Source organism: Deltaproteobacteria bacterium (genome assembly GCA_026129095.1).
Taxonomy (GTDB): Bacteria; JAGRBM01; JAGRBM01; order JAGRBM01; family JAHCIT01; genus JAHCIT01.
Map to the genome: position 1 here is coordinate 1 of JAHCIT010000001.1, position 461,373 is coordinate 461,373.

The window sequence follows — 461,373 nt, forward strand, 5'->3', positions numbered from 1 at the left end:
ACCGACCTGGGCGATCTCCTTCTTGTCCTTGATCGGCTTCGAGAGCTTCTTGATCTCTTGCACGACAGTTTCGAGGGCCTGCTCGATGCCGCGTTTCAGTTCCATCGGATCATGACCGGCGGTGACGAGCTTGACACCCTCGCGGTAGATCGCCTGCGCCAGCACGGTGGCGGTCGTGGTGCCGTCACCGGCCGTGTCGGAAGTCTTGGAGGCGACTTCACGCACCATCTGGGCGCCCATGTTCTCGAACTTGTCCTCGAGTTCGATCTCCTTGGCCACCGTCACGCCGTCCTTGGTCACGGTAGGGGAACCGAAGGTCTTTTCAATAATGACGTTGCGGCCCTTGGGACCGAGAGTGACCTTGACGGTGTTCGCCAGGCGGTTCACGCCTTCCAGGATTTTCGCACGTGCGCTGGTGTCATAAATGATCTGTTTTGCCATGTTGGTATGTCCTTAAGGGGTTAGAGGTGAAAATCCGGCTGGCTGCACCGGCGGGAACCCCTCCCGCCCGGTGCTTCGCCACATCAGCTTTCGATGATAGCCAGCACATCCTCTTCGCGGAGGATCAGGTGCTCGACGCCTTCAATGTTGATTTCGGTCCCGGCATATTTGCCGAACAGCACGATATCGCCCTTCTTCACGTCGAGGGGCTCGGTCTTGCCGCTTTCCAGCACGCGGCCCTTGCCGGCTGCCACAACCTTGCCCCTGGAAGGCTTTTCCTTGGCGGCATCGGGGATGATGAGCCCGCCCTTGGTCTTTTCTTCTTCGTCCTCGCGTTTGACGAGAATCCGGTCGCCTAGCGGTCGTACGGCCATGTGGTCTATCCTCACTTCTTCTTTCATTCAGGGTTTGGTTTCTGGTGCTTCCGGGGTTCCGGCGAGAGCCGGTGCTGCCCAGCCTAACTGCCGGAAACAGGAGTGTTTTACCGTATTTCCGCCATTTTCATCGTGGCGGGCCGCCCCCAGAAGTCGCCCATCGGCCGACGGCTCTTAGCACTCCAAAGCGGGGACTGCCAATGACCTCGGCGGGTCGAATGTAAATACGGGTGTGAAAACGGCAAGGGGGACAGAAAAGTTTGAGGCGTGGTGAGCCGTGGCAGAGGGGCTGCACGGCCCGATATGCCGGGGGAAGATTAAAATCCAGGGGGCAAACTCCCCCTCTTGACGCGATACGGCAGGGTGGATATCCTCCCGACTGGTTGGACCACCCGGCCAACGAGCCAGGAGCCATACCCGGTCCCGCCGGACAAAGCACACGGCCAGCCATTATATATTAAGGAAGCAGCCCGGAACCCCTATGAACTTCCAGCCGGTCAAGAAGGAAAACCTCACCGACGCCATCGTGGGCCAGGTGCGGACGGAGATCCTCAAGGGCACCTACAAGGCTGGCGACCGGCTGCCCTCGGAGCGCGAACTCGCCCTCATGTTCGCCGTGAACCGCACCACCGTGCGCGAGGCGATGGCCGAACTGGAGCACCTCGGCCTCGTGGAGCGCCGCCAGGGCGAGGGGTGCATCGTCCTCGACTACCACGAGACGGGCTCCATTGATCTCCTCCGCCACATGCTCACCCGGCCCGACATGGCCGGCCGGTTCGACCTCAAGGCCATCGAATCGGTCTGCGAGACGGCGGGGATCATCTACAGCGGCGCCGCCGAGATGGCCGCCCGGCAGATATCCCCCGGCGAGATCAAGGCGCTCCGCGAACTCTGCCGCTCGATGGACGAGGCCATCGACGCCCGCGATGTGGACCAGGCGATGGACCTGGACCGCCGGTTCCACCGCGCCGTCTTCGCCGCCACCCGGTCGATCGCGCTGGAACTGCTTTCCAACACCTTCTTCGAGATCATCCGGACCTACGAGCCCTACATCCGCATCCTCATGCAGGGGGAGATCGACCGCCACCCGGACCGGATGCGTACCTTCTATCATCACCTTCTGGATGCCCTGCACGGCCGCGACGCCGTGCGTGCGGCGTCCCTTGTCCGCCGGATGGTCACCCCGTCCGACCCGGATCTATGGAAACAGGTCACAGGCCAGGCGGGCCACCGGAGCTGACGCGCTCCCCCGCAGGCGAAAACCCCCGGAACCCGAAAAGGAGGCCCCCATGCCGATGCAGCTCAACAAGGAGTTCAGCCCCTACCGCCCCGAGAACCTTGTCTCGGTGGACAGTTTCCCCAAGCTCGCCTCCTCGGTGGCCGGCTCCAAGAAGGTGTTCTGGGACGACGAGAAGGTGTTCGAGGAAATCCTGTCCCGCAACGGCGGGAAGATCGACCTCACGGCCGAGGAGAAGAAGGCCATCGCCGGCCTCATGTCGATCATCTACTACGGCGAGATCGTCGCCATGCACACCTCGGCCCAGCTCGTGGGGCTGGTGCCCGACCTCGCCGCCCAGTTCGTGCTCTCCTTCCAGACGATGGAGGAGACCAAGCACGTGATGATGATGGGCCGGTACCTGAAGGCCCTCGACATCCCGATCCCCGAGATCAACCCGTGGGCGAAAAAGCTGCTCGACAGCATCCTCGCCGTGGACGACCCGGTGCTGAAGCTCCTCGGCATGAACCTGATCGTCGAGAACGTCGCCCACAGCATCTTCACGATGATCCAGGACAACTTCGACGAGCCGGTGCTGCGCGACTGCCTGCACTACATTGACTTGGACGAGGTGAAGCATGTGGCGCTGGCCAAGAACTACCTGCCCGAACTGCTCCGCAAGACGGGCCGGGTCCGGGCCATGCGGTTCGTCGGCTACCAGATCCTGTGGAACTACTACATGATACGGGCGCAAACCCGGATCATGGAGGACGCAAAGCCCCTCAACATCAACTGGAACAAGCAGGCCAAGCGCGACACGATCGACTGGATCAACCTGTTCAAGGAGATCCCTGAGGATGCCCGGCGCGGCCTCATCACCCCGCCCTCGCGCAAGCAGGCCGAATGGCTCATTGACTGGCTGATGCCGCCGGAAAAATTCGCCCACATCGAGGAAAAGCGCCTGCGCATGAACGCCGAACGCCGTGCCCGGATGCAGCCGAAGATCACCGCCCCGCACGAGGGAATGAACTAGGGGGCCGATTACCGGACCCGGACAGCATACCTCAAGGCAGTCTTCAATCTGGTTGCAGGTCTTCCCTTTTCAAGGAGGGCCTGGCCCGTCCATGCTGGGACAGTCGCAGTCCATGAAGAAAAGACGGGTGGTTTGATGGCTGGTTCGTCACCGCAGGGCGCCCCGACGTCCCTTTTCGACCGCTTTCTTGACCGTTACGAACGGGTCGTAGGCTGGCCCACAGGCCGGAAGGTCTTTCTCCTGACGAGCCTGGCGCTGGCTGTACATCTGCTCGCCTCCACCGGACTGAGAACAGCCGTTTCCCATAGCAGCCGTGTGGGAGGATTTTTCGACCCGGCCCCCCTGATCTTCATCCGCCGCGCCTGGTTTGCCTGGCTCGTCCCGTTCTTCCTCGTTTGCCTCTGGCGTATGCGCTCGAAGGGCGAGGAGCGCTGGCTCGCCCACGTTCTCATCTGGCTCTATGCCTTCACCGTCATGCTCCTGTTTCATGCGTGGGGGCAGATCACAACGGCGTACTTCTTCATCGCGCCGATGCTCACCCTGTTCGCCGCCATCGCCTTCGATACCCGCATCGGATGGTGGACCTATTTCCTGGCGACCCTGCTCACCTGCGTAATGGCGGCCGTCGATACGCTGGGGCTGATGCCTTATGCCCGCGCATTCCTCGAACGGACCCTCGATTCGCATACCCGTGCGATCTACTACGTGCCGGTTCTCTGTGTGAGCTGGGCGGGGTTCTCGCTGGTGTTCCTGCTGGTTCAGGCGACAACTGCCAGCAGGGCCCGGCTACGAGAGGCCATCGGGAAAACCTATGGAGAGCTGGCTCGCGCAAAGGATTCACTGGCGCGGTCGAAGGCGCTCTCCATCATCGCCGGGGCGGGTGCCGCAGCCGCTCATGAACTCGGGAACCCGCTGGCCTCCAGCGGGGCGCTCCTCCAGCTCCTGCGCGAGGATCTCCCCGCTTCCATCCGCGACAGGGCCCTACCGCTCATCGAGAGGATACTGGCACGCGAAAAGCGGATTTCCGAGGTGGTCCACCGGCTGCAGAAGGAGACCGACGACGTGATGCGGCACGAGGCGATCGGTCCCGTCCCTCCCGGATACGAAGCCGAAAGTCTGCCGGATGCGGTCCGTGGCCCGGCTTCGCTCCGCTCCACGCTCGCCGAGCGCTATGAAACCTCCACCGATTGGCCGCTGGCGCGGAAAGCGTTCTTCATGAACCTGGTTTTGCTTCCGCTCGCCCTCTTCATGAGCACAGGCGTGAGCTATGCCTGGAAGGCAGGAATCGCGGATAACCTGCTTGACCTGAACCCCCTCGTCTGGCTGCTCTGGGGATACGTCCTGTGGCTCGGACTGTCAGTGGCTGCGGCACGCTTCTTCATCGTGCGGAATGAAAACTCCCGCCTGCCGGCCTATCTGTCGCTGATCGGGGTATTCCTGCTCTCCTTCGGCCTGTTGCGTCTCTTCGGAACGGTCAGCAGCGCCGTGTTCGCAATCCTTCCGGGGCTCCTCATCTGTCACCTGGTCTTTCTGGATACGCGAATTGGATGGGCAGGATGGGCTGGTGGCACCGCCACCATCCTGCTCCTAGCCTGGGGGGATATCTCGGGTGCGTGGCACTATGCGCCACTTTTCCGGCTACGGCAGATTGACGATCAGCTGGCGCCGGTCTTCTATCTGACACTTCTGGCGACAGTATGGACCAGCTTCACGTGGGCATTCGTGCAGGTACAGCTCGCCGAGCGGCTTCGCATCTCGGAACAGCAAAAGATCGAGGAAGCCACCAGACGGCTGGCTACCGCCAAAGAAGATCTGGCACAGGCTGAAGGACGGGCCGCGGCGGGGAGCATCGTGATGGAGCTGATCCCGAAACTGCTTGGTCCGTTGCAGGAAAACGAACCCGATCTCAGGGCCTTGGAACGGGAACTGGCGGCCGTTCCGGGTGGTGCGGCCAGGGGAGAGCTGGATGTGCTGGCGAGGATCCTGAAGGCGGAAGCCAGGGCCGCCACCATGGCCGGACAACTGGAGAAACTGTCCGTGCCCGTGGCCGGCGCTCCGGCCTGAAACCGCGCCTTTTACTCCTCACTACTCGAACCCAAGGCCCGCGTAGCCGACGACGGCAGTGAGGTCGCCGCTCACGTCGCCGCTGGTGGCGTAGTCCAGAAGCTCGGCGCGGGTCGCGCCGAGGCGGCGGACCGCCTCCAGCATGGCGGTAATCGGCTGGTAGCCGCAGACGGAGAGGTCTTTCTCCTCGACCGTCCGGAACAGCTTTTCGGGGTCCAGCTCCAGCATGGCGTCAATGGCCAGCCGGTCGAGCTGCCGGGTGAGGGCGTCAGGGAGGTAATGGTTCATGTCGCTGGAGACGACGATGAGGATCTGCCGTCCGGCCGCCTCGCGGGCGCGGGCGATGCTCCGGGCAATATCGGCGCCGGCGGCGCGGAGTTCCTGCAAGGAGAGACCCCCAAGGGTGATGGGGACGATCTTCAGCCGGGGGTTTCGTTCCAGAAGGAACGGAAGCTGGACTTCAAGGGCATGCTCACGCACGTGGGCCATGACGTCGGGGCGCAGGATAGCCGATCCAGTTACCAGCTCCCGGGCCAACTCTTCGTCGACCGGCACGTCGCCCAGCGGCGTTCGCCAGGCCCCTGAAGTCCACACTGCCGCCCGGGCCCCGAGCCCGGTGTGGTTCGGTCCGATGAGCACCGCCGTGTCCGGCACATTGGCCGACGCGGCTACTGCTCCCGCCACGGAACCCGAGTACACGTAGCCCGCATGGGGCATGACGATCGCCAGAAAGTTTCGGGGGGATTTATTCCGGCGGAGATACTCGCGGACCGTGGCGTCCAGTTCCACTCTTCGCGCCGGATAGAATCTACCGGCGACTGCGGGCTCACGTATGTTCGTGTCCTTCATTGAAGCAGATGGGAACCGGAACCGGGTAGAAGAAGCGCACTAGCGCTTCTTCGCTTTCTTCGCGGGCTTCTTCTTGGCCGTCTTCTTAGCTGCTTTCTTCTTTGCTGCCACCGCCTGGTTACCTCCTTTCGACAGATTTCGGCGAATGAATGAATTGTAAGGATATCGGGCACCCAATTGCAATAAGAATCGACAGGTTCCGGCGGTCTGTCGCGCCCCGGCCGGCGGCTCCCTTGCGGGCATGTCAGCAGGGACGGTATGCTTTTCTCCGCGTGCACCGATGAGTGATCCCGTTTCACAGCGTCCCGCGTCCGGGCTCTCGCCGATACTCGGCGACGAGATCGACGCGCTCCGCCGCCGCGCGGAGATCGACCTCGACGTGCTGATGCGCGAGCACAAGTACGAACTCGACCAGATCCTGCAGCAGCAGAAGTCGGCGCTTCGCGCCGTGATGCTTCTGGCGCTCACCGTTGTCTTTCTTGCCGCCGGTGCCGTTTTCTGGCTCCGGTCCGCCGACCTTGAGAGTCTGGACCGCCAGCGCACGGAACTGTCGCTCCTGTCGGCAGAGCTTCGCCGCAAGAACGAGGAGGCGCAGGCCCTGGTGGAATCGTTCCGCGAGATCGAGCGGGCCTGGAAGCGGCGGCTTCTGGACGCCTCGGGACTCCGCCACCAGGAGGATGCCGCCCTGCCCCTGCTGGAAAGCGCCCCGGCGGCCGGACCGGCCGCGCCCCCCCCTGCCGCCCCCTAGAACCCCGGTGCCGCGCCCTGCATGGACACCTACCCCGATTTCTGGTATCTCTTAACGAAAGCCGCAGGTTATGGCCGCCGCCCCGGACGGGGACAGCCGCCAGGAGAGTTGGACGATAGATGGATGCCAACCGGAAGAAGATAGTCGTTGTCGGCGGGGCCCTCGTGGTCGCGCTCGTGCTGGTCCTGTTTGTGGTCCTGTTCTTCCTGGGCGGGGAGCCCGAGCCCCGGCCGGTCGCCGTGACGCCTCCCCCGCCGGTCGAGGCTCCGCCGCCAAAGGCCGAGGAACCCAAGCCCGAAGCCAAGCCGCAGCGGCTGGCGAGCTATACGGTCAAGAAGGGCGCCACGATGGAGGACATCGCTGCCCGCCCGGACATCTACGGCAAGGGCGACGACTGGTGGGTCTTGTGGCAGGCGAACCCCGACGCCGTTTCCCATGCCTTCCAGACCGAGGGCGGGAAATGGGTGGCCATCGTCCGCGCCGGCAAGACGCTGAAGGTGCCAGAACCCAAGGCCCTCTCCCAGATGGACAAGAATTCGCTCACGGCTGCCGTCCAGCCTTATGCCGTCCAGTTCGCCTCGTTCCCCAGCGCGGGCGAGGCAAACCGCCTGCTGGCATCGCTCTCGGCCAGCGGCGCGGCGGATTTCTACGTCACGCCCCGCTATGTGGATGGGGTCAACTACCACCGCGTTCGCGCCGGGTTCTTCAGGAACTGGAACGAGGCCGAGCGGTTCGGCGCCACTTTCACCCAGTCGAACAGCGCGGCCGATGACTACTACGTGACCGAGCCGCGCCCGGAAGAGGTCCGCGACCAGAACGCCGCGCTCCTCCGGAAATACAAGGGTGGCGAGTAGCTACTTCCCCCGGATCCGGTCCCTCGTCTGGTAAGCGTAGCGGTCGGTCATGCCGGCCACGTAGTCGCACACGCACCGGTGCAGCCCCTTCTTGCCGATCCTCGACCGGTAGGTATCGGGCAGCTCGTCCGGGCGTTCCGCGAAATAGAGAAACACCTCGCTCACCACGCTGTCGCTTTCCCGGTGATGGGCCTCCACCCTGGGATGCTGGTAGAGGTTCCGGTAGAGATGGGCCTTGAGCTGGCGGCGGAGGACGTCGGTCCCCTCCGGCAGGGCGGTGAGCCAGCCGCCGCGGCTGCGGATATCGTCGGCCGTGGCGACACGGGCCGCCTCCACCCGGCGGGAGGTTTCCCCCGCCAGTTCGCCGATCAGGTGGCCGATGAGCCACCGGATCGCTGTCAGGCGCAACACCTTCTCGCGCATCTTCGGGGTCCGGGTGGCGGGCGTCTCGCCCGAATCCCTCAGGCGGCGGCGGGCCTCCTCCAGTGCCATCGCCCACAGTTCGACCTTTGCCAGCGCGTCCGCGTCCAGAAGACCCGACTCCAGCCCGTCGTCTATGTCGTGGTTGAGGTAGGCGATCTCGTCGGCGAGGTCGATGAGCTGCGCCTCCAGCGAGGGCGGCCTTGAAGGGTCGAGCCGTTCGATCCGTTTGCAGCTTCTGAATGGCTTTCCGGGCGAATGCTTGAGGATTCCCTCCCGCGTCACCCAGGTGAGGTTGATTCCCGGGAAGCCGGGATAGCGGGTTTCCAGTTCCTCGACGATCCTGAGCGACTGGAGGTTGTGTTCGAACCCGCCGTGTTCCCGCATCAGGCCGTTCAGGACGGCCTCCCCCGAGTGGCCGAACGGCGGATGCCCCAGGTCATGCGACAGCGCGAGCGCCTCGGCGAGATCCTCGTTCAGGCGGAGGCGGCGGGCGATGGCGCGGCTCACCTGGGCGACCTCGATCGAATGGGTGAGGCGCGTGCGGTAGTAGTCGCCCTCGTGGTTGACGAACACCTGGGTCTTGTATTCGAGCCGCCGGAACGCTCCCGTGTGAATGATCCGGTCCCGGTCCCGCTCAAAGTCCGGGCGGCCGTCATTGTGGGTTTCCGGGTAGCGCCGCCCCCTGACGTCCGGGTGCCGTTCGGCCCACGGGGCCAAGGGGATGTTTTCGGCGGCGGTCATCGCTGGCGGCAGGAGGCCTTTCAGTACCGCTTCAGTGTTTCCACGAGTTCCCTGATGGATGGTGCATCCGCCGAACGGGGAGCCAGCTCCAGGTATTTCTCGAAATGGGCGCGGGCCTGCGGGTAGTCGTTGCGCTCGTAGAAGTCGTAGCCAAGGTTGTAGTAGGCCGGCGCGAACGAGGGATCCGTGCGGATCGCCTGCCTGAGATATTCGAGATACAGGGCCCGGTCGGTGGTTTCGAGCTTGAGTCCCTCGTTGAACCAGCGGGCCGCCTTCCAGTCCTTCTGTTCGGCCGACGGCTGGAAACCGGACGGTTCCGGCTGAACGGGTGCAGGGACCGGCGTCACCACCGGAGCCGCCGGTTCGGGCTCGCCCAGATGGCGCCGGAGTTCGGCGATCACGGTCCTGACCCCGAACGATTCCGGGGCGTCAGGCTTCATCTTCAGGAACCTTTCAAACTCGCCGAGCGCGTCCCGGTACTGCTTGCGCTGGTAGAAAAGCTCGCCGAGCGCGTAGTGCGGCTCCGCAAACTGGGGATCCAGGGCGGAAGCCTTGAGATAGTAGTCGCGCTCGCGGTCGGAATAGTCGCCAAGACGGACTCCCAGGTTGAACAGTTCCCTTGCCTGCCGGACCGGATCGGCCTTCCTCACCGGCGCGGCGGGAGCCGGCTGTGTCGAGGCCTGTGGAGAAGCGGCCGGTTTGGCCGCCGGCGCAGCGGCGGGGGGCTCAGGGGCCGGAGCCGAGAGCGTCACCGCCTTCGCCGGGGCAGAGGCCGTCTGCTGGACGATCTTCTTCGCCTCGGCCGAGAGGTCGTCCTGGACCCCGAACAGGTCGCTCCGGGTGGAACGGAGCTTTTTCACCGTCTCGGTGCTGGTGTCGCCGACAACCATGTTGAACCGGTACACCTCGCCCGACTGCTGGTAGCTGCCCCAGATGATGAAGCGGGCCCCCGCCGAACGGGCCAGATCGAACGCCTCGTCGAAACCGGGTTCCGTTGAGGCCGAAATGCCCTTCTCGCGGCGCAGACGTTCCATCTCGCTGCGGGGGATGGTTTCCACCGCTCCGGGGGAGGCGATTTCGTATTCAATGGCGCTGGCGACCCCTTCAGCTTCGGCCGGGGCGGCGGCCCCGCCCACTTTCACCGGCGGGATCACCAGAACGCGGACCGGCTCCCGGCCCCACAGGGAGGACGACAGCACCAGCACCAGGAGTCCGCTGAACTTCCATAAACGGGAAACAGGGTATGAACCGGCCAATTTGATCTTTCCTTCCGGGGCCTTCATAAATATACACGTAGGACGCATCCGGCCTTCCTTATGTATCAGGAAGGAGAGGATAGCGTCCCGGACCCCCGGTTGAAATGGGGGCCGGGCACGGACCGGGACCCGTGCCCATGCCGATAATAGTGGTGGACCGGAAGGACAAGTCAGGGCCCGTGCCCAGCATCTTCCAGCACATTCGCGAAGACATCCGCAATGTATTTGAACGGGATCCGGCCGCACGCAGCACGGCCGAGGTGCTCCTCTGCTATCCGGGGCTCCATGCCCTGTGGATGCACCGGGCGGCCCACGGCCTGTGGAACCGGAACCTCAAGCTCTCGGCCCGGATGCTCAGCCACTTCTCGCGCTTCGCCACCGGCATCGAGATCCACCCCGGTGCCTCCATCGGGCGGCGGGTATTCATCGATCACGGCATGGGCGTGGTGATCGGCGAGACGGCGGAGATCGGGGACGACGTGCTGATGTACCACGGCGTCACCCTTGGCGGCACGAGCCTCGAAAAGGGCAAGCGTCATCCCACGATCGGCGATCATGTGGTGATCGGAAACGGCGCCCGGATCATCGGCCCGGTCCAGATCGGCCACCACACCAAGATCGGGGCCGGTTCGGTTGTCGTGAAGGAGATCCCCCCGCACTCGGTTGTGGTCGGCATCCCCGGCCGGATCGTCCATACCGACACTCCGGAGAACCGGGCCGACGAGGAGCGGATGCTCCAGGACCAGAGCGTCATGCCCGACCCCGACGAGGCACGGATCGAGGCACTTCAGGCCCGCAATGCCGAACTGGAGAGCGCCCTCGACAAGCTCCAGCAGGAACTGGACCGGCTGCAGGGCCAGTTCGACCGGGCCCGCGGCGGCGGCGACCTGCTCGCCACCGTGGACCAGATTCGCGGTCCCCGCCGGCTGGGTACCAAGTAAGACGTCTCCCCGCTTGTGACCCGTACCTATCTCGACTGGAACGCCACCGCCCCCGTCCGCCCGGAGGCGCGGGAGGCCGCCCTGAAGGCCCTGGACCTTTCCGGCAATCCGTCCAGCATCCACCAGGAGGGGCGTGAGGCCCGTCGAGTGCGCGAATTGGCCCGCGAAGCAGCCGCCCGCTGGCTCGGAACCAGTCCCGAAGCCATCATCTTTACCAGCGGCGGCACTGAATCGAATGCTGCCGCCATCTACGGCCTGTTCCGGACGGCCAGCGGCAGCCACCGGATCCTTGTGTCAGCCACCGAGCACCCGAGCGTGCTCGAAAACGCCCGCCTCACCGCGGCCCGCTTCGGCGGCGAACTGGTCTTGCTGCCGGTGGACCGGAGTGGGGTTCTTCCTCCCGGCCCGCTGGAGCGGGAACTGGCCAAGGGCGCGACGCTGGTGTCGGTCCACGCCGCCAACAACGAGACCGGAGTGCTGTTTCCCGTGGACGAAATTGTCCATCAGGCCCGCGCCGCCGGGGTTCCGGTCCATGTGGATGCGACCCAGTGGCCGGGGCGGCTCCCCCTGCCCTCTGGCCTGTGGGGCGCCGACCTCCTCACCTTTTCCGGTCACAAGCTGGGGGCGCTGAAAGGCGCAGGGATTCTGGTGAATCCCGGACGCAGGCCGCTGGAACCGCTCATCACTGGCGGCCCCCAGGAGCGGGGACGGCGGGCCGGGACGGAAAACCTTGCTGCCATTGCATCCCTTGGCGCGGCCACTGAGGCGATCCGGACTACCGGAGAAGCCGAGTTCGCCCATCTGGCCGCACTTGACCGGTGGATGACTGGCCGGCTTGCCGGGTCACCGTGGAAGCCCGTCACGGACGATGCCCCCCGCCTGCCGAACACATGGAATCTCACCCTGGACCAGGATGCGGAGCCGGTCATACAGGCGCTCGATCTGGAAGGGTTCGCCGTCTCGTCAGGGTCGGCCTGCTCGTCCGGATCGGTAGAACCCAGCCACGTGCTGCTGGCCATGGGCCTTTCCCCAGCCGAAGCACGCCGCTCGCTCCGCATCAGCGCCGGGCGGCTCACCACGACAGAAGATCTGGAAAACGTCCTGAAAGCCCTGGAACGGGTCTGCCGGAGATAACCTCCCCCCGCCCCGCCTGCTGGCGGGACGGGAGGCCGGAACACCGCGGTCAGGAGATCAGGCCTGTTTCCGGCGCCGCCGGATACGTCCTGCCGCTCCCGCGAGCGCCATCACAAGGCCAATCGCCGCGCCGGGATCCGTGGCACCGGCCGCGCAGCCGCCACCCTTCTTGGTGGGGTTTCCGGGCGTTCCGCCGCCACCACTGCCGCCGCTGCCGGCCGCCAGCACGTTGATGAAGAACGGACCGATCGTGGTCGAGCTGGTGCCGTCGGAAACAATGTAGAAGATGTTGTTGTAGAGGCGGATATCCGTCGCTTCCGGCGTTCCGGACAGAACCCCTGTCGAGCTGTTCAGCGTGAGCCAGTCAGGCTTGTTCAGCATCGTGATCGTCAGGGTGTCGGTTTCCGGATCAGAGATGGTCGGACTGAAGGAGTACAGCTGGCCCACCACTGCCGCGGAGGCCGGTGTGCCCGTCACGACCGGCGGCTGGTTTATCTCGATATCAAACGAGGGGAGCGCCACCGGGGCGTTCACGCCGTCCGATATCCAGATGATGATGTTCGTGTACGGGCTGTTCGCCAGATGGGCGGGAACCGAGGACAGCGGTGAGCCGCCTAGCGATCCATTGCCCGTCAGGTTGAACGTGCTGCCGTCGCAGGGAGCGCCGGTATCGCCCGCGAAGACTGCCCAAGCCGGCAGGTTCTCGATGCAGAACCGCAGGTCGTCGTAAGCCTCCGCATTCACGACCGTCGGCGTGAAGCTGTAGGTCCGGTCAAGACCGGCGCGGGGCGCCGGTACGCCGGAAATCACCGGGATCCCGTTCACGATGATGGTCAGCGGGTTGACGTAGTAAACCGGATCGAAGTTGCCGTCGGTCACGCCCACCCTGATCTCGTAGGAACCGACATCGGCCGAAGTCAGGCCGCCCGGGGCGACCGATACCGTTCCGTCGGCCGAGTTGAACACCAGCCAGTCGGGCTGGCCCTGGATCACGAACAGCAGGTTGGCGTTCTCGCCCGGATCGTCATCATTGGCCGTCCACTGGATGTTCGCCAGCTCGTCGGTCGTGAGGTCTTCGGCCACAACATAAGACGCCTGGACCATGCCGGTGAAGTTGATCGTCGGCCGCGAATTCACGATGATCGTGAAGGCCGGGAGCAGCACCGGCTGGTTTACGCCGTCGCTCACCCAGATCCGGATGTCCACGTACGAACCCTGGTCGCCGTCCACCGGGACCCCGCTGATATTGCCGCTCGTCGCCGGGAGGAAGGCCGGGTAGACGCCAGCGTCGCAGGTGGCCCAGTACGGACAGTTCTCGACGGCGAACTCCAGTGCGTCGCCGTCCAGATCATAGACGTCGGGCGTGAATCCGGCCGGCGAGTGGTAATCGCTATTGATCGCCACCATCGTTGCGGGGCCGCCGGAGATCACCGGCGGGCTGTTTACGACGATATCGAAGGCTGGCAGGGAGACCGGCGGGTTGATGCCGTCCGTCACCGAGATGACGATGTTCTGGTACGGGCTGTTGGTGCTGTCGGCACGGATCGGCGTGCCCCACAGGCGGCCCGTTGAAGGGTCGAAGAAGGCCCATGCCGGCTTGTTCGCAATGCTGTAGACAAGCGTGTCGTCATCCGGATCGGTCGCCACCGGATCAAACGAGTACAGGATGCCCGGATTGGCGACGGTACCCGGCGTGGCCGGGTCGAATACCGGCGGCAGGTTCGGCCGGATCACAACGACCTCGAAGGCCGCCGAGGCCACCGCCAAGTTCAGCGGATCCTTCACCGAGATCACGATTCCCGAATAGGTGCCGGCGTCGGCGATGCCGGGGGTTCCCGTCAGGACGCCGGTCGAGGGGTTGAAGCCTGCCCAGGGCGGCCGGTTCTGGATCGTGTAAACGAGCAGCGGTATGTCGCCGGCCTCGAAGGTGTCGGTTCCGCCCGGATTGCAGGTAAACAGGTTGCCGGCCAGCACGACGTCGTCGCCGCACGGCGTCGTAAAGCTCGGCGGGCCGTTCACGTACAGGCTCGGAATGACGAGCTGGACCGGATCGTTCACGCCATCGGTCACCTCGATGGTGACATTCAGGCTGGCCACGCCCGCATCCAGGATGCTGGGCGTTCCGCTGAGGACACCCGTGCTCGGGTCGATGCCCATCCAGCCCGGGTTGTTGATGACCGAGAAGGTAAGCACATCGCCCGCGTCAGGGTCGCTCGCGATCGGCGCGAACGTGTAGTCCACGCCTGTCGGTATGTTCGCCGGCGAGGTGCCGGAGATCGCCGGCGAACGGTTCACCAGTATGGAGAACGGAGCCAGCTCGACCGGTGCGAAGTTGCCATCGGTAACGGCGATGATGACGTTCTCGTACAGGCCGCCGTCGCTGGGCAGCGGACGTCCTGGCTGGTTGGTGAGCGCGCCGGTCGTCTGATTGAACTGGGCCCATGCGGGCAGGTTCTGGACCGACCAGATGAGGGTTTCGCCGTCCGCATCCACCGCCGAGACTGTCGTCGAGTAGGGAGTCAGCGGGCTCACCGGAACGACAGTCTGCGGGCTGCCAGGCTGAAATGACGGCACGGGCGGCGTGTTCACTATGATCGTGAACGGCCCGATCGACGAGGGGACATTCGGCAGCACCGCGTCGCGCACCCATATCCGGATGCCCGCATAGGCGCCGCGGTCCCCGGCCGCCGGGGTGCCGCTGATTTCACCGGTACCGGCGGCAAAGGCCGGGTAAACACCACCGTCGCAGGTGGCCCACGCCGGGCATTCCTCGATGGAGAACTGCATGGCATCGCCATTGGGATCGGTCGCCACCGGCGTGAAGCTGAAGGGCGAACCGACAGCCGCAAAGGCGGGCGGCACGCCGGAGATCACCGGCGGGCTGTTCACGACGATATCGAACGGCGCCAGCGAGGCCGACTGGAGCGTCATGGTATCCCGGATCGTGATGATGATGTTCGTATAGGGGCTGTTCGTCGCGTCAGCCACGATCGGCGTTCCGGACAGGGCTCCGGTCGCCGTATTGAACGTCGCCCAGGCCGGCTTGTTGGTGATCTCGTAGGCGACGGGATTGTTCACCGGGCTCGATCCCGTCGGCGTGAACGAGTAGGCCTGACCGGGGACCGCGAAGGTCGCCGGCGTTCCGCTGATAACCGGATCGCCCGTCACGGTGATCGTGAAGGCCGGGAGCGCGGTCGTCTGGAATCCGTCCGTGACGGAGATCGTGATATTCGTGTGGAAGCCCGCGTTGGCCGCCAGCGGCGTGCCGGTGAGCTGGCCCTGTGACGGACTGAACGACAGCCACGAGGGCCGGTTGGTGACCGAATAGGTGAGCGTGTCGCCGTCCCCGTCGGTCGCCGTCACAACGAGCCCGGCGGGGTATTCGTACGGCGTTCCGACCGGCACCGAGAGATCCGGCGTGAGGCCGGCGGCCGTGAACGCCGGACGGCTGTTCACCCGGATATTGAAGTTGAGCGTGTTCGACACGAGGGGGATGGGGTTGCTGGTCCCGTCGTCCGCCTCGATCTGGATGGCGTAGACGCCGGCGTCGGCATCGCTCGGGGTGCCGGTGATGGCTCCCGTATTCGGGTTGCACAGCGCCCAGGTGGGGCAGGTGCCCAGGAAGTCGAACACGAGCGTGTCGCCGTTCGGGTCGGTTGCGACCGGCGTGAAGCTGAACGCCGTGTCCGGCACCGCACGCGGGACCGTGCCCGCCGACAGGACCGGCGCACCGTTCACCTTGATGCTGAACGGGCTGGTGGAAACCACCGGGAACACGTTGTCGGTCACCGAGATCACGATGCCGGTGTAGAGGCCCACGTCCGCACCGGTCAGGTTGCCGTTCGAGGTGATCGAACCCGTGAGCTGGTCGAACGAGGCCCAGGCCGGGCGGTTCGTGATCGAGTACAGGACGACGCCGGGCGTGGGCGTGGGCGTGAAGGTATAGGGCGAGCCCACGTTCACCACATCGGGGTTGGCGGCCGGGGCATCCACCGTGGGCGGCGTGTGCACGATGATGGTGAACATCGGGTACGAGACGTACGTCGCGCCGCCGTCGTCGCTCACGCTCACCTCGACGAACTGGTAGGTGCCGCCGTCAGCCAGGACCGGGGTGCCGGTCATGTTGCCGGTGCCGGGCGCGCAGGCCGGGAAGTCGCCGCCGCCGAAGGTCAGCCACGCGGGGCGGTTCCGGATGCGCCAGCAGAAGGGTGCGGTGTCATCGAAGTCGAACACCGACGGGGTGTATCCACCCGCGCCGCCGTAGTTGCTTCCGACGGAAACCTGGGTCGGCGGAACCGGTGTGCCCAGCACGGGGAGCGAGTTCACGTCGATGCTGAATACGGGGAGCGCCACCGGCGGATTCAGGCCGTCGCTCACCTCGATCACGATGCCGCCATACACGGCCGAATCGAGCTGGCTCGGCGTTCCGCTGAGGCGGCCCGTCGTGGAGTCGAACAGCGCCCAGGGGGGCTGGTTCGTGATCGCGAAGGTGAGCACGTCGTTTTCAGGGTCGGTCGTCACGGGCTGGAAGACGTAAGGCTGGTTGGGCTGCGCACGCAGGGCAGGCGTTCCGGAGATCACCGGCGGCGCATTGACCGTGATCGTGAAGGCCGGGAGCGAAACCGCCGGGTTGTATGGGTCCGCAACGCTGATGACGATGCCGGTGTAGATGCCGCTGTCGGCAGGCGTGGGCGTTCCCGACAGATAACCCGTCGCCGCATTGAAGGTCATCCAGATCGGCCGGTTCACGATCGAGTAGGCGAGGAAATCGGCTTCCGGATCGGTCGCCAGCGGCAGCGCCACCGGGAACTCGAAGAAGTCGCCCGCGATGAGCTGCGTATCAGCGGGCGTGTCGTTGAACGCGGGCGGTCCGTTGACCTCGATCGTGTAGCTCACCGGAGCGGTTGTGACCGTTCCGTCAGACAATTCGATGTCGAAGGTGTACGAGCCCACGTCCGGAAGGCCCGGCTGGCCGCTGATCGTCCCGGTGGACGGGTTGCAAACCGCCCAGGACGGACACCCGGGGTTCGAGAAGATGAAGGTGAACGTCTCCGGATTGGCCGGGGGCTGGTGGTTCGGATCGGAGAACGTCGGCGTGAAGGAGTAGTTCACACCCGGCACGGCGATGGGCGGCGTCGTCGCCGTCAGGACCGGCGATCCGTTCACCTTGATCGTGAACGGCGGGAGCGAGGCCTCGCCGCCATTGCTGTCGTAAACGGTGATGACGATGTTCTCGTACCGGCCGATGTCGGCAACCGACGTGGAGCCCGACAGGGCGCCCGTCACGGTGTTGAACACGGCCCAGGGGGGCTGGTTGTCGATCCGGTACAGGAGGCCCTGCGGCACACCATCCGGATCGGAAGCGACCGGGGTAAACGTCGGGTAGGCGTTGCCCGCCTGAACGACCGTGGCCGGAATACCGGAGATGACCGGCGGCGTGTTGACGACGATGAGGAACCGGAGTTCCACCGGCGGCGAGAACCCGTCGTCCGCATAAAGGATGAACAGGTAGCTGCCGGTATCGGCCGTCGTGGGCGTGCCGTCGATCAGCACTTCGTACGGGTCGCCGGGGTCCACCGGCGGCGTGACGACCGGGGCGTTCAGCCAGCCCGACTGGTCATCCACGGTGATGACAAGGGCGTCGCCATCCAGGTCCACGGCGTTGGCAATGAACGTGTACAGGGCGCCCGGCGGAGCCTGGGTGACCGAGGTGGTCGAGATCACCGGCGGCGCATTGACGCGGATACTGAAGATGAGCGGCGCGGATGCGACGATACCGTCGTCCGCGGTGATCTCGATCCCGGCGTACAGCCCCGAATCGTCCACGATGGGAGATCCGGACAGCCTGCCGGTAGCCGTGTCGAAATCGGCCCAGGCGGGGCGGTTCACGATCGAGAAGGTGAGCACGTCTCCCGAGGAATCGACCGCCGTGGGAGTGAACTCGAATGGCTCGTTCGGACGGATAACTGCGGCGGGCGAACCAGACAGTATCGGCGGCGTGTTCACGCGGATCGAGAACGGATCCAGACAGACCGGCAGACTGTTGAAGTCGGTCACGCAGATAACGATATCGTTGTAATTGCCGCCATCTGCAAGGGCAGGAGTGCCGCTCAGGTTCCCGGTGATTGTGTCGAACACGGCCCAGGAGGGCTTGTTCGTGATCGAGAACCGGAGCGTGTCGAGCGCCGGGGACTCGGGATCGACCGCGACCGGCGTGAATCCGCCGCCACCGTTGTACGGATTACCCGCCGACACCAGCGTGTCGGGCGTGCCGCTGATCGTCGGCGGCGTATTCACGACAATGGTGAAGGGGTCGAGGTAGACCGTCTGGATGCCGTCGGTGACGCCGATCCGGATGCCCACGTAGGTGCCGCGATCGGCCACCAGCGGCGTGCCGGACAGTTCGCCCGTTACCGGGTTGATGCTCAGCCACGACGGGATATCCGTACCGACGAAGGTCAGCGTGTCGAGCGGATCAATGTCCCATCCGAAGAACGTGTACGAATAGGGAACGGCGATATTGGCGATGCCCGGCGGATCACCCTCGATATAGGGCAGCGTGTTCACGATGATGGAGAACGGCCCCAGCACATACGGCGCGTTGACGCCATCGGAAACCGAAATGGTGATGTTGCTTTCGACGCCATAGTCCACCGCGCCCGGCACGCCATACAGGCGGCCGGTCGTGTAGTCGAAGAAGGCCCAGCTCGGCTTGTTCACGATGTCATACGTGAAGGGCCGGTTCGGATTCTGCGGATGGGCGTTCGTATCCGGCAGGAACGAGTATTCCTCGTTCGTGTTGGCGATGGCCGGCGGGATGCCGCTCAGGGTTGGCGGCGTGCGGGTCAGGTCCACCGACAGCGCCGCGCTGATCTGGAACTGGTTCACGCCGTCCGTCACGGTCAGGATGTACCCGCCCGTTCCAAAGTGCCCGCCGCCCGGTTGACAGGTGATCGTATTGATCCCGGCGTTCAGCGTCACCATCTGCGGAAGCGAAACATTCTGGAAATCATGCGAGTAGCTCTGGCCGGTCACCGTCACGCCGTCGCCCTCAAGATCGTTAATGATATATGTGACGACCGTCGGCACATACCGGGGACAGGCGAGATCCGGCCACGGCGATGTGAAGGTGAGCTGGGGCGTTCCGTTCACGTATACGGAGAAGGGCGCGGATAGCGTCGTGTTGTAACCATCGGTCACCTGAATCTGGATGTTGCTATAGGTGTTACCGGCTTCCGAGGCGGGCGCATTGGACGCCACCAGGAAGTTGATGAACCCGCCGGACGTTTGCTGCACCAGCGGGGTCATGAACGTCGGAGCATTCACCAGCGACATCGTGAGCTGGCTGCGGGCATTATCCGGGTCATCGATGGTAACCGGGTATTGCCTTGGTTGCCCGTCGGTCGGAACCTGTGCCGGAGCAGCAAACGATACCGCCGGAGGAGCGTTCACCACCAGCCGGATCGGCGTGATTGGAACGACGAAGTTTCCGTCCGTCACGTTGATCTCGATCAGGTAGAGTCCGGTTTCGTCGATAAAGGCGTTCAGGACCGGAGTTCCGGAGATTTCGCCCGTCTCGGAGTTGATCGCGAGCCAGGTCACCGTGTCGTCCGAGAACAGGAGATCGGCCACTGGAGCGACGAGTGGATCCGTATAGGACGACCCGCCCCGAACTCCCGTGATCTCGCGGACCTGGAGCGAGAAAGCGAGGATGTCACCGTCCACATCGCCCGACGCCGGCGTGAAGCTGAACAGCACGTTCGGCGGGATAATCGGCACCGGAGCGCCGCTGATCGTCGGCGGCGAATTCACGATGATGAAGAACGGCGGGAGCGTCACGTTGTAGTTGCCGTCGGTGACGCCGATGACGATTCCTTCGTACTTGCCTTCGGGTGTTGCACCACCGCCGTCGTCCGTAATCTCGCCCGTGGCCGGGTTGAACAGCGCCCAGGACGGCAGGTTCTGCACGGTGAACACCAGCACATCGGCCGGATCCAGATCGAAGGCGGTGGGGGCGAACGAGTAGGGATCGCCCGTTGCCACCTGCGTGACGGGTGCCGGCGCTTCCAGGATCGGGGGCATGTTCACCCGGAGCGTGAATGGCGCCAGATTCACCGGACCTGCGACTCCGTCGGAGACCGAAATCTCGATCAGGTAGTCGCCGCGATCCGCAGCGATCGGCGTGCCGTAAAGCTGGCCGGTCGCCGTGTCGAAATTCGCCCATTCCGGACGGTCCACGATGGCGAAACTGTAGGCCGACGAATCGCCACCCGTCGCCGCCGGCTGGAAGCTGTAGAGCTGCCCCGGAACCGCCAGAAGGTCGGGGGTGCCGCTGATCTGGAGCGGTGCACGAACCGTCACAGTGAAGCTGGAAGTACAGACCGGCGCGCCAAACCCGTCGGAAACGCAGATCGCGAAGGTCGAGCTGGTGCCGCCAAATCCGGCTGGATCGCCGGAGAGGAGTCCCGTCGCCGGTACGAATGCCGCCCAGGCCGGCAGGGTGCCCGTGAAGGAATAGGTCAGGACATCCAGTTCCGGGTCGGTGGCATCGTTGGCCGGGAATAACACCGTCGCACCGGCGGCATCAGACAGGATGACGTTCACCGGGCTTGCGGTCGCAAACGACGGGGCGCCGTTCACCTCGATGTCGAACGGGGCAAGCGACACCCAGTTCGCGCCGCCATCATCGCTGACGCGGATTTCGACGTTGTTGTAGGTGCCGGTATCGGCCTGTGTCGGATTGCCGGTCAGCGCGCCGGTATTGACATCAAACGCGGCCCACGCCGGCAGGTTCAGGACGCTGAATACCAGCGCGTCGCCATTCGGATCGCTGGCAGTCGGCGTGAAGCTGTAGGCCGAGCCCGCACGGACGAACCCCGCCGGGGTGCCGCCAATAACGGGATCGCCGTCGATCTTGACGGTGAACGCACCAAGCGCAACGGCCGGATTGATACCATCCGAAACGCTGATGATGATGTTGGTGAAGTTGCCGATCTGGGCCGCCGGAGCCGGACCGCTGGTGAGCGCACCGGTCGTCGTGTCGAAGTTGGTCCATGAGGGCTGGTTCGCGATGGACCAGATCAGCGTGTCGCCATCCGGGTCGGTAGCGTTCACTGCCACCGCGAGGTTGTTGCCCGGATCAACCGAATAGACGGTATTCGGCTGGAGCGTGATGTCCGGCGGGTTGTTCAGGCTGACGGTGATGATGACCGTCGCGATGTCTGTTCCGTCGTCCAGGTCGAACTCGACGTTCCAGTCGGGACCAATATCCCAGTCAGCAAGCGTTGGCGTGCCGGAAATGGTGCCGGTCAGCATGTTGCAGACGGCCCACGGCGGGCAGTTGCGGAGATCATCAATGACGACCGTGTCCCCGTTCGGGTCACTGATCGCCGGCGTGAAGGTGAACAGGAACCCCGGCCGGGCCAGCGACGGCTGATTCGTGATGGTCGCCAGGCCGTTCACGATGATGGAGAAGGACGCCATCGTCACCGGGGCGTTGATGCCGTCGGTCACTGTGATCGTCACGTTCAGGTAGTTCCCGATTTCGGCTGCAGTTACCGGGGCGCTGGTGAGCGCGCCCGTCGTACCATTGAAACTGGACCAGGGCGGCTGGTTGGTGATGGTCCAGGTCAGGGTATCGCCATCCGTGTCGTTGGCCGTGGCGGTGAAGTTCAATGAATCGCCCACGGAGAGCGCAATCACGCCCGGCGACGGGACCGTGAACACCGGCGGATCGTTCACCAGGATATCGAAAGCGGGCAGGTCGACGGTCGTCACGCCGCCGTCGTCGCTCACGCTGATGATGATGTTGCTATAGGTTCCGGCATCGGCCAGCGAGGGTATGCCACGCAGTTCGCCGGTTGCCGCGTTGAAGGTCGCCCAGGGCGGCTGGTTCTGGATCGAGAACGTGAGCGTATCGTTGTTAACATCACTCGCCGTCGGCGTGAACGAATAGAGCGAGCCCGGAGTCACCAGCGTGGGCGGGTTGCCGGAGATCACCGGCAGGCCGTTCACCCTGATGTCCAGGGTTTTCGAAACCGATCCGCCATTGCCGTCGTTCGCCGTCACGACGACGCCGTTGTAGTTCCCGGCCACATTCGCAGTCGCTGTTCCCTGCGCGTAGATGAGCCCCAGCGACGAATCGAAGCTGGCCCAGGCCGGCAGATTCGCCACCGTGTAGACGAGCGGGTCTCCGTCGTCGTCCAGCGCGTAAGGCTCGGCAAGGTCAACTACGAAAGATTCGTAAGGATCGCCCGCCTGGATCGCCGTGATGTCCGTGTAGAAGGGGTTAAAATACGGCGCCGAGTTGACGATGATGGTGAACGGATTGAGGTAGACCGTGGGCGTGATGCCGTCCGAAATGGAAACCTGGATGGCGTAGGATCCGTTATCGGCACCACCGGCGTCCGGAGTGCCATCAATGGCGAACAGGTAAACCCCGCCCGGAGTCGGATTACCGGGGTAGGGATCCAGCATCGCCCATCCCGGCGTCGTCACCTGGACGTTCAGTGCATCGCCATCCGCATCGACTGCCGAAATAATGATCCATACCGGATCTCCCGGCGTGACCATGACCATGCCCGATACCAGCGGATGGGAGTCGGACAGTATATCCCCCGTCGGCTGCGAATTGACCGTCAATGTGAACACGAGCGGAGCCGAGGTCAGGCCGCCGCTGTCGGTGGCGGTGATCTCGATGCCCGCGTAGGTGCCGCCGTCATCCACGATGGGCGTTCCCGACAGGGTGCCGGTCGTCTCGTCGAAGAACGCCCATTCAGGTTTGTTCGTGATGGCGAAGGTAAGCGCATCGCCGTTGGGATCGTTCGCCACGGGAGTGAAGGTGAACGGCTGGTTCGGCCGCAGTTCGGTCACCGGCGTTCCGGTCAGCACCGGCGAGCCGTTCACGTGGATCGAGAACGGCGCCAGCGACACGGGCGCGAAGTTGCTGTCGGTCACCGAGATGATGATGTTGCCGTAAGTGCCGGCATCGCCCTCGCCCGGTGTTCCGGTCAGCGCGCCGGTGAACTCGTTGAAATCGGCCCAGGGCGGCTTGTTCTGGACCGAATAGAGGAGCGGTGTCAGGCCCGGTGCGTTCGTGTAGGCCGACACCCGGTAGACATCATCCGCCGTGAAGACGGCGCCGCCCGAGAGCGCCGGGTTCAGCGTGAGGTCCGTCGCCGCGATGCCGCCCGCGTCGATGACGCTGGAGGCGGACGGATCAACGCTCAGGTTCTCCACCAGGTCGCCGGCCGCGAGCACCGGCGAGAGCGCGGTGAAATCAATGCCGGTGTCTTCCAGCGTCGTGGCCGAGCCGCCCGTGGCAAGGCCGGAGAAGATGCCGTCCGGATCGTTCACGACCGGGACAAACAGCGGATACGGATCGCCCGCGTTGACCGAGGCGGCTGGTGCCAGCGGCGCGGTGATGACCGGCGGCTGGTTCACGATGATCGTGAACGGCGGGAGCGAGACGGTTTCCGGGCCCGCGCTGTCCTGGACCGACAGCACGATGTCAACAAAGCTGCCGCCCGACGTCGGCGCGATGTTGGTGACCGTTCCGGTGACGGGGTTCAGCGATGCCCACGGCGGCAGGTAGTTCACCGTCCAGGCGAGCACGTCGCCCTCCGGATCGAAGGCGGTCACGGTGCTGGAGTAGCCGCCGGCGAGGACGCCCTGCAGCACCGAGATCACCGGCATGCCCGCCGGGAACGATGGCACCGGCAGGCTGTTCACGCGGATATTGAACGCGCCAAGGCTGACCGGCGTGTTCGTTCCGTCGGTCACCGTGATGTTGATGCCGTTGTAGTCGCCCGCGTCGATCTGGAGCGGCGTGCCCGAGATGTTGCCGTTGCCGGGATCGAACAGGGCCCACGGCGGCAGGTTCACGACCGAGTAGGTGAGATCGTCAGCCTCCGGGTCGGTCACCGCCGGCGTGAAGGAGTACAGCACACCGGGATAGGCGCGGGTTTCCGGCGTGCCGCTGATTGCCGGCGGGCCATTGACCGAGATGCTGAACGGCGCGAGCGAGACGGGCGCATAGACGTTGTCGGTCACTGAAATGATGATGTTGGTGTAGGTGCCCGCGTCGGCGGCCGTGGCTGTACCGGTGATGGAGCCCGTCACGGTGTTGAAGGTCATCCACGGCGGCAGGTTCTGCACGGAGAACGAGAGCGGGTCGAGATCCGGATCGTTCGTCACCGGCGTGAAGGTGTAAAGCACACCCACTCCGGCGGTGGGATTCGGGATGCCGGAAATCGTGGGCGGACTGTTCACGGTGACCGTGAAAGCCGCCAGCGACACGGCCGGCCAGTACGGATCCTGGACCGTGATGATGACGTTCGCATAGGAGCCGGTCACCGTCACCGGGTTGCTGCACAGTTCCCCCGCGCCGCAGGGTGCGCCGTCGAAGGCCGCCCAGGCTGGTAGGTTGCTGATCGAATACACCACCGGGTCGCCGTCCGGGTCGAGCACGTCGGGCGTGAACGAGTACGGCTGGCCCGCGCCGATGAACAGCGTGGGGGCGCCGGAGATCGAAGGCGGCGAGTTGACGCGGATCGAGAAGGGCGCAAGCGAGACGGGCGAGTTATTCCCGTCGCTCACCGAAATGACGATACCGGCGTAGTTGCCCGAATCGGCCTGCGTCGGGTTGCCGGTGAGCGCGCCGGTGGCCGTGTCGAACGTGGCCCATGCCGGACGGTTCGTGATGGAGAACACCAGGACATCGGCATCCTGGTCGACGGCCGTGGGCCTGAACTCGTACGCATCGCCCGGCCGCACGAGCGTCGCGGGGGTGCCCGTCAGTGACGGCCGGTTGTTCTGGCCGATATAGAGGGCGCCGTCGCTCAGGCGCTGGTAGAGCTTGCGGGCCGCCGGCATCGTGATGTTGATGCCGCGGCTCACCTTGCCGGCCTGCACCGCCACCACGCCGGGGCGGGTAACATCGTTGTGGATGCTCCGGCTTGCGCCGGTGGTCACTCCGGCGGGGCACTCCGCGTCGGAGGCGATCCGGTAGTAGTCGCCGGCGGCGAACGACTGGCCGCCCGACAGGGCGCCCGAGAAGCTGATGACGTTCTGGGTGATTCCGGCAACGGCGATCGTCGAATCGCCCAGCACGGCCGTCGAACCGACCTTCTCGACCAGCATGCCGTCGGCAATTCCAGTCGTGGTGAAGTCGCGGCTCGTGTCGATGAGGGTCAGCGTCGAGCCTCCCGTGGCAATGCCGGTGATGCCGTCACAGGGCAGTTCCACGCGGTCCGGACTGCCAAGGTCAACCGTATCGACCCGCTCGAAAACGCCGCCCGGGCTGCCGCTGTACAGGTCGCCCGAATCAAGGCTGACCGCGCTGGAGTATCCGCGTCCGCTCACCTTCGCGAGATACGAACGGACCACCTGCGAGACGTCCCCGACACTGCCGTCGAGGTCCATCGCAAACACCAGGTATTTGGCCGTGCCCTTGCCGGGATTCACCGGGAGGCCCGAGATGAGGTAGCAGCCCGAACCGCCCGTCGAGGCAATCGTCGGATCCGGGTCGGAAAACTCATGTACGCCATCCGTACGGGTGGGGAACTCAAGATCGATTTCCAGCGGGTCGATGGCGAGCGTGCGGATCGCATGGCAGCGGGCCGCCACAGCGGGATCGGCCGGGTGACCGAAGTTCGTGCCGGATACCGCTTCCTTGTATTCGCGGCAGTAACGGTGAACGGCGCTGTCCGGGTCCACGGGCGCGCCGGTCAGCGAGCCCACCACGTCACGCTCGGCGAGCGGCTGGTATACCGAGTTCTCGTCGGAGTTGCGGCCGTCGATTTCGACCGCAACGATGCTGAGGCCGTGCACGGGATCGCCGTTGGCGTCCCGCACGCAACCGGCGATGGCGGCGGTTCCGCCGATGACTCCGTCCACGATCTCGTAGCTGTCACCATTGATGAACTGGTTGACCGTGCCGCCAACCAGCCCGTTCACGATGATCACGCTGCCGGACACGTATTCAACCGTGCCCCACGACCTGTCGGTCAGGTTGTGGACCGCATCGCCAGGCGCGACGCCGGCAAGGCCGAAGTCTTTTGACAGATCAAACAGGAACCGGGTGTTGGGGAACGAGGTGATGAACGGGGGAGTGTCGTCAATCACCGCATAGCGCTGCCCGCCCTGCCAGACGTTCGATGATCCGCCAGTGAGCGGTCCCGCCAGAGTCAGCCGGTCGCTGGCAATCACCGCGATGACGCCCGAGGAACCATCGGTGATATTGTACAGGCGGTCGCCGATGTTCAGCCCGGCAATGGAGGTGAAGTCCGACTGCGAATCGGCGATCATGACGGTCGTGCTCGCGCCACCCGGGAAATCGCCGGTAATTTCATACTGGTCGCCCGGCTGGAAGTTGATGACCGTCCCGCTGCAGCGGACATAGGACGTCCCAACCGCTGTCACGGTGCAGGAGAGCCCCTGCGTGACATTCCGGAGAGTGGCGCCCATCGGCACCCCCGACGCCGAGAAACTGGCCGCCGCATCCCACAGTTCGTTGGAGACGCCGCTCGTGGTGGTGATGTTGGGGCCAACCAAACGGAACTGGTTCAGCCGGTTCCAGACGTTCGATGTGCCTCCGGAAAGACCGGCGACCATCTGCACCGTGTTCCCGTATGCCGGAGCCGAAAGAACCGTGCCCGAGGAACCATCGGTCACGTTCTGGACGATATCCCCCGGACTGACGCCCACCGCGAAGAAGTTGACCGTGGTTGAGGTCAGGTCGCCGGTCGCACCGGGCCCGGAGATGTTGTTCCCGATAATCCGGTAGCTGTCGCCTGCCAGCCAGCCCGACGGCAGGTTCGTGTGGGTGATGGACGAAAAGGGCGTCAGCGGAGCAACCGTCACTGTCGCCTGCTCACCGGTGGTTTCGTTGATCACCAGGTCGCCCGCAGCAACGGAGCCGAACGGATTCAGAGGATCCACGAGCGAGGTCGCCGTGCTGGCAGCGTCCGCCAGTCCACGCATGTGGGGCAGATGAACCCCCGTCGACACGCCATCGGCCGTGCCGGCAATGATGCCGAGCGTCCGGCCCGTGATGCCGTTCCGGGCAGAGTTGGTGTTGCGCAACGTTCCGTAGATGCGGAAGCTGTCGCCCGCCACGAAGATGTCGGCCGTCAGCGTGAGCTGCGTTGCGGCGACCGCCGTAACGTCGGTCTGGGCGCCGGTGGTCTCGTTCACCACCACGTCGCCAACCCGGACGCCAACCCGCGTGAAATCCCACCCGAACACGTTGTATTCGAGTGCACTCGCCACCGTCGCCGTTGCATTCCCCTGCAGGTCGTTCAGGACCGTACCGGGATACATCATCAGCATGGCGGCCTCGTCGTCGGCTTCCAGTATCCGGATCAGGCTGTTCTGGTCGCGGGGAAAATCCTCCCGGATCGGGAACATGGAGGGCTGCATGAACTCGTTCTCGGCCGCGAAGATGGGCGAGTGGTCAAGCCCCATCGCCAGACCCATCGCCTGCGTCAGCAGTCCTTCCATTCCGGCCGAGAAACCCGAATCGATGGTGGAAAGCGCCGTCGCCGTGACCAGGATATCCGCGTCCCGGATCACGCCATGCGCCATGCCGCGGGCGCGGCCGGAAATGTTCCGGACGCCGTCCCTGTCCACCGCGGGGAGGACCACCATCATCACTCCGGACGGAAGGTTCAGCTCCTGGCCGATGGATCCCGTGGAATCGTCGTACACGATCTGGCTGATTCCGTCGGCCGGGTTCAGCGCGAAGCCGAGATCCACGTCGTGATGGTCGATGTCGTAAATACTGGTGCCACCCGCGCCGCCGATCACAAAGTAGTCGTCGGTTCCCCGCAGCGGGAGCCGTTCCCAGTAAAGGTCGGAGGGGTCAAACACCGTGATGTTGGGGGTCACCGCCGGATTGAAGTCGAACTGGCTGGCAGAACTGATCTGGCCGGCGAAATCGCCGTCGCACGGATGCATGTCCGCATGGGTGAACATGAAACCGACACGGGTGGGGCCGGCTGTCCCCAAGCTGCCGACACCGTTCGGGCTGTCGCCGCTCCGCTGGGTCTGGACTTCGTTCCAGGTGCTCATCGCCACCAGCGCGGCGCGAATCGGCCCGACAATGCTCGTTTCGGTCGTGGACCGGAGGATGATCCGGTACCCGCTGGACGAATTCAGCGGATCAATCGCCTGCTCGGTGATCGACAGTTCGGGGCAGCGGAACCCCGCGCTCTGGTTCGAGTCGATCACGTAGGTCACCACCGGGCCATCCACCTGCGACTGCCGCAGGTAGGAGCCACCGGGCGTGAGGACCGGAGCGGTCCGGCCATCGCGCCTCATGTAGGCGACCGGGTTGTGGAACTGGCTGGCAGGATCGTCGGGATCGAGCGGGAAGCCTTTGCCGTAAACCATCTCGAGGCCCTGGCCACCGGTGGCATTGCTGGCAGTCACCGGATAGATGCCCGGAGCCGACTGCCCCCGCACCGTGTCGGCGAGCCGGTCCCACCGCATCATGAGGATGCCGTCGGTATCCGGGTCGGCGTCGCAGCGGGTCGAGGCCGGATCGCAGAAGAATGCCTTCTGAACCCAGCCGGACGCCGGATCGGGGCGCGAGCCGACCGATACCAGCGCGACAGCCGCCGCCAGTGCAAGATACGCAGATATACGCTTCATCATGGCTAGTTCCTTCCTGGTTCAGGGGGACTTTCCATACCCCCTGGCAGGTCACTTCCTTTTCGGTTTCCCGGTATCCGTTTCCGGTTTGGCGGCTGCGGCCGCCGGCCTGGCAGCACCGGATTTCCCGGTGGCTGCGGTAATAAGACTGATCACTTCATCCAGCGTCAGGCCGGAGATATGCGGCTTGTCCTGCTGGCGAACCTGCCTGACCTCCTGGTCGTAGACCCGGACAATACCGGGGCTGGCGATGACGGTTTCCGGCTCGCGCGACGAGGGGCGCGTCACTTCCATCACGCCCTGCTTCCAGCCGACGGTGGTGCGGAACCCGTTCTCGAACTCCGGGGTCACAAACAGCAGGTATTTCTGTCCCTGCACGAACCGCGGAGCGCCCGGCACGGTGACATTCATCTCGCCGCGCTGGCCGCCCAGCACACGGATGGACAGATCCTCGAGGGGCGGCTCGCCCAGAATGTTCGTCTGCACATCGAAACGGCTGACCGTGAACACCCGTGCCCCGGTCGCATCCAGATGAGACGACTGGCCGACACAGGTTGCCACCACCACATGCTCGGATTCGTCGATCAGATCCCGGAGCGTGCGTTTTTCAACCAGAGCGCGAACAGGAAGCGCCGTGACGGCAGCCACAGCTACCGTCAAAAGACACAGGAACCGGAAGACCCTCCGGTCCTTCCATGTAAGAAGATTCATGGCCGTTTCATGATAAGGGTGCTGGCCAGAGGCCGTCAAGCATTCTCCCGTGTGTTTACGCGGACTTACCCCGAAAAAGTGTGGTTTATATTACAGTTCCAGAACGGATTACCGGTGCATTTATGTAAGCATTTGTACACCAGGGACAGAAACTGCCCGGATACCGGAATCATTAACGCCGGAAACGCCGTTTGCGGCTGTTCATGAAAGCCGCCCACCTCGCCTTTTTTCGAAACAGGTGTAACAACTACCGCAACCCGGACACCTATGGCTCCCATCATCGGCATTGACCTCGGCACCTCGAACACCTGTTTCGCCTTCCATGACGGCGGGAAGGTAACAGTGGTGCCCGCCGTTGACGGAAAGAACACCATGCCGTCGGTCGTCCACCGGACCACCGACGGCAAATGGATTACCGGCGCACCGGCGCTGAGATATCTCGGAACGGCGCCGGAGCGGACCTTCACGGCGGTGAAGCGGCTTGTCGGGCGGCGGTTCCTGCCGCAGGAACTGGCCGCTGTCCAGCCACAGTTCGGCTACCGGCTCGTCAGCGGTCCCGACCGGGAACCGCTGGCGGAAGTGAACGGCGAGCGGTTGCGCCTCGAGGAGATCCAGGCGGTGCTGCTCTCGGAGGTGAAGTCCCGGGCCTCGGATGTGGCCGGCGAGGAGGTCCGGGAAGCGGTCCTGACCGTGCCCGCCTTTTTCACCGAGAAACAGCGGGCCGCACTCAGGGATGCCGGCCGCATTGCGGGCCTGCTGGTCCGCAAGATCGTGAGCGAGCCGACGGCCGCCGCCGTGGCCTACGGCCTGGGGCGCGGCGCGAACAAGCGGGTGCTCGTCTTCGACCTGGGCGGTGGCACGTTCGACATCACGGTGATCGAGGCGAAGGAAGGCAACTTCACCGTCATCGCCACCGACGGCGACACGCAGCTGGGGGGCGAGGATTTCGACAACCGGCTGGTGGACTACCTCGCCGACCTGTTCCTGAAGAAATACCCCGGCATCGACCTCCGCAAGGATCCCGCGTCGAGGGCCCGCGTCAAGGAGGCCGCCGAGCGGGCCAAGTGCGAGCTCTCGACCGCCAAGCAGTCGGCCATCAACCTGCCGTTCATCACCGTCATCGATGGCCAGCCGGTGCACTTCGAGGGCGAGGTGACGCGAAGCCTGCTGGAAGGCACCACGGACATGCTGGTCCTGAGAGCCGTGAAGATCGTCGAGCGGGTGCTCGCCAACCAGAACCTGAAAAAGGAGAACCTGGACGAGATCCTCATGGTGGGCGGCATGACCCGGATGCCGAAGATCCTCGCCACGGCAGAGAAGGTTCTCGGGCGGCCGCCCTCCCGCGGCGTCAATCCGGACGAGGCGGTCGCCATCGGCGCGGCGACGATCGGCCAGTGGATCAGCGAGGCGGGGTCCAGGCACCGGCTGACCGATGTGGTGCCGCTTCCGCTCGGTCTCACCGCCGCCGGCAACAGGATGAGCGTGCTGATCGACCGGAACACGCCGACACCGGCCGAGGCGAAGAAGGTCTTCACCACCAGCCGGGACGGGCAGGACCGGATCAAGATTCACGTGCGGCAGGGCGAGCACCCCGAGGCCACCCAGAACGAACTGCTCGGCGCGTTCAATCTGATGCTGAGCGAGCCGGGCCCCAAGGGCACGGCAAAGATCGAGGTCGAGTTCAGGCTGGACGATTCGGGCATCCTCACCGTGGCGGCCCACGACACGGCCACCGGCTCGAAGCAGGAAGTGGTCATCGAGCCGGGCGGCGAGACGGACACCAGCGGCGTCGCCGACAACTTCGAGTCGGCCCGGAACCGCATGGCCCGTTTCGGGGCCATCCGGAAACAGCTTGAACAGGTGGAAGAGCTGATCCGCAGCTTCTCGCAGAACATCCAGAAGAAGGACCGCGACGATATCGAGGAAAAGCTCCGCCGGGCGCGGGCGGCCATCGTGCTGAACGACCTCGCCCGGGCCGAGACGCTGGTCAAGTCGGTCGGCGATGCGGCCATGAAGTTCTACGAGCGGCTCGATGCGGCCAGCAGCAGCGGCGCTCCCGCCTGACCGGCCCGCCGTTCGGAATCTGAACCGGAACCGCCGGACGGCCGCCACTTCTCCCTGATATCCCCCGTGATTCCTGCCGGATAGCGGTGCCGCACACGGGGCACCGGTTTTGCGCCCGTCCCCGTTGATGAAGGGCTGGTGGACACGCTGGCAACAGGACCGGGTGATCCCCCAGGGGAAGACCACCACCCTTGCCGCCTTCCGCCGGGCCATCTTCTGGTGGCTGGGCGATTCTGCCGCCACCGGGTTCAGTCCACGGAACCTGCTGCTCGCCGCCTTCATCGCCGGCACGGTACTCGGCTGGCACCAGCAGTTCGTTCTCTCCGCCGTTCTCGTCGCGGTGGGCGGCCTCGGATTCCACCATCATGCCCGGACGATCACAGCCGGTTTTGCCGCCGGTCTCCTCATTGGCCACGCGGCCCACCGGGAACCACCGCCGGTTTCGACAGCCACGGCCCTGCTCACGGTCGAGGTGGCGGGCCTTCCGGTCCGAATGGCCGGTGTCTGGTGGATCGACACGAAAGTGATCTCTGCCGGTCATGCAGAAGTTCCGGCAACACCGCTGGAACCCGGAGACCGGGTGCGTCTGGAACTGCGCGGGAATGGCAGCAGCGGTACAAACCCCTGGCGATGGGTGCGTACCGACCGGCTCACCACCAGGGCGCGGGTGTATCCGCTCGTCCCGAGCTTCAACCCCGGCGCCTTCGACCGGGACCGGTATCTCGCGCAGAAGGGATTCCGGGCGCGGGCCGTGGCTGATCTGCTTCCAGACGGCGACGGAGGCCCCGCCATTGTCCGCACGCCTTCGGCGCACTGGATTGCCGCGCTGGACCGCTTCCGGCTGGCGGCGGGACGGGAACTGAACCGGCACGGACCGGGCGGACGGCTCCTGGCGGCACTCGCGCTGGGACTCAGAAATGACGTCGACCCGGCCACCACACGGCAAATGAACCGGCTGGGACTCGCACACCTGCTCTCGATCAGCGGCGTCCATTTCACGATGTTTGCCATCTGGGTCATCCTGCTGATCGAACTGGTGCTGGGCCGGAGCCAGTCCATCACGCTGCGGCTCCCCGTACGGAGAATCGCCGTCGGGCTCGCCGTACCGGTGCTGTTTTCATACACGGTCCTCACCGGCGCGCAGACCGGAACCGTGCGGGCGTTCATCATGTTCCTCGCCGCCTCGGGCGCGGTGATTTCCGGACGGCGACATGCGATGGCCGACGCGCTGCTCCTCGCCGCGGCGCTCATGCTCCTTCACGATCCCTCGCAGGCAGGCGACCTGTCGTTCCAGCTCTCGTTCCTGTCGATGCTGGGGATCGCGCTCGTCCCTTCCGTTTCCACCGGAGCGGCGGAATCGGCCGCTGTTCACCCGCTCCGGAAACTCGTTACCGGATCGGTCGTCATGTCGGCAGCCGCGACGCTGCTGACCGCACCGCTCGTCATTTCCACCTTTCACCAGCTTCCGCTGTCGGGGCTCGCCGCCAACGCGGTCATCCTGCCGGTCATCGAAACGGCCCTGCTTCCGGCCGGTGTCATCGGGACACTCGCGGCGGGAATCCTGCCGGATACCCTGCGGCCCTACCTGCCGGGACTGCTGGGACCGATCTGTCAGGGACTCGACGGGCTGATCCGGACCGGAGACCGGTGGCTGCCCGGCCCCCTGCCGCTGGGGGCACCTCCGGCAACGGCGACGGCCGTCTTTTATTTGCTTGCCGCACTGTCGGCCCTGGCCCTGAGAAACGGACGCGCCCTGCCCGCCTTCCTGACGGTGATCCTTGCCACCACGGTTCTCGTTTTCGCCTGCCACCGGTCCGCCGCGCACGAGCGGATCACCGTTCTGGACGGCCCCCATTCCCCCGGACTGGTCTGGATGCGGCCGGGTACGCCTCCCCTGTGGCTTTACCCCGGAACCCGGCAGCCGCCGAATTCACTGCTCCGGACGGTCCACGAAACCCTTGCCCACCACGGCGTGCGGGAGGAGGTGATCTTCCTCGCGCCGCGCCTCCGCATGGCGGAACGCTCCCGGTTCCACTGGCGCGATCAGAGTTTCCGGCGGGCCGGACCCGAGGAAACCGCCGGCGGGATCGAGCCGGTCACGGTCTCCGGCGAAACGCTCGCCGTGATCCTCAATGCCGGAGGCCGCCGGGTGCTGGCAGACTTCACCGGTACCCGGTGGCGTCCGGCGCTCATCAGGCCGTGGGGACGCGTGGATGGCTGGGTGTGCCTCGCGGCCGGATGCAGCACACCCTCCGCGGCATCCCGCGAGGAAACGCCCATCGTCATGGCCGGGCCGAAGCCGGGACGCATGGACCGCCCCGCCCTGTGGACCCGCACGCACGGGCAAGTTGTACTGGAGCCTGCGCGAAACGGATTCGCCGTGCAGACCGCCCGGATGCGTCCGCGCACCGGACGGACTGGCAGGTCAGAACGCCAGCCGGATCACCCGGTCGTAGACCCAGTTGGGCATCAGCCGCACGATCCGCATGACCAGCGCCAGTAGGAAGGGAAAGTCCACCTGCGAGCGGCCGGCGAGAATACCGGTTGCCATGATCCGGGCCGCTTCGTCGGCTTCCATCAGGAACGGCATCGGGAACCGGTTCTTCTCGGTCATCGGCGTCCGGACAAAACCGGGATCAATGTTGACGGCTGCAATTCCCCTAGGCCGGAGCTGGACCCGGAGCGACTCCATGCAGGTCCGCATGGCGGCCTTCACCGCGGAATAGGTTCCGCCGAACGGAAGTCCCCGCCAGCCCGCAAGGGATGAAACAGCCACGATGGTCCCCTCGCTGCGAGCCTTCATGCCGGGCAGCACGGCATCGAAGGCGTGAAGCATCCCCATGAAGTTCAGTTCGAAGGTCCGGCGGGCAGCCGGGGCGAGCGGTTCGTCTGCTTTCGGTTCAAAGCTGCCGCCCGCATTGGCAACCATGATCGCGGCCGGGCCCAGTTCCGCTTCAAGCCGCTGCACCGCCACCTGAACCGAAGCCGCATCGGTCACGTCAACGGCCGCCCAGGCAGCCTTGCCCCCGGCACGGGCGATGGCGGCCGCCACCTCCGCCAGTTCCGGCTCCCGCCGGGCCAGCAGGCCCACAGGCCGGCCGCGGCGGCCGAACTCGATGGCCAGCGCCCGGCCGATGCCGCTCGAAGCGCCGGTGATGATGACTGCGTGCGCGGCAGAACCGGAAGGCATGACCTGTCAGTGGGTCCGTTCCACCACGTAGGTGGCCAGTGAGCGCAGGGGATCCGCTCGGCGGTCGAACTTCCGGAGCGAAAGCACGGCGCGGGCGGCCGTATCGCGGGCGGCCTTGCGCGAGCCGTCTATTCCCAGAAGCTGCGGGAAGGTCATCTTGTCCTCGGCGATATCACTCCTGGCCGTCTTGCCAAGCGTCTTTTCGTCGGCAGTGAGATCCAGCACGTCGTCGGTGATCTGGAACGCGAGTCCGATCAGCCGGCCGTAGTTGGAGAGGGCCTTGCGCTGGGCACTCGTGGCACCGGCGAGGATTGCGCCCCCCTCCACCGATGCCGCGATGAGCGCGCCGGTCTTGCACAGGTGCAGCCGCTCCAGTTCCGTACGGCTCAGCTTCTTTCCCTCAGCGGCGAGATCAAGCATCTGCCCGCGAATCATCCCCTTGTAGCCAGAAGCCTCGGCCAGCAGCCGCGAGAACTCCAGTACCCAAACCGGCGAGAGCCGGCGGCGGTGACTCGAATCCGAACAGATGGCGAATGCCTCCGTCAGCAGGCCGTCCCCGGCCAGTATCGCAGCAGCCTCGCCGAAAACCTTGTGGCTGGTTGGCCGTCCACGGCGAAGGTCGTCATCATCCATCGCCGGCAGGTCGTCGTGGATCAGCGAATAGGTATGAATGAGCTCGATCGCGCAGGCGAACGGAAGCGCCAGATCGGAGTTGCCTCCCACGGCCTCGGACGCCGCCAGCGTCAGCACCGGCCGCAGGCGCTTGCCGCCGGCGAACAGGCTGTACCGCATCGATTTCGCGATGCCGGCGTCCCCGGCCGACTCCCGCGGGGCGACACGCTTCAGCGCGATTTCCACGCGCCGGGCCTGTCTCTTGAGGTAGTTGGCGAATGTCTCTCCGCCCAGGAAACCGGCCGGCAGCGGCCGCCGCGATTCAGTTTTCCTCGACGTCGTCTTCGTCATCAAAATCCGGCCCCTCTTCTCCGTCATCATCCCCGATGCTGCCGCCTTCCAGCACATCCCCGGCATCCAGCTCGCGGCGCTCGGCCCCTGCCCGGCCCTTGCGGACCAGAAGCTCCACCCGCTTCTCCGCCGTTTCCAGCCGGTCGAGCAGTTCTTTCGACAGGTTCATGCCTTCCTCGAACAGGCCGATGGCCTCTTCGAGGCGCAGATCCTCGCCCTCCATCCGTTCGACCAGCAGTTCAAGCCGCTTGAGCTGGTCCTCGAATGAAGCGCCGGCATGACCGGCGGTCCCGGAATCCCGGGACTCCCGTTTGCGGCGTGAAGCAGTCAGGGGAGTTCTCCTTCTAAGGAGTAGTCGGCGCTTGAGCGCACATGAGCGGGGCGGACGCTATGCCCGGTCACTCGCCGGGTCAAGACAGAAATTGCGCGAACTGCGGCAAATTCGCGCGGGCGGGCAGGCCGCATTGCGGCATGAACAGAAATCCCCACTGGTTACAATAACTTGTTCGCAAGGTGGCGTTGCTGCTATTCTTCGCAATGACGCCATTAGAGATCTGAAGGCATTTTTCCGGCCTGCCAGGGGCCGGGTGCCACTTTCCAGATCAGGAGAACCCCCGACCCGTGCATCGCACCATTCTTACCCGGACCACCATTGTCCTCTGCTTCCTGCTTGCACCGGCCGCTTCCCGGCCTGCCCATGCCCTTAATGTCGAGTGGGACAACACTTTCGGAAGCCGCGGGCAGGCGGCCGGCCAGTTCAACATCCCCGCGGGCGGGGCCGTCGACGCGCAGGGCAACTACCACATCACGGACAACCGGGGCGGACGGGTCGTGGTGTTCGACAAGACGGGAAAGTTCCAGAGGGAATACGGGACCAACTCCACGCCGAAGCTCGCCCGGCCCTGGGGCATCGCGATCAGCCCCGCGACAGGAAAGATTTTCGTCGCTGACAACGACCAGCACCTTCTGTTCGTCTTCGCCCCTGACGGAAAACTGATCGAAACCCTTGGCGGCCGCGGCTCGAACCCCGGCTCGCTCCGGGATCCGCAGGGTGTGGCCATCCGCCACGGCGGGCGGGTTTATGTGGCAGACACCGGCAACGGCCGGATCTCCGTATTCGGCGAAGATGGCCTCTTCCTCGGCGTGTTCGGGCCGGAATCAAAGGGCACGGGCGCGACCCTCAAGAAGCCCGTAGATGTGGCGGTGGACCCGGAGGAAAACATCTACGTTGCCGACTCCGGTCTCAGGGAGGTCGTGATCTTCAACAGGGACTGGCGGCGGCTCACGAAGATCGGCCGGGACCGGGGTTTTAGCGAACCGGCCGCCGTCGCCACCGACGCCAACGGGACAGTGGCGATGCTGGACGCCGACAGCCAGCGCATTTTCCACTTCGCACCGGGACAGAAGCCCCTCCAGACGTTCGGATCTTCCGGAAGCGCACAGGCGCAGTTCCGGAGCGCACTCGGACTGGTATTCGACGACGTGAACGGACGGTTCGTTGTCGTGGACACCGGCAACCAGCGGGTCCAGACATTCCGCCACCGCGACCGCGAGGGGCAGACTCCGCGGCCAAATTACCGGCCCGAATACACGCTGGAATTCGTCCGGTCCATCACCGTCAAGGCCGACGACATCGATGTAGGCGACGGCAAGATATTCGCGCTGGATTCCAGAGGGAAAACCATCCGCGTACTCACCACCGAAGGCGCCGCAGTGAACAGCATTGCGCTCAAGTGGGAATCAAAGGATGCCGTGGAGGATCCCGCCAATATCCTCTACCACGCGGGAACGGTTTACGTGACCGACCGCGGAGCCCATGACGTCAAGATGTTCGATGCAGGCGGCACCTTCAAAGGCCGGATGGGGGCCAGGGGTTCGGCCCCCGGCCAGCTCCGCGACCCCAGGGGCATGTTCGCCAGCGACCGGTTTCTCTTCATTGTGGACCGGGGCAACGACCGCGTCTCGCTGTTCAGTCCGAATGGCGGCTTCGTCACGATCAACCAGTCGAAGGGATCGGGTGCTCTCAGCAAGCCTGTCGATCTCGTCGCGGATGCGGACGGCAACCTGTACGTGCTGGACGAGGGACCGAACCGGCTGATGAAATATTCCCAGAACAGCCAGTTCCTGAACGCACTCTGCCGGGACGGATACGGTCCCGGCTCGCTGGACCGGCCGGCCGCCATCGAGATGGACCGGATGGAGATGTTCTACATCCTCGACCGCAACGGTATCAGCATCGTTGACAAGGAGTGCAAACCGATGGCCGGGTTTGGCGGCGGCATCGATGGGAAGGGCAAGGGCCGCTACACGGCGACCGGTGGCCTCGCCGTGGACGATTCCAAGGGAACCTTCATCTACTTTTCCGATCCCGCCAATGACGCGATCCAGGTCGTGACGTTCAAGCAGACGCCATCGGCGGCGGTCGGTCTCACGCTGACGACGGGCCGCGAAGGCGCCACGCTCTCCTGGACCGGCACGGCGGAGGCGTTCCGGCAGGCCTGGGAAATCCAGGGAGCGGCCAAGCCCGAAGGGCCGTTCACGAAAATCGCCGACGCGAAGCAGCCGCCCTTCGAGCTCAAATACCCGGTCGAGAACGACCCCACCTGCTTCCGCGTGGTGGCCCGCAGTTTCTCCGGGGTCGAAAGCACCCCGTCGAACGTCGTCATCGACATTTTCCGGCAGGCGAACCTGCTGTTCGCCGCCCGGCAGTTCGACGTGGCGCTGGCCCGCGCAGACGAGCATCTCGCCGGTTATCCAGACCAGCCCGACGCCCTGTTCCTGAAGGCGCGGTCGCTGGTGGAACTGAAGCGTGCGCCCGAGGCAGCCGAAATCTTCCGAAAGCTGGCGCAGGTGGAGGGATACGGCGAAAGAGCGCTGGAAGAACTGGGGCGCATCTACCTCGCCGATGCGAAATACAAGGAGGCCGGGGACATTGCGACGCAGCTTCTCACGCTGAACGACCTGTCGGTAGCCGCCCACAAGATGCTGGCCACCGTGGCGCTCGAAACGGGCCAGCTTGACGATGCGATTGCCAAATCCTCCCGGGCGGCCGCCATCAACGCAAACGACACCGAGGCTCTCGATATCCAGGCCCGCGCCTACCTGAAGAAGGGGCTTCCCGGCGAAGCAATCAAGATCTATACGAACGCGCTCAAGATCAACAAGACCGATCCGGTCCTCTATATCGGCCTGTCATCGGCGCTAATTTCCATCGGACAGCCGGCCCAGGCCGTCCCGTATCTCCAGTGGGTCGTCAAGCAGCAGCCGGACAACATCCGGAGCCGCGAGCTTCTGGCCCGCGCCCTGCTCGCCGCCAAGCAGCCTTCGGCCGCGCTCGAACAGGCCGAGGCCGTCAAGCGGCTGGGCCCGGAACAGGCCGTGGGACATGAACTGGCGGGTTTTGCCGCACGCGACCTGAATGACATGCCGAAGGCAATCCTCGAACTGGAGCAGGCAGCCCGCAAGGAGCCCCAGAATCCGCGTTACCAGATCCAGCTCGGACTCCTGTACCGCGCGGCCAACCGGCCCGGAGACGCCAACCTCGCCTTCCAGAAGGCAATCGCACTGACCCCGAACACCGCTCCCGAACGCCGGGTGCTGGCCGACCAGCTTTTCCAGGCGCAGCTCTATCCGCTGGCGACCGTCGAATACGACAACGTCTTCCGGCTCGACCCCAAGCAGACGGATGCTGTGCTGCTGTCGGCCGAATCCTACTATCTGTCCAACCGGATGGAGCCCGCCCGCAATGCCTACCTGAAGGCGCTCGACGTGAACCCAAACGCGGGACTGGCCCACTACCGGCTTGGTTCCATGCACATGAGCGCCAAGGAGTACGAGCAGGCGGTGCCGAGATTCCTTCTGGCCTCGCGGATCGAGCCGGCGCAGCACGCCTACCACGCCATGCTGGGCGACGCCTACATGGGACTTGGCGACGCCAAATCCGCCACGGATGCCTACCGGACAGCCACCGAGATCGAGCCCGGCAACGCGACCTACCAGGCCAAGTACGGACAGGCCAAGGCGAAATACGACGCCGCCCCCTACGAACGGACCGGCCCGCTGGAGATCGTGAACCTGACCATTCCCGATCTCGTGCAGTCAGCCTTCGAGCAGTACCGGCAGTCAGGTGCGCTGGAGATGAGGTTCAGCAACCGCGCCGGCGAGGATCTCTACCAGGTGAAGGTGAAGTTCCAGGTTCCGGGGCTCACTGCCTATCCCTACGAGGACCAGCTCACCGTGCTGAAGCCGAAGGACACGCAAGCCCTGACGATCAAGCCACGGTTCAACCAGGCGGCGCTCGACCTGCCGGGTGACACCTTCGCCGTCGCCTCGTTCGAGATCAGCTACTATTTCCAGAAGCGCGTCAGGACGTTCAACATCTACCGCTCGCTGCTCATCCGGGCCGACCTGTCGAAACCGGCAGTCCCTCCGGGCGCTGTGCCCTCACCGGTTCCGGCGGCCACGCCGGGCTTCCGGTAAGACAGCATTCACGCCGCCGCCAGCGCCACCCGTATCACCCGGCCGGCCGGGCCCGCTTCCCAGCGGGCCACGATCTGACCGGCAGGACTGGTCGCGCAGAGGGCCTCGCCCGGCCTCAAAAGGTGCAGGGCCAGGATTTCCGCCTCGGCGAGCGTCCCTTGCAGGGGGAGAGGCTTTTCCCGGGGCGAGCCCTTCTGTATCAGGACGAAATTGAGGGTCTCGCCATCTGGCTGTTCCTGAGCTGCCATAGGTGCCTCCTCTCCTCACCGATAACGCATCGCGTCTATCGCAAGGGTAAGCACTATGACGCGATCAGTCAAGAAAAGAATTCATAACAGCATTTTCCGGATTTATATTTAATTTCAGGTAGTTATGTAGGATACCCAGCAACCAGAAAGTGCGGTTTTCGGGCACCATTTCTGACGCGGCGCGTATTGTGGGACCAGCCCAGTAGGCGGACAATGGCACTTACATAGCTAAAGGTGTGGCGGCCGGAGGGCCGCAATCTCCCCTCTGATGGGAGTGGCCCCCGGCAAGGTGACCGGGGGCCACGTAGTTCAGGGGGATCAGTTCAGTTCGCCACCGACGATGATCTCAGGGATCCGGATGGTGGGCTGGGCATCGGAGACGGGAACGGCCTGCCCGTTTTTGCCGCAGGTACCGATGCCGAAGCCCAGGTCCGTGCCCACCCTGTCGATCTCCCGCAGGATGCGGGGACCGTTGCCGGTGAGCGTGGCGCCGCGGACGGCTGGGCCCCGCTGGCCATTTTCGATGAGATACCCCTCGGATACCTCGAAAACGAAATCTCCGTTCACGGTGTTCACCTGTCCGCCTCCCATGCGGGTGACGAGCAGGCCCCGGTCCACCGACTTCACGATGGCGGCAGGATCATCCTCGCCGGAGGCGATATAGGTATTGGTCATGCGGACCATCGGCAGGTGCTCGTAACTCTGGCGGCGGCCATTGCCGGTGGACTGGGTGCCGTCCTTCATGGCCGACAGGCGCGAGGAGAGGTAACGCTTCAGGACTCCGTTCTCCACCAGCACGTTCCGGCCCGATTTCACTCCCTCGTCGTCGAACGAGAACGTGCCGCGCCGGTTCGGGATCGTGCCGTCATCGACCACGGTAATGAGATCGCTCGCCACCTTCTCGCCCAGCTTGCCGCCGTATACCGAGAGCCCCTCGTTGGCGAGATCGGCCTCCAGGCCGTGCCCGATCGCCTCGTGAATCATGGTGCCGCCGGCCTCGGCCGCCATGACCACGGCCATGCGGCCGCCCTGCATGGGCCGGGCGTCAAGGTTGCGGAGAACCCGTGCGGCAGCCGTTTTGGCCACCTCATCGGGCGGATGCTGGTCGAACAGCTCGAAACCGATCGTCCCACCTGCCGGCTCGTAGGCCGTCTGGAGCACACCGCCCTTTTCTCCGACCACCTGCACCGAAAAGAGGACGTGCGTACGGGTATCGGTGGCCCATTCGCCCGCCGAGTTGACGACCGTCACGTCCTGCACAAGATCGCGGAGCAGCACCCGGACCTGCCGGATGGCGGGTGACTGGCGTGCGGCCCGGTCGCCAGTCTCCAGCATGGATATCTTCCTGGCGAGCGCCACTGTCGAGGGTTTCCGGCCGATCTTGTTCAGGAATGCCGGACGCGATTTCTTGAAGTTGAACGTGCGTTTCTGGCCCGGTTCGCCACCGGCGCCCTCGGAGGCGACGAACGCGGCGATCTCGGCGAGGTTCTTTTCCGACAGATCGTTCGTATAGGCATAGACCTCGCGCCGGTTCCGGATCAGCCGGATGCCGCAGCCCGTATCCTGCCCGGAAAGCACATTGTCCAGCCGCCCGTCATCATAGGAGAGCGTCGAGGCTTTGCGGCTTTCGATGAATATGTCGGCAAACTCCCCGCCCCTGGCCAATGCCACGGCGAGCACCTTCTTGGCGGTGGTATCCTTGATCGTCATCCGGTTCTGTTTCGCCCTGCCTGGAGGTTTCGCATCCGCCAGCGGCCGGTTAAGGGTAATCCCCTGCCCCGCCCGGGCGGGCAGCTTGGAACCCTAGCACATCCTTCCGACAAGTGATGGAACCCCCCGAAAAGTTGCCCAAAAACCGGGGAAATGGCCCCGGAAGGCATTTCCAGGCCCTCTATATTACAGCTGGCCGGTTTGCTCCGGACAGCCGCCCGGACCTATAAAGCCCTCCGCGAAAGGTGGCCCGCATGGCTGACGACAAGAACTGCCTCTTCTGCAAGATTGCCCGCAAGGAGATCCCTGCAAAGATCCTCCACGAGGATGACCGGTGTGTCGCCTTCCATGACATCAACCCGCAGGCTCCGGTCCATTTCCTGGTGATCCCGAAACGGCATATCCCTGGCTTGAACGAAATCACCCCCGGAGATTCGGACGAAATCGGCCACATTTTACAGACGATCCGCGAACTGGCAAAAAAAACCGGCATCTCCGGCAACGGATATCGCGTCATCAATAACGTGGGCAGTTACGGCGGCCAGACCGTCTTCCACATCCACTTTCATGTGCTCGGCGGCAGGGCACTCGCCTGGCCTCCCGGCTGAAACCATTTGAACGGCCAGCTCCCGGGCTCTGCACCCGACTGGCGGGCGCTTCGTCCGACCGTCATCGCGCTGCTCGGCCTCATCCTGCCGATGATGCTGACCTTCGTGCTGCCCAAGCGGCTCGAGGATCTCGGCGCGCCACTGGACACCGTCGGACGCATCATGAGCATGTGGGGATGGGCGCCGATGCTCCTCATCCCCATCATCGGGCATTTCATGGACCGGTACGGGCGCAAGCCCTTTGCCCTGACGGGCGCGCTTCTCATGGCCATTTCCTCCATTGGCTTCGCCCTCGCCAGCACACCGGACTGGCCGGTCTATGCCTGCCGGGCGGTCCAGGGACTTGGATTCGTGATGGGCTACACCGCGATCACCGCCGCACAGGCCGATCTCTCGCCCGGCAGCGTGCTTCCGCGGGTGTACCTCGTCACCGGCATCTGGGCCCTCCTCATGCATGTCATCGGGCCGGTCGCGGGTGAACTGATCTACCGCCAATTCGGTTACGCCCCGGTGGCCTGGCTCGCCCTCGCGGCCTCGCTCGTTGCAGCCGGCATGATCCTGGTACTGCCCGAGAGCCGGACGGCAAATCCGGCAGGCACACCCCCGGAAGCCCCAAACGGGATCATCCGGTTCATGCGAGAGCGGGGAATCCTGCCCGTCCTGTTTTTCAATCTGGTGGAAGTTGCCGCCTACACGGCCACTGTCACCTTCATCATGACGTTCGCGCGTGCGCAGGGGCTTCCGTCCACGCGGCTCTTCTTCTTTGCCTACCCATTGATGGGGATAGCCCTGCGGCTCCTGTTCAGCCGCGCACCGGGCAGGTTCGGAACGCAGCGGGTGATCTACGCCACGATGATCTTCTATGTCGCGGGTATCGGATCGCTCGCCTGGCTGCAAACGCCTGCACATCTGTTCATCGCCGGACTCGCCGTGGGCGCCGGGATCACGTTCGTTAACCCGCTTCTCTCGGCCCTTGCTATCGAACGGGCCGGCGACCCGGCCTACACCGGACGGATCAGCGGATGGTTCGTGTTCGCCTGGTGTCTGGGCGGAACGCTCGCGCCGCTCCTGTTCGGTATCGTCGCCGGGAACGCGGGCTACCCGGCCATGTTCCTCTCCGTGGCGGCGATGCTGCTCGCGGGCAACCTCCTTTTCGCCTGGAGCGACTGGCGGCTGGCAAGGATAGTTTCCGCTCCCCTGTTTCCGCCCATGCGGGGAACGCCGCTCCGCTGATCCGCCCTTGGATCGCCGGATTCATCCGCCCATAATCGGCAGGTCATGGCCCGGAAAACCGTACCCCGTCTCCCCCGCAATCCGGTTGTACCCAAGGCGCACCGCTCGGGCGCAGGCGCCCACCGGTCCCCGCTCGACTACCGGCGGAGCGGCGCCCGCGCCGACATTGACGAGCAACTCGGCGAGGCACCCCCCATCATCTATCACCTGGTTCCCGAACCCTACTACCGGGGAATCGCGCCGGAAGAACCCTACGTGAGCGAACGCTACTATGACGAAGGGTTTATCCATTTCACCGCGCCCGTGGCCGAACTGGCCGCTGCCGGAAACCGCCACTACCGCAGCGACCCGAGGCCGTATCTCATGCTCGAAGTGGATGAGCTGATGCTCACCGCACCTGTCCGGTACGAAGACCCCGGCCGGATCTTCCCGCACCTCTATGGCCCCTTGAACCGGGATGCGATCACCACCGTCCGGCATTTCCGCCGGGCCGCGGACGGCACTTTCATCGGGCCAGGAGAACCGGCCGAGACATGACAGGCGGGCGGAGAGCTACCGGTCGAACAGGTCAACCTGCCTGAAATCGGCTGGCGGGCTGAATGCGCTTGAAGGTACCTGCGCCGAACCCGATTCCCGCAACTCCAGATGCACGCGAAGACTGGCGTTCGGTCCCCCGGAACCCGTAGACCGTTCCACAACGGCCGGCACGCCAAACTGCGAGAACGGGAAATCCAGTGGCCAGGGGAAGGTGCCGAATATCCCGATGATGCGCTGGCCGCCGGTGGCGGCTGCCACGGTTTCCTCCAGCTGGGCAAGCGCCTCGGCCGCCGGACCGGACAGCGCCGCATCGGCGCAAACCGACAGCTGGACCTCGCTGCCGATACGTCCATCCACGAACGCGCACTTGCTGGCGGCATCGCGGCCGCGGCGTGCGGTCGATATCCACCGGAGCGGATCAATTCCCTTGGCTCGCCGCTGCCGCTCGGCCAGTTCCCTCAGTGCGGGAGGAAACTGCGCCACCGCGTCGGCGGCGATCTGGTTCACGCTGCGCATGTGGTCCATATAGGCCCCAAGCTGGGCGTAGCCGAAGGTTTTTGCGGTCCGTTCGATATAGAGCAGTTCGCCTGACTTGACGTTGATCACGTGGATTTCCCGCGGCGAGACGGCCCGCACGCGATTGCCCCGGACCTCGACCGTGACCTGCTCGCCGGCTGGACGCTTCAGATCCGCCGAGGGTTCATATCCTTCGGCCCAGTACTCGTAAGTGAACCGGAAACCCTCATCCTGTGCCGCCGCAGGCCAGGCACAAAAAAACATTACCGCCAGCAGAACCTTCAGATGCTTTTCCATGCCGGAGATATTAACCGGGCCTGCGGACGTTTTCAGCCCCCGGAAGCAGACTCATGGCGACTCCACCCGACGACCCGCTTGGAACCACGACCGGTTGGATCGAGGTCGAACTGGCCCTCGATCCCCGCCTGGCCGACGAGGCCAGCGCGCTCCTGTTCGCGCATGGAGCCACCGGTGCCGAGGAGCTGCCGCCGGAAGAAGGCCGTGCCCGGCTCCGGGCGTGGTTTCCGGTTACCGTGGAGCCGCAGTCGTCCGAAATCTGGCTGTCGGACCTGTACCGTTCCGCCGCCCAGGTCCATACGGATTTGAAACCGGTACGGGTGCGGATCAGTTCAGTCGAGGAAAAGGACTGGGCCGAGAGCTGGAAATCCTGCTTCGCGCCACTCCGGGTCGGCCGGCTGCTCCGGATCCTGCCGTCGTGGCTCGATGCAGGCGATACCGGGCGCGACCCGTCGCTGTCGCCGGACGCACGCATCGTCCGCCTCGATCCCGGCATGGCGTTCGGAACCGGCACCCATCCTACCACGTTCATGTGCCTTGAGCATCTGGAACAGCTGGCCCGCGACCGGCGGTGCGAACTCGGAAGGATTTGGGACTGGGGAACCGGAAGCGGAATCCTCGCCATCGCAGCGGCGAAACTGGGCGGCGCGTCCGTGCTCGGAACCGACACATCGGCCCAAGCCATCCAGGCGGCCCAGGACAACGCCCGGCTGAATGATGCCGGGAACGCGACCGGGTTCGTCCACCGTCCGGTCTCCCGGATCGAGGGACCGTTCGACCTGATCCTGGCCAATCTGTATGCCGAAGTGCTGCTCAAGGACGGGCCCGAAGCGCTGAAGCGGCTCGCGCCGGGCGGCACGTTCATTGCCAGCGGGTTTGTGGCCGAGCGTGCCACCGAAATCGAGAAGATGCTCGCCAGTGCCGGGCTCCTGGAGGTTGCACGGGCCTCCAGACGCGATTCGGTGCAAACCGACACGGAGGAGTGGGTATCCCTCCGGTGGGTTCGACCCTAGCCGGTCCTGAAACAGCCGGCCCGCATCAATATCCGCGAATCCGCCGCACCAGAAGAAACCCGAGCACCACCGACGCCGCCAGCAGCACGGCCAGCCCCACCACAGCGCCCATGATCCAGGGGTGTTCGAGGTCGCTTACCGAAAATGCCTCCATCCGGACTGGACCGGAGAGGCTCTGCCAGCCCACCAGGACCTCCTGGGAAATGGGGTCATAATAGAAGTAGTCGCCGGTCCATCGAAGCATGGCCGTGCCGGACGGCCCCATGATGTACTGGACGTAGGCTGCAGGCGCCTTGTCATCAGAAGATCCGCGCACGAGGAACATCACGACAACGTGGCCTGACGGGATGATGACCGGCCCCATCGCATCCTCCCGCCGGAGCTTTTCAGGGGGATGCTCTTTCCCATAATCCTGTGCCAGTTGCAGCGCCGTCACCAGGGCCGAGAGCCGGCTCTTCGGCTTTTGCCCGGGCCATGTGCGAATCTGGACCTTCGCATCCGCGCTGCTAAAAAAGAACTCGCCGCCGGGACCGGTTCCCTGGCCCAGTTCGCGGAACTCCTCCTCTTTCCAGACGCCCCTGTCGGACGAGAACGCCCGGGGCAGCTCGAAGGAGGACTCCACGGTGGACAGGATCACCGCCCTTTTTCCGGGCGAGGCGACCCGCTCCGTCCCCGCCTCCTGCCCCGCCTCGGCCGTATCCGGCTCGCCCGTCCCGGACCTCAGCACGCGTGCCCCCCGGACCGTCGTCCGGCCCCGGTACTGTGGCGGCACCTTGGAGAACTCGTCGGTGAAGTGGTTGACTCCCTGGTCATCCACCCATTCGTAGTAGTCTTTGGCGGCAAGATGAGACGGCGCAGCCGCCGCCAGCATCGCTGCACCAATCATCAGGGCGCAAAATACGGCCCGGCTCTCTAGCCTCATGGTTGGTTCCCCTCCGGATAACCAGCGTAAAGTTCAGGTCTGACGTCCGGGTCATTTGTAACCGCCAGCCTGCCAACTGGCAAAATCCGGCATTTCGGCGGGTGACGGGACACCGCCTCGCGGCAGACTTGAACCCCTGTCCCCCCCATGCCCATATTCAGGCCGGAGGCACCGGACCCTATCTATGGAAGTCATCGTGGCAAAGAGCGGCGGATTCTGCTGGGGCGTTGAGCGGGCAATCGATATCGCCCGCAAGGTTGCCGAAGAGAATCCCCAGCTCAGGGTTTCGACCTATGGCCCGCTCGTCCACAACGAGGAGGCCCTGAAGCCCCTGCGCGACCTCGGTGTCACGGCAGTGAAAGCCGAACCCGATCCCAAGGTGGAAACCTGGCAGACCGACGCCGTCGTGCTCCGCGCCCACGGCATCACCCCGCACGAACGCAACCGGATCAAGTCGATCCGCACCGAGGGCCGCCAGGTGTTCGATGGTACCTGCCCGGATGTGGGCATCATCCACGCCACCGTGAAGAAACACATCAACAAGGGTTACAACGTCATCGTGGTGGGCGACGCCGGACATGCCGAGACGGACGGCATCATGGGCTATACGCCGGCCGGGCGCGGCATGATCGTGGAAAATCCCGAACAGGCTTCCAGTGTGAACTTCCCGGTGGACCAGCCGATCTGTGCCGTTTCGCAGTCGACGCAGGAGGCCGAGAACTTCTGGGCCATCGTGGACGCGCTCAAGGTACGATATCCGCATCTGGAACCGTTCAACACGATCTGCGAGGCAACCACCTCGCGGCAGACCGACCTCAAGGAACTGATCGAAACCTGCGATGCCGTGATTGTCATCGGCGCGCACCACTCCGCCAACACCTGCCGCCTCGCCCAGATGTCGAGGGACCGGGGCCGGGTGACCTACCACATCGAGAACGAGAGCGAACTCAATCTCGAGGAACTGCGCCAGTACCGGCGCATCGGTATCACCGCCGGGGCTTCCACTCCGCCGGCGGCCATGTACCGCGTGAAGGCCCTTCTGGATCCGCTCGAACCCCTGAACCGGGCCTCCTGAGCGGCTTCAGCCGGGGTTCCGCCCGGTCTTGCGCCGCAGTTTGCTGTTTCACTGGCCACCTTCGATAATCCCGCCGCTGTGCTGTCAGCCACCGACATCGAGCTCCGGCAGTTCGTGAACTCCCAATGGGCCCTGCGCGGCAGGATCGTGGGCTATATCGGCCTCGCCTTCAGCTTCTTCCTGCTCGCCTATGACTGGGCGCTCTATCCCGAAGTCTGGATGCAGACATCACTTGTCCGGGCCGTGCAGGCAGTGGCGATCATCGCCCTGCTCATCGCAAGCCTGAGAGAGGACTGGTGGCATCTAGCGGCCTATTACGTGACAACGGGAATTCTCGTCTTCATCGCGGGAGTCGATATCGTCCTGCATATCCAGGGCGCACAGGCCACCACTGACCGCGCCTTCGCCTACACCGCAACGACGTTCGTTATTTTCTACCTGCTGCCAGTTCAGCGGGCGGAGGGCGCGATCTACCTGGCCGCGACATACGCAAGCTATTTCCTGTGCGGGTATTTCTGGGGATACCCGCCGAACCTGTTCGCCGCCCCGTATCTCATCCAGGCCGGTATCGTCGTCAGTGTCGGCATCATCGGAAACAGGGTCTTTCTGAAAACCAAGCGCGAGGAGATCGAGGCAAACGCCCGCCTGCGGGAGCGCACCGATGAGCTGGCCCGCGCCAAGTCCGCGCTGGAAAAGACCTTGGAGGAACTCCGTGCGTCGCAGGCCGCGCTCTCCCGTGCCGAGGGGCTCGCCGCCGTCAGCGAGTTCGTCAACGGCGTCGCCCACGAGATCAACAATCCGATGGCCAGCGCCCGGAGCCTCATGGAAACCCTTGCCGAGGATATCGAAATCCTGCGCCGGGACGGACCCGCCGCCGTCCGGCAGGAAGACCTCGTCCGGTCCCTCGACGGGGCCCGCGCCGAAATCGACCGGGCCCGGACACTGATCCGCGAGGTCCGGACGCTCTCCCAGGAGGTCCGGAACTCGCCTGACAGCGTGGACCTGCGCCAGCTCCTGCGGGAAGTCATCAACGAGGTCAGGACCGGGAGCGCCGCCACGGCCAGCATCCAGATGGGCGGTCCGGGAGAACCTGGCCCGCTTGTGATCCGCGCCCACTACGCACGGCTCCGGCGCGTATTCCTCAACCTGCTCGACAATGCCATCGCCGCCGAGCAGAAGGCCGGTCACATTCCGGACATCAGCATCAGGCTGGAGCTGGCATCCGGCCGGGTAAACGTGACGGTGGCGGACCACGGGACGGGCATCCAGCCCGATATCCAGGAAAAGATTTTCCAGCCGTTCTTCACCACCCGGCGCACCGAGCACCGGCCCGGCCTCGGACTGTACATCGCCCATGAAATCGTACGCTCGCTGGGCGGCCGGATTACCGTCGTCTCGGCGGTCGGCGAAGGTTCAAGCTTCCAGGTGGACCTGCCGGTGGAACGGACGGCTGCCTGACGGCAGCCGGCAGCGGCCGTGAAGATTCTCCTTGTTGCCGATTCGCTCGCCGGAGAACATGGGCGTCCGTTCTACGTGAAAGGGCTGGCTGCCCAGCTCGCCGCCGCCGGACACACGGTATCGGTCTATTGCGAGGAAGCAGGAGATTCCGGCGCTCCACCCGGCACGGCGTTTCTCTCGCCGCAGGAGTTCATGGATGCGCTCCCCGGTTCCGGCGCCGTTCACCTGCATCTGCCGGTTTCACCGGCGACAGCCCTTTTGGCCGCCGGCCATCCCCGGCTTGTCATCCACCCCCATGACTACGGGTTCTGCTGTCCGGCCGGAACGCTGTACCTGCCGGGCTCGTCACGGCTCTGTCACCGGCAGACGGGGCTGCTCTGCTACCTGTGGGCAATCGAGGAAGGATGCACATCCGCGGCGCCGGGCCCGTTTGCCCGCCGTTACATGGATGCACGAAAACTCAAGTCCCTTGCCGGCCTGAACCGGGCCCGATGGATCGCCTCCACCCCACGCATGGCCCGCGCACTGGCCGACAGCGGGATTCCCGAAGACCGCATCCATGCGGCGGGCACTGCCGTTCCGGCCCCGCCGGAAGTCTCCGAGCCGCCGGCAAACGGCCCCGTCTTTTTTGCCGGCACGGTGGAGGAAAAGTCCGGCATCTTCGACCTGCTCGACATCGTGCTGGTCAACGACGTGGACCTCCATGTCGCCGGGGACGGTCCCGACCTGGAAAAATTCCGGCTGGCCGTGGAAAGAGCTGATCTCGGACGGAAGGTGCACCTGCTCGGCGACCCCGGATGGTCCGGACGGCAGGCCGAATATGCAAAGGCACGGTTCGTCGTGCTGCCCGACCGGTGGGACAACAGCCTGCCGTGGGCCGCCGCCGAGGCGGCCGCCAGTGGAAGGGCCATCGTGGGCTACCAGGTGGAAGGTGCGCCCGCGTGGTGCCGCCATCCGGAAACCGCGCTGCTCGCCGATCGTGCGTATGTCCATGAACTGTCCGGCGCGGCGAAGCTGATGATCGCCGAACCTGACCGGTGCCGCCGCATGGGTGAGGCCGCCCGGCGTCTTTACGACTCGGAACTGTCGTGGCCGGTCCACCTGAAAAGGATCATGGACGTATACGGCCGGCTCACGGCCTGACCTGTTTCAGGTCTTGAGTCCCCGGATGAACACGTCGGCGATCTGGCGGCCGCAATCAGCCAGGTCGAACCGCTTCCGCTTCGACTTGAGCCACAGGACCGTGACCTCGCTCAGCGAGCCGTACAGGGCCGTCTTGATTACCTCGGCCTCGATATCCTTGCGGAACACGCCCGAATTCTGTCCCTCGATGATCAGCTCCGACACCATGTCCAGGTAGGCGAAAAACTTCTTTGGCACGTATTCCTTCATGAACTTGCTCGACTGCCGGAGCTCGATTGTGATGACCTCGACGAGCTTGGGAAACTTCTCGACGGTCTCGAAGTGGTGGCGGATGAACAGCCGTATCTTGTCCTCCGGGCTGCCGCCGGAGGCGACCGCCGAACGGATGTTCTGGAGATGCCGCTCGACCATGTACTCGAAGATCTGGATCAGGATATCGTCCTTGTTCTTGAAGTAGAGATAGATCGTGCCGTCGGCCACTTCCGCCTGCCGGGCAATCTCGGAAATCTTGGCGTTGAAAAAACCCTTTTCGGCGAAAGTCCGCGTGGCGGCTTCCAGAATGCGTTCCCGCTTGTCCAGGGTCCGGTTACTCATGAAAACCTGTTCCTCCCGTGCCGGTTGAAGGCGGGCGGCCGGCGGGACTACCATGCGGCCAGTAACGGCGGGCGCAGCCGGCTGAATGAACGCTCATTCATACCGCTCCAGGCCCGCCCGGTCAAGGAGTCCGCCCCTTCAGCCGGAGCGGTGTCACGGGAATCCCGATGCAGGTAATCGTCAATGGAGAGCCGGTTGAACTGGACAAACCGGTCACGGTAGGCGAACTTCTCGGCCGCTATGGCCTTGTCCCGGCGCGTGTCGCCGTCGAGGTCAACCAGCGGATAGTTCCCAGGGCCGACTATGGCCGCACGGTTCTGGACGACGGAAACCAGATCGAGATCGTCCAGTTCGTCGGTGGCGGCTGATCCTGCATGAAACCCTGAAACGGCGGTAGACCTCACTTGGCATCCAACTCGTTCGGCACACTGTTCAGATACACCACATGGGGCGAGAGCCACGGGCCCGCCGTTGGCGTGGTGATCGATGGCGTGCCGTCCCGGGTGGAGCTGTCGGAAGCCGACATCCAGCAAGAGCTGGACCGGCGGCGCCCCGGACAGTCGAAGCTGGTCACCCAGCGGCAGGAAGCCGACCGGTGCGAGATTCTCTCCGGTGTGTTCCGGGGACTGACGACCGGCGCGCCGGTGTCGGTCATCGTCCGCAACACTGATGCCCAGTCCGCCAAGTACGACGAGATCGAGCATCTCTACCGCCCGGGCCACGCCGACTACGTTTATGATTTCAAGTACGGCCACCGGGACCACCGGGGCGGGGGACGGTCAAGCGCCCGGGAAACGGTGGGGCGGGTGGCGGCCGGGGCCATTGCCAGAAAGATTCTCGCGCCGCACGGCATCCGGTTCCATGCCGGTGTCATATCGGTCAGGGATATCGTCGCCGCCGAACGGCGCTGGGATACGGTGGAGCAGAACCCCGTCAGGTGCCCGGATCCGGAGGCGGCGGGCCGCATGGCCGAGGCGATCGATGCGGCGCGCAAGAGCCGTAACTCGCTGGGCGGCGTCGTTGAACTGGTGATATCGGGTCTTCCGGCCGGCATCGGCGAGCCTATTTACGACAAGCTGGACGCCCTGCTGGCCTATGGAATGATGACGCTGAACGCGGTGAAAGGCGTCGAGATCGGCGCCGGTTTCGCCAGCACGCGGATGACCGGTCTCGAAAACAACGACGAGATGGAAACCGTCAGCGGCAAGCCCGTGTTCCGCAGCAACCATGCCGGCGGGATCCTGGCGGGCATCTCCACCGGCCAGGACGTGATTGTTCGGGTTGCCATCAAGCCGACTGCTTCCATCGCCCAGGACCAGCACACCATCGACCGGAATGGCGAAAACGGCAAGATCCTGGTCGAAGGCCGCCACGACCCCTGCCTGTGTCCCCGGGCCGTTCCGGTCATAGAGGCCATCGCGGCGGTCGTCGTCTGCGACCTGTGGCTGAGGGTGCAGGGTTATCCGGTGGCCGGAGGCTTCCGTTGCCAGCCGTGAAACTGGTGGTATAACGTAGGGCCTTGAGACGCCCCTGAGAGGTAACGCGCTGCGCTATGGGAATTCCTCCCCCCAAACCCGTCCGAGGGATGATTCCGGGTTACAACCACAACATCCGGTTCGCCGACGAGATCTGGCACATCCAGACCGAGGATTCGGGCCGCAACAACCCGCACATCATCACCCTGCTCTACAAGGGCGGGAACATCATCGCCCGCAAGAAGGTGAGCTACGCCGACATACTGGAAAACCAGAATGTTGAGGACGTTGTCCGCAGCCTGATGCAGGAGCAGCACAAGGCGATGCTGCGGGATCTCAAAGGGGGCGTGTTTTCCGGCAAGGCCCCGGAAGCGGCCGCCCCGAAGGCTCCGGCAGCGGCCGTCCCAGCGGCTGCCCCTACGGCAGCAGCCCCGGTCCCCGAACATGTGCCGCCCGCCGAGACGCCGATGTTCGACCTGGATAATAGTGAAGTTGACTCCCCATTCGGCGCCGACCTTATTTCCAACAAGAGTCTGGACGAAGTCATCCTCGGCTATCTGGCGATGGAACTAAAAGAAGATAAGTGAGAGGTGTCACTGTAATAGTTTGACACATTGAATTTTTCCCGACTGGCCGCCGCCCCATTGAAAGAACAATTTAATATGTAACTATTGCCGTGTGCAGAATTACGGCGGATTTGATAACGTAATGTTTCAATTACGGGATTAATTTCGACTGTCATTCTGTGCAGCGACAGTTTCGAACTGGCGTAAAACAGGCGGGGGAACGGCAGGTCATCATGGCGAAACAGCTATCCATCGGGCTCCGCATCCGCGGGCTGCGCGAATCCAGGGGGCTCTCCCAGTCAGATGTGGCCGGGGGATCCGGGCTCAAGAAGGAATACATTTCCCGAATCGAAAATGAGCATATTATTCCGACCTTCAGCACGCTCGAATCCATCGCAAACGGACTCAAGGTTGATGTAATTGATATTGTCAAATACGGAAATAATACAGTTGTCATTCGCCCTTCCGATGAAGAAAAAAAATGGGCGAGACTGTTTCAGCATCTGATGAGGAAAAGAAACACGGCCGAACGCCGCCGGGTCATCAAAGCGGTGGAAAGACTGATCCTGTCCTGAGCAAAGCCGGGGAGCCCGCCGCTATTCGTCCAGGGCACCCGCTTCCGTAATCCGCTCGATGTAGAGTTCAAAAATCTCCCGGTCCTCGGTCTTGAGGTCGATGATTTCGAGTCCGAGTCCGGCGGGCCGGCCAGCCGCCCCGGCCTGCTCCTGATCCAGCACCCATGCCACCCGCCCGTGCAGGGTGATCTCGCGCTCCGTGTGGGGGAGACACAGCACCACCTCCACCGGATCCTCGCGGTCAAGCCGAAGGCCCGTCTGGACGAAAATGCCGCCCTTGGAAATGTTAATCGTATATTCCTGGGCGAACGCCCGCGGGGTACGGAATCGTACCTTCAACCGGGCCTTGTAGCGGCCCTGACGGCGCCTGTCCTGCTCGTTCTTCTTCAAAGGATATGCCGGCATACTGCGATACCTCGCCACCGGTCCGTTCTGCCCGCCACAGGAGATAACGCGCGGCGGCCATCTGGGTTACATTTTTATTCTCTCCGGAAATGCGGTCAACGACATTGATCATGCTTTTGCCACATGAACGCCGATTTATTCTGGAGGCGTACAATAATGAGCCTGTAGGGCCTAATTGGGCAGCCGGTAACGGGTAGCGAGCAGTGAAACCAGTTCGTTTTGAACCGCATCCTTGGTCATGCCGTCGGTATGGAGCTGGAACTCGGCCCGGCCGTAGTAGGGCATCCTGCGTTCCATGAGCTCGCGGGCCTTTCTGGCCGGATCGTCCCCTTCGAGGAGCGGACGGCGAACCCTGTGACTGGCGTTGGCCTGCCGGTAGACGGCCGTCTCGGGCTTCACCAGCAGGGCGATGACCGGCCCCAGCCGCCGGATGAGCGGCCAGTTTTCCTCCCGGCTGACCAGTCCCCCGCCCGTGCTGACAACATGGTGGCGGGGGCCGCTGTCCACGAACCGTTGCAGGGTTTCGGTCTCGATCCGCCGGAACGCCTCTTCGCCGTCCTGGGCGATAATATCTCCTGGCTTCCTGCCGGTCGTCCCGGCAATCAGCTCGTCCGTGTCCATGAGCCGCCAACCCCACCGTTTCGCAAACAGGCGAGCCTGAGTTGATTTCCCCGCGGTCGGGAAACCGATCAGGACGAGATTGTCGAAGGTATCCGGCATGAGCCCGTCAGCCCTGCTTGGCGCGGTCCCGGTTCTGGATATAGTAGGCGCCCGTGGCCCTGGCGAGGAGCTTGCCGTCAGAGCCAGTCACCTCGGCCTCGCCATAGGCCACCGTCCTCTGCCGTTCGACGATACGGGCCGTGACGGTAATCTTTCCGTCCTTCACCGTGCGGAAGTAGTGAATCGACAGGTTGAGCGTCGCGGGCAGCTCTCCGGCGGAGAGGTCCAGCAGGCCGAACAGGGCGGCACCGAGAGCCTGATCGCAGACGTAGAACATGACTCCGCCATGGAGCCGCCGGGCCGCGCTGTGCATGGCCGGCGTGCAGTCGAAACTGTATATGGCCTTTCCGGGCTCTATCTTGTCGGGCTTGTGGCCGATGATCCGGTCGAGTTCATTGAGCGGGCTGTCAATCATATGGCTGGTCCGGCCCGACTCTAGACGGATGCAAAGCGGCAGGTCCAACCACACCACTGCACAGCCAGAAGCCACTCGATGGCCATTGACCCCTGCGAGGACATCATGCTCGAATCGCGCCGCCGCCGGCTGACCGGGTGGCAGGCAAGGGAGACAGGTGCAAATGGCAGCGATCAAAGAGGGCCAGAAGGCCCCGGACTTCACCCTGGAGAGCGACAGCGGCGAGAAGGTCACCCTTTCCAGGCTCAAGGGACAGAAGGTCGTGCTGTTCTTCTACCCCAAGGACATGACGCCCGGTTGTACCATCGAGGCGTGCGACTTCCGGGACAACTATCCGAAGTTCAAGAAGAAGGGCGTGGCCGTGTTCGGCGTCTCCAAGCTGAACGCGAAGTCGAAGGCCAAATTCCGCGACAAGCACAAGCTGAACTATCCGCTGCTGGCTGACGAGGATCTCAAGGTGGTCACCAGCTGGGGCATCCTCAAGGACAAGGTGATGTACGGGAAAAAGGTCAAGGGAATCGAACGCACGACCGTCCTGATCGGCGAAGACGGCAAGATCGGGAAAATCTGGCCGAAAGTGCAGATCGAGGGGCACGTGGAAGAGGTTCTGAAGGCCCTCTAGGCAGGCGTTTCCCCGGCTCCAGCCCACCGGCTACACTCCGGTCCATATATGACCGCCCCGGCCGCCACCGAAACCCTGCCGATCCTTCCCGGCGAAGTCGATGCGGGAGCATCGCCAAAGGCCTGCCTGCTGACCGGACGGCTCACGGGGCGCCGCTACCAGCAACTGGTCAAGTCCGCTCCACAGGACATCCGGGAATCGATCGACACGGTTGAGCGCAACCGTGCGGTCCAGCTCCAGTATCTCCGCATCCTCGCCTACGCCGTCCCCAGCATCCCGTTTGCGCTGATCTATCACGAGCTGATGCAGCTCTTCATCATCGTGCCGCTCTGCATGATTTCCCTGAACGCGCTGTGCATTCCGCTCGTTCGCAGTGTGCCGTGGTTCCGGGGACTCAACGCAGCCCTCTTCGTGATGGACATAATCATTACCGAAGCGTTCGTCTGGCAGCTCGGGCTCGTCACCACGCACAGCATCTTCTTCCTGCCGCTCATCATCATGGCGATGGTGGTGTTCCTGCCTACCCGGACGGCGGGTGCCCTGACATTCGCCATGACCGCCACGCACCTGACACTCATTGTCCTTCAGGGGATGGGGCTGCTGCCGCTTGGGCCAATGCTGCGGCAGTCGGGGCTGGATGCCGGTATCATCAGGGAGATTGTCACGCAGAAGGATGTGCTGCTTTCCTCGTTTATCTTCTCGTCGGCACTCCTGCCCGGGACGTTCTTCGGCACCTACTGGCTGTTCAAGCTGCTTCGCCAGAGGGAATACGAGCTTGCGCGGTCCAATGCCCTGATCCGCCGCTATGTGCCCCACCAGCTTGCCGACCAGCTCGAGGCCGGAGAACTGCCAGACACCAGCGCGCATGAACGAAAGAAACTGGTCATTTTCTTTTCGGACATACAGGGCTTCACCCAGGCAGCCGACCAGCTTGAGGCCGAGGAGTTCTCCCGCATCCTGAACGAGTACCTGCAGGAGATGACCGCCATTGCCAGCGTGCACGGGGGCACGATCGACAAGTTCATCGGTGACGCCATCCTGATCTTCTTTGGCGCGCCCAAGGCGACCAGCGACCAGGACCATGCGCTGAGGTGCGTTCGCATGGCCGTCGACATGCAGAAGCGGGTCGGCGAACTGAACGACAAGTGGTTCAACGAGGGGATCCAGGTGCCCTTCCGCGTCCGGATGGGAATCAATGCCGGTGTCGCCACGGTCGGGAGTTTCGGTTCCACCGGCCGCATGGACTACACGGCCATCGGCAACCAGGTGAACCTCGCCTCCCGGCTCCAGACCCACTGCGAACCCGGGAAGATTCTCCTCAGCCATGCCGCCTGGGCCCTGGTCAAGGACCACCTTCCCTGCATCGAAAAGGGCGAAATACAGGTCAAGGGCATCCACTATCCGGTGCGGACCTACGAAGTCGCCGGGTGATCCTTCCGGCAGCCAGTCAGGCCATCCGGACACCGGCGCAACCGTATTGCATTCCCCACACCCCTTGGATACCTAACCCGCCCAATGAGGTATGTGCCGGGACGGGTTTCCCGGCCCTGATGCCGGACTTCCCGGCTGCCAGCGAATGAAGAAGGAAGGTTCAAGAGATGACACTGCAACTGGGCGCCAAGGTGCCTGATTTCGAAGCCAATACGACCCACGGCCCGATCAAGCTTTCCGGGTTCAAGGGAAAATGGATCGTCCTGTTTTCCCACCCGGCCGATTTCACTCCGGTCTGTTCGACCGAGTTCGCCGGTTTCGCCGAACGCTTCGAGGAGTTCGACAAGCGCGGTGTGCAGCTGATCGGCGTGTCGATCGACTCGGTCTACTCGCACATCGCCTGGGTCCGCGACATCGAGAAGAACTTCAAGGTCAAGGTGAAGTTCCCGGTCGTCGCCGACCTGGACCAGAAGGTCGCCCGCCTGTTCGGCATGGTACACGAACCGATGGCCGTGACGGCCGCCGTGCGGTGCGTGTTCTTCATTGATCCGGAAATGACCCTTCGTGCGATGATCTACTATCCGCTATCCACGGGCCGGAACATCGACGAGGTGGTTCGCGTGATCGACGCGCTCCAGCTCAACACCAAGGCGGGCGTCGCAACGCCGGCCAACTGGAAACCAGGCGATGACGTGATTGTCCCCGCGCCGGTCACCCAGCAGGCCGCCGAGGAGCGGGCCAAGGACAGCTCGCTCAAGGTGACGGAGTGGTATCTGTCGAGGAAGGCACAGCCCAGGTAATCCACCGTAACCATCCGGCGTTTTTCAAGCGCCGGTCCAACAGTCTGAACTTGCACATTGGCCCCCGAATCCGTCAGGGTTCGGGGGTCGATGCCTTCAGGGGCCGCGAGGCCCCGGAACGCTGCGGATCCGCTAACCGATGGACGATACCAAGCCTCCTGCCACAGAACCCCTGTTTCCGCCCGCCCTGGCGGAAGTACCCGATGAAATCCCCGCCGGCCTGCTCGAACCGGACGGAAGCTTCATGCCGGACTACGATCCGCCACCGCGTCCGTTCGGGGTGTGGGTGGCATCGGCCCTGGCGGCAGCGGCCGCATTCTACTCGGCTGGCCGCATGCTGTCGGCCGTCAGCGGAGCCGATATGGTCGGCTTCCTCATTAACGGCGGCGCGGCCTGGGCCTATGGCTTCTCGGCGCTCGGACTGTTCAGGGGCGACCCCCGCGGCCACACGACCTACATTGTCCTTCTGCTGGTGAATCTCGTTTTTTTCTCGGCCTTCACGGTCCTCTGCGCGCTGATCGCCAGCAACACCATGCCGCAGCTCCTGTCCCTGCTCGGCGACGATCCCGGCTGGCAGGAGTTTGTGCGGAACGCCGCCCTGGCGATGCTCGCCGCTTCGGCAGCGGTGCTCGGCGGCGTGGGACTGCTGCTCACCTGGCTGGAAAGCGACCGCGTCCGTGAGTGGGTTGGCAAGGATGCCGGCTGAGTCCAGAACCTATCCCCGCAGCCAGTTCGCCCGCACCGCCTGGGGTCTCCTGTTCATCATCGCACTGATCGTGACCGCCGCCGGCATCTTCGGCCTCGGCACGGGCATCAGTTCCATCGGCGAGTCGAAGGCGGCCACCATTTTCAGGTGGCTCGGCGTGAGCGTCCCTGTCACCGCCCTGGGGAGCTGGGGCCTGTGGAAGATCGCCTTCTGGACCAAGGGGGTCACGCTGCACGATAACCGGCTCACCCTGGAGCAGGCTGCCGCCGAGGAAGAACTGGCCTACGAGAATCTCGCACGAATCATCTGCATCCCCTACCGGGACCGCTGGCGCATCGCGCTCGTTGACCATGAAGGAACCGGCTACCGGTTCCAGTGGCCCGACCTCGACTGGGCCGAGGATCTCTCCCGCCGGACCGGGATACCCATCGAGGGGGGACGCGAGTTCGTCCAGACTCCGCCCCAGCCGGGCTGACTCCCCTCTTCCGGTCCCCGGACGATCCCTGTATGATGACGGCAATGGTTATCCGGATTTCCCTCATGTCTGCCGTCTTCACGGCGGTCCTGGTAGCTATAGTTTCCGCGGCAGCCGTCCCCGCACTGGCCAAGGAGCTCTACCAGTACCGCGACCGGTGGGGGATGCTCCACATCGTCGACTCCCTGCAGAAGGTTCCCCCGGAATACCAGGACAAGGCCGAACAGGTAGACGGGAAAACACCCCGGCGCGGATCGTTCACGGTGCAGGAGTCTCCGGTCGTCAACGAAAAGCCGGCGGCACCCGCCGCCCCAAAGCCGGTGCTCCGGCCCGACGGCAGGCAGGGCACGTTCGATGTCATGCGGTTCCGGATTGCTGGCGAGAAAGAGACGGCCTCACGCTGGGAGCCGAGCACGGGGGCCTTCCGCAAGGAGCCCTTTCATGTGGTCGTCGCTGCCTCCTGGTGCCCTCACTGCATCCGGCTGATCGACGAGATCAGCCGTAATCCCGCGCTGAAGGCAAAGGTGGACGGCATCCTGTTCTACGAGGACGAGGTTCTCTCCCGCGAGAAACGGCGCACTGGCGTGCCCAGGACCAGCATTGATACGGACAAGGAGTCCCGCCTCGTCTATCCGGCGGAGCTCGCCGCATACGGTTCACTCCCGATGTATTTCATCCGTCCGGGGACGTTCGGCCATCTCGTCAGGGGATTTCCCACCATCCTGCGTTGCGAGCGTTCGGGGTGCAGGCAGGCCAGCCGGAACAGCCTGCTGCCATGAAAAACGGCGGACGGGAACCCCCGTCCGCCGCCGGGCCGGCGAGTGCCGGCCTATGCCTGGGCAGGCTCACCAAGCGCCAGAAACCGCGATACGGCATCCAGCGCCTTCTGTTTGGCGGGGTCCAGCGCACGGTTGAGATACCCGCGCACCGGATCCTCGGTCCCGAACACTTCCTCTTCCAGCCGCTTCATTTCCACGTCACGGATCACCGTCTTGTCGAGGGTAAAATCCGTAAAACCGGGATAGCTGTCCCGGAGCACACCCTTGCGGTAGGCGTTGATCGCCAGGTTGTAGGCGCGCATGGCGTCCTTCCGGTTCAGGGTCGTATAGAAGCCGCTCCGTTCGGAGAGCCGGAACACCTTGTCAAGGCACTTCCCGCCAAACTCGTAGATGTCGATGCCGATCTCGCGGGCGTCGTCTTCCACCTCGAACAGGAGCCCGAAGAGCGGGACGAGCATCCAGCCCCGGCGGAGCTGCCGTATGGGGGAATGCCGCTCCAGGAACGACAGCGGCGCTTCCTTCGTGTAGCTCTGCGGGAAGCCCGAATGGCGCGATTCGTCGAGGTGAAACATTTTCAGGACGTTTTCCAATCCGGGAAAAGTCGCAAAGGTCGAAAAGAAGTTCATCGCGACCGATTCGACGACGACGTTCATTCCAAACAGCCGGTTGATGGGGCTGGCCTTGAGGACGCCTTCCAGAAGCTGGAAATCCCATGCGCTCTGCGGGTAGATGCGATCGATCCGCTTCACCAGTTCCCGCATGACGATGAAGTGCTTGGCCTCCTCCATCACCTGCATGGCCATGGCGAGCTTGGGCCCCGTGCCTTTCACCACTGGAAGCAGCGAGGCGCTGGTAAAGAGGGCATAGGCCTCGCCATGCAGGATGATCGAAAGGAGCCGGGCCAGGGCCTTGCGCTGGCCCGGCGTGTAGTGCCGGCGGATGGTCTCCTCGAACTTTTTCGAGGCGATCTCGGCCCGCATGCGGCTGATTTCCCGCAAGGTCGCCGCCGCCGGATCGGCATGGTCACGGAGTTCCTCGCCGGAGGCGTCATGGAAGCCGAGTTCGGGTGCAACCACTTCCGCCTTCCACAGGCGGCGGAGCGCCGTCTCGTAGTTGCGGTGGGTGATCCCTTCCATGTCGCCGCCGGTGAACGTCGCGGTCCTGTCGTCATAGGGAAGTGCCCGGCGCGGCAGCCGCACGGCCTTTTCCAGTACTGTCCCGAGCCTGTGAACCGCCGCCGGGACCGGATTGCTGCCCGCCCCTGCCGTCAGGCCCTGAACCGTCACCTTCCGCTGGGCGCTGGTACCCTTCGCCATGTGTGTTTCCTCCCTGACCGGCGGCTACGACAGCGCACCGTGTCATCCGCAATGATGACACTCGCGTCAGTCAGGGATTATGACGTGGATCAACCTCGCAAGAACTTATCCCGCCCGGCGGCCCTGGCCACCGCCACCGCCACCACCGCCGCCCGGACCACGGCCGCCACCACCACCCATTCCTCGCCCGCCACCGGAGCCACGGCCCATTCCCCCGCCACCACCGGAACCCGGTGAAGCGGGTGGTTCAGCCGGCGCAGGCGGCTCGACAGCCGCCGGTTCACTCGCCTCATCATCCGGTCCGGCTGGCTCCAGGCCGGCCGTCACCTTGAACCGGCGCAGCGACTTCATCACGCCGAAGCTCACGACCCCGCTCGCCGCGCCAAATCCCAGATGCACCAGCGCCAGGGGTGCAGCAATCGCATAGAAGGCATCCGGCGCACCAATCGCCACGGCGATGACCACGATGGTGGTAAAACGTCCGAACGCTGCGAGAAATCCCAGCACGCCGTAGGCCAGCGCACCGTTCACCTTGCGCGCCATGACCCGCGTCAGCGGAAGTAGCAGGTCAATGATGATGCCGGGGACAATATGCTTGAACACCTCGAAAATGCCGTACCGGCCGTCTCCCATGAGAAAGCTGATGATGCCCATGCTGGCACCGACGAGCGTCGCGCCCCAGCGTGTATGGGTCAGTTCGGCTGCCAGCAGGTACATCGGGAGCAGGAGCACCGTCTTGTGACCCGGAGCAAAGGGCAGGCCCGGCAGCACCTTCAGCCACTTGAGCGTGAGCATGGCCAGCGTCATGCCGGCGATGACACCGAGATCGGCCGAACGCTCCGCCGGGAGCCCCGGATGATGCGTACGCGTATAGTCGCGGGCCCGCTCCAGGTTCCGCAACATTCCGTCGGTCAGCACGCTGAGATCGCCCTTCATGATCTCTTTCAGGATGACCGTCGCCTTCTTGTTGCGTCCCCGGCCTCCCCCGCCGCCCATGCCGCGGCCGCCGCCATCTTCGAGTTTCTTCGCCTGTTCCGGCTCCAGCAGATGCAGGGTCGTGTCGAGCGCGAGCGCCAGCGAGTTCGGCAGGAAGATCCCCCTCAGGCCATCCACGAACTCGCCGGACCTGAGTCCCCGGCGGACCAGCATGCTGGTAAAGATGGCAATGTATATCCGCAGGCACATGAGCAGGCCGTCATGCAGGCCCGCTTCGGACAGTTCCAGTGTCCATCTGGTGACAGGGACAGTGAGCGAATACCAGTCTCCGTCTCCCCCTTCTTCCGGGAAAAAGACGAACATCAGCACGATGACCGAGAAGAAGAAGAACAGCCTCGAAAAGAGCCGGACGATCTCGCCAGGCGGGTTGCGCGTTGCGCCCCAGAGCACGAACTGGAAACCCAGAACGGCGATCACCCAGCGCAGGTCATGGAGGAAGAAGACGCCGACGGCGACCCCGATCAGGTAGAGGACGCGTGCGGTTGGCGGAATTCGCATAAATGGGGCTCCGGGCCGATGCCTGCCGGATTTCATGAACCCGGCAGCAGGGCCCGGAGCACCCTAGCCGGTCACATGACCGGCGGCGAGGAAATGCCTTTTTATGCCCGGACCAGCTTCCAGCTCCGGAGGAACGGAACGATGGTCTTCAGGTCGAAGTAGAGGATCCCGCTGCCCACGGTCTTGCCCGAACCCTTTTCGGTGATGTCCGTATACAGCGTCGTCATCCCCTTCTGGAAGTTGAGCCAGTTGCGGTGTTTCTCGCCGTGCAGGTGGTACGCCTTGCCGTCCGGGCCCGTGAAGTCGAGGTCATAGATCATCATGCCGCGGCTCCGGACGAGATTCATCTCGATCGCGCCGCTGGCGGGCAGGTCGCCCGGGATCCCCTCGATCCGGAGAGATCCTTCGAGTTGCGCGGTCCGGAACACGCCCTTGCCAGACGACTTCCGCAGGAAAGCGGCCAGATCCGGGGCGTGGGCACGCAGGTCGAACTCCACACGGGCGCTCCGTCCAGCGATGGGACCATCCGTGAAGGTGCAGTCGCCCGCCATGATCTCGTGAAACTCGAACCCACGGCCGGCCAGCAGGCCGCCCGGGGCTGAAACGGGGGAGTGGTGGGCTGTCGTTGCGGTTGCCATATGGTTTCTCCTTGCAGCTGAACCGGGGTTCGCTGTGCGTGTTATGTGTCAGGCAGCCTCGCGGCCGCTCAGGGTTTCCATGCTCCGGATGCGCTCGTCGATGAACTCGCTGGCCCGTTCGGACATGGCCATGATGGTGAGCTGCGGATTCACGCCGAGTGAACTGGGAACGCTCGATCCGTCACAGACAAAGAGGTTCCGGACATCGTGCGTCTCGTGGGTCGGCCTTACCACGGACGTGCGCGGGTCGTTGCCCATCAGGCAGGTGCCGAGCGGATGATAGGCGGAAATGTCAAAGTGGTGGGGAGCCAACCGCGACGGGCCTTCCTCCTCCAGCCGCCGGATCCGGTCCTCGGTGGAAAGGTCATCATAGATCTGGAGGCCGGGATATACGCCCTTCGCCCCGGCCGCGAGATAAACGCGGGCGAGAATAGCCTGCGCACGGATCATCTTCCGCTTGTCTTCCTCGTTCAGCCAGTAGGTAATGAGCGGCATGCCGCCAGGCCCCAAACGCACCTGCCCGCGGGACTCGTCCTCGACCATGAAGCCGAAGCAGGCAAGCCTGTCGTAGTTGTCGATGAGATTCGTCCACTTGCGGCCCACGAAACTGACCGCCGCGCCGCCCAGATCGAGCGGCGTGAACGCCCCCTCGAACCGGATGCCCTCGTCCTCGAACTCCTCGATGGCGTAGCCCTGCGGGATGCCATTCCAGCCCTGGATGGGCTCATCGAACAGTGCCCAGCTCTGGCTGGCCGGGTGTATCGAGAGGTTCTTGCCGACCATGCCGGAACTGTTGGCGAGCTTGTTCCTGAGCAGCAGGGCTGGCGTATACAGGGTTCCGCAGGAGAGCACGACCGTCCGGGCGCGCACGGTCAGCTTCAGCTTGCGGCCGTCGGGCGAGGTTCCACGAGCCACTACACCCACGGCCCGGCCGTTCCTGACCAGAATCTCCGTCACCTTCGCGCCGGTGTAGACTACTGCCCCCGCCTTCAGTGCCTCGGGCACGTAGGAAACATTCGTCGAACGCTTGGCGTCGGTGGGGCAGCCGAAACAGCACAGCCCCTGTCCGTCGCATTCGGGTGCGTTGCGCCGGAGCGGCTGGTGCCGGTACCCGAGGGCATCGCATCCGCGGGCGATCACCCGTGCGCAGCCGCCCAGGTATTTCCAGTCGGCCGGGGCGACGCCGATCATCTTTTCAACCCGGTCGTAGTAAGGCGACATCGTGTTGGGCGTGAACTCGGTGAGACCGAACTGGCCGCGCCACTTGGCAAGGATGCGCTCTGGAACCCGGTAACATGTGCCAGAGTTGATGGTGGTGCTGCCCCCGACGGTCATGCCGACCGGTATGGGAATCACCATGTTGCCCACCGATACCGTCGCTCCCTGGAGGCGGTACATCTTGCGCTGCATGTCGACGGCGTGGCCGTTGAAATCCATGCGCGTGTAGTGCTGGCCCTCCTCAAGCATCAGGACGGCGTGGCCCTTCGCCGCCAGTGCGCTCGCCACGGGAGCGCCGCCCGCCCCCGTACCGACGACGACGCAGTCAACCTCGATCTCCTCGTGTTCCTTTTCCTGCGAACCCAGCGGCACGATCTGGCTGTCCCACCGGTTTTTCTCCGCATGGGTGGGGAGTTCGACCCCGAACTTGCAGCCGACCGATTCGTGAATCTTCCGGTCATTGAGATAGGCCAGCTTCATCGGAGCCATCAGGCCGCGAAGCGCCCAGAAGGTCGTGCCGTTGGAGTAGAGTTTTTCCAGAATCTCCCCGCGCTCCTCGCGGGAGGGAATACGGGAGAAGGTAATGCCCTTTTCGGCGACCGGGGCCATCTCGATCATCCAGAGCAGGCTCCGGTAGAATCCCTTGCCGACCGTGCCCAGACGGCTGATGAAGTTCTCGATCTTGTCGGCGACGATCTCGTCCGGGGGCGGGAGCACCCGGCCCGGCGGAAAGGCGGCATCAGCCACCTGCATGAGAACCCGGCGCTCGGTCGCCGAAAGGAACCGGCTACGCCTTTTGCTGCCTGTCTGGGTTTCCGCCATGCCCGTCACCTCACCTGAGCCCACCCGTGTCGAGGCGTGGTGAGCCGTGGCCGCCACGGAATGCGCCGCGTCATGGCGCCCGCCCGGCCCTTAAATTAGACACCATCGTCTAGTTTGAAGCAAGTGAAAAATAGCCCTTGAAGACACCATTTTATGAACCCCATTCAAGGGCTTCCCCGCTACCGGCCCGCCAGATACCGGTCATACTGCCCGCCGTGAGCCACTACCTGCGTCCGGCCATCCCGGCACTCCTGGCATCCTTCATCATTGCTTCGGCCGCCTGCGCGGCCCCGCCCTACCCCCTATCCGACCACTACGACGGCAAGCGGTTCTTCAACCCCGAAACGGTACAGAAGCATACGTTCTGGACGTTTCTCAGGTGGCAGTTCACCCGGGAGCGCGCCCCCTGGCCCGCGTCCCTGCCGCCCGCGCCAAAGCCAGACCTTCGGCCCGTCGCCCCCGGCGAGGTGCAGATCACCTGGATCGGCCACTCGACCTGTCTCATCCGTTTCCACGGCTGGACCGTGATCGCCGATCCCGTTTTTTCGGAGCGGGCGAGCCCCGTCTCGTGGGCAGGCCCCAGGCGCGTGTGGCCGCCGGCCCTGGCCGCAGACGAACTACCGCCTGTCGATACAGTCATCGTCAGCCACAACCACTACGAGCATCTGGATCTTCCCTCGCTCCGCGAGCTTCACGCGCTCTATGGGCCGGAGTTCATCGTTCCGCTGGCCAACAAGACTCTCCTTGCAGGCGAGGGGATCACCCGCGTCACCGAACTGGACTGGTGGCAGCAGATGGAAAATCCAGGTGGATCATCCGGGGCCACGAAACGGGTCACGCTCACCCCGGCGCGCCACTGGTCGGCGCGGGGACTGTTCGACCGCTACGAGATGCTCTGGGGGAGTTTCATGCTCGAACACGACGGTATCCGCGTCTACTTCGCGGGCGACACGGGCTATGGCCGCCACTTCAGCGAGATCCGCGACAGGCTCGGCGCGCCGGACGTGAGCCTCATCCCGATCGGAACCTACGAGCCCCGGTGGTTCATGCGGGATCACCACACCAATCCGGACGACGCCGTGCGCGCCCATCTCGATCTCGGATCCCGCCTCAGCATGGGGATCCATTTCGGGACGTTCCAGCTTTCCGACGAGGCCATTGACGAGCCGCCCCGTGCGCTGGCCGCCGCCCTCGCCGAACGGTCCTTAAGCCCCGCCGAGTTCATCGCCCCGGAGCCCGGCCAGACGATCGTGTGGAAGCGGTACGGGGAGTAGGGGTTACCTCACCAGCAGTCCTTCGAGGCTGAAGCGGAGCAGTTCGCTGACGAGGGCGGGGACGGGCGGCCGCCTTTCGGGCGGCTGGATGCCCACCTGGAAGACCACCTGCCGGACGCCGCCCATGATGAACTGGGCGGTGATCTCCGGGTCGTGCCTGCGTAGGACGCCCAGCGACATCCCGCTGCCGAGGGCGCGGACGATCAGCCCGCTCACCGCGCCGTAGAACTCCATGAGCTTGCGGTCGAAGTCGGCGTCTATTCCCATGCCGGTGCGGGTCAGGATCTGGCTCGTGTGCGGGTCGCCGAGAAGCACCGAGAAAACATTTTGCAGGTTTTCGTTCAGCTGCTCCATGAAGGGCGGCGCGCCGGGGCCGGTCTCGATCCGCCTCATGCAGCCCTTGAGGTCAACGAACAGGGCGTCGAGGATCTCGTCGAAGATCGCCCGCTTGCTTTCGAAATACAGATAAAAGGTGCCGCGGGCGATACCGGCCGCCTCGATCACATCGCTCACGCTCGCGGCATGGTAGCCCTTCTCGCCAAAGAGCCGCCGGGCGGCGGCCAGCACCTGCTGGCGGCGCCCCTCGCGGAGCTGGCGCCCGCGCTCAATCCGGCCGTCCACTGCTTTGCCTCCGTTTCCCCCGGTGTTTTTCGGCCCGGTAAGGGCAGCAAAAACCATGACCCGAGCCCGGCCCTATCCATCTGTTATTGCTTGCAATTCCGCTCAAACGCCGTCTCTTTCCAAACATTAGCGATTTTTTCGTTGACACCCCCGGAGGATATTCCCTAAAACTGTTCCCCTGTAACCTTAACGCGAGGGAAACCGACCACAGCCTGTTGACCCTGTTGCGAGGTGGAAAGTCCACCGAGGCGTTTCTTGGGCCCAAAACTAGACTGACGTGTCAGTCTATCTTAGGTCCACCGGGAAGGGAAGCTCAAATGTCCGAGACCAGCGAAAACGATACCCAGGCCCTTGAGGACATCCTCACCAGCCAGATGGGCGAACCGGCGCTGGACTATGACGGCCCGCTGGTGCTGGGAATCGACGTGGGTTCCACCACCGTCAAGGCGGCGGCCATCAATCCCGAGACGAAGGAAATCCTCTGGAGCGACTACCAGCGGCACAATACCCGCCAGCCGGAGAAAGTCCTCGAATTCCTGATCCGCATCGGCAACGCCTTCCCGAAGGTGGACCGCAACCGTATCCGCTGCTTCATCACCGGGTCGGGCTCCGGCCCCATCGGGCCGCACATCGGCGCCAAGTTCGTGCAGGAAGTAAACGCCGTCACGATGGCAGTCGAGCACCTCTATCCTGACGCCGGCAGCGTCGTGGAACTGGGCGGCCAGGACGCCAAGATCGTCATCTTCAAGGAGAACGAGGAGACCGGCTCCAAGCAGGCCCAGACGTCGATGAATGACAAGTGCGCCTCCGGCACGGGGGCGACCATCGACAAGTGCATGATCAAGGTCGGCCTGCCGCAGGAGGAAGTCGGCAAGCTCACCTTCGACGATTCGAAGCTCCACCATGTCGCCGCCAAGTGCGGCGTCTTCGCCGAAACCGACATCGTGAACCTGGTGAAGACCGGTATCCCCGCCAGCGAGATCATGTGCTCGCTGGCCGATGCCATCGTGATGCAGAACCTGTCGGTGCTGACCCGCGGCAACACGCTCCGCCACAAGGTGCTGCTGCTTGGCGGGCCGAACACCTACCTGCCGTTCCTCCAGGAGTGCTGGCGCAAGCGGATCCCGGAGACCTGGGACGAGCGGGGCTACAACTATCCGAAGGACGTGCACATCAACGAACTGATCCTCGTCCCCAAGAACGCCGATCTTTACGCCGCGTTCGGTTCAGTGCTCTATGGCCTCCACGAGCCGGAGGAAGTGGGCCGCTACGCCGGGATCGAGGGCCTCAAGGAGTTCATCCGCAACGGCCGCAAGGCGAAGCTCGGCGAGGCCGCCGGACCGCCGCTCATCGTCGAGGACCGGGAACTGGAGAACTTCCGCGAGCAGTACAAGATTCCCCGCTTCCAGCCGGCCGCTTTCGAGCCGGGCACCCACGTCCGTGCCGTTATCGGGCTGGACGGCGGATCGACGTCATCCAAGTGCGTGCTGGTGGACGAGAGCGGGACGATCCTGAAGAAGGAGTACCAGCTCTCCAAGGGCAATCCGATCCAGGACACCAAGGAGATGCTCGCCCGCCTCAAGGCGTTCGTCGAGGACCAGGGCGCCACGCTGGAGATCATCGGCTTCGGGGCAACGGGCTACGCCGCCGACGTGCTGGAGAAGGGCCTCAAGGCGGACGTCAACATCGTCGAGACCGTCGCGCACATGCAGAGCGCTGTCCACTACTTCGGCAACGTGGATGTGATCTGCGACATCGGCGGCCAGGACATCAAGGTCCTGTTCATGCAGAACAAGGAACTGAGGAACTTCAAGCTGTCGAACCAGTGCAGCGCCGGCAACGGCATGCTGCTCCAGGCGATGGCCGACCAGTTCGGCGTGCCGGTGACCGACTTCGCCGACACGGCGTTCAAGGCGAAGCTTTCGCCCAAGTTCAGCTACGGGTGCGCGGTATTCCTCGATTCGGACCGTGTGAACTTCCAGAAAGAAGGCTACACCAAGGAAGAACTGATGGCCGGCCTGGCCATGGTGCTGCCCAAGAACGTCTGGCAGTACGTGGTGCAGATCCCGCGCATGGCCGAACTGGGCCGCACGTTCGTCCTCCAGGGCGGTACGCAGCACAACCTCGCGGCCGTCAAGGCCCAGGTGGACTACATCAGCGAGCGTGTGCCGGGGGCGGAAGTGCATGTCCATCCGCACACGGGCGAGGCGGGCGCCATCGGCGCGGCAATGGAAACCCTGCGCGTCGTCAGGCGCCGGGGCTACACGACCTTCGTTGGACTCGATCAGGCGATCGACATCGAATACACGACCAAGAACGACGAGGAGACCCGCTGCCGGTTCTGCCCGAACCTGTGCTCGCGGAGCTTCATTGACACCCGCACGCCGGACGGCGCCACCGCACGGTACATCTCCGGTTTCTCCTGCGAGAAGGGAACGGTCGAGGACGCCGAGGCGCTCAAGCAGCTCCAGAAGGAACGGCGCACGATCATGACCCGGTTCCCGAACCTCGTCACCTACGAGGCGCGGCGGACCTTCACCCACTGGTACGAGCCGGACCCCGCGCCAGCCGCCGGTACGCCGATCGAGTTCACCTACATCGAAAAGGGTTTCCTGGGCGGCATCAAGCGGAAGACCGTCAGGCGCGGCTTCGAGCGGTCCGGCGAGGCGGCCCAGTGGCGGCGCGACAGCATCCGGGTCGGCATCCCCAAGGTGCTGAACCTGTGGAGCACGGGGCCGTTCTGGCGGACCTACTTCGAATCGCTGGGCATCAAGTCCTCGAACGTCGTCTTCAGCGACGACACGAGCGAGGAGATGTGGCAGGAGGGCGGCAAGTACGGATCGGTCGATCCCTGCTATCCGAGCAAGGTGGCGCAGGCGCACATCCACAACCTGCTGTTCCACAAGCACACGGACGAAAAACCGCTGCACTACATCTTCTTCCCGTCGATCACGCATGTGCCGCCGGGACTGGAGCATGTGCAGGATTCGGCCGCCTGCCCGATCGTGGCCGGCACACCCAACGTCATGCGGGCGGCCTTCACCAAGGAAGTGGACTTCTTCGCCCAACGGGGCATCGAATACCTCGACAATGCGGCGACCTTCGTCGAGCCGAGCTACCTGAAGAAGCAGCTGTTCGAGGCCTGGGGCCCGCGGCTGCAGGTGACCGGGGACGAAAACGATTTCGCCGTCCAGCAGGCCTTCAAGGCGCTGGATGCCTTCTCGGCCGACCTCGAAACGCGGGGCCGGGAAATCCTGGAGCAGGTGGAGAAGGAAGGCCGGATGGCGCTGCTCCTCATCGGACGGCCCTACCACAACGACCCCGGCCTCAATCACGGAATCACCGAGGAGTTCCAGGCGATGGGATATCCGGTGATCTCGATACGCTCGATCCCCCGGGACAAGGCGTGGCTGGAGCGTTTCTTCCGGAAGGATCTCGAATCGAAGCGGATCGTCTCGCCGCTGGAAATCCGCGACGTATGGCCGGAGAACTACAGCGCCAACAGCGCCCAGAAAGTGTGGGCGGCCAAGTTCGCCGCCCATCATCCGAACCTGGCGGTGCTGGACCTCTCCAGCTTCAAGTGCGGCCACGACGCGCCGACCTATGGCATCATCGAGAGCATCATCAATACCTCGAACACGCCCTATTCGGCCCTGCACGACATCGACGCCAACAAGCCTTCCGGATCCATCAAGATCCGCGTGAAGACCTACGCCTACAGCCTGTCGCTCCGCGAGGAGGCGCTCCAGGACACGGCCCGCAAGAAGGCCGAACTGGAAGACCGGCTGCGGCTGAAGAAGATCGAGCTGCTCGAGCAGAAACAGATGCAGCTCCAGGAAACCCGCGGAACGCGCGACCCCGGCCTCGACCGGGAAATCGCCGTGCTTCGCGCCAGCCAGTCCCAGGAAAACCAGGCCCAGGCCGCCGCCCTCTAGGCAAAGCCGGGTATTACATAGAAGACACCAGACAGAAACAGGAATACACCAAGGGGATCACGACATGCAGACCACCAGCCACACCGGAGAGAAGCTCAACACGGCCACGGGACTCGATATCGACTCCGAACTGGCCCGTTTCGAGGCGGAAGAGCGCAAGCGCCTCGGCATCGAGGACACGCGCCAGCAGTGGCACGATGCCAATCCCAACCAGTTCACCCGCGCCCAGCGCGACAACACGACGATCCTCGTCTCGGGCCTGACGCACGCCCATGACGTGTTCGTGCGGTCGGCGCTGGCCTCCTGCGGCTACAAGGTGAAGGTTCTGGACTGCCCGGACAACGACGCGCTCCGCTATGGCAAGGAGTTCGGAAACCGGGGCCAGTGCAACCCCACCTACTTCACCGTCGGTAACCTGGTGAAGCACCTTGCGGAGCTGCGCGACGAGAAGGGCATGTCCAAGGAAGAGATCGTGGACAACTACCTGTTCCTGACAGCCGGGGCCTGCGGCCCCTGCCGGTTCGGCATGTATGTCACCGAATACCGGAAAGCCCTCCGCGACTCCGGCTTCGAGGGCTTCCGCGTGCTGCTCGTTTCGCAAGGCGGCGAGGTCCAGTCGGCCTCCGGCCGCGGGCTCGAGTTCACCAAGTTCGATGTCAGCTGGATGTTCCGCGCGATCATCCTGGGCGATGTCCTGAACGCCCTCATGTACCGCATCCGGCCCTACGAAGTGGAAGCCGGGGCCACCGACCGGGCGCTGGAAGAATGCCGCCAGGCGATCTGCACGGCGCTCGAAAAGCGCACGTCGCTGCTCGTGGCCGTCTACAAATGCCGCAAAATCCTCTCGAAGGTGAAGGTGGACCGCACCCTCGTCCGTCCCAAGGTCGCCATCATCGGCGAGTTCTGGGCGATGACGACCGAGGGTGACGGCAACTACAAGCTGCAGCGGTTCCTTGAATCCGAAGGCGCCGAGGTGGATATCCAGCTCGTCACGGCATGGCTCATGTACCTCCTCTGGGAGCGGCGCTGGGACATCGACCGCCGGACCGAGCAGCGCGGCGAGGACGCCGTCTACCGCGGGCTCCAGAACGTGAAGGTCCGCACCCGGCGCTACACCCTGCTGTTCGCCGAATACGCCGTGCGCGGCATCTTCTACCTCTATGCCTGGATCATGGGCCTCAAGGGCTACAAGCTGCCCGACATGCAGAAGGTCTATGAAGCTGCCGAGAAGCACTACAACTGCCATGTCCGGGGCGGCGAAGGCTTCATGGAGGTGGGCAAGCTCGTGCACAACGTCGTTCACAACAAGGTGAACATGACCCTGAGCGTGAAGCCGTTCGGTTGCATGCCCTCCAGCGGCGTTTCCGATGGCGTGCAGTCGATCGTGACGGAGCTGTACCCGCAGGCGATCTTCCTGCCGATCGAGACGAGCGGGGACGCCGCCGTGAACGTCTACAGCCGCGTCCAGATGCAACTGTTCAAGGCCCGGCAGGTGGCCCAGCGCGAGGTGTCGCAGGCGCTTGCCGAGTGCGGCCTCACCCGCGAGGAGCTCAACGCCTTCATTGCGAAAAATCCCGAATATGCCCACCCGCTGCACCGGAGCCCCCATGCAGCAGGCTGCACCACGGCCGATCTCATCTACGAGATCGCTGCCAGGATGGGCAGGAAGCGCCGGGAGCTTCCTCCGGTCCAGTCGGCGGAAAACCAGGCGGCAGCGGCGGCCTGACGGCTCCGGTCACGGAAAAGCCCCTCTCCACGGTCCGTGGAGCGGGGCTTTCCCTTTTCAGCTAGAGGAACTGGACGATCAGCCTGCCAAACAGGGGGCCGACCAGCTTCTGCATGAGAAACCGCTGCCAGGCGGGTATCAGCGCGGCCATGTCCCGGGCAAAATCGTCGATTGTGTGGTTCTGGAACTCCAGCGCCGCCTGCGAATCGCCGGTGTCGTACCAGTCGAGATAGCTGGGCGTGCGGCTGAACTTCCGGGCGGGCGGGCAGGGAAGCCCCGTCACACCCATGAGCCGCGCAATGAAGTCGTGATAGAGAAACTGCTGGGATCTGCCGCCGCCCAGGATATAGACCCGGTTCTTCACCTGCCCGAACCTCTCGGCAGCGTGAACCAGCGCCATGGCGACGTCCTCCAGGTGGACGAACTCGATCCGCGAATCGTGGGGAAACATGAACATCTCCCTCATCCGGGCAGGGCTCAGATCCAGATGCGGAGCGGCGGCGATACGGCAGATCACGTAGTCGATCCCCGCCCCGGCTACGATGCGTTCCCCCTCCACCTTGGACCGGGTGTAGTGATCCACCCCGTTCATGGGATTGCGGTCGGGGTGGAGCGGCGCCTTCGCCTCCGGCGTGGGGCCGAATACCGATACGGATGAGGTGAAAACCAGCGGTTTCCGGGCAGAGACGGCGGCCTGCACCACGTTCCGGGTACCCTCGACATTCACCCGCTGCGTCAGGTCCGGTTTCTGCTCGCTGAGGGGCGGTATGATGGCCGCCAGATGAAGGATGAGGTCCGTCCTCACCGCCTCCCGCCGGAGGGCTTCCGCGTCGCCTATATCGCCCCAGACGACGTCCACACCGGGCGGAAGTTCCGTCCGGCGGGCACGGTTTACGGGGTTATCCAGATCGAAAACGAGGATCTCGTGCCCGTTGTCCAGAAACGCCCGGCTGATGTTTAGCCCGAGCCCGCCCAGTCCACCCGTAATCATCACCTTCATGCTGCCGGAAACACTCCCCGAAAGGTTTGGAGCCGGTCATTCTTAACGAAAGCGCCCGCCGGGGGCAAAAGCCCCCTTCGCCCGGAGCCGCCGGTTGCGATATAGTGACAGTCTCAAGAGATACCTGACGGGAAGGGATCCTGTGACCGCATCCGGACGGCACAAAGCCGAGTTTCCGCTGGAACCAAGGGAGCGTATGCTCTCTTCGCTCCGCTGGCTGCTCGCCTTTTCCGGCATCGGGCCGGCGTTCTTCCTGCCGGTCCCGCTGGGACTCATTACGTTCGACGAAATCCACCCTGGACGTGCCGGTATCTCACTCCTGATACACGGGGTTCTGTGGGCCTTTACCGGCGCCATTTACCTGTGGGCCCGGCGGCTGCCCGAGGGAGCCGGGATCAGGGGCGCAAGCCTGGCAGGTGTCCTGGCCTGCTACGCCATGTCCATTCACGGAATGACCTCCTGGGGCATCGACGGCGTTCCGATGCAGGTACTGGTACCTGCCATCGCCGTCTTTACCCGGATCATGCTGGACCCCCGGGACGCCCGGCTGATGGTCGGCCTTCTGATCGCCCTTTTCCTCGGTTTCACTGCTGTCGTTGTCCTCCAGCTGCCCATCTGGGCATTCGTGTTCCGCGACGGCTACTCGCCCCCGGTGCTCCCCCTGTATCACCGGATGTTCTCGGTCATTTTCGTTCTCGGCATCACGATATTCGCCTATTACTGGACAGGCCGCCTGATCCGCTCGGTAACTGCCGAACAGGCCCGCTCGCGGGATCTGGTCACGACCATGCGGACCGTCTTCGACGCATCCCCCGACGCGATCTTCGTCCTCGACCGGAATGGACTCATCATCGATACCAACGCCGCCGCGCTCAGGCTCGCGGGAGCCACCCGGCGGCCGGAACTGGTCGGGATGTCCATGCTGCGGCTTGTCGCCCCCGATCAGCAGCCCAAGGTCTGGGATCCGGTCCATCACTGCCCGCGGGTCATGAACCGGTTCGAGCGGTTCCAGTTCGGCTCCCCGGGCGATGTGCCCGCCCAGGTCGAGATCCAGATCGTCTCCCTGAACCCCGCCGACCCGGAGACGGGATTTCTGGCGACGATCCGCGACCGACGGGACGAGGAAAAACTCCGCAGCCAGCTCCAGAAGGCGCAGCGGCTCGATTCCCTCGGGGCACTCGCCGGCGGGGTCGCCCACGACCTCAACAACGCGCTGAACCCGATCCTCGGCTTCGCCAACCTGGAGCTGGACACCCCGGGGCTGCCTGACGAAACGCGCCAGTCGTTTGAGCTGATCCGCGACTGCGCGAGCCGCGCCACGAGCCTTTCCAAGCAGCTCCTGTCCCTTTCCCGGGGCGGTGCCCCGGAAGTGCGGTGGATCGATGCGACCGAAATCTCCCTCAACCTGATCTCGGTGCTCGACCGGGCGACGCCTCCCGGCGTCAGCGTCACGTTCGACGGACCGGAGCGGCATATCGAGGTGGAGTTTTCCGCCTCCCAGTACGAGCAGGTGCTCCTGAATCTCCTGACCAACGGGGTCGAGGCCATCGGCGACAAGGGACTGCTGCGGCTGGAGCTGTCGCTGATCGAGGGCGACCGGCTCCGCGAGGAACTGATCGGATGGGAGAGCGATTCGGCGCTCCTGATCGAGGTGACCGATTCCGGGTGCGGCATACCGGCCGACCAGGTTCCCCGCATTTTCGATCCCTTTTTCACGACCAAGGAGTCCCGGCGCGGTACCGGTCTCGGGCTTTCGGTGGTGGATCGGATCGTGACCGACCGGCGGGGACTCGTACGTGTCGAGAGCCAGCCCGGCGTGGGGTCAGTGTTCCGGGTCTACCTGCCCGGCGCACGGATGGCCGAGCCGAAGTCCGGGCCGGTACAGGCGGCCGCCCCCGGCACCGCCAGCCGGCGCCTCAGCATCCTCGCCGTGGACGATGAACCCTCAAACCTCATGCTGATCCAGAAGATCGCGGAAAAGCTGGGCGACCGGGTGCGGACGGCCAACTCCTGCTCCGAAACGCGGGCCTATGCGGCGACGATGGGCGAGAACTTTGACCTCGTCCTGATGGACCTTCTGCTGCCGGACGGGAACGGCGCGGAACTCTACGCCGAGATCAAGCACAGCATCGGAAATCCGCGTGTGATTTTCCTGTCCGGCTATTCCCGCGAGGCCATACCCAAGCACGTGCTTGAATCGGCCGAGTTCGAGGCGTTCTTCCCCAAGCCCATCAACGTCAGCCACCTTACCGAGATGATTCACCAGTGCCGGGACCGGCGGACCCAGAGCTGAAAACAAAAGCGGCCCGGGATCGCCGGGCCGCTCCTGTTTTATCCGACCGGCCCCTTTTGGGAGCCGTTTCGTTCCGATAAGGTCAGTGGGCGGACGCGATGAACAGCGGTGCCAGCACCAGCGTCAGCGTGGCCAGCAGCTTGATCAGCACGTGGATCGACGGGCCCGCCGTATCCTTGAAGGGATCGCCCACGGTATCACCCACGACAGCCGCCTTGTGCTGGTCGGAGCCCTTGCCGCCGGTTCCCTTGCCCAGCTCGATGTACTTCTTGGCGTTGTCCCAGGCGCCGCCAGCATTGTTCAGGAACGTCGCCATGAGGATGCCGCTGATGGTGGCCGACATGAGGAAGCCAGCCACGGCCTTCGCACCGTATACCGGGTCACCTTCCGGAGCGAGAAACCGGAAGAACAGGCCCACCACGACCACCGAGCCCACAACGAACAGGCCCGGAGCGACCATCTTGCGGAGCGCGTCCTTGGTAACGATATCGACCACTGCGCCGTAGTCGGGATCCTGCGTGCCTTCCATGATGCCCGGCCGCTCCTTGAACTGGATGCGGACGGCGCTGATGACCGACTGCGCAGCGGTGCCCACGGCACGGATGCAGAGGGCGCTGAAGTAGAACACCACCATCGCGCCCAGCAGCGCGGCGATGAAGACGGCGGGGTTCACGAGGTCGATGGTCTCGTAACGGTCGGCGCCGGTGAAGTTCTTGATCTCGTCCAGGTAGGCCGAGAACAGCAGGAACGCGGCCAGCGCGGCCGAACCGATGGCGTAGCCCTTGGTGAGCGCCTTGGTGGTGTTGCCCACGGCATCCAGACGGTCCGTCTTGTGGCGGACATTGTCCGGCTGGTGGGACATCTCGACAATGCCGCCAGCGTTGTCGGTGATCGGCCCGAAGGTGTCCATCGCCAGCACGTAGCCGGCCGGCCCGAGCATGCCCATCGTGGCGACGGCAGTTCCGAACAGGCCAGCGGCCACCGGCTCAAGCTGCGGAAGGGCCTCCTGGCCGAGGTGGTAGCTCGACAGCACGGCGGCCGAAATCGCCAGCACCGACAGCAACGTGCATTCGAAACCGACGGCGATGCCCTGGATGATGTTCGTCGCCGGGCCGGTCATCGAGGCGTCCGCGATCGAAAGCACCGGACGGTATTTGTACTCCGTGTAGTACTGGGTGATGTAGAGGAATGCGACCGAGCAGAGAATTCCGATCATCGCGCAGCCCGAATAGTACAGCCAGGCCGAATTAAGGAACTCCCCTTCGGCCCGGAGAAGCCAGTAGGAGGTGAGCACAAAGCCCAGGAACGCCAGTATCGCGGTAACGTAGTAGCCCCGGTTCAGCGCGTCCATGGGGTCGGCGTCTTCCTCGGTCTTGACGATCATGATGCCGATGATCGAGGCGATGAGCCCCAGTGACCGCGCCACCAGCGGGAACATCACGCCGCCCACCCCGAAATAGGGGAACAGTGCGACGCCCAGGATCATTGCGCCGATGTTCTCGGCGGCGGTCGATTCGAACAGGTCCGCGCCACGGCCCGCGCAGTCGCCCACGTTGTCACCCACAAGGTCCGCGATCACGGCCGGGTTGCGGGGATCGTCCTCCGGAATACCTTTCTCGACCTTGCCCACGAGGTCGGCGCCCACGTCGGCAGCCTTGGTGTAGATGCCGCCGCCCACCTGGGCGAACAGCGCCACCAGCGATGCACCGAAGGCGAAGCCCGCGATGATGTACGGAATCTGTTTCACGAGCTGGTTGTACTCGGGCGAACCGGCTTCAAGACCGTGTGACTTCACGAGGTAGACCAGGAAGTAGAGGCCCGCCACGCCGACAAGGCTCATGGCCACGACGAACAGGCCCGATACGGCTCCGCCACGGAGCGCGATCTGCATCGCGCTGTTCAGCGAGGTGCGGGCGGCCGCAGCCGTACGGATATTGGCGCGGATTGAAATCCACATGCCGACATAGCCAGCCAGCACGGAGCAGGCCGCGCCGAGCAGGAAGGCGATCGTCGTCCAGACCGCCAGTTCCACGGCCGTTTCGGTCGGATCGAAATCATGGTGCCCGCGGACCAGCCAGTAGAGAACGAAGATGAGGACGCCCAGCGCGCCGGCGATCGTGATGATCGTCTTGTTCTGGCGCGACAGGAATGCCTCGGCTCCCGCCTTGATGGCGTTGGAAATCTTCTGCATCTCGTCGGGGCCGCAGTCCTTCGCCATGACCCACTTGAGGAGCCAAACGGCGAAGGCGAGTGCGCCGGCGCCAATGACAAGGACGCCCATCACCAGAATGCTGACGTTCTGGCTGGCATCGACCGCTGAGATACTGTTTTGAGCGAGATAATTGAGAATTGGGTGCATAATCCTTCCGTCCATCCCTCTAGGGCAAAGTTAAGCCGCGTTCGCGTATCACTTGGCCCGCAACGCGTCAAACGGCATTTAAGAATCGGTTTTTATATAATAATTCCAGCTAGTTATACTGGCATCGGGTCAGCGTATACCGGCCCTATCCGCCTTCAGGCATCCTCAAACTCGCGGCAAATCCCGTGAAGCCGGTAACCGCAGTCCCGGCACGGAAGGGGCGGATTTGACCGATTTCCCGCCCCATCCACCCCCCGGAACCGTCCGGCAAGGATATCCTCCGCGCAGCGTCCCAGAACGGCGGCAATCTCGCCGGGCCCCGGCACGGCCTCCACGGCAGTGATGATCCCCTCGTCAATCCACGCGATGGCGGCAGTTTTCACCGGGCGGCCGGTACTCTCCAGCGCCCATTTGTACAAACCCAGTTGCAGATCATACCGTTCGGAGCGGATCTTTTCCCTTGCGCCAGCCTCCCCCCCGGCCCGGCCGGACTTGTAGTCCATGATCTCCCAGCCGTTGCCTGTATCGAACGCAAGGTCGATCGCGCCCCGGATGTCGATATCGAGGTCGGACGAACCCGGCGGCTGGTAACGGACAAGAAACTCCCACTCGCGACGAACGTCCCGAGCTCCTTCGGTGCGCGGCCGGATGGCCGACCCGTAGAAGTCGAGAGCTCGGGCGGCGGAGGCGACGATCTCCGGCAAAGCATTCTCGCGCTCGAACTCGTCAAGCTGGGACAGCTTGTGCCGGACCCAGTCCAGGTAGTCATCACCCACCGACCCAAGCTCCAGCGCACGATGCAGGAGGGTTCCGCGCAGCATCCCGCCCAGTACGGCGGGGCTGCCATCGGTTTCCGCCGCGGACGATACCCGCGGCACGATAAACCACCGGTGCGGGGGAACCTCGAGGACATGGCGGTAGTAATATTTGAGCTCGCAGTCGAGGAATGTCCGGAGCGAGGAGTAGTCGAGCACCACCCGGCGGCGTCCGCCGGGCGGTGCCGGGAACAGTACCGCCGGGCTGGCGGCGGCCGCCCTGGCGAAACGGTCCTCGATGCCGGGGAAACGGTCGCTGACGGCTGCCGTGCCGGCGGCGGCATAGGCAGAGAGCGGACGAAGCTGCACGAGGCAGGTTTCCGTGCCAAAAGCGGCCTCGCGTGTTTCTTCCTCTCCGTCCGCTTCCGGGCCAAATGCGAACCGCAGATGCGCCGCCGGACCACCCGGCGCGCTCGACAGGAAGACGAGCGCCTTTCTGGCGCGGGTAGCCGCCACGTAGAAAATCCTCAGATCCTCGGCGGCTTCGCGGCCATCCTTCAAGGGACCAGCCGCCAGGAAATCCGCCGGTTTGAGCGGATTCTCGCCGGGGCCCGGCGGAACCCCGAATGCCGGAACCTCCCTCCTGTCACCTGCCGGATGCCAGCGGATGTCAATGCCTCCCTTGTTTCCCCCCAACTGCGTGCCACAAAACGGAAGCATCACCACATCAAACTCGAGCCCCTTGGCCCCATGAATGGTGATAAGCGCCACCCGGTCGTCGCCGTCGCCCCAGGCGGCCGACGGCTCGCTCACCGCATCACCCGCCTCCAGATGCCGGTTCAGTTCACGCAAAATCTGTACGGCGCCAAGGCCTTCGGCTTCCCGGGCCCGCACCCAGTCGAGAAACTTCTCCAGATTGGCCAGACGGGCAGGCCCTCCCAATCCGGCCCCGAAGGCCGCCCGGACGGCCAGTTTCCCGATGAGCAGCTCCAGCGCGCTCACGCAACCCGAAACCTGGAGCACCTGCCGGGCAGCCTTCATCGCGCCAGTCACCTGCCTGAGCTGGCTGGCCGCATTTCCCGGCGACCGGCGCTCGAGTTCCGACACGATATACTCCAGATCCCCGCCACCCTCTGATCGCATCCACCGGTCAAACCGGCGGGCCGGATCGAGCGAGGCGAAACGGTCGTCAGGGTTCTTCAGCACCGACATGGCGAAGATTGCGTCGAGCGGCAGCGCAGCTACCGGCGATATCCAGAAGGCAAGCAGGCTGGCTCCCGTGATGGGCGACACCAGGACCGAAAGGGCTGCACCCAGGTCGGCCACCTCCTGCGAGCCGAAGAAGCCACCCTCGGCCCGGCGATGGCAGGGGATCCCCGCCTCCAGAAGCCTGGCTTCCACCTTCGAGATCTGGGCATGGGACCGGCAGATGACAGCGCACTTGCTCCAGGGAACCGGATCGATTCCGCCGGAGCCCGAATGCAGTTCCTTCAGCCGCAAGGCAAGGGCCCGGAGCTCGGCCGCCTCCGCTCCACCCCGGTCAGCAAGGCCTGCCGGATCCGGGCAGCCGATCCACTCCACAAGACCGCCGGGTCCGGTATGACCGTCCACCGGGTCAAGCGGCTGGCGGCGGGCCTCGAAGGGCCGTGGATTCTCGCTGCCGTCCGGCATGGCAATGGAGAAAATGCGGTTAAGCGCCAGCAGTACGTTCCGCTGCGCACGAAAACTCTTGCAGAGGGTTGTCCGGGCATCCCCCTCCCCGGACTGATGACCCTTGTGGCTCACATTCAGCTCGCCCAAGCGGCCGATCGCCTCGGAAAAGACCGTCACGTCGGCCCGGCGGAAGGCATAGATCGACTGTTTTTCGTCGCCGACGAGGAACACGTCGGCGTCCTTATCCAGGTTTTCGATAATGAACGACAGGAACTGCCACTGGACCGGCGAGGTATCCTGAAACTCGTCAACGAGCAGGTGGCTGATGGACCGGGCGATACGCCTGCGGGCAGCGGCACTGTGGCGGAGGATCTTCCCGAACTCCACTTCGAGATCGTCAAAGTCGAGCGTGGAAATCCCGCGTCCCTGCCGCCGCCTCCAACGGTACCAGTCGCGGACAACGATACGGACATTGTCACGATCTTCTGCTTCGAGGCGGCTGACCGCAGCCTCGGGCGATTCATCCTCCCTCTTCAGAGCGGTGAGCGACTCCGGCCATTCTTTTTTCGTTTTTTTCGGGACAGCCGGGAACCACAGTTTGATTTCGTCCAGAAGCTGGACGACCTGCTGGTAGTCGGCCTCGTTCCGAAACCACTTCGTTTCTGCATTAATTACACCGCCACCTTCCAGGATCAGCCCGCACAGTGCTCCGAACGCCGCGTTCTGGTCCGGCCCCGGCCCGGCCCCGAAGAACCGGCCAAGTGCCGAGGCCAGTAGCGGCCCCGCCTTGCGTATCTTGGCGTTGCCTGTTGTTTTACATCGCTCCCTGTCCGCAACGATCGCTTTAAATGCGGCGGAGAGCCGGTTCACCCAGTCCCGGTACGGACCCGGCGTCGTGAGCGCCCGGTATAACCGGCCCTGCTGCTGTTCACGGACAAAGCTGGCCAGCGCTTCAACGCCGGGCTCCGTTGCGGATATCGCGCCATCTTCCGATATCCACGATCCCACGAGTTCACGCCGGAGATCGAGCGCGTCCATCAGCTTCGCCAGCCTCGGCGGCTCCCACCGGGCAAGCAGGTGCCGGGCCGCAGCGACCGCATCCTTATCCGTCTCCGGATGGCGGCGTTCGGGATCGAGCAGTTCAGCCAGATACGGGGCCGCGCCGGTAGTTTGCTCGTCGCGGAGCTTTTCCTCGACTGAAAAGCCGGGGTCTATGTCGCCGTCCAGCGCCAGCTGGCGGAGCATCCGTGCGGCGAGGCTGTGCAGTGTGGAAATGCGGGCATCCGGCAGGCGCTCAAGCAGAGCGAGCCATCCCGTCCGGTCTTCAGCGCCGGTGGAAGCCCTGAGCTTCCTGTATATCTCCCGGCGAATGCGGCTGCGGATCTCTCCGGCCGCCTCCTTGGTAAACGTGACGGCGACGATCCGGCCAAGGGCCTCCACCCGCCTTTCCGGCGGAGTCTGTTCCAGTATCCGCACGATCCGGCCAGTCAGCACGAGGGTTTTTCCCGAACCTGCCCCGGCACTCACCCCCAGGTGGCGGCCGGGAGTCATGGCCGTCTCCTGTTCCTCAATCGAGAACCGCCTGTCGCTGGCGTTCATGCATCATCTCCAGATGCGTCGCCCGCTGCGGCCGGCGCATCCCATGACGGCAGCACGCCGTATCGTTCCCGGTCCCCGTTACGAATTTCGCGCAACTGTTCATCGCGGTGGCAGGCCGCTTTCAGATGGCAGTAGCCGCACCTCGCCTCGGCCTCCTTGAGCGGCGTGGTCGTGAACGAGCCGGACTCCACCAGCCGGGCGATCTGCCGGGCCCTGTCGAGATAGCGCTGCTCAAGGGCAGGAAGATCCATGGCCAGCTTGCCAACACCCGTCCGCGAGCCCTCCCGGCCAAATACCATGCGGTCTTCCGCGCACATCAGGGGATCGGTCACCTTCGTTTCGGGCAGCCGGAGGCTGTAGTAACCGCCGCCCAGCCAGTTGCCGCCACCCGTTGCCTCTTCCCCCAGAAGCACACGGGCCGCTGCCGCATAGACCGGAAGCTGGAAGGCCAGCCCCCTGGTCAGCTCCTTTTCTCCGGCTCCGGCCCTGCCCGTCTTGTAGTCGAAGATGAAAAAACCGCGGCCGGGGACGGTATCCACCCGGTCGATGGCGCCGCTGAACCTGAGCCCCGCCCATTCAAACGGCCCGGAACCGGCCCTCCCGAACTCCAGTTCGACCGCTACGGGCCTCGAATAGGGTGCGATCTGCGACTCGTATACGAGGAAACGGTCCAGTATCCGGCGGGACCGGTCCTGCTCGATCTCCCATGCCTCGCCGTGAAAAGTGCGGGAGAGTCCCTCGGTTTTTGCCTTGAAAATCGCCATCAGCCGGGGGCGAACGGCATCAGCCCAGTCCGGGCTCCCACGGCGATCCAGCACTTCGGGATCACGATAGAACTCCTCAAGAACCTCATGGATCAGCGTGCCGCGCTCCATCGGCGTGGGCCCGGATGTCCGCTCCTGGCGTTCGCGGGCTCCAAGCCGCGTGACGGCAAGATAGAAAAACGGACACCGGGCATATTCGCCAAGCCGCGACGGCGACAGGGGACGGTCGCGGAGCATGGCGGCCAGTTCCTCCCGGAAAGCCCCGCTCACCCGGTGTGTGGCTGTCCTCTGAAGCGCGGCAGCGGGATCCAGCGATGGCTCGGCCACCAGCAACTGTTCCGGCCAGCGGGATGGCAGTTCAGGGAACAGGACGGCCCTTGCCGTTTCTGGCCAGTCCGGCCGGTTTCCGTATTCAGCCTCGAAACCCGACAGCCAGGCTGCCGACTGGCGGACCAGGCTGTTCCAGTGCGATATGGAAGGCAGCCCGGCACCCACCAGCCGCTCGCTGATGATCCAGACCGGAGAACTCATCACGGCCCTGCGGTCACTGTCCCGCCGCGGAGCGGAAAGATACACCGGACCCGCCGTTTCGATCAGTGCCAGTCCCAGCCGCGACCAGGCCAGATCTGCCCCGCTCGTCCCGGCGTCCAGGCCGAGACGGCGGCGGGCGTCAGGACTCCCCCACACGGGATCAGGTTCCCGGCCGGGAAAGGACTCTTCGGAAAGGCCGGTCCACTCCAGATGCCGGAGGCAGAGACCCGGTATGTCCCGGGGCGACAGCACCCGCACGGCCTTGGCAGAAGGAACATGCTCCGGCACGGCGGCCGTGTGAAGCAGCTCGTCCAGATCGGCGGCCCAGTCCCTTAAGGGGCGTTCCCCGATGGCGAGACGCTCGGAATCCGCGACCGCACCGGCCAGCGTATCGAACAGCCGGGTAAGCCCTGAAAAGGACCGGTGAAGCGCAGCGGCATCCTCCGGGCCATTCCCGGAGAGCTGCGCCAGCCGCCGGGATACGCGGGCGTTCCAGATCACCCGTTCAAGCCAGTACGCAAACCGGCGGGCCGTGACCGGTTCCTGCGGCCGTATGCCCAGACACCCCTGTTCCATGCGCCCGGCGGCCGAAAGCCCAGACAAGCCCATGAACAGGCGGCCAAGCGCCTCCGCCGCCCGGAGAATGGGCAGGTCGTTCCAGCCAGACCGGGCGCCGTTCTCTTTCGCCCGTGCCGCAGCGGCAAGCTGCTGCAACCGGGGCAACCACAGGTGCCAGCCGCCCTGCGCTCTCGCCTGGTCGAAGGCTTCGTCAAAATCCCTCAGAAGTGCCGGCCCAACCCGCCGGGGCTGGACCGCCGCCGCTTCATCAGCAGCCGTGGCGGTGCCTGCCAAATCCCAGTTCACCAGCGGGTGCGAAAGGAAATCCATGAGCGGCTCCGGCTCAAATCCCGAGCCGAGCGCTGCCAGAAACGACACCACCGCCCGGCCTGGTTCGGTTTCCGCCACTGTCCGGGCACGTGCGATCTCGACCGGGAACCCATACCGCCGGGCGATGCCTTCGACCTGTGCCGAAAGCGCATCGGGATTGGTCAGGACAATCCCTGCCTCCTGCGGATGGATTTCACCCGCATCCAGCCGCCGGCGTATCCGCTCGCAGGCTGCGTGCAGTTCATCGGCAGGTGTTCCCTCGGCCTGGCCGGCGAACACGGCCGCATTGCTGGCGGCGATCTCGCCTTCAGCCAGAGGATCCAGAAGTGCCTCGCGGTCCGGATTCCAGGCGCCTTCCGCGGCCGGAAGTTCCGTCCAGTGGCCAAACGCCCGGAACCGGTCGAGGATTCTGCCAGTCGCACGCCAGGCCGGGAGCCGGGCCAGTTCCGCCTTGCTGGCCTGCGACGGGAGCATGGGAATTTCCACCTGAACGCCGGAACCAGCGGTAGCGAGCGCATCCAGCAGTTCCACGAAACCAGGAGAGGTCTCCGCGCCCAGTTCCACCCGGACGGCCGTGAACGGAGCAGCCGCCTTCCCCTGCCTCACCCACCGGGACAGCCGCCATTCCAGCGCAGGTGCGAAGACCAGCCGGTGCCGCTCCAGTTCGCCGTACCATCCGGCAAGAACCGGCAGCCAGGTACGGTCATCCCCATGCGGATCCGCCAGGGCGGACTGTATGGCCGCTGGAGAATCGAACCCGGCTTCAGCCAGCTCGGCGAAAAATCTCAACAGCAGCCTGCGGGAACCCCCATGGGCCCGGAGGGACTTCAGGTGGGCCCCGGGCTCCGTGTCTGCAGCAAAAAGATTTTCCACCACCCGCTCCAGCGCGAGCCGGGCAGCGAACGGACCGGCGATCATCCAGTCCGGCGGCGCGACCGACTCGGCGAACTGACGCGGTGTGAACAGGCGCACCGGCAGCGCCCCATTACGGGCGAGAAAATATTCCTCCACCTGACGGCGGCGGTGGATCGTCGGGAAGACGAACGCCACCTGGCCGCCGGACAGGAGTTCCGGAGGAAACTCGCCGGACCAGATTCCAGGGGTATCGGTCCCCGGCGGGACGATGCGATAGGTGCCTTTGGGCATATAACCTTGACTGCCCTCCCTGTTTAATCCTTGCATGGGCATATGTCAGGACGTGACACAGCACTTGTGGCGGCAGTCCCAAAGTGGACATAAACGGCTGATATAACTCGTTTTTTTCAGACCAAATATCCGATTGACCGCCCCCATCAATATCATTAAATTGGCTCAAGCTCTTCGGAGGCTGACCCCGGAGTGCTTGCCGGAATGGCCAGCAGGCGTCTCCCGGCCCGGGTTCCCCAGCCAGAGGTTCATTCCACGGACATGTTTGAGAACATCTTCAAGGAGGAAGCGGCGCTTTCGCTGGTTCCGCTCATCCTCGCCAACAGTCTCATCATCGGTGCCTGCTGCGTTTACGCTATCAAGCGGTACGTCCTCAACCAGGAAAAGAAGTCCAACCGGATCGCCGCCAAGAACCGCAAGGAGAGCGCCATGCTGTCGAGCTTCTGGCGCGACTACTGGCACTGGTTGACCGAGCCGGTCGAGCGGTTCCTGATCCGTATCCATGCGACCCCGAACGGAATCACTACCTTCGGTGTCGTGCTGTCCCTCGGCGCAGCCGCCGCCTATTACCTTGGCCACGTGGGGACGGCAGGCTACCTCGTCATCTTCAGCGGCACCTGCGACATGTTTGACGGCCGGGTGGCCCGCGCCACGGGGCAGGAAACCAAGTCCGGCGCCTATTACGATTCGGTCATGGACCGGGTGGGCGAAGCCGTCGTGATGATCGGTATTGCCAGCTATTTCATGAACCACTGGATGTTCTGGGTGACGTCGGCCACGCTCATGGGCTCGCTGCTCGTCTCCTATACCAAGGCACGGGGTGAAGGGATGGGCGTGGACTGCAATGTCGGCATGATGCAGCGGCCTGAGCGAATCATGTATCTGGCCACGGCCTCACTGTTCGACCCGGTGTTCAAGGATCTCATCGCGCCACTGTTCGGCATGCGGACAGACGTCCACTACCTGCTGATCCTCATCGTCATCGTCATGGCGATCTTCACCAACATCTCGTGGATCGAGCGGATGGTCTATATCTACCGTGAGCTGGAATCCCGGCCCGGCAACAACATATCGGCTGCCCGTGCCGCCGCGACGGAAACCCCGCCGCCCGCTGCCGCCGAGCCGGTCCCCGCAGTGACTTCCAAGCAGGGCTGAAATGTCATGGCCGACAATGGACGGATACAGTCATTCGAGGAGTTCTGGCCCTACTACGTGGGCGAGCACCGGAATCCGGTCTGCCGGGGGCTGCACTACCTCGGTACCACGACCGCACTCGCCTGCTTCGCCACCGGCGTTGCCACCTGGAACCCCTGGCTCGTACTCGCTGCCCCGGTAGCCGGTTACGGGCCCGCCTGGATCGGCCACTTCCTGATCGAAAAGAACCGCCCGGCGACGTTCACCTATCCACGCTGGTCGCTGATCGCCGATTTCAAGATGCTGGGTCTCGCCCTGCAGGGACGGATGTCGGGCGAAGTGACCCGTCTTTATGGAAGTCCCAATCCGCCCCGGAACGCCCCGCTGCTGGCGACGCGCTGACACCCCGGAAACCGAAACGCCCGGCCCCTTTAAAGGGAACCGGGCGCCGGTTTCCTGCAACCTGCAGGCGGGCTATTCGGTCTTTTCCGCAGCCGCTTCCTTCTTGGTCGAAGGCTTCTTCGCCTTCGGGGCGGCCTTTTCCTTTGCCGCGCCGGTGGAACGGCGCTTGGGCGCCTTCTTCTTCGCGCCTCCAGCCACTTCGGCCGGCAGGAACTCAATCACCGACATGGCGGCATTGTCTCCTGCCCGGCGGCCGATCTTGATGATACGGGTATACCCGCCGGCTCGCTCCTTGAAACGGGGAGCCAGCGTGTCGAACAGCTTGCGAACGGTATCACGCGACCGGAGCCTGGCGAAGGCGCGCTCGCGCAGCGTGTAGAGCGTCGCCTTGTCGGCCCCAATCCCCTGCTTGCCGAGGGTGATGATCCGGTCCGCATGGCGGCGCAGTTCCTTGGCCTTGGCGTCCGTGGTGCGGATCTGCTCCAGATCAATGAGCGAATTGAGCTGGTTACGGAACATCGCCTTGCGGTGCTCCGTGCTCCGTCCGAACTTCTTTTCCTTGCGATGGTGGCGCATTTTTCAGGATCCTCACTGGATGCGCGCCTTCAAAGAGGCGCCGTCAGTAGCTGTTTTCCGTCCGGAAGCCTAGCCGCTCAGCCGAGCGTCCCGCCCGAACCACCGCCCATGGGCGGTGCCCAGCCGTCAATCTTCATGCCCAGGGCGAGGCCCATGCCTTCGAGCAGATCCTTGATCTCCTGAAGCGACTTGCGGCCGAAGTTCTTGGTCTTGAGCATCTCGGCCTCGGTCCGCTGTACCAGTTCGCCAATGTAGCGGATGTTGGCATTCTTGAGGCAGTTGGCCGACCGGACCGACAGCTCGAGCTCGTCCACCGACTTCGTCAGGTATTCGTTCAGCCGCGCTGCCTGCTCGGCCGTTCCCGCCGTCGTGCTTCCGGTAACAGCCGACACCGACTGCTGGACCGGCTCTTCTTCCTCGGCAAAGTTTATGAAAATCTGGAGCTGGCGCTTCAGGATGGAAGCGGCATAGGCCACGGCATCCGCCGGGCTGACAGCGCCGTTGGTCCATACTTCCAAGACCAGCTTGTCGTAATCGGTGATCTGGCCAACACGGGCAGAAGGAACCTGGAAGTTCACCTTCCGGATCGGCGAGAACATCGAATCGAGCGGGATCGTTCCGACCGGATCGCCTTCCTTGCGGTTTCGCTCGGCCGGGACATAGCCCTTGCCCAGGCTGACCACGGCTTCGATGTTGATCGAGCCGCCGGGCTGAAGTTCAGCGATGAAGAGGTCGGGGTTCAGTATCTCCAGGTCATGCGGCAGATCGAAGTTCCGCGCCGTCACGGTGCCAGGGCCCTGTGCCTTGAGCCGGATACTCACGGGGCCTTCGGTCTGGCTCCGGAAGATCACGTTCTTCAGGTTCAGGTTGATCTCCGTGACGTCCTGGACGATTCCGTTCAGCGTGGTGAACTCGTGCTTGACACCCTCGATCCGGACGTGGGTGATGGCCGCGCCCTGGAGCGACGACAGCAGGATCCGCCGGAGCGAATTGCCGATCGTTATGCCGAACCCGCGCTCCAGCGGCTCGGCAATGAACTTGCCGTAGGTCGCTGAGGTTTCTTCCACCATCAGCTTGTTTGGTGAAATCAGTTCCCGCCAGTTCCTGGAAATGAGCGACATCGACATGGTGTACCGTCCTTCGAGTGTTCCTTGCGCCTCTGATCGCCTCCGTTTGACGGGAGGCTCCTGCCCGATTCTTCCTGCCCTATGTGCGGCGCCGCTTGGGCGGCCGGCAGCCATTGTGAGGCAGCGGCGTCACGTCCTTGATCTGGGTGACCTTCAGGCCGGCCGCGTGCAGGCTGCGAACCGCCGCCTCGCGCCCCGGACCGGGCCCCTTGACCTGGACGGCCACCGACTTGACGCCGACCTGGATCGCCTTCTGGGCGGCCTTTTCGGCGGCGACGCTGGCCGCATAGGGTGTCGACTTGCGCGAGCCCCGGAAGCCCGATCCGCCCGCCGTTCCCCAGGAGATCACGTTCCCGGCCGTGTCCGCGATGGTCACGATCGTGTTCGTGTAGGTCGCCTGGATGTGCGCCACGCCGTGATCGACTCCGCGCATCTTGGTCTTCTTGACCTTGGCCGGGGCCTTGGCTTCCGCGCCCTGTTCCTGCTTTTCGTCCGCCATCTGGTTGTTGCCTCGCTGGCCCCGGCGGCCCCCGTCAAACGGAGGCCCGCCACCGGCCGGTTACTTGGTTTCCTTCTTCTTGCCTGCGATCGTCTTGCGCGGCCCCTTGCGGGTGCGTGCGTTGGTCCGGGTCCGCTGGCCGCGCACGGGGAGACCCTTGCGGTGCCGGAGGCCCCGGTAGCAGCCCAGATCCATGAGCCGCTTGATGCTGAGTGCCGAGTCCCGGCGGAGGTCGCCCTCCACCTTGTAGCTGACTTCCATGACACGGCGGATTTCGGCCACCTCGCCCTCAGTGAGCTGGTCGGCCTTGCGTGCGCCGTCAATCTTGGCGGCCGCGCAGATGGCCTTGGCCGTCTTCGATCCGACGCCGTAAATGTAGGTCAGCGCCACATCAATGCGCTTGTTCTTCGGTACGTCTACGCCTGCGATACGGGGCATGTAAATTCTCCTGGAAAGGGCTCAGCCCTGCCGCTGCTTGTGGCGCGGATTGGCCGGACAGATCACGCGAAGCACACCCTTGCGCTTCACGAGCTTGCACTTGGGACACAACTTCTTGACTGAGGCTCTGACTTTCATTTCTTCCTTGCGACTCCGCCGGCTTCCGGCATTCTCCCGGCTACTTGGCCCGGTAGGTAATCCGCCCCTTGGTCAGGTCGTAGGGCGACAGTTCCACTGTGACCTTGTCCCCCGGCAGAATGCGGATGTAGTGCATCCGCATCTTTCCGGAGATATAGGCGAGGATCTTGTGGCCGTTGTCCAGTTCCACCCGGAACATGGCGTTCGGGAGCGGCTCGACCACTTTCCCCTCGACTGTTATGGCATCTTCTTTTGACATGTTCCTCTGCTGTTCCAGCAGCCGGCCCCCTCACCCGGGGGGACTGTTCATAGGCCTTCAGGCGGCCTTCGGCAACTGGGTCAGTATTTCCGGTCCTTCCTCGGTTATGGCGATGCAATGCTCATAGTGCGCCGACGGCTTTCCGTCGGCCGTCACGATGGTCCACCCGTCGTCGAGCTTCCGGACTTCCCATGTGCCCATGTTGATCATCGGCTCGATGCACACGACCATGCCGGCCCGCAGCCGGACGCCGCCGCCTGGCTTGCCGTAGTTCGGGATCTGCGGGGCCTCATGCAGGTTCCGACCGATGCCATGCCCCACGAAATCCCGGACCACGCCATAACCCCTCGCCTCGCAGTGGGTCTGCACTGCAAAGCCGATATCGCCGATCCGGTTCCCGGCGCGGGCCTGCTCGATTCCCTTCAGGAGCCCCTCGCGGGTGGTGTCCATGAGCTGTTTCAGGCTGTCGTCGATCTCGCCCACGGAGAGCGTGGTCGCCGAATCGGAATAAAAGCCGTCCAGTATCACACCGAAATCGACACTCACGATGTCGCCCGCCTCGATCCGCCGCTTCGACGAGGGGATGCCGTGCACGACCTCCTCGTTTACCGATGTGCAGAGCGTTCCGGGAAAACCCTGATAACCCTTGAATGCCGGCTTGCAGCCAGCCTTGCGGGTCCACTCCTCGGCCATCCGGTCCAGGTCGAGGGTGCTCATGCCGGGCTGGATGGTCTCGGCCAGACGCGCGAGGACTTCGGCCACGACACGCCCTGCGGAGCGCATCGTCCGGATCTCCTCCCTTGTCTTGAGCTCGATGGCAGCCATGCTTCCTCGTAATTCCTTATGCCAGGGCCTTCATCAGGTCCGCGTTTACCTGTTCGACCACGCGGTTCCCGTTGATCCGCGTGAGCCGCTTGCGCTCCTCGTAGTAGGCACTGAGAGGGCGCGTCTGGTCGTGGTAGACCGTCAGGCGCTTGCGGATCACGTCCGGTTTGTCATCGGCCCGCTGTTCAAGCGTTCCAGCCTTGCCGCACTGGTCGCAAACATCCGGTTTTTTCGTGGGATTCGACTCCACGTGCCAGATGGCTCCGCAGTTCGAGCACACCCGCCGTCCCGATAGCCGCGCCACAACCACCTCATCCGGCACGTCGATCTCGATCACCCGGGGGAGCGCCCGCTTGCGTTCGGCCAGCATGTGATCGAGGGCATCCGCCTGAGCGATCGTCCGGGGGAAACCGTCCAGGATGTAGCCATGGGCGCAATCCTCGCTGGAGAGCCGTTCGGCCATGACACCGATAACGACCTCGTCCGGAACAAGCTTGCCGGAATCCATGTACTCCCTGGCCTTGAGCCCCACCGGCGTTCCGGCGGCCTTGGCCGCACGGAGCATGTCGCCCGTCGAAAGCTGGGGGATGCCCTTGCCCGACGAGGCCACCTTGGCCTGCGTGCCCTTTCCGGCACCTGGGGCACCAAGGAATATGATGGCCAGTTCGCTCATCTATGCAGCACTCCGCCGGCGGCCCTTGATCTTGCCGAGCGCCTTGCCTTCCAGGAGGGCGTCGTACTTGGTGTTTCGCAGGTGATCGGCGATATGCCGGAACGTGTCCAGGGCGACACCCACGCAGATCAGCACGCTCGTTCCGCCGAAGTAGAACGTCACTCCAGTGCCCCGTGACAGCGCATACGGAAGAATCGCGCAGATAATCACCAGATAGACGCCACCAATCAGCGTCAGGCGGTTCATGATCGGCCTGATGAAATTCGCGGTCATCGAGCCGGGCCGGATACCAGGAACGAAACCGCCATTGCGCTTGATGTTTTCGGCCATCTCGTCGGGATTGAAGATGATCGAGGTGTAGAAAAAGGCGAATGCGACGATCAGCACGCCGAACACCACCGAATACAGCCACTCGGACGGATTCAGCGCCTCACCCATCGGGCGCACGACATGGACGACCACGGACTCCCAGAACCGCTCGATGGCGCCGCCCTCGGGATTCACCGTAATGTCCTGGGTGAGGCCCGACACTGTGGGGAGAAACACCAGCAGCGAGCTGGCAAAAATCGGAGGAATCACGTTGGAAGGATTGAGCTTGAGCGGCAGGTGCGATTTCACGCCCTGCATCTGGCGACGGCCCATCATGCGGCCGGGGTACTGCACCGGAATCCGGCGCTCTGCCTGCTCGATAAAGACGATGCCTACCAGCGAACCCACGATGATGATCCCGATCATGATCGCACCGATCGGATTGATTGTTTCCTGATTGATCTGCTGGATGAATCCGCCAGCGGCGCCGGGGATCGATGTGACGATACCGGCGAAAATGATCAGCGAAATACCGTTACCAATGCCACTCCGCGTCACCTGCTCGCCCATCCACATCACAAAAATGGAGCCGGTCGTGAGCGACAGCACGGCGGTCGCCACGAACAGGATCCCCGGCTCGCGGACAACCGGGATGCCCCCCGGCGCCACGGCACCCTGGAGGCTGGATGCGATGACGGTTGCCTGGACCGCACAGAGCGCGACCGACAGGTAGCGCGTGTACTGGTTGTTCTTCTGGCGGCCCACTTCGCCTTCACGCTGGTTTTCCTTGATCTGGGGGACGATCTCGCCCATCAGCTGCATGATGATGGAAGCGGTCACGTAGGGCATGATGCCCAGCGCGAAGACCGAGAAACTCTCCAGCGCACCGCCCGAAAACAGGTTGAACAGGGTCACGATCGAACCCTGCGTGCCGAAAGTGAGCTCCAGGTAACCGCGCATGGCATCCGGATTGATCCCCGGCGTAGGCACAATCGTACCCAGCCGGTAAACGAGCAGAACGCCGACCGTAAACAGGATACGTGACTGAAGCTCGCCGAGCTTCTTCGGATTGAACGCTTGTGTAGGTTCAGCCATGCGTGAAAAAATCCCCCGGATCAGCCCTCGTTAAACCGTAATCCAAGCCTGCCCTCAGGCCTTGGCAGCCGCTCCGGTTTCGGCCTTGGGAGCGCGGGGGTGCGGCAGCACCTCCACGCTTCCACCGGCGCCTTCGATCTTCTTGCGCGCGCCGTCACTGAAACGGTGCGCCACAACCTTGAGCTTCGCCTTGATGTCCCCGTTGCCGAGGATCTTCACCGGCCCACCGGCCGACTGGATCAGGCCCACACTTGCCAGAATCTCCGGCGTCACATCGCCGTTCAGCTTCTCAAGCTGCGCGATGTTCACTATCTGCCAGCTCTGCCGGAAGATGTTGGTGAAACCAACCTTCGGCAGCCGGCGGTGCAGGGGGTTCTGGCCACCTTCGTAGCCGCGCTTCTTCTTGCTGCCGGTTCGGGAACCGTAGCCCTTGTGTCCACGGCCGGACGTCTTGCCCAGCCCGGAACCGATACCACGGCCCAGCCGCTTGACCGACTGTTTGGCCCCTGAGGGCGGACGGAGTTCGTTCAGCTTCATTTGGCGCCATCCTCCACGATCGCCACAAGATGGGAAACCTTGCGGATCATGCCGCGAACTGCCGGAGTGTCGCTCAGCATCACTTCGTGATGCCTGCGCCGGAGGCCAAGCCCCCGGACCGTCGCCCGCTGCCGTTCTGTACAGGTGATAAGTCCGCCCGTTTGCCGGACCTTTATCTTCTTTTTCTCACCCATATCGACAACCTCTCGCTTCGTTCATCTTTGTGGCAGACCGTACAACCGGTCCGCCACTTTCCGCGTGCCCGGCCTTTCAGGCCTGTGCCGGAGCAGCCTCGCCGGAGGCCGGAGCCGTCACCGGCTCCTTCGCCGGACCGGCACGGCGCTCGGCGATCATCCGCTCGTCATTCAGTTCTGCAAGCCCGGCAAACGTCGCCTTGACCACGTTGTGGGGATTGCTGCTGCCCAGGCTCTTGGTAAGCACGTTCTTGACGCCCAGCACCTCGAGCACGGCGCGGACAGGTCCGCCCGCAATGACGCCCGTTCCCGGCCGGGCCGGACGCATGAACACCTTGCCGGCGCCGAAATGCCCCGTCACTTCGTGAGGGATCGTTCCGTCAGTGACAGGGAATGACTTCATCGAGCGGCGGGCGCGGTCGATCGCCTTCTTGATCGCATCGGGCACTTCATTCGCCTTGCCCAGCCCCCAGCCGACCTTGCCGCGCTCGTCACCCACGACGATCAGCGCCGAGAAACTGAACCGGCGTCCGCCCTTGACGACTTTCGCCGAGCGGTTCACCGCCACGATCTTCTCGACGAGATTGTCGTCGCGTCCGCGATCACCGCGGTCGCGGCGTCCGCGGCCTTCGCCTGGTCTTGTATCCTTGCCATTCGCCATAACTCTAGAACTCCAGTCCGGCTTCACGCGCGGCATCAGCCAGCGCTTTCACCTGTCCGTGGTAGGCATACCCGCCACGGTCGAATACCACTTTCGTCACTTTGGCCGCCTTGGCCTTCTCGGCCACCAGCAGGCCCACCTGCTTGGCGGCATCCACGGTGCCTATCTTCGCCACCTTGCCCTTGAGGTCTTTCGACAGGGTCGAGGCGGCCACGAGGGTCCGTCCTCCCTGGTCGTCCACCACCTGGGCATAGATGTGCCGGTTGCTGCGGAACACCGCCAGCCGCGGGCGCTCCGGCGTCCCCTGAACCTTTTTCGTAATCCGCTGATGGCGCAGCGTGCGCCGGCCCTTGCGGTCTTCTGTCTTTGCCATATGATTCTTTCCTCTGGAGGCAACGGCCTTATTTCTTGGCCTTGCCCTCCTTGCGGCGGATCACTTCCCCGCTGTAACGGATGCCTTTGCCCTTGAACGGCTCCGGCGGGCGGACCGCCCTTACCGTGGCAGCGAACTGCCCCAGGACGGCCTTGTCGGGGCCCGACAGGGTGATCTGGGTCTGGTTCTTTTCCACTGCCGCCGTGACACCGGCCGGCAAGGGGAGTTCCACCTGGTGCGTGAAACCAATGTTCAGCACCAGCACGTTCTTGCCCTTCATCTCGGCGCGGAAACCGACCCCTTCCAGTTCGAGTACTCTCTGGAAACCGGCACCGGCACCGGTGATCAGGTTGCGGGCGAGTGCGAAGGTCGTTCCCCATACCGGAGACTGGGGGCCTTTGGGCCCCTTCCAGTTGACGTGGACGCCTTCCTTGTCCTGTACGATCTCGATCTCCCGCGGAATGGGCATCGACAGCGTACCCTTGGCGCCCTTGACCTCGAATCGTCCCGGCTTGATCTGTACCTGCGTACCCTGGGGCAGCGCGACCGGCTTTCGTGCGATCTTTGACATGACTTTAGACCTTTCCCGTTATCCTTCGGCTACCACACGCGGCAGAGAAGCTCTCCGCCCACGCTCTGCCGGCGCGCTTCCACGTCTGACATCACGCCGCGGGAGGTGGAGACAATCGCCATTCCCAGCCCGCTCTTGACCGAGGGGATGTCCTTCATCCCGAAGTAGACGCGGCGGCCAGGGCGGGAGATGCGCTCAATGCCCTGGATCACGCCGAACCGGCCGCGGGTGTATTTGATCCCGATACGGAGAAGCGGCCGCACCCCCTCGCCGGGGATTTTTTCGATAGCGCCCACGTATCCGTTATCCGACAGGATACGGGCGATGCTTTCCTTCATGCGCGAATACGGCACGTCGACATAGTCCTTGCGTGCCAGCGCGCCATTGCGGATGCGGGTCAGCAAATCGGAGATCGGATCGTTAACAACGTTGCTCATCTTGGTGACGCTCCCCTACCAGCTCGACTTCGTTACGCCCGGAAGCTGCCCGCGTAGGGCGAGCTCACGGAAACACAGGCGGCACATGTTGAAATCGCGCAGGTATGCCTTCGAACGGCCGCAGCGGGCGCACCGGTTGTGCTGGCGCACCTTGTATTTGGGCTTGGCCATTGCCTTCAGGCGCATGGATTTGGTTGCCATATCGTCGCTTTACCTCTTCAGCTTCAGACCCGGAACGGGACTCCGAGCGCGGCCAGCAGCGCACGGGCCTGCTCGTCCGTTTTCGCCGTCGTCACGATCGAAATGTTCATCCCCTTGACCTTGTCCGTGTTGTCGAAGTCGATTTCGGGGAAAATGATGTGTTCACGGACGCCCACTGTGTAGCAGCCGCGGCCGTCAAAGCTCTTGCTCGGCAGTCCCTTGAAGTCGCGCACCCGGGGGAGCGCGAAACTAATGAACCGGTCGACGAACTCCCACATGTTGTTCGCCCGGAGTGTCACGTACACTCCTACCGGCACGCCGGCGCGGAGCTTGAAGTTCGCGATGGACTTCTTCGACCGCGTCACGACGGGACGCTGACCGGTGATCGCCATGAGTTCGTTCACGCCGTTCTCGATGACCTTGAGGTTCGTGCCGGCATCCGAGATCTTGCCAAGACCCATGTTGATCACGACCTTCACCAGGCGCGGGACTTCCATCGGGTTCTTGTAGCCGAACTGCTCCATGAGCTTCGGAACCACTTCCTTGTGGTACTTGGTCCGCAGCCGGGGCTCGATGCCTTTTTCAGGGCCCTTGTCGCTCGTCTTGGCTGCAATTTCGCGGCGGCTTTTCTTCTTCTCGCCGCCGCCGCCCTGGGGCTTCGGACCCTTGCCTTCGGTTTTTTTCTCTTCAGTCGCCATCTGTCTTTCCTTGTCTGGCCGGTTTCGGAAATTCCCTTTCCGGTCTCCGGCCCAGTCCGGTAACTACACCTTATGCGTCAACGGTATTTCCCGAGCGGACCGACACGCGCACGCGCTTGCCGTTCTTCTCGCCGCTGCGGAGCCGTGTCGCTTCTTCCTTTGACGAATCCCAGTACATCACCTTGGACACCGGGATCGGGGCCTCGCGGCGAATGATGCCGCCTGCCTGGTTCTTCTGGTTCGGCTTCGTGTGGCGGCTTACCATCCGGACGCCCTTCACAACGACCTTGCCGTCCCTGGGGATCACACGGAGGACCTCGCCCTTCGTGCCCCGCTCGGCGCCGCTGATCACGACAACGGTGTCGCCCTTGCGGATACGCAGCTTGCTGGAGTTTGAAATCGCCATGTTCACAGCACCTCCGGTGCGAGCGATACGATCTTCATGAAGTTCCGGGCCCGGAGTTCCCTGGCCACGGGACCGAAAATACGGGTTCCGACCGGCTCGCCTTCCTTGTCCACGATAACGGCCGAGGCATTGTCGAACCGGATATAAGAGCCGTCCGTGCGGCGAATCGGCGCAGCCACCCGGACGATAACCGCCTTGACCACGTCGCCCTTCTTCACCTTGGAGGTCGGCATTGCCTCCTTGACCGAGCAGACAACGATGTCGCCGATATCCGCATAACGGCGCTGGGTACCCCCGAGCACCTTGATGCACATGACCTTCTTGGCGCCCGAATTGTCGGCGACGTCCATTACCGATTGCATCTGGATCATGGCTGTTTTGCTCCTTGCTCGTGCCGGCTGCTGAGCCTAAGGGCTCAGGCCTGCTTGCCCTTCACGACAATCCGGACGAGCTTCCACCGCTTCGTCCGCGACAGGGGGCGGGACTCGCAGATTTCCACCATGTCGCCCTGGTGCGATTCGTTCTTTTCGTCATGAACATGCACCCGCGTCCGGCGGCGGACGTACTTCTTGTACATCGGGTGCTGGACGAGCCGGGTGACTTCCACGGTGCGCGTCTTCTGCGCGCCGTCCCTGATGACCATCCCCATGCGGGTACGGGCCTGCTTGCGGGCTCCGGTGGTCTGTGCGGTGGTCTGCGTGTCGCTCATATGCTCTCCGTCAAATCCTTGCGGTCATTCCGGCCTTCCGTTCAGGAAGCCTTCTTCTGTGCTGCTCCGGCGGCCGCATCGCGGCGCTCCCTGAGAACGGTCATCATCCTGGCTATCATGCGCCGGACCTGACCGTATTCGGCGGTGTTTTCTGTCCGCTCGGTCACGGCCTTGAACCGGATCTCGCGCAGGCGGGCACGCGCCTCGCGCAGGCGGTTCTCGATGTCCTTGTCGGCCAGTTCCCGCACTTCAGCCGCTGTGTGAAGCATCTCCATTTAGACGAGTCCTTCCTCACGGTGGATAATCTTGGTGCGGAACGGCAGTTTGGCCTGCGCCAGCTGGAATGCTTCCAGGGCGATCTGGGGCGGCACGCCTTCCATCTCGAACAGCACCCGGCCCGGCTTGACTGGGGTGACCCAGTATTCCGGCGATCCCTTGCCCTTGCCCATGCGGGTTTCAACCGGCTTCTTGGAGATCGGCTTGTCGGGGAATACCCGGATCCAGAGCCTGCCCGCACGCTTCACCTTGCGGGTGATGGCGATACGGCCTGCCTCGATCTGGCGGGCGGTCAGGTTGCCCCGTTCGAGCGACTGGATCCCGATTTCACCAAAGGCGAGATCGGTTCCCCGTTTTGCTTTTCCCCAGTTGCGTCCGCGCTGGACCTTGCGGTAACGGGGTTTGGCCGGCATCAACATGACTGTGTATCTCCTGCTCTCTCAGACCGCGGGCTGCGGGACCGGTGCACTCTGCGTGCGGGCCCCCGGGCTCGGCCGGTCGCCGATGATATCGCCCTTGTAAATCCAGACCTTCACGCCGATGCACCCGTAGGTGGTCTCGGCGCGTGCGTAGCCGTAATCAATGTCGGCACGGAGCGTGTGCAACGGCACCCGGCCTTCCAGATACCACTCGTGACGGGCCATTTCGGCGCCGCCCAGACGGCCGCTGCATGCCACGCGGAACCCCTTGGCGCCGAGCCGCATGGTGGTCTGGACTGCTTTCTTCATCGCCCGGCGGAACGCCACGCGGCGCTGGAGCTGGAGAGCGATGTTCTCGGCCACAAGCTGCGCGTCGATTTCGGCGCGCCGCACCTCGATCGGGTGGATGTACAGCTCGCTCTTGGTCAGCTTCTGGAGCTCTGCCTTGAGCTGATCGAGCGACTGGCCGCGTTTGCCGATAATGAGTCCGGGCCGCGCCACATGGATATAGACCTTGGTTTCCTTCGGGTACCGCTCGATCTCGACCTTGCTGATGCCGGCATCGTACAGCCGCTTCTTGATCAGGTCGCGTATCTTGAGGTCCTCGTGGAGCTGCGTCGAGTATTTCTTGCCCTCGGCGAACCAGCGGCTTTCCCAGCCCCGGATAACGCCGACCCTGAACCCGACTGGATTGATTTTCTGACCCATAAAACCGGCTCTCTTTCCTGCAAACTTCCGTTCAGGCGTTGTCGTCCACGACGACGGTGATGTGGCTGGTGCGCTTCTTGATCGGCGATGCACGTCCCTGGGCTCGCGGCGTAAACCGCTTGAGGCGAGGACCCTCATCGACCAGCAGCGTGCGGACCCGCAGGCTGTCCACGTCAGCACCATGACGGTCGGCCGCATTGGCCGCCGCCGACTGGATCACCTTCGAGATCATCGCCGCACCCTTGCGGTGAGTGAGCCGCAGGCGAACCAGCGCCTCGTTAACCGGCTGGCCGCGGACCAGCCCGGCGATTTCGCGAAGTTTCCTCGGTGAAATCCGGCCGTATCTGAGCATCGCACGCGCTTCCATGACTTCCTTACCTCTCTGCCCGCCGGGCCTAGACCTTCTTGTCGCCTGAATGGCCGTTGAAGGTCCGGGTCGGCGCGAATTCACCCAGCTTGTGGCCCACCATGTTGTCGGTCACATAAACCGGAACGAACTTGCGGCCGTTGTGGACCAGGAACTGGACCCCGATGAAATCCGGCGTAATGACCGAACGGCGGGACCAGGTCTTGATTGCCTTCGAATCCCGGGCCCGCTGCGCGGCATCCACCTTCTTCTGGAGGTGGACGTCGATGAAAGGGCCCTTCTTGATGCTGCGCGACATGGATTAGCCTCTCTTGCCCGGCTGGCGGCGGGTGATGATGAACCGCTGCGTGCGCTTGTTGTTGCGGGTCTTGTAGCCTTTGGACGGCATTCCCCAGGGGGAAACCGGATGCGGATTGCCCTGCCCGGCCTTGCCTTCGCCACCACCGTGCGGGTGATCGCACGGGTTCATGGCGGCACCACGAACCGTGGGGCGAAGCCCCAGCCACCGCGAGCGGCCGGCCTTGCCTATGGTCACGTTTTCGTGTTCGGCGTTGCTCACTTGGCCGACCACGGCCCGGCAGTCCTGGTGCACCTTGCGGATTTCACTCGAAGGCAGGCGGATCGTGGCATAGTCGCCGTCGCGACCCAGAAGCTGCGCCCCGGAGCCGGCACTGCGGACGATCTGCCCGCCCTTGCCCTGCTTCAGCTCGATATTGTGGATCACGGTGCCGTCCGGGATGTTGCGGAGCGGCAGGCAGTTGCCCGGCAGGATGTCGGCCTTGGGGCCGCTTTCCACCGTGGCACCGGCCTTGAGGCCCACCGGAGCGACAATGTAGCGCTTCTCGCCGTCACGGTACTGGAGGAGCGCGATGCGGCTCGTGCGGTAGGGATCGTACTGGACCGACAGCACGGTCGCCGGCACGCCGTCCTTCTCGCGCCGGAAGTCTATCAGGCGGTAACGGCGCTTGTGGCCGCCGCCGATATGACGGGTCGTGATCCGGCCGCGGTTGTTCCGGCCGCCGGTACGCTTGGCCGCCTTGAGAAGCGACTTCTCGGGGCGCGCTCCGCGCGTGATCTCGTCGAAACCGGAAACGGTCATGTGCCGCCGTGCGGCGCTCGTCGGTTTGAAACTCTTGGTCGGCATGGCTTCCTCTGTTGTCCCTGGCGTCCGCTACCCGCGGCTGCTCACTTGGGCCCCAGTATCTCGTCGATCGTCTCGCCAGCGGCCAGCGTGACAATCGCCTTCTTGCGGAACGGCATCTGCACACGGACGCCGCCCCGGCGGTTCTTGAATTTTCCCCGCACCACCATCGTCCGGACGGAAACAGGCTTCTTGTCGTACAGTGCCTTCACGGCCTGCGCGATCTGCGCCTTGTTCGCCGCCAGCGGAACCTCGAACACATACTGGTTCCGCTCGCGGAGATCGGTAGCCCGCTCGGTAACCACCGGGCGGATCAGGATATCGTTCGGATCGGTCTGCACGTTCGAAACTCCCTTGCCTTACAGCGCAGCTCCGGCCTTTCAGGCCGCTGCCCGCTTCTCCACGCCTTCCAGCGCATCCTGCACAATGACCAGATGCTCGTACTTGAGCACGTCATAGGGGTTCAGGCCCGCCACCGGCAGCACCTTAACGCCCGGAATGTTCCGTGCCGCCAGCGTGAGCTTCCCGTCGAGCTCCGCCGTCACGAACAGCACCGTGCCAGCAAGCCCCAGTTCCCCGATCACCGCCTGCACATGCCGGGTCTTCACTTCCGGCAGGGGCACCGACTCGACGACAACGAGCTTTCCATCCTGCTGCTTGCTGGCGAGCACGCCCGCCAGAGCCAGCTTGGCCTCCTGGCGGTTGACCCGCTTCTCATAGCTGCGGGGCAGCGGACCGAAGGCCGCGCCGCCGCCCACCCATACGGGCGAGCGGGTCGAACCGGGACGGGCACGGCCCGTGCCCTTCTGCTTGTAGGGCTTGCGGCCACCGCCACGCACCTCTCCCCGCCGCTTGGTCTTGTGGGTTCCGCGACGCCTTGAGGCGAGCTGTGCCGTCACCACCTGGTGAATCACGCCCTTGCGGGGTTTTGCCGCGGCGATCTTCTCGCCGAGGCCCGCGCCCTTGACGGCCTTCACGCCGGCAGCCGGCTTCGCCTTCTTTGCTTTCTTTTCTGCCACGACAGTTTACTCCAGCCGCCGGACCCCATGAGTCCGGAAAGCGGTCAGTTGAGCTTGATCTCCACGTCCACACCGGCGGCGAGGTCGAGCTTCATCAGCGCGTCCACCGTCTGCGGGGTCGGCTCCAGGATGTCCAGAAGCCGCTTGTGCGTCCGGACCTCGAACTGGTCGCGGGATTTCTTGTCACCATGCGGCGAGCGAAGGACGGTGTACTTGTTGATGCGCGTGGGAAGCGGAATAGGCCCCGACACGCGGGCCCCCGTGCGGCGGGCCGTGTCGAGGATTTCCCGTGCCGACTGGTCGAGCAGTTTGTAGTCAAACGCTTTCAGCCGTATCCGGATCTTCTGCGAATTCATTTTCTCTGTCCTTCACTACCTGCTGCGGACTGCCCGCACGTCAGCTCTTCTCTTTCACCACTTACGCGAGGATCTTGGAGACGACGCCGGCGCCGACGGTGCGGCCGCCCTCGCGGATGGCGAAGCGAAGCCCCTCCTCCATCGCGATCGGCGCGATCAGCTTCACCGTCATCGTGATGTTGTCGCCCGGCATCACCATCTCCGACGCCCGACGGCAGCTCCAGCGACCCGGTCACGTCCGTGGTGCGGAAGTAGAACTGCGGACGGTAGCCGTTGAAGAACGGCGTGTGGCGCCCGCCCTCCTCCTTGGTCAGCACGTACACCTCGCACTCGAACTTCGTGTGCGGCGTGATCGAGCCCGGCTTGGCCAGCACCTGCCCGCGCTCGACCTCCTCGCGCTTGGTGCCGCGCAGCAGCACCCCGATGTTGTCGCCCGCCTGCCCCTGGTCCAGCAGCTTCCTGAACATCTCCACCCCCGTGCACACCGTCTTCACCGTCGCACGCAGGCCCACGATCTCGATCTCCTCGCCCACCCGGACGATCCCGCGCTCCACCCGGCCCGTGACCACCGTGCCGCGACCCGAAATGGAGAACACGTCCTCCACCGGCATCAGGAACGGCCCGTCCATCGCCCGCTCCGGCGTCGGGATGTAGCTGTCCAGCGCCTCGGCCAGCTTGAAGATCGCCTGCGTCCCCAGCTCGCCCTTGTCGCCCTCCAGCGCCTTCAGCGCCGAGCCGATCACGATCGGCGTCTTGTCCCCGGGAAACTTGTACTTCGACAGCAGCTCGCGGACCTCCATCTCGACCAGCTCCAGCAGCTCCTTGTCGTCGACCATGTCCGCCTTGTTCATGTACACGATGATGTAGGGCACCCCCACCTGGCGCGCCAGCAGGATGTGCTCGCGCGTCTGCGGCATCGGGCCGTCGGCGGCCGACACCACCAGGATCGCGCCGTCCATCTGCGCCGCCCCCGTGATCATGTTCTTCACGTAGTCGGCGTGGCCCGGGCAGTCCACGTGCGCGTAGTGGCGGTTGGCCGTCTCGTACTCCACGTGCGCCGTGTTGATCGTGATCCCGCGCGCCTTCTCCTCCGGCGCGTTGTCGATCTGGTCGTAGGCCTTCGCCTCGCCCCCGTACTTCTTCGAAAGCACCGAGGTGATCGCCGCCGTCAGCGTGGTCTTGCCGTGGTCCACGTGGCCGATCGTCCCCACGTTCACGTGCGGCTTCGTACGCTCAAACTTTTCCTTCGACATGGTCGTTCCCTTCTTTTCCTTATCTGGCAAAAGCCCCGGCTAGCGGGCCGCGGCCTGGGCGCCCTGCGCCTTGGCCACAATTTCCTTCTGTATGTTCGGCGGCACCGGCGCGTAGTGCGAGAACTGCATCGTGTAGCTGCCGCGTCCCTGGGTCGCCGATCGGAGATCCGTCGAGTAGCCGAACATCTCGCTCAGGGGCACGTCCGCCGTCACCACCTGCATGCCGCTGCGTGGCGTCGTCTGCTTGATCATCCCGCGGCGGCTGTTCAGGTCGCCGATCACGCCACCCATGTAGTCTTCTGGCACAATCACCTCGACGGCCATAATGGGTTCCAGGATTTGGGGACCGGCACTGGTGCCGGCTTCCTTGAACGCCATCGAGCCGGCGATGCGGAACGAGAGCTCGTCCGAATCGACGTCATGGTAGGAACCATCGAACAGCGTCACCTTGACGTCCACCACCGGATATCCGGCGATGATGCCGCGCGTGAGCGCCTCGGCAATGCCCTTGTCCACGGCCGGGATGTACTCGCGGGGAACGACACCACCCTTGATGTTGTCAATGAATTCGTAGCCCTTGCCCGGATCGTTGGGTTCCAGATTGATCCACACATGGCCATACTTGCCCCGGCCACCCGTCTGGCGGACGAACTTGCCTTCGGCCTCGGCGGCCTTGGTGATCGATTCGCGGTAGGCCACCTGGGGCTTGCCCACATTCGACTCGACCTTGAACTCGCGCCGGAGCCGGTCGACGATGATTTCGAGGTGCAGCTCGCCCATGCCGCCAATCAGGGTCTGGGCGGTTTCCTCATCCGTGCGGATACGGAACGAGGGATCCTCGGTGGCGAGCTTCTGGAGACCCACGCCCAGCTTCTCCTGGTCGGCCTTGGTCTTGGGCTCGATGGCGATCCAGATCACGGGCTCCGGGAAATCCATCGCCTCCAGGAGGACCGGCTTGTTCGCGTCGCAGATCGTGTGGCCGGTGATCGTGTCGCGCAGGCCCACGGCGGCCGCGATGTCACCGGCGTACACTTCCTTGATCTCCTCGCGCTTGTTGGCGTGCATCTTGAGGAGACGTCCGATACGCTGGGTCTGTCCGGTCTTGGAGTTCAGGATGGTGTCGCCGGAGTTCAGCTTCCCCGAATACACGCGGAAGAACGTGAGCTGGCCGACGTAGGGATCGTTGATGATCTTGAAGGCGAGCGCGGCGAATGGCTCGTTGTCGTCGGGTTTGCGCTCCAGCACGTTCTCCGGCTTCCCCGGCTCGGTGCCCTTGATCGGGGGAATGTCGAGCGGCGACGGCAGGTAGTCCACCACCGCATCCAGCATCGGCTGCACGCCCTTGTTCTTGAAGGCCGTCCCGCAGATCACGAGGAAGAGCTTCATCCCGATGCAAACACGCCGCAGGGCGGCCTTGAGCTCCGGAACCGTGACTTCCTTGCCCTCCAGGTACTTGTCCGCAATGACGTCATCGACGTCCGCGACGGCCTCGATCAGCTTGTCGCGCCATTCCTGGGCCTGGTCCTTGAGATTGTCCGGGATCGGGCCGACGATGTATTCGGCGCCCATCGTCTCGTCCTTGTAGGTAATGCTTCGCATCTCGACGAGATCGACGACGCCAATGAACTTGTCCTCGGCCCCGATCGGGATCTGGATCGCCGCTGGACGGGCGCCCAGCTTGGTCTTGATCTCGTCGACAACGTTGAAGAAGTCGGCTCCCACGCGGTCCATCTTGTTGACGAAGGCAATTCGGGGGACCCGGTATTTGTCGGCCTGCCGCCAGACGGTTTCCGACTGCGGCTGCACACCGGCAACAGCGCAAAACACGGCGCAGGCGCCGTCCAGCACTTTCAGCGACCGCTCGACCTCGATGGTAAAGTCCACGTGTCCGGGCGTGTCGATGATGTTGAGGCGGTGGTCCTTCCAGAAAGCGGTCGTCGCGGCCGAGGTGATCGTGATGCCGCGTTCCTGCTCCTGCTCCATGTAGTCCATAGTGGCCGTGCCTTCATGGACTTCGCCGATCTTGTAGTTGACGCCCGTGTAGAACAGCACACGCTCGGTCGCAGTAGTCTTGCCGGCATCAATGTGCGCCATGATGCCGAAGTTCCGGTAGCGTTCGAGCGGTGCGGTGCGTGCCAAGTGCTGACTCCTGATCGTTGGGAAGGAAGCGGGTATGCCCTAAATGGGCCGACTACCAGCGGTAATGGGAGAACGCCTTGTTGGCATCCGCCATCTTGTGTGTATCTTCGCGCTTCTTGACGGCGTTTCCGCGGTTGGCGGCCGCGTCCATGATCTCGGCGGCGAGTTTCTCGCGCATGGACCTGCCCGAACGGCTGCTCGCGTAATCGATGATCCAGCGCATCCCCAGCGATGTGCGGCGCTCGGGACGAACCTCCACCGGTACCTGGTAGGTTGAACCGCCAACACGGCGGCTCTTCACTTCCACGGCGGGGCGCACGTTATCGAGCGCCTTGCGGAACAGTTCCAGGGGATCCTGGCCGCTCTTCTGGCTGATCTGCTCGAAGCAGCCGTATACGATGGATTCGGCCACGGACTTCTTGCCGTCCACCATGATCGTGTTCACGAAGCGCGTGACGATCTGACTGTGATAAACCGGGTCCGCCAGGACCTCGCGCCGGGCGGCGCGTGCTTTCCTTGCCATGGTTACCTCGACTCAAGCGGCGGTCCGGCCGGCCACGTCCGGCTCAGTTCCGCCTCGCCTTTGTTTTCAGGGCCTGAAGTCCCGCTCTCCATGAGCCGGACCCGTGCCGTGAATGTCCTTTCCTCTAAGGGGCCTTACTTCGGCCGCTTCACTCCGTATTTCGACCGGCTCTGCTTGCGGTTGGCGACACCCGTCGTGTCCAGATGCCCCCGCACGATGTGGTACCGCACACCGGGGAGATCCTTCACACGGCCACCGCGGATCAGCACCACCGAGTGTTCCTGGAGATTGTGTCCTTCTCCCGGAATGTAGCTGGTCACCTCGTATCCGTTGGTGAGCCGCACGCGGGCCACCTTGCGGACGGCCGAGTTCGGCTTCTTGGGCGTCGTCGTGTAGACGCGTACACAAACCCCCCGGCGCTGCGGGCAGCGCGTGAGCGCGGGTGACTTGGTCCGGCTCACGATCTGACTGCGGGACTTGCGGACCAGCTGGTTGATCGTCGGCATCGCTCGTTATCCGTTCTCTGACATTCCGTTTATGGAGGTGTCCTTCCGGACACACATCCGGGGCCAGCCACCGGTTTTCCACCGGTCGGGCTACCCTCTCAACTCCCTGTAATTACAGGGATTTTCTGCCTGATAATCCCACCACCAAGGCGGATTCCCCACCAAGGGAGCCCCGCTTATAGCCGGAAGCCCCTACCCCGTCAAGAACCTTTCTGGAACTATGACGCGGAGCGGCCGGAATGCCCGCCGGAGTATGAAAAAACCGGCCCGCCGGGTCGTTCCGGCAGGCCGGTCAGGCAGTCCAGATCACACAAAATCAGGCAGTCGGGGCGGTAAGGGGAATATCGCCGCCAGCCCCTTCTTCCTGTTCGGAGAGAAGGTCGTAATCCACCGTCCGGTAGGCGTCGTTGCCCGTACCGGCAGGGATCAGGCGGCCCATGATGACGTTCTCCTTGAGCCCCCGGAGCAGGTCCACGCGCCCATTGATGGAGGCGTCGGTCAGCACACGGGTCGTCTCCTGGAACGAAGCCGCCGAAATGAAGCTCTCGGTCGCCAGGCTGGCCTTGGTGATGCCCAGAAGCAGCAGGTCGGCCGAAGCGGGCTTGCCACCCTTTTCGATCACCTGCTGGTTCACTTCCTGGAAGCGCCACTTCTCGACGCGGTCACCCTTCAGGAACGGCGTATCGCCCGGATCGTTCACCTCCACCTTGCGCATGATCTGGCGAACGATCGACTCGATGTGCTTGTCATTGATCTTCACGCCCTGCAGCCGGTAGACCTCCTGCACTCCATCGACAAGGAACTTCGCCAGCTCCTTCTCGCCCAGCACCGCCAGGATGTCGTGAGGGTTCGGGTTGCCGTCGGTGACCGCTTCGCCGGCGCGCACATAGTCGCCCTGCTGGACGGTAATGTGCTTGCCACGAGGGACCAGGTATTCCCTGGGCTCGCCGAGCTGGTTGCCGTCGCTATCCCGGGCAGTGACGATGAGCTTGCGCTTGCCCTTCGTGTCCTTCCCGAAAGTCACGTAGCCGTCGATCTCGCTGATGATGGCCAGTTCGCGGGGCTTGCGGGCCTCGAACAGCTCGGCCACACGGGGCAGGCCGCCCGTGATGTCCTTGGTCTTGGCCGACTCGCGGGGAATCTTGGCGATCGGATCGCCCGGCATCACCACGTCGCCTTCCTTGATGGTGAGAATCGAACCCACCGGCAGGAAGTAGCGTGCCTGCTGCGACGACCCCGGAATCGTGAGGGTCGCCCCGCCCGGATCCTTGATCGACACGCGCGGCCGGTGATCGGCCGAGGCGCGGGTTTCAATAATCTTGCGGGTTGTCATCGCCGTCTGCTCGTCGGTCGTCTCCGTCATGGTGACGCCATCGATGATGTCGCCGAACTTGACGATGCCGCCCACATCCGTGAGCAACGGAACCGCGAAGGCGTCCCAGTCGGCCAGCCGCGTGCCACGCTTGACCTCCTCACCCGGTCCCGCCAGCAGGCGGGAGCCGTAGGGGATTTTGTACCGCTCGCGCTCACGCCCGGTGGAGTCCTTCACCACCAGTTCGCCGTTACGGTTCATCATCACCCGGCCCTGCTTTTCATGCGTCACAAACGAAATGTTGTGGTACTCAAGCTTGCCGTCGCCACGTGCTTCCACATGGCTCTGTTCTGCACGCCGGGTCGCGGCGCCACCAAAGTGGAAGGTACGCATCGTGAGCTGCGTTCCCGGCTCGCCGATAGACTGGGCGGCAATGACGCCCACCGCCTCGCCAAGGTTGACTAGATGTCCGCGGGCAAGATCGCGGCCGTAGCAGAGCTGGCAGATGCCGTACTTGGCCTGGCAGGTGAGTACAGACCGGATCTTGACCGATTCGATGCCGGCTTCCTCTACCTGCTTGACCAGTGCCTCGGTGATCTCCGCGTTCGCCTGGACGATAAGCTTCCCGGACGCCGGATCCACGACGTCTTCCAGAGCCACACGGCCCAGAATGCGGTCGCCCAGCTGTTCGATCACCTCGCCACCTTCGGTAAGGGAGCGGGCCTCAATGCCATCCATTGTGAAACAGTCGTGCTCGGAGATGATCGAATCCTGCGCCACGTCCACCAGCCGGCGGGTCAGGTAGCCCGAGTTGGCGGTCTTGAGCGCCGTATCGGCCAGACCCTTGCGTGCGCCGTGCGTGGAAACGAAGTATTCGAGCACCGTCAGGCCCTCGCGGAAATTCGCCTCGATCGGGGTTTCGATGATCTCGCCTGATGGCTTGGCCATCAGGCCGCGCATGCCCGCAAGCTGCTTGATCTGGTCCTGCGAGCCACGGGCGCCCGAATCGGCCATGATGAAGATCGGGTTCAGCGACGGCACCTCGCGGAACTCACCCGGATTCTCCGGGTTCATGAGCCGCTCGGTCGAGATCCCCTTCATCATCTCTTCCTTGACCATTTCCGTGGCCCGGGAGCAGATGTCGACGACGTGGTTGCGGCGCTCGCCATCGGTAACGATACCTTCTTCATGGGACTGCTTCATCGCAAGCACCTGCTTGCGGGCGTCCTCCAGGATGGCGGGCTTGGCGGCCGGGATGCGCATGTCCTTGACGGCGATGGCGATACCGGCGCGCGTTGCATACGAATAGCCGAGGTTCTTCAGCCGGTCGGCCAGGATCACCGTGGCCTTGTCGCCGGCACTCCGGAACACCACGTCGATCAGGCTGGCCGTGGCCTTCTTGTCGAGTACCTTGTTGACCACCGAGAACGGTGTGCCCTGCGGGAGTATTTCCCACAGGACGACGCGCCCCACGGTCGTCTGGACGCGCTGGCCCGCCAGCCGCAGTCCGATAGCCGCCTGCAGGTCCACTTCACCCGCGTCATAGGCCATGCGAACTTCCTCGGGCGATGAGAACACGCGCCCCTCGCCACGGGCATAGGCACGCTCGCGGGTGAGGTAGTAGAGCCCCAGCACGATATCCTGCGTCGGCACGATGATCGGCTTGCCGGAGGCGGGCGAGAGGATGTTGTTGGTGCTCATCATCAGCACGCGGGCCTCGATCTGCGCCTCGATCGACAGCGGGACGTGGACGGCCATCTGGTCGCCGTCGAAGTCGGCATTGAACGCCGTGCAGACCAGCGGATGGAGCTGGATCGCCTTGCCCTCGATCAGGACCGGCTCGAATGCCTGGATACCGAGGCGGTGCAGCGTCGGTGCGCGGTTGAGCATCACCGGATGCTCCTTCACCACATCGTCCAGGATATCCCAGACGACCGATTCTTCGCGCTCGACCATCTTCTTGGCAGCCTTGATGGTGGCGGCGTGGCCCTGCTTTTCCAGCCGGTTGTACACAAACGGCTTGAACAGTTCGAGCGCCATACGCTTCGGAAGGCCGCACTGGTGAAGCTTCAGTTCGGGGCCGACGACAATCACCGACCGGCCCGAATAGTCCACGCGCTTTCCGAGCAGGTTCTGGCGGAACCGGCCCTGTTTGCCCTTCAGCATGTCCGAGAGCGACTTGAGCGGGCGCTTGTTGGCGCCCGTAATTGTCTTGCCGCGGCGGCCGTTGTCGAACAGCGCATCCACCGACTCCTGGAGCATGCGCTTCTCGTTGCGAATGATGATTTCCGGGGCGTTGAGCTGCATCAGGCGCAGCAGGCGGTTGTTCCGGTTGATGACACGCCGGTACAGGTCGTTCAGGTCGGAAGTGGCGAACCGGCCGCCTTCGAGCGGCACCAGGGGACGCAGTTCCGGCGGAAGCACCGGAACGCATTCCAGGATCATCCACTCCGGCCGGTTTCCGCTCGCCAGAAACGCCTCGACCACCTTGAGCCGTTTGGTGAGCTTCTGGGTCTTGGCGACCGAGGTCGATTCCTTCAGTTCCGCACGGAGCTGCTGGGAAAGCTCGGGCAGGTTGATCCGTGACAGCAGCAGGCGGACAGCCTCGGCTCCCATGCGGGCATCGAAAGCCCCGCCAAACTCGACGACGAGCTTGCGGTACTGGTCCTCGGTGAGAACCTTGCCTTCCTGCAGGCCCGTCTTCTGCGGATCGCCCGGATCCACGACGACGTAGTTCTCGAAATAGAGAACCCGCTCAAGCGACTTGGGCGAAATGTCCAGAATCGTGCCGATGCGGGACGGCACGCTCTTGACGAACCAGATGTGCGCGACCGGTGTCGCCAGCTCGATGTGGGCCAGCCGCTCGCGGCGGACCTTCGACTGGATCACCTCGACGCCGCACTTCTCGCATACAATGCCCCGGTGCTTGATCCGTTTGTACTTGCCGCACAGGCACTCGTAGTCCTTGATCGGCCCGAATATCTTGGCGCAGAACAGCCCGCCCCGCTCCGGCTTGAACGTCCGGTAGTTGATCGTCTCGGGCTTCTTCACCTCGCCGTGCGACCACTTCCGGACGGTTTCCGGAGAGGCCAGGCCGATCCGGATCTTGTTGAAGCTGAGCGGGTTCTTGGGCTTTTCAAACAGGTTGTAAAGGTCTTTCACCGGGTCTCTCCTGGGTTCGGGCAGTTACCGGATATCCGTATCCGCGGGTGCCGTGCCGTTCGTCTCTAAAATCAGAGGCCGCTTCCGTCGCTGGTCACCACGGGGGTGTCGTTTTCCATCGGCGTCACGTCGAGCGCGAGCGCCTGAAGTTCCTTCACGAGCACGTTGAACGATTCGGGCAGGCCCGGCTCGAACGTGTGCTCTCCCTTGACGATCGACTCGTACATCCGGTTCCGGCCCGCGATGTCATCCGACTTCACGGTGAGGAACTCCTGCAGCGTGTAGGCTGCGCCGTACGCTTCGAGCGCCCAGACTTCCATTTCGCCGAGCCGCTGGCCGCCGAACTGCGCCTTGCCGCCCAGCGGCTGTTGGGTGACGAGCGAGTACGGACCGATCGAGCGGGCGTGGATCTTCTCGTCCACGAGGTGATGGAGCTTGAGCATGTACATCGAGCCCACCGTCACCGGCTGGTCGAATGCCTCGCCCGTGCGGCCGTCGTAGAGCCGCATCTGGCCAGACCGGGGCAGCCCGGCCATTTCGAGCGCCGACCAGATGTCGTCCTCGGTGGCGCCGTCGAAAACCGGCGTCGCCAGCCGGATGCCACGCCGGAGCTTCCGGCAGGCATCGATAATCTCGTCATCGGCGGCGTTCTTGAACACCTGGTTGTACACGGCCTCGGTATACACTTCCTTCAGCTTGCGCCGGAGCTGCTGGACCATGCTCGCACGTGTGCGGTCGAGCAGCTCACCGATCTGCGTTCCCAGACCACGGGCCGCCCAGCCCAGGTGCGTTTCGAGCACCTGCCCCACGTTCATGCGCGAGGGGACGCCCAGCGGGTTCAGCACGATCTCCACCGGAGTGCCATCTTCCATGAACGGCATGTCCTCCTGCGGAAGGATGCGGCTTACCACGCCCTTGTTGCCGTGCCGGCCCGCCATCTTGTCACCCACCTGCAGCTTGCGCTTGATGGCGACATAGGTCTTCACCATCTTGATGACGCCGGGCTGAAGCTCGTCGCCCTTGCGCAGGCGCGAGATCTTGTCCTCGAACGCCTGGGTGATCAGGTCGATCTGGCTGTCCATGCGCGAGAGGATCGTCTTTACGTCCTCGTTCTTCTTGTCATCCTTGAGAGTGACATCGCGGTATTTCGAGCGCGGGATCTTCTCCACCGCATCAGCCGTCAGGACGCCGCCCTTGGAAACCAGCTTGTGCCCGTCGCCGTCCGAAACGTCGCTTGCCGCATGGCTTCCCTGGAAGATATCGCGGATCTTCTCGTAAGCCGTGTCGCGGATGACCTTGATGTTGTCCTTGCGGTCCTGCTCAAGGCGTGCGACCTCGATCTCCTCGATCTCACGCGCCCGGTCGTCTTTGTCGATACCCTTGCGCGAAAACACCTGCGCCCCGATGACCGTTCCGGTGACGCCAGGCGGAACGCGGAGCGAGGTGTCGCGGACATCGCCCGCCTTTTCGCCGAAGATGGCGCGGAGCAGCTTCTCTTCCGGAGAGAGCTGCGTCTCGCCCTTGGGCGTGATCTTGCCGACCAGAATGTCGCCTGACCGGACCTCGGCACCGATGCGGATAATGCCCGCCTCGTCCAGGTTCTTCAGGGCCTCATCGCCCACGTTCGGAATGTCCCGGGTGATCTCCTCCGGGCCGAGCTTGGTGTCACGGGCGACACATTCGAACACCTCGATATGTATCGAGGTGAAGCGGTCGTCCACCACCACCTTTTCGTTGATGAGGATCGAGTCCTCGAAGTTGTATCCCGACCATGGCATGAACGCGACCACAAGGTTCTGGCCCAGTGCCAGTTCGCCGTCGGAGGTGGCCGATCCGTCGGCGATCACCTGGTCGCGGCGCACCTTCTCGCCAATCCGGACGATGGGGCGCTGGTTCAGGCAGGTTGACTGGTTCGACCGCTGGAACTTGCTCATCGTGTAGATGTCGACGCCCACGTCGGTCAGCCGGTCGGAAATCTCCTCGGCCTTCACGACGATGCGGTTTGCATCCACATAGACGACCGCGCCGTCACGGCGAGCCGTTACCGTCGAGCCGGAGTCCCTGGCGACGACCTGCTCAAGGCCCGTTCCGACGAGCGGCGGCTCGGTCCGGAGCAGCGGAACAGCTTGCCGCTGCATGTTGGATCCCATGAGCGCACGGTTGGCGTCGTCATTCTGGAGGAACGGAATGAGCGAGGCCGCCACCGACACCAGCTGGTTCGGCGAGACGTCGATGTACTGGACCTCCTCGCGCCGTGCGAGCACGAATTCGCCATTGACCCGGGCCTGCAGGAACTCGTCCAGCAGTTCGTTGTTCGGTCCGATACGGACGTTCGCCTGGCAGATCGTGGCGCCTTCCTCGGCATTGGCGGTCAGGAACGACACCTCGTTCTGCACGACGCCGTTCACGACGCGGCGGTAGGGCGTCTCAATAAACCCGAAGTCGTTGACCCGGGCGTAGGTCGAGAGCGAGGAGATAAGACCGATGTTCGGCCCTTCCGGTGTTTCAATCGGGCAGATGCGGCCGTAGTGCGTGAAATGGACGTCGCGCACCTCGAAGCCGGCGCGCTCACGGGTAAGACCGCCCGGCCCGAGCGCCGACAGGCGCCGCTTGTGGGTGATTTCCGAGAGCGGGTTCGTCTGGTCCATGAACTGCGTGAGCTGTGATGAACCGAAGAACTCCTTGATAACCGACGACACCGGCTTGGTGTTAACCAGCTCGTCGGGTTTCAGTGTTTCGACTTCCTTGAAGCTCATCGTCTCTTTGACGCTTCGCTCCAGGCGGACAAGGCCGATTCGATACTGGTTCTCCAGCAGCTCGCCCACGGCGCGCACCCGGCGGTTGCCGAGGTTGTCAATGTCGTCAATCGAGCCCTCGCCGCCCTTGAGGCGAACCAGGTAGCCGACCACTTCCAGGATGTCGTAGCGGTCGAGCGTCGTCTGTTCGACGCTGCGGAGCGTCTGTGGAGCGAGCGACACCTCGCCGCCACGCACAAGCCCCTCGATGGCCGTCTTCTCGCTCACCTCGTCCTTCACGAACGCGGAAGCCACCGTGAGATACGACGCCTTGTGGCGTTCCACCGTATCGACCGGCGTCTGCTGCGATTTCGTCAGGTAGTGGTGCAGCATCAGGATGCCGTCCACCGAGGCCTTCTTGTCCAGCCCCTTGCAGCCGGCGCACAGTCCGACGGCGAACTTGACGCCAGCGAACTCGATCACGTCCTCGCGCTTCTGATCGCTGACGTAAACGCCCTCTTCCCCTGCCAGTTCGCGGGTCTTCCAGAAAACCTGGGGCGTCGAGCCGTCCGGTGGACAGTAGACGGCAAGCTGGATGCGGGAATGCGGGAGCCCCTCGGCTCCGCCCCGCTCGTTGCCTGCATCGGGCTTCGAATCGAATCCCGCCAGAATCCCGGCGCGGTTGACCGCGGCCATCTGGCGCAGTTCGCGAACCACCATCGAACTGCGGACCAGCTCCTCGATCTGGCCCTCATACTCCTTGCCGCGGCGCTTGGACTGCATGAGCGCATCCAGGCTCCGGCTGCCCTCCGACGTGAAGGAGCCCGCGGGGAGAACGACCAGCAGCGGCTTCCAGTTATCGGCGTTATCCGTCTCGCGACGGTCGAAATCGCGGACGAAGTCGACTGCGCGGTTGGCCACGCGGAGCATGTCCACATTCTTCCGGTAATCGGACTGGGAGCTATAGTGCGCGAGCACGCGCGCCACCGTCACGCCCTTGAAGCGGTGCGGGGACACGGTAATCCGGTAGTCGTGCAGACCGATCTTCTCGTTCAGCTTGACGCGGCCCACCGATGACAGGTCGTACCGCTCCCGGTCGAAGAAGAGCGAGTTGAAATGCTTGGCGGCAGCAGCCGGGCTTGCCGGATCTCCGGGCCGCAGGCGGCGGTAGATCTCGCTGAGGGCGTCCATCCGCTCGCGGATCTTGTCCACACCGAGCGTCGCATGAATCGCCGTCGGGACGATGTGTCCGTCCATGTGGAGCACTTCAAAAGACTGGATGCCGGCTTCGCGGATACGGGTGATCTGGTCCTCAGTGACGGTCTCGTTCGCCTCGGCAATCACCGCGCCGTTTTCCGGATTCACCACGTCGTAGGCGAATACCTGGCCGACAACCTCATCGGCCGTCACGGGCAGCCGCTCGATCTTGCGCGAGACGACGTCGCGCAGGTTGCGCTTGTTGATCTTCTGATTCTTCTGGATGACCACCTCGCCGCCGGCATCCTTGATGTCACGGGTGGCGCGCTGCCCGAGCAGCAGGCTGAAATCGAAACGCTTGAACAGTTCCTTCCCGTCAAACTCGATGGTTTCGGTCTTGTAGAACGTATTCAGGATGTCTTCATCGTTCAGGCCCATCGCCCGCAGCAGTACCGTGACATGCAGCTTGCGGCGCCGGTCGATACGGACATAGAGCAGGTCCTTGTGATCGAACTCGAAGTCGAGCCACGAACCGCGGTAGGGAATCACCCGTGCGGAATAGAGGAACTTGCCCGAACTGTGGTGCTTGCCCTTGTCGTGATTGAAAAACACGCCGGGCGACCGGTGGAGCTGGCTCACGACGACGCGCTCGGTCCCGTTGATGATGAACGTGCCGTGCTCGGTCATGATCGGGATATCCCCGAAATAGACCTCTTTCTCCTTGATGTCGCGGACCGACTGGGTGCGGCCGTCTTCGCTGGTATCCCAGATGACGAGACGGAGCGTGACGAGCAGCGGCCGGGCGAACGTCATGCCGCGCGAGAGGCATTCGTCCACTTCATACTTGGGCGGATCGAGCCGGTAACTGACGAATTCAAGCTGGCTCGTCTTGTTGAAGTCGCGGATCGGGAAGACACTCTTGAAGACACCCTGAAGGCCCGTGTCGTCGCGTTTTTCCGGCGGAATGTCGGCCTGGAGGAACTTGTCGAACGAGCGGGTCTGGATATCGATCAGGCTCGGTATCGGGATCACCTGGGGAACCCGCGCAAAATTCTTCCGGATACGGTAGGCCTCGATTCGCTGCTTCATCCGTGATGCTCCTGATCCGGTCCCGCCGCTCTTCTGCACGAGGGCGTCCGGTCACTTCTGGTTGTCGTTCGCGCTTCCCGCGGAGTTTCCAGGGGTTCGCTCCCGCATTGGGGCCGGGAGCCGGGTGAGTGCGAGACTTGCGGTCCGGTTTTCAGGCGGGGCCGCAAGCCCCATGCACCCGTTTCATCTGCTGAAGGACGTCCGTGAAACTACTTCAGTTCCACCTGAGCGCCTTCGGCCTCGAGCTTCTTCTTCATAGTTTCAGCCTCGTCCTTCTTCACGCCTTCTTTAACGGTCTTGGGCGCGCCATCGACGAGATCCTTGGCTTCCTTGAGACCGAGTTGCGTCAGTTCGCGGACGACCTTGATCACGTTGATCTTCTTGTCGCCTGCGGCCTTCAGGATCACGTCAAACGTGTCCTTCACCTCGGCTGCCGCGGCGCCTGCCGCCGGGGCACCCGCCGCAGCCACGGCCACCGGAGCCGCCGCCGAGACGCCGAACGCCTCCTCAATCTTCTTCACCAGGTCGGCCACTTCCATGAGCGGCTTGACCTTAAGAGCTTCCACGATCTGTTCATTACTGAGAGCTGACATGAGTTGTACTACCTTTTTTTATCTGTCTGGGCGCCGGATACCCGCGGGTTTCACGGCGCGAACCTTTGTTCATCCATGCTTCGTTCGATATGCGCTTTCCCGGAAGCCGCCCCGGCGAATCAACCGCCGGCGGCCGCCTTCTGGACGCGTACCTGTTCCATCGCCCGTACGAGCTGCCCGGCCACATCCTTCAGTGCGCAGGCGAGGTTGGTCGCCGGTGCATTGAGGGAGCCCAGCATCTTCGCGATGAGTTCTTCCTTGGGCGGCATCTTCGAGAGCGTTTCCACTTCAGCGATGCTGAGCAGACGCCCTTCGAACACACCGGCCACTATCTTCATCTTCACGCCTTCGGCCTTGGCGGCCTTTACGACGGCTTTCAGATGCGCCACCGGGTCGGTGCTCGAATACGAGATGCCCGTCGGTCCGGTAAGGCTGTCCGACAACGCTTCCATCGGCGTGCCCTTGATGGCCCGCCGCGCAAGCGTGTTCTTGACCACGCGGAATTTACCCGCGTTCTGCCGGATTTCCCGGCGGAGCACGGTTACTTCCGACACCGGCATACCCAGATTCTGGGTCACCACGGCCGACTGCACGTCTTTGAACTCCTGCACGAGTTCCTGGATCAGAGAGTCTTTGTCTGTCTTGTTCATATTCTTGCTGGCTTTCTCCTTTCTCCTCGCGGGACGAGGGGCATTTGGCGTCGTTTCCCGCCCGGTCCCGCGATCTCAGAACGCTGGAAGCCAGATCAAACGTCCATAAACACAGACGCCGCTGTGTCTTCGCATTTCTCGGCAGGCGAGGGGTTCTCTTCCCCCTCATTAGAGCGTGAGTCTCACGCCGCCTGCTGTCTTCGACACGCGAACACAAGCGGAAAATTACACATTCGCTCCGGCCTCAGCCGCTCAGGACTGCCGCCGGCGCTTTATGCTCTAGATTGTGCTGCCCTGTTCTCCTGTCATCAGTCCTAACGGGTTCATGGGGCCGCCCGGCCGGCAGGCCGGGCAAAAACTTGCCGCTTCAGGTCAGGCCGCTTCCGCAACGCCGCGGGCGAAGGCCGGATTCAGCCGGATCCCTGGCCCCATCGTCGTCGTGAGACTGACCGTTTTTACGTATATTCCCTTGGCGCTTGCCGGCTTCACCTTGTTCAGGAGATCGATGAGCGCCATGACGTTGTCATGAAGCTGCTCGACCGACATCGAGACCCGGCCCACCGAAAAGTGCACGATACCGGCCTTGTCGACCTTGTATTCGCGCTTGCCCGAACGCAGTTCGCTAACAGCACCCGCCACGTCCATCGTGACCGTGCCGAGCTTGGGATTCGGCATCAGACCCCGGGGACCGAGGATCTTTCCGATCCGGCCTACCTTGCCCATCATGTCTGGCGTAGCGACGGCGGCGTCGAACTCGAGCCAGCCTTCCGATATCTTCTTCACCAGTTCATCGTCGCCCGCGTCAACGGCGCCGGCCTTGGTGGCCTCAGCCGCTTTGTCGGGCTTTGCGAACACGACAACACGGACTTCCTTGCCGCCGCCATGGGGCAGCTTGATCATTCCGCGGATGTTCTGGTCAGCCTGCTTGGGGTCGACTCCCAGCCGGACGGCGATATCCACCGAAGCGTCGAACTTGCTGGGCGAGGTCGACTTGGCGAGCGCGACCGCCTCTTCCAGCGAGTACTGCTTCTCGCTATCGACCTTCTTCTGGAATTCCCGGTATTTCTTTCCGGCCATGAGTATCAGCTCTCCTTTGGCTTGGCGGTCCCAGCGCGGCGGCCTTCTGGCCGTTCCGCTCCCGCGGTTTTCCTGTTCCTGGCCCCGGTAACCGGAGACAGCAATCAACCCTCGACCGTGAGCCCCATGCTCCTGGCAGTACCCTCGATCGTGCGGGTCGCGGCCTCAATATCGGTCGTGTTGAGATCGGGCATCTTGCGCTCGGCAATCTCGCGGAGCTGCTTGCGCGTCACCGAGCCGACCTTGACCTTGTTGGGGGTAGCCGACCCTTTCGGGATCTTGGCCACCTTCATCAGCAGCGAGGCCGCCGGCGGGGTCTTCAGGATGAAAGTGAATGAGCGGTCCTGATAGATGGTGATGACAACCGGGATAATGATGTCTTCCTTCATCATCGCCTGGGTTGCCGCGTTGAACTGCTTGCAGAACTCCTGGATATTCACGCCGTGCTGGCCGAGTGCCGGCCCCACCGGCGGAGCCGGATTCGCCTTGCCGGCCGGAATCTGCAATTTGACCTGACCGGTGACCTTCTTCGCCATCGCCCAAAACCTCTAGTAATAACAGTAAGTTAACTATCCTGAGCCTGCGGGACCACCCCGCATAAGGAGCGCATCTCTATAAGGATGCTTGCGGGAAGTCAAGACCGGGGCATGCACTACCCCGCGGCCCGTCCCGTCAGGCCCGTTCCACCTGCATCAGATCGAGTTCGACCGGCGTTGCCCGGCCAAAAATCGATACCAGAACCTTGACCTTGCCGCGATCGGGACGGAACTCGTCGACGATACCGGTAAAGTTGGCGAAGGGGCCCTCGACCACGCGGATATTCTCGCCCTTTTCAAAGGACTTGAGCACCGTGGGCTTTTCGGCCGCCTCGGTCATCTGCGCCGTGAGCCGCTGGACCTCTTCCTCGGTCACAGCCGGAATGTCGAGCGGATTCTGCGGCGCGCCACCCACCCGGGCGGCTCCCACGAAACCGGTGATCTTGGGCGTGTCCATGACCAGATGCCAGGTCTGCTGGCTCATTTCCATCTGGACCAGAATATACCCCGGCAGGAACTTGCGGTGGGAGGTCTTCTTCTTGCCCGTGCCCTTGACGGTCTCGACCACCTTTTCCTGCGGGACCAGCACGTCTCCGAACTTGTCCTCTACATGGTATGCCTTGATACGCTCCAGAAGGGCTTTCTGGGCCTTCATTTCAAAGCCCGTGCTGGTATGTACGACGTACCACCGGAGATTGGGGTTCTTCGGCCGGGAGGTTTCTTCACTCATGATTGCACCTTGACTGGGGCCTGCCTTGCAGGCTTCCGGCCCCCTTCCCCTACCGGATCAGCCAGCCGAGGAGCCGGGAAAAAATGAAATCCGCAGTGCCCAGCAGCGTCGTGCAGATGGCGATAAAGACGACCACGACCCAGGTTGCCTGCTTCACGGTTTCCGCGGCAGGCCACTCAATGAGCTTTCGCTCCTCCCACGTATCCTCGAGGAATTCCACCAGCTCGGGGACCGTGCCCCGGCCTTCCTTCTGCTGTTCAGCACCTGCTGCCATGACTGTTCACCGTTCCTCGCCGCCCTGGCCAGCGGCCTCTTTGCCGCTCCGGGGACCTTAAATGCTGGCGGGCCAACCAGGACTCGAACCTGGAACCTTCGGATTTGGAATCCGCCGCTCTACCATTGGAGCTACTGGCCCACATGAAAGTTCCGGGCGATCCTGTCCCGCTTAGACGCCCCGTCCGGCGGGCGCACGCATCAGTTCTTCTGGTGCGTCTGGATCTTCACTTCCTTGTGGATCGTATGCTTGCGAAGATGCGGATTGTATTTCCGGATCTCCAGCTTCTCTTTCGTATTGTTGCGGTTCCGGGTGGACACATAGTTGATGTGCCCGGACTCGGTACAGCGCAATCCCACGTCCATTCTGTGATCAGATGCCATTGGTCTACTCCTTCTTCTCTTTCACCACTTACGCGAGGATATCGGCGACGACACCGGCGCCGACGGTCCTGCCGCCCTCGCGGATGGCGAACCGGAGCTGCTTGTCCATCGCGATCGGCGTGATCAGCTCCACCGTGATCGTCACGTTGTCGCCCGGCATCACCATCTCCGTCCCCGACGGCAGCGTCACCGAGCCCGTCACGTCCGTCGTCCGGAAGTAGAACTGCGGACGGTAGCCGTTGAAGAACGGCGTGTGGCGGCCGCCCTCCTCCTTCGTCAGCACATACACCTCGCCCGTGAACTTCGTGTGCGGCGTGATCGAGCCCGGCTTGGCCAGAACCTGCCCGCGCTCCACCTCTTCCTTCTTCGTTCCACGCAGCAGAACGCCCACGTTGTCGCCCGCCTGCCCCTGGTCCAGAAGCTTGCGGAACATCTCCACTCCCGTGCACGTCGTCTTCGTCGTCGGGCGAAGGCCCACGATCTCGATCTCGTCGCCGACCTTGACGATCCCGCGCTCCACACGGCCCGTCACCACCGTCCCGCGACCGGAGATCGAAAACACGTCCTCCACCGGCATCAGGAACGGCAGGTCCAGGGGACGCTCGGGCTGCGGGATGTAGCTGTCCACGGCCTCCATCAGCTTCGCGATCGCCTGGGAACCCAGTTCCCCCTCGTCGCCCTCCAGCCCCAGCTTCGCCGAGCCCTTCACGATCGGGATCTCGTCGCCCGGGAACTTGTACTGCTTCAGCAGTTCCCGCACTTCCAGCTCCACCAGGTCCAGCAGTTCCTTGTCCTCCACCATGTCCACCTTGTTCAGGAACACCACGATGTAGGGAACACCCACCTGACGCGCCAGAAGGATGTGCTCGCGCGTCTGCGGCATCGGGCCGTCGGCCGCGCTCACCACCAGGATCGCCCCGTCCATCTGCGCCGCTCCCGTGATCATGTTCTTCACGTAGTCGGCGTGGCCCGGGCAGTCGACGTGCGCGTAGTGGCGCTTGTCCGTCTCGTACTCCACGTGCGCCGTGTTGATCGTGATACCACGCGCCTTCTCCTCCGGAGCGTTGTCGATCTGGTCATACGCCTTCGCCTGCGCCTTGCCCTGCTTCGACAGAACCGTCGTGATCGCCGCCGTCAGCGTCGTCTTCCCGTGGTCCACATGGCCGATCGTTCCGATGTTGCAGTGCGGTTTCGTACGCTCAAACTTTTCCTTCGACATGGTCGTTCCCTTTTCTTAAGTTGGTGTGATCTCGCTGGAGCTAACGATGGGGATCGAACCCACGACCTCGTCCTTACCAAGGACGTGCTCTACCAACTGAGCTACGTTAGCAAAACCTCTTTCCGGGTCTTTCCGCCCGGCATATTCTGGAGCGGGTTACGGGGCTCGAACCCGTGACCTCCGACTTGGAAGGACGGCGCTCTACCAACTGAGCTAAACCCGCCCGCTTTCTGTCCTTTTTCTCACCGTCACCGGAACTGGTGGAAGCGGAAGGATTCGAACCTTCGTAGGGTACATTACCCGGCAGATTTACAGTCTGCTGCCATTAACCGCTCGGCCACGCTTCCGTGCGTAAACCGGTGACTTTCTTCAACAAACACCGCCTGAACTCGCTGGAGCTGGCGATAGGACTTGAACCTACAACCGGCGGTTTACAAAACCGCTGCTCTACCATTGAGCTACGCCAGCGAGACAAACAGCCCCTAATACCTCGTTGTCGGAGGCACTTTGGGGCCCCGCCCTTATGCTCGATTCGTCCGCTGGAATCAACAAGGAATTAACGCATCCGGCCATCCCTCCAGGATGCGGGTCCAGCCGGATTTCATTGCGCTGCCCCTGCAATTCCGATATACTTGAAAAGATTAAGGAATCGACTTCCCGAGAGAAGATTCGCTTAACGCTACATTAAAGGGTTCTACCGCCGTGGTTCAGGCCGCCAAAGGTCACGCCAAGCGGGGGCAGTCTGCCGAACAGACCCGGCAGGCAATCATTGATACTGCCGTCCGCCATTTCGCCCGGCACGGGTACCGCAGCACGTCTGTCGGCGCCATCGCCCAGGACGTGGGCATTTCCACGGCCGCAGTATTCTGGCATTTCGACACCAAAGAGGGGTTGCTTCAGGCCATCCTGGACGATTCGATCCGGCAGTTGCTGGCGATGGTTTCCGACAAGGAACTGGTGCTCTCCTCGCCTACAGACATTCTGGGCGTCCTTTCGGACGAGGATCTCGACATCATCTCCAAGCAGGGCGACCTGTTCCGCATGATGCTGGGACTGGTTCTGGAGGCCGATGACGCCTCGGAAAAAACCACGAACCTTCTGCGAACCCTCGTCCAAAACTACAAGGAACTGCTCGCTTCGCACTTTGTCCGCACGGGCAAGGATGGGAACCTCGACGCCGCCCGCATCCGCGCCACCCTGATGATCAGCACCATTACCGGCGCCCTGCTACTCGAAATCCTCGACGGCGAACATACCGATGTGAAAGCGATCCTGCGGCTTTCACAGAAGCTGATCGTATAGCTGGCAGAAACTACTCCACTACCATGCCGGTCTTCGGGGCTGGCAGGAACCTCATCCGGAGCAGGTGGACGAGATAACGGAATATCTCCTTCATGCCCATCTTGGAGGCCCCCGCCTTGCGTTCCAGGAACGTGTAGGGGACTTCCGCCATCCGCGCCGGGCGGCCGCGAATAATGGCCTCCAGCATGATCTTGTAGCCAATGGGGGACAGAACTTTGCCGCGCACCACTTCGCGGCGCATGCAGAACATCCCGCCCATCGGGTCGCCAAGGCCCTGAAGCCGAATGGGGAAAAGAACCTTCGCCATCATCGTTGCCACCCAGCTCACAAAGACGCGCCACAGGTTCCACTCGCCGGTAGAACCGCCCGACGATTTCCGGGTACCGGCCACGAGATCCACGTCACCGGCAGCCATGCGGTCAAAGATGCGGCGAATCGCCTCGGGGGGATGCTGTCCGTCCCCGTCAATCACGGCGAGATAACGGCCCTTTGCCGCCCGCCACCCCGCAATGACCGCCGTGGCAAGACCACGTTCGGTGGTCCGCCGGATAGCACGAACCCTCGGATGATCCGCCGAATACCGGTCGACCAGTTCCCAGGTCCGGTCAGGACTATCATCGTCCACGACGACTATCTCATAGTCGAGACCATTCAACGCCAGTCCGAGTTCGTCCAGAAGGCCGCGGATATTGGCGCTTTCATTGTAGGTAGGGACGACGAGCGAGAAGTCCAAGGGACGGCTTCCTTAAGTCAGGATTCAGGGACTATCCCGCCGGCGCCAGATGACGATCCGGCCCACCGGGTCCGCCTGCGTATAGCGACTCTCCACCCACGATGCCAGCGCGGGAGGCATCGGACAGCAACCCCAGCCGTGCAAGCCGCCGGGCGACAGATCGGCGATTTCGAGCGGGCGGCTTCTCTCCAGATCGGAGACGAGTTTCCCTAGTTCATCCGGATCAATGAATTGTGACCCGTCCAGTTCGCCCCGCCGCTGGGCATCCGAGCCGAACGCATAGCCCGAAACCTTCGTCACCGGGACGATATAACGCGAAGCCGGCATCCGGCCAGAAAGATAATAGGCCCCAGTGGCATAACCCCAGACGAACACTGTTCCCTGCCGGGGGATATCCCGTTTCCAGTGCTCTGACAGTCCCAGGACATCCTCGCCGATCCGCCGGTCGATGGAACCCGTAGCAAGATTTGACGAGTTGACGACGAGCGCGGCGAGCGCCGGCACGAGCGCCCCTGCCATTACCAGTGCCGGACGGCGGCCCGATGACCGGGGCGGGGTGAAAGAGTCACGGTTGAGGATGGTATTCGCGAATACAGCAGCGAGCGGCACCAGTGAAGGCAGGAACTGCAGAAAGTAATGGCCGCGCCAGCGGCCTCCGAAGGCGCACGGAACAATCGTGATCCAGGAGACGGCAGCAAGGAGCAGCCGGTCCGGCTGACGCACCGAATCGTGCCAGCGGCGCAGGATTTCCGCCGTTGACACCACAAGTGCCGCCCACAAAAGCGCCGCCGAGGCTACCCAGGGAAGGAGCGACGTGGCCATCCGGCGAAAACCGTCCAGCCCACGGTTCGACGTAGCTCCGATGTCGCCGCCCGACAGGAAGCTCCAGTAAAGAAACTCATGACCCGCTCCGGCCAGATGAAAACCGGCATAGCCCAATCCCAGCACACCGATGCCACCTGCCGCTGCTCCGGCCGAGCGGACAATAACAATCCGCAAGCGTCCTTCTCCGGCGAGCCCGGCTGCAACAAGCCAAACGCCAGCCACGGCCAGAGCCGCAAAAAGCGCGGTCGGACGGGCAAGAACGGCGAGCGCGAACAGCGCACCCACTGCAAGACCGTTTGCCGCCGCATCCTTCAGGCCATTTCGCTCACGCACCGCCAGCACGAGTGCTGCTGCCAGCGGCAGGTTCATGAACACTTCGGTATTTGCCGTCAGGAAGTGCCGGTCCAGCCACGCCGCTGAAAAGAGCAGATAGAAAACCGTCGCGAGACGCTTCAGTCCTGCTGCCGCTCCGGCCAGCATCTCACCCACGAGCAACGCCGTCAGCCAGGAAAACAGGCCCGCCAGGATTCTCCCGCCCGTCACGGAGCCACCCACAAGGGCAAAAAGAAACCATGTGAGCGGGGGCTTGTTGTCGATGAAATCCAGGTAAGGCACGCCGCCGGCGAGCAGTATTCTGGCGCCCACGGCTCGCACCGCCTCGTCGGAGTCCATCAGCGGAGCGAGCATTGACGGAAATCGCGTCGCCACAAGTATCAGCAGCGTCAGGCCGAGGAACTGGCCTTTCGGCATCATTCCCAGCCGCTCCACCAGGAGACTGTCCTCCATCCGGCTCATTTTTTACGGCACCTTTCCGGTTCTGGCGTTGCGTGGCATTCCAGAAACCGGAATGAGCGGGCCGCCTTTCCATCAGATGCCGCCTCGGTGCAGCTGGTTTCAACCCATTCGTTCAGTTCCGGATAGTGTTCGAAACCAAAGCCGCCAAAATAGTGGAAGTCGTAACGGCTGAAATCGACGATCATCGCGGGCGGGGTGCAACGCAGGTCATTCATGAACTGGGCCCAGCGTTCCGGCAAAACCAGCGCTTGCGGATTCATGCGGCTGGCGAAATCCTTTGCCCCGCCGAAGGAGTACCCCGTGACAGTCGTTGCAGGAGTGAGATGCCGGGTGGCAGGCCTCCGCCCCGATCGTTCGTAGAAATCCGGCCCATATCCCCAGACGAGCATCCGGTCGGTTTCCCGTGTGCGATCACGAACAAACCGGACCGCTTCAGCGACTTCGACGCGTGTTTCACGGGTGTTTTCGGCCAGATGAAGGCGCCAGAAACCCACACCGGTAAATACCAGCGCTCCTGCAGCCACGATAGCGGTGGCAACAGCACGAAGCCGCTCCTGTCCCGGTGCCAGCGCCGCCACAAGGACGAGTGGCGGAATAACCTGAAGATAGTAGTGCCCGAGCCAGCGGCCTCCGGCGGCGGCCGCTGCCAGCGAAAGCATGGCCGCTGCCAGCAGTGCAGCGCTGATCCAGCGGGCCTTCCCCTGCTGGCGGAGAATACTCGCCCCAGCCAGCGCCCACAGGGGGAGCGTGATTGCGAAGGCGGGCGCGACATTCGACAGGAACCGGCGGGCCGAAACGGCGGCCGACGGACCCACATCCACATAAAGCTGGTTCGCGGTCCATGACCAGAACACCATTTCACGCAAGGCACCGGCATCTCCCATCAGGGTCAGGAGTAAAACCAGTGCCACCGCACCACCTGATACAAAGAGGAGAAGGCGAACGGCCAGTGACCGTAACTCTCCGCAAACGACCAGCACTGCGGCCAGCGGCAGCCCCAGAACAGCCGCCGGAATCCGGGTGAACGGAATCAGGATGGCGAGTGCCCCCGCCAGTGCAAGCCGGAGATGTGCGCCGGGACCGGCGGTGGCAATCAACCACAAGGAACCCATGAATAGACACGCACACACGAGTTCTGTCGAAACAAACTGGGTTTGCCGCTCCATGCCGAGCGTCAGTCCCAGAAGTAGCAGTAGCCCTGCGGGAACTCCCGAAACCGGTCTGGCTGAAAGCAGGGCAACGATCCGGTCAGCCATTGAGGCCGACAGCACGAGCAGCAGGATGCAGAGCACACGCAGCGCCGGGATCGCCAGCTCGCCCATCCAGGCCGTGAGCGCGTAAAAGGCGAAAATGACCGGCGGCTTCGTATCCACGAAATCGAGGTAGGGAACACCCCCACCAGTCCAGATCCGGGCACCAGTCATCCAGACCGCTTCATCAATACTGATGACGGGAACAGCAACAAATAGCCCGCGTAGACAGAACGCTACCGCAGCGTACATGACCATACGTTTTGCCATCGTAGACCGGCCAACCGGCCGCGCTGCAGATACTGAAGCAGAAGCGGGCATAAACGGGCCGAACGTGGCATGAAAATACCGGCAAGTCGACTTCGATAACAGCTTGTTATTATTGCATTTTCCAGCTTCAAGAAGAGTCTTCTTGCCGCCTCTGACCGGTTGTGTTATGCGTTTGCCCCAAGAAGCGGCTTTCTTAAGGAAGGCGGGTTCCCCAACCCGCCTTCTTTATTGGGCCGCAACGGTGAGGACAGCGCATGGTTTCCCAGCGGGAACAGCTTCTGACGGAACGTCTTGAAGCACTGGCGCTGCCGATTCTGGAGTCAAAAGGTCTGGAACTGGTCGATCTGGAGTTTATCCCCCGCCGGAACGTATCCCAGGTCCGGGTCACCCTGGACCGGAAGAACCGGCAGGAGACGGGTCCGGTCACCTTGGAGGAAATCGGGCAGTTCTCACGGGCATTTTCGGCCGTGCTGGATGCCGAGGATCCGGTCGAGGGCGCTTACGAACTGGAATGTTCCTCGCCGGGACTGACCCGCGAACTTAAGCGTGAGCGTGATTTCCGGTGGGCCAGCGGGAGGCTGGTGTCGGTCGTGAGCAGGCCGCCGCATGAGCGGCCCGGAAAATACACCGGCCGCCTCGCGTCGGCAGATTCGGAAGGTGTGGAGCTGGCGATCCTGCCGCCTGCACCGAAAGGAAAAAAGGCGGCCGTAACGGCCGAGCCGGAGCGGCGGCGGTTCCGCTACGAGGAAATCGCGCGAGCGAACCTCGAACTGGAATGGAAAGACTGAAGACACGGGCGCACCGCCACAAGGCGCGCGCCCTGAAGAGGTAAGAAACCCATGCTGGACACCAACCTTGGACGGGTGATTGATGCTGTCGCCAAGGAAAAGGGCATCGAAAAGGAAATCGTCATCGAGGCCCTGAAGGAAGCGATGCTCGCTGCCGCCAAGAAGAAGCTTGGCATCAGTTCGCGTGAGGCACGGCCCGCCGCCGAAGGCGAGGAGATTACCGAGCCGCCCGAGCGCACCCGTGTCCTCGAAGCACAGTTCAACGAGGAGAGCGGCGAAATCGAGGTGTTCGAGTTCAAGGATGTCGCCGAAACGGTCGATAACCCGGAACTCCAGATTTCCCTGTCGGAAGCCCGCGAACTGGACCCCGAGGCCCAGCCCGGCGACAGCATGGGCATCAAGCTGGATACCTCCGAGCTTGGCCGCATTCCGGCCCAGGCAGCGCGGCAGATCCTGCTCCAGAAGGTACGGGACGCCGAGCGGGAGCTGATCTTCTCCGAATACAAGGACCGCAAGAGCGAAGTCGTCAGCGGCGTCGTCCGCCGGTTCGAAAAGGGCAATATCATCGTCGATCTGGGACGCACCGAAGCCGTGCTGGAGCACAAGCAGCAGGTCCCGCGGGAAACCTACCGCCCGGGCGACCGCATCCGCGCCTATATTCTTGACGTCAACAAGAACAACCGCGGACCGATCGTGGAACTCTCGCGGAGTTCGCCGGAGTTCGTCCGGAGGCTGTTCGAGAATGAGGTGCCGGAGATCGCCGAGGGTGCGGTCGAGGTCGTGGCCATCGCCCGAGAGCCCGGCGCCCGGACAAAAATCGCCGTCCGGTCCCGGGATTCCGACGTGGATCCGGTTGGCGCCTGCGTCGGCATGAAGGGCAGCCGCGTGCAGGCCGTTGTGCAGGAACTCCGCGGCGAGAAGATCGACATCGTGGTTTACGACGACGAAGTGCACCGTTTTGCCATCAACTCGCTGGCACCGGCCGAAGTCCTGAAGGTTATCGCCCGGCCGGAATCACAGACGCTCCAGATCCTCGTCGCTGACGATCAGCTCTCACTTGCCATCGGCAAGCGGGGCCAGAACGTCCGGCTCGCGTCGATGCTTCTGGGCTGGAAGATCGACATCAAGAGCGAGGCGGAGTTTGCCAAGCTCCAGGCAGCTGCCAAGGCCGAACTGCGGACCATCGAGGGTATCACCGACATGCAGTGCGAACTGCTCTACTCGGTGGGCTACCGGACGGTGGATGAAGTGGCCGATACCCCGATCGACGAGCTGGCCTCCATCGAGGGATTCGACGAGGAAATCGCCAAGCGGATCTGGGAAGGTGCCACCAAATCCGCGGATCTCAAGGCCGAGGGCAAGCTCGTCCTCGACCTGGACGACAAGCAGAGCGATGCCGAAGCAGCGCCGGACGGAAACGAAACGCCCGCCGGACAGCCCACCACCACCGAGGGTGGCGCGGCGTGAATCCGGTAACCCGTCAAGAAGTCTGGAGTGCAAGCATAGATGTCTTCATCCGCAAAAAAGACCCGCATCAGCGCCCTGGCCGAAAAGCTTGGGGTGGACCCCCAGGTTCTCAAGGCCAAGTTCCAGGAAATGGGAATTCAGGCCAAGACCACCCAGTACGGTGTCACTGACGAGGAGATCGAGCGGCTCAAAACCCGCAACCAGAAGCTTTTCCTGACAGCCGCCCCCACGCCTGAGGGTGGCCCCGCCAAGACTGTCGTTACCAAGACGACCAGCACATCGGTCGAAGAAGGCCAGCTGGTGCAGAAGACCACTGTCGAAGCGCGCCGGGGCGGTGTCATCCGCCGCCGGGCCACGACAGATGTCCGCGCCGCAACGCCTGAACAGATTGCCGCCGAAGCCGCACAGAAGGCCGAGGAAGCAGCCGCCGAGGCCGCTGCCCAGGAAAATGCCGAAATGGTCCAGGAACCAGCGGCCGAGGCCATCCCGCAGCCACCTGAAACCCGGGTGCTGAAAACATCCACCCTGCCCGTACCGGAAGCTCCGGTACTGCGGCGGCCGCCCGTCCGCGAAACTCCTGTGGCAGAGCCCGTGCCGGCAGCACCGGCCCCTTCAACGAGAGCCCGGGCCGTATTCCCGAAGAGTGAATCGCCCTTCCTCCAGCCACCGCCAGATGCCGGACATCTGCCTGAAAAGCGGATGCTCAAGACTTCGGCCCTGCCGGTCGTCGAGCGTATCAAGATCAAGACCACCACTCCCGTCGCACCGGCCGAACGGCCCGGAGCACGGCGGCCCGCCATGGCTCCGTCCGACCTGCCGGCGCAACCGCCTTCGCCGGGACGCACACGGGAATTCAGCCGTGAACCGGCACCCGTGAAGGAACGGCGCCCGCGGTCCGAACAGCTCCGCGAGATGGAGTGGCAGGAGACCAAGCGGATCCTTACGGCCCGCCGCGAGTTCATCGAGGCCGAAGTCCTCGCGCCCGGAAGCCGTTCAGCCGATACCGGCCGCGGCGGACGGCGGCGGCCCCAGCGCAAGCAGAAACGTACCAGCGAGCAGGGCCAGCAGCCCGTACAGAAACGGACCATCCGCGTGGATGAAAGCATTACCGTCGCCAATCTTGCCACCGAGATGGGCGTCAAGGCGGCAGAAATCATCAAGATGCTCATGGGTCTCGGCACCATGGTCACCATCAATTCGGCGATCGACCTGGAGACCGCCCAGCTCGTTGCATCCGAATTCGGCCATGAGATCGTGAAAAAGGGCTTCCAGGAAGACGAAGCCCTCAAGGAAGAGGCCGACCCGGCGGAACTGCTCGGACGGCGGCCACCGGTCGTCACCATCATGGGCCATGTCGATCATGGCAAGACATCACTTCTGGACGCCATCCGCGAAACCAATGTGGTCGCCGGCGAATCGGGTGGCATCACCCAGCACATCGGCGCCTATCGCGTCTCGACTCCACACGGGGACATCACCTTCCTCGACACGCCGGGCCACGAGGCGTTCACCACCATGCGCGCCCGCGGCGCGAAGGTGACGGATATCGTCGTTCTGGTCGTTGCCGCCGACGACGGCGTGAAGCCCCAGACGCGGGAAGCCGTCGATCATGCCCGCGCCGCCGGCGTGCCGATCATGGTAGCGGTCAACAAGATCGATAAACCGGGCGCCAATGCCGAACGCGTGCGCCAGCAGCTCTCCGAGCTGGACCTGCTCCCCGAGGAGTGGGGCGGGCAGACAATCTACGTCAATGTTTCGGCGAAGACCCGTGAAGGACTCGACAAGCTTCTGGAAATGCTCGCCCTCCAGGCCGAGGTCCTGGACCTCAAAGCCAACCCCGACAAGAAGGCCCGGGGCATCGTCGTCGAGGCCCATCTGGACAAGGGGCGCGGCCCCGTGGCAACGCTGCTGGTCCAGTCAGGAACGCTTCAGGTCGGCGATTCGTTCGTCACCGGCGCGGTTTACGGGCGGGTGCGCGCCATGTCGGACGAGCGCGGCAACCGGATACAGGTTGCCGGCCCCTCCACACCGGTGCAGGTCGTCGGACTGGAGAGCGTTCCGGCCGCAGGCGATCCGCTGATCGCCACCAAGGACGAGGCGACAGCCCGCGAAATCGTCGCCGACCGCTCGTCCCGGGCCAAGGTCGCAGCCATGTCCCGCACCGCCAAGATGACACTGGAAGACCTGTACAGCCGCATCCAGCTCGGCGCGAAGGAACTCCAGGTGGTTCTCAAGGGCGACATGCAGGGTTCGGTCGAGGCGATCCAGGAATCGCTGGCCAAGATCCCGAAAGACAAGTGCGTCATCAAGGTCATCCATTCAGGCGTGGGTGGAATCACCGAAAGCGATGTCATGCTGGCGGCCGCATCCAGCGCCGTCATTATCGGCTTCCACGTGCGACCGGACGCCAAGGCCGCCCAGGCAGCCGAGCGTGAGCGTGTCGAGATCAAGACGTTCGAGATCATCTACGACCTGATCGATGCGGTCCGGCAGGCGATGGAAGGGCTCCTGGAGCCCGACCGCCGGGAACGGATCATCGGCCGGGCCGAGGTGCGCGAGGTGTTCAACATCTCCAAGCTCGGCAACATCGCCGGCTGCTATGTGAAGGAAGGCAAGGTCACGCGGTCGGCCCAGGTCCGGCTGATCCGCGACGGAGTGGTCGTCTGCACAGGCAAGCTCTCCTCGCTCAAGCGGTTCAAGGACGATGCCCGCGAGGTTCTGGCCGGCTATGAGTGCGGCATCGGCATCGAAAACTACCCGGACGTGAAGGCCGGTGACGAGATCGAGGCGTTCGAGGTGGAAGACGTCAAGGTCCGGATCGAACTGCCTTCGGACAACCCCGGAGCTGGCTCACGGCCGAACGCCTGACGGCATTCCGTATCCGGCAGATGTTTCTTTCTGTTACAGCCGGAAGAAAACATCCGAAACAATTTTCTGTTGTGATTGCAGTCACTTCACTCTCCCCTGCCTCTAAAGTAAGTTCGCCCGGTCCAACGGGGTCTGAATTCGGCGCTACGCCGGGGGAAGGCGTCCGGGAGCAACACACACATCAAGCGGCCCGCGTGGCCACCAGGAGACAGAAACGAATGAAGACCCACAGCTTTTTCAACCAGACACTGCGCGGGCTTGCCGCGGGAATCATGATCGCGGGACTCGCCGCCTGCGGAAGCAGCGGAAGCGGCGGCTCCGGCACCGGTAACGGCTTTGCCGATTCGGTGCTCGGCAGCGCAATGGGCGCAGAGGCCGAAGGCGCACTGCTGTCGCTGGTCGATACCAGCAACTTTATAATGTCGGATCCATCCGTAGACGCCGCCGATGACTATGTCGCTACCCTGGGAGACTGTGCGAGCAGTGACGGCGCAGTTGTCACGATCGAGTTCCCCTGCGAAGACTATCTTCCGAACATCACGGGCGGCATTCTGGAAGTGACCTTTACCAACGGCTCGGTGACATTCGAAACCATCGAAACCCTGACCACCGAAGATGGCGTGGAACTGGAGATCAACAGCGCCGCCAACTACATGGGCGGAGATCTCTGGGAAGTTATCTCCGACACGGAAGTAACTTTCGGCGACGCGACCTCGACCACGGAAGGTGATTACGAGGTTGAGGTTGGAGACCCCTGCTCGACCATCAATGGCGACGTTCTGATCACGATGGACCTGCCAGAGCTGGACGACCTTCCGGTGGACCCTATATTCACCGGTGAATACACGGACTACGAGGTGTGCAACGACGGCGGCTGCCCGAACGGTACCTTCTCTATCGGTCTCGAAGGCGTTTACGAGATCGAGCTGGAGTTCGATGCCTCGGCTGGCGAAGCCACAATTACCATCAGTGCCGGTGGCACCGACACGGTAGTCGGCCCGGTCGCGCTTGAGTGCACTACCCGCGACTAAAGCGTTTCCAGGGTAAAACAGAACCCGAAGCGGGGTCCGGCCGGAAGGGCCGGGCCCCGCCTGTTTTTTGGGGTTTCAGCGCCAGAAATGCCCCGGTTCCAGCCGTCACCTTTCCGTCACTTCCCCGTCATTTGTTCCGCAACGCCGGGGCATATAGTCGGCCCGCCTACGGCACAAAGACAGAGGGCCGGGCAGGAGACCAGGAAGACATGAAAAACAGGAACGGTTTTTGGGGTAGTGCAGCGGGCGTTCTGGCGGCAGGCGCCCTGTCAACGGGAGTTGCCTTTGGCCTGGGTGCCTGTGGCGGCGCACGCAGTGCCGGCGGAGGGGCAAGCACGGGCATCATCAATGCCTCTCTCGCGGCGGCCCGTGGCGCGGAACTGGAAGGCGCCCTGATCGCCGTGATCAGCAACGCCGGGTTTGCCGATGCCACCGCAGCAGGTGCCGGATATGTATCCAGGATCGGCAGCGACTGCGCCGAGAACGATGCGGGCGTCGTGACGATCGAGCTTCCCTGCGAAGACAAGGCCGCATTCCCCGAGTTCACCGAGGGCGTCATCGAAGTCACTCTCTCCGGAACCGGGAACAGCATCGCAATTGAAACGCTGGAAACTGTCGTGTCGGAAGACGGAGTGGAAATCGATATCGTCAGTTCCGCCACGCACACCGGAACGACCGCCACGAACACATCCACCTGGAATGTGACCTCAAGTATCACTGCAGCGCTGGATGGTGCCACTGCCTCGTTCGAAACAGTGACGGACGGACATTTTACCCTCACCCGGAGCAGCAACTGCGGGACCTACGCCCTTCGCACCGATCCTGAAACCGCCAAGCCGCTGCCGCTGGATGTCAGCATGGACATTCCGGATGGCAACGATTTCGACGGACAGCTCTCTTACTCAAGCTTCAGCATGTGCTGGGCCGCGTCTACCTCGACCGGCTACTGCCCGAAAGGATCGATCACGGCCGGCATCAGCAGCACCTACCAGACCACTACCGCATTCACCTCGACAGTCCCCAACGCTGTCGTCACTCTGCTGGTGGGCGGCACCCCTTCGGGGGCTTACGGATTCCCTCTGGAATGCACCCCCCGCCCGTAATCCGGGAGCCTGAAACCCATGCAGCAATACGGGGTCCGGCCGGAAGGCCGGGCCCTTTGCTTTTTTGGGGTTATTCCGGCTTCGGAAGCCGCCGTCCGTCGCGGGAAAACCGTGGCGAATCTTTCAGCCCCCAGCGGTTCAGGCGAAACTCCATTGCCGTGCCCAGAACACCGAAGCCATACTTGACGGACCGGCGGAATGAGATCGACGACGCATCCTCGAAGTAGAGGGTCGGACAGGTGACTTCACAGATGTCGTATCCAAAGTAGATCGCCTGGGCGAGCATCTGGTTGTCGAAGACGAAATCGTCCGAGTTTTCTTCGAGAGGGAGATTTTCCAGCAGCTCGCGGCTGAAGGCCCGGTAGCCGGTGTGATATTCGGACAGCTTGTAACTGACGACAATGTTCTCGGAGAGAGTCAGCATCCGGTTGAAAACATACTTGTAGAACGGCATGCCGCCCCGGAGCGCACCAGTACCCAGAATCCGGGAGCCAAGCACGCAATGGTACAAATCGTATGCGATCGGAGCGGCCATGGCGGGAAGCAGTCTTGGCGTATACTGGTAGTCGGGGTGGACCATCACGACGATATCCGCGCCGCGCCTGAGTGCCTCGGTATAGCAGGTCTTCTGGTTGCCCCCGTATCCCCGGTTATGCGGGTGGCGGATGCAGACCAGCCCCAGTTCCCTCGCCCGCGACTCGGTCCGGTCGCTGGAATGGTCATCCACGACAATGATCTCGTCCACCACCTCGCGGGGAACCTCAGCCACTGTCCGTTCCAGTGTCTTTTCCGCATTGTAGGCGGGCATGACACAAATGACTTTCTTGCCGTTCATCATGGTGGAAGCCTGAATACCTAATGGCTATTCCTGCGGCAATCCTTCACTGGTCAGGTGACGTATGGTGCCCTGACTGCCGTCAATCTCCAGCAGGTCGCCTGTCTTGATAAAGCCAGTCGCACCCCGGACTCCGGTCACGGCGGGAATCCCGTATTCGCGGGCCAGAAGCGCACCGTGACTGAGCAGCCCGCCGGTTTCCGTGATCAGACCGGACAAAAGGGGGAAGACGCTCGTCCAGCCCGGATCGGTATTGCTGGCAACCAGTATCTCACCCGGCTCGACCTGCTCCACATGGGCCAGCTCGCGGACCACCCGCGCGCGGCCCCGGGCCACGCCGCGGGAAGCGCCTAGCCCCTGTCCGGCCCCCCGGTCCAGTGCACCAGCCGGGTCTCCCTCGGCGATTTCGCCTTCTGTTTCCACTTCGTCGAACAGGTAGGTCGCCGGGAGACGGTCCTTCCAGAGCAGGTATTCATTCACCCGCTCCTCGATACGTGCCTCCAGTTCCGGATCGGCAGCAGGATTGTCGATCAGGGCCCAGACCTCTTCCCGCTCCAGAAAGAACACCTCGAACACATCGCCCAGAATCCGCTGCTCGCGAAACCGGCGCCCCAGATCCAGCGTCAGGTTGCGGATATGGCAAAGCAGGTAATCGAGGTAGTAACGCTGGTTTTCACGGTACTGCGTATACGTCTGGGCCTGCCGGAGCAGCCAGGACAGCGCCCGGCGGCGGGCGAAACCGCCAATACCGCGATCTGCCCGGCGAAGCGCAATTTCCTCGGCCTGCTGGCGCCGCCGGATCGCCTCCTGCTCGGCACCGGCCGGGTCGCGGGCTCCGCTTCCATGAAGCTGTGCGCGCACGAAACCCAGCACCACGTCGGGCGTCTCCCGCCACCGGGGCTGCGCCACTTCCCGGGTCGCCGACCGGTGCCCGTGCAGCACCATGAACCGGTCGAACTCCTTCCAGAACGGAGCCTCCGGGAACTTCTCGCGTGCGACCTGGCAGGCAGCCCCGCCCAGCAGCGCCGACCGCAGGGCGGGATCTTCCCGGGCCACCATGCCGAGCCGCCATATATCCCGGTTGATCTCGACTGTCTTGGTTCCGGGCAGTCCGCTGATGCAGGCCCGGTACAGTTCCCCGTCGTCGTCATGGGCGAACGATTTCAGCGCAGACTGAAGCGCCGCATGCAGCGCCGGGTTGTAATAACCCATGCCCCAGCGGATCACGCGGAAGTGCTCGCGTCCCAGCTCATATGCCTCGGCAAACTGGCGGCGCCACTCCGGCATCGACAGCAGCCGGTAGTCCTGAAAAAGCTTGGGGCGAACCAGCCGCTCCACGTTCCGGCAATGCTCGGCCATGACCTGCGGATTGGCCGCAATCGGCGAACGCGGGTCTTTTGCCGGTGCCCGGAGCATTCCGGCAAGCCGCCAGGGCTCGAATGGCTCGGCCCTGGCCTGCTCCACCCAGAGCGGCGTGAACCACCCCATCGGATCGCGCGTCCTGAACCGGGGCGGAACGCCCCGGAGCATCCGGGCGATATAGGCACCGCTCATGTAGGCATAGCCGTGGTACCGGCGGATAGGGTCCAGTTCGGCCAGCTCAGTATTGCCGCTCAGCCGGGCCATGTCCTTCAGGTAATCCTCGCTGATCCACCGGGTCAGCACCGTATGGCCGAATGGCGTCATGTAATCGGCAAGGTATTCGTCGCCGAATTTCCGGCTCCAGATTTCCCGGGGCCGTTCCGGGGGTAGCCCGGTGATCGGCCGCTGCTGGAGCACATACAGCCGGCCGCCGTCATGGCCGTTTTCGATCGCCCACTCGATATCCTGCCGGGGACCTATCTTCCCGGTCACCTGCCGGGCCAGTTCCCACATCATGCGGATCTGGTCCGGCCCCAGTGAAAGCCGCTGGCGCCGGGCTGGACCCACTTCCAGCTCGGTGTGCCCGCGTCCTGCGACATAGCGGTATTCTATTTCCTTGGACCCGATGATGGTCTCCCGGATCGTGCCGGTTTCACGGTCCAGCACGATGTGGTCGGGATGGGCGATACCGGAAACCACCGCCTCTCCAAGACCCCATGAAGCATCAATCACGATCTCATGGGCGAACGGACGGCGAGGATTGGCAGTCAGCATCACCCCGGATACGTCAGAATTGACCATCCGCTGAAGCACCAGCGCAATACGCAGGTCCACCGGCTTGCCCTGTTTGGCCCGGTAATCCCGTGCACGGGCGGCATGGACAGCCTGCAGGCACTGACGAACCGATTCGATCAGCCGGCTGGCCGAATCGTTATCCAGGCGGGTCTGGTAAATGCCTGCGAAGGAGGCCTCATCCAGATCCTCGGCCACGGCCGAACTCCGGACCGCTAGCCGCGAATCCGGAAACTGCGTACGGAATGTCTCCCAGAACCCCTTCAGCTCCGCCTCGACAGCGGAAGGGAGCTCACCTTCTACGGCTGTGTCCGCCGGCAGGCACCATGCCTCCGGAACGTTCAGTCCAGCTGCCATGAGCCGCACCAGCCCGCATGCTTTTCCCCCGATCACGGACAGGCGTTGCGGGGTGCTCGCAGAAAGCTCGGTAATCACGGCAAAATCAGTTGCCCTGCCGCCTTAAGCAGTTCGCCGGAATAGCGGAGCGACTTCAACATACCGGCGTGCCAGGCGTGCTCAATGATGCCGACACCCATCCGCTCGGCACCGCCATTACGGATCAGCGTGAAGCTGGAATGCAGTTCCTCCAGCCATAGGCCGTTCTTCACCAGTGGAAACCGTGCGAGTGTCGAAACCGTCACCCGGTAGCTGGAACCGTCATGAGTTCCGAAGTCGAGCTCGGTACGGGCGGGGATATGCTCGCGTTCTCCCCAGTGAAATCGGACCGACAGCCTTTCAACGCCCGAGTTTTCACCGTCACGGAAGACAAAGCCGTTCACATATGGGCGGCCCCCGAAAAAGCCCTCCCAGACATTGAATGTAAGATCGTCACCAAACTGGGCGCTGATCCAGTTCCAGCCCTCGACCTTTGCCCAGTCACGCACACCCCATGACTTGTCGCGCTCACCGCGCCCGTTCACCTGCTTTTCCCGCCCCCGGAAGCGGGTCCAGCCAGTGACCCGGCCCGCCTGCTCGAAATGGTGCCCCGCCACGTTGGGTGGAAGTTCCGCTCCGCCACTGTGATAGTCGTAGGCAGGCGTAAAGGCCTCCCAGGTCAGCTCCATCGGGTTGCGACCGGCAAGTTCCAGCTTCCACTTCCGGAAAGGCTCCACCATGCGGTATGTGAGTCCACCGGTTTTCAGCCCGCTGGAAGCACGAATGTTACTCATGTTACTCACATCACCCCGAAGCGGGAGATTCACGGCCGGATAAATGAACTCCGGTTTCCCATCCCGGAGCGTCAGCACAAGACCATCCATCTGCCGTTGATTAAAGCGATAACCGATCCTGGAAAGCCCGAACGAACGCCCGTCAGACGCCGCCCAGTTGAAATACCAGCTCTCCTGCCAGTGGGTATCTGAGCCGACTGGATGAATTTCCTCGTCCTGTGGAGTGAACATGGGGTTTCACTCTAGTGGCCCGGCGGGCCGACGGCCACTGCCGGAAAACCCTCTGTTTCATACAGGTTAGCCCCATTCCCGGATACCGTAGGGGCACGAAAAGAGCCCCTTGAACGCGGACCCTGTTATGCTTATTTACAGGCTGGCCGGTACGGCAGTCCCGGCACATTCGCCTTCAGGAGACAGGTCCATGCCAGTAAACGTGAACCTCGAATTTACGCCCAATCCCGATACGCTCAAATATACAGTGAACCAGCAGTTGCTGGACCGCGGGGCGGAGAACTTCACCGAATCGGTCCAGGCCGAACGCTCGCCCCTGGCCAAGCGGCTTTTCAGCGTGGATGGGGTGAAGGCGGTCATGATTGGGCCGACTTTCGTCACGGTCACCGTCACCGGACAGGACAAGCTGATGCAGGTGAATACCTCCATGCTCCGCGAGATCAAGACACATCTGGAGGCAGGTGAGCCCGTCATCACCGGGCCGCGTATCCAGTCCGAGCACGGCGCCAGCAACTCGGAAGCAGCTCAGAAGATTATCGAGATTCTCGACCAGCAGATCCGTCCGGCCGTCGCGCAGGATGGTGGCGACATCGTGTTTCACAAGTTTGAAAACGGGACCGTCTACCTCCAGATGCGGGGATCGTGCTCAAGTTGTCCATCCTCGATCGCCACGCTCAAGCAGGGAATCGAAACCCGGCTCCGCGAACTGGTGCCTGAAGTGGTCGAAGTCGTTCAGATCTGAGCAGACGCCGGTCAGATCGACTCGGCGACGGGATCAGGCGGCAGTATTTCCGCAATCTCATAACTGACACCCTGAAGATTCCTGCAGGCTTCTGGCGTCAACCGGGTAACTCTCGCCGCATCACGGGCGACGACCGGTATCCGCATGAAATCATAGTGGGACTCCCCATGCAGCCGGGGCCGGTGATTGATCACCCGCTCGCGAACGACCATGCCGCGCCGGCAGGCAATCACCCCCAGAAAGCGGTGCCAGCCGGGCGGAATCCGCTGCCCGTGCCATGGTTCCCGGCGAATTACCTTCAGGTTGCAGCCGTGGTCGTGAAGTGGGACACCCGTCACCTCTGAAATAATCCTGCTCGCCGTGGCCGATATGGCCGAGCGAAGTTTCCCGTCCTTGCGATCCTTGCGCCAGCCGACAATCATGTCGGCCTCTTCGGCTTCCAGTTGCCGGAGCATCGGAAAGAAATCGCGCGGATCGTGCTGCAGGTCGGCATCCATGGGGAGGAGAAACCGCCCCCGGGCAGCCAGAAAACCAGCCTCCAGCGCCGCCGACTGCCCGAATCTGCGTTTGAAGATAATCACCCGGACGACTCCACCTGTCGAAGCCAACGCCCGGAGCAGATCCGCCGTTCCATCCTGGGAGCCATCGTCAACAAAAATGACCTCCCATGACTTGCCCGTTTCGCCCATCACCTGAGAAAGTTCACTGACAAGCTGCGGGATGCTTTCCGCCTCATTCAGGGCGGGAATGACGACTGAAAACTCCAGCGGATTCATGGAACGGCTCCAGATGCCGAATCAGCCGGCTGCATGTGGGCGCGCTGCCGGTTCCGCTCACGGCAGGCATCCTGGGCCCGAACAAGGCGCAAGTTCAGTTCCTTCACCTCTGCCTGACGGGTTTCCCACGGCGGACGGCCGAGATCTATCCCCTGAAGACCGGCCACGCGCCGGATCTCGGTCATGTCGATCTCATGGACATGGGCCGCCTCGAAAAATCTGGCCATCGATTTCGCACGCTGCATGCCTTCTTCCGGGTTCACCGGCTCTCCGCCGCAGAAACGCTCCAGAAAAGCGATGTCATCATCCGCGCGGACGAGAAATGCGCTGTAACTGGTAAGCGCAGACTGGTACTCGGTGCGAATATCCTCAACACTGGAAAACTCCCGCGGGCCGGATGAAAGACGGGCCACCGGATCCTGCGGGCTTCCAGCGCCGGAAGCCTGATCCCGCGTCCGAAGCGTCCGGACAAGCGGAAACAGGACCAGTCCGGCGGCAAGCAGGGCGACAACTCCTGCCGCCAGGATACGCTGCCACGGCAGGCGTCGCGGACCGGCAGTATCGGGATTCTCGACCGGCACTCGGTGTTCCTCTTGATCGACCGGCCCTCGGGTCACGTGCCCTATGGTGTCACGAGCAAGTGGTCCCCGCAAATGAAAAGGAAAACGGGCGGAGATCGCCCGGATCCCCACCCGCTTCTTTTCGGCCTTTTGTCAGTTCAGAAAGCCTCAAACAGGCCGGCCGCCCCCATGCCACCACCGATGCACATGGTAACGATGCCCCATTTTTTCTTGCGGCGGCGGAGTTCCATCAGAATCGAACCGGTCTGACGGGCACCGGTCATCCCGTACGGGTGGCCGATGGAAATCGCCCCGCCATTCACATTGAGCCGGGCGGGATCGATACCCAGCTTGTCACGGCAATAAACCACCTGAACGGCAAACGCCTCATTCAGCTCGATCAGATCGATGTCATCCAGCCTGAGGCCAAAGCGCTTGAGTAGGAGTGGCACGGCGAATACCGGGCCGATGCCCATTTCATCCGGCTCGCAACCGGCTACAGCAAGCCCGCGAAATGCGCCAAGTGGATTCAGATTTCGGCGTCTGGCTTCCTCATCGCTCATGACAACAACGGCGGCGGCACCGTCGGAAAGCTGCGACGAATTGCCCGCCGTCACGCTGCCCTGGGGATTGAATGCCGGCTTGAGTGAGCGGAGCCCCTCGATGGTCGTATCGGGACGGTTCCCTTCATCCTGCGCGAACAGGAACTCCTTTTTGGTAACTTCTCCCGTTTCCTTGTTCTTTTCGGTCATCGTTACCTGCATGGGAACGATCTCTTCGGCCAGCTTCCCCGTCTTCTGCGCTTCGGCCGTGCGCTGCTGGGAAAGCAGCGAGTAGTCGTCCTGGGATTCCCGGGACACCTTGTAACGGCTGGCTACGATTTCCGCCGTCTGCCCCATCGGGAAGTAGATACCGGGCTTTAGCTTCATGACTCCCGGATTGGCGGCGTCATTCATGTTGATGTTCTTCTGGACACGGGAGATGGACTCGACTCCCGCGCCGATCATCACTGGTACGCCGTCGACAATCACCCGCTGGGCAGCGATCGCCACCGCCTGCAACCCTGACGAGCAGAACCGGTTAACGGTCATGCCGCTCACAGTTACCGGACAGCCCGCCCGGATCGCGGCAATGCGTCCCACGTTGTTTCCGGTCGAACCTTCAGGAAGTCCGCACCCCATCACCACGTCTTCGATCTCCCCCGGATCGACCTTTGCCCGCTCCAGGGCTGACTTGATGGCATGGGCCGCCATATCCGCGCCGTGTGTGGAATTAAATGCTCCCTTGAATGCCTTGCCGATGGGGGTGCGTGCGCTGGCAACGATTACTGCCTGTTTCATGTGCGGGTTCCTCCTTACTCAAGGACCGTTGATGCCGGGCTGGGTCCGGCTGCCTGCGGGGATTGTGGACGGCTGTCGTCCTGGAAAGAAAACGCTGCGTTCTGAAGGAGCGGGTGGCTGCCTTGACGCCCGGCTCCAGCTATCAGCCATCGACAAACGTCTTGAGCCGCTTGGAGCGGCTCGGGTGACGGAGCTTGCGGAGCGCCTTGGCCTCGATCTGCCGGATACGCTCGCGGGTAACAGAGAAATCCTCTCCCACTTCCTCAAGCGTGTGATCGGTCTTCGCGCCGATGCCGAACCGCATGCGAAGAACCTTTTCCTCCCGGGGCGTCAGTGTCGCCAGCACCCGGCGGGTTTGCTCGCTCAGACTGACGTTGATGACCGTATCGGTAGGCGAAACAGTCGACGTGTCTTCAAGCATGTCCCCAAGATGCGAATCGTCATCTTCACCCACCGGGGTTTCAAGACTGACCGGTTCGCGGGCGATCTTCAGCACCTTTGATACCCGGTCGAGCGGCATGTCGAGCCGCTGCGCGATCTCCTCCGGCCCCGGTTCGCGGCCAAGTTCCTGAAGCATCTGCCGCTGGACGCGGGTGATCTTGTGGATGGTCTCGATCATGTGGACGGGTATCCGGATCGTTCGGGCCTGGTCGGCGATGGCACGGGTGATGGCCTGACGAATCCACCACGTCGCATAGGTGGAGAACTTGAATCCCCGCTGGTAGTCGAACTTGTCCACCGCCTTCATCAGGCCAATATTGCCTTCCTGAATGAGATCCAGGAACTGGAGCCCCTTGTTCGTGTACCGCTTCGCGATCGAAACCACCAGCCGGAGATTGGCCTCTACCAGTTCGGCCTTGGCCTGTGCGGCCTCCTGCTCGCCGCTGTCGATTGCTTTCACCAGCCGGCGGATTTCACGGGCCGGAAGCCGGGTCGTCGCCTCCAGGGTGGCGTGCAGCTTCTGCCGTTCTGTCTCTCCCTGTTCCAGGTGCATGATCTCATGAATGGACAAGCCTGTCTGCTTCGAGAGGGTTTCGGCATATTTCTTTGACCGGCGGACCTTGTGCAGTGCTTCCCGGAGGGCATCCGGACCGGCGCCGATCCGGCGGGCAGCCTCGACCAGTTCCCGGTCGATCATATCGACCTCGCGTACGAATTCCCGGACCCGGTCTACCAGCCGCTGAAGGTGGGTCTTGTGAAGCCGGATCTGGCGGATCAGCACCGTAATCTTGCGGGTATTGTCGGCGAGCGACTTCTCGGCAGACTTGACCGCGCGCGGGGAAGCATTTTTCGATGACCTGGTCTTGCGGAGTATCTTTTCACGGTCCCGCACCAGCGCCTTGATCTTGCGGAACGACTGAATCGTGAAATCGAGCGTCTGGCTCTCGGCGTCCGGGACAATCTCCTCGTCTTCGGGCAGCACTTCCGGTTCTTCCAGGAGGTCACGGAGCCGCATTTCGCCCCGCTCCAGCCGGTCGCCCAGAATCACCATGTCTTCCAAGACGGTTGGGCAGCAGTACGCCGCATGAAACATGGTAAAAAGGCCGCTTTCGATCCGCTTGGCCAGTATCACCTCGCCTTCCCGGTTCAGAAGGCTGACTGCCCCCATTTCCCGCAGATACATCCGTACCGGATCGACGCTCGGTGTTTCAGCCGGTTTTGTCTCCTCGGCATCCATCGCCGGCTCCGGTTCCTCGGCGATTTCCGGTTCGGAATCTTCTTCCTCATCGGTTTCCTCGTCGGGAACTTCGGCCGTATCTACTTCGTCTTCGGGCTCGGCCGCTTCCGCACTATCCACGACGGCAATCCCTGCCTGCGCGATCCGCTGGTAGATGTCGTCAAAGATATTCGCTTCCTTGGCCTCGTCCGGGAGCTGGTTATTGAGATCGTCCCACGTGAGAAAACCCTGCGCCCGTCCCTTCTGGACCAGTACATGAATCGGCTGATGGGCTGCTTCAGGTATGGATGCGGAGAGCCGTATGGCTGGCATTTCCGCTGCGGACAGAGTTCCAGATTTTGCGGGCGATTTGACAGGCGGTTTGCTGGCCTGACGGGTACCGGGACGACCGGCGCCTCTCCGGACGGCCCTGGGAACAGGGCGGGAAACCGGAACTGGAGTCTTTTTTGACCGGGCCGGGGATCCCGTCACGGCCTTGCGTGCGGCGGAAGTTTTCTTCCCCTTCTTGCTGGAACCGGCCATCCCGTTAATCCTCACCCGGAACCCTAGAACGGCTGCCCGCCGGACTCACCGGCATCCGGCACGTCTTCATCGCCGTAATAATCGTCGGCCGGATCATCTTCTGGTGCCGGCGTGGCGGTAGCCGGCGGCGCAAATCCGGTCTGGCTCTCCGTTACCGCGGATACCGCAAACGAACTGACGGCGACAGCAATAGTCTGTTTGATCCGGTGATCGAGGGCAATAAGTTCAAGGCTGATCCGGTCAATCTCGGCCGACGCCCCGCTTGATTTTTCCAGCTCCGCCAGTTTCGTCCGCAAAGCTGCACGTTCGGACTTCAGCCGCTCACGCTCAAACGCGGCGCCAATATCACGGAGCAACCGCTGGCAATCCTCCGCCTTCAGCTCCCTCAGTCTCGGCTCCTCGGATGCGATGCTCTGGACGGCTGCTCCCACGAGGCCGCTCTCGTCCAGCCGCCCGAACCACGCCTTCGGTTCGCAACCACCGGTTTCCTCCCAGAGTTTCACCAGGCTGTCGAACAGTTCCCGGTCCCTGCCTTTCAGATAACCTGCCATGCTGCTCTCGAGTATTGGCCGGCGGAGATCGGCATGATTCATGAATATCCACAGAATTGCCCGGACGGCTGATGGAACGGCGAGCTTCTTTTCCTCCGAAGCTGGCAGTTCCGGCGGCGGAACCGGCTGCCGGTAAATCCGGTGCCGGGCTGAAGCGCGGTTAACGGTCTCCTCAATCGCCTTTTCCGGGAAACCGAAGGCCAAAGCCGCATGACGGAGCATCTCCGAACGCAGGGTCGGATCCCTGACCAGGGTGAATACCGGCAGCAGTTGCCCAATCGCAGACTGGCGCTCGGCCAGATTGCTTCCGGCCCGTGCGGCGACACTGGAGATGAGCCGCTCCAGCATGGGCTCTGCCGTATCCAGAAGTCTCCGGAGCGCTTCAGGCCCCTCGGAGGCCAGAAGGTCATCCGGATCCTTCCCAGACGGGACTACAATCCGGAGCGGCGAAACGCCCAGCGGCAGCAGCACGTCCAAGGCACGCGCCGCGGCGCGTTCGCCCGCTTCGTCGGCGTCAAAGCACAGGTATATTTTCTGGGTCAGGCGGACCAGCTTCTGCGCCTGCTCGGCCGTGAGCGCCGTCCCGAGCGGCGCCACGACGTTTTTTATGCCTGCCCGCCAGAACGCGATGGCATCCATGTAGCCTTCAACAACCACTGCCCCGGCCGAAGCGTCAATGAACTCCTTCGCCCGGTGAAAATTGTAGAGGATAAGACTCTTCTGAAAGAGGTCGGTAGCAGGCGAATTCAGATACTTCGCCTGCGCGTCCCCGAGCGCCCGGCCGCCGAATCCCACCACCTTGCCACGGTCATCTTCGATAGTGAACATGAGCCGGTCGATAAAGCGGTCCCTGAGATGGTCCCACGACCAGTTTCCGTCGGCCGGTTCTTCGTCATCAACGGGAACAACGAGCCCCGCCCCCAGTGCGATTTTTGGATCGATCTTGAGGGACCGTAGCTGCGTAACAAGCGTCTGCCGGTTGCGCGGCGCAAAACCGACACGGAAGGTCTCGGCGATCTCGCCCGTGAGTCCACGCCGTTCCGCATAGGCGCGGGCGGCATCAGCGCGGGTATCCTTTAGCAGGAGATTCCGGTAGTAAACCGCCGTGCGTTCCAGGAGATTGCCCTGCTCCTGCCGCTCACTCGACCTCGCCTTCGAGGCGCCGGCGTCACCAGAATACTGCGGCAGCTCCACCCCGGCACGCTCGGCCAGCATTCGCATGGCCTCGGGGAAGGTCATCTTTTCCTTCTGCTGGACGAACGTGAAGACGTCGCCCGACGCCTTGCACCCGAAACAGTGGTAATAACCGCGTACCGGATCGACAGAAAAGCTGGGCGTCTTCTCGCCGTGAAACGGGCACAGGCCCTTCCACCGGTCGCGTCCAGCCTTCTTGAGCTGGGTATGCCGGGAGATGATCTCGACAAGGTCAACCCGGCCCCGGATCTCCTCCTTGGCGCGTTCCCAGTCCCGGTTCCGGTCGGCCATTTGTAAAAGTCCTCGGGCAGTCTGACGGGGCTGCACCAACGCGCAGCCTTCTATTAGTAGTTAAGCGCTAGCGAGCCGGGCTCAAGCGATCATTCCACCGGTGGCGGAGGATTCTGCCTGAGTGCCTCCATCCACTGGATGACCTGCTCGCTTGTTGCTGCTCCCAGCGTCTCCCGAACGGCCATTTCTTCTGCCTCCAGAGGATTGAGATTCTGCTGCCGGAGTTGCTGCAGACGGGCGTCCTTCTCCTCGCGGGAAAGGCTGGCCGTGGCAGGATCGGCCAGAAACGCATTGCGGGCGGCGTCATAACCGGCGTATCGCCCGGAGCGGGCCACAATTTCCTGATCGAGCCGTTCGAGCCGCTCCGTGGCCTCCGGACCGAAATGTTTCAGCCGCAGGTCACGTATCTTCTCGTTTTTCTCCTGCTCAGAAAGGCCTTCGAGATCCACCGCGATCTGCTGCTGTTCTTCAAGAAACTTCTGCCGCGGGTCCCTGTACAGGATGACCTCCCGGAGATGAGGCGGCAGGTCGCGGGCCAGCTCGTCCATCCGTTCTTTCCGGGTCTGGAAATCCAGCGTCCTGTCCTGCTGGAGTTCCCGAACACTCAGGGCGTAGTCCACACTCTTCTCTTCATCACGGAACAGGATATCCGCCAGTTCCTGGCCGAAGATCTCACGCCGCAGCCGCCGCATCTTTTCAGACTGGTCGCGCAGGCTGGCCGCGCCAGAAAAAAATCCCGGCGACTGCATCCGGTCAACGTAGTCCAGGTATTTCAGGAATATCTCGCGGATCCGCCTGGCTTCCGCTTCCGAATAGTTTCGCGCCAGCCATCGGTCGAAGTTACGGAGTAGCTCGGAACGCGGCTGCTGGTGATATTCAAAAAGGAACCGGTTAAACACGTCCAGGAACTCAGGGGAAAGCAGCTCCCGGTCATTTACGGTTTCAAACCGCGCCTTACCGATATCAACAGCCGGATCAATGCCCGACGTTATGGTGCTCGCCGGCGATTCGCCCCGGTTGGCAGCCGGGAGCAATTCCCCCGAAGTACCCGCCATGTGACCTGTGGCCGAGGGGTCATCCCGGAGCAGATGAAACAGCCCAACGCCAATCACCAGCAGGGCCACAACAGCCAGCGTAACAAGCAGATTCCGGTGCATGATCAGCCCCTCTTTCACACAGGAACGTCAGGGCGCAAGCGGCTGCGGAATATCAGCAGCCAACCGGGCCCCCGATACTGAAAACCCGGTGCGAACGGCATTCCCTCCCGTGCCGTCCGGCGCATGTCCCAGAAGTTCTGCCACGAACTCTCCGCCATACAGTGAGTCATCGTCAAGCCCGGTAACGAAACGTCCATCGGCATAGATGTCCGTGCGCCTTCCTTCATGCACGAACTCCATCTCCGGCATTCCGCCTCCTTCGGGTATCCGGGGGCGTTCACCCTGCGCGAGTTCCTGCGTCCGGCCCCTGGCATTACGCATGTCCAGGCTCCAGCCACGGCCGTCAATCGCAAACCGGTAACCCGTCTTCGGCTGACCGGCATTCCTGCCCGATCTCAGCCTTTCCGCGTTCCACCAGAACACTGCCTGCCGGACGCTGGCAGCCGTTCCGGTCCGTGCGATCCATGCGCTTTCCAGCGCCGGAATCTCCGCGACGCAGACAGTGCCGGACATGCAGGAACCGGCCGTGGACCCCTCCGCCACGCGAATCACGTGGCCCAGACCCGGCGTACTGTACACCGTCGCCGGGCGCTGCGCCGGCGGCCGGTCCATCACCATCTGGCCCCGTGCCAGTTCGATCCCCATGGCAACACGGTAGTCCACGGAGACGGCTGCACAGCCATCATCCAGCGCCTGTTCACGAACGATGAGACGGCCCATAAACCCTCCCCCGCCATACCACCAGAGCCGTTCACCGGCACGGGAAGCGGCTGCCTGGCTTCCCGGCAGACAAACTGTGCTGCCAGCAGCATCCAGAATGTTGCGGTACGGCAGCCGCAAGACGGCGTGATCTTTCAGATTCGACGCGACATTTGGAAGCTGCTGGGAACGGCTTTCGAACTCTCCCAGCCAGCGGTTGATCCGGCAATCCCACATCCTGAACGTGCCTTTGTACCTCCCATCCGTCCCCGGATCCGAGGCCGACACCAGAAGCAGGAGTTCCGTACGCGGCAGATCGGGACAGGCCGGATTTTCCGGGTTAAACACAAACTTTTCGGGGGCCGGGAGCAGAAGATACCGGTGGGTACGCCCGATCCGGTCGGCAAAAAGACCGGCCAGTTCGACAGAACGGGATCCATTTCCTGACACCACCATAACAGCCATCCGGGCAAGTAATGGAGACGGAGCCGTCAGCATCGCCGCCCATACGAGGGCCCAGGTGATGCTTTTCATTATCACCCACCCCTGCCCGGCCGCCCGGTTTCCTTCGGCTGGGCACCCATGCCGAGCCCGCCCAGGTACTGGGAGCCGCTTCCGGCCACCAGGGCCGGACTCCAGACTGTTACGCGATTCCGCCCCAGTCGCTTGGATTCATATAGCGCCGCATCGGCCTGTCGTATTGTCTCCCCCAGTTCCCGCCCGTGTTCCGGGCAACTGGCAATACCAGCCGACAGCATCACCGGAAACTGGCCCCCGCCGGGAAGCTCAACCGGCAACCGGCTGCACAGATCCCGAACCCGGCTGGCATACTTCGCCGCGCCTTCGGCGCCTGTTCCCCGCAGCCGGACGATGAACTCATCGCCGCCCAACCGGGCGCAGACATCACCCTCGCGGGCCGCAGCCCTGATCGCTTCGGCAGCATACCGTATCAGTTCGGTCCCCCGGTCATGGCCCCATGTATCGTTAACCTCTTTCAGGTGATCGGCATCGAAGACCACGATGGAGTAGGGCCGGTCGGCAGACCGGTCCGGCAGGGAGATGAAAAACCGGAACGTATAGAGCCCTGTCAGGTCATCACGGACAGTCTCGCGCAGCAGCCGGTCGCTCAACGAACGGGCAATATCCTCGAATGCACCGGACAGGTAGCTCGCAATCCAGAGAAACGAGACCGGCCAGATCAGCGCCGACCACGGGTGCTCGTCGGTCCTGTCTGAAATGATGAATGCTGCTGCGAGCAGCACTGTCGAGGCCGCCACCTTGGCAATAGCGACAATCCGGGACTGGGAGGGGGCCGCATTCAGGATCACAACGAGGTACAGGAACACAAAAGGGCTTGTCACTCCGCCTGTCAGCGAGACGGCGACCGTTATCCAGAGCAGGTCGATCCAGCCCTCGACCATGAGCTTTGTCCGGGATGACAGCACCCGCTCCGGCAGCAGGTAGTGAAACAGGACAGTCTGCAGGACGACGTAAAGCGGGAGAAGACGCTCGGTGGTAAACCACTTGGCCATGCCACCTGACGGCCGGACCAGATCAACCTGAATCTCGCCCGTAACTTCATAAAACCATACACTGGCAGGTTCGAGAAGATCATGCAGCATCAGCAGCACGGCCAGTAGGAAGTGAACTGCCCGGGATATCCGTGAATAGGCGCGAAACCGTTCGGTATCGATGGTTTGCTGTATGCCGGAAGCGTGAATGATCTGTTCACGTTCGGCATCGTCCAGCGGTGCGTCCACCGGCACAGGTGGCGGCCCCCCCGCATGTGCCGGATGTTCTGGAATCAGGGGGTCATCGTCCTTCATATGGCTCCGCAGATGAACCGGGCTCACGTGACCGCGAATCCGGTCTTGCCCATGCCAAACCAGCCGAACTAGCGTTGCCCCTGACCATTAATCCCAAGCGACCGAGGGGGCAAACTGACGCCATGGCCGACGCCACAAACACCGAACAGGAACTGATCAAGAAGATGCCGGTACGGTGCAACCTGACCGATTACGAACGGATGCGCCGGGAGTTCAACTGGGAAAACCTGCGGAGCGAGTTCAACGGATTTGCCGGCGATCGCGTTAACATGGCCTACGAGTGTATTGACCGGCACTGCGACACCGGGCGACGCAACAAGGTGGCGATGTACTGGGTGGGTGGTGATGCTCCCCACTTTGACATCAAGCTGTTCACCTTTAACGACATGCGAAAGCTGTCCAACCGTTTCGCCAATCTCCTGCACAACCTCGGAGTGAAACAGGGCGACCGGGTATTCTTCTTTCTTCCCCGGATTCCCACGCTGTATTACGGCATCCTCGGATCCTTCAAGGTGGGTGCCATCGCGGGCCCCCTGTTTGCGGCCTTCGGTCCGGAGGCGGTCCGCGACCGCCTGCAGGATTCGGGCGCGGTCATGCTCGTAACCACGCCAGAACTCTACAAGAAGGTGGAGTCCGTACGAAACGAGCTGAAAGACCTCAGGCATGTGGTGTTCGTTGGCGACAACGCCCCGTCAGGCGCGGGGAATCTCAAGCTCAACGATGAGCTGGACAAGTGTTCCGACGAGTTCCGGGTCCGTGAACTGGACTGGGAAGCCCCGATGCTGATGCACTATACGTCCGGAACCACAGGCAAGCCCAAGGGGATCGTCCATGTCCACAAGGCAATGTATGGGCATCTTGCAACCGGCCGCTGGGTGCTCGACCTGCGGGAGGAGGATGTTTACTGGTGCACCGCCGATCCAGGCTGGGTGACGGGCACCAGCTACGGTATTTTCGCGCCGTGGCTCAACGGCGCCTCGCAAGTGGTCTACGAGGGCCGGTTTGCGGCCGAGAACTGGTATTCGGTGATCGACCAGCTTGGCGTCACCATCTGGTACACGGCGCCGACGGCGCTCCGGATGCTAATGAAAGCGGGCGATGCGCTCGTGAAGCAGCACAAGTTCCGCGAGCTCCGGCACATACTGTCGGTCGGCGAACCGCTGAATGCCGAAGTGGTCCGCTGGGGCATGAAGGTGTATGGCCTGCCAATCCATGACACCTGGTGGATGACCGAGACGGGCGCGATGATGATCGTGAACTTCCCCTGCACTGCGGTGAAACCAGGATCGATGGGAAAGCCCATGCCGGGAGTCCATGCGGCGATTATCGACGGCGATGGCAACGAACTGCCGCCCGGCAAGGAGGGATTTCTCGCCCTGCGGCCACCGTGGCCGTCGATGATGCGGGAAATCTGGAAGAACAAGCCCAAGTTTGACGAATATTTCCGCATCAAGGGCTGGTACTTCTCCGGTGATACGGCGATGATGGACCAGGACGGATATTTCTGGTTTGTCGGCCGTGCCGACGACGTTATCAAGACGAGCGGCCACCGCGTGGGGCCGTTCGAGGTGGAATCCGCGCTCGTGGAGCACCCGGCTGTAGCCGAGGCAGGCGTCATCGGCCGGCCGGACCCCGAAGGCATCCGGGGAGACATCATCAAGGCGTTCGTGGCGCTTCGGGCCGGATTCCAGCCGAGCGACCAGCTGAAGAAGGATATCGCCGAGTTCGTCCGGAAAACGCTCGCCTCCCATGCGGTTCCGCGGGATATCGAGATCGTAACGTCGCTTCCCAAGACCCGGTCCGGCAAGATCATGCGCCGTGTGCTGAAAGCCCGGGAGCTTGGCCAGGATCCTGGTGACGTCAGCAGTCTGGAAGACTGAAAGCCTGCTGACCTGACCGCCCGGAACCGGTATACTTGCGAGTTCACGGTGAGGGGTTTGAATCCGGACAGAGACGTCCGGCGGGCGGCACTGCATGGTATCCTTTTTTGGCCGTTCAGGCGCCTGGCGGATATTTCCCCTGGCTGGCCTCTGCCTGCTGCTCGCGGCAGCTACTGTCTCTGGGCAAACGACAGCAAGCGCCGGCGGCAGCGGCATTGACCCTGATCAGGTGGCTGCACAGGCATTCCAGCACCTCAAGGCCCGCGACTACGCCCGCGCCGAACGGCTTTTCCTGTGGATCCGTGACAGCTTCCCGGAAAGTCCCCGTGTCGTCGAGGCACTTCTCGGACTGGCCGAGGTCGAGGCAGCGAAGGGACGCACCGAGCCGGCACGCGATCTCTTTTCGGCATTTCTCCTGAACTTTCCCGATCATCCACTGGCCCCCCGTGCGCGGTTCAAGCTCGGAAATATCGAGCGCGCCATGGAAGCAGCCACGGCTGAAAAAGCCCATTCCTCAAGACAGATTGAGCCGCTGATAGGTGCGCAGGTTCTCGTCGTTGGCGCCAGCCACCCGGACGAGGTGGACCGGATGTTCTCCGGACTGGCCGCGGCAGGCCTGAACACGATTCTGGTGCGCGTGTTTCACAACGCGGGTGACCGCTACCACGGCCTGGTTCCGGAGAAATGGCGCGACGGCCGGACCGGTGTCTATTTCCAGACCCGCCATGCTCCGGTAGTCACCGACCTGCTCCCTCTCTACTGCAAGCTGGCACACCGGAACGGTCTCAAGATTTATGCGTGGATGACAACACGCTATGCCGATTACGGGTTCAGCCCGGACGACTCCCGGTACGACCGGATATTTGATCTTGCCAGCCGCGAGTATGTTCGCGACAAGGGGCTCGATATCTGGAATCCGGCATCCGAACGTTATCTCGTAGCCCTTTTCCGTGACCTTGCGAAAAATCCCATTGACGGCATCCTGTTCCAGGATGACCTTGTCTCCCGGCACACCACCGGATTTGGTGCGTCGTCCCGCGAGCGGTACGAAACCGATTTCGGTGCGAAACTCGCTCCCGACCAGCTTTATCGCGGAATCTACGGGGCAGGTAATGGCCGACACTACGTGCGCGAGTACACGCCCGGGTTCTGGCAATGGGTGGACTGGAAAAACCGGCGCATCCTGGCGATTGCGTCCATGCTTTCGGCAACGGTCCGTCGTGAGCGGCCAGATGCACGAATCGCGCTTAATTTCTTTTACGAGGCCGCAACCTCTCCCCGGAATGCACTTGCCTGGGTTTCCCAGTCGATCGAGCGGGCCGAAGAAGGCCCCTTCGACTACTATGCCATCATGGCCTACCACCGGCAGATGGCCAGTGAGCTCTCCCTGGATGGGCCTAAAACGGCCGACCTGCTGGGCCGCATGACGGCGGGCCTCTACCGGCGCGTTGGTGACCAGTCACGGATCATGCTGAAACTCCAGGTGCGGGACTGGAACACACGTGAACGGATCCCGCCGGAGGAGTTCCGCCCCGTCCTTGATGCGGTCCTGAAAAATGCCGCTCCCGGCGCGGGGCCTCCGTCAATAGTCTTCGTTCCGGTAGACGGGGCCGAGGATCTCTCCGCCGCCGGCGGCATGCTCAAGAGTATCGTTTACAACTCGGGACAGTGACCGCCTCATACCGACTCGTCCCAAAGAACATCTCCCGTTCCCTTCCTGGAATTTTCATAGCGGGCCAGAACAAACAGCGCGTCTGACAGCCGGTTCAGGTATTTCACCACAAACGGCCCGATACGTTCCACACGCGAGAGTGAAATAGCCTCACGCTCCGCACGACGGCAGACACATCGGGCCACATGAAGCTGGCTTGCGGCAGCCGTTCCACCGGGGAGGATGAAGTTTTCGAGTGGCTTAAGCCCTTCACTCAGCCGGTCCATGAGTTCTTCCAGTGCATCCACGTGACGGGATTCGATACGTGGGATTTTCCAGTCCTTTTTGGCCGGATCGGCGGCCCAGGCGGCCTTGTCCTCTTCAGGGATACAGAGGTCCGAGCCCAGGTTGAACAGTTCGTGCTGGATGCGGGCAAGCGGCTTTTTCAGATCCCCGGCCACATCAAGCGCAATAGCCAGCCCGATCACCGAATTAAGCTCATCCACTGTCCCGTAGGCGGCGATACGGAGCGAATCCTTCGGAACCCGCCTGCCGGTTCCGAGCCCCGTGTCCCCGCCATCGCCTGTCCGCGTATAGACTTTCGTGATCCGCATGCGTCTGCGACTCCTTGTCCTGGCAAGGGTGACCGGACCGGCCGGAGCGGGGCAACCTGCCGCTACCGCACTGCTCCCCGCAAACGCTGGAGCCCAAGAGACGGGAGTTTCTCTTCCCATGCCCGGATCAGGTTGCTCTGGTCACGGGTCTGGGGCCCGCGCCGGTGTGAATGGACCAGTTCCATGGATTCGGTAAGTGTCCGGCCTTCGAGCGACTGGTGCAGGCAGGCCAGAACCGTTCCGGTCCGGCCGACGCCGGCCCAGCAGTGAACCACCACCGGTTCATCCTTCGCCTGGGCTTCCAGAACGAGATTATGTATGCGAACGATATGATCCAGTGCGGGCGCCCACATGTCACTTGTTGGGAAATGCCATTCGGAAAGCGGCAGCGGCGGATGATGGGCTCCTTCGGTCAGGTTCACCACATGACGGATTCCCCGGGATATCCAGAACTGGTGCCATGAACCGGCGACGCCGCCCGGATAAGGGCCTCCCGAACCGGCGAGCAACCCCGGAACATGCCACGAAAAGCGGAAGTCTGAATCGAGCATGGACGGCGGCTGGCTCATGGCGCCTTCAGAAGCAGCACCCGGGTCTCGGTCAGCTCGTCCATCGCCGCACGCACACCTTCTCTCCCCTCGCCCGAGTCCTTCACGCCGCCATAGGGGAAGTTGTCCACGCGCATCATCGGGAACTCGTTAATGACCACGCCCCCGACGTCCAGTTCCCTCCATGCGCGTAGGATGCGCCCGATGTCCCGGGTAAACAGCGATGCCTGAAGGCCGAAGCGCGATTCGTTTACCCGCGTCAGGACCTTCTCGAAATCACTGTACGGTTCCATCCAGACAACCGGACCGAACACCTCGTCGCAGGAAAGCCGTATGCCTGCAGGCATCTGGTCCATGATGGTGGGCTGGTACAGCTTTCCGTTCCGTGTTCCGCCATGATGGAGGCGCGCGCCCGCATGCCGGGCCTCATCCACCCAGGCCTCCACCCGTTTGGCTGACTCCTCGCTGATCAGCGGCCCCACGATGGTGGCCGGGTCAGCCGGGTCGCCGACGGGCAGTTTCTGCGTCGCCTCAACAAGCCTGGAAAGAAATGCGTCGTATACCTTTTCATCGACGAACAGGCGCTGGATGGAAATGCATATCTGGCCAGCATAGGCGAACGCTCCCTGCGCGCACCTGGAGGCGGCCCAGTCGAGGTCGGCATCTGCCGCTACGATAGCAGCCGCATCTCCGCCCAGTTCCAGCAGCGACCGTTTTTTCCCGGCGAGATTCTTGAGCTTCCAGCCGACCCGGTCGGACCCCGTAAACGAAAGCGTCCGTATGCGTTCATCGGTCACCAGCTTTTCAGCCAGATCATCGGTGCAATAGACCACGCTGAGCGCGCCTGCGGGCCACGACGTCTGTTCGATGATCTCCGCCAGCAGGTAGGCCGTTAGCGGCGTCTGCCGGGCAGGTTTCAGGATGATGGGCGTCCCGGTGGCAATGGCCGGGGCCACCTTGTGCGCAACCAGATTCAGGGGAAAGTTGAACGGCGTGATGGCGGTCATCGGCCCCCGGGGGTAACGGCTCGTCAGGCATGTAAATCCCTCGGCACGCGGCTCGATATCGACAGGAATGACTTCGCCGCCCATCCGCTTGGCTTCCTCGGCCGCGAGGATGAACGTTGTGACAGCCCGCTGGACCTCGGCGCGGGCAAACAGGACCGGTTTTCCCGCCTCCAGCATGATCATTTCGGAAAGCTCGTCGGCCCGCTCGCTGATTCCGGCGGCAACGTGGGCGAGGATATCTGCCCGGCGATGGCTGGGAAGGTTCCGCGTCTCGCGGAACGATGCGGCTGCCGCCGCCAGGGCCGCTTCCACATCGTCTGCCGTCGCCAGCGGCGCATGGCCTACCAGTCGGTCTGAATAGGGACTGCGGACACGGTAGATATCTGGCGAAGACCGCCACTCGCCGCCGATCCGGTTCTTGAACTTCTTGGCCACAGTGAACGTAAAACTAGAGCATCGGTCAGGGATTTGAAACCGTCAGGGCCTGCTGGTCCCGGCACGGCCGTACCGGTCTTCGTGCCGGACAACATCATCCAGTTCAGGGGTGGAAACCTCCAGAACGTCGGTATCCTCTATGGCCGTCAGCCGGTGGCGGGTGCCCGGAGCGAGATGCAGACACTCCCCTGGTCCCATTTCGAAGGTTTTCAGCGGTCCGTCGCCAGGTTCCCCAAGTTCAACACGCAGACGGCCAGAGAGGACATACTGCGTCTCTTCCTTCTTGCGGTGGTGCTGAAGAGAGAGTGCCTCCCCACGGTTTACATGAAGTATCTTGCCGGCGTAACGGGCCGTGCTCGCCCACAGGAGTTCATACCCCCACGGCTTGTCGGTTCGTATCGGTGTCGAGATCACGGGCCAAAGGGTGGCCGGTATGGGCGGCCCGCCGCAAGGCCGGACGTCCCGGTTTTGAAGATCCTCCGGAATCGGGACCAGCGTCTTGACCCGGCTGCCTTTTTGGGCCGAAATGGCCCCTCGGTGCATGGCCGGAGCGGCGGATTACCACATTCACTCCGGCGATCACCGCCCAGAACATCCTCACGGGAGTAACAGCAGCTATGGGTTTCATGGATAACCTTCGTTCGACAGTCCAGGATCTTCAGGGGACGCTCCGCGTGGCATCCCGCCTGCCCCAGCTTCTTCCTCAGGGAAGCTGGAACTCGGCACGCCTGCTTGAGGGTTACGCGAAGGATATTCCCCACCATCTGGCCATTGCCTATGAGCAGAAGCGCTACACCTGGCGCGAGGTGAACGAGCAGGCGAACCAGTATGCCGACTACTTCACCAAGTATGGCATCGGCCGTGGAGATGCGGTGGCCCTGGTCATGGACAACCGGCCCGAATTCCTTTTCATTATCTCCGGCCTGAACAAGATTCGCGCCATCGGTGCGCTCATCAATCACAACCTGACCGGCAAGGCGCTCACGCACGCCATCAACATCTCCAAGCCCAAGGCGGTGATCGTGGGTTCGGAGCACCTCCGCGCCACACTTGATGTGCTCCCGGACCTGGAGGGAGTATCGAAAGACCGCAATTTCTGGGTCCAGATGGACGAGGGCGGCGGGCGGGCCGATACAGATGGCCTGACCATCATAAACGAGGAGGTCGAACGATGCTCGCGCAGCCGTCCGCTCAACCTGAACCCTCCCAAGACTGCCGAGCCCATGTGCTATATCTATACATCCGGAACCACGGGACTTCCCAAGGCAGCAGTCATCACCAATCAGCGCTGGATCGTCGCGTCCACGCTGTTCGGCCGCGGCATGGCGGAGGCGACTCCCTCCGATGTGATCTACATGACCCTGCCGATGTACCATTCGACCGGCATGTTCGCCGGCTGGGGTACATCGCTCACGACCGGCGCTACCATGGCGCTACGCCGGAAGTTTTCAGCCTCGAACTTCTGGAAAGATGTCCGCGACTTTGACGCGACCGTTTTCGTCTATATCGGCGAGCTGTGCCGGTATCTTCTGAATATGCCCCCGCAGGAAGGCGAGCGGAACCACCGGCTCCGTCTCTGCATGGGTAATGGCCTCCGGCCTGACATCTGGGAGAAGTTCCAGAACCGGTTCGGGATTCCGCTCATCCGTGAATTTTATGGCGCCACCGAAGGCAATGCCCCGCTCGTCAACTTCGAGGGCCGCCCCGGCATGATCGGACGGCTCCGGCCAGGCCAGGTCGTGCTGAAGTGCGACCAGGCAACCGGTGAAGTAATTCGGAACGAAAAGGGGATGTGCACCCCCGTGGGTCCGGGCAACAAGGGGCTCCTTGTTGCCGGCATCAATGCCGTGATGAAATTCGACGGCTACGTTGACAAGCAGGCCACCGAAAAGAAGATCCTGCGCGACGTCCTGAAAAAGGGCGACATGTATTTCAACACCGGAGACCTGGTGGAACTGCATGAGGGCAAATGGGTTTCGTTTGCCGACCGCGTGGGCGATACTTTCCGGTGGAAGGGCGAGAACGTGTCCACCAACGAAGTCGCCGAAATCCTGAATGGCGCCCGTGGCGTCCTGGAATCGAATGTCTATGGTGTTCAGGTGCCAGGTACCGATGGCCGTGCCGGCATGGCGAGCCTGAACGTGAACGGCGAGTTCGATCTGGGAGCCTTCGCCCAGTATGTGAACAGCCAGCTTCCCAACTTCCAGCGTCCGTGGTTCATCCGCATCCAGCACGACATGCGGATCACCAGCACCTTCAAGCACCAGAAGGTGGACTACCGGGACGAGGGTTATGACCCCGCGAAGGTGAAAGACCCGCTCTACTACCTGGACGGCGAGAAATATGTTCCGATTGACGCCGCGCTGTACAAGCGGCTCGCTGCAGGGGAAATCGGGCCCAGATAAGGGACTGGAAACCCGTCGCCAGCTGCCGCAGGGAAAAACTGGCGCGCCCGGCGGGACTCGAACCCACAACCTACGGCTTAGAAGGCCGTTGCTCTATCCAGTTGAGCTACGGGCGCCCGGACCGGCCGTGGCCGCCCTTGACGGAACAGGGCCACCGACGCACCCTAGCCAACAGGAGTCCGCCGGGTCCACGGCTGGTCAACCATGCATGGAACCACCGCCGGGATGCCGCCGCAGCCAATGACAGGTTCTCCCCACATCGACATTATCCGGACCCGGCTGGAAAGCCGGGCGCCGCAAACCCTCGACGACCCCATCCTGATTCCCGCTTCTGTGCTTATTCCGGTATTTGACCTTGATGGCCGCACCCGGATTCTGTTCACCCGCCGGGCGCGGGGGCTTGCCAAGCATGCCGGCGAGGTGAGCTTTCCTGGGGGCCGCCAGGATCCCGGCGACCGGGGCCCGGTGGAAGCCGCCTTAAGGGAAACCCGCGAAGAGCTGGGCATTGACAGCGGAAAGGTTGTGGTGCTGGGCGCACTGGATCCGATCTCGACCGTTACAAATTACCGCGTGCAGCCGTTCGTGGGCGAGATTCCGTGGCCCGTGGAGTTTCAGATGTCGGAAGGTGAAGTCGGCAGTGTGTTCGACATCGCCGTGGAGGAACTTCTCGACCCCGGCATCTATACCCTGCACCGCGAGCACGTCTGGAAGGGCCGGCCCTATCCGGTGCATCAGTTCCGGGTGGCAGGAGAAAATATCTGGGGTGCGACGGGAAAGATCCTCGCGCAGTTTCTCCACGTCGTCTACGGATGGGGCGATGCCGAAACAGTCATGGCCGGAAGATCCTAGGGCTACTCGCGTTCGCGGCGTGCCCGTGCCTCGGTAAGTGCCGCAGCAAGATCGCCGAAGAGCCGCTCGGTCTTCACATAGGAATCGATCCGGGCAGCCATCTCCTCGCTCATCTCCCCGAACTTAACCCCGTAACCAAACCGTTTCTTGATCCGGCCATCCTCGACAGGGCTTCGCGTATAGACAACTTCCACCGGAACCTCGATCACTTCGGGTATGGCCTTGAGCCGGAACCCCAATACAACCGGCTCGGCAGGATCAAGCCGTTCGTCCGATTCGATGAGTGCACCGCCCCGCGAAAGCTCGCGCATCACTGCCTCGCTGGCGGCTCCGCCGCGAATGATCATCACAGGCACGTTCACCGGCGCCCGCTTGTGCGACCGGATCCGGAAGTTCCGTTTTACCATGCCAGTTCCCCCCTCAGTCCGGGTTCCATCGCGTGCCGTTTCGCTGCGCAAAACGGACAACGGCACGGACAAACTCCGCCGCCATTTCCAGATGTCCCTGGTGACCGGCCCCTTCAAGGATAACCCGTTCCGCGACCGGAATCCTCTCCGCCAGATACTGCTGGTATTTGGGCGGGGTGAGACGGTCATGGCTTCCGCCAATAACAAGCGCCGGGACCCCGATATCCTTTACGGCTTCCATCCGGTCGAACCGGTCAGCCGCCGCAAAATCCGAAAGTGCCGGACGGTTGTCCGGGTGGCGAGGCAGGGCGAGGTAGTGATCCAGAATCGCCTCCGTAACGCCCGGACCAAAGGAAAACCGCGCCGACTCGCGGCTGACGGTGTGGTAGTTATCCCGCAAATCAGTGAATATCTGCGGACTGACCCTGAGGCGTGCCCCCGTTGAGTAGAGCACAAGACCCGCCAGGGGCGCTTTCCCCCGGAGCGCCGTCTCAATCGCCACCGCCCCGCCCATCGAATGCCCCACCAGAATTACCGGCCGGGCAAGTACGGAAAGCGCCAGTTCCAGATTTTCGGCCATCTCAATGATGCTGGTCGGCAGGCTGCCCGGCTCGCTGCCGTGACCCGGCTGGTTCACCGCCAGCGCCGAAAGCCTGCCGTCTGTTCCGGCGCTCATCTGCCCGATCACCTGCCGGTAACTGGCCGCCTGGCCGCCCGCCCCATGATGGAAAACCACGACTGGCGCCCCGGATTCCGGCGCGAGTTCCGCCCCCCATGCGCCAAGCAGTCCGAGCCTGAAACGCCGCCAGCCGGGAGATTCAGTCATGGGCGTCACTCCTTAACAGGTCATCGGGTATGCTAGTGAATCTGGATGCTTTCACGGTCACAACGCAAATGGAATACGCCGTGTGCGGCCATGCTCATGGTTTTCATGCTCGCCGCTTGCGGTGAACGCACCGCACCTGCACCGCCGCCAATGGATGCACAGGCGGCACGTCTCGAACCGGTACGGCGGATGATGGCGCCTACCGATGTCCCGGATCTCAAGGATGCCCGCCGGCTCGATCCGGCGACGATCTTCCGCTCCGTCACCGCTACGAGTGTTCTTCCCGACCCCGCCTGGGGGCCGGATGGCTACGCCGCCTGGCGGCTCTTCGACGGCGATCCTGAACTGGGCTGGTGCGCCGGGCGCCGGGCGTTGGGCATCGGCGAGGAGATCGGGATCGAGTTCCTCCATCCGGTCAGCCTGAACGGACTCACACTTACCTACCCGGAGACTTTCTCCGGAACCGGCGGTCCAAAGGTGGCCGAAATTGAGATGGTGAATGATCAGAACGAGGCACGCCTCATCCAGTTTATTCCCGGCGAGACTGTATCAGAAGCGAAGTTCGTGCCGGTTTCCGGACGGAGGTTCCGGCTGGTCATTCGCAAAGTGGCTGCCAGAGGCGATGCAACGCTCTGCATCGGCGAGGCAGCCCTTACGGGCCGGTCGGATGTGCTTGCCGGGCATTTCCCGGCGGAATCGGAAGCAGTCGCACAGGCCGAGGTTCGCCAGATATTCGACGAACTGGAAAGTTACCGTCAGCCCCAGATCGCCCAGCCAAAACTCTCTCGCGCCCTTGCCGGCTATTTCAGCCGCTGGATTGGTCCAGGTGAACTGGCAGCCGCCCAGCTCCTGTTCGATCACGAGTTCCGTACCGTTACCGACATGAAGCTGTCTGGCGACAACCTGTGCGCCGTTGCCGTGCGCGCCGTGACTGAGACAAGCGGCATCGCCGAGCGGCTTTTCCGGCAGAGGTATCTGGCGGGCCGGAGCGTGAAACTCCTGGACAGTTGCGGAGGCAGTCCGGATCTCGCTTACTGGGTAATAAAGCAGAACCGGCTGGCTGTGCTGCTGTTCCATGCCCGTGGCGACCGGTTTGGCGCGCTGGAAGCGGGCGACCTCCGGGCACTCCCGAAACTCCTGGAAGCATACCGGACACAAACCATGATCGGCTGGTGGAGACAGCCTGTACGCGGATACGAGACGAGAGGCCGCAGCATGGAAGAGCTTGTCCGCCTGCTGCCACGGGAGCCGGTGCGCCGCGTGCTGGACGGCCTCATCCTGCTGGAAGAAGGCCATACACTCTATTCCGACGGACTGCGTGAACTCCGGCGGATGCTGGGCCCCTGACCGGATAGCCGCGGATGCGGATACTTGCCATCATTCACAACTTTCCCCCAGCTCACCGGGCCGGGTCGGAGACCTATGCGCTGCATCTGGCGACGGCACTCCGTGCGGAGTCCCCGGACATTGCTGTCAGCGTCATCTCAACCGATACCCGGCCGCATGAAGCGCCCTATGCCGTGCGGCGGTACGAACTTGATGGCATGGAAGTGTACGAGATCAACCAGCCCCAGGATCACATCCGGTTCTCGGACAGTTTTAGCGACCGGTTCATCGAGAGGCATGTCGCAACACGAATCGAGGTATTCAGGCCTGATGTGGTGCATATCCATCATCTGATGCACCTGTCGGCCGGTATCGTGGGAATCATTCCGCCAGATGCGGCACGGGTAATGCACCTGCATGATTACTGGCTCTCCTGCCCACGAGGGGGACTCCGCATGGATGCTTCCGGTGGCCTGTGCGGGCAGATTGATCCCCAAAAATGCGCCCGCTGTATTGCCGGGGAATATGCGGACATTTCCGCTCCCGGACGGCTGGCCGAGCGGTGGGAGAGCCTTGCCCCAATACCCGTCGAGGCTGCATCCCTCGCTGGCGGTGGTTCGGTACGCCGCCTGATACGCGCCGCCGTCACCCGGATGGGACCACCCGCCGGGCTTCCTCCCAAGTACAATCCGGAAGCCGTACGTTCGGACCTTGCTTTACGGCGTACAGCATTGACCGAAGCAGCGGCCGGTATCGACCGGTTCATCGCGCCATCCCGTTTCCTGCGCGATGAAATGATCCGCTGGGGTCTTCCGGAATCCCGCATCATCTATTCTGACTACGGGTTCCAGTCTCCCCGCGAGACCGTGGCACATTCCCGTGGCGGACCATTCACCATCGGATTCGCCGGCACCCTCGCTCCCCACAAAGGCGCGCATGTGCTCATCGAGGCATTCCGCAACCTGTTCGGCCGTACCCGGAGCCCTGTTGCACTCCGGATCTTCGGAAACCGCAGCCATTTCCCTTCCTATGTCCGGATGCTGGACAGCCTGGCGAGGGGGCTCCCGGTCGAATGGGCAGGTCCTTTCGATGACGCCGGGCGGGATGCAGCCTACCGGTCGCTAGACGTGCTGGTGGTTCCCAGCCTGTGGTGGGAGAACTCCCCGCTCACGATACACGAAGCCTGGCAGCGCGGGGTACCTGCGGTCGTGTCGGACCTGGGCGGAATGCGGGAACTGGTTACGGATGAAACCTTGCGGTTTCCGGCCGGGGATGCCACGGCACTGGCCGGACGGCTGGTACATCTGGCCGTGGACCGGCCGCTTGTGGACCGCCTTGCCAGATCCGCACCACCGGTCAAATCCATTATGGACGATGCCCGCTGGACTCTCGGCCTGTATGAAGAGCTGGTCTCGGCGCGGAGGAGATCGTGAAAGAACCGTTCCGGATATCGGTTGTGGTCCCGACGCTCGACGGCGCGGATACACTCCCCGCACTGATTCATGCCCTCGATGCCCAGCAGGGGGTTGAAATCACCGAGCGGATCGCCATCGACTCCGGTTCCATTGACCGGACACGGGACATTCTGGAACGCGGACGCTTTCGCATCATCCAGCGGCCCCGGGCACTGTTCAATCATGGCTTGACACGAAATGACCTGGTCGAACTGTCCACGTCGCCGCTCGTTGCCTTTTTTTCCCAGGATGCGGTCCCGGCCGGCCCCGAAACCCTCGCCGAACTGGCGCGTCCTTTCGATCTCTCGCCCAGGGTCATGGGCAGCTACGCACGGCAGATACCGGCACCTGGAGCATCCCGCCTGGACCAGCTTCGTATCCGGCGGTCGCGCGCCGGGCGACGAGAAGCCCGCCGGGCCTCCGGGGCTGATCTTGACCGCACCCCGGCCGGGGCCCTCCTGGATCTGTGCGATTTCCATAACGCAGCTTCGATGGTCCGGCGCGATGGCTTCATGCCGTTTCCGGAGACCGAACTGGCCGAAGACCTCCAGTGGGCACACCAGGTACTAAAACACGGCGGACAGATCGCCTTTGTCCCCACGGCCCGGGTTTATCATTCTGTCGAGCGGCCGCTGCGCGAAGAGTGGGAGCGGCTGAAATCCGAAGCACGGGTGCTTGCCCGTGAGTTCGGCTATCGTCCGGCGGGCATCGGCGGCCAGCCTGCGGCGCGCACTCTCATGCGCGGCCTGATGTGGGGTGCAGCCGATGCCGCCGCCGTGCTCACGGTACCAGGACGTGCGCCGGTCCGGAGCCTGGGCCGGGCACTGGCGCTTGGCCCCATGCGGGCGCTTTCCTTCTGGAAGGAATCGAGGTGACAAGCTCCGTGAGTCAGAGTCCGACACCCCTCCTGGACCGCATCGCCGCATGGACACCGCCGAAGAAGACAGCTGCCCTTGCTGCCGCGAGCGGACTCATGTATCCGCTGGCTGTACCGCCGTGGGGACTTGTATTCACCGGCTTTCTGCAAGTGGCCCTGCTCGTTGTGGCGCTGGCGGACCAGCCGTGGCGGCGTGTGTTTACGGCTGCCTGGCTGTCAGGGACGATCTGCCAGCTCTGCATCTACTGGTGGCTCATCGACACGGTGGTCATCTTCGGAAACCTCCCATGGGCGGTAGCCGCAATCGTGTACCTTTTGTACGGCATCGGACATGGTCTGTTCATGGCGTTATCGGCATTATCGGCCCACCTGCTGATGCGCCGGGGACTTTCCAGCGTCGAAGGATGGCCACTTGGCTATGTGGCCGTTCACCTGTTCATTCCGCAGCTTTTCCCGTTCTATCTGGGTGTCGAGTTTTATACGCTCGACAGCTGGCGGCCAGCACCCCCGGATGTACGGGTCATGGCTGCCATCGTGTGCCTTGCGGGCGCTGTCACAGGCGAACTGCTCCGGCTGCGCGGACGGCTGACGGCAGAGTTTCCTGTCCCAAGAATTGCCGGATGGGCCGTGGCATTTGCGCTTCTTATCCTCCTTTCGTGGCCGCGCACGGACGATCCGGATGCCAGGACCCTTCGCGTGGCCATTGCCCAGACGGACTTCGATCTCAAATACGCACTGAAGACGGGCGACACCCAGCGCCGTTTCGACAAGATCGTGGAGATGTACCAGAGCGCCGTCGATGACGGCGCCGAACTGGTGGTTTTTTCCGAAAGCACCCTGCCCTTCCCGTTCCTGATCGAGGGACAGAATGCGCCGGCTGACCGCATGTGGGGAGCGCGGATGACCCGCACCCTGTCGGGCATCATCCAGAAGACCGGTGTCCCGATGATCGCCAGTGGTGTTGGCGTCGAGGGCCAGCGGCTGACCAACCGTGCCTTCCTGATCGAGCCGGGACCGGATGGCCGCGTGAAGGTGCAGCATTATGACAAGCGGCGGCTCCTGTGGTTCGGAGAGTATGTCCCGCTGCGCAACTGGTGGCCCAAGGCCGACGTGCTGTTCCAGGGTGTGGCGCAGTTCGACAAGGGTCCGGGCCCGGTGATCTGGGACTGGAACGGACGCCGGATCATTCCGTCAATCTGCTACGAGGCGATACTGCCCGTTTTCACCCGGTCCATCATTCCGCCGGGCGGCGGGATAGACCTCTTTATCAATCTTACCAACGACAAATGGTTTGGCCTGACGCCGGAAAAGGAACAGCATCTCATGCTGGCCACCTGGCGTTCGGCCGAGACCGGCATCCCGATGATCCGCGCCACGCTGGATGGCACCTCCGCTGTCATCGACGGCAGGGGACGGATCATCTTCCGCTCGAAACCCGGCGAGGCGGGGGTTTATCTGGTGGATGTGCCCGTGCGCGCCCGATGAGGGGCCGAGGCCGTTGTCTATCAGCTACACTTCCCGGATGATGGCCAGCGAAACCACAGCCTTAGGCCCGCGCTCCCGCTGGCGGGTCTATATAAAGGCAGGACTGACGCTCATCGTGCTTCTGGCCGCTGCATCGTCGTTTCTGCCACAGACAGGGCGTCCACCTGAGCAATCGCCAGTCCCGGTAGCGTGGGAGAATCCTTTCGCCGCAGCGGCGCCGGCCTCCAAGCCAGATACCCGTACGACACCCGCTTCGGTGGAAGCCGAGAAGCCGGAGCCGCCACGCGAAGTGAAGGGCTATCTCGTTACCTCGTTCCCATTCCTCTCCAGCTTTGATTACCAGCCGCCGGACCCGGTGGGGGAGATGCTTGCCGGAGGAGCAATGTCCCGGAAGCCGGAAAGCCTCGCTCCGGAAAAGCCCGTTATCCCCAAAGAGATAATGGCGCTTTCCGGCCGGAAGATTGCCATCAAGGGCTTCATGATACCGATTGATCTCGACACCCGCGGAGTGAGGAGGTTTGCGCTCGTAAAGAACCAGCTCGCGTGCTGCTACGGCGTTATTCCCAATCCGAACGAGTGGATTTACGTGGTGATGGATGACCGGTCGAGGGCGGACTCGCTGCTCGACCAGATCATTACGGTTTACGGCACCCTGCGTATCAGCGAAACGCTGACCGAAGGCGGCATCAACAGTTTGTACCAGATGGAAGGCGAGCGGGTGACAGGGCCGGTTGATTAAGCCTGTCAGGCGGCGCTGGCACGGATGGCTTCGTCCACGAGACCTACGATCTCGTCAATCTTGAACGGCTTGTTGAAAAAGGCATACGCGCCGGCATCCTTGGCCTGGCCCGCCGTCACCTCGTTGCCGTGGGCAGTAATCATGATTACCGGGCATGCCGGTTTTTGCCCCTTGAACTCTCCCAGCAAGGTCAGCCCGTCCGTATCGGGCAGCTTGAGGTCGAGGATGATCGCGTCCATCCGCCCGCTTTCGATGGCGAACACCCGCCGTGCCGAACTGCCATCCTCCGCCTCGAATACGTGATAACCCTCCTGGGTGAGCCGCTCGCCAAGAGACCAGCGGATGAGCATCTCGTCATCAACGATCATCAGCGCCCGCTTTCCATCTATAGGCATGGGGATTTTTTCACGCTCGCTTGCTGGAATTTCCACGTCTTGGTCCGTTTTCAGGCCTTTGGCAGGCTTCCCAAAGGAATAGAGCAAATGGCGGGCCAACGGTCATGGCCACAACAGCCGTGCTTGTGTCCTTAATTCCTGATAGCACCAATGACGTTCAGTGTATTCCATACATCCGAAAAACCACCATCGCCGCGTTGCCCTGAAATGCGGCTATCGGTTCGAAAATGCGCTAGATTTTTCCGTCTGTGACTCTAATATGGACCAATCAAGGTGTTCATTCGGGTTTATGGCTCAAATGCACAAAGCCTCACTTCGGGCAGTATTCACGTACTTGGGAATAGGCACCCTCTGGATCCTGCTTTCCGATGAAATTACCAAACGTTTTTTTGATAGTTCACCGCAGGTTCAGCTTCTGAAAGGCTGGCTGTTTGTCTGCGCCACGGCGGGTCTTCTTTACTGGTTGATCCAGAAATACACCCGCCGGGCAGTCGAGGAAGCAGGGGCGGCTCTCAGCCAAGGCACTGCCGGCCCTGACAAGGCCGATGTCGCCAGCCGGGAACTTGAGCGTGCACGGGCCGCTCATGATTATGCCGCAGAGCGGCTCGCACAGTCGACACGCGAGCTTCAGGACATCAAGTATGCACTGGACCAGTCCACAATCCTGGCGATCACCGACCGGCGCGGTCTCATTACCTTCGTCAACGACCAGTTTTGTACCATTTCCAAATACAGCCGGGATGAGCTGGTTGGCAAAGACCACCGGATCATCAATTCCGGCCACCATTCCAGGGAGTTTATTGCCGATCTCTGGAGCACGATTCTTTCCGGAAGGGTCTGGCATGGCGAGATCAAGAACCGGGCAAAAGACGGCTCTTTTTACTGGGTGGACACGACCATCGTGCCGTTCATGGATGGCAGCGGCCATCCATACCAGTTCGTCGCGATCCGGCAGGACATCACCCAGCGAAAGCAGGCCCAGGACCGGCTCCGTGAGCAGGAAAGCCTCGCCCGGCTGGGGGAAATGGCAGCCGTGGTCGCCCACGAGGTAAAAAACCCGCTCGCCGGGATCTCCGGCGCCATTCAGATCATCGGAAGCCGGCTCGACCCAGACAGCCGCGAACGCAAGATCGTCGGTGAAATCATCGCCCGCATCGAGGCCCTGAACGGCCGGGTTCATGACATGCTCACCTTTGCACGACCTCGATCGCCGGTCTTGGCGCCGGTTCCAGTGCCGGAACTGGTCCAGGAAACTGTCCGCCTCGTCACGAAGGATCCGGTATTCGGCAAGGTATCAATGACCACCGCGCTCGCCGATCTCAAAGTGAAAGCCGATGCAGAACTGGCCCGTGAAGCGCTCCTCAACCTGCTTCTGAACGCCGCCCAGGCGATGCCCCAGGGTGGAAGCATCGATATCCGTTGTGAACCGGCCAGTGATATCTGCCGGTTGCATATAACCGATAACGGTCCCGGTATTCCCCCGGAACTGGCCTCGCGTGTTTTCGAGCCATTTATCACCACCAAGCACAAGGGAACCGGACTGGGGCTCGCCATCGCCCGCCGGACCATCCGGGAACAGGGGGGCGATATTGAGTGCCAGACCCGGCCCGGACAGGGAACGACCTTCATTCTCACGCTCCCTGTGGTCTAGGCCCTGTGGAAAGTTCCCCACCCCCAGCGGGAAATCTCCCGCGATTTTCACCAAACTGGGTGTTGCACCACAGGTCCAAGATGCTCTCTTCTGTCGAAAAGGGTTCCCGTTTTACCTTCTAACTCACTGAAAATCCTTGATGTTTGTCAGCGACCACAATGCCGATACCGGTTTTGTCCACGTTTTGGCCCGTGAGTTGCTCTACCTTGCTCCACGAAGTGCGGATGACGGCTTGAAAACAGACCATCAAGCCACATGCGAGGGGAAGGCGAGAAGTGAGCACCAGCAAGCACCTGTGGGCCCTGATACTGGCTGGAGGAGACGGCACCCGGCTCCAGTCCATGCAACTGACCCGCAACGGCCAGCCCGTCCCCAAGCAGTACTACCCCTTCGATGGCCGGGCACCGATGATCCAGTGGGCCCTCGACCGGGCTGGACGGCATGTGCCCGAAGACCGCACAGTCGCCGTCGTAGCCCGTCACCACAGCCGATGGTGGAAAACCGATCTTGACGCGCTCCCGCCGGAAAACGTCATCGCACAACCCAGGAACCGCGGCACGGCTCCGGGGCTTCTGCTCCCGGTGCTCGACATCCTCCGCCGGGATCCCGAGGCGACCCTGATGGTGCTCCCCTCCGATCATTATGTGGCCGATGAGGGTGTTGTCGAAGAATCGCTGGAGCTGGCAGCAGAAGAGGCTCGCGACGGCAGCCTCGTGCTCCTTGGCATCCAGCCAGAGCATGCCAACACGGAATATGGCTGGATCGTCCCGCGCCCGGCAGGTGCTTCAGCCCAGAAAACCGCCGAAGCAGTGGACTGTTTCGTGGAAAAGCCTGACGCCACCACCGCCGAAAGACTCTTCAATGGAGGCGCGGTCTGGAACAGTTTCATGTTCACCGTGCGGGCGGACTCCCTGCTCCATATCTATGCACAAGCGCTGCCCGGACTCCTCCAGTCAATGATGGTGGCCAGCCGTTACCGCCACGACGCAGATGGCCCGCGCATTGTGGATGGCATTTACGAACTCATTGGTGATGCCTGCTTCTCGAAGCAGGTGCTCCAGCGGGTGGTCAGCAGCCTGCGCGTAGTTCACGTCCCCTCTTGCGGATGGAGCGATCTGGGAACTCCGGACCGGCTCGCCGTCTGCTCATCCTTCGATTCGGCACAGCTTCAGGCTGCCGCATAGCAACAACAGAAAAAGTTCAAATCCCGAAGTTCACCAACAAAGGAAAGGTAACACCCTCATGCAGACCCAGACGATCACACACTCCAGTTCCCGCCCCAGCTATCTCCGGCCCGTCACGGCAACCGCCACACGGCCTGCAGCCGCTGCCAGCGACGAGTTCCTGAAGACCGTTCCCATCTTCCAGGGGTTGCCGGACAGCATCTTGCGCGCAGTGGCCTCGAGCCTGCGGACTGTAGGGTTTCGCCGCGGAGCACGTATCTTCACCGAGGGCCAGCAACCGGCAGCGTTTTATGTCGTCCGCCGTGGATGGGTTCGCACCGTTCGCGAGACGCTCACCGGCTACGGTGTCCTGTTCGAGATCCTCCGGCCCGGGGAAACCGTGGGCGCGGCCGCTTTCACCGACGGCGGAAACCACCTCGTGACAGCGATCGCCGGCAGTCAGACAGAACTGCTCGCCATGCCAGCAAGCACCTTCCAGGCCCTGCTCGCCCAGTCCCCGGAGCTTCAGAAGAACTTCCTGGCTGAACTGGGGCGCCGGATGCGCTCGACGAGCGAGTGGCAGCTGCAGTCCGGCCTTGGCGTGGATGGCCGGATCGCCCGCATGCTGCTCCGTCAGGCCGAATGGCACGGGGAGGCATCTCCCCGGGGGATTACGGTACCCAAGATATTCACCTGCCAGGAACTGGCCGACATGGTCGGTTGCGCCGTTGAAACCGGGATCCGCATGCTTTCGTCTTGGCGGAACGCCGGGTTCATCACCTCTGGCCGCAACCAGTTTGTGATCCACGATCTGGAAAAGCTGGCTGCCATCGCGGGGGCCGAGGTCAGTCCGAACCTGAAAGGCCGGCTTACGCAATCCGCACGCGGCGGACGCCCCCAGCTTCACAAGGCCTGCGCATGACCGTAAGTAGCTGAAGCGTCCATCTGTGCTGGCCGGGGGCCCCTCTCCCTCAGGGCGAGGGGCCTTGTCCTTCCGGAAAGCCAGTTTTTCCGGTCCGCCAAAGCGACTATGATGTGGGCGGGAGGGACTCTCATGAGTGAAGGCGGTGAATACCAGGTAGCCAAGCGATCAGTGCCGGTAATGGTTCGGCTTACCAATGGAAACGCCCATAAGGGAGATTTTCTTCTCGCGGCGCAGGCCGAACAGCACCACGGAGCCGAACGCGTCAAGGATCTGCTCAATGGGTCTGGCGAAATGGTCCCGCTGTTCAGCCATTTGCACAATACTCCGATCCTGCTGAACAAGCGTCATATCGAGATGGTGGAACTCACCGAGCCGGATCTCGCCAGCGATGCAGACCGCGATACCGATTTCGCCATTCACCGCCAGGCACTGCTCATCATGGACAGCGGTTCCAAACTTCGCGGAGATCTTGTCGTGACAATGCCCTCGGGTCATGACCGGACGCTCGACTTCCTGAATCGCGGCGAGCGTTTCGTCTATCTGGAATCCCGTGACGGAACCAAAATCATCAACCTCCTGCACGTGATTGCTGTCGAGGACGCGAAGGGACATTAGGGCCTCCGGCCCTGTCTAGCTCTCCTGCAGGTGGATGTTAATAATACCGGCTGAGGTGGAAGGTTCACGGCACCGCAGCTGTCATCGCATACTGTGGATTCTTCTTCAGGAAATCAGAGAGCTGCGGCATCATAATCGGCAGCGCGATCTGGCTCGGCGAGACGGATGGGAGCACTTCCTTTGCAACGTCCGTAACGATGCTGAGCGCCCGCATAAGCATGAGTTGATCCTGCGGCATCCTGAATGTCTCAAGCTCGTTTAGAAGATCTGCCATGGCACCGAACATCCGCATGGCATCGTTATCATTCGAGAAGTCATGATCAAAAATCATTGCACGCATCTTTTCGTCGGCGAATGTCCTCCTGGCGAAGGCTTCAAGCTTATCCCGGTCTGTTTCAGCCACGATACCCCGTTCAATAATGCTGTCGGCATAGAGCTTCGGATTATTGAAGAACCCGCCCAGTATCTCCTTGTACAAGCCGTCCCTTACGCGGTCCGGGAGCCGCTTCACCATGCCGAAGTCGAGCAGGCAGAGCTGGCCATCCCTGGTGCAGAGGACATTCGCCGGGTGGGGATCGGCGTGGAAGAACCCCCCTTCGAATGCCTGCCGCAGGAATGAGCGAAGGTAGTCGGTCATCAGCTTGCGCCGGTCTATATTCCACTCGTCCAGCCGGGCGAAATCATCGATCTTGCAGCCATCGATAAACTCGAGCGTGAGCATGCGGCGGGAAGTATAACGCCAGTAGACACGGGGAATCCTGATGCCGAGCGGCATCATCTCCTTCGCGATCTCTTCGGTCGCCCGCGCCTCGTGCTGCAGGTCCATCTCCTTACGGAGCGGGTCTTCCATCTCGACCATGAGCTGACGGAGATCGAACTTCTTGACGAACCGGGCGAGCGCATTGATGAGCATTCGCTGAAGCCCAAGGTCGATCTCGACGCTGCGCTCCAGCCCCGGGTGAAGTATTTTCACGGCGACTTTCTCTCCAGTCGCGAGCCGGGCAGCGTGAACCTGGCCCATGGAGGCTGCTGCAATCGGGACAGGATCGAACTCGGCGAACAGTTCCAACGGGCCGACACCGAATTCCCCCTGAATCTGGCTCGCAATGAGCGGATACGGCGTCGGCGTCACGGCATCGCGCATCGCCCGGAACTCCTCGATGAACTCCTTGGGCAGGATATGAGCCTGCATGCTGGCGATCTGGCCCATCTTGATGTTGACGCCCTTCAGACGGAACGCCGTCTCCTTGAACCGGAGTGCATTACGGCGATGTATTCGGGACATGGCCTCTGACGAAGGGCCGATGCCAATCTTCTTCCGGAACCAGACCAACAGATACGAGAAGACAATCCGGGCCTGCATCCAGCCTACGCCAGCAAGATGTCGGAACGCGCTCGCCTGGGCCTCCCGGCGCAGGATCTGGGCGAACTTCCGGTCGGATTCCGCGAGACGGCCCGACAGCGACTGGACAAACACCCAAAGAACCTTTTTCGCCAGCACCGTGTCAGTATCAAGTAACTGGCGGAATTTTTCCTTTGCGATGAACAGACAGATGATTTCGTCTTCCGCCCGGATCGATGCGCTTGTTGGCCGGTCAGTGAACAGGCTCATCTCGCCGAAGTGATCTCCCGGCTGGAGCTGGGAGAGCTTCGAAGCCGCCGAGCCGTGCCGCTTGAGGACCGCCGCTCGGCCAACAACCAGGCAGAACAGACCGGGACCGTGAACCGATTCCTCAAGGATTACCGTTCCCGCCGGGCCTGTACGGCGCTCACACAGGGAAGCCACTCGTGAAATCTCGGCATCTGTCAGATCGCGAAAAAGGGAAATATTGCGAAGTGCCTGCGAGGTTTCCACGTGTCCGCCCCATCCCGCAAAAGGAAATGACTCAGCGGTCATTCAAACACAGGCCGCCACGCCGGGCAATATCATAACGGATACAGACCGGTTCCGGTATGGCACCCCGGTTGACAATGCCCGTGCCCGGTCTATCTTGAGGGGGTCTACCGGGCGCGAGTAACTCAGTTGGTAGAGTGCAAGCTTCCCAAGCTTGATGTCGCGGGTTCGACCCCCGTCTCGCGCTCCATCCACAAACGGGAAAAGCCCCCATAGCAGCGGCGAAAACTCCGGCTGTCTTCATCCGGGTTTTGCCTACGTGTTTTCCCGTGCCGTAATCCGGTAGAGCACCGGCAAAACCACCAGCGTGAGCAAAGTCGAGCTGATAATCCCACCCACGACCACTGTGGCGATGGGCCTTTGTACTTCTGCGCCCGTACCGGTCGCAAGTGCCATAGGGACAAAACCAAAAGCAGCGACGAGGGCCGTCATCAAGACCGGTCTCAGCCGCGTCAGCGCGCCCTCCTCGACTGCCTCAGCCACGGATTTGCCCGCTTCCCGCAACTGATTGATGAACGTCACCATGACAAGGCCGTTGAGTACGGCGACTCCCGACAAGGCAATGAATCCCACTGCTGCCGAGATCGAAAACGGCATCCCCCGGAGCCAAAGGGAAGCCACACCGCCGGAAAGGGCGAATGGTACGGCCGAGAATACCAGGATCGCCTGCCCCGCCGACCCGAAGGTCGAATAAAGCAGAAGGAAAATCAGCGCAAAGCAGACCGGTACAACGATCAGCAGCCGCTCCTGTGCCTTTTGAAGGTTTTCAAACTGTCCACCCCAGTCCAGCCAGTAGCCGGAAGGTACAATCGCTCCGGCTTCAATCCGTTTTTGGGCCTCGGCGACGAACGAGGCTATGTCGCGGCCCCGGACATTGGCCTGGACCACCACACGGCGCTTGCCATTTTCCCGGCTGATCTGGTTCGGACCTTCGGCCAGATCCAGCGAGGCGACTTCCGACAAGGGAATGAACCCCGCCAATCCGTCCGGCCGTGCCAGCGGAAGGATTTTCAGCATTTCGGGATCGGTCCGGACAGCTTCCGGAAGCCGGACGACCAGATCAAACCGGCGGTCACCTTCAAAAAACACGCCAGCCGATTTGCCGCCAACGGCTACCGAGACATTTTCCTGGATATCAGCCACTGAAATGCCGTGCCGGGCAGCCCGCTCACGGTCTGGCCTGACCGTCAGCATCGGCAGCCCTGCTGTTTGTTCCACCTTCACATCCGCCGCACCCGGTATGTCGTGAAGAATCCTGGCAATCCGGCCAGCGGCTGCTGTCATTCGCTCAGGATCGTCTCCATATATCTTGACCGCCACATCGGCACGGATACCCGCGATGAGCTCGTTGAACCGCATCTGAATGGGCTGTGTAAATTCATAACTGTTGCCAGGAAGCTGCTCTAGGGCCCTCTCCATCCGTTCCCGGAGCTGTTCCTTGGTTTCGCCGGGGTCCGGCCATTCATGACGGTCTTTCAGAATCACAAAGGTATCAGACACATTCGGCGGCATCGGATCCCCTGCCATTTCCGCAGTCCCGGTCTTGGAAAAGACAAATGCGACTTCAGGAAAGCGGGAAAGCGTCCTTTCGACTTCCAGCTGCATCTGTGTCGACTGGGAGAGGCTGGTTGCCGGGATACGCATGGCATGTATGGCCATGTCCTTTTCGTCGAGCACCGGAACGAACTCCTGACCCAGCCGGCTAAATCCGAATACCGACAGCGCAAAAATCCCGGCCGCCAGCAGCAGGACGGGCCACCGGTGCTGCAGCGCCCACTGGAGCACTGGCTGGTAAATACGCCGCGCTGCAGCGGTAATACGGTTTTCCTTTTCCTCGACGTGACCGCGTACGATGAGCGCCACCATGGCAGGAACGAATGTGAGCGACAGGATAAACGCCGAAACCAGCGCGAAGATGACGGTAAGCGCCATCGGGTGAAACATTTTTCCCTCGACGCCGGTTAGCGCCAGCATCGGAAGGTACACAGTAATGATGATCGCCTCGCCGAATGCTGTTGCCGATCTAACCTGCCGGCTGGCGTCAAATACGGTCTCCAGCCGCTCTTCCAGAGTCAGGGGGCGTCCCAGTTCATGCTGGCGGAGCGCCAGTCGCCGCACGCAGTTCTCGACGATGATGACCGCACCATCCACGACGAGGCCAAAGTCGATGGCACCCAGGCTCATCAGGTTGCCGCTAATTCCAGCCCGGACCATGCCGGTTGCCGCCATCAGCATGGAGAGTGGTATGGCAAGCGCGCAGATGATCGCTGCCCGCAGGTTTCCGAGCATGACGAACAGGATTACAATGACAAGGATGGCGCCTTCGGTCAGATTGCCACGGACAGTTTTTATAGTGGCCTCGACGAGCCGCGTCCGGTTCAGGACAGTTCTGGCCTCGATGCCGGGCGGCAGCGATTTCCGGACCTCCTGCATCCTGAGGTCAACCGCCCGGGCGACCTCCCGGCTGTTGGCTCCAACCAGCATCAGTGCCGTGCCGACGACTGCTTCATGACCATTATCGCTGGCACTGCCAGTGCGAAGCTCCGTGCCCAAGACCGTTATGGCGACATCACGGATGCGGACAGGTATCCCGTTCCGGGTCTGCACGGGAATTTCACCAATTTCGTCAATATGCCCGATACGTCCCGAAGCCCGGACACTCCAGGCTTCTCCATGCCGTTCTATATAGCCGGCACCAGTGCTTACGTTGTTCCGTTCCAGTGCGCGCACGACATCTTCCAGTGAAAGCCCCAGAGCGGCCAACTTCACCGGATCCGGCTGAACGTGGTACTGCTTGACATACCCGCCGATCGAATCGACCCCGGCGACGCCTTCCACCATCCTGAGCTGTGGGGCGATGATCCAGTCCTGAACGGTCCTGAGGTAGGTGATCTGCTCGACCGGGGTCTTCAGATAGTCCCCTTCAGGAGATAAATAGCTGCCATCAGACTGCCAGCCGGGTTCTCCATCCCGGACCGTGGCCCCCTTTCCCCCTGGATGCGTAAAATCCACAGCCCACATGTAGATTTCGCCCAGTCCGGTTGATACCGGCCCCATGCGCGGCACGGCACCGGGAGGGAGCCGGTCCCGCGCCCAGATCAGCCGCTCAGCCGCCTGCTGCCGCGCGAAATAGACATCCACGTCATCCCGGAACACGGCCGTCACCTGGGAAAAGCCATTCCGTGACAGGGAACGGGTGCTTTCGAGTCCTGGTATGCCAGCAAGGGACATTTCCACGGGGAAAGTCACCTGTGATTCGATCTCAAGCACCGACAGATCCGGATAGATGGTATTGATCGTTACCTGGTTATTCGTGATGTCGGGCACCGCGTCGATCGGCAGATGATTGAGCGACCAGACGCCAATACCGGCTGCCGCCAGCGTCAGCACGACAACAAGCCTGCGTCGCCGGATAGAAAAGTCGAGAAGGGCTTTCAGCATCGCAATTCTTCTCCGGCTTCAGTGATCATGCTCGGCTTCACTCTTGAGAAGCTCGGCTTTCAGGATGAAGGTGCCGGTAGCGGCGTACCGTTCACCCACGAAAAGGCCGGAAATCACCTCGACCGCATCTGACGACCTGGCACCCAGCCGGACCAGGCGAAATTCAAGCCCGTCACTGACTCCGTCAGTAACGAAAAGACCGGTTTCGCCCGCCACCGTCTGCAGGGCGGTCACGGGGACACCTATGGCAGAATTGTGCAGCCCGGTCACAACCCGGCCAGTCACAAACATGCCGGGCTTCCACCTCATTCCAGAGTTGGGGAGTACGGTTCGTGCCGTGGCCGTTCGGCTGCTGCGAACCATTACTGGAGTTACGAAAACGATTTCGGCTGCGACGGGATCTCCTGTTCCCCAGGGTGCCACCGTTACTTTCTGTCCGGTCCTGACATCGCTCAGGGCATTTTGAAACACACTGAAGTCAGCCCAGACAGTGGTCAGGTCTGCAACAATAAACGCCTCGGCAGTGGTGTCCACCGTGTCTCCCGGTGAAACATGCCTTTCGATCACGCTTCCGCTAATCATTGCCTTCAGCGGATAGACAGTCAGTCCTTCGCTGCTTTCAACCGTGGCCAGTATATCGCCAGCCTGCACCTGGTCGCCCGGCCGGCGATTAACAGACTTCACGATTCCGGCATACCGTGGCCGGATACGGGCAAGCCTGTCCTCGTTCAGACGGATTTCACCGGCCAGCATGAGTTCATTCTGAATGACCAGAGGGCCGGCCTCGCGGATTTCGATTCCCTGTCGCTCCAGTTCGCCGGGCGCAAGCCTGACGATATGCTGATGTTCTCCGGAAGGGGCCGCCAAAGAAGCCCCCGGACCATGTCCATGCGGATCATCGTGCCGATGACATGCCGACAAGAAAATGGGAATCGCCAGAAAAGCAGCGGCGGTGCGAATGTTCATGGATGGGCGCTCCCTGCAGAAATACCACCCGTGAACGGCCGCTCAAGTGCGGCAATAGCCAGATGGCAGCTTGTCAGTGCATCAAGGTACCGGCTGTGGAGATCGAACCATGTCTGGTTCGTGTCGAGCAGTTCCATGTAGCTGCCCGCGCCGGTCTCGTACCTCCGGCGGCTTTCCTCCAGTGCCGATGCGACCTGCGGCAAGGCCTGGGCCCGGATCGTTTCCGCCTCACCGTGGGCGATGGTTGCCTCCGTCCACCAGCGCCTGAGCTCCTGAAGCAGGCTGATTCGCAGCGCGTTTCTGGCAGCCTCGGTCTGCAGGAGGGTTTCCCGAAGGGCCCTGATCGATTCCTGATTACGGTTCAGAACTGGCAGGGGAAAGGCTATTCCCCCGACCAGCGCCACGGCATTGGGTCCGTTCAGATGGCGGATGCCGATGCTGCCCGATGGAACCGGTTTCCACCGGACAGCTTCCAGTTCGATCTGCCCGCTGATGGCCGAACTCTCGGCATCTGCCCTCCGCAGTCCCGCAGTATTTTCAAGCTGGCCGGCAATCGCAGCAAAATCAGGCAATCTGGGGATCTCGGCAAACGTTCCTTCCGTACGGCTGAAGTCCGGTTCAGTTCCTCCCCACAGGAGTGCAAGGGACTGTCTCGTCCCATCCAGAGTCTTCCGGGCGCTCTCGAGGGCGATGCGGCTACCCGCCAGCGCGACCTGCAAGCGGAGCAGTTCCACCGGAGAACTCCGCCCGGCAGTCACCCGCCTGCTGGCCGCCTGCACCGACCTTTCGATGGCCTGCACCTGCTGCTCGACAAGTGCCAGCCGCTCCTCTGCGGCCGCCACACTGATAAACCCCCGCCGGGTGTCATACAGAAGTTCGGCAAGGCCGGCTTCGCGCTCCCTGCGAATGATTTCCGTTTCGAGAGCGGCGGCTCTGGTGCGCCTGTCCCGGCTGCCCCATATCTCCAGCGCCTGTGAATACTGGAATGTTGTTTCAGCCTCCCTGAGACGAGACATCGGGCTGCTGCCCAGCACATTCTCGACTTCGACCGAAACCTCGGGATTGGGCATCAGTGCAGCCTGACGCTCACGGGCTTCTGCTGCCCGGATCCCATGCTCGGCTGCCTCAATCGTCGGATGGTTTCGCAGAACCCGTTCCCATGCTGCTTCGAAAGAGAGTGGTGGAAGAGACTGGGCCCGGACTGCAGGCGGTAATGCAACAAGGAACTGTGCAGCCAGCAAGAGGGCTGACGGGACAAACTGGTTTTTCATGTGAAACTCCGCTGAACAGGATGCCAACAGCTGCAACCGTCATGCAGCCACGATTTCAGTTCACGGAAGATTTCAGACGAGAATAACTATGGTTCTCGAGAGGACATGGTTGCCTGGAGGCAATACGGATTCGGTCCGGGCCCCTTTGATATCCTGTAGTATGGGCAGATCCGTTAATCTGACCATCAGCCGGGGCATCACAGGTGCGGCCGGGAAACGATCCGCCATGTCATGGCTGACATGGCTGGAAAACGCTTCGGCCCGTTCCAAAAGGATATCTGTGCAATCGGCCGTTGACATGGCACCGTTGCATTTCACCATCCCGGTTGCGGTTACCTTCCCTGCTTCTGGTGAAACCGGAACACTCGCCAGTTCAAGATGGACATGTCCGTCTGCATGGACACAAACCATCAGCCCTGGCACAAACATTGGCAGGAAACCGACAAAAATGGCGAGCACAACGGCCAAGGCACCCTTGGCAATCCTCATGCGCCGGAATGTTTCGAGAAACCAAGCCACCGGGCGCAAATATAGCGGCAATAATGGAAGGCGGCAATGAGGAAGAACATTACTAACAGGAACTGCAAAAAGCGGCCGGTTTGTCTTGTCTGGTAGATCTTGCTGCTGTCGTGGGCTGAGAGCCCTGTCTCGCACTCCGATCTGCTTTCATCAGCACTTTCCGCCAGCTAGTTTGCTCCGCGCCCGTGCATTACGCGGCGGAGAATCAGCAATGGCAGTCCGAACCCAGCTCTGTGAGCTGCTTGGCATCGAACACCCGATCATCCTGGGCGGCATGATGGGAGTATCTGACGGTGTTCTGTCAGCAGCGGTATCCGAAGCAGGGGGACTGGGGACCATTTCTGCGGCCACTTTTGGTGCTGAAGGAACCAAGCGGGAAATCCTGAAACTGAAGGAGCGGACGCAGAAACCGTTTTCCGTCAACCTGCCCATCTTTCATCCAGAAGTTCCAAAAATCGTGGATGCGCTGCTGTCCACCGAGGTAAAAATTGTCACTACGGCAGCCGGAAGTCCTGAAAAGTTCACCAAGGCGCTGAAGGACAAGGGTATAACTGTTTTGCACGTGGTCTCTTCCGTAAGAACAGCCCTCAAGGCGGAAGCGGCTGGAGTTGATGTCGTCGTAGCTGAAGGAGTCGATTCTGGGGGAAAAGTCAGTCCGGATGAAATCCCCACGATTTCCCTGATCCCGCAGGTCGTGGATGCTGTTAAAATCCCAGTAGTTGCCGCCGGGGGACTTGCCGACGGGCGCGGGCTTCTGGCCGCCTTGGCGCTCGGAGCTGTTGGCGCACAGTTCGGAACGCTATTTATAGCGACCGATGAGGCGCCGGCTCATCCAAACTGGAAAAAAGTCCTTGTAGGTGCTGGCGATGCCGCAACAGGTGTTGCCTGCCGCAAGTCATCTCCTACCCGCCTGATCCGGAACGACTTTTTCATGGAACTGGATAGCCAGGATGCCCCCGGGAAGAAGCCGATGGATTTCATGATGATCCAGGGACAGGGAATGGCCCGGATTCCGTCAGACTCTGAAGGCACCAAGGGGAACTATACTGCGGGTGCCGGTGCCGGGCTGATTCATAAAATCTTGCCAACAGCCGAGATCATTCGCAGGCTTGTTGCCGATACCGAAACGGGGATAGAAAGACTCTCGGGTTTTCGGCGGCTTACCTGAACATCACGAACCGGCCAATTTATAAGGCTTTCGCAATCACGCAGATAGCGACACTTCAGTGTGCCGCGGTCTGCTCCCGCTTTCCTCTGGCCTCAAGAAGCCGCATCAGGATTCCTTCCCGGTACGCCGCCAGCGGATCCCGGCCCTCAAGCCCCTGAATACGGCGCTGGGCATCCACATATGCTGGTACATAACGCCACCCTTTGGGGGTCAGGGGATACAGTGTGCGAACGCCCGACATGAACGTGCGGAAAATCGTCCGGTCCGCCGCACTCCACCGGAATCCGAATTCGTCGCGGAACCGGGGCGGCAGAAGCCCGGCCGTCACGATCTTGTAGAGCCACATTGCCGGTGCAAGGGCCGGAACAGGCGGCGTCAGTGCCCAGGCGGCAATTTCACGGGCCGGTTTGCCGACCGCCAGTTCGTCAGACTCCCACATCCGGTGGCAGTATTCCATGAACTGCGTCCAGTCGGGCGGCAGCGTCGAGTCGGAAATGCCAAACATGTAGGCGAACAGCCTGCCTTCATCCCAGAACCGGTCTTTCTCGGCGAGCGTCAGCGTCCGGACCGTCTGCTCGAATACGAAAACTGCGCTCTCCCACAGTGTAGCATGCACCCACAGGAGGGCCGGTTCCACGTTGGCCTCATAGGCGTCACCCGGCCGGTAACGGCCGACAGCTTCGGTTATTTTCCCGGTGATCGTGTCATGAAGCGCATGTACCCGGCGGGATGCGCGAATGGCAGCGTCCAGATCTCCAAATACCACGGCAGCGATGTTCTGGTACGTCCGCTTGAACCGGCCGTGCGGATCGGCGGTGGTATTTGAGTGCTGGTCAACACCGTGAGCAACATACGGGTGTGCCGTCTGCAGGAGCAGTGCCCGGCCACCGGCCAGGATGTTGCTCACCTCGCAGTTGATCTCCCACACCATTGAGCCGGGCCCAAACAGCCCCACCCGGGGATCCCGCACCCTCGCGGAAACCCGCTCAATGTAATTTTCCAGATCGGCACTACTGACCGGCATTCCTGATCTCCATGCTCGGGCCCAGAGGCTGACATGTGCGTCATTCCGGTTCAAGCAGTCAGTCGCTGGGACGAGTCGCAACCCTGCGCTTTCCGCATGGCTCCGCATCCGGTAAGGTAGCCAGAACACTGATTCTGGAGCCTGCACCAAAGCGAGCCGTGCGCGAACGCCTGCACATCTGGATTTTCACCGGTATGGCGCTTGGAGCCATCCTGGGACTCTTGCTCTGGGGAGTTGACCGTGAGGCCGCCCTCTTCCGTCATACGGTCTGGACACTGGACCTGGTGGGGAAAACCCTTTTTATCGGTGCCCTCAAGATGCTTGTGCCCCCGCTCATCTTTGCCACCATCGTGGCGGGGGTGACGAGCCTGCCCTCCGCCCGCGATCTGGGCGATCTTGGATGGAAAACTTTCGCATACTACCTGGCGACGACCTCCATCGCCGTTTTCATCGGCATTGTGGCGGTTACCACGATTCAGCCGGGCAAGTGGGAAGCATCCCGGAAGATCACCGCAGCACGGCAGGCAGAACTGGCAGGGGAGGCTTCCGCAGCGGTCCACGATGCGGATACCGCAGCCCGTTATCACCGGATACAGGAACGGAAACGCACACCGGCCGGATTCGTGGGAGATATTCTCGACGAAATGATCCAGAACCCGTTCCGGGCTCTCGCCTCCGGATCGTCACTGGGTATCATCTTCTTCGCGCTGCTTCTGGGCGTGAGCTGTCTTGCCGTGGGTCGCGAGGCCGAACCGGCCGTGCAGTTCTTCCGTGCCCTGAATACCGTGGTCCTGAAACTCACCATCTGGATCATGGCCTTTTCACCTGTGGCGGTATTCGCGCTCATGGCCGGTCTGCTCGCACAGCAGGGGCCGGACGTGTTCCATTCACTCGCCGGCTACATCGTGACAGTGATCGGCGGCATCGGCGTGCATGTCATCATCCTGCTGCTCATCTGCAAATACGCAGGCCGGATGAGCCCCCTACGGCTTCTGAGGGGAATCCGGGAAGCATGGCTCATCGCTTTTTCCACCCGCTCATCGGCGGCAACACTGCCCGTAACGCTCCGGTGCGCCGAGGAAAACCTGGGCATATCGCGCAAGGTGACAGAATTCGTCCTGCCCGTCGGAGCGACACTCAACATGGACGGGACCGCACTCTATGAAGGTGTCGCCATCATCTTTCTCATCCAGATGTTCGGCGGCATGCCGGACGTGGGCATCACCCTGGAACCGCTTGCCCTCCTGCTCATCTTCCTGGCAGCGGTGCTGGCCAGCGTGGGAGCGGCCGCCGTTCCTGACGCAGGACTCATTACGATGGTACTTGTCGCCGGAGTAGTCGGCCTGCCCGAATACTATCTTGTCTACATCTTCGCCGTAGATGCCTTTCTGGACATGTTCCGCACCTCCACCAATGTCATGGGCGATACTGTGGGCGCGGTCGTCATGCAGCGGATTGAAGGCGGGCGGCTGAAGATCGCGGCTTAGTGCCCGAACCCGGTTCATTCCTGCCCATTGCCGTGCCTTCCGGCGGACCGCCCGGTGTGTCATCGTACCGGTGTCAACTTCTGTGAGGAGCTGTTCCCGTGGAGCTGAGTACCGGCAGCAATCTGGCTGTTTCTGCGGCGGCGGCGGCCTTATGCCTGATACTGACGGTGATGTTCGGCTTTCTCGCCTGGAGTGGCGTGAGGCGTGCGCCAAATGGCGCACTGGCATTATTAACCCTTGTCCTTGCTATCCAGATGGCGGGCTATGCCGGCATGCGAACGGCCAGCAACGATGCCTCACTCGCCAAATGGTCCCAGCTCGTTACTGCCTGCACGATTACCATTATTCCCCTGTGGCTCGGTCTTGTCCGGGCGGTGGTGGGACGTCCGGCGAGGCAGGCCCTCTACTGGGCATGGGGGGCCGCAGCGTTCCTGCTGGCTTTCGTTCCTTCCGCGCTGATGCTCGGCAACGAATCGGTTGAATGGAACCGGCTCGGTGTTCACCGACATCCGGTTCCGGGCCCGTTTTACTGGGTCCATTTCATCTATGCGGCGGCGGGCATTTCCATCGGCGCCAGTTACTGGTTAGTCGAGGCCCGCCGCCATCACGGACTGTTTCCCGGCGGCGTCGGACGGCTGAAACCGGTCGCATTTGCCGCCCTGCTGCCGGGCAGTCTCATGCTGGTGAATCTTCTGAATCTCGCCGGACTTGTCTCCTTCACCGCTCCGATGGAGCTGGTCGTTGCCGGGCTCATGCTGGCCGCCGCAACCGGCCTGTTCGAGGAGTTCGTCGCCACCCACCGGCTGCTGGAGGGCGAACTGGCCAACGTCAATCGCCTGAACGAGGAGATATTCCTGGGACGGGAACGGGAGCGGGAACTGGCCGAGGAAAACCAGCGGCTTCTGCGCGAGGAGATCCGCTCACTCCGGCATGAACTGGGCACCGGCACCCCCGTGTCGCGGATCGTGGGCACGTCGGCCGCCATCCAGGAACTGACCGCCCTGGTCGGCCGCGTGGCCGCCACGGAAACAACCGTGCTGATCACCGGCGAAACCGGCACCGGCAAGGAACTTATCGCCCAGGAACTCCACCGCCTGAGCCCGAGATCCGGGAAGCCGTTTCTCGCCGTCAATGTCGCGGCGCTTCCGGAACCTCTTCTGGAGAGCGAGCTGTTTGGCCACATCCGTGGCGCCTTCACTGGCGCCGACCGGGACCGGGCCGGGCTGTTTGAACTGTCTGGCGGCGGCACGCTGTTCCTTGACGAAATCGGCGAGGCAAGCCCTGCCCTTCAGGTCAAACTGCTGCGCGTGCTCCAGGAACGGACAATCCAGCGGGTAGGATCGGCAGAATCCATCAATGTGGATGTGCGCATCGTGGCAGCCACCCATCGTGATCTCGATAAACTCCAGCGCGAAGCAAGGTTCCGGCAGGATCTCTTTTTCCGGCTGAATGTGATCCGCATTGACGTTCCGCCCCTCCGCCAGCGGGCCGATGATATACCGCTGCTCGCCGGGCACTTCCTGCGCAAACACGCCGAGCGGCAGCGGAAACCCGTTCAGGGTATCTCACGTAAGGCCCTCACTGCCCTGACCGTCCATCCGTGGCCGGGAAACATCCGCGAACTCGAAAATGTAATCGAGCGGGCTGTCGCGCTGACTGAAACCGATCTCATTACTGCCGCTGACCTGCCGCCATCGATGAGTGCACCGGTTTCGGCCAGTGCGACGGCGGCTACGGAAGGCGGTGCAGCCGACCTGACCGATGCCCCGGTTCATCTCGTGACCGGACGGCCGGAACTGGCCGAACTGGAGCGCCGGTACCTTTACTACGTACTGGAGCAATGCGGCGGCGTCCGGGCTGAAGCGGCCCGGCAACTTGGTATCGACGTGACGACCCTCTACCGCCGTCTCAAGCAGTACGAACAGACCCAAGACCCCGACGCCAAAACCAGTAACGCCGGAAAGAGTAAATAACCCGTTGCGTCATCCTGAAACCGCCCATGGCGGACCGCCACGACTTGCATAAGTTCGGCATGGTAAAATGCCATAATCCCCTCTGTTCCGCCTCTTCAACTTATTAAACGCAAAATCTGGATAAACTATAACTGGCTGTTATTACTATATATTTTTGAAATATACGTTGTTGGCACAAAGCCTGTATTCCCCTTGGCGTTACCTAAACCAGCCCATCGAAAAGAGGTTCGCCATGAGTAACCGCCTGATCACCCTGTTTGTCCCTGTTTTTACCGCCCTGATGCTCGTCGGGCCGCTGGCGGCACCTGCTGTGGCCTCTCCGGAACTGCGTGCCGAGGGCCGCCACTTCAAGGCCGCCGACGGACGAACCGTGATACTCCGGGGCATCAACGTGGCGGGCAACTCCAAAGTGCCGCCGTTCGTTCCGTTTACCGACATGTCGAAGCTCGATCCGCTGAAGGCGTGGGGCTACAACGCCATCCGCCTGCTCTTCAACTGGGAAGCCTACGAACCGTTTCCTGGCCAGTACAACGACGAATACCTGGGCCTGCTGGTCCAGATCGCCAATGCAGCCTGGCAACGCGGCATCTACACCATCGTCGATTTCCACCAGGACGGGTTTTCCCGGTACAGCGTCTCCGGATGCGGTGACGGTTTCCCCGGATGGGCCCTGCCGCCGGAAGTGACTCCGGCCGCTCCCGACAACAGCGGCGGCGCCTGCCATAACTGGGGCGTGATGATGACCCTTGACCCCGGCATGCACACAAGCTGGTCGCACTTCTACGCCGACACTCATGGCGTCCGCACACGCTACCTGATGGTGTGGAACCGGATCGTCCCCGCTTTCGTCTCCAATCCCGGAGTGATTGGCTACGACCTGCTAAATGAGCCCTGGGGCTGGGAAGCGGCCGAACTGCTCCCGCTCTATGAAGATGCCGCCGCCATCATCCGCTCAATCGACCCCACGGCCATACTGTTTATCGAGGGCCACGTCACCACCAACGGCGGCCTGCAGACCACGCTTCCCAAGCCCTCGTTCGGAAACTTTGCCTACGCTCCGCACTTCTACGAAGGGCTCGCCCTCGTCAGCAACTACTGGAGCGGCATTACCTGGGCCGCCGACATGGGCTACTCAACCATGAACCAGAAGGCCCAGGAGTGGAACGTCCCGCTGTTCGTGGGCGAGTTTGGCATCGGAGCAAACGCCACGAACGGACTGGCCTATGTCGATCTCAACTACACGAAGCTGGACGATTACTTCGCTTCCGGTGCCTACTGGAACTACACGCCCGGCTGGGATCCGGCACTGAAAGACCGGTGGAATGGCGAAGACCTGTCTATCGTCACCAATACCGGAGCCACCCGTCCTACTTTCCGCCACCGGGCCTATGCCCAGAAGATTCCCGGCACGCCGCAGAAGCTCAAGACAACCTACGGCTCAAATCCCGAGATCGAGATCAAGTGGGCCCACAATCCATCGCTCGGCCGGATGGAAGCCTTTGTGCCGAAACAGCAGCTCTGGGGAAACGCCCAGCTCAAGATCACCGTGGAGGGAACCTCCACCGGATGCTGGTTCAACGATGCCAGCACCTTCATGTGCCAGAGCACCACGGCCACCACCAAAACCATCAAGGTGAGAAAGTGCGTGATGTTCCTGGGAGCCTGTTTATAGGAAACAGGACTGCACTGGGCAGTTTGGCGCCAGAAAGGTTACGGGAGAGCCCTGCGGTCAGTACTGCCGGACCTGCTTCTGGAGCATGCCCTTCTCGCTGAACCAGTTGATGGCCTTGAGGAAAAATACCTCAGGCGGACTGGGATCGGGCAGGCGCAGAACGCGGCGATCCCCGTCGCCCCCATTCACCGAACCCGGTTTTGCCTTGAGGTAACGCTCGGTGAACCAGCTGTAGCGCGGCGGCTTGCCGGAGAACTTCGCCCCCAGTTCGCCGAGGGCCGCGCAGGCTTTGGAAGCAAGAAGCGGAACAGGACGGCCAGAGACCGGCCGCTTGATGAGAAAGTCGATCATCTGGAAAATGTCCTGTGTCGAGAGGTATTCGGCCGACAGGATATATTCGTGGCCAGGGAGTCCGCGCTCCAGTGCCAGGACCGTGTGCTCGGCGCAGTCCTCCACGTCGATGACACCGGTTCCGCCACGCGGGTAGCGGGTGAGGTCGCCCTTTACATAGTCAATAATTGCCTGTCCCATCGGGGAAGGCTTGGCGTCGCGAGGACCAGCCATCACGGCCGGATGAACTGTTACCACATGCATGCCATGCTTAATGTTCTCGAAGGCGATCTCGGCGGCGCGCATCTTGGTACGCGACAGCTCGCCAGGTACCCCCCTTGGCACCGCCAGCGAGCCGACGTAAACGGCCCTTTTCACCCTGTGCTGCCGGGCGACCTGAAAGACATTGGCCGTACCAACGATATTTGTGAGGCGATGAACCTCAGGATCCGGGTACCAGCGGGCGGTGGTGCCTGCAGCGTGAAACAGCCAGTCGGCTCCCTCGGTCCCCTTGCGAAGAGCATCAATGGTGGAAAGATCACCCTCAATGACTTCGCACAGGGTTCCCTCCAGCGTCGAGCGGTCCGAACCCGGACGGACAAGCCCCTTCACCCGTACACCCCGGCGGTTCAGTGCCCTGACCAGAGCTGATCCCAGAAGCCCGTTTGCACCTGTCACAAAAGCCAGCATTTTCGCAAAGTTCCCCGTTTTTTGGGCGTTTCCGGTCCTGCTTCCCCTCTGGAGAGGCCCTGGCACCGGAACGACCCGCTTGTTTGAACCCCCCGGATACGTCCCGTCAAGAGACGCAAACCGGGAGGGAAAACCCCTCCTTGCGCCGGACTCCGGGGGTTTGCTATCTCCCACCGCGACCGGCGGTATCCATTGAATTGGGAATATCGCCCCCTCACCAGAGAAGGCATCCATGAGCATCCGTAACCAGGCCCTCGAATATCACTCCTCCGGACGCAAGGGGAAGATTGAAGTTGTCCCGACCAAGCCCTGCACCACCCAGAGAGATCTTTCCCTCGCCTACACACCGGGAGTGGCGCAGCCCTGCCTTGAAATCGAGGGAAACCCGGACCTCGCCTATGAATACACGGCCAAGGGAAATCTGGTAGCCGTGATCTCCAACGGGACCGCCGTGCTGGGTCTCGGCAATATCGGCCCGTTGGCCGGCAAGCCTGTGATGGAAGGCAAGGGCGTCCTCTTCAAGCGGTTCGCCGACGTGGACGTATTCGATATCGAGATCAAGGCCGACACCGTTGACGAGATGGTCAAGATCATCAGCGCGCTGGAACCGACCTTTGGCGGCATCAACCTGGAAGATATCAAGGCCCCGGAATGTTTCGAGGTGGAGCGGCAGCTCAGCGAGAAAATGAACATTCCGATCTTCCATGACGACCAGCATGGAACCGCGATCATCTCTGCCGCCGCATTCCTGAACGCACTGGAACTGACAGGCCGCGACATCAAGAATACCCGCGTCGTCTTCTCGGGAGCCGGAGCCGCCGCCATTGCCACGGCCCGGCTGTACCATTCGCTCGGTCTTCCCAAACAGAACGTGCTTCTGGTGGACACCAAGGGCGTGGTTTACCGGGGCCGCACGGATGGAATGAACCCCTACAAGGAGGAGTTCGCCGCCGACACGTCCAAGCGGACGCTCGCCGAGGCGATGGAGGGAGCCGACGCATTTATCGGCGTGTCAGTGAAGGATCTCGTCACCCAGGACATGGTCAGGGCGATGGCAAAGACTCCAATCGTGTTCGCCATGGCGAACCCTGATCCCGAAATCACCTATGAATCCGCCACCGCCGCCCGCAGCGACGTCATCATGGCTACGGGCCGGTCGGACTACCCGAACCAGGTAAACAACGTGCTGGGTTTCCCGTTCATCTTCCGCGGTGCGCTGGACGTCCGTGCCAAGGCAATCAACGTGGAAATGAAGCTGGCCGCCGTCCGGGCCCTCGCCGAACTGGCCAAGGAAGACGTACCGGACAGCGTGCTGGCTGCCTACAACGTGAAGCGTCTTTCGTTCGGCAAGGAATATCTCATTCCCAAGCCATTCGATCCGCGTGTGCTCACCTGGGTTGCTCCGGCGGTGGCGCAGGCAGCCACCGAAACGGGAGTTGCCCGGCTTCCACTGACTGATGTCGACGCCTATCGCGAGCAGCTCGCCCAGCGCGTGGACCGATCGCGCGTAATCCTGCGGCCGATCTTCAAGAAGGCCAAGTCCGAGCTCCGCAAGATTGTTTTCCCCGAGGGCGACCATCCTTCCATTCTCCGCGCCGCTGCCGCACTGGTCGAGGACAAGTTCTGCCGTCCGGTTCTCCTTGGACCGGAGAAGCTGATCGAGGCCGGCCTGGAACGGTACGAAGTCGATCCGGCGCAGGTGGACATCATCAACCCCGTGGTAAGCGAGGCCCACAACGCCTACACGAAGGAACTGTGGGAACTGCGCCAGCGGCGGGGCATGACCGAAGTGGAAGCAAGCCGCTGGGTGCGCCGCCGTCTTGTCTATGGCGCATTGATGGTGCGGACAGGCGATGCACATGGCATGGTGGCCGGTGTCACCCGGAACTACCCGGAAGTGATCGAAACGGCTATTGATCTCGTCGGGATCCGTGAACCGCACACCCTTACCGCAGGCGTCTACATGATGGTCCACAAGGGCCAGTCGATGCTGTTCTCCGACGCGCTGGTCAACATGGACCCGACACCCGAGCAGCTTGCCGAGATTACAGAGATCACGGTTAGCGTTGCGCCGATGCTGGGCATCGACCCGCCGCGCGTGGCAATGCTCTCGTTCTCGAACTTTGGCTCTGTCAACAATGCCATGAGCCAGAAGATGCAGCGGGCGGTTGAACTGGTGCGGGCCCGGTGCCCCAGCCTGATCGTGGACGGCGAACTCCAGCCCGACGTGGCACTCACGGCCGAAACGCTGCATGAATACTTCCCGTTCTCACGGCTCAAGGAACCGGCCAATGTTCTGATCTTCCCGTCGCTTTCGGCCGCGAACATTGCCTACAAGCTGGTGCACAAACTGGGTGCGGCCGATTCCATCGGTCCGATCCTGGTGGGCCTGAACCGTCCGGTGAACTGGATTCCGCGCATTGCTTCCCCAGAAGAGATCGTCAAGACGACGGCGATCACGGTCAATCAGAGCCACGAGGCAGAGCAGTTCCACCGCCGCCGCAAGGCGGTGTGAGCCATCATGCACCGGTCATTGAAACTGGTTACTGCCGCCGCACTGCTGCTGGCGGTGCTGGTGATTCCGCTCCATGCCGAGGAGATCCAGATCCGTACAACCGACGGGGTGCTTTTGCGCGGCACCTGGCGGGCCGCCGAAGGCGGCGGTGAACGTACGGCGCTTCTGCTGCACATGCTGGGCAGGACACGTGCGGATTTTGAACCGCTCGCGGCAGAGCTGCTGGCGCAGGGAATATCGTCGTTTGCCATCGACTTCCGGGGACACGGTGAATCGGTCAAGCAGGCGGGATCAGAAGCAGTCCTTAACTACCGGGAGTTTGATCACCTCACATGGCCCGGCATCCTCAAGGATGTCGCACCCGCAATCCAGTTCATCGAATCGAAGGGGGTCACGCGCAGCAGCATCACCTTTGTAGGCGGTTCGATCGGAGCCAACGCGGCAGTGATTGCCGCATCCGGTGACCGGCAGGTCCGGGCGGCGGTTTTGCTCTCGCCGGGCATGGATTACCGCGGCCTTAGGATCGGTGACGCACTGGATGGCTGGGGCAACCGCCCCCTGCTGGTGCTGGCCACAAGTGGCGACACCTACAGCCTGTCGACCGCCCAGAAAATCCGCGACCGGTTCGCCGGACAGAACCGGGTGAAAGTGGAAATCTATCCCGGCCAGACGGCCCACGGAACCGAACTGTTCACCGGCGTGCCGGGCGCAACAAAAAAGATCGCCGACTGGATAGTTGCCAACTAGCTGAACTGGCATCGCCCCGCCACATGGCTGAAAGTTACCGGTAACAGTAACTTGTTGAATTTATTTGGTTTTCCCGTGTGGCTGATGCGAAATGACAACACTCCGCCTGCCCCCTGAGGCTGTGCAGAAAGTGGACGCGGGGCTTCCGGCACGGTAGAAAGAGCCCGGCAGCTGTCCGCCGGATGGCAGTGCCGAAAAACTCCGAGATGAAACCCTACCAGCTTACCCACTTAAAGCAGCTCGAAGCCGAGAGCATACATATCATCCGCGAGGTTGCCGCCGAGTTCGACAACCCGGTGATGCTGTATTCGATTGGCAAGGATTCATCGGTGATGCTGCATCTGGCGCTGAAGGCGTTTCATCCGGGCAAACTCCCGTTTCCGCTGCTGCATGTCGATACCCGGTGGAAATTCCGAGACATGATCAGGTTCCGGGACGAGACGGCCAAACGGCTGGGACTCGATCTGCGTGTCCACATCAACCCCGAAGGAGTCGCCCAGAACATCAATCCGTTCGACCACGGCAGCCAGAAGCATACCCAGATCATGAAAACCGAGTCGCTGCTTCAGGCACTGAACGCCGGCGGATACAACGCGGCCTTCGGCGGTGCGCGCCGCGACGAGGAGAAATCCCGCGCCAAGGAGCGGGTCTATTCGTTTCGTGACCGGTTTCACCGGTGGGATCCCAAAAACCAGCGGCCGGAGCTGTGGAAACTTTACAACGGGAAGGTGAACAAGGGGGAGAGCATCCGCGTCTTCCCGCTTTCCAACTGGACCGAGCTGGACGTTTGGCAGTACGTGTACCTGGAAAATATACCGATCGTGCCGCTCTATTTTGCCGCCATGCGGCCGGTGGTCGAGCGCGAAGGCAACCTCATCATGGTGGATGATGACCGGTTCCGGTTCCTGCCGGGAGAAAAGCCGGTCATGAAGAAAGTCAGGTTCCGTACGTTGGGCTGCTATCCTCTCTCCGGTGCCATCGAGTCAGAGGCCGACACCCTGCCTGCCATCATCCAGGAAATGCTGCTGGCCAAGCAGTCCGAACGCCAGGGACGCATGATTGACTACGACGAGCAGGGCTCGATGGAGCAGAAGAAACGGGAGGGATATTTCTGATGTCCCACCAGTCAGAGCTCATCGAAAAGGACATTGAGGCGTATCTGGCCGAGCATGAGCGCAAGGAGCTCCTGCGCTTCCTCACCTGCGGGTCGGTGGATGACGGCAAGAGCACGCTGATCGGCCGCCTGCTTCACGACACACGGATGATCTACGAGGATCAGCTCCAGGCCATTCACCGGGATTCCCAGAAGGGCGGTTCAGCGGGCGGCGAACTGGACCTCTCGCTTCTGGTGGATGGGCTCAAGGCCGAGCGCGAACAGGGAATTACCATTGACGTCGCCTACCGGTATTTTTCCACCGCGAAACGCAAGTTCATCATTGCCGATACTCCGGGACACGAGCAGTACACCCGGAATATGGTGACGGGTGCCTCCACCTGCGATCTTGCCATCATCCTGATCGATGCCCGCAACGGCATCGCCACGCAGACGCTCCGGCACAGTTTCATCGCCGCGCTGCTGGGAATCCGCCACATCGCCGTCGCTATCAACAAGATGGATGCAGTGGAATATTCCCGAGAGATATTCGACAGAATCCGGGCGAACTATCTGGCCTTTTCCGGCAAACTGGGGATGAAGGACATCGCATTCCTTCCGCTGTCGGCACTCAAGGGCGATAACGTGGTCGAGCGGAGCCGGAATACTCCCTGGTACGACGGACCGGTGCTGATGGAGTATCTTGAAACGGTACCGGTTTCAGACAGTACCGACCTGAAGAACCTGCGCTTCCCGGTTCAGTATGTGATTCGTCCGAACCTCGACTTCCGCGGATTCGCGGGAACAATTGCGTCGGGTATCGTGAAGCCGGGTGACGACATCGTCGCCCTGCCTTCACGAAAGACCTCGCGGATCCGGGCGATCACGACCTATGACGGACCGCTTTCCGAGGCATTTGCAGGCCAGGCACCGGTCATCACTCTGGAGACGGAAATCGACGTGAGCCGTGGCGACATGCTCGCCCACCCCACAAGTATTCCGCATGCCGGACATGACGTCGATGCGATGCTCGTCTGGATGGCAGACGAACCGATGGTCCCCGGACGCCAGTATGCAGCCAAGCATACGACCCGGATTACCAATGCCATCATCAATACGCTCCATTACCGTGTAGATGTGAACACGATGGAACGGCAGCAGGGCTCCACCCTCTCGCTGAACGAGATTGGCCGGTGCGGCGTCACCTTCAGCGATCCCATTGCCTGGGATCCCTACGCAAAGAACCGCACAACTGGCGCCTTCATCATCATTGACCGGCTGACCAACGTTACCGTGGGGGCCGGAATGATCCTGGACCCGGAGATCGGCGATCCGTATTCGGGGGGCGCACGGCTCGACACTGGTCCCGACCGGGCACGGAGCGGCATCGTACCCGTGACGTCCGAAGAGCGGGCGGCCCGTTTCGGCCAGCAGCCGGTGACGGTCCTGCTTACCGGCTATGCCGGCTCGGGAAAGCGCAGCATCGCCAAAGCGCTCGAGCGGCGTCTGTTCGATATGGGCCGTGCCGTGCTGGCGATAGACGGCGACGGAAACTACTCAAACCTGGATCAGTCGCTGGCAGATTCAGCGAAGCTGGCCGCGGGACTCGGCCAGGCGGGGTTCATCACGCTGCTGGTGGCACTGGCACCCACCCGTGCCGGCCGTGAAAGCGCCAGAAGGATTGCCGGCGGCAACTTTATCGAGATATTCGTCTCAGCACCACTCGACATCTGCCGCAACCGCGATCAGCAGGGGCTGTACGTGAAGGCGCAGGTGGGTGATCTGAAAAACTTCCCCGGCGTCACCGGCACCTATGAGGAACCCTCTGCTCCCGATCTCACCATACCGACCTATGAACTGTCCGTAGACCAGTGCGTGACCCGTATTCTGGACTTGCTTCGGGAGCGCAGGCTCCTTGAGGCCAAGCCGGTCACAGCTGGCGGATTCGATATCTGAGACTGAAACCCGTTGCCTGGCTATCGGCAGCGGAACCATGCGCGCCCTTCAGTCTCGTTTGTTCCTGCAGATGACCCATACATCACGTGCCGCGACCTCCTGCCATCAGAAGGAGCGGTCGCTATGAGATCCATCATATGGATTGCTGTGCAGAGGGGATAATGGAGTAATCAGGGTTAGAAGGACTGTGAAACGGCCAGCAGAACCTTGGGTGCTCTTTGCTGATACGGCTGACGGCGTCTGGGCCAGCGGTGCAACGGGTCGAATTCTGTTCTGGAACCCGGCAGCGGAGCGTATCCTGGGATACTCCGCCCAGGAAACCATCGGCCGGCCATGCCGGGATATTTTCTGCGGACGTGACTATAACGGCAACAGGCTTTGCGGCTGGCCGTGCCCCATCAAGATGCAACTCGGCGAGGGAGAACCAGTTCAGCACTTCGACATGCTGACCCATACCAATACCGGAGAACCTGTCTGGCTTGATGTCAGCAGTCTCTCCCTCCCTCGAAAAGGGGGGCGGCCCACTGCAACTGTCCACTTTTTCCGGGACACCACGGTGGCTCACCAGATTGACGGGCTTGTTCGCAACGAACTGGTCCGCTCAAAGCTGTCGACCTCCGTGGTAATCCCGGCGCTGATCAGCAAGCTGACATCAAGGGAACTGCAGGTTCTTGAACTTCTGCGGGCCGGTGCAACAACAGGCGATATCTCCAGACAGTTCTCCATCAGCAGGGCTACGGCGAGAAACCACATCCAGAATATTTTCAGAAAACTCCGGGTCCATTCACGTATCGAGGCCGTTGCCTACGCCAACCGGCTCACCCGGCAAGAGCCCATCGCCGAGGTTCAGCCCTACGCATTGCAGTAATCCGGTCTCAGGCCCGAAGTCGACGTCGATGAGGGTGAATGGACGGTCTACAATGGGAGATGGGCTGCCCAGGAAGACCGGTCCTACGAACGATAGAATAGCCGCCTCAATACGGGCACCGTTCCATCAAACGAGATACTGACTGTCCTTCGCCAGTTTTGGTCTGCCCTCTACGCTAGCTCTGTTCTTCAAGCGTTGAGATGTCCCCTGGCGGAAGGCCCAGTTCCTGCGCTTTCAGGAGCCGCCGCATGATCTTGCCACTCCGGGTCTTGGGCAACCAGTCGCGGATCTCAATTTCGCGGGGAGCAACGGCCGGGCCGAGCCGCTTGCGGGCAAAGGCCATCAGATCGCGCTTCAGATTGTCGTTCGCAATAATTCCCTTCTTCAGCGTCACGAATGCCTTGATGACCTCCATCGCCACGGGATCGGGTTTACCGATGACACCTGCCTCTGCGACCGAGGGATGCTGCATCAGGGTACTTTCAACCTCGAACGGGCCGATGAGATGGCCCGCTGTTTTGATGACGTCGTCGGCCCGGCCCACGAACCAGTAGTATCCATCGGCATCGCGTAATGCGAGGTCTCCCGACAGGTACCATCCGTCGGCAAAACTCTTCCGGTAACGCTCCTCGTTATTCCAGTAACCCCGGAACATGGACGGCCAGCCAGGACGCAGCGCCAGTTCGCCCTGGACGCCGGGTTCGGTGATAATTTTGAGGCTGCCGTCTTCCTGCTTTGCGATCAGAGCCGCCTCGATGCCGGGTAACGGTCGGCCCATTGAGCCCGGGCGGATATCCATGCAGGCATAGTTCGCCACCATGATCCCCCCGGTCTCGGTCTGCCACCAGTTGTCATGGAAAGGCTTTCCAAGCACTCGCTCGCTCCAGACTACAGCCTCCGGATTGAGCGGCTCACCCACACTTCCCATAAACCGGACCCTGGATAGGTCATATTTTTTCACCGGCTCTTCGCCAGCCTTCATCAGCATCCGGATAGCCGTGGGAGCCGTATACCAGACGGTGACTTTTTGCTCCTGAAGAATGCCGTACCACCGGTCCACGGCGAAATCGGCTTCGTCGACAATGTTCGTCACACCGAGCGTAAGCGGCGCGATGATACCGTAAGAAGTGCCGGTCACCCAGCCAGGATCGGCCGTGCACCAGAATACATCGTCTGGATGGAGGTCCAGTGCAAACTTGCCCGTAAGCTGGTGGACCACAACCGCCTGATGGACATGGATAGCACCTTTCGGCGTACCGGTGGTGCCGCTCGTAAAATGGAGAATGGCGGGCATCTCAGGATCGGTCGGACCAATCTCGTAGGAATCCGAAGCGCCGGACATAAGAGTGGCGAAGTCGAGACAACCCGGCTCGCTGACCGCACCCCCTTCATCACTCACGAGAATCACATGCCGGAGCGCCGGAAGCTTTTCCCGAATCTGGGCGACTTTCTTCCGGTACAGGCTCTCGCTGGTGATCAGAACAGTCGCCCCGCTGATCGACACCCGGGTCTGAATTGGTTCCGGGCCGAAAGCCGAGAACATGGGGCAGAAAACGGCCCGGTGCTTCAGGATGCCTATGGCTGAAATATACAGTTCCGGGACGCGGCCCATCAGCACGCAAATCCGCTCTCCTGCCGCAACTCCAAGCGATGCCAAGACATTAGCGAAACGGTTCGACAGTGAGGACAGTTCGGCATAGGTGATATCACGATTCGTCCCGTGCTTCCCCAGCCAGCGGATCGCTGTGTGCCCGGCATTGGAACCGGTCGCATGCCGGTCGGCCGCTTCATATGCGATGTTGAGCCCCCCCCCTCCAGGCAGGCCAGTAACCAGCTTCTTTGCTTCGTCCCATGTGAAGGTCCGTCGGGTGCCATCGTAGTCTTTCAGATTGGCACCGGATCGGTCGCTTTCGGTCTTCCGGATTGGCTGGTAACCCTCAAGCATACCCGCACCTCTGCTAGCCGGCCCGCTTTGCCAGATAGACAATGCAGTTGTTGACGGTCAGGATCTTTTCATAATCAGCTTCGGGAACTTCCACGCCCAGCGCCTCCTTGAGCGCCACGACAAAATTGAGGAAATCCATCGAATCGATATCCAGTTCTTCCCGCATGTCACGATCCGGTCTGAGTGAACCCAGATCGGCATCAGGAGCGATATCGCCCAGGGCTTTCATGATAGCTTTCTGGATATCCTCATTCTTCATCTCAGCTTCTCCGGTTCCTGAAGTATCCGATCAATGGCAACCAGAAGCCGGGCGCCCTGGTGTCCGTCAGTTACCCGGTGATCGCCCGAAAGGGTCGCAGTAATCACCCGGCGTAAAGCTGTTTTTCCGTCTCTCACCCAAGGCCGTTCCATGGGTGCTCCAAACCCGACGATCGCCACTTGCGGCGGGTAAATGACACCAAACAGCGAATCCACTCCCTGATCGCCCAGGCTGGTGACGGTAATGGTGGGATCGGTCATTTCCGAACTTTTCAGCTTGCCGGCCCGGCCCCGTTTCACAAGATCACGGAACCGCTGCATCAGTTCGGCAAGATCAGCCTTGTCGGTGTCGTGCAGTGCCGGAGCGATAAGTCCGCCTCCGCGCAGGGAAATTGCCGCTCCCACATGGATATTTTCTTTCTGAACAGAACGGCCGTCCTCCCAAAGCGCATTGAGTTCCGGAACTTCACGCAGGGCGAGAGCCGTAGCCTTGAGCAGCAGGACAGCATGGATCATCCGTTTTTCCACCGGTAGCTTCCCGTTTTCCGACGTGACCCAGTCGAGAGCAGTAGTGAAATCAATGGCTTGCGAAAGATAATAGTGCGGAATCTCCCGCTTCGACCGGCTCATGGATGCCGCAATGGCCCGCCGCATCCGGACATGTGGCGTATCGGCTTCAATGGCTGGGATAACTGCGGAGCCGGTTCCGGACTGCTTGCTGGAAGCTGCTGCCGCGACATCACGGGCTGAAATGGCGCCGCCGGGGCCTGTTCCAGCCATGCCCTTGAGGCTTAGGCCGAGTTCTGCTGCGAGCCTTGCAGCATAGGGAGATATCCGTAACCGCGACTCTGCCGCGGTGATCTGCGGGCGGTAAGCAGTGGGCGCGGGTGCTGTCGGAGATATTGCTGGAGCTTTTACTGGAGCTGCGGGGGTAGGTTTTTCCGTAAGCATGGCCGCTGGTGCCGGCGGAACCGGAAGAGAGGACTCTTTTTCGGCAGCGGTGCGAATCAGGGCAAGGACCGTCCCGACCGGAACCTTCTGTCCGGGTTCGACAAGAAATCGCTCGATCACTCCATTAATATGGCATTCGACATCCACGGCTGCCTTGTCGGTTTCCACTTCGGCAATGATCTCACCCCGACGAATCGCGTCGCCTGGCTTTTTCCGCCAGGCAACAAGTTTCCCCTCGCCCATGTCGGCGCCAAGGCTCGGCATGACAAACTCAGCCATGACGGCCCAGAATCTCCTGTGCCGCGGCAACAATGTTAGCGGTCTGAGGCAGGGCGGCCGCTTCCATATGCTTGGCGTAGGGCATCGGCACCTCGGCGCTGCAGACCCGGACTACCGGTGCATCCAGATCGTAAAAGGCCTTCTCCATGATCAGGGCGCTGATCTCTCCGGCAAAACTGCCAGTACGCCACATTTCATCCACAACCACGACACGGTGGGTCCGGGATACGGATTCGAGAATTGTCGCCTCATCAAGCGGCCTCAGGACGCGAATATCCACCACTTCGGCACTGATTCCCGCGGTGGTGAGATCATCCGACGCCTGCAGCGCCTTCCCGAGAGAGCCCCCATAAGCGAAGATCGAGACATCCGTACCAGCCCGCCGGATGGTGGAACGACTGATATCAACAGGCTGGAAGGGATCATCCACTTCGCCTTCGACCGGATAGAGCGTGGCATGCTCGAAGATAAAGACTGGATCGGGATCCTCAATCGCGGCAACAAGCATGCCGCGGGCATCGTTTGGTGTGGCCGGAGCCAGCACCTTGATACCGGGCACATGGGCGTACCAGCCCTCAAGGCTGTGGGAGTGCTGGGCGGCGAGCTGGCGGCCGCCACCAGTCGCCATGCGCACGACAAGCGGCACGCTTATCTGGCCGCCCGACATGTGTCTGAGAGCGGCGGCAGAGTTCACGATCTGGTCCAGCGCGAGCATACTAAAATTGACGGTCATGATCTCCACGATGGGACGCATACCACCGATGGCAGCACCAATACCGGCGCCAGTGAAGGTGGACTCCGACAGGGGAGTGTCCCGGATCCGGTCGGGCCCGAATTCGGCGAGCAGCCCCTTGCTGACAGCGAAGGCCCCGCCGTAGCGGCCCACATCCTCACCCATGAGGAAAACCCGCGGATCGCTTTTCAGGACATGGCGGAGTCCCTCCCTGACCGCCTCCCGGTAGGTCATCTTCATGACCGGGCTCCTGCGGGCGTGTAGACATCACGTGTCAGGTCTTCCACCGCTTCCCACTCACCCGACTCGGCGAACCGGACCGCCTCATCGATTTCTGCAGCGACCGATTTCTCAAGTTTTTCCACGTCCACATCGCCAACAAGGCCGGCATTGCGGAGGAGTAGCAGGAACGAAGAAATGGGATCCCGGGTCATCCATTCCGAAACCTCCTCCTTGCTCCGGTAGAGAACCGGATCGGCCATGGAGTGCCCCCGAAACCGGTAAGTCAGGATTTCCAGAAATCTCGGCGTACCGTCCCGGCGAATCGCCTTTGCGTTGCGCTCGACGGCGGCTTCGACAGCCAGCACATCCATGCCATCAACCTGTTCGGCGTGAACCCCGTAGACACGGGCGTGGGCGGCGATGTCACGCACAGACTCATGCCGATCCAGAGCGGTTCCCATGGCGTAGAGGTTGTTCTCGCAGATGAAAAGAACAGGCAGCTTCCAGAGCGAGGCCATATTCATGGACTCATGAAACTCGCCTTCGTCGACGGCACCGTCTCCGAAGAAGCAGGCAGTGACATGCGGCTTCGATTCCATTTTGTCGGCAAGGGCCAGTCCCACTGCAAACGGGATCCCGGCACCTACGATCGCATGGCCCCCATAGAACTTCCGCGAGACGTCGAACAGGTGCATGGAGCCGCCGCGTCCCCGGCTGCACCCGTTTACTTTCCCGTACATCTCCGCCATGACAGTGCCGGGAGAAATGCCCCTTGAAATGGCATGCCCGTGTTCCCGGTAAGTCGCCACAACCGAATCGTCGGAGGTGAGACCGCGCATGGCGCCCACGCAAACCGCCTCTTCTCCAATATACAGGTGCAGAAACCCACGGATCTTGCCGAGGCTGTACAGCTCGTCGGCCTTCTCCTCAAACCGGCGAATCAGCATCATTTCCCGGACCAGCGACAGGGCATGGTCGCGAGAAGCAGGAACCCCCGGGCCCCTTTTGGGGGGCCGGGCGGAAGTCCTTTTCCGCTTTGCCGGCTTTCTCCGCTGGACAGCCATTCTGTTACCCCGTGTTTGTACGCTTCCTTCTTTGTAACCGGCAGTCTGGGGCTTCCTTATGATCGATGTCAGGCCAGTTTTCCGTGCTCGATAACAACAAAAGCAGCCGCAATACCGCCGTCATGGGTAATCGAAAGATGCACACGCAACATGCCAAGTTTCCGGAGTTCCGATCCGAGCCGCCGGGAAAAGACGAATTCGGGTGCTCTCCGGCCAGTCGAGCGGATCTCCAGGTCTTTCCAGCCAAAACGCCGTTGCAGTGGCCCCGCTGATTTGTAGAATGCTTCCTTTGCGGCCCAGATTCCGGCCACACGTCGCCACCGGGCGCTTTCAGTCAGCCGTAAAGCACTTCGATGCTCGCTGGCAGTGAATGCAGTATGCATAACTGCCGGCCGCCGCATGCAGGACCGGCGGAGCCGGCTCACATCGACAACATCAATTCCAATGCCCGAAATGGAAACATCTGGATACCCCATGATCTCAGCCAGCGACGACTATCCTGGCCTCGACCGCAACAGGGAAATTCACCGAGTTCATGATGAAACATTGCTGATGAGCCTTCTCATGCAGGGATAGTGCCCGGCTTTCGTCGTCGACGCTGGCGATAGTTACCCTCGGACGCAGGGTGGCATGGGTAAACTTCATGACTTCTCCAGACTTTTCGAGCGTACCGGATATTTCGTCTTCATAGGCCAGCACCCTCACCTTCGACAGGGAACAGATGGCCAGATAGGTAAGTGCATGGCAGGCGGCGAGGGACGCCATGAGAAGATCTTCGGGGTTGTGTTTTGACAGATCGCCCTTGTAGCCCGGCGCGGCGCTGGCGGTAATCGGTGCTTTGCCCTGCACTTCCAGCGCAAGATCGCGGGAGAAGCTACCATAGTCGAAAGCAGTACCGCTGGCACCTCCGGTCCATCTCAGCTTGCATCGGAACTCATGGGAAGCTGCTTCAGCCATTGGCTATTACCTCCAAACAAGACACTATCCCTGCCCCCGAGCAGTTCCAGAAGGACTTTTGTCACTGTCTGATGACGATGCCTTGCCGACCGGAAGCGGATGTCCGAACGGAATAAAGAATCTGGTGGAGGCGCCGGGAATTGAACCACCTGGGCGCTGCCACATAGATGAGCAATTTCGCGGTCTTGGCCAACTAACTGCAGAATTTTGCTTAGTAATTTTTCCGATCCAGTTTGCCCGATTCTGGAGCAGTCGGAACCCGTCGGACGGGCTGGCGGCACACTGACGGCACATCAACGGCGCACAACACACCGGCGTCGCATGCACGGCGCCGGGTTAGATACCCGGCGCCGTCGGATCTAGTTGGACGAGCTGGCGGCACACTGGCGGCTCCTGGTTGCCTGTTTTTGCGCGTACTAAAGAGCCGATTACCGCTCCACCGATGTATTTTGATTGCCCTCAACCGCCCGTTCTTCAAAGTAAAGGATCCTTTACTTTGCCGGATGCTTAGTAAAGGATCCTTTACTAGCGAAATCCGTTAGGAAAGGATCCTTTACCAAGCTGCCATGCGCACGTCCGGCCACAACGAGGAAACTGCTGTCGCAGGCGAGAAGGTCGGCGCGTTTGTTCCTTTACCCCTGCCCCCCAAGGATCCGCCTTTACGCATCGAAGGCGAACTGGCTACTGCACTTCAGCGGGCCGAACAGTCCCTTGCACGGCTTGAACTGGCTGGTGAAATGATCCCTTCAAAGGAGTGGTTCCTGTACGCTTTCATGCGAAAAGAGGCCGTTCTGTCGTCCCAGATCGAGGGTACGCAGGCGACTCTGATGGACCTCCTCAATTTCGAAGCCGGCGGATCGCTTTCCGGCGCAGACGAAACGGATATTCTGGAAGTCTGCAATTATCTGGATGCGCTCAAATACGCCCGGGCCGAGCTCGCCAAAGCGACAGGTTTACCTGTTTCTATGCGGCTGCTGAACGAAACCCACAAACGTCTTCTCAAAGGCGTGCGGGGCAGGAGTAAACAGCCCGGCGAAATCCGTCGAAGCCAGAACTGGATTGGCGGCAATCGGCCGGGAACTGCTGTATTTGTACCTCCGCCCCCACATCGGCTCGCCGGACTTCTCAGTAACCTGGAAAACTACATCCACAAGGACGATGCACTTCCTCCCCTCGTCCGGGCCGGACTCATCCATGTACAGTTTGAGACCATACATCCCTATCTCGACGGAAACGGACGTATCGGACGGCTCCTGATCACGCTTCTCCTCGAAGAATGGAAACTGCTTTCCGAACCGCTCCTTTATCTGAGTCTTTATTTCAAACGGAACCAACGTGACTATTATGACCGGCTGAACCGGGTGCGAACCCAAGGCGACTGGGAAAGCTGGCTGGGCTACTTCCTTACTGGAATTGCAGAAATTGCCGATGAAGCAGTGGACACTTCACGAGAACTGTTCGCAGTCGTCAGCCGCGACCGGGCGAAACTGCTGAAGGCAAAGGACAGCTCGGTAATGAGTATCCGCCTGTTTGAAGAACTCCCGCGCCGTCCGGTGGTCACGATGCCGGCCGTCGTGAGGGCTCTGCAAACGACCAAACCGACTGCGGCCAAGGCAATCAACGTCCTTGAGAGCATCGGTATTCTGATTGAAGAAACCGGCCGAGGACGCGACCGGACCTGGAGATACAAGCACTATCTGGACCGCCTGGGCCAGTAACATAGCCATGACGGTCCCTGCCCTTTGGCAGGAGATCTAAACCATCAGAACCGGTCGGGGAAAAGCCCCGGAAGCCACCGCGATGCCAGTCTGGCCGGAAACACAAGTCGTAGTGGCGAACGCGGGCTTTCGGATGACAGAACGCCGTTCTCCACCAGCGAGGAAACGATCCGGCGGCCGTGGCGGTCGCTGGCACCAACTACGGAGGCGATGTCGGAGCGAGGCAGCTCCCCCCGGTACAGAATCGCATCCAGAACGCTACCGGATTTAGGCGGAAGCCGTCCCAAGCGGATTTCTTCTTCCACCCACAGGCGGATTCGAACGCTCAGACGCTCCGGCTGCACCAGTTCCCCCATAAAGGCGACCTGATCACGGCAAACCTCCAGGAAGAACCGGGTAAAGTCCGCAAGCGCCTCCTCGCTCAGGTTTCCCCGTCCGTCGAGACTGTTCCGCCGCGGTAGATCGCAATTGGCCAGAAGACTCTTGTATTTCTCCACGCTCCGGGCGAGCCCGCGGGCGACCGACCAGACCCCGCCCGTGTCGAGCGTCTCCAGCAGCATTCCATGCGACATCAGCCGTGCGACACGTCCGTTTCCATCCAGGAATGGATGAACCCATAACAGGCGGTGATGGGCAGCAGCGGTCGAGACAATCAAATCGACTTTCCCAAGCCGCACATAGGCCTCTTCGAAATGGGTCATAAACCGGGGCAGTGAACCCGGACTCACCGGAATATGGCCGCCGACTTTCACGTCGTGCTTCCGGAATTCGCCCGGTTCGACCCTGTGACGCTCTCCCGTTTGCGGATCCTCCGCCCACAGGAGAGTCTCCGGCAATGCTTCGCAGAACCGGCGGTGGATGTCGCGTATGCCATCCACCTTCGCCACACGGCCCGAAAGCCCGCCTTCGTCGATCCACTTCTGAATGGCGATATGCGCCTTCGCTCCGAACTGGAGATCCCGCTTGCGGCTGTCGTCGCTGTAGTCGTTATTCAGCGCCCGCTCGATATCGACCGGGTGAGTATCGTGGCCTTCGATGAGATTGCTGAAGTAGCAGTTCATGGACCGGACGAGAGCTGCAAGCGCAGCCCGGACACCAGCCGGCAGGCTGCTCCGAAAGCCGGCTGACCGGGCCGCAAGTTGCAGTGCCATATCCGACAAATCGGCCCGGTGACGGGAACCGTCGCCGATCCGCATCGGCTCCATGAGCGAAGGGTTTTCACCCCGGTCTTCAGCGGCCCGAACAGGCCGTTTTATGTCCGCTTTCGTGCCCACGATAATTTCATTATTATCATATACTTATACTATTTCATAGATCATCCATGTCCGTTTATTTGGCCGCTATTAGAGCCTTACATTGAGGCCGGAAGAGGCCGGTCCGTCGGCCGGGGCTTCTACGACGAAATAACTTGGGCTGTCAGCGAACATAAGCGGGTATCGCCTGTGCCTGTCCTGCGAATAGTATGAGATAAGCTGATACCAAGACCCTGATCGCTCACTTACGAAACTCAACCTGTGGTTAAGTAATGTGTGACGTTCTCAAGATCCAAATCTCCCCCTCCCCCGAGACAGTTGAAACGGACCAGCACCGCGAATTATTCCGCCGGAATGACGGGGCCTTTTCTTCCCTATGACCGCATCCGCGAGCTGGCGGGCGACCCGAAGATGTTCGCCCGCGGGGAGAAATATTTTGCCGAAGGGCAGGTGACGAAACTGGAACTTTCGGGGAACCGCCTGGCCGCCAGAGTCGAAGGGACCGATACCTACCGGGTCTCCATCAGCCTCGACGGCCAAAAGGTTTCCCATTCCTGCACCTGCCCCGTCGGGGATGACGGCCTGTTCTGCAAGCATTGCGTCGCTGCCGCACTGGCGGCGATGTCGGAACCGGATAGCGGTCGCGCCACGCCGTCCGCTGAGCAGTGGCTTCAGTCCCGCTCCCGTGGGGAGCTGCTGGAGATCGTCCTGGCAGCCCGGCACCAGAACCCCGAATTCGCCGATTACATCGACCTTCTGACCGAAACGTCATCGGAGAGCGGTACGGCCATCCTGTTCGACAAGCTTGAGAAGGCGTTTCTGTCCGGCGGGAAGTTCGTGAACTGGGCGCGGGCGACTGGCTATAGCCGCAAGATTCACCAGATCGTCGACTCCCTGGCGGAAGTGTTGCGCCGCGTCCCTCAAGACGAAATCACCGTTGAGCGGCTGGAATCCGCGATCAAGGCTGCGGAGAAACGCCTGGATGGCATCGACGACAGCGACGGGCAATACCATCCAGTCATCGACAGGCTCGAAGAGCTTCATCTGGAAGCCTGCCGGAAGGCCCGGCCCGACCCGGTGAAACTTGCCGGAAGACTTTTCCGGATGGAACTCCAGAGCGGCTGGGAAACCTTTGACGGCGCCCTGGAAACCTACCGGGAGGTTCTCGGAACACGCAGACTCAAGGAATACCGCAAACTGGCGGAGGCCGAATGGAAAACCCTGAAACCCATCGGCCCCGGCGGCAAGGATCCCGAACAGTATGGGCGTCGCGCCCGCCTCGAACAGGTCATGCTGAAGCTCGCGGAACAGGAGAAAGACTGGCGGCGGAAGGTCCGGATCCTCTCCCTCGACCTGTCGATGCCTAACCGTTACCGGAAGATATTCGAGTTGTGCCTCGAAAACGGAGACCGGGATTCCGCCCTCGAATGGGCCCGGCGCGGCTGGGAGGATCTGCCCGAATATCGCGACCACGAATTCGCCGTTTTTCTCTGTCAGGAGTATTTCCGCCGCAAACAGGCCGGCGACGCACTTCCCATTGCCTGGCAGATGTTCGAGCGGCATCCCGGTCTGGAAAGCTACCGGTTCCTGAAAGTTCAGGCGGACCAGGCGAAGCGGTGGACGGAATGGCGCGAACGCACGTGGGATCATCTTCAGGGGAAGACCATGCAGCAGGAGGCCCAAAGATCCCGTGGTGGCCGGTCCGCAGAGGTCGAAATCCTGCTCTGGGAAGGTAAACCCGAAGAAGCCTGGACAATCGCCAACGCCGGCGGCTGCTATGACTATTTATGGCAGCAGCTTGCGGAAAACCGCGAGAAGCCCCATCCCGATGACGCGGTTCGTATCTATCAGACCCAGCTCGAAAAAACGCTCCGCATCACGGGCAACGACAGTTACAAGGAAGCGGTCAGACTCCTGCGCCGGATCCAGCACACCCTGAAACCGGCTAAACGCACAGACGATTTCATTCAGGTTCTCGCGTCCGTGAAAACCGCGCACAAGGCGAAGCGCAACCTGATGAAAATGATCGACGCGGAAAAGTGGGATTGAGGCCGCTTCACAGCCCTTCCTGATGGGCTTCCAGCCATCCGGCCCGGCGCCGGATCTCCAGAATGATCTTCCGGATGATTCCCTTGCTGGCTGGTAGTCCCAGCTGGCCGGCGGCATTTGGAGCCTCCGTCATTACGCGGGCCGCCAGTTCCGCGCTCCGCTTCTTCAGCAAGGACGGCATCACCTTCACATCGGCCGCGAACTTGCGCCAGTGCTTTTCATGCACCCACTCAGCCCGGTATTCGCCGCCAATGGACATGGCCATTTTGGGGTCCAGTTCCCGGTAGACGGCCGTACTCAGCAGATCATAGAACGGCGCCAGCCGCATACGGCCTCCCTCACCGGCCAGCAAGGCCAGGTTCTTTCCATGGGCGTCTGCATTTCCAATCAGGAAATTGAATATCACCCAGTCGATCACCTTGAGCTGATCCACGCCCGGTACTGTTGTGTGCTGGTTAATCAGGTCGAAGATGTCCTTGAAACCCGGCCCTCCGTCCCGCTGGTACTTCTGGTCCGGAAGGACTCCAGCGAGCTGGCAGAAGTCGAGCTGATGCAAGCGCCTGATCCGGTTTTTCTCTATGGTCCGGTCGTACCTGCGAATCACCAGCACGTCCGGCGGCAAACGGACTGTTTCGGCCCCAACCGCATTCAGGCCGGCCCTGGCAGCAAGTGCCAGACAAAACGCCTCGTTCTCGACCGACTCCGGGATATCCGAAACGGGCTGGATTGCCGGTTTGAGAATATGAGTAGACGCCGCGCCGTCTTTCGGTAACGAGAACTTGCCGCCATCCCATTTCACCGGGATCTTGTCCTGCGCACCCGCCAGCGACAGCCTGAGTTCGCCGTGCTGCGCAAGTAACGGGAGCCGTTTCCCGAGCCGTTCGATATCCGCCCGGATCATGGCCGGAGAATAAGGCGCATAAGACGCCTTTCGCGTCCGCTTCACGCCACCCGGTGTGATCGAAAAGGCGCCGGCTGCGTCCTCCCCCAGCGCTTCCAGCTGGGCGTACAAGTCACCAGCCGGAATCTGCTTGAGCTTAAGGATTGCGGAAAGAACCGGTCCTTCCGGAAGCAGATTGCTGAAGAACAGAGCGACCGGGTCGTTGTCGTAAGGCTCCGGCCGGAGCGGAAGGCGGGGGCTCAGCGGAAAGGCCGCATCCGCCTTCAGCCAGGCGGGATCGTACGTGAACTGGAGCCGCCGCTTGTCAGCGATGATCGTGCCGACCGGTTCGGTTTCATGCCAGACCTTCAGCACAGCTATTTCTCCAGCGCCCTGAGCCGGAGCCCGAGCGCCCGCATCACCCGGCCGGTATTTCCAAGCGAAACGCCCGGCTTTCCGTTTTCCAGCTGGATGATGAACTCCCGCCCTACGCCCGACACGAGCGCCAGTTCCTCCTGGGTCATTTCCGCGCGGACTCTGGACGCGCGGATGGTATCGCCCAGCTCCAGCAGCATGGGGTCGTCCCCCGTCGTCGCATGGCGACGACGCTTGGGCATAATGTCTTCTTTAACCGACTTTCTCATCATAACGACCGGCTTCGCCATAGAAGTCGGCTATAGGCAACTTATAAAGGATAGCGGCCCGCAAAGCAAAGAGGTGGGGTATAGGCGACTTTTCTGGAAGGTGGTGGAGGCGCAGCTGATCCGAGAAGTCGCCAAAAGCCCTACCGATCCAGCAACATTACGAGCCCATGCCATGACATTTTGGGTTGGCTGACCTGACCTGACCTTGACCTTCCCCCCATTAACACTCGAAGTGGCTCCGAAAAGCAGGGTTGGTCACGGGATTCCTCTTCGTCACGTCATCGCCTCAAGGTACGGCCGCATCACGTTCTGAACACGGCAGACGGCAGCATACCGCCACAGATCATCGGTCTTTCCCCGGTATTTGCGTAGATAGTCGCGCAGGGCTTCGAGGGCGACTTCAAGCCCGATCTTGTTCCGGTACTTGAAACAATCAGCCACGGTCTTGGCTGCCGAATATATCCTGACATCAATATTTTCGATCCGGTGGAGTTCCACACCCTCGGCGAGCGCATTACCCGAAAACCGGACGATCCGAAGCGGCGGGTGATCGACCCTCGGTCGCTGCGCCTTTACATCGACTGCAATCCACACCTCAAATGGCGCCTGAGTGGTCAGGCCATGGAAACGAAGCGCAGACAGAAGGCATACCGTACCTTTCGGCACTTTTTTGCCCGCTTCCGCCAGGGAATGGAACTCCGTCACCCGGAATTTCGGGAGGCTATATAGACCTCGCCCTGTCCGATCGAGCTTGCCCTGCCGCACAAGCCGCTGGAGGTAGACCGGTGCTATCCCGTACGCCGCAAGGTCACGGGGACGAAACGCCCCCGATTTCCGGGCATATTGCAGGATTTTTTCGGACGGAGAATACGCAGCCATTCCTTACGTTTATAATATAGAGGCATATATAAGTAAATACCGGTATTTAATAACAAACGCTGCACGAGCTTTTTCAGGAATTGAACCAGCCCGATGTCGAACAAAATGATGAGTATGATGCGGTCTTGGCCAAGAACAGCGAAACGCTCAGGCATTGCCGAAGGCCCGGTCAGGGTCTTTCCCTGATCGGGCTCAGGCACTCACCACACGCAAACAGACCCACGTCATCGGGTAGAGTTTCCCGCTTACAAGAATAAGAGCTAGGCCGACATCAGTGTATCTTTTCTGCGATTCTCGCCCCGCCATTCTTTGCCCCGTTCATCCGTCATGATCACGGTAAAAACCGATGGACCGAGATGGCCGCCAGGCGAGTCGGGCCACGGCAAGACAATATCGAAATCAGCAGTCAGAGCCGCCTTAACGACCTTGGCGGGCGGAAATAGCTGATGTACGCTGCTTAGCAGGCTCTCTTGGCACATCCAGGCGAGATTCCGGTTCCGGGGAATGTCGAACTCGGGCGGATCGATTGTCAGCGAAAGCAGATCGATGGTCACTCGCTGAACCCGGTGTTCCCATGCCAAATACGCATAATGCTCCGCCGAGGCGGAGAGCTTGTCCGCAATACCGCCCGCGAAGCTTTTCAGGTAGCGGCGGCCGAGCGGTCGGCTGGGTCCGAAATCCATGCCCAAGCATTGGATATTGCGGTGACATGATATGTCACCGGAGCAACGTGATGAGGTCATGCATAGTCAGCAGCCAATAAGCCTTCGAACAAGCTCTTTGCGCCCGACGCTTTCATTACCGCCTGACGAACATCGGCACGGGTCAGATCCAGCACACGCAACTTGCCGCCAACTTCAGCAACCGATTCGATACGACGGTAAAAGCTTGAGTGTTCCTGTGCATAGGCAGCCAGCCCCTGAAGCTTGGGCAGCGCATCAGCCAGATGCAGTCCATGCGGATCGACTAAATCCGCAACCACCTTGCCATCCTGCTCAGCAAAGAAAATGAAATCCGGGCGGACGATCTTGAACTGTTCATCTTCGACGTAGGCGATCCCCAGCGAGGATTGCCCCGGCTGCTGCGGATTGCGATACCAGAAACGGAAACCGGCGCGATTGGACTCGGTCTCAACAACGGTGCGCTCCCAATCATTCAACTCGGCTGGGTATTTGCCGTCCTTGTCGGCAAGCAGATGGCGCTGCCAGGTTGGGAGCGTAATTATCTGGTCGTTTTCACGTGCCTTGGTGGCCTCATAGCGAGATTCAGGCTTGGCCAAATCCACATTCTGCGGCTCGGTGCTCATCTCCACAATCTGCCGGTAGGATTCCTTGCGGTCGTCCGAAAGCTTCTTGATCTGCGGCCCATAAGTCCTCAGCCATGCCTTTGCAAGCTTGTCGGCTTCGGCATCGAAGTATGGTTGAATCTCGGTAACCAAACCTAAACCCGCGACAGTGACACGAGCCTCGGTGATGGCCTCAAGAAACTCTTCTGGATCATCGTCCACGTTAGCGATCTGTTTCGCCAAATGCTCGACGTAGGTACGTGCGATGTCCGGACTGAAAATTCGCGCCGCGCGCCTGAAGGCATCGTCAACCACTGCGACATCTGCATCCTCCCAGAATTCGTCGAAAGTTTTCGCCTTGCCTTTCATATCAGTGACGACCGTCTCGCCATCCACTGTCAACACTGACTTGCGCTTGGCCTCGATCTTTTCTTTCTGAGTCTCCTGAAATGCGTCTAGAGCCTTGTGCATCACCCCATGGGCCAGCTTGCCCGCATCAGCAAGGATACCGTCAGATGCCAACTCGTGAGCCAATGCCGTCAAGCGTTTTGCCGGTTTCGCGCCACGCTGCGGGCGGGTTTGCGATGGCAAGGATTCGAAAGCCTCCCAAACCACTGCTGACGCGTCCGGGTGGGGCTTCACCTCCACATATTCGATGAGAATGCGACCGGAAGGCGGGGCCGAATCATCACCCTTCATCAAGACATCGACAACTTCTTCGACCGCTTTGCGGTTGAATTTCGGCAGCAAACAATCCACTGCATTCAGTCGGTCGTTGCCTGGAATGCGGCGAGCCAACGGCGAGCGCACCATCCGCCCCAGCAATTGGGTGATGTGGGTCCGATCGCTGGCGGCGCGGAAGGACACCATCACTTCAGCGCGAGGGCAGTCCCAACCAGTGCTGATGGCATCCTTGGCGATCAACACACGCACCCAGATGGAGTCCTGAACGCGTTGCGGCTCGATGTAAGGTACGTCGCGAGTTCCGAATCGTTGCGTGCTGTGTTCGCCAAAAACGTGCGCCACGCTAGCAGCCGGCAATTCGGGATAGCGCTCGAAGATGGTTTCCAGTGCCCGCCCAATCTCGTTCGGGTCAGGTGTATTGGGAACTTGCAACACCATCAAAGGCACAACGACGCGCGCTTCTTCTTGCTGCTTGGCGTATTCGTACCAGGCGACAGTTGATTCCTTCAGCTTATCCGTAGCACGCCGCACCAGTACGGTATCGAAATCACCGGTCTCTGTGGGAATGTCCAGCAATATGGTGTCTTTGATAAGGCCGGATTCCTGCACTTTCACCGCATCCACTACCACGTTTGGCAGCTTGCTGTGCTTACCCGCGGACTCAATGGCCTTGTTGAAACGCTCCACCGTCGCCGAAATTCCCCATATCACCGGTATGCCGGTCACACTGCCAGAGCCGTTGATCAGGCGCTGTACGATGGTGTTTTTTTCCTTAATCGTCGCATTGCCCATGCCACGGTGCGCTTCGTCCAGCACCAGGTACAAGGTCAAATCCGGATCGTCGATGGTGTTCTGAATCGTGTCCCATATGGTGTAGGCACGAAGGTCGGGGCGGATCGCCGGTAGCAATGCCCCCGCCCTGGCCTCCAATTCCTCAAGATCATGGCCGCGTACCAGCAGACTATTCTTGCTTAACTTCTGGGTGTTGAGAAAATAGATTTTACCGGCCTCAAATCTAGGGCGATTAAAGGTATTTTCCACCACAACCATATCGGTGTATTTGATGCGGTCGCTGGCTTCCATCAGGCGGAAGCGGGTCTGCTCGTTCAATGACGGATCATCGCTGAACCAGATCACCACAGCGCTGGGGTCGGCCTCAAAATCGAATTCGTCGTCGCCGTAAAACAGCGCCTCGAACGCAGCGGCCGCCATCACGGTTTTACCCGCACCAGTGACCGCAGTCAGAGAAAATGCCGTCTTATCGGACTCGCCATGCCATCGGCTGCGTGCTTTTCGAAGATGATTGAGGACATCGCGCACGGCGTCGCGCTGATAATCCTTGAGGGTAAACTTCATGCTTTATTCCCCGTTCACGAAGCTGAAATTGGACAGGTAGGACTCATACAGGCGCACCGGTTCCACCCCCTCGGGCAAACGCTTGGCAATGGACTGGAAACGCCGGTCGTCGTCCGTGACAATGTAGGCGATGCGCAGGCCGCTGGATTGTTTCACCGCTTGAACGAACGGAGTGGCTTGATCGACCTCGCTCAACAGACCATAGGTGTCCACCACCGCCCAGCCCCCGGCAGGTAATTTGTCAATGCGTCGGCCTTGGGCACCAGCCCGCAGCCAAAGCATGGGCGCGATGCGCGCATACGCCAGATTGTGGTTAACAGCGTTCCGGGCCTCATAGGTCAGGGTGAAGAACTCGGCGTTTTCCTCAAAACCTTCAGCCATCGGGAATTCGTCGGTGAACTTATAATCGCTCTTGATTGGCTCACCACCCGGGGTCTTGCCCGTGATCGCCGCCGCGACACGCGGCTTGGTGATGTAGTCGCAGATGCCATATCTTTCCCATTCGGCATCACCGGGACGCAGGCCCTTCTCACGTAGTGCCCTCTGTTCGTCTGCGGCAACCTCGTTATTGGTGACGGAAATGCACTGCCTGTGACCGCCATCCTGGCGGTTCAGGCGCATCACAGCGTGGGCTGTGGTACCGGAGCCAGAGAAGAAGTCGAGGATGATAGCCTTGAGTTTCCCTCGAACGGAAAGGCGAAGCACGTCTTCAACCGCATAAAGCGATTTTGGATAAGGAAACTTGCGTCCAGGTAGCAGCGTTTTAAGTAGCCCAGAACCATGTTCACTTGCACTATGGCTTACGTTGTCCCACAGGGTTCGAGGAGCCGAAACTCGCCCTCCTTCCTCAGGATAGTATACTTGCAATACACCGTCTGACGTCTTTCCTCGTACTTCCAACTCGCCAGCTTCAATTGCTGAAAGCTGCTCGGACGTTAGGTAGAATATCGGGAACTGCCCTTCAGTAAAGTTTACTCTCCCAACTTTAACTGCCCCGATTTTGATCAACTCCCTCAATCTTTCGGGAATGACTGACCATCTCCCATCTTCACCATCAGGACGGGGTGTGGGCCACACGGCAATGAGCCCTTTTTGTGGGGCCACAGAGTTTACGTCTTGTTCTATTGGCAAAGCATCGCCAACTTCAACAATTTTGCCTGCTCTATTGAAGTAGATCGGATAGAAGGCACCCGGCGATTTACTTCGGACGCCGTTCGCGCCCGTTCTCGTCAAACCTCGCCACCGAACCTCTGTTCCACCACTTCCTTCTTTGATATCCCCTACAATTCTAGAGGAGCCAAACTGTGCAACGAAGATGTACTCGTCCACACGCGAAAATCCATCGCGTGGTACTCCTTTCGGGTTGATAACCGACGAAATCATTTGAATTCGTGCTTCCGGAAATATCTGCTCCAGCAGTAACCCCAAACGCAGATATTCCTTTTCGTCAATGGTCACTATCAGCACCGAATCCGCCGGATTCAGCAGCACCTTGGCAACCTCCAAACGTCGCTCCATCATCGCCAGCCATTTGCTGTGGCGGTACTGGTCATCGCCCTCGACGTAGTCGTTGTTGTATTTCCAGTCCTTCGCGCCGGTGTTGTAGGGCGGGTCAATGTAGATAGCGTCCACCTTGCCCGGGTGCGTGTAGGTCAGCGCCTTCAGTACGTGATAGTTCTCGCCATTGATGACGGTGTGGAACGGCTTGTCGCCGCCGCGCGTAACCTTGCCGGTGCTGACCAAACCGGGATAGATCGTGTCGCGGAATTCAGCCACCACGACCAGATCTTCCAGTGATACCGATTGTGTCTCGGTTTCTGTTGTGTCCAGCAATTCCAAGTCGGCCAGATTCTTGGCTTTATTGATGACCTTAACCTGCCACAGGCGTTTGTCGCCTTTTTTGACCGAGCCGCGCTCCGGCAGCACGCGCACTTTATCGCCCTTGCGAACCGGACGCAGCGGCAACTCGACGGCCTCCGGGCAGTGACGCTCAAAGTTCAGGCCAAATGGCAGCCGGGAGGAAAGCGCCTTGAACTCACGCTCCAAATCCGCACCCAGTTGTGCGTCCTTCGACTTGGCTCGGGCGAGTAGATCAGTGAGTCGAGACACGTGGTTCCCTGCTTGTCGTGGTGTGCGGCGTGATGAATAACGCAATCAGCGCTTACTTGTTCGGAAATTTTTTAGTAATAATGGCAATTCAGCGATCCAGCTCAGTGTCGGCATCGAAACTCCCGGAGTATAGCTCTCGCTCGCCCTTCGACAGGCTCAGGGTGAGCTCATCAGGTATACCCGCAATCTTTCCATTTCTCCAAAGGAGGGCAAGCGGCGGGCTCCCCCGGCCCTTTGGGCCACTCTCCCTGTGCACAGTGACCCATACCTTCCTTTCCGGTCCGTTATAGAATTGAAAGAAGCCGGCCTATGACCTCACCCACGGATACCTTTTCAGAAACTCCCACTTCGGCCATCCGGCCCAGTCGGCCAGAACCGTCAGGACCCAGGGGAAGTCGGTCCGCTCGCCGTAGGCGAGGATGAACTCCAGTTGCTTCCGCACTTCACGATCCGTGACAGGGCGGCGATTGTAGAGAGCGACGTCGCGCAGAATCGCCTGTAACAGCCGGCGCTCGCCGGATTTTTCGGCAGCAGAAGCTGACCGCTTCATGGCGGCCTTCCACGATCGGCTATGGATACCTTCCGTCGCCAGATGGCCGCATTCGTGGATCAGCGTCTCCCGCCGGGCGATTGATCCCAAGGATTGGGCTTTCGGAAACAGGCCAATGGTGAACGTCTGACGATCAATCGCTGCAATCATACCGGGTGCCGGATGCGACGTGAATAGGAGCTTTACTCGTTTGGCCTTAGGCCACCAGGAGAGTGAGGTCTGCCGGATGTGGTCAAGATCGGCCTGCCAGATATGCCTTAACTTCATCAAAGACTACTAAGAAGTGACTTTCCCTTCTTCTACCGCCCCTAAGGTCTTACCATCCTCAGTCTTCCAGTCAGCGCGACCATTTGAAACACGCCCGAGCATCACACCGGCTGCAGTTGATGGGGAACCAAACTCATAATCTTGTATCAACTCATATTTTTCACCCTTTTCAGCCAACACCCCCTGCAAAATCAACGATGCCCGAAGCTCTGACAAATACCCATGCAACGAATCCGTTTGAGTTTTTGCTGCGTATGATCCGCTTCGAACAACGAACCCTGCCGATGATACATACCCCTTTGCCTGGATACCTCGGCCATTAAGCACATAATCGGCCACAGAAGATCCTCCAGCCGATGGGATCTGGAAAAAACTGTATCCGAGTGCGGATAAACACAAGAGGGTATTTTCTAAGAATGCTTCTGCTTGAGCTTCATCAGGCTCCGAGAGTGATGGCCGCTGCGGAGAGTTACCATTGTCAATTACACATTTCTTAGCCTGCTTCGAAAGCTCAAGTAGCCGCGCCTCAAGATATTGAATATGTGCTTTGTTTAACCCTTGGCTCAAGCTTGTAAATACGACAGCGGTTGTCCAGAAGTCCTTTTCTTTGATATGTTTATTTAAACGCTCTCTGACTGGGTCTCCCTCGCCAACATAGATTTGCTGCATTTGTGAATCACTACTTGGTCCCACAAGCAAGTAAACACCTGGTGAGCTGCATTCCTTTCGACCACTAGCATTCGGATACAGCGGTCTAGGGATCAAAAGCCCGAGACCTGACCAATTAGATTTTTCTACCGTTTTTAGTCCATCCGGATCACCATCCGGCATAAACATACGCACCCAGAAACCCGAGTTTTTCATTTTCAAAACTCCATTGATATATATTGCGATAATACAACGAAATATAGTCGTGTTTTCTTACGGCAAGCGCATATCATTTTTCGGCCTCAATCGTACCGTCTTCACCAACCCTGAGCGTCAGCCACTCGTACCGTTCCTTTTCGACGGCCTGGGCAACGCTCTTCTGGGCTTGGCGCTGTTCGTCTGACGGGCGGGTCCGGCGGTCGAGCAAGATCAGCTTTTCGACTCTCTTGTCGGTCTTGCCATCAAACACGACGAAATCGATCGGGTGAAAGATCACCTTGGCGTCATCTGGGTTCAGGCGTTTGGGCCGGAATATCCGGTCCACTGCGCGGATTGCCTTTTCGGCCGCCTGGCGGCCTTTGATGCGGGCGGCTTCCTTGATCTTCTCCCGGTCGTTGTCGAGACGGTCCTGCGCCGCTTCCACTTTGGCCCCTTCCGCTTCAAAGCGGTCCAGCCAGTCGGCTTTCGGGCGGGACTTTATGTAGATCTGGCAATCACTCAGCCGGAAAATCTCTCCACTATTCGGGCAGACCCCGAAAATGCTTCGCTGCATTTCGAACAGCTTCAGGAAGGGGTTCATTACTTAGCCTCCGGGTCGTAAACGTCCCATTCGACCCGTTTCTGCCCGACCAGATCGCGGATCTCCTTCTGGGTGCTGCTTAGGCGCGCTTGGCCGGTCTTTACGTCCACAAAGAAAATCCGATCCACGCGGCCCTTCTCGGAGAGCCCTTCAAAGATCACGTAGTCGATGGGGTCGAACAGCGAGCGGCAATCGCCCGGGTTGAAACGGAACGACTTCATGGCAGGAGCCAGCCGTTCCAGAACAAATCCGATATTCGCCGTGTGAGCGGCGGTTTCAGAACGCTGCCTCAGCCGCTTACGGTCTTCCCGTACTTTGTCACGGCTTTCCTTGAGGGCTTCGAGCATCCCTTCGTAAACACCCCGCGCCTTGCTGGTGAACTGGTCCAGCCAGAACAGCCCGGCGTGCTTGAGGGAGATCTCCTCCTGGCAGCACGGGCAGACCGCAAAAAACTTCCCCGACGACAGCGAACGGATCAGCTCCGCCGCCTCTTTGGGTACGACACTTTTAGCCATCGGTCGATTTCTCCGGCTTCCCGTCAGTCAATTCGGCTCTGATGGGACTTCAGTGTATTGAGACTGCTACCGATCCACAACAACCGCTCGGCCAGCTCAAGAGCGTCCACGGGCCAGAATTCGCATGGACGCGGACGATGAATCCGGCTCAGTCCATCGATCGGCCTGCAAGTGAGGATCCGGTCACGCCACTGTGCGGGGACGGCCTCGCGGCCGTAGACCGCCCCAAGCAGCGCGCCGCAGATCGCGGCGTTGGTGTCGGTGTCGCCGCCCCGGCGGACGGTGTCGATCACACCCGCCTCGAACGACGGCGCGTGCAATAACTGGTAAAAGGCATTCTGCAGCGCGATCAGCACCCAGCCCTGCTGGTGCAGAAAGTCGTCCGGTGGTCCCTCGCTCGCGGCCTGGAGAGTGCGAATGATCTCCGGCGACAACTCCTGCTCAGCGGCGTACTGCCCGCACCGGTCGAACACGACGTTCGCCGCACTGCCCCGGATCGCCTCGCGGATCGCAAAGGCAAAGAGGCGGTTCGCGTGGACACAGACCGGATTCGGATGGGTTAATTCCGCGTCTTCGCCCGCCCACTTGAGCGGAGCATCGGTATCTGCCGCTGCCGCGACAACTCCCAGGGGACTGATCCGCATGAGCCCGCCATTCGCCTGCGAATGAGGGGTGGCCGACTGGAGCGCCTCCGCCTCAGGGTCGCCGCCGTCACGGAGCGCCCGTGCGGCCAGCGCCAGAGCCTTCGCCGTGGTATTACCGATATCGAACGGCTTGGTATTGTACCAGTGAGCATATGCACGCGCCGCTGTTGCCCGCGAATATGTCCCGCTCTCCACAATCGAGCGCGCCAGCATCAGCGCCATTTCTGAATCGTCCGTCGGCTGTCCCGCGAGCGTCACCCAGGTTCCGCCTTCAAGCAGCTCCCGGGGACCGTCCGGGTACAACTTCGTGATGCTTTCCGGCCCCTTGAACTCGACGAGACTTCCGAGCGCATCGCCGGCGAACTGACCAAGAAGGCAACCCTGAGCGCGGGCGAGCTGTACGGGAGCAGTCTCCCGGTACACTTTCCCTTTTTCAGGCCGGATCAGGGGATACACGTCGTTCAGTGCCGATGGTTTGGCAAATACCCGCTCCCACGGTTTGCCGGCCAGTTTCTGAAGGTATTTCTCCCCGCCGCCGAAACACCGGCCTCCGCAACTGCTGCCGCCTGTGACGGAATAGGTAACAGGCTTGCCGCCAGCATTGATCAGCTCGCCGCCTGCGGCACGAATAAGCGCGTGCCCCGCCGCGTAGTCCCATCCGACCGGCCCGTTGAGCGAAACCGCCGCGTCGCCCTCTCCGGCCGCAACCAGCGCCAGCCGGTAGGCGATTCCGGGGACTGTCCGGAACCGCGCCGGAGCGGCAACTTCCGCATTGGCCATCGAGTTCTTGTCGGCGTCCTGGGAAACAAGAATGGTCGACTCCCGGCTGAGTTCATCCGCCCACTGGCGGATCACCGGCTGGCCGTTCCGGCGCAGCGGCCCGAAGCCTTCCGCCCAGGCGAACAGGTCTCCCTGATCGTCCGGGGCACAGAATGCGTAGATGACGCCTAGCACCGGCTCGCCTGCCCGGAGCAGCGCGATCGATACCGCCGAGCCCCGGTGGTTCTTCAGAAAGGCGCTCGTGCCGTCGTTCGGGTCCACCAGCCAGCAGTGCTGCTTGTCGTCTGCGGGCGTTTTCTTTGCACCAAGCTCCTCGCCGGTGTAGCCGAACCCGTTATCAGCGTAATCGGAGAACAGGATGCCGTAGATACACTTCTCGGCCTCCTTATCGATCTCGGCGTGACCGCCGGAACCTCGCGGACCGCCCTTCCGGTAGAACTCGTTTCTGAGCATCTCCCCCGAACAGACCGCCGCCTTCACCGCCAGCGGAAGCAGGTGCTCGTAGGACCGAAGATAGGTTTCCAGACCAGGCATAGACCCTCCCTGAATAGAGGGATCTTGGCATGGGCCTGTGACAGGTAGTGTCACAGTTCCATAGCCACTTTAAAACCATCCTTTTGGCCAAAATAACGGCTCGTTAATCCGTGACACTGTCTGTCACAGAGCGCCGCTATCGTTGTCCAGCCGACCAGAGAGATCTGTCGGCCGGAGTGTGCAGGCGATGGAAACGGTTCTCCAGGGCGGCAACCTGTATTTCAAAACCGGCAGGGAACTCATCTCTTTCGGTGCCTGGCCGCATATCCGGTTCATGCGGAAAAACCTGTCCGGGCGCTGGGAGAAGCTGGCCGATAGCGACGCCGACCAGCACCGTCCATTGGAGAACCAGTGGCAGTTCATGGCATGGCTCGAAACCTTTCCGGCCGATGTGCGGGACATCGTAGTGGATTCACCTTTTGATCCGTTCAGGTTCCTACCCGTGCTGTGTGCTTCAGGAACAGCCGGACTGGATCTTTACCGGACCGGTGGCAGTTTCTGGATCTTCGCCATTGCCCATTCGGACGAACTTGGCACTCCGGTCGGGTCCTCGGAATACTCCGGTCTCGTCCTGGCGAAACGGACCCGGATCGCCGAACGCCTTGGATTTCCTCCGACGAAACAGATGGCGAAAATTGCCGCAAAAATCGTAATTCAGACTTTCCCAGGGCCTTGGTTTCTGCCCCAGGCAAGGTCCGTGCTCAGGAATCCGGCATCTCTTGCGCTTTTGTCGCACGTGGAAACGGTTAGCTATTCATCGCTGCACGTATTGGGTTGCGGTATTCCACAACATTATCTGACCAGTACCCTGCTGGATGAAATCGCGAGGGACCATGAGAGCGGGTATGCGTCGAACCGCCTGCTCCTTTTGTACCAGACCTGGTCGAGAGTGCTTCCGGAGACTCCATTCCCGGTAATCCGTTCGATGCATCAGGCAGAGACACTTGCGCAAAGGGTCGGAGTCTCCGCCATTGATGACAACCGGGAATTCCCGGAATCCCCGATCTCCGTACCGCAGGGGATAAGCTATCTGGATTGCGCAAATGCGCTGCGTAGGGAGGGCCATCATCGGAAAAACTGTGTGGCCATGTATGTCGAAGAAGCCGTTTTCGGCCAGTCTTATTTTTTCAGCCTGCGACAACCAGAGCCCGCGACGCTCAGGATTGCCAAAGATCGAGGCACAAACTGCTGGAAAATCGTCGAGATCAAGGCCCCCTGCAACCAGCCGGTTAAGCCGGAGACCGTCGAATACGTCACGACGTGGCTGGATGAAGCCAGTCGAGAAATTACATCCGGTCAGTCAGGAAACAGTAGCGGGACTTTCAGATCCCACACTTCGTAGTCGTCCTGGAGCCGGTCAAATATCCGGACCGATACCGGCCGGCGGTGGCGGATCAGCATCCCGAGAATCAGCGCTTCTTCCAGCGTCGGTGTTTCGTATACCTCATCGACGCAGGGGTCCATCAGGCTCCCCTGATCGATTTCGATGACGTACCGGTATTCAGCCTCATCCATGCCGTCTTCCTTTCATAAAAAGTATGGCAGATGCCGGTGTCAGGCTGTGTCACCGGTTCAGGGTCTACCAGCGATACCCCAAGTCCTGAAACGCGCCCGAAGACAAATACCCATGAGGCGCTGACCGCCCGCTGAGAGCAAACTTGCTGGGCGCGGGGTTCGGGTGCCGCCGTAATTCCTCGTAAGCGCGCTGAATAAGGTCAACCGTCGGGGACGGGATCAGGATTGACGGTGCCTCCCATGCCGTGAGTGCAGCCACAACCGCTTCCGAGTCCGGTTTCTCTGTAACCAGTCCGAAGAACTCAGGTATATTTTCCGGCTGCCAGGTCCCCCACACCAGCGTCACACGTCCATGTAGCGGCTTCGGTAGCGATGGAACCCGCCATAGGTCGGAGGCTTTGCCTGACACTCCGGGAAAAACGAATACACGGACAAGCGGACAGTGAGACAAGATCACCGGAAGATCGTCACGCAGGTAACCGAGCATATAGGGACTATCCGTGATTTCCATTTCGAGCCTCCTATGAAATCAAGGGTGCCGTGTCACCGGTTCTGGACTGTATCTCCGGCCAGCGGTCTTTCACCCCAAGCTCCATCAGCCACGTCTTGACCACCGAGAGGGCGTCATCCGGGCCGTCCACGTCAGCAGCGATCTGGTAGAACTCCCGCCACCAGAGGCCGCAATGCCGATAATGCGCCTGCACCACTCCGCACTTGTCCCGGAACCCGAACAGGCTGAACGAATCAAAAAGCCTGACGAGAGCGGCACGGCCCGCCCGTCTTCGTGCATCTCCGGAAAGCGACACACCACCGGTCAGATCCGACTTGGCTGCTTCAATTATAGGCTTCAGCTTATCCGTCGGTTGATGCAACCGATCGCCTTCCATATGGATCCGGCCGAGCCTGAGGCACAGATCGAGCAATGCCCGGGAATACGATTCCTGTATCAGGATGGAGGGCCACTGCATCGCTTCAAACATGCCCTGCGTCGGATCGGCGTATTTGAAGATCAACCAGTCCCGGTTTCCTTCAGCCGAATTCACCTGGTCGAGGAAGGCGTCTATGGGATCGCCTTCCAGAGGGCTGGCAATGTATGAATAGGTGTTGGGATCCCAACTGAATCGCACAACTGCCCCGTCAGCAGCGATATGCAGCGCGCCCGTCAAGGATTCAACCCGCCGCACATCGGCCCATATTTCTGGATACCACTTCTGCGACGCAAGGGTCCGGGCGAACGGTTCAGCCGCCTGCCGAACGAAAAGCACTACTGCCCTTGTACGCCCTCCTCGATTGCACGGCCATCCAGGACACTCCGAATAGGGCGGGATGCCGTTGCACCTGAAGTAACCCACCGGCGGAGTATTCTTGCGCATCCATAAATCGTCTGCGACCCAGCGTTCGAATGAATCACGATCTGCCGACACTTTGACATAGGGAACGACTATCCCGGTATCGATACCCTTGGCCTCATCCAAAAGTCTCTGGATGCTGGCTCGAAGAACGGTCTCTTTTGCCGCTTCGGGAACGTCGTCGAATATCACGGTGCAACTCCTTTTAGCTCCTGGAATTTCTCTCGCGCCCCAGGTGCAATCCGGAAGAACAAATCCCCGGCGCGTATGTGATTATTATGGACTGCCACGGTGACAGGACGTGTCACCGTATTGACCTTATCTGCCCTGTTCTTCCGCAAACCGTTCCAGATAACGGACCAGATCCTCGTCACGGATGTGAAAAGGATCCGTACCCGCCGGAATTGCAGCCGAAACAATCTGAAGCATCCGCCCCTCCGGCCATTTCTCGCGGATGTTGAGCAGCAGTTCGGCCACGCGGATCACCTGCTGGGGATCACGGGCCTGCTGCTTCCAGCCGCCGGAGGATTTCATCTGCTCCAAAACACGCCGTCCTGCTTCGATCTGCCGTCTGGTTTCTTCGCCAATAGTCATCACGAGTCTCCTCTATGCACTGCTCTGCTGCCTCCACTTCCACCGGTCCATAAATCCTACCGTCGTAGGTCTCGCAGAAGCAGACCCGGCTGTTTCCCTCGCCGCGCTCGAAGCCGTAGTCGTCTCCGCAAGCCCTGTCGCAGGGGCCTTCGTCGCCGCAGGATAGGCCTGTCACTGCCAAAACCACCGCGATACCCCTCCACAACTTTTCTGGAATCATGCGGCCCCCCCCCTGCACCTGATAACGATACCAATAATGGTGACAGGATATGTCACCGGTTTTCGTTGCCCGTTTTGGTGAAACCGCATAGATTTCTTCTATGACAAGAAGGAAAGCAGTCCCCCGGAAGGCATCCCGCGAGGACTATTTCGAGCGGATCTGGAACCTGCTCCGGCAGATGGACGAGGCGGGACTGAACGGCGCAACCGTCGAGGACCTCGCCGGACATATGGCGGCGGTCGATGAGCGGACTGTGCGCCGCTATGCCGAGGATTGCGTCAAGATCGGCATCGTCGAAATCGTCCCGCCAAAAGACAAGCGGGAGCGCCGCCGTTACCGGATCAATGACGATACCAAACGGATGTGGCGGCTCAAGTTCGATCCCGTGGAAGTCGGATCGATCATCCTGGGCGAAACGGTCCTGCGCCGGTCAGGGCACGACCTGTATGCAAACGCGCTGAAGCGAGTCCGAAGCCGCATCGAGGAAACGGCAGGCCCCCTGCTCAAGAAGCAGTTTGACGGGCTCGACCGCACACTGGTTCTCACCCAGCCGACGCGCCTCGAAAATCTTCTCGTGCTGGAAAACCTCCACCGGGCACTGGCCGAGAGCCGCATCGCAGTCATTCACTACGAGAAACCGGGGGCGAAAGTCCGCCCGCACGAAGTGAAGCCCGTGGCCCTCATCGCCGGGCCGAACATGGCGGGCGGGCGGCTCTACCTGCTCGCCGATCATGTCGCCAAGGGATACCGGCTGGAGTTCGCCCTGCCGCGTATCCGGGATGTTGTCGTAACCGGAACCGCCTTTACGCCGCCCGATCCGGCATCGCTGCAGAAGGAACTCAGCGCTTCGTTCGGCGTGTTTGTCGGCGGGAAGCCGGAGAAAGTCCGCATCCGGTTCACCGGCAGCGCCGCCGCCTACGCCCAGGAACACCAGTGGCACCCGTCGCAGAAATTCCGCAAGATCAATGATACCGAGGTGGAACTCGTCATGACCTGCACGGTCACCGATCAGCTTGTCGGCTGGGTGCTGTCGTTCGGTAGCTCGGCGAAGGTGGTGGGGCCGAGGCGGCTGGAAGTGATGGTGAGGAATGAGGCGGGGAAAGTCGTCTCTGGTTGGTAATGTATGGCAATCACCCAAACACTCATGGATGAAAGCGTCACGAAACTCTATACGGTCCGATCGGCGGCCACACCAAGATTCCATTTAGCACTTCTTGTATTTTTTCTGGAAGGCTACCGAAGCCAAGGCCGGTATGTTTCAATGAAAGCGGTCCCGACGGATTTTGCGTAATGCCGCCAATGATCGAAGCATTTGATCTCGAATTTTTGAATTTCAGGTCATATTCCGTTGAGAGCTTTAGCTCTTGGGCATATGCACGCCGAACTCCGTGCATGAGAATCGATTCAACTTCTTTCCGCTTTTCTATCCTATCTTCTTTCCCATCGGCTGATTTTAACAGACCAAAAGAAAATACGTGTGAATAAAGATAGTCCTCAAACATACGCCGACGGCGCTCATCAAAGAAACGATCTTTCAAACAACCTTGATAATCCTCAGGGGATCTAGGCTGATACAGAAACGTGGTATTACGATCGTACTCTTTGTTAATTATAAATTTTTCCCAAAAATATAGTGGGTCATCATGCAGACGTATATCGAAAGCATTGTATCCACCAGTCAACTGAGTGGCGATGTGATGAGTAAACCTCGGCAGGAACCTTTTCGCCTGTCCGATATAGGTTATTCGAGGGACGATTCCATTGAATATCCATAGATACACCCCGCCACTGTTTTTTAATTGCTTCGCACAATAATCCAAATCTTTAGGCTCATATCCCTTGGTCCACTCTATCGTTATAGTTTCAATATTCTGCTGATCGGTCATCACTCCTCCATCAATTTCTCGCGAAGCTTCACCATCGCCAGCGTGTCCTAGCCACAGCAATCGCGAAGAGGACTCGGAAACCAGTCCCTATAATCGCAAACTCGGCGTCTTTAGCCATCCGACTCAATCCACTCCTCAAATCTCCCCTTGCCGCCCTCAAACCGCATGACACATTCGCCAGCCGGACCGCTGACGTTCCTCAGGACGGAGATCTTCATCAGGTTGTTCAAATTCTTATTCTTGGCTTCTTCCACTGTAACAAACAGTTCCGGCCGGTGCAGAAGGATCACCTTGTCCGCCGCGTCGGCGATGACCGTCGGGTTCCAGAAGTTCCTGAACGTCGGCGCTCCCATCAGATCTTCATTTTGCCGGTGCCTCAACCGGGTTCCGGCAATCACCGCCCATCCGCTGGCCTCCGCCAGCCCGCGCAGTTCGGCGACTGCCTCCGCAATTCGCTCCTTCCGTTTCATCGTGGACGATTCATAGGCATTGAACGGGTAGTGGTCTTCGAGCCGGTCAACAAACAGGATTCCGGGCCGGGATCTACCCTCTGCATCGCTTTTCATCTGGTCCATCTGGCTTGCCAGACTCCATACATCCTGCGGCCTCCTGGGACTGAAAGCGATGGGATAACCGGATATCCGGCGGCGGGATTCATTCAGCGTCTCGGTATCCGCCCCGCGCAGTATCTGCATGGCTCCCAGTCCGCTGTCGATCGATAGCATCTGGAGCATCCACTTCTCCGGTATTTCGTCGGTGAGCGACACCAGCACCGGAGTAACCTCCGAGGGCGGGAGATTCCGGGCAATCAGGTTACGAATGATGCCGATCATGAAAGCGGTCGTGCCTGTTCCCGCAAATCCACCGACAACGGTCAACTCACCGGGGACGAGCCCCCCGATAATCCAGTCAAGCGAGTTAAAACCGGTCTGGATTTCCGCTGACCGGCCCTCGCACCTGTCCTGGATTCTGCCAAACAGACGTTCGAGCACGCCCGATGCGTCTGTCCGGCCTGTCAGGCGACTTGTTGCCGGTATTACGGTTTCTGCCGCTTCCATGCCGTCACCCCTCCATCAACTTTTCCCGCAGCTTCACCATCGCCAGGGTGTCCTGACCGCAGTAATCCCGCAACGCTTTCTCCAGCCGCTTCTTTTCCTTCGGATCGTCTACTGAGAGCATGGTCATGAAGGCGACGCCCGCCTCCATTCCGCCCGCTACATCCATCCCTTCGTAGGTCATCTCGGGCACCAGCGCGGGCAGCACAGACTTGATCGAGAACGATCCGTGGAACTCGGGATGGTAGATATGCTCGCGCAGGACCGGGAGCATGTCCCACAGCCGGTCCACCAGTTTCAGCAGTGGTTTCTCCAGCTTCGGCAGGTCCTTGGCAAGCTGGTTGATGACCCGGGCTTCAAAAGCGGAATAGGTGCAGATGACGCCTGTCCTTTCGACCGATTCGATCAGCTGCACCGCCAGTTCTTCGCGCGGGTCGTCACCGGTCGTCGCCAGAAACATCCGGTGGTCGTGCCCTTTCCTTCCCTTCTCCACATGGAGCGACCACTGGAACGGCACCGAGTCATAGGGGCGCGTTCCGGCGTAGCGCGGGATTGCCGGCATGAAGGTCTCGAAGTCGAGGTAGTGGACCGGGCCCGGCAGGTCCTTAAGCACCTTGCCCAGCTTGCCGGATTTCCAGGTTTTCCCCGACCGGACCACCGAAACGGCCCGGCGCTGCAGGGGGCTCAGGGGAAAATCGTCCGGCACCTCATGAATCTCCGCAACGCCCATCGCCCGGAGCTGTTCCTTTTTCGCTGCGTGAAGCGACGGGATGTGTTCCACCGGATGATCGGGATATATCATCCCCTTCGTGCAGTGGGCGTAGAAGGGGCACGGATAGGGAACCGTGCACTGATCACCCGGCCCGATCTTCGGAGGTTTCTTCTTCGCCAGCATCGCGTAAAGTCCGGCGACTTTGGCAGCGATCTCTTTCTGACGGCCTATGGCCAGACTAGTCCGGTCGTGCAGCGTGAAAAGGTTCTTGAGATCGAGCTTCCTGCCGTCGAATACGTAGTCGCGGCTCAGGAGCAGGACTCCGGCCGATTCGACCTTGAGGCCCGCGCCCTTCAGCACCCAGTACTGAAGCGCCACGTCTTCCTCGAACTGTTCTTTCACCTTCGTACTCGATTTCACCTCGATCAGGTTCCAGCGGTCCTTGCCAACGCGCTCGATGATGTCCGCCCGGACCAGCACGTTCTCGTGCATGAAGGCCGCTTCGTAAATGACGCTAACCTTCGGATCTTTCAGTAGCTTCGCCGTCTGCTTGAGCGCCTCATCCGTCTGCGTGTGATCGGCCTCGACCAGCACTCCCCCCGGATACCTCTGCTGCGCCAGGACGCCCACCTCGTGGCCGGTATCGAACACCGCCTGCTGGACCTCGTCGGCCTCCTCCGCCAGGTCAGGCTCATAGACGTGGTACCAGAGCCGGAGCGGGCATTGGAGCCCGTACATGTACCGGGATTTGGAGAGGCGGGGGGCCTGGGCTTTACTCATGGTTCCTCACCATACAATTTCGTTGTGTCAGGACATGACACGATTCATTCAATTGGCAACCAGTAGCTTACGGGACCGGTAATGCTCGTCATACAATATTTTGGTCCGCTTCACGGGAAGCGAGAAGTGCCGGATCACGCGATCACTGAACTTCTGGAGCTGTGGGTCCACGTATAGGAGATATATGCGGCTTTCCTCATCGTAAACGATCCGCCCGCGCGGCCAGTCGTCGTAATCCGTTTCGGCGAACAGCCCGCCCTTCTCCAGTGCCCAGTGTTCCCATTGTTCCAGGTGTCCCTCTGGATGATTCCTGAAACGGCCGTAACTTTCAGATTTCCCCAACGGCGTCTTGGCGGATACCAGCTTCACTCGTCCCTTTTCAATTCGGATGAACCAAAAGATGCCGAGTGAGGGTGCCATATCTCAATCCCATTGTTCTCCCATTCAAAACAATGGAACAAACATCTTCTGCCAATATAAACTTGGTTGACATATAGCACCTTGGATCAATCTGAGAATCACTGCTCTCCGCTACCATCTGCTTCCGTGGCTTCAGAAAATGACACCGTAAGATCGTTGCTGTCTACAATATTCCACATGCCATCTTTTTGTGTTTTTATCTTCCAGAAATTAGTTAGCTCAGTGCGAAGCTTTATCCAAAATGCTTCACCATCTTCTTTCCACATCCATTTAGCTCCATGAGTTTTATCTAATTTTTTAGTTGGTTTAGACGGCGATGTAAGAACGAGATGCGGAATTATTCGTAGGTTACTCACGTCCTTCTCACCCTCTGGGAAAAATAACGCTAATCGAGAAGTCTTAGAAGTAAATTGTTCATTACTCCATGACGTATCCGACTTTGCCTCCACAAATATTAGTCTTGTTACCAATTCTTTGTCTGTATTCCCTTCTTCATACGCAATAATCAAATCAATGTCTTCCTGGGTTCCCTTTATGGTCCCACGATTCTGTTCCTTCAATTTTGGATCAAGAACGGCCATCGCTCCCCAAATCCAATCTAAATGGTAGTCCATCGCGACAAAAGCTCTGTGTGGAATAGGAATATCTAGTTGACTCCTAAGCTGATAAATAAAGTCTGGGCATAAATTGAATGCATTCTGTGTGGAATGACATATCAAATGATACCTTTCTTTCCGGTTAAATTTCTTCAGATTCTCTATAAATTCATTCATTGCTTCACTCTCCCGTCAGATCCTCAAATACCTTATGTTCAATCGGCTGATCAAGTTCGTATTCGTCAGCCTGATAATTCGCATCGAAAACCTCATTCACCCGCTTTCCAACGTCGATCCGTCCCTCGATCTCCTGCCTGACCGATTTCCCGTTCCCCTCCGGGTCGCCATCAGATGCAACACACCAGCACCTGATCTGCTCCACCCAGAACGGATTCCACTCGGCGCTCATCGTCAGGATGTGCTCAGGCCCCCTCCGAAAATCGTGGGTAACGGCCATGGCCGTCACCTTTCGCTTGCGGAACCGGTTCGGGAACATCCGGAGCGGCTTCTCGCCCGGAACCGCATCCTGAACCCGGACTATTACCGGCCGTTCGAGCATCTCTTCCGTGACTTCTTCTGTGCGTTTCAAGTCTGGCATGGCGATCCTCATCCGGACAACGAGCGGTTGATCGAGTCGTATGAGGCAAGCAGGTCGGCAAGCTCCTCCGGATAATAAAGCCGGCAGAACGTGACGAGCCGCCACAAACCCTTTCCGGAGCCTTTGACCACGGGCCAGAGCCGCCCCACATCGGCAAGGTCTGTTTCCCTGCCGAGCCGGACCTTGGCAGCAGCAAGCCATTCAACCGGAACGATGCGTATTGTCTGCTTTTTGAACCGTAGCCGTGCCGCACGCTCCAGCGCATAGGCATCTGCCGGTCCGGCACCAAACACCAGATCCACGTCTAGTCCGGCCACGTGCCACGTCTCGCCGATCAGGTTCGAGACCCGGTCTTCCGGCGGGCAGAGTTTCCGGGCCGCCTGTGCGGTAGCTTCGGAGATCAGGATATCCAGGTCAGGTGAAATTTTCCGTTCCGCATAGCTGGCAACCGCTCCACCTCCGCAAAGGGCCCACCCGGCGGGAGGCAGCTTTTCCAGAAAAGCCAGCAAACTGGAGACAGACATGGGCGGATAGTCGGATTCCATTCTTTTCAAGGCCCGCTCCAGTAGCATTCCGTCCGGTTCAATCATTGGCCCATGCCTCCGGGATGTAATCCCCCGTTGCTCCACGCTGGTCGAGGAAGTCTCGTATGCGCGGCATTTCATGCGTCAGCAGTTCGTCTCGGCCGAGCCGCGATTCAACGATTTCTGCATGGCGGAATTCGCTATAGACCCATCCCTGATGACGGGCTTCACCTTCCCCAGACAGCAGCACGAGACAACCGGACCAGAGGACTTCCGAACCCGTGAATGACTCGGTTTCGGCCGCTGGAGGAACCGGATCGACGAGTATCTCCAGGCAACCACACCGGCTGGCGATCGCATGAGCCCAGAATGCCGCATCACCGATGCCCAGTGCCGTGTGAATGCTCAGATCACCGGCCAGTGCAGCAAACCAGTGTTCCAGCTCATCCCGGCGTTCCGGCGGAGTCTCATGCCGGACAGACCAATTCTCAAAAACCCGGTTGATGACGTCCGTTAGCGGACGGACCTCTATATCGTTTCCGATTACGACTGTTGTCCTCATACGGACCCCACTGGCTGCATGAATCCGACCCGGCGCTCCCGGATCTTCGCGTTTGCTTCATCCCAGAGGAGCCCGCAGAGGATTTCCGGATTCCCCAGCTGGCCCAGGATCCCGGCTTTCCGGTGAACCAGCGCGAAGTCCCCCGGCGTCAGGTTCGGGGGCAGAACGCTTCCGTCCGGCGGTTCCGTTCCAAAGTAGAGGCGGAACGCGGCGCGGCACTGCTCCGGCGACATGAACTTCAGGGTCACTTTGAACGTGAACCGGCGGAGCGAAGCAGCATCCAGGCGGTCGGAGAAGTTCGTCGTGCAGGCGAACGGCCAGTCGTGGGACTCCATCCAGGTGAGCATCTCGTTCACCTGCGTCACTTCCCAGGACCTCTGGGCGAGGTTCCGGTCCTGCAGAAGGGAATCGGCCTCATCGAAGACAAGGAACGCTTCCTCGTCGCGGGCATGCCGGAAGGCGGCCGCGATGTTTTTCTCGGACCCGCCGACCCACATGCTGAGCAGGTCAGAAGCGCGCTTCTGGATCACCTCGATTCCCATCTCGCGGGCGAGGTGGCGCACGAAGGCCGTCTTTCCGGTACCCGGCGGACCTGACAGGCAAAGCGATACCCGGCGGGAGTTCTCCAGCGAACAGATATGACCTGACAGGTTCACCAGATCGGCATCGGCGTTGACCAGTGACAGATCGTACCGGTCCGGACGTTTTTCCGGTTTTTTCTCGGGTGCCTCTCCCCGCATCAGCACGGATACGCTCCTCACAGCCTGCCGCACCTGTTCGGTCTGGCCACCCGCGAGCCGGGCCGCCCGGACTGCGCTGGCGGCCAGTGCAGGGGCTTCGCAGAAATCCCGGGCCAGCTTGCGGACCTCGTCCCCCGGAACCTCGACCGACTGGCGCTCCAGGAGCCGCTGCCACACCCCCTCCCGCACCTTGCGGGGCGGAACCTTCATCTCCAGCGCATAGGTCATCCGGCGCAGCAGGGCTGGATCGAAGCAATCCGTATCGTTGGTCGTCCAGATGACCGGGACCGGATTGTTCTCCAGCAACCGGTTCAGGAATACCTTTGAAAGCGAACTGTCCTCCCGGTCCCGGGACCGGGAAAGCAGGTCTTCCATCTCGTCGAACAGGAGCATCGAATTTTCAGCCCCGGCGAGGAGTGCACTCGCGATCTGGATGCCGGCGATCCGCTCGCTGGTCTTGGGCATCGATCCCTCGTCATCGCTTTCCCCGATGGAGTAGATCGACAGGCCGGCCTTCGCCGCGAGCACCTTGGCGAATTCCGTCTTGCCGGTCCCCGGAGGCCCGTAGAGCAGAATATTAATACCCCGTGCCTTTTCCCTCATGGCCCCGGAGAGAAGAGGCAGAAGGAAATCCCGGTCGGTGGCGACATGACCGAAATCCTCCCACCCCAGTTCCGGCAGCTGGGGTTTGCCCGCGACCGCGCGTCGGAAGTCATCGACTCCATGGTTCGGCGGCATCAGTCCGCCGAGAACCCGGTTCGGCACCTTGAGGCTCGAATCAAACTGCCCCTTGAAGGTCAGGTGAACCACCACCAGCCCCAGCCGGTACAGACGGGCCGAAGGCTTCATCCGGACCCGCACGGCCTCAGGATCGGCGGCAAGCAGCTTGGCGATCATGCCGTCCAGGCTCAGCACCCGGGTCGGCATGATCTCGTCGCACAGACGCTCGAACTGATGGCAGGTCGCGTAACGGACGGCGGCTTCGAAAATGCCCTGCTCCAGGGGATCAAGGCCGAACTCCCGCGCGATGGCGTCGATATTCTGCTGAAAGACACCGGGCGCTTCCGCACGGTTCTCCGCAAAGAACCGGTCCAGCACCTCATGCACGTCCTGAAGCCCCTTCTCCGGCTGGTTCGGTCTGAAGCGCCTGCGGCGCGAAGACCCATGATCTTCACCGCCAGGGGCCAGAAACGAGAGCCCGACCTCGGACCCTTCACTTTCCACCCAGCTCACCAGCTTCTGCACAATCGCGGAACGCGCTCCCAAGGACCGGGAGAGATTCCGCACGTACTGGATCACTGCCCAGTGTTCGTAGTTGATTTCCATATGCCCTCCTTCAGGCAATGCGTGGCCAACGGCCTCAATCGGCCGGTCAGAACGCCAGTCCGCCAGGCATTCAGGTCACGTTATGAAGGGAAGCGGTGAACTCATGGGCATGAATATAACGGCCGCCGTGACAGGACATGTCAGCGAAGCTTTGAACCCTTCGATTTCACAGAGGAAAGATTTTGTTCCAGCCAATCGATAGCCACCATTAGATTTCAATACTGTCAGATTAGATCGTGACGTTTCATGCTCCCGTCAGAAGCGAGCTGGAAATAGAATGCACCAGTCGGATTATTTCGTGAGACTTCCGCTGGATCGAGCCGGTATTCTGCGTATGCCTTCGATAGCACCCCTGCAATCTCGTCTGACCTCCGTTCGATTTCGCCCACACCGTCAAACCCGGTGAGGTGAACGATCCCGAACTCATCGACTGCGGCTTCGTCATAAAGCTTCTTTACGCGGAGCTCATCTTCCGTAATGAGGGTCCGCTTTGTCAGGAAACTGCTCAGCCGATTCCACTCCTGTGTATCTTCAAATCGGAGCTGGATGACCCGGAAGTTGTACGTCTTAAGCGGAATCTGAAGGCAGGCCAGAGACACGTCTAGAATGAAGATGCCGCGGGAGCCCGGCCTAGGTTCACGCGCTATGGTCGGCTTACTATTCAAGTGAATCATTAATTCGTGATTTGCTACAGGTATCAGGATAACGACGGAACGGAATGGTCATGGGACCTAGCATGCCATGCAGTCGTGACAGGACATGTCACTACTTTGAATATGTGATTCGATAGTTTGTAGCTCTGCGCTACAATCCCGACACCCATGGCACGTATCTTCCCAACGCCCCTGCCGGACAGCGTCCGGAAGGAGCCTCGCCTCAACGCGGAGGTGAAGGTCTACGACCGGCTGGCGAAACTGCCGGGTCCCTACACCGTCTATTACTCGGTGCGCTGGCCGTCGAAGAACCCCAAGGGCCGGACCAGCGACGCGGAGGCGGATTTCGTCGTCGTCCATCCGGCGAAGGGTGTTCTCGTGATCGAAGTGAAGGGCGGCGGGGTGGCGCACGACGGCCCGACCGGGAAGTGGTTCAGCGTGGACCGCGACGGCCGGCGCCATGAGATCGATGATCCTGTCAAAAAGGCGATGATCCTCAAGAACGATCTGGTGAAGCGGCTGAAGGAGCAGCCGGGCTGGCGGAACAGTGGGATGATCTGTCATGCGGTCGCGTTTCCCGACCTGCGGGACCGCAATACTCAGCTCGCACCCGACCTGCCCACCCCGATCGCCCTCTTCGAGCCCGACCTGATCTACCTGGAGGAAAAGCTGGAGTCGGCTTTCAGCTTCTGGTCGAACCAGTCCGCGCACCGGTCGGAGATGCTTGAGTCCGATCTGGCCGTCGTCGAAAGATTCTTCGCGCCGACCTATGAGCTGAGGAAACCGCTCGGCGTTCTCCTCTCTGACACCGATACGGAGATTTTCCGGCTCACGAACCAGCAGTTCGCCGTCCTCCGGTGCAACCGCCGCAACGCCCGGGCCTCGGTCGCTGGAGGCGCCGGTACCGGAAAGACGCTGCTGGCCATCGAGAAGGCCCGCGAGTTCGCCCGGGATGGCATGAGCACGCTGTTCGTCTGCTTCAACAAGCCGCTCGCGGACTACGTGAAAACCGCGCTGGCCGGGACTGACGGCGTTACCGTCAGCACGTTCCACGGCCTCTGCCATGACTATGCGGAACGGGCGGGGCTCCCGGTGCTGCCGCTTGGCACCAAAGAGGTTCCGGCGGACTATTTCCGCAAGCAGCTCCCGGCGTGGATGAGCGAGGCTCTAGGGAAACGGCCGGACGACCGATTCAACGCGGTTGTCGTGGACGAGGCGCAGGACATTGAAGAGGACTGGTGGCCACTCATCCTCGGGACGCTCTTTGAACCGGACGAACAACCGCTCTGGGTTTTCTACGATCCCAACCAGCGGTTCTACCGGCAGGGCTCGTCGTTCCCCGAGTTTGCGACCGAACTCACCTTGGACGAAAACCTCCGCAACACGAAACCGATCCAGCAATTCGCGGCCCGGTTCTGCAGCAACGAAGAGTTTATTCCCGGCGGCCCCGATGGCCCGCCGGTCGAGCAGTTGAAACTCCCGTCCAACCTGAAGCTGGCCGACGCGCTCGAAACGGTCCTCGACCGGCTGATCCACGAAGACCTCATCCCGGCCGAGGAGATCGCCATCCTGACCGGAGTGAGCCTCAAGAAAAGCGCACTCAACGGGATCAAGAAGATCGGGAACTGGGAGTTGACGCCATCAGACCAGCCGGTGCGCGGCAAGGTCGTCCTGGAAACCATTCACCGGTTCAAGGGGCTCGAACGCCAAGTGGTTATCCTCGTCGAAACCGAAAGCCTTGCCACCGCAACCGGCGACGAGAAGAAAGACCAGGATCACCGGAACCTGATGTATGTGGGGTGTACGAGAGCGAGAGGACTACTTATTTGCAATTCTGTTTAATCACAGTCGCTTTCATCGTCCTCATCGTCATTGCCACCATCCTCATCATCATCCACTTCATCTTCTTGTTCTTCTTCGGCCGCAATTGTATTCAATGATTCGGGCGAAAAATAAGGCGGCTTACCGAACCACGAAATAAATGTCTCCACTAGCTTTTCTAATGATATAAAAGACTCATCATCTACAGAACACGAGGCCTCCACGTACTTTACCAGATCTTCTTCAGTCGTTTGCCCGCGACTACGTTCAACAAGGTAGCGAACCGGACCAGTCTTCCTTTTTAATCCCTTAAATCTATAGCCAACTACGGCCCAGACGAGATCAGAGATATATATTCTCATATTCTCTTCGCCTTGGGGCTCAGATAGATATATTATTTTTGACGATAACGTACGAATTTGAGCCAACGCATAACTTTTGTTTAACTGTGACCGCACATCCTCATATAATACCTCCGATATTGATTTCAGCGCCCTCTTATATAGCTCTGTCTTGTTGTTCCAAGGCGCACCCTTTTTATAGTTGGATCTAATTATTGCCTGATCCCAATTAAATTTCCGTGTTTTCCATTTATCTGGAGATGATAATCCGTCTTTCGCCAGATCATAAACGACTTTTTTTACAGTAGAATCTAATTCTTTCCTAGACTTATTTATATGTATCGAGACACGTCTTTCACTTTCAGTAAGTATTCCAACTAATTCCGACTCACATTCCGATATCCTCTCATTCAAATCTTGGACATTTGAATTCGGTACCCAATAACCAAATGCAGTTTCGATGCCTGAAGTGCCAAATGCATTACTAATTTTCAGCGAGATACTTTTTAATTTTTTCTGGACATCTTCAGGAAGCATTGGAACTGAGTAACTTGATCCCTTGTTACGTTTTTGCGCAATTCCTATTTTCCTTTTTGCTTCCTTTGTGAGCATCCCCGCCCGATATAAATAATCTGATTTGATTTTGGCATTCGTTTTCTCCATATCGAAATCGTATGAAAGGAAAACGCCTTCGCTGATGAGGTCCATAACAAAATCTTGCGGCCTATTTTTATAAGCCTTTATTGTTTCGGGATCGGGTGGCTTTATTTTCTCAGTCAGTTTATTGAATTTTTCTTTAACCTCATCGCGTCGACGTTTTTGATCCTCCAGCTGTTCTTCGGTCAATTCTATTTTAGCCGATGACTTTTCGATTAAGAATTTTGAAAGATCTTTTATGTTTTCTTTATCAAGTTTGTGGCAAGCCGGTTTAAGACTTTCAAATATATCGTGAATGTCCCGACGTAAATTACCGAGATTCCCTACAGCTCTTATTGCGATCTCGGTATTTGATTTAAACGCTCTTTCGGTAAGATTAGTAGAGCCTATTAACAAATGATCCTGCCCGTCATCCCGGCCAAACCCAGCGTAAACTTTTGCATGCATCAAATAATTTGTTTTTTGAAAACACACCCAAACTGAAATGTTTTTCGGCCACTTCTCAACATATACAGAGACACGATCATATAGTTCTTTAGAAGAAATATTAGACTGATCAATCCCAAACAATAATGTGATATTACCTCCTTTCCGAAGTGATTTTTTAATTTGATCTTCAATTATTTCAAACCCAGTTAGACTAACATATGCACTAATTACCCATACTTCCTGGGCATTGCCGATGGCATCGCGAACTTGTTCTTCCATTTCACCAGTTGCGCTAGTAACTATATTTAGTTCCACTATTTACTCTCCCCTTGGATTATTAGTTTGTCATTGTGACGCCATGAAGCTCGCTGTCGTCACTTTTATGATGCCTCAATGCCCTATTGGTTTCTGGACTAGGTGAACGAATTTAACGCTCGCCTCACTCCGTCCATTTCCTCGCCCGGCTTCGTCAACCCCATCTTCTCCGCGCAGGTCATACAGAACGCCGCAAGCTGCTCCGCGTGGCGGACGCTAACGATGTGGTCCGACGGCTCCATAGGCGGCTCACCGAGGGATTTCCTCTTTTCGTTGATTTGATTCTGTCCCTCGTAATGCTCTGCGGTCAAATCTTTGGCCGAAATCGGGTCCATCGATTCGAAAGACAGGGTAACACACGCGTATACTTGGCTTTCCCGGATATCCGCTTTGCACCGGGCACACTCCAGGACCACCGGTTTCACAGGATTGTCAGGATTAATGCTTCTCAGGCGGACCATGCGTATTCCTCCAGTATGGGCGATTTAAGGTTTTCAATGACAACGGGTTTCGGTTTCGGGGGCCGCTTCCGCTCGGCGGCCTTGAGGATCTTCTGGGCGGCGCGCTGGATCCGGCTCATCTGTTTGTGAAGATCCTCGACCCGGTTTCCGAGCCAGTTCCGGTCCTCCCAGAAGGCGATGTAGACCGGCGCGGCCGTCGGCAGTTGAAGCGCCTTGGCGACGATGTAGGCGACCGATTCAGCCTCCATCTCGCGCTGGCCCTTCTCGATCGCGGTCAGGAACCGGTTGATGAATATCGCCTCGTCGCCCTGTTCGGCCGCCAGCTTGCGCCGCCGCTCCAGTTCCGCCTGATGGAGCAGTTCATGGGCCAATTCATGAATCAGGACCAGGGACCGCTGGACGGTCGGCAAGGCCATATCCACTTCGACTGAGCCGCCGTGCGACCGGCCCTGGTATCCCGCTTCCAGATCCGCTTTGGGTTTAATTTCAATGCCCAGATGGGCCGCGCCATTCCGCAGCCGGTCCCACCACGGGGTTTCGCCCTCTACCGAGCTGGTCAGTTCCGGGAGCGGGTCGCCCTCCGTCTGGGAGATGTCATAGACCCGGCCGCCCCAGAAACTGACGGCGCAGATCACCCAGATCGGCTTCGCATCCGGCTTGACGGTGCGGTTGTATTGCCGCCAGACCCGCCGGCTCGCCACGCGCCGGGCCTCGGGGAACTGCTCCCGGATCCAGAGGATGTTGTTGAACGAGTAGCAGTTGAACGCGGCACAGGCGTCCAGCCAGTTCACCCACTCATCCGACAGCCGGACGGCATCGGTCTCTTTCGCCAGATCCCCGAGCCAGACGTGGGCCTTTTCCCGGACCCGCCTCCGGGCCGTCCGGAGATCGACCTCTACCCCCGGCACGGCCGCGACCGGCTCCGCCACCTGTGCCAGGAGGGCGGCCCGCTCCGCCGCACGCTCTGCCTTCTGTTCCTGTCGCCGTTGCTCCCGGCGTTCCTGCCGCCATTTCCGATCAAGCGCCCGGCGCTCCCTGGTGGCGAGAAACCTCCTGTGCTTCTTCCTGATCGCCATGCCGCACCTCCCGAAAATCAGCCATTGACAGGTTCACTATAAGGGGTGCCTGTGACAGGTAGTGTCATAGTTCTGGAGGGGGCTTAGGAGCCATTTGGAGGGGTTTTAACGATAGCGGGACCGGCGACATGATTTGTCATTTGGGGCGGCTATATTTGGCTCAAGAACATGTCGGTAAAACTCCTCATCACCGATCTCGACCACACGCTCTGGGACTGGGCGGGGTATATCGTTCCGTCTCTGAAGGTGATGGTGGATTCGGTCGAGACGACCACCGGCTACCCGAGACCGTTCATTATCGAGGCTCTCAAGAAGGTTTACGGGCGCTACCAGACGACCGAATACGCCTTCACCCTGCAACAGTCGGCCATCTGGACCCGCTGGCGGAGGCAGCATGGCGACGACCTGGACCGTTTCCTCGAAACCGTCGTCACTCCCGCCGCCCTTGCCTATGCCGCCGAACGGAAGAAACGGTTCCGCCTGTACCCGGGAGTGAAAGAGACTCTGGAAAAGCTTAAGCGTCAGGGCGTGAGTATCGTCGCGCTGTCCGACGCGCCGAGGTTCCCCGCCGAGCAGCGGCTGAAGCGCGCCGGAATCGACAGCCTGTTCGACGGCCTCTACTGCCTGAAGTCCTATCCGATTCCGAAGTCAGGCGGCCGACACCGGGTCGCGCCGTTCATCGTCGCCAAAGAGCGGTCCGGCCACTACCGGTCCCAAGTCGGCAAAGTCATCGAACTGCCACCGTCCTGGGAAAAGCCGGACCCGCGAGGACTGCGGAAAATCCTGAAGGCGATTGGCGTGAAACCAGAAGAAGCCATTCTGGTCGGCGACTCGCTCCGGAAAGACGGGGCCGTCGCCCATACCGCCGGAGTGCCGTTCTACTGGGCCCGGTACGGAACCGAGATCCCGGCCAAGATTCTTGAAGAGCTTTCCCTCTATACGCCCGCCGCCGTCCGCCGCCGGAACTCTTCGCCGCCAGCGGGGGAGGTTCACCGGAAGGGGGAGCTGGTTTCATTCAGGGATATATTGAGGCTTCAATGAAGCATTCCCAGCGGGGGAAATGCCATATCTTCCGGCGTCATGAAGTGCCTCGGCGATCCAGTGGGCTGTCACGAAAGTTCTGTCCGGCGGTCAGTTCAGCACCTTCGCCACTTTCTCTGCAGCCTGACGGCCGGAGGTAAACGCGCCGTCCGTACACGGTGCGATCAAGTAGGCGCCCGCCACGAACACGCGGCGGTCTTTCGGCCACTGGGTGTTCAGGCCGTGGAGGATGGAGAAGCGCCCCGGAGGCATCTTCTCCACGGCCCGGTCCCATCTGAAGACGTGAATGCCGGTAATGTGCCCTTGAATGTAGGGGAAGAATTTCACCGCATCTCTGGCCACGATCTCCCCAAACTGCTCCCGGGTGCCCTTGAACGAACGAACGAACTCTTCTTTCGTGACGCAAAACAGACACCCCTTGCCCGGCGGAACGTTCTGGTTTCCCTTGGCGTCCTCGATGCCGAAAGAAGCCAGGCACTCGCTCTCTCCGGGACTGATGTAGACGCCGTAAAAAGGGTTGTGGATCGGCACGTCCGTCGTAATAGCCACCGGCCAGGTCGTCGAATACTGCGTGCTGCTGAAAATCTCGGTTTCGAGCGGTGAGAGGCCTTTTACGATCTCCGGAACGAGATCGCCCCAGACCGCGACGACCGCCGCCGCATAATCCCCCGTCTGGGTCCGGTTTCCATCGCTCCAGCTTACCTCGACCCGGCCGCCTTTCTGCTCCACGGAGGTGACGCGGGCGCCATACCTGATGTCGAGGTCTCTCGACAGCCGGGCCGGGACCGAGCCCATCCCCTCGCGGAACGAATAGAGCTTCATGTTCAGGACCGACAGGGAATAGGCCATGAAGTTGAGTTTCGACATGTCCTTGAGCGGGTACATGCACAGGGCGCGGCAGACCGGATCGCCGAGATAGTCGGCGAGTTCCTGGCTCGTGCGGCGTTTCAGCCAGTCGTAGGCGTTCTCATCGTCGATGGCTACTCCCTTGTAGGCGTTCAGGAAGCTGTTCACCTTGAAAAAGTGCTTCAGATAGTCGGGCAGAACCCCGATCATGGAAAGCTGGCTCTTCAGCGATACACCCCGGAACGTAAGCGCCGTGAAGGGGTTGCTCATGCTGACGGTGTGGAACTTCCCGTCCCGGTAAAGCGAAGCCGCGTTCCGGGCGAGCACCCGCATCTCGTCTTGCATCCCGATCTCGTGCACCAGATCCGAGACCGCCTTGAAATACTTCACCACAAACGACGCACCGGTATCCACATGGAAGTCGCCGATCTTCTCCGTCGTCATGCGGCCGCCGGCCTTCTTGCCCGGCTCGAAGACCGTGCAGGGAATGCCCTGCTGCCGGAGCGAATAGGCCGCCCCGAGCCCCGCCATGCCGGCGCCGATCACTGCCACATGATTGTCCATGGAAACACTCCTGATGTCCGGAATTGCAAACGCCCGATCCTAGCAACAGAGGGAAACGCGTTCCACTATTTTCATGTGCAGAACAAGGCATCACAAAACCCCATAACCTATGTAAACTGCTGACCTGAGGCCAATCCGGCCACCTCGGACGCCGTCTTCTGGCCGCCTCGCAGGCGTTTTTCTGGTGCCGCCAGAGGTACCCCGCTTCCGCGCGCGTGGATCGCGCGCGGCGGGCCGGGAAAACGGCGCGGTTCCAGGTGTCGTCCGAGCACGGCCCAGGGGTGCGTCCACGGGCCCGCCCAGGTGCTGGCAAACCTCTTCGCGAGCGCGGTTCGCGCACGGATGTTTTCAGGGAAATCCCTCGTTTCAGCCGTAACCCACTGACCTCCCTGGAATCCCGGATCGATCAGTACCCCCATAAACGCCCGTGTGCGCACAAAAAGATCATTGTTGAGCAAACAGATAGTTGTCAGATTGATGGCTGAAAGGACCGGGGATGATTTCCCCGGCTCGCAGAATTCACCCGGCGTTAATCCCTGCCGGATTCAGCCGCCTTCATGCGAAAATAATTGGCAAAAGATTCCGGAAGATTGGCCATTTTATTTCCCTCCCCTTTGCCCGCATCCTGATCTGGAGAAAGGACGAGACACCCATGGACCCCGCCGTCACAGAGAAACCCCCGCAGCTCTCCCCGCTTGCCCAGGCGGTCTACGCGCGCCTCCGGCAGCGTTCCGCAGCCATCCCCGCCGCATCGAGCTTCATCTACGAAATCCGCGCGATGGTCGAATCGAAGGGCTACGAAATCTCCGGCGAAGAGATCGGCCTCGCCTTCAACGAGCTGGTCCGCGCCGGGCTCGCCCGCATCAAGGTCCGCAAGGACTACATGGGGCTCATCCCCCTCAACCGCTTCCGGGGCGTGAAATTCGAATAGCCACACCAACCCCAATCCCTCTGAGGTTCATGCCATGGACCACGACAAATCTGCCGATTCATCTCAACGCTCCTCACCGATGGAGGAACTACCGGCATTTCTCACCGTTGACGAACTCGCCGCCCTGCTCCGCATCAACCGCGACACTGCCTACCACCTGTGCTCGACACGGGAGATCCCCGGCGTCCGCAAACTTGGCCGGTGCATACGCATCCACCGCGAAACCGTGCTATCGTGGTTTGTTGGCCAGGACCGCGTTTCATGCTCAACGAGGAAACCCCGATGAGTGTACGACGCAGGACCATTCAGGACCGGGAGACCGGCCTGATGAAGGAGGTGTGGGTCGTCGATATCGACTTCACGCATCCAGACGGACGCCGGGAGCGCATCCGCAAACACTCGCCCGTGAATACCCGCCGGGGGGCGGAACAGTACGAGCGGGAAGTGCGGAATGCGCTGCTCAAGGGCGAATACAAAAAGAAGAAGGAGGAAATACCGGAGACACAGCCCATACCTACTTTCAAAGCGTTCTCGATAGAGTTCGTGAATACCTATGCGAAGATGAACAACAAACCCAGCGAGATACACAACAAGGAACGGATGCTGAGGACTCACCTGAATCCCTACTTCGGAAGCCGGCCGCTCGATTCGATCACGACGCGTGACATCGAGACGTACAAGGCCAAGAAGATAGAGAGCGGCCTCTCGCCCAAGTCGGTGAACAACCACCTCGCCGTGGCCGGACGCATGTTCCGGATCGCGAAGAAGTGGGAGGTCATCGGGAAGACGCCTGAAGTGTCGTTCCTGAAGGTGAAACTGCCTGACTACGATTTTCTCGACTTCAGGGAGGCCGAACGGCTGATCGCCGGCGCGGACCCCGAGTGGCGGGCGATGATCGTGGTGGCGCTCCGGACCGGCATGCGGCTCGGAGAGCTGAGGGCGCTTCGCTGGCAGGATGTGGATCTCGTCGCGGGCAAACTGTTCGTGAGACAGGCTGCCTGGAACGACGTGATCGGCACGCCCAAGAGCGGCAGGCCAAGGGAGATCCCGCTGAGCAATGATGCGCGGCAGTCTCTCAAGGCTCACCGGCATCTCAGGGGCGAGTATGTGTTCGCGGGAAAAAGCGGAGACATGCTTCACAAGGCGGAGACGAAGTGGCCGCTCAGGCGCGCCTGGCGAAAAGCCGGGCTACGCGAGGTCGGCTGGCACATGCTTCGCCACACGTTCGCTTCGCATCTCGCCATGAAGGGAGTGCCGCTCAAGGCCATTCAGGAACTGCTTGGCCACGCGGACATTCACATGACGATGCGGTATGCGCACATGAGTCCCGACACGAAGCGGGACGCCGTGCAGCTTCTCGACGAACCTCAGGTTCGTCCGGAAGAAAGTTACGGCACACTGACGGCACATGACGGTTCATCACGCGCCGCGGCGCTCAAAAGCGCAATAAATACAGATAGTTAAATGGTGGAGGCGCCGGGAATTGAACCCGGGTCCGAGAATCCTGTTGTCAGCGGCTACCACGTGCGTCCTGACCTGTTGTGGTTCTCGGCGCCTGGTGTTGGCCGGTCATCCGCCCACCCTGCGCCATGCCCCGGTTGCTTTTAGCCATTGGAAGCCGAGGTGCCTCCCGCAGGCGAGTCCGTATTCATGTCACCCCGGGGCGGGCTTCGGACGGGCCTTCCCCGGAGAACTCGCGGTTTAAATTAGGCCGCGAGAGCCATGTCGTAATCAGCGTCGATTACAGTGTTGCCTCTTGTTAACGCGGCCGAAGGCTCCGCGGCACGCAACCCCTGACTCAGCCGATCCCCGTCGAACCCAATTCGCCCCCGCAGGTCATCCAGCAGGGAAAACCGGTTCTCCGGCATGAAGCGGGAGAGCCCAAGGCTTTCACAAAAGCCAATATAAGGCTTCCTGGCGGAAAGTCGAGGGGAGGTTCGTCAGGGCCCGGGAATGGCTATACTTTCAGCGTGGAGCACAAACTCTCCAGCCTTCCCAGCGCAACCTACCGGGGCCAGGTCAATACCCATGATGGCAAGCCGCTCGCCGGGATGGTGCGTGTATTCTGCGGCGACTCGCCGGTCCTCAACCGCAAAATGGATGGTCAATTTCTGCTCAATCTCGTCCCCGGCCCCTACCGGATTGAAATCCGCGTGGACGGATACCAGTCGATGCAGCACCAGATCACTCTGCACGCCCAGCAGGGCATATCACACCAGTTCGTCATGAATCCGCAATGGCGGCCAGATGCACGGGCTCCAGGCGACCAGCCTGAGGAAAACTAGGCAGTCACTCAGGACTGGTCGAACCATTCGGCAATCTCGCGGTTTTTTGACACCGGATAGGTATGTGACAGGCCCTGCAGCTCACGGTAGGTAACCGGACATCCGGCCGCCTTCAGCCGCTGCTCGGCGAGCCTCGCCGTTTGCACTGGGAACAGAAAATCAGATGTCCCATGGATTACATGGACGGGGAGTTTCTGCGCGGCGGTTTCAACCGGTACCCAGGGCTTCAGGACCCCTGACACACAGCTAACTCCAGTGAACAGGTTAGGATTGGCGAACCCCAGTTCGTAAGCCGCACTCCCCCCGTCGGAAAGCCCCGTCACCAGCACCTTGCCGGGATCAATGTATTCCTCAGCCATGAGCCGCCGCATTTCGGCAAGGATCAGCGGGAAATCGGTTTTTTCATCCCAGGTCGCACCACGGGATTTGGGCGCAAGCCCGTACCAGCACCAGGTGTGCAGTGTCCGCAGCCAGAGCGAAAGGAACTCCCCGGAGCCGCCAAAGGCGCCATGAAGCAGGACAGCCAGCGGCCGCCGACCAGTGGGTATGCGCCCGCTCGGCCGGAAGAGGAGCCCATGCCCGACAATGCTGCCATCCGAGACAAATTCACGCCGGATAATGTCTGCCTTCGGCAGAGGCTCGGTGAACCCTTCCGGCGGGGATACTTCAAGAAAAAACCGCTCCAGTTCGCTCACCACACTGCGATAGGGGAAAAGCGCGACCATGGCATCTCCCGCCGCATGAAAACCCGCCAGCAGCGAGGCGGGGTTGGCCGGATTGAACGGCCCGCTCAGGGTTTGGCAGCCTGCCGCCATGGACTTTACCGATTTCAGCCACGTTCCCAGATGCTCGTCCAGCCCTGCCCGCAGTTCGAGACGCGCTTCCACACCGCGAAGTTTCGGGAGATGGATCTCCCGGAGCCTCTTTTGCATCAGCGGAATTGTCCTGAGATCAATCTGCTCCATTGCCGCGTGCAGTTCGGCCAGGTACGCAAGCAGGTCACGCGCCACCTCCCTGAGCAGCGGCGTGTCTTCCCGGTCAATCACGATATCCGTCATCTATTCATGTCCCGGCATGATCACCCAGAGCCGTCATTTGAGCCGCCGCCGGCCGGTGGATTCCCGGCCAGGCATGACCTCGAACCGTTCGGGATGAAAAGCCTCGATCCCCTTGAATGCGAGGCGCAGCCCCGCTGCCGCTTCCAGTTCCTCCACGCCCGGCAAATCAGCGCCCGTCAGGCGATCCACAACCGCCGGATGGGCATGAACCACCACATTCGGCCCGAGGCCCTTGGCCGCCGAGCGGCGGACCTGCCGGAGAATATCCCGCGCCACCGTGAGCGGCGAGATCGTGCGCCCCGTCCCTTCACAGCAGGAACACACGTCTTCAAGTTGTGCGGTCAGGCTGTCACGCACCCGCTTTCGGGTCATCTCGACAAGACCCAGTTCCGATATCCGGGTAATCGTACAGCGGGCCCGGTCGGCCGCAAGCGCATCGGACAGTTCCTTCCGGACCCGCTCGCGGTTTTCAGTCTTCTGCATGTCAATGAAATCAATGACGATAATTCCGCCCAGATTGCGGAGCCGGAGCTGACGGGCTATTTCCCGGGCCGCCTCCAGGTTGGTGCGGGTGATCGTCTCCTCGAAATCACGTTTTCCCGTATGCTTGCCGGTATTCACGTCAATGGCGGTCATCGCCTCTCCCGAATCGATCACGAGATACCCGCCTGACCGCAGCCAGACGCGGCGCGCCAGCGCCAAGCGGATATCGTCGTCCAGGCCGAAGCGGTCAGCAGCCGGCTCCAGCCCCCGGTGCAGTTCCATGACCGGAAGCAATGCCGGTTTCAGGCGGCCGACCAGTTCTTTCATCGAGAGCATCAGGGGTTCCGAATCGCATATCACCGCTGCAATTCCCGGTTCGATGAAGTCGCGGACGATCCGGAGCGCCAGTTCCGGGGGCCGGTATATGACAGCAGGAACCGGCCCCGACTGGCTGCGCTGTTCGATGCTTCTCCACTCGGCGGAAAGCTCGGCCACGTCAGCCGCAATGGCCGCCGGGTCCGCTTCATGGGCGGCTGTGCGGGCGATCAGACCGGATCCCTCCGGTGCAAGTGCCGCCAGGGTTTCCTTGAGCCGCGAACGATCGTCATCGCCATTGACCCGGTGAGAAACACCGAACACCGGACGTCCGGGGAACAGCACAACGTACCGGCCCGCCAGAGCGATCCGCGTCGACACCTTGGCTCCCTTGGCAGGACCCGGTTCCTTTTCCACCTGCACCAGTATTTCGCAGCCCGGCCGGACGATATCTTCAATGAGGCGCTGCTGGCCGCGTGGCCCCTCGGGCTGGGCATCGCCCGCGAACAGGTACGCCGGGCGCTCCACCCCGATATCGACAAAGGCCGCCTGCATGCCAGGCAGAACCCGGACTACCCGTCCACGGTAGATATTGCCGGTAAGACCTGCGTCCTGGGGACGTTCAGTGTGGTACTCGGCCAGACGGCCGTCTTCGATCACGGCAACCCGGGTTTCAAGCCGGTCATGGCTGATCACCAGTTCGCGCTTCATCAGCCAGTATCACCCCGAATGGCCATACAGACGCAACGGTAGCTTCCGAAAGGCCGGAAGGGTAACGGGAACCGGACGAGAGCAGATTTCAGTTCAGGATATAGCGGAACGGATCGACCGGAATGTCGTTCACACGGACTTCATAGTGAAGATGAGGCCCGGTGGAACGGCCGGTACTACCCACTGCACCGATATTCTGGCCACGAATGACCTTTTCGCCCACCTTCACGAGGGTTTCGGACATATGGGCGTAAATCGTTGTCAGGCCGTAACCGTGATCAATAGTAATGGAGAGGCCGTAAGCGTCCCGCATGCCGGAACGGATCACCGTCCCGGAAGCAGGTGCCGTAATGACGGTCCCCTGCGCTGAAGAGATATCCAGACCTTCATGGAGCCGCCGCTCGCCGGTAAACGGATCAATCCGGTAACCAAAGGTCGACGTCACCCACCCACGCACAGGCCAGATTGTTGGCGTCGCCAGGATCTGCATCTCCTGGCTCTTGAAGTAGTCGAGGAGGACCTCGAATCCCATTTCGGCACGAACGCTACGGCTGCTGTAGGAGGCAAGGTCGGCATCAATACGCTGCAACCGGGCCGCGTCTTCTGGCCGGAAAGTAGAGTATAGCTGCGCTTCGCCCGCTACCCGCGGCCCGCCTGTGCCGCTCTCCGGCTGGCGGGGAGCAGGGTCGATACCGACAATCCGGCGGATCCGGCTTTCCAGTTGCCCGGCCCGGTCAATCTGACGGTCGAGCGTGGCCAGCCGGGCTTCTACCGCTGCCACCTGGGCCCTCAGTTCGGAGTTTTCACTCATCAGGCCGTCTACCTGGACCGCCTGCTGGAAACTGTAGAGGTAGTGGCCAATGCCAAGAATTGCGGTAATTGCTGCCAAGGCGATAATCCGGCCTGACAGAAGCCATGCGGGAACAGTTACCCGCCGAACTTCCCGTTCACCGACCAGTACGACCGTGTACGAACGCTTGGGCTTGGTATCCAATGTCTCTTAACAATCCTGTCCTTAAAAATCACAGGAACGGCGACCCAAACCGACGTTCCCACCCCAGTGCAAGGATCCCGGTCACCATTTCAAAATGGAAGAGCCGCGACTAGACTCCGGCCTGACCAATGGACTCAATGCCTTAAACCCAGTCTCACACGGACAGTGAACTGCTGTCAATAGGCGGGAATTGCTCCTCATTTTGCATTGCGTCAGAATGGCTGGAATGTTTCACAGCCCTCCCAACTGTCCGGTTTCAAAGCCGACCCTGCTGCTTGCCGCACTGATAGGCGTTCTATTCCTCTCCTGTGGACCCAAAAGCGATGACGCAGCGCGTAGCCCTGCCCCGTCATCGGGACAGCCCCCTGCTGCCACTCAGCCGACCGGCACCGCCCCCCCCACCTACCTGCCGACACCACCGGATCTCATCGAACGGTTCGGCACACTTCCCCCCACGCCAGAACAGTTCGACGTGGTGGTGATTGACCCCGGTCATGGTGGTCATGACTGGGGCGCGATCGGAATTGGCGAGATACTGGAAAAAGACGTTGTCCTGGCGGTTTCCCGGTTTGCTGCATCCTGCCTCCGGCAGGAAAAACCGGGCCTCAGGGTGTTTCTGACGCGGGAAGAGGACTTCTTCATTCCACTCGCAGACCGGACGAAGATAGCGAACAACCTGAATGCCGACGTGTTTGTATCGATCCACGCCAATGCTGCCAAAAACCCCAAGGCGCAGGGGATCGAAACCTACCTGATGAACCCGGAGGCCACAGACAGGGAAGCGCACCGGGTGGCGCTGGCGGAAAATGCTTCACTGGGCCTCGAAGGAGCCGATCCGAACGATCCGCTCCTTATGACCTTGTGGTCCCTGAAAAGTGCGCAGCATATCCGGGGAAGCGAGGACTTCGGCGCCGTCGTCCACCAGACGCTCGCCCGCGAATTCAACTTCAGGAGCCGGGGTGTGCTCCAGGCCCCGTTTTTCGTGCTGGTGCGGGCCAACATGCCGGCCCTGCTCATCGAACTGGGATTTCTGACCAACGAGACGGATGCCACTTCGTTCCGGAATGAGGCTTACCTCAAGCGGCTTGGCCGTGGAATCTGCCGGGGGATTCTCGACTACGGAAGCGAATGGCCCCGTAAGCTGGATCTGGGCCCCCGCAAGCGGATGACCGGCGACCGGAAGGAACCGAAGGGCGGGACAGCTTCACCGGGTAAGGAGCGGAAACCGGTGTAACTGAGGCCGTTCTCCTCCTCACCAAAAGTTTCCTATAATTTGCAGCATTAAGCATTCGCGCCGGACTTAGGCTCCGTTTCGCCGCACCGGATCTCCGTCAGAATCCGGAACCCTTCTGACTTGCCGCCTTCGACCACGTCTCCTATGCCTAGGTAGCCTGAGGAGGCTCCATGAACCTCGACCGGATGCTGGACAAATGCCAAAAAGGCCAATGGAACGTCAACGATTTTGACTGGACGCAGAAGCCTGCATCGCTGTCAAGATTTGACGAGATGGAAGCCTGTCAGGCGTTCACCAATCTCATCTATATCGAACGGATCGCAGCTGCAGCGTTCCTTGAGTTCGCCAAGCAGGCAGCCGACCCCACGGAGAAGGCGATCTTCGGGACGTTTTATGACGATGAAATCCGCCATGCCGAAGCCATGTGGCATCTCGCCAAGTATTTCGACGTTCACCAGTACCGCATCTACACGCCTGACCCGAACCTCGTGAAGTTTGTCCGCGCCATGAGCGAAATGATCAATGGCATCTCGCCAGAATTCGCCTCGGCAATGGTCACGGCCGGCGAACTGGTGCTGGACGTGGCCCTGCTCCGCTCGGTGAATGACTATATCGAAGATCCGCTTTCCCGTGCTGTCATCGAAAAGGTGAACCAGGACGAATCCCGCCACATCGCGATGGACTTCTACCTGTGCGAGAAATACGGCCAAGAGGCGGGCGAGCCGCCGTCCCTGAAGGATTTTTTCGATACGATGAGCAACCCGACCCTCGTTTCCGGCATGTACTGGGCCACCGTGGCGCTTTCGGAAATGTTCGGCCGGATTCAGGCAATCATGGACCCGGCAGGGACGCGCTTTATCGAAGCTCAGCGGCGGTTCGCCATGCTGGGCGAGAAGAATCCCAAGATCGCCGCCAACCGGAACTATGCGGCGGTCCTCAGGATCAACACCGTTTCACAGGATTTCTTCGGAGGCCTCCGGCGGATCATGCAGCTGCTACGCGTCGGCCTGTTCCGCGAGATGAAGGAAGCCGAAAAACGTGGAGAAAAGCGCAAGGCTCCCAGGCAATCCGCAGGACATGATCCGGTGAAAACCGCCGTCGATCTCCTGGAAGAGATGAACTGATGTCTCCCTGGCCCCGGTAGCCCCAGCCGGGGGTTTCAGCTAGAAGCCACACATGATTAACCGAGATCCGATCAAACTTTCTGCCGAAGGCCCTGCCAGTGCCACCCGGCTGCATGAAATACTGAATGACCCCGGCCGTCTGCCGGAGTGGTCTTCGCTGGCGGCAAAGGTGAACTCCGTCACCGGCGACACGGTGGAGGCCGAAGCTCCCGGCGGCTCACGGACGATCTCATATGAATACGAGCCGGCCCGCAGCCATCTCGTCATTCGGACCAAGCGGGATACCTTTCCCCAGCAGTTCAGCTTCGAGTTCCGTGACCAGAGCGGCAAGGTACGAATCGATGCCGAAATCTTCCCCGGCGGCGAAATCACCGACGATGCCCGCGCTGAACTCCGTAAATCAGTCGAGGCCGACCTCGCCCGCCTGATCCAGAAAGCCAGGGGCTGACACCCCTCGTTCCATGAACGGATGGCCCCGGTCCCGGCGTTTCGCCGTGGTTATGGCTGCCGCCGCCGTGGGCGCGTCCGGACTGTATTCATTCGTCATCACACCGGCCATGTTCGCCAGGGTCCCGAACCCCGCCAGAGGGGAGATGCTGGCGGCGGTGTTTCCGTACTATTTCCTCGTGATGGCCATGCTGTCACTAGCCGTCATGATGTCCGTCGCTATCTGGCAGAAGGCCGGAACCGCCATCCGGATCTGCGCCGGCATTGCGTCAGTCCTGGCTCTTTTCAACTGGCTTTATGCCGGGCCGGTACTCCGGGCACTTGGCGAGGAAATCCGTTCAGGGAATCTCACCGACCCGGGCCACCCTGTCCGCCAGGCATTTGGCCGCTGGCATGGAATCTCCCAATCCGGAAACCTGACGATGATTCTCTGCTTTATCATCGTGTCGATACTGGCGTTCAGGGAGCGGCCCCCGGCCCCTGTTCAGGCCGAAGACCAGTAGCTTCTGCCGCTTTCTCAGGAAGCGACTCCAGATAGTGAACGCCCTTCCGGATGCGCTCCAGCGTGGCTTCAGCGCCAGCTATCTCGCTGCCCGTCCGGTTCCCCGTGCGACGGGCTTCGGCGAGTGCATCTTCAGTCTCTTGGGCCATTTCCCGGTACCGGTGCAGAAGGCGCCGCCGCTCCTGTTCGTACCGTTCCTTCATCCCCGGAACGGTGGATGACTGCACTTCCCTCATGGCCATAGCCACTTGATCCGGTCCGACCTCGCCGCCACCCCAAGCCGACCAGATCAGCCGGGTCTCGGGGTGCTTCCAGGGCGCATAATCCTCGACCACCTGACGGCTCCACTCGGGCCGGGCATCGCCCATCCACCAGTAAAACCCGAAAGCCGCGCCTAGAATAAACAGGCAGACAATCGTGATCCAGAACCGGATCCGGAAGAACCAGTCCTTCAGGGCCGTCCAGAACGGACGTTTTTTCCGCAAGCTGCCAGCCATGACGAAGAAGCGTAACAGGCAAGGGCGCTATGGTGGCAAGCCCTGCCAGACGATCAGGCAGCGGCCCTAGAGACTGGCTTTACCGGCACGAGTCCGTTCTCCCAGAAACCCGGTACAGGCTCACGGCATCCCGGGCATTCGCCTCCCCTGCCAAGACGGTTTTCCAGAACCCGAAACCCGGTCCGCCGGATGACTGTTTCGCCACACCGGTGACAACGGGTGTCTTCCCAGTTGCCGACCTGCCCGGGCAGATTGCCGGGATAGATGAACCTGAGGCCCGCCTTGACCGCAATCTCCGCCGCCCGGACAAGGTGCCGGGGACCGGTGCGGACGTGGTCCTGCATGTGGTAGTCCGGGTGATAGGCCGTCACATGCCAGGGAATCAGCGGTGAAACCGACGCGATGAACTCCGTCAGACCGGTGAGTTCCTCGTCGGAATCGTTCCAGCCGGGGACGAGTAGCGTGACGATTTCGACCCAGAACCCCCGGTCAACCAGACTGGAAATCGTCTCCAGCACATGGTCCAGCCGGCCGCCCAGTTCACGGTAGTTCTTCTGCGAAAAGGCCTTGAGGTCTACCTTGTAGATATCGCAGTGGGGCTTCAGGAAATCGAGGACTTCCGGCGTCGCATTCCCGTTGGAAACGAACCCCGTGGCGAGCCCACGCGCACGGGCCGCCTTGAATACATCAACCGCCCACTCGGCAGTGATCAGCGGTTCGTTGTAGGTGGAAACCACGACGCGGGAACCGGCCCTGATGGCGATATCGGCAATTTCATCCGGCGTTACCTCCTCGGGTTCCACTCCTGCCACCGGATCGCGAAGCGCCTGCGAAGTCACCCAGTTCTGGCAGTAAGCGCACTTGAAGTCGCACCCGAGCATTCCGAAGGAGAGTGCTTTAACGCCCGGAAACGCGTGAAAATACGGCTTCTTCTCTATAGGGTCATTCTGGATGCCTGCCGCATAACCCCACGGAACATGGAGCTTTCCGCCCTCCATCCAACGGACCTTGCAGACGCCGCGCATGCCGTCCTTCAGGATGCACCGGTGCCCGCAGGCAACGCACCGGAGGCGCCCGTTCGATTCCGGCAGCGCCAGCGGGGTTTCCGTAGTGGACAACCGGTGTAGGTGTTGCTCCAGCGATTCACTCATAGCCGGTGATTAGAGTAGCCACGAATGGCTGGGGGGAAAGAGAAAAGAAAACCATGGGGTGGCCCCGAGGGGTTTGCGAACCGTCTTTCCCCTTGTCCCTGCTTCGGGAGAAAGCCCTGAAACTATTGGCTTTTCAGCCGGATGGAGAAAAAAACGGGCGGCCAGCAGGCCGCCCGTCTCATTATCAGGCTGGACGAGGATCAATCGTCTTCGCCATCGTCGTGGTCATCACCGAATTCGCCGGAGGCCTCAACCGCATCCTTGATCGAGTCAAGGATATCGCACTCATCCGTCGAATCGTTGATCGTGACATGGCCGGTTTCGTCAGCCACCAGATCACCATCAATGATGCATTCACCAACGCCAACGCTGGCGAACCAGGCGTTCACGTCGAGTTCCACGATCAGGTTGTTCAGTGTCGCGGCATCAATGGCTGCTCCATCCACGTTCTCAAACTCGACCTCCTCGTCGAAGTCCAGGGCGAGATCGAACGTGTAGTCGGTGGAGTCATAGTTGAACGATCCGGCCGCCACCAGCGTGTTGCCGAGAATCGGGTCTTCCGTATCTACGAGTTCCTCCTCGTCGTCCTCGTCCACCGAGTCGAACTTGATCTTGATCTTGTTATAGACGAGCGGCGGGAGCAGCAGATCAGCCAGAGACGGTGTCGAGGTTCCGGTCATGAGATCAACGACGTAGGGGCCGGTCACGCGGACCCGTGGGCCATCATCGTCATCCTCTTCCGATTCCTTGCATGTGACGTTTTCCGGCAGGGTAACAGCCCCAAGGTCGGCACAGGTAGTGCCCTCCGGGAGCTCGATATCAATGGTACGGATCGAGACAGAAGCGGAGTTCACATAGAACACGGTTCCGTCACTGCCATGACCTTCGTAATCGACCTCGCCGTCGCCGTCATCGTCGTCTGCCTCGTCACCGTCGCTCTGGACGGTAATGGCATTGGTCGTGGCGGCCGCCGGTGCCGATGCGGACGAGGTCGCACGGATGATGATTCCGCCGCCGATCCCGCTGGCATCGGCTCCGCCGCCGGTGCTTCCACAGGCAGCGAGTGAGAGTGCGGCCAGAAGGGCCAGTGATGTCTGTATCGTGGTTTTCATGAATATCTCCTTCAAAAGATGTCTTTTGAATGTGTCTAGGGGTTGTGGTTTCGGGTTTATTGCGCGCGTTCCGGAACAGGGACAGGGACTATCAGCTCAGTCATCGTCATCCTCGATCTCTTCGTGATCGAGGTCGCCGGACTGTTCGATATTGTCTTTAAGGGCTTCTTCCACGTCCTCGCAGTCGCCTTCCAGGTCGGCCGCGAAGTTGATTGGCTCTACAACTGGATCCAGTTCCTCAATGCAGTCACCGATCGGCAGGTCTGTGAACCACCTGTTCACATCCAGGTTAAGGATGATCCGGTCCAGGGCACCGTCAGTAATACTGATGCCCGCCGGGTTCTCGAACTCCGGTTCGACGTCGAAGTCGAAAGGCATGAGGTAGGAATAGACCGGGTCGTCAGTGGTTTCGGGAGTTTCGTTTGGAATCCGGATCGTACCGGCCGCATAAAGGGTGTGTCCTACAAGAGGGTGATCCGGCGGCAGATTGAGTCCGGAGGACTCCCCGAACCGGATCTTCACCTTCTTGTAGGTACCGGGCGGGACGGTAAGCTCGCCGCTCTCGGGAATCGAGGCGCCAAGGATCAGATCCACCATGAACGGTCCTTCGATGAGTATCCGGTCGTCTTCACAGGATACCGGGGACAGGAATTCGTAGTTTCCGAACATCTCGCAACCGGTGCCATCAGGAAGCTCGATCTCGATGAACTCCACATTTGCATAGCCCTCATTGACCGTGAGGATCGCACCACTGCCGTCTTCCCCCTCGGGGCCGTCGTCATCATCGTCACTGCTGTAGATATCGGCTGAGGCGGCGCTGGCCGCCACAATCGGCGTACCGGCCGGACCTGAAGAAACGGCCTGGACGGTGATCGTGGCGCCATTGCCGGTCTTCACGCCACCGGTCTCTCCGGCGCATCCGGTATCGCCGGAAGCAACGGCAAGGACTGCGGCCATCGTGATGAACAGTCGGAAGGATCTCATTTCTTGCTCCTCTGCTGGCGGGTCACAGGCACTGCCTGAAACCCGATGAAATAAACGTCCCGCGGTTCGCTGGAATCAGCGGGAGGCACGAGCTGGCTGAGGATTTCGTCCTGGAAAGCCGAAATCCGCCGACCGAGTTCTTCGTACTGGCTGCGCGTCAGGTTCACGGTCACCGACGTCACATACCGCTCCTCCTGTGGAAGCCCGTCCAGGCTGGCCAGAGCGTTTTCCAGCATCCGCCGGTGGTAGTTGCGGACCGCGAGGGATGACACCGAGGACGGAGTCTCAAGCGTGTTGTGGGCAGCTTTCAGGACACCGTTTCCCTCCCGGACGAGCAAGCCGGTATCGAGGAGAATGCGAAGGGCCCGCTCGATGTCGTACGGTTTCACCGGCGGGTGCAGCCGCCGGGCGATCCACGCCGGGTCTTCCTGGAAATCCGGATGGCGGACCATCTCCCGGACCGGGAGTGCCCACCAGAGCGAGTAGGCCTCGTAGTGGGCCTTCTCCATTTGCTTGCGCCCGTCGGTGTGCTTCCGGTACCGGCGCAGGCGCCCGTAGTAGTAGTTGCGTTCCTCATCTGTCTTCGCCTGGGAGAGCATCACGAGGGCCCCGAAATCCGCCTTTTCCTTTGCGTCGAGTCCCAGGCCCTTTGCGAACTTCTCGATGGAATCGGTAGCGAGATTGCGGTCGCCGTCCAGAACATGCTTGAGCAGACTCGGCGTATTGAACCCGGCCCGCCGGGCAAACCAGCGGTAGGAAAAGCCGCGCTGATTGGCCTTGAGATAGCTGACCATGGCCTTCAGGAATTCGCGGTAGTTCTCGAAATCCGCCGGCTGGGGTCGCTCTTGTGTTGTTCTCGCTTCCACGAAAGCATGATGACCACTTATTTTTAAAAATAAAGTGATTTTGATAAGTTATATCTAGTAATCGTTCTCAAATACGAGAACACATGATGTGAAATGGTACACGGAATCAGCTGGGCTCGACACTGTAGGCAATGTGGATAGAAATGGATTCCCCAGTCACCAGAGGGAGTTAGCCACAAGTGGTAACGATAGCGGAGCTGGTGAGGTTTGGATTGGAACGGATCAGGGCGGCCAGCAGGCCGCCCATCCCGTTATCAGGCCGGTGAACTGGCTATTTCTTCTTCGGCGGCCGCTTTTCCTCGACAGCAGCCTGTGCGGCGGCCAGCCGGGCGATCGGCACCCGGTAAGGGGAGCAGGAGACGTAGTCTAGACCGAGCTTGTGGCAGAACTTCACCGAATCGGGATCGCCGCCATGCTCGCCGCAGATGCCGAGCTTGATCCCCGGCCGCACCTTGCGGCCCAGATTGCCGGCGATTTCCATCAGCTTGCCCACGCCCGCACGGTCGATCGTGACGAAGGGATCGGACTTGTAGAGGTTCGCCTCGATATAGGCCGGAAGGAACCTGCCGGCGTCGTCGCGTGACAGGCCCATCGTCGTCTGGGTGAGGTCGTTCGTCCCGAAGGAGAAGAACTCCGCCTCGGCGGCGATCTCGTCGGCCAGGATCGCCGCCCGCGGCAGCTCGATCATTGTGCCGACAAGAAACGGCACCTTGGTCCCCTTCTCGCGGTTCACCTCGTGTGCCGTGTCGATCACGTTCTTTTTCAGCTGCGCGAACTCGGCCGCATCGGAAATGATCGGGAGCATGATCTCCGGCGTCACCTTGAGTCCCTCGTCGAGCAGAAGGTCGCTGGCCGCCTCGATCACGGCGCGGGCCTGCATGTTGAATATCTCCGGGTACACCACGGCAAGCCGCGAGCCCCGGAAGCCCAGCATCGGATTGAACTCGTGCAGGCTTTCCACCTTGGCACGGACGGCGGCGGGCGGCTGTCCCAGTTCACGGGCCAGATCCTGTATTTCCTCCTCCTTGGCCGGGAGGAACTCGTGGAGTGGCGGGTCCAGGAACCGGATCGTCACGGGATGGGGCGCCATCGCCCGGAAGATTCCCTTGAAGTCGCTCCGCTGCATGGGAAGGAGTTTTGCCAGCGCATTCTCGCGGGCCTGCCGGTCGCCGGCGAGGATCATTTCCCGCACGGCGAGAATGCGGTCCGGCTGGAAGAACATGTGCTCGGTGCGGCAGAGGCCGATACCCTCGGCCCCGAACCGCCGGGCCAGCTCCGAATCGGCCGGCGTGTCGGCATTGGTGCGCACCTTGAGCCGCCGCTCCCGGTCCACGAACTTCATGAAGGCATGGAACTCGCCCGACAGCTCCGGCTCGAAGGTTTCCAGCCTGCCCAGCATCACCTCGCCCGTGGATCCGTCCAGCGAAATCCAGTCGGCTTCCTTCACGACGGCTGTCTGGCCGCCGCGCCGGGTGGTGAACTGGGCCTTGTCGTAGTCGATGGCGATCTCGCCGCAGCCGGCGACGCAGCACTTGCCCATGCCGCGGGCCACCACGGCGGCATGCGAGGTGCGGCCGCCGCGCTGGGTGAGGATGCCCTCGGAGGCGGTCATGCCGCCGATATCCTCCGGCGAGGTTTCCACGCGCACGAGTATCACCGGCTCGCCGAGATCCTTCAGCTTCTGGGCGTCGGCGGCCGAAAAGACCACCTTGCCCACCGCGGCCCCCGGCGAGGCGTTGAGGCCCTTTGCGACCACCTTCTTGGGCGCGTTGGGGTCGAACCGGCGGTGCAGGAGCTGGTCGAGCTGCTCGGGTTTCACGCGCAGGATCGCCTCCTGCGGTGTGATGAGCTTTTCCTTCACCATGTCCACGGCCATGCGGATCGCCGCCTGCGCGGTACGCTTGCCGTTGCGGGTCTGGAGCATGAACAGCCGTCCATGCTCGATGGTGAACTCGATGTCCTGCATGTCGCGGTAGTGCTTTTCGAGCTTCTCGTATATCCGGACCAGCTCGCGGTAGGCGGACGGCATCACCTCCTCAAGGGAGCGCTGCGTGTCGTTTTCCTTGCCCGCGATGTTGATCGGCTCCGGGGTCCGGATCCCGGCCACCACATCCTCGCCCTGCGCGTTGACGAGGTATTCGCCGAAAAAGCGCCGCTCTCCGGTGGAGGGATCCCTCGTGAAGGCGACGCCCGTGGCGCAGTCGTCGCCCAGGTTCCCGAACACCATCGCCTGCACGTTGACGGCCGTGCCGCCGGCCGAGGAGATGTTGTTCAGCTTGCGGTAGATCTTCGCCCGCTCGTTTTCCCACGAGTTGAACACCGCGCTGATCGCGCCCCAGAGCTGCTCTTCCGGGTCGGTGGGGAAGTGGTTGCCGGTACGGTCAACGACGAGCCGCTTGAACCGCTCGACCAGTTCCTGCAGGTCGCCGACCGTAAGCTGGACGTCCAGTTCCACCCCGCGCTTGTGCTTGAGGTCGTCGATGATTGCCTCGAACGGATCCACTTCCTTGTCGCTCTGGGGCTTCATCCCCATCACGACGTCGCCGTACATCTGCACGAACCGGCGGTAGCTGTCCCAGGCGAACCGGGGGCTCCCGGTATAGGCGGCGAGCCCCTCCACCGTCCGGTCGGTGAGGCCGAGGTTCAGCACCGTGTCCATCATGCCGGGCATGGAGTCCCGCGCGCCCGACCGGACACTGAACAGGAGCGGCTTCTCGACGCTGCCGAACCCCCGGTCCATCAGGGTTTCCACGCGGCGGAGCGCTCCGTCCACCTGCTTTTTCAGTTCCTTCGGATAGCGGCGTCCGTTGGCATAGTAGGACGAGCACACGGCCGTCGTGATCGTGAAACCCGGAGGCACGGGAAGCCCCATGCTGGTCATCTCGGCAAGCCCCGCGCCCTTGCCACCGAGAAGGTCTTTCATGTTGCCCCGGCCGTCGGCCTTCCCGTCGCCGAAGAAGTAGACGAGCTTTCCCTTGCCCGGAGCGGCGGCGCTGGATGCTTTCACGGCCTTGCGGGCCCTTGCGGCTTTTGCTTTCCTCATGACAGTTTCTCGCCGAGGTAGTCGATGATCCCGCTGGCTGCGACGCGTTCCTGCTTCATCGTGTCGCGGTCGCGCACGGTGACGGTGCCGTCCTTCACCGAATCGGCGTCTACCGTGATGCCGAACGGCGTTCCGATCTCGTCCTGCCGGCGGTAACGCTTGCCGATCGAGCCGGAGAGATCATAGTCCACGTTCCACCGCTTCTTGAGGTCGCGGTACAGCCTGTCGGCCATCTCCGGCATGCCGTCCTTCTTCGTCAGCGGAAAGACGGCCGCCTTCACCGGCGCGATCCGGGGGTGGAACCGCATGACGATGCGGGTTTCGGGCTGGCCCTTCTCGTCCGGCGCGGTGTCCTCGGCGTAGGCGTCCACGAGGAACGCCAGCGTCCCGCGGTCGGCCCCGGCCGACGGCTCGATCACGTAGGGAACGAACCGCTCGCGGGACTGCGGGTCGGTGTATTCGAGCGACTTGCCCGAGAACTGCTGGTGCTGCCTGAGGTCGAAATCCGTCCGGTTGGCGATCCCCTCCAGTTCCGACCAGCCGAAGGGGAAAAGATACTCCACGTCCGAGCAGCCCCGCGCATAGTGCGCCAGTTCGTCCGCCTCATGGGCCCGCAGGCGCAGGTTTTCCTTCCGGATACCCAGGTTCACGTACCAGTTGAACCGGGCATCCTTCCAGTAGTTGTACCACTCCTCGTCCGAGCCCGGCTTGCAGAAGAACTCGATCTCCATCTGCTCGAACTCGCGCACCCGGAAGGTGAACTGCTTGGGCGTGATCTCGTTCCGGAAGCTCTTGCCGATCTGCGCGATCCCGAACGGGATCTTCTGCCGCGAGGTCTCCAGCACGTTCTTGAAATTGACGAAGATCCCCTGCGCCGTCTCCGGCCGGAGGTAAACCTGCGCGGCGGTGTCCTCCATCGGGCCCACGAAGGTCTTGAACATCAGGTTGAACTTGCGCGCCTCGGTGAGCTGGCACTCATCGTGCTGGCCGGGGGCCTTGCTCGGCTTCTTCGGGCACTGGGATTCGGCCAGGTGATCCTCGCGGAACCGGCCCTTGCAGGTCTTGCAGTCCACCATCGGGTCGCTGAAGCCCGACACGTGCCCCGACGCCTCCCAGACGCGGGGGTGCATGAGGATCGAGCAGTCCACCCCGGCCATGTCGTCCCGCTCGGTGACGGTGCTCCGCCACCACTCGCGCTTGACGTTGTTCTTGAGCTCCACGCCCACGGGGCCGTAGTCCCAGCAGCCGTTCAGGCCGCCGTAGATCTCCGACGACTGGAACACGAACCCCCGCCGCTTGGCGAGGGAGACGATCTTCTCCATGGTGACGGTCTGGGACACTTTTTTGACGGTTCCTTGCTCGGTTTGGAGTCAGAAATGGCCCGCCTGCCGCTCACGGCCGGACGGGGACCGGTATCTGTCCCGAAGGGTGAGGCAAATCAAGGGGTTGGGGGAGGGCGGGAAGGGTGGCCGAAACCCATACGAAATGGCAGATTTCGGGGGATGCCCAAAGAGCGCCGCCACTGGACCCGTGAGGAGTTGATTCTTGCGTTCAACCTGTACTGCCGGATGTCGTTCGGGCGGCTGCACCGGGGGAATCCGGAGATCATCGCTCTTTCACAGCGGATTGGACGTACGCCCAGTTCCGTCGCCATGAAAGCCTGTAACTTTGCCAGTCTCGACCCCATGCACCGGGAGAGGGGCGTCAAGGGGCTCACAGGGGCGAGTGAAATGGACCGGGCCATTTGGGCGGAGTTCCACCAGAATTGGGAAAAGTTGGCCTTCGAGAGCCAGCGGCAGCTTGCAGATTTGCCGCCAGCAGCGACGATGGCAGATCAAGAAGGCCTCTATTTCCCCAAGGGAGAAACCGAAAAAAGCGTCACGGTCCGAGTGCGGCTCGTTCAAGGATTTTTCCGCGAATCGGTGCTCTCCAGCTATCGGAACGAATGCGCGTTCTGCCGTATCCAGCCGGGCCAACTCCTGAACGCCAGTCATATCGTTCCGTGGAAGGATAACGTCGAAAAGCGGGCCGACCCGACGAATGGCCTCGCCCTCTGTGCGCTCCATGACCGAGCCTTCGACCGGGGGCTGATGACCTTGGACGACGGGCTCAACATAGTGGTGGCGAAGGAGTTGAAGCAGGTGAAGAACCCCTCACCGGTCCACAAGGCGGCCCTAATCGACCTCGAAGGGGAACCGCTCCGAAAGCCCGAAAGGTTCGCACCCGATCCGGATGCCCTCGACTTCCACCGAAATAGCATCTTCGGGAAAATCTCCAACGACCCGGAAGATGAACTCATTGTTCAATAAATCCTGCGCCGTCCTGGCCAAGCTCCCCCTTCAGATCAAGCTCGGTTGAAACCGCAGCGCTAGACACCGGTTTACGGCCTAGCCAGGTACGACTGCAGGGGAAGCTTTCACCATGAAAATCATCCTTGAAATAGACAGTTTGGATTTGGCGCAAATCACCAGCGGGTTAGAGGCCCGCCGGGATGCTTGGAAGCGAACCCTAGACTATTTGCGTGGCATAGACCCTTGCGACGACTTCTTGATTGAAGAGTGCAAAGACGCCAGTGAGGCAGAGGCGATCTACAAGGATTACGATAGGATTTTGTCCGACTTGTACCATCAGGAAACAAGCTACCGCCAGCAAACGGGCCGGGTAATTGGTCAACTGTTATCGTCATTCATGGCAGAGCACCGATAACAGAAGAAGCCTCAATCTCATTTCCGCCCTTCCTCCCCCTCCGCTACACTCCCCCTCTCCCATGCCCGAACCCGTCACCATCACCGCCCGCGACGGCTGGCTCCTGAAGGGCGACCTGCACGAGCCCTCCGGCTCCGCACGGGGGACGGTGCTGGCCGGCCATGCGATGATGGCCAACCGCCGGAGCCTTGACCGGCCGCCGGGGGAGGGACTGGTGGCGACGCTCGTCCGGGGCGGGCTGCGCGTCGTGACGGTGGACGTGCGCGGCCACGGGGAGAGCGGGCCGCTGCCGCCCGAGGGCGGCGCCTACAGCTACGACGACATCGTGGAGAAGGACATTCCGGCGGCGGTGGAGTTCGTCCGCACGCGGTTTCCCGGCAAGGCGGCGCTCCTCGGCCACTCGCTCGTGGGCCACGCGGCGCTCGCCTGGCTCAGCGGGCCGGAGGCGGCGGGAACGGGCGGACTTTCCGCGATCGCCGCCTACGCGCCGAACGCGTGGCTGAAGTCATGCGAGCCGGACGAAAAACGGTGGCAGGCGAAGCTCGCCCAGCTCCGGATGTGGGAGCAGATGTCGCAGGCGAAGGGATATTTCCCCGCCCGGCAGATGAAGATCGGCTCGGATGACGTGTCGGGGCCCTATATCCGGCAGTTCGTCCAGTGGGCCAGCGAGGACCGCTGGGTGTCGCTCGCGGGGCGGGACTACCGGGCCGGGCTCGCCACGCTCCGGATACCACTGCTGGTGGCCGTGGGGGCGGGCGACCGGATGCTCTGCGTGCCCGGATGCTGCGAGCGGTTTCTCTCGCCGGTCCCGGGTGAGCGGATCACCTGGTGGCTCGTCTCGGAGGCGGGCGGCTTCGGCCTCGACGCCGACCACATGCCGCTCGTGACCGACGCCCGCGCCCGCCCGCTGTGGGAACGCACGGCGGACTGGCTCCGGGACCGGCTGGGGTGAGGGCGGCCGTGAAACTACCCAACGGTGACCGGGCAATTATCGACATCCGCAAGCTGACCGGATACTGCCTGAATCCGGACCACCCCACCGGAAAACACAAGGCGAGGCAGTTCGAAGTCGCCGCCGGAATAACCGCACAAAACGCCGGCTCCCTGCGGGACGCCCTCGCGAAGGCGGCCTTTGAGCGTGAAGCCATTACCGTCAAGACCAACGAATACGGCGTCTTTTACCAGATCGACCTTGATTTTCCGGGTCCAGCCGGACCGGTCCGGGTCCGCTCGGCATGGATCATCAACCGGGGCGAGAATGACCCGCGGCTTGTGACCTGTTTCGTCCTCCGGTAGAATTGCCCTCATGAGTGAGCCCATCAGAGAACTGGACGCTGTCGCACTGGCCGAGCCAATCCCCGGCCAGAATCTCCAGCGCGGCCATGTGGGCACGGTGGTTCATCAATATCCGGACGGGACGCTGGAAGTGGAATTCAGTGATTCTCGGGGCGTCGCCTACGCCTTTGCCACAGTCCAGCCGGATCTGCTTATCCGTCTTTACAATGAGCCCCCGAGGGCCAGGGCTGTATAGCGGCCACTCCCCGTTCAGATCGCAAACCTTTTGACGAGGTTCCTGGCGATGAGGGTTTTCAGCACCTCGTTGGAGCCCTCGCCGATCAGCATGAGCGGGGCGTCGCGGTAGAGCCGCTCGATCTCGAACTCCTCGGAAAATCCGTAGCCGCCGTGGATCCGCATGGCCTCGAGCGCGTGGCGGGCGCAGGCCTCCGAGGCGAACAGCTTCGCCATGCTGGCCTCGAGGTCGCACCGCTCGCCGCGGTCCTTCTTCTTTGCGGCGTTCCAGACGAGCAGCTCGGCTGCCTCAAGATCGGTGGCCATGTCGGCAAGCTTGGCGCCCACGAGCTGGTGCTGCCAGATGGGCTTGCCGAAGGTCTCGCGCTCCTGCGCGTATTTCACGGCCGCCGTGAAGGCCGCCCGGAGCACGCCCACGCTGCGGGAAGCCACGTTGATGCGCCCGAGCTCCAGCCCGTTCATCACCTGCAGGAACCCCCTGCCCTCCCATTCGGGTCCGCCCACGAGGTTCGATGCCGGTACCGGGAAATCCTCGAAGGTGAGTTCCGAGGTCGGAACGCCACGCAGACCCAGCTTGGGGATGTTCTTCGACACCCGGAAGCCCGCATGGCCCTTTTCGATGATGAACCCGCTGATGCCGGCGTGCGGCGGATCTGACTGCGGGTTGGTCTTCGCCAGCAGGAAGAAGGCGTTTCCGTCGGAATTGGTGATCCACATTTTCGCGCCGTTGACGCGGTAGACGTCGCCGTCGCGGATCGCCTTCGTGCGCATGGAGGCGACGTCGCTGCCCCCGTGGGCCTCCGACAGGGCGAGCCCGCCGCGCAGTTCGCCCGTGGCCATCCTGGGCAGCCACCGCCGTTTCTGCTCATCGGTACCGAAGGTTTTTACCGAATGGGCCATCATCGTCTGCGTGTTGAGCATCGACGACAGCGTCATCCAGCAGGCGGCAAGCTCGGCCACCACCAGCGCATAGGTGGAGGTGTCCCAGCCAAGGCCCCCGTATTCGGCAGGGATGGTGGCGCCGAACAGGCCCAGTTTCCTGAAGCCCTCCAGCGCCTCGTGCGGGTATTCGTCGTTGTGGTCCCAGCGCGAGACGTGCGGCCGGATATCCTTCTCCAGCCACCGGCGCACCGAGTCCAGTATCTGCGTCTGCTCGCTGTCGGGTTCGATGGGCATGGACGCCAACCTATGCCTTCACGACAAACCCCGCAAGCCGCTTCTGGATGATCTCCTCGGCCTCGCGGACGATCCGCTCCACCAGCACCCTGACCGTCGGAATGTCATGAATGATGCCGATTACCATGCCGGCCGACCAGATGCCGGCCTCCAGGTCGCCCTTGTCGATCACATCCTTGCCCTTGACGCCCGCGACGAGCGGCGCGAGCTCGGCAAAGTCGGTCTGGCCGGGCTTGGCCTCGATCTCAAGCACCTTCTCGGCGACACCGTTCCGGTAGATGCGCGCCGTGTTCCGGAGCGTCCGGAAGATGAGCGCCGTCTGCCGCTCGTCAGATTCGACGATCTTCTGCTTCACGTTGTCGTGGATGGGTGCCTCTTTCGTGGCAAGGAACCGCGTTCCCATGTTGATCCCCTCGGCACCCAGGGCGAGCGCGGCAGCCAGTCCCCGGCCGTCGCCAAAGCCGCCGGAGGCGATGATCGGAATTCTTATCTTGTCGGCCGACGCCGGCAGCAGGATGAGCCCCGGGATGTCGTCCTCGCCGGGATGGCCCGCGCATTCAAAGCCGTCGATACTCACCGCGTCGCAGCCGATCTGCTCGGCCTTCACCCCGTGCCGGACGGAGGTGCACTTGTGGATCACCTTGATCCCGGCCTCCTTGAACATGGGAAGGTATTTCTCCGGGTTGCGGCCCGCCGTCTCGACGATCTTGATGCCTTCCTCGGCGATCACCCTGGCGTACTCGTCATACGGGGTCGGCTTGATGGTGGGAAGGATGGTCAGGTTCACCCCGAACGGCTTTTTTGTCATCTCACGCGTGCGGCGGATCTCCTTGCGCAGATCCTCGGGCGTGGGCTGCGTCAGCGCCGTGATGAATCCGAGCGCACCAGCATTCGCAACGGCCGACACCAGCTCGGCCTTGCCCACATGCTGCATCCCGCCCTGCACGACGGGGTGCTCGATACCAAAGATTTCCGTAAAGCGTGTTTTCAGCATTCCTGTTCCCTTCCCTGCCGGCGGCCTGATCAGCACTGACACCGGCGTCAGCCGGGGATAGTCACCCCCGCCCTGAATGGCAACAGGAAAAACCGGGCCGCCGCCGGGCGGCCCCGAAAGCCCTCGTTGACCCGCCCCCACGCGGGAAGCTACTAGAAATCCCGGCCGCCGGTTTCCGCCGCCGGAGCGGCTTATTCCCAAGCGAGGCGGACCAGAAAAGGGTGGGTTCCATGTCTGAAACCAGGTCCAGCCGCCGGCCCTCCAGCCCGATTGCCAACCTCCAGCGCGAACTCCGCAAGCGCGGGCAGGCCCAGATGCAGCAGATGATGGGCAAGATGATGCAGAACCCGGAACTGATGAAGTCGGCCGGCCAGGCGATGGCCCTGCTCTCGCAGGTAAACCAGGCACGCGCCAAGGGCGTAAAGCCATTGAACGAGGTGTTCGCCGATATCGACCGGGCCATCGAACGGCTGGACAAGAAAGTTGACCAGATGACGGCCCGCCTCAACGACCTTGCCGCCAAGGCCGACAAGCTCGCCGCCAAGCCGTCGGGAAACTGAACGCGATCCTGCCCGAACCCGCATACCCTCTTTCCGACGGGGAAGTAGGGCCGTCATCTCCATGACCGCACCCACGCCGTCCGACCTGAAGCATTATCTCGCCTTCGCCAGCGAGACTGGCCGCGCTGCGGGCCAGCTCATCCGTGAAAAACTGCGCGAACAGAAAACTTTCCGGTCCAAAAGCGCCGAAACGGATCTCGTGACGGAGACCGATCTGGCGGCCGAACGGCTCATCGTCGCTGCCATCGGGAAGAGCTTCCCCGGCCATTCGATCCTCGGCGAAGAAGGAACCGGGGACCGGCACTCCGGGGCCGGCTACCAGTCCGGTTACTGCTGGGTCATTGATCCCATTGACGGGACCACGAACTTCGCCCATGGGCACCCCATTGTGGGCTGCTCGATCGGCCTGACGTGGAACGGCGAGCCAGTGGCCGGTTGCGTGAATTGTCCGGGGCTCAACGAGGAGTTCCTTGCTGCCAAGGGGCTCGGTGCGACGCTGAATGGCGAGCCGATCCGGGTTTCCGGCGTGCCCACCCTGTCCCGGTCCCTCCTCGCCACCGGGCTGCCCTATGACCGGCGTGAACGGGCCGACCATTACCTCGCCCGCTGGAAAAAGTTCCTGATGGTGTCACACGAAATCAGGCGGCTGGGGTCGGCCTCCATCGACCTGTGCTGGGTCGCCGCCGGCCGCGTGGACGGTTACTGGGAGGAAAACCTCAAGCCCTGGGATATCGCCGCCGGCATCATCATCGTCCGCGAGGCGGGCGGAATGGTTACCGGTTTTGCGGGCGAACCGCACGACCTGAACGGCCGGGAGACACTGGCCACCAACGGCCTCATCCATTCGGAGATGTCAGCCCTCCTAAAGGGCTGAAACCTTATCCGAGAATATCCGCCAGTTCGGCGAGGATCTTCCCTGAATGGGAGACTCCTGAAAATGCCTCCAGTTCGACAAGCCCGGTTGGCGAGGTGACGTTGATCTCGGTCAGATATCCGCCAATTACATCAAGACCAACGAAAAAAAGTCCGTGTTCGAGGAGCGATGGTGCCAGTGCGTCGATCAGTTCCCGTTCACGCGGTGTAATGCGTGCCGGTTCCGCCTTCCCACCGGCGGCCAGATTCGACCGGGCCTCACCCCGGCTGGCAACGCGATTGATCGCTCCAAGCGGAATGCCGTTCCAGAGGAGTATCCGCTTGTCGCCCTTTTTCACCGCCGGGAGAAATCTTTGCGCCATCACGGGACGTGTTCCGCGCCGGGTGATCTCTTCCCAGATGACGCCGTGGTTCTCCCCCTTCAGGTCCCATATGTAGACGCTCCGTCCTGCAAACCCGTCCAGCGGCTTCAGCACGATCCGTCCGCCCTGCTCCCGGCAGAACGCATCGATATCATCCCGCCGTGCAGTCACCAGTGTCGGAGGCATCCAGTCCGCGAAGTTGAGGGCGAAGAGTTTTTCGCTGGCAGCGCGGATACCCTCCGGCTCATTGATTACCGGTGCCCTGGAGTAGTCCAGCATCCACAGGGCCTGGAAATACTGCTGGTCAACCGGTGGATCCTTGCGCATCAGGATTACATCCACCTCGCTGCTCCTGACTGTCACCGGCTTACCACGTACCTTCCAGAATGATGTCTCCGGGCGGGTGCGGGTGCCCTGCCGGATCACCACTTCGGTCAGGCAGAGCTTCAGCTCCGGCCCCTGCAACGAAAGCCCACCTGTTTCACAAACAAGTGTCCGATGGCCCATCCTGGAGGCGGTCTCCAGGAGTTGAAGCGTTGTATCGTGAAATGGCACCAGTGTGTGCACAGGATCGATAATGGCTGCGATGATAAGCTTGCCCATAAGCAGGGAAGAACCTGTCCCGGCACGCCTCACAGGGCAAGACAGATAAAAACTGGACACTGTTGTCTAGGTTGACTGAACCCGTTAGGTTGGGCCGGTTTACGTTTATGGCCCCGCAGCTTTCACCCCAGATGCAGGAACACCGCCAGAAGCGGCTTCTTACGGTCGCCATGGAGGTGTTTGCCGAAAAGGGATATCACGATACGTCGGTGGACGATATCCTAGAACGGGCAGAGATCGCCCGTGGCACCTTTTACCGGTATTTCGACAACAAGCGGGACTGTTTCGCACAGGCGCTCGACTACTTCTTCGAGCAGATGATGAACTTCATCCGTCCGCTCGACATTTCCGAACTATCGCTTGAGCAGTACCAGTCACTGTTCCGGACCCTGAGCCGGTCAGTTCTGAATAACCCCGGCAACCGGAAGTTCACCCGGCTGGTGCTTCTGGAAGCGCCGACGCTGGGCACCGACTTCCGCGACCGGATTGACCGCTTTTTCGACAGCCTTGTCAATCTCGTCGCCGCCTACATCCGCAAGGCGGTCGACAAGGGACGAATCGCCCCGATCGATCCCGTGTCGGCGGCCCACGGAGTTTTGGGGCTCGGAAAAGAGGCCCTGCTGCTCTGGTACCGGAACGACCCAGCCAAACCGGGGGTCGATACCCTGATAGAAAACCTGCTCCAGCTCGCCTTCTTCGGAATGATGCCGAGAAAATAGATCCTACAGGGCCACTTCATCGTTCCGGCGGGCGATGACCGCTTCAATGCCGAGATCGGTCTTCAGTGCTTTTGAAAGTCCATTCAGTGCACTGGATTCCCCATGAACCAGGGCGACTGTTCGGGGAGTCTTGCCCAGTTCCTTTACATAACGGACCAGATCTCCCTGATCGCCGTGGCCGGAAAACACGTCGAGGTGGTCCAATTCAGCGCAGACCGGAACCTGTTCGCCGAAGATACGCAGCTCCTTCGCGCCATTGACCAGCGCCGACCCCCGTGTGCCCTGCGCCTGAAAACCGACAATCAGTATCTTGGTGGAAGGATCCGCCATCCGGTTTGCCAGATGATGCAGAATCCGGCCGCCCGAGACCATTCCGCTTCCGGCGATGATAATCGCGGGCCCCTTCACGTTGTTCAGTTCCTTGGAATCTCCGACCGTTTGCGTGATGTGAAGCGACTTCCAGCCTTTCACACCCTTGCCATGCCCGAGCATCCGGGCGATTTCAGCATTGTGTTCGTCCTCGTAGCGGGCATACAGGCGCGTCACGTCGCTGGCCATCGGAGAATCAATGTAAACCGGCGTGGGGGGAATGCGCCCGGTCAGTTCAAGTTCTTCGATGAGATACAGGAGATGCTGGGTCCGGCCAAGCGCGAAAGAGGGTATCAGGATCACCCGCTTGTTCTGGTGTGCATCCTGGATATGCCGCTCCAGCCAGTCACGAGGGTCTGTCTCCTCATGGTGACGGTCTCCATAGGTTGATTCGAGGCAAAGCAGATCGAGAGCATTGGAAAGCTCCACCCTGGCAGGCGGGTCCATGAACTTGAGGTCGTAACGGCCCAGATCGCCGGAGAAAAGCAGCCGCTTTGTGCCCCCAGGCGCATCAAATTCGATATACGCCTGTGCAGAACCGACAATGTGCCCGGCCGGATGAAACGTCACCCGGACGCCGGGAATTACTTCCTTCGGTTCCCCATATGGAACGCCCCGGAGGTACCGGATCACCGCTTCGGCATCACTCCGCGTGTAAAGCGGCAGCGCAGGCTGGTGGCGCGAATAGCCCCGGCGGTTTACGAAACGGGCCTCTTCCTCCTGCAGATAACCCGCATCGGGCAGCAGGATATCGCACAGGTCGACAGTCGCCGGGGTCGCATAAAAGAACCCCTTGTAACCGAGCAGATTGAGACGGGGGATAAACCCGGAATGATCGATATGGCTGTGGGTGACAATGACCGCCTTCAGTTCACGGACCGGGAAATCGAGTTTCGCCCAGTTCAGGTCCTTTATATCCCGCCCACCCTGGAAAAGCCCGCAGTCCACCAGCACCAGTCCCTTGTGTGTGTGGATCAGGAACTTCGATCCCGTGACGGTGCCGGCTCCACCCAGAAAACGGACTTTGGGAGCAAATGACATGGTGATCCTTTCGTTACTCGACCAGTTCCGGATACTGCGGAAGCTCACGGACCAGTTCCGGCTCGTGAGAGGGCCAGATATGAATCTCCGGAACACGGGCTGAAAGCTCCCGTATTTCAAGAATAGTCTGCCATGCCCGCTTGCGATCTTCGTCAGCCGACCGTCCGTATAGAACCCCCTTGGGCGCCGGGAGCCGGTAGTTGTCACGGATATACACGCCATCGCCCGCAAGGAGCGCCCGGCCCGACGCAAGATGTATCAGCGCACCCAGAGAGCCAGTGCAGTGTCCCGGCAGATCAACCAGATAGATACTTCCGTCGTTCATTAGATCCCATGTCGAGATAAACGGCCCCAATTTGGGTCCCTTCCCCAGCGGCGCCTCCCGCGTCCGTCCCCCTGGCAGATCGGCAGGGTTCAACCCCCGCAGATGCCGTCTCCAGCTCCGGGCAAGCCTGAATACACCGGGCCCTACCACGACGTCTGCATCCGGGAAGCGGTCAATATCTCCCGTGTGGTCGAAGTGATGGTGCGAATAAATGACGGTTCCGATATCCGCTGGATCCACGCCTGCGGCCTTCAGCCGGGAAGCGGCGTCTTCACCCCGTATCACCTCAGGCAGCATCCCCATCAGCTTTGCCACAGGTACAAGCGGAGCAAGTCTGGATCGCCCCGGTGCGGCGAGAAACGCCGGCAGGCCGAGATCGAACAGTATTTTTCGCGCAGGATGCTCGATCAGGAAGGCGAGCGACGGAATGCGAATGGTACCCGGCGGGCTGCCTTCGCACATGTACTGCCGTGCCACCGGTATAAATCCGGTAGAGATAATTCCCACGCGGACGGATGATTCTCCGGCAGGCGGCGGCCAGCCGTACCAGGGAACCGCAACTTCAGGGGATGACGTCACAGGCATCTCGCGACAGTATAACCGTGACGTCACCGAGGGGAAGAAGGTGCAGGTGTTTTGCCTTCACGCTCCCCTTGTCTGCGCCATTGCCTCGTCAGTGATCTTCTGGTTCCAGTTGGCGATCTCCTGGGAGATCTTCATGGAGCAGAACTTCGGACCGCACATGGAGCAGAACTCTGCTGTCTTGAACACTTCCTGCGGGAGCGTCTCGTCGTGCATCTCCCGGGCGCGTTCGGGATCAAGCGAGAGGCGGAACTGTTCCTTCCAGTCGAAAGTGTAGCGTGCCTTCGAAAGCGCATCGTCGCGATCCCGGGCTCCCTTGCGGTGCCGGGCAATGTCGGCGGCATGAGCAGCAATCTTGTAGGCGATAATTCCCTGACGCACATCCTCAAGGTCAGGCAGCCCCAGATGTTCCTTCGGAGTGACATAACAGAGCATGGCTGCGCCACTCCATCCGGCCAGCGCCGCGCCGATGGCGCTCGTGATATGGTCATAGCCGGGAGCAATATCGGTAACGAGCGGACCCAGCACGTAGAACGGCGCCTCATTGCAGACCTGCATCTGCCGCCTGATGTTCATGTCAATCTGGTCCATCGGCACATGGCCGGGACCTTCCACCATCACCTGCACGTCGCGCTCCCATGCCCGGCGTGTCAGTTCCCCCAGCGTATCCAGCTCGGCGAACTGCGCCCGGTCAGAGGCATCGGCGAGACAGCCTGGGCGGAGGCTGTCGCCGAGCGAGATCGAGACATCGTACTTTGCGCAGATATCGAGCACGCGATCGTAGTGTTCATAAAGCGGGTTCTGCTTGTGGTGATGAATCATCCACTGCGCCATGAGCGATCCGCCGCGGGAGACGATGCCCGTCAGCCGGTCCGCCACGAGCGGCAGGTGCTCCAGCAGAATGCCGCAGTGGAGCGTCATGTAGTCCACGCCCTGCCTTGCCTGGTGCTCGATGTTCTCAACCAGCAGGTCCGCCGTCAGGTCTTCTACCCGATCCACCTGCTCCATCGCCTGATAGATCGGCACGGTCCCGATAGGTACCGGCGAGTGACGAATGATGGCATCACGGATTGTATCGATGTTTTTTCCGGTGGAAAGATCCATCACCGTATCGGATCCAAGCCGGACGCACAGGCGGAGTTTTTCCAGCTCTTCCTCGATCCCGCTCGACACAGCCGAGTTTCCGATGTTCGCATTGATCTTGCACCGGGAACCGATGCCAATGCACATGGGCTCCAGGTTCACATGGTTGATATTGGCGGGGATAATCATGCGTCCGAGGGCTACCTCGGCCCGCACAAACTCAGGGGAGAGTTCCTCACGCATGGCAACATGGTGCATCTCCTCGGTAACGACACCCTGCCGTGCGTAGTGCATCTGCGTGACGTTTCCGCCCTTGCGGTTTTTGACCCATTCTGAACGCATGGCCGTAACTCCTCTGGTAGTAGATGATCCGGGGACTGTGCCTGCTGAAGCTGGGTAGAGAGTGTGGAACTGCCCGGCCGGGCTGGTCCGCGCTCCCGTTCCCTACGCCGGCATTATCCGGATCAGGTTCCTGGGGTGCCTCTCAGACCGCGCACTGGTTCCACCAGTCGCGGCCGCCCCCACGGGAAAGCATCAACAATCAAGCCTAGAAACCCCGCCTCCCAAGGGCAAATGCGGGAGCCGGATGGCGGGAAGAGCTAAACCACTTCCCCTGCCGCGTGGGCCGACGCCCAGGCCCAGTGAAAGTTGTAGCCCCCAAGCCAGCCCGTGACATCCACCACTTCTCCGATGAAATAGAGTCCCTTCACCCGGCGGGCCTCCATCGTCTTGGAAGACAGTTCCGCCGTCGAGACACCTCCAGCGGTCACTTCGGCCTTCGCGTGGCCTTCGGTTCCCGCTGGTTTCACGCTCCAAGCCTGAAAAGCGTCCTCTACAGCCTTCAGTTCCCGGTCCGGACTGTCAGCGAGCCGTTTCGAGGGAAGCTGATGCAGATCGAACCATCGGTCCACCAGCCGTTTCGGCAGCAGCATGGCCAATGCATTTCTTGCTTCGGTGCGGTTCCCCTTCAAGCGCTCTGCCTTCAGCCAGTCCAGAAGATCGAGTTCGGGCAACAGACGGATCTGCAACGCCTCGCCCGGCAGCCAGTAGCTCGATATCTGCAGGATGGCCGGGCCACTCAGCCCCTTGTGGGTAAAAAGAATCTGCTCGCGGAATGTTTTCCCGCAGCAGGAGACTTCCGCCGGAGCCGAGAGGCCGGTGAGGTCTCCGAACTTTTCCAGATCGTCCCGTGACCAGACGAACGGAACCAGCGCGGGGCGGGGCTCCACAACCGCAAGCCCGAACTGCCGGGCAATCCGGTAACCCAGATCCGATGCACCCAGTTTCTCAAAGGAAAGCCCGCCGGTGGCGACAACGAGTGATTCGCACGGAAATTCGCCGATACTCGCCAGCACCTTGAACCCGCCGCCTTCCCGCAGCGTGACAGCGCTGATCTTGGTCCTTACATGTACCGTCACACCGGCACGCTCACATTCCGCCAGAAGCAGCTCGCGAACCTCCCTCGCCGTGCCGTCGCAGAACAGTTGGCCGAGCTTCTTCTCGTGATAGGGGGTGCCATGCCGGCCAAGAAGTTCGATGAAATCCGAAGGGGTAAATCTCGCAAGTGCCGAACGGCTGAAATCGGGATTCTCCGACAGGAAATGCTCCGGCCTCACGTCCAGATTGGTAAAGTTGCACCGGCCGCCGCCGGAGATGAGTATCTTGCGGCCGGGTTCATCCATGTGTTCCAGAACAGCCACCCTGCGGCCCCGCCCACCCGCAACAGCCGCGCAGAATAGCCCCGCCGCCCCGCCGCCCAGAATCACCACATCCGGCTGGACCATTCTGTCAGCGCCCGCCTGCCGCCCGGCAAAGCCGGTCACGAACAGCGGCGTCGAGCCCGCTGTCCAGCGGTAACGTGACAACGGCCACATCAAAACCCTGCACATCCACTTCGCGCAGCCAGCTGTATAGCGTTCTTGCCCGGCCTTCCGGACTTTTTTCTACCGGCAGGAGAACCACACTTTCGGGAACCGGCTCCGGGCCCGCACCAAGCCATGCACAGACTCTCTGACCCTGAAGGAGATGTGCTTCTGCCACTTCCTGTGCCTTGCCTCGCCCGGCGATCACGATTCTCGCCCGTGGCGCGTAATGAGACTCCAGCATTCCTGGGGCGCGGACCTGGGACTTTTCGTTCCCGGTCTTTACCGGACTGCCGAGTTCCCGCTCGATGTCCGTTGCCGCAATACCGCCGGGCCTCAGGATTATGGGAACATCGGAAGACAGATCGACAATCGTGGATTCAATGCCAACTGCACACGGTCCGCCATCCAGCACGAAATCCACTTCCATCCCAAGGTCTGCCCGAACATGTGCTGCCGTTGTGGGGCTTACCTTCCCAAAACGGTTCGCTGACGGCGCGGCGATACCACTTCCAAAAGCATCCAGAAGCATCAGCGCGGCCGGGTGCGCTGGAATACGTATCGCGACGGTCTCCTGACCACCGGTTATCTCCAGCGAGATGCGAGGATGGCGCTTCAGTACCAAGGTGAGTGGCCCCGGCCAGAACCGGCGTGCCAGTCTTTCAGCAGCCTCAGGAACCTTTAAAGCCCAATCTTCAAGCTTTGTGCTGCTGCCAATATGCACGATGAGGGGATGATCCGCAGGCCGGCCTTTCACGGCAAACACCTTGCGAATGGCGGCAGGATTCAACGCATCAGCACCCAGGCCATATACCGTCTCCGTCGGAAAGGCCACCAGCCCGCCTCCCTTCAGGACGGAAACCGCACGGGCAATATCGGTGGCAGATGGGGTCATGGCTCCTGCCGCCATAGAGCGACCCGCACCTCCGGTGCAAACCGTCTGTGCTAGGGTTGTCACCATGAAACGGCCCCTTTTGCTGTTAGTCTTTCTGCTTGCAGGGTGTGCCTCCCATCCGGGAATAACTGCCAAAAATCCCGCCGGATGCATCTCGGATGAAATCGTCCAGATTGGCACCTTTGGAGCTCTTCTGGCCGGCGCACTGGAGGGAACGGTCTCCTACGGCGAAATCCGTCAGTTTGGCAATTTCGGAGTCGGCACGTTCAACGGGCTTGACGGCGAAATGCTCGCCGACCGGGGACATTTCGTCCAGATACGGGCTGATGGCCGGGCCTATCCCGTCGCCGATTCGCAACGAACTCCATTCGCCACGGTCAAATGCTTCCAACCGGACCTGACGGCAGAACTGGGAGCGCAGCCGGACTGGCAGGAGTTCCAGAAAGCGCTTGATGCACTGATCCCGGCTCCAAACCTCCCGGTGGCTGTCAGGATCCGGGGCCGGTTCCGGTATGTGAAAGCCCGCAGTGTCGCCAGAAAACTGAAGCCCTATCCGCCGCTTACCGAAATCATCCGAACCCAGCCTGAATTCGAACATCGGGACGCAGAAGGCCTTATGGCCGGATTCTGGTTCCCTTCTTATCTCTCCGGAATCAACCTTCCCGGCTGGCACCTGCATTTTCTCAATTCGGAAGAAGCGGAAGGCGGGCATGTGCTCGAAGCGGTCCCGCTGGCCGTTACCGTAGAGATCGACACTGCCTCCGGCCTGCGTGTTCTTTTTCCTTCCAGCGGCGAATTCCACGAGGTGATCCTGGGGGAAGAGAGATAGCCGGACACCGTTTGACCCCTGCCTTGCCCCCGGTCTATCGCAGCATCCTGAGCAGCGGGCTTCATGGTGGGGCCTGCGTGCCGAAGTCATTAAGGATACATATGGCCCATTTCTATGCCCCAGTCCGGTTCAAGGCCGACCATGTCCTCGAATTTCGCCCCACGCGGCATACGCACGAATGGGAAGTGACGTTCGTCTTCAAGGGGCCGATCAATGAAACCAACGGTGTCATCATTAACCTGCTGGAAGTGAAACAGGCACTCGACCCCCTGGTCCGCCGGATCGAAGGGACATTCCTGAACGGCCACGCGGAACTGCTCGCCGCCCCTCCGCCGATCTGTGTGGCTGCCGAGATACCCACCTGCGAGAATCTGGCCCGGTTTTTCTACTGGTATATGGTGGCAGGCGACCATGATCTCGTGTTTCCCGATCGCGTGGTACTGGAACAGGTTCGGGTCCAGCTTGAAGAACTGGGCCGGCCAGCCAATGGCGAGAGGGGCTACGCTATCGTGGACGTATCGGATTTCCTGCCGGAACTTCTTCGCCGCCGCCATCTCCAGGTGGCCCGATAGGTTCATTTTCCTGTCGTGAAACCGAAAGCCGTCGTGCTGCTCTCCGGGGGGCTCGATTCGGCCACCGTACTCGCTATCGCAAGGGCCAATGGATTTGATCCGGTCGCTCTGACCATCCGTTACGGCCAACGGCATGAGCACGAAATCGAAGCCGCCCGCCGCGTCGCCGCCGCCCAGGGAATCTCCCGGCACGAACTGGTGGAATTCGATCTAAGGCCATTCGGCGGTTCTGCACTCACTGACCGGTCGATAGAAGTTCCCAAAGGGCGCGTGACCAGCGGCATGGCTTCCGAGATTCCCGTTACCTACGTCCCGGCACGCAATACCATCTTCCTGTCATTTGCGTTGGGGCTTGCTGAAGCGTCTGGGGCCCGGGATATCTATGCCGGGATGAACGCCGTTGACTACTCCGGCTACCCCGACTGCCGACCCGAATTCGTCGAGGAGTTCGAAAGGCTGGCGAACCTGGCCACCCGCGCTGGCGTACAGGGGGAGCGCTTCCACGTGCATGCGCCGCTTATCCGGCTCCATAAGCATGAGATCATCCGGCACGGGCTGGAACTGGGGGTTGATTATTCATTAACCCATTCCTGCTATGACCCCAATTCCGAAGGGGCAGCCTGCGGGCGGTGCGATTCCTGCCTGCTCCGTCTGGAGGGATTCCGCCAAGCGGGAGTTCCCGACCCGGTTCGATACGTCCGGTAGCTGTTACTCCGTCCGCTGTTTCACATCGCCACAAAGACGCGGCGCATTAATTAAGTCAGAACTGGCGAAAGACACCGCGATTTCCGTGCTTTGGGCACTATCCCAACTGTTCAATTCCACTTAGAATAATCGCTGATAGAGATAATTGTGTCGTGAAGTTCCGGGTGAGCACAGAATTTCTGGCGGGTGTGGCGCTGCTTGTCATAGCTACCGCCCCCTATGTTGTCTCGCAGATCATCGAGCCAGAAGATTTTGACGGCGACACGATCAGTGACATCGAGGAAGGCCGTTATCTCCCCGGCGGGCCACGGGACACGGATGGCGACGGGATTCCCGATTACGCCGATCTCGATTCTGACAATGATACCATTGCCGACATCATCGAGGCCGGTCGTTCAGACATCAACCTGCCTCCGGTAAATACCGATCTACTTCCGCAGTTCAACGACAATCTGCCCGACTACATCGATATCGATTCGGACAACGACAGCATCCATGACGCGGATGAAGCCTGGCCGCAAGGAACGCTACCGCCTGCCCTTGAAGACCAGCACTCGGCTTCCCAGCTTGCTGACAGCGAACGAAACCCGCTGGTTCCCAACGACATCACGCCATATCCGGACGGAATCCCGGACGTCCACGACCTGGATTCCGATGGCGACGGGATTCCCGACTACGTCGAGGCCGGCCTCGACATCAACCCCTTCACACTGCCGGTTGATACTGATGACGATGGCATCCCGGACTTCCGGGATCTCGATTCCAATGGGGACGGTATCCCCGATATCCTGGCCTGGGACAGCGACGGAGATGGAATTCCGAACTATGCGGACTCCGACCCGAAAGACGGCCCCCTTGGAGACTGGGATGATGACAGTATTACCAACGCCGAGGAGGGGGCGATCCATATCCGGAGCCCGTCCGGGATATGGGTGCTCCAGCCGGGCGGCAGGGATACTGATGGAGACGGAACGCCCGACTACAGGGATTCTGACTCCGATAATGATGGCCTTTCAGACAAGATCGAAAAAGGATCGGTTGGCCTCCTGACCGTACCCAGACGCAGCCGCGGGCTCCCCTGGCCGCACGACTACCTCATACCGGATCTGGATGATGACGGAGCAATGGACGGTCTCGACGCCGGCCCCAGCCAGGCCGGACCGGAGTTTTTCACTGAGGGACAGGGCCGTTTTGACAGGGACTGGGACAATGACGGGATATCGGATGGAGAGGAAGGGCTGGGTGATTTTAATGGCAACAACACCCCAGACTGGATGGAGTCAGGCGCTTCCCTCATCTGGGACTCCGATGGCGACGGCCGGTGGGCCTGGGATGATGCGGATTCCGACGGCGACGGCATCCCTGATTCGGTCGAAGCAGGACTGACCATCCCTCTCCCGCATGGCCCGGGCGATATCAGAGGCACCATTCTGGCAGCCGGCAATTTCATAGCAGATGCCTGTCCGCCCACGTTTGCCGATCCCTACAACTTCACCAATCCATACAAGCGCGACACTGATGGCGGCGGGATCCCCGACGGTCTGGAAGACCTGAATGGCAACGGCTGCTATGAACCGTGGCTGGGCGAAACCGATCCGAACGATCCGACCGACGACGCATCCTTTAACGATCCGGACAACGACGGCCTCGACACTTCGATCGAAATCGGACTTGGCCTCGATCCGTTTGACAGCGACACGGACGATGACGGTTTTACAGATGGGGAAGAAAACGGTCTGGATACGGTCGGTGTCCTCCTCCGGAACGGGAGCTCGGTATCCCAGGCGGGTTGGGGTCCACAGTTCGCCGATATCGACCACGACGGAATTATCAATGGAAAGGACCTGGATGCGGACGGCGACGGCATCCCCGATTCTCTGGAAGGCTGCTTTACCCTGGAGCACTTTGCAGCCAATCCCGGCAAATATTACGGCCCCGACGGCATCCCTGATACCGGACCCGGCCAAGGCGGAACCTGGTTCCTCGGTAACCCGGATTTTCATTTTGCACCGCCCAACTGCACGCGAACCCATTTCCTGAAAGCGGATACGGATGGCGGCGGCATCAGCGATGGGCTCGAAGACAAGAACCGGGACGGAGTGATCAACGACGGGGAAACCGATCCACTCAACCGGTTTGATGACCTGGTGATCGATCAGGATGGCGATGGACTCTCGGCCCAACTGGAACTGCAACTGGGGACTTCCGATACCGATCTCGATTCCGACGATGACGGGATATCCGATGCCGATGAATACCGTATTTTCCTGACCAATCCTGCACACCCGGATACCGATGGCGACGGAATTTATGACGGCACCGAACTCGGCCTGACACTGGCGAACATCATTCCGGCACAGGGTGAAATCGGCGGCACCGACATCTCCCGCGGGTTCTTTATTCCTGATGCTGACCCCACAACCGTCACAAATCCACTGAATTCGGATACGGACGGCGGCGGGATCCCTGATGGATCAGAGGACTTCAATCGCAACGGACTTTATGAGCCCCATCTGGGAGAGACCGACCCAAACAATCCATTCGACGATGGTACCGCGCTCGATTGCGATGGAGACGGACTGCCGGATGCAGGCGAAATAATCGTCGGCTTGAACGCCGGACTGACGCTGGCCCAGGCGGAGGCCCTCGCGTTCGATGCCGACAGCGATGATGACGGCCTGATTGACAGCTTGGAATCGTTTCAGGATACCGATGGCGATGGAAACATCGGCATTCTGGATCCGGATTCCGATGATGATGGCATAAATGATGGTGTGGAGCGGGGTGTCACTGGTCCGGTACCTCCGGTGTTGTCGCTTTCGCCCGGATGCCCCGGAGTGCTCAGTGACTACAAAGGAACCAATACTCTTTCTGCCAACTTCAAGATTGACGAAGATCCTTTAACCGTCACCAATATGCTCAACCCCGACACGGACGGTGGTGGAAAGCCTGACGGGAATGAGGATTTCAACCGGAATGGCAAGGTCGATTTCGGCGAGACTGATCCGCTCAATCCCGCCGACGATGGTCCTGGTCCCAATGACGTCGATGGCGACGGACTGTCAGATAACCTGGAGTATCTGCTGTATTTCACCAATCCGCTGGATGCGGATACCGACGACGACGGGATAGGTGACGGGCGGGAAGTCTATGTTACCCTGACCAGTCCTATTAATCCGGATACTGATTCAGACGGTATCCTTGACGGCACGGAGTTGGGATTGACCGTACCGGATTTCCCGGCACACACCAGCATGGCCATATTCGTCCCGGATGCTGATCCTTCCACAGTCACAGACCCCAAGAGCCGCGATACCGATGAGGGGGGGCGGCCTGATGGGCAGGAGGACATCAATCGCAACGGCCGGTGGGATCCAGGGGAGACCAACCCTCTCGATCCGTCTGACGACAACGACCCGATAGAAGACCCCGCCGCCGACAGTGACGGGGACGGACTGGCCGATTTTATCGAGATCGCGCTGGGGCTCGACCCCAATGACACAGATACGGACGACGACGGCCTGCTTGATGGCGAGGAAAATGGCGGACTCAGCGTTACCGTTTATCTCCGGAATGGTACGCCCGTCACCGTCAATTCGTTCCAGGTCGGGCGGGATGTCGATATCGATGGGATCATCAACGGCAAGGACCTGGATTCCGATGGCGACGGGATCCGGGATTCGGTCGAGGCCTGTATCAGTCTTGAGGAACTCCTTTCGGACCCAGCCCGCTACGACGGCAAGGACGGCATTCGCGATACCGGTCCCGGCCAGGATGGGACCTGGTGGGACGGGAATCCGGATTTTGTTTTCGCTCCAGAGGATTGCACCAACACCCATTTTCTCCGGGCGGATACCGACGGCGGTGGCATCAGTGATGGACTCGAAGACAGCTCCCACGACGGCGTCTGGGATGAGGGCGAAACCGACCCCCTAGACCCTGCTGACGACACCATCTTTGGCGGTGGCGTGGACAACGATGGGGACGGCTTAACTGCCACACAAGAGGCCCTGATCGGCACCAGCGACAACGACATCGATTCGGATGATGACGGCATTTCCGACGGCGCCGAGGTGCTGATCTACCTGACCAATCCACTGTCGCCGGATACCGACGGCGACGGCATTTTCGACGGAACCGAGGTCGGCGTTACGGCACCGTTCCCATCCGTGGATGGCATACTGGGGACCGACATTTCACGCGGCTTCTTTGTTCCCGACGAGGATCCAGACACCACTACCGATCCCCGGAACCGGGACACCGATGGCGGCGGCCGTGCGGACGGTGCAGAAGATTTCAACCGGAACGGAAAGATTGACGATGGAGAAACCGATCCGAACAATCCTGCAGATGATGCCCTTCTGGCTGATTGCGATGGAGACGGCCTGCCGGATATTTTTGAAGAACAGCTCATTGTCACCATTGCGGCAACATACGGCATTGATCCGGCAACACTCGTAACCCTTCCACTGGATGCGGATTTCGATGATGACGGCATTCCGGACGGGCTCGAAAGTTTCCTTGATACGGACGGAGACGGATTGCCCGGCGTACTGGATCCCGATTCGGACAACGACGGGCTTCCGGACGGACTGGAATCCGGGGTGATTTTTGGCGTTGCCCCACCTTCGCCGGTCCCCTTCGGCTGTGCGCCAGCGGCCGGGACCAACACACTTTCTCCCAATTTTATCCCGGATATGGACCCGCTGACCAAAACTGACCGGCTGGTTGCTGATACCGATGGCGGCGGCGTGGTGGATGGCGCCGAGGACACCAACCGGAACGGGCGAGTGGATTTTGGGGAAACAGATCCTCTGAACCCACTGGATGATTTCGGTCAGGGGGATAGTGACGGAGACGGCCTGTCGGACGCATACGAGCTGGCGCACGGACTGAATCCCTTCGATGCTGATACTGACGACGACGGGATTTCAGACGGCCGGGAGGTGTTGATCCTGAATACCAATCCGGCCAACCGAGACACCGATGCCGATGGAATCCAGGACGGCACCGAACGTGGCCTTACGGTTCCGGATTTTCCCGGCGACACGAACATGGCCATATTCGTTCCCGATGCCGATCCTTCGACCCGGACCAGCGCACGTAATCCGGATACGGATGGTGGCGGACTGTCCGATGGCCTTGAGGACCTGAACCGGAATGGGCGGCTCGATATTTTCGAGACCGACCCGCTTGACCCGCTTGATGATGGCCCCGGCGGCAACCCCAATGCTGACCGCGATGGGGATGGCCTTACGCTGGCCCAGGAGCAGACACTGGGAACCAGCGATTTCGATCGCGACAGCGATGACGACGGCATTTCCGATGGCGATGAGGTGAATATCTACGGAACCAATCCGCTGTTGTGGGATTCCGACAGTGACGGCCTTTTCGACGGAACTGAAGTAGGTATCGTCACGCCAATTGCCGCAACGGCACAATATCTGGGTACCAATCTGATTACGGGACACTTCCGCGCTGATCTGGACCCACTGACAGTTACCGATCCACTGAATCCGGATACCGATGGCGGAGGCCGGCCCGATGGGCTCGAAGACATCAACCGCAATGGCCGCATCGACGTTGGCGAAACCGACCCCAATAACCCCGCCGATGATAACATCATAGTGATAGATCCCTCACAGGACAGCGATGGAGACGGAATCCCGGATGCCATCGAAGTCCAGTTCCGGACGAACTATCTCAGTCCCGATTCGGACAATGATGGCATCAACGACTATATCGAGGTGGGCGCACCGGCGACGATCATTCAAGGCAATCCGCTGTACCTGAAGCCCCCTGATACCGATGGCGATGGCATAATTGATGCTTTAGACCGGGATTCTGATAATGATGGGCTATTGGACGGCGAGGAAGATCGAAACGGAAACGGTGTCGTCGATCCGGGTGAAACCGACCGGCTGAACCCTGACACCGATCGTGGCGGCGTCAGCGATGGCCAGGAAATCCGTGCAGGCACCGATCCCCTGAACCCCCGGGACGACGGTGTGCGATTACGGTCAGGCTGCACAGGCGGCTCGACTGATTACGCCCTCATCCTGTTCCTGCTCTCCATCCCGCTTGCGAGTATGATCCGCAAACGCCGCACGGGAGGCCCGGCCGCCGCTTGAACACGCTGTACATGCGGTCCCGGCTCGGATCGCTTCTAACGTTTGCCCTGTTACTGGTATCCCTGAACGGAACGGCCCAACCGGCCGGCCCATCCGGTGATGCGGCCATCACGCGGCCCAGTGCCTCGACTCACGGTCTCCTGGAACTTTCCGGTCCAAAACCTCTGGAACCGTGGGAATTCAATGCCACATTATTCTTTAATCACGCCGGAAGGCCCTCGACCGAATTCCAGAATGCCGCCGGTACGCAGACCTTCCGTTACCTGGAAAGTCTCTCGACCACCCACTTTGGAGCGGCGGCCGGCCTCCCCTTTCACCTGTCGGCTGATATCACGTTTCCATACCATTTCAGCTCCAAGGGAGAGGATATCAACGGAGCCGCTCTTTCCGGCGGCACCCCCGGCGACATGCGGATCGGCATAAGCTGGGGAGCACAGCCTCCCGGCGAATACGAGTGGCCGGTCATGCTCCGGGCGATGGTGAGCCTCCCCACCGGAGACTCCAGCCGACTTCTGGGTGAAAAGCTGATGTTTTTTGAACCTCAGGTCATTACAGGCGGCAGCTCACGCCGCCTATGGTGGACGGCCCAAGCCGGCCTGAGGCTTCGCAAGACAAACCGCATTGGTGATTTCGAAAACGGCCAGCAGGTTACATGGGGCATAGGTGCCTATACACCCGTATACCGAATCCCCTTGGATCTTGGAGCCGAATGGACCGGCGCAGCCAATTTGTCCGGAACAACCGGGGCCAGTGGGATCACCAGCGTCGCCCGGGTACAGGCAGTTTACTGGGCCACTCTCGCTTCTTCCGTACTTGTTTATTTCGGTGGTGACCCGGGACTGAAAGGTTTTGGAGCTCCCAAATACGAGTTCGGCGCAGGTATCCGGTGGAGTTCAAACCCCCGATGGCGGGACCGGGACGGTGATGGTTTCGATGATTTCCGGGACCAGTGTCCGGACAAGGCAGAGGACTTTGACGGGTTCGAGGATCACGACGGGTGCCCGGAGCCGGACAACGACGGCGACCGGATTCCCGACACAATCGACAAATGTCCCAATGAGCCAGAGGACTATGACGGATGGGAGGATGAAGATGGGTGTCCGGACCCGGACAACGACGGCGACGGGATTCTTGATGCCGACGACAAATGCCCCAACGACCCGGAAGATTTCGACGGCTTCCAGGATGAAGATGGTTGCCCCGATTGGGACAATGATGGCGATGGCATCCTTGATGTGGATGACAAATGCCCCAATGAACCCGAGGACCGCGACGGCTTTGAAGACAAGGATGGCTGTCCCGATCCCGATAATGACGGCGACGGGATTCCAGACGTGGACGATCTGTGTCCTGACGAACCCGAAGATTTCAACCGGTTTGAGGACCACGATGGGTGTCCGGAAGGCGGCAAACCATATAAGCCGAAACCTAAACCCCGTCCGCCGGTGACGTTCTTTGGCGACGAAGACGAAACACCTGCATCCCGGCGGCCGGGATCTCCTGCACCTGTTTTTGGCACCAAACTGGTTGACTCACCCTATCAGTTTGCGCCTGGCTCGGCGGAACTGAACCGGGGCATGCGTGAACTGATGGAAGATCTCATCATTCTGCTCAAGAGCAATGCCGAGCTGGTCCTGATCGTCGAGGTCTATGCCGACCCGGTCACGCCAGTGAAAGAACGTGAAACGCTTGTCCGGCGGCGCCGGGATTCGGTTCGTGACTACCTGCTTTTCGACCGGGGAGCGGATCCCAAGCGGGTCGAAATCGTGGAGATCGCCCAGCCCCAGCTCAAGGGTGCCTCTCCCACTGGCGAGGTCCGCAATATCCAGATGTACGTAAGCCTCAGCAAGCCATAGTTTGCATGGCCCAATCGCACCGTTCAGCCGACTAGGTTGTCGAATGCATCAATCACTTCGCGGGGAGCCTGGACAAGTTCGATCAGTACGCCCTCGCCACAGAGAGGCTGCTCTACGCTTCCCTTCGGATGAATAAAGCAGACGTCGAAACCGGCCGCGCCTTTGCGTATGCCTCCCGGCGTGAAGCGCATTCCCTGTCCTGAAAGCCATTCGACCGCCTTCGGCAGGTCATCCACCCAGAGGCCAATATGGTTGAGGGCGGGATCATGGACCGCAGGTTTTTTCATGGGATCCACCGGCTGCATCAGATCCACTTCGACCTTGAACGGACCACGTCCGGCGACGGTAATATCCTCGTCGACATTTTCCTTTTCGCTGCGATAGGTCCCCGTAACCGGGAGCCCCAGCGTATCAACCCAGAGTTTTTTCAGCCGGGCCTTGTCTGTTCCACCAACAGCGATCTGCTGCAACCCCAGAATCCGGAATGGACGTTCCATGATTACGACTACCTCATTCATGGGAATACCGGCCAACTACTAGCCGAGACTGTTGTTAAATTTTAGTGGCGGGCCCGGAGGGACTCGAACCCCCGGCCTTCTGGTTCGAAGCCAGACGCTCTATCCAGCTGAGCTACGGGCCCGGAAAACACCGGCGAGTTGTAGCACGCTGGCCGCTTCCGGCAGAAATCACCCGCCAAACGGACCGGCCCCGTCCATCGGGACAGGGCCGGTAGCACGATCATTCCCTCGACGGGGAATGGCTCAGCGCGAATAAAGCTCGACGATCATATGCTCCTGAACGGGAAGCGGGATGTCTTCGCGGCGCGGCACGGCAACCAGCGAACCGCCCGGCAGCCCCTGATCAAATGCATAGTAGGCAGGCGGAGCACCGGCGTGGTTTTCCACTGTCTGCTTGACGAACTCCTTGGCCTTGGACTTGTCCTTTACCGTCACCTTGTCGCCGGGTTTCAAGGTGAAGTTGGGCTTGTCCACCTTCTTGCCGTTCACGAGCACATGGCCGTGCAGCACAAGCTGGCGCGCAGCCGACAGGGTCGGCGCCAGATAGAGACGGTACACGGCCACATCAAGACGGCGTTCCAGAAGGGCCAGCAGGTTTTCGCCCGTGTTCCCCTTCAGGTGACTCGCCTTGATATAGGTATTGAAAAACTGGGCTTCGCGAAGGCCGTAGTAGGCCCGAAGCTTCTGCTTCTCACGAAGCTGGAGACCGAAGTTGGAAGTCTTGCGGCGCTGCATCCTGGGCCCGTGCTGCCCCGGTGCATAGGCACGGCGCAGTGACGGACACTTGGGGCTTCCCCAGATGCAGCTTCCGAGCGTACGGCACAGACGGTGCCGCCCGGTGGCGTTCTTGGACATCGTTCAAACACTCCCTTGCGCGTTGGTGAACACCGCCGGATATCGCCTTCTTCGGACAGAAGCCGCTTCCGGGGCGGGCGGCCCCGCTTATTTTCTGCAGAATCCATCTGCCGATTGGGCCGCCGGAAGTTATGTCGGGCGCGACCATAGACAGTCGGGGGAAGGGAGTAAAGGTATCCTCACCAAATCTCATTTTGGACTGTCTCAATTTGAGAATCTATCCCTATTTCTCATTTTGGGACACACTACCACACCCGCTAAAACCAGCTAACTATTTGAAATTAAAACATAAATACCGGTTTATTCGTCTGGCACACCCCATGCGTTAGCACCACAGAACCGGAGGGCGTCCCCGCTCCGGCAGAGGGAAAGACAACCATGACACTCAGCCGCCACAAAATGAAAGCGATCTTCGGACTTACGATAGGGCTCGTCCTCGCCACTGGATGCGCCCGCCCCGTACCCCGGAGCATGGTGTCCGGCACCTGGCTGCCGCCCGCTCAGGGCCGCGAGGACTCCCGCGCCCGGGCTGCTGCCGACGAAGCAATCGCCCGAAACCTGCCCGGCATCAACCTCTCGCGCCAGACGGTTGTTGCCGGCACCTGGCCGCAGGCCAAGGCCGTGCTCGGTGAGTTCACCTTCGCCAATATCCCAATGTCGACCTTCGACGAATCGACTCTCGTTCAGGCCCGGTTTGTCCGGACCGATTTACGGCAAAGCTCCTTTCAGAGCGCCGACCTGCGCTGGGCAAACTTTGCCCGCGCCGAACTTGAACTCGTCCGTTTCGACAACGCCAATCTCGCCAAGGCGACCCTGCGCGGAGCAAACCTCCGCCGGGCCGTGCTCTCCGGAGCTGACCTTCGGGGCGCGGATCTCCGCGGAGCTGATCTCACGGGCGCCATCCTCACCGGCACGAACCTTGGCCGGGCGGATCTTACGGGCGCCATCCTCACCGGTGCGGTGCTCCAGGACGTGAACATGTCCGGCGCCAAGATCGGTGCCCGCACGGTGGGCGAACACACAGTAATTACGACCGCGTCCCGCTAAGGACGCAACAGGTCGGTGGGCAATGGGTGGCTCCCCGCTTCCGTGAGGAAGCGGGGAGTTTTTTTGAGCCCAGCCAGAGATCAACTTTTTCTTGCCAAAATGACACGCGTGTCAGTAATCTGGACGGCGCCTGTACTCGCGGGCGTGACGATGGAGGGTTTGCGTCATGGCGGAATCAAAACGAACAAAGACGGCGGGCCGGGGCCTGGAGACTCCCCCCAGCGATATCCCGTTCCCGTCGGTAGCGATCATCGGGTCCGGGTTCGGCGGCCTGTGCATGGCGATCAAGCTGAAAGAGGCGGGCTTTCAGGCCATCACGATCTTCGAGAAGGCGGACCGGGTAGGCGGCACCTGGCGGGACAACAGTTATCCCGGCGCGGCGTGTGATGTGCCATCGCATCTTTACTCGTTCTCGTTTGAACCGAAGTCCGACTGGTCGCGGGCGTTCCCCGAACAATCCGAAATCCTCGGCTACATCGACCACGTTGCGGACAAATACAACTTGCGGCCGCATATCCGGTTCCGGACAGAAGTTACCGCCGCCGAGTTTGATGAAGCCAAGGGCCTCTGGCGGATCGAGACCATCACAGGTAGCTCCGAAAACAATGGCTCCAGGGGCCGTCATGAAACCCACTTTGCCCATGTGCTCGTGTCTGCCTGCGGACAGCTCAACCGGCCGGCCTATCCGGATATTCCGGGACTCGACCGGTTCGAGGGTGTGCAGTTCCACTCGGCCCGCTGGAACCATCAACACAGTCTGAAAGGGCGCAAGGTGGCGGTGATCGGTACGGGTGCGAGCGCGATACAGTTCGTTCCGCCAGTGGCAGAGCAGGCAGGCCAGCTCCATGTCTTCCAGCGCACGCCGACATGGATCCTGCCCAAACCCGACCGGCCGTACATGAACTACGAAAAGCGGCGGTTCCGCAAGTTCCCTGCCTGGCGCGAGACCTACCGCAACTGGCTTTACTGGAGTCTGGAGGCGCGATTTGCGGCGTTGAATCAGGGAAGCGTGCTGGGCGAGATGGTCAAGCGTGCCGCCCTTGAACACCTGGATTCACAGGTAAAATGGCCGCTCCTCAAGAAAGCCCTGACCCCTGATTACGAACTTGGATGCAAGCGCATTCTCATCTCCAATGACTACTACCCGGCAATCCAGCGGCCGAATGTGGCGCTGATCACCACGCCGGTCGAACGGTTTACGAAAAACTCTGTTGTGGACCGGGATGGCCGGTCGTACGATGTAGACACGGTCATTTTCGGCACCGGTTTCGAGACCACCGGATTTCTCGCCCCGATACGGATCACCGGTCTTGGGGGCCAAAGTCTGAAGGAAGCCTGGAAAGACGGCGCAGAGGCTTTTCTGGGCGTCACGGTGGCGGGATTTCCCAACCTTTTCATGCTTTACGGGCCGAATACGAATCTGGGCCACAACTCGATCCTGTTCATGATCGAGTGCCAGGTTCACTACGCCATCCAGTGCATCCGGCGGCTCGTGGACCGGCGGCTCAAATACCTGCATCCCGATCCGGACCGGCAACGCGAATACAACGAATGGGTACAGGCTGAACTGAAAAAGCGCGTCTGGGCGACCGGTTGCCACAGCTGGTACGTGAATGAAAAGGGTAAAAACACAAACAACTGGCCCACCTACACCGTTTCTTACTGGCGCAAGACCCGCCAGGTGGATTTCTCGGCCTATCGAAGCGAAGCGCGGTAGTCATATTTCCTGAAACTGCTCTATTTACAGCCAGTTAAGAACAGTTAATCCTTTTCTTTCTTTGCCCGGTTTGGCTGGCAACCGCAGTCTCGATATGTATACTGTATACAGTTCTGGATAAGCACAGGCTGACTGTCCTGAAGCATCCGAACTGACGGCCCGGTCCTTGGCAATGGCGGCAGAAATCGTCTAGTTGACCAGCGGCTTGGCCGACCTCAAAAACTGCAAGGCCCCTCTTATAAAGGAGAGATGGAAACCATGAGTTACAAACCCTCACGCCGACAGTTCATGGGCCACACCGTGGCTGCTACCGCTGGCACTTTCGTGCTGATCGAGATCGCCCACCCCAACCTCAGCTGGGGACAGGAAGGCAAATACAAGGCCGGCAAGGTGAACAATCCGGCCACGGTCGCTGGCGCGGTAACCTTCAAGGGCACGGCTCCGAAGGCGATCATGCGCGCGGTCACCGACAGCTTCGAAGTGGCGGGCAAGGAACCCCGCCAGTGGGAAGGCCTGAACCTCGGCGCGGGCAACACCGTCAAGGATGCCGTCGTGATGATCAACAAGATCCCCGAGGGCAAGGCGTTCAGCGAAGGCAAGCATGTGACCTGGGTTGAAAAGGCCGATATTCACCCGCGCTCGGAAGGCTTTGGTCTCTCCGGCCCCACGTCCGTCGATGTGGAAAACAGGGATCCGATCTTCCACTCGTGGATTCTCATGCTGGGCCGCCGGCAGGTGGCCAACGTCCCGCACCCGAACAAGGACGTGAAGCAGATCAAGATCGACAAACCCGGCCTGTATGAAATGCGCTGTGGTCCACATCCCTGGGAGCGCGCTTTCCGTATGGTTGTACCGCACCCCTACTATGCCAACACCAGCAAGGACGGAAAGTTCGAGATCAAGGACGTTCCGGCTGGCTCCTACGAAGCGGTGGCCTGGGCCGAGGGGTTCAATCCCAAGAAGATCCCGATTACGGTGACGGCTGGCAGCACCTCCTTTAACGTGGAGTTCACCGACGCGGATATCACCGAGGACCTGAAGAAGGGCGGCTGATTCCAGCCCGTTTTCCGGCTAGACCTGTGATCAGGAACCACCCCGTCTCTTGGCTGAGTCGGGGCGGTTCCGTTTTTTTGGCGGCCCCTATTTTCCTGTAGACAAGGCTACCCCGGCTTTGGTAGCAAGTGTGCCATGCAAACACTTGTCTCTCGTTTGAGAACTTCTTTCGCACTGGGCGCCTTCGTGGCGCTTTTCTTTTCAATGGCTGTCAGCCCCGTCAACGCCGATGACGGGAAGGTGGGATGGAAGGATGGCTTCAGCCTGCGGACATCCACCGATACGGCAGAGTTCCGGGTAGGTGGCCGTATCCAGCTTGATTCGGCATTCATCGCAACCAGCCATGAAATGCGCGCCGCCAATGGTTCGCCCGTCACCGATCATTTTGGTTTCCGGAGAGCCCGGCTCTACATCGACATCACCCTGCACAAGCACGTGGAGATGCGGCACGAAATCGAAACCTCCCGCGGCAACCTCCAGTTCGCCGATGCCTATGTAGGTCTCAAGGGCGGACCGGCCGGGCTCGGCCTTCGCCTCGGCCATTTCAAGGAGCCATTTGGACTCGAGGAGATGACCAGTGCCAATTTCCACCCGTTCCTGGAACGAAGTGTTGGCAACGCTTTTGCACCGGTCCGGAATCTCGGCGCCATGGTTTACATGGACAAAATCCATGACAGCAAAATTACTGCCTGGCTCGGGGTCTTTCGTACGGCCGACGACAAAGGGCTCTTCGGTGACGACATGACCGAATCGAAGGATACCGATTACAGCCTTACCGGCCGGATCACAGCCGCGCCGCTGCTAGAAAACGGCGGTGAGAAGATATTTCATCTCGGATTCGGTTACAGCCGCCGGGAATACCACTCGAATACGACGAGTCTTTCCACACGGCCTGAGACGGGTTTCTTCTACCTGACAACTCCGGCAGGGCCCGGTACACCCCCGGTCCCGCCCGCCGCACGGGTCAATGGGACCATCCTGAATACGGGAGATATCGCTACAGCCAGCGGCAATGTACAGTGGGGGCAACTGTTCGGCTTCGAGGGGGCTGTCGGCATCGGACCGGTATCATTACGAAGCGAATACCACCTCAACATGCTCGATACGGCCACCGGGAACCGGTATTTCTATGGTTTCCATGCACTCGGGAGCGTGTTTTTGACTGGAGAGCATCACCCCTACGCACGTGGCCGGTTCGTACGCCCGAAACCCAAAACTGCCGCCTTCGATGACGGTATTGGTGCGATCGAGCTGGCGCTCCGCTATTCGCGGCTGGACCTGAACGACGGCCCGGTCACCGGGGGCCACGTCAATACGTTTGGCGTGGCACTGAACTGGTATCTGAACCCCAACACCCGCTTCGGTGCGAACTACATCCATGCCCACACATCACGCACTGGCACACCCGTTTCCGGGCAGCGGGTGCCGGGTTATGTGAATGCGGTCGTGGCCCGGTTCCAGGTGGATATCTGACCAAAGGCACCGGGCATCCGGGCTACTCCGGTCCCACTCCCGGCGCTAGGCTTTTGCATCACCCGCCGGGAGAGATGCCCAGTGCCTGCGAGCGATGACAAGAAACCGGAACTGATCGTCAGCACCGATACCCTGCGGGAAGAGCGCGTACCTCCCGGTCAGCGCGAGACCCGTGCATGGCCTGTCCTGCACTATGGTGATGTACCCGGATTCGACAAGGCCAGATGGGATTTCCGTGTGTTCGGCGAAGTCAGCACACCCCTGAGGTTTTCGTTCGACGAATTCTTCGCGCTCCCCCGGCTACAGGTGAAGTGTGATATTCACTGCGTCACGACCTGGAGCAAGCTTGGCATGCTCTGGGAGGGAGTGCCGGTAAGGTTCCTGATGGAAAAATCCGGGGTAAAGCCCACGGCAAAATATGTTCTGGCCCACTGCGAGCAGGGGTTTACTGCCAACATCCCGCTTTCCGACTTTACTGAGCCCGACGTGATCTGCGGAATGAAGGCAGATGGCAAGGATCTCACTCCCGAGCACGGTTACCCACTCCGTCTGCTCGTACCCAAGCTCTATTTCTGGAAATCGGCCAAATGGCTCCGGGGCATCGAGTTCCTGGAGAAAGACCAGCCCGGCTTCTGGGAACAGAACGGCTACCACATGCGCGGTGACCCGTGGACCGAGGAACGGTACCGGACCTACTGAATCAATCGCCGTTCAGAACCCGGATCAGCGGGTAGAGCTCCGAATATGATCCAAACCGGATACGCGGCATGGCCAGCACGTTTTCCTTTTCGGATACAAGAGGCGGGAAGCCATCCGGCCGGTGCCGGTTTATTTCCACCAGACGGTCCGCACTAACGGCCTCTTTCATACTGAACCCGATGACACCACGGTGCTTGTCGTAGCTGATGGAATCGAGTTTCCGGTAGAATGACGTCACGAACGACACTGCTTCCGACGCCGAAGGCGCCACGTAGATCAAATCCATGTCGCTGGGGCTGATAACGCCACGTTCCGACATGATGCGCATATCCTCGATCAGGCCATTCCAGATGTCCCTTCCGCCCAGCAGAATCAGCGGAGCCAGCGGCATTTTCCCGGTCTGGATAAGGCACGCCACCTCCCACAACTCGTCACGGGTTCCGAAACCACCCTCCCCCAGAATGAACGCCTTGGACCGGAATACGAGAAAATACTTGCGGATGAAAAAATAGTGGAAATCGACCGCCACTCCGACGTAGGGGTTAAAACTCTGCTCATGGGGAAGCGTAATCCCGCAGCCAATGGAGTAGTGGGCCGGATCCTCGCCTTTTTCTTTTGCCACCTCCCATGCTCCACGGTTGGCAGCTTCCATCACACCGGCCGCGCCTCCAGTGACGACGCCATACCCCGCTCTTGCCAGCAGCGCACCCAGCTTGCGGTTCTCCTCGTAACTTGAATGATCGGAGGGCAGCCGGGCCGAACCGAATACCGTCACGTAGGGTTTTTCCTCATACGGAGCGAGTATCTCGTTCGCGAGCATGAATTCAGCCAGTATCCGGGTTCCCCGGACCGGGTAGCCGGTGCCGAATTCGATGTAATTCTTCATATGTTCGCGCATGGATGGTCTCCTTGTCTGACCCGCTGATATCACCAAAAGGCATGTGATTTCAGCCGATTATACCCTAACGCAATGGTCAAAACCGGCTCTGGCAGGAGCAACTACGTGAAGCCTTGTGAACAGCCTTATCCGGCGGCTTCTCCCCGCCAACAGGAGGGGATATGCTCAAGATTAATTATCTGGAACGCAACATCCGCTGCCGGGATGAATACAGGCGGGTGATTGTTCTGGCCCGGGCGGTGGTTGCCTACTTGTAGCTGCTTCGGGAGGGAGAACGAATCCACGTGATGTCTCGTATTCTGCCCACTATTGCCGTGCTGCTGCTGGCACCGTTGCCGCTCAATGCGGAAGGCTTTTCCCTGCTGTTTCCGGATAGCCACATCACACCCGGCCATCTGCTTCGTATCGGCGCGCAGGCTTTCGATGACGATGGCCTTGAAGAACGCCGCCCTTCGTCATCTCTGATGGAGTACGCCGATGAGCTCACGTGGGGACCGGAAGCAGGAGATGTGGAAATCTCACCTGCTTTCTCGCTGATCGGCGACAGTTTCGATGCAGGCGAGAATGTCAGCTTCACCGGCCAGATTTTTGCCGGCATCAACGTCACTCCGATATTCCAGGTTGGCCTCTCGGCGATGTATACGAATTTCAAGGGCCGCGATCCCGTGCAGCCCGGACCGCCGCCGACACAATCAACCACTGGCGCCACTCACACGCTTCTGTTCATGCCAACCATGCGGGTGCATTTCATTTTCGACAAGGAAGCGCGTTTCGATCCCTACGTCCAGTTTGCCCTGGGTGGAGGGCGTATTTTCCCCAGGGGAGATAACGGCGGCGCGTTCGTCTTTGGCCCTGGTGGCGGGATCCGGACTTTTGTCATTCCCAAGGCAGCCCTTGATCTCCGGTTCGAATACCTGTTCGTCTACTCGCGTGAAGATTACGAATCGATGCGCTTCATGCTGGGAGCGGCTTTTCTCTACGATTGGTTGAAATAGCAGTTCAGTCTTCTGCCGGCGTCTTCAGCAGCGACGGAAGCACGTATTTCTCGAATTCGGTGACCTGCGTGATTGACCGGGTATCTTCCGTCCGGTCCAGCCACAGTATCCCGTCCAGATGATCACATTCGTGCTGGATGGCACGTGCCAGGAAACCGGACACCTCCAGATGACACCTCTCTCCGCCGGGAATCCGAAAGGTAGCCGACAAGTCTGTCCAGCGGGACACCTTGCCACGAAGACCATCGATCGAGAGACATCCTTCCCAGTCCAGGTCACGTCCGTTTCCCGTGGGCGTCAGAACCGGGTTCACGAGGACCAGTTCACCGGTCGATTCGATGTAGGGGTACCGGGGATTGGGCCTAATATCGAGCACAACCACGCGCACCAGCTCACCCACCTGAGGCGCCGCCAGTCCTACCCCACGCGCAGCGCGCATGGTCTCGAACATGTCCGATATCAGTTCTTTCAGTTGCGGAGACTGAAGTTCATCCTCTGCGAGTTCACGCGAACGCTCACGCAGAAGGGGGTTACCAATCTTGAGAATCTCGCGGATGGCCATACCAGCAGCTTACTATCTTGCCGGGGCTGTCTGGAACGAAGGCTCATCGATCTTCCGGACTGATTCGACAAACCCCCTGAACAACCGCACTTCCAGTGGCCCCGCCGGCGTACGACGGTAAAGCCAACGCTCCTTGTGGCCTTCCGTCTCGGCACGTATTTCCGGTTCGCCCACTGCCAGCATTACCGCCTCGCGGGAAAACCCTTCACGGATATCGCCACGCAGAATGGAGCCCACTGTCAGTGGCGTCCACTGGGGATTCGCCCGGATGACATCAAGTTTTGCCGTTATCTTTTCCATCGTGCTTCGCACTTCCAGATGGATATCGTTGGCGGGAACAAAGCCGGTCAATGCATCCACACGGTCCAGCCGGACATTCCATGTCACTTCAGTCCAGGCGCCATCGTGACGGACAATACCGGTACGCGAAAGCCAGCGGGTCTTGACCAGTTGCGGCGGGTCACGATCGCCGGGATGACGGAACACGGCCGCCTCCTCACGGAGCAGAGGATCGCCTTCTCCTGGCAACTGGATCACCCAGCCACGCTTCAGAATTGTCCGGGGCATCGAGTGCTCCCGCAAAACTATTTCATACCAGGGCTGACGGCCTTCACCAAGCGCGGAACTCTTGACCCGGAACACGTCCAGATACTGGAGATCCTGAAGCGCGGGCTTCCCGAAGCCGGCTTCGGTCCGCACCTGGGTTTTCGTCAGCACGATGGCATAGTCGGCGGGCTCGGCCGCGGCAGCAGATATGAGCAGGGCATGGACCAGAAGGGTCGCCTGGCCGAACCGGATACAACTAACCCGCGAAGGTAACACTCTTCCAAACATGCTTTAGGTCCGACTGGAGATCCTCTACCAGCGATGGAATCGTATAAAAGACAAACTGGTATCCCTTGCCGTTCCGGACAAGGAAATGAACAAAATACCGGAACGTAATATCCTGCGACGATACGACCTGAAACTCGACATATCGCGCAGGCTGTCCGCCGAGGACAGATTTGCGATCCTCGGAAAGCTGGAATGACGTGTACCGCGCCCTGAACTGGTTAAGGGCCAGGTCCGTAAAACCGTCCAGCGACAACGGCGTCTCCTCGACGATCAAGAGTCCGAAAGCAAAGGAGCCCTGATCGATAAATTCAAATTCGGCGGCGGGGTTCTTGATAATCTTGTCTTCCGAATCCCGCCCATTGATCTGCCACCGCCCGGAGGGAAACTCTATCCGGACTCCGCCTTCAGTGCTTTCCGCCGACACTGGACCCGCCGTCTCCAGCCGCATGGCCTGTGGAAACGGGGCTGCCGGGGCCGTGCTCCCGGTCCGATGCTCCAGAACGCCAGAACGCCAGAGCAGAAGACCCGCAATGGCCACAATCAGGGCTCCAACCATCGCCCATTGCAGACGGCTTACCTGATCCTGAAGCACGGTGCCGCACTTCTGGCAACGATGCGTGTCCGCCGGGTTCTCCGCACCACATTCTGGGCAAATGAGCACTGGCATAACGGCTAATTCCTTCCAGCTTCCTGCAGCCAGAGGGCGGTCCGGGCCATACCCTCATCCAGGGTTACACGGGGCTCATAGCCGAGCAGCTTCCGGGCCTTTTCAATTGAATAAGGATACGGCCGGTTAAGAAACGCGATGGCATCGGGACTCACCTGCGGTTCACGGCCCAGCAAAACCGCCGATTTCTGCATTATCCATGCAATCCCTTTCACAAGTGGTAATGGAACAGAGTACGGCCGGGGTGCTCCCACTGCCTTGGCAAGGCGAGTGAAATAGCTACGGAAGGTCGTGTCGGCACCGTCGGTCACGTTAAATGTCTCTCCCCACATCTCGTGCTCCAGCGCAAGAAATATCGCGTCGATGAGATTATCCACGTAGACGTGGTTCATGATCCCCTGTCCACCGCCCGGCAGTCCAAACTGCCGCTTTCTCATCAGCTTCGCCGGCCGCACGACCCAGGGAACCGAACCTGGGCCATAAACATCTCCCGGCCGAATCACAATTACCCCGAAACGTGGCGGCTGATTGTACCGGAGTGCGGCCTCTTCGCTTTCGATCTTGGTCTGGCAATAAGGATTATTTTCGCCCCTGAGGGGCCCCGTCTCCGTGACATAAGGGGGAAACGTAAATCCATAAACCATCACGCTGGAAAGCTGGACAAACGCCTTCGCACCCGCCTCACGCGCGTTTTCACATACATTGACAGTGCCGCCCACATTGACCCTGCGGAACTCATCCATTGAACCACTCTCATGGACGATAGCCGCCGTATGAAGGACAATATCCGCTCCACGGCACAGGTCACGGACAGCTGACGGACTCGTCACATCACCAACTACCACGTCCGCTCCGGCCTTTCGTGCCCGCACCGCTGCCGGCTCCGACATATCCAGTCCCCGGACCCGCATACCGCGCTGCAACGCCCTTTCGGCGGTCCGAAGCCCAATAAACCCGCCTATACCGGTAATGGCCAGCAGTTTCCCGTCAAGTTCCACAGCGCACTGTCATACCGCGCCCTGACGGGTGCGGCAACCATCCGGACAATGTGACGCCCATGTCAGAGCATTCACGGCCGCAGGTCTTTTTTCCTTGGTATGGACATGCATCATTCGGTATCTTGTGATGCTTCCAGCGTATGCCTGTAAACAGATTTCTCCGGTTCTCAGCCATCCTTGCCACTGTTCTGGTGTTTCCCCAGATGGGTACAGCGTCAACACCATTTCTGGATGCCGGCAACCGCAAGCTGATGCCCCATGTGCTGACCGGAGCTGAGCTCGCACCACTGCAGGGCGCCCGCATCAGCCAGCTTGCCCTCTTCGCATCACTCGATGAGGGGTTTGGTCCCATCCCGTTCCAGGTTGACGAGAAGGACGCCAGCGGGCGGTTTGTCTACCGGGGCGGCGGGCAGATGGGCAGCGACGATGGGCTTCTGGATGCCAATGACGAACTGGTATTCATGTTGAAGGACTCCGGCCCCCAGTTTCCGAAACCCTTCTGGCCAGCCGGTGTGCGCCGGGGCCTGGAAATCGAGATGACCGATTCACTGGATAGCACGCGACGTGGCTACGTCTACCTGTTGGAGTTTGAAGGCCCACCAAGGTACGCTTCGCGTGACTATATACAGTTCGATCCAAAAAACTACCGCGTGACCACAGGCAATGCGACCATGGCGGTAAACCCCAGGCATCCCGTCTCCCATGTGGAGTACCGCCTTGCCGACTCGAAGGGTCAGCTAGGCCCAAACCTGCTGGACCGGGTGAAAATACGGCCATCGGCATGGACACTGGGCGAACTGATCCGGTTCAGCGAGACGGAAGAGACATTGAACTCCCGTATCACTGCATGGACTGATGGACCGGTGCGGGTAATTTACGAGCTGGAAAACACCTTCAAGCTGGGCCCAATCCCGCTCGTTCGCGCTTCGACCGCATGGATTTTCTACGAGCATAACTACGCCGTGCCCGTACGTGTACAGGTTCCCGGCCTGATCCGTACTTTTACCTCCAGGGTGGAGGCAGAGATCACCCTCGATTTCCGCGACATGACCGGAGCGACTTTCTCCTCGAACGTGCTCCCGCAGGGCGTGACCATACGGGGAGGAGAGCGTCCGGATGATGACCACCGCCGGGATATCGGCCTTGGCGGCTGGATGCTGCTCGGCCGGGGAAACCAGTCGATATACATGGAAATCGACCTGGACAAGACACTGCCCGTCAAAGTCTCACTCGTTTACTGGGACAACAAGACCGGCACACGGGCTCCGGAGTCGGTCCCTGGACAACTCCCTGAAGCCGGGTTCCGAATCCACGACTGGACCGAACTCGACCGCAGCATCTACGAATTTTATGTTGGCGTATATATACTCACCGAACCGCCCGACCAGGGCGGCAACGGACTGTTCAAAACTATCCATACACCCCTTACGGTACGACATAGCACCGGTACTGAACCAATAGCGATTGTGGCAGGGAGCACTGTACCCCAGGAAGTAATTTCCGCGCTGGAAGCGGCAGGGGTCAGGATTGAGCGGACAGACATTACCGGTGCCATCAGGAAAATGGCTCAGGGACCGGTTTCCCTGCTCGTAATGGATAGTCAGCCCGAGCCGGCAGTGGTCCGGGCGATTTCGCACTCACGAATTCCGGCTGTCATCACTAGAGGAAGGGGGCAGGGTGGACTGTTCGCAGGCATCTCGGCGGATACAGGCCCTGACCGGCTCGCCCGCGCCGTCGGAGCGATTTTCCCCAAGGGAACGCCCGTCGTGCTTATTGCCGGTCCCGGTGCAGAAAATGCCCGCCGGGCCGAAACTTACATTACTGCTACCCGGGCGGCTGGTCTGGATGCCACTGCAGCAACAGCAAAGTCCGAGCCGGAACTTGCGGCAATTCTCAGAGACCGGCCGGTGAAGGCCATACTGGTAGGTGACGACCCCCTGTGGGACTCGGCAGCACGGTACCAAATGCTTGTCAAAACCGCCGGCTCCACGCCGGTAATTGGCACAAGCCGCCAAGCAGTACTTTCCGGAGCAGCGCTGGCTATCGCGTCCGAATTCAGTGGGGACTGGAAACGGCTGATAGACCCCTTGCTCCGCCGCCAGAAGCCGGGGGCCGAGGCCATGCCACTCCGCATATTTGTGAATCCCGATGCTATCCGGCGGACAGGGCTCACCCTTCCGCCAAGCCTGCTCCAGATTGCCGAACGGGCCACGCCCTGAAGCCCTCTCCCCTTGCCCACCCTACCCCGTCCGCCGTACAACGCTAGCAAGCAATGATCTCCTACCTCGAAGGCAGACTTCTTGAAGCGCATGATGACGGCCGGGCCGTGATCGTCTGTGCTGGTGTTGGTTATGGGGTTCGCATCTCCGCACGGACCCTGGAAGAGTTGCCAGCTCCGGGCGGTGAAACCCGGCTATGGATTTATACGGCAGTAAGGGAAGACGCCATCGAACTGTTTGGCTTCCACGATCCGGTAGACCGGGAACTGTTTCTGCTGCTCATTACGGTAGACAAGGTAGGGCCCAAGGCAGCCTCGGCTCTGCTATCTGGTGCCCCGGCAGGTGAGCTGGCCGCCTGGATCGCCGCCGGAGACGTGGCGAGGCTGACCACCATCAAGGGAATTGGGAAAAAACTTGCCGGAGACATCTGCCACCATCTTGGTGAAAAAGTCGGCGCATTTCTCGACCGGACAGGTCTCGCACGGGCATCCGGCATGGTTCAGAAAGCCCGGCATGGCCCCGGAACGGACGCCATATCGGCACTTGTAAACCTTGGCTACCGTGAGGCGGAGGCTGCCCGTGCAGTGCAGGCGGCAATCTCCAAACTCGGCGATGGTGCCACTACCGAAGCGGCCGTGAAGGAAGCGCTGGCGCAACTCCGCCCTGCGCGAGAAAAGTCCGCATGAAGGAAAAACTGCTTGTGACCTATGGCCGGGAATGACAAACGGAACATGAAACGTCTCGTCTCGGGCGGGAAGCAGGATCCGGAAGAGATCACCGGGAATATCGGATTGCCCGTCGGAGACGATCCGCGTCCGAAATCACTGGGAGATTATGTTGGCCAGACGGAACTGGTTTCCAACCTCCGGGTCTATCTTCAAGCGGCAAGGAACCGGGGGGAACCGCTCGACCATGTGCTGTTCTATGGCCCCCCGGGACTGGGAAAGACGACCCTCGCCCGGCTGATCGCCACTGAGATGGGTTCCCAGCTCAAGCAGACATCAGGCCCGGCCATCCAGCACAAGGGAGAACTGGCTGGTCTCCTGACCGGGCTTGAACCGGGAGATGTACTGTTCATTGACGAAATCCACCGCCTGAGCCGTCCAATCGAGGAGGCCCTTTACCCGGCGATGGAGGATTTTTCCTTCGACATCATGATCGGCGAGGGGCCGGGCGCACGGAGCGTAAAACTGGATCTCCCGCGTTTTACACTCGTGGGGGCAACGACACGTTTTGGCGCCATGTCGGCACCGCTGCGGGACCGGTTCGGGATCCAGATGCGGCTGGAATTCTATGCTGTGGAAGAGATCCAGCAGATCATTGAGCGCGGAGCCGGAATCTATAAAACCAGAATCGACCGGAACGGTGCCACCGAGATCGCACGACGTTCCCGTGGAACCCCCCGGGTTGCCCTGCGACTCCTGCGGCGCGTCAGGGATTTCGCCGACGCCCAGAACGGGGGCATCGTGGACAGGGCACTCGCCGACCAGGCGCTCAAGCGTCTTGATATTGATGAAATGGGACTCGACCCCCTGGATCGCCGCTATCTGGAGTTTCTCATCACCCGGTTTCAGGGCGGCCCTCGCGGCGTGGAAACCATGGCCGCGACACTCTCCGAAGAAGTCGAGACGCTGGAAGCTTCCGTGGAGCCGTTTCTTCTGAAAGAAGGGTTTATCGAACGAACTTCCCGCGGACGTGTCGCGCTGGAACGGGCCTACCGGCATCTGGGCCTAAAACCTGCCGGACCGCAGAACACGCTCTTCTGACCGCTTTTGATCTTGCCCCATCCGGCGGTTAACAACTGTTCCGCGAAGGAATCGTATCCAATGTCCCATTCCAACGAACCCGTTCGCTCGGTCAAGGGAATGAATGATGTTCTCCCTGCCGACGCGCCCCTGTGGCAGCGGGTGGAAGCCATTTCACACGAGGTGCTTTCCAGCTTCGGCTTTCGTGAGATCCGGACCAACATCCTTGAGCCGACCAGGCTTTTCTCCCGTAGCGTGGGCGAAGCAACCGATATCGTTGAAAAGGAAATGTATACCTTCAGCGACCGGAGCGGTGAATCCCTGACCCTGCGTCCGGAAGGAACGGCCGGCGTTGTCCGGGCCTATATCGAGCACAAGCTGCACACTGAAGACCGCATTTCCAAACTCTGGTATCTGGGTCCGATGTACAGGCATGAACGGCCACAACGTGGCCGGTTCCGGCAGTTTCATCAGGTAGGTGCGGAAATCCTGGGCGGTGCCGAGCCAGCCATTGACGTTACGATCATTGCCCTGGTTGATACGCTGCTGGAGCGGCTTGGAATCCGGAAGAAAGTCTCGCTGGAAATCAGCACTCTCGGTGACATGGAATCACGAATCGCATTCCGGGCGGCCATTCAGAACCATTTCCGGCCCCTCATCGGTGGTTTCTGCGCCGATTGCCAGCGACGGATCGACACCAACCCGCTCCGGATTCTCGACTGCAAGGTCGATATGGACAAAACCGGCGGTGCGCCATCAGGACTCGATTTCCTGAATGATCCTTCGCGCCGCCATTTCGAAACGGTAAAGCACGGACTCGCCAGCGCCGGGGTCCGCCATATCATTAACCCCCGTATTGTCCGCGGGCTCGACTACTACTGCCATACCGTATTTGAGTTTGTTTCCCAGGAGCTGGGTGCCCAGGGGACTGTCGCAGCCGGAGGAAGATACGACGGTCTGGTGGAAGAATTGGGTGGTCCGCCCACTCCAGGCATGGGATTTGCTGCCGGTATAGAACGTCTGGTCGACCTGGCCAGAACAGCGGGATTTACGGCTGATGAGCCGGGGCCGGCTGTATTCCTGGTTTCTGTTGGTGAGAAAGCCCGCCATGAAACACAACGGCTCGCACTTGCTCTCTGCCGCGAGGGAATCCCGGCCGGAATCGATTATGGGGCGAAAAGCCTGAAAAGCCAGATGCGATATGCCGATCGCCTGAAAGCAAAGTATGTGGCCGTTCTTGGCGACAGCGAGCTGGAATCCGGCAAGACTCGCCTCAAGCTGATGTCAGACGGAACCGAACGGGAAATCAGGCTGGATAACCTGGCCGTTGAACTCAGGAAGGGATGAGGCTCACTCTTCATCCAGCGTTGCCGCACGAGCTGGCGCCTTGGTGATGCTGTCTACGGCAGTGTCGGTCTCGCGAACAACAACAAACGCCAAGGCAATGACCGCCATGGGAAGCGCGATCCAGTGGACCGGTGAAACGCCGGCCGCAACGGCTCCAGCCAGAAACCTTATTGTCCCGCCGCCAAGCAGCATCAGCACGGTCGTCCAAGAGAGATAGCCCAACCCGATTGCGCTGGCCTTTTGCTGTTCCAGACGCCCAAGCCAGCCAGAGTGCTCTCGCCTCGCATAGAGCCAGCCCACGCGCGACACGCCGTACAGGAGCAGCAGAACAAACAACGGCCTTGACAGGAATATGCCCATCGCCACAGCAATGTTCACCAGAACAACAACGAGAATTACCGCGCCTGTCCTTCCGGGCGCGTCCGGTTCGGTTTCCGACAGCTTTTCATACCGGTTCAGCCCGTAACCCGCCATCGTGAACACGATTCCGGCGACTGCCGCACGGCCGAGAGCCACGGGATTTTCCAGTTCGCCGCCAAATACCACCGGCAATAGGGTAAATGGTGCCAGCAGCCAGAAACTTCCAGGGGTGGGGCGCTGTAGCGCGGGATGTTCTGTCATTTCGCCAAGAATCCCCGTCTACAGCAGACCCGACCGGTTCAGAAGCGCAGAAGGATCCGGTTCGCGCCCCATAAACCTCTTGTACAACTCCATCGGATCATCTGAATCGCCGCGGGAGAGCACATGCCGGCGGAATTCCCGGCCCGTTTCAGGATTGAATATTCCTTCCCGTCGGAACCGGCTGAAAGCATCTGCGTCCAGTACCTCGGCCCATTTGTACGAATAGTACCCCGCCGCATAGGCTACTGGAGATGAAAAAAGATGCGTGAAGGAAGCAATCATCGCATAGCCGGGAGGGAGATCGGACGCCGAGAAGGGTGCAAGCTGCTTTCGCGCAAACTCCACTACATCCCCGTCATGCTCTGGATCATATTTCACATGTAGCGCCAGGTCAGTCCATGCAAATCCGAGCTGCCTCATCATCGCCGCCGCGCTCCTGAAATTCCGCGCACGAGTCAGTTTACGGAATAGCTCCTCCGGTATCGTTTCGTTCGTGCTCCAGTGACGGGCAAACAGGTCGAGCGCTTCGCGCTCCCAGCACCAGTTTTCCATGATCTGCGATGGCAGTTCGACGAAATCCCAGGCCACATGGGTTCCTGCCAGACTTCGCACCGGCACACGGCTCAACAGGTGATGCAGCAAATGTCCGAATTCGTGGAAGATCGTCTCCACTTCCGTATGGGTCAAAAGCGCAGGACGGCCATCCATGGGTGGCGTGAGATTGCCGCAGATCAGGCCCAGATGCGGCTTGAATCCGGCCAGCCCAGGTTCCCCGGTAATGAGGGCATCCATCCACGCACCGCCACGCTTGGTCTCGCGGGGAAAAAAGTCGGCATAAAAGGAACCCAGATGGGAGCCGTCGCTGTCATGAACGGCGAATGTCCGCACCGATGGATGCCAAACCGGCATTGTGTCAGTCTCCGTGATCCGGATACCGTAGAGGCGCCGGGCTATTTCAAACATCCCGGCAAGGACCCTGGGAAACGGGAAATAGGGCCTGAGTGCCTCCTCGTCGAAATCGTACAGCACCTTGCGCTGCTTCTCGGCCCAGTAACCTACGTCCCAAGGCTTGAGATCTCCGGCTCCCTTGCCCAGCATTTCCTGCCGGAAATTGCGAAGCTCCTCGTTTTCTTTCCGGAACCTGTCTTCTGTCTTTCGGCGAAGATCTTCAACAAACAGGATGGCTCTCTCTCCGGTGCCAGCCATACGGTCTTCCAGTACATAATCGGCAAAATTTGCATAACTGAGCAGCCGGGCCTCTTCGGAACGAAGCGCAAGGATACGGGCAATAAGCGGGCGGTTATCCATGTCACCGGAGGTCGCGCGCGTCATCGCTGCCCAGTAAACCTGCTCCCGTATTTTCTCATCGTCCAGATACGTCAGCACCGCCGTCAGGCTGGGGGCCTGAAGCGTAAATCGCCAGCCCTTCTTGCCCTTGGCCTCAGCGTCGGCACGGGCAGCCCGGACCGCGCTCTCGGGAAGCCCAGCAAGCTTATCTTCGTCCTCAATCAGCATCTCAAATGCGTTGGTCGCGTCCAGAACATTCTGGCTGAATTTCGTCGTGAGCGTGGCGAGCTCCATCGCGATCTCCGACAGCCGTTTCTTCTGCTCCGTCAGCAATGCTGCACCGTGACGCCTGAACTCGTCGACGGTTTTCCTGAGAAATCTGGCGCGCACCGGATCAAGCTCCCGGGCATCTGCCGTTCCGGCATATTCATTTAGCGCATTCCAGATGCCCCCGGAGAACAGGATGCTGGAATGAAGCTCGCTGACCGGTTCCTGAACATTGTTCCAGGCAGTTCTGAGGTCCGGAGTTGTCGCCACAGACTCCATATGCCCGGCGACTGCCATCGCGTAATCAAGCCCGCGGGTAATTTCCTCCAGTGCCTGCATCGTATTGGCGTAAGTTCGTGGCCCCGCGGATCCGGCCAAACTATTCAGGCGAGCTTTGGACTCAACCAAACGCTGCCCGGCCGCAGCCTCCACGTGGGAGGCGTTAATCCGGTCGAACGGCACCTTGAACTGCATGTCCAGAAGCGGATTGTCACTATTATCCATCCATCGCCTCTTCTTCCGTTCCTATATAGCACGCCACTCCGGTGGAACGAGGCAAACCGCACATCAACTTTTGGAGGGTGATTTCCGTCACGCAAAAATCGTTTAAACGCAGCGAATATGCCGTGAGAGCCGGTTTTATTGCTTTCAATGTCTTGCGAAATCCTGGCTTCCTAATCATACTCGCACCAACCTTCTTCCAAGGGGAGCCTGTCATCAAGCGATGCCTGTACATTATGGCCACCGCCTTGATGCTGGTCAGTTCACTGGTACCTCCGGCAATAAGCCAGGCCGACGAGAAAGATGATCTTTCCCCGCCACGCTTATCCCTGCTGCTTCTCCGGACGCTGGCGTATGATGCCAGGCTCAAAGTGAAGTCTCCGAGACGAATCCTCGTAACAGTGCTATTTCCCTCCGGCAGCGACACAACGGTTTGCGAGTCTGTTCGTTCCGCGCTCCAGTCCGCAGCGGCTGAAACCACGGTGTCTGGACTACCGGTCGAAATTACCCGGCATGTGTATCAGGAGCCGTCAGGACTGGGCAGTCTGCTGGAATCATCCGGCTCCAAGGTTCTGTTCGTCTGCGCCGGCCTGGAGAAGCAAGCGCCAGCCATCGTCCAGATTACACGCAAACAGGGCGCACTCACCTTTACCGGCGAAAGAAATCTCGTTACAGCGGGCGTCAGTGTCGGGCTTGTAGCCAAGGAGACCAAACCGGTCATCGTCGTCAACTTGCCCGCAGCCAAGGCTGAAGACGCGGACTTCAGCATGGAACTACTCCGGCTTGCCGAAGTGATCCGCTAGCCGATGGCTTATCCAGACTCACCCGTCCTGCGCCATCCATCCATCTGAAGTGACAGGTGGAAGATGAACTCCCGTGATTGCCCCGGAAGTGGTGGATGGTAGCCGTCGTATGGCTGTATGTAGACGGCGTTTTCGTTGAGCAGGTTCCGGATGCCGGCTCCAACGGAAAGGGGTGGAATAAACAACCCATCGTACCGGACGAAAAGATTGAGAAGCGTCACTGGATCATACTTGCGTATGAGCTGGGTGCCGCCACCTGTCACCGCGCCATAGCCATAGCGGGCACTCATGAATACCAATGATGGATTGATCGACAGGCCTTCCAAAGGCACAACACCGCCGTTGAAGGTGATCTTGTGGCCGGGAAAAGCAAGCAGCATGTCGCTACGGCCCGGAATCTGGTAGGCAGGCACACGGTTCTTCCCGGCAGTGTGATAGAAAGAATAGGTAGCACTGGCGTACACCCGGTCATGACGGAGTGAAAGCTCCGATTCCACGCCGCGTGATCCCGTCTTGTTGAAGTTCTGGTAACTTTCCGTGCTGGTAACCGGGTCGAAGTTGTATACGATGGGCTTTTCGATGGTGATATCGAAGAAGTTGACCGAAAACAGGCCATAGCTGCCGATCTCGACGCCGCCCTCAGCTTCGAAAACATTGGTCTTTTCCTGCTGAATCGCCGGGCTCAGCTCAATGTTCTCCAGACTCGGAGACCGGAAAGCGCGGCTGTAAAGTCCTTTGAGGTAAAATGGCCCAAACGCCCTGGTAATCGCCACACGCGGAGCAAACGACGAACCGTATTGTTCGTGATTTTCGAACCGCAGCCCTGCCGTCACATTGGCAATTTCATGCCGGAACAACCCCTGTCCGTAGACGGCAACATTCCGGTAGGTGATCGACCGGCGCCCATTCACAAAAGAGGCCGGAAATGTCGACTGGTAACGGCTGTCTTCTGTCGCGTGGGTAAACTCAAGCATGGTCCCGGCTGTCAGGTGCAGTTCATCGGTTGCCTGCCAGGCACCTTTCAGACTCCCCTGGTACCGGTCTACGGTCCGCTCGTAATATTCCGCGGTGGCCGGGTCTCCGTCAGGGGAATTCCACGGATGCTGGCGCCGGTAATTGAACAGCGGCGTGATCGTCACTGAATCAGCAGGCTTCCATGCATAGGAAACATCCGTAAAATATGAATGGAAATCGTTATGAATTGGTGCTGGCAGAACCGCATCGAAACTGTCCTGATGCCGGGTGCTGTAGTGATCCAGCATGAAACGCAGCCGGAAGCCCTTGTACTCCCCCTTCAGGTTCACATTGACAGGGTTAAGAAATGAGGCGTCCTCCATGTTCACGGTCGTTCCATAAAAATCGGTATAGTTGCGGTCAGAATGGACGCCACGACCCAGATGGAATGACGCTCCCACGTAGCTGTCATCGGTCGGCTTGCCGCCAATAATTCCGGTGTAGTTGTGGCGCGCCAGGGCATCTGCCGTAGCCCCCACGTTCGCCGACACGAAGCTGCCGTCAAAGTCTGCTCCGATACGGGTTGTGACGTTGATAACAGCCAGCTCAGCGGCACCACCATACAAGGCCGATCCAGGCCCCCGGATTATCTCCACCTTTTCAATCACATCCGCCGGGAAATGCTGGCCGAACTGGGTCGTGGTGTAGGAACCCTCATTCATTTCCTGACCATCCACGAGAACCAGAATCTTGCCTTCATGGCCCCAGTTGCCGCGGAATCCGGCGCCGATGACACTGTGAACGTCCACCCCGAAATAAAATCCCGGTACCATCAGGAGTATCTCTTCCAGATCCCGGGCTCCTGATCTCTGGATCTCCTCGCGGGTAATCAGGGTGACGACACCGGGGGTTTCGCGCCGGGTCATGGGCTTTTCGGAAGCCACAGTCGTCTCGGCCTTCAGCAGGTCTTCGAGGGAAAACTGGGTGATGTCTTCTTTTTGAGCCGCCTGAGCAGTCATTGCGGCAGTCAGGCTGGGAATCAGCAGGGCAGCCATTACCGCCTTGCCGAACGAGGAAGACCGGCTGATTGCGTTTGGGTTCTTCAAAATAAGCTCCGCTATCCCTGTTCCGGGACCAGCCCCACCCGTTTTCCGAAAGCGGCCTATCCTAGAACAAAGAGCAACCCGGAGACAGAGGCCCCACTTGGGGTTTGGTGGATCACGGTATAGCATGAAGCCGGATGGAACCGCTTGGCGGCCTCTAAAAGCAGGGCCCCTCAGCGAAAGAGGAAGGAAAACCGAAATGAGCACCCAGCAAATCCCGGGGATCGTCAGGAAACTCCGGACCACATTTGAAAGCGGACGGACACGCCCTCTGGAATGGCGCCTGCGGCAGCTCAAGGCCGCCGCCGCCATGATCAAGGCCAATAGTGATGAAATCGTCGACGCCCTTCACAAGGATGTGGGCAAGCCTCCCCTCGAAGCAATCATGGCTGAAGTCTCATTTATGACGCAGGAGATCGCCCTGTTCCGGAAAAAGCTCCCCCAGTGGGTCAAGCCGGAAAAAGTCTCGACACCTCTTCCCGTCCAGCCGGGACAGAGCCAGATCGTTCGCGAGCCTCTCGGTGTCATTCTGGTCATCGCCCCGTGGAACTACCCGTTCCAGCTCACCATGTCGCCACTCATGGGAGCCATCGCCGCCGGCAACTGTGCTGTCGTGAAGCCTTCAGAAGTGACACCCAACACCTCCGCCGTGCTCGCCAAGCTGATCCCCCAGTACCTGGATCCCGACTGCGTGGCCGTGGTCGAGGGAGCCGTGGATGAAACCACCGCCCTGCTCAAGGAACAGTTCGATTACATTTTCTATACCGGCAACGGCACAGTCGGCCGGATTGTCATGGAAGCCGCCGCCAGGCATCTGACGCCGGTGACGCTGGAACTGGGCGGCAAGAGCCCGACGCTCGTGGACAAGGATGCTGACCTCGATGTGGCAGCCCGCCGCATCGCCTGGGGCAAATTTTTCAACGCTGGCCAGACCTGCGTCGCCCCCGACTACATCCTCGCCCATGAGTCAATCGAAAACCGGCTCGTCGACAAGCTTCGGGAGACCGTCCGCCAGTTTTACGGCGACGATCCGAAGCAGAGCAAGGACTATGCCCGCATCGTGAACCAGCGTCACCACCAGCGGCTGATGAAGCTGATGGGAAGCGGTGATACTGTGACAGGCGGAACCGGCGATGAATCCCAGTGCTATATTGCCCCGACCATCCTGCGAAACGTACGTGAGGATTCTCCGGTGATGCAGGACGAAATCTTCGGGCCCATCCTGCCGGTGCTCAAGGTACCGAACATGGACGCTGCGATCGAATTCGTAAACAAGAGGCCAAAGCCGCTGGCACTCTACGTCTTCTCCTCAAATGATGAAGTCCAGAAGCGCGTTATCAGCCGGACCAGTTCCGGCGGCGCGGCGATCAACCACGCCGTCGTGCATCTGTCGGTCCCCGACCTGCCGTTTGGCGGCGTGGGGCCCAGTGGCATGGGCTCATACCACGGCAAGCAGTCGTTCGATACGTTCTCGCACAGGAAATCGGTACTGAAAAAGCCCTTCGCCTTTGACGCACCGATCCTTTATCCGCCGTACACCGAAACCAAGACCAAGTGGCTCAAGCGGCTGCTGTAGCAGCAACCGGAACGGCTGCATTCCCGGCTGGGCCGGGATGAGTAATCCTTGTTCGCCAAAGGAGCCGGTTGTGAATATATCCTCCGCTTTCGTTGCTGGTGCCACCGGCTTTACCGGCCGCGAGGTGGTAAGCCAGCTAGTGCCGCGCGGTATCCGCACCATCGCCCATGTGAGACCCGATTCGTCCCGCCTGGATGGCTGGCGGGAGAGATTCGAAGGCCTGGGTGCATCCACGGACACAACTCCATGGGATACAGTCGCACTGGCAGCCACACTTGCCTCGCTCAAGCCTTCAATAATTTTTGCGCTGATCGGGACCACCCGCAGACGCATGGCCGAAACATCGAAAGAAGCCGCCAGCTATGAGGCCGTGGATTACGGGCTGACAAAAATGCTTCTTGATGCAGCCGTCCGGTCGGGTGCCAGTCCCCGCTTCATATACCTGTCGGCATCCGGCGTCTCGGAGCGTAACCCCACCGCCTACATGAAAGCCCGCTGGAAGGCCGAAAAGGCAATCCGTGAAAGCGGACTCCCTTATATCATTGCCCGGCCTGCTTTTATTACCGGTCAGGGGCGCGATGATTCGCGGCCGCTGGAAAAGGCCGGTTCGGCTCTGTTCGACACGGTACTTTCGGCTGCCGCACTGGTCGGGGCAGGCAAACTCCGGGACCGTTACCGGTCAATTACCAACGTGGAACTGGCCGGCGCACTAATTAAACTCGCCCTGAACCCCGAGAATGCAAACCGGATCATCGAGCGCGAAGGCCTTACGCCCTGATCCGTCACTCCATTCTTCCCAATTCATATTCGCCACTGCCTAACCGCAGAACGATCCGTCCATCAGGCAGTTCCACCATGAGATGTGACAGGGATTGGGCCGCTTGGCGGCTGAACCGGGCGCCAGCGGCTCCATTCTTTACCAGACAATAAGGAACATTCCCCCGGTAATGGAGCGTTTCGGGAACAAGGAACTCTTCAGCCCCATCATATGTCCTGATGAGAATCCGCTCCGGCATGCCACCTGGCGTGCCGCCGACATCGCGGCAGGAAACCACCTGATATGGAACATCCTCGATTTGAACCGGCTTGCGTTCCCACTCGGAAACATAAATCTCCCATCCCGCCCCACCCTGCACGGGGCGCAGATGACGACGAAGAAAATCCAGCATCCGCTCATGGACGATTTCTTCACCCTCGCTCCAGAACCGGCCCTCGCGATCTATACGGATCGGAGGGTTTTCCCATCCTGAACGCGCCTCTTTTGTCTCACCACTCTTCATGCACGCATCGCAGGGAACCATCCATTCCCTCAGAACAGTTTGGCTGAATCAAGAAGAATCGTGAATGGTCCGTCATTCACCAGTTCCACCTGCATATGGGCCCCAAAACGGCCTGTGGCGCAAACGGTGCCGCCTTCGCGGCATAGCTCCGCCAGCCGGTCAAACAGCGGCCGGGCATGCTCCGGCTTTGCGGCCTCTGTATAGGACGGCCGACGACCCGTACGGGCGTCTCCCAGCAACGTGAACTGGGAAATCAGCAGTATGGCACCGCCCGTCTCGCGAATACTCAAATTCGGCTTATCCTGCAGATCATTCAGTATCCGCAGGTTCAGCAGCTTCTCGCTCATCCATAGGGCATCCGCTTCTTTATCCTTTGTCGAAATCCCGATCAGGACACACAGCCCAGGGCCAATCTCCCCTGCCATTTCGCCATCCACACAGACACATGCCCTGCTGACACGCTGCACAACTGCCCGCATGAATGCCGTTACTCCCCATTGTCACCCAATAGCCCTGCTTCCGCGTTCGTGCCACACTGGAAACGTACAGACCGTATTACTGCAATGCTATCAGGCAGCCCTTCCATCCGCTCGATAGAACCCGTTCAGGTCCGTGAACTGACCGGAGTCGGGATCTTCGGACCCCTCGCCCGGGTATTTTTCATAGCCGTTATCCTAGGTGGTTCCTGGCTGACTTGGCGGCAACCGGCCGCAGGGCTCGGCCTCGCCTATAGTCCCGTGCTTGCCGGTTATGTCATGGCGGGCATGGCCTCAATCTATTATTTCCTGTGCTTCGCTGTCCGGACATTCCGGAAAGTCCCGCTATCCCCTCGAGTCGATAACTGGCTTGAATATGTCCAGGCAGCCATCGATTCCGTACTGGTTCTGGCAACCGTATACATTTCCGGCTCACAGACCACGAGTTGGGTGGTCCTGATCCTGGTACTTGCCGTCTACTATATGACCACGGCCGGCCCCCGGTTTGGAACCGGACTGTCGGTATTTCTGGGATTCGCCTATGCGGTCATCGTTTTTCTCGAAAGCCGGCACCTTATTCCTTACGCCCCGATCCACTCACAGCCGGTTTTTCACGAGTATGTAAGTCTCGCTGTGGTCAATTTCGGGGCGGTCGGCTCGGTGGCTGGCGCCCTGATCATTGGCAACTTCGTAGGATGGGTCACTTTCCGTGCCCTCCAGCGCACACTGGAAACCGAGGTTCAGGTTTCCCGAAAATACGATGAACTGATCCACGGCATCTCGGACATCATCTGGGAATGCGGCCGTGACCAGAACTATACCTTTGTCAGCGAAAGCGCCCGTGCCCTGCTCGGTTATGGGCCAGATGAACTGACCGGACGGAATTTCAGGTCGATCTGCAGCGCCGACGATCTGACACGTGTTGACGCATGGCTCAACGGAGGCAACCCAGAGAAAGGCGGGGTGCTCGACTATAGCGTCGTCGCGCGCGACCTTACACTCCACTGGATTTCAACAACAGTCACGCCCATTTTGGATAGCGATGGACGGTTCGTGGGGTTCCGTGGAACCGCCCGCGATGTAACCAATGCGCGTATCGCCGAGGAGCGCCTGAGCCGGGCCCAGCGTTATGAGGCGGTCGCGGCACTGGCGAGCGGTATCGCCCACGACTTCAACAACCTGTTCAATGCCATCAACGGATTTGCCCAGCTGGAGCGTTTGAATGCAGCGGACGGCACAGAGCCCGCCGAAAATCTGGACGCCATCATCAAGGCTGCACGCCGGGGAACAGCCCTCACCAGCAATCTGCTCAATCTGAGCCGTCCCCAGCTTTTTCAGAAAGGGATGGTTAACCCTGCCGAGCTTCTGGAACATACCCGGCAGATCGCCCGGGCCAGCATGGGCGGGCGGATACTCATAGACATCGATATCCGCACCCGCCGCCAGATTCTCGGAGATGAAAACCTGCTTTCCACCGTGATTCTGAACCTGTGCCTGAATGCGCGGGATGCCATTGGCTCCAGGGATGGGCGGATCCTGATGAGCGTCGACGAATCCAGGGATGGACGGCAGGTGATTATTGCGGTTGAGGATAACGGCACCGGTATCCCCCCTGAGCTGCATGAAAAGATTTTCCTCCCCTTTTACACCACCAAACCGCGCGGTTCCGGAACCGGACTGGGACTGGCCATGGCCCGCAAGATCGTCACCGAGCATGGAGGCTCACTGGAACCCGGGAGTTCCACACTCGGAGGCGCCGCATTTGTTCTGACCCTGCCTGCCGCCGACGGAATGCCTCATCCCAAACAAACGCCAGGAACCGCATCCGCATCAGCTGCGCCTGTCCGGCGGCTACGGGTAATGGTCGTTGATGACGAAGAGTCGAATCTTGTGCTGGTCGCCAAACTGCTTGAGCGCCGGGGCCATACCGTCATGCCGTTTTCCAGCGGCGTTGATGCCCTCCGCTGGATGGAACGTCTGGACAAGCCGGTAGATGTCGCAGTTCTCGACATGGTGATGCCGGAGAAATCGGGCATCGAAACCTTCCACGAACTGCGTGCCATGCAGCCCGGATTACCGGTACTGTTCATTTCAGGCTATGCTGAGGCAGAACACCTGCGTTCGGTGCTGGCGGCATCCAAAACATGGTTTCTGCCGAAACCACTGGATCTCGACCGTTTTGCCGATACCTTGGAGAAAAGCGTTCATATCCCGGTTGCCTTGTCGGCTTCCGCCGGCTGATGCCGCCGCTCTTCCTCTATTACGAGCTGATCCCGTCCCGAACGCTTCGCCCGGTACAAACACTGGTCGGCTCGCTCCAGGCAATAGTCCAGATCAGCCGGGTTCGCGGCAGCCCAGACAGAAAAGGCTCCCAGACTGAGCGTCACGCTGAACGTCCCCGCTCCATCCACAAACCGGGTATCACGCACTTGATCAAGAATACGGAGGAGGATGGTCCGGGCACCGTCTCCGCCAGTATCGGTCAGCAGCAGCACGAATTCGTCCCCGCCGAACCTGAACGCGAAATCCATGCCCCGGCGCAAGGACCGGTCGAAAACACCGCCGACGGTTTTCAGCACCAGATCACCGGCGGCGTGCCCCCTGGAATCGTTCACCCGCTTGAAAAAATCGATATCCACGAGGGCGAACGTTACGGCCGTGCCGGTGCGGGCGGCGCGCTCCAGCTCCCTCATCGCACTCAGCTCAAAAACCCGGCGGTTATACAGGCCAGTAAGCGAATCCCGGCTGGCAGCTACTTCCAGTTCGTCCCGTTTTCGTGCCAGTTCTTCCAGCACTGCCAGGCCCACGGAATACACCACAAAAATGCAGCACACATAAGAGGCAATGACGGGAAGCGCATGCCATCGCGACGTCTGCAAATTGACAAACTCAAGGGACCATTCGACATGGGGAATTATTTCAAAGGTTTCCAGCAGGATGATACCTGTCAGCAGAACCGCATCAGCGATTGCCAGCAGGCGGATCCGGTAACGATCGAGCAGCAGAATGCCCATGAGGATCGGGACCAGCACAAACATGGAAACAAATGCCGTCCATGTTCCGGCTGACCAGACCAGCAGACACAGGAACAGGGAATCCCGAAGCAAAACCGAAAAAACTGTCCGATGAAATTTTTCTTCCAGTGGACGGCCACGGGCATACCGGCCACACCAGATATAAAGCCGGCTCTGGATCGGCACGTAAACAAGGGTTACCAAGACAAGAAGCCAACCAGCCCCGGAGGGGGTTTTTTCGAGAAATACCGGTGCCCCTAGAAGCAGGATGATGGTGAAAGTCAGACCCGCAATCACCAGATAGGCACGGAATGTCCGAACCACAAACTCCGGGCGCATCGCAGTGGCGTGAGCCCCGGCGGGCGAATCAGGGAAACTCATCGATCTTGTAACAAGGTTAGCCTTTAATGATACCACAGGGCCAGTCACGGCCTGATTCACTGACTTTGACGTCATTCTACCTCAGCCCGTATGACCGCCTGAAATGCTTGAGATTTTCGGCCAAACCGTGCAAAATACTTCCCGGTCCCACGGGAAAAGAGCATTCCGCCGACATGAACCGCAAACGGATCCCATTGGGTACGAGACTGCTTCTCGCCTCGGCAGGCGGAGCATTTCTCGCATCCTTCATTGTCGTGGGCTATGTCCAGCTATTCCCCGGACTTCCCTTCGCCACAATCGTCCTCGTCGCTGTAGCCGCCGCCGGCGTGCCGACCCTGTTCGTCCAATGGCGGGTAGTCCGCCCCCTGAGCGACGACATGGAAGGGCTGATTGACGCATCCAAGCGGGTTACCGCCGGCAAACTCGACCAGCCGGTCGCCCTAGCCCCCGGTCGCCCGGACGACGAAATAACAGAAGTCGCTGAAGCGATTGACCGGCTGCGGGAGAATATCAAGGCACTGGTAAACCAGATTCAGGGGACTGCCCGGAGTCTTTCCACCTCGACACACAATCTGTCTGCGACGGCGGAACAGATGAGTTCGTCCACGGCCGAGATCGCATCGACCATGGCCGATATTTCCAGGGGCACTGAATCGCAGTCAGCACTGGTCGAGACCACCACAAAAAGCATGCGGGAGATGGTCGAAGCACTCAAGATGACCGACCGCAGCGCCCGCGATGGCGAGGCATCGGCAACGCTGGCGGCCAAGACCGCACGGGAATCGTCCGAACTTGCCCGGCAGGCGGTTGACAAGATGGCCGATGTTTTCGCCCGGGTGGAAGCATCGGCCAAACTCGTTGTCGAATTCTCCAACAAGACCAAGCAGGTGAACAAGATCGTCGATGTGATCAGCGGTATCGCACAGAAAACGACACTGCTGTCACTCAATGCAACCATCGAGGCGGCCCGTGCCGGTGAATATGGCCGCGGGTTCGCTGTTGTGGCGGATGAAATCCGGAAACTGGCGGAGTCCACGACCACATCTGCCGAGGCCATTTCCGATCTGATCGAAGGCATCGATGCCGAGAGCCGGCGCGTGTTCGAATCGATGCAAACCTCGATTACCATGATCGAGAAAGGCCGCGTGGACATCACCACGGTTGGCAACTCGCTGGAAGCAATTGTTGCCTCGGTGGCCGAATCCGAGAGTCTTGCCAAGCAGATTTCCGACTTTGCTACCGGCCAGACGGATCAGTCACAGCGAATGCTCAAGGCCATCGAGGATATCCAGAAGGTTGCCGAAAACGTCGCAGCAGCCACGATGGAAATATCGGCATCCACACAGGAGCAAACGTCGTCAATGCAGCAGATGGCCAAATCGGCGCAGGATCTGTCCAGAATGGCCGAAACGCTGAAAATGCTGGCAAACCGGTTTCAGGTAAGCAGCGAGCCGGCGCTGCCCGGCACGGGACTTAGCCCGACGGATGATGAGGTATTGATCGGTTAACAGGCATGGGCACGGCACCGTCCCAGTATGTGATTTTCCGTTGTGGGGCGGAACGGTACGCCATAGAACTGGCGCGCGTCCTGCAAGTGGTCGAAGAAAGAGAACACGAACTGGAGCCGGTACCGAGCGCGCCGGGGCCCTGCCTGGGCGTGTTTTCATACTATGGACGTCTGATTGCCGTCTTTGATAGCCTTCCTCTTTTGGGGGGCAGCCAGTCAGGAACGCCGGACCTGGAGGGCGAGAGCAAGGGGTTTCCGGTGTGGCTTGTCATGCGATCCGAAGAATATTCGGTCGCACTCCGGGTCGATGGGGTTGAATCCATTGTCGAAATTGGTGACGGATGGAATCGCCCTGAGGAGGCCCAGGACGGCCTTGTCGATGCCCTGTGGCAGGATCGGGGGACGGTAGTGAACCGGATCGATCCACAGGGCCTGTTGCACAGGATGGACTGCCTGTTTTAGCTTGAAACAGGCAGTCCTATACTGGAAGGCATCAAGTTAGGGGTCAGGTATGGCGATACGGATACTGATCGCGGATGACGCGGTATTCATGCGGAATATGATCCGCGATATTTTCTCCAGCGACGAGTTCGAAGTCGTAGGCGAGGCTGCCAACGGTGTCGAGGCCGTGCAGCGGTACAATGAGCTCAAGCCGGAAATCGTCACGATGGATATTGTGATGCCAATGAAAAGCGGTATTGAGGCCGTCAAGGAAATCTGCCAGATCGACAGCGCGGCAAAAATCATCATGTGCTCTGCGCTGGGTCAGGAATCGCTCGTAATGGAAGCCATTGAGGCCGGTGCCAGCGATTTCATAGTCAAGCCGTTTACACCGGAAAAAGTCGTCGAGGTGGTCCGTAAGGTCGCTGCGCTCTAGGGCGCCAGACGATCTGCCCCAACTCCCGGGGTGCCGGATCCTTATTCGGCCTGGACTGAAAGTAGAGGACCGGTCGCCATGGACATGGGCAAATACCGCGCCCTGTTCGTGAACGAGGCGACTGACCAGCTTTCACAGATGTCCACCCTGGCAGTGGATCTGGAAAAAGAGGACGTTTCCGAAACCGTCCAGTCACTTTTCCGTTTGTCTCATTCGATCAAAGGCATGGCGGCCTCCATGGACTTTGGCGAAGTCGCATCGCTTGCCCATGCCATTGAAGACCTTTTCAGCCGCTATGACCGGGACAAGATGCGTCCTGAACCGGAATCAGTAGATCTGGTCCTGGAGACCATCGACCAGCTCCGATCCATGATCTCTGCCCGGGAGTCAGACAACCCGCTGCCGCCGGCCGACGCCCTGGTTGGCCGGATTCGTGAACGGGCGGGATCAGTCCGCGGTGGTCCGTTGCCGGTCGCCCATGCCGCGTCAGCGGGCGTTGTCGCCGCACCCGAACCCCGGCAGGCGGAAGGACTGTCATACCGGGTCCGCGTAAGGATTGATGACAAGTGCCAGACACTCGGAGTCCGGGGATTCCTTGTCTGCAAAAAACTCCAGGAATCGGGCCCCGTCGCATCGCTCAACCACACCATGGATGAGATCAGGGCCGGAAAATTCGACAATCTCATAGAAGCGGTTCTCACCGTCAGTGATCCTGAGAAACTCGAAAAACAGCTGCGGGCGATCACCGATGTTGTACAGGTCGAGGTACAGGCACTGAAACCCGCCGAACCGGCCGTCAATATGGTGGAAGCCCGGTCTGTATCGCACAAGCGGGCATTGGGAACCACTGTCCGCGTCAAGATTGAAACTCTCGACCAGCTCGTCAACATGGTTGGCGAGTTCATCCTGGCCCGCGCCCGAATCGAAAAGGCCACCTCACATCTGGATGATCCGGCCCTTCGGTCAGCCGTCGATCGCCTGAATGCACTGGTACGCGACCTCTCGGATCAGGTCATGCGGGTCCGGCTGATGCCTCTTGATTCGGTAGCCGATCTCTTCCCTCGCGCGGTCCGTGAAGCAGCCCGTAAAAGCGGCCGGGATGTCGATTTCGAAATCGCAGGACGAGATCTGGAAACCGACCGGGCCGTACTGGAAGCCGTCGTGGATCCCATAATCCATATTCTCAGGAACTGTGTCGACCACGGCATTGAATTGCCGGCGGACCGCGTTAAAGGCGGAAAACCCCAGCGCGGCCACATCCGGATGCTGGCCTACCGGGACCGGGACACGGCTATCATCCAGATTAGTGATGACGGGAAGGGCATTGACGAAAAGCGGGTCATTGCCAAGGCGGTCAAAGCCGGACAGCTGGCTGCAGACCGGGTCCCTCACCTCACCCGTGCCGAAGCGCTGATGCTGATATGCCTTCCGGGTGTTTCCACCGCATCCACGCTTACCGAAACCTCCGGACGGGGTGTGGGAATGTCCGCCGTCAAGACTGCTGTCGAGCAGATCGGCGGCACACTGGTGATTGATTCCGAACAGGGCCGAGGAACCACTTTTACACTCCAGCTGCCACGCTCCATAGCCATCACCAACGTGCTTCTGATACAGGCTGCAGGCCGGACATTCAGCATCCCGGTGAGCCGTGTTCACTCAACCATTGTACTGGAACCAAGGGAAGTGTTCACAAACCGCGGCAAGCAATTCTGTCAGTTCCGCGACGAAACCATCCCGCTCTTTTCACTGGAAAACCTGCTCAATCTCCAGACAGTCGTCGGATTGGAGCGGGCATCCGGTATCGGACGGCATGCTGTCATTATTCAGCCTGAAGGCCGGCATTCCGTGGCCATCGCTGTAGACCGTTTCCTTGGCCAGCAGGAGGTATTTGTCCGGCCGATCGGGAAGCCGCTTGAGCGGATTCCGGCTCTGGCAGGTGTCACCATACTGGGAGACGGGCGGCCAGTATTTGTGCTCGATCCTGCCCGGCTCGTGGAAACTACCGTGCGCGGAGCGGCTGCGTGACACGCCCAGATCCGGCTGATTCACTCAGGGTTCTAGTCGTCGATGACGACCCGTCTGTTCTCGCTCTTCTGGAACAGTACCTCAGACGCTCCGGCTATTCGCCACTGACGGCCATTAACGGCAGCGAGGCTCTCGCAAAAGTGCGGGATGAGGAACCTGACCTGATCCTGCTGGACATCATGCTTCCGGATATTTCCGGCCATGAAGTCTGTACCCGTATCAGGGCAGAACGTTCTATCCGCCAGATTCCTATCGTCATGATGACCGCTCATGGCGACCGTGAGATCCTGGTACGCTGCCTCGAAAACGGGGCAGACGATTTTATCCGAAAGCCGATCGATCTCTCGGAACTGAAGGCACGGCTCCGTGCCCAGGCCAGATCACTGGAATTCCGCCAGTTCCACCGGGATTTCTTCGAATCGTTTCCGGCCCCACTGTTCATTCTCAAGGCTGATGGAACTATCGAAGGCAGCAATCACGCTGCCAGCGAGCTGCTGGGGCTCGCCGGCGATTCTACCAATGGCCACCTGCTGGTATCCTTCGTGGCAGCAGACGAAAGGGATGTCTTTGACCGTGCACTTCGTCTCGCACCGGAAAGTTCTGCTCCCGTGGTTATCCCCGAAATCCGCTTCCAGACCGGAACTTCTGGAGCCCGCAGCTGTGAACTTGAGATACAGAGTCTGACCAGAAACACGCGCCGGTTTCTGGTTACTGCCGTCGACCGGACTCATCGCCGTTACCTGGAGAGTGAGCTGTACAAGACGCGGGATTTTCTGGAATCCATCGTCCAGAGCTCGGTAGACGGGATCATAGCTGTAAACCGGAAAGGGACGATCGTCGTCTTCAATGAGGGAGCGCAGCGGGTCACCGGTTACCGCGTCGAAGACGTGGTTGGCCGAATGCATATCGCTGAACTTTACACCGAAGGCGGGGAGCGCGATGTGATGCGCAAGCTCCGCTCCCCCGACTTTGGCGGCATCGGGAAACTGGAGACTTCATCTTATTTCATTGTCGGAAAGAACGGAGAACAAATTCCGGTCAATCTTTCCGCATCGCTCCTTCACGATGCATCTGGCCAGGAAGTCGGCTCCGTTGGAATATTTCAGGACCTTCGCGAACGGATCCGTATCGAGCAGGAACTGTCCGGGGCGCGTGAAAAGCTGATGGAGAGTGAAAAAACCCGGGCGATGCTCGCCACTGCCGGTACGATTGCGCATGAACTTAACCAGCCGCTCACTGCCATAACAGGTTTCACCCTGATGCTGAAGGAGCGAGGGAACCTGGACCAGATATCCCGCGATTTGCTGGAAAAAATCGCCAATGAGGCAGAGCGGATGGCGGATACGATCAAGAAAATCACCAAAATGACAAAGTTCGAGACCAAGCAGTATTTGAACAATACCCAGATTGTTGATCTGGAGCGTTCCTCCGAAGGTGGTGAGTCTGCGGCAACTCACAAAGCCGATACCTGGCCACAGCATAGGGCTCCGGGTAAACCCGGAACGAATACTGAAGATGGTTGAGCGGAAACTCCCCTCAAGGAAGAAGACTGCCCGGAACGCCGGACTGGTTCAGGCGCTGACGCGCCTTAGCCAGTCGGTCTCGGCAGGACGGAACGGGGGTTCGATCGGCCGGGACTTCCGGGAACTGCTTGCCCGCCATTTCCCCGGCGTCCACATTGCCCTGATCATGCCGCAAGAGACGGCCGGCGTTGCGACGGTCGAATTCGGCTCTGGTCTGCTTCGCAAGGTGGAAGGAAAGCAGTTCCAAATTAACCAGATCGAGCGGACTTTTGGGCGCCCCCGTCCTGGTGATGCCCCAAAGCTGATACGTGATCTGAGCTCTATCTCCCCTTATCGTCCTCTTACCCCTGATGCGAAGGCTCTTTGCATCATGGCGGTTGCGGGGCACTCGAGTCGTCTGGGTTATTTATGGGCTGAATTTTCAAATGATTCTTGGAAAGATACAGAACGTACAGGGGTTCTCCAACTCGCCGCCACCCAGTTCGCTGCCATACAGAAGCTCCAGCGTCTTGGAACGGAGCGCGACCGGCTGAATGCCCGCCTCAACGGAATTATTCATAACACCAATGCTGCTATCGTTATTGTCGATGGCCAGCGCCGGGTGAAAATGATGAACCCAGTTGCCGAAAAGCTCACCGGTTACCGGGAATCCGAAGTTCTCGATACGGATGCCTTTGATATCGTGGTAGTGGATGCCCGGTATACCCGCTGGAGCAGGATTATTCATGAAGTCAGCAAAGGTTCCGCAGTTCCACCAGAGGAAGTGGACATTCTTGCGAAGGACGGATCCGTCCGGCGCTGGCTGGTAAACGCCGCACCAATTCCCGCAGCAGAAACCCGGAAAAAGGATATTGTGCTCGTCGCTATCGATATTACCGAGAAAGCGGATCTGGAGCGGCGAATGATCCAGTCGGAAAAGCTCGTAACGCTGGGGGAGATGGCCGCCGGCATTGTGCATGAACTGAATAATCCCCTCACGGTACTGAGTGGGGCGACCGACATGCTGCTTAAGCTGGTAGATTCGGTGGGCGGAGCGGAACTGGTAGCCCGGCCCGCACGGTTTGCGCGGGAATCGCTGGACCGTATCCAACAGCTTGCACGGAACCTGATGAATTATGCCCGCCCCGGTGGCGACGAAGACCGGGAACTCGTGGATGTAAACCGGGCTATTGAAGCCGCCTTGTCGTTCAGCGAATACGAACTGTCCCGCGAGGGAGTGAAGATTGAGCCAAATCTCGGGAACCGGCTGCCACCAGTCCGGGGGTCGGGCAGCGAGTTACAGCAGATCATTATCAATCTGCTTCAGAACGCCCGGCAGGCCATGCAAAGCCAGCCTGGTTCACGCAGGATCCGAGTCGAGACTGGCATGGAAGGCAACCAAGTCCGGATTACGGTCTCTGATAGCGGCCCGGGAGTGCCCGAAAAACTTCAGCAACGGATTTTTGAGCCATTTTTTACCTCTCGCCGCAAGAGCGGAGGATCAGGGCTTGGGCTGTATATCGTGAAGAACATCGCCACCCGCCATGGCGGCGAAGTCCGGCTCGAGACACAAAGCCCCATCGGCGGTGCCGCATTCTCGGTTCTGCTTCCGGCAGAAGCCAAGGACTGAGAGTCAGTTATTCTGAAAGTATTTCGACCTTGTTACGGACGATGCGCAAGCGGCCGGCAAGATGAAGCTGGACAGCCCGAAGCAGTGTTTCGCCTTCAAGAGCCTGCCCTCGACGGATGATGTCCTCTATTTTTTCCTGTCCGCTCGTTTCCACAGCAAAAGCACTCTGGGCAATCACCGGACCACGGTCGAGATCCGTTGTGACGTAATGGGCAGTGCAGCCCACGATCCGCGCACCGAACTGATGGGCCTGCCGGTAGGCCGATGCCCCAGGAAAGCTGGGTAGAAGAGACGGATGCAGGTTGATAATCCGCGACAGATACCGGAGTACAAATTTCGGACTCAGTATGCGCATGTAGCGGGCCAGTACAACGAGATCGATATTCGCCCCCGAGAGAATCTCGAGTATTTTTCCCTCGTTAACCGCCTGGTTGCCGGTTTCGACATGATGAAACTGCAATCCGGCGTCCATTGCCAGTGGTGCCAGCGCATCAGTGGTCCCGATTACTGTGACGATATCCCCGTTGAGCTGCCCTGATTTCTGGGCTGCCAGCAGCGCGTTCAGGCAGGCGGGTTCCCGTGTCACCAGCACCCCTACACGAGCCCGCCGGGGTTGGTCGTGGTGATAAACCCTGAGCTCCATCTGGAGATCTTCAGCGGCAATCCGAAGGGCCTGGTCGAACTCGGCACGAGGGACTTTCAGATCAGAAGCGTCCACCTCAAGTGTCATGGCGAATACCTGGTCCTGGACATGCTGCTCCAGGTCCTCGATATTGCCACCCGCCTTGAAGATTTCGCCCGTAAACCGGGCGATGACGCCTCTCTTGTCGGTGCCGACGACATTGATCTGGATTAATGGTCTTGCCATGACGAGCGGGTCCCTTAGCCGCTTCCGGCGCCGCAAGTCCACAAGCGGCTTGACTATACGGTTTATATACGTATCATGCTTTCATGCTTCGCCACATTTCAAATCCTCCGAATCCGTGGCGATCATCGGAAGTCGAATGGCTGGGGCCGCCACCGGTGTCGGAACTCCACGTCTACGAGGAAAACGCCCGTTCCATCCTGAGCGAAAACGAAAGCCCCGACGTGGGCTTCCGGTGGAGCGTCAACCCTTACCGGGGCTGCCAGCATGCCTGCTCATACTGCTATGCCAGACCCTATCACCAATACATAGATTTCGGGGCCGGAACCGACTTCGATACCAGAATAGTGGTGAAGACAAATGCGCCGGAACTTCTGGATCGTGCTTTGGCGAAAAAGTCCTGGCTGGGCGAGCCCATCGCCTTCTCCGGAATCACCGACTGTTACCAGCCCCTGGAGGCAAATTACCGTTTGACACGCCGCTGCATGGAAGTCTGTCTGCGGTGGGCGAATCCCGCAGGCATCGTGACCAAAAGCCTCCTGGTGCGACGTGATGCCGAACTGCTTGCAGAGCTGAATCGCATTGCACCGGTCAAGGTATTCATCAGCATTGCCTTTGGCTTGGCCGAACTGGCGCGTCTCATGGATCCTGGAGCTCCTTCGCCAGAGCGGCGAATTGAAACAATCGGAATTCTCGCTGATGCCGGTGTCCCCGTCGGCGTGGCCTTTGCCCCGGTCATCCCGGGACTGAACGACGACCAGATTCCCGATGTGCTCGGCAGGGCCCGCAGGGCCGGAGCCCGATGGTCATTTATTACCCCAATCAGGTTGTCCCGGGAGGTGCTTCCCGTCTTTACCGAACGCATTCAAGCACTGCTTCCAGAGGCCCGGGTCCGGAAAATCCTCTCTGCGATACGCGCAATACGGGGAGGAAGACTGAATGATCCGGCATTTGGCTCACGAATGGAGGGCCAGGGCGAACGCTGGAAAGTCATCGAAGACCTTTTCGAAACCACCTGCCGCCGTCTTGGCCTGAATGCCGAGACAACAAACGACATCACCTGCCGGCATCCCCGGCCGGTACAGGGCTCGTTTTTCTAGTACCGCTTCAGGACAGGGGGGGCCGGCTCGCACTTGCCATTGGCCTTGAGCGCACGGACCCATTTGGCGTAATCAATATCGGTAGCGGGAGTCATGACGCAGCCTTCCGGATATCCTGCCGGATGATCCCAGCGGCGGATCAGGTGTCCCAGCTCATGGGTCGTGTACCAGGCAAAATCATCAATGGCGGTAGCTTCCGGTGGGGATCCCCTCAGCTCATTGAATACGTCGTTATCCGCCACGAACGGATAAATACTCATCACCACCATGCCACCCAGCGGGCCTGGGCTCATGCTCGTGACACCGGTAGTAATGCCGCCGCGTAGTGATACAGGCCAGGTCGCCGTCATCTCGGCGCTGGCGACCGGAACATTGATGATTACCAGCTCATAGTCCTTCTGGCGGCGGGCAAGCCAGTCCCATGCTTCATACTGGAGATACTGATAGGCGCGAGCGAACACTTCCCGCCCATTCACATCGCGAATATCCAGTATCTTCTTTACCCAGTCCATGTGGTACTGAGCCACCAGTCGGACGCAGGTATCCTCATTCGTGCATTCCGAGCTTTTCAGTCCGAGACGCGGGTGGTCGCCAACGGCTTTCATCAGATCGGGCAGATCAACGGGTGGAACATTCGAGCGAAGCGCTTTCCGAAGCTTGTCCTCGGCGTCAAACTTGTCCTTGCGGAAATCATTGATCCGCTTCAGGCACCGGTCCGGATTGGTACACTGGGCAGCGATCTCTGCCGCATCTGCACCCGCCCGGACCTTTTCCATCATGGCGCTGACATCGGCCGGCTGCATATTGACCCTGAGTGCAACGGCAAGCGCATCGACAGAGCCTTCCTTGCGTGGATCAATGATCGTTTCCTGCTGGAGTTTCAGGAACTCATCCGCATAAATGTACCGCCGGAAAAAAATCTCCATCGGAACCCGGTCGGGTTCGGAAAACTGTATGTCAGCTTCCAGGTATGTCTTGGCCGTTTCCTTGAGGATTGCGAATATCCGGCGGACATCGCGATCAGACAGCACGGGCAAACCGGGAAGCTCGGCCAGCGCCACACGAATGTTCAGCGGGCGGCTGAGATCAAGCGGTCTCAGGTCCGGGAAACGGTCGACGAATCCTCGCCGGTCCTGGACAGCGCATGCTGCGAAAACACCAGCGGCCACAAGTGCTGCCAGTGTCCAGGAAACCACGCTCCAGTGAATACGAAAGTCTTTCTCAGTCAGACGATGATACGATTTCTTCAATTTGCTGCCCCTGCCGTTCCAGCCGTTTCATGACCAGCACATCGCGGTCGATGAGCTTGCCAAAATCCAGTCGCTCGCCGCGCCGGGTGAGGAGCAGCGTGCGCAATATCAGTTCGTAAACCTGCACATTATAGAGCACGGCCAGGTGGCCGATCTTTTTGAGCAGGATATTCTGTGCCTCCGAATAGGGCATCCGCGCATAGCTCGGCGGCCAGACCAGCGGATCGACATAACTGTACAGGCTTGTCCATGTAATGCCCGGAGGAAGCGGAAGCGCATTCAGTTCTCGCAGGAACCGCGATCCCGGAATCATCTGTATTCCGCTTTCACCAGCGATAGCAGGAAAGCCTGGCACCATACCCAATGCTGAAACCGCAATTTTATGTGCGTATCCGGCAACACCCGCATAACTGCCTTGATGAGGTGTCGCCAGAGTAATGACCTTTGATATTTTCCGCGTGATTCCCAGCTTCTGCGTCATGTAACGTGCCACCAGGCCGCCTTGCGAATGGCCGACGAGATAGACCTCCTCGGCATCCGTGTTTTTCATGACGTACTCAAAAATCTTCGCTTCATGCTCGGCTGAACGGCGGATATCCTGCGAGTACGGCTGATAGCCCCCTGAAACAGCAAAAACATCAAAAAGCGGGCTTTCGAGAAAATCCTCCAGACGCTCAAATCCCGCACGTGTCTGGAAGTAGCCATGATATAGAAAGGCTACACGCTTCTGGCCCTGATAGGCCTTAAGGCGGTTCTTCAGATATTTCTCTCCGAAGACAAACCGCTCGGTGAGCGCAACCGTGTGGTCCAGAACGTTCTTGGAAATATAATATCCCTCTCCAATAGTGCTGAGGAGCATCCGGACATTGGAGAGCATGGGGCGCTGGTGTGTAAGCGGATTAACATCCTCGTTGGTCACCTGGACTTCAAACTGGATCAAGGTTTGTCTCCCGCAATTGACGCCCGGTTCGCAGATTAATTCCAGCAGCCGCGATGCCAAATATGGAGGTAGTGTGGCACCCTGCGTTAAACTGCGTCAAACCCGTTTTGCCTCGAATAGCAGCGTATTTAAACCAGCCCGCCAAAGGGGAGCCGGCCGGGAGGTTGTCCCAATACCCCGGCCTCAATGCCGCGATGCGCCTTGAAACCAGTTCACTCGTTCTGGCAAATTGAACCCATAATCGGAATACGCAGAGGCAGTCAGGCAGGGTGTGCGGGGAAGGCAGCCTTGGTCCACAAGGCCCCTTTGCCTTCCGATGGTCCAGGTAGTCGGGGGATTGAAGGCATCATGACAGCATCAGACGGTGGAAATCCGTTCAAAAACCTATGGGAAAAACTGCCGGAAGGTTCTGCGTTTCGGGCAATTATTGAACGTGCTGCCAGCTTCGTAACCGAACTGACTGAGGGCGCCGATCCCAGTTACGAGGAACCTGATACACCACCGACTGCCCCGGCGTCGAAGGACGATCGCGGTGGGCCATCGTCCGGGCATGAGAGCCGCCGCTTTGGTGCCTGATACAGGTACCGAATTCCTAATTGCCCCCGAGGTTGTTTAATAGAAATGCGGAAAGAAGCTCCTCGTCCGATTTGGACTCTTTAGGCGCTTCGACAACCTTTTCCTCGATCACCGGCGGAGGTTTTGCCGCTTCAACTTTGGCGCTCGCACCGGATGCCAGCGGACGGCCCAAGTACCCCTGCTCTACGTCGTAAGCAATATCCTTGTATATGCACGAGTTCATGTAGGCTTCGGCACCCATCTGCTCAAGTTGCTTGACGGTTCTTACCTTGCCGATAAGCTGGTGCGGATCGGGTGAGCCGTCCGATGTCTTGACGAACCGGTACGCTTCATCGAGCATGAACTGGACGGTGACACCGGGCGCCTTGTTCACTGTCAGCACGTTTTCGGCGATGGCGATCTTCTTGCCTTCCGACCACGTATCAATGATCTGGTTGGAGAAAAATACCGGTTTGGCTGCTGTGGACATGATTAGGGTTGGGCCAGCTAAACCAATGTAACTGCTGGACTTTCTCAGGAACATCTATCTCTGGCGTGGACACCGTGCCCCGCCGAACGTGCCCTGTAAAGCTACTGCATGGAGCCCAAAAGGTCCAGCCGGACACGCTCCACCTTGCCACCCCTCTTGACCGGTCAGCCCCAACATGGATACGCGATTGGATTAGCATGCCCGATTCCCGCCCCATTGGTATTTTTGATTCCGGCGTCGGCGGCCTGACGGTGCTCAAGGCACTCCGTACCCGGCTGCCGTCGGAGAGCTTTGTATACCTAGGCGACACGGCACGCGTTCCCTACGGAACCAAAAGTCCGGCAACCGTGATCCGTTACAGCCGTGAACTGGCCGGTTTGCTGCGCGACCGGAAAATAAAAGCGCTTGTCGTTGCCTGCAATACGGCAAGCGCGACCGCCATGGAAGCCCTGCGACACGATTTTTCGCTGCCGATGACAGGCGTCATTGAACCTGGTGCCGCCGCCGCGGTTGAAAGCACGAGATCCAGGTCCGTTCTGGTGCTTGCCACTCAGGCTACTGTCCAGAGTGGTGCCTATCGAAACGCCATCGCCGCACGCGATCCGGCTATCCGGATCTGGGAGCGCGCCTGTCCCCTGTTTGTCCCGCTAGCCGAGGAAGGCTGGACAGATGAAGTTGTGACACAACTTGTCGCTGAACGTTATATCGGGGATCTCAGGCGGGATCCCATAGACACTGTGGTGCTGGGCTGCACCCATTATCCGATTCTGCGCGGCATGATCGAGAGGGCAGTAAGGCCGGGAACAGCCATCGTCGACTCGGCTGAAACGACCTCCCGCGCCGTTGAAAAACTCCTGCGGCTGAATGCACTCGATGCGCCGCCGGGATCCTTATCTGCATGCCGTTTTCTTGTTACCGACTCTCCTGAAAGGTTTCGTTCCGTTGGCGAACGGTTCCTCGGAACTCCGCTCGCCGAAGTCGAGGAAATCCGGGTGGGCGGCTGAAACGAAAGCCGGATGGCGCCATGGGCAAGCCGCAAAATCGTGTCACCCTTTATGCCTTCATGGCCTTCATCGCTATCGTCATTGTCACTCATCTGTGGCCGCGATTATTCGTCGGCGTGACGAGCGGTAGCCTTATCCTGCCCCTGGGTCCCGCCGACGAAGGCTACTACCTGGCTCCCATCCACCAGATCAGCCTGGAACGGACGAACTTCAACCACTCCATCTATTACGAACTCCGGCACGAGGCCGACCTGCCGGCCATGGAGGCCAACATCAAGCTGTTCGCATGGCTTTCCAGCTTGGTGCCACTCACCCTCACCCAGTTCACAACCCTGATGTACGCCATCTGTGTTGTTGTTCTGGTCCTGCTTTTCAGCTGGCTTTACTATCGTCAGACAGCCAACAGTGTCTGGACTCTGGCTCTGGTGGCAGCAGCCATTTTCGCTCATGACTATTTGATACTACGCGCACATCCGCAGGAAACTTTTCTCCAGACGTTCGGTCTTTTCGCTGATCCATTTGTTCCAAGTGCCTACCTCCCCTATATGCGCCCGATGAACCCGCAGGCCTCCAGCATCATCTTCCTGATGCTGGCCGGCCTGATGGCGGGTTTCCTTCCGGCCGCGCCCGGTGAACGCCCCCGGACCGCTCTGGCCGCATTCGTCTCGGTAGTAATCAGCCTTCTTGTAGCCGCCCTGACGGCACTCTCTATCCATACCTGGTATTTCCTCGGTATCTACTGTTTCTCGGTTGTCGGAGTGCTTCTGGCTCTGACCTTGTTTCAGCGTGAATTCCGGTATCTGGCTCCATCAATCGGATCGGGACTGCTTACCGGGCTCGCATTTTCGCTTCCATTCATCCTTACACTGATGGACCAGGTGACCGGCAACGCTGCTCTGGATCCAGCTGCATCCGTCAATGCTGTTCCCACTCGCATGCCGGTCATCACGGGTCCCGGTTTCGTCTGTCTGCTGGTGGCGGGCTACCTCTGGAAAGAAATCCACGCCGGGAACCATCGTGCCGTACTCCCGTTTGTACTGACTGCTGCCGTCCCGGTGGCTGAAAACACCCACGTCACCACCGGCCTGATGATAGAGCCATTTCAGGTCGGCTGGCATTATGCCCCGCCCGCATTCCTAAGTGCCGTTGCCTGGTGGGTCGGCGGTCGTGCGAGTTTCCAGGAAGAGGGTTTCTGGGGAATACGATCAAGCATCTTTATTCTGGCGGCATCTCTGCTGCTAGGAATTATCCATTTGCGGTACAGTATGCAGAATGATTTCACGCGGTTCGGCGAAGAAGCTGGACTGGCAGCGGTTTTTGCACGTACAGAACCGCTTTCCGATGGTGAATGCGTCGTAATGGCCGGCAGCCAGGTCTCTGATCTCGTGCGTCTCTATACTCCTTGCCGGGTATACGGCCAGCCAATCGGAGTCCGCGGCATTGGCCCATCCTCCCGCAACATTGATCGCTTGCAGAGAATAGCCTCCGTATTCGGAGTGACTTTCGATGGCGCCGACGCCCAGCGGCAGTTGGCCAGTCCGTGGACCGGGTGGGGCGGACGGGATGCCCCGTTCTATCTGTTCGGATACCGGGCACGGGACTTCCTTTTTATGGGAAGGCGAATGCTCACCGCCGAGGAACTGTCTGGATACCGCCGCCAGTATGCCGATATTACTTCCCAATGCGTCGATTACCGGGATCCGTTCCGCGTGGACTACATTATCACACTGGGCGACGAAGACGCCTATCTCCGCCCTGCACGTCTGTGCCAAGAGCTGGAGCCGGTAACCCGCTCAGGCGTTGCACGGTTGTACCGGGTAACCGACCAGATCCGCCATTAGACCTATTCCAGCTTAAGATACTGGCTGATCGCGCTCCGGAGCTGTTCTACCGTGATCGGCTTTTTAAGACACTGTGTGAAACCGGCCGATTTCCCGCCGTATTCCTCCGGGCTTCGCCCGGACACCGCGATGATCCAGACATCTTTGAGTGCCGGGTCGTTTCTGATAAGCCGAGCGGCTTCCGTGCCATCCATTCGTGGCAGGTTAATATCCATCAAAATCAGGTCTGGACTGGTATCACGTGCCCGGTCCACAGCTTCCTGCCCGTCATAAGCGAAAACCAGATTGAGGTTATAGGGCTTTAGCGCCATCGTGTAGAACGCCTTCACAAAAGTGTGGTCATCTACAACCAGAACGGTCTTTGCGGTTGGTTTGACTGACATCCGGCGGATCCAGGCGCAAGTATCTGTTACGGATGGCCGGAACGCAAACACACAGCCGCATGTCACGCTCCTTCGGGCCGTCGCCGCCGAACCGAAAACGGGCTACTCTGTGGAAGTCCGAACCATTTCCATCGCGGGGCCGGGAGGAGTTGGCCGATGATCGAGTTCGTACCCAAAGACAAGATTATGGATTTTGCCCGAATCATGACGACATTTCTGGGCGCAGTCGCCGTGCCGCTCGCGATCCTGTTCCTGATCCTTCTGTTCTGGGCGATACACGACATTTTCTTTCAGCGGGAACATGCCATCCGCCACAATTTTCCCGTCATCGGGTCACTCCGCTACATTCTCGAATCGGTCGGACCGGAACTGCGCCAGTATTTCTTTAGCGATGATACGGGTGATCGTCCGATCTCACGATATGTCCGGAACTGGATCTACCGGTCGGCCAAGGGCGCAGATTCAAGCCTGCCTTTCGGCACCAAACTGGATATCAGCCAGCCCGGAACCATCCTGTTCCGTCACAGCCCATTTCCGGGGCAGGACACCATCAAGCCGGACCGGGTGCTGATCGGTCCGGGCAGGCGGCATCCCTATGCCGCACAGCGGTTCAATGTATCGGCCATGAGTTACGGCTCGCTGGGCAGAAATGCCATTCTGGCGCTGTCAATGGGTGCCAAGACTGGCGGCTTCAGCATGAACACCGGCGAAGGTGGCATCTCGCCATATCACCTTCAGGGAGGCGCGGATCTGTGCTGGCAAATCGGCACCGGCAAGTTCGGGTGCCGTACCCAGGAGGGGAACTTCTACGTGGAGCTGTTTCAGGAAAACGCCCGCCGGCCGGAGGTAAAACTGATCGAGATCAAGCTCTCCCAGGGAGCCAAACCCGGAAAGGGCGGTGTACTGCCGCAGGCAAAGATAACCGAAGAGATCGCCCGCATCCGGAATATACCCCGGGACCGTGACTGCATTTCCCCGCCGGCTCACCGGGAATGGAATGACGTCAAGGGCTTGCTCGATTTTATCTGGATGCTGCAGGAGGAATCGGGAAAGCCCGTCGGTATTAAAATGTGCGTCGGTGATCCGGCATTCGTTGGGGAACTGGCTGATGCAATCCGGACAACCGGCCGTTCGCCAGACTTCATTACCATTGACGGAAAAGAGGGTGGCACTGGTGCCGCACCGCTCAGCTTCTCGGACCGTGTCGGCTATCCGCTCCGTGAAGCACTGATTCTGGTTGACGACACGTTCCGCACAAAGGGAGTACGGGACAAAATCCGGCTCATCGCCTCGGCCAAGATATTCACTGGCGCAGAGCTGGCGATGGCCATTGCCCTGGGTGCAGACATGGCCCAAAGCGCCCGGGGGTTCATGCTTTCAATCGGCTGCATCCACGCGCTCCGGTGTGCCCACAATACCTGCCCAGCTGGCGTCGCCACACACCACCCCTGGCTCCAGGCGGGCCTCGACCCGTACAACAAGGCGCCACGGGTCACACGGTACCAGGCGGCCGTCATCAAGGACATGCTGGAAATTGTCCGGGCATGCGGTCTCAAATCTCCATCGGAACTGGACCGGCATCACCTGATGATGGTGGCCGAGCATACGAAGATCGTCGGATTTGACGAACTCCACCCTTCTCGCGGCCCGCGCCCTGCGGCAGTAATGCCGGAGCCACTCACCGCCGTTTCCGCCTGATATCCCGATCAGCCCGCAGGCGATACAGCTCCAGCAGCCGCCGCGTAACGGGACGTTTTGCGAAGTTTTTTACTTTCCTGCCATCAATTGTCCGCACCGGGTAAATTTCCGAGATACTGGCAGTGAAGAACACCTCGTCTGCATCGTACAGCTCTCGCCGGCCGAAGGTTTTTTCCTTTACTGCAAGACCTGCCATCGGAGCGATATCCAGCACGATCTGTCTGGTGATACCCGGCAAAAGACCCATGCTGAGTGGCGGCGTATGCAAGGTGCGGCCTTTCACGCAGAATATCGACGCAGTGGATCCCTCAGCCACCCGCCCCTTCTCATCGACGAAAATCGCATCATCGGATTTTTGGGCCCCTGCTTCACGGAGAGCCAGAAGACTCCGGGCATAGTTGGAGAACTTCACCTTCGCCGCTCCTGCAGTGTGAAGCCCCTCGACAGTTACCGTCGAAATACCGTTCTCCTGTTTTTCCGTCACACTGGTTCCGATTGCATAGGCAATCACCAGGACCGTCGGGCGGTCGCCATGAGCTGAAAGCCCCAGTTCCCGACCGGGCCCCCGGGATATCTGGATGCGGACGAATGCATCTTCGTCCATAAGACGATTTGCCTTCAGCAGCGAACTGATCCGGCCCTCCATGGACGGGAGCAAATGAACGGCCCTGATTCCAAGAAGGTCCAGTGACGAACGAATTCGCCCCATATGTTCGTCCAGAAATGGCAAGGCGCCCCGGTAGGCACGGATCGACTCGAACACTCCATCCCCGTACAAAAATCCGCGATCCAGCGGAGATATTGCAGCCTGGCGGACTGGGACAAGTTTTCCGTTAAGATGAAGGTACCTGGTCTTTTGTGCCGTCATGATATCTTTCGCTCCGGTTTTTCCATACGTGCAAGGGTATTCTGCAATCCTTCGAGCTTGAGCATGACCTCCGCAGCCTCCGAGTGAGGATTGCTGTCAGCGACGATTCCACCACCCGATCCAGCCGTGATCCAGTTTCCCCTGCCCATCGCCATTGCCGTACGAATCAGCATGGCGGCCTCGAAGTTCCCGTCGCGGTCGATGGCAAAGAGCGCCCCGGTGTAGAAACCCCGCGCTGAAATTTCCGTGCGGTCTATCGCCTGAATTGCGGCGCGTTTGGGAGCCCCCGTTACAGAACCGCCGGGGAACAGCGCACGAACCACGGCGGGGAACATTGCCAATCCCTTTTCCGGGAGTCTGGCCCGGACGGCCGAAACAAGATGGAAAAGGCCCGGCAGGACTTCAATCCGCTCACGTACTGGAACTTCCACCGAACCAATCGCAGCAATCTTGCCAAGATCATTGCGTTCCAGATCAACAATCATCCGGTGCTCGGCCAGCTCTTTGGGGTCAGCGAGCAGCTCTGCGGCGGTTTTCTGGTCATTCGCCATATCGCCAGTACGTCGGCGTGTGCCCTTGATGGGAAACGTCTCGATCCACGGTCCCCGGCACCGGGCAAAACATTCGGGTGAATTGATGAGAAGGTCCCCAAAACCAAGGCTGATGTACGCCCGGTAAGGCATCGGCTGGTCCAGCGCCCACCGTTTCCAGGCTGCTTCGGCAGAACCGGCACATCTGAACCTCGCCCGTTGCGACAGGTTCACGACATAATAATCGCCGCGATAGATCCCTTTCCGGAGGCTATCGACTCGAGCGGCGTAGTCATTCTCATGCAACTCGTAACCGTCATTCGCAGCGAGAGCCATATATTCCGGTATTGGAAGGCCCGGAAAAACAAGCGGCGGGGTATCTTCAAATGAAATACCGGTAGATAGCCGGTGCCGGTGAACGGCATGCCCCGGCTGCACCGACTCATAAAAAAATGCGAGGAGCGATGGCGTTGCAGCAGTTTTTTGCTGAAGCACGACCCCTTCTGTCTGCTCCAGAAACTCGTAACTTACTGCAAGCAGACAGCAAGGAGCCGACAGCTCTGTGGAAAGCCGGACCGCCCCCACTCCTTCAACCCGTCGTCCCTCAATGATTTTCCTGACCGCCTCAAGCGGGTCTATATCGGGAGGCGGGAGTTCCGAACTGCCTTCAAAATACCGGGTCCGGCCAGCAAACAGGAGCACCGCCCTGGGGTTTCTGAACTCAAGTGTTGCAGGCCAACCCGGCGTTAATGTGCTGGCCCGTCCGCCGTGATCAAGCAGTATCGCGTGTCCGGGCGGATGGCGGACTGCCTGATAGAGCGAATCCACGGGGATCCCTACTTCAGCACTACTTCCACCGGATCACCCGGGGCCGACTGCTGGCCGGCATAGTCTACCGCGATCAGGCGGTACCGGTAGGTTTTGCTCTTTCCCGGCTCAATGCTCCGGTCAACGTAGTAAAGCGTTTCCACGCCTGAAACCAGTTCGCTCCATGCACCAACACCGGCAAACAGCGGGATCTGCCTCTGGATGATGAACGTGAGCTTCGGATTTGGCTCAAGGCCGCGAGCATTCCATTCGAGCCGAACCTGTCCGCCCTGTGCCGCTTCCACTGTCGCCCGGAGATTCGACGGCACGGGTGGAAGTGGCCGCGTACGGGTTTCCAGCGGTGTGCTGCGGGCACTCTGGAGCCCATCGTCATCAATGGCCGAAACCGAGTAATAGTATGCAGATCCCGGAGCAAGATCGACATCGATAAACTCGGTCTTGTCAGTCATGCCGATAGGCCGGGGTTCGCGGGCTGTCACTTCCGACCGCCAGATACGATATTTGTTCACGTCGATTTCAGTATTTTTCTTCCAGTTGATCCGTGCCTGCCGAATTCCGCCCGACGGAGCTTCGACGCCCACCGGTTGCAACGGTGGCGGCTTGGTCGTGGCCTGCACGGGGACGGAGGGCTGGCCGAATGTACCGAACCGGTCGATTGCCACCACCCGGTAATGATAGGTGGTAAGATCATCGAGCGAACCCAGATCACTGCCACGGGAACCGTCAATAAATCCGGTTGAAAACCGCCCGCTGGCCCTGCCCACTTCCCGGTAATCGCCATCGCGCAGTCCTGAGCGGAATACCACATATCCTGTCACCCGGCTGTCACTGGCAGCCCGCCATGTGATCGGAATGACACGCGGAGCATTGGAATAGGCTTTAACATCTTCGACCACAGGCGGGACGGGTGCAGTGGTCGCAGATATCCAGTTGGAACAGGCACTTTCACTCTTGTCCTCACCAAAAGAACTGACACAATAAAAATAAGTAGTGTTGTAATCGACCTCGTTGAAGAAGGATTTCTGGTCCACATAATAGGTGGCGTGCCGGCCATTATTGGTTCCGATCCGCACACCTCCCGGACGCGCCTTGTCCCGGCGGTAAATATGATATCCGCGCAGTGCTCCACGGGTGACCGGCTCCCAACGGAGATAAACCATCCGTTCAAGTCCGGATGTGGCTGTCACTGCCTCTGGAGGCCGGATTGCCGCCGAGGGAACCGACGGGGGCTCCTTGGGTTCGACCCGTATAGCGTCAGCCTGGGGCTGCCCTTCAGCACCTGGCTGGCCTGTTACGCCACTGGTAGACGATGATGAAGACGCAGCACCTATTCCCTGATTACCCGCTCCGCCAGCCTGGGGAAACTGCACGCATGAAACAGTCACCAGCGTCGCAATAATTGCGAAAATCCTGAAAATCAGCCTGGGCATCAGTATGCTCTCTCCTGCAAGCCGCGGGGTGCTCCAGCCTTCGAAACGGCCGGGGTCCGTCCGAATAGCACGGCCGGGCGCGGGGACCAACCGGATGAGGATACCCCTATTTCCGTCCGCCATGCCTGCGTGTTACAGGTTTTTTAATAAGATGAGGGCCAGTTCCATGAACAGTAACGGGAAAACGGTTCTTATTACGGGTGGAAACAGCGGTATCGGTGCTGCAGCAGCAAAGGCACTGGCCCTTCAGGGGTTTTCAGTTGTGATTGCCTGCCGGAACCAGGATAAAGCCACCCGCGTACGCGACGAGATCAACCGGGAAACCGGGAACGGGACGGTCAGTGTGCTGAAGCTGGATCTGGGTTCGTTCCGTTCGGTACGTGAATGTGCCAGCCAGTTCCATGCACAGCATCAGCGGCTTGACGTGCTGGTCAATAATGCCGGCCTTGCTCCACCCCGGAAGGCGCTAACCGAAGACGGTTTCGAACAGCAGTTCGGGGTCAACCACCTGGGGCATTACTTGCTGACCCGCCTTCTCATCGGTCTTCTGAAACAATCCGCCCCGGCACGGATCATCCACACCTCATCAATGATGCACTGGCTGGGATCGATCAATCCGGCAAGTTTCCGGGGAGAGACATTTTACAATCCGCTGGGTGCGTACGGTCAGTCAAAACTTGCCAATATCCTGTTCAGCAACGAACTGGCCCGGCGGCTGAAAAATGACGGCGTCGTTTCCAATGCGTTCCATCCCGGAGGTGTGGACACAGGGATATACGATTCCTACCCCCGGCCGGTATCGGCCATCATCAAGCGGTTCCTGATTCCGGCAGAAAAGGGTGCCGATACGGCGGTCTGGCTAGCCAGTGACCCGGCAGCGGCTGGCATTTCGGGCAGATATTTTATCAATCGCAAGGAGGCACGGACCTCCGCCAAAGCCCGGAACCCCGGCCTTGCTGCAGAACTCTGGGACGAGAGCGCCCGACTATGCGGTCTGGATTAGTTCGCGCAAAAAAGTGAACTGCTGGTAAATTTACTATCTGCACCCTGCAAAGGGAGTTGCCGGGAAGCACCCTTCAGGATAGCGTCCAACTTTAGACAGATTCCAAATCGCCCGGGTTATCCTGCGGGCGATGGACCTCAAGAACAGACTGGAGAAAAAGAACCATGAGCGTACTCGTACAGAAACCCGCACCCGATTTCACCACTACTGCCGTCATGCCTGACGGCTCATTCAAGGAAGTGAAGCTATCCAGCTTCAAGGGCAAGAACTACGTGTTGCTATTTTTCTACCCGCTCGACTTCACCTTCGTCTGCCCAACAGAAATCATCGCGTTCTCAGACCGGGCCAAGGAGTTCGAAAAGCTCGGCGTGCAGATACTCTCGTCCTCCATTGACAGCCAGTTCACACATCTCGCCTGGCAGGAACGCCCACGCAAGGACGGCGGTCTCGGCAAGATCAGCTACCCGATGCTGGCAGATGTGGGCGGAAAGATTGCCCAGTCCTACGGTGTACTGCTCGATTCGGGTGTGGCACTGCGTGGACTTTTCCTGATCGACAAGGCGGGCATTGTCCGTCATCAGGTTGTGAACGACCTGCCGCTTGGACGAAGCGTCTCCGAAGCCCTCCGCATGGTTGAAGCACTTCAGTTCTTCGAGAAAAACGGCGAGGTCTGCCCTGCTGACTGGGAAGAAGGCAAGCTGACAATCAAGCCAGATCCGAAGAACAGCAAAAAGTTCTTCGAGAAGGCTTACAAGAGCTAATCCCCCTGCTCTTCGCCTGAATCGCCGGCCTCTGTGGTATTCCGTTCCATCAGGGCGCGAAGCTCGTCGATGGACATGCCGCGGGGGCCGTCGAGGCGTTCCACACGTTCTTCCGAAGCAGTTCGCTTGTGGATACCCTTTACATGCAGATCGGGATAGCCCCTTCGCTCCAGTTCAATCGTTGCGATACGGATGAGCGTGTGATCCTTGTGGTGAATCCGGACCAGTTCCATGAGATCCTGACGGGTGATTTCCTGGGCCAGTTCCCGGCGCACGCCGATTTCAAGCCGGCGGTTACGGAACAGCGCCCGCCGGACCGGATAACGGACCCCCCATTCCGGATGCTTCAGCACCAGTTCCAGTGCCCGGAGTTCCCAGTCTCCCTGGGCAAGACCCACTTCGAGCACCCGTTCGTTCATCCGTGGATTGGCAAGTGCTGCCTCGACGACAAACCGGTGTGGTGAGCCCTTAAACAATATCTCCAGAATTCGCGGAGTGGCCTTACGAGCCATCGTGATCCGCTGACCGATTGGCATCACCTTGAGCCGGTCCTGGAGGGTTCGTTCAATGACGATCAGGGTATCCCGGGTGATGTACGGGCTGTTGGCAATATCGCACAGATGGAATGCATCCAGCGATCGCACCACTGGATGCAAAATCGCCACCGGGATCCGGGGATTCTTGGCGGCTGCTACGCGGATGGATTGCGACTTCCACCAGTGATCCAGCGTATGAATGCGCTGGAAAACCCGGGGGTTCAGATCCCTCCGTTCGATGAACTTGATCCGCTGGATGAGGGTAAGCTGCTCGTTTTCTACCAATGCCATTGCAACATCGGGATCCCGGTTATGGACAAACACCCAGGCGGCATCGCCGCATACCGTGCGGGCGCGATCGAGAAGTCCGGCCTTCTGCGCCGGACTTTCGGTTGCAGGCTGAAGTGCAGGGTTGCTCATGGCTTCCAAACACGAAGAATATCACAGCCCCCCGCCAGAGACACCGGGCGGCTGTTTCGGCTAAACTGGAGACCATGAGATTAAGCCGGATTTATTTGGGTATCCCGCTGGTGCTGCTTTCCGTCTCTTGCGGCGGCTCAGGCGGCACGTTTGAGCTGGCCGTCAACCCTGATGTCGTGGAACTGGCTATCGAGCCTGGCTCAAGGGCTTATGTGAATGTCGAACTGGTCAGCGGGAATTTCAACGGACTGATCCAGGTGGGATTCGTCGATTCATCCCTGGGACAGCTTCCATCCGGTATCCGGGTGCTTTCTGTTTGTCCGAATTCAGGCCCCGTGGATGGTTGTGACCAGTTTGTCGACTCGATCATCAATACCAACGCCGGTGAAACTGCAGCCACTCTGGCACTTGAAGTCACCGGTATCGAACTCGTGGCCGGAGATGAATACGAACTGCAGGTTGCTGGAGCACGGGCGGAAATTGGCGGCACCAGAGCGGAAGCGTCATTTACGCTGAAGCTGGTGGAGCCGACCGAGGAATAGACTGATGGCAACCGACAAATCCGGCATACTCATGATTGGAGGTGTCCTGACCGGGGCCTTGGCAACCGTGGGACTAGTTCTGGTTTTTTTTGGCGACACCGGAGAACCAGCCATTCCGGTGTCTCAACCGCCAGTTTCATCTGTAAAGTCAGCGCCGCTACGACCGCCCCCTGATAGTGCGGGTACCCCGACAGGAACAGCGCCGGCAGCCAGCCGTCTCCCAGCCTCGGCACCCAGTGATTACACCCCCGCTACACCTGGTGACGCGACGCCTGGAGCTGCTCCAGCGGCGACCTCACCACGGCCATCGGCTCCGGCAGCCGCTTCCAGTTACCAGGAATACAACCAGCAACGAAATGCCTATTCCATCGAATTTCAGGAAAAACTCAATGAGCTGTCGCACCGACGGGCTTTCGTTACGGCCGGTTTACCCATCGACGGGGCACGCCTCGAAGCGGTCATCCATATGTACGAGGACGCCCTCGCCCGTATGCGCAAAGGTCAGGTCAACAATTTAAGCGAACTAAAGCGCAGCCTGCACGATGCAGAAAAGGAATATTTCCGGGGTTCACGGGATTCCGAGCTGGTCCGGGAACTTGAAGATTCGCGGTAATCCAATTTGACTTTCGTTTTCAAAATGTAAACCATCAGGTCATGGGTGGTGAGCACATGCCCGCATCGGCCGCTGGATACCCGGAAACCCCCGCTGTACCGCTGGATACCCTTAAAAACGGCGAAAGGGCCTTCGTGGTTTCAGTAACCGGACAGGACCGGGACACGGTCCGCCTCATGGAACTGGGACTTGTGCCGGGCGTTCCGCTAACCATTCTCGGAGGATCTGGCCCGATCCGGCGCCTCGCCCTCCACGGCAGCCGGTTCGGTCTCTCTCCCGACACCGCCAGAACAGTCCAGGTACGGCGGATTCCCTGAATTGTTCCCTTGGGTATGACCTGAATGTGAGTAATGGATTCTTCATCCGCCTGCCATGACACCAGTATGCCATCGCCGGTAACAGGCAGTTCACCGGTCATCGTTATTACGGGAAATCCGAACGTCGGGAAGACAACTCTCTTCAACGCGCTGACCGGCGCACGACAGAAAATAGCCAACTACCCAGGCGTTACAGTCGAGCGGAAGGAAGGGCATCTGATACTCGAAGGCGGACTTCGGGCAAGAATTATCGACATCCCCGGTGCCTACTCTCTCACCGCAAGATCGGACGACGAGCAGGTCGCCCATGACGTTATTACCGGCAACCTGCATTCTGCCGGTATCCCTTCGCTCGCGATCTACGTCGCCGATGCGTCAAATCTAGAGCGGACCCTGTTCCTGTACAGCCAGATTCGTGACCTGGGCATTCCGGTACTGATCGCCCTGAACATGACTGACATCGCTGCCGCCCATGGAATCGTCATTGATGTGCCGAAACTGTCCCAGAATCTTGGGGTGTCTGTCATCCCGGTCGTCGGACACCGGAAAACCGGCATCAGGGAGCTACGGTCAGCCATAGCCGAGGCGATGATACATCCTGTGCTGCCCTCAAGCCGCCCCTGGCCGCTCCGGGCTGAAGTCGAACAAGAGGCACATGCCCTTGGCCAGTGGCTGAAGCCCAGACTACAGGGCCGGCCGGTTACCCCGGAGGCAGAAGCATTATGGCTCATGTCAGCGGTTGAGGACCCGCGTGCGAAGATCCGGCTGGATCCGGAAACCCGTGCCGAGGTGAAACGGCACCTCGAGCTGCTTTCAGCGAAGGGGATTGATGTCCGCACCGAAACCATCCAGGGCCGCTACGCCTGGCTTAACCAGCTCTCACAGGAGGTCCAGACAAGAACCGAATCTGCAGGACCAATAATTCACGACCGGCTTGACATGGTGATTACACACCGCGTGGCCGGTCCACTCATCTTCCTTGTCGTGATGGCCGTAATGTTTCAGGCGGTATTTGCCTGGGCAGATCCGCTGATCGGACTGGTGGAAAATGCCGTCAGCTGGCTCTCCGAGCTGGCTTCCAGCCATCTCCCGGAAGGGCTTGTGACCGACATGCTGGTCGAAGGCGTTCTTGGTGGCGTCGGTAATGTGGTCGTATTCCTGCCACAGATCCTCATCTTGTTCTTTTTTATCAGTTTGCTGGAGGACGTGGGATACATGTCCCGTGCCGCGCTGGTGTCCCACCGCCTCATGTCCCGCATGGGCTTGCCCGGCAAGGCCTTCATCCCTCTCATGTCTTCATTTGCCTGTGCAATTCCGGGAATCATGTCGGCACGGACCATAGAGGACAGGCGCGACCGGCTCGTTACGATCTGCATTGCCCCGCTCATCAGCTGCAGCGCACGGCTTCCGGTTTATGCGCTGGTGATAGCCGCCATCTTTGAGGCCGACAGGCCGGTCTTCCTCTTTTTCACCGAAGGCGGCCTCGTCATGCTTTCCATGTACCTGCTTTCCATTGTCATGGCGGTAACGGCGGCGGCCATCATCAAGCGGACTGTACTCCCGGCCCCCCCTGCTGGATTCATAATGGAACTGCCTCCTTACCGCATTCCCCGCTGGGGGGACACGCTGATCAATATGATCCAACGCTCAAAGGTGTTTCTGACCGAGGCCGGCACGATCATTCTGGGTGCAACCCTCATTCTCTGGCTCCTGCTCTCTTTCCCTCGAACCGGTCCTGAAATTGATGCGGCTGTGGCCGCACGGGATAGCCTGAAGGCCCAGGCCGGCGCTGATGCCAGACCGGGGCTGGACGATGAGATCGCCCTTGCCGAGCAGCATGTTGCCCGGGAACGGCTTCATCACAGCTATGCGGGCAGTCTGGGCCGCATTCTTGAGCCAGCCATTGAGCCACTCGGGTTCGACTGGAAAATCGGCATTGGCCTGGTGGGTTCGTTTGCCGCCCGTGAAGTGCTCGTCTCGACACTCGGCATCGTCTACGGGGCCGGCAGCGTGGATCCAGAAGACACACAACCGCTGCGCGACCGGATCCGGACCGAACGCGATCCGGCCACCGGAAAACCCGTATTCACACCGCTGGTAGGGATGTCTCTTATGGTCTTCTTCGTCCTTGCCTGCCAGTGCATGTCCACTCTGGCTATCATCAAGCGGGAGACAAACTCCTGGCGGTGGCCTGCCTTTGTATTCACCTATATGACTGTACTGGCCTGGACCGGATCGTTTGTCGTCTATCAGGGCGGCAGGCTGCTGGGATTCGAGTAGCTATCTGCCGTCTGGCGGAACGGGCTGGCTGAACCGCCGGATCAGGTCGGCAGCGGCGGTTTTTCGTCTTTCATCGGCAATCTGGCGCATTTCGGCCCGGCGGTCGGCAACGAGAGCAGCAGGTATGTCGGCAAGAAACCGGCTGGCAACCGTTGGAAACACCTTGCCGTAACGTTCCCGTTCACAGGCCCGCGTGAGGACCAGCCGGTCCTTGGCGCGGGTAATGGCGACATAGAACAGGCGTCTTTCTTCGGCTGTATCGACATTCTGATGGTCAGACCTTACTCCGTCCCCTGCCTGTGTCGACTTGATGTGCGGTAGCAGCCCTTCCTCCACTCCGGCCAGAAAAACCACCGAGAACTCCAGTCCCTTGGCCGAATGAATCGACAGCAGCGTGACGCATCCCATCCGTCCGTCATCGGTGTCCTTTTTCTCGAGAGCGGTCTCCTCCAGAAGCCGGACAACCGCGTCCCGTGGATCTTCTCCCTCCGGAAGTGACTTAATCAGTTCATCGAGGACGTTATGCCGCACCTGCCGCTGGGCAGGATCCTTGTACTCACGGTCAATCTCCGACCGAAGACCCGATTCCATGAGCATTCTTTCCAGGACCGGAGCCACACGTTCCTTTCGATCAAACGCACTCCGCGCTCCGTCCAGTATCCCGAAAAACGACTGCAGTCCTGCCGACTGACCCGGAGTGAAGTTTCCAGATGCCAGCAGCCGCCGGGCAGCATCCTGATAGCATTCGCCTGTCCGGCCGGATTCTTCACGAATCAGGTCAAGCGCCTGCTTTCCCACCCCGCGTGCCGGATAGTTGACTACCCGCAGGAACGAGAGATTGTCCTTGGGACGGAGCGCACATTTCAGGTACCCAAGGGCATCCTTTACTTCCCGCCGCTCAAAGAAACTCTCGCCTCCGAGCACGCGATACGGGATCCTGGACAGGCGCAACGACTGCTCCAAAGGACGGGACTGCTGGTTCGTCCGGTAGAGAACGGCGACTTCATGCGGCGGAGTTCCACGTGCGATCGCCTGCTGTATTTCACTGGCAATCTGGTCTGCTTCAGCCTCCGCAGACGGGAACTCCAGAATTTCCACCGGGACGCCCGCCTCCCGAACGGTCCGCAGCTGTTTTTCATGCCGGTCCGGCAGGCGGCTGATAACTGCATTGGCGGCATCCAGTATATTTCGTGTAGACCGGTAATTCGATTCCAGCCGTACAATCTTTGCCCCAGGGAATTGCCGCTGGAATGACAGGATGTGCCCCACTTCCGCTCCGCGCCACCCATAGATCGACTGATCGTCGTCACCAACCACGCAGCAATTGCCGGTACGCTCAACCAGCCCCTTGAGCAGCCGGAACTGGCCTGAATTGGTATCCTGGTATTCGTCTACCAGAACGTAATCATACTTCTCGCGGATCCGGAGGCCGGCGTCTTCGTCGGACAGAAGCTGGACCGGAAGGAGCAGCAGGTCTTCAAAGTCGACCATCTCCTGGCCCCGAAGCGCATCGTCATAGTATTCCCACAACTCCAGCGCCGCCCGGTCGTAATCACCGATCACTTTCTTGACATGCGCCGGTTTGCCATAAAGTCCCTTCCAGCGGCTGATCCGGCTCACCAGCTCATATACATCCCATTTCCGGTGATCGAGCCCCTGTGAACGAACGAGCGCCCGGAGGATATCACACTGGTCACCCACATCGGCGATCCCGAAATCACGCTTGAGGCCCAGCGGTTTGCCATGATCACGCAGCAACCGCGCTCCCAATGCGTGAAATGTTGATAGCACCACCTGCCGGGCCCGACCCTCACCGGTCATCCGGGCGAGCCGCTCGCGCATTTCCCGGGCAGCCTTGTTGGTAAAGGTAACGCCAAGGATTTTCCGGGGGTCGACTCCGCGATCCAGAAGATGCGCTATCCGGTATGTAATAACGCGGGTCTTGCCGGAACCAGCCCCTGCCAGGACCAGCAGCGGACCTTCCGTTGTTTCGGCAGCGAGGCGCTGCTCAGGGTTCAGGCTGGACAGATCAACCGGCATGCGGGAAAGAACTATTACATCCGCTCGGTTGCAATAGTGAAGTCGATCCCTTTCGCAGGCGGCTCGACCATGCCGCCCGGATAGTAGCCTTCCAGATCGCCAGGCGCGCCCAAGGCATCGCCGCTCCGGGATATTCGTGCGAACACTTTCATTGAACCGCTAAATGCAGTGCCTGGCTGGCGTATCATCATGTCGTCAGCCGAAAGCTGATAACTGTAGGGAAACTGGAATTCGCCCGGCCCCAGCCGGCGTACCGCGGCCGGTGGTCCGCTATCGCCAGCGCGGGCGAATATATACAGGGTGTCCGTCGGCCTGAGCGTCGGTTTAAGGACTTCCGCCACATCAATGGTGCCGGTTACGGGACCGCCAGCGGAAGATTGTCCGCTGCCCGAAGTTTCGAGTGTCCCGGTACGCCGGATCTCGGCGCGGTCCTGGCAGCCCGGAATCAGTACAACCGCCACAAGGCACAGAGAGGAAAGAAAAACAGGCAGGACTGAACGCGGCATCTTGAATACTCCTACAGCTCCCAGAGGGTGCGGCTGAATTTGCCCGTACCGGAATCCCAGCGGAATTCGGCCCACGGCGCGGTGGGTTCACTCGGATGGGGCCCGACAATAACAGTAACCGGACCGCCGGGCCGCCGCCGTTCCGGAAGTTTTCCAATCCAGTCGCAGAACTGCTCGAAACCCTGCGGATACCGAACGGACCTGTCGTACACGGAAACCAGAAACAGGTCAGCCTTTATCTGGCCGAAATCGGCAATTGCGCTGCGTACCAGCGGAAACCGGTCAAAGTCGGCCACAACCGCAGCAACCCGGTCCGGCACACCGGGTTCAGGCACCGGGGCAAGCCAGCCCTGGGCAAAGCCAAACTTGCGGGGTTCGACGGCCGGATAAAATTTCCTGCCAACCTTTTCCCACAATCCGAACTCCTTCATGTGCGGGAGTGCGAGATTGCCGACCATGACCCGTTTCCAGTTCTCATCGTTCCTGTAAAGCGCCTTCCAGTTTTCGTACTCACGGCGAAACGCACCCATAACGGCGAAAAACTCGCGCGATACTTCTTCGGGCATCGGTACGGGAAGCGTACTGCCCAGAAGCCGCAGGATCAGCCCCAACGGCATTACCTGCTTCCATCCGTCTTCGGCTCCGGCCTCAATCCGCCGGATGAAGTCGAGCGGTACCGGCTCGCCGCGGGCATCCGTAAGCTGTCCGGCGTCGAAGATGACGTATTCCAGCACGTCCTTGTAGGCTGCCAATGCAGGCGATGAACGAAGTGCTTCCGCCAGCGTATCCTCAATCCTTACCGACTCACCGGCCGTCAGGGGATCCTGTCCGTAAACCATTGGTAACGATTTGAAGAAATCGAGCGGCCGGTCAACCGGACTGATTTTCCGTTCGCCCAGTTCCACCGGCCTCGACAGCACGAAAATGGCATCGGACAACGCCTTGCCGGCGGCGTACAGCCGCCCATCGTCCAGGAATACCCGGAACAGCGGGACTTTCTGGTCTCCGTCAAAGCGCATGAATGGGATGGTTTCGATCATCGTGGCTTTGTTCGCCGGCAGACTCAATTGCCGGCGGCGGGCGTCACTATGAGGAGAAAATGCCGCAGTGGCAAATTGGCTGTGCAGGCAGCGGCGTTTATCTATCTAACTCATTGAAAAGACAACAGGTTTCACTGAACACCACCGATTTTTATTCGGTGCATCATTGCCGTTGGTATCCGTCAAACTGCGTGCTAGGTAGGGAGGCCTTCCGGCACGGGGATGGGACGTTCACAGACGCCTGTCACCCAGGAACAGGGCCGCCGGATCGCATACAAAGCATGAGTTCGCTGTTCCTAAGTAGGACCGGAACTGGAGGCTCCAGAGTGCCCCGGTACCGGAAACCAAAAGACGGATACAGCAGCGAACTTCCGGCCCCGGCACATGGTCAGTAACCAAACCACCAGGGAGGAGAAGCGATGAAGATCGTCGTTCTCGTCAAGCAGACGCCTGACACAGAAACCAAGCCCAAGATTACCGCCGACAAGAAGCGGCTCGAGGAAGGCGAAATCAAGTTTGTCATGAACCCTTATGACGAATTCGCCGTCGAGGAAGCACTCAAGACCAAGGAAAAGATCGGCGGAGATTCGACCGTTACGGTTATCAGTCTTGGTCCGGACCGGGTGGTTGAAACCATCCGTACGGCCCTTGCCATGGGTGCCGACACCGGCATTCACATCTCTGATCCGGCCCTGGACAGTGCTGACAGTTACGCTACTGCCGTGGCATTGGCCGCAGCAGCAAAAAAGGCCGGGTTCGATGTGATCTTCTGCGGCAAGCAGGCGATAGACGGTGATTTCGCGCAGGTGAACTCCCGTGTCGCAGAAACCCTGGATATTCCGCAAATCAACCTCACGACCAAGCTCGACCTTTCTGCCACTGGCGGCAAGGCCGAACGGCGTATTGAAGGCGGAGAGGAACTGATCGAGTTCCCGCTTCCGGCCCTGATTTCCTGCGAAAAGGGACTCAATGAACCCCGTTACGCATCCCTTCCCGGCATCATGAAAGCCAAGAAAAAGCCGCTAGACAAGCATGATCTGGCGGCTCTGGGCCTTTCGGCTGACGCGGTCAAGCCGCGGCTCCAGATCCAGGAAATCCGGATCCCCGAGCAGAAGCGCCGCGGTGTCAAGCTGACGGGCGAGGTGACCGAAACGGTTCCCAAGCTCGTGAAACTGCTCCGCGAAGAAGCCAAGGTCATCTGAGCCGGGTCGAATGATCCCCCTCAACTAAACGGGAAGGAAATACATCATGGCAGAAAAAGACGTTCTGATTGTCGCCGAGCAGCGCGGTGGCACCATCCGGAAGATTAGTTACGAACTGGCCGGCATCGGTGGCCAGCTTGCCCAAAAAACCGGTGGCGAGCTTGTGGCCGTCCTCATCGGCGAGGGCGTACAGGGTGCGGCCGCCAGCCTTGGGAAATACGGCGTGAAGAAGGTGCTCGTCGCTGACGGCCCGGCCTTCAAGCTTTACTCGACCGAAGGCTACGTGACCGCGGCCGCCAAGGCCGTCGAAAAGGTGCAGCCAGGCATTGTGCTGACCGGCGCTTCGGCGCTGGGACGCGATCTTTCGGCCCGGCTCGCCCAGCGGCTCAAGACTGGCCTTGTGACAGACAGCGTAGGTCTCGATATTGTCGACGGGAAACTGCAAGGCATCCGTCCGGCACTCTCGGGCAAGATCCAGCATGTGGTTACGATTCCTGAATCCAGACCACAGATCGCTTCCATACGGCCGAACGTGTTCAATGTGCCTGAGGCAAATGGACCTGACGCATCAGTCGAGACGCTCGATCATGGCGTGGACGCAGGCAAGATCCGCGCCAAGGTGACCGAAGTGCGTGCCTCGGCCGGAGCCAAGGCAGACCTCACCGAGGCCGAACGAATCGTGTCCGGCGGACGCGCGCTCAAGGCAGCCGAAAACTTCAAGATCATGAACGATCTGGCTGACGTGATCGGCGCGACAGTTGGTGCTTCCCGTGCGGCGGTGGATTCGGGCTACGCCCCTCACGCCATGCAGATCGGCCAGACGGGCAAGGTTGTTAATCCGACCCTGTATCTGGGCTTTGGCATTTCGGGCGCCATCCAGCACCTTGCCGGCATGCGGACCTCGAAGGTTATCGTGGCGGTGAACAAGGATCCTGATGCACCGATCTGGCAGATCGCTGACTACGGCATCGTTGATGACCTGTTCAAGGTCACCCCGGCGCTAATCGAGGAGTTCAAGAAGTTGCTCGCACAGGGCTGATTCAGTCCCCGGTTTCATCCGGAACGCCGGTCCTGCTGCAAGCGGGCCGGCGTTCTGTTTTTATCCGGCTTCTCCAGAGCCGCCTTCAAGCGGATCCAGCCATTCCTCCAGATCAAATGTCATCTGCATATGATGGATTTTCCGTCCCGACTCCGGCATGAACTGATCAATGCGCTCATCAATTACCAAGGCCCTGATCCCACGGTGCTGACAAATCCGGGCTGCCGCCAGCACGAATTGTCCGGTCATCTCGTCGCTATCCGAATAAAACTTCACGAGGTCGGCCCGGAGCAATTCTCGATCGGCGAGCCTTATTTCGCAGAACCCTGCTACCTGACCGTCCCGCTCCGCAACCAGCATGATGGTATCCGGGATATGCAACTCTCTGGCAATCCGGCCTTGGACTTCGGCCGCAGCCATGGATGGTTTAAGGGAACAGTAAAGCCCTGTCAGTGACGCAATATCACTATCCATCGCATACCGGACCAGCATGACTGCATATTATCACAAATCGCCAAAACGGCGATCGTGCCCCCAGCCTGACTTTGACATGGTGCACGCTATGCTGCGGGAAATGAAACCCGCTCGCCAATGGAGGATTCTCCCTGCCGTTATCCTTTCTGGCCTCTTCATGGCAGGTTGCGATATTGCCGACCAGGACGCACCGCATCGGCTGAAATCCCGGCTTGCCGAAACCGGCTGGACAGATATCCAGACGGGCACCGCCGGCTGGCAAATCACGATCAGGGGAATTGAACGTCATTCGGAAGGTATCTCCGCCCGGCGGGAAACGGCCTTGGGTCAGGTGATCATCGCTGCAGGACGGTTCCGGGCACGGATTACCTGGGTAGAACTGTTAACCGGTGGCGGCGCGGATGTGTCCCTGACGGGTCTTGGTGCCATGTGGGAACCGGATGCATCAGGAATGCTGCGAACGTCCCCTTCCCTCCCGGACTGGCCTGAGCCCACGATACAGGCACTCGCAGGGGCATTTGCGGGCAAAATTCCCAAGGCCGCCGCCAGAAATATCCGCTCACTGACGATTTCCGGTAAAGCGGGAAAATATAGCGACCCCACCACCATTCAACTGGACTGGGACGGATCAGGACAAAAAGGTGCCATTTCGCTCCGCAGGGCCGACAGTTCCCTCACATTGCAGCTGAAATCACGGCCGGTTGAAGATGAAAGCATTGAGTGGAATGTCATTCCCGATATTGGCAAACCCATCGGCCCAGTGCGGATCGCCCTTGACGGGAAAATCTCGCTTGCCGGGCCAGCCGACCTTTCACTGGTGACCAGCCTTTTCGTTCCGCAGGCGGTCCTGTCGCTGGATTCTGGTAGCTCAATAATGTTCACACCAGCTGGCTGGTCCTTGAGGCTTGAACACATGGAGGCCGGTCACAGGGACGGCATCACAACCCAGCTCTCCGGTAGCTGGGAGAAATCAAAGACGGATCACGAAATAACACTGGAAACTGCCAAATCACGTTCCCGCTTCAAGTTTGCCAACAGCGATCTGGCTCTTCTGGAGGTAACAGGTGAACTTTCCTCCCTCCAGATACCGGGAGCAGCCACGGGAACTCTTGCACTCGGAGAGCTGTTTCCCGTTTCCTGGCAGGGGAAGCAGGTGAATCTGGACAGTTTCGTTTTCCGGGGCATTACCGGCAGCACCGGCAAGCACTCTTTCCGGCTCGAAAGTCCAACTGATCAACTGCCCGGCATCCGTTTCCGGCTGTCACATCCGCCCGGCGGCATGTCAGAGATCCAGTTCGATCTGAATGGCATACCGGCAGCGCCGTTCGTAAAGCCGCTCGGCTTGCCATCAGCAGTAGCTGCTGCCGTTATTCGTGCGGAAATCCGGGCAAATGATCGCTCGTCCAGCATCCGTATTCATGCTTCAGGAGTTGGACGCCCTCTTGGCGATCTTGTCCCGTTCCCGGCAGAAATGCGTGATGCACTTGTCGGACCGGAGTTCCGGTCCCTCTGGCAGGCAAGGCTGGACAGTGGACTGTTCGGACTCGACTGGCAGGACGGTCGCTGGTCCCGGCGGGTCCATGTTTCTACTGACGCCTACCGTATTGAGGGCGAATACGATCTCGTCGAGGTCTCCCGCCGGGACCGCCGTGGTGAACCGATCCGTTTTATGCTCTCGGGGCCTCTTCTCAAGCCTAAAATTGACTTTGCCGACGCCGGCATGCGGGCAAAATTTCTGGGAGTCATCGGCGGCGGGGCAAAATAGCGTTATCGGCATGGTTGACCCTCGCCAGTACCGGCGGGTATCTGCGGAGGGCCTTAGGTCGGTCCCTGGGAGAAAGGCTGCGCGGCCCGTGACTGTCGAAACCGTTCGTCTCCGTAATGGCGTTCTGGAACTGATCGACCAGCGCCGACTGCCCTCAAAAGAGATCTGGATCAGGTGCCGTACGGCAGAGGATACCGCACGGGCCATCGAGACGATGGCCGTTCGCGGTGCGCCGGCAATCGGAGTCGCGGCCGCTTACGGGGTTGCTGCCGGGGCTGCAGCGCTGAAGGGACGCACGCCCTCTGCACTTCAGTTTGAACTGGAGCGGCACATCGAACGCCTCGCCCGGACCCGGCCAACAGCGGTCAACCTGTTCTGGGCCCTGGAGCGGATGCGGACCTGCGCCCGCACCCTGCTCGAAAATGGCGCGGACCGGGACCGGCTGGCCCGTGCCCTGCTGGATGAGGCGGTCCGTATTCATGCCGAAGATCTCGCCGCTTCCCGTGCAATGGCCGATTACGGAGCACGGCTCATTCCCAAAGGTTCCAGAATCCTGACCCATTGCAATGCCGGCGCCCTGGCAACGAGTGGAGCCTATGGGACGGCCCTCGGTGTCATCAAACGTGCACACGAGCAGGGAAAAAAGATCAGCGTGTGGGTCGATGAAACCCGGCCATTCCTTCAGGGAGCACGGCTTACCGCCTGGGAGTGCGTGAAGGAAGGCATACCGGCAACGCTGATTACCGACAATATGGCCGGGCATTTCATGAAATCCGGGGACGTGGATTGCGTGATTGTCGGAGCCGACCGGATCGCCGCCAACGGCGATACAGCAAACAAGATCGGAACCTATACTCTTTCGGTACTTGCAAAGGAGCACAGGATTCCTTTCTATGTTGCGGCGCCGCTTTCGACAGTGGATCTCGCCACTCCCGACGGGAGCCAGATACCCATTGAGGAGCGGAGCCACGAGGAGATTCGCAGCTTCCGGCACATACGGCACGCACCAGAGAAGGTCAGCGCACGGCATCCGGCTTTTGATGTAACGCCAGCCTCCAGCGTGACGGCAATCATTACCGAGGCTGGAGTAGCCAAACCTCCCTACCGGCGTTCGCTAGGAGCGCTTTTCAAGGGACACCCAGTCATCCGCACAGAACGAAGGGAAAAACGGAAATGATGCTTCAGGGAAAAGTAGGAATCATTACAGGCTCAGGCCGTGGAATCGGCCGTGAAATTGCGCTGCTCATGGCCAGGCATGGCGCATCCGTGATTGTGAATGATCTTGGCGCCGCACCCGATGGCAGCACTACTGCCGAGCGGCCTGCCGAGGAAGTCGTCACCGAAATCAGGAAGGCTGGAGGCAGGGCTGCCCCAAACTTCGGATCCGTTGTCTCATGGGATGATGCCCATTCGATGGTAGCCCAGGCGGTCAAGGAGTTCGGCAAGATCGACTTCGTGGTAAACAATGCCGGAAACCTGCGCGACGTGATTTTTCACAAGATGACCGAGCAGGACTGGGACGCAGTAATCGCCGTTCATCTAAAGGGCAACTTCAACCTTTGCCGTGCTGCCGCAGAGCATTTCCGCAAGCAGCAGTCCGGCTCATTCATCAATTTCACTTCGACATCAGGACTTATCGGCAACTTTGGCCAGGCGAACTATGCCGCCGCCAAACTCGGCATTATTGGCCTCACCCGTTCGATCGCGCTGGACATGAGCCGTTTCAATGTCCGGGCAAATGCCATCGCCCCGTTCGCATGGACGCGCCTGACGGCGACAATTCCCGAAGGCGAGACCGATGCGCAGAAGGCCCGGGTGGAAAACCTCAAGAAGATGAAGGCGGAGCAAATCGCACCACTCGCCGTTTTCCTCGCTTCGGACCAGGCCAAGGACATCACTGGCCAGGTGTTTGCCGTCCGGGGTGGCGAGATCGTGCTGTTTTCGCTGCCGCGTCCGGTGCGTCACATTCATCACGCAGACGGCTGGACTGCCGAGGATATCGCTGCCGTGCTGCCGGGAGCACTCAAGACGAATTTCGTTCCGCTCCAGGTATCAGCAGATATCTTCCCTTACGACCCGCTGATATAAAGGGACTACCCGAGTTTTTCCTTGAGCAGCCGGTTCACGACCGCGGGGTTGGCTTTGCCCTGCGTTGCCTTCATGACGGCGCCGACAAAGAAACCAAAAACGCTCTGCTTTCCGCCCTTGTACTGCTCTACCTGTTTGGCATTGGCGGCAATTACATTGTCGATCACTTTTGCCAATTCACCCTCGTCCGAGACCTGAACGAGCCCCTTGGACTTGACGATCTCCTCCGGTTCCTTGCCGCTCGTCCACATATCGCCAAAAACATCCTTGGCGATCTTTCCGGAAATCGTGCCCTTCTGGATGAGGGTAATCAGTGCGGCAAGCGTCTCGGGCGTTACTTTCGCTTTGGGGAGTTCCGTCTCGACATCCTTCACCTCACAGAGGACTTCCGTCTGGATCCAGTTGGCTGCAACCTTGGCGTCGCCGCACAGCTTCGCGGTCTTTTCGAAAAATGACGCCAGCACCTTGTCGGACGAAAGGATGCCAGCATCGTAGTCGGACAGGCTGTAATCGGATATGAACCGCTGCCGCTTTGCCTCGGGAAGTTCCGGCAGTCTGGCACTGATATCACTAATCTGCGCCTCGCTTACGACGAGCGGCAGGAGGTCTGGCTCCGGGAAGTAGCGGTAGTCATGTGCTTCTTCCTTGGACCGCATGGACCGGGTTTCGCCCGTATTGGCGTCGAACAGGCGGGTTTCCTGCACAATCGTACCGCCAGTCGAGAGGATCATCTCCTGCCGCCGGATTTCGTACTCAATGGCCCGTTCCAGAAACCGGAACGAATTGACGTTCTTCGTCTCGGTCCGGGTGCCCAGTTTTTCGGAACCTTTTGGCCGGAGCGAGACATTGGCGTCGCATCGCAGGGAACCCTCTTCCATGTTGCCGTCACAAACGCCGAGATACAGAAGCACCTGCCGGAGTTCCTTCAGATACGCGCTTGCCTCGCGGGCTGACCGGATATCAGGTTCGGAAACGATTTCCATCAGGGGCGTGCAGGCACGATTCAAATCGATCAGCGATGAACGGATATCGCGTGAAGCTTCATGCAGGGATTTTCCGGCATCTTCTTCCATGTGGATGCGGGTAATGCGGACTTCCTTCTCGTAGGCCACACGTCCATCGTCCCCCAGCACACGCGCTTTCAGGTTTCCACCTGAACAGAGCGGCAGGTCGTACTGGGAAATCTGATACCCCTTGGGAAGATCGGGATAGAAGTAGTTCTTCCGGGAAAAGACCGACTTGCCGTTGATCCTGCAGCCAAGCGCCAGCCCCGTCCGGATGGCGTATTCGACCGCCTGACGGTTCAACTTGGGAAGAACTCCCGGAAAACCCAGGCAGATGGGACACGTATTGGCATTCGGGTCATCCCCGAAGGAAGCCGAGCACGAACAGAAGAGCTTGGTCTTCGTGAGCATCTGGGCGTGGACTTCAAGCCCGATGACTGCTTCGTACTCCATTGATATCCTGCTCCTTCAGAAATCCTGTACCTGCCGCTACAGCGCGGGCCGCCGCTTATGCCAGTCCGTAGCCCGTTCGTACGCGCCGCCCACCTGCACAAGCGTCTCTTCGGCGAAGTGTCGCGCCAGAACCTGAAGCCCCACCGGGAGGCTTTTCGACGTGAACCCGCACGGGACGCTGACTCCCGGCAGCCCGGCCAGGTTGCACGAAATGGTGAAAATATCCGACAGGTACATCTGGATCGGGTCGGCAGCCTTTTCACCAAAGCGGAAAGCAGCCGTCGGCGTTACCGGAGAAACGATGGCATCACAGGTCTTGAATGCTTCCAGGAAATCCTGCCGGATCAGCCACCTGAGTTGCTGTGCCTTCCGGTAATACGCATCATAGTAGCCGGAGGAAAGGCAGAATGTTCCGAGCATGATCCGGCGCTTCACCTCGGGACCAAACCCCTCACCACGGCTCCGGACATACAGGTCAAAAATGTCTTTGGGATCCTTTGCCCGGTGGCCAAACCGGACCCCGTCGTAGCGGGCAAGGTTGGATGATGCCTCGGCAGTCGCCACGATGTAATACGTGGCAACTGCGTATTTCGTGTGAGGCAGAGATACTTCAACGAGCTTTGCGCCCTGTTTTTCCAGTTCCGCCAGGGCACCGCGAACGGCCGCTTCCACCTCGGCATCCATCCCGTCAATGAAATATTCCTTCGGGACTCCAAGCCTCAGCCCTTTCACGCCACGATCCGCTGCAGCAGCATAGTTCGGCACCGGCCGGTCCACAGATGTCGAATCGAGGTCATCGAAACCACTCATGAATTCAAGCAGATGAGCCGCATCGGCCACCGTGCGGGCAAAAGGGCCGAGCTGGTCCAGGCTCGATGCGAACGCAATGACTCCGAAACGGCTTACCCGGCCGTAGGTAGGCTTGAGGCCAACCACACCGCAAAAGGCGGCCGGCTGGCGAATAGACCCGCCAGTATCTGAGCCGATGCTCACCGGACAGAATCCTGCCGCCACGGCGGCCGCACTGCCGCCGGATGATCCGCCGGGAACACAGTCCAGATCCCACGGATTCAGGGTCTTCTTAACCGATGAATTCTCAGTGGAAGAACCCATGGCAAACTCGTCCATGTTGAGCTTGCCAAAACAGACAGCCCCGGCGGCATGGAGCTTGCGGACCACCGTGGCATCATAGGTACCCTTGAATGCCGACAGTATCCGGCTTGCCGCCGTAGAAGGCGTTCCATCCATGACAATCACGTCTTTTATGCCGACCGGAATACCGGTAAGCGCCGTCACTCCACGGCCTCCATCAAGAAGTTCCTGTGCATGCCGGGCCTGCGCCATCGCCTGTTCGGCATTCACATGAAGAAATGCCCCGACCTTCGGGTCGAGAGTTTCCACCCGTTTCAGGTGTGCTTCAAGGACTTCCGATGCAGAGACCTTTTTCTCCCTGAGCAACGCACCCAGTTCGCCGATGGACAAATGGCAGAGATCGGCACCCACTATTCCACCACCTTCGGCACGCGGAACATGTTGAGCTCGGCGGCCGGTGCATTTTCGAGCCCGCGGGACGCATCGAACTTCCGGACCGGCTCATCGTCACGGAGCGGCGTATCCATTTCGACCGCGTGCTCCAGCGGCGGCACTTTCGAGGTGTCCACTTCCGAAAGCTGGGCAACGTAATCCAGCATCCTGTTCATGTGGACAAGAAGCGCCTCGGTCTCGGCATCCGTCACCGACAGCCGGGCAAGCTGGGCAATTTTCCGCACATGTGCAGCGTCGAGTTTCATGGCCGCCGTTCTTCAGGGTATTTCCGGACGGCCTACCGTCCGGGGGAGGCAATCTGCCACACAGGAAAGCCGTCAATCAATGGGGAGAAGACCCCCTGAAAACTGCTAGAAGAGCTGTCCTATCGTGAAATTGAACACAGGGGAGCCGAAGCGGGAGCCATCGGCTGTCAGGTAGCGGGGTTTTACCAGCGGGAATCCCAGCTCAAGGCGGATCGGGCCCACAGGCGAAAACCACCGGATACCGGCACCCCAGTCAGCAAGCCAGGGCGCTGAAAAAATCATCTGGTGATCGTTGTAGACGTTGCCAGCATCCATGAAGACTACCGCCTTCAGCCGTGCCGGCTTGTAGAGTGGAAATACCAGCTCGCCAGACAGATATCCTGCCTTGTCCCCGCCAATCCGTACCGGACGGCCATTGTTGCCGATGTCGAATGGGCTCACCGAAAACGGATCATAGCCGCGAAGATTGGTAATGCCGCCCCCGTAATAGCGTTCTTCAATCAGCAGGAAGAAACTTTCGCGCCGCTGGAGAAAGCTCACCTGCCATTTTGCGACACCCACTACCTCCCAGAACAATTTCTTGAAATAGGTTCCGGAAAAGTCGTAGCTGTTGAAGTTCGACACGACCGATGGGTCAATATCAAACAGGTTGAATGCTGTCCGGAAAGACGCCGTATGGCGGCTTCCGTCACTGGGATCGATCCGGTCATCGAGGCGATCCAGAAACAGGTTGAAATCGAAACCGGTCTTGACCGTATCGCTCCGGATACGGTCACCCAGTGCTACGAGTTGCGGCGAGAAGCCTTTCAGCTTGTTACGGAAGCCGAACAGGCCAACCGATGCGGAAAACCCGTCAAAAAACGGGCTGATGGATGTAAAATCATAGCTCACAGAGAGCGAACCACCGACACGCAGGCTCTGGAAATCGAACAGCTTCCGGTCAGAAGCCTCGCCCGTCACCCCATAGCCCCAGTAACTGTCATAGAATCTCGGATCCCGGTACTGAACCGATATCTGCTTCGCCCGCTTACCCAATGTACCGCTGAATCCGAGCGACTGCCCGCGTCCGAACAGGTTCTGCTGCTGGATCTGGGAGAAGACAAAAAGACCATCGAAAGACGAATAACCGCCCCCGATGTTCAGAGATCCGGTAGACCGCTCGGTCACGGTGAACCGGATATCAACCTCGCCCGGCCGGCCCGGAACCCGTTCCTTGGTAAAGTCGATTTCATCAAAAAATCCGAGTTGCCGGATCTTCTGGCGCGACCGTTCCAGCGCACTCGTGCTGAACTTGTCGCCCTCGGCAAGCCGGATTTCCCGTCGAATCACGTTATCCCGGGTCCGGCTGTTTCCGCTGATATGGATGCGCCGGACGGTTACTGATGGGCCCTGATCAATACTGATTTCCAGGGCAATTTCGGGTTTTTCGGTTTCCACGTCCACAGGGCGTGGAATGATTGTCACGTTGGCGAATGCATACGACGCATCGCCATAAACCCGCTCGATCGCAGCCTGGTCTTCCAGCAGCCGCGACCTGGAAAACACCAGTCCCGGTTTCGACTGCATCCGGGCCAGCAGACTGTCTTCCGGCTCCAGCAGATCGCCGGCGATGCGGATTGACCTCAAGTGATACTGCTTGCCCTCGGTGACATGAAATGTGACGAAAAGCGCGTCCCGTCCCGATGTCAGCTCAACCACCGGATCGGAGATCTTCGCGTCCACATAGCCACGGTCCATGTAAAAATTCTTGAGCGCGATACTGTCGCGGAGCAGCATTTCACGCACGAAGTTGCCCCGGTCGGTAAACCAGGAGAAGGCGTGATGCTCCTTGGCGAGCATTTCTCCTTTTAGCTGGTCATCACTAAAGGCCTGATTGCCGATAAACCTGATCCGGCGGATACGAATCTTGTCCCCTTCATCCAGATGAAAAACAACCGCAATGGTATTTTGCCCCCGGGCAGGCCGGGTTTCGGCCCGGATACTGGCGAGGAAATAGCCGTCTTGCTCATACCGGCGCCGGATACGCTCAATGGTGCGATCCACCTGCACCGGCGAGTAGACAGAGTTCAGCTTGAACTGGAGATCTTCCCTGAGTTTTTCGTCATCGATGCCGCTGTTTCCTTCAAACCGGATTTCACTCACGGTCGGACGCTCACGGATCACGTAAATGAGCCGGATTCCTCCGTCGGTCCGTTCCCACTCAATCCGGATGTCGTCAAACCAGCCGAGCTTCCAGAGCGTACGGATATCCTCGGCCAGCAGCTTGTGATCCATCCGCACACCCTGACGAATCCGGGTACGGGTACGTATCAGCTCCGGATCCAGCCGGACCTGGCCGCGAACCACGATTTCCGTCACAAGTTCACCGGCTGGAGCCTCTCCTGCCAGAACCGCCGCAGGGATGTCCGCCGAAGCGCCCTCAGATGGCGAGTTGCCGGTTACCTGTGCGGAAGCAATGGCTGGCCCGCACAGAAGACAGAAAAAAATCCACCGTCGGAAAGTCCGGATCAAGAGCCGGCCTCCGCGATGCGCCCATCTACCAGCGTAATCCGGCGGGTCATCAGGGCGGCCAGCGCCATTGAATGTGTCACGACAACGAACGTCGTCCCGTCCTCTTCGTTGAGGCGAACCAGAAGATCGTGAATTTCCTCGGCGGTATGGGTGTCAAGATTTCCGGTCGGTTCATCCGCGAATACAATCCGTGGCTTGAGCACGGTGGCGCGGGCGATAGCAACCCGCTGCTGCTCACCGCCCGACAGTTCCCGGGGACGGTGCTCATACCGGCCCGACAGGCCAAGCCGGTCGAGCAGGGCCCTGGCGGCAGGCTCAACCTGCGAGCGCCCTTTACCCGCAATCAGTCCCGGCATCATCACGTTTTCGAGTGCCGTGAATTCCGGAAGCAGGTGATGGAACTGGAACACGAAACCGAAGTTCCTCGCCCGGAATGCCGGCAGGGAATGTTCGGCCAGCCCAGTCACATCAACACCGTTTACACGGAGCAGACCGCCGGAGGCCTTCTCCAGCGTGCCCAGAACGTGCAGAAGCGTGGTTTTTCCCACTCCGGAGACGCCTACAACACCCAGCCGTTCTCCGGGGCGAATATCGAGATCAATACCCCGGAGCACATCGACCCGGCGATTATCCAGGTCGAAATGCTTTTCCAGCCCTTTCGCGGAGATCACCGGATCACTCATTGCGTAGCGCCTCCGCAGGCGTCAGCCGGCCCGCCTGAAGCGAGGGAAACAGGGCCGCCAGTGTGGTGACAAAAATCGGTGCCGCCACAACCCAGATCACGTCTTCGATACGGACCAGCAGTGGAAGATGATCCATCTGATAGACGGCCGGATCTATCGGAATCAGATGGAAGGTCGACTCGACCCAGCAGAGGCCCAGACCAAGCACAAGCCCGGACAACGTTCCCACCAGACCGATAAACGCGCCCGTATAGAGGAATACCCGCATGGTCTCCCGGTTTGTGGCGCCCATCGCTTTCAGGATGGCAATGTCATGCACCTTCTCCCGCACCAGGACAATCATCGAGCCGGCGATGTTGAAGCTGGCAACGATCACGATAATCAGGACAACAATGAACAACCCGAGCTTTTCCAGGGCGAGCGCCTTGAACAGGTCGCCAAAACTCTCCTCCCAGCTACGTGCCCGGAGCTGTGGCTTTTTCCAGTCAAGAAAGGCCCGCCGCATGATTTCACCGGCAACAGCACGGGCATTTTCCACGTTATCCACTCTGACCTGGATACCGGTGACATACCGCTCCTCGTCTGTCAGACCCGGATCGAAAAAGTCCTGCGCCACCGGAAGATCCACAAATGCCAGCGTCGAATCGAATTCGATGAAACCCAGCTTGAATATGCCGACAACCACGAACTTCCTGGGCCGGGCTGTAGGGCCCGTGGGACCAATTCCGCATAAAGGGCAGATGACCGTGATCTCGTCACCGGTACTGACAAACAGGTTTTCGGCGAGCACGCTTCCCAGCACGATACCGGGCAGATCCTTCCGGCTTTCTATGGAACGCCCGGCTGCGACCGAAACATTCTCCGTTCCGGTGCCTGTCAGATTCCGCAACGATCCGCTCCTCATGCGCTCGCTGAACAGGGCGGTCCTGGCGGCCAGTTCGGGAACAATGCCGAAAAGCTGAATACCGGCCACTTCATCGCCATTGGTGAGCATCGCGTCACGCTGAAAAAACGGCGAAACAGCCACGACGCCCGGAACAGCTTCGACCAGTTTGCGGGTCTCGTCCCAGTCTGGAAGCTGCAGCCGACTGTATGAGGATTCATAGGAAACAAGCACATGCGGCCGGGCCCCCAGCATCAGATCGCGCAGGTTTTTCATGAAACCTGCCATGACGGCCTGAACGATCAGAAGGGCCGCCACTCCCAGCGCCACCGACAGGATTCCAACAGATGTCTGAAACGAAAAAGCAGCCCGCGAACGGCCAACCAGATACCGCCGGGCCACCCACCAGGTCCAGCTCATTCAGATCTCCCGGCTTTTCAGCAACGGGAACAGGATAACGTCGCGGATCGATGGCTGGCCGGTAAGCAGCATAACCAGCCGGTCCACTCCTATCCCTTCCCCCGCCGTGGGCGGCAATCCGTATTCCAGCGCCCGGATATAGTCAGCATCGTAGTCCATCGTCTCTTCGTCGCCGCCTTCGCGTGACTTCAGCTGGTCTTCGAACCGGGCCCGCTGATCGTCGGCATCGTTCAGTTCGCTGAACCCATTGGCGATTTCCCGGCCGGTAATAAACAGTTCGAACCGGTCGCTGATCTCCGGATTCCGGTCATTCCGGCGCGAGAGCGGTGAAATCGCGGTTGGATACCCAGTGACAAAAGTCGGCTGGACAAGTGTAGGCTCTACCAGTTCTTCAAATGCAGCGCAGAGGCGCTCGGCTGGTCCCCGGGCGAAACATTCGGCAGCAAGCTTGCGCATCTGGGCCCGTATATCGCCCGGATTCGCATCCGGGCAGTGTCGCAGGGCGGTGGTTTCAAGCATGGCGACAAAATCCGCTTCGGAAATCGCCGCCAGTTCGGCCAGCCCCTTGCCAGTCACCTCGCGAACGGCCTCCTCCATACCGATCCGTTTCCACGGTCTTGCAAAGCTGATTTCCCGGCCCTGGTAAGTCAGATTTGTCCCGCCGTGCAGCTTTTCCACGAGCCCGGTAATGAGATCCTCCGTCAGGTCAATCAGGTCTTCGTAGGTTGCCCACGCCTGATAGAACTCGATCATCGTGAATTCGGGATTGTGCTGGGTACTGATGCCCTCGTTGCGGAAATTGCGGTTGATTTCGAACACCCGGTCGAAACCGCCCACCACGAGCCGTTTCAGGTGCAGCTCTGGGGCTATCCGCAGAACAAGGTCCATGTCGAGGGTATTGTGGTGAGTACGGAACGGACGGGCCTTGGCACCAGTGACGAGCGTGTGCATCATCGGCGTTTCAACTTCAAGATAGCCGCGATTGATGAAGAAGCTGCGGATCCCGGTGACGATTTCCGATCGCTTGCGGAATACTTCCCGCGCCTCGTCGTTCACCATCAGGTCCAGATACCGCTGGCGGTAACGGATTTCGACATCAGTAAGGCCGTGCCACTTGTCCGGAAGCGGTCTCAGGCACTTGACCAGCAGGTTCAAGGTCTTGGCGCGAACCGTCAGTTCCCCGGTCTTGCTACGGAACAGTTCGCCTTCGATACCGGCAATGTCGCCGATATCGAGCGACCGGGCACGGGCAAAACCGTCCTCACCCAGACCGGAGAGATCGGCAAAAAGCTGAATCTGGCCAGATGAATCACTCAGTGTATAAAATCCGCCCTTGCCGAATAAACGGACAGCCCGAATCCGCCCGGCAACGCTCACCCGGACGGGTGCAGCCGCAAGGGTCTCACCGGTAACGTCACGAAAACGGTCCTGGAGTTCTCCAGCACGATTGGCGGGTACAAAGCCGTTTGGATAGGCAGGCGCGGGTCCCTCGCGAAGCTGGTCGAGCTTTCTTCGCCGCTCGCGTATCTGGTCATTGTCCTGATCCATGAATAAACGCCCAAGGTCTCCAAAAAACCCAATTTTTTCCGCAGGTTGCCGGGACCGTAGACGGATAGCCCCGCCGGAAAGCGCGGACGTTATCCCTCACCCCCCAAGCGGTCAAGAACCCTTGAGAGCTGCGCCAAGGATGGCTAAATGAAAGGCATGATCAGGCTCGAACTTCTTATCCCTGTTGTCGTGGCTCTTACTGGCTGCGGTCCATCCAACCCCAATCCCATCGATTTTGCCGCTCCACCAGACAAGACCATCCCGGTAAAGCTGGCCGCATCTCCAGCCGATTCCCAGACGTGGGCTGAACGCGACCTCACCCTTCCCGACGTCAGTGGCGGGAAATTCACGCTCTCGTCACTCAAGGGGAAATATGTACTGCTCGACTTCTGGGCGAGCTGGTGCGGGCCATGCATCAAGGCTATTCCACATCTGAACAAGCTGCAGGACCGCTTTCCCGGACAGCTTGAAGTCGTGGGAATTTCGGTGGACGACGAGCCCCTGTCGTTCGTTCAAAAATTCGCACGTGACAACAAGATGAACTACCGGGTCCTTCACGGCGAGGACAAGCTCATCGACCGGTTTGGCCGCTCACGGGGCTTGCCTGTAGCTTTTCTGCTTGATCCCGAGGGCCGGGTGGTCCGCCGGTTCATTGGCGAGTATCCCGAGGACCGGCTTATCTCAGCCATTGCAGGTGTTATCCCGGCCAAGGAAGAGAAAAAGGATGAATCGGGTCCGCCCAGTGAAAGCCCCGACCCGCAATAATCCGTTCCACTGGCCACCTCCTCGCAGCAGGCAAAACTTATGCGGTGACCCACGCTGCATCATCCTGATACATCTGTTTTTTCGTGCTGACAGTCCACAAATGAAAAGATACTATCCCGCTGTCTGCAATGAATAGTGGTTCCATACGCAAGCGGGTAGAAGCGGCCGGGCGACAGTCGGTATTGTGGGGCTGTGTTGCAGCCATAATCCCGATTGGTTTTTCGCTGGCAGTCATCCTGACGCTTCATGGTTACGGCCTGCGTGAAACAGCCACCTCTATTCTCGCGGTAGCGGTGCTTTTCATCCTGTTCGCACCAATCAATCTGCGCAGACTTCACCGGGAAAACTCCGCACTGATCGGTACCCTCGAAACTCTGGGACGCGGAGAAACACCCTCGAATGAACTCGTCACCGAAGCCGTCCAGAAGGCTCGCTCGGCAGTCCTCCGGTTCCAGGTTCTTTCGACACTGGGCTGGCTCGCCGGGCTCGGGATTGGCTTCTGGCTGTTCCAGATGCAGGGGGATCTCACCCGGTTTTCCCTGACCATCTTCGTCTGCTGCTTCGCGGGCAGTTACCTGTTCACCCACGGACTGAGCTGGACGATCTACCGCCGCGCATTTGCACCCTGCCTGTCAGAACTCGTCACCCATCTCGAGGAACAGGATGCAGCCCGGCTGGCCCCACTCACCGTTCGTATCAAAATTCTGATCGGTCTGCTGTCAGGACTCGGCATTTTCATTTCGGGCGCTGTCGCGCTGGTAGCCTACCACAGCCGGATAGAAACAGGATCAGTGGCGGCCACCGCACTCCGGCCCACCGTAATGGCCGAGTCCGCCTGGCTCCAGTCAGGTGCCCTAGCGGCCGAAAGCCCATACCGCCCCCTGTGGCCAGACGCCAAATGGATCGTCATCGAACCCGACGGTTCTGCAAATCCCAAACCGGATTGGGATCGCATTGACCGCCGGCTTCGGGATAAAATCCTGGCTTCCAGCGGACAAACGGTTTTCAATACCGTTGTATTCAGGGAAATCGCAATCATGGCGCCGGCTGGACAGGGCCGCCGGGTGGCAGCGGTTTTGCCCCGGGGTAGCCTCAAATCAGACGCAACCTCCACCCAGGCAGCTTCCGGAGCCATCATTCTCCTCGTGATTCTGGCTGTTGGGTTTCATACCTTTGTCGTCATCCGCGACGTGACTGAGCCGTTCGGAAGCCTGCGCCGTCTCGCGGCCAGAATTGCGGCCGGCGATCTCCGGCCGGATCCGGTGCCCTATGCCGACGATGAAACCGGTATTCTGCTGGTCCAGTTTGATCGTGCCGCTCGCAAGCTTTCCGAAGCGATCGAGTCATCCCAGAATCTCGCACGATCGGTGGCAGCCGCAACGGAGGAGCTGGCCTCCACCGCTGTGACGTTTGTCAGCTGGAGCGAGGAGGTTCGTGGCCATTCATCAAGAGCCGGAGGAATGCTGGACCAGATCGCGGCGGGCTCGGCTGACGTCAGCACACTGGTGAAGTCCACACGCACAGAGACTGAAACCGCCGCCCGGGAAGCCGGTGGCAGCGAACAGGAACTCGAGGCAAGTTCCCAGGGCCTGATCCAGCTCGGACAGGCGCTGGCGCAGGTATTCTCCAGAATTGAGGATCTCTCGAACCGCAGCGCCCATATCTCCGGAATCGTTGATGTCATCCGCGAAATCACTGCACAGACGAACCTTCTCAGCCTGAACGCCGCCATTGAAGCGGCCCGGGCAGGCGAGCACGGCCGCGGATTTTCAGTCGTGGCGGACGAAATCAGGAAACTGGCTGACCGGGCCAGCACCAGCGCCGCCGAGATCAACACCATTATCCAGCAGGTAACCGAAACCGGACAAACCGCATCCCGGCTGGTGCAAGGCGCCCGTGAAGATTTCTCTGGCCGGCAGGAGACCGTCCGGCAAACTGCTGACCGGTTTCATGGAATTACCCGGACATTCGTAGATGCCGGCCGGGCGTTCCAGAAACTGGATGATCTGGTAGCCGAGCATGTCAGGCTGTCGCTGGAGTCGGCTTCGGCCTTGCAGAATATCGTGCAAACCCAGGCCGAGCAGACCACGGCCGCCGAACAGCTCCGTGCCACAGCCACCGAACTCACACGGATGGCCGAAAACCTCTCCCGGCTTCTCATGGCCTTCCAGATCGGAACGAAAAAGAAACGGTAACCCTTACCCGTCCTGCTCCAGATACGTATAACCTGCCAGTCCGCGGTCATAATGGCTGATGAGTTGGCGGGCTTCCTCAAAAGTAATTCGGCCGTCCCTCAGGGCCATTTCGGTAGCATCACGCATCATGTTAACCAGCTGGGACTTGTCGTACTCGACATAGGACAGAACGTCAGTCACGGAATCGCCCTGTACCACATGCCCGATGGTGTAGCTGGAATCGTCATTCACCTTGACATGCACGGCATTAGTATCGCCGAAAAGATTGTGCAGATCGCCGAGTATCTCCTGATACGCACCTACGAGGAACACTCCCAGATAGTAAGGCTCACCAGGCTTGAAGCGGTGCAGTTCGAGGAAATGCTTGGTGTCGTGGGGATCGATAAACTCATCAATTTTCCCGTCAGAATCACAGGTAAGATCTGCAATCGTTCCGCGCCGTGAGGGTTTCTCATTCAGCCGGTGGATAGGCATGATCGGGAAAAGCTGGTCCACAGCCCAGTGGTCCGGTATCGACTGGAAAATGGAGAAATTGCAGAAATAGGTATCCGTGAGCAGGTTTCTTACATTCTCCAGTTCGTCGGGAATCTTCTCCACCTCATCCAGAATCTTCAGGAACTTCTTCGTGCAGGAAGCCATGTACTGCTCTGCCAGCGCCCGGGTTTTCAGGTCGATCCGGCCGCGCGAGAAGTCGGTGGCGATGTCTTCTCTCAGCACCAGAAGATCGTTGTACAGTTCCTGGTAGTTCCGGTGAGAAAGGTTTTTCAGGATGTTCCACAGTTCCTGGATGGGAGCGGGGGCGTCCTTTGGCGGCTCAGGCTGCTCATCCGGTGGCTGGAGTTCATTCACTCCGAGCACATCGAACACCAGCATGGCATGGTGCGCCACCAGCGCACGGCCGGATTCGCTGAGCAGCGTGGGATGCGGAACATGCCGCTCGTCGCAGTAGGTCCCTACTTCAGAAACGATATCGTTGGCATACTCCTGCAGGGAGTAGTTCTTGGATGAATGGAAATTCGATCGTGAGCCGTCATAGTCGATAGCAAGTCCGCCGCCCACGTCCAGATACTTCAGATTGGCACCCATCTTGTGCAGGTCACAGAAGACAATCGATGCCTCGCGAACCGCATCCCGGATGGCGCGGATATGCGTGATCTGGCTGCCGATATGGAAATGAAGAAGCTGCAGGCAGTCGAGCATCTTCTCCTTTTCGAGCAGTTCCACCAGCTTCACCATTTCGCTGGCATTGAGACCGAACTTGGACCGCTCCCCGGTCGATTCATTCCACTTCCCCGCTCCGCGGGCATTCAGCTTTACCCGCGCACCGATCAGTGGCCGGACGCCGATCCGCCTGGAAACTGCGATCACCTCGGCTGCTTCGGCGAACCGGTCCAGAACGATGAATGGCTTTCTTCCCAGCTTTTGTGCCAGCAGGGCCGTCTCGATGTATTCGCTGTCCTTGTACCCATTGCAGACGATTACGGCCTCGGGATCGTTCATGAACGCCAGCACGATAAGCAGTTCCGGCTTGGAACCTGCCTCCAGTCCCAAATTGTACGGGCGGCCATACTGCACGAGTTCCTCAATCACATGCCGTTGCTGGTTCACTTTCACCGGCATGATCGGCCGATAGCTGCTTTTGTAGTTATAGGTCTCGATCGATTTCTGGAATGCCCGGCTGAGACGGCTCACCCGGTCGTTCAGTACGTCCGAGAAACGGAGCAGAAGCGGTGTCGTCAGCCCCCGGCGGCTGATATCATCCGTCATGGCCCGAAGATCTGCCCGGGGGCCATTTGGTCCCCGCGGGTGTACGAAGAGATTCCCGTTATCACCGATGCTGAAGTAGCTGGCTCCCCAGTTCTCGACTCCGTAAAGTTCTGCGCTGTCACGCACCGTCCAGGGACGAAGGTCCTTGGCCACCTTGTTCGCTCCTTTTCGGAACCACCCTAGTCCTTGAAGGATGGCCTTCCGGCCGGATGCTCAACGGGTCCGGCAAGCGCGTGATTGAATACGAAGCGAAGCAGCTAGGCAACAGGGGGTCCCCGTCCGGCGGGTCCTAGATATTTCCAAGAACAGCCGTCCAGTAATTTGTAAAAATCCCGTAAAACCCGGCCGAATGCCACTATAAAGCCGAATTTGGCTTTTACAGAACTAGCACAGTCAGCCCATTTCAACCCCGCTATTATCTCTGGTCGCGGCCGCAGATTCTGGCCCAATACAACGGGCCAGACCGGCGCAAACGCCTCACGGCATATGGAAAGAGAGCCAATTCGACCGATGATCCCCGAAACCAGCACCACCCCGGCTTCCACATCCGGACATACTCCTTCGCCTTCTTCTGCCGCCTCGAAAGCCACTCGCCCGGCCGTCAAGTCGCCGGCCTGGTTTCGCGGAAACCTGGCGGCTCACGCCATGATGGTTGTGCCCTTTGCAGCCATGCATCTCATCGCCATCTTCGGTGCCTGGCATGTAGGATTCCGCTGGGAATGGCTGGCTGTCGCCATAGGTTTTTTCTATCTGCGCATGTTTGGCATTACCGCCGGCTATCACCGCTACTTCTCGCACCGTTCCTTTGAAACCTCACGTTGGTTCGCGTTTGTACTCGCATTCCTGGGATCAAGCGCCGCACAAAAGGGCGTCATCTGGTGGGCAGGGCATCACCGCGACCACCACAAGTATTCCGACCAGACCGAAGACATCCATTCGCCGGTCCAGAAGGGTTTCTGGCAATCACATGTGGGATGGATCCTGGGCGCCGAATATGACGGCGTGAAATGGCACAACATGAAGGATTTCGCCCAGTATCCGGAAATCCGTTTTATCCAGAACTACTGGCTCATTACGCCGGTTTCGTGGGGCGTTCTGTTTTTCTATATCGGCGGCTGGCCACTGCTCGTATGGGGACTCTTCGTGTCGACCGTGGCGCTTTACCACGCGACATTCACCATCAATTCGCTTTCACACGTTTTTGGCAAGCGCCGGTACAAGACAACCGACACCAGCCGGAACAACTGGATGCTGGCACTGCTTACCATGGGCGAAGGCTGGCACAACAACCACCACTACTACCAGGCCAGCGTCCGGCAGGGCTTCTACTGGTGGGAAATCGACATGTCCTACATGATCCTGAAAGTACTTTCCTGGTTCGGGATCGTCTGGAACCTGAAGGTTCCGCCCGAGCGGGTTCTCAATCAGAACCGTTACACCGCTGATGAACTGGCCGCATGGCGACAGGATTCGGTCCTGACTGCTCCGGCCATACCCGCCCCGGTAGAAGCGAACTAGAGCCAGGAACGCCGGAAAGGGCCCTGGAAACAGGATCGCCCATCAGGAAGGGTGGTCCTGTTTCATTGCCACTTGCTGTTTGCACCGGCCTTGCGAGGCGTTTATGAACAGGCCCCGATGATCAGCACCGCTCCAGACTACCGGTGGCCAGAGGCGGGTTCTTCCCGTATTCCATACTGGATCTATTCCGACCCGGCTATTTATGCCCGGGAGCAGGAACGCCTGTTCAGCGGTTCAAGCTGGAACTACATCGGCTTTGAAAGCGAGATCCCGGCCCCGGGCGACTTCAAACGGACCTTCGTCGGCGAGCGGTCTGTTGTCGCAGCCCGCGACCGGGACGGCCATATCCACGTTTTCCTCAACACATGTGCCCACCGGGGTGTCCAGTTCTGCCGCCACTCGCACGGTAACGCCAAAAGCTTCGTCTGCCCCTATCACCAGTGGGTTTACGACCTGAAGGGCAACCTGGTGGGTGTCCCTTTTCGTAAGGGCGTGCAAGGACAGGGCGGAATGCCGGAAGATTTCGACCTCGCCAGCCATGGGCTCGTGAAGCTCAAGGCGGAAACCGTCAATGGAGCCATTTTCGCCACCTTTGACCAGCGGATGGTTCCATTCCGGGACTATCTGGGTGACTCCATGTACCACTATTTCACGCGGGTATTCGACGGCCGAGGCATTCGTGTGCTTGGCTATGCCCGCCAGATCATCCCCTGCAACTGGAAACTGATGTTTGAGAACATCAAGGATCCCTACCACGCCAGCCTGCTTCATGTGTTTCTGGTGACGTTCGGACTGTTCCGGGCTGACCAGAAATCGGACGTGAAACTGGACCCGACCGGCCGCCATGCAGTTCTCGTCTCCCGCAAGGGCGAGCAGAAAGCCACCGAAGGCACTGCCGAGATGCGATCGTTCAAGGCGGACTACAAGCTGGAAGACCCGCGCCTGCTGGATCCGGTAAAGGAGTTTCCCGACGATGCCACAGTGGTCATGCAGACACTTTTCCCGAACGTGATTGTCCAGCAGCAGTCCAACACGCTTGCCACCCGGCAGATCATTCCCAGGGGCCCGGACCGCTTCGAACTGGTCTGGACATATTTCGCCTATACCACCGATGACGAGGCAATGGTACGTCGCCGGCTGCGACAGGCCAATCTGATGGGACCGGCGGGACTTGTATCCGTTGATGATGGCGAGGTTCTGGAGTTCACCCAGGACGGCGTGAAGGCAAACCCCACTATGAACGGCATTCTGGAAATGGGCGGGCGCGACCGGGCCGACACGGCCCACATGGTCACCGAAGCGGCCATACGGGGATTCTACGACTACTACCGGGAAGTGATGGGACTCTGACGTGAACCCCGGCCTGGATCTTTCAAAGCTTACTCCGATAGAGCTGCGCCTTCAGGTCGAAGAGCTGCTTTATGCCTATGCTGACGTACTCGACAACGGCTTACTGGACGACTGGCCGCCATTCTTCACCTCCGACTGCCTGTACCAGATCATCGCCCGCGAGAATTACGACCGTGGTTTCCCCCTTGCCACCATGCTCTGCGAAAGCCAGGCGATGCTCCGGGACCGCGTGACGGCATACCGGCAGGCGAACGTCTATTCGCCCCGCTACTTTCGCCATCTCATCAGCACTGTTCGCATCGTTGGAATCGAAAGCGGTATTGTGTCCGCACGCTCCAATTTTGCCGTGCTCCAGACCCTCGTGGATGACAAAACCCGGGTTTTCCTTGCTGGCCGCTACGAAGACTGTATCGTCATTGACGAAGGCCGTCTACGTTTCCGGCAGAAGCTGTGCATCTATGACACGCTTCATGTGCCCAATTCGATTGTTCATCCGGTTTGACCCATGGCTGGAAAAACGAAGCTCATACTTTGGGATATTGACGGCACGCTGATCCGTTCTGGAGGTGCCGGGGCGCGAGCGCTCGACCGGGCCTTTGTTGATCTTTACGGTGTCCAGAATGCCTGCGAAACAATCGACTGGGGCGGCATGACTGACCCGCTGATTGTGAACGAACTGATCCGTTTCCATTTCCGTCGTGAAGCCACTCCCGAGGACCGGGAGCAGACGCTGCAGGGGTACCTGTCCTACCTTCCGGAAGAAATCGAAAGAGCGAGCGAATACCGGGTAATGCCCGGGGTGCGTGAGGCCGTTGAAGAAATGCACGAGCATCCTGAATATCATCAGGGGCTTGGCACCGGAAACCTGGAGCCGGGCGGCCGGATCAAGCTGGGCCGGTCAGACCTGGGCCGGTATTTCGAGTGGGGCGGCTTTGCATCCGACTCCGACCGCCGCGCCGAGCTGATCCGCATCGGCATCGAACGCGGCCGCCGCGCCGCAGGCGAACACGTTCCAGCCGAGCGTGTGGTGATTATCGGCGATACCCTGCGCGATATCGAGGCGGCCAGGGCCTGCGGGGCCCGCGTCATTGCCGTGGCAACCGGGGCAAAAACACTCGCCGAACTGGAGGCTGGCAAGCCTGATCTGCTTGTCGAAGATATTGCTGCCGGAGAAACGCGGTTCTGGGACTGGCTGAAGTCGCTTTAGCCCCTATTCCACGCTTTTCACCGGTTTTGCTTCGCAGCCCTTGACCCATTCAACCGTGCCATCGGCAAAATACTCTTTCTTCCATATAGGGACGGTCTGTTTCAGGGTGTCGATAGCCCAGTGACAGGCGCGAATGGCATCAGCGCGGTGCGGCGAACTGACCGCAATGGCTACCGAAGCCTCGCCGATGGCCAGATCCCCCACGCGGTGCTCAATCCGGCAACGGGTGACAACAAACCTCCTGACGGTTTCCGCTTCGATCTCATCCATCACCTTTTCGGCCATGCCGGGCATCGATTCGTAGTAAAGCCTGAGAACACCCCGGCCTTCGTGGTGATTACGCACAACGCCCAGAAATGTCGCCACCGCACCGGCTTCCGGCGTCACAACTTCGGCCGCCAGCCGGTCAACAGATAGCGTATCTTTCAGAAGACGGCTCACCGGCACCCTCCACTCACGGGCGGAATCAGAGCTATCTCCTCCCCCGGTTTCAGCTTATGCCCGGTGTCAATGTAACTTTCGCCGGAAACGACAGCGATGTGCTTGCGGCGGGCGGCAATATCCGGATGCCGCTCCCCCACGGCTTCCAGAAGCATTCCTACCGATGAACCATCGGGCAGATCGAACAGTTCGCTGTCGGAACCTGCCAGATCCCTTAGCATGGCGAAATAGGCAACCCGAACCTGCATGAATGGCTCCATTCTCCGGTGGAAAATCTACCCGGAGAGTGGAGACCTGTCGAGCCGCTCAGGCCAGCTGGCTACATCCGGTCAGGGCCAAACGGCCGGAACAGCCACTGGCCGCCGTCGGCGACGATGATTGTACCTGTAATGTAGCTTGCGGCATCGGACGCGAGGAATACCGCCGTATTGGCCATCTCCTTAACGGTACCCATACGGCCGAGCGGAACACCCTTGTTGATAACCGTTTCAGGAACACCCATGCCGAGCCGTTTCATTCCCTCGGTGTCACGAATCGGCCCCGGAGCAATTCCGTTCACGCGGATGCCAAGAGGCCCCCATTCGACAGCGAGGATACGCGTCTGCGCATCCACCCCCGCCTTGGCGGAAGCGGCATGGATCTGGAACGGCGTCCCAACGTACTGGAGTGTCGCCGTAATATTGATAATCGAGGCATTCCGGGTTTTCGCCAGATGCTCATGTGCTGCCTTGCACATGTTGAAGGTGCCGATCTGGTCGATTTCCACCACCGTCCGGTAGCCGTTATAGGAAAGTTGCGAAGCCGGACAGATGAAATTGCCGGCCGCTCCATTCACCAGGATATCGAGCTTACCGAACTTGTCTGCGGCTGCCTTGACGGCTGCTTCCACCTGTTCCGTGTTCCGGACATCGGCGGGAGTACACAACACGTCCACGCCGGTATTTTTCCTGATAGCCGCTGCCGCTTCAGCCAGTTTTTCCGCCTTGCGGCCCAGAATTGCCACTTGCGCGCCATGGGCAGCAAACTCCTCGGCAATGCCCTGGCAGATACCCGAACCGCCACCGGTCACCAGTGCCACCCGGCCTTTAAGAATGTCCTTTGAAAAAAATCCCATCGTCCCCTGCTCCTTCACTGCAACTGTCCGGGCCGGAAAAGACCTGTCCCGTCATACGGGCTCAGGCTATCACACCCGGAAACTCAATTACTAAATGAGTTAATCAGTTGCAACATTCATCATTCGGGGTTTTCCAGCCGCGCCCGGACTTCCGGGATTTGCTCCAGATAGTCCGCCAGTCCCAGGCCAATCACCCGGTGTCCCGCAGCATTTGGATGAACCGGTTCGCTCATCAGATCCCAGTATCCGTAGACATAGACCGGTGACGTGTAGACATCCTCTGGGTCACAAGACCGCCGGTAACGGGACAGGTCTGCCGGAAAAGTATGGAAAAACCGGGCCGTCCAGTCCTCATGAAGGGTGACCGGCCAGAAACGGGGCACAGCTTCCTCCCTGATAAAAAAGAACCTCAGGGTTTCTCCCACCGGAACATCCAGCATCAGCGAAAAAATCCCATCCCCTGCTTGATCGTCGCCCGCCCGTCCATCGTCGCGCATCGAATAAGGGGGAACGAGCCATGGAGCCTGCTGGACAGACTTGAAGGTATCCATCCCGAGACGCTGTATGGCTAGTCGGAAACCTTTTCCACCTTTCAGGCCCGGTGGAGCCATGACCCGCATCCGCAGTTTTGCCTGTTCTGACGCCGGAACTGATGGCGCGTACGGACAAACAGACGCCACCGGATCACGCTGCGACGACAGCTCGATCTCTTGATTCACCAAGAGATCGGCCGCCGGGAAAACCGGAACATCCAGTTCATGCGCCATTCGTTCACGTACCGGCCGGTAGTAACGGCGAGAAAATTCGCCATCGATAAATACCGGTAGCGCCCCACGCTGGCGCACCAAATCCACAAGCCTGGCCATCAGCTCGGCATACTCGGCACGGCTCGTGAATGGCGCCCACCGCCACGGACCGAACCGGCGGAAAGTCCCATCAAATACCGAGTCCAGATTGCCGGCAGGCGCCAGTTTCATGTCCGCCGTGGACGCCCCCGGCAGCCTGACTCTCCACAAATGGGCTGGTGTCACCGACAAATCGGGGAGATGGCTTCTCATCTCCAGGGGTTTTACACCCAAGTCGTTGAACGCCGAGGCAATCATCACAATGTCAGATTCCAAGTCTGAAAGACCCTGGTACAAATCCTCAATCCGGTTGAGTAAATATCCGGGGATCCCGAGATTGATAACTTCTATCTGCCGGTACGGATGACGCCGCAAGAGCTCCGCTTCCAGCACGACCGCAAATGTTTCATCAGGTTCAACAGGGATTCCATAGGCCGTTGAGTCGCCCAAAAGCACAACGCGGAACACTTCCAAAGGTTTTTTCAACCTGAACTCGCGGGTACGAAAACCCTGCGAGTTGGTGAATATCCGGAATGCGCGGCGAGGCCGTCCGGGGATCGTTTCCAGTCTTTCAATGCCAAACCACTGCGGGTGAAATCTTGCCTCGATATCAGGCTTCATCGGTGAAATGTCCGGAGCAGGGTCCGGCAGAAACATCCCATCGGCACTCATCACCTGGTTCAGGCTGGACGCATCGATCAGGAGCTTTCCATCCGGATTCCTCGAGACCGCAAGGCCCCGACCGGTAAACCTGTCACATGCTGCCGCTGGCAGCATCATAAGAACCGATACTGGTAGTAAAACCAGAAACCTGGGGGTCATGGATTCAGCCCCGGCGTCCAGTGGACAATATACCGGATCATCCCCGCCTGTGTGGCGCTACCGTGCGCCTCCATGGCACGAAGCTCGGTAATCAGAGCCGGACGCCGCGGAATAATATCCATTATTGCCCAGGCCGCCCGGTACCGGACCCGTTCATCGTCACTGCCTAGTTCCTTCAGAAGCGCACCGAAAATGTCGTCTACCGGTCCCGTATCACCGGTCACTGCCAGTCCTAAAAGCGCCTCCAGCCGATCATCGCCGTCAGTGGCCCCAAGCCGCTTCAGCCAGTCTGTGGCACCACGGCCGCGATACCAGACCTCCCCATCGGGTGCTATTTTTTTCAATGCGAGATGAGCAGCTTCACGAACTGACGGCTCGTAGTCATCAAGCAGGCCTGCTATCTCCGCCTGGTATTCGGTCGCAACCGCTCCCAAGTCGGAAATTGCCAATGCGGCTGTCGCCCTCACGTCTGGATGCCAATGGTTCAGAAGCAGTGAAAGTCCCGGCAAGGCTGATACCGGGGGCATCCCCAGGAGCGGCCTTATCTGGGCAACCTCAGCCGCCACCTCCCGCGATGGATCGGCCAGTAACTCCACGAAAATCCCGTATGACGATGGCTTTTGCCGAGACAAGCGGACCAATGCCTGTATCGCCGCCATCCTGTCGGCAGGATCAGGATCGAAACGGGCGATCAGTTCCAGTCGCGTACTCTTGACATCGCAGGCAGCTAAAACGGCTCCGGATGCCATTATTGCAACTATGAATTGAGCAAGTCTCATTTCTTGTGAAACATTATCCCGCCTGACCGCCTGCGCCAATCCGGCCGTGCCTGCCGCTTTGTGCTAGGCTTCTGTTTCAAACGGAGATCACCGCATGACCATTCACGCACAGGCTGCACTGAAGGCCAAGGGCCCCCTGGTTTCGTGGAGCTTCGAGGAGGGTCCACTCGGCCCCTTCGAGCTGGAAATCGACGTCACCCATTGCGGCATCTGCCATAGCGACGTGCATCTGGTGGACAACAACTGGGGTGTCAGCAGCTATCCGCTGGTCCCAGGTCACGAGGTCATCGGCAAAGTCCGCCAGATGGGAACACTCGTCACCGGTTTCGAGAAGGGAATGCGTGTGGGAATCGGCTGGCAAAGCGGCGCTTGCCTCAGATGTGAATGGTGTATTTCCGGCGAGGACAACATCTGCCCTGACAGCCAGGCGACCTGCATTGGCCGCCATGGAGGTTTTGCCGAGCGTATCCGGTCAGACAGCCGCTTCGCCTTCCCTATCCCGTCGCGCCTCAAGTCCGAAAATGCCGCCCCCCTCCTTTGTGGAGGCGCGACCGTCTATTCACCGCTGCGCCGTTACCGGAAAACCCCCAACCTGAAGGTAGGCGTCATCGGCATTGGCGGTCTTGGCCATCTGGCACTCCAGTTTGCCGCCGAGATGGGTTTCGAGGTGACCGCCTTTTCCACCACTGCCAACAAGGAACCCGAGGCAAGGGCATTCGGTGCGCGCCATTTTGTCGTGACGTCAGAGCCCGGTGCGATCGGGAAGGCCGCTGGCAGGTTCGATATCATTCTGAATACCGTACACGCGAACCTAGACTGGCAGGGGTATCTGGAAGCGCTTAGGCCCAACGGGCGGCTGGTCATTCTGGGAGCGCCACAGGAAGACCTACGCATTGCAGGCGGGGCACTGATCGGAAGCCAGAAGGGCATTAGCGGAAGTGCCATCGGAAGCCGGTCGGTTATCAGTGAAATGCTGGAATTTGCCGCCCGTCACGGCATCAAGGCCAAGACGGAGACCATGCCCATGAGCCGCGCCAGCGAAGCACTGGACCGGGTGCGCTCAGGGAAAGCCCGGTACCGGATGGTTCTGGTGAAAAGCTGAGTCCTATTTCCGCCGGCGCTCAAGGCCCTTCTTGATTTCACTGACCGGAACCTTGCGGGTTTCTTCCGGTCCGCCGGAAACCGTCAGCGACGTATATGACGGCGTCAGGGTGTCGTAAATCCACTGCGGGACAAAATACACCGATGAAGATCCCTCCCGCATCGCGGGGTAGGTGTCATCCTTGGACTTCATCCCGAACTTGATCAGCGTCACCTTGCCGCTGACCTCGGTCACCTTGATCGTGGCCTTGGGCGGTTCAAGGCCATAGCTGGCAAGATCGGCTGCGGAAGCCGTATCCGCCACACTCCTGGCAATAATCACCGCGAACTGGTTGACCAGCTTGTTGACCTCGGACACCACAGCCGCATTTTTGTCCATCGCAGGATCATCCGGAGCATGAAAGCCCCACGGCCCATCCGGCGAGCGGCGGATTGTCAGCGGCTTCTCGGTGTATTCATTGAAAAACTCGATTTCATTCACCTGTGCGGGTTCAATGCGAATCAGCGTACGGTCACGCCAGTCTCCCGCGTCCCGGTCCACGAGCCTGCGGAGATCACCCCCCAACTCGTAAACCTCGTTGGCTCCAGCAACCCGCACATAGTTGGAGCGGAAATTGAAGGCGAGTTTTCCGATCACGATCTCTCCCAGTTTCCGCTCGCCTCCAGCAAGGAATGCCACCACAATTCCCCTGTCGGCATCCACATCGAATGTGCCGAACTTCTCGGGATTGCTTGAGATCAGCTTTACAACCCGCGACTCGGACATCAGCTTGAACAGGTCCTCGATATTGCGTGATTCGGCAGGGAACGTACCCTCGCCCGGCACCTCAATGCGCCATTCGTTTTCGGCTTTCGTCAGGGTAATCCGTGCCTTGTTGGGCCGGTCAATCCGGATCGCCTCAACCGTCTGTCCGTTGATTCCCGGCAGGATAACATCCGGTGTTGCACTCCCGCGTTCCAGACGGTCCTGCTGCTTTGGAACCAGCACCAGAAGCAGGCCAAGGCCCACGACTACCGCCGACAGGATCACTATTTTTTTCACGATCTCACGAGCCTCCTATGCATCAACCGGCGTGATCCGGCTTCACATAGCCCATCGCCTCGGCGAACTCCTTGCGCTCGCGCCAGCGGAGTGCCGTCCGGATTCCGGCCCAGAGTACCACCAGCATCGCTGCGCCAAATGTGCCGATGAACTTCAGCCAACTCCGCTGCGCCTCGGTCAGTTCACGGGTAATCAGGCGGCGGCCCGCATCACGCATCCTCACCCCCATGAGCCTGTCGCCTATTTCCAGCGAATCGATGATATTCAGCAGCAATCCCAGGTTCTGCGGCGCCATCTGGAGCGCTTCGCTGGTAAGCCAGTAGGCAGAACCCGCCACCACCAGCCGGCCCCGGTCAGTGGAATCGAGACGTTGTGCCTGCAGGGCCAACGGTGATTCTGGCGCTGGCTCGGGTGGGAGATCGCCTCTCAGCCTGAGGGGAGTCGGCTTCTCCCGTCCCTGGAAGTAGCTCGTAAAGGGGCCCTCGACCGCAACAACCAGACTCTGCGGCTCCTGCTCCGGAAACCGCAGGAACTCCGGCTGGTCCGGCGTCAGAAGCGTGGGCAGCGTGAGCGTCAGGGACCGCCGGCTCGACTGGACCAGCGGACGTATGTATGTATCTCCGCTCTGACGATCAACCGAAACCGAGGACGTCCAGAACATCACGATTTCGTTAAGCCCGCGGGTGGCAATATCGTCTTTCAGGAAGCTCTCGGCAGTAATGCGCGGCCAGAGCGGATATCCCCGCAACACCCGGCGGCCGTACAACTGGAACATGGCCCGCTGGTTGCGTTCGTCCGCGACCAGATCGTTGTTGATACGGACGCCATAATGGGCAAGCAGGGATGTGACCGGTGTCGGAGCCATCTCGGCCCGCGACATGTCGGATGACCGCTGGTTTACTTCCTGGAGGACGACCAGGTTTCCCCCGCGCATCAGGAACTGGTCCAGGGCGTACAGGTCCCGTTCAGTCGCCCTCAGCGGACTGGCCACAATGAGCGTCGAAACATGGTCGGCGACCAGCTTGCCCTGTTCGAAACTGACCGGCTCAACCTGGTACTGCTGCTGCAGGGCGCGACGGACGGTTTCAAACTCCTTGTCGTATTCGTACCGCATCTCCGGCTTTTTAGTCGCCACGCTGGGGTCCGTGTCCCCAAACCACATCCCGATCACCGGGACCGTGTCCTGCGTAACCTTAACGATGGCACTCGTGAGGCGGTACTCAAAATCCTCAAGCTGGGCGACCGCCTGGATGACTTCCTTGCGATCGGCATAGAATACTCCCATCCCCAAGTAGCCCTTTCGAACCTCCTGGCGGTCGGCCTCGATCACGTTAAACTGGAGTTCCGGAATCCCCAGTATGCGCATCTGCTGGACCGTATCGGGAGAGTCGTCCGGGTCAATGAAACTGACCTGTATGTACCGGCCGCCAAATGCCTTGTACTCGGCGAGGTAGTCCTCGATCCCCTTTACCGTTGACGCCAGACGTGCCGGCAGGTTGCGGGTGCGGTAGAACTCGATCTTGACGATGTCATCGAGGCCCGCCAAGACCCTCTTGGTTCCGTCTGCAAGCGTGTATATCTGGTTCTCGGTCAGGTCGATACGGGTAAATACCCGAAGCGATACCAGATTCAGCAGGACAACAATCGCCACTACCAGCACAAACAGCGGAATACCGATCAGGTCGAACTTCAGCTTGTCAGGGGAAGCGGCCATCCGCCATCCCTCCTTCGGTTTCTGCAATCTGCCTGTACGCATCAGCGCATCAGGTCAGGTTTCGCCCGGCCAGCACACGGGCATTCAGGAACAGGAACAGTCCGATTATGGACAGGTAATAAACCACATCGCGGGAATCGATCACTCCACGTGACATCGATTCATAATGCACCCCAAGACCGATATAACTGAGAACATTCGTGAGTGTCTCCGTCAGCAATCCCGACAGCTGTGTCGCATATCCCACTAGAAAAAGAGCGAGACACGCTACCAGCGCCAGAATAAATGCGACGATCTGGTTTTTGGTCAGTGCACTGGCAAACAGACCGATAGACAGATACGCCGCCCCCACCAGCAGGGCCGCCAGGTAGCTGGCCACGATCGGCCCCGGATCGGGACTGCCGACATAAGATACGACAAGATAAATCGGAAATGTGAGCGCCAGCGCCACGGCAAGAAACGCGACTGACGCCAGGAACTTGCCCAATATGACCTCATGGTCGTTGAGTGGAAGTGTCAAAAGCACTTCGATCGTGCCGGTGCGTCGCTCCTCCGCCCAGAGCCGCATGGACATGGCGGGGATCACAAACAGGAACACAAACGGCAGGATGCCGAAAAACTCCCGCATTTCGGCCGCCTCGATTACAAAAAAGGGCCGAAACCAGAAGAACCACCAGCCCTGGAACACCAGGAACACCACCAGCAACACATAGGCTATCGGCGAATTGAAATATGCCGAGAACTCCTTGCCGAACATGATCCCGATACGTTTCATGATGGCCGCTCCCCGGGAGTCCCGGTTTGCCGTGTCAGCCGCTTGAACACGTCTTCCAGGGACACCACTTCCTTCCGCAACTCACTGAGCGTCCAGCCGTTCGAGGCGACCGTCTGGAACACCTTTTCGCCGCCCTCCGGAACTCCCTTGAGAAACAGCCTGAAGATCTGGAAATCACGCACCTGCGGATCAACCCCCTGATCCGTGACGCCCGTGCAGCCATCCATTTTCGCAAGTGCCTGTTTCACCTGGTCACGGGGACCACGAACAGCGACAACGAACCGTTCCTCACCAACCGCCATCCGGGCCAGTTCCTCGGTCGTGCCCTGTCCGGCGATCCGGCCATTGGAGATTATGAGCACACGCGAGCAAGTCGCCTGCACTTCAGGAAGGATGTGGGTGGAGAGTATCACCGTCTTTTCGCGGCCGATCTCCTTGATAAGGTTCCGTATCTCGATGATCTGGTTCGGGTCGAGCCCGGATGTCGGCTCGTCCAGGATCAGGATATCCGGCCGGTGCAGCATCGCCTGGGCGAGCCCCACGCGCTGCCGGTAGCCCTTCGACAGCTCACCAATAGGCTTGAGCATCATCGGGCCGAGGCCGCAAACCTCGGCCATCTCACGGACCCGGTTCTTACGCTCGGACGCAGGAATGTCGCGGACCTTCGCCATGAACACGAGATAGTCCCGCACGTCCATTTCGTAATAAAGCGGGGCATTTTCGGGCAGGTATCCGATCCGGCGGCGAACCTCCATCGACTGGTCAACGACATCATATCCGCCCACAGTCGCCCTGCCCTCATCGGGGCGAAGGAAACAGGTCAGCATCTTCATGGTTGTCGTCTTTCCCGCACCATTGGGGCCCAGAAAGCCGACCACCTCGCGAGGATTCACCTCGAACGAAATACTGTCCACGGCCAGTGTCTGTCCGTATCGCTTGGTAAGGTTTTCAACGGAAATCATGGTTTTCTCTCGCCGACATTAGCTTGCAATCAAACAAACGTCCTGCGCGGAACTACCTGCCTTTTCCGAGTAATGCACCAAAATCCGGTAAGCTTCCTATATCGGCATTAGGCACCAATCTGTCAAGGACCGGCTGCATGAAAAGCACTTAAGGATGTCTCTAGCAGGTCGCATGATATAACTCCCATACTCCCTGAAGATACTGGAGCCGCATGACGCCCGCCGTATTCGACAAAAGAGGCCGCAAGGCAGTGGCAGTCTACTGTTCCGCCCGCAAGGCTGGTAACGAAGCCCGGGAACTGGGCCGCCTGCTCGCAGGCCGTGGCTATACCATCCTGTGCGGCGGCGGACCGGGTTCCATGCAAAGCCTGGCGGAAGGAACGCACGAGGGTGGCGGCCGCATTGTCGCCGTCACGATACGGGACTATGCCCATGAAAGGCGCTCCCATTTCAGCGAGACAGTCGAACTGCCCGACCTTGCTTCACGGCTCCAGTTCTTCATCCATGAAGCTGATGCATTTGTGGCCCTTGCAGGCGGCACGGGAACGCTGGCAGAACTGGCGCTTACCTGGGAGTTTGTAAACAAGGGTCTCGTTGCTCCAAAGCCCATCATTATCACTGGACCATTCTGGAACCCGCTAGTCAGCATGCTCCACCTGGAACCGGGGGCGCCCGATCCCACGGGCCTTGCCACCGCCGCCGCGCAGCATATCCACAAGGCCAGAAACCCCCTCGAAGTCGTGACCGTTCTTGATGTCCGGATAGGCGGGCCCCACCTCAATGACAGGCAGGTGCCAGCCACTTCGCAACCCGGAACCAATTGACCCGGACCGGTGTTTCGGCCAAATCTATCCCATAATCCGGCCACTAATAGATGGATCTCCAGCGCATAGAACTGCTCCGCAAGAACTTCCTGTTCAGGGAGCTGGGCGACATTGAGCTGGAAAAGCTGGGGCGCGTCTGTATTGAGGAAATACACCCGGCAGGCAAGGCCATAGTGACCGAAGGGGAAACTGGACACGATCTGTACCTCGTGCTCAAGGGCGGAGTAAATATCGTCAAGGGAGAGGGACAGAGTTTCCTCTCATATATCGGCAGCGGCGGCTATTTCGGTGAAATGGCCGTCTTTCTCGAAGCTGCCGAACGGACTGCCAGTTGCATGGCCGCCATGGATACCACCACCCTGAAAATCGACCGGCATACGATCGACAGTTTTTGCGAGGAAAATCCTGCTGCCGGTGTCCGTATTTACCGCGCCATCATCAAGGCCCTGGCCGAACGGTTGCAAGCCACCAGCGGTGACCTAGCCATGATGATGAAAGCCCAGATCATGGACCAGTCGAAAATCACCGGACTGGTCGGTAAGACCAAGTAATCATCGGCGTCAGCGAAACGCCTCCTCCGGCTCCAGTCCGAACATCCTGAGCCAACCGCCAAACCGGCCCTCATCAATGGGCCACCGGCGCTCCAGTTCCAGCCGCTCGGCCCACAGGCTATTCCGCCGTTTCCATACATCACGATGCGCACGGAACATCGCACTGGCCAGCGGCAAGGCGCCCGATCTCATTGCGCTCTGGACAGTCCGCCCACGGTTAGTGACGAACGCCGCGATGCCGGAACCCAAACGACGCCCCAGCTCGACAGGGGATCTCCGGATGTAGTGTTGCGGGTAGTGCCTCAACAGGTTGTACAGCCGGTTCCGTTCGATCAGATAGAACCGCTCCGGACTGGCTGCACCAAGCACATGGGCGCCAGAATGAATGAACCGGGAACCTGGAATCCGGCGGCAGAAATGGCCTGCCCGGCGAAGCCGCATCCCCAGATCAAAATCGTCCCCGTATGCGAAATAAGATTCAGCAAGACCGCCCACATCCAGAAGCGCTTCTCGCCGGTACAATCCGGCCGCTCCGCTGGGACAGAATGCATCCGGCTCCCGGTCAACCTGTCCCGAATCCTGCTGGCCGCAACCAGCACCCCGGTTCAACCCGTCAGAAAACAGTCCCAGACCAAAGGCATCAATCCGGCCGCTGGATTGCAGACCGGCCGGATCAGCTACCAGTATTTTGGGAGCGAACATGGCCGCAACGGACTCTCCCTGAACCGCATCCATCAGTCGCCCCAGCGCACCAGGCTCCGGCCGTGCGTCCGCATTGAGAAACAACACCCAAGGGGCTTCGCCCGCTTCAAGCAGCCGGTTGTTCGGTGCACAAAAGCCAAGGTTACGGCCCGACTGCCCGAACCAGACACGGCGCCCCTGCTGGTGGTGCCACTCCAGCTCCCGTGCAATGAGAGCTGCCGACCCGTCACCCGATCCATTGTCGAACACGAGCAGCTCATAATCTTCAAATCCGCAATTACGAATGAACGCGAAGGTCTTGCCCAGTTCGGCTTCGCTGTTCAGGCTGACGATCTGTATCGATAGGCGGGCAGGCATACCTGTTCATTATGGCCTAGCGGCGTAGCACCCCAAACCCCGGCTGAGGAGGACCCGATTCTGGACTTGTGCGGTAGGTCACGTTGCTCTAGGCTGGCTTGTTAACATTCTGCGGCACCGCGTTCTCGAAGGCCGGGGGGAAAAGGCCATTACGGGGGATCAGTTCCAGATGTTGAGGCGATTTTTACTGAAAGGCCGCGTCACTGGCCTGGTAGCAGGGATACTGCTGGCAATGGTGCCAGATCGCGCCATGGCCAGTTCAGCACCGGTATTCGATCAGGTTAACCGCTATCTGCATGCACAGGTGCTTTCTGGCGCAGCCACGGCCGATCTTCATCAGGTTCCGCTGGCATCGATTCGGGTAATGGCGCTCGGAGCCGGCGGTATGCAGCCGATACCGTTCCAGATCGACGAGCGGCTTCCCGACGGAACCTTTGTCGCCGACCGCGGCAAGGTCACCCGGGATGATACTCCAAACCTCCTGGATGCCGATGACGAAATCGTGTTCCTGGTGCGGGATGCCGGTTTTCGTGCGCCGAAGAATGCCTGGCCCAAGGGTGCCCTGAAGTCGGTAGAAATCCAGCTTAGCGATCCATTGGGCGGGACCACTGGATACGTGTACCTGTTCGCTTTTGGCGGGACACCCCCGCGGATGAGTGAACGCCGTCACATCTCGTACGACTCTGCTCTGGACCGGACGAGCAGCGATACCGTCTCTATCGGTTTCGATCGCAAGATGCCGATCATGCTCGACCACGGCGTATTCAAGCGTATGAATGACAGCGGCCGGGACAAGGATGTGATCGACCGGCTCAAGATCCGTATCAAGGCCGTGACTTCGGCTGGTGTCACAATCTCCCGCAACGAGGAAGAGTTCACCCAGGAACTGACAGGAGTCCGGGTCGGACCCGTTCGCGTGATTCGCTCACTGCAATTGTCCGTGTCCATACCGCCGATGCCGACCGTGCCAATCAGCGTCACATTCCTCATTTACCCTGATTACGTGGATGTGCCTGTCAATTTCGAGATTCCCGGACTCGTCAGCATGTTCATGAAAGACATGGTGGTGAACGTTGGCGTCGATTTTGATGGCATGCAGAACACAACTTTTGCCACCCTCGAACGGCCACGGGGCACCATCGTTGACGGACAGCAGCCTGAAATCGAGCGCTACATCCCCATGGGCTCCGAAGAGTGGTTCATGATGCAGGGACGCGGCCTCAATACGTTTGTCGTGTTTGAGCTGGACAAGGAACTGAAAAAGCGGAGACTGAAGAAAGAGATCCATTTCATGGACTCGACTGATGGCTCCAATCCGCCCGAATCGATTCCCGGCCAGCTTCCCGAGATCGGCTTCGCCCTGTCTCAATGGGGCGGCCTTGAGGCCCGTAAATACTATTTCGAGGCAAAGCTTCACTTCCTGTGGGAAGCTCCCCAGCAGGGGGGTAGCGGCTATTACAAGTATCTCATGACGCCGCTCAAAACTGCAGCATTACCAGGCGAAGATGCGACTGTGCTGATCGCCAGCGAAGCTGGAGATTCCGCAGGAGAAAAGCTGGCGGCACAGCTCCGGGAAAAACTGGGTACGCTGGCCAGCACCGGAACGGTCAAATCAATGTCCCGGCCTGCCATTGGACAGAAGCAAAGCCCCAATGTGGTTATTCTGACCGGGATGCCGCCGCTGCCAGCCGTACGCGCTGAAATCTCCCGTAACGGCAGCTACGCCGTCCTGGCCGGCGAGGAAACGAGGCACCTTGAAGACGGAATCACCTCTGTCGGGCTTGTCGTGGGGCCTCGCGCCCTGCTCGGCCTGATTCGCCAGTTTTTTACCGGAAAAGTAAAAGCAGGGCTGGTCATTTCCGGACTTTCCCGTACCGAACTGAAAGATTACACCGATGGCGCCCAGCGGCTTTCAATTGAACTGGTACAGCTCAAGCCCGGCCCGGACGGGCGTATTGATGCCGGTCAAACGGCTGACCTTAACGTGATCCTGGTTCCGGGCGGCGAGTCATGGACCAGTGGAGGTGGCAAGGCGTTCGCCGAACTGCTCAAGTCGGCCCACGCTGGCGGAGTTCCCGTACCGGTGTTCACCAACAGCCGGGAGCTCGTTGGACTTGGTGCCACGGTCGGTGCCGAGCCTAACATAGGTGCCGGTGCCGATTACTTGACCGCCATGGTGCAGCGCTATCTGCGGGGTGAAACCATGCAACCCGAAAGCGGGGCAAGCCAGTTCCTGAAGATCTATCTGAACCGGGAAGGCGTCCGCAGTTCACGGCTTCTGGTACCACCAGCACTTATCCGGCTTGCGGAAGCAATGTAATCATCGCCGGTTTACCGGCAAGTCTCTTTCAATGACGGACGACGGTGGTACTGCGTGCCCTGAAAACGACCTTGCCGCTCCGGTCCGTGCCTTCCTGGTCGACGACGAGAAAGTCCATCCCGCCTGACTTTCCATCCTTGGTGTATATATCGGCAATCTTCTGCGTAATAGTGATGGTCTCACCAGCCAGCAGTGGCCGTTCATATTCAAACCGCTGGCCGCCATGTAGAACCTTGGTCATGTCAATGCTGAGTGCATCGCGCATATTGAACTTCGGCCGGAAGATCGTCGCAAAGGTCGGCGGAGCCGGAATGGCGGCATAACCTGCCGCCTTCGCCGCACCTTCATCGAAATATATCTCGCTGGTATCGCCTATGGCCTCCGCAAAACGGCGGATATGCCCCTTTTCAATATCAAAAGTCTCAGGCGGTGAGGTTAAACCGATTTTCGATTTGTCGAGCGGCATCGCTGATTTCCCTTCCGTGCCCGTGTATTCGGGAGCCAGACTGATAGTAAACTTGCCACAAGGTAGCAACCACCTTGCCGAATACGAAGGGTCTTGCCGGAATGGCATCAAGGCGACACATCTGGCTGTGGATCACTGGCGTGGCTGCAGCCACGGCCGCAGTGTTCGCCGGCTTCCAGGCGGTTCATGCCACGACGGCCACTTTCGCCGTTATCGTCATTTCGGCAATCGCCGTCGGGGCCGCCAGCCTGTCGAGCCGCTGGGCATCAGACAGTTTCGATGACCGCCGGTTTCTGTTCCGGATATTTCTTGTTGGCTACTTTTTCCGGCTTGCGATCGCCCTGTTCCAGTATTTCTACCTGACACCGGACTTCTTCGCCCCTGACCAGAACGCCTACCACCTGTTTGCCAGCATGGGGGCTGAGCGGATGGAGGCGGGGCTTGCCCCATTCCCCGAAACCGCACTTCGTCACAGGCTTTATGTCATTTATTGTGCGTATCTGTACTACCTGTTCGGAAGCGATATCCTGCTGCCGTCGCTTCTGAATTCGATATACGGCTGCCTGGCTGCCATGGCCGCATACCGGCTGACTGCAATGCTCGATACTCCCGAGGCTGGGCGTTACACGGCTCTGCTCGTCCTTTTCACGCCTTCCCATATGCTCTGGTCTGCCCTGAACCTGCGCGATGTTCCGGCAATTCTCAGCCTTATGTTTGCCGTCTACTTCATGACCCAACTGAAGCTGAAGTTCTCTTTCGCTGCCGTTCTCGGATTCGTGCTCGCCATGCTCGTCCTGCTGGGACTCCGCGACTATATTTTCTTCCTGACACTGGGTTCGCTTCTGATCGGATATCTGGGGGTACGTTCGGGCCGCATGCTCGAATTCATGGCTGGCGGCATTCTGGTGATGAGTGCCTCCATCTTCCTTTATAACGCGGTTCCGGACGGCAATCCTTTCGCCAGACCAGCCACTCTTGCCGATATACAGACATACCGTCAGGGATTTCTTTCAGATGCGTCTTCCGCCTTCCTGCCCGATGCAGATGTTTCCACTCCGGCAGGGGCCCTACTGTATTTCCCGATAGGCCTTGCCTACTTCCTGCTGGCACCGTTCCCGTGGCAGTGGGGCTCACCCCGCCAAATCATCGCCGTACCGGAAACACTGCTCTGGTATTCGCTCATTCCCGCCACCATTGCCGGCTTTGTCCATATTGCCCGGACACGCCTAGGCACGACCCTGCCGCTGCTGATCCTGATTGCGTCGGTTACGGTCAGCTATGCCATGGTGCAGGGAAATATCGGAACGTCATTCCGCCACCGTGCACAGGTGATCGTTTTTCTCTATGTGTTTTCCGCGATCGGACTCCGGCTCAGGCGCACGCCGCAGCCGAACCCGCCTGTGCCGGGCGGCCATCCAGCCACATCCGCTCAAGCGATGGCCCGTGTGCAGGGCGTGTCACCGACAGCACCGCCCGCTCAAGCGTAAGGTATTTCCGGGCGGCCTTCAGGACGTCCTCACGCGTAACCGCACGAATACGCTCGGGAAATTCCAGATGATGCTTGACGCCGAGGCCGTACAGTCCGTTCAGCGCCATCGTGCTTGCCTGGGAACCGCTCCGCTGGAGGTCAATCTCGAAGGTGCCGGTCAGATATCGTTGCGCGCGGCTGATCTCGTCGCGTGCCACCAGTTGCTGTCGCACACGGTCCAGCTCCGCCTCCATTGACTGAAGGGCCTGAACGAGCTTGTCCGGCGACGTGCCGATATAGGCCGCGAACAAGCCCGTTCCGATCCCCTCGGTGCTTGACGTTGCCACCGTATAGGCAAGGCTCTGACGGTCCCGAAGCTCACGGAACAGCCGACCACCCTGTCCGCTCAGGATCGTATTGAGTATTTCCAGTGCATAACGGTCTGGACTATGAAGCGAGGCTCCCAGAAAGCCGATGGCCAGATGGGCCTGCGACCTGTCCGCTATCTCCTCGACATACTGGCGGCCGGACAATACGGGGGCCACATGACCGGATACTGTGGCACTGGCCGGGGGCTGGTAACGTCCCGCCTCCGCGCTGAACCTGTGTACGATCTCCTCCGTATCCACGTCCCCCACCACGGAAATCCAGAGGCCCGATGGGTCCATGTGACGGCGGTACAGGTCCGAGAGCGCGCCGGAGCTGAACCCCCTGACCGTGTCAGCCCGTCCATGAAGGCGAAAGCCGTACGGATGGGCTCCGTACAGGGTCTTTCGCAGGTTCGCGAAAGTGAGCGACGAAAGCTGGTCCCGCTCGCGCTCGATGGCTGCCAGCGTTTCCGACCGCACCGCCGGGATTTCCGCTTCCGGGAAAACCGGGTCCAGAAGCAGCTCTGTGAAAAGGCTGATGGCCCGGTCATGGAAACGCGACAGGGCGGCCACCTCTATACCGAGGCTGTTCCGGCCAGAATACCCGCCCGCCGATCCGGCTATCGCATCCGCCTCGCGGGCGATCTCCTCGGCCGTGTGACGGCCAGTACCCTTGGACAGCATTTCGGCCATGAACGAGCCTATCCCCTCGGTTTCCGGGGTTTCAGCAAGCGATCCCCCGCGAACGGCACACTTGATCGCGAGCGTCGGAGTGCTGTGCCGCTCGCGCACGACGAGCTTCGCTCCGTTGGGCAGTTCGTGGATGGAAATATCGTCGCCAGGAAGAAGTTTCGGCCGTGTAGCCACCTTAATGGTTCGTCCCGGATGGCCATGCCGGTGATAGGCGCCATGAACGGTTTCGGCGAGAGATTCCCGCTCCGCCTTCGCGGCGGCGGGTTCTCCTGGGCCGAACAGGCCGAACGTCAGGTTCCGCTCATGCAGGTATTTACGGGCTGCGTCACTGACCTGGTCCGGTGTGGTGTTGGCGAGACGGTCCAGATAGCGTTTTTCGAAATCCAGATCCTGTGCGGTCATGTGATAAAAACCCCATTTGCGGGCGAGCCCCTGAACAGTCTCCTTGAGATAAACCAGATCGCTCTCGATATTCAGCCGTGCGCGCTCGAATTCGGAACGGGCAGGCGGATCCTTCTGGATGCGGACCACCTCGCCTATCAGCTCACCGACAGCTTCGGCTTCCCTGCCAGCGAACAGGTTACCGCCGGCCATGAAGACACCAGGGTCACGTGGCGTGTAGGCGCCGGCGTACACCTCCGAGACAATGTTTTTCCGGTATTTCAGCTCACGGACGAACCGTGAACTTTCCCCCCCACCCAGAATCGTAGAGAGCAGGTCCAGCGCCACGCTGTCCTCGTGGACGACTCCCGGAATGTGCCACGCCATCGACAGATAGGTGTCATTCATGTCCCCACGCTCGACAAAACCGCGCATGGCCTTCTGGGCACGCTCGACCGGACGGCGCGGGCGGCGGACCGCATGGCTCCTGACACCCCGGAATGCCTTCTGGACGAGCGCGAACGCACGCCGGGGATCCACATCCCCCGCGATCACGACCGCCATATTGGAAGGGGTATAGTACTTACGGTAAAAATCGAGGACGTTTTTCCGCCGGAAACTCCGGACACTGGCAGCCGTTCCGATCACTGGCAGCCGGTATGGGTGGTGCTGAAAGGCAGTGGAGAATATCCGCTGGGAAAGCCTCCGGCCGGGCTGGTCATCCCCGCGGCGGATTTCCTCCAGAATGACTTCCTGTTCCCGGGCCAGTTCTTCAGGATCAAATGCCGGGTGTAGAACAGCGTCGGTCAGTACATCCAGTGCCCGGTCAAAGAACCGGCTGGCCGAAACAATGTAGTAGACTGTCTCGTCGAAACTGGTATAGGCGTTGATTTCTCCTCCCAGTGCCTCGATCTCCGCAGCGATCTCGCCGGTCCCCCGCCTTTTGGTGCCCTTGAACAGCATGTGCTCATGAACGTGCGCGAGCCCTGCCTCGGCATGGGTTTCATCCGCCGACCCTACCCCCACCCAGACCTGGACGGCCACGCATGGCGAGGTGTGGTTCTCGTCGACAAAGACATTCAGCCCGTTGGATAGGCGGCGGTGTTCCATTTTCTCTCCTGAATCCGGCAGCGGGAGCAGTCCGGCCGCCAGATTTCCAGTCTGGCATATTTTCATCCGCTGGCGAGCTGGGGCAACCCCATGACACCGGAAGCCCATGGACCACCCCCGATGAAGCCGCTAACGTCTTCCCTGCAGGGAGAGTTTGTACCCAATGAAAGCCTCCGAAGAACAGGAAATACCCGTTTTCATTGTCACGGAGACGGTGCTGTTTCCCGGCACGACTGCCCAGGTAAACTGTTACGAGGATGACCCCGAACGGCGGCTGATCGAGGAAAACTACGTCCACGGACGGGAAATCGGGGTTTTTCTGGCCGACTCATCTACCTGGGGGACTGACGACCCCCGGCCGTTGCCAGTAGGATGCAAGGCACGCATTCTGGACTGGGAAGACATCTCTCCCATGGACAGGCTTGCGAGAGTCCAGGGCATCTCCCGGCTCCAGATCGTCGACTGGGTGTCAAGCAATCCCTACCCCAAGGCCATCGTTCAGGAAGCAGAGCCCTCCCGGGGGATTCTGGGCAAGCCGGTGGATCCGAAACAGACGCAGCGAATCCGGGCCGGACTTCAGGAACTGTGCTTTCTCCAGGGCGGCGAGGAGTATACCCGGCTCATTCCCCTGCTCGATGTGCAGAAAGAACCTGGACAGCTGGCTGACTTCGCCGCGTTCCATCTGGTCCGCGACATCTTTCTGAAGCAGGAGTTACTCGAAACGCTGGCACCAGCCGACCGGCTCGACACCATCAGCCACTGGCTGAACGGGGAAATGGGCCGCCATTCCCCTCGCCCATCCGGTCCGTAACCGCTATTTTTTCTTCTTTTTTTCGATTCGCACCGTCAGCACAGCGCAAGGTGCGTGCCGGACGACATTTTCGGCCACCGAACCGATCAGGGCATGGGCAATTCCGGTCCGGCCATGGGTGCCGATCACGATCAGGTCGGCCTTGACCGATTCGGCGAACTCGCAGATCGCCGGCGCCGGGCTCCCGTTGATCGTAAGCAACCGTGGATGGGGACCCGTGTAGTCCTTCGGACAGGCGGCCTTCCACTGGCTGGCAAGCTTCTGGTCAGCGGCCGCGTGGATTTCCTTCAGTGCCTGCTTGGAAACCTCTAGTCCCAGGCCGTACTCGCGGCCAAGCAGAAGCTCAGACGATGACACCACATGGATGATGTGCAGCTTGTCCGCACTGGTGGCCAGATCGGCCGCCCGCTGCAACCCCTGAATGGAGTTGTCTGACAGGTCGCTCGTAACGACGATATTCCTGAACCTTGTGTCTATGGGCATAGATAAAACCCCCTCCGAACCGGGAACTATTAGCCATTGGCTATCAGGACAGGCAAACCGGCTGCTATTTGCGGAACTGGTTGAAATCGGGCTTCCGCTTTTCCAGGAATGCCTTCATCCCTTCGCCGAGTTCCTCACCCCCGTAACAGACGGCAAGCAGCTCACCACCGTGCTCGAAGGATGAATCCATTTCGGCGATGCCGTGATTGAAACTCATCTTGGCGATACGGAGCGACTGCGGCGACTTCGCCAATATGTCCATGCAGATCGAGCGAGTCTCCTCCCGCAGCTTTTCGTGTGGAACAACCTTGTTGCACAGGCCCCATTCGAGCGCCTTCCGGGCATCAATGCGCGGGCACAGGTAGACCATCTCCCGGGCCCGCTTCTCCCCGATGATCCGGGGGAGTAACTGGGTTCCGCCCCAGACCGGCACCGAACCCACCGTGGGGCCGGTCTGCCCGAACACTGCCTTTTCGGACGCGATCGTGAGATCGCAGAACAGGTGCAGCTCGTTCCCGCCCCCCATCGCATAACCGTTCACCATTGCTATGACCGGTTGGGGACAGTCGCGCATTGCCTGAGAGAGCCGCCGGCAGGCTCTGAGAAATGTCCGCCCGTTGGCCGGTGTGAGAGACGACATGGAGCCGATATCTCCGCCAGTACAGAATGCCTTGTCTCCGGCGCCGGTCAGAATGATGACTCCACAGACCCCGTCGGCTCCTGCCTGATCAAACGCATGGGCCAGTTCCTCCAGCGTCTGCGTCCGGAATGCGTTCAAAACCCTAGGCCGGTCGATCGTGATCCAGACAATATGTCCGTCCCGATCCACCCTGATATCTTCGTATTGCATGGCGGCAATCTTCGCCCGGGAGTTCCCAAAACACAACTATCGCACGACGTTGAGGATTGATTGGTGGACTCCATTCCCTTTTTGGCCTTTTGGCGCAATGCGGCTATGCTGAGGGCCGGATCGCGGTCCACAGTGCATACCGCCTGGAATGGCGGATGCAACCGGAGACACGGTGCCATGACGCAACAACTGGGAAGCCCGCTCGGTCCCCCCGAGGCAAACCCTTGGGGCGATGTGACGGGCTGGAAGCCTCTAGATACCCTCATAGATGAATCGCTGCTGTCGTACACCGAGACCGGTGTTGCAAACGGTGCGAGACACTTTGCCGGGGAGATGAAATTCGGTCATCCAGCCCTGATGGGCCCGCCAGGCCGCCTCCAGGGCGGCCTGCACTGCGTGGCACGAATCTTTCCCCTGCTCCGGCGGGTGCAGGAGCACGATCCTGCCGCCACCTGGCCGTGCCGGATCTACGTCCGGCTGGAACGCGCCCTTCCCCTTTATGAAACCATACCGTGGGAAGCCGCCTACCGGCGCCATGTGAGTGGCCAGTGGTGGATCACCAGCCGGTTCGCCGGTACCGACAAGCTGGATGCCGCGTGCTGGTCCGTCCCGAAGACCGAGCATCTGGACTCCCGCCGCTGGGACCGCTGGCGCGAACGGTTCACGGCTGCATCGTCGCGTCCTGATCTCCGCAAGGTGAAAGTCATGGCCACCGAGTATGAGTCACATGGCGACCTGTTCTGGACGCGTGTGGATCCGGCCCAGATACGCGCACCCGGCCAGATGCTCCGGCTTTTCGAGGCTGGCGAAGGGCATCTTTCCCTTGCCTTTGTCTGTTTCTACCTCGACGTGATCGGGGCACTCTCGAAGGCCCTCGACGGTTTCCGGCCACAATTCACGACACTGGTATCGCTGGAACTGGGCACCGACCGTATACCGTCGAATGAGCCGCTCCTGCTCATCGCCGACAACAGTACCCGCCGTCCAGCCGAGCATTCCCGCGCCCGGCCGGTCGAGATCAACGGCCAGCTTGAGGGAACCGACATCGTGCAAACGCTGCTCGTGCCGGCAGACTTCTCGAAGGTCTATGCACATGGCTGGGTCGCCACGCATCCAATCGACCTCAAGAAGATGACTGCGCTCCAGACGCGACCGGCGTGACCTCCCCCGCTGGCACGGCGACCCCGTTCCGCTACACTCCATCCCAGTGCCAGCTGCCTCCACACGCAAGCCTGCCCGCCGGATGGCAGAGATACCACCAGCGGTCCTGCGCCAGCTCAACGCAGGGACAACTGAATCGCTAAACCTGGTCGAATGGCTTGCCGTTGACATCGAAAAGCTGGCAAAGGCCGCCGGATATTCTGCCGGGCTGGACGGAGCCGAGCTGGCCACCCATGCCCGAAAGCTCCGTGGCCTCGGGGTCATGCAAAGAACCGGGGGCATGGGTGCGGCACTTCACCAGTTGCTCGAAAATGACCAGCGGCGGGAGAAAACACTCGGCAAGCTGGCCTCGCATATGTCTGATTCGGTCCGGACGTGGGCCTGCTACGCGCTGGTAGCTCACTCGGAGCTTCCCCTGGAAACGCGCCTTGAGCTTGTGCGCCCCTTCGCCGCTGATTCGCACATGGGGGTGCGGGAAATCGCCTGGATGGCCGTCCGGCCCCATTTGGCAATGGATCTGGAGCTTGCGTTCAGGCTTCTTGTGCCATGGACAACCGAAGATGATCCTAACCTGAGGCGATTTGCCTCCGAGGCCACCCGCCCACGCGGCGTCTGGTGCTCCCATATCAGCGAGCTGAAAAATGATCCTGAACCGGGCCTCGCCATTCTGGAGCCGCTCCGGAGCGATCCCCACATCTACGTGCGCCGATCGGTAGCCAACTGGCTCAATGATGCCAGCAAAACCCGCCCGGACTGGGTGAGAAAGATCACCGCCCGGTGGCTCAGGGAATCAAAAACCAGAGAAACCGCCTGGACCGTCAATCACGCCACCCGGACACTGCGGAAAGGATAAACAGTGGTGACGATCACTCCCGCATTCCATTCCGGCATCTGTCTTAATACCTGTGGAAACAGATACCTTCCTGTTTTCACGCGGAAAAACAGAAGCGGGTACGCTGCCGGATTTTCCCGTTAAGCCCCCGTGCTTTACGGGCATAACCTGGAACTACATATTCAGTTTCAGCAACTTGTCTCGCCCGAAAAGCACCTTAGAGACATTCCCGGGAAAGCGCGGTTTTGCCGGAAGGAACAGGCCAAGATGGGTCAGGATGATCCTTCCTGGGCCAAAATGGATCACGTCCTTGAATCGTCCGAAAAACACCGGCATTAATCGCAACAGATCACGAGTGCGCCCTGAATGAATGGCCGTGCGACGGGCACAACCCGCCTGCTGCTAACCACCAACCGTAAACAGCCAAGCAATATAAGTTGCATAGATCGCGAGGAACCCTGTGCCCGTCGCACGGCCTAGATGCCGGATCCGGAAGATAAACGGCCCCAAGACTGCGGTGACAGCGAGCATGGCCCACATGTCGAACCGGATAAAACCTTCGGAAACCGGAATAGAGCCGAACAGTGACGCCGCGCCCGGTATAAACAGCGTATTCAGGATGTTCGCACCAATCACGTTGGCTACAGCCAGCTCATGGCTTTTCTTGAGTGACGAGGCGATGGCTGTGGCGATTTCTGGCGCTGACGTCCCGACCGCCACGATCGTCAGGCCGATTACCCGCTCACTGACGCCCAGGAACCCGGCGATGCTTACCGCACCGGTGATGAGGAGCCGTGCTCCAATGCCAAGCGACAGAAGACACAGGACAAGCACTCCGATGAGATACCATCCGGGCTTGTGGCGGAGCTCATCCGCATGCTCGGGCACCGTTTCGGCCAGTTCCCGGCGTTCTTCGCGGGAGGACTGCATCCGGGCGGTCCAGACAGACCAGCCAAGATAGGCGACCACTGCCAGCAGCATGAACAGGCCTTCTAGCCGGTCAATACGGCCATCACGTGCCAGAAGCAGCATCACGCATCCGGCCAGAAAGCAGAACGGATAGTCGATCCGCACGGCATGGGCGGTAATGGGAATGGTGGCGATTACCGCCGCCGCCCCCAGCACCAGAGTGAGATTGGTCAGGTTGGACCCCACGACGTTGCCAAGTGCAATGTCGGGCGAACCCTCAATGGCGGCCACGACCGAAACGACAAGTTCCGGAAACGTCGTCCCGGCCGAGACAATGGTCAGGCCAATCACGGCCTTTGTTACGTGGGCCTTTTCGGCCAGCGCCGAGGCAAAATCGACCAGTTTGTCGCCGCCCACCGTCAGGATGAGCAGTCCGCCCGCAACGAGGAGGAGATCCAGCAGCATGTGCTCAGCCGCCTTTCACCACTCCGTCCATCAGGTCGAAGAACCGGGAAATGTCGTCCGCCGTATTGTAGAAATGGGGGGAAACCCGCACGGCACCGCGCCGGAACGCGAGATCGGAACCGGACTGCTTGAGTTTCTTCACAACAGAGGAGCCGTCGAAGTCGCCGGTAAAGCAGGTAATGGCGACATCCAGGCCGGTCCCACGGAAATTCACCACCTCCCAGCCCCGGCGACGGACCGCTTCGCGAACCAGGGCGGCATTGGCGAGCGCCATCCGCTCGATACGGTCAATACCGATTTCGGCCAGTTTCTCCAGTGCAGCCCCCAGCGGGAAAATTGTCAGCTGCGGAAGCGACCCCTCCTCGAACCGGCGCGCATGCGCGGGCAGGTCGAATTCGTAGGTATCGAAATCCTTGTTCTTCACCACCGAATTCCAGCCTACCAGCGGCGGCCGGAGCTGGCCGATGAGGTTTTTCTTAACGTAGAAAACGCCGGTCCCCTCAAACGAGCAGAGCCATTTGTGCCCGTCGGCGGCGAGAAAATCGATCCCCATCCGCACGACGTCGACCGGATGTACGCCAAGCGACTGGATCGCGTCCACACAGAGGAGCGCGCCTCTCGCATGCACGGCATCGGCAAGCATGCCGAGATCGAAACGGAATCCGGTGGAAAACTCGACATGGGAAACCGACACGAGACGTGTCCGGCTGTCGATGGCGGCGATCAGGTCTTCGGTCCTGAACTCGCCATCCCGGGCCGGGACCAGCCTGGTGGAAACGCCCCGGTGCTTGAGGTTCAGCCACGGGTAGACATTAGAGGGATACTCGACGGCAGTCGTCACGATATTGTCTCCCTCGCGCCAGTCGAGTCCCTCGGCGACGAGCGAAAGTCCGTGCGAGGTGTTACGGACAAAGGCCACCTCCTCCGGCTGGGCCCCCATGAACCAGGCGGCGAGCCCCCGGATCTTCTCGATCCTGGCCTCCCACTGGGCGTAGTTCTGCTGGGCCGTACGGGTGGCCTCCGCGGCGAAATGGGCGGCGGCCAGCATCGCGCTGGTCATCACCGGGGCGATACCCGCATGATTGAGATGCAGGATTTTCTGGAGGACCGGAAACTCGGTCTTCCGGAACTCATCGAGCTGGTCGGGCGGCATGACGGACATGGGCGGTTTGACTCCCGCCCTCCGTTTGGCTTTAACCTTGGCCAGTTTCAAGGCGCGGGGTGTGCCGGTCCGAAGGCCCCCGAAGCCCGGAAACCGGAGAGTTTCATGGCAGCCCGCGTTGTCCTCATTCGCCGCACCCAGCCCTCCTTCCTGGAGCGGATCTACGTGCCCGAAGTGGCTCGTGGCCTTGCGACGACATTCGGCCAGCTGGTCCGCAATCTCGTCCACACCTGGACGTCAAAACTGCCCCGCGTGCGCTCCACCCTGAATGCCGTCAGAAAGGCATTGGCGCCGGTGCCGGGCCTGGGTGCGATCGTGCGAGGGCTGCTGCCTGGAGAGCGGGACGGCATCGTCACGGTGGACTACCCGAACGAGCAGATCTGGCAGCCGCCCTATTACCGGGCTGCCCACCGGCTGATGCAGCACGAAGACGGGCGGACCCGCTGCACCGCTTGCATGCTGTGCGCCACCAACTGCCCGGCTCACTGCATCCATATCGAGGCCCAGGAAGTCGAAGACCCGGCGGTGGAAAAGGCTCCCCGCCGCTATGATATCGACATACTGCGCTGCGTATTCTGCGGTTTCTGCGTGGAGGCATGCCCCTGCGATGCCATCCGGATGGACTCCGGAATTGTAGATGACGTGCAGTACGGCCGGACGGTTCTCGACATCAACTTCCTCATGAAGCGGGGCGCCAAGGTGACTCACCCGAGCGACCACCGCCACGACCGGCGCGAGTTTTTCAACGGCCTGCCGGGACACTGATATCCGCCGCCCAATAACGGGTGTCTAGTGCTCAAGCTCACCGGAATCGTGGTCGGTTCCGGCACCGGGGGGCGGGTGAATACCGCGTTTCTTGAGTTTTTCAATCAGCGTGGTCCGCTTGATCCGAAGCAAGGCGGCAGCACGGTTCTTGTTCCAGCCGGTCCGGTCCAGAGCCGACAGGATCAGCCGGTCCTCAAAATCCTCGATGGTCCGCTTGAGGTCCAGCCCGCCTTGCGGCAGCGCCATCGCCGGCGAGCGGACCACGGCCGCCTCTCCGCCAAACAGCTTTTCAGGGAGATCGGCCAGATCAATCACGCCTTCGCCCTTCAGGACGACCGTACGCTCCATGAGGTTTTCAAGTTCCCGCACGTTTCCGGGCCAGCTGTAATCGGTCAGCGCGGCCATGGCTCCGCTGGTAATTCCCCGGATCGGCATGTTTTTCTCGCGGACAAACCGGTCAATAAAATACTTGGCCAGCAGCGGGATATCGTCGCGGCGTTCTCTTAAAGGCGGAATCTGGATGGGAATCACATTCAGCCGGTAATAAAGATCCTCTCGGAACCTGTCCTCACGGATCAGTTTTGAGAGATCCTGGTTCGTCGCTGCAATGACACGTACATCCACTTTCAGGGTTTTTTCCGAGCCAATCGGCGTGACTTCCTTTTCCTGAAGAACACGCAGGAGCTTCACCTGGAGATTCGGGCTCATCTCGCCCACTTCATCCAGAAACAGCGTGCCGCCGTGGGCCGACACAAACCGGCCGGTACGGTTGGCAATGGCCCCGGTGAAGCTGCCCCGGGTATGGCCGAACAGTTCACTTTCGAGCAGGTCTTCAGGAATCGCGCCGCAGTTCACCGCCACAAGCAGCTTGTCCCGACGACGCGAAAGGTTGTGAAGTGCACGGGCAACCAGTTCCTTGCCGGTTCCCGATTCCCCCGTAATGAGCACCGTTGAGTCCGTATCGGCAACACGGCGAATGAGTGAAAATATCTTCTGCATCTTCTCGGAAGATCCAATGAAGTTTTCAAAACCGGACAACGTCTGGAGCTGCCTCTTCAGTTCCAGGTTTTCCTGCCGGAGCGCATGGTGCTCACGGGCCTTGGCAAGAAGATTCAGGAGATCGTCCAGCTGGAATGGCTTGGTGATGTAATGGAATGCGCCACTCTTCATGGCATCCACGGCACTTTCCACCGTGCCATAGCCAGTCATCACGATGACTTCCGATTCGGGGGAGAGCGTCTTGATCTCCTTGAGCAGGTCGATCCCGTCCATGTCGGGAAGTTTCACGTCAAGCAGCACCACTTCCGGACGGAGCCGGTCAATCGATTCGCGCCCTGCACGGCCGGAATCGGCAGTGGTCACCTCGAAGCCATGGCGCTGCAGTACAAGCTGCGTCGACTGCCGCATCATCGGCTCGTCATCAACGATCAGCACACTCGGCAGGCTGGCAGTTTCCTTACTCATGTTCCGGCACCGCGGCGGCACTGGACACTGCCTCCGCGCAATTTCCCTTTATCATCCGGTGAAACGAGAACAGACCCCGCATGCAAGTGTAATCATTTGCCTGAAAAGGGCCAGCCCCGCACTAACGGCCCTGACGATCCCGGCTGATGCCATCGCACGATGCGGCATAAGGCCCGGCCGGTATGCCCAGTTCGGCACGGCAATCACAGTTTGCCTCCAGAACCATGCGGCAGGCCTCGACAATTCCAGGCCGGAGATCTTCCCGGACGCTACTCACATCTTTTGGCGGAAGGCTGATCCGGAATGGAGCGATGGAAATCATGGAGTCACAGGGCGACACAAACCGCATCTGGAACTTGAGTGAATTGCTGCTGCATTCGGGACTTTCAATAAAAGCACTGATAGCAAATGCCCGGCTGCTGTCTTCGACCGGACTGAACCTGGATAACCCGCCGTCAGGAACAGCCTCGCCGCCGCAGGCGGCAATGAACCGCCCGGCTGCCCGCTGGGCCTGAATGCCGATCTCATTGCAGACGTCAATCGTGGGGCGAGTCTCGATGCGCATCCGGTTCAGCCAGATGGCAAGACCCGTGAAGAGAACAAGCAGCCCGCCGCCCACAATCATGAGCTGCTTGCCACTGACCATTTCCGATGGTTCCGGTGCGTTCGCTGGCATGAACGTCTATCCCTGCGCACCTGGCGCGCCGTGGTGGCTACCGGACCGGAAGCGGCTTTTCAACCACCTATCTGGCTGTGTACTGCAACGGGTTGTCGAGAATATCCAGGTAATGCTTTTCATCGCCCGGTTTGAAGGGGAAAGCGAGGTACTGGAAAAACGTAATATTGAACTTGCCCTTGGGGAAAGTCAGGAGATCCACGTCGTAGCCAACATAGTGGTAACCCTTTTCATTCTCGGGGGGGTCTTCCCGCTCGGCATCATCTTCAAACCGGAACATCATCTTCACGTTCTTTTTCTGGAGTTCCTCGTCAAAAATCAGCCGTGCGATGATTGCTGCCTCCTCGTCCGGCTTGTAGACGGCGAACCAGGGACGGCCTTCTTTTTCGGAAGCGAGATTCACCTCTTCGGGAGTCATTTTGCCATCAATAACGAACGGCTTGGCCTGTCCAGTCGTGAATACCTGGGCACCATAAACCGATGTCCTCAAGTCCACGCCGCCACTGAACATGGAACCCTCGCGAAGCATGTATTTTGGATTGAACGGATTGAATATCTCTGTCGGACCCTGGAGCTGATTGTCATAAAACTTGAAATAGACGATCGCCTTGGGAAAAAATGGCAGCTTGATCCCGCCAATCACGATCCAGAAGATATTGCGCCGAATGACACGTACGGGACCGTCAATATAGCCGGCCGTAAAGCTTTTCACGTTGTTCTCGTCGAAATTGAGGGTGAAGAACATGATCGGCCGGATCGTGATCCGAAGTTTGAACCGGTCCAGCACGTTCGGCTGGGATTTACCGGTCTTCTGGTCCTTTCCGATAATCTTTTCGAGCACCAGCGGCTTGTCGTCCACGAAATCCAGAACGGCGAACTTACTCTCCACGGTATCGCTTTTGGGGTCATAGGTGATGTAGTCCGCCGGACTGAGCGGGGGAGGGGATGACGGATATGATGCCACGTATATCCATCCGGCAGTCTTGTCGACCGGATTACGAATCGTGACTTCAACTATCTCGGCATTTTGTGGCAGTTCATCCGGACCCGCACGATCACCTGCATCCCTGGCCATGAACACCAGTTCGTCGTTGAAATCAAACTCGTCGAGTTTTTCTTTCCATGTGGCGGCACGCTTGCGGGCCTCGAATGCGGCCCGGGAAAGCTTCCCGCTGCTCACGTTCTCTTCCAGACGCTTCTCTTCGCGGCGAAACTCCTTCTCCCGGTCGCGGGCGCGCTGCTCCTCGGTCCGGGTATCCCATCCGGTTTCATCGATAACCTGTTGCGACATGGACCCGGTTGGAATCATGTAGTTGCCGTCAGGATCAAGCTTGTCGATCTGGAAGGGGATGGACTGAAGCACGCCATCCCGCCTGGCCATTACCCGGATGGAGGCTGTCTTGCGGTCCCAGAGTTTCTGGAGCAGTTCCCCCTGGAGAACCGATGGATCGGCATGCCGGGAAAGCGTTCGCGTAGCCTGGGCGAATGCCGCCCCTGGAACAGCCAAACCGGCAGCCAACAGAACATAAAAAGCAGTTTTTGCACGCAAATGCATGTAATCCACCCCGGCAATAGAACTGTCTCCTTAGCACGCCGCCTGTGTCTCTCGCCATAGGCATTGGTTCTTCCGGCCGGATACACTTCCAAGTGCTATCCGGATGAAAGGCGGTACGGCCCCGTCATTATGGCGACTACCCACAAGATCGTCCTGCTCCCTGGCGACGGTATCGGACCGGAAATCACGACGGCCACCCGGCGGGTGCTGGAGGCGACAGGCCTGAAATTCGAGTTTGAGGAGTACCTCTGCGGACAGGCCGTGGCCGAACAGTACGGAACCCTGCTTCCTGACCATGTGGTTGAGGCGCTCAGGCGGGTGGGAACAGGGCTCAAGGGGCCCATCGGAACGCTGATCGGAAAGGGACTACCGTCAGCAAATGTCGCACTCCGCAAGGCTGGCGACCTCTATGCCAACTACCGACCCTGCCGCAATCTGCCCGGGATCGTGACACCGTTCCAAGACGTTGATCTTATTATTATCCGGGAAAATACGGAGGATTTATATTCGGGTCTTGAGCATGAAGTGGCTCCAGGTGTCGTAGAGTCGATCAAGGTGATTACCGAAAAGGCGAGTACCCGCATCGCCCGGTTCGCCTTCGAGACAGCCCGCAAGCTTGGGCGTCGCAAGGTAACTGCTATTCACAAGGCCAACATCATGAAGGTTTCCGACGGGCTTTTCCTGGACTGCTTCCGCAATGTGGCAAAGGACTACCCCGGTCTGAACGCCGAAGAGATGCTGGTGGACCACGCTTGTACCGATCTCGTCAGCTCACCACAGATGTTCGATGTCATGGTTATGGAAAACCTGTTTGGAGACATACTTTCCGACCTGTGTGCGGGCCTTGTCGGGGGACTTGGCGTCTGTCCGGCAGGCAATATCGGAGAGAAGGCCGCCGTCTTCGAACCGGTGCACGGCACAGCACCAGATATCGCGGGACAGAACAAAGCAAACCCGACCGCCATGATACTGTCAGCAGCCATGATGCTGGATCATCTGGGTGAAACTGCAGCGGCCCAGCGTGTCCGGGATGCTGTCAGCAAAACACTCTCGGCGGGGAAGATCAGGACCGGCGACCTGGGCGGTTCGGCAACCACCACCCAGTTCACGGAAGCGATCTGCGCGGCGCTTTGAGGCGGCATTTCGGGCCGGTCCGAGGACATTACCGCTGCAATTCCGCCGCCCTGGAGAGCAGATAGTCCCGAGTATTCCGGGCGGGATCGGTCAGCACCTCCTCAAGCAAAGCCCTGAGTGCTGCTCCCATCGCAGGGCCTGGTTCCAGTCCAAGCTTCCGGAGATCTTCCCCTCCTATGGCAAGGTCATTGACCGACAGGGGAACCTCACGTGCTGTTTCTTCGCGGACCCTGCGTACCCAGCGTTCGCCCTCTGGGGAAGCGCGGTTTCCATCTTCCCCTGCGTTGGCATCTGAAAAGGAAACCACAACCTCCGCACGGGCAGCGACAAGTTCCACCAGCGGCTCCAGCTCGTTTCGGCCGGCGAGTGACATCCAGCGGCGGACTTCTGTACCAGTCGAATCCTGAAGACCGGGCCATCCTTCGGCGGCTTTAAGGGCCCGGGTCCAGCCAGCAAGCCGCGCCGGATCAGCTCCTGCGACCGACGCCTTGATCCGTCTGAGAAATGCGAGCGCGAATCTGTCCGAATCGGCAGCAATCAACTCTTTGCCCGGCCTGATACAGGCAGCAAGCACTCCCCATCGGAGCAGCGATGGCGCCCCGGATAATCGCGGGGTGAAACTCATCCAGCCCTTGATGCAACGCCCTCGTGACAGAAACACGTCCGCAATCTGCTCACTCCAGGCAGGACCCAGCTCAGGAAGGACATGCTCGATAAGCCCTCCGCGTTCCAGCCAGTCAAAACCCTGTCCTGGCCGCTCACATGCGAGAAATTTGTCTATTTCTGCACTGATTCGCTCTCCAGGCAGATGGCGTACGAGATGACTATCCCGCCGCATATGACGAAGCGTGTCAGGCTCAATGGTAAAGCCAAGGCGCGCAGCAAACTGGGCTGCCCGAATAAGCCTTAGCGGATCGTCCTGAAACGACCTGTCATGAAGCAGCCTGAGTTCACGGCGCCCAAGATCCTGCAGGCCATTATGAATATCAATAACAGGTCCCAACGTCCCCGTCTTGTCAACAATCTCGCAGGCGAACGCATTGATAGTGAAATCCCGGCGGCCGAGATCCTCCTCCACCGGCAAATGAGGATCGGCATGAATCCAGAAGTCCCGGTGACCGGGTCCAGTAGAACGTTCTTTCCGCGGGAGTGCAAAATCGATTGTCTCCCGCTCTGTCGCCAGCTTGATGATACCAAACGATTTTCCGACCTCTTTCACCTGGCCAAATCCAGACAGGAGATTCTCCAGCGAACTCGGCGCCAGCCCGCAAACCATCAGATCCAGGTCCGTGACGCTCCGGCCAAGCAGGAGATCGCGGACCGGCCCCCCCACCAGATACACCCTCCCGCCAGCCCTGTGGATGGCATCCACAAACGGGACTGGGCGGTTCAGGGTGGAAGGAAATGGCTTCATGGGATTTGCTGGGCCTCCACAGACATTTCGTCAGGAAGGTCGTCAGGCGAATCGTCTCGTAGCGCTTCCGACTCCATCGCCTCTTTTCCAACCGGATCGAGCGGATACTCGGCCTGAAGAATCGCGTCCATGAGGGTTCGGTCAGTCAGAACCTCGGCCAGCAACGGATGAAGAATTGCCTTATGCCGCTCGCCGGCGGATGCAAGTCGCCTGGCATCAGGGTCAGCCGACAGTGCTTTCAGGCGCAAATCCTCCCATAACGGGTCGGTGAAGCCAGCGGCCCGGAGCCGGCGCATTCGGTCCGCATCGCCCAGAAATTCCAGCATTACCGATAGTGCAGAAACTTCCCGGTGCGAGTCAGTCACGAGCAGATCCGGGTCGGCAAGGAAATTAAGTGGCCTGGTTAGGGCCACAAACAGTGAACTGGTAATCTGTTCAGGAAGGTGCGGGACACTGCGCTGGAAGCTCCGGGGTAACGCCGCAATAACAAACAGAAACATGACAGCCCAGAACCCGCCATCCAGGACACCAAGCGCCAACCCACGGACCTTGTCACGCTTGCGATGCCCAGGCTCGCGGCCATGAAAAATCATTTCGCGAACGAGTATCCCGATCAGGTTTACGGTCAGGATAATAAAGAAAAAACTCAGAATGGTAAGGCCATATACCCTTACTACTGGTGCGACACCTTCCCATGCTGGAAATATCCTCGCAGTCGCACGGCCAGCCCGGTAACAGCCAAAAAAGGCAAGCATGATGCCGAACAACTTGACGACCTGGAATACAAACCCCCGCTGGTAGCCAAAGACAGCAAAAGCAAAGACAATCAGGGCAGCCAGTATATCAATCAGCATGCTAGCGGACCCGCTCCGTCCGTGACTCCAGAAATAATGGCCGCAGATACTGGCCAGTAATAGACCGGGGCTCACGGGCAACCTGTTCAGGCGGGCCCTCGGCGACGATTTCTCCTCCCGCTGTCCCTCCTTCAGGACCAAGATCGATGACCCAGTCGGCACGGGCAATCACATCCAGATTATGTTCGATTACGATAACAGTATGACCATCATCCACCAGTCGCTGCAGCACCCGCAGGAGACGGGCCACATCGACACCATGGAGCCCGGTGGTCGGTTCATCCAGAATGTACAGCAGCTTCCCCTTCGGTGCAGCCGCCAGTTCACCCGCGATCTTGAGACGCTGCGCCTCACCACCCGACAACGTCGAGGATGACTGGCCAAGCCTGAGATAACCGAGCCCAACCGATTCCAGCAGCATCAGTTTCCCACGGGTGGATGGTAGTCCGGGAAAGAGCGAAATCGCCTCGCTGACGGTGAGACCCAGCACATCGCTGATATTGTACGTCTTGTACCGGATACGGAGGACCTCTGGCTTGTAGCGGCGCCCATTACACGCTTCACAGGGAACTTCCACATCGGCGAGGAACTGCAGGTCGATGGTCTGGATTCCTTCTCCGGAACAAACTGGGCAACGGCCACCTTCAACATTGAATGAAAAACTCGATGGCTTGAATCCGGCACGGCGCGAGTCCGGAAGCTGGGCAAATAGTTCTCGAATCTCGTCGAATGCCTTGAGATAGGTGACCGGATTGGACCGGCTGGACCGGCCAAGAGGAGACTGGTCAATCAATGCAACACCGCGCAGGGCTTCCATACCACTCACCATGTCAAACTGGCCGATTGGTTCGGTTCCTTCGTTGAAAATCCGGCTCAACGCCCGGTAGAGGGTTTTTACAATGAGTGTTGTCTTTCCCGAGCCCGATACGCCGGTCACACAGATAAAATTGCCGAGCGGAATCCGGACAGTGAGATTACGCAGGTTGTTTTCCCTGGCCCCACCCAGCTTTACCCATCCACGGTTTTGATGCCTCTCCGCGGCGGGCGGAAGCCGTAAATCTCCATTGAGAACCCGCGCAGTCGGTGTATCTCCACGTTTTGATAGATCTCCAGGAGTTCCGCCGAATACCAATTTCCCGCCATTCCGGCCAGCACCCGGTCCCAGTTCCGCGACCCAGTCGGCAGAACGAATCACTTCACGATCATGCTCGACCACAACGACCGAATTCCCACGCTCCCTGAGGCGATGAAGAATACTGATCAAACGGGTTGTGTCACGTGGATGGAGTCCGATGGATGGTTCATCGAGCACATAAAGGGATCCTGTCAGTGCGTTACCGAGCTGGTTTGAAAGCAGAAGCCGCTGGTACTCGCCGCCCGACAATGTGCGCCCGAGGCGATCAAGTCCCAGATAACCCAGCCCCATTTCAGCCATGCACTCAAGCCGTTGCCGGACCTGGCGGACTGGCTCGGCAGCGATCTGCATTTGCACGGGAAGAAGTCTCAGCCCTGACAGCCATGAAATAGCCTGATCCACCGTCAGACGACAGAAATCCGCAATGCTCAGGCCTCCGATCTGAAACCTGAGCACTTCCGGCTGAAGCCTTGCCCCATTACACGCTTCACAGACCGACTGGCTCTGATAGCGGCGCAGGAATACCCGTACATGCAGCTTGTATTTCGACCGCTCGGTCGCCTTGAAAAACGGCAATACGCCTTCAAACTTCGGGGACCCTATGAAAATCTTGTCCCGCTGATCTTGAGAAAGCTCTTTCCAGGGTGTTCGTGCGCTGATTTTCGCCGACTTGCAGTAGGCCAGCAGTTCATCCTGCATATGGCGGAGGGATGGCTTGGTCCACGGTTCAATTGCTCCCTGGGAGATCGAAAGCTGTGGATTGGGAACAATCAGCTTCTCGTCATATGACAGAATGTTTCCGAAACCGTGGCACTCGGGACAAGCTCCCAGTGGTGAACTGAACGAAAATAGCGCCGGCGAGGGATCAAGAAATACTTCGCCCGAAACCGGATCATGCAGGATATTCCGGTACCGGCGAAGCCCTGTCTCATGCTCTACCTGAACCCAACAGCGCCCGCTACCTTGCTTGAACGCAGCTTCAACCGATTCGCTAATCCGACCCAGCGCATCCGGCTTGATAATGAGCCGGTCCGTGACGATCGCCAGTTCTTTCGCATCTTTCCAGCAAGACGGGGCGGACGGGTCTTCGATCTCGACAATCTTTCCGTCGGCCCAGAACCTGAGCCTGCCCGTGGCCAGCAGATCGGCCGGGCGGAACTGGGGACGTGGCTCGAACGTAACTGGCTCCAGAATAGCAAGCCGGGTTCCCTCAGGAAGCGTCATCAATTCCCGGCAAACCACAGCCGGATCATGACGGATCGCTTCGACCCCGGTGGATTCGTTAATAAGTTTCGATACTTTTGCCCACAAGAGCCTCAAGTAATCGTAGATTTCTGTCAGGGTAGACACAGTCGAACGGCTGTTGCGAACCGGATTGCGTTGCTCAATTGCCAGCGCCGGCTGGACGTTCTCAATGAAATCAACATCGGGCTTGGGCATCCGCTCCAGGAACTGGCGGGCATAGGTCGACAGACTTTCAATATACCGGCGCTGCCCTTCAGCATATAGAGTATCAAATGCGAGGGAACTCTTTCCACTTCCCGATGGTCCGGTAATAACCGTCATACGCTTCAGCGGGATATCAATATCAATCCCCTGGAGGTTATGCTGGCGGGCTCCCCGGATCCGGATGAAGTTCGTCGTCATCTCAGCGGTCCTGCCCGTCCCGAAGCAGCCGGTCAGCCGCTGAAAGATCCTCGGCGCCGGTCAGCTTGAGAAACACATGCTCCAGGTTCGCGTCTGGATCATTGGCCTTGCGGCGAATCTCCTCAAAAGTCCCAGTAGCAAGCAATTTTCCATGCTGGATGATCGACAGCCGGTGACAGAGTTCCTCGGCCACCTCCAGAGAGTGGGTGGACATGAAAATCGCCGCACCCTCATCTGCCAACCGGTGAAATACCTTTTTGAGCAGCCGCGATCCTTTGGGATCCAGTCCTACGGTTGGTTCGTCCACGATCAGCAGTTTTGGCTTGTGTATCAGGGCACCCGAGAGCGCGATTCGCTGCTTCATGCCGTGCGAGAAACTCTCGACCAGGGCATCGGTCCAGTCCGTCAGCTCAAAAAAATCGAGGAGCTCCATCGTTCGCGCCCGGATTGTTTCGGGAGGCAGCCCGTAAATGCCGCCTACAAACCGGAGATATTCCCGGGCAGTTAGCTTTTCATAGATGAATGGCCGGTCAGGGAGAAAACCCGTTACCTGCTTGGCTGCTTCGGGCTCCTTGTCCATGTCATGTCCGCAGATAGTGATGCTGCCTTCAGTGGCCTTGAGCAGCCCGATCAGCATACGGATGGTTGTCGTTTTTCCCGCTCCATTCGGCCCCAGAAAGCCATAGATTTCTCCTGGCTGTACATCAAAATGGATACCATCCACCGCAACGAACCGGTCGTAGACCTTGGTCAGGCCGCGCACGTCGACACAGTGAGAAGGAGCTGCCATCCCCCTATTCGGCCTCCAGCAGTTCCAGCTTCAGCCGCCCAATAAGCCGGGAAATTTCCGACTGCCGGTCGGCTCCACCATCAATAAACTTTATGTGTGTGACATCCGCCGGAAACTGGTTGAACACGGCATCGGCCGTTATCCACCTGTCTCCAGTCCAGAAACTGACCCACGCGTGATAGTAGAACCGACCAGACTCCTCGAGATGCATCAGGCCTGCCTGCTGTTTGGTCGGTATGCCCGCAGCCCTTCCAAGAGCTGTCAGCAGAACAGTATGCTCATTACAGTCGCCCTTGAGGCGATCCAGGACATCCAGTGCATTTGGAAGCGAAAACACCGGTTGCTTGTCGACAGACCGGTATACCCATTCGATCAGACGCCGGGCAGCCATCACCGGATCAGCAAAGGCCCCCTTAGGACGGCGGCGGAATAATTCCAGAAACCCATCCACTCCGCCAATTTTTGAAGATGCATCGAGTCCGGTAATCCGCCGGGCCTCGGCAATAATCCGGGGATGATCGGAGGCGACCATCGGCTCCGGGAGAAGATATTCGGCCCATTCTCCGTTCGCTGGATAAGGCAGTTCATAGCCACCTTCTACCGGCAGGGTTTCCCTGACAATAGTGAGAACGTCTTCCGTGAACTCCTGCCGGGCGTCATCCAGGTCAAAGCCATCAAAATCGGCGCCCGATAACCGCACCCGAAGCCGCGTGAGCCTGTCCTGACGGCGAATAGGCTTACCCGCGCTGACTGACAGCGCTTCAGCAAAATCGGCCGGGTTCTCGGCGATACCTGAACGAGCCGTTTCGGCTGTCTCCCGTATCAGTACAAATCCATCGCCAGTTTCTTCGCGCAGCGGGTTTCCATCCCGGCTTATCCAGGCGGTCGTCGTGATACCCAGCAGGGTCTGGCGAACCTGCCATGCAGGGACCAGATTGCCCAACACGTCAATGGTCCCTTCACCCAGAACCTCCAGCATAAGGGGCTGCCGGCTCTGGGTAGTTGAATCGAACACAACCAGCTTGTGGGTTTCACCTGCCCGAATCCCGGTGTGCCGGAGCCAGGGGTAAATCACCGATGGGGTGTAGACTGGTGGATCGCCAGCAGGCCTGGGGATGTCAACCATCTGTTCCGAGCGCGCTGAGCGAATAACCACTGCGATCCGGTCCGGATGGACAGAAGCTGTGTAGTCGAGATGCACGTCAGGCGCCCGCATGGAAAAATCGATCCGGTCAAGCGAGTAATCAGCCCGGATATGGCTCCGCTCGGCAATACTCACTTCGCGGGTTACATCCAGCATCTTCAGGCGAAACCAGCTTTCCGATTCCGATTTCCAGCCGCCACCTTCGCTTTCGAACACCGGAGCCAAAAGCTGACGGCCCCATCCGATTTTCTGCTCCCTGAAATAAATACCCCACCACTCGGCTTCCGGTGACTCTGGGGCTTTTGCAGATGTCTCACCCAATAATACCGGAGGGGACGCCAGCGCCTGAGCCGGGTCCAGTGTCCTGCCAAAGGAGGATTCCCGTTCGGTGCGATGCTTGCCTGCAAGAAGCCCGAGCAAAGCCACGGCGGCGGCAATGCTCAGAATCCGGACAGCCTTCATCAGCGGCCACTCTTTCCGCCGTCAATATGCCCAAATGGTTTCATCCGGGAAGCGGCACAACCGGAGCAGACTGGCCGATAGCCGGATTAACTGCAACGAGAACGCTCAGTAGTAACCCGGGTCGCGGTACTCGCCGAATACTTCTTTCATGGTGCCGACGATTTCGCCCAAAGTCGCATAACTCCGCACGCAGTCAAGAATGGGAGGCATGACATTCTGATTGCCCTCACACACCTTCTTGAGCCGCTTAAGTGTAGTTTGGACTGCGTTATTATCTCGGGCCTGCCTCAGGTCCCTGAGCGATTCCACCTGCTCACGCTCGATGGTTTCCGGAATATCGAGTATCTCTATTGGGCATTTCTCATCGTGCTGGACGTATTTCGTGACGCCGACAATGGTCTTTTCACCCTTTTCCACCTGCTCATGATACCGGAGTGCTGCCTTGTGTATTTCCTGCTGGGTGTAGCCTTTCTCAATGGCCGGAATCATTCCACCCATGGAATCCAGCCGTTCGACATAAGCCCATGCTTGTGACTCCATCTCGTCGGTCAGCGTTTCCACAAACCAGCTTCCTCCCAGTGGATCAATCGTATTGGTGACCCCCGTCTCCTCGGCAATGATCTGCTGGGTGCGGAGGGCGATAGTGACCGCCTGTTCGGTCGGCAACCCAAGTGTTTCATCCATTGAGTTGGTATGAAGCGACTGGGTGCCGCCAAGCACCCCCGCAAGCGCCTGCAGCGCCGTCCGGACAATGTTGTTATATGGTTGCTGGGCAGTCAGCGAGCAGCCAGCCGTTTGCGTATGAAACCGGAGCTGCATTGACCGCACATCCTTCGCTCCAAAACGTTCCTTCATTATCTTTGCCCACATACGGCGTGCGGCGCGCATTTTGGCAATTTCCTCGAAGAAATCCGAATGGGAGTTAAAAAAGAAACTGAGCCGCGGAGCGAAGCTGTCCACATCCAGTCCCGCCTCCACGCAGTGGCGGACATATTCCAGGCCATCGTAGAGCGTAAAGGCGAGCTCCTGCGCCGCCGTCGAACCTGCTTCGCGAATGTGGTAACCCGAAATAGAAATCGTGTTCCACTTGGGCACCGCTTCACGGCAAAATGTAATCATGTCGGTAACAAGGCGCATCGCAGGCCGCGGCGGAAATATCCATGTCTTTTGCGCAATGAACTCTTTAAGTACGTCGTTCTGGGTCGTCCCACCGAGTTTTGTCCACGGAACGCCCTGCTTTTCTGCCGCTGCCAGAAAAAATGAGAACACGATCGCCGCCGGAGCATTGGTCGTCATCGAAGTCGTTATATCCCCCATCGGAATACCGCTGAAAAGGGTTTCCATGTCGCGCAGGGAGTCCATCGCTACACCGCACTTGCCCACCTCGCCGGCCGAACGCGGATCATCCGAATCGAGCCCCATCAGCGTCGGGAGATGAAACGCTACCGACAGCCCCATCTGCCCGTTTTTCAAGAGGTAGTGGTATCGCTCATTTGTCTGGCTGGCAGTCCCGAAACCGGAAAATATGCGGGTAGTCCAGTTCTTTCCACGGTAACCGGATGGGTGAATTCCACGGGTATACGGAAACTGGCCGGGAAAACCCAGGTCGCGTTCGTAGTCACTGGAAGCCTGGTTCCAGGGCCCATACAACCGGTCAACCGGGACATCACTGAGCGTAGTAAATGGTACCGGCCGTTCCGGCATACGGTTCAGAGCTTCTCTTAGCTCAGTAACAGTCCAGGTTTCCTTTTTTTTCAAAAGTGCTTCGATAGCTTCGCGTGAGTAGCCAGACATTTCCGCCATCCTCATCCGGCTGTGGAACAGCCATCAGCCCTAAAAACAGGGACTCACCAAGGTAATCAAGTCCATACCCCGCACGCAATGAGCAGAAATCAGCGCCCGCCGGATGATCTCCCGGACCAAAACAGGAAAAACCACGCGCCGAAATCGGTTCAGCCTTTATTGCCGCCGTGACACGGCGCAGCTAAAGGACAGGGTAACCTGTGAAAGGATATCCGGCTTGTTCTTTTTCCGTCGTGCCGATGATTCCTGATCTCACGCTGTCTCTTCTCCTGATATTTTCACCTGCCTTGGCCGGTGTACTGGTTATTTTTGTCCCTGGCACGGGAGCAATCGCCCACTGGCTGGGAGCTGCGGCATCGGCTGTCTCGGTTTTCTGTGCGATTCAGCTGGGCCTTGTTGGAGGAAGCGAGACTGTTCTGGCCGCCCAGTGGGTCAAGGCGCTGGAAATCGACATTTCCTTCCGGATCAATCCACTCACTTTGAGCCTCGCCGGCATGGTGGCCGGTATCGGGGCCATCATTCTCCACTACTGCGGCCATTACTTTGCGCCCGGCCAGAAGCGCGACCGGGTCATCGCCACGCTTTCCCTGTTTGAGTCCGCAATGCTCGGTGTCGTGCTTTCCGACAATCTCTATCTCATCTTTATCTTCTGGGAACTGACAGGGCTCTGTTCTTTCTTCCTGATCGCTACCGATTCCGACAAGGATCCCGACGCCCCGCTTGCCGCAAAACAGGCATTACTGGTGACCGTAGGCGGCGGGCTTCCCATGCTGATCGGGTTCATCTACCTGGCATCCATGACGGGAACGGCGAGCCTCGCCCAGCTCGCGGCGAACCCTCCTCCACCGGACATAGCACTGGTAGCTCTTGCCTTCATCCTGCCCGGCGTGCTCACGAAGAGTGCCCAGTTCCCCTTCCATTTCTGGCTTCCCGGCGCGATGGCAGCCCCTACTCCTATTTCGGCTTACCTGCACTCGGCGACCATGGTGAAGGCTGGCGTGATTCTGCTGCTTTTCCTGTACCCGGTGTTGGGTGAATCGTGGCTCTGGCACACCGCGCTCATTCCTCTTGGAGCGGTAACCATGCTCTGGGGAAGTTTTCAGGCGCTCCGGCAGGATGACATCAAAATCCTCATGGCCTGGTCTACCGTGGCACAACTCGGCCTGCTGGTGACAGCTATTGGCATTGGCTCGCCGCTTTCAATTCGGGGTGCGGTAATGCATCTGTTTGCCCACGCCTTTTTTAAGGCAGCACTGTTTCTGGTAGTGGGCATTGTCTACCACGAAACCCATACACGGCTTTTATCCAAACTCGGCGGCATGCGTACCGTGATGCCATTACTGGCGGTAGCATGCGCGGCATGCGCGGCCTCCATGGCCGGTGCACCTCCATTCGCCGGGTTCCTTTCGAAGGAGATCATCCTGGAGGCCGGATTCGGATCCTGGGGTTGGGCCCGGATCGTGTCACTTGCAGCCATTACGCTGGGATCAATAGGTACTGTCTGGTATTCAGCCAGATTCTACATTGGGATATTCGAAGGCGAGCAGAGGAGCGACGACGCCCGTCACGCCCACAAACCGGCTGTTTCCTTTGAGAGCGGGACGGTTTTCCTCGCTCTTCTGACCGTTGGAATCGGATTTGCTGCCGGGTGGTTTGGCGATACGATCCTGAATCCGGCCGTTACGACACTAAGCAGGGCGGAAGCAGCCGCCGGACACCTTGCGCTATGGCATGGTGTTAATGTCCCGCTGATTACCTCCATCACCATTCTGTCGGCGGGTTTTCTCCTGCACCGAAGGGCAGGATTAAAACCGCTAGCAGGCTCCGGCTTTGGAACCGACGCCTCCGTCCTGTTCGAGCAGTTCCAGGACGGATGCAAATCCGTTGGCAGCTGGCTCAACCGCTACCTTTCAGCGGCCAATCCATCCTGGTATTTTGCAGCCGCCATCATTGCCGGGTTTGCCGGGGCCATCGTCGGCATTCCCTCCTATCCATACGAGTTTTCGATGGGAGAGCTGCCGATTGCCGCATGGATGGTAATCGCCGTACAAGCGTTGTCCATCGCCGGTATTTTCTCTGTCCGCAGCCGTCTGGCACGTGCGCTGCTACTTTCCGCTGTCGGTTTCAGCACAGCCGTCCTGTATCGCATTTTCCGCGCTCCGGATCTGGTGCTGACACAGGTGCTGGTTGAAATCCTGCTGACGGTGTTTCTTGTCCTGTCAATCCGGTTCTTGCCCCGAAGCACCGGCACGGTCTGGCCGCGCAATCCGGTGGCCATACCAGCCCGCACCCTCCTCTCTCTGGCTGCTGGAGCTGGAGCTGCCGCCGTGGCGCTGGCGATGTTCGCCATTCCCCGCGATACACGGCTGGCCGACTATTTCTTCCGTGCCGCTCCCGAAATCTCCCAGGGCAACAACATCGTTAACGTCATCATCGTTGATGTCCGCGGCATCGATACCCTGATGGAGGTCATGGTGATTGTGGTGGCAGTACTTGGTGTCGCGGGACTGATACGGCATCGGGAACTGCCAGTGGAGGAAACGCCCGAATGAGGAGTTTTCTGCTTGAGCAGCTCTCCCGGCTCATATTGCCGCTCGCCATCCTGCTTGCAATCCACCTCTACTGGCGTGGCCACAATCTGCCCGGTGGCGGTTTTGTAGGCGGTCTCACGCTCGCCGTTGCAGGCATTCTCATCGTTGCTGCCTATGGCCTAAAGGTATTCCGGGACCGGGTGCCGGTCGACCCCGCATGGATGGCAGTCTTCGGGTTCGTTTTCATCATGGTCGCAACGCTTCTCCCGCTGTTCCTCGGCCAGCCGATGCTGACGCACCAGCAGGGGCATATAGATATGTTCGGCGTGCTCCCGTACCATTTCCATACAGCGGCCATTTACGACCTTGGCGTCATGCTGGTTGTGGGTGCTGGAGGCACTTCCGCAGCCATTCACCTGTGGGAACTTCCCCACTCCGCCCACGATCATAATGACAGCGGCACTCCAGCGGATGGAGAGCAGCCGTGAGCATCTTTCTTGCTCTTTCCGTGTTTCTCACCACGTCGGCAGGTGTATATCTGCTTCTCGACCGGAGCATGTTCCGGGTAATCCTGGGAGTCGGCTTTGTCGGCCATGCGACCAACCTGATAGTTTTGGCCTCCGGGCGCTGGCGGCCAAGGTCGCCCATCGTGGATGAAACCCTCCAGGCGGCGGAAATGGCCGACCCGCTTCCTCACGCCTTCATTCTGACAGCAATCGTCATCTCAATGGCCGTGACCATCTATCTGATGACTCTGATGGTGATGAATGTCCGAACCAGTGGGCTCAGCTCGATTGAACCTGCTCCTGAAACTGATGCGGGCCGACAGCCTGACCATATTCGGTCCGAACTGGAAGGCCGAACCACATCCGCAGATGCAGAAGGTACGGCTGCATGACCATAGAGCCGGTACTTATGTTTTTGCTTCCAGTGACGGCCGCACTGGCAATCTGGCTGGCCCGGCTGGAATACCGCGCTGCGCGCGGACTGACTCTGGTCACAAGCATCATCCTTCTGCTGACAAGCGTCCGGCTACTGGTTCTTGCAGATGGCACGGACCGGTGGGTCCACTATGTCGGCAACTGGCCCGCCCCGTTCGGAATTACTTGGGTTGTGGACCGGCTCGCTGCACTTTTCGCCTTTATCCAGTCCCTCCTGCTGGTCGCGGCTACTGGAATGCTGCGCTCGGAAACCCATGGCGAGACCACGGCCCTCAGGGCCTATCCACTGCTCCTGGTGCTCGCCTTCGGCCTTATGGGCGCAGTTTTTACGGCAGATATTTTCAACCTGTTCGTGATGTTCGAGGTGGTCCTGATTACCTCGTATCTTCTGATCCAGGTTCCCGGCACTCCCCGTTCCCTCAAGGCTGGTTTCCCCAATGTGGTCATCAATGTGATCGCCGCCGCATTTTTCTTCGCTGGAGTAGGGATTCTTTATGGAATCGGCGGATCGGTAAATATGGCTGATCTTGCAATGCGGGTTCCTGATGCAGACCCCTTCCTCCGGCTGGCCGGTGCCGGCATGATCGTGACCGCATTTGTCATCAAGGCTGGCGTGCTTCCGGTAACCGTATTCTGGCTGCCGGCAACCTATCCGACCTTCTCTGGGCCAGTCGCGGCATTTTTCGGCGGCATGCTGACCAAGCTGGGCATTTACGCCCTGATCCGGACGGCTCCAATCCTGCTGGTCCCGACCGGGCTAAACTCGGTGCTCTTATGGCTTGGTGGCGCCACGGCCCTCATCGGCGTATTGATGGCTTTCGCCCAGTATGAACTGAGGCGTTTGCTGTCTTTCCACATCGTCTCGCAGGTGGGGTACATGGCCGCAGCCTTGTCGCTGCTGACTCCTGCAGGCATCGCAGCGGCAATTTTCTTCGCTCTGCACAACATACTCGTGAAATCGGCTCTTTATTTCACCGCTGATGAACTGGAACGGGCCAACGGAACCCGCGATCTACGGGAGATGCGCTGGTACCGGGGAGGGACAGGCGTTGCATTCATTTTCTGCGTCGCTGCCTTCTCGATAGCCGGAATCCCGCCGCTGTCGGGTTTTTTCGGAAAACTGTCGGTATTCAAGGCAGTCTGGGATGAAACCGCGGTTGGGCCCCTTGCTCTGCTGGTGGCAGCATCATTCTTTACACTCGCCTCAATGGTGAAAATCTGGCAATTCTGCTTTCAGCAAGTGCCGGAGGCAAGGCGCCCGGCAGGCTTTGAGGACAACCGGTCTCCCGCCCGGCTGATACCTCTCCTGCTCGTGACTGCCGTTTCGCTGGCAATGGGGGCTGGAGCCGGATGGATGAGCCGCTACAGTCTTGATGCCGCACGGCAGGTGCTGGATACGAAGGGCGCCGTCAAGGAAATCATACGGCCTGAAATGGCCATTATGCCCGAACCGAAGGAGCCACACTGATGCGACTGCTCGGTTTCACGCTGGCTTGTGCGCTCATATGGGTTGCCCTGGAAGGGGATTTCCAGGGCAGCCGGTTCCTGATGGGACTTCTCATCGGAATCGTACTGGTGACAATGGAGCAGTCCCGTCTTCGGCGGACAAATATCTGGCGCAAGACCTTTGCGGCGGTTTATATACTGTTTCTATTTCTATTCGAGATCGTTTACGCCAACTGGGAACAACTCAAAATTGTACTGGCACCAAAGGTAAAGGTTGAGCCCCATTGGATTCAGTATCCCATGCAGCTCCAGAGTCCACACTTTCAGGCCATGCTGGCCGCCATGATCACGCTTACTCCCGGTACCTGCTCGGTGGATGTCGATCCGGGCCGCCGGATCATCTGGGTTCATGCACTGAATGCCGCTGATGCACCGGCCACCATCGCCCGTATTCACGACCGGCTGGAAAAGCCCCTGCTCAGCCTGGAGGAAACATGATCGGCATTATCTACCAGATCAGCACCGGAATTATCTGTCTGGCCATGCTGATGGCTGCCATCCGCGCTGTACGGGGGCCTTCGTCCTTCGACCGGGTGATGTCAGTCGATATGGTGGCCTTGGGCGTTGTCGGCCTGCTGATGACCGAGTCGGTGGCAAGCCGCGATCTCACCTATTTTGATGCGGCGCTTTCACTCGCCCTTTGTTCATTCATCGGAACGGCATTTCTTGCCCATTTTCTCGGGGAGGGTCAGCTCGATGACTGAACTGGCCTATTCCGGGTTCGAATGGGCGGCCGCCCTGTTTACGCTGGCGGGATCGTTTTTCTTCCTGGCGGGAGCTATTGCCATCTTCCGGTTACCGGACTTCTACTGCCGCATGCATGGGCCTACCAAGGCGGTCACTCTAGGTCTTATGCTGGTCGGAACCGGAGCCCTGCTTCGGTCCATTGAAGGTGCCAGCGCCCACTGGCCCAAAGATCTGATACTGGTCATCTTCCTGTTTATTACTGCCCCGGTGAGCGCGCAGCTACTGATGCGTGCGGCCTGTGCACGCCGGGAGGTGCAAACCGGAACCGCTCGCGGCCTGCCGCCACTCCAAGATGTGGAGCATGTGGAAGAAACCGGCGAACTGGTCAAGGCACTGGTTCACGAGAAATACAAAAACAACAGCCCTGACTGATCCGATAGCGGCAATCAGCAGTCATAAGGAGTCTTCCCATGCCAAAATCAAAAGAACCTGCCAAGAAACCTTCCCGGTCCCAAAAGAAGGCGGCCCCTGCCGGTGTGCCCTTAGCAAAAGAGTTCAGTGACCAGCAGAATCTGCGTATCGTCAAGGACTTTTTCAGCCTGACAGAATCGCTTGACCTCGACCGGGCGATGGGATTCTTCTCTGAGAACGCCGTTTATCACAATATTCCATTACCGCCCGCTCGCGGGAAGCGCCAAGTGGAACGTACACTCCGGAGCATGATGCAGTATGTAACCGGTTTTGAAGTCCAGATGCTTCATATCGCCGCTGGCGACGGCGCGGTGCTCACCGAGCGCATCGACAGGATTACTGTGGGTCCAATCAGGATCGAACTGCCAGTAAGCGGAACTTTTGAAATAAAAGACGGACAAATCACCGCCTGGCGGGACTATTTTGACCTGATCCAAATGTTCCGTCTCATGATGCCGTCACTGGGGGAAGTTGCCGCCCGGAGCCTGAAAGGGTTTCTGCCGTCCCGGTGATTCCCAGAGCACCCATGAGTTCTTCAGCATTGGCGGCCGCAATGGCGCGTCCCACTGCCTCCGATGACCGGATCGAGCGGGCGATATCCGCGAGTACATCCAGCCGCTCCCGTGCGTAATCCAGCCGGGACGGATTGAGTACCACAAAAACAAGCCGGGCCCCTTTCACGGACGCCGGTTGCTCGAAGACTCCCGCTGAACTGCACATGAGAACAGCGGGTTCTTCCAGCGCCCCGTAATCACCGTGAACGACAAATACTCCTGGTGTAACCTGAACTGCGGAGGCCAAGAGGTCATGAGTGATCGAGTCCGGTAATGGATAGTACAGATGAAGCCCCGGAGACGCTTTTTCCAGAAGCTTCTGCAATACAACTTGCAGCGAAGTATCCTCTGCGTGAACTATCACCCGCTCAGGATTGACAAGGCCCGCCAGCCGCGAAACCTCGGCTGCCTTTCCGGCCACCGTCATGGTGGCAGCGGCCGGTTCCGGCGGATAGGAAACCACGAAATTCACGTCCGGGAATCTCTCGGCGATCTGCCGGGGCATCCTGTCCAGAGCCGCCCTCCATCCAAGGCTGCCCTCACGTGGAGCGTACAGCAGCAAGAGATCATTGGAGGTAATCCGGTCTGCCAGTGCCTGCTGGAGCCCATTCCATGATTCGATGGTTTCGATCTTGAACTCCGCCGCCGGTTTTGCGGCCCCAAGTTGCCGCTTGATTACCTTTTCCGCCTGCCTTTCCCCCAGAACAACTACAGGACAGGACAACTTGGCGGCGATCATCTTAACGGTGGAGGCTACAGCCAGAAAGCCGGGCTCACGCTCGGCACGGGGCGGAATAGCCAGTACGATCCGGGTCATCGTGTTCAACGGGTGCATCAGGCGGGCGACCAGCAGTTGGGGCTCCGAATCGTCAAGAAGCTTCTCCAGCACAGTTCCAAACAGACGATTTTGGGCAGATACCTTTCCGGCCCACCCAACAATCACATGGGATATCCGAAGCTCCTGACGGGCACGCATGATGGCGGCCGCCGCATTGATATCAATGCGGGTAACCGCACGGGTCGGAACGTCTGCAGCGGTCAGCTTCATCACCGCTCTGGCGAGCATTTTTTCCGCATAGACGACATTTTCACTGGCCCGGCTGTCTTCGTGCACAACCGTAAGCGGATATACTGGCTGCGCCTGGGTGGCATCACGGATCAGCATGGCAAGGTCCAGAAGCGGAACCGCTGTCTCGGCATTGGACATTGATACCAGAATCCGCTGGGGCGGGATGTCCTCCTCAGGACGCAGGTCCTCCTGCAGCATTGCCAGATTGCGGCCATGCCGGTCGACAACAAGCGGTGCGTAAACACAGGTGCCGATCATCATGACGATTGCCCCGTTCACCACCGCATCGTCGAACAGTCCTATCCGGTAGCCAACCATCACTGCCGCCAGTGTTGCGGCCGCCTGCGGCACGCTCAGACCAAACATCACCTGGATTTCATCGCGGCTGTACCGGAACAAAATCCCTGAAAGACGGGCAGCTAACCACTTGGTCGCCAGGACCGAGCCCAGCATTCCTATGGATACCGCCCAGGAACGGAAACCGCTGAAAAATACCCTCACATCCAGCAACATTCCGATAGAAAGCAGGAAAAACGGGATAAACAACGCCTCACCGGTGAACTGCACACGGTTCATCAGCGGCCCATCATGCGGAATCAGCCGGTTGAGCGCCAGCCCAGCCAGAAATGCTCCGACAATCGGCTCTATTCCTGCCAGATGAGAAAGACTGGCCGCCACAAACACCGAGGCTAGGACGAAAATGAACTCTGCCGGGCCATCCGGCCGGACGTTGCGGAAAAACCATCGTGCCAGCCTGGGAAGACCGATCAGGATAACCGATACGTAAAGACTCATCGACACGCCAAGCTGGAACCAGAAAGCGTCGTCTATCTCCCCCTTTTCGGTCATCCGGGCGATAACGGCCAGAACAAGCAAGGCCGCCGTATCCGTAATGATCGTACCGCCCAAGGTCGTCGTCACCGCCTGATTTTTTGCCAGCCCCAGCCGGCTAACGATCGGATAAGCAAGAAGCGTGTGGGACGCGAACAAACTGGCAAGCAAGATGGCAGCAGGCCAGTCGAATCCCAGGATGTAATGGGCCATCAGGGTCCCTAGGCCCTGCGGAAACGCAAACGTCAGCACCCCGAAAACGATACTGTGGAATTTCGACCGCTTGAGGACAACGAGGTCGATCTCCAGTGCAGCTGCGAACATGATGTACAGCAAGCCGACCGTTCCGAGCAGCACGATTGACTGGTCGCGTGCCAGTATCCCGAGGGCATTGGGGCCCAGAATGGCGCCGGCCAGCAACATGCCGATGGCGCCCGGAATCCGGTAACGCTCCAGCAGCAGGGGCGTAGTGAGAATAAGCATCGTCACTACGGCAAAAACAATCACCGGATCGGTGATAGGGGAAAGCATCCGTCAGCCTCCGGGAACTCTTTATATCAGTTCCACTGTCCAAAGGGCACACCTGTCCATTGAAAACCAGCCCGGCGCCGTTTGCCAAGAGGCGTTCAAATCGGCTTTGCTGTGTGTCTCGCAGGCAAAGGGGGAAAACCAGAATGGGCGTGATCGCCGAAACACGTACCGGCAAGATCAAGGGTATTGAGCAAAATGGAGTCAACGTATTCCGGGGAATCCCGTTTGCCGCGCCGCCTGTCGGGAAACTCCGCTTCCAGGCTCCGCAACACCCGGCACCCTGGAGTGGTGTCCGGGATGCCACCAGGTTCGGGCCGTCTGCCCCTCAGGACACCATGCCGGGCATGGAAGTAGGTCCCCAGAGTGAAGATTGCCTCTATCTGAACGTCTGGACCCCGGCTGCTGACAATAAGTGCCGGCCCGTGATGGTCTGGATTCATGGCGGCGGCTTCATGGGTGGTTCCGGTTCGCAAGAGATGTACGAGGCCACCAGTCTTGCCCGTTCAGGCGACGTGACAGTGGTGACAATCAATTACCGGCTTGGGGCACTGGGCTTTCTGTACCCAGCCTCCCTTCTCGGTGAATCATTTCCAAGCACCCCGAACGCCGGCATACTGGATCAGATCGCAGCGCTCGAATGGGTACGGGACAATATTGGCAACTTTGGCGGTGATCCCGGCAATGTCACAATTTTCGGCGAATCGGCTGGCGGCATGAGTACGGCTGTCCTGTTCGGCATGGAACGCTCAAAAGGCCTGTTCCATCGCGCTATACCGCAGAGCGGAGCCGCACATAACGTCTGCCAGCTGGAGGATGCCCGTGCCGTCGTTGAGCGTTTCCTTCATGAAGCGAATGTAAGCCCCTCGCAGCCGCAACGGCTTCTGGAACTCACACCCGAGGAAATACGGACGGCCCAGCGCAGGACTGCCAGCCTCACCGTCAATCATAATGTTAAAGACCGACTTCCACTCGCCGGCATGGTGTTTGTGCCAGTTGTGGATGGAAAGATCATTTCCCAGCAACCACTGGAGGCCGTCCGCACGGGGCTTTCAGCGAATGTGCCGCTGATGATTGGTACCAATCTGGATGAGTGGGCATTTTTCATACAATTCACCGAGGTGAAAAAGAAAAACCTGGACGAGGCGGGGCTCTTCAAGGTGCTTTCCAAGCGGCTTGGCGACACGACTACAATGCGGGCCGAGCAGGCGGTCGCCGTCTACCGGAAAGGACGGCCAGACTCCAAACCCGTTGATATCTACTGCGCCTTCGAGTCCGACCGCATCTTCCGGATTCCGGCCATCCGGCTGGCTGAAGCACATGCTCCCCATTCAGCCCCGACCTGGAAATACCTGTTCACATGGGCTTCGCCCATGATGGGCGGCCTGCTCAAGAGCTGTCATGCATTGGAAATTCCGTTCGTGTTCGGCAATGGCGACAGCCAGTTCGGCAAGCTGTTCACCGGCGGTGGAGAAGCGGCAAAACCGCTAACCCGCACCATGCAGTCCGCATGGCTCGCGTTTGCCCGGACAGGCAACCCGGCCTCAACGGATCTTCCGGACTGGCCGTCCTATGACACGACCCGCCGGTCCACGATGGAATTTGGCAGCAGGGTTCGCGTGGTTAACGACCCGCTTCCGGAGGAACGCCGCTTCTGGGACGGGATTCTGTAGCGGAACAGATGATTGCAACCACCAGCCGGTGGCAACCCGTACTTCTGGCAGCGTTCATGCTGACCGGTCTGACAATCTGGCTTGCCGGTATTCCCTTATTCGTTACCGGAAACATTCTCAGCCCAGCCCGTCCTGACGAACTCCATAACTTTTACACCGTCGAATGGACCCTTTATGCCTGGCGCAACGGACTGCCTGTGCCCTGGATGAATATCTTTGGTGGCAATCTGCCAGTTCTCTACCTGAGCGAGCAGTTCTGGATTCCCGCAGAAATTTCCGGGGCATTTCAGGCGGCAGGGATGACTTCAAGAAATGCCTATCTTTCGACAATTGTGCTGTTCCTGCTGCTGAATGTCCTGTCACTCTGCTGGCTCGCCTGGACCATCACAGGCCACTGGGTCTTGGCCTGCTCTGTTGCCGCACTTTTCGTATTTGGCGGCTACGCACAACACGATGTCCTTCAGGTCATGATCAGGATGCCGGTATTTCATATACCGGTTCTTCTCCTGACCTTCGTCCGTGCGATTGAAAATCCTGACTGGCGATGGCGTGCCGGATTTGGTTCTGTTTTCCTCATAAGCACGCTGCTTCCACTCGGTTATCTTGTCATCGCTGCGGTTGCACTCGCCATATCGGCAGCAGCAATCCGCCCAAAAGCTATCTCCCTGATAAAACTCGCTCCATGGACTCTTCCTGCCGGGATAGCGGCACTGTTCATCTATCTGCATTACCGGGCTGCACATGCAGAACTGGGACTGGCATTCCAGAGCCGGGAGTTCGGCGAAGCCGCACCAGGCATGATGAAGTTTTTCGGTTTATTGCCCGGCATCGATGTCTCTGTAATCGCAATTTGTGCACTCGCATGCGGTTTCATCCGAATGGGTACCGGGACGGCGGCTGAGCCCGCAAAGCGGTTCCATGTTCCACTTCTGGCATTGCTACTGGTTGCTGCCGGAACCGGTCTTGCCGGGCTGGAATGGTCGGGCAGACTCGAGAGAACAACCGTTGTCATTCCTGGACTTCTATGGCCCAGCGTTGCGATTTATTTTTTTGCCGCCGCGGCGGTATTTGCTGCTGCCCGCACTCGATCATATGGCCAATGGATGGAATTCTGGAACGGACAAACCACCTTGTGGAGATCATTGGCGGCACTTTCCGTCGCCGGGCTGCTGCTTGCACTGAATCACCGGATTTGCTGGGAGCAGAAATGTCTTGCCTACGGACCTATCGTGGGGCTTCAGGCCTTGATGCCACCACTAGGCATGATTCGGGGGCCAGAGCGCTTCCTGTTACTTGTATCCCTGTCGCTCCCGGCACTGGCCTATGGATGGTTATGGACCCAGTCTAAAGCGTGGCCTCACCTGGCCAGATTATCTCTCCTTGCGGTCATTGCCGCGCTTGCGGCAGCCCAGTCGTATCCTGCAACTTTCCGCTTCAGCGGATCACCAGATGCCCTGCATAAATGGTACTGGCGAGGTGAAGAGCCATTCTCAAAAGAACTTCCACAGATCTACCGGGAGCTGCTCACGCGTCCCCGGGCTTTGACTCTTGAGCTGATGGAACCAGACAACTTACGGACATCTGGTGCCGTTGTGTCGTGGCTATCCACATTTCACTGGTTCCCTCTCGTCAACGGATATTCCAGCTACTACCCCGCCGGATACGAGGATGGTTTCCGGCAACTCATCGTTCCCGGACCAGAGTTGCCGGAGCGACTCCGTCGTGCCGGAGTCAGATATGTGCTTATTCACGACCGGCTGCTTTCACCGGAGCTGAAGACACAGTATGCCACTGCGCTTGGCCCGTGGCGGTCCTGGCAGGAACGACAGAACCATCAAGGCGACTGGATCGCCGATTTGGAGACACCGGCGAATCCCAGCGCTTCTACGGATGGGCATTGAGATACCGCCGAGTGGCTGGCCGAATGGGCCAATCAGCTCTATGCATCCAAGCAAACATCAGGATTCCGGGAACCTCAGAAAAGTCGCTCTCCACGCGAGAGCACACGAAATGGCTTTAAGAATTTCTGGCCGGTTTTTCGGCCCTCAGGATACTGGCATTCAATCAGGACCGTACCTCGCCCGGCACTGTCACTTGCCCGAATAGCGCCCCCCGCTTCCAGCGTTTCCACGGCGCGAGCGAGGTTTTTCTCCTTCGCCAGTGCGATCAGTACGTCAGGGTCCGTAATCCGCCCATCGGACAGCTCCAGAAAATCTGCCCGGTTCACCTGAATTTCAGGTATTGCCTCGAGAAGTTCGTCCGCGGGAAAAAACCATTTTGCATACATCGATGGAGCTGATCCCACATCAAGTGGACCGACTTCTGCATCGAGTTCGCTCAGTGAAAAACTCCGTTCCAGGGTCAAAGGCCCCACGGCCTCCCTCACCAGACTTTCCAGAAGCCCCCCGGTTCCCAGTTTCCTGCCTAGATCATGGGCAATGGACCGGAGATAGGTTCCTTTCGAACATCGGATGGTCAGATCCAGCATCGGAGGGGCATACGAATTCACCCGGACATCATAGAGTGTCACCTCACGCACCTTCTGCGACATGTCGAAGGTTTCTCCCGCGCGGGCACGCTCATAGAGCGGCTTTCCTTCTACCTTGACGGCTGAGAACAGTGGTGGCTCCTGAAGGATCTTTCCCCGAAAAGATCCCAGTGCGGCATCCACTTCTAAACGATCAGGCAGCCTTACCCCTTCATGCACTTTTACTGAACCTGTCCGGTCATAGGTATCAGACTCCGCACCCAGACGGATCACGCCGCGGTAAGTCTTATCCAGGTCCGTTACGATGCTGGCAAACCGGGTAGCCTTATTCAGACATACCGGAAGCACACCCGTAGCGAAGGGGTCCAGAGTTCCGGTATGGCCGACCTTCTTGACCTTGAATATCTTTTTTACTGCCTTAACGACGGCAAAGGAGGTCATATCCATATCTTTTCGGACACAAACGATTCCGCTCAGATCAGAGCGGAATTCAATACGCGGGCGGCGGGGCTCAGTCACGGACTCCAAATATCTCCTGGCCCAAGAAATGCTGGCCTAGCTTGTGATTAGCAGTAAAAGCCCGCCAACCGGGGGAGCTCACTTCCCACGTCCGGGCATTTTTTGCAAGTCCTTTTCGATCTCTCCGATTACTGCAGCGCGCACTTCCCCATAGGAGCCATTAATCGTGCAGCCAGCAGCACGCGCATGGCCCCCGCCTCCGAACCGGTTACAGACAGCCCCCACGTCCAGAAACCGTTTTGACCGGAGCGAAATACGCCACTCACTGTTTCCGGCTTCCTTAAAAAATACTGCTACTTCCACACCTTCAATGCCGCGTGGATAGTTGACAAACTCGTCCAGCAGATCCTTGGAGCCGCCATATTTCTTCATCGTTTCCCGGCGGATGAAGATAGACGCCGCTTTACCGTCCAGATGCATTTCCAGTGTTGGAAGCACCTCAGACAACAGAAAGATTCTTGTCGCCGGATAGGTCATGTAAATCATTTCGGCCGACAGTGCCGGATCAATCCGGAATCGTTCCATGAGATCTGTCGCCACCCGCATGGTCTTGGGTGAGGTATTGGAGTACCGGAATGCGCCGGTGTCCGTAATAATCGCCGTGTAACAGCAGACTGCCGCTCCCTGGTTCAGCCCCAGCGAAGCCCGGATAATGTCATAGGCGCATTCGCCGGAAGAGGAAGCCTTCAGGTCAATATAGTTGATGTCACCAAACCGGGTATTGTCCTTGTGGTGATCGACATTGAGAATGCTCTTTACGAGCCCATTTTCACGCCAGCCCTTGAGATCGACACCCGGTCGCTCAATGGAGCCCGAATCGGAAATCACACACAAGTCAAATGGTTTCCTGAAATCCGGCGCCTTGTTGCGAATCCATTTGCTACCAGGAAGAAACCCAAGATTGTGGGGGACCGGGTCGGTATTGAAGACATATACCTCTTTCCCTGCAGCTTTCAGCACATTGGCAAACGCAAGAGTGGCGCCCAGTGCGTCACCATCCGGGTTCACGTGACAAGTGCAAATTACCCGTCGGGCGTTCTTGAGCACCTTTGCAGCAGCCTTGAGTTCAGGAAGTGGTTTTGTCATTCGTGCCATAATCAACAGGGTTCGACGGACCAGCGAAAAGTGCAAGTGTTCGCTTACTGCCGGAGCCGGAACGCATGGCAGATTGCCACGGCAAGTGCGTCCGCAGCGTCAGCGGGGGGGCGCTCCCGGAGATTCAGCAGGGTTTTTACCATCAACTGAACTTGGGCCTTTTCTGCCTTTCCCGAGCCAGTAATTGCCTGTTTCACTGTGGCTGGCGGGTAGGAAGCGAGCATAACCCCTGCCCGGGCGAGCGCCAGAACCGCAGCACCACGTGCATGGCCCAGCACAATCGCCGTTTGCGGGTTTTCTGAAACGAATGGCAGTTCTACCCCAGCATGCACGGGAACATGCTCCCGGAGAACCGCCTCCAACGCATCATATATTTCGACAAGACGGTCTTCGATGGGCTTTCGTCCGCTGGCGCGAATCTGCCCATGTGCCACGTGAATAAGTCGTGAACCATCCCGGTCAATAATTCCCCAGCCGGTAACATTCGATCCAGGGTCAATGCCGATGATTCGCACGGGCATAAAACGAACTACCCTATCTGTGGCGTTATGACATTGTTCCACCCGTGGGTGGAACAGCGGAAGATTGCGACTGGGTAGATATGGCTTCGTTGATTCTCCGAATCGACGCTTCGAACACCTGCCCGCGCCGGACACGGCGGACCGTTATTTCATGATCACCGATTCGGAATGATTCGCTCGCCTTGGGAACATGCCCAAGGCGCGTAATTATCCATTCAGACAGCGTCCTCTGCGGCGGGATATCGCCCGTTATGCCCGTCAGGGCAAATGCATCTTTCGGAGCGAGCTTCCCGCCCAGCATCCAGGTTCCACCTGGCAAGCTATGAACCATCGACGGCAGATGATCGAATTCGTCCTCGATCTCGCCAACCAGTTCTTCCACCAGATCTTCCAGCGTAACCAGTCCTACGAGCTTTCTGGCTCCATCCTGAACCAGAGCCATATGGGCGTGCTCTGCAACAAACCGCTCCAGCACCCGGGCAACCGTATCGTCCGCATTAACATATGCCAGTGGCCTCACGATGCCCTGTACGTTCGTGACATTGGGATTGGTCCGGGCCAGGAACACCAATTCCTTGAAATTGATATACCCCGTTATCTCCGCCGACTTGGTGTCGGACTTTACCGGGAACCGGGTGTGGGGGTTGAAATGGGCTATGAGCAGATTTTCCACAAGCGTCGAATCAAGTCTCATGTAGACAATCTGGTCAGGTGGAATCATGACATCGCGTATTTTGAGCCGCCCCAAACGTGCTGCACGGGTGATTATTTTTTCCTGATGGCCACGGATCACGTTTGACGCCCGTGCCAGTGTCGCAAGCGCGCCAATCTCTTCGGGCACCACCAGGGGGCGGCCGCTTTGGCTTCCCGTGATGTAACGGGGAATCAGGCTGGTAATGGCAATCACTGGTGAAAGCAGTTTCGTCAGAATCTTCAGCACCGGGGCAACGATGATGGAAAAACGGTAAGCATGAACCACACCAAGGGTTTTCGGAAGAATTTCCGACAGAACAAGAATTCCCAGAGCAAATCCGAGTGAAAAAGGAATTAGATAAATCGGACCAAGGTGCTTTTCCACCTGCACAGCCACCAGCGTTGCACCAATCATGTTTATCAGTGTGTTGCAGATCAGGATTGCTCCCAGCGGGCGGTTGATCTCTTCCTTGAAATCCCCCCACATGGCTGCGATGGCGGGGTGCCTCTGGTGGAGCTGTGCCAGCTGGCCGGGCGTCAGGCTCAGCACGACGGCCTCCATTACCGAGCAGGCAAAACTACCCAGAAGCGTCAGAAACACGGTGACAATCAGAATTGTCATGGGCAGCCAGCTCCGGTTGCCGAAGCGGCTGGGACGGCACTGGCAGGGACACTGTCCATGCGCGCTTGGTTCCTAGCGGCGAGGCCGGAACGTCTTGGTCGCCCCCGTAATACCACCGCCCACTACTGGCAGGTCATCCCAGAATCCGGGCGTAGGAGGCGCGCTATAGTTAAACCCTTCCAGAGTACGGACAGGAATTTTCTCGTTTAATAACGCCTCAACACCCCGGAGCAATGATTCTTCCGACGGCTGACATAGCGTGAATGCCTCTCCCGTGGAGAAAGCCCGTCCTGTGCGTCCAATCCGGTGGACATAGTCCTCAGCCTGAGTAGGTACATCGTAGTTGATGACATGCGAGATACCCTCGACATCGAGCCCTCTGCTCGCCACGTCGGTCGCCACCAAAATTCGTATCTTGCCTTCCCGAAAAGCATCCAGGGCGGCGTTACGCTCTGACTGTGTACAGTCAGAATGAAGCTTCACAACCGGGACACCTGTCCGCTCAATCGCGCGAAACACCTCATTCGTCCGGTTCCGGGTACGGGCGAAGATGATGAAGGTGCCATCAGTCCCGTATTGTTCGAGGATCTTCAGAAGAAGTTGCTTTTTCAGGTGCGCTGGTACCGGCCAGAGCGAATGCTCGACAGTCTCGGCACGTTCACCATGCCTGGCAACGTCAAGATACTCCGGCTCCTTCATAAACTGACGTGCCAGCTCACGAATTACCGGCGGCATGGTTGCGGAAAACATCAGGCTCTGGCGCCCTGCCGGAAGCTTCGAAATGATCCGCTTTACATCCGGAATAAAACCCATATCGAGCATCCGGTCGGCCTCATCAAGTATGAGAAAACGGACGGCAGAAAATTCAATAGCCCGTTGCTCGGCCAGATCCAGCAGACGGCCCGGGGTGGCGACCACAACATCGGCCCCTTTTCTCAGATCCGATACCTGGCCACCCATGCCCACTCCACCGATTACCGGAATAATCTTGAGTGGCAGATAGCGGCTGTATTCGGTCAGGTTCTTCTGAACTTGCAGACAAAGCTCGCGGGTCGGCGTCAGGATAAGTGCATGCGGAAGCCGGGATTTGGCTTTTTCATGCCGAATGTGATGCAAAAGTGGAAGCCCGAAAGCGGCGGTCTTGCCAGTACCCGTGCGGGCACATGCAACCATATCCCTTCCCTTGAGTAGCACCGGAATGGCCCGGTCCTGGATTTCCGTCGCCTGCCTGAAGCCTATATCCTCAACTGCCCAGACCAGTTTTTCGTCAAGGCCAAAACGGGCGAAAGATTGATCGGTGGTTTCAGTTGTCTGGCCGTCCGTCTGCTGGTGCACGGCATCTGTCGTCTGGTTATTCAAGCTATCTCTTGGTTTAAAGCTTCCAAGCGAGACACTCCAAGACATCGTATCTGGGAGCTGATCGCCGGCTCGCCCCTCACTGTAAAATCCAGTCAGGGGCAGATGGGGTGAAAACCTCCACACTTCCCCGGCCAAAAACGGGGAAACGTGACGCAACGCATACTAGCCGGGAGTGATAGGAGTTGCCAGTAGTACAACTAGTTGTAACTACTGTGTTAAATAAGCCCGTTGGACTCCGTGATGAATGATTTCGTGGCCGGCGACATTAATACCACTCCGCCAGACCGGATCCTGGTAAATGACGAGCCGAGGGTCATCACTTGAAAACAGCCGCAGCAGGTGTGGTTCCAATGCAGACGAAAATGCCTGTGTAGATGTCCTGGGAACTGCCCCTGGCATGTTCGGCACGGCATAATGCACAACCCCTTTGTACACATAAACCGGTTTCGCATGGGTTCCAGGCCGTGAGCTTTCGACACACCCACCCTGATCGATTGCAATATCAACAATAACTGATCCCTTTCGCATCTGCCGGACGAGTCCCCTGGAAACCAGCACAGGCGCCCGCTCTCCCGGCCGGTATGCCGAGGCAATGAGAAGATCGCAGTTTTTCACCTGCCAGTCTGTTTCTGCCAGTTCCACAACGGAAATATGCGGGAACTCTTCCCGGACTCCCTGGCGGGCATCACTCGACACATCGATCACTGTCACTTTCGCACCAAAGCCGATGAGACTGCGAATCGCTTCGCGCCCTGCTGAACCGGCACCCAGAACGACCACCTGTGCCGGAGCCACGCCGCTGACACACCCGATATACTTCCCCATCGCCTCCGGGTGTTTGGCTAGCAGCCAAGCACCTTCCAGAGCAGCCATCCGTCCGGCAACTTCGCTCATCGGCGCCAGCATCGGCGCATGACCGCTCAAATCAAGCATCGTCTCCAGCCCGACAGCCACTCCCCCTGAAGCCAGCAGCGCAGCAGTAACCAGCGGTTCAGCGGCCAGGTGAAGATAACAGAGCAGCGTAATATCTTCGTGGAGCCATTTGAGCTCGGGACCAACCGGCTCTTTTACCTTAAGGATGACCCGCGAATACCGCCACAATCGCCTGGCATCATGAATAATCCGAGCGCCCGCGTCCCGGTAATCCCGGTCGGTGAAGCCACTACGGACTCCGGCGCCAGCCTCTACATGGACCCGAACGCCTGATTGCACCAGCCTTCCAACCAGAGCCGGGGTCGCAGCTACACGGCCCTCATTCGCCTTTCGCTCCTTCGGAATTCCCACGACGGTCAGTTCAGATACTTGCATCAGCTGTACTTATTAGAGGCCGGGGCTGGTCATGGCAACCGGCTGTGCTAGTTTGCCGCCGGGAGTTTAGCTCAGTCGGTTAGAGCAGCGGACTCATAATCCGTTGGTCGTGGGTTCGAGTCCCACAACTCCCACCACCAGTCTCCGTTACCGCCATATTTCTTCCAGAATGACTTGTATTGACAGTATGTTTAAAAATTTGTGTGAATTTACGAAATTGGACTATTCACCAACAGGTAAGTATTGCGCTGCAAACAGCCAAAATTATTCATGACGGACAGACAGTCTGATTTGTCATTCATATCAATAGGTTCTAACGTCCCGCCGACTTCAGAATATATTGTCATTAATGACAATCAGTTTCCTCAGAAGTCATATAGTTTTGATCTAAACAGAAGGACACTCAAGATGGCCCGCCCCAAGAAACAAGAAACTATTCTTAAAGATCTGCTGAAGCTGTCACCTGCTGAGCGCCGAGCGCTCCTAAAGCGGGCAAATTCTGCCGGGAAAGACATGAAAAAGCTGAGGGCCCGTCGCAAGGAGCTTGTGCGCAACATCCGCAAGCTTGAGAAGGAGCTGGCCAAAGTGGACGCCCAGATGGGGGGTGGCTCCGGCGGTCGTGGAGCTCCAGGCCGCAAGCGGGGGCCAAGATCCCCCGAAGCCACCCGGCAGGCACGGCTTACCCGTTACACAAATTCAGTTCCCAAGCTGAAGGCTGCCATAGAAAAAGCCAAAGGTGCTGCCAAAGAGAAGCTCCAGGCACGGCTGGCCAAAGCTGAGCGAATCCTCAAGGAACTGGGCGGCAAGGGCCGCTAGGCCCATAGTTCGGTTGCGGCCCAACTAATTTGGTTCTATCCGCTACTGCAGGATTGCTTGGGTTATGATGCTGTCTTGCAGTGAAACGACAATCTTGCGGGCCGGGTTAATCGGTTAGGGGTGGGATCTGTCAGAATTCCACTTCTGCTTCCGGCATGAGTTTTCGGATGTCGGTTGCGTTGAGATAAAGCGAAGGCGAACGGTCTTTCACACAAAGGAAACCGTCTGACAACTCGCCACCAGGCCAGATAACGCGCACCTTGAGGTCAAACCGGAGCATGTCTGCGGTTCTCTCAATGACCTTTGCCTTCTTGGCGGTGGCCTTGAGCTCGTTTGAAACCTCAGTTGTAAAAAACCGCCAGTTACCGGATGGCTTCGCAGGTGGCTCCGGCTCAGGGGCAGACAAAGACGGCGCCAGTGGCTCCACTTTCGTTGATCCGGAAATAGCCTGAACTGGCTCCGAAGCGCCGCCGAATACCTCTTCAGCCGACATGATCGCCTCAGCTTCTGCGAGTGCTTTCTCGGTTTCTTCGGGAGTATTGAAGTTGGTGTACCGCATATCCGCGGCTACTTCGGAATCTGTTTCGCGCATCGCGGGGGGCTCTTCAGGAAAATCCACCATCTTGGCCGGACGTTCACCAAACAAATCCTCCGCCGTGGAAACATCGTCATCAATGGCAACTGCCTCGTCATCGAAAGCCCTGGGAGCTCCTTTGGCTATCAGTTCGTCAAACTTTCCAGACGGAGCCGGCGCCTCCCCATTTCGCAATTGGGCTGCCTGCCGGGCATGGACCGACAGTATCTCTCCATTTTTCGGGAGCGTGGAAATCCCATCCAGGTACGCTACGTCGTCATGGGCATAGGCCTCCCCCTGAGCATCACCCGCATCAATTCCGAGCTGGTCAGGAAGTCCTACCGGGTCCGTACGGCCTGGTGCCACATCGGAAATCGTTGCACCGCGGCCGGCAAGCGCCTCTGGATCGGTGAGACTTTCAACTTCACCCAATGCAACTTCAGTCTCTTCGGCAAACATGGGCTCATCGGCCTCTGATACGCCGTCCAGGCTGGCAGAAACCGGCTTGATATCAGCGTCAGAAATACCCGTTTCGTCCGGAAACTCCTCCGGGCTGGCAGCGGCCGGGCTATCGGATATTGCAACCGGTTCTTCTTCCGCTATAGCCGACGTTGATACCTCAACGGGCTCCACAAGGTCTGCATTGACTGTTTCGCCCGCCACTTGCGCCGCCATCTCTTCAGCTTGCAATGCAAGCTCAGCAGCGGATTCCGATTGCATAACAGGAGACTGCGCTGGTGCGGCGGAATCGGAAAGATCCCACTCGCTGCTGGGCGGACTAGAAACTGCTACCGGCACATTACTGGCCGTTTCCTGAGCCAGTGACACTGCTTCAGGATCGTGAGCAGACTCTCGCTGTGCGCCAGGAGCGGGGGATTGTTCGGACAAATCCCAAGCACCGCTGAACTCATCAGAACCTGTCACGGCCTCGCTGGCCACAGACTCAGGCTCCGGGGCCGCCTGAGAACCAGCATCCAAATCCTCGAATGGATTTTCATCAGATGGGGTTTCCGCTGCTTCTGATCCGGATGTACCCGGAGCCGCATCCAGTTCGGCAAACGGATCTTCATCGGCCGCCACGGGAATAGCGTCCATGGAGGCAGCCTCGGACTGCTGGCCGCTTTCGAAACCGGCAGCGAACGGATCTTCATCCTCAACAGGCTGAACGGGTCCAGCTGTTGCGGCGGCAACCGGTTCCTCCGGCATTTCCGGTTCAGCTAGCGGCTCCGCCTCCGGTTCTTCGGGAAGCTCAAGCATTTCATCGGGAGCTGCGTCCGTATTCGCATCAGCGGCCGGCGGTGCCTTGGCTGCCGGGGTTCCGCTTTCATCCACATCGTCGAGAGACCATGTACGGCCGCTCGTGCTCACCATGAGATCGGCGTCCGGGTCAGTCAAAAAGCCATCGTCCTGCTTGGCAGGTGATTCCGGCTTCTGTGAATCATAGCGCTGAAAATCAAGATCGCCGCCGCTCTCAAGATCGGAAAGATCTGTCTTGGCAAGTGGACTCCGGGCCGGCTTGCTCCGGCCCAGTTCGTCGGGAAACTGGGCTTTGGCGGCCACATTTTCTTCAGTGCCACCGGATAGATCCGAAAAATCGTCTACTGGCTTGGGAGCTGGTTTCGACTTTGGCTTGACGGGAACGGAACCGCGCGCCGATGGCTGGGACTTTGCAGCCTGGTCTTCACGGCTTGCTGCAGCGATAATTTCCGAAGTGAAGTGGCGGCTGCTCACTCCCTCCTGGCCAGTCAGCCGCTGGAGGTTTTCCCGGCCTCCAGCAATCGATACCAGATGAAATCCGTGTTGTGATGGGCGTCCACCCGATATGATCCAGACGCACCGCGCCGAAATGATCGACCGGTCCGGCATCAGAAAATCCAGCGGCTCGTTTGTTACTTTGGAAATGTACGACTTATAAGCAGGATTGCGGAATGGACCGCTTGGCGAGCCTGACGCCTGAAACATCAGTCTCAGTAGCGAAAAGTTCGGACCCACAGGCAACCATCGGAGGGGAACTCCTCCACCGGACTGGCCGCCACCTTTCTTGCTAAAAACTGCCATTGCGTTCCAACAGTCCTGCGGGAGAAACCGGCCTTGAACCAGTTTCGATATGCTTTCCTCCCGGTTCGGAGGCTACCCGCCTTGGACATCAAACATAGTGTGGATAGTGCCATAAGTTCAAACCTGCCTCGGAAGGAAATTCACTGATAAAACCACTATTTCCGGCCACTTCGGGACTCCGATGCAAATTTTCTTCTCCGGACTGGCATCATGGTTCTCTGCCGTGGCCAGCACCCCAGCCAGCGATTATGCTCCAGTCTAATGAATGGTACACCACTAAAAGCCGGTTCTGTTCGCATTGCCATCGACCAGTTATCCATGCGGCTGGGCGATTTGGATGCCAATCTCGAAAAGCTGGAGGTGGCAGCCGAAAAAGCGGTCTCCAAGGGAGCTGGGCTGCTCATCACACCCGAGCTGGGACTGACCGGCTACCATCTGAAAGATGCCGTTTGCGACGTGGCTATCGGACGTGGTTCAACCGTATGGAGGCGGCTCGAAAAGCTGTCCAAGCGTATTGATCTTGTCGCCGGTTTTGTCGAGCAATCACGTGCCCACCAGTATTACAATGCCGCAGGATACTTTTCCGCTGGAGAAACCACCCATGTTCACCGGAAGGTATATCTTCCGACATATGGAATGTTCGACGAGCAGCGGTATTTTGCACGTGGTTCCCGGATTGATGTTTTTGAAACCCGGATTGGCCGGGTTGCAATTTTGATCTGCGAGGATGCATGGCATCCGTCAGCTGTTTATCTGGCTAGTCTGCAGAACCCAGAGATTCTCATAATTCCGTCCAGTTCCCCCATGCGGGGAGTCGCTGCCCGACCCGGAAAGCGGGGGACCCGTCGCGCGGCAAGTTCCGCCGGATGGGAGGAAATGAACCGGACTTACGCACGGCTGTATTCAGTGCATCTTGCATATGCCAATCGTGTCGGAGTGGAAGATGGCGTTGGATTTTCCGGCGGCTCTCATATCGTCGATCCGCATGGGCAAACGACCGCGCAGGCTCCTTATGGCGAAGAATTCCTCTTGCTGGCAGACATAGACAAGAGCGACATACGCCGGAGCCGCCAGCAGACGCCTGTCATCCGGGATGAAAACTTCGAATTTACTTTCAGTGAAATGGAGCGTATCCGGCGTCTTCGCTGGGAACAGGAACCTGGATGAGCGGCCGCCGCAAAGCTTCTGCACTGAACGGGCCTATCAGTTTTGACCCAGCCATATGGCTTGAGCAGCTCATTATTGACGAAGAACTGACGGTACGGATTCTTACGGCATTCCTCAAGGAAGAAATCTCCAAAACCGGTTCCCGGAAGGCAGTTCTGGGGCTGTCGGGTGGCATTGATTCGGCACTCGTCCTGTATCTGGCGGTGAAAGCACTGGGACCGGACAATGTTCTGGGAGTCACGATGCCCTACAGGCAATCGAGCCCACAAAGCCTTGCCGACGCACTCGAAGCAGTACGCGACACCGGCTGCCGTCATGAAGTCGTCGAAATCACTCCCCAGATTGACGCCCATTTCAGCCGTTTTCCGGATGCCTCGCGCCTCCGGCGTGCAAACAAGATGGCTCGCGAGCGAATGACGATACTCTATGACCTCTCGGCCCGGGATGGTTCCCTCGTTCTCGGCACTTCAAACAAGACAGAACTGCTGCTTGGCTATGGCACTCTTTACGGAGATATGGCGAGCGCACTCAATGCCATTGGTGATCTCTACAAGACGCAGGTATGGCAGCTCTCCCGTTATCTGGGCGTGCCGGATTCCATTGTAAAAAAGCCGCCGACCGCTGACTTGTGGGAAGGCCAGACAGACGAGGCTGAGCTGGGATTCACCTATGGACAGGCAGATGCCGCACTGTATCTTTTCATTGAAGAACGCCGGACCCGTAATGAAATTATCGCGGCCGGGATACCGGAGACATTCTGTGATCTCATTCTGAGAAAAGTGCGGAGTTCCCAATTCAAGCGGCGGCTTCCGGTCATCGCCAAACTGGGATCACGCACCATAGACCGTGATTTCCGCTATGCCCGCGACTGGGGAATGTAGCCACGGTTAAACTTTTACCTTGACAGTCCAGCGCTACTTCTTCATTGTTTGTCTCGGAGCCAGTATCAGCATTGCTGAAGCTGGCGCCAATAGATAAGCCGTTCCAGCAGGTGTCCGTCCCGTAGCCACAAGGTTTCGAGACGGAATAAATGGGAAGCCGGTGAGATTCCGGCGCGGTCCCGCCACTGTTAGGGAGATAACGGCCCGAACGCACCCCCCGGTCACTGGGAGCCCGCATACGGACGGGTTTCCGGGAAGGCCGGGATCTGGAGGGGCGTCCGCGGTCAGGCTCCCGAAGCCAGGACACCAGCCTGATGGAACTTCCGATTGATCGGTCCCCCGAGGAGGGTCTGGCCGGTGCGCGACTTGTCGCATACCTGGCGGCCTGCTTCCCGATGGGGAGGCGGGCCGTATTCAGTGGTGGTTCTGGTGCTGTATGGCTGCCTGGCCTCAGTCCCTTCCGCTGCGTACGCGCAGGACAGCGAGCCAGGTGCACTAGAACTCCCCTCCGTTGTCGTCGAACGTGAGCGCACCGTTGCCGAGAGTGAAAACGAGCGCGACTCGACCGGTGCCGTCACAACGATAGAGCGAAAAGAGCTCGACCGGCCCGGCGAGAACCTCGATCAGGTACTGGACCGGCAGGCAGGAGTGAGCGCCGTCCGGCTCGGCGGGCTTGGCGACTTTTCCGCCGCTTCGATACGCGGGTCCAGCTTCGATCAGGTTCTGGTTTTTCTGGATGGAATCCCACTAAATGCCGGGCTGGGCGGAGCGGTCGACCTTTCGGCCCTGCCTCTTTCGCATATCGAGCGCATGGAGATTTACCGCGGCTTCGCACCGGTCGAAGCCACCGCGAGTGCCCTTGGTGGCGCGGTATTTCTTTCCACCCGTGAACTGGAAAAGGAAACCCTGTCGGCCCGTGGCGGATACGGTTCGTTCAATACGATATCGGCGGGCCTCTTTGGCGGCGGGCTGATTGATTTCACCGGGAACGAAAAAACCAGAATGGCCGCGGGCCTCGATTTCATGCACTCAAGGGGAAATTTTTCCTTCCGGAACAACAACGGAACCGCCCTCGATCCATCGGACGATTTCGACCAGAAGTTCACAAACCGCGACTTCGACCGCGTGGGAACACTGTTTAAAGTTACACATGATTTCACTTCCCGTGCCCGCGGGACTTTTCTCCAGGACTTTTTCTATCGCGAAGGCGGACTTCAACGGGGTGGCGCCGTTATTACCACCCGAAGCCGGATCCAACTGGTCCGTTCCATTACCGGAGCTGAGTTCAGGTTGCGTGACGCGATAATAAACGAGGATTCCCTCCGTCTTCAGGCCTATTACACCTTTTCCCAGACGGAACTGGATGATCCGTTAGGAGAGTTCCGTGGATTCCCGCAGGATGAGATCAAAAAATCCTATTCGCCCGGGACATCCGTCACCTGGCGCGGTGGCCACGGGGCCATCCGGGGAACAACGCATTTCAGTTATCGGTTTGAGCGATATTCGCCAGCATACCGAATTCCCACTGTATTCACTGATGGAACGAGCGATCGCCAGTCTGTTGCCTGGGCGCTCGGTGGTGAACTGGAAATGCCAGGGGCGAAACTACTCGTTGCCCCCCAATACCGTTACGAGCATGCCTGGAACAGTTTCCGGCCTGCTTCGACCTCAAGCCCCTTGAATCCCCAGAAAGTGCGCCAGTCCGGCGGGGGACACAGTGTTCGTGGAGGGTTGCTCTGGAAGCCTGTAGACGGGTTCAAGCTGCGCGGCAACGCAGGCCGCGCATTCCGTTTCCCATCGCTGTTTGAACTGTTTGGTGATTCGGCCCTGATTGCAGGAAACCCTCATCTCAAGCCCGAAAAAGGATTAAATCTGGATGCCGGCTTTGAGCTCGCCCGAAATCACGAACTGATAGCTGCAAAGGCAGGCATTGCCTTCTTTTATCAGGATGTGGACAACCTCATCCAGTTCGTCAGGACGCTTGTCCTGACCCGGCCGGAAAATGTGGACAGAGCGACTATCAAAGGTGTCGAGTCATCACTTTCCGTCACCGCCCTTGAGGCATTCAGGCTTGATGCCACTCACACCTGGCTCACCAGCCGAATCCGGTCGAAGGTCGCGGCCCGCGATGGCCGTAAAATCCCGTTTCGGCCGCCGAACCAGTGGCTTCTTAGGGGAGCGGCATTCCGTGAACGGCTATTCAGCTGGATGACTCGGGCCGAGTTATGGACCGAAATGGAGTTCACATCCAGCCATTTCGTCGATGGAAACAATATGGTTTCGGTCCCTGAGCGGCGAATACTCGGTGCCGGACTTGAACTGAAAATGCTGGACGACCGGCTCGAACTGGCTTTTGACGGCCGGAACTTGACGAACGAACAGGTGATGGATGTCGTGGGTTTTCCCTTGCCCGGCCGGACGTTCTTCGGCCGTCTGGGATGGAAATTCCTGTAGCCAAAGAGAAGTGCATTGAGCGTTACAAACAAAAGGGGAGACCAATGAAACACGTTAAACAGGCCATGTTATTCCATCTTTTTATTTCACTGGCAGCCTGCGAAGGCGATACTGCCCCGGGCACTCCTTCCGTGACGCTGGAACCCGGGTCTTACATGGCGGTCGTGACGACTGATTACAGCGTGTCCGCTGTCGGTGTATTGAACCGGGCAAATGGCGAACTTGTCAGTGAAGCAGTCCTGAGCTCTTCAACTAATTCGCCGGAAATTACCTTGCCGCTTAGCGGCGATGTTTCGTTGCCCAGTGATCCACCGCCTCCTGGCATTCTGTTTGTCATTGACCGGGGAGGAAGCAACAATAACATCAATGTGCTCGAAACCACACACATGACTGTCCTGGCGCAGATTCCCGTCGGAACCAGCACATTAGGTCCCTGGTATGCCAATCCGCACGATACGCTTCTCGTGAATGATTCCCGGCTGTATGTCACCCGGTATCAGGCCAATCCGAGTCCCTCGGCGGGTGCCGTCGACATGGATGAAGGCGATGATATCGTCATTGTAGATACAACTACACTCCAGATCGTCAAGCAGATCCGGTTCAACTCCATTCTTGACCCCTGGTCTGGCGAACGGGCCAATCCGGACCGGATAGTTCGGGCAGGCAACCATGTCGTGTCTACCCTTGGGCATTTTACCAATGCCAGCTTTAGCGCCTCAGGCAATGGACTTGTGGCGGTCATTGACACAGCAACAGAAGCACTGGTCGACGCTGATCCCGTGTCCGAAGGTACACAACTTCTGGAAATTACCGAGTTCAAGAACTGCGGCCCAATCCAGTACCTGTTCGATGAACCCGCCATCTATGTTGCCTGTTCCGGACTGTTTGCTGACGGGCGGGATACTCAAATCGGGCGGTCGGGGGTTGTCAGGATTGATCTCACACCGCTTCCAGACAACGCCGCTGCGTATACCGTGGTTCTTGAAGGAGAAAACGAAGAAATCGGACAACCGGTCTCCAACCTGCTCGTTGTAGATGCAGAGACCGCATTCATCCTGACCTATGGCAATTTCTTTGGTCCTTTCGAATCGGACCAGCTCATCCGGTTCAATCCAAATGAACCAGAATTGGCGCCCGAGCTGGTATTCTCTGCCAGCGGCCCTTTCCAACTCGGCAGCCTTTCCTATGATGCCAGCACTCAGATCCTCTATGTAACTGATACGCCATTCGGCGGCGATCCGCTGATTCGCAGGTTTCAGCTCGGAATAGAAATCACCGAACTAGAGGGTATCAACCCTTCACCTGGCAACGGCCTCGCCCCAACGGCTCTGGGGCAGTTTGAGGTGGAATAACTACGTCAATTCCCGGTAACCGGGCGTCCGGTAAGCATCATAAGCCCGCTTGAAAAAGTCACGCGCCTCTTCACGCGTGACTTTTTCAGCCAGTTTGGGTTTACCCAGCATGAGCAGATAAACATGGGTATCGTCGTTGGTGGTTCCAAATCCACCGTAAAATTCGAACTGGCCGATCATGAAATCGAACCAGAGTATCCGGAAAACAGACCGGAGAAACCAGTGTGTCGGCAGTCTGGCTTCCCGCCCGAGTCCACGGATCGTCACGGTAACGCCATCGGAACTGAACGTGAAACTGCCCAATTTCATTTCAGGATAGACCTGGTGTGCAGCGACCGAAGTCATCCATTCACCACCTTATGGAGCGGAAATCCACCTACCACTTCGGCACGGACACCTGCATTAGGCTCTCCGGCAACCGACTTTCGCATCCACAAAAGAGCCGCATGGTTTTCCGGTTCTGGAATCACAAACCGGAAGCTAATGCCAGCAGGAACCCGGATTACATCCGCTTCGCCCATCTGCGAACAGGCGACTCTTTTGCCGGCGGCATTGAAAAACTCCACCTTCGGCCTGCCGAAATAGGCGATGAGATAAGAATGCGTGTCGCTTTCAAACGTGTTGCCAGTAGTGCCATCGGTAACGAAAAAATCGAGCGTTGCCGTTCCAACACGGGCGACTGCCTCGGGATTTTCCATCTCGCGGTCCGACTCTATTGACATACCGATGAGGCTCCGGGCCCCGATCCGCCCTTCGGTACGGCTGGGAATATCGTGATGGATCTTGATTTCGCCAACCTTCACCTTCGCAAACTGTGGCAACCGGTTACCGGACCATTCTTTCATGCTCACGGATTTCGTGGGTGCAAGCGTTTCGTTGTAGTCCACTTGCCCGGCCGAACAGAAAACCACGGCGAACAGCTTGCGCCGTATTTCGTCAGGCGGGATGAAAATTTTTTCGGGCTCCTTTAGCTTGCCCGGCCAGTGGGACATTCCCACCGGATGTACAGTCATGGCTCCGTTGGTGGCCTTCACGTAGCCCAGCTGCTCCGCGGTATCAGTGTCGGTATATACCGTACGACCCGGAAAAGTATCGACCATCTCGTCACCGGTCGGGAACAGTATGTTGTACTCATCGCCCCAGTTGCTGTGGCCGAAATAAAGCGGCTCGCTCGCCGTACTCATTTCAATCACCGTATTATCAATACGCATGACTATTTCGAGCACATGCTCCAGATGATTGGCTGCACCGGCAAACGCCCTGAGATTGAAATGGCCGAACTTGTCCTTGTGCGGGTCTTCAGGCGTACGAAACGGTTCGATAGGGCCTGATTGCACATCCGGTTCAAGCGCCAGAGATCCCGGCTCGATCTTCCAGTGCTTGCAGGAAACATGATAGTTGCCCACGGACAAATCACTCCTCAAATAGAGATTCCCTGCACTGACATCAATGTCAGCCAGACCGGTCCTACTTAGACAGATTGAAGCCTTTAGCCAAGAGGAGCCACCGGACTGGATTGGGATACCTTACTGTTACCGTCTCTTCGCCCGGACTTTCACTTCCATCCCGGGAGCAGCAGGATCTTCTTTGGCCTTGAAGTCCACCTCCGCCGTCAGTGTAACAGTAACATTTTGCAATGCGGCCTGAAGCAGTTCCACGGGATCACGGTCCTTGAGAAGCGTACTGGCCACTTCGCGGGCAATGGCATTGAACAGTTCTTCCTTGGTCTGCTTCGACTGGTTGATGAAATAGCTGACTGCATCTCCTGGCACCTTGATATCAGCCAACGCCCGCCGCACCGAATCTTCTGTCATGAAGACCGCGCCAAGCGACGTGTATATCGCCTTTTTGACGCTGTCAGGGACAATACCGTCCAAACGGTCACCCAGCCGGCGGCGGCCTTCCCGCTCGTCCCTCTGGCCTGAATCCGAATCGTGTTCCGGCATCATTCACCTCGCTTCCGTACTCCAAAGAGTAGACCATTTCAGCCAAACTCCCTAACATGGGCCAGTGAAACCCTTGCTAGCCCGTGCCACCTTCACCGCCCTTTTTGCCGTCGCTTTGGCTTTCAGCCCACTTCAATCCCAAATGGTACCTCAGCCAGACGCCGAAGCGAAGGCTAAGGGGGAGCAGATATTCCGCCGGGGACAGAGGTGCTATGAGGAACTGAACTACAGTTGCGCGGAAACCAGCTTCCGCGAGGCGTTAAACTATTCCCGTGATCCACAATATCACGTTTTTCTGGCCTATACTTACGCGGCCACCGACCGCCAGCGGCTGGCCGTGGACGAATTCAAAAAGTCTCTGGAACTGAACCCTGACTTCACGGTAGACAGTGAAACCCAGTCGCCCAAAATTGTCCGGGCCTGGGAGCTCGCCCGCTCTGAAATCGAATCAGAAAAGGAAGCAGCCCGGCAAAGCGTCATCCGGAAAGGAACGGCTTTTCTGGATGAACTCTTTCGAGAAACGATTTCTACTGTCGCCAAGCCGTTTCTTCCGGAAAAACCCCAGGGGCTCATGTGGGGTGACGTGCCCCTGGCACGCAAAAGCCGGTATACCATCGCGGCCGGTTTCAACGTGCCGGTTGATGACCGGTATGCTGGCCGGAATGATGCCTTTGAGCCGGATATCGCACTTATGGGAGCCTATACCTATCACCCTGAAATTAATCATTTCGCTTTTGGCACGCGGGTGATTTATTCCCGCAACAAGCAACGGGACGCGACGGGGCCCGTATCGCTCGATATCGTCAGCGCCTCGGGGTTTCTGGAGCTGCATCATCCTGTTGAAGTATTCCTGCTTTTCGGCAGAGCAGAGGCAGGTGCTGTCTTTTCTGGAATCGACAATATACGGGACAAAACCGGCCTGCTGGCCGGGGGATCAGCGGGTGTTGCAGCCTTGGTCACCGACCGCGTATCGCTGGAAATTTCCACCACTTTTCAGGCCATGTTCGGAGCCGGTGTTCCCGGCCGGAATCCGAGTTATCGGGCACCATTCTTCTTTGGCCTGAACTACCTGTACTGAACATTGCGACGGAACAGAGGCTTGCCCTCTACGCATTTCACAACGAGACTGTCAGCTCTGCGGCCTTAGTGAAAGGAAGCCTTATCCCATGCGTCAGGTCTGGATAACCAAAGCCGGAGAACCGGAAGTATTGAAAGTTAGAGAGGCTACCGATCCTGAACCCAAGGCCGGGGAAATCCGAATCCGAGTAGAAGCGGCTGGCATCAATTTCGCCGATATCATGGGAAGAATGGGAATGTACCCGGACCTTCCGGGCATTCCCATCGTTGTTGGCTATGAGGTCGCCGGCAAGGTGGACATGGCAGGAGAAGGCGTGGACAGGGGATGGATCGGCAAGAATGTGTTCGCCATGACCCGTTTCGGTGGCTATTCGGACATGGTATGCGTTCCGGAGCGCCAGGTATTTGCTCGACCCGCTGCCATGAGCGCCCTAGAGGGAGCTGCCTTTCCGGTTGTCTATTTCACTGCATGGCAGCTCATTGTTGTAATGGGCGCCCTCAAGAAGGGCGAAACCATCCTGATTCATTCAGCTGGTGGAGGTGTTGGCATCGCCGCCATACAGATCGCCCGCCACATCGGGGCGACCATTATCGGCACGGCCTCCAAGGGAAAACATGACTATCTGAAAACCATCGGCGTGCATCACTGCATCGACTACCGGACCGAGGACTTTGAAAAGCGTGTCAGGGAAATCACAAATGGCCGTGGAGTTGAGCTTATTATCGATGCCGTTGGTGGTGATTCGTTCAAGAAGGGATTCCGCATACTTGCCCCCACCGGACGACTCGGTATGTTCGGAATGTCAGAAGCTGCCACGGGAAAGACCCGGAGCATTATCGACCTGCTCAAGATGGTCGCAGGCATGCCGTGGCTCCAGATCAATCCAGTAACTTTGATGAATGAGAACAAGGCGGCTTTCGGTGTCAACATGGGACATATGTGGGGCGAGGTCGAGCGGCTCAGGAACTGGGGCGAGGAAATGCTTGTCCTTTATGAGCGCGGAATCCTGAAACCGGTTGTAGACAAGACTTTTAGTTTTGCTGATGCACCGAAAGCGCACCATTACATCCAGGACCGGAAAAATACGGGCAAAGTGCTTCTGGTGCCCTGACCGGTCAGTTAATCCTGAACAGCGACTTGGCGTAACAGATCAAGACTGTCCAGAGACAGACCGGCGCCCCGTGCGACGCAGGTAAGCGGATCATCGGCAATAATGACCGGGAGGCCTGTCTCTTCGATAAGAAGCTGGTCCAGACCCTGAATAAGTGCGCCCCCGCCAGCAAGTACAATACCCTTGTCCACCACATCGGCGGCCAGTTCCGGCGGCGTGCGTTCAAGGGCGATCTTCACCGCTTCCACAATCGCATGCACAGGTTCAGAAATCGCCTCACGCGCTTCATCCGAATTGATGGTAAGCGTCTTTGGTATGCCGGCAAGCAGATCCCGGCCGCGCACATCCATGTCACGAGAGGGCTCGGACCGGTACGCATTTCCGATCTTGATCTTGATCATTTCGGCCGTTGCTTCACCAATCAGCAGATTGTACTTGCGCTTGATGTACTGGAGAATCGCTTCATCTATCTTGTCTCCCGCAACACGCACTGACCGGCTATAAACAATTCCTCCCAGAGAGATCACGGCGACTTCGGTGGTCCCACCACCAATATCGACAATCATGTTGCCGCTGGGCTCAGTCACCGGAAGTCCAGCCCCGATAGCAGCCGCCATGGGCTCTTCCATGAGAAACACCTCACGGGCTCCGGCGTGAATGGCCGATTCACGAACCGCGCGTTTTTCCACCTGTGTAACGCCGCTCGGGATACAGATAACAATGCGTGGAGCAACCAAGGTCGTGCGCTGGTTGTGTGCCTTCTTGATGAAGTAGTCGAGCATCTTCTCGGCCACCTGAAAATCGGCAATAACGCCTTCCTTCATCGGCCGGATCGCCTGAATATTCCCAGGAGTGCGGCCGAGCATGTTCTTGGCTTCGCGGCCCACAGCCAGCACATCGTATCGCCCCTGCGCATTGCGCTGGACAGCCACGACCGAAGGTTCGTTTACAATGACACCCTTGCCCTTGACGAACACCAGCGTATTCGCCGTACCGAGATCAATGGCAATATCGTCACTGAACAGACTGTAAATCCGGTCGAAAAAACCCACGTTATCAATCCAGCCTTCGTGCCCGATTTTTCCGGACTACTTCAATCTTTAGAGCCCCGCGCCCTCAAGGGCAAACCGGCTATCCCGGCACTACGCGGAGTGCCTGTTCCAGATCGTCAATCAGATCCTGCGTATCCTCGACGCCCACGGCATAGCGGACAAGCTGGTCGGAAATACCAACTGCCTGCCGTTCCTCAGTCGAGAGCTCATAAAAGCTCATCAATGAGGGTTGCTCGACAAGACTCTCCGTGCCACCCAGTGATGGTGCGATATAGGGAATCTGGCAGGCATCGATGAACCTGGATATCTGCTCCAGACTGGCCTTCACCTCGAATGACACCACACCACCAAAGCCTTTCATTTGTGCAGCTGCAACCTTGTGGTTGTGATGGCTTTCCAGCCCCGGATAGTAAACCTGGGCTATCTTGGGATGCTTTTCCAGATAACGGGCAATAGCCAGAGCCGATTCGTTCTGGCGGACCATACGGAGCGGGAAGGTCTTGAGCCCCCGGATCAGCAGATAGGCTGCCTGTGGATCTGGCACACCACCCATGACGCCCTGGAATTTCCGGATACCATCCACGAAATCACGCTTTCCGCAGATGACTCCGGCAAGCAGGTCGTTATGCCCACCCAGATATTTCGTGGCTGAGTGCATAACCAGATCGACCCCGTAGTCGAGCGGGGTCTGGTTCAGCGGCGTGGCGAATGTAGAATCAATAATCACCTTGATCCGGTGGCGGCGGGCGATATCCACCACCTTGGGCAGATCAATAACGTTCATGTAGGGATTGGTCGGTGACTCTGAGAATAGCAGCTTAGTCTTCGGTGTAATGGCCTTTTCCAGTGCCTCATAGTCACGGGGATCAACAACCGAGGTCTCTACACCGAACTTCGCCAATGTCTGCAGACAGAACTGCCGGGTACGCCGGTAAGAATCAGCTGTCAGGATCATGTGGTCGCCGCTCTTAAGCAGGGCCAGAAGCGTGGATGTCACGGCGTTCATGCCGGAAGCAAACAAAAGCGCGTCTTCAGCGTGGTCGAGCGCAGCGAGCTTCATTTCCGCAGTACGGGTCGTGGGGTTGCCGTACCGGCCATATTCCATCCGGTCGAGCTTGCCTTCCATATAGTCACACAGCTCCTGCGTGTTTTCGAACACGTAGGTCGAAGCATGATAAACCGCTGTTGAAATCGAGTGAGCCGCTTTCTTGCGCGGCTCGCCGCCATGAACAGCAAGCGTAGAAATTCCTGGTTTCTTGTCACTCATATTGATGCTCATTATCCCCGGCAAAGAACGAACTGGACGGATCAGGTTCCCGACGCTCCCCTGGCCGGACGGGTAAAACCCAACCGGTCGCGGATGGCGTTGCGGACCAATTCAGCATTGTTGGGAAGCTCGACCGGCCGGTTTGCGTACCGGGACAGCACGCCATCTATCTGGCTGCGATGGTAATCCACCTTGAACTCCGTGAACTTGAGTCCATGAGCAGTCGAAATCACTACCACGCGATCCTTGGGCTTGATCTCACCACGTTCGACCAGCTTGATGAATGCAGAAAGCGCCACCCCCGTATGGGGACAATTAAAAGTACCAGTCAGGTCCACCCGGGCAGCAGCATTGGCCAGTTCGTCTTCCGATGCTTCCTCCACCACACCACCGAATTTCTTGAGCGCCCTGACCGCACGTTTGTAGGATACCGGGTTACCAATGCGGATAGCCGATGCCAGCGTCGGCTTGGCCGTCATTGGTTCAAAATGCTCGAAGCCCGTCTGATACGCCCGGTACAAGGGGTTCGCGTTCTGCGCCTGTGCACAGCAAATACGGGGCATCCGCTCTATAAGGCCCAGCTCTTTGGCCATCTCCAGCCCCCGAGCGAGTGCGCTCACATTGCCCAGGTTTCCGCCCGGAATGATGATCCAGTCCGGCACTTCCCAGTCGAACTGCTGGAGAATTTCAATGCCAACCGTCTTTTGCCCCTCGATACGAAGCGAATTCATCGAATTGGCAAGATAGATATTCTCTTCAATGCAGAGTTTCTGCACCAGATCCATGCAACCATCAAAATCGGTATCGATAGCCAGAACCAGAGCCCCATTAGCCACGGGCTGTATAAGTTGTGCAAGGGAGACCTTGTTGTTGGGCAGAAACACAATGCTTCTGATACCCGCAGCGGCCGCATAAGCGGCCAATGCTGCCGAGGTGTCTCCCGTCGAAGCGCATGCCACAGCCGGGATATCGACGCCCCGATGGATCATTTCCTTCACCGCGGAAACCAGCGACGTCATGCCGAGATCCTTGAACGACCCCGTGTGCGAAACCCCGCACTGCTTGATCCACAAGTCCGGGACACCGATCTCCCGGCCAAACCGGTCTGCCCAGAAGAGGTTCGAGTTCCCCTCGAACATCGATACGACATTGTCGTTGCGAACGAGCGGGTTGACCCACTCTTTCTTGCCCCAGACTCCGGACCCATATGGCCAGCTCGACCGGGCCTGTCGCGATTCAAACAGGGTCCGCCATTCAGGTCCGGTTTTATAGCTGCGGAGCCGCTCCATGTCGTGCTCGACATCAAGCAATCCGTTGCACTTCCGGCAGCGGTATATCACCTCGTCCAGCAGCGGATACTGGGATCTGCAATCAATGCACTGGTACCAGGCACGAAGATCTTTTTCGGTTGCAGGCATTTCTGGCTGTTCCAAAGCCGCCAAAGCGGCCTGCGGACGCTATCACGTAGAACCTGCGGTGCAAGCGCGGGATGATCCCGCCCCGTTCATGGCAACGTAAAGACGCTCGCCTCAACCTTCACTTTATGGGCGAGCTTGACCGCACTCTTGTCGGATGCGGTTCCCAGCCCTGATGGCACTTCTACAGCCGGTAGCTTCACGCTCGGTTCAATTTCAACAGGCCCTTCCTGACCTTCGGCAAGCTGGAGAGCCCAACAGCCATCGTGCGTGGAATCCATTGCCAGCGACTGCGAAAAGAACGAATAGCGTGGACCGTGGCGGTCCAGCAGGGAGGCGTGGCCTTCCTTCCAGTGGCCATGCCGGGCGGTTTCACCAGTGGCGGGATTAAAGATGTACTGGCAGCCCTGTGCATCCTCGGGATCAAGATCGGCAGCCTTGGCCTGGGTGATATCCTCGGAAGTGACTATAAACTCCCTCCGGATCCACCGGTGACGCGGCGTGCGACGAGGAGCAAGCTTGGTCCCTTCTACCAGCACCTGCCCAACACGCAGATCAAGATCGTAACAGCGGCCAGCCGTCAGCAGCCACGATTCCGATGTCCAGGTCTTATCCGGGTGGGCAATGTTGACGCCGAAGATCACCTTCGTTTCCTGGTGAAAAGTATAAAATGCGGCCCGGAGCTCATCCTGAAACAGCTGAAAGTCGCCGGACCTGAGTCCGACAAATCCGCCGGGGAACAGGAAATATTCCGGCATGAAGCCAAGCCGGCGGGCCATGCTCAGCACAATGGCCGACAGAATGAATGTCTGTCCGCGAACGGCCCCCTGGCTTGCGGGGGTAGATGCGACAGTCTGCCGCTCACCAAAGGCACCATCCGAAAGATCGAGGCCTTGGGCCATACCACGGGAAATCGTGGTAGTTTCAGCGCGACCGGTAACGCAGCAAATGTTCATGGTGTATTCAACCCTCTGTTAATGAATGACGGGTGCAGGAAAGAGCCCGATTCGTCCCGCCCGGAACACCGGGGGAGGTTGGCTAACACCCTCCATGAGGGAGGGTCAATAGGCGCTAACGCGAAGACCCCCAAACACCGAAACGGGCTAATCCGCTGGAATGCCTCCAGCCCCATTAAATTCCGTCATCAGATGCTATTTTTCAGGGGAATCTGGTGACTCTGCGGCTATCTGAGCCGCTGTGCTTGATCCAGCAACCGGAGATCTGGGCTGCGCGTCCTTGGCGTCACCACCCAAATTCACCCGTTCTTTCAGCTCCTTACCGACCTTGAAGAACGGGAGCCGCTTGTTCGCAACGCTTATGGCTTCGCCGGTTTTGGGATTACGGCCCGTATAGGCACCATAGTACCGGTTTTCGAACGAACCAAAGCCGCGAATCTCAATACGCTCGTTATTCTTGAGCGCCTCGACCATCTGATCGAAGATGAGATTGACGACCTTTTCCGCCTTGATCAGCGGCAGGTTGTGCCTTTCGGCCAGTGCCTGGATGAGCTCTGACTTATTCATTACACCAAATACCTAATTATCTTGTAATTATCCTAGGTTACGGAGACCTGTCAAGCGGACTTTTTATTGCCCGGTTTCTCAAATATCCAGAATGACTAAAGAAACCCGGGAAAATGGCTCCAGAAGCTCAAAAAGCCGCAAATTCCTGAATTTACAGGGAGTTGGCCTGATCCGAACCCTACATCAGAACATCCGGATACATTTCGGCCTCAATCCGGAAGAATACGGAATTCGACACGCCGGTTACGGGCACGCTTAAGCTCCGTATCGTCCGGAACTACCAGCGGAACGCTTTCTCCATAACCGACAGCCGTGAGGCGGCCCTGCTCGATTCCGCCCCGCTCGATCAGCCAGTTACGTACCGAATCCGCCCGGGCCTGGGAAAGTTTCCGGTTTACCGCATCAGAACCGCGGGTATCAGTATGGCCGCCGATCTCTACCCGGAGCTTGGGGTTTTCGCGCAGCATCTCGGCCACTTCACTCAAGATCGGGAAGGACTGCTCAAGTATCGCCGCCTTTCCGGTCACGAACAGGATCATTTGCCCGATCTCCAGCCGGTCATCTTTCACTTCGACCATCCGTTTACGTTCAATAACCGGCTTCTTCTTCAGGACGAAGTCGTGAACCAGTATCTGATCCGCCACAAGCCCGAACTTGAAGGTTTCATCAAAGTAACCGACGGCCGATGCGGTAGCTGAGTACTGTCCCGGCGAGAAAGTGAACCGGAAGGCTCCTATGCCAGCCTCGGTTTCGGTCCGTTCAGAACGGCCATCCATACGAACTACACCCGCAACCAGATTTCCGTCTTCATCGCGCACAGTACCCTGGAAAACTGCCATTTCCGGCGGTGCTTCCTTCGGACGCTGCAGGAGACATTCAGTCAAGGTTGTCTGTCCGGCGATGACTTCGACCGTTACCCGACCGGGCATCGGATATCCCTGGTAATGACACTCGACCTCGACCGGCCCAGCCTCAAATTCATAGCTTGTGAACGCACCCGTATCCTTGTCGGTGATCTGGTCGGTCAGACCACGGTCGGGATAGCGGACCATGGCCCGTCCAATCGGCTCGAACGTATCCTTGTCGCGCACATACCCAGCGATCTTGCCTTTGGTAACCGCAATGATCTGCCGCTCTTGCGGTTCAATCAGCGGTATGGGAGGCGGAGGCGGTTCAGGCAGTCCGAGGTAAGCTACCTGGAGAATAAGATTCCAGTCCGGATCAATGGCTATCTGCGGGTTGGGATTCTGCACCAAGGCGAATTCGCTCCCGACAGAAGCCACAAACTGCTTGGTCGGATAAAACCGAACGCCCAGTCCAAGCCGTTGCGGCGACTGCCCGAAATTGAAACCGGGTGGGCCGCCAGTAATGCCATCCATCCCCCACTCGAGGAAGAACGTAAGGTAGCGACGAATCACATACTCGCCACCCAGGCGAATCGGTATCAGGTTGGAATCAGGGCGATGCAATGCGAACCGGAGAATAGTGTTGGTCGGGTCAGCTCGCGGATCAGGATTGCCACCAGGAGTAGTCGCCGGCAGAAAGGTGCGGGTGCCCTTGTATCCGTTCCACTGGTATCCGAGGTTCAGGTGAAACCGGAGAGGCAGATTTCGCTGGGTCGGGTCAATATCGCTGGGTGCCGCGACATCCCATGTTCCACCCACACTGACTTCATAGGATGTCTGTCCGAATTTGAGTCCGATGTTATTCACTTCGGACGGTACCTGCATGAACAGCCCCAGATAGCCTGAAAAGTCGCGTTTGTGATCCTCATTTGGATTGGTGAACGAAAGCTTGAGACCAGCATTCATGCCTGTAATCTGGACCAGCCGGATCTTGTCTGGGTCCACAAAAGTGGGGTTGGCACCTGTTACGGTTACACCGGACCACAAGGGCGCGACCGTAACTTCCAAACCTACGCCATAGTCTTCCCAGTCGACCGGTTCCCAGTAAGGGACCCAAGAGACGTGAAACGTGCTTGTAAGGCGCTTGGTCTTCGAGTCCGAAAGCAAAAAGCCGTCGGCGACGAATATCTCCGTGGCGAGACCCAGCGTAAATGTATCACGGGGCATGATTTCAGAAGAATGAGTCCGAAAGAGGCCGACCGATCCCGATATGTCGGGTGCTAGCGGGCGACGCTGGTTCTGTGCATAAACCGTAGAAGCAGACACTGGAAGCAGCAGGAAGAACAGCGCAAGCCATGCCGCCGCAGCAAGCTCCCGCTTTCCACTGATCCCGCACCAGTTAACGGTGGGCCTGATGGTTTGGTTCTGGTTATGCACCCGCGTCAGAAATCCCACCCAATATGCCCGGGGTGCTTCACCGAAGTAAAAGCTCTTGATACGCTTCAACCGGCGAACCCTCGGACCCGTTGCTCCCGATATCGAGCGACAACCTTAGGTTGCCCTATGGCGGAAGTCAGATACCACTATTAATACCCTTAAACTCTAGGAGCCGGGAAAAGCTCCGGGCAACGAAAAACTTGTAAATGCAGGTAGTTATGTTGCAGCTACAAATGCCGGGAATCAGTCGCAAGCCGCACATCATGACGCTGCGCGTTAGCTTGACGTGATCAATATTGCCGAGATAAACTGGGCCGCAGCAAACGCTGCGCCCCGGAAATAGCACAACCGGAAACTGCGCTATTCTGCCGCAGTTCCGCTTTCATCCACCGGGACCGCATCTGCCGCCCCTGTATCCCCAGCCGGGGCGGCCTCAGTCGAAGCCCCGGCCGCACCTTCCAGAAGCCGTGCCACTTCGGCCCGTGCTCCTTCCGTGTGAATACTGATGTCAGTCATCGACCGGGCTTCCAGAACCACAAATACCGCAAAAATCCCCAAGAACAGCACTGGCGCGGCCGCAATGGCTGCCAGTTTTCTGGGCTCCCACTTGAGATGCATGTATATCCTGGCAACCAGATAGGCCTTCAGCGCGGCCATCCCGACAAGCGAAATCACCATAATGGCGCCACGCATGTAAATGGCTGCAGCCACTTCAGCGATTGTCAGTACAAACAGGGCGCCCCATATGGCCATGTAAGTCTGGGTGTAATCATGGGCCTCTGCATGCTGCTGGGTTGCGGATTCAGACACGGTATTTTCTCCCTGGAATGGTGGTTCGCCGGAACATTCAGATGAGGTAGACAAACGTGAAAACGAGAATCCAGACGAGATCAACGAAGTGCCAAAAAAGGCCTGCCACTTCAACCGCCTGGTAGTTGTCTTCGGTAAACTTGCCACTCATCGCACGAAGCGTAATGACGATCAGGTATACAACACCGGAAAATACGTGCATCCCATGGAACCCCGTCAGGGCATAGAAGGTCGAACCAAAGAGATGATTCGTCAGCGTAATGCCCTCACCAATCAGATGTGCGTACTCATAAACCTGGCACCCCAGGAAAAAGATTCCGCCGCCCACAGTAACCCATAGCCAGCGCACAAGCCCCGCCTGATCACCCCGCTGGATGGCGGCGATCGAGAGCACCATCGAGACGCTTGAGCAGATCAGGATGAACGTCATGATGGAAGTAAGCGTAATGCCGAGAACATAGTGCGGAATCGGCCAGTTGAACTTGAGGGCACTCCAGTTGGCAGTCTCGGTGAAAAATTCAGCGCCCAGAGCCTCGGGCAGCGGAATATGGGTATAGCGGATCAGAAAATAAGCACCGATCAGGCCGCCGAACCACATGGCATCCGAGCCTAGATACAGCCACATTCCCATCTTGAGGTTACGGACCGGCGCAAATCGTTCAAACTGCTCGCCCGGAACCTTTGCCACACCTGCTGACATTATCTTCTTCCCCTCGCCGGAAAAACGTATAAAAACCGGCCGGTCTAACCCGCACCTGAGCTACCGCCGGATGCCCCTAGCTACAACGGGAACAGCCACAGGGCAAGAGGGGGTTCTACCTATGGCATAACTGATGTTTCGGCGAGATCCAGCGCTCCTGGATCGGTCACATAAACATTCACCAGTTGGCCCGGCAAAGGTGTCTCCTCATTCTCGCCAATCACAATAAGCCCATTGGACCGGGCCAGCGCCGACACCACAGCCGACGACTGGATGCCCGCTGAACTGACAACCAGTCCACTGCCCTCGCGGGAAACTACCGCCCGGAGAAAGTAGGTTATACCGGGTTTGGTCTTTACTGTTCCGTCGAGTTTCGCCTGAACGAGGGGTGGAAACACCACTCTCTCTCCTTTCATCCGGCGGATCGCCGGGCGAGCGTACATTTCGTAACAAACCAGACAGGAAACCGGGTTACCCGGAAGGCCAAAAAACGGCTTGCTGGCCGCTCCCCCCTTGAGCCAGCCAAAAGTCATCGGGGCACCGGGGCGCTGTTTCACTTTCCAGAAATCCAGTTCCAGTCCTGCCTGTGTGAGCGCGTCGTGGACAAGGTCATAATCACCCACGGACACTCCAGCCGTGGAAACTACCACATCCACCGAGTCCCTGAGCTCAAGCACCCGGTCCCGAATTTTTTCCAGCTGGTCAGGAATAATTCCGCCGTAGGTCACCTCGCTGCCCTCGGCTTCAAGTGCGGCTTTCAGGGCCCAGGCGTTCGAATTGACAGTTTTCCAGCCGCCCGTGTCCGCGTCAGGTTCCACCAGTTCATCACCAGTGGAAATGATTGCCACCTTGGGACGGCGGTGAACCTTTACGAAAGTACGGCCCAAGAGCGCCAGCAGAGCCACTGAACCAGATGCAATCCTGTGTCCAGCTGGGAACACCAGATCGCCAGGCTTTATATCTTCACCGGACCGGCGAACATTTTCCCCCGGCCTGGGTGACTGCCGGAACCGGGGGTTTCCGCCAGAAACCTCGACATTTTCCTGTATGACCACCGCATCGGCGCCTTCGGGAAAAATGCCGCCGGTGAATATCCGATGCGTCTCTCCAGCTTCCAGTCTTTTTTGCGGCATTACGCCAGCGGGAATTTCGGCGGTGAGACGAAGCGCGACAGGGTTCGTCTCACTGGCTCCAGCAAGATCGGCCGTTCGCACTGCATATCCATCCATAGCTGAATTGTCCTGCGGCGGAATTGTGCGAGTCGAGTAAACCGGTTCGTAGAGAATACGGCCGCCGGCAGAACCCAGCTGAACTGTCTCCCCCGGCAATGGCTTCACCTGGGATACAATCCGGTTCTGCGCTTCGCCTACATGCAAACGCCCATCAGCCATATCGAAAATCCCCCTTTGCTCATCGTCTTAACCATGAGACCCTGTTTCCTGGTTTCGCAAGTGGCCCGAAAGGGCAGCACCGGATAATCTAAGGCCGCTGCCACCTGTCAGGGAGACAGCAGGACGGATCCATTTATGACCATGAGCATCCATGATTTTTTCCGCGGACGAGATGTGAATATCCGCGAACTGTCGGACTATATCGAGCGCCTTCCATCCACGATCCGGATTGAAGAGGCATGTTCCCTTTCCGGTGACGAGCAGTCCGCGCTGTGGGAAGTTTCAGCGGGTTTTCGACCGGTAACCATCGAGGATTTCGTACCGGCTTCGGTCCCCGCCATGACACAGGTGATTCATCACGGAAAAAATTCGCTGCCTATGTTCAGCCGGTTCCAGAAACGGTTCTGCCGGCCAGATGAACCCGGCTCCACCGAACTATGGGGCTATAACCACCAGGCCATGGCACCATTTACCGGACCTGGATATTTTGTCACACGCGATGCTCCGGCAGGTGAGGTCGTCATCGATTACCTTAGGGTGCCGCCGAGGAAACCCCACGGTTGGCCAAAGATTATGCCCAATTCGGCACGGCTCTCGCGGTTTATCTACTACCTCACGCAGGATTTCATGCGCGGAGTGTCCACTCACGTCACCATCGGACGGGCCACCCGCAAGGGAAAGCCCATGGATAACTGGTTCGTGCTCTGCCGTGAAGACTGATTCCCGTGATTCAGTGCACTGACGTTTCCAGGTAATCCGCCAGTATTCGAACGCCCCAGCCAGTCGCACCACGCGGGTGATATCTCGACGGCCCCGATAGCCATGCGGTTCCCGCGATATCGCAATGAGCCCATGGGGTCTTGGGGTCCACAAACTCTCTCAGAAATGCCGCTGCTGTCAGCGTGCCCGCGTCTGGGCCGCCGGTATTTTTTAGATCGGCAATCTTGCTCTTTACGAGATCCAGGTAGTCCTGATGAAATGGCAAACGCCACAAAAGGTCGCCCGTACGTGAAGCTGACTCCAGCAGGGATGCGGACAGTTTGTCGTCATTGGAGATCAGCCCCGCGAAGGTGTGGCCGAGCGATACCACGCAGGCACCAGTAAGCGTTGCCAGATCAATGATCGCCCGTGGCTTGTATTTTTTCGCGTAGTCCAGCGCATCAATCAGGAGCATACGGCCTTCGGCATCGGTATTCAGGACCTCGACCGTTTTCCCGCTCCGGCTTGTGATAATATCTCCCGGCCGATAGGCACGGCCCGACGGCATGTTCTCGGTGCAGGGAGCGAGGCCGATGACGTTTACCTTCGGACTCAGCTCTTTCAGGGCCGCGAACAGCCCGATTACGGCGGCCGCGCCGGACATGTCATGTTTCATTTCGTCCATCTTGGCGACCGGTTTGAGCGATATTCCGCCCGTATCGAAGGTTACACCCTTGCCCACCACGACAACCGGAGCCTTCGAAGAAGCCGTTCCGCGATATTGCAAAACAATGAACCGGCACGGTTCCTCGGCACCTTGGGCCACTGCCAGGAACGCACCCATTTTCTCCTTGCGGATCTCGGCCGGGCCGAAAATTTTCACGGTGATCTGGCGTGATCCAGACGCCGTCTTTCGCGCCTGGTCGGCAAGGTGCGATGGCGTTGCGTAGTTGGCCGGCAGATTGGAAAGATCGCGTGCAAGACATGTGGCGCGGGCCAGCACCTCGCCGCGCTTCAGGCCACCTGCGAACCGGGCGGACTGTTTCATTCCCTCCGGAATCACCCCAATACGGGCTGGCAGCTTGCCGCTCGCTCCATTCGACTCCTGGCTGCTCGTACTCTTGCGAAACCGGTCAAACCGGTATCCGCCCAAAACAAGACCTTCGGCCGCTGCCTGTGCAAAATCCTGTTCGTCAGCGCCCTTCGGGGGCTTCACCGCAACCGCCACGGTGAGTGATTTCGCCTTGCTGTCGGCGGCCCGGTTACCGACCCGCGAAAGTGCCAGACGCACACTGTCCAGCGTAAAGTTTTTCTCTGTTCCAAGACCGACCAGAAGGACCTGTCCGATATGATCACTACCCGAGTCGACCAGATGGATCTGCTCCCCCGCCTTGGCCTTGAACTTCTGCCGTTTCCCGGCGCGTATGAGCGAAGCCGAAAGCCCCACAGGAAGCCCCCTGAACGGCTTTAAGCCGCCCTTATCCGGCGTATCCGAAACGACAATTGCCAACAGGTCGGTTTTCAGGGCGGGCGAAAGTGTTTTCTGCACGTCAAACCGGGTCACAAATGGTCTCCTTAAATCAAGGCGGCACAGCCTACCTCAAGAGTCCCCGACGCTAAGGTGCTGTCGCTATAACCGGGCACCCCGAGCGGTTCAATGGGGCAGGAAAGCGCTTCCATCGAGGAAATTCCCCGGATTCATATTTTTCTTGACACAACGCGGCCCGGTAGCAGTAAGCTCCCGCCCCGGTGGGAACCGGCCTGGCTGAAGACCGGTTTTTCAAGGTGAGGGCGTTTTCTGACAGCACTTGACACATCGCAACGGCGCAAGCTTGAGGAGTCCATCATCCGGATGGCCTCCAAAGGTGTTCTCAAATCCCGGGAATTTGGCCGTAAGCTGGACGGTCTCACCCGGGAATACGGCAAGCAGGCGTATTCTGAACTGTTCCGTGTACTGGCGCATGTTGATCTGAAACCGGCGGTAGCCGAAAGCCACTGGCGAGAGGTAGTCGCCCACCAGAAAGATATGGCCACCCGGATGGGGCGGCCAGTCGATCTGCGTGTGGCCATGCTTGACCATTTCCTTACTATCCGGCGCAAGCTCAAGAATCCGACAATCCTCGAGTTCCGCGTTTATCAGGCAACCGAGCGGTCATCTATCCAGGATGAACTGACCGGGCTGTACAACTATCGCTACTTCAACAATGCCCTCGACCGGGAATTCAGGCGCTCCACCCGATATGGCGGCGTCCTGTCGGTACTCATTTTCGACATAGACAACTTCAAGCTTTACAACGACCAGAACGGTCACGTGGCAGGCAATGCCGTTCTTTACAAGATAGCGAAAATCATGAAGACCAAGGTGCGTGATGTGGACACCCTTGCCCGCTACGGCGGCGAGGAGTTTGCCATCATCCTTCCTGAAACCACCAAGCAGGGAGCGATGATGGTGGCTGAACGCATCCGTCATGCCATTGAAGCGGCGGCATTTCCATTCTCGGCGAAAATGCCAGGCGGGAAACTCACCGTATCAGGTGGCCTTGCCACCAGTCCGTTCGATGCCCGCACAGCGACAGCCTTGCTGGAAAATGCCGACCGCGCCCTCTACCTCGCCAAGGGCGAAGGGAAAAACTGCGTCCGGACGTTCATAACTGAAACCCGGTCGTTCACCCGTGTCCCCGCAAAAGTACTCGGCCAGTTCCGGCTCTTGTCGCACCACACAGGAATTATCGCTACCAAGAACCTGTCCAAAAATGGCCTGCTGTTCGAGTCGAAAGCGCCCATGCCAATCGGATCAATCATCGAACTGGGCATCCGCCTTACCCAGCGCAAGAGCATCAGGCTCAAGGCCAGTGTGGTCCGTGTGGAAAGTGCGGGAGAAAACCGGTTCGATATCGGAGTTATCATCACCCGGATTAGCGCTGCCGACCGCAAGGCGCTCGACCATTTTATCGATTCCCGGGTTCCGGATTCAGAATAGACAACATTCGCCACAACGGCTTGCCAGCCGGTGCGGGCGCGTCTACAGGTGCCGCCCATGCTTGATCTGAAACGCATTCGCAAGGATCCCGCCGCCGTTAAAGCCCAGCTTTCCCGGCGACGGCCCGATCTGGACGGAGCCATCGACGAACTGCTGGGCGTTGATGAACAGGCCCGTACTGCCATTCAGGCATTTGAAACGCTGCAGGCAAGGCGAAAGCAGCTTTCGGAGCAGATCGGGCGCAAGAAAAAGGCGAATGAGGACACGTCAACTACTGAAGCCGAAGTCCGGGAACTGGCGGAAACAATCAGGATCACTGAACAAAAGCGCGAGGAACTGGACCGAAGCGTCGAGTCGAAGCTGCTGAACATTCCGAATGCGCCACATGAATCGGTTCCTGTGGGCGACGATTCAAGCGACAATCCGGTTGTGCACACGCACGGCACGGTTCCCAGTTTCAATTTTACTCCCAAAGATCATGTGGAGCTCGGAGAAAAACTCGCCATACTGGATTTCGAACGGGCGGCAAAGATCGCCGGAGCCCGGTTCAGCGTGCTCATAGGCAAAGGTGCCCAGCTTGAGCGGGCACTCGCCCAGTTCATGCTGGACGTACATTCAAGAGAGCACGGCTACACCGAGTGCTCACCGCCGTTGCTGGTGGAGCCGCATTCTGCACTGGGAACCGGCCAGCTTCCCAAGTTCCGTGAGGACATGTTTGCTGTCAGGCTGGCTGATGGCGCGGAAAAATTCCTGATCCCCACGGCCGAAGTTCCGGTGACTAACCTGCACCGGGAAGAAATCCTGCCGGAAGAATCGCTGCCGAAACGGTACGTGGCACATACGCCCTGCTTCCGCAGCGAAGCCGGTTCCTATGGCAAGGACACCCGGGGACTTATCCGGCAGCACCAGTTCTACAAGGTGGAACTGGTCCAGTTTGTCCATCCATCGGCGAGCTATGAAGTACTGGAACAGCTGACTGCACATGCAGAGAAAATCCTGGACCTACTGGAACTCCCCTATCGTCGCGTAACGCTCTGCACAGGGGATCTCGGCTTTTCATCTGCGAAAACCTACGATCTAGAAGTCTGGCTGCCTTCCCAAAAAGCGTACCGCGAGATTTCATCCTGTTCGAACTTCGAGGATTTTCAGGCCCGGCGGACCCAGATCCGGTTCAAGCCAAAGGGTGGCGGCAAGCCAGAATTCGTCCACACATTGAATGGTTCCGGACTCGCTGTAGGCCGGACCTGGCTCGCACTGCTGGAAAACCACCAGCGCGAGGACGGAACAGTCGCCATTCCAAGACCACTCCAACCGTACATGGGCGGGTTGACGGAACTGAGGCCATAGGGCCGGGGCTCGCCAGGAAGCTGCCATGGCCCGACATGATCTCGTCTCCACCCACGACCCGCTCTCACCGCTGACTCCAGGAGGCCACGTGCGTGCGCCTGTTAGGCTTGTTCTGCATGAGCCTGAAATCCCACAAAACACAGGCTCCATAGCGCGGCTGTGCGCCGCCACCCGGACAGCACTGCACGTCGTTGAGCCAGCAGCATTCGATCTGTCCAGCAGCAAGCTGAAAAGGGCGGGGCTTGATTACTGGCCTCATGTGGAGATGTTCGCCCATGGCAGCTGGAGCGAACTCGAAGCACTCATCAACCGTACGGGTGGCCGCATTGTTGTCACGAGCAAGAAAACCGGTGTCTCTTACGCGGAGTATGACTTCGAAGCCGGCGACTGGATTGTGATGGGTAAGGAAACCAAGGGGCTTCCTGACCATATGCTCAGCCGCTACCAGGAACAGGCTGTCAGGATTCCGATTTATGCGGAGAACGTCCGGTCCCTGAATCTCGCCAATGCGGCCAGTATCATTTTATACGAGGCTCTCCGCAAAACTGGCGGATTGCCGGGCTGACCCAGAGTCCGGGTGTTTTTGCCGTGAATACGGTACGCTAGTCACCGGTGAAAGAAACCAAGGACAAACCCGAAGCGGGACTTTCCGTCCGGACCGTCGGCCATTTCGCTCACGACCGGTGGTTGATGGCAGTGTTATCTCTTGTCTACTGGGGTCTCGTGCTCACTGTCTGGGGCAGGACTGGAGATGTCGCCACAGATGCATTCAATGATCTTACCACCGTATTCCGGTGGGAATCGGGCCAGAAGCTTTATGAGGAAATCCAGTGGCTACATGGTCCCATGCCACCCATTCTGGTGCGCACCGTTCGTCTCATATGGGGCCGGACTGTAGAGAGCTATCTTCTCCTGTGTGCTCTATTCGCCTGGGCCGAGTGGATATTCGCCTGGCATCTTATCCGGCGCCATGCCGGGCCAACTGCATCGGCAATGACTGTTCTGATAATCTGGGCATTTTTCACCTTCGAACCGGATGTGTTCGCACGGCTTCTGCCGGTAAACTTCTCATCGCTGGCGGCATCAGTATTCGTTCTGGCCCTGCTGAATCTGCTCGATTCAGACTGGATCCGCCAACATCGCACTGGCCCGACAATGGCGGCGGCCGCTGTCGCCCTGATACTTCTCACAAAAGTCGAGTTCGGGCTTGCGGCATGGGCCGCCTTGCTTGCAGCGGTCTCCTTGCGTCCAGAACCCGGAAGGGTGGCAGGTATGGCCGTGGTATTACTATTCCCAGCAGCGGCTTACCTTCTCACCTGCGCGATATTCCCCTCTTTCTGGGAAATCGCCAGCCCCGCAAAAGTAGCAGGCAACGAATTTGGCCGACTCTATCTTCAGTATGGCGGCTCAATCACGAATCTTAAGACCGCGCTCCATTTCCTGATGATCGTGGCCGGGTCAACGGTAGTGTTTTTTGGCTTTACGGGATCGGTACTAGCACTTGCAGCAGGCCACTGGAAACGGTCGGCTGCTATCGTCGCGATCGCAGCAGCAATTATCACTCTCCTGTTTTCCATCGACTGGCTGGGTATTGGTCTTACAACGAGCGAGCGTCTCCGCTGGCATCTCAGTTTGGCTTTCCTCATCCCCGGCCTGCTCTGGGGCATTATCCAGACGGCACGGGATTCCGGGCACCGTCATGAGCTGCCCCTGATATTATGTGCTCTACTCTTGCTCTCACGGACACCGAACCAGCTACTTCCCGCCCGGTACGGGGCTTTCTATCTCCTGCCGGCACTTGTGCTGGCAATTTCCTGGCTTGCAGCACTAACAAAGAGGCTGGCCAGCCGGAACACAATCCGGGCGTCAGGGATAGTGCTGTTCGCCCTGATGATACCCGCCGGATTTCATGCTGCCACCAGCATTGAACGCTTCAGGGCCAAGCGTTACCCGCTACCGGAATCTGCGGGCGCCCTCCGCACCTATGATTTCCGGACCATGGTGATTGGGCCAGCCATCGCGTATCTCCGGGGAAACCTGAAAGCCGGCGAGAAGATTGCTGTCGTTCCCAACGAGCCGGTGCTTTACTATGCCACCGGCGCACTACCCGCTTGGCCGGACCACAACTATATTGGCCACCTAGTACGCGGTGATGACGAACAGGCTCTGGCTGAACTGGCGTTTTCAGAATCGAGATTCATCGTCATGTCAAACCGGCCGTATGCCGAGTTCGATAATGGGCGTGCGGGTTCCGGTTTTGCGAACTACCTTGGAGCAGAACTCCCACACCGTGCCCGGAAGGTGGCGGAGTTTTCTACGGCACCGGGCGCGAAAGATGCCCCACAAGGCAAGGTGGAAAATTTCTACCGGATTCGAATATGGGAGGTCCTGCCGACAAGACCTGCTGAAGCCAGCGAACGCCCCTAGAACATCCGGGCTCCCGCATCCTGACGGCCACGGACTCCCTCTTCACGCACTTCCACCAGTTCACCAATAAAGCGGAGCACTTCTTCTATATCGCGGGCGAAGAACCTGGCCTTGGACTGCTCATTCTTTCCTACATGAACCGTTGTGGCGAAACTGCCAAGAGCAGCAAATACCGGTTCATCGGTCTGGTCGTCCCCGAAATAAATGCAGATATCGCCCTGGACATTGAACCCTACACGACGAAGTGCGGCGACTGCAGCGGTTCCCTTGTCATGACCCGTTTCCTGGACGATCCCAATGGAAGACTTGGATCGTTCGATCCGCAGCATGG

Annotated in this window: 395 protein-coding genes, 9 tRNA genes, 1 other RNA gene, 1 pseudogene and 2 riboswitches (1 of these 408 only partly in view); of the genes and pseudogenes, 165 read left to right on the forward strand and 241 right to left on the reverse strand. The window is 60.0% G+C overall.

The features are described from left to right. Window positions 1–441 (reverse strand): chaperonin GroEL (gene groEL, locus KIT79_00005; protein MCW5827677.1); only part of this gene is annotated, 441 nt, incomplete at its 3' end. Window positions 442–524: 83 nt separating this feature from the next. Continuing rightward, window positions 525–815 carry a co-chaperone GroES gene (gene groES / locus KIT79_00010; protein MCW5827678.1) on the reverse strand — a complete coding sequence of 97 codons (291 nt, stop codon included), beginning with the start codon at window positions 813–815 and terminating at the stop codon, window positions 525–527. 481 nt (window positions 816–1,296) lie between these two features. On the opposite strand from groES, the gene KIT79_00015 reads away from it, so the two are divergent. The 3 genes from KIT79_00015 (at window position 1,297) to KIT79_00025 (ending at window position 5,128) form a co-directional block, all read left to right on the forward strand. Continuing rightward, window positions 1,297–2,055, forward strand: a complete 759-nt coding sequence (locus KIT79_00015; protein ID MCW5827679.1) for a FadR family transcriptional regulator — start codon at window positions 1,297–1,299, stop codon at window positions 2,053–2,055. Between the two features lie 49 nt (window positions 2,056–2,104). Continuing rightward, window positions 2,105–3,064, forward strand: coding sequence for a ferritin-like domain-containing protein (locus KIT79_00020; GenBank protein ID MCW5827680.1), 960 nt, complete (start codon window positions 2,105–2,107; stop codon window positions 3,062–3,064). Between the two features lie 135 nt (window positions 3,065–3,199). Beyond that, window positions 3,200–5,128 carry a hypothetical protein gene (locus KIT79_00025; GenBank protein MCW5827681.1) on the forward strand — a complete coding sequence of 643 codons (1,929 nt, stop codon included), beginning with the start codon at window positions 3,200–3,202 and terminating at the stop codon, window positions 5,126–5,128. Between the two features lie 21 nt (window positions 5,129–5,149). Here the strand turns inward: KIT79_00025 and amrB are convergent, their stop codons facing one another. Further along, complete coding sequence (gene amrB / locus KIT79_00030; GenBank protein ID MCW5827682.1) at window positions 5,150–5,977, reverse strand: AmmeMemoRadiSam system protein B; 828 nt, start codon at window positions 5,975–5,977, stop codon at window positions 5,150–5,152. Between the two features lie 280 nt (window positions 5,978–6,257). Here amrB and KIT79_00035 point away from each other — a divergent pair, with 280 nt between their 5' ends. Beyond that, window positions 6,258–6,725, forward strand: coding sequence for a hypothetical protein (locus KIT79_00035; GenBank protein MCW5827683.1), 468 nt, complete (start codon window positions 6,258–6,260; stop codon window positions 6,723–6,725). 119 nt (window positions 6,726–6,844) lie between these two features. Beyond that, window positions 6,845–7,579 (forward strand): SPOR domain-containing protein, encoded by a 735-nt coding sequence (locus KIT79_00040; GenBank protein ID MCW5827684.1) that lies wholly within the window; start codon window positions 6,845–6,847, stop codon window positions 7,577–7,579. Here KIT79_00040 and KIT79_00045 read toward each other — a convergent pair whose 3' ends face one another. After that, window positions 7,580–8,743, reverse strand: coding sequence for a deoxyguanosinetriphosphate triphosphohydrolase (locus KIT79_00045; GenBank protein MCW5827685.1), 1,164 nt, complete (start codon window positions 8,741–8,743; stop codon window positions 7,580–7,582). It lies immediately after the preceding gene. A 20-nt stretch (window positions 8,744–8,763) separates the two neighbouring features. Continuing rightward, window positions 8,764–9,999, reverse strand: coding sequence for a tetratricopeptide repeat protein (locus tag KIT79_00050; protein MCW5827686.1), 1,236 nt, complete (start codon window positions 9,997–9,999; stop codon window positions 8,764–8,766). A gap of 188 nt (window positions 10,000–10,187) precedes the next feature. Between KIT79_00050 and cysE the strand changes: the two genes are divergently transcribed. Together cysE and KIT79_00060 are read left to right on the forward strand one after the other, a co-directional pair. After that, entirely contained in the window at window positions 10,188–10,940 is a 753-nt protein-coding gene (gene cysE / locus KIT79_00055; protein MCW5827687.1) for a serine O-acetyltransferase, read from the forward strand. Between the two features lie 15 nt (window positions 10,941–10,955). Continuing rightward, a complete protein-coding gene (locus tag KIT79_00060) occupies window positions 10,956–12,074 on the forward strand; it encodes a cysteine desulfurase (GenBank protein MCW5827688.1) in 1,119 nt (372 codons plus the stop codon). Window positions 12,075–12,131: 57 nt separating this feature from the next. Here KIT79_00060 and KIT79_00065 read toward each other — a convergent pair whose 3' ends face one another. Both KIT79_00065 and KIT79_00070 read right to left on the reverse strand, forming a co-directional pair. Beyond that, window positions 12,132–28,730: a putative Ig domain-containing protein gene (locus KIT79_00065; protein ID MCW5827689.1), complete on the reverse strand. Its 16,599-nt coding sequence runs from the start codon at window positions 28,728–28,730 to the stop codon at window positions 12,132–12,134. 48 nt (window positions 28,731–28,778) lie between these two features. Beyond that, the gene (locus KIT79_00070) at window positions 28,779–29,438 is read right to left on the reverse strand and encodes a hypothetical protein (protein MCW5827690.1); all 660 of its coding nucleotides are present in this window, start codon (window positions 29,436–29,438) and stop codon (window positions 28,779–28,781) included. 267 nt (window positions 29,439–29,705) lie between these two features. Between KIT79_00070 and KIT79_00075 the strand changes: the two genes are divergently transcribed. Next, window positions 29,706–31,502, forward strand: a complete 1,797-nt coding sequence (locus tag KIT79_00075) for an Hsp70 family protein (protein ID MCW5827691.1) — start codon at window positions 29,706–29,708, stop codon at window positions 31,500–31,502. 127 nt (window positions 31,503–31,629) lie between these two features. Further along, window positions 31,630–34,005, forward strand: a complete 2,376-nt coding sequence (locus KIT79_00080) for a ComEC/Rec2 family competence protein (protein MCW5827692.1) — start codon at window positions 31,630–31,632, stop codon at window positions 34,003–34,005. On the opposite strand, the gene KIT79_00085 is transcribed toward KIT79_00080, so the two are convergent. From KIT79_00085 to xseB, 3 genes are read right to left on the reverse strand one after another with little or no spacing between them, the layout of a single operon-like run. Further along, the gene (locus KIT79_00085; protein ID MCW5827693.1) at window positions 33,928–34,692 is read right to left on the reverse strand and encodes an SDR family NAD(P)-dependent oxidoreductase; all 765 of its coding nucleotides are present in this window, start codon (window positions 34,690–34,692) and stop codon (window positions 33,928–33,930) included. The two genes, KIT79_00080 and KIT79_00085, sit on opposite strands and share 78 nt — an antisense overlap. 6 nt (window positions 34,693–34,698) lie before the next feature. Further along, a complete protein-coding gene (locus KIT79_00090) occupies window positions 34,699–35,655 on the reverse strand; it encodes a polyprenyl synthetase family protein (GenBank protein MCW5827694.1) in 957 nt (318 codons plus the stop codon). Then, window positions 35,627–35,878, reverse strand: a complete 252-nt coding sequence (gene xseB / locus KIT79_00095) for an exodeoxyribonuclease VII small subunit (GenBank protein MCW5827695.1) — start codon at window positions 35,876–35,878, stop codon at window positions 35,627–35,629. Before xseB ends, KIT79_00090 begins: the two co-directional genes overlap by 29 nt. A 398-nt stretch (window positions 35,879–36,276) precedes the next feature. Between xseB and KIT79_00100 the strand changes: the two genes are divergently transcribed. Beyond that, window positions 36,277–40,134 (forward strand): tetratricopeptide repeat protein, encoded by a 3,858-nt coding sequence (locus KIT79_00100; protein ID MCW5827696.1) that lies wholly within the window; start codon window positions 36,277–36,279, stop codon window positions 40,132–40,134. A gap of 8 nt (window positions 40,135–40,142) precedes the next feature. On the opposite strand, the gene KIT79_00105 is transcribed toward KIT79_00100, so the two are convergent. Beyond that, window positions 40,143–40,382 carry a hypothetical protein gene (locus KIT79_00105; protein MCW5827697.1) on the reverse strand — a complete coding sequence of 80 codons (240 nt, stop codon included), beginning with the start codon at window positions 40,380–40,382 and terminating at the stop codon, window positions 40,143–40,145. Between the two features lie 318 nt (window positions 40,383–40,700). Beyond that, window positions 40,701–42,092 (reverse strand): TldD/PmbA family protein, encoded by a 1,392-nt coding sequence (locus KIT79_00110; GenBank protein ID MCW5827698.1) that lies wholly within the window; start codon window positions 42,090–42,092, stop codon window positions 40,701–40,703. Between the two features lie 254 nt (window positions 42,093–42,346). Between KIT79_00110 and KIT79_00115 the strand changes: the two genes are divergently transcribed. Genes KIT79_00115 through KIT79_00125 form a run of 3 tightly spaced genes read left to right on the forward strand, consistent with a single transcriptional unit; the run spans window position 42,347 to window position 44,470 of the window. Then, a complete protein-coding gene (locus tag KIT79_00115; GenBank protein ID MCW5827699.1) occupies window positions 42,347–42,700 on the forward strand; it encodes a histidine triad nucleotide-binding protein in 354 nt (117 codons plus the stop codon). Between the two features lie 6 nt (window positions 42,701–42,706). Beyond that, window positions 42,707–43,933 (forward strand): MFS transporter, encoded by a 1,227-nt coding sequence (locus KIT79_00120; GenBank protein MCW5827700.1) that lies wholly within the window; start codon window positions 42,707–42,709, stop codon window positions 43,931–43,933. A gap of 45 nt (window positions 43,934–43,978) precedes the next feature. After that, window positions 43,979–44,470: a DUF952 domain-containing protein gene (locus tag KIT79_00125; protein MCW5827701.1), complete on the forward strand. Its 492-nt coding sequence runs from the start codon at window positions 43,979–43,981 to the stop codon at window positions 44,468–44,470. Window positions 44,471–44,485: 15 nt separating this feature from the next. On the opposite strand, the gene KIT79_00130 is transcribed toward KIT79_00125, so the two are convergent. Continuing rightward, window positions 44,486–45,283 (reverse strand): hypothetical protein, encoded by a 798-nt coding sequence (locus tag KIT79_00130; GenBank protein MCW5827702.1) that lies wholly within the window; start codon window positions 45,281–45,283, stop codon window positions 44,486–44,488. 53 nt (window positions 45,284–45,336) lie between these two features. Between KIT79_00130 and KIT79_00135 the strand changes: the two genes are divergently transcribed. Continuing rightward, complete coding sequence (locus KIT79_00135; GenBank protein ID MCW5827703.1) at window positions 45,337–46,296, forward strand: 50S ribosomal protein L11 methyltransferase; 960 nt, start codon at window positions 45,337–45,339, stop codon at window positions 46,294–46,296. Window positions 46,297–46,321: 25 nt separating this feature from the next. Here KIT79_00135 and KIT79_00140 read toward each other — a convergent pair whose 3' ends face one another. Continuing rightward, a complete protein-coding gene (locus tag KIT79_00140; GenBank protein ID MCW5827704.1) occupies window positions 46,322–47,218 on the reverse strand; it encodes a DUF4124 domain-containing protein in 897 nt (298 codons plus the stop codon). 184 nt (window positions 47,219–47,402) lie between these two features. Here KIT79_00140 and ispH point away from each other — a divergent pair, with 184 nt between their 5' ends. The 3 genes from ispH (at window position 47,403) to KIT79_00155 (ending at window position 50,894) form a co-directional block, all read left to right on the forward strand. Then, window positions 47,403–48,293 carry a 4-hydroxy-3-methylbut-2-enyl diphosphate reductase gene (gene ispH, locus KIT79_00145; GenBank protein ID MCW5827705.1) on the forward strand — a complete coding sequence of 297 codons (891 nt, stop codon included), beginning with the start codon at window positions 47,403–47,405 and terminating at the stop codon, window positions 48,291–48,293. Window positions 48,294–48,371: 78 nt separating this feature from the next. Next, the gene (locus tag KIT79_00150; GenBank protein MCW5827706.1) at window positions 48,372–49,751 is read left to right on the forward strand and encodes a HAMP domain-containing histidine kinase; all 1,380 of its coding nucleotides are present in this window, start codon (window positions 48,372–48,374) and stop codon (window positions 49,749–49,751) included. Between the two features lie 18 nt (window positions 49,752–49,769). Next, entirely contained in the window at window positions 49,770–50,894 is a 1,125-nt protein-coding gene (locus tag KIT79_00155) for a glycosyltransferase (protein ID MCW5827707.1), read from the forward strand. A gap of 6 nt (window positions 50,895–50,900) precedes the next feature. Here the strand turns inward: KIT79_00155 and KIT79_00160 are convergent, their stop codons facing one another. After that, window positions 50,901–51,488 (reverse strand): TetR/AcrR family transcriptional regulator, encoded by a 588-nt coding sequence (locus KIT79_00160; GenBank protein MCW5827708.1) that lies wholly within the window; start codon window positions 51,486–51,488, stop codon window positions 50,901–50,903. A 167-nt stretch (window positions 51,489–51,655) separates the two neighbouring features. Here KIT79_00160 and thiS point away from each other — a divergent pair, with 167 nt between their 5' ends. From thiS to KIT79_00180, 4 genes are all read left to right on the forward strand, one after another. Further along, window positions 51,656–51,856 carry a sulfur carrier protein ThiS gene (gene thiS / locus KIT79_00165; GenBank protein ID MCW5827709.1) on the forward strand — a complete coding sequence of 67 codons (201 nt, stop codon included), beginning with the start codon at window positions 51,656–51,658 and terminating at the stop codon, window positions 51,854–51,856. Window positions 51,857–51,892: 36 nt separating this feature from the next. Next, the gene (gene aroC, locus KIT79_00170; GenBank protein MCW5827710.1) at window positions 51,893–52,984 is read left to right on the forward strand and encodes a chorismate synthase; all 1,092 of its coding nucleotides are present in this window, start codon (window positions 51,893–51,895) and stop codon (window positions 52,982–52,984) included. Window positions 52,985–53,073: 89 nt separating this feature from the next. Continuing rightward, window positions 53,074–53,550, forward strand: a complete 477-nt coding sequence (locus KIT79_00175; GenBank protein MCW5827711.1) for a hypothetical protein — start codon at window positions 53,074–53,076, stop codon at window positions 53,548–53,550. A gap of 212 nt (window positions 53,551–53,762) precedes the next feature. Continuing rightward, entirely contained in the window at window positions 53,763–54,104 is a 342-nt protein-coding gene (locus KIT79_00180; GenBank protein MCW5827712.1) for a helix-turn-helix transcriptional regulator, read from the forward strand. Window positions 54,105–54,125: 21 nt separating this feature from the next. Here the strand turns inward: KIT79_00180 and KIT79_00185 are convergent, their stop codons facing one another. From KIT79_00185 to KIT79_00195, 3 genes are all read right to left on the reverse strand, one after another. Continuing rightward, window positions 54,126–54,509 (reverse strand): TIGR02266 family protein, encoded by a 384-nt coding sequence (locus tag KIT79_00185; GenBank protein MCW5827713.1) that lies wholly within the window; start codon window positions 54,507–54,509, stop codon window positions 54,126–54,128. A 171-nt stretch (window positions 54,510–54,680) separates the two neighbouring features. Further along, window positions 54,681–55,229, reverse strand: coding sequence for a shikimate kinase (locus tag KIT79_00190; GenBank protein ID MCW5827714.1), 549 nt, complete (start codon window positions 55,227–55,229; stop codon window positions 54,681–54,683). A gap of 7 nt (window positions 55,230–55,236) precedes the next feature. After that, a complete protein-coding gene (locus tag KIT79_00195; GenBank protein MCW5827715.1) occupies window positions 55,237–55,644 on the reverse strand; it encodes a PaaI family thioesterase in 408 nt (135 codons plus the stop codon). A 163-nt stretch (window positions 55,645–55,807) separates the two neighbouring features. Here KIT79_00195 and bcp point away from each other — a divergent pair, with 163 nt between their 5' ends. From bcp to KIT79_00225, 6 genes are all read left to right on the forward strand, one after another. Then, window positions 55,808–56,266 (forward strand): thioredoxin-dependent thiol peroxidase, encoded by a 459-nt coding sequence (gene bcp, locus KIT79_00200; GenBank protein MCW5827716.1) that lies wholly within the window; start codon window positions 55,808–55,810, stop codon window positions 56,264–56,266. Between the two features lie 48 nt (window positions 56,267–56,314). Next, window positions 56,315–57,697: an adenylate/guanylate cyclase domain-containing protein gene (locus KIT79_00205; protein ID MCW5827717.1), complete on the forward strand. Its 1,383-nt coding sequence runs from the start codon at window positions 56,315–56,317 to the stop codon at window positions 57,695–57,697. Between the two features lie 167 nt (window positions 57,698–57,864). Further along, window positions 57,865–58,497 (forward strand): peroxiredoxin, encoded by a 633-nt coding sequence (locus KIT79_00210; protein MCW5827718.1) that lies wholly within the window; start codon window positions 57,865–57,867, stop codon window positions 58,495–58,497. A 139-nt stretch (window positions 58,498–58,636) separates the two neighbouring features. Continuing rightward, window positions 58,637–59,203, forward strand: coding sequence for a hypothetical protein (locus KIT79_00215; GenBank protein MCW5827719.1), 567 nt, complete (start codon window positions 58,637–58,639; stop codon window positions 59,201–59,203). Then, window positions 59,193–59,678, forward strand: coding sequence for a hypothetical protein (locus KIT79_00220; protein MCW5827720.1), 486 nt, complete (start codon window positions 59,193–59,195; stop codon window positions 59,676–59,678). The genes KIT79_00215 and KIT79_00220 overlap by 11 nt, the downstream gene beginning before the upstream one ends. Before the next feature lie 65 nt (window positions 59,679–59,743). Continuing rightward, a complete protein-coding gene (locus tag KIT79_00225) occupies window positions 59,744–60,457 on the forward strand; it encodes a hypothetical protein (protein MCW5827721.1) in 714 nt (237 codons plus the stop codon). A 50-nt stretch (window positions 60,458–60,507) separates the two neighbouring features. Here KIT79_00225 and KIT79_00230 read toward each other — a convergent pair whose 3' ends face one another. From KIT79_00230 to KIT79_00245, 4 genes are all read right to left on the reverse strand, one after another. Continuing rightward, window positions 60,508–61,773 carry a hypothetical protein gene (locus KIT79_00230; GenBank protein MCW5827722.1) on the reverse strand — a complete coding sequence of 422 codons (1,266 nt, stop codon included), beginning with the start codon at window positions 61,771–61,773 and terminating at the stop codon, window positions 60,508–60,510. Window positions 61,774–61,878: 105 nt separating this feature from the next. Further along, a complete protein-coding gene (locus KIT79_00235; protein MCW5827723.1) occupies window positions 61,879–63,267 on the reverse strand; it encodes a hypothetical protein in 1,389 nt (462 codons plus the stop codon). A 101-nt stretch (window positions 63,268–63,368) separates the two neighbouring features. Then, entirely contained in the window at window positions 63,369–63,905 is a 537-nt protein-coding gene (locus KIT79_00240) for a hypothetical protein (protein MCW5827724.1), read from the reverse strand. Between the two features lie 48 nt (window positions 63,906–63,953). Beyond that, complete coding sequence (locus KIT79_00245; GenBank protein ID MCW5827725.1) at window positions 63,954–66,002, reverse strand: GMC family oxidoreductase; 2,049 nt, start codon at window positions 66,000–66,002, stop codon at window positions 63,954–63,956. Window positions 66,003–66,082: 80 nt separating this feature from the next. Here KIT79_00245 and KIT79_00250 point away from each other — a divergent pair, with 80 nt between their 5' ends. After that, a complete protein-coding gene (locus KIT79_00250) occupies window positions 66,083–67,219 on the forward strand; it encodes an MBL fold metallo-hydrolase (protein MCW5827726.1) in 1,137 nt (378 codons plus the stop codon). A gap of 3 nt (window positions 67,220–67,222) precedes the next feature. Here KIT79_00250 and KIT79_00255 read toward each other — a convergent pair whose 3' ends face one another. Next, window positions 67,223–67,840, reverse strand: coding sequence for a TetR/AcrR family transcriptional regulator (locus KIT79_00255; GenBank protein ID MCW5827727.1), 618 nt, complete (start codon window positions 67,838–67,840; stop codon window positions 67,223–67,225). Between the two features lie 374 nt (window positions 67,841–68,214). On the opposite strand from KIT79_00255, the gene KIT79_00260 reads away from it, so the two are divergent. Both KIT79_00260 and KIT79_00265 read left to right on the forward strand, forming a co-directional pair. Further along, window positions 68,215–71,775, forward strand: coding sequence for a CoA activase (locus KIT79_00260; GenBank protein MCW5827728.1), 3,561 nt, complete (start codon window positions 68,215–68,217; stop codon window positions 71,773–71,775). A gap of 64 nt (window positions 71,776–71,839) precedes the next feature. Beyond that, window positions 71,840–73,501 (forward strand): 2-hydroxyglutaryl-CoA dehydratase, encoded by a 1,662-nt coding sequence (locus KIT79_00265; GenBank protein MCW5827729.1) that lies wholly within the window; start codon window positions 71,840–71,842, stop codon window positions 73,499–73,501. A 61-nt stretch (window positions 73,502–73,562) separates the two neighbouring features. Here KIT79_00265 and KIT79_00270 read toward each other — a convergent pair whose 3' ends face one another. Beyond that, complete coding sequence (locus KIT79_00270; protein ID MCW5827730.1) at window positions 73,563–74,501, reverse strand: NAD(P)-dependent oxidoreductase; 939 nt, start codon at window positions 74,499–74,501, stop codon at window positions 73,563–73,565. A gap of 196 nt (window positions 74,502–74,697) precedes the next feature. Between KIT79_00270 and KIT79_00275 the strand changes: the two genes are divergently transcribed. Beyond that, complete coding sequence (locus KIT79_00275; protein ID MCW5827731.1) at window positions 74,698–76,794, forward strand: response regulator; 2,097 nt, start codon at window positions 74,698–74,700, stop codon at window positions 76,792–76,794. Between the two features lie 82 nt (window positions 76,795–76,876). Here KIT79_00275 and KIT79_00280 read toward each other — a convergent pair whose 3' ends face one another. From KIT79_00280 to KIT79_00290, 3 genes are all read right to left on the reverse strand, one after another. Next, entirely contained in the window at window positions 76,877–79,075 is a 2,199-nt protein-coding gene (locus tag KIT79_00280) for a sodium-translocating pyrophosphatase (protein ID MCW5827732.1), read from the reverse strand. Window positions 79,076–79,308: 233 nt separating this feature from the next. Further along, the gene (locus tag KIT79_00285; GenBank protein MCW5827733.1) at window positions 79,309–83,160 is read right to left on the reverse strand and encodes a UvrD-helicase domain-containing protein; all 3,852 of its coding nucleotides are present in this window, start codon (window positions 83,158–83,160) and stop codon (window positions 79,309–79,311) included. Beyond that, window positions 83,157–86,489 carry a PD-(D/E)XK nuclease family protein gene (locus tag KIT79_00290; protein MCW5827734.1) on the reverse strand — a complete coding sequence of 1,111 codons (3,333 nt, stop codon included), beginning with the start codon at window positions 86,487–86,489 and terminating at the stop codon, window positions 83,157–83,159. Before KIT79_00290 ends, KIT79_00285 begins: the two co-directional genes overlap by 4 nt. A gap of 261 nt (window positions 86,490–86,750) precedes the next feature. Between KIT79_00290 and KIT79_00295 the strand changes: the two genes are divergently transcribed. Both KIT79_00295 and KIT79_00300 read left to right on the forward strand, forming a co-directional pair. Continuing rightward, window positions 86,751–87,644, forward strand: a complete 894-nt coding sequence (locus KIT79_00295; protein MCW5827735.1) for a CDP-alcohol phosphatidyltransferase family protein — start codon at window positions 86,751–86,753, stop codon at window positions 87,642–87,644. A gap of 6 nt (window positions 87,645–87,650) precedes the next feature. Beyond that, on the forward strand, window positions 87,651–88,025 hold the full coding sequence (locus KIT79_00300; protein MCW5827736.1) for a DUF962 domain-containing protein: 375 nt from the start codon (window positions 87,651–87,653) through the stop codon (window positions 88,023–88,025). Between the two features lie 72 nt (window positions 88,026–88,097). Here KIT79_00300 and rplQ read toward each other — a convergent pair whose 3' ends face one another. The 48 genes and pseudogenes from rplQ to KIT79_00540 form a co-directional block, all read right to left on the reverse strand. Next, window positions 88,098–88,601, reverse strand: coding sequence for a 50S ribosomal protein L17 (rplQ, locus tag KIT79_00305; GenBank protein MCW5827737.1), 504 nt, complete (start codon window positions 88,599–88,601; stop codon window positions 88,098–88,100). Window positions 88,602–88,678: 77 nt separating this feature from the next. Then, the gene (locus KIT79_00310) at window positions 88,679–89,728 is read right to left on the reverse strand and encodes a DNA-directed RNA polymerase subunit alpha (GenBank protein ID MCW5827738.1); all 1,050 of its coding nucleotides are present in this window, start codon (window positions 89,726–89,728) and stop codon (window positions 88,679–88,681) included. 79 nt (window positions 89,729–89,807) lie between these two features. Continuing rightward, window positions 89,808–90,161 (reverse strand): 30S ribosomal protein S11, encoded by a 354-nt coding sequence (gene rpsK, locus KIT79_00315; GenBank protein MCW5827739.1) that lies wholly within the window; start codon window positions 90,159–90,161, stop codon window positions 89,808–89,810. A 126-nt stretch (window positions 90,162–90,287) separates the two neighbouring features. Beyond that, window positions 90,288–90,665, reverse strand: a complete 378-nt coding sequence (gene rpsM / locus KIT79_00320) for a 30S ribosomal protein S13 (protein ID MCW5827740.1) — start codon at window positions 90,663–90,665, stop codon at window positions 90,288–90,290. A 21-nt stretch (window positions 90,666–90,686) separates the two neighbouring features. Further along, window positions 90,687–90,803, reverse strand: a complete 117-nt coding sequence (gene rpmJ / locus KIT79_00325; GenBank protein ID MCW5827741.1) for a 50S ribosomal protein L36 — start codon at window positions 90,801–90,803, stop codon at window positions 90,687–90,689. 40 nt (window positions 90,804–90,843) lie between these two features. Next, on the reverse strand, window positions 90,844–91,062 hold the full coding sequence (gene infA, locus KIT79_00330; protein ID MCW5827742.1) for a translation initiation factor IF-1: 219 nt from the start codon (window positions 91,060–91,062) through the stop codon (window positions 90,844–90,846). A gap of 57 nt (window positions 91,063–91,119) precedes the next feature. Further along, window positions 91,120–91,887, reverse strand: a complete 768-nt coding sequence (gene map, locus KIT79_00335) for a type I methionyl aminopeptidase (GenBank protein ID MCW5827743.1) — start codon at window positions 91,885–91,887, stop codon at window positions 91,120–91,122. 16 nt (window positions 91,888–91,903) lie between these two features. Continuing rightward, the gene (locus KIT79_00340; protein ID MCW5827744.1) at window positions 91,904–92,551 is read right to left on the reverse strand and encodes an adenylate kinase; all 648 of its coding nucleotides are present in this window, start codon (window positions 92,549–92,551) and stop codon (window positions 91,904–91,906) included. A gap of 9 nt (window positions 92,552–92,560) precedes the next feature. After that, the gene (gene secY / locus KIT79_00345; GenBank protein ID MCW5827745.1) at window positions 92,561–93,964 is read right to left on the reverse strand and encodes a preprotein translocase subunit SecY; all 1,404 of its coding nucleotides are present in this window, start codon (window positions 93,962–93,964) and stop codon (window positions 92,561–92,563) included. A 54-nt stretch (window positions 93,965–94,018) separates the two neighbouring features. Next, on the reverse strand, window positions 94,019–94,501 hold the full coding sequence (rplO, locus tag KIT79_00350; protein ID MCW5827746.1) for a 50S ribosomal protein L15: 483 nt from the start codon (window positions 94,499–94,501) through the stop codon (window positions 94,019–94,021). Further along, window positions 94,498–94,695, reverse strand: coding sequence for a 50S ribosomal protein L30 (rpmD, locus tag KIT79_00355; protein ID MCW5827747.1), 198 nt, complete (start codon window positions 94,693–94,695; stop codon window positions 94,498–94,500). Before rpmD ends, rplO begins: the two co-directional genes overlap by 4 nt. A 76-nt stretch (window positions 94,696–94,771) precedes the next feature. Further along, window positions 94,772–95,356 carry a 30S ribosomal protein S5 gene (gene rpsE, locus KIT79_00360; GenBank protein ID MCW5827748.1) on the reverse strand — a complete coding sequence of 195 codons (585 nt, stop codon included), beginning with the start codon at window positions 95,354–95,356 and terminating at the stop codon, window positions 94,772–94,774. Between the two features lie 4 nt (window positions 95,357–95,360). Beyond that, window positions 95,361–95,729: a 50S ribosomal protein L18 gene (gene rplR, locus KIT79_00365; GenBank protein ID MCW5827749.1), complete on the reverse strand. Its 369-nt coding sequence runs from the start codon at window positions 95,727–95,729 to the stop codon at window positions 95,361–95,363. Between the two features lie 28 nt (window positions 95,730–95,757). Beyond that, the gene (rplF, locus tag KIT79_00370; GenBank protein ID MCW5827750.1) at window positions 95,758–96,300 is read right to left on the reverse strand and encodes a 50S ribosomal protein L6; all 543 of its coding nucleotides are present in this window, start codon (window positions 96,298–96,300) and stop codon (window positions 95,758–95,760) included. A 29-nt stretch (window positions 96,301–96,329) separates the two neighbouring features. After that, window positions 96,330–96,737, reverse strand: coding sequence for a 30S ribosomal protein S8 (rpsH, locus tag KIT79_00375; protein MCW5827751.1), 408 nt, complete (start codon window positions 96,735–96,737; stop codon window positions 96,330–96,332). 15 nt (window positions 96,738–96,752) lie between these two features. Beyond that, window positions 96,753–96,938 (reverse strand): type Z 30S ribosomal protein S14, encoded by a 186-nt coding sequence (locus KIT79_00380; GenBank protein ID MCW5827752.1) that lies wholly within the window; start codon window positions 96,936–96,938, stop codon window positions 96,753–96,755. Window positions 96,939–96,961: 23 nt separating this feature from the next. Next, window positions 96,962–97,636: a 50S ribosomal protein L5 gene (gene rplE / locus KIT79_00385; protein MCW5827753.1), complete on the reverse strand. Its 675-nt coding sequence runs from the start codon at window positions 97,634–97,636 to the stop codon at window positions 96,962–96,964. A gap of 70 nt (window positions 97,637–97,706) precedes the next feature. Next, a complete protein-coding gene (rplX, locus tag KIT79_00390) occupies window positions 97,707–98,042 on the reverse strand; it encodes a 50S ribosomal protein L24 (GenBank protein MCW5827754.1) in 336 nt (111 codons plus the stop codon). Window positions 98,043–98,044: 2 nt separating this feature from the next. Next, on the reverse strand, window positions 98,045–98,413 hold the full coding sequence (gene rplN, locus KIT79_00395) for a 50S ribosomal protein L14 (protein MCW5827755.1): 369 nt from the start codon (window positions 98,411–98,413) through the stop codon (window positions 98,045–98,047). 44 nt (window positions 98,414–98,457) lie between these two features. After that, complete coding sequence (gene rpsQ, locus KIT79_00400; protein ID MCW5827756.1) at window positions 98,458–98,691, reverse strand: 30S ribosomal protein S17; 234 nt, start codon at window positions 98,689–98,691, stop codon at window positions 98,458–98,460. Window positions 98,692–98,792: 101 nt separating this feature from the next. After that, window positions 98,793–99,026 (reverse strand): 50S ribosomal protein L29, encoded by a 234-nt coding sequence (gene rpmC, locus KIT79_00405; GenBank protein MCW5827757.1) that lies wholly within the window; start codon window positions 99,024–99,026, stop codon window positions 98,793–98,795. After that, window positions 99,027–99,446, reverse strand: coding sequence for a 50S ribosomal protein L16 (gene rplP, locus KIT79_00410; GenBank protein ID MCW5827758.1), 420 nt, complete (start codon window positions 99,444–99,446; stop codon window positions 99,027–99,029). Between the two features lie 21 nt (window positions 99,447–99,467). Beyond that, window positions 99,468–100,154, reverse strand: a complete 687-nt coding sequence (rpsC, locus tag KIT79_00415; protein MCW5827759.1) for a 30S ribosomal protein S3 — start codon at window positions 100,152–100,154, stop codon at window positions 99,468–99,470. 31 nt (window positions 100,155–100,185) lie between these two features. Next, a complete protein-coding gene (rplV, locus tag KIT79_00420) occupies window positions 100,186–100,521 on the reverse strand; it encodes a 50S ribosomal protein L22 (protein MCW5827760.1) in 336 nt (111 codons plus the stop codon). 28 nt (window positions 100,522–100,549) lie between these two features. Further along, window positions 100,550–100,819, reverse strand: a complete 270-nt coding sequence (gene rpsS, locus KIT79_00425; GenBank protein ID MCW5827761.1) for a 30S ribosomal protein S19 — start codon at window positions 100,817–100,819, stop codon at window positions 100,550–100,552. 3 nt (window positions 100,820–100,822) lie between these two features. Next, a complete protein-coding gene (rplB, locus tag KIT79_00430) occupies window positions 100,823–101,665 on the reverse strand; it encodes a 50S ribosomal protein L2 (protein MCW5827762.1) in 843 nt (280 codons plus the stop codon). Between the two features lie 41 nt (window positions 101,666–101,706). Then, window positions 101,707–102,003, reverse strand: a complete 297-nt coding sequence (rplW, locus tag KIT79_00435) for a 50S ribosomal protein L23 (protein ID MCW5827763.1) — start codon at window positions 102,001–102,003, stop codon at window positions 101,707–101,709. 39 nt (window positions 102,004–102,042) lie between these two features. Further along, the gene (gene rplD / locus KIT79_00440) at window positions 102,043–102,681 is read right to left on the reverse strand and encodes a 50S ribosomal protein L4 (GenBank protein MCW5827764.1); all 639 of its coding nucleotides are present in this window, start codon (window positions 102,679–102,681) and stop codon (window positions 102,043–102,045) included. A 44-nt stretch (window positions 102,682–102,725) separates the two neighbouring features. Further along, window positions 102,726–103,037: a 30S ribosomal protein S10 gene (gene rpsJ, locus KIT79_00445; protein ID MCW5827765.1), complete on the reverse strand. Its 312-nt coding sequence runs from the start codon at window positions 103,035–103,037 to the stop codon at window positions 102,726–102,728. 61 nt (window positions 103,038–103,098) lie between these two features. Continuing rightward, window positions 103,099–104,290 (reverse strand): annotated as a pseudogene (gene tuf / locus KIT79_00450) (elongation factor Tu). 39 nt (window positions 104,291–104,329) lie between these two features. Next, window positions 104,330–106,429 (reverse strand): elongation factor G, encoded by a 2,100-nt coding sequence (gene fusA / locus KIT79_00455; GenBank protein MCW5827766.1) that lies wholly within the window; start codon window positions 106,427–106,429, stop codon window positions 104,330–104,332. A gap of 52 nt (window positions 106,430–106,481) precedes the next feature. Beyond that, window positions 106,482–106,952 carry a 30S ribosomal protein S7 gene (gene rpsG / locus KIT79_00460; protein ID MCW5827767.1) on the reverse strand — a complete coding sequence of 157 codons (471 nt, stop codon included), beginning with the start codon at window positions 106,950–106,952 and terminating at the stop codon, window positions 106,482–106,484. Window positions 106,953–107,086: 134 nt separating this feature from the next. Beyond that, the gene (gene rpsL, locus KIT79_00465; protein ID MCW5827768.1) at window positions 107,087–107,458 is read right to left on the reverse strand and encodes a 30S ribosomal protein S12; all 372 of its coding nucleotides are present in this window, start codon (window positions 107,456–107,458) and stop codon (window positions 107,087–107,089) included. A gap of 316 nt (window positions 107,459–107,774) precedes the next feature. Then, window positions 107,775–111,932, reverse strand: coding sequence for a DNA-directed RNA polymerase subunit beta' (gene rpoC / locus KIT79_00470; GenBank protein MCW5827769.1), 4,158 nt, complete (start codon window positions 111,930–111,932; stop codon window positions 107,775–107,777). A 71-nt stretch (window positions 111,933–112,003) separates the two neighbouring features. Then, complete coding sequence (gene rpoB / locus KIT79_00475; protein MCW5827770.1) at window positions 112,004–116,953, reverse strand: DNA-directed RNA polymerase subunit beta; 4,950 nt, start codon at window positions 116,951–116,953, stop codon at window positions 112,004–112,006. A 209-nt stretch (window positions 116,954–117,162) separates the two neighbouring features. Further along, window positions 117,163–117,546, reverse strand: a complete 384-nt coding sequence (rplL, locus tag KIT79_00480; GenBank protein ID MCW5827771.1) for a 50S ribosomal protein L7/L12 — start codon at window positions 117,544–117,546, stop codon at window positions 117,163–117,165. A 119-nt stretch (window positions 117,547–117,665) separates the two neighbouring features. Beyond that, the gene (gene rplJ / locus KIT79_00485) at window positions 117,666–118,196 is read right to left on the reverse strand and encodes a 50S ribosomal protein L10 (protein MCW5827772.1); all 531 of its coding nucleotides are present in this window, start codon (window positions 118,194–118,196) and stop codon (window positions 117,666–117,668) included. Between the two features lie 372 nt (window positions 118,197–118,568). Continuing rightward, on the reverse strand, window positions 118,569–119,279 hold the full coding sequence (rplA, locus tag KIT79_00490) for a 50S ribosomal protein L1 (protein MCW5827773.1): 711 nt from the start codon (window positions 119,277–119,279) through the stop codon (window positions 118,569–118,571). A gap of 98 nt (window positions 119,280–119,377) precedes the next feature. After that, entirely contained in the window at window positions 119,378–119,809 is a 432-nt protein-coding gene (gene rplK / locus KIT79_00495; GenBank protein ID MCW5827774.1) for a 50S ribosomal protein L11, read from the reverse strand. Between the two features lie 136 nt (window positions 119,810–119,945). Next, entirely contained in the window at window positions 119,946–120,539 is a 594-nt protein-coding gene (gene nusG, locus KIT79_00500) for a transcription termination/antitermination protein NusG (protein MCW5827775.1), read from the reverse strand. 49 nt (window positions 120,540–120,588) lie between these two features. Continuing rightward, a complete protein-coding gene (gene secE / locus KIT79_00505) occupies window positions 120,589–120,813 on the reverse strand; it encodes a preprotein translocase subunit SecE (protein ID MCW5827776.1) in 225 nt (74 codons plus the stop codon). A gap of 65 nt (window positions 120,814–120,878) precedes the next feature. After that, window positions 120,879–120,954 (reverse strand) — tRNA-Trp (locus tag KIT79_00510). 59 nt (window positions 120,955–121,013) lie between these two features. Further along, the gene (rpmG, locus tag KIT79_00515; protein MCW5827777.1) at window positions 121,014–121,196 is read right to left on the reverse strand and encodes a 50S ribosomal protein L33; all 183 of its coding nucleotides are present in this window, start codon (window positions 121,194–121,196) and stop codon (window positions 121,014–121,016) included. Window positions 121,197–121,224: 28 nt separating this feature from the next. Next, the gene (gene tuf / locus KIT79_00520; GenBank protein ID MCW5827778.1) at window positions 121,225–122,415 is read right to left on the reverse strand and encodes an elongation factor Tu; all 1,191 of its coding nucleotides are present in this window, start codon (window positions 122,413–122,415) and stop codon (window positions 121,225–121,227) included. 35 nt (window positions 122,416–122,450) lie between these two features. After that, window positions 122,451–122,526, reverse strand: a tRNA-Thr gene (locus KIT79_00525). 36 nt (window positions 122,527–122,562) lie between these two features. Beyond that, window positions 122,563–122,638, reverse strand: a tRNA-Gly gene (locus tag KIT79_00530). A 35-nt stretch (window positions 122,639–122,673) separates the two neighbouring features. Then, a tRNA-Tyr gene (locus tag KIT79_00535) sits at window positions 122,674–122,762 on the reverse strand. A gap of 46 nt (window positions 122,763–122,808) precedes the next feature. Beyond that, window positions 122,809–122,883: transfer RNA gene (locus tag KIT79_00540), tRNA-Thr, on the reverse strand. A 234-nt stretch (window positions 122,884–123,117) separates the two neighbouring features. Between KIT79_00540 and KIT79_00545 the strand changes: the two genes are divergently transcribed. Next, entirely contained in the window at window positions 123,118–123,717 is a 600-nt protein-coding gene (locus KIT79_00545; GenBank protein MCW5827779.1) for a TetR/AcrR family transcriptional regulator, read from the forward strand. Between the two features lie 10 nt (window positions 123,718–123,727). On the opposite strand, the gene KIT79_00550 is transcribed toward KIT79_00545, so the two are convergent. The 3 genes from KIT79_00550 to KIT79_00560 are packed head-to-tail and all read right to left on the reverse strand — an operon-like array spanning window position 123,728 to window position 127,572. Beyond that, a complete protein-coding gene (locus tag KIT79_00550; GenBank protein MCW5827780.1) occupies window positions 123,728–124,450 on the reverse strand; it encodes a polyprenol monophosphomannose synthase in 723 nt (240 codons plus the stop codon). A 24-nt stretch (window positions 124,451–124,474) separates the two neighbouring features. Beyond that, a complete protein-coding gene (locus tag KIT79_00555) occupies window positions 124,475–126,070 on the reverse strand; it encodes a hypothetical protein (GenBank protein ID MCW5827781.1) in 1,596 nt (531 codons plus the stop codon). Beyond that, window positions 126,067–127,572: a hypothetical protein gene (locus KIT79_00560; protein MCW5827782.1), complete on the reverse strand. Its 1,506-nt coding sequence runs from the start codon at window positions 127,570–127,572 to the stop codon at window positions 126,067–126,069. The genes KIT79_00555 and KIT79_00560 overlap by 4 nt, the downstream gene beginning before the upstream one ends. Before the next feature lie 272 nt (window positions 127,573–127,844). On the opposite strand from KIT79_00560, the gene KIT79_00565 reads away from it, so the two are divergent. From KIT79_00565 to KIT79_00585, 5 genes are all read left to right on the forward strand, one after another. After that, a complete protein-coding gene (locus KIT79_00565) occupies window positions 127,845–128,378 on the forward strand; it encodes a ribosome maturation factor RimP (GenBank protein ID MCW5827783.1) in 534 nt (177 codons plus the stop codon). Window positions 128,379–128,429: 51 nt separating this feature from the next. Then, window positions 128,430–129,845: a transcription termination/antitermination protein NusA gene (gene nusA / locus KIT79_00570; GenBank protein MCW5827784.1), complete on the forward strand. Its 1,416-nt coding sequence runs from the start codon at window positions 128,430–128,432 to the stop codon at window positions 129,843–129,845. Window positions 129,846–129,884: 39 nt separating this feature from the next. Next, a complete protein-coding gene (infB, locus tag KIT79_00575) occupies window positions 129,885–132,713 on the forward strand; it encodes a translation initiation factor IF-2 (GenBank protein MCW5827785.1) in 2,829 nt (942 codons plus the stop codon). Between the two features lie 218 nt (window positions 132,714–132,931). After that, entirely contained in the window at window positions 132,932–133,744 is an 813-nt protein-coding gene (locus KIT79_00580) for a hypothetical protein (protein MCW5827786.1), read from the forward strand. 209 nt (window positions 133,745–133,953) lie between these two features. Further along, the gene (locus KIT79_00585) at window positions 133,954–134,847 is read left to right on the forward strand and encodes a hypothetical protein (protein ID MCW5827787.1); all 894 of its coding nucleotides are present in this window, start codon (window positions 133,954–133,956) and stop codon (window positions 134,845–134,847) included. A 70-nt stretch (window positions 134,848–134,917) separates the two neighbouring features. On the opposite strand, the gene KIT79_00590 is transcribed toward KIT79_00585, so the two are convergent. From KIT79_00590 to KIT79_00600, 3 genes are all read right to left on the reverse strand, one after another. Beyond that, a complete protein-coding gene (locus KIT79_00590; protein MCW5827788.1) occupies window positions 134,918–135,685 on the reverse strand; it encodes a glycosyltransferase family 2 protein in 768 nt (255 codons plus the stop codon). A 24-nt stretch (window positions 135,686–135,709) separates the two neighbouring features. Next, the gene (locus KIT79_00595; GenBank protein MCW5827789.1) at window positions 135,710–138,193 is read right to left on the reverse strand and encodes a phosphoenolpyruvate synthase; all 2,484 of its coding nucleotides are present in this window, start codon (window positions 138,191–138,193) and stop codon (window positions 135,710–135,712) included. A gap of 74 nt (window positions 138,194–138,267) precedes the next feature. Further along, on the reverse strand, window positions 138,268–139,236 hold the full coding sequence (locus tag KIT79_00600; protein ID MCW5827790.1) for a hypothetical protein: 969 nt from the start codon (window positions 139,234–139,236) through the stop codon (window positions 138,268–138,270). A 190-nt stretch (window positions 139,237–139,426) separates the two neighbouring features. Between KIT79_00600 and KIT79_00605 the strand changes: the two genes are divergently transcribed. Next, window positions 139,427–139,978, forward strand: coding sequence for a NifU family protein (locus KIT79_00605; GenBank protein ID MCW5827791.1), 552 nt, complete (start codon window positions 139,427–139,429; stop codon window positions 139,976–139,978). An 11-nt stretch (window positions 139,979–139,989) separates the two neighbouring features. Here KIT79_00605 and KIT79_00610 read toward each other — a convergent pair whose 3' ends face one another. From KIT79_00610 to KIT79_00645, 8 genes are all read right to left on the reverse strand, one after another. Continuing rightward, window positions 139,990–140,754: a glycosyltransferase family 2 protein gene (locus KIT79_00610; GenBank protein MCW5827792.1), complete on the reverse strand. Its 765-nt coding sequence runs from the start codon at window positions 140,752–140,754 to the stop codon at window positions 139,990–139,992. Further along, on the reverse strand, window positions 140,751–141,335 hold the full coding sequence (locus KIT79_00615; protein ID MCW5827793.1) for a hypothetical protein: 585 nt from the start codon (window positions 141,333–141,335) through the stop codon (window positions 140,751–140,753). Before KIT79_00615 ends, KIT79_00610 begins: the two co-directional genes overlap by 4 nt. 137 nt (window positions 141,336–141,472) lie before the next feature. Further along, complete coding sequence (locus tag KIT79_00620; protein MCW5827794.1) at window positions 141,473–142,654, reverse strand: acetyl-CoA C-acyltransferase; 1,182 nt, start codon at window positions 142,652–142,654, stop codon at window positions 141,473–141,475. Window positions 142,655–142,796: 142 nt separating this feature from the next. Then, window positions 142,797–144,644: an RNA polymerase sigma factor RpoD gene (rpoD, locus tag KIT79_00625; protein ID MCW5827795.1), complete on the reverse strand. Its 1,848-nt coding sequence runs from the start codon at window positions 144,642–144,644 to the stop codon at window positions 142,797–142,799. Between the two features lie 233 nt (window positions 144,645–144,877). Beyond that, window positions 144,878–146,890 carry a DNA primase gene (gene dnaG / locus KIT79_00630; GenBank protein ID MCW5827796.1) on the reverse strand — a complete coding sequence of 671 codons (2,013 nt, stop codon included), beginning with the start codon at window positions 146,888–146,890 and terminating at the stop codon, window positions 144,878–144,880. A gap of 89 nt (window positions 146,891–146,979) precedes the next feature. Continuing rightward, the gene (locus KIT79_00635; protein MCW5827797.1) at window positions 146,980–148,047 is read right to left on the reverse strand and encodes a hypothetical protein; all 1,068 of its coding nucleotides are present in this window, start codon (window positions 148,045–148,047) and stop codon (window positions 146,980–146,982) included. A gap of 27 nt (window positions 148,048–148,074) precedes the next feature. Next, window positions 148,075–149,280: a hypothetical protein gene (locus KIT79_00640; protein ID MCW5827798.1), complete on the reverse strand. Its 1,206-nt coding sequence runs from the start codon at window positions 149,278–149,280 to the stop codon at window positions 148,075–148,077. A 2-nt stretch (window positions 149,281–149,282) separates the two neighbouring features. Further along, window positions 149,283–150,572, reverse strand: a complete 1,290-nt coding sequence (locus tag KIT79_00645; protein MCW5827799.1) for a GGDEF domain-containing protein — start codon at window positions 150,570–150,572, stop codon at window positions 149,283–149,285. Between the two features lie 122 nt (window positions 150,573–150,694). Here KIT79_00645 and acsA (KIT79_00650) point away from each other — a divergent pair, with 122 nt between their 5' ends. Beyond that, entirely contained in the window at window positions 150,695–152,452 is a 1,758-nt protein-coding gene (gene acsA, locus KIT79_00650; GenBank protein MCW5827800.1) for an acetate--CoA ligase, read from the forward strand. Between the two features lie 94 nt (window positions 152,453–152,546). Further along, window positions 152,547–154,124, forward strand: a complete 1,578-nt coding sequence (locus tag KIT79_00655) for a tetratricopeptide repeat protein (GenBank protein ID MCW5827801.1) — start codon at window positions 152,547–152,549, stop codon at window positions 154,122–154,124. 5 nt (window positions 154,125–154,129) lie between these two features. Here KIT79_00655 and KIT79_00660 read toward each other — a convergent pair whose 3' ends face one another. From KIT79_00660 to KIT79_00675, 4 genes are all read right to left on the reverse strand, one after another. Then, entirely contained in the window at window positions 154,130–154,717 is a 588-nt protein-coding gene (locus KIT79_00660) for a cob(I)yrinic acid a,c-diamide adenosyltransferase (GenBank protein ID MCW5827802.1), read from the reverse strand. A 62-nt stretch (window positions 154,718–154,779) separates the two neighbouring features. Further along, entirely contained in the window at window positions 154,780–155,286 is a 507-nt protein-coding gene (locus KIT79_00665; GenBank protein ID MCW5827803.1) for a dual specificity protein phosphatase family protein, read from the reverse strand. After that, window positions 155,283–156,683, reverse strand: coding sequence for an aldehyde dehydrogenase family protein (locus tag KIT79_00670; protein ID MCW5827804.1), 1,401 nt, complete (start codon window positions 156,681–156,683; stop codon window positions 155,283–155,285). The genes KIT79_00665 and KIT79_00670 overlap by 4 nt, the downstream gene beginning before the upstream one ends. A gap of 66 nt (window positions 156,684–156,749) precedes the next feature. Further along, the gene (locus KIT79_00675; GenBank protein ID MCW5827805.1) at window positions 156,750–157,118 is read right to left on the reverse strand and encodes a cupin domain-containing protein; all 369 of its coding nucleotides are present in this window, start codon (window positions 157,116–157,118) and stop codon (window positions 156,750–156,752) included. 215 nt (window positions 157,119–157,333) lie between these two features. On the opposite strand from KIT79_00675, the gene KIT79_00680 reads away from it, so the two are divergent. Further along, on the forward strand, window positions 157,334–159,112 hold the full coding sequence (locus KIT79_00680) for a long-chain-acyl-CoA synthetase (protein MCW5827806.1): 1,779 nt from the start codon (window positions 157,334–157,336) through the stop codon (window positions 159,110–159,112). Window positions 159,113–159,151: 39 nt separating this feature from the next. On the opposite strand, the gene KIT79_00685 is transcribed toward KIT79_00680, so the two are convergent. Then, window positions 159,152–159,228, reverse strand: a tRNA-Arg gene (locus tag KIT79_00685). Window positions 159,229–159,337: 109 nt separating this feature from the next. On the opposite strand from KIT79_00685, the gene KIT79_00690 reads away from it, so the two are divergent. After that, window positions 159,338–159,961 (forward strand): CoA pyrophosphatase, encoded by a 624-nt coding sequence (locus KIT79_00690; protein MCW5827807.1) that lies wholly within the window; start codon window positions 159,338–159,340, stop codon window positions 159,959–159,961. A 2-nt stretch (window positions 159,962–159,963) separates the two neighbouring features. On the opposite strand, the gene KIT79_00695 is transcribed toward KIT79_00690, so the two are convergent. Continuing rightward, window positions 159,964–160,368: a PilZ domain-containing protein gene (locus KIT79_00695; protein MCW5827808.1), complete on the reverse strand. Its 405-nt coding sequence runs from the start codon at window positions 160,366–160,368 to the stop codon at window positions 159,964–159,966. A gap of 13 nt (window positions 160,369–160,381) precedes the next feature. Then, window positions 160,382–161,194 carry an alpha/beta hydrolase gene (locus KIT79_00700; protein MCW5827809.1) on the reverse strand — a complete coding sequence of 271 codons (813 nt, stop codon included), beginning with the start codon at window positions 161,192–161,194 and terminating at the stop codon, window positions 160,382–160,384. Window positions 161,195–161,284: 90 nt separating this feature from the next. Here KIT79_00700 and KIT79_00705 point away from each other — a divergent pair, with 90 nt between their 5' ends. Genes KIT79_00705 through KIT79_00725 form a run of 5 tightly spaced genes read left to right on the forward strand, consistent with a single transcriptional unit; the run spans window position 161,285 to window position 167,075 of the window. Then, a complete protein-coding gene (locus KIT79_00705) occupies window positions 161,285–162,541 on the forward strand; it encodes a hypothetical protein (protein ID MCW5827810.1) in 1,257 nt (418 codons plus the stop codon). 14 nt (window positions 162,542–162,555) lie between these two features. Beyond that, complete coding sequence (locus KIT79_00710) at window positions 162,556–163,953, forward strand: glycosyltransferase (protein ID MCW5827811.1); 1,398 nt, start codon at window positions 162,556–162,558, stop codon at window positions 163,951–163,953. Then, entirely contained in the window at window positions 163,950–164,849 is a 900-nt protein-coding gene (locus tag KIT79_00715; protein ID MCW5827812.1) for a glycosyltransferase, read from the forward strand. The genes KIT79_00710 and KIT79_00715 overlap by 4 nt, the downstream gene beginning before the upstream one ends. An 8-nt stretch (window positions 164,850–164,857) precedes the next feature. Beyond that, window positions 164,858–166,336: an apolipoprotein N-acyltransferase gene (gene lnt, locus KIT79_00720; GenBank protein MCW5827813.1), complete on the forward strand. Its 1,479-nt coding sequence runs from the start codon at window positions 164,858–164,860 to the stop codon at window positions 166,334–166,336. 37 nt (window positions 166,337–166,373) lie between these two features. Then, window positions 166,374–167,075, forward strand: coding sequence for a DUF3299 domain-containing protein (locus KIT79_00725; GenBank protein ID MCW5827814.1), 702 nt, complete (start codon window positions 166,374–166,376; stop codon window positions 167,073–167,075). A 5-nt stretch (window positions 167,076–167,080) separates the two neighbouring features. Here the strand turns inward: KIT79_00725 and KIT79_00730 are convergent, their stop codons facing one another. Further along, the gene (locus KIT79_00730) at window positions 167,081–167,506 is read right to left on the reverse strand and encodes a response regulator (GenBank protein MCW5827815.1); all 426 of its coding nucleotides are present in this window, start codon (window positions 167,504–167,506) and stop codon (window positions 167,081–167,083) included. A gap of 262 nt (window positions 167,507–167,768) precedes the next feature. On the opposite strand from KIT79_00730, the gene KIT79_00735 reads away from it, so the two are divergent. From KIT79_00735 to KIT79_00750, 4 genes are all read left to right on the forward strand, one after another. Beyond that, window positions 167,769–169,121 carry a PAS domain S-box protein gene (locus KIT79_00735; GenBank protein ID MCW5827816.1) on the forward strand — a complete coding sequence of 451 codons (1,353 nt, stop codon included), beginning with the start codon at window positions 167,769–167,771 and terminating at the stop codon, window positions 169,119–169,121. A 275-nt stretch (window positions 169,122–169,396) separates the two neighbouring features. Continuing rightward, the gene (locus tag KIT79_00740) at window positions 169,397–170,305 is read left to right on the forward strand and encodes an NTP transferase domain-containing protein (GenBank protein MCW5827817.1); all 909 of its coding nucleotides are present in this window, start codon (window positions 169,397–169,399) and stop codon (window positions 170,303–170,305) included. Between the two features lie 58 nt (window positions 170,306–170,363). Beyond that, window positions 170,364–171,206 carry a Crp/Fnr family transcriptional regulator gene (locus KIT79_00745; protein ID MCW5827818.1) on the forward strand — a complete coding sequence of 281 codons (843 nt, stop codon included), beginning with the start codon at window positions 170,364–170,366 and terminating at the stop codon, window positions 171,204–171,206. 132 nt (window positions 171,207–171,338) lie between these two features. Next, on the forward strand, window positions 171,339–171,824 hold the full coding sequence (locus KIT79_00750) for a hypothetical protein (protein ID MCW5827819.1): 486 nt from the start codon (window positions 171,339–171,341) through the stop codon (window positions 171,822–171,824). A gap of 64 nt (window positions 171,825–171,888) precedes the next feature. Here the strand turns inward: KIT79_00750 and KIT79_00755 are convergent, their stop codons facing one another. Continuing rightward, on the reverse strand, window positions 171,889–173,679 hold the full coding sequence (locus tag KIT79_00755; protein MCW5827820.1) for a cyclic nucleotide-binding domain-containing protein: 1,791 nt from the start codon (window positions 173,677–173,679) through the stop codon (window positions 171,889–171,891). A gap of 153 nt (window positions 173,680–173,832) precedes the next feature. Here KIT79_00755 and KIT79_00760 point away from each other — a divergent pair. After that, window positions 173,833–173,908 (forward strand) — tRNA-Gly (locus KIT79_00760). Window positions 173,909–173,973: 65 nt separating this feature from the next. Here the strand turns inward: KIT79_00760 and KIT79_00765 are convergent. From KIT79_00765 to KIT79_00780, 4 genes are all read right to left on the reverse strand, one after another. Then, window positions 173,974–177,159 (reverse strand): CusA/CzcA family heavy metal efflux RND transporter, encoded by a 3,186-nt coding sequence (locus KIT79_00765; protein MCW5827821.1) that lies wholly within the window; start codon window positions 177,157–177,159, stop codon window positions 173,974–173,976. A gap of 18 nt (window positions 177,160–177,177) precedes the next feature. Further along, the gene (locus KIT79_00770; protein MCW5827822.1) at window positions 177,178–178,125 is read right to left on the reverse strand and encodes an efflux RND transporter periplasmic adaptor subunit; all 948 of its coding nucleotides are present in this window, start codon (window positions 178,123–178,125) and stop codon (window positions 177,178–177,180) included. Further along, entirely contained in the window at window positions 178,122–179,396 is a 1,275-nt protein-coding gene (locus KIT79_00775) for a TolC family protein (GenBank protein ID MCW5827823.1), read from the reverse strand. Before KIT79_00775 ends, KIT79_00770 begins: the two co-directional genes overlap by 4 nt. Window positions 179,397–179,468: 72 nt before the next feature. Then, complete coding sequence (locus tag KIT79_00780) at window positions 179,469–179,885, reverse strand: hypothetical protein (protein ID MCW5827824.1); 417 nt, start codon at window positions 179,883–179,885, stop codon at window positions 179,469–179,471. 241 nt (window positions 179,886–180,126) lie between these two features. Between KIT79_00780 and KIT79_00785 the strand changes: the two genes are divergently transcribed. After that, on the forward strand, window positions 180,127–181,083 hold the full coding sequence (locus KIT79_00785) for a nitronate monooxygenase (GenBank protein ID MCW5827825.1): 957 nt from the start codon (window positions 180,127–180,129) through the stop codon (window positions 181,081–181,083). A gap of 55 nt (window positions 181,084–181,138) precedes the next feature. Here KIT79_00785 and KIT79_00790 read toward each other — a convergent pair whose 3' ends face one another. Continuing rightward, window positions 181,139–182,107 (reverse strand): DUF2236 domain-containing protein, encoded by a 969-nt coding sequence (locus KIT79_00790; protein MCW5827826.1) that lies wholly within the window; start codon window positions 182,105–182,107, stop codon window positions 181,139–181,141. A gap of 158 nt (window positions 182,108–182,265) precedes the next feature. Here KIT79_00790 and KIT79_00795 point away from each other — a divergent pair, with 158 nt between their 5' ends. The 3 genes from KIT79_00795 (at window position 182,266) to KIT79_00805 (ending at window position 187,239) form a co-directional block, all read left to right on the forward strand. After that, window positions 182,266–183,594, forward strand: coding sequence for a dicarboxylate/amino acid:cation symporter (locus KIT79_00795; protein ID MCW5827827.1), 1,329 nt, complete (start codon window positions 182,266–182,268; stop codon window positions 183,592–183,594). Window positions 183,595–183,692: 98 nt separating this feature from the next. Continuing rightward, entirely contained in the window at window positions 183,693–185,567 is a 1,875-nt protein-coding gene (locus KIT79_00800) for a sigma 54-interacting transcriptional regulator (GenBank protein MCW5827828.1), read from the forward strand. Between the two features lie 232 nt (window positions 185,568–185,799). Further along, window positions 185,800–187,239: a cellulase family glycosylhydrolase gene (locus KIT79_00805; GenBank protein ID MCW5827829.1), complete on the forward strand. Its 1,440-nt coding sequence runs from the start codon at window positions 185,800–185,802 to the stop codon at window positions 187,237–187,239. Window positions 187,240–187,296: 57 nt separating this feature from the next. On the opposite strand, the gene KIT79_00810 is transcribed toward KIT79_00805, so the two are convergent. Beyond that, window positions 187,297–188,259, reverse strand: a complete 963-nt coding sequence (locus tag KIT79_00810) for an NAD-dependent epimerase/dehydratase family protein (GenBank protein ID MCW5827830.1) — start codon at window positions 188,257–188,259, stop codon at window positions 187,297–187,299. Window positions 188,260–188,491: 232 nt separating this feature from the next. Between KIT79_00810 and KIT79_00815 the strand changes: the two genes are divergently transcribed. The 5 genes from KIT79_00815 to KIT79_00835 all read left to right on the forward strand — a co-directional run bounded on the left by KIT79_00815 (window position 188,492) and on the right by KIT79_00835 (window position 195,438). Beyond that, window positions 188,492–190,774 carry an NADP-dependent malic enzyme gene (locus tag KIT79_00815; GenBank protein ID MCW5827831.1) on the forward strand — a complete coding sequence of 761 codons (2,283 nt, stop codon included), beginning with the start codon at window positions 188,492–188,494 and terminating at the stop codon, window positions 190,772–190,774. A gap of 6 nt (window positions 190,775–190,780) precedes the next feature. Further along, window positions 190,781–191,521, forward strand: a complete 741-nt coding sequence (locus KIT79_00820; GenBank protein MCW5827832.1) for an alpha/beta fold hydrolase — start codon at window positions 190,781–190,783, stop codon at window positions 191,519–191,521. 182 nt (window positions 191,522–191,703) lie between these two features. After that, on the forward strand, window positions 191,704–192,636 hold the full coding sequence (cysD, locus tag KIT79_00825; GenBank protein MCW5827833.1) for a sulfate adenylyltransferase subunit CysD: 933 nt from the start codon (window positions 191,704–191,706) through the stop codon (window positions 192,634–192,636). Beyond that, window positions 192,636–194,570 (forward strand): sulfate adenylyltransferase subunit CysN, encoded by a 1,935-nt coding sequence (gene cysN / locus KIT79_00830; protein ID MCW5827834.1) that lies wholly within the window; start codon window positions 192,636–192,638, stop codon window positions 194,568–194,570. The genes cysD and cysN overlap by 1 nt, the downstream gene beginning before the upstream one ends. Before the next feature lie 142 nt (window positions 194,571–194,712). Further along, a complete protein-coding gene (locus KIT79_00835; GenBank protein MCW5827835.1) occupies window positions 194,713–195,438 on the forward strand; it encodes a PAS domain-containing protein in 726 nt (241 codons plus the stop codon). Between the two features lie 175 nt (window positions 195,439–195,613). On the opposite strand, the gene acsA (KIT79_00840) is transcribed toward KIT79_00835, so the two are convergent. The 7 genes from acsA (KIT79_00840) to KIT79_00870 form a co-directional block, all read right to left on the reverse strand. Then, window positions 195,614–197,383, reverse strand: a complete 1,770-nt coding sequence (gene acsA, locus KIT79_00840; protein MCW5827836.1) for an acetate--CoA ligase — start codon at window positions 197,381–197,383, stop codon at window positions 195,614–195,616. Between the two features lie 13 nt (window positions 197,384–197,396). Beyond that, window positions 197,397–197,642, reverse strand: coding sequence for an acyl carrier protein (locus KIT79_00845; GenBank protein MCW5827837.1), 246 nt, complete (start codon window positions 197,640–197,642; stop codon window positions 197,397–197,399). Beyond that, window positions 197,639–198,871, reverse strand: coding sequence for a 2-oxo acid dehydrogenase subunit E2 (locus KIT79_00850; GenBank protein MCW5827838.1), 1,233 nt, complete (start codon window positions 198,869–198,871; stop codon window positions 197,639–197,641). The genes KIT79_00845 and KIT79_00850 overlap by 4 nt, the downstream gene beginning before the upstream one ends. Then, window positions 198,864–199,844 (reverse strand): alpha-ketoacid dehydrogenase subunit beta, encoded by a 981-nt coding sequence (locus KIT79_00855; protein MCW5827839.1) that lies wholly within the window; start codon window positions 199,842–199,844, stop codon window positions 198,864–198,866. The genes KIT79_00850 and KIT79_00855 overlap by 8 nt, the downstream gene beginning before the upstream one ends. Beyond that, window positions 199,841–200,890 (reverse strand): pyruvate dehydrogenase (acetyl-transferring) E1 component subunit alpha, encoded by a 1,050-nt coding sequence (gene pdhA / locus KIT79_00860; GenBank protein ID MCW5827840.1) that lies wholly within the window; start codon window positions 200,888–200,890, stop codon window positions 199,841–199,843. The genes KIT79_00855 and pdhA overlap by 4 nt, the downstream gene beginning before the upstream one ends. A 68-nt stretch (window positions 200,891–200,958) precedes the next feature. Beyond that, on the reverse strand, window positions 200,959–201,366 hold the full coding sequence (locus tag KIT79_00865; protein ID MCW5827841.1) for a holo-ACP synthase: 408 nt from the start codon (window positions 201,364–201,366) through the stop codon (window positions 200,959–200,961). 4 nt (window positions 201,367–201,370) lie between these two features. Then, the gene (locus KIT79_00870) at window positions 201,371–201,847 is read right to left on the reverse strand and encodes an OsmC family protein (protein ID MCW5827842.1); all 477 of its coding nucleotides are present in this window, start codon (window positions 201,845–201,847) and stop codon (window positions 201,371–201,373) included. Between the two features lie 566 nt (window positions 201,848–202,413). Here KIT79_00870 and KIT79_00875 point away from each other — a divergent pair. After that, window positions 202,414–203,565 (forward strand): Fic family protein, encoded by a 1,152-nt coding sequence (locus KIT79_00875; GenBank protein ID MCW5827843.1) that lies wholly within the window; start codon window positions 202,414–202,416, stop codon window positions 203,563–203,565. A 44-nt stretch (window positions 203,566–203,609) separates the two neighbouring features. On the opposite strand, the gene KIT79_00880 is transcribed toward KIT79_00875, so the two are convergent. Then, window positions 203,610–204,770 carry a Fic family protein gene (locus tag KIT79_00880; GenBank protein MCW5827844.1) on the reverse strand — a complete coding sequence of 387 codons (1,161 nt, stop codon included), beginning with the start codon at window positions 204,768–204,770 and terminating at the stop codon, window positions 203,610–203,612. Window positions 204,771–205,136: 366 nt separating this feature from the next. Between KIT79_00880 and KIT79_00885 the strand changes: the two genes are divergently transcribed. Further along, window positions 205,137–206,867 (forward strand): SWIM zinc finger family protein, encoded by a 1,731-nt coding sequence (locus tag KIT79_00885; protein ID MCW5827845.1) that lies wholly within the window; start codon window positions 205,137–205,139, stop codon window positions 206,865–206,867. 7 nt (window positions 206,868–206,874) lie between these two features. Here KIT79_00885 and KIT79_00890 read toward each other — a convergent pair whose 3' ends face one another. The 12 genes from KIT79_00890 to KIT79_00945 all read right to left on the reverse strand — a co-directional run bounded on the left by KIT79_00890 (window position 206,875) and on the right by KIT79_00945 (window position 219,360). Next, the gene (locus KIT79_00890; protein MCW5827846.1) at window positions 206,875–208,122 is read right to left on the reverse strand and encodes a type II toxin-antitoxin system HipA family toxin; all 1,248 of its coding nucleotides are present in this window, start codon (window positions 208,120–208,122) and stop codon (window positions 206,875–206,877) included. 2 nt (window positions 208,123–208,124) lie between these two features. Then, window positions 208,125–208,322 (reverse strand): helix-turn-helix domain-containing protein, encoded by a 198-nt coding sequence (locus KIT79_00895; GenBank protein MCW5827847.1) that lies wholly within the window; start codon window positions 208,320–208,322, stop codon window positions 208,125–208,127. A 342-nt stretch (window positions 208,323–208,664) separates the two neighbouring features. Continuing rightward, window positions 208,665–209,270 (reverse strand): type IV toxin-antitoxin system AbiEi family antitoxin domain-containing protein, encoded by a 606-nt coding sequence (locus KIT79_00900; protein MCW5827848.1) that lies wholly within the window; start codon window positions 209,268–209,270, stop codon window positions 208,665–208,667. Next, window positions 209,180–209,470 carry a hypothetical protein gene (locus tag KIT79_00905; protein MCW5827849.1) on the reverse strand — a complete coding sequence of 97 codons (291 nt, stop codon included), beginning with the start codon at window positions 209,468–209,470 and terminating at the stop codon, window positions 209,180–209,182. Before KIT79_00905 ends, KIT79_00900 begins: the two co-directional genes overlap by 91 nt. A 60-nt stretch (window positions 209,471–209,530) precedes the next feature. Beyond that, window positions 209,531–209,953 carry a hypothetical protein gene (locus KIT79_00910; GenBank protein ID MCW5827850.1) on the reverse strand — a complete coding sequence of 141 codons (423 nt, stop codon included), beginning with the start codon at window positions 209,951–209,953 and terminating at the stop codon, window positions 209,531–209,533. A 56-nt stretch (window positions 209,954–210,009) separates the two neighbouring features. Then, window positions 210,010–212,595, reverse strand: coding sequence for a DEAD/DEAH box helicase family protein (locus KIT79_00915; GenBank protein MCW5827851.1), 2,586 nt, complete (start codon window positions 212,593–212,595; stop codon window positions 210,010–210,012). A 3-nt stretch (window positions 212,596–212,598) separates the two neighbouring features. Further along, window positions 212,599–214,704: a site-specific DNA-methyltransferase gene (locus KIT79_00920; GenBank protein ID MCW5827852.1), complete on the reverse strand. Its 2,106-nt coding sequence runs from the start codon at window positions 214,702–214,704 to the stop codon at window positions 212,599–212,601. Window positions 214,705–215,011: 307 nt separating this feature from the next. Next, the gene (locus KIT79_00925) at window positions 215,012–215,404 is read right to left on the reverse strand and encodes a hypothetical protein (GenBank protein MCW5827853.1); all 393 of its coding nucleotides are present in this window, start codon (window positions 215,402–215,404) and stop codon (window positions 215,012–215,014) included. A gap of 126 nt (window positions 215,405–215,530) precedes the next feature. Beyond that, the gene (locus tag KIT79_00930; GenBank protein ID MCW5827854.1) at window positions 215,531–216,385 is read right to left on the reverse strand and encodes a GIY-YIG nuclease family protein; all 855 of its coding nucleotides are present in this window, start codon (window positions 216,383–216,385) and stop codon (window positions 215,531–215,533) included. A 73-nt stretch (window positions 216,386–216,458) separates the two neighbouring features. Further along, complete coding sequence (locus tag KIT79_00935; GenBank protein ID MCW5827855.1) at window positions 216,459–216,968, reverse strand: hypothetical protein; 510 nt, start codon at window positions 216,966–216,968, stop codon at window positions 216,459–216,461. After that, window positions 216,968–217,483 (reverse strand): hypothetical protein, encoded by a 516-nt coding sequence (locus KIT79_00940; protein ID MCW5827856.1) that lies wholly within the window; start codon window positions 217,481–217,483, stop codon window positions 216,968–216,970. Before KIT79_00940 ends, KIT79_00935 begins: the two co-directional genes overlap by 1 nt. 23 nt (window positions 217,484–217,506) lie before the next feature. After that, on the reverse strand, window positions 217,507–219,360 hold the full coding sequence (locus KIT79_00945; GenBank protein MCW5827857.1) for an ADP-ribosylglycohydrolase family protein: 1,854 nt from the start codon (window positions 219,358–219,360) through the stop codon (window positions 217,507–217,509). Between the two features lie 355 nt (window positions 219,361–219,715). On the opposite strand from KIT79_00945, the gene KIT79_00950 reads away from it, so the two are divergent. Next, window positions 219,716–220,783, forward strand: coding sequence for a PcfJ domain-containing protein (locus KIT79_00950; protein ID MCW5827858.1), 1,068 nt, complete (start codon window positions 219,716–219,718; stop codon window positions 220,781–220,783). On the opposite strand, the gene KIT79_00955 is transcribed toward KIT79_00950, so the two are convergent. The 3 genes from KIT79_00955 to KIT79_00965 all read right to left on the reverse strand — a co-directional run bounded on the left by KIT79_00955 (window position 220,738) and on the right by KIT79_00965 (window position 222,899). Beyond that, window positions 220,738–220,956 carry a hypothetical protein gene (locus KIT79_00955; protein MCW5827859.1) on the reverse strand — a complete coding sequence of 73 codons (219 nt, stop codon included), beginning with the start codon at window positions 220,954–220,956 and terminating at the stop codon, window positions 220,738–220,740. The two genes, KIT79_00950 and KIT79_00955, sit on opposite strands and share 46 nt — an antisense overlap. A 521-nt stretch (window positions 220,957–221,477) precedes the next feature. After that, window positions 221,478–222,497, reverse strand: coding sequence for a hypothetical protein (locus KIT79_00960; protein ID MCW5827860.1), 1,020 nt, complete (start codon window positions 222,495–222,497; stop codon window positions 221,478–221,480). A 126-nt stretch (window positions 222,498–222,623) separates the two neighbouring features. Continuing rightward, window positions 222,624–222,899, reverse strand: a complete 276-nt coding sequence (locus tag KIT79_00965; protein ID MCW5827861.1) for a hypothetical protein — start codon at window positions 222,897–222,899, stop codon at window positions 222,624–222,626. A gap of 320 nt (window positions 222,900–223,219) precedes the next feature. On the opposite strand from KIT79_00965, the gene KIT79_00970 reads away from it, so the two are divergent. Next, window positions 223,220–224,239, forward strand: a complete 1,020-nt coding sequence (locus KIT79_00970; GenBank protein ID MCW5827862.1) for a WYL domain-containing protein — start codon at window positions 223,220–223,222, stop codon at window positions 224,237–224,239. Window positions 224,240–224,276: 37 nt separating this feature from the next. On the opposite strand, the gene KIT79_00975 is transcribed toward KIT79_00970, so the two are convergent. From KIT79_00975 to KIT79_01020, 10 genes are all read right to left on the reverse strand, one after another. Next, window positions 224,277–225,005 carry a hypothetical protein gene (locus KIT79_00975; GenBank protein MCW5827863.1) on the reverse strand — a complete coding sequence of 243 codons (729 nt, stop codon included), beginning with the start codon at window positions 225,003–225,005 and terminating at the stop codon, window positions 224,277–224,279. Window positions 225,006–225,115: 110 nt separating this feature from the next. Next, window positions 225,116–226,063, reverse strand: coding sequence for a hypothetical protein (locus tag KIT79_00980; GenBank protein ID MCW5827864.1), 948 nt, complete (start codon window positions 226,061–226,063; stop codon window positions 225,116–225,118). A gap of 4 nt (window positions 226,064–226,067) precedes the next feature. Then, the gene (locus KIT79_00985; protein ID MCW5827865.1) at window positions 226,068–227,552 is read right to left on the reverse strand and encodes a DUF2779 domain-containing protein; all 1,485 of its coding nucleotides are present in this window, start codon (window positions 227,550–227,552) and stop codon (window positions 226,068–226,070) included. Window positions 227,553–227,600: 48 nt separating this feature from the next. Further along, complete coding sequence (locus KIT79_00990) at window positions 227,601–227,921, reverse strand: hypothetical protein (GenBank protein ID MCW5827866.1); 321 nt, start codon at window positions 227,919–227,921, stop codon at window positions 227,601–227,603. Between the two features lie 149 nt (window positions 227,922–228,070). Beyond that, window positions 228,071–228,745, reverse strand: coding sequence for a hypothetical protein (locus tag KIT79_00995; protein MCW5827867.1), 675 nt, complete (start codon window positions 228,743–228,745; stop codon window positions 228,071–228,073). Between the two features lie 4 nt (window positions 228,746–228,749). After that, window positions 228,750–229,166, reverse strand: a complete 417-nt coding sequence (locus KIT79_01000; protein MCW5827868.1) for a hypothetical protein — start codon at window positions 229,164–229,166, stop codon at window positions 228,750–228,752. Between the two features lie 8 nt (window positions 229,167–229,174). Continuing rightward, a complete protein-coding gene (locus tag KIT79_01005; protein ID MCW5827869.1) occupies window positions 229,175–229,720 on the reverse strand; it encodes a hypothetical protein in 546 nt (181 codons plus the stop codon). 28 nt (window positions 229,721–229,748) lie between these two features. Continuing rightward, window positions 229,749–230,252, reverse strand: coding sequence for a hypothetical protein (locus KIT79_01010; GenBank protein ID MCW5827870.1), 504 nt, complete (start codon window positions 230,250–230,252; stop codon window positions 229,749–229,751). Next, window positions 230,249–232,318 (reverse strand): ATP-binding protein, encoded by a 2,070-nt coding sequence (locus KIT79_01015; protein MCW5827871.1) that lies wholly within the window; start codon window positions 232,316–232,318, stop codon window positions 230,249–230,251. Before KIT79_01015 ends, KIT79_01010 begins: the two co-directional genes overlap by 4 nt. Window positions 232,319–232,542: 224 nt before the next feature. Then, window positions 232,543–232,917, reverse strand: a complete 375-nt coding sequence (locus tag KIT79_01020) for a hypothetical protein (GenBank protein MCW5827872.1) — start codon at window positions 232,915–232,917, stop codon at window positions 232,543–232,545. A 222-nt stretch (window positions 232,918–233,139) separates the two neighbouring features. Here KIT79_01020 and KIT79_01025 point away from each other — a divergent pair, with 222 nt between their 5' ends. Further along, window positions 233,140–234,813 carry an NERD domain-containing protein gene (locus KIT79_01025; GenBank protein ID MCW5827873.1) on the forward strand — a complete coding sequence of 558 codons (1,674 nt, stop codon included), beginning with the start codon at window positions 233,140–233,142 and terminating at the stop codon, window positions 234,811–234,813. On the opposite strand, the gene KIT79_01030 is transcribed toward KIT79_01025, so the two are convergent. Next, window positions 234,810–236,534, reverse strand: a complete 1,725-nt coding sequence (locus KIT79_01030) for a phospholipase D family protein (protein MCW5827874.1) — start codon at window positions 236,532–236,534, stop codon at window positions 234,810–234,812. The two genes, KIT79_01025 and KIT79_01030, sit on opposite strands and share 4 nt — an antisense overlap. A gap of 448 nt (window positions 236,535–236,982) precedes the next feature. Next, window positions 236,983–238,071, reverse strand: coding sequence for a hypothetical protein (locus tag KIT79_01035; protein ID MCW5827875.1), 1,089 nt, complete (start codon window positions 238,069–238,071; stop codon window positions 236,983–236,985). Between the two features lie 168 nt (window positions 238,072–238,239). On the opposite strand from KIT79_01035, the gene KIT79_01040 reads away from it, so the two are divergent. Continuing rightward, the gene (locus KIT79_01040) at window positions 238,240–239,112 is read left to right on the forward strand and encodes an HAD family hydrolase (protein MCW5827876.1); all 873 of its coding nucleotides are present in this window, start codon (window positions 238,240–238,242) and stop codon (window positions 239,110–239,112) included. A gap of 90 nt (window positions 239,113–239,202) precedes the next feature. On the opposite strand, the gene KIT79_01045 is transcribed toward KIT79_01040, so the two are convergent. Further along, the gene (locus KIT79_01045; GenBank protein MCW5827877.1) at window positions 239,203–240,522 is read right to left on the reverse strand and encodes an FAD-dependent oxidoreductase; all 1,320 of its coding nucleotides are present in this window, start codon (window positions 240,520–240,522) and stop codon (window positions 239,203–239,205) included. Between the two features lie 652 nt (window positions 240,523–241,174). Between KIT79_01045 and KIT79_01050 the strand changes: the two genes are divergently transcribed. The 3 genes from KIT79_01050 to KIT79_01060 all read left to right on the forward strand — a co-directional run bounded on the left by KIT79_01050 (window position 241,175) and on the right by KIT79_01060 (window position 242,917). Beyond that, window positions 241,175–241,453: a hypothetical protein gene (locus KIT79_01050; GenBank protein ID MCW5827878.1), complete on the forward strand. Its 279-nt coding sequence runs from the start codon at window positions 241,175–241,177 to the stop codon at window positions 241,451–241,453. Window positions 241,454–241,532: 79 nt separating this feature from the next. Beyond that, on the forward strand, window positions 241,533–241,739 hold the full coding sequence (locus tag KIT79_01055; protein MCW5827879.1) for a helix-turn-helix domain-containing protein: 207 nt from the start codon (window positions 241,533–241,535) through the stop codon (window positions 241,737–241,739). Then, the gene (locus KIT79_01060; GenBank protein MCW5827880.1) at window positions 241,736–242,917 is read left to right on the forward strand and encodes a site-specific integrase; all 1,182 of its coding nucleotides are present in this window, start codon (window positions 241,736–241,738) and stop codon (window positions 242,915–242,917) included. Before KIT79_01055 ends, KIT79_01060 begins: the two co-directional genes overlap by 4 nt. 1 nt (window position 242,918) lies before the next feature. Here the strand turns inward: KIT79_01060 and ssrA are convergent. Then, window positions 242,919–243,284: a transfer-messenger RNA gene (gene ssrA / locus KIT79_01065) on the reverse strand. A 139-nt stretch (window positions 243,285–243,423) separates the two neighbouring features. On the opposite strand from ssrA, the gene KIT79_01070 reads away from it, so the two are divergent. Beyond that, on the forward strand, window positions 243,424–243,738 hold the full coding sequence (locus tag KIT79_01070) for a carboxypeptidase regulatory-like domain-containing protein (GenBank protein ID MCW5827881.1): 315 nt from the start codon (window positions 243,424–243,426) through the stop codon (window positions 243,736–243,738). Window positions 243,739–243,746: 8 nt separating this feature from the next. On the opposite strand, the gene KIT79_01075 is transcribed toward KIT79_01070, so the two are convergent. From KIT79_01075 to KIT79_01085, 3 genes are all read right to left on the reverse strand, one after another. After that, window positions 243,747–244,796: a hypothetical protein gene (locus KIT79_01075; protein MCW5827882.1), complete on the reverse strand. Its 1,050-nt coding sequence runs from the start codon at window positions 244,794–244,796 to the stop codon at window positions 243,747–243,749. Window positions 244,797–244,829: 33 nt separating this feature from the next. Continuing rightward, complete coding sequence (locus KIT79_01080; protein MCW5827883.1) at window positions 244,830–246,305, reverse strand: Rne/Rng family ribonuclease; 1,476 nt, start codon at window positions 246,303–246,305, stop codon at window positions 244,830–244,832. A gap of 88 nt (window positions 246,306–246,393) precedes the next feature. Then, window positions 246,394–247,299 (reverse strand): M23 family metallopeptidase, encoded by a 906-nt coding sequence (locus KIT79_01085; protein MCW5827884.1) that lies wholly within the window; start codon window positions 247,297–247,299, stop codon window positions 246,394–246,396. 226 nt (window positions 247,300–247,525) lie between these two features. On the opposite strand from KIT79_01085, the gene KIT79_01090 reads away from it, so the two are divergent. From KIT79_01090 to KIT79_01105, 4 genes are all read left to right on the forward strand, one after another. Further along, entirely contained in the window at window positions 247,526–248,533 is a 1,008-nt protein-coding gene (locus KIT79_01090) for an N-acetylmuramoyl-L-alanine amidase (GenBank protein MCW5827885.1), read from the forward strand. A gap of 170 nt (window positions 248,534–248,703) precedes the next feature. Further along, a complete protein-coding gene (locus KIT79_01095) occupies window positions 248,704–249,657 on the forward strand; it encodes a ferritin-like domain-containing protein (GenBank protein ID MCW5827886.1) in 954 nt (317 codons plus the stop codon). Window positions 249,658–249,709: 52 nt separating this feature from the next. Then, entirely contained in the window at window positions 249,710–250,105 is a 396-nt protein-coding gene (locus KIT79_01100) for a hypothetical protein (GenBank protein ID MCW5827887.1), read from the forward strand. 13 nt (window positions 250,106–250,118) lie between these two features. Next, window positions 250,119–250,607 carry a DUF4149 domain-containing protein gene (locus KIT79_01105; GenBank protein ID MCW5827888.1) on the forward strand — a complete coding sequence of 163 codons (489 nt, stop codon included), beginning with the start codon at window positions 250,119–250,121 and terminating at the stop codon, window positions 250,605–250,607. Here the strand turns inward: KIT79_01105 and KIT79_01110 are convergent. The 7 genes from KIT79_01110 to KIT79_01140 form a co-directional block, all read right to left on the reverse strand. Continuing rightward, window positions 250,564–251,103 carry a hypothetical protein gene (locus KIT79_01110; protein ID MCW5827889.1) on the reverse strand — a complete coding sequence of 180 codons (540 nt, stop codon included), beginning with the start codon at window positions 251,101–251,103 and terminating at the stop codon, window positions 250,564–250,566. The genes KIT79_01105 and KIT79_01110 overlap by 44 nt on opposite strands. A 53-nt stretch (window positions 251,104–251,156) precedes the next feature. Further along, entirely contained in the window at window positions 251,157–252,254 is a 1,098-nt protein-coding gene (gene amrS, locus KIT79_01115) for an AmmeMemoRadiSam system radical SAM enzyme (protein MCW5827890.1), read from the reverse strand. Window positions 252,255–252,454: 200 nt separating this feature from the next. Then, window positions 252,455–253,366 carry a hypothetical protein gene (locus KIT79_01120; GenBank protein ID MCW5827891.1) on the reverse strand — a complete coding sequence of 304 codons (912 nt, stop codon included), beginning with the start codon at window positions 253,364–253,366 and terminating at the stop codon, window positions 252,455–252,457. A 96-nt stretch (window positions 253,367–253,462) separates the two neighbouring features. After that, window positions 253,463–254,350: a hypothetical protein gene (locus KIT79_01125; protein ID MCW5827892.1), complete on the reverse strand. Its 888-nt coding sequence runs from the start codon at window positions 254,348–254,350 to the stop codon at window positions 253,463–253,465. Further along, on the reverse strand, window positions 254,347–255,216 hold the full coding sequence (locus tag KIT79_01130; protein MCW5827893.1) for a TIGR02147 family protein: 870 nt from the start codon (window positions 255,214–255,216) through the stop codon (window positions 254,347–254,349). The genes KIT79_01125 and KIT79_01130 overlap by 4 nt, the downstream gene beginning before the upstream one ends. A gap of 271 nt (window positions 255,217–255,487) precedes the next feature. Next, the gene (ppdK, locus tag KIT79_01135; GenBank protein MCW5827894.1) at window positions 255,488–258,259 is read right to left on the reverse strand and encodes a pyruvate, phosphate dikinase; all 2,772 of its coding nucleotides are present in this window, start codon (window positions 258,257–258,259) and stop codon (window positions 255,488–255,490) included. After that, window positions 258,256–259,581, reverse strand: a complete 1,326-nt coding sequence (locus KIT79_01140) for a glycine--tRNA ligase (GenBank protein MCW5827895.1) — start codon at window positions 259,579–259,581, stop codon at window positions 258,256–258,258. Before KIT79_01140 ends, ppdK begins: the two co-directional genes overlap by 4 nt. Before the next feature lie 180 nt (window positions 259,582–259,761). Here KIT79_01140 and KIT79_01145 point away from each other — a divergent pair, with 180 nt between their 5' ends. The 5 genes from KIT79_01145 (at window position 259,762) to KIT79_01165 (ending at window position 262,496) form a co-directional block, all read left to right on the forward strand. Further along, window positions 259,762–260,568: an HNH endonuclease gene (locus KIT79_01145; GenBank protein ID MCW5827896.1), complete on the forward strand. Its 807-nt coding sequence runs from the start codon at window positions 259,762–259,764 to the stop codon at window positions 260,566–260,568. Window positions 260,569–260,680: 112 nt separating this feature from the next. Further along, window positions 260,681–260,965: a hypothetical protein gene (locus KIT79_01150; GenBank protein ID MCW5827897.1), complete on the forward strand. Its 285-nt coding sequence runs from the start codon at window positions 260,681–260,683 to the stop codon at window positions 260,963–260,965. A 61-nt stretch (window positions 260,966–261,026) separates the two neighbouring features. After that, entirely contained in the window at window positions 261,027–261,917 is an 891-nt protein-coding gene (locus KIT79_01155) for an alpha/beta fold hydrolase (protein MCW5827898.1), read from the forward strand. An 8-nt stretch (window positions 261,918–261,925) separates the two neighbouring features. After that, window positions 261,926–262,261, forward strand: coding sequence for a hypothetical protein (locus KIT79_01160; protein MCW5827899.1), 336 nt, complete (start codon window positions 261,926–261,928; stop codon window positions 262,259–262,261). A gap of 22 nt (window positions 262,262–262,283) precedes the next feature. Beyond that, entirely contained in the window at window positions 262,284–262,496 is a 213-nt protein-coding gene (locus KIT79_01165) for a DUF4926 domain-containing protein (protein ID MCW5827900.1), read from the forward strand. Window positions 262,497–262,510: 14 nt separating this feature from the next. Here the strand turns inward: KIT79_01165 and KIT79_01170 are convergent, their stop codons facing one another. Both KIT79_01170 and KIT79_01175 read right to left on the reverse strand, forming a co-directional pair. Then, window positions 262,511–263,671, reverse strand: coding sequence for an acyl-CoA dehydrogenase family protein (locus KIT79_01170; GenBank protein ID MCW5827901.1), 1,161 nt, complete (start codon window positions 263,669–263,671; stop codon window positions 262,511–262,513). 10 nt (window positions 263,672–263,681) lie between these two features. Then, window positions 263,682–264,665, reverse strand: coding sequence for a nitronate monooxygenase (locus tag KIT79_01175; GenBank protein ID MCW5827902.1), 984 nt, complete (start codon window positions 264,663–264,665; stop codon window positions 263,682–263,684). Window positions 264,666–264,895: 230 nt separating this feature from the next. On the opposite strand from KIT79_01175, the gene KIT79_01180 reads away from it, so the two are divergent. Both KIT79_01180 and KIT79_01185 read left to right on the forward strand, forming a co-directional pair. Beyond that, complete coding sequence (locus KIT79_01180; GenBank protein ID MCW5827903.1) at window positions 264,896–265,225, forward strand: hypothetical protein; 330 nt, start codon at window positions 264,896–264,898, stop codon at window positions 265,223–265,225. Between the two features lie 61 nt (window positions 265,226–265,286). Beyond that, on the forward strand, window positions 265,287–266,099 hold the full coding sequence (locus KIT79_01185) for an inositol monophosphatase (GenBank protein MCW5827904.1): 813 nt from the start codon (window positions 265,287–265,289) through the stop codon (window positions 266,097–266,099). Window positions 266,100–266,103: 4 nt separating this feature from the next. Here the strand turns inward: KIT79_01185 and gshB are convergent, their stop codons facing one another. Further along, on the reverse strand, window positions 266,104–267,063 hold the full coding sequence (gene gshB / locus KIT79_01190) for a glutathione synthase (protein ID MCW5827905.1): 960 nt from the start codon (window positions 267,061–267,063) through the stop codon (window positions 266,104–266,106). 107 nt (window positions 267,064–267,170) lie between these two features. On the opposite strand from gshB, the gene KIT79_01195 reads away from it, so the two are divergent. Then, on the forward strand, window positions 267,171–267,782 hold the full coding sequence (locus tag KIT79_01195) for a TetR/AcrR family transcriptional regulator (protein MCW5827906.1): 612 nt from the start codon (window positions 267,171–267,173) through the stop codon (window positions 267,780–267,782). Between the two features lie 3 nt (window positions 267,783–267,785). Here KIT79_01195 and KIT79_01200 read toward each other — a convergent pair whose 3' ends face one another. From KIT79_01200 to KIT79_01220, 5 genes are all read right to left on the reverse strand, one after another. Further along, window positions 267,786–269,240, reverse strand: a complete 1,455-nt coding sequence (locus KIT79_01200) for an MBL fold metallo-hydrolase (protein MCW5827907.1) — start codon at window positions 269,238–269,240, stop codon at window positions 267,786–267,788. Further along, window positions 269,206–270,024, reverse strand: a complete 819-nt coding sequence (locus KIT79_01205) for an MBL fold metallo-hydrolase (GenBank protein MCW5827908.1) — start codon at window positions 270,022–270,024, stop codon at window positions 269,206–269,208. The genes KIT79_01200 and KIT79_01205 overlap by 35 nt, the downstream gene beginning before the upstream one ends. A gap of 135 nt (window positions 270,025–270,159) precedes the next feature. Further along, window positions 270,160–271,524: a phosphomethylpyrimidine synthase ThiC gene (gene thiC, locus KIT79_01210; protein MCW5827909.1), complete on the reverse strand. Its 1,365-nt coding sequence runs from the start codon at window positions 271,522–271,524 to the stop codon at window positions 270,160–270,162. Window positions 271,525–271,606: 82 nt separating this feature from the next. After that, a riboswitch (TPP riboswitch) is annotated at window positions 271,607–271,715 on the reverse strand. Between the two features lie 66 nt (window positions 271,716–271,781). Further along, window positions 271,782–272,966 carry an NAD(P)/FAD-dependent oxidoreductase gene (locus tag KIT79_01215; protein ID MCW5827910.1) on the reverse strand — a complete coding sequence of 395 codons (1,185 nt, stop codon included), beginning with the start codon at window positions 272,964–272,966 and terminating at the stop codon, window positions 271,782–271,784. A 4-nt stretch (window positions 272,967–272,970) separates the two neighbouring features. Further along, entirely contained in the window at window positions 272,971–273,939 is a 969-nt protein-coding gene (locus KIT79_01220; protein ID MCW5827911.1) for a threonylcarbamoyl-AMP synthase, read from the reverse strand. Between the two features lie 64 nt (window positions 273,940–274,003). Here KIT79_01220 and budA point away from each other — a divergent pair, with 64 nt between their 5' ends. From budA to KIT79_01245, 5 genes are all read left to right on the forward strand, one after another. Continuing rightward, window positions 274,004–274,768 carry an acetolactate decarboxylase gene (gene budA / locus KIT79_01225; protein MCW5827912.1) on the forward strand — a complete coding sequence of 255 codons (765 nt, stop codon included), beginning with the start codon at window positions 274,004–274,006 and terminating at the stop codon, window positions 274,766–274,768. A 101-nt stretch (window positions 274,769–274,869) separates the two neighbouring features. After that, window positions 274,870–275,340 carry a 6-carboxytetrahydropterin synthase gene (locus tag KIT79_01230; GenBank protein ID MCW5827913.1) on the forward strand — a complete coding sequence of 157 codons (471 nt, stop codon included), beginning with the start codon at window positions 274,870–274,872 and terminating at the stop codon, window positions 275,338–275,340. A 15-nt stretch (window positions 275,341–275,355) separates the two neighbouring features. After that, window positions 275,356–276,045: a 7-cyano-7-deazaguanine synthase QueC gene (gene queC, locus KIT79_01235; GenBank protein MCW5827914.1), complete on the forward strand. Its 690-nt coding sequence runs from the start codon at window positions 275,356–275,358 to the stop codon at window positions 276,043–276,045. A 164-nt stretch (window positions 276,046–276,209) separates the two neighbouring features. Then, complete coding sequence (locus KIT79_01240) at window positions 276,210–282,176, forward strand: hypothetical protein (GenBank protein MCW5827915.1); 5,967 nt, start codon at window positions 276,210–276,212, stop codon at window positions 282,174–282,176. Further along, window positions 282,173–284,032, forward strand: a complete 1,860-nt coding sequence (locus tag KIT79_01245; GenBank protein ID MCW5827916.1) for a hypothetical protein — start codon at window positions 282,173–282,175, stop codon at window positions 284,030–284,032. Before KIT79_01240 ends, KIT79_01245 begins: the two co-directional genes overlap by 4 nt. A gap of 23 nt (window positions 284,033–284,055) precedes the next feature. Here KIT79_01245 and KIT79_01250 read toward each other — a convergent pair whose 3' ends face one another. From KIT79_01250 to rpsD, 3 genes are all read right to left on the reverse strand, one after another. Then, complete coding sequence (locus KIT79_01250; protein ID MCW5827917.1) at window positions 284,056–284,529, reverse strand: VOC family protein; 474 nt, start codon at window positions 284,527–284,529, stop codon at window positions 284,056–284,058. A gap of 66 nt (window positions 284,530–284,595) precedes the next feature. Continuing rightward, window positions 284,596–284,672: transfer RNA gene (locus tag KIT79_01255), tRNA-Arg, on the reverse strand. Window positions 284,673–284,793: 121 nt separating this feature from the next. Continuing rightward, entirely contained in the window at window positions 284,794–285,405 is a 612-nt protein-coding gene (gene rpsD / locus KIT79_01260) for a 30S ribosomal protein S4 (GenBank protein MCW5827918.1), read from the reverse strand. A gap of 378 nt (window positions 285,406–285,783) precedes the next feature. Here rpsD and KIT79_01265 point away from each other — a divergent pair, with 378 nt between their 5' ends. From KIT79_01265 to KIT79_01285, 5 genes are all read left to right on the forward strand, one after another. Next, on the forward strand, window positions 285,784–286,452 hold the full coding sequence (locus KIT79_01265; GenBank protein MCW5827919.1) for a pentapeptide repeat-containing protein: 669 nt from the start codon (window positions 285,784–285,786) through the stop codon (window positions 286,450–286,452). A gap of 166 nt (window positions 286,453–286,618) precedes the next feature. After that, on the forward strand, window positions 286,619–288,169 hold the full coding sequence (locus KIT79_01270; protein MCW5827920.1) for an NAD(P)/FAD-dependent oxidoreductase: 1,551 nt from the start codon (window positions 286,619–286,621) through the stop codon (window positions 288,167–288,169). Between the two features lie 258 nt (window positions 288,170–288,427). After that, window positions 288,428–289,222: a hypothetical protein gene (locus KIT79_01275; protein ID MCW5827921.1), complete on the forward strand. Its 795-nt coding sequence runs from the start codon at window positions 288,428–288,430 to the stop codon at window positions 289,220–289,222. 156 nt (window positions 289,223–289,378) lie between these two features. After that, complete coding sequence (locus tag KIT79_01280) at window positions 289,379–290,695, forward strand: hypothetical protein (protein ID MCW5827922.1); 1,317 nt, start codon at window positions 289,379–289,381, stop codon at window positions 290,693–290,695. Window positions 290,696–290,806: 111 nt separating this feature from the next. Beyond that, a complete protein-coding gene (locus KIT79_01285) occupies window positions 290,807–291,394 on the forward strand; it encodes a sulfite oxidase-like oxidoreductase (protein ID MCW5827923.1) in 588 nt (195 codons plus the stop codon). A gap of 1 nt (window position 291,395) precedes the next feature. Here KIT79_01285 and KIT79_01290 read toward each other — a convergent pair whose 3' ends face one another. Continuing rightward, window positions 291,396–292,292 carry a TIGR00730 family Rossman fold protein gene (locus KIT79_01290; protein MCW5827924.1) on the reverse strand — a complete coding sequence of 299 codons (897 nt, stop codon included), beginning with the start codon at window positions 292,290–292,292 and terminating at the stop codon, window positions 291,396–291,398. Between the two features lie 287 nt (window positions 292,293–292,579). Here KIT79_01290 and KIT79_01295 point away from each other — a divergent pair, with 287 nt between their 5' ends. Beyond that, on the forward strand, window positions 292,580–293,287 hold the full coding sequence (locus tag KIT79_01295; protein MCW5827925.1) for an outer membrane beta-barrel protein: 708 nt from the start codon (window positions 292,580–292,582) through the stop codon (window positions 293,285–293,287). A 4-nt stretch (window positions 293,288–293,291) separates the two neighbouring features. On the opposite strand, the gene def is transcribed toward KIT79_01295, so the two are convergent. Genes def through KIT79_01315 form a run of 4 tightly spaced genes read right to left on the reverse strand, consistent with a single transcriptional unit; the run spans window position 293,292 to window position 296,348 of the window. Further along, window positions 293,292–293,849: a peptide deformylase gene (gene def / locus KIT79_01300; protein ID MCW5827926.1), complete on the reverse strand. Its 558-nt coding sequence runs from the start codon at window positions 293,847–293,849 to the stop codon at window positions 293,292–293,294. Window positions 293,850–293,861: 12 nt separating this feature from the next. Next, window positions 293,862–294,671, reverse strand: a complete 810-nt coding sequence (locus KIT79_01305) for a hypothetical protein (protein MCW5827927.1) — start codon at window positions 294,669–294,671, stop codon at window positions 293,862–293,864. After that, entirely contained in the window at window positions 294,652–295,350 is a 699-nt protein-coding gene (locus KIT79_01310) for a hypothetical protein (GenBank protein MCW5827928.1), read from the reverse strand. The genes KIT79_01305 and KIT79_01310 overlap by 20 nt, the downstream gene beginning before the upstream one ends. Before the next feature lie 5 nt (window positions 295,351–295,355). Beyond that, a complete protein-coding gene (locus KIT79_01315; protein MCW5827929.1) occupies window positions 295,356–296,348 on the reverse strand; it encodes an NAD-dependent epimerase/dehydratase family protein in 993 nt (330 codons plus the stop codon). A 203-nt stretch (window positions 296,349–296,551) separates the two neighbouring features. Here KIT79_01315 and KIT79_01320 point away from each other — a divergent pair, with 203 nt between their 5' ends. The 4 genes from KIT79_01320 to hisS are packed head-to-tail and all read left to right on the forward strand — an operon-like array spanning window position 296,552 to window position 301,659. Then, a complete protein-coding gene (locus KIT79_01320) occupies window positions 296,552–298,567 on the forward strand; it encodes a hypothetical protein (protein MCW5827930.1) in 2,016 nt (671 codons plus the stop codon). 53 nt (window positions 298,568–298,620) lie between these two features. Further along, window positions 298,621–299,253, forward strand: coding sequence for a Holliday junction branch migration protein RuvA (locus tag KIT79_01325; protein ID MCW5827931.1), 633 nt, complete (start codon window positions 298,621–298,623; stop codon window positions 299,251–299,253). Window positions 299,254–299,298: 45 nt separating this feature from the next. Continuing rightward, complete coding sequence (gene ruvB / locus KIT79_01330) at window positions 299,299–300,333, forward strand: Holliday junction branch migration DNA helicase RuvB (GenBank protein MCW5827932.1); 1,035 nt, start codon at window positions 299,299–299,301, stop codon at window positions 300,331–300,333. Window positions 300,334–300,393: 60 nt separating this feature from the next. After that, entirely contained in the window at window positions 300,394–301,659 is a 1,266-nt protein-coding gene (hisS, locus tag KIT79_01335; protein MCW5827933.1) for a histidine--tRNA ligase, read from the forward strand. Between the two features lie 3 nt (window positions 301,660–301,662). Here hisS and KIT79_01340 read toward each other — a convergent pair whose 3' ends face one another. Together KIT79_01340 and KIT79_01345 are read right to left on the reverse strand one after the other, a co-directional pair. Continuing rightward, entirely contained in the window at window positions 301,663–302,280 is a 618-nt protein-coding gene (locus KIT79_01340) for a hypothetical protein (protein MCW5827934.1), read from the reverse strand. Between the two features lie 18 nt (window positions 302,281–302,298). Further along, a complete protein-coding gene (locus tag KIT79_01345; GenBank protein MCW5827935.1) occupies window positions 302,299–304,338 on the reverse strand; it encodes a M3 family metallopeptidase in 2,040 nt (679 codons plus the stop codon). A 41-nt stretch (window positions 304,339–304,379) separates the two neighbouring features. Between KIT79_01345 and KIT79_01350 the strand changes: the two genes are divergently transcribed. Further along, window positions 304,380–305,138 (forward strand): YfiR family protein, encoded by a 759-nt coding sequence (locus KIT79_01350; GenBank protein ID MCW5827936.1) that lies wholly within the window; start codon window positions 304,380–304,382, stop codon window positions 305,136–305,138. 8 nt (window positions 305,139–305,146) lie between these two features. Here KIT79_01350 and KIT79_01355 read toward each other — a convergent pair whose 3' ends face one another. Next, window positions 305,147–307,198: a TonB-dependent receptor plug domain-containing protein gene (locus KIT79_01355; GenBank protein ID MCW5827937.1), complete on the reverse strand. Its 2,052-nt coding sequence runs from the start codon at window positions 307,196–307,198 to the stop codon at window positions 305,147–305,149. 196 nt (window positions 307,199–307,394) lie between these two features. Between KIT79_01355 and KIT79_01360 the strand changes: the two genes are divergently transcribed. Together KIT79_01360 and KIT79_01365 are read left to right on the forward strand one after the other, a co-directional pair. Beyond that, complete coding sequence (locus KIT79_01360; protein MCW5827938.1) at window positions 307,395–308,771, forward strand: aldehyde dehydrogenase family protein; 1,377 nt, start codon at window positions 307,395–307,397, stop codon at window positions 308,769–308,771. 76 nt (window positions 308,772–308,847) lie between these two features. Next, window positions 308,848–309,549 carry an NAD(P)H-binding protein gene (locus KIT79_01365; GenBank protein MCW5827939.1) on the forward strand — a complete coding sequence of 234 codons (702 nt, stop codon included), beginning with the start codon at window positions 308,848–308,850 and terminating at the stop codon, window positions 309,547–309,549. A 4-nt stretch (window positions 309,550–309,553) separates the two neighbouring features. Here KIT79_01365 and KIT79_01370 read toward each other — a convergent pair whose 3' ends face one another. Both KIT79_01370 and dtd read right to left on the reverse strand, forming a co-directional pair. After that, entirely contained in the window at window positions 309,554–310,051 is a 498-nt protein-coding gene (locus KIT79_01370) for a hypothetical protein (protein ID MCW5827940.1), read from the reverse strand. Window positions 310,052–310,080: 29 nt separating this feature from the next. Then, window positions 310,081–310,530: a D-tyrosyl-tRNA(Tyr) deacylase gene (dtd, locus tag KIT79_01375; GenBank protein MCW5827941.1), complete on the reverse strand. Its 450-nt coding sequence runs from the start codon at window positions 310,528–310,530 to the stop codon at window positions 310,081–310,083. An 84-nt stretch (window positions 310,531–310,614) separates the two neighbouring features. Here dtd and KIT79_01380 point away from each other — a divergent pair, with 84 nt between their 5' ends. Continuing rightward, on the forward strand, window positions 310,615–312,768 hold the full coding sequence (locus KIT79_01380) for a response regulator (protein MCW5827942.1): 2,154 nt from the start codon (window positions 310,615–310,617) through the stop codon (window positions 312,766–312,768). Here KIT79_01380 and KIT79_01385 read toward each other — a convergent pair. Beyond that, window positions 312,732–313,880 (reverse strand): GGDEF domain-containing protein, encoded by a 1,149-nt coding sequence (locus KIT79_01385; GenBank protein MCW5827943.1) that lies wholly within the window; start codon window positions 313,878–313,880, stop codon window positions 312,732–312,734. The two genes, KIT79_01380 and KIT79_01385, sit on opposite strands and share 37 nt — an antisense overlap. A 215-nt stretch (window positions 313,881–314,095) precedes the next feature. On the opposite strand from KIT79_01385, the gene KIT79_01390 reads away from it, so the two are divergent. The 6 genes from KIT79_01390 to KIT79_01415 all read left to right on the forward strand — a co-directional run bounded on the left by KIT79_01390 (window position 314,096) and on the right by KIT79_01415 (window position 321,463). Further along, window positions 314,096–315,430 (forward strand): methyl-accepting chemotaxis protein, encoded by a 1,335-nt coding sequence (locus KIT79_01390; GenBank protein ID MCW5827944.1) that lies wholly within the window; start codon window positions 314,096–314,098, stop codon window positions 315,428–315,430. Window positions 315,431–315,435: 5 nt separating this feature from the next. Further along, the gene (locus KIT79_01395; GenBank protein MCW5827945.1) at window positions 315,436–315,891 is read left to right on the forward strand and encodes a chemotaxis protein CheW; all 456 of its coding nucleotides are present in this window, start codon (window positions 315,436–315,438) and stop codon (window positions 315,889–315,891) included. A gap of 49 nt (window positions 315,892–315,940) precedes the next feature. Next, entirely contained in the window at window positions 315,941–316,306 is a 366-nt protein-coding gene (locus tag KIT79_01400; protein MCW5827946.1) for a response regulator, read from the forward strand. A gap of 78 nt (window positions 316,307–316,384) precedes the next feature. Then, window positions 316,385–318,331, forward strand: coding sequence for a chemotaxis protein CheA (locus KIT79_01405; protein ID MCW5827947.1), 1,947 nt, complete (start codon window positions 316,385–316,387; stop codon window positions 318,329–318,331). After that, a complete protein-coding gene (locus KIT79_01410) occupies window positions 318,328–319,854 on the forward strand; it encodes a response regulator (protein MCW5827948.1) in 1,527 nt (508 codons plus the stop codon). Before KIT79_01405 ends, KIT79_01410 begins: the two co-directional genes overlap by 4 nt. After that, window positions 319,847–321,463, forward strand: a complete 1,617-nt coding sequence (locus KIT79_01415; GenBank protein MCW5827949.1) for a PAS domain S-box protein — start codon at window positions 319,847–319,849, stop codon at window positions 321,461–321,463. Before KIT79_01410 ends, KIT79_01415 begins: the two co-directional genes overlap by 8 nt. Before the next feature lie 7 nt (window positions 321,464–321,470). Here KIT79_01415 and KIT79_01420 read toward each other — a convergent pair whose 3' ends face one another. Further along, the gene (locus KIT79_01420) at window positions 321,471–322,331 is read right to left on the reverse strand and encodes a formyltetrahydrofolate deformylase (GenBank protein MCW5827950.1); all 861 of its coding nucleotides are present in this window, start codon (window positions 322,329–322,331) and stop codon (window positions 321,471–321,473) included. An 83-nt stretch (window positions 322,332–322,414) separates the two neighbouring features. Between KIT79_01420 and KIT79_01425 the strand changes: the two genes are divergently transcribed. After that, window positions 322,415–323,428: a radical SAM protein gene (locus KIT79_01425; protein ID MCW5827951.1), complete on the forward strand. Its 1,014-nt coding sequence runs from the start codon at window positions 322,415–322,417 to the stop codon at window positions 323,426–323,428. Here the strand turns inward: KIT79_01425 and KIT79_01430 are convergent. Both KIT79_01430 and KIT79_01435 read right to left on the reverse strand, forming a co-directional pair. Beyond that, window positions 323,425–324,678: a hypothetical protein gene (locus KIT79_01430; GenBank protein MCW5827952.1), complete on the reverse strand. Its 1,254-nt coding sequence runs from the start codon at window positions 324,676–324,678 to the stop codon at window positions 323,425–323,427. The two genes, KIT79_01425 and KIT79_01430, sit on opposite strands and share 4 nt — an antisense overlap. Beyond that, window positions 324,650–325,618 (reverse strand): alpha/beta fold hydrolase, encoded by a 969-nt coding sequence (locus KIT79_01435; protein MCW5827953.1) that lies wholly within the window; start codon window positions 325,616–325,618, stop codon window positions 324,650–324,652. Before KIT79_01435 ends, KIT79_01430 begins: the two co-directional genes overlap by 29 nt. 348 nt (window positions 325,619–325,966) lie before the next feature. Between KIT79_01435 and KIT79_01440 the strand changes: the two genes are divergently transcribed. Further along, window positions 325,967–326,194, forward strand: coding sequence for a hypothetical protein (locus KIT79_01440; protein ID MCW5827954.1), 228 nt, complete (start codon window positions 325,967–325,969; stop codon window positions 326,192–326,194). A gap of 16 nt (window positions 326,195–326,210) precedes the next feature. On the opposite strand, the gene KIT79_01445 is transcribed toward KIT79_01440, so the two are convergent. Then, window positions 326,211–326,663: a hypothetical protein gene (locus tag KIT79_01445; GenBank protein MCW5827955.1), complete on the reverse strand. Its 453-nt coding sequence runs from the start codon at window positions 326,661–326,663 to the stop codon at window positions 326,211–326,213. A gap of 197 nt (window positions 326,664–326,860) precedes the next feature. Here KIT79_01445 and KIT79_01450 point away from each other — a divergent pair, with 197 nt between their 5' ends. Together KIT79_01450 and KIT79_01455 are read left to right on the forward strand one after the other, a co-directional pair. Beyond that, window positions 326,861–327,667, forward strand: a complete 807-nt coding sequence (locus KIT79_01450) for a glutamate racemase (protein MCW5827956.1) — start codon at window positions 326,861–326,863, stop codon at window positions 327,665–327,667. A gap of 20 nt (window positions 327,668–327,687) precedes the next feature. Continuing rightward, the gene (locus tag KIT79_01455; protein MCW5827957.1) at window positions 327,688–329,508 is read left to right on the forward strand and encodes a hypothetical protein; all 1,821 of its coding nucleotides are present in this window, start codon (window positions 327,688–327,690) and stop codon (window positions 329,506–329,508) included. A 2-nt stretch (window positions 329,509–329,510) separates the two neighbouring features. Here KIT79_01455 and KIT79_01460 read toward each other — a convergent pair whose 3' ends face one another. Further along, window positions 329,511–329,891: a response regulator gene (locus tag KIT79_01460; protein ID MCW5827958.1), complete on the reverse strand. Its 381-nt coding sequence runs from the start codon at window positions 329,889–329,891 to the stop codon at window positions 329,511–329,513. A gap of 156 nt (window positions 329,892–330,047) precedes the next feature. On the opposite strand from KIT79_01460, the gene KIT79_01465 reads away from it, so the two are divergent. Next, entirely contained in the window at window positions 330,048–331,589 is a 1,542-nt protein-coding gene (locus KIT79_01465) for an FMN-binding glutamate synthase family protein (protein ID MCW5827959.1), read from the forward strand. On the opposite strand, the gene KIT79_01470 is transcribed toward KIT79_01465, so the two are convergent. From KIT79_01470 to KIT79_01480, 3 genes are read right to left on the reverse strand one after another with little or no spacing between them, the layout of a single operon-like run. Beyond that, window positions 331,570–332,457: an aminotransferase class IV family protein gene (locus KIT79_01470; GenBank protein ID MCW5827960.1), complete on the reverse strand. Its 888-nt coding sequence runs from the start codon at window positions 332,455–332,457 to the stop codon at window positions 331,570–331,572. The genes KIT79_01465 and KIT79_01470 overlap by 20 nt on opposite strands. Continuing rightward, window positions 332,454–333,815, reverse strand: a complete 1,362-nt coding sequence (locus tag KIT79_01475; GenBank protein ID MCW5827961.1) for an anthranilate synthase component I family protein — start codon at window positions 333,813–333,815, stop codon at window positions 332,454–332,456. Before KIT79_01475 ends, KIT79_01470 begins: the two co-directional genes overlap by 4 nt. An 8-nt stretch (window positions 333,816–333,823) precedes the next feature. Continuing rightward, window positions 333,824–335,245, reverse strand: coding sequence for a hypothetical protein (locus KIT79_01480; GenBank protein MCW5827962.1), 1,422 nt, complete (start codon window positions 335,243–335,245; stop codon window positions 333,824–333,826). Window positions 335,246–335,411: 166 nt separating this feature from the next. On the opposite strand from KIT79_01480, the gene KIT79_01485 reads away from it, so the two are divergent. Both KIT79_01485 and KIT79_01490 read left to right on the forward strand, forming a co-directional pair. Beyond that, the gene (locus tag KIT79_01485) at window positions 335,412–336,248 is read left to right on the forward strand and encodes an SDR family oxidoreductase (GenBank protein ID MCW5827963.1); all 837 of its coding nucleotides are present in this window, start codon (window positions 335,412–335,414) and stop codon (window positions 336,246–336,248) included. Between the two features lie 164 nt (window positions 336,249–336,412). Beyond that, window positions 336,413–337,009 carry a peroxiredoxin gene (locus KIT79_01490; GenBank protein MCW5827964.1) on the forward strand — a complete coding sequence of 199 codons (597 nt, stop codon included), beginning with the start codon at window positions 336,413–336,415 and terminating at the stop codon, window positions 337,007–337,009. Here KIT79_01490 and KIT79_01495 read toward each other — a convergent pair. Beyond that, on the reverse strand, window positions 337,006–337,965 hold the full coding sequence (locus KIT79_01495; protein ID MCW5827965.1) for a hypothetical protein: 960 nt from the start codon (window positions 337,963–337,965) through the stop codon (window positions 337,006–337,008). The genes KIT79_01490 and KIT79_01495 overlap by 4 nt on opposite strands. Window positions 337,966–338,039: 74 nt before the next feature. Here KIT79_01495 and KIT79_01500 point away from each other — a divergent pair, with 74 nt between their 5' ends. The 4 genes from KIT79_01500 to feoB all read left to right on the forward strand — a co-directional run bounded on the left by KIT79_01500 (window position 338,040) and on the right by feoB (window position 341,717). After that, complete coding sequence (locus KIT79_01500; protein MCW5827966.1) at window positions 338,040–338,507, forward strand: hypothetical protein; 468 nt, start codon at window positions 338,040–338,042, stop codon at window positions 338,505–338,507. A 4-nt stretch (window positions 338,508–338,511) separates the two neighbouring features. Beyond that, a complete protein-coding gene (locus KIT79_01505) occupies window positions 338,512–339,120 on the forward strand; it encodes a hypothetical protein (protein ID MCW5827967.1) in 609 nt (202 codons plus the stop codon). A 56-nt stretch (window positions 339,121–339,176) separates the two neighbouring features. Further along, on the forward strand, window positions 339,177–339,437 hold the full coding sequence (locus tag KIT79_01510; protein MCW5827968.1) for a ferrous iron transport protein A: 261 nt from the start codon (window positions 339,177–339,179) through the stop codon (window positions 339,435–339,437). Between the two features lie 66 nt (window positions 339,438–339,503). Next, complete coding sequence (feoB, locus tag KIT79_01515; GenBank protein ID MCW5827969.1) at window positions 339,504–341,717, forward strand: ferrous iron transport protein B; 2,214 nt, start codon at window positions 339,504–339,506, stop codon at window positions 341,715–341,717. Here feoB and KIT79_01520 read toward each other — a convergent pair whose 3' ends face one another. Genes KIT79_01520 through KIT79_01530 form a run of 3 tightly spaced genes read right to left on the reverse strand, consistent with a single transcriptional unit; the run spans window position 341,718 to window position 345,303 of the window. Then, the gene (locus KIT79_01520) at window positions 341,718–343,757 is read right to left on the reverse strand and encodes a UvrD-helicase domain-containing protein (GenBank protein MCW5827970.1); all 2,040 of its coding nucleotides are present in this window, start codon (window positions 343,755–343,757) and stop codon (window positions 341,718–341,720) included. A gap of 14 nt (window positions 343,758–343,771) precedes the next feature. Beyond that, complete coding sequence (locus KIT79_01525) at window positions 343,772–344,263, reverse strand: hypothetical protein (protein MCW5827971.1); 492 nt, start codon at window positions 344,261–344,263, stop codon at window positions 343,772–343,774. Window positions 344,264–344,274: 11 nt separating this feature from the next. Then, window positions 344,275–345,303, reverse strand: coding sequence for a hypothetical protein (locus tag KIT79_01530; protein MCW5827972.1), 1,029 nt, complete (start codon window positions 345,301–345,303; stop codon window positions 344,275–344,277). Between the two features lie 419 nt (window positions 345,304–345,722). Between KIT79_01530 and KIT79_01535 the strand changes: the two genes are divergently transcribed. Together KIT79_01535 and KIT79_01540 are read left to right on the forward strand one after the other, a co-directional pair. Then, complete coding sequence (locus KIT79_01535; protein MCW5827973.1) at window positions 345,723–346,505, forward strand: electron transfer flavoprotein subunit beta/FixA family protein; 783 nt, start codon at window positions 345,723–345,725, stop codon at window positions 346,503–346,505. A gap of 46 nt (window positions 346,506–346,551) precedes the next feature. Beyond that, window positions 346,552–347,544 (forward strand): electron transfer flavoprotein subunit alpha/FixB family protein, encoded by a 993-nt coding sequence (locus KIT79_01540; protein ID MCW5827974.1) that lies wholly within the window; start codon window positions 346,552–346,554, stop codon window positions 347,542–347,544. A gap of 60 nt (window positions 347,545–347,604) precedes the next feature. On the opposite strand, the gene KIT79_01545 is transcribed toward KIT79_01540, so the two are convergent. Next, a complete protein-coding gene (locus KIT79_01545; GenBank protein MCW5827975.1) occupies window positions 347,605–347,964 on the reverse strand; it encodes a hypothetical protein in 360 nt (119 codons plus the stop codon). A gap of 154 nt (window positions 347,965–348,118) precedes the next feature. On the opposite strand from KIT79_01545, the gene KIT79_01550 reads away from it, so the two are divergent. From KIT79_01550 to KIT79_01560, 3 genes are all read left to right on the forward strand, one after another. Then, a complete protein-coding gene (locus KIT79_01550) occupies window positions 348,119–349,783 on the forward strand; it encodes a hypothetical protein (GenBank protein ID MCW5827976.1) in 1,665 nt (554 codons plus the stop codon). A gap of 88 nt (window positions 349,784–349,871) precedes the next feature. Then, on the forward strand, window positions 349,872–350,960 hold the full coding sequence (gene mtnA, locus KIT79_01555) for an S-methyl-5-thioribose-1-phosphate isomerase (protein ID MCW5827977.1): 1,089 nt from the start codon (window positions 349,872–349,874) through the stop codon (window positions 350,958–350,960). Then, window positions 350,960–351,871 (forward strand): SDR family oxidoreductase, encoded by a 912-nt coding sequence (locus tag KIT79_01560; GenBank protein MCW5827978.1) that lies wholly within the window; start codon window positions 350,960–350,962, stop codon window positions 351,869–351,871. Before mtnA ends, KIT79_01560 begins: the two co-directional genes overlap by 1 nt. 5 nt (window positions 351,872–351,876) lie before the next feature. Here the strand turns inward: KIT79_01560 and gatB are convergent, their stop codons facing one another. The 7 genes from gatB to lysS all read right to left on the reverse strand — a co-directional run bounded on the left by gatB (window position 351,877) and on the right by lysS (window position 361,163). Beyond that, the gene (gatB, locus tag KIT79_01565; protein MCW5827979.1) at window positions 351,877–353,328 is read right to left on the reverse strand and encodes an Asp-tRNA(Asn)/Glu-tRNA(Gln) amidotransferase subunit GatB; all 1,452 of its coding nucleotides are present in this window, start codon (window positions 353,326–353,328) and stop codon (window positions 351,877–351,879) included. A gap of 36 nt (window positions 353,329–353,364) precedes the next feature. Further along, entirely contained in the window at window positions 353,365–354,831 is a 1,467-nt protein-coding gene (gatA, locus tag KIT79_01570; GenBank protein ID MCW5827980.1) for an Asp-tRNA(Asn)/Glu-tRNA(Gln) amidotransferase subunit GatA, read from the reverse strand. After that, on the reverse strand, window positions 354,831–355,118 hold the full coding sequence (gatC, locus tag KIT79_01575; protein ID MCW5827981.1) for an Asp-tRNA(Asn)/Glu-tRNA(Gln) amidotransferase subunit GatC: 288 nt from the start codon (window positions 355,116–355,118) through the stop codon (window positions 354,831–354,833). Before gatC ends, gatA begins: the two co-directional genes overlap by 1 nt. A 105-nt stretch (window positions 355,119–355,223) precedes the next feature. Beyond that, the gene (bamA, locus tag KIT79_01580; protein ID MCW5827982.1) at window positions 355,224–357,629 is read right to left on the reverse strand and encodes an outer membrane protein assembly factor BamA; all 2,406 of its coding nucleotides are present in this window, start codon (window positions 357,627–357,629) and stop codon (window positions 355,224–355,226) included. Beyond that, window positions 357,626–358,312 (reverse strand): ABC transporter ATP-binding protein, encoded by a 687-nt coding sequence (locus KIT79_01585; GenBank protein ID MCW5827983.1) that lies wholly within the window; start codon window positions 358,310–358,312, stop codon window positions 357,626–357,628. The genes bamA and KIT79_01585 overlap by 4 nt, the downstream gene beginning before the upstream one ends. Further along, the gene (locus KIT79_01590; protein MCW5827984.1) at window positions 358,305–359,615 is read right to left on the reverse strand and encodes an ABC transporter permease; all 1,311 of its coding nucleotides are present in this window, start codon (window positions 359,613–359,615) and stop codon (window positions 358,305–358,307) included. The genes KIT79_01585 and KIT79_01590 overlap by 8 nt, the downstream gene beginning before the upstream one ends. Then, the gene (lysS, locus tag KIT79_01595) at window positions 359,616–361,163 is read right to left on the reverse strand and encodes a lysine--tRNA ligase (GenBank protein ID MCW5827985.1); all 1,548 of its coding nucleotides are present in this window, start codon (window positions 361,161–361,163) and stop codon (window positions 359,616–359,618) included. It abuts the gene before it with no gap. A gap of 147 nt (window positions 361,164–361,310) precedes the next feature. Here lysS and KIT79_01600 point away from each other — a divergent pair, with 147 nt between their 5' ends. Continuing rightward, on the forward strand, window positions 361,311–361,928 hold the full coding sequence (locus KIT79_01600) for a TlpA family protein disulfide reductase (GenBank protein ID MCW5827986.1): 618 nt from the start codon (window positions 361,311–361,313) through the stop codon (window positions 361,926–361,928). Between the two features lie 128 nt (window positions 361,929–362,056). Beyond that, complete coding sequence (locus KIT79_01605) at window positions 362,057–364,123, forward strand: methyl-accepting chemotaxis protein (protein ID MCW5827987.1); 2,067 nt, start codon at window positions 362,057–362,059, stop codon at window positions 364,121–364,123. 3 nt (window positions 364,124–364,126) lie between these two features. Here KIT79_01605 and speA read toward each other — a convergent pair whose 3' ends face one another. Then, window positions 364,127–366,043 carry a biosynthetic arginine decarboxylase gene (gene speA / locus KIT79_01610; protein ID MCW5827988.1) on the reverse strand — a complete coding sequence of 639 codons (1,917 nt, stop codon included), beginning with the start codon at window positions 366,041–366,043 and terminating at the stop codon, window positions 364,127–364,129. Between the two features lie 492 nt (window positions 366,044–366,535). On the opposite strand from speA, the gene KIT79_01615 reads away from it, so the two are divergent. The 4 genes from KIT79_01615 (at window position 366,536) to KIT79_01630 (ending at window position 369,965) form a co-directional block, all read left to right on the forward strand. Next, window positions 366,536–367,408: an acyl-CoA desaturase gene (locus KIT79_01615; protein ID MCW5827989.1), complete on the forward strand. Its 873-nt coding sequence runs from the start codon at window positions 366,536–366,538 to the stop codon at window positions 367,406–367,408. Between the two features lie 117 nt (window positions 367,409–367,525). Further along, window positions 367,526–368,758 carry an aromatic ring-hydroxylating dioxygenase subunit alpha gene (locus KIT79_01620; protein MCW5827990.1) on the forward strand — a complete coding sequence of 411 codons (1,233 nt, stop codon included), beginning with the start codon at window positions 367,526–367,528 and terminating at the stop codon, window positions 368,756–368,758. A gap of 1 nt (window position 368,759) precedes the next feature. Next, a complete protein-coding gene (locus tag KIT79_01625) occupies window positions 368,760–369,260 on the forward strand; it encodes an aromatic-ring-hydroxylating dioxygenase subunit beta (protein ID MCW5827991.1) in 501 nt (166 codons plus the stop codon). A 3-nt stretch (window positions 369,261–369,263) separates the two neighbouring features. Next, the gene (locus KIT79_01630) at window positions 369,264–369,965 is read left to right on the forward strand and encodes an HAD hydrolase-like protein (GenBank protein ID MCW5827992.1); all 702 of its coding nucleotides are present in this window, start codon (window positions 369,264–369,266) and stop codon (window positions 369,963–369,965) included. Window positions 369,966–369,968: 3 nt separating this feature from the next. Here the strand turns inward: KIT79_01630 and KIT79_01635 are convergent, their stop codons facing one another. The 5 genes from KIT79_01635 to KIT79_01655 form a co-directional block, all read right to left on the reverse strand. Continuing rightward, a complete protein-coding gene (locus tag KIT79_01635; protein MCW5827993.1) occupies window positions 369,969–370,406 on the reverse strand; it encodes a molybdenum cofactor biosynthesis protein MoaE in 438 nt (145 codons plus the stop codon). Beyond that, window positions 370,403–370,654, reverse strand: coding sequence for a MoaD/ThiS family protein (locus KIT79_01640; GenBank protein ID MCW5827994.1), 252 nt, complete (start codon window positions 370,652–370,654; stop codon window positions 370,403–370,405). The genes KIT79_01635 and KIT79_01640 overlap by 4 nt, the downstream gene beginning before the upstream one ends. Before the next feature lie 71 nt (window positions 370,655–370,725). Then, complete coding sequence (locus tag KIT79_01645) at window positions 370,726–371,520, reverse strand: SDR family oxidoreductase (protein MCW5827995.1); 795 nt, start codon at window positions 371,518–371,520, stop codon at window positions 370,726–370,728. A 119-nt stretch (window positions 371,521–371,639) separates the two neighbouring features. Continuing rightward, window positions 371,640–373,187 carry a hypothetical protein gene (locus KIT79_01650; GenBank protein ID MCW5827996.1) on the reverse strand — a complete coding sequence of 516 codons (1,548 nt, stop codon included), beginning with the start codon at window positions 373,185–373,187 and terminating at the stop codon, window positions 371,640–371,642. Then, the gene (locus KIT79_01655; GenBank protein ID MCW5827997.1) at window positions 373,184–373,936 is read right to left on the reverse strand and encodes a HEAT repeat domain-containing protein; all 753 of its coding nucleotides are present in this window, start codon (window positions 373,934–373,936) and stop codon (window positions 373,184–373,186) included. The genes KIT79_01650 and KIT79_01655 overlap by 4 nt, the downstream gene beginning before the upstream one ends. A 124-nt stretch (window positions 373,937–374,060) precedes the next feature. Between KIT79_01655 and KIT79_01660 the strand changes: the two genes are divergently transcribed. Beyond that, window positions 374,061–375,068, forward strand: a complete 1,008-nt coding sequence (locus tag KIT79_01660) for an NAD(P)-dependent alcohol dehydrogenase (protein ID MCW5827998.1) — start codon at window positions 374,061–374,063, stop codon at window positions 375,066–375,068. Window positions 375,069–375,071: 3 nt separating this feature from the next. Here KIT79_01660 and KIT79_01665 read toward each other — a convergent pair whose 3' ends face one another. From KIT79_01665 to KIT79_01680, 4 genes are read right to left on the reverse strand one after another with little or no spacing between them, the layout of a single operon-like run. Next, window positions 375,072–376,109, reverse strand: a complete 1,038-nt coding sequence (locus tag KIT79_01665) for a DUF4340 domain-containing protein (GenBank protein ID MCW5827999.1) — start codon at window positions 376,107–376,109, stop codon at window positions 375,072–375,074. Window positions 376,110–376,131: 22 nt separating this feature from the next. Continuing rightward, window positions 376,132–377,823, reverse strand: coding sequence for a GldG family protein (locus tag KIT79_01670; GenBank protein MCW5828000.1), 1,692 nt, complete (start codon window positions 377,821–377,823; stop codon window positions 376,132–376,134). A 49-nt stretch (window positions 377,824–377,872) separates the two neighbouring features. After that, complete coding sequence (locus tag KIT79_01675) at window positions 377,873–378,598, reverse strand: ABC transporter permease subunit (protein ID MCW5828001.1); 726 nt, start codon at window positions 378,596–378,598, stop codon at window positions 377,873–377,875. After that, a complete protein-coding gene (locus KIT79_01680) occupies window positions 378,595–379,560 on the reverse strand; it encodes an ATP-binding cassette domain-containing protein (GenBank protein ID MCW5828002.1) in 966 nt (321 codons plus the stop codon). The genes KIT79_01675 and KIT79_01680 overlap by 4 nt, the downstream gene beginning before the upstream one ends. A gap of 212 nt (window positions 379,561–379,772) precedes the next feature. On the opposite strand from KIT79_01680, the gene KIT79_01685 reads away from it, so the two are divergent. After that, on the forward strand, window positions 379,773–380,384 hold the full coding sequence (locus KIT79_01685; GenBank protein MCW5828003.1) for an LOG family protein: 612 nt from the start codon (window positions 379,773–379,775) through the stop codon (window positions 380,382–380,384). Between the two features lie 50 nt (window positions 380,385–380,434). After that, complete coding sequence (locus tag KIT79_01690) at window positions 380,435–380,935, forward strand: cyclic nucleotide-binding domain-containing protein (protein ID MCW5828004.1); 501 nt, start codon at window positions 380,435–380,437, stop codon at window positions 380,933–380,935. 9 nt (window positions 380,936–380,944) lie between these two features. On the opposite strand, the gene KIT79_01695 is transcribed toward KIT79_01690, so the two are convergent. After that, on the reverse strand, window positions 380,945–381,994 hold the full coding sequence (locus KIT79_01695; GenBank protein ID MCW5828005.1) for a glycosyltransferase family 2 protein: 1,050 nt from the start codon (window positions 381,992–381,994) through the stop codon (window positions 380,945–380,947). A gap of 232 nt (window positions 381,995–382,226) precedes the next feature. Here KIT79_01695 and KIT79_01700 point away from each other — a divergent pair, with 232 nt between their 5' ends. Then, window positions 382,227–384,314 carry a hypothetical protein gene (locus tag KIT79_01700; GenBank protein ID MCW5828006.1) on the forward strand — a complete coding sequence of 696 codons (2,088 nt, stop codon included), beginning with the start codon at window positions 382,227–382,229 and terminating at the stop codon, window positions 384,312–384,314. Between the two features lie 28 nt (window positions 384,315–384,342). Here the strand turns inward: KIT79_01700 and KIT79_01705 are convergent, their stop codons facing one another. Further along, entirely contained in the window at window positions 384,343–384,780 is a 438-nt protein-coding gene (locus tag KIT79_01705; protein MCW5828007.1) for a MaoC family dehydratase N-terminal domain-containing protein, read from the reverse strand. A gap of 74 nt (window positions 384,781–384,854) precedes the next feature. Here KIT79_01705 and KIT79_01710 point away from each other — a divergent pair, with 74 nt between their 5' ends. After that, a complete protein-coding gene (locus KIT79_01710; GenBank protein MCW5828008.1) occupies window positions 384,855–386,267 on the forward strand; it encodes a hypothetical protein in 1,413 nt (470 codons plus the stop codon). Here KIT79_01710 and KIT79_01715 read toward each other — a convergent pair. Then, window positions 386,152–388,800, reverse strand: coding sequence for an insulinase family protein (locus KIT79_01715; GenBank protein ID MCW5828009.1), 2,649 nt, complete (start codon window positions 388,798–388,800; stop codon window positions 386,152–386,154). The two genes, KIT79_01710 and KIT79_01715, sit on opposite strands and share 116 nt — an antisense overlap. A 163-nt stretch (window positions 388,801–388,963) precedes the next feature. Here KIT79_01715 and KIT79_01720 point away from each other — a divergent pair, with 163 nt between their 5' ends. Then, window positions 388,964–389,611 carry an LON peptidase substrate-binding domain-containing protein gene (locus KIT79_01720; GenBank protein ID MCW5828010.1) on the forward strand — a complete coding sequence of 216 codons (648 nt, stop codon included), beginning with the start codon at window positions 388,964–388,966 and terminating at the stop codon, window positions 389,609–389,611. 3 nt (window positions 389,612–389,614) lie between these two features. On the opposite strand, the gene KIT79_01725 is transcribed toward KIT79_01720, so the two are convergent. Next, window positions 389,615–390,094, reverse strand: coding sequence for a universal stress protein (locus tag KIT79_01725; GenBank protein ID MCW5828011.1), 480 nt, complete (start codon window positions 390,092–390,094; stop codon window positions 389,615–389,617). Window positions 390,095–390,158: 64 nt separating this feature from the next. Continuing rightward, window positions 390,159–390,944: an enoyl-CoA hydratase/isomerase family protein gene (locus KIT79_01730; GenBank protein MCW5828012.1), complete on the reverse strand. Its 786-nt coding sequence runs from the start codon at window positions 390,942–390,944 to the stop codon at window positions 390,159–390,161. A gap of 177 nt (window positions 390,945–391,121) precedes the next feature. Between KIT79_01730 and KIT79_01735 the strand changes: the two genes are divergently transcribed. After that, a complete protein-coding gene (locus KIT79_01735) occupies window positions 391,122–392,105 on the forward strand; it encodes a hypothetical protein (GenBank protein ID MCW5828013.1) in 984 nt (327 codons plus the stop codon). A gap of 82 nt (window positions 392,106–392,187) precedes the next feature. Beyond that, the gene (locus KIT79_01740; protein ID MCW5828014.1) at window positions 392,188–392,958 is read left to right on the forward strand and encodes a DNA alkylation repair protein; all 771 of its coding nucleotides are present in this window, start codon (window positions 392,188–392,190) and stop codon (window positions 392,956–392,958) included. A 381-nt stretch (window positions 392,959–393,339) separates the two neighbouring features. Here the strand turns inward: KIT79_01740 and KIT79_01745 are convergent, their stop codons facing one another. Together KIT79_01745 and KIT79_01750 are read right to left on the reverse strand one after the other, a co-directional pair. Next, window positions 393,340–394,311, reverse strand: coding sequence for a calcium/sodium antiporter (locus KIT79_01745; GenBank protein ID MCW5828015.1), 972 nt, complete (start codon window positions 394,309–394,311; stop codon window positions 393,340–393,342). A gap of 4 nt (window positions 394,312–394,315) precedes the next feature. After that, window positions 394,316–395,473, reverse strand: a complete 1,158-nt coding sequence (locus tag KIT79_01750; protein ID MCW5828016.1) for an aminotransferase class V-fold PLP-dependent enzyme — start codon at window positions 395,471–395,473, stop codon at window positions 394,316–394,318. Between the two features lie 105 nt (window positions 395,474–395,578). Between KIT79_01750 and KIT79_01755 the strand changes: the two genes are divergently transcribed. Continuing rightward, the gene (locus KIT79_01755; protein ID MCW5828017.1) at window positions 395,579–396,238 is read left to right on the forward strand and encodes an NADH-quinone oxidoreductase subunit I; all 660 of its coding nucleotides are present in this window, start codon (window positions 395,579–395,581) and stop codon (window positions 396,236–396,238) included. Window positions 396,239–396,262: 24 nt separating this feature from the next. Here KIT79_01755 and KIT79_01760 read toward each other — a convergent pair whose 3' ends face one another. From KIT79_01760 to KIT79_01770, 3 genes are all read right to left on the reverse strand, one after another. Continuing rightward, complete coding sequence (locus KIT79_01760) at window positions 396,263–397,702, reverse strand: sigma-54-dependent Fis family transcriptional regulator (protein ID MCW5828018.1); 1,440 nt, start codon at window positions 397,700–397,702, stop codon at window positions 396,263–396,265. Window positions 397,703–397,823: 121 nt separating this feature from the next. Continuing rightward, the gene (locus KIT79_01765; protein ID MCW5828019.1) at window positions 397,824–398,378 is read right to left on the reverse strand and encodes a hypothetical protein; all 555 of its coding nucleotides are present in this window, start codon (window positions 398,376–398,378) and stop codon (window positions 397,824–397,826) included. A 67-nt stretch (window positions 398,379–398,445) separates the two neighbouring features. Continuing rightward, window positions 398,446–399,885 (reverse strand): hypothetical protein, encoded by a 1,440-nt coding sequence (locus KIT79_01770; protein MCW5828020.1) that lies wholly within the window; start codon window positions 399,883–399,885, stop codon window positions 398,446–398,448. A 177-nt stretch (window positions 399,886–400,062) separates the two neighbouring features. On the opposite strand from KIT79_01770, the gene KIT79_01775 reads away from it, so the two are divergent. Next, a complete protein-coding gene (locus KIT79_01775; protein ID MCW5828021.1) occupies window positions 400,063–401,067 on the forward strand; it encodes an isocitrate/isopropylmalate dehydrogenase family protein in 1,005 nt (334 codons plus the stop codon). Between the two features lie 28 nt (window positions 401,068–401,095). Here the strand turns inward: KIT79_01775 and KIT79_01780 are convergent, their stop codons facing one another. From KIT79_01780 to KIT79_01805, 6 genes are all read right to left on the reverse strand, one after another. Continuing rightward, entirely contained in the window at window positions 401,096–402,481 is a 1,386-nt protein-coding gene (locus KIT79_01780; protein ID MCW5828022.1) for a CCA tRNA nucleotidyltransferase, read from the reverse strand. Further along, complete coding sequence (locus KIT79_01785) at window positions 402,478–403,335, reverse strand: CvpA family protein (GenBank protein MCW5828023.1); 858 nt, start codon at window positions 403,333–403,335, stop codon at window positions 402,478–402,480. Before KIT79_01785 ends, KIT79_01780 begins: the two co-directional genes overlap by 4 nt. Window position 403,336: 1 nt before the next feature. Further along, window positions 403,337–406,117 carry an excinuclease ABC subunit UvrA gene (uvrA, locus tag KIT79_01790; GenBank protein ID MCW5828024.1) on the reverse strand — a complete coding sequence of 927 codons (2,781 nt, stop codon included), beginning with the start codon at window positions 406,115–406,117 and terminating at the stop codon, window positions 403,337–403,339. Window position 406,118: 1 nt separating this feature from the next. After that, window positions 406,119–406,907: an ABC transporter ATP-binding protein gene (locus KIT79_01795; GenBank protein ID MCW5828025.1), complete on the reverse strand. Its 789-nt coding sequence runs from the start codon at window positions 406,905–406,907 to the stop codon at window positions 406,119–406,121. Window positions 406,908–406,911: 4 nt separating this feature from the next. Continuing rightward, complete coding sequence (locus tag KIT79_01800) at window positions 406,912–408,513, reverse strand: transglutaminase domain-containing protein (protein MCW5828026.1); 1,602 nt, start codon at window positions 408,511–408,513, stop codon at window positions 406,912–406,914. Window positions 408,514–408,618: 105 nt separating this feature from the next. Continuing rightward, window positions 408,619–410,307, reverse strand: coding sequence for a methylmalonyl-CoA mutase family protein (locus KIT79_01805; protein ID MCW5828027.1), 1,689 nt, complete (start codon window positions 410,305–410,307; stop codon window positions 408,619–408,621). A 242-nt stretch (window positions 410,308–410,549) separates the two neighbouring features. On the opposite strand from KIT79_01805, the gene KIT79_01810 reads away from it, so the two are divergent. The 8 genes from KIT79_01810 to KIT79_01845 all read left to right on the forward strand — a co-directional run bounded on the left by KIT79_01810 (window position 410,550) and on the right by KIT79_01845 (window position 416,964). After that, window positions 410,550–412,868 carry a DUF4040 domain-containing protein gene (locus tag KIT79_01810; GenBank protein ID MCW5828028.1) on the forward strand — a complete coding sequence of 773 codons (2,319 nt, stop codon included), beginning with the start codon at window positions 410,550–410,552 and terminating at the stop codon, window positions 412,866–412,868. Further along, complete coding sequence (locus tag KIT79_01815; protein MCW5828029.1) at window positions 412,865–413,335, forward strand: hypothetical protein; 471 nt, start codon at window positions 412,865–412,867, stop codon at window positions 413,333–413,335. The genes KIT79_01810 and KIT79_01815 overlap by 4 nt, the downstream gene beginning before the upstream one ends. 2 nt (window positions 413,336–413,337) lie before the next feature. After that, the gene (locus KIT79_01820; protein ID MCW5828030.1) at window positions 413,338–413,745 is read left to right on the forward strand and encodes an NADH-quinone oxidoreductase subunit K; all 408 of its coding nucleotides are present in this window, start codon (window positions 413,338–413,340) and stop codon (window positions 413,743–413,745) included. Window positions 413,746–413,762: 17 nt separating this feature from the next. After that, the gene (locus KIT79_01825) at window positions 413,763–415,256 is read left to right on the forward strand and encodes a hypothetical protein (GenBank protein MCW5828031.1); all 1,494 of its coding nucleotides are present in this window, start codon (window positions 413,763–413,765) and stop codon (window positions 415,254–415,256) included. Then, window positions 415,256–415,732 (forward strand): Na+/H+ antiporter subunit E, encoded by a 477-nt coding sequence (locus KIT79_01830; GenBank protein MCW5828032.1) that lies wholly within the window; start codon window positions 415,256–415,258, stop codon window positions 415,730–415,732. Before KIT79_01825 ends, KIT79_01830 begins: the two co-directional genes overlap by 1 nt. After that, a complete protein-coding gene (locus KIT79_01835) occupies window positions 415,729–415,998 on the forward strand; it encodes a hypothetical protein (protein ID MCW5828033.1) in 270 nt (89 codons plus the stop codon). The genes KIT79_01830 and KIT79_01835 overlap by 4 nt, the downstream gene beginning before the upstream one ends. Further along, a complete protein-coding gene (gene mnhG, locus KIT79_01840; GenBank protein MCW5828034.1) occupies window positions 415,991–416,413 on the forward strand; it encodes a monovalent cation/H(+) antiporter subunit G in 423 nt (140 codons plus the stop codon). The genes KIT79_01835 and mnhG overlap by 8 nt, the downstream gene beginning before the upstream one ends. Before the next feature lie 104 nt (window positions 416,414–416,517). Then, window positions 416,518–416,964 carry a nuclear transport factor 2 family protein gene (locus KIT79_01845; protein MCW5828035.1) on the forward strand — a complete coding sequence of 149 codons (447 nt, stop codon included), beginning with the start codon at window positions 416,518–416,520 and terminating at the stop codon, window positions 416,962–416,964. Here KIT79_01845 and KIT79_01850 read toward each other — a convergent pair. Then, entirely contained in the window at window positions 416,900–419,437 is a 2,538-nt protein-coding gene (locus KIT79_01850) for a cation:proton antiporter (GenBank protein MCW5828036.1), read from the reverse strand. The two genes, KIT79_01845 and KIT79_01850, sit on opposite strands and share 65 nt — an antisense overlap. Before the next feature lie 143 nt (window positions 419,438–419,580). Between KIT79_01850 and KIT79_01855 the strand changes: the two genes are divergently transcribed. Together KIT79_01855 and KIT79_01860 are read left to right on the forward strand one after the other, a co-directional pair. Continuing rightward, entirely contained in the window at window positions 419,581–421,107 is a 1,527-nt protein-coding gene (locus KIT79_01855; GenBank protein MCW5828037.1) for a carboxylesterase/lipase family protein, read from the forward strand. 8 nt (window positions 421,108–421,115) lie between these two features. Further along, window positions 421,116–423,008 carry a hypothetical protein gene (locus KIT79_01860; protein MCW5828038.1) on the forward strand — a complete coding sequence of 631 codons (1,893 nt, stop codon included), beginning with the start codon at window positions 421,116–421,118 and terminating at the stop codon, window positions 423,006–423,008. 74 nt (window positions 423,009–423,082) lie between these two features. On the opposite strand, the gene truB is transcribed toward KIT79_01860, so the two are convergent. The 6 genes from truB to KIT79_01890 all read right to left on the reverse strand — a co-directional run bounded on the left by truB (window position 423,083) and on the right by KIT79_01890 (window position 429,712). Beyond that, the gene (gene truB / locus KIT79_01865; GenBank protein ID MCW5828039.1) at window positions 423,083–424,036 is read right to left on the reverse strand and encodes a tRNA pseudouridine(55) synthase TruB; all 954 of its coding nucleotides are present in this window, start codon (window positions 424,034–424,036) and stop codon (window positions 423,083–423,085) included. Between the two features lie 156 nt (window positions 424,037–424,192). Further along, the gene (locus tag KIT79_01870; GenBank protein MCW5828040.1) at window positions 424,193–425,200 is read right to left on the reverse strand and encodes a bifunctional oligoribonuclease/PAP phosphatase NrnA; all 1,008 of its coding nucleotides are present in this window, start codon (window positions 425,198–425,200) and stop codon (window positions 424,193–424,195) included. Between the two features lie 53 nt (window positions 425,201–425,253). Beyond that, on the reverse strand, window positions 425,254–425,730 hold the full coding sequence (gene ruvC, locus KIT79_01875) for a crossover junction endodeoxyribonuclease RuvC (GenBank protein MCW5828041.1): 477 nt from the start codon (window positions 425,728–425,730) through the stop codon (window positions 425,254–425,256). Between the two features lie 25 nt (window positions 425,731–425,755). Beyond that, window positions 425,756–427,045 carry a DUF21 domain-containing protein gene (locus KIT79_01880; protein ID MCW5828042.1) on the reverse strand — a complete coding sequence of 430 codons (1,290 nt, stop codon included), beginning with the start codon at window positions 427,043–427,045 and terminating at the stop codon, window positions 425,756–425,758. A gap of 72 nt (window positions 427,046–427,117) precedes the next feature. Then, window positions 427,118–428,404, reverse strand: coding sequence for a DEAD/DEAH box helicase (locus KIT79_01885; protein ID MCW5828043.1), 1,287 nt, complete (start codon window positions 428,402–428,404; stop codon window positions 427,118–427,120). Window positions 428,405–428,611: 207 nt separating this feature from the next. Continuing rightward, window positions 428,612–429,712, reverse strand: coding sequence for an alanine dehydrogenase (locus tag KIT79_01890; GenBank protein MCW5828044.1), 1,101 nt, complete (start codon window positions 429,710–429,712; stop codon window positions 428,612–428,614). 60 nt (window positions 429,713–429,772) lie between these two features. On the opposite strand from KIT79_01890, the gene KIT79_01895 reads away from it, so the two are divergent. Together KIT79_01895 and KIT79_01900 are read left to right on the forward strand one after the other, a co-directional pair. Next, window positions 429,773–429,849, forward strand: a tRNA-Ile gene (locus KIT79_01895). A 376-nt stretch (window positions 429,850–430,225) separates the two neighbouring features. Next, window positions 430,226–430,528 carry a hypothetical protein gene (locus tag KIT79_01900; protein MCW5828045.1) on the forward strand — a complete coding sequence of 101 codons (303 nt, stop codon included), beginning with the start codon at window positions 430,226–430,228 and terminating at the stop codon, window positions 430,526–430,528. A gap of 130 nt (window positions 430,529–430,658) precedes the next feature. Here the strand turns inward: KIT79_01900 and KIT79_01905 are convergent, their stop codons facing one another. Then, on the reverse strand, window positions 430,659–432,308 hold the full coding sequence (locus KIT79_01905; protein MCW5828046.1) for a hypothetical protein: 1,650 nt from the start codon (window positions 432,306–432,308) through the stop codon (window positions 430,659–430,661). Window positions 432,309–433,421: 1,113 nt separating this feature from the next. Here KIT79_01905 and KIT79_01910 point away from each other — a divergent pair. The 4 genes from KIT79_01910 to KIT79_01925 all read left to right on the forward strand — a co-directional run bounded on the left by KIT79_01910 (window position 433,422) and on the right by KIT79_01925 (window position 439,014). Further along, on the forward strand, window positions 433,422–434,327 hold the full coding sequence (locus KIT79_01910; GenBank protein MCW5828047.1) for a carbon-nitrogen hydrolase: 906 nt from the start codon (window positions 433,422–433,424) through the stop codon (window positions 434,325–434,327). Further along, entirely contained in the window at window positions 434,324–435,208 is an 885-nt protein-coding gene (locus KIT79_01915) for an NAD+ synthase (GenBank protein MCW5828048.1), read from the forward strand. Before KIT79_01910 ends, KIT79_01915 begins: the two co-directional genes overlap by 4 nt. A gap of 91 nt (window positions 435,209–435,299) precedes the next feature. Further along, window positions 435,300–435,538, forward strand: a riboswitch (cobalamin riboswitch). Window positions 435,539–435,565: 27 nt separating this feature from the next. Beyond that, complete coding sequence (locus KIT79_01920; GenBank protein MCW5828049.1) at window positions 435,566–437,662, forward strand: TonB-dependent receptor; 2,097 nt, start codon at window positions 435,566–435,568, stop codon at window positions 437,660–437,662. Continuing rightward, complete coding sequence (locus KIT79_01925; protein MCW5828050.1) at window positions 437,647–439,014, forward strand: hypothetical protein; 1,368 nt, start codon at window positions 437,647–437,649, stop codon at window positions 439,012–439,014. Before KIT79_01920 ends, KIT79_01925 begins: the two co-directional genes overlap by 16 nt. Here the strand turns inward: KIT79_01925 and KIT79_01930 are convergent, their stop codons facing one another. The 3 genes from KIT79_01930 to KIT79_01940 all read right to left on the reverse strand — a co-directional run bounded on the left by KIT79_01930 (window position 439,015) and on the right by KIT79_01940 (window position 440,960). Then, window positions 439,015–439,323, reverse strand: coding sequence for a hypothetical protein (locus KIT79_01930; protein MCW5828051.1), 309 nt, complete (start codon window positions 439,321–439,323; stop codon window positions 439,015–439,017). A gap of 32 nt (window positions 439,324–439,355) precedes the next feature. After that, entirely contained in the window at window positions 439,356–440,420 is a 1,065-nt protein-coding gene (locus KIT79_01935; protein MCW5828052.1) for a hypothetical protein, read from the reverse strand. Window positions 440,421–440,546: 126 nt separating this feature from the next. Continuing rightward, window positions 440,547–440,960: a hypothetical protein gene (locus KIT79_01940; protein ID MCW5828053.1), complete on the reverse strand. Its 414-nt coding sequence runs from the start codon at window positions 440,958–440,960 to the stop codon at window positions 440,547–440,549. A gap of 142 nt (window positions 440,961–441,102) precedes the next feature. Between KIT79_01940 and KIT79_01945 the strand changes: the two genes are divergently transcribed. Together KIT79_01945 and KIT79_01950 are read left to right on the forward strand one after the other, a co-directional pair. Beyond that, window positions 441,103–442,038 carry a hypothetical protein gene (locus KIT79_01945; GenBank protein MCW5828054.1) on the forward strand — a complete coding sequence of 312 codons (936 nt, stop codon included), beginning with the start codon at window positions 441,103–441,105 and terminating at the stop codon, window positions 442,036–442,038. Window positions 442,039–442,126: 88 nt separating this feature from the next. Next, a complete protein-coding gene (locus KIT79_01950; protein MCW5828055.1) occupies window positions 442,127–443,149 on the forward strand; it encodes a zinc-binding dehydrogenase in 1,023 nt (340 codons plus the stop codon). An 8-nt stretch (window positions 443,150–443,157) separates the two neighbouring features. Here KIT79_01950 and KIT79_01955 read toward each other — a convergent pair whose 3' ends face one another. The 9 genes from KIT79_01955 to KIT79_01995 all read right to left on the reverse strand — a co-directional run bounded on the left by KIT79_01955 (window position 443,158) and on the right by KIT79_01995 (window position 453,589). Then, the gene (locus KIT79_01955; GenBank protein ID MCW5828056.1) at window positions 443,158–444,174 is read right to left on the reverse strand and encodes a rod shape-determining protein; all 1,017 of its coding nucleotides are present in this window, start codon (window positions 444,172–444,174) and stop codon (window positions 443,158–443,160) included. Window positions 444,175–444,280: 106 nt separating this feature from the next. Next, window positions 444,281–445,480: an aminotransferase class I/II-fold pyridoxal phosphate-dependent enzyme gene (locus KIT79_01960; GenBank protein MCW5828057.1), complete on the reverse strand. Its 1,200-nt coding sequence runs from the start codon at window positions 445,478–445,480 to the stop codon at window positions 444,281–444,283. A gap of 29 nt (window positions 445,481–445,509) precedes the next feature. Further along, on the reverse strand, window positions 445,510–446,886 hold the full coding sequence (gene thrC / locus KIT79_01965; protein MCW5828058.1) for a threonine synthase: 1,377 nt from the start codon (window positions 446,884–446,886) through the stop codon (window positions 445,510–445,512). An 86-nt stretch (window positions 446,887–446,972) separates the two neighbouring features. Then, entirely contained in the window at window positions 446,973–447,785 is an 813-nt protein-coding gene (locus tag KIT79_01970; GenBank protein ID MCW5828059.1) for a hypothetical protein, read from the reverse strand. 249 nt (window positions 447,786–448,034) lie between these two features. Continuing rightward, on the reverse strand, window positions 448,035–448,406 hold the full coding sequence (locus KIT79_01975) for an integration host factor subunit beta (protein MCW5828060.1): 372 nt from the start codon (window positions 448,404–448,406) through the stop codon (window positions 448,035–448,037). A gap of 209 nt (window positions 448,407–448,615) precedes the next feature. Then, a complete protein-coding gene (locus KIT79_01980) occupies window positions 448,616–450,478 on the reverse strand; it encodes an OmpA family protein (GenBank protein ID MCW5828061.1) in 1,863 nt (620 codons plus the stop codon). A 570-nt stretch (window positions 450,479–451,048) separates the two neighbouring features. Beyond that, window positions 451,049–451,498: a cytochrome C oxidase subunit IV family protein gene (locus KIT79_01985; GenBank protein MCW5828062.1), complete on the reverse strand. Its 450-nt coding sequence runs from the start codon at window positions 451,496–451,498 to the stop codon at window positions 451,049–451,051. 37 nt (window positions 451,499–451,535) lie between these two features. Beyond that, the gene (locus tag KIT79_01990) at window positions 451,536–452,198 is read right to left on the reverse strand and encodes a heme-copper oxidase subunit III (GenBank protein ID MCW5828063.1); all 663 of its coding nucleotides are present in this window, start codon (window positions 452,196–452,198) and stop codon (window positions 451,536–451,538) included. Window positions 452,199–452,317: 119 nt separating this feature from the next. Continuing rightward, entirely contained in the window at window positions 452,318–453,589 is a 1,272-nt protein-coding gene (locus tag KIT79_01995) for a molybdopterin molybdotransferase MoeA (GenBank protein MCW5828064.1), read from the reverse strand. A gap of 141 nt (window positions 453,590–453,730) precedes the next feature. Here KIT79_01995 and KIT79_02000 point away from each other — a divergent pair, with 141 nt between their 5' ends. Beyond that, the gene (locus KIT79_02000; GenBank protein MCW5828065.1) at window positions 453,731–454,309 is read left to right on the forward strand and encodes a hypothetical protein; all 579 of its coding nucleotides are present in this window, start codon (window positions 453,731–453,733) and stop codon (window positions 454,307–454,309) included. 10 nt (window positions 454,310–454,319) lie between these two features. Here the strand turns inward: KIT79_02000 and KIT79_02005 are convergent, their stop codons facing one another. Beyond that, on the reverse strand, window positions 454,320–455,852 hold the full coding sequence (locus tag KIT79_02005; GenBank protein ID MCW5828066.1) for a leucyl aminopeptidase: 1,533 nt from the start codon (window positions 455,850–455,852) through the stop codon (window positions 454,320–454,322). 288 nt (window positions 455,853–456,140) lie between these two features. Here KIT79_02005 and KIT79_02010 point away from each other — a divergent pair, with 288 nt between their 5' ends. From KIT79_02010 to KIT79_02025, 4 genes are read left to right on the forward strand one after another with little or no spacing between them, the layout of a single operon-like run. Continuing rightward, entirely contained in the window at window positions 456,141–457,268 is a 1,128-nt protein-coding gene (locus KIT79_02010; protein ID MCW5828067.1) for a diguanylate cyclase, read from the forward strand. A gap of 57 nt (window positions 457,269–457,325) precedes the next feature. Next, window positions 457,326–458,615: a serine--tRNA ligase gene (gene serS, locus KIT79_02015; protein MCW5828068.1), complete on the forward strand. Its 1,290-nt coding sequence runs from the start codon at window positions 457,326–457,328 to the stop codon at window positions 458,613–458,615. A gap of 25 nt (window positions 458,616–458,640) precedes the next feature. Then, complete coding sequence (locus KIT79_02020; protein ID MCW5828069.1) at window positions 458,641–459,180, forward strand: tRNA (cytidine(34)-2'-O)-methyltransferase; 540 nt, start codon at window positions 458,641–458,643, stop codon at window positions 459,178–459,180. A 47-nt stretch (window positions 459,181–459,227) separates the two neighbouring features. Further along, window positions 459,228–461,042 (forward strand): hypothetical protein, encoded by a 1,815-nt coding sequence (locus KIT79_02025; GenBank protein MCW5828070.1) that lies wholly within the window; start codon window positions 459,228–459,230, stop codon window positions 461,040–461,042. Here the strand turns inward: KIT79_02025 and KIT79_02030 are convergent. Continuing rightward, window positions 461,039–461,373, reverse strand: partial view of a hypothetical protein gene (locus KIT79_02030; protein MCW5828071.1) — the 3' portion only. It continues 487 nt past the right edge of the window; the window shows 335 of its 822 coding nt (coding positions 488–822); its start codon lies beyond the right edge, outside the window — the gene reads right to left on this strand; the stop codon is at window positions 461,039–461,041. The two genes, KIT79_02025 and KIT79_02030, sit on opposite strands and share 4 nt — an antisense overlap.

Excerpts from the sequence above, each read along its gene's own strand:
- groES (MCW5827678.1), bottom strand. The coding sequence starts at position 815 with ATGGCCGTACGACCGCTAGGCGACCGGATTCTCGTCAAACGCGAGGAC.
- KIT79_00015 (MCW5827679.1), top strand. The coding sequence starts at position 1,297 with ATGAACTTCCAGCCGGTCAAGAAGGAAAACCTCACCGACGCCATCGTG.
- KIT79_00020 (MCW5827680.1), top strand. The coding sequence starts at position 2,105 with ATGCCGATGCAGCTCAACAAGGAGTTCAGCCCCTACCGCCCCGAGAAC.
- KIT79_00025 (MCW5827681.1), top strand. The coding sequence starts at position 3,200 with ATGGCTGGTTCGTCACCGCAGGGCGCCCCGACGTCCCTTTTCGACCGC.
- amrB (MCW5827682.1), bottom strand. The coding sequence starts at position 5,977 with ATGAAGGACACGAACATACGTGAGCCCGCAGTCGCCGGTAGATTCTAT.
- KIT79_00035 (MCW5827683.1), top strand. The coding sequence starts at position 6,258 with ATGAGTGATCCCGTTTCACAGCGTCCCGCGTCCGGGCTCTCGCCGATA.
- KIT79_00040 (MCW5827684.1), top strand. The coding sequence starts at position 6,845 with ATGGATGCCAACCGGAAGAAGATAGTCGTTGTCGGCGGGGCCCTCGTG.
- KIT79_00045 (MCW5827685.1), bottom strand. The coding sequence starts at position 8,743 with ATGACCGCCGCCGAAAACATCCCCTTGGCCCCGTGGGCCGAACGGCAC.
- KIT79_00065 (MCW5827689.1), bottom strand. The coding sequence starts at position 28,730 with ATGATGAAGCGTATATCTGCGTATCTTGCACTGGCGGCGGCTGTCGCG.
- KIT79_00070 (MCW5827690.1), bottom strand. The coding sequence starts at position 29,438 with ATGAATCTTCTTACATGGAAGGACCGGAGGGTCTTCCGGTTCCTGTGT.
- KIT79_00075 (MCW5827691.1), top strand. The coding sequence starts at position 29,706 with ATGGCTCCCATCATCGGCATTGACCTCGGCACCTCGAACACCTGTTTC.
- KIT79_00080 (MCW5827692.1), top strand. The coding sequence starts at position 31,630 with ATGAAGGGCTGGTGGACACGCTGGCAACAGGACCGGGTGATCCCCCAG.
- KIT79_00085 (MCW5827693.1), bottom strand. The coding sequence starts at position 34,692 with ATGCCTTCCGGTTCTGCCGCGCACGCAGTCATCATCACCGGCGCTTCG.
- KIT79_00090 (MCW5827694.1), bottom strand. The coding sequence starts at position 35,655 with ATGACGAAGACGACGTCGAGGAAAACTGAATCGCGGCGGCCGCTGCCG.
- xseB (MCW5827695.1), bottom strand. The coding sequence starts at position 35,878 with ATGGAGGGCGAGGATCTGCGCCTCGAAGAGGCCATCGGCCTGTTCGAG.
- KIT79_00105 (MCW5827697.1), bottom strand. The coding sequence starts at position 40,382 with ATGGCAGCTCAGGAACAGCCAGATGGCGAGACCCTCAATTTCGTCCTG.
- KIT79_00110 (MCW5827698.1), bottom strand. The coding sequence starts at position 42,092 with ATGACGATCAAGGATACCACCGCCAAGAAGGTGCTCGCCGTGGCATTG.
- KIT79_00115 (MCW5827699.1), top strand. The coding sequence starts at position 42,347 with ATGGCTGACGACAAGAACTGCCTCTTCTGCAAGATTGCCCGCAAGGAG.
- KIT79_00125 (MCW5827701.1), top strand. The coding sequence starts at position 43,979 with ATGGCCCGGAAAACCGTACCCCGTCTCCCCCGCAATCCGGTTGTACCC.
- KIT79_00130 (MCW5827702.1), bottom strand. The coding sequence starts at position 45,283 with ATGGAAAAGCATCTGAAGGTTCTGCTGGCGGTAATGTTTTTTTGTGCC.
- KIT79_00135 (MCW5827703.1), top strand. The coding sequence starts at position 45,337 with ATGGCGACTCCACCCGACGACCCGCTTGGAACCACGACCGGTTGGATC.
- KIT79_00140 (MCW5827704.1), bottom strand. The coding sequence starts at position 47,218 with ATGAGGCTAGAGAGCCGGGCCGTATTTTGCGCCCTGATGATTGGTGCA.
- ispH (MCW5827705.1), top strand. The coding sequence starts at position 47,403 with ATGGAAGTCATCGTGGCAAAGAGCGGCGGATTCTGCTGGGGCGTTGAG.
- KIT79_00160 (MCW5827708.1), bottom strand. The coding sequence starts at position 51,488 with ATGAGTAACCGGACCCTGGACAAGCGGGAACGCATTCTGGAAGCCGCC.
- thiS (MCW5827709.1), top strand. The coding sequence starts at position 51,656 with ATGCAGGTAATCGTCAATGGAGAGCCGGTTGAACTGGACAAACCGGTC.
- KIT79_00175 (MCW5827711.1), top strand. The coding sequence starts at position 53,074 with ATGATTCCGGGTTACAACCACAACATCCGGTTCGCCGACGAGATCTGG.
- KIT79_00180 (MCW5827712.1), top strand. The coding sequence starts at position 53,763 with ATGGCGAAACAGCTATCCATCGGGCTCCGCATCCGCGGGCTGCGCGAA.
- KIT79_00185 (MCW5827713.1), bottom strand. The coding sequence starts at position 54,509 with ATGCCGGCATATCCTTTGAAGAAGAACGAGCAGGACAGGCGCCGTCAG.
- KIT79_00190 (MCW5827714.1), bottom strand. The coding sequence starts at position 55,229 with ATGCCGGATACCTTCGACAATCTCGTCCTGATCGGTTTCCCGACCGCG.
- KIT79_00195 (MCW5827715.1), bottom strand. The coding sequence starts at position 55,644 with ATGATTGACAGCCCGCTCAATGAACTCGACCGGATCATCGGCCACAAG.
- bcp (MCW5827716.1), top strand. The coding sequence starts at position 55,808 with ATGGCAGCGATCAAAGAGGGCCAGAAGGCCCCGGACTTCACCCTGGAG.
- KIT79_00205 (MCW5827717.1), top strand. The coding sequence starts at position 56,315 with ATGACCGCCCCGGCCGCCACCGAAACCCTGCCGATCCTTCCCGGCGAA.
- KIT79_00210 (MCW5827718.1), top strand. The coding sequence starts at position 57,865 with ATGACACTGCAACTGGGCGCCAAGGTGCCTGATTTCGAAGCCAATACG.
- KIT79_00215 (MCW5827719.1), top strand. The coding sequence starts at position 58,637 with ATGGACGATACCAAGCCTCCTGCCACAGAACCCCTGTTTCCGCCCGCC.
- KIT79_00220 (MCW5827720.1), top strand. The coding sequence starts at position 59,193 with ATGCCGGCTGAGTCCAGAACCTATCCCCGCAGCCAGTTCGCCCGCACC.
- KIT79_00225 (MCW5827721.1), top strand. The coding sequence starts at position 59,744 with ATGTCTGCCGTCTTCACGGCGGTCCTGGTAGCTATAGTTTCCGCGGCA.
- KIT79_00230 (MCW5827722.1), bottom strand. The coding sequence starts at position 61,773 with ATGGCGAAGGGTACCAGCGCCCAGCGGAAGGTGACGGTTCAGGGCCTG.
- KIT79_00235 (MCW5827723.1), bottom strand. The coding sequence starts at position 63,267 with ATGCGAATTCCGCCAACCGCACGCGTCCTCTACCTGATCGGGGTCGCC.
- KIT79_00240 (MCW5827724.1), bottom strand. The coding sequence starts at position 63,905 with ATGGCAACCGCAACGACAGCCCACCACTCCCCCGTTTCAGCCCCGGGC.
- KIT79_00260 (MCW5827728.1), top strand. The coding sequence starts at position 68,215 with ATGGGCGAACCGGCGCTGGACTATGACGGCCCGCTGGTGCTGGGAATC.
- KIT79_00265 (MCW5827729.1), top strand. The coding sequence starts at position 71,840 with ATGCAGACCACCAGCCACACCGGAGAGAAGCTCAACACGGCCACGGGA.
- KIT79_00270 (MCW5827730.1), bottom strand. The coding sequence starts at position 74,501 with ATGAAGGTGATGATTACGGGTGGACTGGGCGGGCTCGGGCTAAACATC.
- KIT79_00275 (MCW5827731.1), top strand. The coding sequence starts at position 74,698 with ATGCTCTCTTCGCTCCGCTGGCTGCTCGCCTTTTCCGGCATCGGGCCG.
- KIT79_00280 (MCW5827732.1), bottom strand. The coding sequence starts at position 79,075 with ATGGGCGTCCTTGTCATTGGCGCCGGCGCACTCGCCTTCGCCGTTTGG.
- KIT79_00285 (MCW5827733.1), bottom strand. The coding sequence starts at position 83,160 with ATGAACGCCAGCGACAGGCGGTTCTCGATTGAGGAACAGGAGACGGCC.
- KIT79_00290 (MCW5827734.1), bottom strand. The coding sequence starts at position 86,489 with ATGCCCAAAGGCACCTATCGCATCGTCCCGCCGGGGACCGATACCCCT.
- KIT79_00295 (MCW5827735.1), top strand. The coding sequence starts at position 86,751 with ATGTTTGAGAACATCTTCAAGGAGGAAGCGGCGCTTTCGCTGGTTCCG.
- KIT79_00300 (MCW5827736.1), top strand. The coding sequence starts at position 87,651 with ATGGCCGACAATGGACGGATACAGTCATTCGAGGAGTTCTGGCCCTAC.
- rplQ (MCW5827737.1), bottom strand. The coding sequence starts at position 88,601 with ATGCGCCACCATCGCAAGGAAAAGAAGTTCGGACGGAGCACGGAGCAC.
- KIT79_00310 (MCW5827738.1), bottom strand. The coding sequence starts at position 89,728 with ATGTCGATGTCGCTCATTTCCAGGAACTGGCGGGAACTGATTTCACCA.
- rpsK (MCW5827739.1), bottom strand. The coding sequence starts at position 90,161 with ATGCGCGGAGTCGATCACGGCGTGGCGCACATCCAGGCGACCTACACG.
- rpsM (MCW5827740.1), bottom strand. The coding sequence starts at position 90,665 with ATGCCCCGTATCGCAGGCGTAGACGTACCGAAGAACAAGCGCATTGAT.
- rpmJ (MCW5827741.1), bottom strand. The coding sequence starts at position 90,803 with ATGAAAGTCAGAGCCTCAGTCAAGAAGTTGTGTCCCAAGTGCAAGCTC.
- infA (MCW5827742.1), bottom strand. The coding sequence starts at position 91,062 with ATGTCAAAAGAAGATGCCATAACAGTCGAGGGGAAAGTGGTCGAGCCG.
- map (MCW5827743.1), bottom strand. The coding sequence starts at position 91,887 with ATGGCTGCCATCGAGCTCAAGACAAGGGAGGAGATCCGGACGATGCGC.
- secY (MCW5827745.1), bottom strand. The coding sequence starts at position 93,964 with ATGGCTGAACCTACACAAGCGTTCAATCCGAAGAAGCTCGGCGAGCTT.
- rplO (MCW5827746.1), bottom strand. The coding sequence starts at position 94,501 with ATGAAGCTGAACGAACTCCGTCCGCCCTCAGGGGCCAAACAGTCGGTC.
- rpmD (MCW5827747.1), bottom strand. The coding sequence starts at position 94,695 with ATGGGTGAGAAAAAGAAGATAAAGGTCCGGCAAACGGGCGGACTTATC.
- rpsE (MCW5827748.1), bottom strand. The coding sequence starts at position 95,356 with ATGGCGAATGGCAAGGATACAAGACCAGGCGAAGGCCGCGGACGCCGC.
- rplR (MCW5827749.1), bottom strand. The coding sequence starts at position 95,729 with ATGGCAAAGACAGAAGACCGCAAGGGCCGGCGCACGCTGCGCCATCAG.
- rplF (MCW5827750.1), bottom strand. The coding sequence starts at position 96,300 with ATGTCAAAGATCGCACGAAAGCCGGTCGCGCTGCCCCAGGGTACGCAG.
- rpsH (MCW5827751.1), bottom strand. The coding sequence starts at position 96,737 with ATGAGCAACGTTGTTAACGATCCGATCTCCGATTTGCTGACCCGCATC.
- KIT79_00380 (MCW5827752.1), bottom strand. The coding sequence starts at position 96,938 with ATGGCAACCAAATCCATGCGCCTGAAGGCAATGGCCAAGCCCAAATAC.
- rplE (MCW5827753.1), bottom strand. The coding sequence starts at position 97,636 with ATGGCGACTGAAGAGAAAAAAACCGAAGGCAAGGGTCCGAAGCCCCAG.
- rplX (MCW5827754.1), bottom strand. The coding sequence starts at position 98,042 with ATGGCGATTTCAAACTCCAGCAAGCTGCGTATCCGCAAGGGCGACACC.
- rplN (MCW5827755.1), bottom strand. The coding sequence starts at position 98,413 with ATGATCCAGATGCAATCGGTAATGGACGTCGCCGACAATTCGGGCGCC.
- rpsQ (MCW5827756.1), bottom strand. The coding sequence starts at position 98,691 with ATGGGGATGGTCATCAGGGACGGCGCGCAGAAGACGCGCACCGTGGAA.
- rpmC (MCW5827757.1), bottom strand. The coding sequence starts at position 99,026 with ATGGAGATGCTTCACACAGCGGCTGAAGTGCGGGAACTGGCCGACAAG.
- rplP (MCW5827758.1), bottom strand. The coding sequence starts at position 99,446 with ATGTTGATGCCGGCCAAACCCCGTTACCGCAAGGTCCAGCGCGGACGC.
- rpsC (MCW5827759.1), bottom strand. The coding sequence starts at position 100,154 with ATGGGTCAGAAAATCAATCCAGTCGGGTTCAGGGTCGGCGTTATCCGG.
- rplV (MCW5827760.1), bottom strand. The coding sequence starts at position 100,521 with ATGGAAGCGCGTGCGATGCTCAGATACGGCCGGATTTCACCGAGGAAA.
- rpsS (MCW5827761.1), bottom strand. The coding sequence starts at position 100,819 with ATGTCGCGCAGCATCAAGAAGGGCCCTTTCATCGACGTCCACCTCCAG.
- rplB (MCW5827762.1), bottom strand. The coding sequence starts at position 101,665 with ATGCCGACCAAGAGTTTCAAACCGACGAGCGCCGCACGGCGGCACATG.
- rpsJ (MCW5827765.1), bottom strand. The coding sequence starts at position 103,037 with ATGAATTCGCAGAAGATCCGGATACGGCTGAAAGCGTTTGACTACAAA.
- rpsG (MCW5827767.1), bottom strand. The coding sequence starts at position 106,952 with ATGGCAAGGAAAGCACGCGCCGCCCGGCGCGAGGTCCTGGCGGACCCG.
- rpsL (MCW5827768.1), bottom strand. The coding sequence starts at position 107,458 with ATGCCGACGATCAACCAGCTGGTCCGCAAGTCCCGCAGTCAGATCGTG.
- rpoB (MCW5827770.1), bottom strand. The coding sequence starts at position 116,953 with ATGAAGCAGCGAATCGAGGCCTACCGTATCCGGAAGAATTTTGCGCGG.
- rplL (MCW5827771.1), bottom strand. The coding sequence starts at position 117,546 with ATGTCAGCTCTCAGTAATGAACAGATCGTGGAAGCTCTTAAGGTCAAG.
- rplJ (MCW5827772.1), bottom strand. The coding sequence starts at position 118,196 with ATGAACAAGACAGACAAAGACTCTCTGATCCAGGAACTCGTGCAGGAG.
- rplK (MCW5827774.1), bottom strand. The coding sequence starts at position 119,809 with ATGGCGAAGAAGGTCACCGGTCAGGTCAAATTGCAGATTCCGGCCGGC.
- nusG (MCW5827775.1), bottom strand. The coding sequence starts at position 120,539 with ATGAGTGAAGAAACCTCCCGGCCGAAGAACCCCAATCTCCGGTGGTAC.
- secE (MCW5827776.1), bottom strand. The coding sequence starts at position 120,813 with ATGGCAGCAGGTGCTGAACAGCAGAAGGAAGGCCGGGGCACGGTCCCC.
- rpmG (MCW5827777.1), bottom strand. The coding sequence starts at position 121,196 with ATGGCATCTGATCACAGAATGGACGTGGGATTGCGCTGTACCGAGTCC.
- tuf (MCW5827778.1), bottom strand. The coding sequence starts at position 122,415 with ATGTCGAAGGAAAAGTTTGAGCGTACGAAACCGCACTGCAACATCGGA.
- KIT79_00555 (MCW5827781.1), bottom strand. The coding sequence starts at position 126,070 with ATGAGCCGGATGGAGGACAGTCTCCTGGTGGAGCGGCTGGGAATGATG.
- KIT79_00560 (MCW5827782.1), bottom strand. The coding sequence starts at position 127,572 with ATGTACGCTGCGGTAGCGTTCTGTCTACGCGGGCTATTTGTTGCTGTT.
- KIT79_00565 (MCW5827783.1), top strand. The coding sequence starts at position 127,845 with ATGGTTTCCCAGCGGGAACAGCTTCTGACGGAACGTCTTGAAGCACTG.
- nusA (MCW5827784.1), top strand. The coding sequence starts at position 128,430 with ATGCTGGACACCAACCTTGGACGGGTGATTGATGCTGTCGCCAAGGAA.
- infB (MCW5827785.1), top strand. The coding sequence starts at position 129,885 with ATGTCTTCATCCGCAAAAAAGACCCGCATCAGCGCCCTGGCCGAAAAG.
- KIT79_00580 (MCW5827786.1), top strand. The coding sequence starts at position 132,932 with ATGAAGACCCACAGCTTTTTCAACCAGACACTGCGCGGGCTTGCCGCG.
- KIT79_00585 (MCW5827787.1), top strand. The coding sequence starts at position 133,954 with ATGAAAAACAGGAACGGTTTTTGGGGTAGTGCAGCGGGCGTTCTGGCG.
- KIT79_00590 (MCW5827788.1), bottom strand. The coding sequence starts at position 135,685 with ATGATGAACGGCAAGAAAGTCATTTGTGTCATGCCCGCCTACAATGCG.
- KIT79_00595 (MCW5827789.1), bottom strand. The coding sequence starts at position 138,193 with ATGGCAGCTGGACTGAACGTTCCGGAGGCATGGTGCCTGCCGGCGGAC.
- KIT79_00600 (MCW5827790.1), bottom strand. The coding sequence starts at position 139,236 with ATGTTCACTCCACAGGACGAGGAAATTCATCCAGTCGGCTCAGATACC.
- KIT79_00605 (MCW5827791.1), top strand. The coding sequence starts at position 139,427 with ATGCCAGTAAACGTGAACCTCGAATTTACGCCCAATCCCGATACGCTC.
- KIT79_00610 (MCW5827792.1), bottom strand. The coding sequence starts at position 140,754 with ATGAATCCGCTGGAGTTTTCAGTCGTCATTCCCGCCCTGAATGAGGCG.
- KIT79_00620 (MCW5827794.1), bottom strand. The coding sequence starts at position 142,654 with ATGAAACAGGCAGTAATCGTTGCCAGCGCACGCACCCCCATCGGCAAG.
- rpoD (MCW5827795.1), bottom strand. The coding sequence starts at position 144,644 with ATGCCAGCCATACGGCTCTCCGCATCCATACCTGAAGCAGCCCATCAG.
- dnaG (MCW5827796.1), bottom strand. The coding sequence starts at position 146,890 with ATGGCCGACCGGAACCGGGACTGGGAACGCGCCAAGGAGGAGATCCGG.
- KIT79_00635 (MCW5827797.1), bottom strand. The coding sequence starts at position 148,047 with ATGCACCGGAATCTGCTTGTTACGCTGGCTGTTGTGGCCCTGCTGGTG.
- KIT79_00640 (MCW5827798.1), bottom strand. The coding sequence starts at position 149,280 with ATGAAAAGCATCACCTGGGCCCTCGTATGGGCGGCGATGCTGACGGCT.
- KIT79_00645 (MCW5827799.1), bottom strand. The coding sequence starts at position 150,572 with ATGAAGGACGATGACCCCCTGATTCCAGAACATCCGGCACATGCGGGG.
- acsA (MCW5827800.1), top strand. The coding sequence starts at position 150,695 with ATGGCCGACGCCACAAACACCGAACAGGAACTGATCAAGAAGATGCCG.
- KIT79_00655 (MCW5827801.1), top strand. The coding sequence starts at position 152,547 with ATGGTATCCTTTTTTGGCCGTTCAGGCGCCTGGCGGATATTTCCCCTG.
- KIT79_00660 (MCW5827802.1), bottom strand. The coding sequence starts at position 154,717 with ATGCGGATCACGAAAGTCTATACGCGGACAGGCGATGGCGGGGACACG.
- KIT79_00665 (MCW5827803.1), bottom strand. The coding sequence starts at position 155,286 with ATGAGCCAGCCGCCGTCCATGCTCGATTCAGACTTCCGCTTTTCGTGG.
- KIT79_00680 (MCW5827806.1), top strand. The coding sequence starts at position 157,334 with ATGGATAACCTTCGTTCGACAGTCCAGGATCTTCAGGGGACGCTCCGC.
- KIT79_00690 (MCW5827807.1), top strand. The coding sequence starts at position 159,338 with ATGCCGCCGCAGCCAATGACAGGTTCTCCCCACATCGACATTATCCGG.
- KIT79_00695 (MCW5827808.1), bottom strand. The coding sequence starts at position 160,368 with ATGGTAAAACGGAACTTCCGGATCCGGTCGCACAAGCGGGCGCCGGTG.
- KIT79_00700 (MCW5827809.1), bottom strand. The coding sequence starts at position 161,194 with ATGACTGAATCTCCCGGCTGGCGGCGTTTCAGGCTCGGACTGCTTGGC.
- KIT79_00705 (MCW5827810.1), top strand. The coding sequence starts at position 161,285 with ATGCTCATGGTTTTCATGCTCGCCGCTTGCGGTGAACGCACCGCACCT.
- KIT79_00710 (MCW5827811.1), top strand. The coding sequence starts at position 162,556 with ATGCGGATACTTGCCATCATTCACAACTTTCCCCCAGCTCACCGGGCC.
- KIT79_00725 (MCW5827814.1), top strand. The coding sequence starts at position 166,374 with ATGATGGCCAGCGAAACCACAGCCTTAGGCCCGCGCTCCCGCTGGCGG.
- KIT79_00735 (MCW5827816.1), top strand. The coding sequence starts at position 167,769 with ATGCACAAAGCCTCACTTCGGGCAGTATTCACGTACTTGGGAATAGGC.
- KIT79_00745 (MCW5827818.1), top strand. The coding sequence starts at position 170,364 with ATGCAGACCCAGACGATCACACACTCCAGTTCCCGCCCCAGCTATCTC.
- KIT79_00750 (MCW5827819.1), top strand. The coding sequence starts at position 171,339 with ATGAGTGAAGGCGGTGAATACCAGGTAGCCAAGCGATCAGTGCCGGTA.
- KIT79_00765 (MCW5827821.1), bottom strand. The coding sequence starts at position 177,159 with ATGCTGAAAGCCCTTCTCGACTTTTCTATCCGGCGACGCAGGCTTGTT.
- KIT79_00770 (MCW5827822.1), bottom strand. The coding sequence starts at position 178,125 with ATGAACATTCGCACCGCCGCTGCTTTTCTGGCGATTCCCATTTTCTTG.
- KIT79_00775 (MCW5827823.1), bottom strand. The coding sequence starts at position 179,396 with ATGAAAAACCAGTTTGTCCCGTCAGCCCTCTTGCTGGCTGCACAGTTC.
- KIT79_00780 (MCW5827824.1), bottom strand. The coding sequence starts at position 179,885 with ATGAGGATTGCCAAGGGTGCCTTGGCCGTTGTGCTCGCCATTTTTGTC.
- KIT79_00785 (MCW5827825.1), top strand. The coding sequence starts at position 180,127 with ATGGCAGTCCGAACCCAGCTCTGTGAGCTGCTTGGCATCGAACACCCG.
- KIT79_00790 (MCW5827826.1), bottom strand. The coding sequence starts at position 182,107 with ATGCCGGTCAGTAGTGCCGATCTGGAAAATTACATTGAGCGGGTTTCC.
- KIT79_00805 (MCW5827829.1), top strand. The coding sequence starts at position 185,800 with ATGAGTAACCGCCTGATCACCCTGTTTGTCCCTGTTTTTACCGCCCTG.
- KIT79_00810 (MCW5827830.1), bottom strand. The coding sequence starts at position 188,259 with ATGCTGGCTTTTGTGACAGGTGCAAACGGGCTTCTGGGATCAGCTCTG.
- KIT79_00815 (MCW5827831.1), top strand. The coding sequence starts at position 188,492 with ATGAGCATCCGTAACCAGGCCCTCGAATATCACTCCTCCGGACGCAAG.
- KIT79_00820 (MCW5827832.1), top strand. The coding sequence starts at position 190,781 with ATGCACCGGTCATTGAAACTGGTTACTGCCGCCGCACTGCTGCTGGCG.
- cysD (MCW5827833.1), top strand. The coding sequence starts at position 191,704 with ATGGCAGTGCCGAAAAACTCCGAGATGAAACCCTACCAGCTTACCCAC.
- cysN (MCW5827834.1), top strand. The coding sequence starts at position 192,636 with ATGTCCCACCAGTCAGAGCTCATCGAAAAGGACATTGAGGCGTATCTG.
- acsA (MCW5827836.1), bottom strand. The coding sequence starts at position 197,383 with ATGCTTGAGGGTTACCAGCCAATCCGGAAGACCGAAAGCGACCGATCC.
- KIT79_00845 (MCW5827837.1), bottom strand. The coding sequence starts at position 197,642 with ATGAAGAATGAGGATATCCAGAAAGCTATCATGAAAGCCCTGGGCGAT.
- KIT79_00850 (MCW5827838.1), bottom strand. The coding sequence starts at position 198,871 with ATGGCTGAGTTTGTCATGCCGAGCCTTGGCGCCGACATGGGCGAGGGG.
- KIT79_00855 (MCW5827839.1), bottom strand. The coding sequence starts at position 199,844 with ATGAAGATGACCTACCGGGAGGCGGTCAGGGAGGGACTCCGCCATGTC.
- pdhA (MCW5827840.1), bottom strand. The coding sequence starts at position 200,890 with ATGGCTGTCCAGCGGAGAAAGCCGGCAAAGCGGAAAAGGACTTCCGCC.
- KIT79_00865 (MCW5827841.1), bottom strand. The coding sequence starts at position 201,366 with ATGGGGTATCCAGATGTTTCCATTTCGGGCATTGGAATTGATGTTGTC.
- KIT79_00870 (MCW5827842.1), bottom strand. The coding sequence starts at position 201,847 with ATGGCTGAAGCAGCTTCCCATGAGTTCCGATGCAAGCTGAGATGGACC.
- KIT79_00875 (MCW5827843.1), top strand. The coding sequence starts at position 202,414 with ATGCGCACGTCCGGCCACAACGAGGAAACTGCTGTCGCAGGCGAGAAG.
- KIT79_00880 (MCW5827844.1), bottom strand. The coding sequence starts at position 204,770 with ATGGAGCCGATGCGGATCGGCGACGGTTCCCGTCACCGGGCCGATTTG.
- KIT79_00895 (MCW5827847.1), bottom strand. The coding sequence starts at position 208,322 with ATGCTGCTGGAGCTGGGCGATACCATCCGCGCGTCCAGAGTCCGCGCG.
- KIT79_00900 (MCW5827848.1), bottom strand. The coding sequence starts at position 209,270 with ATGGCTGCGTATTCTCCGTCCGAAAAAATCCTGCAATATGCCCGGAAA.
- KIT79_00910 (MCW5827850.1), bottom strand. The coding sequence starts at position 209,953 with ATGGATTTCGGACCCAGCCGACCGCTCGGCCGCCGCTACCTGAAAAGC.
- KIT79_00915 (MCW5827851.1), bottom strand. The coding sequence starts at position 212,595 with ATGAAGTTTACCCTCAAGGATTATCAGCGCGACGCCGTGCGCGATGTC.
- KIT79_00925 (MCW5827853.1), bottom strand. The coding sequence starts at position 215,404 with ATGATTGCAGCGATTGATCGTCAGACGTTCACCATTGGCCTGTTTCCG.
- KIT79_00930 (MCW5827854.1), bottom strand. The coding sequence starts at position 216,385 with ATGAAAAACTCGGGTTTCTGGGTGCGTATGTTTATGCCGGATGGTGAT.
- KIT79_00935 (MCW5827855.1), bottom strand. The coding sequence starts at position 216,968 with ATGAACCCCTTCCTGAAGCTGTTCGAAATGCAGCGAAGCATTTTCGGG.
- KIT79_00940 (MCW5827856.1), bottom strand. The coding sequence starts at position 217,483 with ATGGCTAAAAGTGTCGTACCCAAAGAGGCGGCGGAGCTGATCCGTTCG.
- KIT79_00945 (MCW5827857.1), bottom strand. The coding sequence starts at position 219,360 with ATGCTCAGAAACGAGTTCTACCGGAAGGGCGGTCCGCGAGGTTCCGGC.
- KIT79_00950 (MCW5827858.1), top strand. The coding sequence starts at position 219,716 with ATGCGGAAAAACCTGTCCGGGCGCTGGGAGAAGCTGGCCGATAGCGAC.
- KIT79_00955 (MCW5827859.1), bottom strand. The coding sequence starts at position 220,956 with ATGGATGAGGCTGAATACCGGTACGTCATCGAAATCGATCAGGGGAGC.
- KIT79_00965 (MCW5827861.1), bottom strand. The coding sequence starts at position 222,899 with ATGACTATTGGCGAAGAAACCAGACGGCAGATCGAAGCAGGACGGCGT.
- KIT79_00970 (MCW5827862.1), top strand. The coding sequence starts at position 223,220 with ATGACAAGAAGGAAAGCAGTCCCCCGGAAGGCATCCCGCGAGGACTAT.
- KIT79_00975 (MCW5827863.1), bottom strand. The coding sequence starts at position 225,005 with ATGACCGATCAGCAGAATATTGAAACTATAACGATAGAGTGGACCAAG.
- KIT79_00980 (MCW5827864.1), bottom strand. The coding sequence starts at position 226,063 with ATGGAAGCGGCAGAAACCGTAATACCGGCAACAAGTCGCCTGACAGGC.
- KIT79_00985 (MCW5827865.1), bottom strand. The coding sequence starts at position 227,552 with ATGAGTAAAGCCCAGGCCCCCCGCCTCTCCAAATCCCGGTACATGTAC.
- KIT79_00995 (MCW5827867.1), bottom strand. The coding sequence starts at position 228,745 with ATGAATGAATTTATAGAGAATCTGAAGAAATTTAACCGGAAAGAAAGG.
- KIT79_01000 (MCW5827868.1), bottom strand. The coding sequence starts at position 229,166 with ATGCCAGACTTGAAACGCACAGAAGAAGTCACGGAAGAGATGCTCGAA.
- KIT79_01010 (MCW5827870.1), bottom strand. The coding sequence starts at position 230,252 with ATGAGGACAACAGTCGTAATCGGAAACGATATAGAGGTCCGTCCGCTA.
- KIT79_01015 (MCW5827871.1), bottom strand. The coding sequence starts at position 232,318 with ATGGAAATCAACTACGAACACTGGGCAGTGATCCAGTACGTGCGGAAT.
- KIT79_01025 (MCW5827873.1), top strand. The coding sequence starts at position 233,140 with ATGGCACGTATCTTCCCAACGCCCCTGCCGGACAGCGTCCGGAAGGAG.
- KIT79_01035 (MCW5827875.1), bottom strand. The coding sequence starts at position 238,071 with ATGGCGATCAGGAAGAAGCACAGGAGGTTTCTCGCCACCAGGGAGCGC.
- KIT79_01040 (MCW5827876.1), top strand. The coding sequence starts at position 238,240 with ATGTCGGTAAAACTCCTCATCACCGATCTCGACCACACGCTCTGGGAC.
- KIT79_01045 (MCW5827877.1), bottom strand. The coding sequence starts at position 240,522 with ATGGACAATCATGTGGCAGTGATCGGCGCCGGCATGGCGGGGCTCGGG.
- KIT79_01050 (MCW5827878.1), top strand. The coding sequence starts at position 241,175 with ATGGACCCCGCCGTCACAGAGAAACCCCCGCAGCTCTCCCCGCTTGCC.
- KIT79_01055 (MCW5827879.1), top strand. The coding sequence starts at position 241,533 with ATGGAGGAACTACCGGCATTTCTCACCGTTGACGAACTCGCCGCCCTG.
- KIT79_01060 (MCW5827880.1), top strand. The coding sequence starts at position 241,736 with ATGAGTGTACGACGCAGGACCATTCAGGACCGGGAGACCGGCCTGATG.
- KIT79_01075 (MCW5827882.1), bottom strand. The coding sequence starts at position 244,796 with ATGACGGATATCGTGATTGACCGGGAAGACACGCCGCTGCTCAGGGAG.
- KIT79_01080 (MCW5827883.1), bottom strand. The coding sequence starts at position 246,305 with ATGAAGCGCGAACTGGTGATCAGCCATGACCGGCTTGAAACCCGGGTT.
- KIT79_01090 (MCW5827885.1), top strand. The coding sequence starts at position 247,526 with ATGTTTCACAGCCCTCCCAACTGTCCGGTTTCAAAGCCGACCCTGCTG.
- KIT79_01095 (MCW5827886.1), top strand. The coding sequence starts at position 248,704 with ATGAACCTCGACCGGATGCTGGACAAATGCCAAAAAGGCCAATGGAAC.
- KIT79_01100 (MCW5827887.1), top strand. The coding sequence starts at position 249,710 with ATGATTAACCGAGATCCGATCAAACTTTCTGCCGAAGGCCCTGCCAGT.
- KIT79_01105 (MCW5827888.1), top strand. The coding sequence starts at position 250,119 with ATGAACGGATGGCCCCGGTCCCGGCGTTTCGCCGTGGTTATGGCTGCC.
- KIT79_01110 (MCW5827889.1), bottom strand. The coding sequence starts at position 251,103 with ATGGCTGGCAGCTTGCGGAAAAAACGTCCGTTCTGGACGGCCCTGAAG.
- amrS (MCW5827890.1), bottom strand. The coding sequence starts at position 252,254 with ATGAGTGAATCGCTGGAGCAACACCTACACCGGTTGTCCACTACGGAA.
- KIT79_01120 (MCW5827891.1), bottom strand. The coding sequence starts at position 253,366 with ATGAAAACCACGATACAGACATCACTGGCCCTTCTGGCCGCACTCTCA.
- KIT79_01125 (MCW5827892.1), bottom strand. The coding sequence starts at position 254,350 with ATGAGATCCTTCCGACTGTTCATCACGATGGCCGCAGTCCTTGCCGTT.
- ppdK (MCW5827894.1), bottom strand. The coding sequence starts at position 258,259 with ATGAGGAAAGCAAAAGCCGCAAGGGCCCGCAAGGCCGTGAAAGCATCC.
- KIT79_01140 (MCW5827895.1), bottom strand. The coding sequence starts at position 259,581 with ATGGAGAAGATCGTCTCCCTCGCCAAGCGGCGGGGGTTCGTGTTCCAG.
- KIT79_01145 (MCW5827896.1), top strand. The coding sequence starts at position 259,762 with ATGCCCAAAGAGCGCCGCCACTGGACCCGTGAGGAGTTGATTCTTGCG.
- KIT79_01150 (MCW5827897.1), top strand. The coding sequence starts at position 260,681 with ATGAAAATCATCCTTGAAATAGACAGTTTGGATTTGGCGCAAATCACC.
- KIT79_01155 (MCW5827898.1), top strand. The coding sequence starts at position 261,027 with ATGCCCGAACCCGTCACCATCACCGCCCGCGACGGCTGGCTCCTGAAG.
- KIT79_01170 (MCW5827901.1), bottom strand. The coding sequence starts at position 263,671 with ATGCCCATCGAACCCGACAGCGAGCAGACGCAGATACTGGACTCGGTG.
- KIT79_01175 (MCW5827902.1), bottom strand. The coding sequence starts at position 264,665 with ATGCTGAAAACACGCTTTACGGAAATCTTTGGTATCGAGCACCCCGTC.
- KIT79_01180 (MCW5827903.1), top strand. The coding sequence starts at position 264,896 with ATGTCTGAAACCAGGTCCAGCCGCCGGCCCTCCAGCCCGATTGCCAAC.
- KIT79_01185 (MCW5827904.1), top strand. The coding sequence starts at position 265,287 with ATGACCGCACCCACGCCGTCCGACCTGAAGCATTATCTCGCCTTCGCC.
- gshB (MCW5827905.1), bottom strand. The coding sequence starts at position 267,063 with ATGGGCAAGCTTATCATCGCAGCCATTATCGATCCTGTGCACACACTG.
- KIT79_01195 (MCW5827906.1), top strand. The coding sequence starts at position 267,171 with ATGGCCCCGCAGCTTTCACCCCAGATGCAGGAACACCGCCAGAAGCGG.
- thiC (MCW5827909.1), bottom strand. The coding sequence starts at position 271,524 with ATGCGTTCAGAATGGGTCAAAAACCGCAAGGGCGGAAACGTCACGCAG.
- KIT79_01215 (MCW5827910.1), bottom strand. The coding sequence starts at position 272,966 with ATGGTCCAGCCGGATGTGGTGATTCTGGGCGGCGGGGCGGCGGGGCTA.
- KIT79_01220 (MCW5827911.1), bottom strand. The coding sequence starts at position 273,939 with ATGACCCCATCTGCCACCGATATTGCCCGTGCGGTTTCCGTCCTGAAG.
- budA (MCW5827912.1), top strand. The coding sequence starts at position 274,004 with ATGAAACGGCCCCTTTTGCTGTTAGTCTTTCTGCTTGCAGGGTGTGCC.
- KIT79_01230 (MCW5827913.1), top strand. The coding sequence starts at position 274,870 with ATGGCCCATTTCTATGCCCCAGTCCGGTTCAAGGCCGACCATGTCCTC.
- KIT79_01250 (MCW5827917.1), bottom strand. The coding sequence starts at position 284,529 with ATGGAACGTCCATTCCGGATTCTGGGGTTGCAGCAGATCGCTGTTGGT.
- rpsD (MCW5827918.1), bottom strand. The coding sequence starts at position 285,405 with ATGTCCAAGAACGCCACCGGGCGGCACCGTCTGTGCCGTACGCTCGGA.
- KIT79_01265 (MCW5827919.1), top strand. The coding sequence starts at position 285,784 with ATGACACTCAGCCGCCACAAAATGAAAGCGATCTTCGGACTTACGATA.
- KIT79_01270 (MCW5827920.1), top strand. The coding sequence starts at position 286,619 with ATGGCGGAATCAAAACGAACAAAGACGGCGGGCCGGGGCCTGGAGACT.
- KIT79_01275 (MCW5827921.1), top strand. The coding sequence starts at position 288,428 with ATGAGTTACAAACCCTCACGCCGACAGTTCATGGGCCACACCGTGGCT.
- KIT79_01290 (MCW5827924.1), bottom strand. The coding sequence starts at position 292,292 with ATGCGCGAACATATGAAGAATTACATCGAATTCGGCACCGGCTACCCG.
- KIT79_01295 (MCW5827925.1), top strand. The coding sequence starts at position 292,580 with ATGTCTCGTATTCTGCCCACTATTGCCGTGCTGCTGCTGGCACCGTTG.
- def (MCW5827926.1), bottom strand. The coding sequence starts at position 293,849 with ATGGCCATCCGCGAGATTCTCAAGATTGGTAACCCCCTTCTGCGTGAG.
- KIT79_01310 (MCW5827928.1), bottom strand. The coding sequence starts at position 295,350 with ATGCCAGTGCTCATTTGCCCAGAATGTGGTGCGGAGAACCCGGCGGAC.
- KIT79_01320 (MCW5827930.1), top strand. The coding sequence starts at position 296,552 with ATGGGTACAGCGTCAACACCATTTCTGGATGCCGGCAACCGCAAGCTG.
- KIT79_01325 (MCW5827931.1), top strand. The coding sequence starts at position 298,621 with ATGATCTCCTACCTCGAAGGCAGACTTCTTGAAGCGCATGATGACGGC.
- ruvB (MCW5827932.1), top strand. The coding sequence starts at position 299,299 with ATGAAACGTCTCGTCTCGGGCGGGAAGCAGGATCCGGAAGAGATCACC.
- hisS (MCW5827933.1), top strand. The coding sequence starts at position 300,394 with ATGTCCCATTCCAACGAACCCGTTCGCTCGGTCAAGGGAATGAATGAT.
- KIT79_01340 (MCW5827934.1), bottom strand. The coding sequence starts at position 302,280 with ATGACAGAACATCCCGCGCTACAGCGCCCCACCCCTGGAAGTTTCTGG.
- KIT79_01345 (MCW5827935.1), bottom strand. The coding sequence starts at position 304,338 with ATGGATAATAGTGACAATCCGCTTCTGGACATGCAGTTCAAGGTGCCG.
- KIT79_01360 (MCW5827938.1), top strand. The coding sequence starts at position 307,395 with ATGAGCACCCAGCAAATCCCGGGGATCGTCAGGAAACTCCGGACCACA.
- KIT79_01370 (MCW5827940.1), bottom strand. The coding sequence starts at position 310,051 with ATGAAGAGTGGTGAGACAAAAGAGGCGCGTTCAGGATGGGAAAACCCT.
- dtd (MCW5827941.1), bottom strand. The coding sequence starts at position 310,530 with ATGCGGGCAGTTGTGCAGCGTGTCAGCAGGGCATGTGTCTGTGTGGAT.
- KIT79_01380 (MCW5827942.1), top strand. The coding sequence starts at position 310,615 with ATGCTATCAGGCAGCCCTTCCATCCGCTCGATAGAACCCGTTCAGGTC.
- KIT79_01385 (MCW5827943.1), bottom strand. The coding sequence starts at position 313,880 with ATGCGCCCGGAGTTTGTGGTTCGGACATTCCGTGCCTATCTGGTGATT.
- KIT79_01390 (MCW5827944.1), top strand. The coding sequence starts at position 314,096 with ATGAACCGCAAACGGATCCCATTGGGTACGAGACTGCTTCTCGCCTCG.
- KIT79_01395 (MCW5827945.1), top strand. The coding sequence starts at position 315,436 with ATGGGCACGGCACCGTCCCAGTATGTGATTTTCCGTTGTGGGGCGGAA.
- KIT79_01400 (MCW5827946.1), top strand. The coding sequence starts at position 315,941 with ATGGCGATACGGATACTGATCGCGGATGACGCGGTATTCATGCGGAAT.
- KIT79_01405 (MCW5827947.1), top strand. The coding sequence starts at position 316,385 with ATGGACATGGGCAAATACCGCGCCCTGTTCGTGAACGAGGCGACTGAC.
- KIT79_01415 (MCW5827949.1), top strand. The coding sequence starts at position 319,847 with ATGGTTGAGCGGAAACTCCCCTCAAGGAAGAAGACTGCCCGGAACGCC.
- KIT79_01420 (MCW5827950.1), bottom strand. The coding sequence starts at position 322,331 with ATGGCAAGACCATTAATCCAGATCAATGTCGTCGGCACCGACAAGAGA.
- KIT79_01425 (MCW5827951.1), top strand. The coding sequence starts at position 322,415 with ATGCTTCGCCACATTTCAAATCCTCCGAATCCGTGGCGATCATCGGAA.
- KIT79_01440 (MCW5827954.1), top strand. The coding sequence starts at position 325,967 with ATGACAGCATCAGACGGTGGAAATCCGTTCAAAAACCTATGGGAAAAA.
- KIT79_01445 (MCW5827955.1), bottom strand. The coding sequence starts at position 326,663 with ATGTCCACAGCAGCCAAACCGGTATTTTTCTCCAACCAGATCATTGAT.
- KIT79_01450 (MCW5827956.1), top strand. The coding sequence starts at position 326,861 with ATGCCCGATTCCCGCCCCATTGGTATTTTTGATTCCGGCGTCGGCGGC.
- KIT79_01455 (MCW5827957.1), top strand. The coding sequence starts at position 327,688 with ATGGGCAAGCCGCAAAATCGTGTCACCCTTTATGCCTTCATGGCCTTC.
- KIT79_01460 (MCW5827958.1), bottom strand. The coding sequence starts at position 329,891 with ATGTCAGTCAAACCAACCGCAAAGACCGTTCTGGTTGTAGATGACCAC.
- KIT79_01465 (MCW5827959.1), top strand. The coding sequence starts at position 330,048 with ATGATCGAGTTCGTACCCAAAGACAAGATTATGGATTTTGCCCGAATC.
- KIT79_01470 (MCW5827960.1), bottom strand. The coding sequence starts at position 332,457 with ATGACGGCACAAAAGACCAGGTACCTTCATCTTAACGGAAAACTTGTC.
- KIT79_01480 (MCW5827962.1), bottom strand. The coding sequence starts at position 335,245 with ATGCCCAGGCTGATTTTCAGGATTTTCGCAATTATTGCGACGCTGGTG.
- KIT79_01485 (MCW5827963.1), top strand. The coding sequence starts at position 335,412 with ATGAACAGTAACGGGAAAACGGTTCTTATTACGGGTGGAAACAGCGGT.
- KIT79_01490 (MCW5827964.1), top strand. The coding sequence starts at position 336,413 with ATGAGCGTACTCGTACAGAAACCCGCACCCGATTTCACCACTACTGCC.
- KIT79_01495 (MCW5827965.1), bottom strand. The coding sequence starts at position 337,965 with ATGAGCAACCCTGCACTTCAGCCTGCAACCGAAAGTCCGGCGCAGAAG.
- KIT79_01500 (MCW5827966.1), top strand. The coding sequence starts at position 338,040 with ATGAGATTAAGCCGGATTTATTTGGGTATCCCGCTGGTGCTGCTTTCC.
- KIT79_01505 (MCW5827967.1), top strand. The coding sequence starts at position 338,512 with ATGGCAACCGACAAATCCGGCATACTCATGATTGGAGGTGTCCTGACC.
- KIT79_01510 (MCW5827968.1), top strand. The coding sequence starts at position 339,177 with ATGCCCGCATCGGCCGCTGGATACCCGGAAACCCCCGCTGTACCGCTG.
- feoB (MCW5827969.1), top strand. The coding sequence starts at position 339,504 with ATGCCATCGCCGGTAACAGGCAGTTCACCGGTCATCGTTATTACGGGA.
- KIT79_01520 (MCW5827970.1), bottom strand. The coding sequence starts at position 343,757 with ATGCCGGTTGATCTGTCCAGCCTGAACCCTGAGCAGCGCCTCGCTGCC.
- KIT79_01525 (MCW5827971.1), bottom strand. The coding sequence starts at position 344,263 with ATGCCGCGTTCAGTCCTGCCTGTTTTTCTTTCCTCTCTGTGCCTTGTG.
- KIT79_01530 (MCW5827972.1), bottom strand. The coding sequence starts at position 345,303 with ATGATCGAAACCATCCCATTCATGCGCTTTGACGGAGACCAGAAAGTC.
- KIT79_01535 (MCW5827973.1), top strand. The coding sequence starts at position 345,723 with ATGAAGATCGTCGTTCTCGTCAAGCAGACGCCTGACACAGAAACCAAG.
- KIT79_01540 (MCW5827974.1), top strand. The coding sequence starts at position 346,552 with ATGGCAGAAAAAGACGTTCTGATTGTCGCCGAGCAGCGCGGTGGCACC.
- KIT79_01545 (MCW5827975.1), bottom strand. The coding sequence starts at position 347,964 with ATGGCTGCGGCCGAAGTCCAAGGCCGGATTGCCAGAGAGTTGCATATC.
- KIT79_01550 (MCW5827976.1), top strand. The coding sequence starts at position 348,119 with ATGAAACCCGCTCGCCAATGGAGGATTCTCCCTGCCGTTATCCTTTCT.
- KIT79_01560 (MCW5827978.1), top strand. The coding sequence starts at position 350,960 with ATGCTTCAGGGAAAAGTAGGAATCATTACAGGCTCAGGCCGTGGAATC.
- gatB (MCW5827979.1), bottom strand. The coding sequence starts at position 353,328 with ATGGAGTACGAAGCAGTCATCGGGCTTGAAGTCCACGCCCAGATGCTC.
- gatC (MCW5827981.1), bottom strand. The coding sequence starts at position 355,118 with ATGAAACTCGACGCTGCACATGTGCGGAAAATTGCCCAGCTTGCCCGG.
- KIT79_01585 (MCW5827983.1), bottom strand. The coding sequence starts at position 358,312 with ATGAGTGATCCGGTGATCTCCGCGAAAGGGCTGGAAAAGCATTTCGAC.
- KIT79_01590 (MCW5827984.1), bottom strand. The coding sequence starts at position 359,615 with ATGAGCTGGACCTGGTGGGTGGCCCGGCGGTATCTGGTTGGCCGTTCG.
- lysS (MCW5827985.1), bottom strand. The coding sequence starts at position 361,163 with ATGGATCAGGACAATGACCAGATACGCGAGCGGCGAAGAAAGCTCGAC.
- KIT79_01600 (MCW5827986.1), top strand. The coding sequence starts at position 361,311 with ATGAAAGGCATGATCAGGCTCGAACTTCTTATCCCTGTTGTCGTGGCT.
- KIT79_01605 (MCW5827987.1), top strand. The coding sequence starts at position 362,057 with ATGAATAGTGGTTCCATACGCAAGCGGGTAGAAGCGGCCGGGCGACAG.
- KIT79_01615 (MCW5827989.1), top strand. The coding sequence starts at position 366,536 with ATGATGGTTGTGCCCTTTGCAGCCATGCATCTCATCGCCATCTTCGGT.
- KIT79_01620 (MCW5827990.1), top strand. The coding sequence starts at position 367,526 with ATGATCAGCACCGCTCCAGACTACCGGTGGCCAGAGGCGGGTTCTTCC.
- KIT79_01630 (MCW5827992.1), top strand. The coding sequence starts at position 369,264 with ATGGCTGGAAAAACGAAGCTCATACTTTGGGATATTGACGGCACGCTG.
- KIT79_01640 (MCW5827994.1), bottom strand. The coding sequence starts at position 370,654 with ATGCAGGTTCGGGTTGCCTATTTCGCCATGCTAAGGGATCTGGCAGGT.
- KIT79_01645 (MCW5827995.1), bottom strand. The coding sequence starts at position 371,520 with ATGGGATTTTTTTCAAAGGACATTCTTAAAGGCCGGGTGGCACTGGTG.
- KIT79_01650 (MCW5827996.1), bottom strand. The coding sequence starts at position 373,187 with ATGACCCCCAGGTTTCTGGTTTTACTACCAGTATCGGTTCTTATGATG.
- KIT79_01655 (MCW5827997.1), bottom strand. The coding sequence starts at position 373,936 with ATGGCATCCGGAGCCGTTTTAGCTGCCTGCGATGTCAAGAGTACGCGA.
- KIT79_01660 (MCW5827998.1), top strand. The coding sequence starts at position 374,061 with ATGACCATTCACGCACAGGCTGCACTGAAGGCCAAGGGCCCCCTGGTT.
- KIT79_01670 (MCW5828000.1), bottom strand. The coding sequence starts at position 377,823 with ATGGCCGCTTCCCCTGACAAGCTGAAGTTCGACCTGATCGGTATTCCG.
- KIT79_01675 (MCW5828001.1), bottom strand. The coding sequence starts at position 378,598 with ATGAAACGTATCGGGATCATGTTCGGCAAGGAGTTCTCGGCATATTTC.
- KIT79_01680 (MCW5828002.1), bottom strand. The coding sequence starts at position 379,560 with ATGATTTCCGTTGAAAACCTTACCAAGCGATACGGACAGACACTGGCC.
- KIT79_01685 (MCW5828003.1), top strand. The coding sequence starts at position 379,773 with ATGACGCCCGCCGTATTCGACAAAAGAGGCCGCAAGGCAGTGGCAGTC.
- KIT79_01690 (MCW5828004.1), top strand. The coding sequence starts at position 380,435 with ATGGATCTCCAGCGCATAGAACTGCTCCGCAAGAACTTCCTGTTCAGG.
- KIT79_01695 (MCW5828005.1), bottom strand. The coding sequence starts at position 381,994 with ATGCCTGCCCGCCTATCGATACAGATCGTCAGCCTGAACAGCGAAGCC.
- KIT79_01700 (MCW5828006.1), top strand. The coding sequence starts at position 382,227 with ATGGTGCCAGATCGCGCCATGGCCAGTTCAGCACCGGTATTCGATCAG.
- KIT79_01705 (MCW5828007.1), bottom strand. The coding sequence starts at position 384,780 with ATGCCGCTCGACAAATCGAAAATCGGTTTAACCTCACCGCCTGAGACT.
- KIT79_01715 (MCW5828009.1), bottom strand. The coding sequence starts at position 388,800 with ATGGAACACCGCCGCCTATCCAACGGGCTGAATGTCTTTGTCGACGAG.
- KIT79_01720 (MCW5828010.1), top strand. The coding sequence starts at position 388,964 with ATGAAAGCCTCCGAAGAACAGGAAATACCCGTTTTCATTGTCACGGAG.
- KIT79_01725 (MCW5828011.1), bottom strand. The coding sequence starts at position 390,094 with ATGCCCATAGACACAAGGTTCAGGAATATCGTCGTTACGAGCGACCTG.
- KIT79_01730 (MCW5828012.1), bottom strand. The coding sequence starts at position 390,944 with ATGCAATACGAAGATATCAGGGTGGATCGGGACGGACATATTGTCTGG.
- KIT79_01735 (MCW5828013.1), top strand. The coding sequence starts at position 391,122 with ATGACGCAACAACTGGGAAGCCCGCTCGGTCCCCCCGAGGCAAACCCT.
- KIT79_01740 (MCW5828014.1), top strand. The coding sequence starts at position 392,188 with ATGGCAGAGATACCACCAGCGGTCCTGCGCCAGCTCAACGCAGGGACA.
- KIT79_01745 (MCW5828015.1), bottom strand. The coding sequence starts at position 394,311 with ATGCTGCTGGATCTCCTCCTCGTTGCGGGCGGACTGCTCATCCTGACG.
- KIT79_01750 (MCW5828016.1), bottom strand. The coding sequence starts at position 395,473 with ATGTCCGTCATGCCGCCCGACCAGCTCGATGAGTTCCGGAAGACCGAG.
- KIT79_01755 (MCW5828017.1), top strand. The coding sequence starts at position 395,579 with ATGGCAGCCCGCGTTGTCCTCATTCGCCGCACCCAGCCCTCCTTCCTG.
- KIT79_01760 (MCW5828018.1), bottom strand. The coding sequence starts at position 397,702 with ATGAGTAAGGAAACTGCCAGCCTGCCGAGTGTGCTGATCGTTGATGAC.
- KIT79_01765 (MCW5828019.1), bottom strand. The coding sequence starts at position 398,378 with ATGCCAGCGAACGCACCGGAACCATCGGAAATGGTCAGTGGCAAGCAG.
- KIT79_01775 (MCW5828021.1), top strand. The coding sequence starts at position 400,063 with ATGGCGACTACCCACAAGATCGTCCTGCTCCCTGGCGACGGTATCGGA.
- KIT79_01780 (MCW5828022.1), bottom strand. The coding sequence starts at position 402,481 with ATGAAGCCATTTCCTTCCACCCTGAACCGCCCAGTCCCGTTTGTGGAT.
- KIT79_01785 (MCW5828023.1), bottom strand. The coding sequence starts at position 403,335 with ATGCTGATTGATATACTGGCTGCCCTGATTGTCTTTGCTTTTGCTGTC.
- uvrA (MCW5828024.1), bottom strand. The coding sequence starts at position 406,117 with ATGACGACGAACTTCATCCGGATCCGGGGAGCCCGCCAGCATAACCTC.
- KIT79_01795 (MCW5828025.1), bottom strand. The coding sequence starts at position 406,907 with ATGGCAGCTCCTTCTCACTGTGTCGACGTGCGCGGCCTGACCAAGGTC.
- KIT79_01800 (MCW5828026.1), bottom strand. The coding sequence starts at position 408,513 with ATGAAGGCTGTCCGGATTCTGAGCATTGCCGCCGCCGTGGCTTTGCTC.
- KIT79_01805 (MCW5828027.1), bottom strand. The coding sequence starts at position 410,307 with ATGTCTGGCTACTCACGCGAAGCTATCGAAGCACTTTTGAAAAAAAAG.
- KIT79_01815 (MCW5828029.1), top strand. The coding sequence starts at position 412,865 with ATGAGGAGTTTTCTGCTTGAGCAGCTCTCCCGGCTCATATTGCCGCTC.
- KIT79_01825 (MCW5828031.1), top strand. The coding sequence starts at position 413,763 with ATGTTTTTGCTTCCAGTGACGGCCGCACTGGCAATCTGGCTGGCCCGG.
- KIT79_01830 (MCW5828032.1), top strand. The coding sequence starts at position 415,256 with ATGCGACTGCTCGGTTTCACGCTGGCTTGTGCGCTCATATGGGTTGCC.
- KIT79_01835 (MCW5828033.1), top strand. The coding sequence starts at position 415,729 with ATGATCGGCATTATCTACCAGATCAGCACCGGAATTATCTGTCTGGCC.
- mnhG (MCW5828034.1), top strand. The coding sequence starts at position 415,991 with ATGACTGAACTGGCCTATTCCGGGTTCGAATGGGCGGCCGCCCTGTTT.
- KIT79_01850 (MCW5828036.1), bottom strand. The coding sequence starts at position 419,437 with ATGCTTTCCCCTATCACCGATCCGGTGATTGTTTTTGCCGTAGTGACG.
- KIT79_01855 (MCW5828037.1), top strand. The coding sequence starts at position 419,581 with ATGGGCGTGATCGCCGAAACACGTACCGGCAAGATCAAGGGTATTGAG.
- KIT79_01860 (MCW5828038.1), top strand. The coding sequence starts at position 421,116 with ATGATTGCAACCACCAGCCGGTGGCAACCCGTACTTCTGGCAGCGTTC.
- truB (MCW5828039.1), bottom strand. The coding sequence starts at position 424,036 with ATGACCTCCTTTGCCGTCGTTAAGGCAGTAAAAAAGATATTCAAGGTC.
- KIT79_01870 (MCW5828040.1), bottom strand. The coding sequence starts at position 425,200 with ATGACAAAACCACTTCCTGAACTCAAGGCTGCTGCAAAGGTGCTCAAG.
- ruvC (MCW5828041.1), bottom strand. The coding sequence starts at position 425,730 with ATGCCCGTGCGAATCATCGGCATTGACCCTGGATCGAATGTTACCGGC.
- KIT79_01880 (MCW5828042.1), bottom strand. The coding sequence starts at position 427,045 with ATGACAATTCTGATTGTCACCGTGTTTCTGACGCTTCTGGGTAGTTTT.
- KIT79_01890 (MCW5828044.1), bottom strand. The coding sequence starts at position 429,712 with ATGCAAGTATCTGAACTGACCGTCGTGGGAATTCCGAAGGAGCGAAAG.
- KIT79_01900 (MCW5828045.1), top strand. The coding sequence starts at position 430,226 with ATGAAAAAGCTGAGGGCCCGTCGCAAGGAGCTTGTGCGCAACATCCGC.
- KIT79_01905 (MCW5828046.1), bottom strand. The coding sequence starts at position 432,308 with ATGCCGGAGGAACCGGTTGCCGCCGCAACAGCTGGACCCGTTCAGCCT.
- KIT79_01910 (MCW5828047.1), top strand. The coding sequence starts at position 433,422 with ATGAATGGTACACCACTAAAAGCCGGTTCTGTTCGCATTGCCATCGAC.
- KIT79_01915 (MCW5828048.1), top strand. The coding sequence starts at position 434,324 with ATGAGCGGCCGCCGCAAAGCTTCTGCACTGAACGGGCCTATCAGTTTT.
- KIT79_01925 (MCW5828050.1), top strand. The coding sequence starts at position 437,647 with ATGGAAATTCCTGTAGCCAAAGAGAAGTGCATTGAGCGTTACAAACAA.
- KIT79_01930 (MCW5828051.1), bottom strand. The coding sequence starts at position 439,323 with ATGAAATTGGGCAGTTTCACGTTCAGTTCCGATGGCGTTACCGTGACG.
- KIT79_01940 (MCW5828053.1), bottom strand. The coding sequence starts at position 440,960 with ATGCCGGAACACGATTCGGATTCAGGCCAGAGGGACGAGCGGGAAGGC.
- KIT79_01945 (MCW5828054.1), top strand. The coding sequence starts at position 441,103 with ATGGTACCTCAGCCAGACGCCGAAGCGAAGGCTAAGGGGGAGCAGATA.
- KIT79_01950 (MCW5828055.1), top strand. The coding sequence starts at position 442,127 with ATGCGTCAGGTCTGGATAACCAAAGCCGGAGAACCGGAAGTATTGAAA.
- KIT79_01960 (MCW5828057.1), bottom strand. The coding sequence starts at position 445,480 with ATGAGCATCAATATGAGTGACAAGAAACCAGGAATTTCTACGCTTGCT.
- thrC (MCW5828058.1), bottom strand. The coding sequence starts at position 446,886 with ATGCCTGCAACCGAAAAAGATCTTCGTGCCTGGTACCAGTGCATTGAT.
- KIT79_01970 (MCW5828059.1), bottom strand. The coding sequence starts at position 447,785 with ATGGCCCAAGGCCTCGATCTTTCGGATGGTGCCTTTGGTGAGCGGCAG.
- KIT79_01975 (MCW5828060.1), bottom strand. The coding sequence starts at position 448,406 with ATGAATAAGTCAGAGCTCATCCAGGCACTGGCCGAAAGGCACAACCTG.
- KIT79_01980 (MCW5828061.1), bottom strand. The coding sequence starts at position 450,478 with ATGCCCCGTGATACATTTACGCTGGGTCTCGCCACGGAGATATTCGTC.
- KIT79_01990 (MCW5828063.1), bottom strand. The coding sequence starts at position 452,198 with ATGTCAGCAGGTGTGGCAAAGGTTCCGGGCGAGCAGTTTGAACGATTT.
- KIT79_01995 (MCW5828064.1), bottom strand. The coding sequence starts at position 453,589 with ATGGCTGATGGGCGTTTGCATGTAGGCGAAGCGCAGAACCGGATTGTA.
- KIT79_02000 (MCW5828065.1), top strand. The coding sequence starts at position 453,731 with ATGAGCATCCATGATTTTTTCCGCGGACGAGATGTGAATATCCGCGAA.
- KIT79_02010 (MCW5828067.1), top strand. The coding sequence starts at position 456,141 with ATGGCCTCCAAAGGTGTTCTCAAATCCCGGGAATTTGGCCGTAAGCTG.
- serS (MCW5828068.1), top strand. The coding sequence starts at position 457,326 with ATGCTTGATCTGAAACGCATTCGCAAGGATCCCGCCGCCGTTAAAGCC.
- KIT79_02020 (MCW5828069.1), top strand. The coding sequence starts at position 458,641 with ATGGCCCGACATGATCTCGTCTCCACCCACGACCCGCTCTCACCGCTG.